Below are 459011 nucleotides of genomic sequence, written 5' to 3' on the forward strand. Positions count from 1 at the left end.
CCCGAGCAGTGTGAAGCCGACGAAGAGCACGGCCGCGATGGGCAGCAGGGCGACGACCGTCGTGTTGATCGACCGGACCAGCGTCTGGTTGACCGCGAGGTTGGCGGCTTCGCGGTAGGTCATCCGCTTGTTGGCGAACGCCTCGGCGGTGTTCTCGCGCACCTTGTCGAAGACGACGACGGTGTCGTAGAGCGAGTAGCCGAGGATCGTCAGGAAGCCGATCATCGACGAGGGCGTGATCTCGAAACCGAAGAGGGAGTAGATGCCGACCGTGATGACGAGGTCGTGCAGCAGGGCGACGAGCCCGGCCACCGCCATCTTCCAGGTGCGGAAGTAGAGCGCCATGACGAGGGTGACGAGCACGAGGAAGACGATCAGGCCTCTGATGGCCTGCTGACTCACCGTCTCACCCCAGCTCGGGCCGATGAGCGAGGCGCTCACCGCGCCCTCCTGTACGCCGAAGGCGTCGGCGAGGGCGGTGCGGGCCTCGTCGGTGAGCTCGGACGCCGCCTCGGTCTGGACGCGGACCGTGTCCTGGCCGACGACCGTGGCGACGACGTTGCCGCCGATGCCGGCCTCGCCGACCGCGTCCTGTGCCTTCTGCTCGTAGTCCTGGCTGTTGCTCACGCCCTGGATGCGGAACTCCGAGCCACCGCTGAACTCGATGCCGAAGTTGAGGCCGCGGGCGAAGATGCCGATGAGGGCGAGGACGATGAGCACGGCCGAGAGCGCGTACCACGTCTTCTGGCGACCGATGAAGTCGATGGATCGCTTGCCGGTGTAGAGGTCGTTGCCGACCTGGGCGAAGTTGATCATGCTCACACCTTCCGCTCGGAGAGTCGGCTCGAGCCGGCCGGTGCCGCCGTGCCTGCAGGCGCGCCCGAGCCCGTCGGGGCCGACGGAGCGTCGGTCGTCGGGCACGCCGGGCCGAAGCGACCGGCACCGCGGTAGCGGACCTCCTCCTTGGCGCCGAGGCGCTGGGGGTCGAGCCCCGACCACTTGTGCCCGCCACCGAAGAACTTCGTGCGAGCGAGCAGCTGGACCGTCGGGTGCGTGAAGAGCACGACGACGATGAGGTCGATGAGCGTCGTAAGGCCGAGCGTGAAGGCGAAGCCGCGCACGTTGGCCGAGGCGAGGAAGTAGAGCACGGCAGCTGCGATGAAGTTGACCGCGTCGGCGGCGATGATCGTGCGCCGGGCGCGCTTCCAGCCGGTCTCGACGGCGGCGACGAGCGGACGCCCGTCGCGCACCTCGTCGCGGATGCGCTCGAAGTAGACGATGAAGCTGTCGGCCGTGACGCCGATGGCCACGATGAGGCCGGTGACACCGGCCATCGTCAGGCGGAAGCCGTGCGTCGTGCCGAGCACCGTCACCGCGAGATAGGTGATGACCGAGGCCACGATGAGCGACGCGACGGTGACCAGGCCGAGGGCGCGGTACTGGAAGAGCGAGTAGACGACGACGAGCAGCAGGCCGATGAAGCCGGCGAGCAGGCCGATGCGCAGCTGCTCCTCACCGAGCTGGGGCGTGATGTTGTCGGAGGTCTGCAGCGCGAAGGAGATCGGCAGCGCGCCGAACTTCAGCTGCTGCGCGAGCTGCTTGGCGGAGTCGATGGTGAACGAGCCGGTGATCGAGGCCCGACCGTCGGTGATGACCGCACGGGCCTGAGGAGCGGTGATGACCGACTTGTCGAGCACGACCGCGAACTGGTCGAGCGGCGGCTGGCTCTGCAGGCCGTAGAGGCGCTTGGTGACCTCGGCGAACTTCTGGGCGCCGGCCTGGTTGAACGACAGCGCGACCTCGACGATGGAGGTGGGCGCGCCGTTGGGGCCGGGCTGGAAGCCACTGGTCGCGTCGGCGATCTCGCTGCCGTCGATCTCGACCGGGCCGAGGACGTACTTCGTCACGCCGTCGGCGCCACAGGTCGCCATCGGGGCGTCCTTGAGGTCGGAGACACCTTCGAGGGCGCCGGGCTGCGTGCAGTCGAGGGCGACGTACTCCTTGGCGACCTTGGCGGCGGCCTCGTCGGCCGTGGCCTTGTCCCAGCCCATCGCCACGAGACCGGTGCTGACCTGCGTCTTGACGGCCGCCTCGGTCTCGGCCGCCGTGGGGGCGGTCGGTGCGGTCTCGGTCGGGGCGGGCGTCGCCGGCGTCGTAGCGGACGCACTGCCGGTGGGGGTCGCGGTCGGGGTGGCCGGCGTCGTCTCAGCGGTCAGGGCCTGCGGCACGACGCCGTTCTGGGCCGTGGCGCTCGTCGACGGGGTGGCCGCGGACGGGGTGCCGGTGCTGGTCGCCGTCCCTGTCGAGGTGCCTGTCGAGGTGCCGGTGGGGGTGTCCGTCGGCGTGCCCGACGGGTTCACCGCTGCGCCGGGGTCGCTGTAGGCCTGGACGAAGACCGGTCGGAAGCGCAGCTGCGAGGGCTTGCGGATGGCGTCGAGCTGCTCGGTCGTCGGCGTGCCCGGGATGGAGACGACGATGTTCTTGCCGCCCTGGGTGGCGATCTCGGCCTCGGACACGCCGTTGGCGTCGATGCGCTGGCGGATGATGTCGACGGCCTGGTCGATCTGGCCCGAGCTCACCTGCTGGTTGTTCTCCAGCACGGGCTCGAGGACCATCTCGGTGCCGCCCTCGAGGTCGAGGCCGAGGCGCGGGGTCGTGGACCCGTCGCCCCAGGCCGACAGACCGCCCGTGAGGGCGCCGAGGCTGAGGACGATGATCAGCAGCGCCAGCAGGTGCCGGAGTGCGGACCGCTTCGTGTTCGTGCGTGCCACGAACGCCTCACTGACCTGACTGTGACGAGCCCGGGGTCGTGCCGGGGTTGCGGTCGGGGTCGGCGTCGCTGGTGGGGTTCACCGCGCCGGTCGCGCCGGCCGAGGACGCCAGCGCGTCGGTCTGCTTCATCGCGATCGCGCGACGGTCGACGCGGATCGTCACGCCGTCAGCGATCTCGAGCCAGCCGCTGGCGTCGTCGAGGTGCTTGATCGTGCCGAAGATGCCGGAGGACGTGATCACCTGGTCGCCGACGTTGAGCGAGCTGCTGAAGTTGCGCATCTGCTTCATCCGCTTGTTCTGGGTCCAGAACAGCCAGCCGAGCAGCAGCAGCGGCAGAGCGAAAATCAGCAACGAGAAACCCCCGTTGTTGTCCATATCAGGCTCGATCCTTCGTGTCTTCGTCCCGCGCGCCGTGCTGGCACGCTGCGGGCAGGCAGTCGCCTCGGGGGCGACCACCTCGATGGTGTTCGGGTGTCGCGTCAACGACCGGAGGCACCGGATAGTGCCGCGCGAGCGGCGGTGGTGCCCGCAGGAGTCTACGTGCGAGTCTGCAGTTTGTCAGACTTCGGGCGGGGCTCGCGCCGCGCCCAGCGGTCACGTTTCGGTCGCGGCCGTCCGCTCGCCCAGCCGCGACCTCGCAGACCCGGGCTCACCCGTCGAAGCGCCCTGCTGAGTCGTCGCCGAGCGGGAGTCGCGAGGCCCACAGGCTCTGGGCATCGCGCGGGGGCGTGAGGCCGAGGTGCTCCCAGGCCTGGGCCGAGGCAGCTCGGCCCCGCGGGGTGCGCACCATGTAGCCCTCGCGCACGAGGTAGGGCTCGGCCACCGTCTCGACGGTGTCGGGCTCCTCCCCGACCGCGACGGCGAGCGTCGACAGGCCCACCGGTCCGCCGCCGAAGCGGCGGCAGAGCGCCTCGAGGACGGCTCGGTCGAGCCGGTCGAGGCCGCGCTGGTCGACGTCGAAGAGCTCGAGCGCGTGGCGGGCGGCCTTGAGGTTGACGTGGTGCTCGCCGTGCACCTGGGCCCAGTCGCGCACCCGCCGCAGCAGCCGGTTGGCGATGCGGGGCGTGCCGCGGGAGCGCAGCGCGATCTCACGCACGGCGTCCTCGTCGGCGTCGACGCCGAGCAGCCGGGCCGAGCGGTGCAGGATCGTCACGAGGTCGGCGGCGGCGTAGTAGTCGAGGTGGCCGGTGAAGCCGAAGCGGTCGCGCAGCGGGGCGGGAAGCAGCCCGGCCCGGGTCGTGGCGCCGACGACGGTGAACGGCGGCAGCTCGAGCGGGATCGCGGTCGCTCCGGGGCCCTTGCCGATGATGACGTCGACCCGGAAGTCCTCCATCGCCAGATAGAGCATCTCCTCGGCCGACCGGGACATCCGGTGGATCTCGTCGAGGAAGAGGACCTCCCCCTCGGCCAGCGACGAGAGCACCGACGCGAGGTCGCCGGCGTGCTGGATGGCAGGGCCCGAGGTGATGCGGATCGGCTGCTCGAGCTCACTGGCGACGATCATCGCGAGCGTCGTCTTGCCGAGCCCGGGCGGGCCGGACAGCAGCACGTGGTCAGGCGGGGTGCCGCGCCGCTTGGCGGCGGTGAGCACGAGGCTGAGCTGCTCGCGCACGCGGTCCTGGCCCGGGAAGTCGTCGAGCCGCTTGGGTCGCAGGGCGACCTCGACCTGGCGCTCGTCGGGGTCGTCCTGCTCGTCGAGCCGGGCGTCGACGATGCGGGCCGTCGCGTCGAAGGAGCCGTCGAAGGAGGCATCGAGGGAGCCGTCGGGCCAGCCCCCGGACCCCGTGTCGCCGACCTCGACCGCACCCTCGCGGGCGCCGTGCCCCGTGCCGCTCATCGGCCCAGCTCCTGCAGGGCGGCCCGCAGCAGCGCGGAGACACTCGCCCCCTCGGCGGCCTTGGGCGCGACCCGGTCGAGGGCCTCGTCGGCCTGTCGCACGGTCCACCCGAGACCGACGAGCGCCTCCCGCACCTGCTCGCGCCAGCCCTCCCCCGTGTCGAGCGGCACGGATGCGGAGGTGGCGCTCGATCCGGGCAGCGCGCCGAGCTTGTCCTTGAGCTCGAGGACGAGCCGCTCGGCCCCCTTGCGTCCGATGCCGGGCACCTTGGTCAGCGCGACGAGGTCACCCGTGCCGAGGGCGACGCGCACCGCGTCGGGAGAGTGCACGGCGAGCATCGCGAGGGCCAGCCGCGGCCCGACGCCCGAGACCGTCTGCACGGTCTCGAAGACGAGCTTCTCGTCGTCGGTCGCGAAGCCGTAGAGCGTCAGCGAGTCCTCACGGACGACGAGCGCCGTCGCGAGCTCGGCAGGCTGGCCGAGCCGCACCGAGGTCGCCGTGGCGGGCGTCGTGTGCACGAGCATGCCGACGCCGCCGACGCCCACGACGAGGGTGTCGAGGCCGACCTTGAGGACGGTGCCGGAGAGGGAGGCGATCATCGTGGCTGGGCTCCAGGGAGGGGTCGGGCTGAGCGGGCGCCGGGGGGCACCCGTCGGGGTATGCCGCCCGGTCGGGTGCCCGTGCGGGCCACCATCTCGACGCGGGCCTGCTCCAGACGGCTCTGGGTGCCCCCGCGCCAGACGTGGCAGATGGCGAGGGCGAGGGCGTCGGCGGCGTCGGCGGGCTTGGGCGCGTGGTCGAGGCCGAGCAGCCGGGTCACCATCGTCGTCACCTGCGCCTTGTCGGCGCGGCCGCTGCCGCTCACGGCCGCCTTGACCTCGGTCGGCGTGTGCAGCGTGACCGGCAGGCCGAGCCGCTCGGCGATGATCATGACGATGCCGGTCACCTGGGCCGTGCCCATGACGGTCGAGACGTTGGTGTCGGCGAAGACGCGCTCGATCGCGACGCTCTCGGGCCGGTGGCGGGCGAACCACAGCCGCATCTCGTCCTCGACGGCCACGAGCCGCTTGGGCGTCGGGTCACCGGAGGGCGTCCGGATGACCCCCACCTCGACGAGCGCCAGCTTGCGCCCCGGCACCCCGTCGACGACACCGACACCGCAGCGGGTGAGGCCGGGGTCCACGGCGAGGACGCGCACGGCATACCTCCTGGGTGGGTGGGCGGAGCCTGGGAACCGAACAGGTGTTCGGGAGTCACGCTAACCGCACTCCCCCGTGACGCGCAGGAGGCACGCCGTCACCGGCGTGCCTCCTGTCCGAACCGCCGACCGGCCGGCACGACCGACCGGCACGACCGACCGGGACGACCGACCGGTCGGCGGACGGGGAGCGTCACTCCTCGTCGTCGTCGAGCTCCGCGAGCACGTCGTCGGGGATGTCGCCGTTGGCGTAGACGTTCTGCACGTCGTCGCTGTCCTCGAGCGCCTCGATGACGCGGATCATCTTCTTGGCGCCGTCGAGGTCGAGCGGCACCTGGAGGTTGGGCACGAAGGAGGCCTCGGCCGAGTCGTAGTCGATGCCGGCGTCCTGGATCGCCTGGCGCACGGAGACGAAGTCGGATGCCTCCGAGACGACCTCCCAGGTGTCACCGTTGTCGTTGACCTCCTCGGCGCCGGCCTCGAGCACGACCTCGAGGATGGAGTCCTCGGTGGCGTGGCCGTTGGCCTGCTCCTTGGGCACGATGACGACGCCCTTGCGGTTGAAGACGTAGGACACCGAGCCGGGATCGGCGAGCTGGCCACCGTTGCGCGTCAAGGCCGTGCGCACCTCGGCCGCCGCGCGGTTGCGGTTGTCGGAGAGGCACTCGATGAGCAGCGCGACGCCGTTGGGGGCATACCCCTCGTACATGATCGTCTGGTAGTCGGCGGCCCCGGCCTCGGCGCCCGAGCCGCGCTTGACGGCGCGGTCGATGTTGTCGTTGGGGACCGAGGTCTTCTTCGCCTTCTGGATGGCGTCGTAGAGCGTCGGGTTGCCCGTGGGGTCACCACCACCCTGTCGCGCCGCGACCTCGATGTTCTTGATGAGCTTGGCGAAGAGCTTGCCGCGCTTGGCGTCCTTGGCCGCCTTCTGGTGCTTGGTGGTGGCCCATTTGGAGTGGCCGCTCATGCAGGTTCCCTCACGTTCCGTTGCTGGCGGTGTGATCTCACGATCTCGACGAACTCGGCATGGATCCGGCGGTCTGCTCCCACCTCGGGGTGGAAGGACGTCGCCATGAGGTTTCCCTGCCGAACCGCGACGATCCTACCGGCGGCGGGTCCCCCGCTCACGCGGGCGAGCACCTCGACGCCGTCGCCGACCTGCTCGACCCACGGCGCGCGGATGAAGACGGCGTGCACGGTGCCTTCGAGCGACGGGTCCGACCACGCGAAGTCGAGGTCCTGCTCGAAGGAGTCGACCTGCCGGCCGAAGGCGTTGCGGCGCACGGTGATGTCGAGGCCCCCGAGGGTCTGCTGGTCGGGTCTCCCGTCGGCGATGCGGTCGGCGAGCATGATCATGCCGGCGCACGACCCGTAGGCCGGCATGCCTGCAGCGATCCGGCGACGCAGGGGCGCCTGCAGCTCGAAGGCGCGCACGAGCTTGTCGATGACGGTCGACTCGCCGCCGGGGATCACCAGTCCGTCGATGGCCTCGACCTCGGCCGGACGCCGCACGGTGGTCGCGTCGGCGCCGAGCTCGGTGAGGGCCGCGAGGTGCTCGCGGACGTCGCCCTGCACGGCGAGCACGCCGATCAGGGGCCGGGGACTCTTGGGTGCCATGGCGGTGAGCGTATGCCGCCGGGCCGGGTCTCCCACAACCGGCCGGGTGGGTGCCCGATGCGTCTCGGATGCGAGACGGGCACCGTGGACGGTTCCTGACGAGAGGGCCGGTGGACGGGATACGTTGCCGCTATGACGACGGTGCAGACCCATGACGCCCTGACCGCGGGCGCGGAGGCCCTCGACGCGGAGTCGCCGCTCCGGGGCACGCGCGACCTCTTCACCCTCCCCGACGACGTCATCTACCTCGACGGCAACTCGCTCGGGGCGCTGCCCTCGTGCGTGCCGGCCGTCGTCGCCGACGTCGTGCACCGGCAGTGGGGCGAGCGACTCATCCGCTCGTGGAACGAGTCGGAGTGGTGGTCGGCCCAGACGAGGGTCGGTGACGCCATCGGGCGGCTCATCGGGGCCGCCCCCGGCCAGGTCGTCGTGACCGACTCGACGTCGGTCAACCTCTTCAAGGCGATCGTCGGCGGCGCCCGCCTGCGGCCCGGGCGCAAGGTCGTGCTCACCGATCCCGACTCCTTCCCGACCGACCTCTACATGACCGACTCCGCGGCCCGGCTCGCCGGCCTCGAGGTGCGTCGGGTGCACCCCCGTGACGCGGTCGCCGCGATCGCGGAGGCGGGCGATGACCTCGCCGTCGCGTCGTACTCCAGCGTCGACTACCGCACGGGTGAGCTCTGGGACCTCGCCGCCATCACCCAGGCCGCCCACGCCGTCGGCGCCCTCGCCTGCTGGGACCTCTGCCACTCCGCCGGCGCCATCGACGTGCAGCTCGACGCCGACCGTGCCGACCTCGCGATCGGGTGCGGCTACAAGTACCTCAACGGCGGCCCGGGCGCTCCGGCCTTCATCTACGTCGCCGAGCGGCACCTCGCCGACTTCGACCAGCCGCTCACGGGCTGGCACGGGCATGCCCGGCCCTTCGAGATGAGCGGCGTCTACGAGCCGGCACCCGGCATCACCCGTGCCCGGGTCGGCACCCCGCCGCTGCTGTCAGTGCTCGCACTCGAGGCGGCGCTCACGGCCTACGACGGGCTCTCCCCCGCCGACGTGCGCGCCGCGTCGCTGTCGGTGACCGGGATGTTCATCGAGGCGCTCGACGCCCTCGGTGTCGACCTCCCGCTCGCGACACCTCGCGACGACGCCCACCGCGGCTCCCAGGTCTCGCTGCGCCACCCGCAGGCCTTCGCCGTCGTGCAGGCCCTCATCGCCCGCGGCGTCATCGGCGACTTCCGCGAGCCCGACATCATCCGCCTCGGCTTCTCGCCCCTCTACGTCACCCACGTCGACGCCGTGCGCGCGGCGGAGCACGTCCGCGCGGTCCTCGAGGGCCGGGAGTTCGAGCGGCCGGAGTTCGCCGAGCGTGGCCCGGTCACCTGACGGTTGTCCGTCGCGTCACCGCAGCCGGCGCCGCTCCGAGTGCACCAGCACGTCGACGTTGTCGCACCACTGCTCGACGCTCCCGACGCCGCGGGGCAGCGCCCGCACGGCCGGGTCGGTCACAGAGCCTTCGAGGTGGGTGACCACGCGCTCGCTCACTGTGCGCGAGGCGCGGTCCCAGAACGGCTCGAAAACCGTTGAGGGAGTGGGCAGCCCGAGACGCCGCTGCACGTCCGCAAGATGCGAGAGTCCCTCGACCAGGCCCGACTCGCGGCCGCTCCAGTCGCCGGCAGCCAGCGAGCGGGTCAACGGCGCCAACGCCTCACCCGCCTGAGGGAGTCTCGCGAAGCAGGTGCCCCTCCACTTGGGATAGGGCGCCCAACGTCGCTCCACGAGGAAACCGAGGTGCATCGCCACGTCGACGAGCCGGGCGGCGATGACGCGCGAGCCGAGGTCGTCGCCGCGCTGGGCCGTGCGCTCCACGAGGGGCAGCTCCTGCGCGAGGCGCGCCCAGTCGACGGCGACGAGGTGGCGCCAGAGGTCGTCGGGATACCACGTGAGCCGCTCCCTGATGCGGGTCAGCTCGCCGAGGGTGTCGACGAAGACCGGGCCCCCGACCACCTCGAGCACGGCCTGCCCCGTGAGCCCGAGCCAGTCGTGGAGGGTGAGCTCTCGCGACGCGTCGACCCCGAGGCGTGACCGCGCGAAGGTGGCGGCGTCGGACACCTCGACGCGATGGAGGACCTGCGGGTCCCACGTCGTGGCGAAGCGCGTGGGCAGTCCGGCGACGGCGTCGGGCAGCCGGTCGGCCAGGTGGCCATCGACGTCCGGGACCAGCTCTGCCGGCACGAGCAGTGTGAGGCGCAGGCCCCAGTCGTGGTCGCGCGAGGTCGCGTCGTCGAGGCCGAGCACGTCGGAGCCGCTGCCCAGCCGAGCCGCCGCGTGGGGCAGTGCGGGCCACCGCTCCCCCAGCAACGGCAGGACGACCTGCTCGTAGTAGTCGCGGGCCAGCTCCGCTCCGGTGAGATCCACAGCCCGATGCTTCCACGGACTCGATGCTCCTGTGATGAGCTGCCGGCCGGCTTCATCCCGACGGCCCGGAGGTCGGGCCGACCGCACCACAGCCCGCAAACACACCGGGAAATCGTCAACTCGGCCTGGTATGCCGCACGGAGTTGGCAATTGCTCGGTGTGTTGCCGATCGCGGTGAGGGTGGCCGGGCCCGAGTCGAGTGGCTGGGGGCTGGGGGCTGGTCGAGTGGCTGGGGGCTGGTCGAGTGGCTGGGGGCTGGGGGCCAGACGCAGGTATGCCGCCGGGTCCGGTGGGGCACGGCGGCATACCTCAGCTGGTGGCTGGGGGCGCGGAGGTCACCAACCGCGCTCGGCGAGCCGGTGCGGCTGCGGGATCTCGTCGACGTTGATGCCCACCATGGCCTCACCGAGGCCGCGCGAGACCTTGGCGATGACGTCGGGGTCGTCGTGGAAGGTCGTGGCCTTGACGATGGCCTCGGCGCGCTGGGCCGGGTTGCCCGACTTGAAGATGCCCGAGCCGACGAAGACGCCCTCGGCGCCGAGCTGCATCATCATCGCGGCATCGGCCGGGGTCGCGATGCCGCCGGCCGTGAAGAGCACAACGGGCAGCTTGCCGGCCGCGGCGACCTCCTTGACGAGGTCGTAGGGCGCCTGGAGCTCCTTGGCCGCGACGTAGAGCTCGTCCTCGGGGAGGTTCTGGAGGCGGCGCAGCTCCTGGCGGATCTGGCGCATGTGCGTCGTCGCGTTGGAGACGTCACCCGTGCCGGCCTCACCCTTGGAGCGGATCATCGCCGCGCCCTCGGTGATGCGGCGCAGGGCCTCGCCGAGGTTGGTGGCGCCGCAGACGAAGGGCACCGTGAACTGCCACTTGTCGATGTGGTTGGCGTAGTCGGCCGGGGTGAGCACCTCGGACTCGTCGATGTAGTCGACACCGAGGCTCTGGAGCACCTGCGCCTCGACGAAGTGGCCGATGCGGGCCTTGGCCATCACGGGGATCGAGACGGCCTCGATGATGCTGTCGATCATGTCGGGGTCGCTCATCCGCGACACCCCGCCCTGGGCGCGGATGTCGGCGGGCACGCGCTCGAGGGCCATGACGGCCACAGCGCCGGCGTCCTCGGCGATCTTGGCCTGCTCGGCCGTGACGACGTCCATGATGACGCCGCCCTTGAGCATCTCGGCCATGCCGCGCTTGACGCGCGTCGTGCCCGTGGCGGCGCTGCCGGGGGTGGAGGGGGTGGAGCTCACGATGTCCTGCTTTCACGCGATCGCGGGGGTGGGTCGATGTCAAGGGTAGGCCCCTGCGCGGGGTCGCCTCGACCGCGCCCACCGCGCCCCCCGCGCCGGCGGGCCTCAGGTCGCGAGCGGCGCCGGCACCTCGTCGTCGAACTCGACGGTGCTCGGCAGCGGCGTGTGCCCCGCGAGGTGGAACATCCGGATCGTCCACTTGCGACGGACGCGGCGCACGTCGGTGACGGCGTCGTTGTGGAAGCGGCGCGCGAGCTCGACCCGGGTGCACGCCGAGGCGAGTCGGTCGACGAGGTCCTGCCCGTGCGGGGACTCCCGCAGCGACGTCACGACCGCTGGGGTCAGGGTGAGGTCGAGCGCCTCGGTGAGGTCGCTCTCGGCCTGCTCGCGTGCCTCCCCGTGCTCCGAGGGCGCCTCGAGCGACTCCCCCGCGGCCGTGGCGAGCAGCAGCGCCGTCGCGCCGTCGAGCAGCCCGCTGTGCGCGAGCTCGACCGCAGCCTCGGCCCGGCGCACGAGCCGGGCGTCGAGGGCCGCGAGCGTGCCGCCGAGGCGCACGTGGAGGCGGTCGAGGCGGGCAGCGGTGTAGGAGAGGTACCAGGCGATGATGACGAGGAGGAAGAGAGCCGCGAAGACCCACGTGAGCAGCTCGGTCACCGGCCGGCCCGCCCGGGCAGGAAGCGGCCCCAGCGCCGCTCGGGCTCCCACTGTGACGCCATCCGGCCCTCGATCACCGTCTCGTAGACGGCCATGATCTTGTCGGCGACGACCGACCAGTCGAAGAGGCGGGCCCGCGCCTGGCCGGCGTGCCCCAGGTCGTTGCGGTGGCGCGGGTCGCGCAGCAGGGCGACGAGCGTGCGGGCGAGGTCGGCGGGCTGCTCGTTGGCGAACATCGCGCCCGCTCCCCCGCCGTCGAGCACCCGCGAGAAGGCAGGGAGGTCGCTGGCCAGCACGCAGGCACCGGCCGACATCGCCTCGATGAGGATGATGCCGAAGCTCTCACCGCCCGTGTTGGGCGCGACGTAGACGTCGACCGAGGCGAGCAGCGACGCCTTGTCGGCGTCGGAGACGGACCCGAGGAACTCGCAGGCCGCGGTGACCTCCGGCGGCCACCCCTCGGTGATCTCGTCGGGGTCGCCCGGGCCGGCGACGAGGACGCGCAGGCCGGGCACCTCGCTCAGCACTGCGGGCAGGGCGGCGGCGAGCACCGGCAGCCCCTTGCGCGGCTCGCCCATGCGGCCGAGGAAGGCGATCGTGGGTGCGCTCGGGCGCCCCAGCCACTCGGCCCGCCGCGGCGCGTCGGCGAAGCGGTCGACGTAGACGCCGTTGGGGATGACGACGGCGTCACCGCCGACGTGGGTCGTGACCGTGCGCCGGGCGTCCTCGCTCACCGCGATGCGCCCCGCGATCTTCTCGAGGGAGGGCCGCAGCAGGGGGTATGCCGTCTGCATCGTGCGTGAGCGCAGCATCGACGTGTGGAAGGTCGCCACGATCGGTCCCTCCGCCGCCATCAGCGCGAGCACGCTGACGCTCGGGGTCATCGGCTCGTGCAGGTGCAGCACGTCGAAGTCGCCCTGCTCGAGCCACCGGCCGACCTTGGCCGCGGTCACGGGGCCGAAGTTGAGCCGTGCGACCGAGCCGTTGTAGCGGACCGCGGTCGCGCGCCCCGCCGAGGTGACGTAGGGGGGCAGCTCGGTCTCGCTGTCGGCGGGCGCGAGGACGCTGACGTCGTGGCCGTCGCCGATGAAGTGCTCGGCGAGGTCGCGCACGTGGAACTGCACACCGCCGGGCACGTCGAACGAGTAGGGGCAGACGATCCCGATCCTCACGACGCGCTTCCCGGGGAGGAGGGGGACGGCATACGCCCCTCGTCGGCGTCCACGGTGGCGCCCTCGGTCGGGTCCTCGGTTGCGCCGGCGGGCCGCGGGCCGTCGTGACGGTCGTCGAGGTCGTCGACGAAGACCTTCTGGAGCATGTGCCAGCTCGACGTGTGCGCGCGGATCGTGGGCGCGAGGTGGTCGGCACACTGCTGGATGAGGTCCTGCGCCTTCTCGGCGCTGGTGCCGTCGGTGCGGGGGGTCAGCCGCTCGCTGAACGACACGACCGTGCGGTGACCGCCCAGACCCTCGCCCGGTGGGGCGGGCTCGTAGTGGATCGACGCGGCATAGAGCGGCGCGCCGGTGAGCAGGGACAGCACGGCAGGCCCCTTGGCCATGCGGGCACGGTGTCCGAGCAGGTCGACCTCGACGCCGTTGTGGGTGAGGTCGCGGTCGCTCGCGAGGGCGACGAGCCGCCCACCGTCACGGGTGGCCCGCACCAGGGCGCGGAAGGGGTCCTCGCCGCCCGTCAGCGGGATGATGGTCATGTCGATGCTGTGCCGGAAGGCGACGAACTCCTGGTAGACCTCTTCGGGTTTGAGGCGCTCGGCGACCGTCGTGACGGGGCCGATGTTGCTCGCCGACCACGCTGCTGCCAGGTCGAAGTTGCCGAGGTGCCCGACGAAGACGATGACCGGCTGCCCCGAGGCGGCGAGGGCCTGAGGCTCCTCAACGCCCTCGGCCCGAACGGCACGCTGGATGGCGTCGCGCGACAGGCTCGGCAGGCGGAAGGCCTCGCAGTAGTAGCGCATGTAGGAGCGCATGCCGGCGCGCACGAGCTCGTCGAGCTGTGAGGGCGACAGCTCGGGACGCGCGCGGGCGTAGTTGGCGCGCAAGCGCTGCACGCCCTTGCCGTCGCGACGGTAGGCGACGGCGGCGACCCGGTCGAAGAGGGCGTAGGCCGCTCGCTCGGGCAGGACGCGCAGGGTGCGCCAGCCCAGCTTGAAACCCATCACGCTCACCGTGTCGGTGACCCGGCCAGCGAGCGCGCGCCTCTCGGTCACGACGCGGCCTCGCCCGAGGAGAGCTCGCCCGAGGAGAGGGCCTGGCGCCGCACCGTCAACATGCGCTGCAGCACGGTGATGAAGCTCGCGACGGCGAGCAGCCCCAGCACGATGCCGAGCAGCAGCGTCGAGCCAAGGAGGTCGGCGAAGAACGCGGCCGCGAGCACGGCGACGAGGCGGTCGGCCCGCTCGGCGATGCCGACGTCGGCGGTGAAGCCGAGGCCCTCGGCCCGCGCCTTGGCGTAGGAGACGACCGAGCCGAGGATGAGGCAGGCGAGGGCGAGCCCGGCCATCCAGCGGTTGTTGCCCGGGCCGGCGTAGTAGAGGACGAGCCCGCCGAAGATCGCGGCGTCGCCCATCCGGTCGAGGGTCGAGTCGAGGTAGGCGCCCCACTTGCTCGACCGGCCCGACTCGCGGGCCATGATGCCGTCGACCGTGTCGGAGAAGACGAACGCGGTGATGACGAGGCAACCGACCCAGATCTCACCGCGCGGGAAGAAGGCGAGGGCGCCGACGCAGACCCCGACGGTGCCGACGACGGTCACGACGTCGGGGCTGATGCCCAGGCGCAGGAAGAGGTGGGCGACCGGGGCCAGGATCTTGGTCATCGTCGCGCGGAGGAGTCTGTTGAGCATGGTGACCACAGCGTACTGACCCGCAGCCCCCGCGGGCTCACCGTGACCACAGGCGGTCGGGAGAGGTCAGCTCCAGCTGGCGACGAGGCGCCGGCGGGTCTCCTCGAGCAGCACGGGGAGCGCCTTGGTCTGCCCGACGATGGGCAGGAAGTTCGAGTCGCCGCTCCAGCGCGGGACGATGTGCTGGTGCAGGTGGGCGGCGACACCCGCACCCGCGACGGCCCCCTGGTTCATGCCGAGGTTGAAGCCGTGCGGCCCGGAGGCGGCCTGCAACGTGCGGACGGCCTGCTTCGTGAGGGCAGTGAACTCCTGGGTCTCGTCGTCGGTCAGGTCGATGTAGAGCGAGACGTGGCGATAGGGGCACACGAGGACGTGGCCGGGGTTGTAGGGGAAGAGGTTCATCACGACGTAGCAGTGCTCGCCCCGGTGGACGATGAGCCCCTCTGCGTCGGACTTGCCGGGGGCGGCGCAGAACGGGCAGCCGGTGCCGGCCTCCTCGGTGGGCTTGTCGCCGAGGATGTAGGCCATCCGGTGCGGGGTCCAGAGTCGCTCGAAGCCGTCGTCGACGTGGGCGAAGTCGTGCGCGCTCTCGACGGAGTCCCCGGCCTGCTCGGTCATGGGGCCTGATCCTAGGACGTGCCGCCGTGACGCCGCGCCGCCGGTCTGCTCGTCGCGGCTGTGGCGTGTCGATTGTGGGATCGGCCGCTCGCCCGGTTCAATGGTGCTGGCCCTGTGGTGTGTGAGACCACAGGGCCGCTCGCATGTCCGGGCTCGGATCGCTGCACCGGAGGCCTCCGGGCGACCGCTGCAAACGAGCCGCCACACAGGACGACCCTGCGGGTGTGAGAGCCGCAGGGTCGGGGTCCTGGAGCGAGCCGGGGCGCCCGATGGACGGGCTCGGTGCGGCTCGCGAGGAAGGTGAAGGCCCGGGAAGTATGAGTTCCCGGGCCTTCGTTCTCTCGTCAAGTGAATGATGGGAGAAACCGTTTCGCCGAAGCGATCCGGTACTTCTGTTGTAGTCCTCCCCGACGCGGTGCGCAAGGGTTTTGGCGAAACTCGCGGCACGGCATACGGACGATGTCGTCAGCCGACCCCGCCGGACGAGCGCGTCAGACCTGCGCCCGGCTCTCGATGGCGGCGAGGATCTCGGCGACGGCGTCGTCGATCGGCACGCCGTTCTTCTGCGAGCCGTCGCGGTAGCGGAACGACACCGCCCCCGCAGCCCGGTCGTCCTCGCCCGCGATGAGCACGAAGGGCACCTTCGACTTGCTCGCGTTGCGAATCTTCTTCGGGAAGCGGTCGTCGCTGTCGTCGAGCTCGACCCGGACACCCTGGCGCTTCAGCTGGTCGAGCACCGCCTGGAGGTGGTCGGCGTAGTCCTCGGCGACCGGCACCCCGAGCACCTGCACCGGCGAGAGCCACACGGGCAGGGCACCCGCGTAGTGCTCGACGAGCACGCCGAGGAAGCGCTCGATGGAGCCGAACTTCGCCGAGTGGATCATCACCGGCTCCTGGCGCGTGCCGTCGGACGCCTGGTACTCGAGCCCGAAGCGTGCCGGCTGGTTGAAGTCGTACTGGATCGTCGACATCTGCCAGGTGCGCCCGATGGCGTCACGCGCCTGGACGGAGATCTTCGGACCGTAGAACGCGGCACCACCGGGGTCGGGCACGAGCTCGAGACCCGACGCGGTCGCGACGTCCTCGAGGATCTTGGTGCCGACCTCCCACTGCTCGTCGCTGCCGATGAACTTCGTGGACTTCTCCCCCTCGGTGTCGCGGGTCGACAGCTCGAGGTAGAAGTCGTCGAGGCCGAAGTCGCGCAGCAGGCCGAGCACGAAGTCGAGCAGGTGCTTGATCTCCCCCGGCGCCTGCTCGGTGGTCACGTAGCTGTGCGAGTCGTCCTGGGTCAGGCCCCGCACGCGGGTCAGCCCGTGCACGACGCCGGACTTCTCGTAGCGGTAGACGGTGCCGAACTCGAAGAAGCGCAGCGGCAGCTCGCGGTAGGAGCGACCGCGGGACTTGTAGATGAGGTTGTGCATCGGGCAGCTCATCGCCTTGAGCTGGTACCTCGCGCCCTCGAGCTCCATCGGCGGATACATCGTGTCGGCGTAGTACGGCAGGTGGCCCGAGGTGTGGAAGAGGCCGTCCTTGCTGATGTGGGGGGTGCCGACGTAGTCGAAGCCCTCCTCGACGTGCCGACGGCGGACGTAGTCCTCCATCTCGCGCTTGATGACCCCGCCCTTGGGGTGGAAGACGGGCAGACCCGAGCCCAGCTCGTCGGGGAAGGAGAAGAGGTCGAGCTCGGCGCCGAGCTTGCGGTGGTCGCGCTTCTCGGCCTCGGCGAGGCGGTCGAGGTAGGCCTTGAGGTCGTCCTTGGTGGGCCATGCGGTGCCGTAGACACGCTGGAGCTGAGGGTTCTTCTCGGAGCCGCGCCAGTAGGCAGCCGCCACGCGGGTCAGCTTGAACGCGTTGCCGATCAGCTTGGTGGTCGGGATGTGCGGGCCGCGGCAGAGGTCGCCCCAGGCGCGGGTGCCGTCGCGGCGGATGTTGTCGTAGATCGTCAGCTCGCCGCCGCCGACCTCGACGCCGGCACCCTCGGCGGCCTCGTCGGCGCTGCCGCCCTTGAGCCCGACGAGCTCGCACTTGAACGGCTCGTGCGCCAGCTCCTCGAGCGCCTCGGCGTCGGTGACGACGCGCCGCGCGAAGGTCTGGCCCTCGTTGATGATGCGCTGCATCGCCTTCTCGAGGGCCTTGAGGTCATCGGGGTGGAAGGGGGTCGCGACGTCGAAGTCGTAGTAGAAGCCGTCGCGGATGGGCGGGCCGATGCCGAGCTTGGCGTCGGCGTCGATCGACTGCACGGCCTGCGCCAGCACGTGCGCGGTCGAGTGGCGCAGGACGGCGAGACCGTCCTCGCTGTCGATCGTCACCGGCTCGACGACGTCGCCGCCGCCGAGGGGGTGGAAGAGGTCGCGCAGCTCGCCGTTGACGCGGGCGACCACGACGTCGCGCTGCCCCTCGAAGAGGTCACCCGCCGTCGTCTGCCCCGCGACCGATCGCTCGCTTCCGGCGACGGTGACGGTGATCTCTGCAGACACGGTTGGTGCTCCTTCTGGGCGAGTCCGACCGACGAGCGGTCGGACGGTGGGGTGGGGGCGTGCTCGACGGCACGGGGTATGCCGCGTGGTTGCGGCGCGTCCCAGCGTAACGACAGCGCGTGCGGGCCTGCGACGCCCTTTCCCCCGGGCGACCGCGAACGCCGTCGCCTAGCCTTGGGCGGACGGGCACGACGGTGTCCGACGACTCTGGGGGACTTCATCGTGCGACGACGACTGGCCGGCGCCCTGCTGGTGCTGACGCTCGCCGGCTGCGGTGCGGCCGCGACTCCGGCGATCTCCCCGTCCGCCCCGGGTGCGCCGTCGGGCGGCGCCGCCTCCACGACCACGACCCCTGCCACCGGCACGTCACCGGCAGCGTCCGCGACGTCGGCAACGGCGGCGCCGACCCGTCCGGCGACGGGTTCGGCGACGTCGGACGCCTCGGCACCCGGGACCGCCCAGCTCCCCCGCGGTGGTCGCACGATCTTCCCCGAGCACCGCCTCGTGGGCTTTGCCGGCTACCCGGGCTCGCGCGCCCTCGGGCGACTGGGCATCGGTGACCTCGACGCCCGGGCCCGCGAGATCGAGGCCGTCGCACAGCCCCTGGCCGGGGGCCGCACCGTGCTCCCGGTGCTCGAGCTCATCGCGACCATCGTGCAGAGCGAGCCAGGACGCGACGGCCTCTATCGGACCCGTGCGTCCGACCGCATCATCGCGGCTCACCTCGCGGCGGCTCGCAAGGTCAAGGGGATCCTCCTACTCGACATCCAGCCGGGGCGGGCCGACATCGTCGACGAGGTGCGCGCCTACGAGCGGTGGCTCGGCGAGCCCGACGTCGGCATCGCGTTCGACCCGGAGTGGGCGATGGGCCCGGGGCAGGTGCCCATGACGGTCTTCGGCCAGACGACGGGCGCCGAGATCAACGAGGTCTCGGCCTACCTCTCCGGTCTCGTGAAGGCCAAGCGGCTGCCGGAGAAGGTGCTCGTCGTCCACCAGCTCTCGCCGTCGATCGTGCGCAACGAGAAGGCAGTTCGGGCCCACGAGGGGGTCGCCCTCGTCAAGTCAGTCGACGGCATCGGCTCACGCGCGATGAAGGAGTCGACCTACGACAAGCTGGCTGCGAGCATGCCCAAGGCCTTCCACGCCGGCTTCAAGCTCTTCTACTCCGAGGACCGTCGCTTCGGACCGCTCATGACTCCGGCGCAGGTGCTGGCCCTGCGTCCGCAGCCGGAGTACGTTCTCTACGAATGACGGGCTCCCCCTCGGTCGACGTTCGGCCTCTCGACACGCAACGGGTCGACGAGGCCATCGCGATCCTCACCGGGCGCCTCCCCCACCTCCCCCGCGCGGAGGCCGGACTGCCCTTCGAGAGCCCCGAGCTCTTCCCCCTGCGGGTGTGCCACACCGCCCACGACGAGCAGGACCGGATCGTCGCGGTCGGTCTGGTGCAACGTGTCGTCTTCGCGCCGCCGCAGCGGTGCGCGCTGCGCATCATCGTGGCCCGCGACGCCGAGGGTGCAGGCGTGGGGTCGGCGCTCCGCGTCTCGCTCCTGCCCCATGTGCCGACGACGATGACGACGCTCGGCACGAGCGTGTTCGACGATGACCAGAGGTCGCTCGCCATCGCACGGCACTTGGGTTTCGAGATCGAGAAGCACGGCATCGAGTCGAGCCTCGCCCTCGGCGACGTGGCGTCGCTGCCGCAGTCGCCCCTGCCACCGGGGGTCACGCTCCACGAGGTCCCCGACCTGCAGTTCGCTGATGCCGACGCCGTGGAGCGCATGTTGCGCGCCAGCCAGACGAACCCCGAGGCCGCGATCGGCTTCGTCATGACCCTCGAGAGCTTCGGCTCGATGCTCGCCGCGGGCGAGGAGCCCGTGTGCGTCCTCGCGCGGGTCGGCGACGCGCCGGCCGGCATCACTTTCGGCGGCGTGCAGGCCGGGGTGCTCTCCATCGCCTACAGCGGCGTCGACCCTGCGTTCCGCGGCCGGGGCGTCATGCGGGTCGTCAAGGAGCGCGCCCACCTGGTGGCCGCCCGCCTCGGGGCCACCGTGTCGAACACCACCAACGAGGAGCACAACGTCGGCATCCGCCGCGTCAACGCCGACCTGGGTTACGTCGTGCGCAGCGGGATCTACCGGATGGTCCAGGACCTCCGGGGCTCCTGAGGGAGGTTACGCCCAGCTGTTCTCGACGACCGCGTGCTCGGTGGGCGTCGCGGGGTCGGTGCCACCCTTGACCGACTCGAGCACAGAGAGCGTGGAGCCGGCGGCAAAGGCCGTGCGCAGCTGCACCGTCGACGGGAGCCGCACCGGCTTGCGGAACCAGACCCGGCTCGACAGTGCCTCCTGCGGCAGTCGTGCCCCGAGAGCCCCGAGGACCCGCGCGTAGGTGTACATCCCGTGGGCGATGGCGGTCGGGAAGCCCAGGGGTCGCGCCGTCAGCGCGTGCAGGTGGATGGGATTCCAGTCACCCGACACGGCGGCATACGCCCGGCCGGTGTCGTCGGGCAGGCGCCACTGCGGGCCGCCGTGCACCGCGGCGAGGGCCTGCGTGGAGGGCATCTCGGAGACCGGCGCGTCGGGGTGCTCGTCGCCGCGGGCGAGGTAGGTGCTCACGCCGCGCCAGACGACCTCACCGCGGGTGCTGACCTCCGAGACGAGGTCGACCTGGATGCCCTTGCGGTGCGGACGGAGGTCACGGGCCCACACGTCGACGTCGAGCGGCTCCTCCACGCCGATCGACCGGGTCGCCTCGATGCGGTTCTCGACGTGCACGGCGCCGAGCAGCGCCAGCGGGAAGCCGTCCCCTGCCATCAGGACCATCTGCAGGGAGAAGGCGAGCAGGTGGGGGTAGGTGAGCGGCAGGGCCCCCGACAGGGGCAGGCGACACACCCGGGCGTATGCCGCGAGGCTGGGCACGTCGACGGCGACGCCGGCTCGGGCGACCCTGACGTCGGGCAGGCTGTCGCCGACGCGTCGGCGCCTCAGGGCTGCCGAGACATAGATCTGTCGGAGGTCGGGCGCGGCGTCGAGGGTGATGACCTTGGGCATGCTCAGGCCCCCAGCAGGCTCTGGCCGCAGACCCGCACGACCTGGCCGGTGACGGCTGCGCTGCCGGGCTGTGCCAGCCACGCGATCGTCTCGGCGACATCGATGGGCGTGCCGCCCTGCTGCAGCGAGTTCATCCGCCGGCCGATCTCGCGCGTCGCGAAGGGAACGCGCGCCGTCATCTCGGTCTCGATGAAGCCGGGTGCCACCGCGTTGACGGTGATGCCCCGCGAGGCGAGCTGCGCCGACAGGGCGTCGACGATGCCGATGACGCCCGCCTTGCTCGCGCCGTAGTTGGTCTGGCCCCGGTTGCCGGCGATGCCGGCGATGGAGGCCACGCAGACGATGCGACCACCGTCGGGCATGCCACCGGCTCCGAGGATCGCCTCGTTCATCTGGAGGATCGAGCGCAGGTTGACGGCCATCACACTCCCCCAACGTGATTCGTCCATGTTGGCGAGGAGCTTGTCTCTCGTGATGCCGGCGTTGTGCACGACGATGTCGATGGCCCCGTGTCGCGTGACGGCGTGCTCGACGATGCGGCTGCCGGCGTCGGCCGCCGTGACGTCGACCTGCAGCGCCGTGCCGCGGATCTCGTTGGCGACCGCCGCGAGGGCATCACCGGCGGCCGGCACGTCCACGGCGACGACGGTCGCCCCGTCGCGGGCCATGACCCTCGCGATCTCGGCGCCGATGCCGCGAGCCGCACCGGTGACGACGGCGACCTTGCGGGCCAGTGGCCTGGCCGAGTCGGGGTTGCTGCCGGTCCTGTCGTTCACACGGATGACCTGGCCGTCGACGTAGGCCGAGCGCCCGGACAGCAGGAACTCCACTGCGGACCGCACGCCCTCTGACGACGACTCCTGCGCGAGAACGAGATTGGCAGTTGCTCCACGACGCAGCTCCTTGGCGATGGAGCGGACCGCACCCTCCAGGGCTCGCTGGGTCGCGACGTGGGCGACCTCGCTGAGCGTCGTCGGGTCGGTGCCGATCACGACGACGCGTGCGTTGCGCGCGAGGGACTTCAGGGCCGGCGCACCGATGACGCGCAGGACGTCGAGGTCACCGGGGTCGCGAGCCTCGCTGAGGTCGAGGACGAAGCCGCCGAGCCGGGCGGGCTCCGCCGACCCGTCGGACGCCGTTGCGGCGGAAGGCAGCTCGCGGAGGGTGGTGATGCCATGTGAGTCGAGCCAGTCGACGAGGCTGGCGGCGTAGTGGCCGTTGCCGGCCACCAGCACGGGGCTGTCACAGAGCGGCAGCTCGGGGTCGAAGCGTCGCAGGCGGGTCGGTTGGGGCACGCCGACCCGGCGAGCCACGGGTGAGCCGATGATGGTCGAGAACAGGTCAGGCACGGCTCATGCCTCCAGAATCGCGACGACGCCCTGCCCACCGGCAGCGCAGATGGAGATGAGGCCGCGACCGCCGCCGGCCTGCGCCAGCTGCTTGGCGAGTGAGGCGACGATGCGCCCGCCCGTGGCCGCGAACGGGTGGCCCGCCGCGAGGGATGAACCGTTGACGTTGAGCCGGCTGCGGTCAATGGCCCCGAGCGGGGCGTCGAGCCCGAGCCGTGTCCGGCAGAAGTCAGGGTCCTCCCACGCCTGGAGCGTCGTCAGCACCGTCGAGGCGAAGGCCTCGTGGATCTCGTAGAAGTCGAAGTCCTGCAACGTCAGGCCGTTGCGAGCCAGCAGCCGCGGCACGGCGTAGGCCGGGGCCATGAGCAGGCCCTCGTCCCCGTGCACGTAGTCGACCGCGGCCGTCTCGGCGTCGACGAACCACGCGAGCGGCGTGAGATGGTGCGCTGCCGCCCACTCCTCGCTCGCGAGCAGCACGGCCGAGGCGCCGTCGGTGAGGGGCGTGGAGTTGCCGGCGGTCATCGTCGCGCCCTCACCCTTGCCGAAGACGGGCTTCAGGGCCGCGAGCTTCTCGGTGTTGGTGTCGGGGCGCAGGTTGGTGTCCCTGGACACCCCGAGGTAGGGCGTGACGAGGTCGTCGAAGAAGCCTCGCTCGTAGGCAGCAGCCAGGTGCTCGTGACTGGCCGCGGCGAGCTCGTCCTGGGCCTCACGGGTGATGCCCCACTGGGCCGCCGTGAGGGCCATGTGCTCCCCCATCGACCGGCCGGTGCGTGGCTCGACGTTCTGCGGGATCGCCGGGATGAGCTGCGTCGGCCGGATGCCGGCGAGGGCCTTGAGGCGCTGCGCGGTCGTCTTGGCCCGGTTGGCGGCGAGCAGGCTCTGGCGCAGGCCCTCGCTCACCGCGATCGGCGCGTCGCTTGCACTGTCGACGCCACCCGCGATGCCCGAGTCGATCTGCCCGAGCGCGATCTTGTTGGCCACGAGGACGGCGGCCTCGAGCCCTGTGCCGCACGCCTGCTGCACGTCATAGGCAGGGGTCGTGGGGTGCAGGCGCGAGCCCAGCACGGTCTCGCGGGTGAGGTTGAAGTCGGCGCTGTGCTTGAGCACGGCACCGGCGACGACCTCGCCGAGCCGCTCTCCCGCGAGCCCGAACCGGGCCACCAGCCCGTCGACGGCAGCGGTCAGCATGTCCTGGTTGGACGCCAGTGCGTAGGGACCGTTGGAGCGCGCGAAGGGGATGCGGTTGCCCCCGAGCACGGCGACCCGCCGGGGCTCGCGAGCGGCTGATGGGGGCGCGGAGTGGGGGGCGGAGGGGGCAGCCATGGGATCTCCTGGGGTGGGGGCGGTCGACCACAACCTAACCGAAACGCTCTGTAGCCGATACACCGAGTACCTGTTAGTTTCGGGCCATGGTCGACCCGCCCCGCTCCGCAGCCGTGCCCGCCACCGCGCAGCCAGCGGACTCGGCGAGGGTGCGCGACGGGCGTGACGGGCGCGACGGCCGCGACGCGCGCTGGGAGCGCCACCGCGAGGAGCGGCGCACCGAGCTCGTCGACGCGACCATCCGCGCCATCCGCCGGCACGGACCCGGCGTCGGCATGGATGACATCGCCGGCGAGGCCGGCACGAGCAAGACGGTGGTCTATCGCCACTTCGACGACCGGGCCGGCCTCTACCGAGCCGTCGTGGCGCGCATCGAGAGCCGGGTCGTCGGCAGTGTCGCCGGCGCCCTCTCGGCCGAGCCAGCCCCCGGGGGCCCCGACCTGCGGCGCCTCATCGGCTCGACCGTGGACGCCTACCTCGCTCTCGTCGAGTCCGATCCCGACCTCTATCGCTTCGTCGTCGCCCGGCCGCTCGTCGACCGTCCCCTGCCTGACGACCCCGTCGGAGGCACCGTGAGCCACGTGACCGCGATGCTCGCCGTGGTGCTCGAGACCGCCCTGCCGGCCCCCGACCACGCCCGCGTCGTGGCGACGGCGCTCGTCGGCTCCGTGCAGGCCGTGGCCGACGACTGGCTCGCCTCACCCGACCGCGTGCCGCGCGAGACCCTCGTCGAGACCCTGACCGCGCTGGCCTGGGACGGACTCGCCCCGCTGGTCGGATAGCCCTGCGGCGCAAGGACGCTCACGGCATACGGCCCCGTCAGGTGGGCGGGCGCTGGTAGCGGCCGTGTCGGTGGACGAGGGGCTCGGAGTCGTCACCCAGCTCGACGTGCTCGATCGAGGCCTCGACGAGGCGAGACCACCCGACGTCGCGGGTGGCGTCGGCGACGAGGCGCACCCCGGCCCACGTGGGGAGGGTCGCGAGGCAGGGGCCCCACTCCGTGTCACGCCACTCCCCCGAGCGGAACGGCCCCCCGGGCGCCGGCATCACGCCGGCGAAGACGTCGGCGAGCTCGCGGTGGCGCCAGTCCAGCAGGGCCACGACCGCCGTGCCGGTCTCCTCGAGCCGCTCGAGCAGGTCGGACTCGGGGTGCAGCACGGCGACGAACCTCGAGGGGTCGCCCGCGGCGACGAGGTAGGAGGAGACGGTCAAACCGGCCCGGTCGCGGCCTGCCCCCGCCGTCCACAACGACACGGTCGCCCCGACCCGGCCACGCAGCTGTCGCGTCGGGTCGCGCTCGTCGTCGGAGGGCAGGAAGGGGTGCTCGGAGTGGATCGTCACGGACGCGACGCTACGCCTCAGGCTGGGCCGGCGACCTTGAGGAGGTCATCGACCCTCACCGTGCCGGGCTCGAGCACCTCCGCGTAGACGCCCGCGCACTGCGACGGCTTCTGCGTGACGGTGAGCCTGCATTCTCCGATCTGCACCACGCGACCGACGAGCCCCTCGAGGGTCGTGGTCTCGACATCGAGGACGATGTTGGCCTTGGGGTGCGACGCGACATAGGCATCCACCGAGACAAGGTGCACGGCGTGCTTCTTGGAGCGGTTGCCCTCCGGCCCGGTGGGCGTCATCTCGACGGCGTCGAGCTCCTGCCCGGGAGCGTCGGAGTCGGGGTAGATGTGCAGGCTCGAGACCGTCGCGATCATGAGGTCACGCTAGTCCGTCGACCGCTCGTCGGCGCGGGCGACGGGCCCGAGGTCTGCCCCGGATCTCAGAAGCCGGTGGGCTCGGTCTCCAGCTCCGGCTCACGGGGCCGCTGCTCGTGGTGCAGGGGCTGGAGCGCGGTCGTGTGCTCGAGCCAGATGAGGGCGTCGTAGCGACCGCCGAGGCGCGTCGGCACGTAGTTGCCGGCCTCGCGCTGTGGGTCGTAGACGACACCGATCGCGCGGTGCCCCAGCGTTGCCGAGAGCCAAGGCCCTGACCTGTCGTCGGGGAAGACGAGGAGGGCGGGCCGCCCCAGCGTCTCGTGCAGGAGCGCCTCGAGACTTCCGGCCCGCGCCTCGGGCACCGTGAACGCCGTCTCCGGCGATCCCCACGAACTCGCGGCGAGCACCGTGCCGCGGTGCGACGCGAAGCCGACGAGCGCCACGGCGCCGGCGGGCTGCCTCTCGCGCAGGAGCTGCCCGACGGTGACCATGCCGGCACGACTCATGTCGGTCGCGCGGGCGTCGCCCACATGGGTGTTGTGCTCCCACACGAGCCCGCGCGAGCCGGGGCCGGCATGCACGGCGACGCGCTCGATGGTGTCGACCATGTGCCGGTCGCGGATGTTCCAGGACTCGCGGTCCCCACGCACCATGGTGCGGTAGTAGTGCTCGGCATTCGCCGCGACCTCGGCGTTCTGGACGAGGTCGAACATCGTGTCGTCAAGGACGTGATCCCCACCCTCGTCCCCACCGCGATACCTCCTGCGGTCCCTGCTTCGGCGGCGCACCTCGACGAGCAGCCTGACGACGTCGGGCTCGCAGGTCGTCGGCACAAGGCGCGTGGCGCGGGCATAGCGGTGGGGATCCTCGCCGAACGGCAGGAAGCAGTGCCAGGCGCGCAGGGCGGTGGGCAGTGACTCCGGCGCATTCGTCTCGAGCCAGGTCATGATCTGCCAGAGCGAGTCCCACAAGGAGTAGACGTCGAGCCCGTAGAAGCCGACCCGCTCGGCCAACGGCCGGTCGAGGTTCCATGACCGGAGCCAGGTGAGGAAGTCGGCCACGTCGTGGTTGGCCCACATCCAGGTCGGCCAGCGCTCGAAGTGCTCGAGCACCCCGACGGCATCGAGGTCCTGGTCGGCCTCTCCCCGCACCCAGCGGTTGATCCGCCAGCAGTCGGGCCAGTCGCCCTCGACGCCGATCCACGTGAAGCCGTGCTCCTCGATGAGGCGGCGGCTGAGCTGGGCCCGCCAGCGGTAGAACTCGCTCGTGCCGTGTGATGCCTCTCCGATGCAGACGAACCTCGCGTCGTGCGTGCGCTCGACGACCCGGTCGAGGTCTGCAACTCCCATGAGGGGCGTTGCGAGAGAGCGGATCTCGGCCGCAACAGCCTCGCGATCATCCTGCGTGTTCCAGCGCATCACGACGTCTCCTCCTCTCGCTGGCTGGCGGGGCGGGTGGGCTCGACGAGATGACGGACGAACCAGGCGCGCGCCAGCGACGCGACCTCGGCAAGGGCGCTGGGCTCTCCGAAGAGGTGCGTGGCTCCGGCGACGACGCTCAGCTCGCTCGGGCACCCGACGAGCTCGGCGCGGGCCCGTCGGTTGAGTGCGAGCACGACGTCGTCGGCGCCACCGACGATGAGCAGCGTCGGCGCCCGCACCGCCGCGAGGCGTGGCGCGGCGAGGTCGGGCCGCCCTCCCCGCGAGACGACAGCAGCCACTCTCGCCCCGGGCTCGGAGGCCGCCCACAGTGCCGCACCTGCGCCGGTGCTCGCGCCGAAGTAGCCGAGCCGGCAGGAGCCGGTGTCGGCGCGCGACCCGAGCCAGGACGTCGCGGCCTCGAGACGGCTCGCGAGCAGTGGGATGTCGAAGACGTTGGCACGGTCGCGCTCCTCCTCGGCCGTCAGCAGGTCGAGTAGCAGGGTGGCGAGCCCCGCATCGTGCAGCACGTCGGCCACGAAGCGGTTGCGCGGACTGTGGCGGCTGCTGCCGCTCCCGTGGGCGAACGCGACGACCCCGATGGCGCCGGCGGGCACTCGCAGCTGGCCTTCGATCGACACCCGGCCGGCGGGGATGGCCACCTGCTCGTCCGTGCCGTCCCCGCTCCGGGTCGCGGACGCGCCGCCGGCCGAGCGTGCGCGGCGACCGGCCCGGTCGAGCAGCGCCACCACCTCGTCGTCGCTCGTCGGCGAGAAGTCGACGTAGTGCCCGCCCACGGCCCGGAAGTGCTCCGGCGCAGACACGCAGACGACAGCGTCCGCTTCGGGAAAGTTGGCCGCCGTGTGTGCGGGCGCCACCGGGACGGCCAGCACGACTCGTGCTGCCCCGAGGCGCCGGGCGACCTGGCACGCCACCCGAGCCGTCGCACCCGTGGCGATGCCGTCGTCGACGATCACCGCGACGCGCCCGTGCAGGTCGATCCGAGGACGTCCGCGCCGCAGCCGATCGACCCTCGCGTCGAGGACCGCCCGCTCACGGCGTTCGACCTGCGCGATCTGCTGGTCGGTGACCCTCGCCCGCTCCACGAGGTGCCGGTCGAGCACCCTGACGCCGCCCTCGCCGATGGCCCCCATGGCCAGCTCGGGCTGGAACGGCACGCCAAGCTTGCGCACGACGATGACGTCGAGGGGCGCATCGAGGGCCTCGGCCACGACGGAGGCGACCGGCACGCCGCCCCTGGGCAGCCCGAGCACGACGACGTCCTGTCCCCGGAGGAAGTCGAGCTCCCGGGCCAGCCGGGTGCCGGCCTCCATCCGATCGGCGAACACGACCATGACAGCCTCCCTCGCCACCCGCAGGCGTGCGGGTGTCACAGAGTCATCGTCACTCCCCCGAGCGGGTCTGCGGCAGGGTCGATGGTCCTGGCACGATCAGTGGCTGGCCCGGTCCCCCTCGCGGGAGGTCAGCCGGTCGCACAGCTCGCCCCACGGCATACCGACCTCCAGGGCGCCGGCCACGAGCTCAGCCTGTGTCTGGGGTGACAGGCCGTCGACGGGCTGGTCGCGGTCGAGGTTCGTCGGGAAGGCATAGCCCTCGGCGGTGGCGGCGACGACGTTCGCGACCTCGCGCGGCGGCATACCGGCGGCGTGGGCGGCGAGCAGCGTGGGGTAGGTCGCATCGACCACACGCGCCCGGTCGACGGTCTCCATCGCCCGGCCGAAGGCCGAGCTGATCTGCAGCAGGTTGGCCATGCGACGCACGTCGCTCGTGTGGTTGGTGCCCGCGGCGTGGAAGAGCGGGGTTGAAGAAGACCGCGTCGCCGGCCGCGAGGGGCAGCTGCACGTGGTGGTCGAGGAAGTACGCCTGGAAGTCGGGCTGCTGGTAGGCGACGTAGCCGTGCGAGAACTTCTGGCTGTGCGGCAGGTAGAGCGTCGGCCCGGACTCGACCGCCATGTCGACGTGCGCGACCGCGCCCTGGAGCGTGAGCACCTGCGAGAGGGCGTGCACGTGCGCCGGGTAGGTCGAGCAGGTCTGCGCCGACTGGAAACCGAGGTGGTAGTCGCGGTGCACCGTCTGGCCGGCGCCCCCCGGGTTGACGACGTTGAGCTGCGAGGTCACCTGGTATCCGGGCCCGAGCCAGGCCTGCGCGACCAGCGCCAGGGCGTCGTTGGCGTAGTAGGCCACGAAGGCACCGGGATCGACGACGGCGAGCTTCTCGAGGGCGTTCCAGATGCGGTCGTTGGCGCCGGGCTTGGCGAAGTGGTCTCCGGCGCTTGCGCCACTCGCGCGCTGCTCGGCGATCATCCTCTCGAAGGCGGCAGTCGCGCGGTCGAGGGGCTCGGCATCGAAAGCCCCTGCCAGCACGACGATTCCGGGACCGTCGGAGAGGGCGCGCGCCAGCTCGGCCTGCACGTCGCGCCGAGTGACCTCGTCCGTTGCGGTATGCCGCAAGGTGGCCCACTCGTAGACGAGCACCTCCTGCTCCAGCCGGGTCGCGTGCGGGTAGTCGGCGAGCTCAGTCTGCTCGGTGAGCACCTCGAGAAGGTCGGTCAGTCGAGCGTCCTCGGGACGGATCCAGCGCGTCTGCGAGCTGGTCGAGGTGATGGTCATGGGGCCCTCCTCGGGCGGAACGGCGTGCACGGCGTCACGGTGGGGTCGGAAAGGATCGAACGGTGGTCTCACAAGGATGTGGGGCCACGAGCGTGTGGCGCACGGCCTGCGGACCTCAGAAACACCTCAGCGCGCGATCGCGCGGGCTAGTCTTCGGCGCATGCCCTCGCACCGTCCGACCTCGCACCGGGTGCGCGACATCGCCGAGCAGTCCGGCCTGTCCGAGGCCACGATCGACCGGGTGCTGCACGGCCGACCGGGCGCGAGCCCACGGGCCATCCGGGCCGTGGAGCGGGCCGTGCTCGACCTCGACCGCCAGCAGACCCAGCTGCGCCTCGCCGCCCGGACGCTGATGCTCGACGTCGTCGTCCAGGCACCTCTCCGCTTCAGCTCGGCGGTCCGGTCAGCGCTCGAGGAAGAGCTGCCGGCGCTGCGTCCGGCGACGGTGCGGGCGCGGTTCCACCTGCGCGAGAACGCAGACGTGGATGCCGCTGTCGAGGTGCTCGACAGCCTGGGCCGCCGCGGTCGTGTCAGCCACGGAGTGGTGCTCAAGGCGCCGGACGACCCCGCCGTAGCCGCGGCGATCGGGCGGTTGACGGAGCGGGGCATCCCGGTGGTCACGCTGGTCACCGACGTGCAGGGCAGCGCGCGAGTGGCCTATGTCGGGCTCGACAACGGCGCGGCCGGAGCGACGGCTGCATATCTCATGACGCAGGTGCTCGCCGACCGCCGGGGCGACGTGCTCCTGACGCTGAGCCGATCGCTCTTCTTCGGCGAGCGCGAACGGGCCGCTGCCTTCAGGACGGCGCTGGCCCGTCTCGCGCCGGGTCGCGAAGTGCACACCATCACCGACAGTGACGGACTTGACGTCACCATGAGTGCCCTGGTCTCGGATCTGCTTGCGGCACAGGCGAACGTGTGCGCCGTCTACTCCATCGGCGGGGGCAACCGCGCCATCACCGGGGCGTTCGCCGCGGCGCGCCGTCCGGCCCGGGTCCTCATCGCACACGACCTGGACGAGGACAACGTAGAGCTGCTCCGCTCGGGGGTGCTCACCGCGGTCCTGCACCACGACCTCCACGCCGACATGCGCGCCGCCGTCCGTCAGCTCATGCGTGCGCACCGGCTCCTGCGCGGAGCGCCGACCTCGGTCGCGGCCAATGTCGAGGTCGTCACGCCCTACAACATCCCGCCGCGCATCCACCCCTCCTGAGGCTGAGGGCCTTTTGAGGGACTCGGTCGCTTCCGTGGTGGACCGGTGACCCTCACGCTGAGGAGTGCCCAGCGTTGTGCGAGGCAGTCGCCAGCGGGGTCGTCCACAGGAGCATCCATGCGTCTTGGCCTGATCGGGCTCGGCCGAATCGGCTCGTTCCACGCCGACACCTTGTCCCGGCTTCCCGCAGTCGAGTCCTTGGTGGTGACGGACGCGATCCCGCCGTCACCGGTGCGGTCGCGGAGCGAGTCGGCGCGCAGGTCGCCGACTCACCCGAGAGCCTCATCGGAAGCGGGGTCGACGCCGTGGTCATCGCCGCCGCAGCAGATGCGCACACCCGGCTGATCAGGGCCGGGATCGATGCCGGTGTCCCCGTCTTCTGCGAGAAGCCGCTGTCCGGCGACCTGTCCGAGGCGGCGGAGATCGCGCACTACGTGAACGGCAGCGGCATCGAAGTCCAGGTCGGCTACCCGCCTCGGATCGGACCGACCTACGCAGTCCGCTCCCCATGCGTGAACGCATCGAGGCCGCGTCGGCGGCCGGCTACCGGGGCTTCGGCCTGCTGTCGGACGACCTCCCCGCGGCCGTGACGGCATACGGCCTCGGTGGGATCCGAGCGATGCTCGACGACAACGGGATCGTCGACCTCGAGCTCGAGGGGATCCCCTACTGGTGGGACGACGGGGCGCGCCGACAGGAGTCCGACCGCGTCCGCCGGGACCTCCTCGAGGCCGCGGAGGCGCTCGGCGCCCGGCACATCAAGGTCACCCCCGACGTTGACGACAGCCCGTGGGACCGGGGCATCTGGACTGCGAAGTTCGCCGAGCTGGCGGCCCAGGCGGACGGGGTGGGCGCGCGGCTCGGGATCGAGTTCTTCCCGTGGTCCAACATCAAGACGCTGCGCGACGGACTCCGGCTGGTCGACGACGCCGGGCACGAGGGCGGGGGTGTCATCATCGACACCTGGCACTTCGCCCGCGGGCACACTCCCCCGTCAGACCTCGCGACTGTCCCGCTCCACCGCATCATCGGCGTCGAGCTCAACGACGCAGATAAGCACGTCGTCGGCACCCTCTTCGAGGACACCGTCCATCGTCGCCGCTACTGCGGAGAGGGCAGCTTCGACGTCACGGCGATGATCTCCGCCCTGCGCACCGCCGGGTGGCAGGGTCCGTGGCGCGTCGAGATCCTGTCTGACGAGCACCGCGAATTGCCGGTCACAGCGGCCGTGTCCCGAGCGGCCGCCAGCGCCCGCGCAGTGCTGAACGGTCTCACCCGGGAGTCGCAGCCGCGGAGCGCAGGACGTCTGCGCCCTCCCCGGTGAGCTGACGCAGCGCGGCGCTCCGGCCGGTGATGAGCAGCAGCAGCGCCCCCATCGGACCCGCCACTTCGCGACCCTCCCCGCGCTCCCAACCGACATCGGTGGCCACCAGGCGGTAGCCATCGAGAGGCGGCGTCCCGTAGACCTTGGAGAGCATGGAGTTTCGCGTGTCCCACCGGCGCGTTGCGGCGAGCTCGCTCGCCGAGGGATCCATCGTCAGGTCAAGACCGAGTGGCACAGCGATGTCCTGGCTGTGGACGAGGATGTCGGTCAGGGTCTCGAGCGGCGACACGAAGAAGTTGTGGCGCCGTGACCCGATGCCCGCCCTGATGCGGGAGATGATCTCCGCCGTGGGCAGCCGCGACTGGATGAGCGCGGAGTGGTGGATCGTCGCGTTGAGGCTGAGCCGGCGCAGCACGCTGGGATTGCGCGCGACGAAGGCCGCCACGTCTGTGACGTGATGCCGCTGCAGGGTCAGGTGGGTTGCCACGTGACGCACCGTCCAGCCGTCGCACAGCGAGGTATGGTCCCACTGGTCCTCGCTCAGCCCGTCGAGCAGTGCGGCGGTGCGGCGGCGCTGGTCGTCGATCGCGGACCACACGGCATCCGCCAGCTGGGGTGTCATCGCAGTCATCGCTGCCTCCTCAGGTGAAGACGGGTGGGCGCACTCGAGTGCGCTTGATCTCGAAGAACTCCGGGTAGCCGGCGACCAGCCGCGCGCCGTCGAAGACGCGCACGGCGTCGTCGCCGCGCGGGATTGCACCGAGCACCGGGCCGTAGAACGCCGTGCCGTCGATGTGTGTGATCGGCGTGCCCACCTCACCTCCGACCGGGGCGATGCCGGCGTCATGGCTTCGCCGCAGGGCTGCGTCGTGCTCATCGGACTCCATGGCGTCCTCGAGGTCGGCCGGGAGCCCGGTCAGCTCGAGCGTGGCACGGATCGCGACGTGATACTCCTCGCGGCTCGGACGGCGCCAGTGGTCGAAGACGATCTCGCCGAAGGCGGTGTAGAGGTCGGGCAGGACCTCCTCGCCGAATCTGGTGGCCGCGGCGATCGCGACCCGGGACGGACCGCGAGTGGCTTCGAACACCTGGCGGTTGGCGGGCGTCACGTCCGGACGGTGCTCGTTGACCATGTAGAGGCTCATCACGTGGTAGCGCACGTCGAGTGCTCGGTGCTGCTCGACCTCACACAGCCATCGTGACGTGGTCCACGAGTAGGGGCACACGGGGTCGAACCAGAGGCCGACGACCGTGGGTTCGAGTGCGGTGCTCATGGGGCTCTCCTTCCCCTATTGTCGTCCCATGATCGAACTATTGTAGTTCGATATTAGGACTATCTCAAGGGAATGGCGATGGAACGAGAACTGCCCACGAGCCTGCTCATGTTCATCGCCTCGCGCGCCGCCGCGGACCGGGTTTTCAGCGCCATGCACGAGGCAGGCTTCACGGACGTCACCATCGCGCAGGCCCGGCTGCTGATGGGCCTCGACACCGAGGGCACCCGGCTGGGCACCCTCGCCGACCGGGCACAGATCGCCAAGCAGACGGCCACGGCTCTCGTGGACAGGCTGGAGCGCGCCGGCTATGTCGAGCGGGTGCCCGACCCCTCCGACGGGCGGGCCCGCTTGGTGCGCATGACTCCCCGGGCCAAGGCGGCTCTGCCGATCGCTCGCGCCGAGGAGGCGCGCATCGAGGCCGAGTGGGAGGCGCATCTTGGACCGAAGCGGATGGGACAGCTCCGGGAGGCCCTCACCGCCTTGCGCGAGATCACCGACCCCTACCAGTCGGCCCATCCCTGAGCAGGGTTGAGCTGGGCGTGCGCAGGGAGCATGAGCCGACCAGGCCGCCTCAGCGCCATGGGTCGAGGTTGCCGACGCCGTCGATCAAGCCCTGATACATGTTGGCGAGGTCGTCGGGGAGGATGTTGGCAACCCCGGTGGTGGTGATGGCGAGCCCTTGCGGGAGTGTCACGGTGCGGAACTGCCATCCCTCGGGCAGCGCCAGCCGGCTGCCGAGGTCGGACAGGCCGCTAGCGGTGAGGTCGTGGGCGACGTGGTCGGTGAACGTCTGCATCACCCACGTGATCCCGTCCGGGTCGCGCAAGAGGTGGACCGGTCGACCGGCAGCGAACTCGTAGAGGCTGACCCGGTGGATCTGCGTCCGGTGGAACGCGAACGCCGACTGGTCCCTGCCGGGGTCGAAACCAGCGGGCATGCGCATCTTGGCCACGAGGTTGAAGGGCACACCGCCGAACGTGGCGGGCTCACCGACGAGATCGATGGTCAGCACGTCCATCATCCAGAACCGTCGAGGGTTCTTCCAGACCAGGTCGCACCCGTGCTCCGCGGCCAGCTGCTCCACGTCGATCGCGGCGAACTCCTCGTCGGGGCACGGTCCGCATCCGGTGGTGTTGTAGACCAGCGCGTCGAACCCGTCGGCCGTCTTCGTCAGGAAGAAGAGCTCTCCCTGCGGATAGGCGCGCATTCCTTCAACTCGAATCCTCGTCTCACCCATGTCCCGACGCTATGGGGACGCGGCTCGGCGAGCCTCCTCCGGAAGAGGTGAAGGTCAGGCAGATGCCGGCGCAGGACCCTGGCGTCCGCGACGAACACACCTGGGATCCGATCGGGGACCCGCCTCTACCGACCCGGCCGGCGTTCCCCAGCTCGTGTCGAGGACCCATAGTCCACGGCATCACCCCACGGGTCGAAGCAACTCACCCCGCAACCACTGCTGCACGAGCGCCTCATCCGCCTCGACGAGGTAGCTGACGAGCGCCCACCAGCCGTCGTCACGCAGCTGCCAGGCGATGACCACCCCTGGATGGGGACCGCGGGCGCCGGTGAGTCCCTCGACCCAGCAGTGCCGGCGGCTCGCAGGCGTGGGCGGGATGGGGTGCTCGATGCCTCGCCCGGACCCGCCTGCCACTCGGACAGCGTATCCGTTCATCGAACAGGCGTTCGATACCGGTGTCAGATCGCCGACCCCTACAGCGCGGCCCGCCTCACTCACCGTCCACGCGCTACGCCTGACGGATGACGCACGTTCGCGCCCGGGGGCCGTGTCGGGCGAGAGCGGTGCAGGACCTTCGACTCTGGTCCGTGGGCGCTGCCAGCCCAACCGTGGAGGCATGGGTGTGGTGGTTCGAACGGTCAGTGGAGAACTTCGTGGCACGGTCGTCGGGTCACGTCCCGACGGGGTCGTGTCCTTTCTCGGTGTCCCGTATGCGGCGCCTCCGTTCGGCGTGAACCGGCTCCGTCCCCCGCAGCCGGTACAGGCGTGGGCGGGGGTCCGTGACGCGTCCGCCCTCGGCGCGGAGCCACCCCAGGTGGCGCCCCCGACACCGACCGGACCGCCGGCCGGGGCCGGCGAGGACTGGGACGACGTCGGGGCAGCGTTCGAGGCCGTCGAGCGTGCCGCGCCGACGGAGGACTGCCTCAACCTCAACCTCTGGACGCCCAGCCCTGACGCGGCCGGCCTGCCGGTGATGGTGTGGATCCAGGGCGGCATGTTCGAGCTCAGCTCCACGGCGGCCTACGACGGCAGCCGGTTCGCTCGCGACGACGTGGTCTGCGTCGTCATCAACTGGCGGCCCGGCGCCGAGGGCTTCCTCTACGTGGATGACGGCATCGCGAACCTCGGCCTCCTCGACCAGGTCGCAGCCCTCGAGTGGGTGCGGGAGAACATCGCGGCCTTCGGAGGAGACCCCGGCAACGTCACCGTCTTCGGCGAGTCCGCCGGCGCCATGAGCATCCGCATGCTCCTCGCCATGCCTCGCGCCCAAGGCTTGTTCCGCCGGGCGATCCTGCAGAGCGGCGCCGCTCATCAGGTCACGCCGGCGCAGGACGCGCTTCGCATCGCCCAGGACCTTGCGGCCAGGCTGGGCGTCACACCGACTCGTGACGCCATCGCCGACGTCGGCGTCTCACGCCTGCTCACGGCACAGGCGGAACTCAAGGCGGATCTCCTCGCTGACCCCGACCCGCAACGGTGGGGCGCGGCTGTCGCGACCAGCACCATGCCGTGGCAGCCCGTGATCGACGGAGACGTCCTGCCCGCTCGTCCCATGGATCTCATCACGGCGGGAGCAGCCCGGGACATCGACGTCATCGTCGGGACCAACACGGACGACTGGAGGTTGTGGCTGGTCGTGAGCGGCGCCATCGCAGCGATCACGGACGAGATTCTCACCGGACCGGCCGCCACCTACGGATACCAGTCCATCGCGGCCTACGGGCTGACGCCGCAGACAGCCCTGGCTGCCTACCGAGCCAGATATCCCGAAGCCGGACCCGGCCACCTGCTGACGAAGGTGCAGACCGACTGGTGGATGCGGATTCCCGCCCTGTCGCTGGCCGAGGCGCACGTCAACGCCACCTCCCGCACTTACATGTACGAGTTCGCTTGGCCCTCACCGGGTCTCGGCGCTGTCCATGCGTTGGAGGTCCCCTTCGTCTTCGACACCCTGAGCCCCGGCGCGCCGCTCTTCGGACCCCTGCTCGGCCCCCACCCGCCGCAGCAGCTGGCAGACGTCATCCACGCCGCCTGGATCTCGTTCGCCCGAACCGGTGACCCGGGATGGCCCGCCTACGACCTCGAGCGGCGGGCCACGATGCGGTTCGACACGCCATCGCAGGTCGTCGACGACCCCCGCCCGTGGGAACGCACCCTCTGGCGCGGTCTCCGCTGAACGCATACGGCATGCTGACGAACCTCGCGGAAGGAGGCCGGACATGGGCAGCCGAGTGAGTCGGGCAGGCTACGTGGTCCGCCCTATCCCCCGCGAGCGCCAGCCCGTGCTGGACCGCCTGAGCAGCGCCAGCCGACGATTCCACGTGCACGCTCTCGTGGAGCTCGACGTGACGAGGGCTGCCGAGCAGATCCGGCTGGCACAGCCTTCGGTGACGTGGACCGGTTTCGTGATCGCCACCGTGGCCCGGGCGGTCGCGCAGCACCCAGAGGTGAACGCGCGCAAGGCGGGCAACCGGCTGCTCCTCTTCGACCGTGTCGACATCGGCGCCACCGTGGAGCGGTCGGTCGACGGACACGCCGTTCTCGACATCGCGATGATCCCGGCAGCCGACGCCACGTCGTGCGCCGACATCACGGCGCAGCTGGGGCACTCCAAGCACGGCCCCGCGCCGACGCACCGGGAGGGCCGGCTGACCGCGGCCCTCGTGCGGCTGCCCGGGCCGATACGCCGTACCGCCTTCCGGATGGCCGCGACGAGGCCCAGCGTCTCGGCCACGTTCGGGCCTGCGATCGGGGTCACCTCCATCGGGATGTTCACCCACGGCTGGGGATGGGCCATCCCCGTCGCCCCACTCACCCTCATCGTCACCGTCGGCAGCGTCGTCGACCGGCCGGCCGTGCACGACGGGCAGATCGTGTCCCGGCCCATGCTGCCGCTGACGTTGAGCTTCGACCACGCCGTCATCGACGGCGCCCCCGCCGCGCGCTTCACAGAGACGCTCCGCACCCTGACCGAGACGGCCACCGTGCTCGACCGCCACCCGGTCGCCGCCACACGGCTGAGTGGGCCGGCCAGATCGCCTGTCGTGCCGTCACGGTAGGTGGTGAGCCCCTAGCCGGCGGCCTGCTGCGCGATCCGCGCGTAGAGCTCGACCGCGCCGGGCCCGCTCAGCTCGTCGTCGTCCACGGGGCGGCCAGTCAGCGCCCGGAGCAGCGCTGAGCTCGAGCCCGCCACCTCAGGGCCCTCGCCATGCTGCCATCCGACGTCGTCGGCGACGAGGTGCAGTCCCCGAGCCGTCGCCTTCGGGTTCCGACCGAAGGCCAGGGCCTGCGGGATCCCCAGCCCGACGTAGGTCGTCAGGGCGCGCCGGGTGGGCTCCGGTGGGGCGAGTCGCTCGCGTCCGAGGGGCCGGCGGATGTCGAGGTTGTGGCACAGGAAGTCCGCGAGCACGTCCTGGGGACGGGTGACCGGGGTGTGCGAGCGGGCGTCCTCCACGTCGCGGAGACGTCCGACGATGGCCTCCGGGCCACGCCGGGCCCACTCCCGGGCCAGCCGGGCATTGGTCCGGTTGGCCCGGAAGCGGTCTCGGGCCAGCTCCCGGAACAGGGTGCGGAGCGGCATCGTGTTGGTGAACGCGAGGTGGGCGGCCACCTCCTGGACGGTCCACTCGCCGCAGAGCGACGGCGTCCTCCACTCGTCCGGGGACAGTCCGCTCAGGAAGTCACCGAGGGCCAGGCGTTCGGCGTCGACGAGATCCCAGGCGTCATCTCCCACCCTCGCGAGTGTCCTCCGCGGACAGCCGGGGGGACAAGACCTGACGGGCCCTGCGCGCCGGGCCCTGCGCTACCACTCCCCGCGCCCGCCCTCGTCCGAGTGGGGCTGCGGTCGCACTTCCCCGCCGCGGCAGCCTGTCGGGGGCCAAACGGCGCAGGGATGGCGCTCATGGGTGTTCGGTGGACGTGAAGGAACTCGAACCCCTGACCTCTCGCGTGTGAAGCGAGCGCTCTAACCAACTGAGCTACACGTCCGGGCGCCCCAGCCGTGCGGCTGATCGGGCGCAAGCCCGCTCGGCGCAAGCCGACAGCACCGTCGCGGATGGGCACGCGGACACATGGGGCTCCAGACGAGAGGTGCGTGATGCAGCAGATGGGACCCACCGCTGAGGTGGCGGAGCTGGTGCTGGTCCGGCACGGGCAGAGTGCGGGCAACGTCGCCGACGCGTAAGCCCGCCGCCAGGGACTGGGGCGGCTCGAGCTGGCCACGCGAGACGCGGACATGCCGCTCTCGTCCAGTGGCGAGCACCAGGCACGCGCCGTCGGCCGTCACCTCGGCGACCTCGACGCACGTCAACGGCCGGAGGTGGTGCTCACCTCTCCGTATGTGCGGGCCGCCCGCACCGCAGCCCTCGCCGTGGAGGGTCTGGGGGTCGGAGGCCGTGTCCGACGAGCGCCTGCGTGAGCGCGACCTCGGCGCCTTCGACGGTCTGACCGGGACCGGCATCCGCGAGAGCTACCCCGAGGAGTCCCTGCGCCGCTCGACGACCGGCAAGTTCTACTACCGACCTCCGGGTGGGGAGAGCTGGACGGATGTGGCGCTTCGGATCCGCCAGTTCCTCACCGAGCTGCGTCAGGCGCACGGCGGTCAGAGGGTCTGGATCTTCACCCACCAGGCCGTCATGATGAGCTTCCGGTTCGTGCTCGAGCGGCTGGACGAGCGTCTGCTCCTCGAGATCGACCGTTCGGAGGCGCTGCCCAACTGCTCCTTCACGCGCTACACCCGTGAGAGGGGAGGCGCCCTCCGCCTAGAGACTATCGGAGCGACGTCGCACCTGGCATCGCTCGACGCCCCGACGACGCGCCATGAGCCTCGACACAGTCCCGGTGACAGCACGAAGGACACCCCGTCCGATGGCTGGCTCAGCTCCAGTGACCCTGAGCCCCGAGCTGCTGCGTGAGTGGTCGCTCCCCCGGCTCGACGGCGACAAGCACGCGCGCGGGACGGTGGTCATCGCGGGTGCCTGCAGGCAGACTCCGGGGGCCGTGCTCCTCGCGGCCGAGGCCGCTCTGCGCCTCGGGGCGGGCAAGGTGCAGATCGCCACGACGGCATCGACAGCCGCCCTCGTGGCGGTCGCCCTGCCCGAGGGATACGTCGAGGCGCTGCCCGAGTCCCGGGGTGGTGACCTCCTGCCGTCCTGCGCCGGTCGCATCCTCGACCTGGTCGCCGACGCCGACGCCGTCCTCATGGGACCCGGCATCTCCGACCCCCTCGCGAGCTCCTTTCTCCTCGGGGAGGTCGTTCCCCACGTCGACTGACCCTGGTGCTCGACGCGCTGGCGACTGCCTACCACACCCCTGACCTGCGACGCGTGGCGCACCTGTCGGGCCGCGCGCTGATCACGCCCAACCTCACCGAGCTTGCAGCCATGCTCGCGATCGACCGGACGACGTCCGACAGGACCCGGAGTGCGCCGTCAGGACGCTCGCCCACAAGACGGGGGCCACGGGTGCTCGGCGGAGGCGAGACGTCCGTTGTCGCCTCCCTCGACGGGCGGTGTTGGGTCACGACGGCCTGGCCGCCGGGCCTGGCAACCGCCGGGTCCGGTGACGTCAAGGCGGGGGCGGTCGTCGCGCTGTGCGCTCGAGGCGCCGCGATCGAGCAGGCGGCCGCGTAGGCGGCGCACTGCCACGGTGTCGCCGGCGATCGACTGGCTCGGCGCTGCCCCGGCTTCCTGGCCCGCAACGTCGTGCAGGATCTACCCTCGGCTGTGGCCGCGATGGAGCGGGCGTGAGCGTTTGAAGCCGGCCGACTTGGGAACAGGGGATGCAGCGGTCGACCAACAAGGCAGTCACGTGGGGAGCAGCCAGTTCGTGGATGAGCACGCTGGGTAGTGCGACGCACCTCCACCGGTCGTGGCCGCCCTCTCCTGCTCCACCGTCCCCTGCACGGGTCCCGGCACACCGTGATGTCTCGCGGTATGCCGCACGGTCGACCTCCCGGGTCCCGCAGGCGAGCGCTCGTCACGGGAGCGTCCAGCGGCCTAGGTCGGGCCACGGTGATTCAACTGCCCCAGCTGGCGCAAGCCGACTCACGTGGTCGCGCCGCGCGTTCCTGCTGGTTGAAGACCGGCGGCGCTGGCTTCAGCGTCTCACGGGCGACCGGCCCTGTCCTCGAGTTCGCCGTCGTCGAGCTCGAATGGCCCGCTCACACCGGTGATTTCGGGGTAGGAGGAGGCTGTGGAACCGATCCCTGAAACCCGGGCGGCACTGCATCAGTTGTCGCAGCACCAGGACGAGGACGTCGAGGCGCAGATGTTGCAGCTGGCCGACGACGCACGACACCTCGTGCCGAGCCTCGTCGGAATGAGTCTCACTCAGATCAGCGAGGGGGTGACCTTGACCTACGTCTCAGCACCCGACGTAGCTGGCACGCTCGATGCCCTGCAGTACGTCGACGCCGGCCCGTGCGAGGCCGCGATCCAGCGGGGTGAGCACGTTGCGGTGGACCACAGCGAGCTGCTCGACGAGGGTCGCTGGCAGTTGTTCGCGCAGGCCGGTGCCGCCACGGGTGTCCTCAGCACCCTGTCTCTGCCCATCTTCGGTGGGTCCATGGTCACTGGAGGGGTGAACCTCTACGGAGGCCGCAGTGACTCCTTCGCCGGCCATCACGAGGCCTTGGCGGAGCTGTTCGGGGCATGGGCGGCTGGTGCGATCAGCAATGCCGACCTCTCCTTCAGCTCACGCCTCGAAGCCGTCAAGGCGCCGGCCCGCATCGAGGACGCCAACACGGTCAGCACCGCCATCGGTGTCCTCAGTGAGACCCACCACGTGAGCTTCGAGGAGGCAGAGCACAACCTCCGCCAGGCAGCTGCCCGAGCAGGGGTTCCCGTCGTCTCGCTTGCGCTTTTCATCGTCCACCCTCCCCACTCCCCGTGATGGTGGCGGACTCGCGACCACGAATCCGGACGGGTGGAGTGGCGTCGGATGGGTACGGGAAGACGGGCCGGCGTCACGTGGTCCGGTCGCGGAGACAGCGACTCCGAGCTCTTCCAGAACGCTGACCTCGCCTGAACGGTGCCATACCGACGGGAGCCTCATGAACGAGACGGAAACCAAGGCCCACATCCCCGGCCACCTGCGTCGGGTTGCGGACGACTTCGAACGTCTGGGCCAGCAGCTCCTGCACTCTTCGGAGGCCAATCCCTTCGACGCAGTCACCCAGCTCGCCGTGGACCGCATTCCCCATGCGGCGGCGGCGAGCATCACGACGCTGAAGCGCGATCAGTTCGTCACGTCAGCAGCAACCGACGATGTCGCACGACGAGCCGATGCCATCCAGTACGCCCTGGGCTCGGGTCCGTGCATCGATGCCATCGTCGACCATGCGATCTACAACCCCAAGGACCTCGCATCGGACGACCGCTGGCCGGAGTACGGGCATCGCGTGCAGGCCGAGCTCGGCCTGAACAGCATGCTGTCCTACCGGATGAACCTCGAGTTCGCCGGAGTGATCGCAGGACTCAACCTCTACGGACGCGCCACGGACGCCTTCGACGAGCACGACCTCGCTGAGGGGCTCCTTCTGACCACCCACGCCGCGCAGGTCGTGTCGGCCGCCCATCTTCGCGACCGAGCGGAGAACCTCGAGAGAGCGCTGTCGTCCAACCGGGACATCGGCACGGCCGTCGGGGTGCTCATGGGCCAGCACAAGCTGACACGTGATCAGGCGTTCGATCTCCTGCGAATCGCCAGCCAGAACACCAACCGCAAGGTGCGAGACGTGGCCCTCGACGTCATCGACACCGGCGACGTGGACGTCACTCCGCACCAGCGACGTTAGGCGCGGTCCCTGGTCGCCCTCCAAGCTGACGAGCGGCAGTTCGCCCGTGCTGACCAGGTTCCTGGCCACGTGGCGCAGCTTGACGTTCCCGGTCTGCGACACGCGCCTGAGGTAGTTGAAGGCCGCCTCCGGAGACAACCCGAAGCGCTCCATCAGCACGCCAACCGCCTGGCCGATCTGCTGACGGGTCAGCATGGCGACCTCGAGCTGATCCGCTCTACGGGCGAACGCCAACGTGGCGGCAGACTGAGCCGCCAATCCCTGTGCGAACTCCAGCACACGAGTGGTCAAGGTCACGGGTACTCCTCACGGGCGGGCGTCCCTCTACGCTTGAAGGTGCCTCACGCGACTCCTGGCATGGTCACTGCCGAGTGCCAAAGGGTCGCGTGCCCGAATCGGTCTGACGCTGCACCGGAAAGTCTGCGCGCAGTGACTTCCCAGCTGGCCCGTCATCGCGTCGCAGGGCGGGACGTTCCACCGGCACGACCGAGCGTGCCCACCCCTGACGGGATGGGCACGCTGTCGGATCAGCACAGCCGCGAGTCGACGCGACTCAGCCGTTGGTGTCTCCGTCGCGGCTGCTCTCGGGGGCACCCAAGGGCACGTCCGAGGCTCCGGCCATGATCTCCTCATCGGTCAGCATGCGGATGTCACCGCCGCGATCCTCACCAGGATCTGTGTCATGTTCGACAACGGTGTCGTCGGTCCTCTCGGAGGTGTGCTCGTCCGACGTGGTGCCGGAGCCACCGGCTGCGGCTGCTGCCGCCGCTGCCGCAGCAGCGACGCCGACTCCTGCTGCCACGACCTTTCCTGACACTCCAGCCTTGCCGGAGTCACCACGTGACGCGGCGGCCTCGGCGACTCCCGGCGTGCCGACGCCGGCGGACTGCCCAACGGACCCGCGCCACGCTCCGGTGGCGTAGCGCTCGGACTCGATGAACTCCTTGAACCTCTCGAGGTCTCGCTCCGCCTGGTTCTCGACGACGTTGAGCTTGTCACCGACCTTTTCCACGATGCCCTCCGGCTCGAATTCGAGCGTCAGGGTGACCGAGGTCTGGCCGCCCCCCACGTCCTCGAACGTCACTGCGCCGGCGTTGGTCGCGCCCTCTGTGGCCGCCCAGGCGACCTTGCGGTCGGGCACCTGCTCGAGGATGCGCGCCTGCCACTGCCGCCGCACCCCAGCGATCTCGGCCACCCATTCCAGGCGGTCGTCGCTGAGCTGCTCGACGCGCTGCACACCACCCATGAACTGTGGGAAGTCCTCGAACTGGGTCCACTGGTTGTAGGCCCGGCTCACCGGCACATTCACCAGGACGGTCTTCTCGACTTGCGTACTCACGCGCTCTCCTTCTGCTCGTCACTGAGCGGCGGCTCTCACGTACCGCCTGTTGCTGTCCCTCCCCCCTGCCCACATTTCCTCGGGTTGAACCACCCGTGCAGATCTGATGACGACGCAGGTGCCGTTGCCTGAACGGCATCACCAGTCGGCCTACGAGCGACGAGCTCGTCAGTCGGCACGTGCGACGGTCTCAGGCCTGTTCCCGCTCAGCGGCGGTCTCCGAGGCGATGACGTGCAACACCGCGTTGATCAGGGCCAGGTGGGTGAAGGCTTGGGGGAAGTTGCCCAGGTGCCGACCTGTGTGGGTGTCGATCTCCTCGGCGTACAGGTCAAGGGGCCCAGCGAACGACAGCAACTTGGCGCAGAGCTCATGTGCCCGTCTCGTCTCCCCGATCTCGCACAGGGCCGACACCAGCCAGAACGAGCAGATGGTGAAAGTGCCCTCGTCACCGGTGAACCCGTCGTCCGTCTCCTCCACGCGATAGCGCAGCACGAGCCCGTCGACAGTCAGCTCATCAGCGATCGCGAGGACCGTCGCCCGGATCCGTGGATCGTCCGGTGGCAGGAACCGGACCAGTGGCGCCAGAAGGAGTGAGGCATCGAGCGCCGTCGTCCCGTAGTGCTGTGTCAGGACACCTCGCTCGTCCACGCCGTGCTCGAGGATGTCGGCCTTGATCTCGTCTGCCGCCAGGCTCCACTGGGCTGCCTCGGCATCCTGGCCGATCATCGACGCCAGTCGAGCACCACGATCGGCTGCCACCCAGCACATGATCTTGGAGGACGTGAAGTGCTGCAGCTCGCCACGAACCTCCCAGATGCCCGCGTCCGGTTCTCTCCAGTGCTTGAGCGCGGCTTCGACCTGCTTCCCCAGGATGGGCCAGATGCGCCCATCGAGGTGGTCAGCCACCTTCGAGTGGAGATAGACGGAGTCGAGAAGCGCACCCCAGACGTCGTGCTGCACCTGGCCGTGCGCAGCGTTCCCGATACGCACAGGTTGCGAACCGGCATACCCGGGCAGGTGGTCGAGCGTGGACTCGGGAAGGTCGCGCTCCCCCCCGATCCCGTACATGATCTGCAGATCGTCGTCGCGCTCGGCGACGTCGGCGATGAACGAGAAGAAGTCGACGGCCTCCCAGTCGAAGCCGAGCGAGTACATCCCCCATAGCGCGAACGTCGCGTCTCGGATCCACGTGTAGCGATAGTCGTAGTTGCGCGCGCCGCCGATCGTCTCCGGCAGCGACGTCGTCGCGGCTGCCGCTATCGCCCCCGTCGGTGCGTACGTCAGTCCCTTGAGGGTAAGCGCGCTGCGCTGGAGGTAGCTGCGCCATGGATGGTCGGGGAAGCGGCCTCGAGCCAGCCAGTGCTGCCAGTGGTGCGCCGTCCACTCGAGCCGGTCATGGGCTTCTGCGCTTGTCAGCGGTGGTGCCGGCTCGTCCCACGAGAGGGCGACGAAGCGCTCATCACCCGCCTTGAGGAGGGTGCGAGCGGTGGCCTGCCCGCCCTCGAATCCCAGTCGCAGGTCGGTGGTGAGGGTGAGGGAGGCGCCGAACCCGTCGGCTCGTGCACGGCCCTGACGGTAGCCGAGATCCGTGTAGTCCCACGTCATGGGCGTGGTCCCGTAGTCGAGGATCGGCTCGCACTCCATCACGGTCTGCACCTCACCCGACACGCACCGGATCGTGCGGAGGAGAGTGTGCTCCGCGTCGTAGTCCATCGGCGTCCGCCGGTGCTTGCGCGACACCTCGCCCTCGTGGTGCCACGGCCCGATCAGCAGAACATCTCGCACGATGATCCACCCCGTGGGCGTGCCCCAGCTCGTCTCGAGGACCATCGTGCCCGGCAGGTATCGCCGCGCCGTCGGCACACTCACATCCGACGGTCCGAGCCGAAACCGACCTGCGTGCCTTCCGAGCAGTGCTCCGAAGACACTGGGCGAGTCAAGGCGCGGCAGGCACATCCAGTCGATGTCACCGCCCGGCGCCACTAGTGCCGTCACCTCCCCGTCAGAGAGGAAGCCGTAGTTGGCGATCGGCACCGTCCGTGTATGAGCGGACCCCGGGGACCCTTGAGGCGATGAGCTCTCCGAACCGTCCATTACCTCAGGCTGCCCTCGCGTGAGGTTGGACGCAAGGGGCTTCGTCCGTCGCCACGTCCGTCGCCTCGCCGCTTTCAGCGCCGGTGATCCAGCCGATTCCTTCACCGTGTCTCCAGGGTGATTCGTCCAGCCGGGAGGAAGTCTCTCGTGACACCCTCGTGCGATGAAGGCAGTCACTGTGCAGCCGGGCGTCTCGGGATCGGTGCGCTACGAGGAGGTGCCCGAGCCGGAGGAGGGCGCCGGGTCGGTGCTCGTGGAGAGCGTCGCGGTGGGGATCTGCGGGACCGACGTCGAGATCGCCTCGGGGGCCTACGGTTGGGCCCCACCAGGCCGCGACCGCCTCGTGCTCGGGCACGAGTCCCTGGGCCGGGTCCTCGACCCCGGGCCCGCATCCGGGCTGCAGGCCGGAGACCTCGTCGCGGGCATCGTCCGGCGCCCCGACCCCGTCCCGTGCAGCAACTGCGCGGTGGGCGAGTGGGACATGTGCCGCAACGGGCAGTACACGGAGCGGGGCATCAAGCAGCTCGACGGCTTCATGTCGGAGCGATGGCGGATCGAGCCGGGCTTCGTCACAAAGCTCGACCCGTCGCTCGGCCTGCTTGGCGTGCTGCTCGAGCCGACCACCGTCGTGGCCAAGGCCTGGGAGATGGTCGCTGCGATGCGGGCACGCGCGTTCTGGGAGCCCCGGACCGCGCTCGTCACCGGCGCGGGACCGATCGGCATGCTCGCCGCACTCCTCGGTGTGCAGCACGGCCTGGAGGTCCACGTGCTCGACCGCGTCACGGAGGGCCCCAAGCCCGAGCTGGTGCGCGACCTCGGCGCGACCTACCACTCGGGCAGGGTGGCCGACCTGGGCTTCGCTCCCGACGTGATCGTGGAGTGCACGGGTGTGGGCCCGGTGATCGTCGACTCCATCCGCAAGGTGGGACCCGGTGGGGTGGTCTGCCTCACCGGGGTGGGGAGCGGGGGGCGGCCGGGGGACGTGTCCCCCGCGGACCTGGGTCGCGAGGTCGTCCTGGAGAACAACGTGATCATCGGCTCCGTCAACGCCAACCGCCGACACTTCTATCGCGGCGCCCAAGCGCTAGCCGCAGCCGACCGGGACTGGCTCGCGCGTCTCATCACCCGCCGGGTGCCGCCGGAAGACGTGGCTCATGCCCTCGACCGCGGACCCGACGACATCAAGGTCGTCGTCAACTTCGACCCCGCGGAGTGAGCCGCTCATCCTGGCGGAGCGGACAGCAGTCGTCGTCAGTCGGTGGACCTCAAGGGACTCGAACCTCATTTCGAGTTTGTGCCGCGGCATCTCTCATCGCGTCCCGGACAGCAGAAACACTGTCGGGAAAGGCCCCGGCCAGGTTCGAAGCGGGGGATGCCATCAGCACCGCCATCGGCGTCCTCAGTTCAGACCACCCGGTCAGCACAGAGCAGGCCGATGCAGACCTTCGGCAGGCCGCAGCAGGCGCAGGTGTCCCCGTCGTCGCAATAGCGCTGTTCATCGCCTTCCCCTCCGGCTCCCTGACGACTGTCGCCTCCGAGGCGTCAGGTGCTCATCAAAGGCGGGAGGGCAGCGCGCCGGTGGCGAGCACCTCCCGAGCCAAGGCATACAGCTTGCGGTTCAGGTGCTGACTGGTGCGCCGAAGCAGCTCGAACGCCTCGTCCTGGGGCACCTTGTGGAAGGCCATGAGAACCCCGACCGCCGCACCGATGTCGCGGCTGTGCTCCAACGCTCGTTTGAGGTTAGCTGCTTCGGTGTCGGCCTCATCGAGCCGCTCGAGCATCTCGAGAATGAACGTCTCTGTCTCCGTGAGAGATCCGTCATCTCGCTTATCGACCGGATGCTCTGTGATGACCCGGGTAATCGCCTGCACGGGGTCGGTCTTGTGGTGCTGGTTCGCCTGCATCGTGCCGCTCCTACAACGGTCAACCTGCGGCGCCGGCCGTCTGCTGGACCGGCTGAACAGCGACAGGATAGCCACGTACCGGGACCTCCGAAAGAGCCCACCGCAGCGTTGTTCTGGCGCTCACGACGTCATGCGGGTGCGACGCGCCAGGGAGTTGTCGACGACGCCTGATAACTGACCCGTATCGACGGTCGAATTTGACCCCCTGCAGAGACCCTGTCCTCAGCTTCGAGGCAGGAAGGCAGGAGTGTTGTCAGTGGAGGACTGGGCAGAGATCCGCAGGTTGCACCGGGCTGAGGGGATGCCGATCAAGGTGATCGCCAGGACGTTGGGCGTCGCCCGGAACACGGTGCGTGCGGCGCTGGCCGCGGACGGGCCGCCGAGGTAGGCGCGGACACGGCGGGGTCGGCGCCCCGTCCCCGACCCTGCCACCGCTGATCAGGTCGAGGTCCGCTCCCTCGGCACCTACGACGCCGCGTTCGGCCTCGACGGGCTGGCGGACGAGCCCACGGCGGCGAAGGACGGATCCGCCGCCCGGTTCCCGGCCCGCAAGTCCCTCAAGGACTTCGACTACGACCACGCCCGCGGCCTGAAACGAGAGACCATCGCCCACCTGGGCACCCTCGACTTCATAGTCGCCAAGGACAACGTCGTGCTGCTCGGCCCGCCCGGCACCGGCTAGGCCCACCTCGCGACCGGACTCGCGGTCCGGGCCTGCCAAGCCGGCGACCGGGTCCAGTTCGCCACCGCCTCACAGTGGGTCGACAGGCTCGCCGAGGCCCACCACACCGGCAGACTGCAGGACGAGCTGCGCCGCCTCGTCCGATACCCCGTCCTGGTCATCAACGACGTCGGCTACGTCCCGTTTGTCAATAGCCAAGTTGAGGTCCCCGCTGGTGGCCAAGTAGAAGTCTCCATTCCTCGCGTTGATCAGCTCGTGGTGGGGCGCCCTCCTGTCCGGGTTCTGGCCTCGCGCATGCGGTAGGACTGGCCGCTGGTGACCACGGTGGGGCGTGGTGCAGGAGCCGGTCCAGCATGCTGACGGCGGTGGTGTGCTCGGACAGGAACCGGCCCCAGTCCTCGAAGGACCAGTGCGAGGCGATCCCGAGGGCTCGGCGCTCGTACGCGGCGGCGACGAGCCGGAACAGCAGCTGGGCGCCTGTGTCGTCCAGCGGGGCGAAGCCGACCTCGTCGACCAGGAGCAGGTCGTAGCGGAGCAGTGCCTCGATGGTCTTGCCGACGGTGTTGTCGGCGAGGCCCCGATAGAGCGTTTCGATGAGGTCGGCCGCGGTCAGGTACTTGAGCATGTGGCCGGCGGTGACGGCGGCGTGCCCGAGCGCGATCAGGGTGTGGGACTTGCCGGTGCCGGCCGGGCCGATCAGGGCGAGGTTCTCCTTCGCGGCGATCCACTCGAGGCTGGTCAGGTATGACCAGGTCGGGGCCGGGATCGAGGAGGCGTGCAGGTCGAACTCCTCGATGGTCTTCAGGACGGGGAACCCGGCGGCTTTGAGCCGGGCTCGCTGGTTGGAGGCGTCGCGGGCGGCGACCTAAGCCTCGATCAGGGTGCGCAGGACCTCCTCGGGGGTCCAGCGTTGGGTCTTCGCGGTCACGAGCAGCTCGGGGGCGAGCTCGCGGATGGTGGCGAGCTTGAGGCGGCGCAGTCCCGCAGCGAGGTCCGCGGGCAGCGGGGGCGCAGCTTTGGCGGTCATGACGACACCACTGCGTTCACGCCGACCGGGCCGATCGCGCTGCCGGGTTGATCCGAATCCGTCGTGGTATCAATGCGGTTCGTGGTCGCTCGGGTGGGGGCGTACTCGGTCAGGGACCGGCTGCGGGGTGCCGGCCCCGGCCGCGAGGATGGACCGCACGTCGGCGGCGCGCCATCGGCGGAACGCGACGGCCCGCTCGAGGGCTGCGGTGAACGCGTCGGAGCCATGTGCGGCGGCGAGGGTGTTCAGCTCGGCCAGCTCGGGCCCGAGGCGGGTGTGTCCGGCCGCGCAGGCGCCGGCGATGAACGCCTCAGCGACCGGACCCAACGCGCAGAAGGTCTTCTCCGCAACGGTTTTCGGTCGGATCGCGCGCCGTGGAGCGGGCCTTGCGCCGCCGTAGTGCTCGTCCAGGATGAAGGCCTCCCCGGGACCGACCAGGCCGTGCTCGGCGTACACGAGCCCGGTGGCCGAATCGAAGATGACCAGCCTCGACCCGGTCACCTCCACAGCCACGCTCACCCCGACCAGCGCGTTCGGGACGGAGTAGCGGCCCGACCCGATCCGGATCGTGCTCAGCTTGTCGACCTTCCGGACGGTCGGCGCGGGTCCGATCCAGGTGGGAGCGAGGGCAGGTCGGTGAGCAGCTCCCGCTCGGTGACCAGCCGCTGCGCCGGGACCACGGCGACCTCACTGTGGACGGCTGCGTTGACCTCCTCGCACCACGCTCGCGCGCGCTTGTTCGCGCCGGCCAGGTCGCCCAGCACCGCTGCTCCGGCGGCCGGGTTCAGGCCGCGGCCTCGAGCAGCAGAGGAGTGAGGAAGTCGTCCTTGCCGTACCCGACGAGGGCCTCGACGATGCCCTCGGACTCCGGGTCCGCAGCCTCGCAGAAGTCCGGCCGGAACCGGTAGTGCGTCGCGAACCGCACGTAATCGCCCGTGGGGACAACACGATTCGCGACGACGCCACCCTTGAGGCAGCCCATCCGGTCCGCGAGCACGACCCTCGGCACCCCACCGAGGACCTCGAAACACTCCGCAAGCAGCGCCAACGTCGTGGCCGCCTTCTCATCCGCCGCGACCCGCCCGAACCGGAACCTCGACCACGCCAACACGGCGCAGAACACGTGGACGCCGGCAATCACACCCCAGTCGATGACCAGGTGCTCACCCGGGGGCCCACACCGCCGGACGGCGACCCCGGCCATGATCACGACGCCACTAGCTCTTCTCCTGCGCGACGAGACGCCGGAAGTTGCGGTCCGACCCGGCATACCCCGCCGCGCGGGCCTTCGGCAGCAACCGCTTCGCGCTGATCCGCCCGCTCGTGCTCTCCACCGCTTGCGCGACCAGATCACGCACCGCCTCGAAGTTCGACGGCCGCGGTTCCCGCACCGGCCGCGCCACGCCGGCCTCTTCCCGCTCGATGACCCGCCTGACCGTCCTGTGCGTGGTCCCGCAGATCGCTGCGGCGCCACGGTAAGTGCCCACCTGGTGGTAGGCCGAGATGATGTTCATTCGTTCCCTCGCAGACATCACAATGGAGCCCTCCTGGGCGGTGACGTGGCTGGCTAGACACCGCCACCTCACCGCCCAGGGCTTCACGCTCCGGATCGACACGACGAGCGAGGAATGGGGACTTCTACTCGGCCATCACCGGGGACCTCCACCTGGCCGCCAGTGGGGACTTTTCATGGCCACGGACACCGTTCGAACCCGAAGCCGCGAACCTCTTCTTCCAGCTCGTCTCCTCCCGCTACGAACGAGCCAGCCTCATCGTCACCAGCAACAAGACCTTCGCCGCTGGGGCGAGGTCTTCGGCGACGACACCGTGGCCGCCGCGATGATCGACCGGCTCGTCCACCACGCCGAGGTCATCGCCCTTAAGGGCGACTCCTACGGCTCAAGGACCTCGGCCGCGTCCCCGCGGCCGTCACCGAAAGAACTAGAACCCCAGGGGGTCAACATTCAACCGACGACTGGGGGTCAGATTTCCGCCGCCGTTGACAAGGTCCGGCCGGCAGGGACCAACTAGACGTCGCCGCAGGGTCGCTGATCACGACGGGATCTGCGGCTCCACCACAGCCTCGGCGGCTGCGAGCTGACCCGCGGTTGATGGCGAACTATGCCTCAAGATCACAAGCTGAGATGACTGGGCACCACTTGTTGGCTACGCCCTGCCCTTCCGCCCCCGTCCCAGCATGCTGAGCACGGCTTCGGCTCGGCATGCGCTGCTGGTGACCTCCAGCACTCTTGCCACATCGCGTGCCACTGTGCGCTCGGAGAGGCCCATCTGACGCGCGATCGTTGCATCGGTACGGCCGAGGCACATGGACCGTGCGACCGCGAGTTGACGAGCCCTCAGCGGAGGCGCACAGCCTGGCTCGAGGGCTGGTCGCGATTCCGCGAGCATGGCCGCGGCGAAGTCGAGCGCTTGTCGGAGGAGATCCCCAGAGGTGGTGAGCCATGCTGTGGTTTCCCCCTCGGGTGTATCAGGCCCAGACAGCACAGCCGCTCGCTGATCAATGATGATTGCACGATAATTGACTGGCCCAAGCCGGACCTCGGGGGCGAATGAAGTGAGCAGGGGGAAGAACCGCAACGTCCGGGGATGGGTGATGTACTGCGTCCGGACGCCTCGACGGAGCGATCGTGCCGTTAACTCATAGGCAGGATCCTCTGGATCAAACAAGAGGCCAGGGTTGATGTTCAGAACGGACCGCTTGGTCCGGCGTTCGAGGTCGGACAAGCGACTCATGACGTTTGCCTGGCCAACACCTAGCAGGGACATTCCTGAGGGGAGGGACCGAGACTCCACGACCTCGAGGACGCGGTTGGACAGCGAGAAACCAAGGTCGCGGGCGGTCGGCCGACCGAGTTCAGGATGCTGGCTGAGGTCCAACACGTCTCCCTTCCGCGACCTTGGTCATCCGCTTGCAGGCGCCGAGCCCATCCCTAGCATGTCAGCGAGTCCCTTCGCCAAGAGTATGGCGAGAATTCGCCACACCACTGGCCGACACGGGCCCCGAGCGCCATGCTTCGAATCGTTCCTGGCTTTCTCGCCGCGGCCCGGCCCGCATGCGTAGTACTGCGTTGCGACTGCGCGGACCCCACCGTTGTGGCGAACGGAGCCTTCCACTCATGTGCCACCTCGTAGCACGGTGGATCCATGAATACTTTCTTGGGGACAAGGGTTCCTCGAGGCGCTCGAGAGGGGCAACTGAGCATGGCTCGACTTGGAAGGGTGATCGCAGCAGCGGCCGCACTGGCGCTGTTGGCGGCGTATCCGGCGTCGGCATCCTCGCGGAAATCCACGTACATCTCGTGGCATACCAATGGGACACCGGCAATCCGGGCTGACCTGTCCGTGACGTGGCTCGACAACGACGAAGTCAACGACATGGACCTGACGGTCAGGGACTACAAGTGCGATGACCGCGGCGGTTACGCAACGTTGAGTCTCCAGATCAGGACGGGCTTCGGGGACACCGGCAACACCGGCACGATCGGGTCCCGGCTCAATTCCGGTGGGTGTGGTTCAACGGTGACTCAGCGTGACAGGTCGTATGGGACCTCTTGGTATACGGCGGACGTATCGCAGATCTACTCCGCGAAGTTGACGCTGTGCATCAACGGCGGTTCCTGCTACTACCAGTTCATCGACAACCCGTACAACGACGACCCTGCCTCAAGCAACGGCTGAGAGGCCGACAGATCGCCGGTGCTTCCGTCCGGGAGCGTGGCGTGCTCATGCCGTCTCGGAAACCTCGACGAGCAGGTGGCGGTCCGGCCGTTGCGGCGGATCGGAGCGCCACCTCGAGGCCCTGATCGCGGTGCAGCAAGAGGGTGCGTCTGCTGGCCTTGGGCACATCTTTCCTCCGGAAACGCATCCGTTCCCCCGTCAGCCAGTTCCTGACCGGTGGATGCGCGAATTCGATGACCCCGGCATTGACTGCTTCGTCATCAAAGACGCCGGAAGGGTGGCCGGGTTCGCCGCGACGAGAGCTGATGAGCTGCTTCACTTCGGTACGGCTGTCTCAACCTGGGGCACTGGCCTTGCAGACCTCGCACATGGCGAACTCCTAGATCACCTACGGGCGAGAGAGCACCAGAACGTCCGGCTTCGAGTGTTCGATGAGAACACGCGCGCTATCCGCTTCGACGTCCGGCGCGGATGGCTCCGAACCGACGTCACCACGCACAGCACCTTCCCGCCGTATCCGACTCTTCGACGCTACGAGCGGCGGCTCACCTGGCGTCCGGAACTGCCGCGGACGGGACGTCCGATCTTGCCGCTCCTCGTACGTCCAGCCGATGGGCGCTGGTGTTCCGAGGCGCGCACCGTTGGTCCAACGATCGTTTATGAGGCAACGAGGCCGCGGTCAGCGCGACTTTGACCATAAGCAGCTACCGAGTCGGTCAGCGCTGCTTGAATCGAGCTCATGCCCGACGATGTCGCCCTTATCCTGGCGTGGATCGAGGCGAGCCAGCGCGCCCGGAACTCGCAGCGGCCCCAAGACTTCGAGGCCCTGCGCCACTTCCTCGCCGACGACGTCGAAGTGAAGCTGGCCAGCGCGTGGACGGACTCGCCCTGGCGGATCGCGTACACGAGCGCCGACCAAATGGTCGAGCGGCTCGGTGCACCCATCAACCAAGGATCCGTGCTGAGGACCGAGAACACGAACGTGGTCCAGGCTGGCAAGGACGTCCTGGTCGAGCAACTGTCCACCATTACCCGCGACGGAACCTCCTACGTCAGCACGGTTTGCCACATCTTCACCGTCGAGGACGGCCGGATCAAGCGCTTGCGCACCTACCGCAATGACCATGGCATCCCCACAGGCTGAGACCTGAATGGCCCCTGCGGACGCAGACGACGCGGGTGGCGGCGCAATAGCACTCTTAACGCCCGGATCTTCCGGTCGAAGTAGGCGCGGCCCACGGTCGCGGTGCGCAGCTGCACGGTGGCCATGATGTGCAGCACCAGGTTGAACTTACGGTTACCGCCACGAGAGAGCCGATGCCGCACATGCTCGCCGGAGGAGGCGTCGATCGGGGCGGTCCCGGTCCAGGACGCGAAGTGGCTACGGTCCGGGAACCGGGACAGGTCGCCCGACCTCGACCAGCAGCCGCCGCCGCACCCGAGGGCCCGATGCCGTACAGGAACAGCGAGCTCCCGGTCGCGGTGACGAGCTCTTTCAGCTCCTTGTCCGCGGCCTTCTTCCGCGCATAGATCCGCTCCAGGTCAGCGACGAGCTCCGCGGCGACGCGTTTGCGGGTGTTGCCGACCCCATCACGCGGCCGGACCGCGGCGCGGATGGTCTTGGCTTGGGCTGCGGAGAGGTGCTTCTTCGCAGCCACCGGGAAGCATCTCCAACAGGATCCGGTGCAGCTGGCTGATCTTGCGGGTGTGCTCCTCGCCGATCGAGCGGCGCCGGTCCACCAGCAGCTGCAGCACCTCGAGCTGGGCATCGGACACGACCGGACGCAGCCCCGCCATCCGGGTGCCGACCAGCGCGACGGAGTGCGCGGCGGTCGAGTCGGTCTTGCGGCCCTGCCCGGTCGCGAACACCCGCGCCCGGGCGGACAGCTTCGCCGGCACGTCCACGATGTCCTGCCCATCCGCGAGGAGCCGGTCCGCGATGTGCCGGCCGATGCCCTCACAGCCCTCGATGACCCAGACCCGGTCTCGCCACGCCGCGACCTGCTCAAGCATCGCGGTGTAGCCCTCGACGCTCGTGTCGAACCGGCCGCCGTCCACGACGCTCTCCTCGGCGAGCATCACCTCGATTGTCAGGCTGCGTTTGTGCGGGTACATCCCGATCAGACCCACGGGACCTGCTCCTCCATAACGTCCTCCGTTGCCTCGAACCGATTCACTGGTTGGGCGTGGAGGCACCGCTACTTAGAGGAGAGCAATCCCTTCTCGAGCCTCTCCTGCCCGGCGGTGCCCGGGCGGCGCAGTCCAGTTGACAGCCACACGATCATCGTGGGCAGCCGCGGATGAGAGCGACGACCGGCACCTAGACCCGAGCCTGCGCAGGCACCGGTCCTATCGTCAATGAAACAAGTAGACCCGGTCCGTGAAGCGTTCCTGCCTGGCGGTGGGTAGCTGATCGACTGCTGGATTCCAGCGAACACACAGGTCGACGTGACCGTCAGGCCTCGGGACCTCGGCGCGTCCGGTGGACTCGCACGTCAGGCGTTGGGCCGGAAAGCCTCACGAGCCTATCCAATGAGCGCCGGCGCCTTCCGCAGGCCGCAAGCAGCCCTCGGTGGTGAACCGGCCTCAACGCCCGACCCATGAGCGCAGGCGCTCATGATCACAAACTGTGGACGGGTTTGCCGCGTCATCCGACACGTACCCAACACGCGCCGTGTCGCATAGAAGCAGTCGGAGTCCATTTCCGCAGGTCAAGTGCCATTTGTGGCTGGTGGACGTGAAGGGACTCGAACCCCTGACCTCTCGCGTGTGAAGCGAGCGCTCTAACCAACTGAGCTACACGTCCGGGCGCCCCAGCCGTGCGGCTCATCGGGGCGACGAGGGGAACAATAGCCGGTCGGCGGCCCGCCGCGGAAATCGCCCCGCGCCGCGCTCGACGCCGACGTCAGTCGAGGCCAGGCACGTCGTCGAGCACGTCCTCTGCCCACTGCGGCAGGAACTCCGGCACACCCTGCCACGCGAGGTAGCTCCACAGCACGAGCCACACGATCGCGAGCGTGCCGAGGGCGACGACACCCCGGACCCACAGCGCCTGCGCCATGATCCAGTCGTTCCAGCGGCTGACGTGGCGCTTGCCGAAGTCGAGAAGGCGTTGGGCGAACTCGAACTCGCTCGAGAGGATGAGCAGCCCGAAGAAGACGACGAACCACCCGGGCCCGGGTGCCGGCACCATGATGAGCCCGGCAATCGTGACGACGGCACCGACGACCCCCACGGCGATGCGCCACGCCAGGTGGGTGACCTTGTTGCTGCGCAAGCGCGCTCGCCAGGCCCAGCGGTCCTCGCCGGCGTCGAGGGTCGCGTTGTCGTCGGAGTAGTCGACCGAGTCGGTATGCCGCCCCCCGGCGTCCCGCGCCAGCGCTCGCTCGGTCGTCCGCTCCCCTGCCACGAGGGTGCCCTCCTCCCCCGCACGGGCCGTGCGGTCGGCTGCGGCGGGCTCGCGCTCGCTCACGGGTCCGAGTCCCGCTCGGCGTTGCTGCGGAAGATCTCCTGCAGGGCCGTGGTGACCGGCCGCTCCGCTGGCAGGTCGTGGTCGTCGACCGAGTCGATCGGCAGCACGTCCTTGGTCGTGCTCGTGATGAAGACCTCGTCGGCGGTCGTCAGCACGTCGAGCGGCAGCGCCTGCTCACGCACGTCGACTCCCGCAGCGCGGCCCCACTCGATGACGAGCCCTCGGGTGATGCCAGGAAGCAGGCCAGAGTCCGCCGGCGGCGTCAGCACGACGCCGTCGACGACGACGAAGACGTTGCTGCCCGTGCACTCGCACAGCTCGCCCCGGGTGTTGGCGAAGACGGCCTCGATCGCGCCGACCTGCTTGGCGCGGGCGAGCGCCACGACGTTCTCGGCATACGACGTCGTCTTGAGCCCGACCACCGCGGAGCGCTCGTTGCGCGTCCACGGCACGACGGTGAGGCGACCGCTCGCCGGCGGGCGTGCTTGAGGGGCCGCGAGCACGATGGTCGTCAGCGACGCCTCGTGGCGGTCGGAGCCGAGCGGTCCGACGCCGCCCGTGACGCTGTAGCGCAGCCGGCCGAAGGCGATCGGTTCACCCTCGAGGACGGCCGCGACACCCTTGTCGACGAAGGCGAGGTCGGGCGCCGGCAGGCCGAGACCGGCGGCGGAGTGCTCGAGGCGTCGGTGGTGGCGGGTGAGCGCGAAGGGCTCCCCGTCGACGATCTTGGCGGTCTCGAAGACGCCGTCACCCACCGTCACGGCATGGTCGAGTGCGCTCACGGCCGGGCCCAACGGCTCCACCAGCTCCCCGTCGACCCACACCCGGATGCTCGTCCCCGTCACCGCTGCCTCACTCCGTCCGCCTGCGTCGTGCCGTCCCGGCGCGCCCCGTGCGCCAGCGACCGTCTTCATGGTGTCACAGTGCCGGCGGCGAGCCCGATCAGCCGGGCGGCCTTGAGCTCGGTCTCGCGCCACTCCCCCGCGGGGTCGGAATGCCAGGTGATGCCCGCACCGGTGCCGAAGCTGAGCCGCCGCACGCTCTGCTCGTCGCGGTCGGCCCAGAAGGTGCGGATGCCGACGGCCAGCTCGGCCGTGCCGGTGTCGCCGTCGACCCACCCGATGGCGCCGCAGTAGGGCCCGCGCGGCACCGGCTCGAGGTCGCCGATCGTCGTCAGGGCACTCGACTTGGGGGCCCCCGACACCGATCCGGGCGGGAAGGTCGCGCCGACGATCTCGGGCCACTCGACTCCCGTGCGGAGCCGTCCGCTCACCGTGGAGACGAGGTGCACGAGCCCCGGGTGCGCCTCAGTGACGCACAGCTCGTCGACCGACACGGTGCCGGGCTCGCAGACACCGGAGAGGTCGTTGCGCATGAGGTCGACGATCATGACGTTCTCGGCGTGGTCCTTGGGCAGCATGAGCTCGGGCGTCGGCGCGGTGCCCTTGATCGGACGTGTGACGAGCCGGCCGCCCGCACGCCGGAGATAGAGCTCCGGTGACGCGCACACGAGGTCGATGCCTGCGGCGTCGCACCGGATGCGCGACCCGTGCGGCGCCGGATTGCCTTGTCGGACCAGCAGATCCAGCCCGTCGAGGTCAGCGTCGTCGCTCAACTCGTGCTGCAGGACACGACACACGTTGACCTGGTAGACGAAACCCGCCGCGATCCGCTCCCGCACCTCCGCCACAGCCGAGACGTATGCCGTCTCGTCGAGTGAGCTGGTCCAGGTGCCGTCGAGCGGCGTCCACCGTGGGGCGGTGCGCTCGCCCCGCTCGACCCCGGCGCGCTCGACGACGGCGAAGCGGATCGCTGTCACCGCCCCCTCGAAGGTCGCGACGAGGGCCCAGAAGCCACCGTGCGAGATCGCCTTGAGCGCGTCGTCCCCGCGCTGGATGTCGATGACTCCGTGGGCACGCCGGTCGGCAAAACGGGCTCGGTCCACGGTGGCGATCCTAGGGCCGCCGCAGTCTCAGGCGGCGAGCGCCTTCTCGATGTCGGTGCCGAGGTCGGCGGGCTCGGTCTGCGGCGAGAAGCGTTCGATGACCGCGCCGTCGCGGCCGACGAGGAACTTCGTGAAGTTCCACTTGATCCGGTTGCCGAGCAGGCCGCCCTTCTCGGACTTCGGCCACCCCCAGAGCGGGTGCTCGTCGTCGCCGTTGACGTCGACCTTGGCAAACATCGGGAAGCTGACTCCGTAGTTCTTCTGGCAGAACTCCCCGATCTCCTCCTCCGTGCCGGGCTCCTGGCCGCCGAACTGGTTGCACGGGAAGCCGAGCACGGTGAAGCCGCGGTCGCGGTAGGCCTGGTAGATCGACTCGAGTCCGGCCAGCTGCGGGGTGTAGCCGCACTGGCTGGCCGTGTTGACGACCAGCACCACCTCTCCGGCGTGCTCGGCGAGGGAACGCTCCTGCCCGTCGATCGTCGTGGCCGTGAAGTCGGTGAGTGCCGTCATGGCGGGTCTCCTGCTGGGTCGTCGGGCGCGGGCGTTTCACCCATCATCACCCTCGGGTGAGGAGGAGACTGGCGGGGGTAGGGGTGTCGGTCGGCAGCCAGGGTCCGCCGACCCCGTCGAGAGCCCGTCACGCGTCCCGGTGGGGTGGTCAGATGTGAAGCAGCGCTACGTCGACTTCGACGTCGTCATCACCCACGGCGACGCGGGCTACTCCATGCAGCTGCCGGGCCACGTGGCGCCGGACGGGCAGCCGGTGTCGGTGCCCTTCGTCCTGCCGTTCAGCCCGACCGAGCTCGCGACCTTCATGGTCGCCGTCGGCCCTCCTCGCGTCACCTCGCGCCGGCTCGTGCCGGTGACCGAGCGGGTCGGTGACGTCAAGGACCTCGGTCAGCGCCTCGGCGATGCCCTCCTCACCGGCGCCGTCGGCGCGACCTTCCGGTCGGAGGTCGAGGCCGCGACCGCAGCCGGCAGCAACGTGCGCCTGCGCCTCGACCTCGAGGGCGCCCCCGACCTGCAGCCGGTCCCGTGGGAGTACCTCTACTCCGCCGACCTCGGGCGCTTCCTCACGTTGTCCAACCGCACCCCGATCGTGCGTCAGGTCAAGGCCTTCGGCGTGCCACCGCCGGCGGTCGTGCACCCTCCCCTCCGGGTGCTCGTGATGATCTCGAGCCCGAGCGACGTGCCCGCCCTCGCCGTCGACCGGGAGCGGCAGCTGCTTGAGGCGACGACCAAGGACCTCGTGGACGCTGGTCTGCTCGAGATCGTGGTCCTCGCCGATGCCACGTTGCCAGCGCTCCAGCGCGCGCTGCTCGACCCCTTCCACGTCTTCCACTTCATCGGCCACGGCGGCTTCGACCGTGAGCTCGACCAGGGGGTGCTCGTCCTCGAGCGCGACGACAACACGGCACACCGGGTGACCGGAGCGCGCCTCGGCACCCTGCTGCACGACGCCCGCGACCTGCAGCTCGCCGTGCTCAACGCCTGCGAGGGAGCCCGCAGCTCGGGCCGCGACGCCTTCTCCGGCGTCGGCCAGGCCCTGGTGCGCCAGGGGCTGCCTGCCGTCGTCGCGATGCAGACCGAGATCAGCGACCGCGCAGCCCTCGTCTTCAGCCACGAGCTCTACTCCTACCTGACCCGAGGGCTCGGCATCGACACCGCGATCTGCGAGGTGCGCAAGGCGATGGCCACCTCTGACGAGGCCTCGGAGTGGGGCACCGCAGTGCTCCTGCGCTCGGCCGGGGCCACCGACGAGCCCTTCACCTTCGTGCGCACCGACCTGGCCCAGCCCGACCGGGAGCGGCGCTGGGAGTCGCTCTACGCCGCCGCCCGCACTGCCTTGGCCGCCGACGCGAACTCGACGGCGGTGCCGATTCTGGAGCACTTGGCTGCCGAGCGTCCCGACGACGCCGACGTCACAGCGCTGCTCGAGCGGGTGCGTCCGACGGCAGACCCACCAGCGGCAGCCGGTGCACCAGCGACTGCACCAGCCACAACAACTACGCGTCCCGCGCCCAGCGACCCGGGCGAAGAGAGCGGTGCGACCTCGGACGGTCGGACCGCGGCGCCGCCCTCGAAGCGCCTCGACCGGCGCCTGCTGGTGGGAGGCGGCGCCGCAGCCCTCGTGCTGGTCGCCGCCGTCGGTTTCGCGCTCTCGCGCGGGCAGACCCCGGACCCCACGCCCCCGCCGAGCACGTCGGTGGCGCCCGCGACGGGGACGTCTGCCACGACCATCGCGGGGGTGCGCACCGTCGACCTGCCGACGACCGGAGAGCCCACGGGAGCGCTCGTGCTGCCGTACGCCGTGGACGGCGACTACTACAGCGCCGGCGGCAGCAACCAGATCGGCCCGTGGGGCGCCGTCATCGACGTGCTGCGGCTCAGCGGCGGTAGCAGACGCGTCGCGACGGTCGACCAGTCAGGACTCGCCCGCATGACCCTGACGGACCAGGGGGGCTCGACCCTCGCGGACCTCGGCCAGTTCGAGAGCCATGTCGAGGCCAACAAGGGCACCCTCTTCGCCTACGTCGACAACGGCGACGGCAACCTCAGGGTCCGCGACCTCGAGGGCACGGAGGTCGCCGCTCTGCCGAACGTCGGAGTGGAGGCACGCGTGGTGGGTTTTGCCGGACCGGCCGTCTTCTTCACGAGCAACGGCGCGACCTTCCGCTGGGACACCAAGACAGACCGCCCCGCCGAGTGGCGCCAGAGCGAGATGGTCGCCTTCAACGACTCGACGCGCACCGCCGTCGGCAAGTCGGACACCGGGTGCTTCGCCGTCCTGAGAGTCGACACCCCCTCGCAGGCGACCCGGAGCCTCGACTGCGAGGGCCTCGACCTCAAGGGGGTCACAGGTGACGGGCGCTATGCCATCGCCTGGAGCACCCCCACCGCGCCCGACGAGGAGAGCAAGGTCCTGCTGATCGACGTCATGACGGGCAAGCCCGCCTTTGCCGTGCGCGTGCCGGCGGGTGCCAGCGTGGTGCAGGCCGGTTACCGCACGAGCCCGGTGCCTCGCACGCTCGTGCTCAGCACGGTGACCCGCGACGGGCAGAACCGCCTCGTCGGCTGCCCCACCGACGGCACGTGCACGATCCTCACCGACCCCAAGCCGACCACCGGGGACCCCGACGCTCCCCCTCCCTACGTCATCTCGCGGGACTGAGCGGTCACCACCCCTGCAACCCGGGGTATGCCGCTCGGCCCGGCCGCGCGGCATACCCCCTCAGGAGGTGGCGTCGGGCTCGGGCGGGGTGTCACGGCCGTCGCGCTCGTCACGGTCGGCCCACTCGACGAGCGTCGCGAAGTCGAAGACCGCGTCGTCGATGCCCGCGTGCAGGTCACCCAGACGCGCGAAGCGCTCCGGCATGGTGGCGATGGTGAAGTCGCCCGGCAGCGCGTCGGCGACCTCGTCCCAGGCCAGAGGGGCGGAGACCGTGCCACGCGGGTTGCCGCGCACGCTGTAGGCCGCGGCGATCGTGTGGTCCCGGGCGTTCTGGTTGTAGTCGACGAAGAGGTCCGACGGTGATCGGTCCTTGCGCCACCACGTCGTCGTCACGTCGTCGGGGAGGCGCCGCTCGACCTCACGGGCGAAGGCCAGGGCGCCACGCCGCACGTCCTTGAAACCCCATCGCGGCTCGATGCGCACGTAGACGTGCAGGCCCGCCCCACCCGAGGTCTTGGGCCAGCCGACCGCCCCGAGCTCCTCGAGCACCTCGTGCGTCACCTCGGCGCCCCGCCGCACCCGGTCGAACGGGCAGTCCGGCATGGGGTCGAGGTCGATGCGCCACTCGTCGGGGCTCTCGGTGTCGGCCCGACGGCTGTTCCACGGGTGGAACTCGACCGTCGACATCTGGACCGCCCAGATGACGTCAGCGAGCTTCGTCACGCAGAGCTCGTCGGCGTGCAGGCCGTAGCGCGGGAAGTGCAGGCGCACGGTCTCGACCCATGGCGGCGCTCCTGCGGGCAGCCGCTTCTGGTGGACCTTCGGACCGTCGACGCCCTTGGGGAAGCGGTGGAGCATGCAGGGACGCTCTCGCAGCGCGCTGACGATGCCTGGCCCCACCGACTGGTAGTAGCGGGCGAGGTCGAGCTTGGTCTCGCCGCGCTCGGAGAAGTAGACGCGGTCGGGGTTCGAGAGGCGCACGGGCAGCCCCTCGACGTCGAGCTCGACCGCCGGTGTGCCGCGCGCTGCCGCCATGTCGTCACTCTAGGCGGCGCTGTGACGCGGTCGCCGCTGGAGCCGCCGGTCGCGGCGACCCGGGAGGGGATCAGTCGGGCAGCTGGCGCATCTCGAGGACGGTGAGGCCGTAGGCATGGAAGCGGTCGAGCAGGCCGTGCAGGTGGGCCCGGTCGGTGATCGGGCCGTAGAGCACGGTGCCGCGACCGCTCGCCGTCGTCGATGCCGTGAGCTCCGGGAAGGCCGCCGCCACCGCCGGAGGCAGCGGCTCGGCGAGCACGAACTCGTAGCGCATGACACCCCTTCGGATCGCTGGTCCCCGCTGGCTCCAGCGTCCCGCGATGCCGGGCGAAGCGCGTCACCCGGTGCAGGTGACTCGGGCGGTCGGGCGAGCCGCTGCGACCTGTCGCTCAGATGAGGCCCTCGCGACGGCCGGCGGCCACGGCCTCGCGGCGGTTGCCCACACCGAGCTTGGCGAAGAGCGAGCGCAGCTGTGTCTTCACGGTGTTGGGCGAGACGGCCCGGGCCCTGGCGAGCTCGGGCACGGTGAGCATCGACGGGAGGTCCTGCAGGAGGCTGAGCTCTCGCGGGGTGAGGACGGGGGCTGCAGCGGGACCGCGCGACCCGGCATACCGGTGCACCGCATCGTCGGTCGTGCCGGCCGTGAGGGCCGACTCGATGACGTGCTCGACGAAGTCCTCCTCGGCGCCGAAGCGCCCGCGGCCCTCGACGAGGAGCTCGAAGATCTCTGGGGCGACCTCGAGCACGAGGCGCACCGAGCCGAGCCGTCGCGCCGTCGCGAGACCCTCGAGCAGCGCGGTGTGGGCCACGGTGGGCTGGCCGTTGCGGTGCGCGAGCGCAGCCTCGAGCAGCAGGGCGATGACCCTGACGTAGACGACCGACACCCGCTCGGGGCTCGCGAGCGCCCGCTGCAGCAGGTGACGCGCCTCCTGCTCACGATCGAGCCGAGCCGCGAGCTGGGCGGCAAGCACCTCCGTCTCCCCGCGGTCGCCGAGCAGTCGGTCGGCCAGCTCCAGGGTGGCCCGCGCGACGTCGATCTCGCCGCACGCGAGCGCCATCCGATGGTGCTCGGCGAGCTCGTAGGCCACGAGCGTCTGCGAGAAGCGGCCGCACGCCAGCCGGAGCACCTCCTCGTGACGAGCCCGCACGATGTGACGCTGCTCGCCCGGCTGGGCGGCCGCTCGGTCGAAGTCGACGAACGAGCGCATCGCGCGCACCGACCGGACGACCTCGGGGGCCACCACGACGCCCTGAGCGCCCGTGGGCGCATCGGGGGCTGCCGTCCTGCCGTCGAGGATGGCCTCGGCGACGCCGATCAGCTCGGCCGCTCCGTCGGGGTCGAGGGCGCCGTAGGCGGTGCCGGCGGCGGAGACGTAGGCCGGGAGCAGGCGCGGTGACGAGGCCCAGCCGCGAGCGGCGGCGTAGTCGAGCGCGTACTCTGCCCACTGCCGCATCTCGGCGAAGGTGCCGAGCGCCGTGTGGGCGGTCGACAGTGCGGCTGCACACGTCATGACGACGAACTCGTGGCCCCGCACGTCGGCGTCGACGATGACGGACTCGAGCACCGCCACGCCCTCGTCGAAGCGGCCGAGCCACAGCAGGGCGATGCCGGCAGTGAGGTGCTCGAACACCCGCAGGTCGGCCTGACCCGGGTCGGACGGGCTCCCGACGCGACTGGCGGCCCCGAGCACGGTGTCGACGACGGACGGGTCGAGCTCGCCCCGCAGCCGGTCGCGATAGAGCCAGACCACCGCGGTGAGCCGGTCGAGTCGCGCCGGCGACACGGCCGAGGGCGCCGAGGCCGGACCGCGCCCGCCTGCGGCTTCGAGATGAGCCTCGGCTCGCGGCAGGTCACCGGCATCGAGGGCGACCACGGCGGCCAGGACGTGGAGGAACCGTCGACGCGGTTGCTCGTCGCGCAGGCCCTCGAGCACGTGCGCGACGGCGCGGTCGACGACGGCGTGCTGGCCCTCGAGGAGCAACCGCAACCCACCGTCGTGGAGCAGGGTGATCAGCGTCGCCCGGTCGCGGGAGGCGATGGCGTGGTCGAGAGCCCCGCCGTCGTCGCCCCGGGCGTGCAGGAACTGCGCGATGCGCAGGTGCTGAGCGCGACTGCGCTGGCCACTGAGGTCGGCGAGACGCGCGACGAGGTAGCCGCGCAGCAGCGTGTGGTAGCGGTAGCTGCGGTCCTCGCCGCCGGTCACCGACACGAGGGAGTTGGTGTCGGCGAGGTGGTGGAGCAGCCGACCCGCGTCGTCGCGTCCGCTCAGCAGCTCGGCCATCTCGCTCGAGAGGCGGTCGGGCAGGCAGGTGTCGAGCAGGAAGGCATGCGTGTCCTCCGGCAGCTCTCGGAGCACCTCCTCGATGAGGAACCACAACCCGCCGTCGCTGCCGAAGCCGTCGAGCACACCTTCGACGTCGCGACCGGACCGGAGCGTCATCGCGGCGAGGGCGACGCTCGCGACCCAGCCCTCGGTGAGCTTCCAGAGCCGGCGGACCTGCTCGCCCGAGAGGTCGAGCCCCTCGCCGGCGAGCAGCTGCGCAGTCTCGGCCTCGTCGAGCCGCAGCTCGGCGTCGCGGATCTCGACGAGCCGCTCCTGCATGCGCAGCCGTCCAAGAGACACCCGCGGATCCGAACGGGCGGCCAGCACGATGTGCAGGTTGGCCGGAGCCCACTGGAGGAGCAGGTCGAGGGCGTGCACCGCTCCGGCTGACTGCACGATCTGGGCGTCATCGAGCATGAGCCACACCGGCGCCTCGCTCCACCTGACCGTCTCGGCAACGCGCAGGACCAGCTCGAGCTCCCGCTCCGGAGTGGTGGCCCCGTCCGAGAGCAGGTCCAGCTCAGCCAGCTGCTGCCTCGCAAGGGGCGGCAGGGCGTCGTGCAGGGCGCCGAGCACGAGGTCTTGCAAGGCAAGTGGGTCGTCGTCCTCGTCCTGGAGCGAGGCCCAACCCACACCATGGCCCGATGAGTGCAGGTCGCGAGCCCAGCTCGAGAGCAGGGTCGACTTGCCGGCGCCGACCAGCCCGGTGACCACGACGACCGTGCCGCGGGCACGGGCGGTGGCACGGACAACCGGCTCCGGCGCCGCCAGTCGGTCACGCACCAGCAGATGGGCAGGCGGAAGCGGCGGCTCCCGACGTGGTGAGGGCCACGTCCAAGCCGGTGTGCGCGTCCCACCGCTCACAACCATTACCCCCAATGGCTTAAGGAGTCAGACCTGATCATGCCTGCCAGCCAGCCGCCCGTCAGGCATTTGCCGGATGCGACACGACACGGATGCGTCACGAAACGCCGTTGGGCCCCGTCGACCGGGAGGTCGACGGGGCCCAACGGGACACGGGAGCGGACGACCGGGCTCGAACCGGCGACCTCAACCTTGGCAAGGTTGCGCTCTACCAACTGAGCTACGTCCGCGGGCACCCACCGGAGCCGAGGCTCCGCGGGTGCGAGAGAGACCATAGCGGAGAGATCGGCGATCCGCGAAACCGCTCCGGGCGAGGTCATGCAGGTGTCGGCCCGAGCTCTCAACGACTGAGGATCCGCTCCTTCTGGACCTGGAACTCAGCCTCCGTGAGCACGCCGGCGGCGCGAAGCTCACCGAGCTGCTGCAAGCGCGCGAGGTCGGCGTCCGGGTCGCGCGCCGGCTCCGGCTCGGGAGGGGGCGGCGCGGCATACGCCTGCTGTTGGGGTGGGTAGTCCTGCGGGGGCGGCGCGGCCTGCTCCTCCTGAGCCGCCCACCTCCCCGCCTGGCGACGTGACACCCGGTTGGAGACAGCGGTCGCGGTGCCTGCGACGACGGCTGTCCGGGCGACTCCACGCAGAAGTCCCATCATGTGCTCCTTCGGTCTGGGGGTGGGGGTTTCAGTTCGCGGCGGGCTCGGTTGAGCCGGATGACCCGTCGCTCGAAGACGCTTCGAGCGCGTCAAGCCGGGCGATGACCTCGTCGGCCGGGATGCGTGCGCTGGCGACCACTTCAGCGCCGGCGCGCTGCATGGCCGACACGAATGGGCCGGCCCAGGTGTTCTCGTAGACGATGAGGGCGACAGCATTGCCGGGTGCCACCAGCCCGGCCGCCTCATTGACGTCGTCCTCGTCGAGCAGGTCGGAGCCGACCCCCTCGAAGAGGGCGAGGTCGAGCACCCCGTCCCCGTCGAGGTCCGACAGCGCCATCGCCGTCACGGTGCCGTCCAGGCCCCGCACGACCGCACGCATGTCGAGGATGCGGATGATGCCGCGGTCGACGAGGTCGACGAGAATGGCCATCCCCTCTCCGGTCAGGCGAGCACCGGGGAACTCCAGGGCCAGGAAGTCGATCGGTCCCACATCGACGTTGACGCTCATGTCTTGCCTCCTTGACGGCTGTCCACTGACGTCAAGAGCGTTGCTGGCCACGGGGCCGCGTCGCATCACCCTCGTGGGATGAATCGGCCACCCCCAGCTCATTCACCCGGCTCGTTCACCCGGGCTCGACGACGTCAGGCTCAGGGTGCTCGACCTGCCGCGTCGCGGTCACCCCGATGCCGAGGGACTCCAGAGCCTCGAGGACTTGGGCGAGGATGGCGGGATCGGAGGCGGGCACGCTGAGGACCGTCGAGCCGGCCTCCTCCCGCCGCCGCAACGGCCCGACCGAGTCAGACAGGTCCACGGCGAGCTGACCGTCTAGGACGATCTCACAGAGTCGCATGTCACTCCCATCACTCGGGTCACAGGCACATAAGTCGTGCATCCCCAGCTCTTGGGGCATAGTCTCGTGCCGCCGGGAAGTCGCCGCGTCAACCCTTGGGAATGACTCTTCCCTTTGCACGAGGGGCACACGATGGTCGCACCACGTCGACAGCGAACGACCCCGCCCAGGGCGTCCGCTGGCATCGTCGACCGCCCACGCCTGACTCCGCTGATCGACGGACGACCCACGGTGGTGCTCGCGGGCATGGCGGGCTACGGCAAGTCGACGCTGCTGTCGGCCGCTGCCCACCGGATGCCATTCGACGGCGCCACCGTGTGGCTGACGCTCGACGACGTGGACAAGGACCCCGTGCACCTGGTCGGCGACCTGCTCGAGGCGACCGGGCGTGCGGGCATCGACGCGGTCTCCGAGCCGCTCCAGCACCTTCGCGACGCCTCGCTGCGGGCCGAACCGCTCGCCTTGGTCGACTCTCTCCTCGAGGTCCTCTACGACAGCGCCGGACCGATCCTGCTCGCCCTTGATGACGTGCAGCACCTCTCCGGCTCGCCGGCGGCCACGGCGATCATCGATCACCTGCTGCGCTGGGTGCCGGCCAACCTCCGCGTGGTCCTAGCCGCTCGCGTCGTCCCTCCCCTGCGGTTGCAGCGCCTGCGACTCGAGGACCGGCTCACCTACCTCTCCCACGACGAGCTGGCGTTCACCCCCGAGGAGTCGCTCGCGGCAGTGCGAGCCGGCGGCCTCGACAGCGATCGGGGGACGGTCAACGCGATCCACGAGGCGACCGGCGGGTGGCCCGCGGGCGTGCGCATGGCCATCCTCGCCTCACGACACAACAGCGCCCCCGGCGAGCTCTCGCTGCAGCTGCGGCGCGACCATGCCCTGGCCGACTACCTGGCCACCGAAGTGCTCGCGGCCCTGCCAACCAACCTCAGGGACTTCGTGCTCGACAGCTGCCTCGACGAGCAGGTCTGCCCGTCGCTCGTCGACACCATCCGCGGCACGACCACCGCGGAGTCGATGCTGGAGCAGTGTCTGGCAGCCGGGCTCTTCCTGTCGCGCGGCGACATCACCGCGCAGGGTCAGTGGTATCACTGGCACCAGCTCTTCGCGGCACACATCCGACGACGTCTTGCCACCGAGCATCCGGACCGCGCCGCCCGTCTGCACGCGGCTTCAGCCACCTGGTGGACGCCGATCGACGTTCCCGTCGCGGTCGGTCACGCGCTCGCGGCCGGTGACGGAGAGACGGCCTCGGCCATCTTCGCCGACGGCTGGCTGGAGCTCTACCTCAAGGGGCGGGTCGATGCCGTGCTCTCCGCCGTCGCTCGACTCCCCCACGTCTCGGCGCACTGCAGCGACGCCCATCTGGCCAAGGCACTCACCCTCGTCCACGAGGACCGGCTCGGCGAGGCTCGGGCCGAGCTCGACTCTGCTCGGGTCACCGCGGAGCTCCTCCCGGAGTCGGAACGGGGCCGGCTCGCCGAGCGGACGGCCCTCGTCGAGCTCTTCGTCATCGGAGGTGATCTGGGACTCGCCGTCGCCGCCGGATCAGGGTCGACCCTGCTCGACACGCTCGACGCGCTCAACACCGAGGCGACTGGCGCCGATCCTGTGGTGCGGGCATCGGTACAGGTGTTCGTCGGCATGGCCGAGGCCCGGCTCCGGATGAGCCGCGATTCACCCCTGGAGCTGCTCCGCGCCGCGGCGCGCACGGCCGAGGGCAAGGGTCTGACGGCGCTGGAGCTGACCGCGCTGGCAGAGACCTGCATCCCGGCCATCGAAGAGGGACGGCTGACCGAGGTGCACGACCTCGCCGTCGACGTGCTCGCACGTGCGGACGCTCGCGGATGGGTGGGCCTTGTGACGCTGGCCCCTGCTGTCGGCTTCCTCGGATGGCTCGACCACTGGCGGGGCAACCTCCGTGAGAGCCGGACCCAGCTCGAGCGGAGCCTCTCGATGGCGCTTCCCTTCGACCGGGAGCTGCGCGGCCTCATCCTCAACTTCCACGCCCACAGCTGCCTGTCCCTCGGTGACCTGCGTGCCGCGCGCACGAGCGCTGCCGAGATCGCCACCCTCATGGCCTCTGGGCCCACACCGTCGTGGTGGAGGTCCATGCTCGATGGCCTCGAGGGCCTCATCCTGTGCAGCGAGGGCCGGGCGGACGACGCCGTAGCCCTCGCTCTGAGCGTGCCCACGGGCACGCAGTACTCGTTGGCCGGAGCCCATCGCGCCACGGTGCTGCTGAGGGCGCGTCGGCCCACCGAGGCCCTGGCGGAGCTGGAGCGCGCCGCGGACTCGTGTGCGCTCGTGCACGTCGACACTCTCTCTCGCTGCATCGAGGCAGAGGCCCTGGCGGCGCTCGGAGAGGAGGACGCGCACCTGGCTCTCGAGAGGGCCCTCGCGGCGGCCGAGCCCGATGAGCTGTGGGGGCCGTTCCTCGCCGCGGGCCAGGGCCTCCGCGACCTGTTGAAGCTCCACCTGCGGCACGGCACGAGCCATCCATCGGCGGTCACGCAGCTGTTGGGGCGCATCTCGGAGGCGCAGCAGCCCCATGCCTCGGCCTGGGGCGAGCAGCTCACCGACAGGGAGCGCGTCATCCTGCGCTACCTCGCCACCAACCTCACCAACACCGAGATCGCCGACGCGGAGTTCATCTCGGTTCACACGGCCAAGACCCACATCGCTCACATCTACCGCAAGCTCGGCGTCAGCAACCGTCGGTCCGCCATCCGGCGTGCGGCCGAGCTCGACCTCTACTGAGCGTCCGCGCAGGGCGTTGGGTCGCGAAGGCCCAGAGTGTCCGCCGATCTCGTCTCCAAGGGATGACGCGTCGATCCGGTCGTCGACGCCATGCTGCGAGGAGGTCAACAACCCTCCGGCAGAGGCGGTCGAGCATGCGCGCGGTGGTGGTGGTGCGTGGTGACGTCGACGAGCGAGACATCTGGCCCTACGCCGTGATGTCCGAGAGCGCCGGCGGGCGCACGACGTTGACGGTCACGGTGCACGACAGCCAGGAGTTGGTCGGTGTGCTCTCCAGCCTGGCGGCCCTCGGTCTCGAGGTCATCTCGACCCACCTCATCGAGCAGGCAGGTGCGCGCGCCAGCGGGCCGAGCCCGGGACCTGAGGAGATCTCGTCCTCGGAGGATGACGCCGTCCCGAGCGAGCGCGATGACAGTGATCAGTTGTAGGACAACGCCCCCATACGCGGCGCCGAGACGCCGCATCGAAAGGATGTCATCGCCATGGACTTCTGGAGCTACTTCTGGTTGCTCGTCTGGTGGTTCTTCTTCATCGCCTACCTGATGGTGCTCTTCCAGATCTTCGGCGACCTCTTCCGAGACGACGAGCTGGGTGGGTTCGCCAAGGCGATGTGGGTGCTCTTCCTCATCTTCATCCCTATCGTCGCGTCCCTCGTCTACCTGATCTCCCGCGGCAAGGGCATGGCGATGCGTGCGGGGAAGCGAAACGCGGAGATGGTTGCGGCACAGGACGATTACATCCGCAGTGTCGCCGCGACATCGTCCGGCGCCTCGAGTGTCGAGCAGCTCGCCCAGGCCAAGACCCTGCTCGACTCGGGCGCCATCACTCCCGACGAGTTCGCCAAGATCAAGGCCAAGGCGCTGGCGTAGGCCTCGTGGACCGGCCGTGCCGGACGCTCGTCCGGCACGACCGGTGTCATCGTCACCCAGCCTGCTGACGGAGAGGGAACGTCATGAGTCATCCCACCGTGCGGCGTCACGTCCTCGCTGCCCTCGTCGCGACGGGACTGGTCCTCGCGGGCTGCGGCACCGACGCCGCGACCCAGGACCTGTGTGCCAATGCCAAGGCCTTCGGAGCGGCCGTCACCGACCTGCAGTCGCTCAAGCCCGACGGGGCCAAGATCGACGAGCTGAATGCCAAGGTCGACGCGGCACTCGCCAAGCTGGACCAGTTCCAGGCGGTGACCGAGGGCCGCTTCGACACCGCCGTCTCCACGCTGCGAGCCAACCTCGCCGGCTTCAAGCAGACCCTCGCGGCGGCCGGCAACGACGCCTTCGACGCCGCCGCGCCCCAGCTGACGGCCTCCCTCGACGAGCTCCGCGCCTCCTACGCGACGCTCACCCAGTCCCTCGCTGTGCAATGCCCGTCGACGTGAGCCCGTCGACTTGAGCCAGGCCGTCCACACCCTCAGGAAGGAAACGACATGAGCGTCAGCTTCGTGCTCGAAGCACTCGTGGTGCTCGGGGCGATCGTCATGGGCACCCGCGCCGGCGGCGTCGGGGTCGGCCTCTGGGGCGGCCTCGGCACGTTCGTGCTCGTGTTCGTCTTCCGCGAGCCACCGGGAGAGCCGCCGGCAGCGGCCCTGGCCATCATCCTCGCTGTCGTCACCTCAGCCGCGATGATGCAGGCCGCCGGTGGGATCGACTGGATGGTCTCGGTTGCTGCCGGGGTCATCGAGAAGCGGCCCAAGCAGATCACCCTGATCGCGCCCCTGACCGCCTTCCTCTTCTCGATCGGCGCCGGCACGAGCAACATCATCTACCCGCTGCTCCCGGTCATCTACGACGTGTCCTACAAGAACAACATCCGGCCGGCGCGGCCCCTCACGGTGACCGTCGTCCAGTCCGGCATCGCCCTGGCTGCCTCTCCCGTCTCGGCGGCGATGGCCGCGATGCTCACCCTCACCGACGTCGCGCCCTACAACCTCGGTCTCACCCAGATCCTGGCCATCACCATCCCCGCGTGCGTCGTCGGCATCGTCGTGACATCTCTCGTGGTCAATCGGATGTGGAAGGAGCTCGACGACGATCCCGAGGTCCAGGCCAAGATCGCTTCCGGCGAGCTGGTCGCCCCGCACCAGGTCGTCGAGGGCGAGTCCGCATCGTCGAAGCTCAGCTACACCAAGCAGGGACGCAACTCCGCTCTCGCCTTCCTGCTCGGCGTCGTGGCCATCGTCATCTTCGGACTCTTCCCGCAGCTGCGGCCGGCGTTCGCCGTCGAGGGAGAGGCCCCCGTGTCCATCGACATGACGACGACCATCGTCCTGGTGATGTTCGTCGTCGGCGTCGCGATCCTCTTCCTGGGCCGTCCCGACGTGAAGACGGTCCCCGACCAGTCGGTCTTCAAGGCGGGCATGATCTCGGCAATCGCCCTCTTCGGAATCGCTTGGCTCACAGCGACTTTCATCTCCGCCCACGAGGAGTTCATCGTGGGCACCATCGGCGGCTGGGTGACGAGCTGGCCCTTCATCTTCGCTCTCTCCGTCTTCCTCGTCGCAGCCCTGACGACGAGCCAGTCGACCGCGACACGGACCATCGTGCCCATCGGCCTCGCCGCGGGCCTGCCTCCGGGCATCGTCACCGGTATGTGGGCGGGCGGCCTCGGCGGTGTCTACACCCTCCCCGCCAACGGCACCCAGATCGCCGCGGCGAACTTCGACCTGACAGGGACGACCAAGCTGGGCACCAAGCTCATCGACCACAGCTTCTTCATCCCGATGCTCGTGCTCTCGGTGACCACCATTGCCGTCGGCGCGCTCATCGGCGGGATCTTCTTCTGACCCACCCGCCCGGGCAGCCACCAACACGCCAACGAAGGAGCGAGCATGACCACCCACGAGATCGCCGACCGGGTCCGCGCACTGATGCCGGGCGTCATCGAGGACCTCGAGAAGCTGATCGCCATCCCCTCCATCGCGTTCCCGGGCTACCCCGAGGCACCGATGCGCCAGATGGCCGACACGACGTTGCAGATGTTCCGCGACGTCGGCTTCACCAACGCCCGGCACATGGAGGTTCCCTCGGGCTATCCCCCGATCTACGCCGAGATCGAGGGGCCTCCCGGATCGCCCGTGGTGATGCTCTACGCGCACTACGACGTGCAACCGGCCCCTCCGGAGCAGGGGTGGACGAGTGACCCATGGACGCCCACGCGCAAGGACGACGGTCGGATCTACGGACGCGGGTCCGCCGATGACATCAGCGGTCTCGTCACCCACCTGGGCACGCTGAGGGTCTTCGACGGCAAGCCCCCCTGCACGGTCAAGCTCATCCTCGAGGGCATGGAGGAGACGGAGAGCAACCTCGAGGCGTTCGTCGAGGCGCACCCCGAGCTGTTCGCCTGCGACCTGTTCGTCATCTGCGATATGGGCAACCTCCGGGTCGGAGAGCCCGCCCTGACGACGGCCCTGCGCGGCGATGTCGCCTGCATCGTGACGGTGCGCACTCTCGAGCACCCGCTCCACTCAGGCGTCTTCGGTGGCCCGGCCCCCGACGCGATGATGGCGCTCGCTCGGCTCCTCGCGACCCTGCACGACGACGAGGGGAACGTCGCGATCGACGGGGTCACGGAGACCGTGTGGGAGGGCGCGGACTTCAGTGAGGACGACCTTAGGTCAAGTGCGGACGTCCTCGATGGCGTCGCCCTCACGGGCAGCGGGCCGATCGGTGCCCGACTCTGGGCCCGTCCGTCCGTCAACGCGATCGGGATCGACATGACGAACATCGCGACCTCGTCCAACGTGCTCATCCCCGAGGCGCGCGCCAAGATCTCGATGCGCATCGTCCCCGGCTCGGAGCCGTCGCAGGAGCTCGACGCGCTCGTGGCGCACCTCGAGTCACACGCCCCGTGGGACGCGAAGGTCGAGGTGCAGCGCACCAAGGAGGCGCCCCCCTTCCTCTGCAAGACGGACGGGCCCGGGTATGCCGCCGCGCGCGATGCCTTGTCGGAGGCCTTCGGTCGGCCGGCTGGTGAGGCGGGTTGCGGAGGCTCGATCCCGTTGCTGCGAACTCTCGAAAAGGCCTCGTCCGGTGCGGAATTCGTGCTGTGGGGCCCTGAGGATGTGGCGGTGGCACGCATCCACGCGTCCGACGAGAGCGTCGACCCGTCCGAGATCGAGAAGCTCATCGTGGCCCAAGCGCTCCTGCTGCAGCGACTCGCTGACGGCGCTGGCACGGGCTCCTGAGCCGCAGCCTCGTCACTCAGCCGAGCCCGGCGAGAACCTGGACGATGACGATCTTGGCGATCATCGCGATGGGATAGACGAGCACGTAGCCCAGCCCCACCCTCGTGTCGAAGCCGGTGCGGTCGTTGGCGAAGGCGAGGATCGCCGGCTGGGTCTGCGCCCCCGCCAACATGCCGGCATGCTGCGTGCCGCCCATCCGGTGGATCAGGCGTCCGGCGAGCAGCAGGCACAGGGCGGCGGTCGTCGTGATGACGAAGCCGAGCACCGCCACCTTCCACCCCACGTCGGAGCCGATCGCCCCCGCGATGCGCTCCCCAGCCCGCGTGCCGGCATACGCGAGGAAGGTGATCATGCCGAAGTAGGACAGGGAGTGCGCAGCCCCGTTGGACATCGACGTCACGACCGGGCCGATGCGCCCGAGCCGACCGAAGACGAGCCCGGTGAGCAGAGTGCCGGCAGCAGCGCCCAGCGCGAATCCCCCTCCGGGCAGCGGGATGTGGACCAGGCCGATGAGCAGGCCCAGGGAGAGCCCGAGGGCGAAGCCACCCGGGTTGATGTCGGACATGCCCCGATCGGAGTCGCCGAGGAAGCGGCCGACGTCGGCCATCCGGTCCGCCGGGGCCGTGACGCGCACCCGGTCGCCCATCTGCAGCACGAAGTCCGGGGCCGCCACGAGGTCGACGTCAGCGCGGCGCACGCGGCTGATGTGGGCGCCGAAGCGGCCCTCCAGATCGAGCGCTCCGACGGTCCGACCGGCCACCGCCGAGTTCGAGATGGTCACCCGGCGGTAGTCGAGGTCGCCCTGGCCAACGACGATGTCGTGCGACGAGCGGTGACCCAGCTCAGCCGTGACCTGGTCGACGAGATCACGCGGTCCGACCACGGTCACGAGGTCGTTGGGCCCCAGCCGCTCGTCGTCGTCGGCCACGACCGTGGGGTTCGCGAAGTGCCCGTGCTTGAGGCGCGAGAAGGTGACTCGCTGGTGGTAGCGCGCCTCGATGTCGGAGAGCAACACGCCTTCGGCTCGCTCCGTGCGGATGGTCTGGTTGACGAGCGGCTCGCTCGGCGGCTCCTCGTGACCGCGGTGACGCAGCGACCAGGCCGCGGCGAGCAGCATGCCGAAGACACCCCAGAGGTAGGCGATGGAGTAGCCGATCGTGGGACCCGCCGGGTCGGCTGCACGCTCGGTCGCGGCCGCCAGCGCAGGCGTGTTGGTCAATCCGCCGGCGAAGGTCCCCGCGACGACGGACGACGTCAGTCCCAAGGCCTTGCCGACGAGCACGGCGAGCACGGCGACCAGCGCGAAGGTCACCACGACGGAGAGCATGACCGGCCAGCCGCGCCGCAACGAGGCGAAGAAGCTGGGGCCCGACACGATGCCGATCGTGTAGGTGAAGAGCACGAGACCCAGCGTGCCGACGGTCTCGGGGATCAGGAGCTCCACACCGTTGGCCACGCCCAGGGCCGACACGGCAATGGCCGCGAAGAGCACTGCCGCTGGGCCGATCGCCACCGTCCCGACGCGGACGTGTCCCAGGAGGGCGCCGAGGAGAAGCAGCAGCGCCAGCAGAAGGATCGGTTGGCCGGACAGGTTGGTCAGCACAGCTCATCCTCTCGCTCGGCGCGCGGGAAGGGGACCCCGTCCCAGCTCGGCGGGCCTCTCGTCGAGGCCAGGCCCGCGATGGCCACCACGTCGAGGACGCACGTGGTCACTCCAAACACAAGAAATCATCCCCGACGGCTGACTCCCGCGGTCTGGCCCGGCCGTAGGTTCGGCAAGCGGGCAGGAGCCAGCGCGTGACGGAGGGAGCGCAACCATGTCGGGGACGAGCTCGTCGGCGGCGACGCCGGGCGCGTCAACGGTCGCCGCAGGCGGCGTTCTTGCGGCGACGTGTCTGTCGACGTTCGTGGTGAACGCGAACACCTCCGCAGTCAGCATCCTGCTGCCGGCCATCAGCGCCGACACCGGGATGGACGTCACCACCCTTCAATGGGCAGTGACCGGCTACTCGCTCGTCGGCGCCGCAGTGATCGTGACCTCGGGCTCGCTGGGTGACGTCTTCGGTCGCAAACGAGTGTTCCAGCTCGGCCTGATGCTCTTCGTCGTGTCGTGCATCCTCATCGCCCTGTCCTCATCGGGAGGCGCCGTCATCGCTGGTCGCTTCATCCAGGGCGCGGCTGGCGCGACGATCCTGGCCTGCGGGCTCAGCCTGCTGTCGGTGGCGAACGACGGCCAGGCCCAGCTGCGCGCTGTCTCGCTGTGGGGCGCAGCCGCTGCCGTGGGCGCGGCGGCCGGACCGCTGATGGGAGGCGTCCTGGTCACCTTCATGGGATGGCAGGGACTCTTCTGGGTCGATGCCGTCATCGGGGCCGTCTGCATCGTCATCACCGCCCAGAAAGTCGCCGAGTCACGTGACCCGAACCGTTCGCACTCGATCGACTACGCCGGCTCTGCTCTGATCGCCCTGACCCTCGCCCCCCTGATCCTGGCGCTCAGCAAGGGCGGCGACTGGGGTTGGGCCTCCGTGGCCACCATCGGGTGTGTCGCACTCGGAGTGGCCTCGGGCTTCGCGTTCGTCGCCGTCGAGCGACGCGTGGCCGTGCCCATGCTCGACCTGGCCCTGCTCCGCAACAGGGTGCTGGTGGGCTCGACGATCGCCATCCTCATCGGTGCCGGCACCATCAACGCCCTGATGTACCTCCTGAGCCTCTACTTCCAGGACCCCAGCGCGCTCGGCTTCACCACGCTCCAGGCAGGGCTGGCGACGTTGCCGGCCACCGTCGGCCTCGTCGCCATCGCCGCCGCCGTGCCTCGCCTGACGGCGCGCCTCGGTGGCCGACAGGTGGTAGGCATCGGGTTCCTGCTGACAGCAATCGGATTCGCCGCGGTGGGGTTCGTCGACGCCGACTGGGCCTACCGCGCGTTCCTCCTGCCTCTCATCGCGGTGGCGGTGGGCATGGGTCTGTCCAACGGTCCCGCCTCGTCGGCCGCGACCGCGTGCGTCCCCGAGAACCAGGTGGGGTCGGCGTCCGGCGTCTCCAACATGGCCCGCTACGTCGGTGCGGCCGTGGCCACTGCGCTCGCCGCGACGATCTATGGCTCGGTCATCGCCAGCCGCACCGCTGAGGGCGCCCCGGCGTCGGAGGCGCTCGCGTCGGGACTCGCGACCGCGTCCTGGGTGATGGCCGGCTTCAGCCTCGTGGGCGTCATCATGGCCGTCGTCATGGGCCGCCACCAGGCAGCACGCGGCTCCCTCCACGACTCGGCTGCCGCCGCTGCCGCCACGTCGATGACCCTGCCCACGACGGCCACTGCCACGGGTGGCTCCCCCACGTCGAAACAGCCACGATGACCACGACCACGCTTCGGCGACTCGACACGCCGCGATCGGCAGCTCTGGCAGGTGTCGCCTTCGCGTTGCTCTTCTCGACGAGTCTGGCGCTCCTCCGGTCTGTCACGCCCGAGGATCCGTTCGTCGTGGCCTCGTGGACGGAGGGTGCCGGGGGGCGGGTTCGTGTCGCCCTGGCACTCGTGCCGTTCGCAGGCATCGCTTTCCTGTGGTTCATCGGCGTCCTCCGCGACCAGTTCGGCGAGCTCGAGGATCGCTTCTTCGCATCGGTCTTCCTGGGCAGCGGCCTCCTCTTCCTGGCGATGGTCTTCGTGTCGATGGCGCTGGCAGGCGCGCTGCTCGCCGGTGTCAGTGCTGGGCGCGAGTCCGTCTTCAGCAGTGACACGGTCGCCTTCGGCCGCGCCACGATGCTCCAGGTCGGCAACGTCTATGCGCTGCGGATGGCGGCGGTCTTCATGATCTCCTTGGGCACGATCTGGTTGCGGACCGGGCTCATGCCCCGCTGGGTGTCCGTCGCGACCTACGCGCTCGCCGCTGTGCTGCTCTTCGTCATCAGCCTCAGCCTGTGGGTGGCGCTCGTCTTCCCCGCCTGGGTGCTCGCGGTCAGCCTGCTCATTCTCGTGCGGAGCCGGCGGCGCTGACGTCACGCGGCGCCGTCACTTCCGTCAACGCCGCTGCCACGAGCGCTCCGCGTCGAGCACCGTGCGCGAGAGGACGGCGGTCAGCAGGGACCCGATGCAGAGCCCGATGAAGAGGTTGATCACGCTGGCACCCACCTTGGCGGCGGTCTCCCCCTCGCGGGTGAACGGGACGATCATCGCCGCCAGGGTCATGAGGGCCACGATCCACGAGAAGAAGGCCCGAGGCTTCGGTGTCGTCACCGACAGCAGGTGGGCCAGCGCCGTCGCCACGAGGGCGAGCAGGAACGCGGTAAGGGCGTAGTTGACGCGCATCGAATCGCTGACGTCGAGCACCACGGCCGTCGAGGCGAGGTCGACATCGAGGGCACCTTGCACGATCAGCACGCCGACCCACGCGGCGAGCGCGGCCACACACGCCGTGGCGACACCGCCCGCCCACAGACGTCGAGTGTCGATGGAGACCACGTCGGGATCCCCGGGCACCACGGTGCGTCTCATCTCGGCCTCCATCTCGGCACGCCTCAGCGACCGCCGAAGGTCTCCAGCAGGACCGAACGCTCGGCGTCCGTGAGGTTGGTGTCGATGAGCTTGCTGTGGCCTCCGTGGAACCGCTCACCCACGCGGTCGAGGTTGCCCTCTTCGGTGACCAGGAAGAGGGCGGACGTTCCCGGCGTCACCTCGGTGCGGATCCGCTCCAGCTGGTCCTTGGAGATGCCGGCGTCCTCCGTGACCTTGCTGATCGCCCCCAGCGCTGCACCCGCAACGCCGCCGATGACCGGGACGAAGAAGAGGGCGCCGACGACGACACCCCACAGGGCTCCCCAACCTGTGCCTCGCCAGGTCTCCTCGTGGCCCTGCTTGGTGCGGGGCTGCGATGCGCCCTCCGGCCACGAGACGACAGCGTGATCAAGGATCTTGATGAGCCCGTCACCCTCGCAGTCCTTGAGGACGGACTGCGCGCCGTCGGCGCCGTCGGGACTGTCGAACTTCCACACCGTGAAGGCGGCCATGCCTGACTCCTCTACCGTTGGCCCGCTGGCCGTCCGGTCACGCGGGACTCTCGACGTTGACTGACCCTACCGCCGCGACGACGTTGCCATCAGGGTTTGCACGGACGCCGACCCGCGCTGCACGACGCCAGTCTGGGAGGGTGGCATCGTGACCGGATCAGATCGTGACCGCGACGCCTCTGGGCAGGCGCGCCAAGCGCGACCCCGTGATGAGCTGGGTCGCCCACTCCCCTACGGGGCTGCCGGCGTCGAGCCCGTGTCGGAGGAGCCACTGCCCCCGCACGAGGCGCTGACAGCAGCTCGAGCGCTCGTGCAGGCCGGCCGTCCGTTCTCCGCCCACGAGGTGCTCGAGGCACGCTGGAAAGCCGCGCCCGACGACGAGCGAGATCTATGGCAGGGGCTGGCGCAGGTGTGTGTGGCACTCACCCACGCGGCTCGCGGAAACCAGATCGGAGCGGACCGGCTCTTCGAGCGAGCCGCCGCCCGACTGGCCACCCACGCCTCCTCCGGAGGAGAGACCTATGGCCTCGACCTGGATGCGGTGGTGGAGAGCGCCCGACGCCACGTCGGGGTCTTCTGAGAGTCCGGGAGAGCGAGACGTGCGGGGGACGTGTGGCGCTCTTTCACAGGACGCGCCCAACCTCCCCCCAGCCCTGACACACTGAGAGCGTGCCCACCGGCGACGCCGTGGTCCTCACCCGACTCCTGGCCGCTTTCAACGCGCATGACCTCGACGAGATCATGCAGTTCTTCAGCGACGACTGCGTGCTGGAGACGCCACGTGGAGCACATCCATGGGGGACCCGCTTCGAGGGCAGCACCGAGGTGCGTGAAGGTCTCGCGCAGCGTTTTCGTGGTGTTCCCGACGTGCGCTACTCAGAGGACGAGCACTGGCTGTGCGACGGCCACGGCGTCTCGATGTGGCTCCTCACCGGAACGACCGCGGAGGGCGAGCGCATACGAGTGCGGGGGTGCGACCTGTTCGACCTTGACCCGGACGGGCTGATCCGGCGCAAGGACTCCTACTGGAAGATCGTCCAGCAGCCGTAGCCTCCCTCTCGTGCCGCTCGCCCCGCCGTTCAGCGCATCAGCGTGACCGTCACGTTGCGCGGTGTCGCTGTTCCGGAGGCGGTCGAGGGTGAGACGACGAAGACTCCCCCACCACCGGCCCACGTCTCGAGCTCAACGAGGGCGGCATACGACTTCGGCGTGCCGTAGGCATGGTCGAACTCGCAGGCCAGTGTGTACGCACCCGAGCCGCTGTTGCCGGCGATCCAGAACACTGCACCGATCGTGCGGACCAGGCTCAGCCGCTGGCTGCCACGGACCGTCGCGCCGTCCATCACCTTGAGGTTGAGGATCACCTCGGCCGACGCATAGCCCCAGGTTGCAGCCAGGCTCGTCGAGTACGAGGCGTCAATCACCGTCTCGACCCGGATCCGACGCACCGCGGCGTCCGCGGCGAACGAGCCGCCCACCGACGCCAGCTCCTGCTGCGAGCCGACCATCAGCCAGTTGTAGCTCCAAAGCCGTCCGGTGTTGCGGTCCGCTGACGCCTTGCCCGTCGTCGATCCCAGCGTGTACGGCTTGGGAATGCTGACCGTGGAGACGGTTGGTGGGGGTGGGGGTGGCGGAGGCGGAGGAAGCCACCACGACCCGATGTTGACGGAGTACCCGACGAGGCCCACGGACGACAGCGACCGCTCGGTGTCGCGGGTGCCCGGGTCCTCAAGATCCTTGGGCACGTCGTCACCCAGGACGGCCTTGGCCTCGACAGATCCCTGCTTCGGATCGGCCCCGGTTGCCGTGACAGCCTTGGCGACGCGTGGAGCCCATGCGGCCTGCGCCTTCTCGAACCGCGCCAGCGCGCCCTCCGGGTCACCCTCGGCCGCCGCCTCGAAATCCCTTCGCATGGCATCGACGTCAAGCCCCGCCTTGTCGGCGCCCTTGCGGGCGTCCTTCTCGTACTTCTTGGACAGCTTCTCGAGTGCCTTGAGCTGGCGGTCGAGCTTCTGGCCGTGGTCTGACCGAGCCTTCTCCAGGTGTTTGTCGTAGCCCTGCTGCAGGCTCGCGACCTCGTCGGCGCCGGGGCGGTTCTCGGCGCTGGCCGTGGTGTCGTCGTTGTCCATCGTGGCCATCCCCTCTGTTGAGATCCCCGAAGCGCCTTTCGTGGTGGCGCCCCAGGGAGGTGATACCTGCCTCTCCACGCTGACAGATCCATGAGGCCGTGACCCCGAAATCACCCAAGACCGTCACATTGCTCGATGGCATCGACGGCAGGCAGCACGTGCATCACAAAGACTGCGTGTGCGCCGGAGGATGACCGTGTGAGTGTTCTCCAGGCTTCTGGTGCCGGCCGTGCGAAGCACGCCGGCACGGCGACGACCGACACGATGACGAACTTGGGCTGCGCGCCCAGCGGCACCACCCGGAATGCCAGCATCACCGTGACGAGGACCACCGGGTGCAGCAGATACGTCGCATACGAACCGCGCCCCGCCTTGGCCATCAGCGGGCCGTGGGTCGGCCAGCGGCGGCGCAGCCACGTCAGGCACCACAGCGTGTATGCGATCGAGACGACGCCGTAGAGGATGGCCAACGACACGCTGGCCCAGTTGAGGCCCTCCAGTGCCATGTCGAGCTGGTCGCGGGCCCCGGTGTAGGCCACGAGCACCAGGGTGAGGACCAGCCCGACCACGGTCACCTGACCGAGGCGCCGCTCCGTGCGCCGGGAAAGTCTGCCGTCCCAGTCGGACTCGGCCGCCATCACGCCGAGCGCGAAGAGGACCGCGGCCTGGGTCCACGCACTGACGCGCGCGTTGAGCAGGTGGGTGTCCAGCAGCGTCGTGAACTGCCACACCGCCAGCGACCCGACGCTGATGACCGACCCGGCAACGATGAGCGAGCCGCGATCCGGCCTCGGCCGGGAGCCCGCTAGAGGCCGGATCGACCGCAGCGCGGCATAACCCAGCGAGCAGGCAAGCAGCGCCACGACGAACCACATGATCGAGAACTCGGTATCGGCCAGGTTCCCCAGGAAGGTGAGGGCGTCGTCCTCCCAGAGGTCGCCGAGGTAGTCGGCCAGCGGGTTCACGAGGACCACGAAGAAGACCAAAGGGATGCCGAGCCGTACGAGGCGGCTGTCCACGAATCCAGCGGGGCCGCGTCGCTCCAGCGACTCGACCGAGAACCACCCCGCCACCACGAAGAGCGGGCCCAGACCAAAGACCCCGCCCATCAGCGCCGGCAGGGCGACGGCGATGGACACGACACTGTTGGTCACGCGCTCGTCGTCGTAGTAGTAGCCAGCGAAGTCCGTGACGTAGGCGGTCGCCGTGTGCACCACGATGACGCCGGAGATCAGGACCACCCGCAGCGTGCCCACCCACTGCTCGCGCTGCCGAACCTGCCCCGGTCCTCTCCCGATCGAGGTCATCAACCGTCTCCTCGCTCTCCTCCAGTGTGCTCCGGCCGCGGCCCAGGAGTGCGAGGTATGAGACCCGGCGTCGACGGCACGGATGTGCCGCCGGGCTACGCCACGATGGTCCGCGCCGGCCGACAAGGTGGCGATCTTGCGGTCTGCGAGGTCGGTCAACGCCACCGTGCTGAGAAGCCGGTCGATGTCGTGGGGCCGGCTGCGCTCCGGAGTCGAGTACGGCGCAAAGTAGCCGCCGAGCTGGTTCAGCAGCTTGCGGGGGGTCCAGCGCGGTCGTCCCGCCACGACTGGAGGACGACACCGGTGCGCGCTCGCCAGTCCTCGTCCGCACTGCCCGGGTCCTGGCCGAGCACGCTGACTTGGCCCGCCGACCGGACCCGGAATCCCTCGAGGATCCAGATCGTCGTGGTCTTCCCTGCACCGTTCGGGCCGAGCAGGCGGACCACCTGGCCCGGGGAGACGTCGAAGTCCACCCCTGTCACCACGTCATTGTGTACGTAGCGCATCTGCAGGTCGCGGACACTGACAACCGGTTCCATGAGCCCTCCCGAGCACGTGCGACACCGGACCACAGCGGCCTAGAAGTCCGCGCCAGCAGCCGCCAGAGGTCTTGGGCCCTGAGTGGCACGCCACGAGGCTGCCGCAGGTCCAGACGAGAACCAAGAAGGGCACGGTCCTCGTTCGGTCTGAGTCACTGTGCAGTGACCGGTTGCCACGCCGGCTGTCCGTCGAAACCGGGCGCGTCCGTGAGGGCATGTCGCACTCCGGTCTGGACATGGACGACATAGACGTCCCACGACCCTTCTGCGTCGGAGTAGTACGCGAGCGACCGGCCGTCCGGCGACCATCGTGGCCGTTCCTCCGACGGGGACTCGGCGACGACCGAGCGCGCCTCGCTCCCGTCCGCAGCCATGACGGCGATGTCGAAGCCGACCGAGGTCACGACGTTGTACGCCAGGCGTGACCCGTCGGGGGTCCACGCTGGGTTGATGCCGTGGACTGTGCGGGGAAGGAGCGGCCCCTCGACCCCAGTGTCCGGGTCAACCGCGCGGAGTTCGGGCGCGCCTCGGCGGGTGGTTGCGAAGCCGATCCGCGAGCCGTCCGGCGACCACTGAGGCTTGTCGTCCAGTCCAGGCGAGTTCACCAGCTGCCGGACGTTCGATCCGTCGACGTTCATCACGAAGATGTCCCAGTCGCCGTCGCGGTTGGAGCTGAAGGCCAGCCGACGACCGTCAGGCGACCAGCTCGGGTAGAAGTTCGCGGACGCGTCGCGGGTGACCTGCGTCAGTCCCGACCCATCCGGGGAGATGAGGTAGATGTCGCTCCTCATCGGTGTCCCGGCGTTGAAGGCCAGCCATCGACCGTCCGTTGACCAAGCCGGGTGGGAGACCGGAGGCAGCTCCTGAGTCAGCCGGCGCACCTCGGTGCCGTTCGCCTGCATGAGGTAGAGCGCCTCGACACCCTCGCGATCGGAGACGAACGCAATGAGTCCGGCGGGGATCCCGGACCGCGGCTGCGGAGAGGCCCGCTGCGGCGAGATCTCCGGTTCTGGCGTCGTGCAACCCAGCACACCACATCCAACGACCCCGGCCAGCAGCGCGAGGCGACGCAACCGCGGCCCGTGCATTTTCCGCACAATCCAAGTGTCGCGGTCGACGCGACGGCCTGCCAAGTGACCGCGTACCCCGTTCCTGATGTTGTCGCGATGGACGCTGGAACACGTCCTGCGGTTTGCAACGCGTGCCCGACACCCGCGGCCCGAAGGGCGTGCTGCGGGCAAGTGGGTCAACCCCCGCGAGCCGACCAATCCGGCGCCGGCAGATCCAATGCGTGACCTGAGAGGTGCGACATCACGCTTGCCGGGCCCGGGGGGATCAACGCGAGGCAACATTGCCAGACCAGGTCGCCTGTCTACTTGGCGTCGACGAAGCACGCTCCGGCTGGAACCTGCCCAGGTCCTGCCTGCCGACCCCTGGACGGCAGGGTGATGACCAGGTGCTCAGAGCCGGCAATCCGGCACTTCGCGGGGGTCAGGATGGCGCCCGACCCCCGCGATCGGGGCTCCGGTTCTCAGCCGCGGGCAGCTGCCTTGATCAGCGAAAGCACCGCCGCGGGGTGGCTCAGCATGGCGACGTGCGAGCTGTCGATCTCGACGGTCGTGGAGCCGGCACGCTCGGCCATGGCGCGCTCGGCCTCCGGGGGGATGATGCGGTCCTGACGCGCGACCAGGTACCAGCTGGGGATGGTCAACCATGCCGGCGCACCTGACGGTGTCACCAGTGCGGCCAGGGCGCCGGGACGCTGGGTCGCCGCCATCACGCGCGCGGTTGACTTGGGTAGGTCTTGCGCGAACAGGGTTGGGAAGTGGACCGGGTCGATGAAGGCGTCGGCGTCCCCGCCGGTCGCGCCCGGGAAGGGCCGCACGACGAGGTGGTCGATGACGTCGGTGTGTCCGCCGCCGAGCGCGTTGGCAGCGGCGACGCTCTCGCCCTCGGCGAGGGCGTAGGCGGCGATGTAGACCAGGGCCTTGACGTCGGGGTCACCCGTGGCGGCATTGGTGATCACCGCTCCGCCGTAGGAGTGCCCGACGAGCACGATGGGCCCGTCGATGGTCGACAGGAGCTGGCGTAGGTACACGGCATCAGTGGCGGGGCCGCGCAGCGGGTTCGAGAACGCGATGACGGGGTAGCCCTCGCCGAGGAGGCGAGCTGCGACGGGGTTCCAGCCACTGGAGTCGGCGAAGGCGCCGTGGACTAGCACCATGGTGGGCTTGGGTGCCGCGGAGATCTTGGCTACCGATGCGGGCGGGGGCGACGCAGCGGCCGCGGCCAGGGTGAAGCCGGTGAGCATGAGGATGCCGGCGAGGGCGGCGACGAGGAGGCGGATCCGGTGTGGGCGGTGAGCGGTCATGAGGATCTCCTTGGGTGGGAACGGGGTCCTTGCAGCGTGGCCGTTCGCGGCCTTGGCGGTGACCACGCGAATCTCGTAGTCAGATCGCTGGTCACGCCCTCGGCCCAGCCGCTAGCGTCGCCGGATGGACGCTCCCCGCCTGTTCGGACGCGAAGCCGAGGAGCGTCAGATCGGGGCGCTGGTGGCTGCTGCCCGCAACGGCCGAGGAGGCGCCCTGCTGATCCTTGGCGATCCGGGGATAGGCAAGTCCTCATTGCTCGGCCTGACCGCGCGGGCCCACGGGATGCGCGAGCTCGCCGTAACCGGCTATGAGGCCGAGTCCACGATCCCGTATGCGGCGATCTACAGGCTGCTGTTACCACTCCGACCGAGCCTCTCGGCGCTGTCCGAGATCCACCGGCAGGCGCTGCAGGTCGCCTCCGGATCTGCACAGGGCCCGCCACCTGACCGGTTCCTGGTCGGGATGTCCGTGCTCGCGCTGGTCGCCGCCGCCGCTCAGGAGGCGCCGCTGCTCTGCGCGGTCGACGACGCGCACCATCTCGATGCAGAGTCGATGGAGACGCTGACCTTCGTGGCCCGACGGCTCGAGGCCGAGCCGGCCGCGTTGCTGTTCGCCGGTCGCGATGAGCCGCACCTGGCCGAGCGTGCCGCCGGAGTTCCGGTCCTGCGGGTGCCTGGTCTCGATCCGGAAGCCGCGACGAACCTCTTGCAGAGTGCGTTGCCGGAGCCGATCGACCCGGCCGCGGCCGCCCAGATCGCCACGTCCACCGGCGGCAACCCGCTCGCCCTGCTGGACCTCGCCAGCGAGCTCGACACCCGGCGGCTCACCGAGTCGAGCCTGGCCGACGAGCCGATGCCGGTCGGGCACCACCTGGAAGCGTTCTACCTGCGGCGGGTGCGGCACCTCACGCCCGATCTTCAGCTGTGGCTGCTCGCGGCAGCCGCCGACTCCACCGGCAACCTCGACCTGATCCGCTCCGCCGCCAAGGAGCTCGGGTTGCTCGACGCGTCGGGAGAGGGAGCCGAGCTCGCCGGCCTGGTGACGCTGGGCCGCAGCGTGGAGTTCCGGCATCCGCTGGTGAGGTCGTCGGTCTACAACGGGGCTCCCGGCCCTGACCGACGCCGGGTGCACCGTGCCCTGTCGCTAGCGGCCGCCGATCTCGCCCTCGTGGAGCTCGAGGCCTGGCACGCGTCGAAGGCCACCCTCGGGACCGACCCAGGCGTCGCCGACCGGCTCGAGCGGGTCGCCGACCTGGCGGGCGCCCGCGGCGGATTCCTCTCCCGCGCCAGCGTTCTCGCGCAGGCTGCGGCCCTGACGCCGGTCGGGGACTCACGCAACGCGCGTCTCGTCGGGGCCGCGGAAGCGGCGTTCGCCGCAGGAGCGGTGCGGGTGTCCAAGACACTCCTCGACGACGTCGATCCAGAGGCGATGTCGCCCGGACTGCGGGGGCGGCTCATCTCGCTGCGCGCGGTCCACGCCCTCTTCATCGGCGACCCAGCGCTCGTGCACAGTGGCGCAGACATGCTCGAAGCGGCCGCGTGCTTCCACGGCGTCGACCCCAGCGCCGAGCAAGCGGCCCTGATCCGGGCGTTCGAGCTCACCCTCCCGGCCGAGCGGCTCGCCGAGGGTGTGACGTTGAGTGAGCTCGGGCGCCGGCTTCGCGACGGTGCTGCCCTGCAGGACGGCTTCCCCGCCACCGTCCTCACCGCGCTGGGCGCCTTGATCGTGCTGCCCTACGACGAGGCCGTGCCGCTGATGCGTCGGGCCGTCGACCAGCTCAATGCCCTTCCGCCCGCGGAACTGATGAGCTACGCCGTCGTCGGCGTCGCGCTCACCACCGCGCTGTGGGATGCCGTGGCCCGGCGTACGCTCCTCGACCGGATCGCCGCCGCGGCCCGCGACGCCGGCGCCCTGCAGGTGCTCGACACGACGCTGTGGATCATGTCCCTTGCGGAGCTCACCGGCGGAACACCGCGGGCATCCGGTGAGCGGATCGCACAGGTGCGCGAATTGCGTCGCTCCATCGGCTACGACGCCGAGCAGGTGGTCAACCCCGCCTTCCTCGCGTGGAGCGGCGCACCCCGCCCGCAGGTCGAGGCGATCTCGGCCGCAGGCTTGTCAATGGGGTTCGGGGGCGTCCACTCCGCGGGAATCGCCGCCCTCGCCGTGCGCGACCTCGCCGAGGGCCACTACCGCGACGGCTACCACCGGCTCAAACCCCTCATCGAGGCGCCGTTCCTCCAGGTCACCCCCATGGAGCTCGCCGACTTCGTCGAGGCCGCCGTGCGAGCCGGGCACGCCAGCGCTGCTGAGCCGCACGTCCAGCATCTCGAGGCGCTGGCGGCGGTCAACGGGTCGCCATGGGCCCGCGCGATGGCCGCTCGGTCTCGTGCCATCACGACAGAGGGCACCGACGCGGAGCCGCTCTACCGGGCGGCGATCGATGCACTCGAGCGGACGGACATCGACATCGAACGGGCCCGCTCGCACCTGCTCTACGGCGAGTGGCTGCGCCGCGCAAAGCGTCGCCGCGACGCTCGGGAGCAGCTCACGGTGGCACTCGAGCTGTTCGAGCGCTCCAGCGCCCCGGCGTTCGCCGGGCGGGCCCGCAGCGAGTTGGCGATTACCGGCCTCAAGGCGGAGTCGGCGGCGGCGCCACAGAGCTTCGGCCTCACCACCCAAGAGCTGACGATCGCGCGGATGGCCGCCTCGGGCACCACGAACGCCGAGATCGGCGCGACGCTGTTCATCAGCGTCAACACGGTCGACTACCACCTGCGCAAGGTCTTCCAGAAGCTAAGCATCTCCTCGCGCCGCCAGCTCACCGAGCGCCTCAACCGCCAGACCTGAACGGCCAGCGGGTCGCACCTCGCAGCTAATGGGTCCGGCAGACCCATGGCAATCGTCCGAACGGCTTGCGTCGTGCCGACTACGTGCAGCACGTGGTCCACGACACCATCACGCGATCGGAGACTCGGAAGATCGACCACCCGGGAGGGGACATGCCATTCGTCACCGCCGACGACGGCGCACAGATCTTCTACAAGGACTGGGGCTGCGATGGCTCGCCGGTCATCCTGAGCCACGGCTGGCCGCTCAACGCGGACGCGTGGGATGCCGGCGCGCGGTTCCTCGCCGAGCACGGGCACCGCGTCATCGCACACGACCGGCGTGGCCACGGCCGCTCGACCCAGTCGTGGCACGGCAACGAGATGGACACCTACGCCGACGACCTCGCCACCCTCATCACGGCTCTCGACCTGACCAACCTCACGATGATCGGCCACTCCACGGGCGGCGGCGAGATCGTCCGCTATGTGGGGCGTCATGGCAGCGATCGGGTGGCGAGACTCGTTCTCGTGTCGGCGGTTCCGCCCCTGATGCTGCAGACCGACGACAACCCGGAAGGCCTGCCGCTCACAGTGTTCGACCAGATCAGGGCTGGCGAGGCGAGCGACCGCTCCCAGCTCTACCGCGACTTCGCGGACGGCCCCTTCTTCGGGCACAACCGCAACCACGACGTCGACCAGGGCTTCCGGGACGCCTTCTGGCTGCAGGGAATGGCCTGCGGGCACCGCGCAGCATACGAATGCATCGCGGCGTTCTCGGCCACCGACTTCCGGCCAGACCTCGCCAAGGTCGACGTGCCGACGCTCGTCATCCACGGGGATGACGACCAGATCGTCCCGTTCGACGTCGGCGGCAAGCGGTCCGCCGATCTCATCACCGGGGCGGTGCTCAAGGTCTACGAGGGCAGCGCCCACGCGCTGCCCGACACGGACCGCGATCGCCTGCACGCCGACCTGCTCGAGTTCATCGACTCCTGACCGGAAGAGGACATCATGACTGACACCGACCACCCCCAGAAGAACGACCGTCCGGACACCGTGGTGCTCGTGCACGGCCTCTGGATGACGCCCCGCAGCTGGGAGAACTGGGCCGCCTACTACCGCGACAAGGGGTTCACCGTGCTCACGCCCGGGTATCCCGGGTTCGAGATCGAAGTCGAGGCGCTGCGGGAGAATCCCCAGATCATCGCCGAGCTGACCGTGCCCGAGACGCTCGACCACCTTGAAGCCACGATCCGGTCGGTGGAGGGCGTTCCGCCGATCATCATGGGCCATTCCTTCGGCGGCACCCTGACACAGCTCCTGCTGGCTCGTGGTCTGGGCTCGGCGGGCGTGGCCATCGACTCCGCCCCCACCGAGGGCGTGCGGGTCAACCCGATCTCTCAGGCAAAGTCGCTCTTCCCCGCGCTGAGGAACCCCGCCAACCGGCACAAGGCCGTCGGGTTCACACCGGAGGAGTTCCACTACGCCTTCACGAACACGCTCACCGACGAGGAGTCGCGCGCAGTGTGGGAACGCTATGCCATCGCCGCTCCGGGGATGTGGGTGTGGGAGTTCGGGCTGTTCGCGAACTTCAAGCCCGGGCACCAGGACACCTGGGTCGAGTACTCGGCCGATCGGGCCCCCCTGCTGTTCATCGGCGGAGAGAAGGACCACATCATGCCGCCGTCGGTGAACAGGTCGAACGCCAAGCATTACAGCAAGTCGCCGGCCCTCACCGAGTACTTCGAGTTCCCCGGACGTGACCACTGGACCTGCGGTGCTCCGGGGTGGGAGGCCGTCGCCGACCACGCACTCGACTGGGCACTGCAGCACGCTTCCACCGCGCGGCACTCCTCGGCCGCTGAGGCCTGAACCGGAGGGGCAGGGTCCGTCAGACAATCGGTGTAACTGGCGTTTTCATGGTTAGAGGTTCTCCGCTGCCGGCATCCGGTCGGCGAAGGTGATCGCGAAGGCGTTCAGGGCCGGCTTCCACCGGGTGACCCATCGTGCCTGCCAGAGGCCTTTGGGGTCCGGGCCCCGCGTGACGAGGTACAGCGTCTTGAGGGCGGCCTGCTCGGTCGGGACCGGGCCGGCGTTGTCGGTCAGCACCGTCTTCGCCGGGTGCCGTTCCTAGAGTTGGCCCCGTTGCGGCCTTCGACGGCGTGCTTGTCGTAGCCGACGTGCTCGGTCATCTCCTCCTCGAGGGCGGCCTCGATGACCTGTTTGGTGATCGCCTTGAGCAGCCCGTCCGGGCCGGTCAGCTCCTCACCCCTGGCGCGAGCGGCCTTGACCAGCTCGCGCACCGCCGCACGCTCCACCTCAGCAGGTGTGAGCGCCTTCTTCGCTGCTCTCTCAAGCGGGCTCACGCCCACCAGTGTGTCGGTCATCATCCGACCCTTCCCGCTGAACCCGTCAGCGCGTTGGGCCAGTTACACCGTTCGTCGGACAGTCTCTCCTGTGCGGGTGGCGGTTGCGCGCCCTCAGCCGACGTCCTCCAGGCCGCCCGCGGTGCCGTCTGAGTCAGCACTCCTCGTCACCATGGTGACCATCGGCGAGTCCTGCACCCAGTCCTCCATGGAGTACGCCTGCTCGGCGTACCACGGCTGCAGATGCCATGCCTGCGCCACGATGCGGCGGCGACTGCGCTCGTCGGTGACCTCCTCCACCGCCACCACCAGGTCGCGGGCAGGGTCCCGCAGGTGCACGACAGCGTTGGGGTTCGTGCGCAGGTTGGCCAGCCAGTGCCTGGCACCGGGCGTTCCCGTGACCACCATCTGACCATCGACGATCACGTACCAGATCTCGACCCGGCGCCAACGCCCGCTGCGGCGCCCCATGGTGCTCAGGTCACAGGTGCCCGTCAGGGGCAGGTCGTCGAGGTCCATGCCCGCAGGCTACGTGTCCGACCCGGTCCCCCAACGCAACAGCCCCCGACCACGTCTCCGCAGGTCAGGGGCTGTTTCTTGTTGGTGGGCGATACTGGGTTTGAACCAGTGACCTCTTCCGTGTCAAGGAAGCGCGCTACCACTGCGCCAATCGCCCTGGGGTGCTGCTGTTGTGGTGCTCTACCGAGGTGGAGACGGGATTTGAACCCGTGTACGCGGCTTTGCAGGCCGCTGCCTCGCCTCTCGGCCACTCCACCGTGGAAGGCAAGTGGAACTATTGCCTCCGAGCGGACGACCGGGCTCGAACCGGCGACCTCAACCTTGGCAAGGTTGCGCTCTACCAACTGAGCTACGTCCGCGGGAACACCAGCGGTGTAACTTCCCCGCTCGTGCTTGGTAGACATTAGCGGATCGATCTGCGACATACAAAACCGGCCCCGGCGGCCCCAGCAGACGGCTCACTCGTGGCGCCGACGGCCCCGCACGATGCTCTCGTCCTCGTCGTGCACACCCTCCTTGACGAGCCGCTCGGCCTCGGCCAGCTCGTCCTCGATCGTCACCTGCAGGACGGCGCGCTCGCTCCACGGGTGCCAGTGGACAGCGCTGCTGGCGCCGTCGCTCAGCACCACCGGCCAGATCGTGCGGGTGGCGGCGTTGAGACCCGACCCGATGAGGATGGCGATCGCGAGCGCATAGAGCCAGATGAGCAGCACGATCGGTGCACTGAGCGGGCCGTAGATCGTCGACCCGCCGAGGGAGGCCTCGAGCGAGACCCGCACGACGTAGGACGCGAGCAGCCAGATGGTCATGGCCAGCACCGCGCCGGGGATGTCGCGCACCCAGGGCCCACGTCGCGGCGTCGACACATGGTAGAGCGAGGTGAGCGCGAGCACGCTGACGAGCAGCACCGCCGGCCAGTAGAGATAGCGAAGGAAGTCGAGCTGCGGCGGCAGGAACGCCCCGATGACGCTCGGCCCCAGCAGCACGACCGGCAGCAGCACGATCCCGGCGACTGTGCCCACGGTGTAGAGCGAGAGCGACAGCGCGCGCAGCTGGATGATGCCGCGAACGTCCTTCTGCCCGTACATGATCGACACGGTGTCGATGAAGACGTTGAGCGCCCGGGAGCCGGCCCAGAGCGACAGCAGGAAGCCGACCGACACGAGCTCTGGCCGCCCGCGGGCCAGCACGTCCTGCACGGTGGGCACGAGCAGCTCGGTGATGCTGGCCTCGGTGAGGAACTGGGCGGCATACGTCTGGATCTCGGTGACGACCCGCGTCACGGCGTCGGGACCGATCCACCCGCTGACGTAGCCGAGCCCGCCGAAGAGACCGAGCACGAGCGGCGGCAGCGACAGCAGCATGAAGAACGCCGCCTCGGCCGCGAGCCCGGTCACGCGGTAGTCGAGGCACACGTCGAGCGTGCGCAGCACGAGACGCACCACCGTCACCCCGCCCGGCACCCGCTCCAGGGCGGTCCGGAACCTCTCGCGCAGACTCATCGGTCCCGAGGCTAGCCTCCGGAGGGTGAGCACACACGAGGTGACCAACCAGGTGCCGCCCTTCGCCGGCCGTGACCTGCTCGCCGACGACCCGGCCCTCGCCGAGGGCCTCGCACGCTGGGGAGGCGACGGAGCAGTCGCGGGGCTCGAGCCGCTCGCCCGGCTCGCCGGCTCCGAGCCCGCCCAGGAGCACGGTCGCCTGGCCGACACCCACCGCCCGGTGCTGCGCACCTTCGACAGCCGCGGCCACCGGGTCGACGAGGTGGAGTTCCATCCGTCGTGGCACTGGCTGCTCGGACAGGCGGTCGGGGCCGGCCTCACCGCCGGACCGTGGACCGCTCCCGCGGCCAGCGGCGCCCACGTGCGCCGCGCCGGGGGCTTCGTCGTGTGGTCGCGGGTCGAGGCCGGGCACGGCTGCCCCGTCTCGATGACGTATGCCGCCGGGTCGGCCCTGCGCCATCACCCGCAGCAGCGCGACCGCTGGCTCCCGGCGCTCGCGAGCCGCGACTACGAGCCCGGCATCCGGCCCGTCTCGGGCAAGGCGGGTGCGCTCGCCGGCATGGGGATGACCGAGAAGCAGGGTGGCTCCGACGTGCGGGCCAACACGACGCGCGCCGTCCCGACACCGGGCGGACCGCTCGAGGGCGACACCTATCGCCTCACCGGCCACAAGTGGTTCTGCTCGGCCCCGATGAGCGACCTCTTCCTGGTGCTCGCACAGGCGCCCGGGGGCCTCACGTGCTTCGTAGTGCCCCGAGCGCTCGACGACGGGGGCCGCAATCCCTTTGCCCTGCAACGGCTCAAGGACAAGCTCGGCAACCACTCCAACGCCTCCAGCGAGGTGGAGCTCGACGGCACCTGGGCGGTGCGCCTCGGCGACGAGGGCCGCGGGGTGCGCACCATCATCGACATGGTCGGCGCCACGCGCCTCGACTGCGTGCTCGGCTCCGCGGCGACGATGCGAGACGCGGTCGCCCGCGCGGTGCACCACTCCCGCCACCGCTTCGCCTTCGGCGCCCTGCTCGTCGACCAGCCCCTGATGCGCAACGTGCTGGCAGACCTCGCCCTCGAGGCCGAGGCCGCGACCGTGCTCGGGCTGCGGCTCGCCCACGCCTTCGACGCCGGCGAGACCGACCTCGCCCGGCTCGGTGTCGCGATCGGCAAGTTCTGGGTCTGCAAGCGCACCGCACCGATGGTCGCCGAGGCGCTCGAGTGCCTCGGCGGCAACGGTTACGTCGAGGAGAACGGCCTCGCGCGGCTCTACCGCGAGGCGCCGCTCAACTCGATCTGGGAGGGCTCCGGCAACGTCAACGCCCTCGACGTGCTGCGCGCGGTGACCCGCGAACCGGCCACGCTCGAGGCCCTCACCACGGAGCTGCACCGCGTTCGAGGCCGTAGCACAGAGCTCGATGCCCACGTGGACTCGGCTCTGGCACAGGCCCGCTCGCTCGATCCGTCATCCGCGGAGGCCGCGTTCGGCGCCCGGACGGTGGTCGAGGGCCTGGCCCTCGCCCTGCAGGCGAGCCTTCTCGTCGAGCACTCCCCCGCCGCTGTCGCCGACGCCTTCGTCGCGAGCCGGATCGCCGGGCGGCGCGGCCACACGTTCGGCTCGCTCGACGTCGACCTCGCGGCGTCGGCCGGCGCCCTCATCGAGCGCGCCGGCTGACGACCACGGTCCTGCGACCGGCTCAGCTCTCGGCGAGCCGCTTCTTCTCGACCTCGATGTCGAAGTCGGCCGGCGGCCAGGTGAGGTTCATCGACCGCAGCGCCTCGAGCAGCAGCTGCTGCACGGCGAGGCGGGCATACCACTTGTGGTCGGACGGCACGACGTGCCACGGCGCGCCCACGGTCGACGTCTTGTCGATGACGGCCTGGTAGGCCTCCATGTAGTCCAGCCAGTGGCTGCGCTCGTCGACGTCGCCGGGGTTGTACTTGTAGTACTTGTCGGGTCGGCTGAGCCGCTCGGCAAGGCGGTCGCGCTGCTCCTCCTTGGAGATGTGCGTCATGACCTTGATGACCTTGGTGCCCGAGCGGTCGACGCGGCGCTCGAAGGCGTTGATCTGCGCGTAGCGCTTCTGCCACACCTCGCTCGGCACGAGGTCGTGCACCCGCACGACGAGAACGTCCTCATAGTGCGACCGATCGAAGACGCCGAGCTGGCCCGCGGCGGGCAGGGCCTTGTCGATGCGCCAGAGGAAGTCGTGCGCGAGCTCCTCGGGCGTCGGCTGCTTGAAGGCGGTCGCTCGCACGCTCTGCGGGTTGACCGAGATGACGTGCCGCATCAGACCCCCCTTGCCCGAGGTGTCCATGCCCTGCACGACGAGCAGGAGCGCCCGGCGGGAGCCGGCGGTCGACTCGGCGTGGAGCCGCTCGAGCAGGTCGGACAGCTCGGCGTGGCCGGCCTCGAGCGCCCCCTCGCCGTCGTCCTCGTCGCCCTCGAAGGCCGGGGTGGAGGCCGTGTCGACGTCGACGAGCGAGAAGCCCTTGCCGACCCGCAGGGCGTCGGCGAAGCCACCGAGGCGGGCGCCGTCCTCACTGACCTCCTCACGCGCCTCGGAGACCTTGACGGCCTTGGCGGCCGCCTTCTCCTGCCCCTTGCCCGACGAGTCCTTGTGCTTCTTCTTCTTGTCCTTCTTGCCCTTGCCCATGGGGGTCATCCTGCCGGACCGCACCACCCCGACAGTGGATGAGCGCTGCGCGTCGTGGGCCGAGCGGCATACTGACCCGATGCGCCTGCTCGTCTCGGGGTCCCCCGCCGTCACCGCCCCCGCCGACCTCGACGCCCTCGGCGACACGGCCCTGTATGCCGCCTACGCCCCTCCGCGCGAGCCCTGGCTCCGCGCCAACATGGTGACGACCCTCGACGGGTCAGCGACCGGAGCAGACGGACGCTCGGGTGGCATCAACACCGAGGCCGACCACATCGTCTTCGAGCTGCTGCGCGCCCAGAGTCACGCGGTCGTGGTCGGCGCGGGCACCCTTCGCGACGAAGGGTATTCGTCGCTCTCGATCGACGAGCGCTGGCGCGGTCTGCGTCAGGGAGACGGCCTGCCGGCCACCCTCCCCCTCGTCGCCGTCAGCAACCGCGGGCACGTGCCACCGCAGCTCGCCGGCATCGACGACGGCACGGTCCTGCTCGCGACCACCGCCTCGGCCCCCGGCCTCGACGACGCCAGGTCGAGCCTCGGCGAGCAGCACGTCATCGTCTGCGGGGACGAGCGCGTCGACCCGGCCCAACTCGTCGCAGCCCTCGGCCGGCGCGGCTGGACGAGGCTGCTCACCGAGGGCGGGCCGTCGTGGCTCGGGACCCTCGTCGCCCACGGGCTCCTCGACGAGCTGTGCCTCACCGTCGCACCGACCCTCGTCGGCGGCGACCACCCGCGCACGCTGGCCGGCCCCGACGTCGTCGTCGACCTGGACCTGCACGCCCTCCTGGAGCAGGACGGCACGCTGCTCGGTCGCTGGCTCACACGGCGCTGAGGAAGTCACCCAGCGCGCGCTCCCAGCGCCGCGGGTCGTCGTTCCACTCCCGGCAGTGCCGCGCGACCTGCCACCGCTCGAAGCGCACGAGGTCGGGTCGCCGACCGGCGAGCGCCACCGCCGGGCCGATCGGCACGAAGTCGTCGCCGTCGGAGTGCATGACGAGCATCGGTCTCGTCAGCTCGTCGGCGCGGGCCACCCAGTCGGTGCGCGCGACGTCGAGCGGCTCGTGCACGCCGACGAGCCGGCGACTGCCGCGCGAGCCCATGAGGTCGGTGGCCATCCGGGCGAGCGGGCCCGGCACCTTGTGCAGGTGGGCGTGGTGGCGCAGCACGACGCCCCAGTCGAGCACCGCCGAGTCGAGGCACACCCCGACGACGCGCTCGGCGAGAGGGGACTTGTCGAGCGCCTGCAGCACGACGGCTCCCCCCATCGACCACCCGATGAGGACGATGCGACGCGCACCGTGCGACACGGCATACCCCATCGCCGCCTCGATGTCGCGCCACTCCGACAGGCCGAGGTTGTAGCGCCCGTCAGGGCCCGGCGGGGCGTCGCGGTCGTTGCGGTAGGCGGCGACGAGACTCGTCCAGCCCGCGCGCCGCAGCACGGGGACGGCGCGCAGCGTCTCCTCCTTGCGGGCGCCCCGGCCGTGCACGAGCACGGCCCAGTCCCCCGTCGCGGGCAACCCGGGCTCCGGCTGCACGACCCAGCCCGGCAGACCGCCGACATCGGAGAGCACGCTGACGTCGGCGTAGGGCAGGCCGAGGCTGACCGACGGGCGGTCCCAGTAGAAGTACTGGTTCCAGCGGGCGGGGCCCGGGGCGAGCTCACCCCGGTCGACCGCGATGAGCTCACGCGTCACGGTGAGCGCGTCCTCCCGGAGCACCTGACCCACCCTCGCGTGCCCGAGGCCGCCGGCCAGCCACACGCCGTAACGTCCCGGCCCGGTCGTGTCGAGCGTCGCCGTGAAGGTCACGGAGTCGGCGTCGTGGCCGAGGATCATGACGTTGTCGGGCTGCAGCTCGTCGGGCGTCAGCACCCGCCTCGCGAAGTAGGCAGCAGCAGCCACGGACCCGGCGGCGGCGCCGACAGCGGACCCGCTGCTCACCGCTGCTGCGACGAGCACGGGGCGCGAGACCACCTTCCGCCACTGCACGGGCCCCATCGTCGCAAACGCAGGGCCCGCACCGGCGCAGGCCCCGGATGCGGCGAGCCGGGGCACAAAGTCACGGCCCCCGGCGTTGGTCCGGACATGAGCGACAAGACGACCTCCAGCAAGCCGTATGCCGTCCAGCGCAGTGAGCAGGAGTGGCGCGAGGCCCTGACCCCGGCAGAGTTCAAGGTGCTGCGCCAGGCCGGCACCGAGCCCGCCTTCCGGGGCGAGTACACCGACACCAAGACGCAGGGCGTCTACTCGTGCCGCGCCTGCGGCGCCGAGCTCTTCCGCAGCGACACGAAGTTCGAGTCGCACTGCGGCTGGCCGTCCTTCTACTCCCCCCTCGCCGGCGACACGGTCGAGTACATCGAGGACCGCGCCTTCGGCATGAAGCGGGTCGAGGTGCGCTGCGCCACCTGCGGCAGCCACCTCGGGCACGTCTTCGAGGGCGAGGGCTACGACACCCCGACCGACCAGCGCTACTGCATCAACTCGATCTCGCTGCGCCTGCAGCCCGACGAGACCGGCCCGGCCGGTGGGGGCAGCGACACCGGTGCGCCCGCCCCGTCTGCCTGAGCCGAGAGCGGCTCTCGCCTAGATTGGGAGCATGACCGGAGACGGCGACATCCGCATCGGGACCCGCGAGCGCGACGACGCGCTCGCGGCCCTCGCGGTGCACCACGAGGCCGGCCGGCTCGACGCCTTCGACTACGAGGACCGTCGGGGCCGAGCCCGTGACGCCGTGACGCGCTCCGACGTCACCGCCCTCTTCGTCGACCTGCCCGAGCCGAGGCCCCGCTTCGAGGCCGACCCGGCACGCCGCAACCTCCCTGCTCGGGTGCCCACCCCACGACGCCGGCTGAGCACGACGCTGAGCGCGCTCGCGCCGTTCATCGGCCTCGCGGCCTTCGCCCTGACGCGGTCGTGGCTGGCCCTGCTGCTCATCCCGGCCATCGCCATCCTCGCGAAGAACCTCGAGGACTAGCCGGCCGTCAGCGCAGGTTGGCGACGAGCTGCGCGGGCTCGACGAGCGGGCCCGTGAAGAACGGGATCTCCTCGCGCACGTGGCGGCGCGCGCCCGAGGCGCGCAGCTCGCGCATGAGGTCGACGATGCGGTGCAGCTCGTCGGCCTCGAAGGCAAGCAGCCACTCGTAGTCGCCGAGCGCGAACGACGCGATCGTGTTGGCGCGCACGTCGGGGTAGTCGCGCGCCATCTGCCCGTGCTCGCGCAGCAGGTCGCGCCGCTCCTTCTCGTCGAGGAGGTACCACTCGTAGGAGCGCACGAAGGGGTAGACGCAGACGTAGCGGCGCGCCTGCTCGTCGGCCATGAAGGCGGGGATGTGGCTCTTGTTGAACTCCGCGGGTCGGTGCAGCGCGGCGTTGCTCCAGACCGGCTCGAGGTGCTGGCCCACCTCCGTGCGCAGGAAGCCGTGGTAGGCCGCCTGGAGCTGCTCGATGGTGGCCGCGTGCCACCACACCATGACGTCGGCGTCTCCCCGCAGGCCGGCCACGTCGTAGAGGCCCCGCACGACGACCCCCTGCTCGGCGGTCTCGCCGAGGAAGGCCTCGAGCTCGGCGAGCGCCTTGTCGCGGTCGTCACCCAGCGGGCTCGCCGACGCGAAGACCGACCACATCGAGTAGCGGATGGTCTCGTTGATCTCACGCATCTGGGCCGGGGTCAGTCGCTCGCTCATGCCCCCATCATCCCAACCGCTCGCGGCCGGCCCCTCAGCGGGTCAGCAGGGCCCTGGCCGCCGCACGTCCGGACGCGATGCAGGCGGGGATCCCCACGCCGTCGTATGCCGCCCCGGCGAGGGTGAGCGTCGGCGGCAGGTCGCGCCGGGCGACCTCCACGACGCGGCGGTGCCCCACGGCATACTGCGGCAGTCCCCCGCCCCAGCGCTGCACGTGCGCGTCGACCGGGTCGGGCAGCTCACCGACGACCGTGCGCAGGTCGGCGAGCGCGGTCTCGACGAGCGCCGCGTCCGCGTGCTGGAGGGAGGCCTCCTCGCCGTGGCGACCGATCGAGGCACGCAGCCAGGTGCGCTCCGGGTGGGCCTCGGCGAGCCAGGGCCACTTCGTCGTGCTGAAGGTGGCCGCTTTGATCGTCAGCCCCTCGACGGGTGGCACGAGGAAGCCGCTCGTGCCCGAGAGCGCCTCGGGGCGCCCGTTGACGGCGAAGGTGACGATGGCCATCGACGCGTAGTCGATCGACCCGAGGTGTCGGGCCGCCGTGGGCGCGATCTCGGAGAGCAGGCGCGCGGTCGGGGGCGCCGGGGTGGCGATGACCACGGCGTCGTGTCGCTCCCGCACGACGTCGGTCGTCGGGCCGGTCGACACGACCCAGCCGCCGCCGTCGGGCCGCACTTCGCGCACGACGGCCCCGGTGCGCACCTCGACGCCGGCCCCGCGCAAGGCGGCCTCGAGTGCTGGTGGCAGGGTGCCGAGCCCGCCGACGAGGCTGGCAAAGACGGGCAGCACGGCGGCGGGCGCCGACAGGGCCGCCAGCTGCGCCTCGCGTGCCACGTCGAGGAGCGAGCGCCCCTCGTGGGCGGCGCGGCTCAGCGCGGGCACGGCCATGTCGAGAGAGATCTTTCGGGCGTGACCGGCATAGACGCCGGCGAGCAGCGGCTCCACGAGCTTGTCGGTGACCGCAGGTCCGAGTCGCGCGTCGACGAAGTCACCGACGGACACGTCGTCCGCCTCGAGCGCGGTCAGCGGCTCGGCAGCAAGGCGGTGCACCTCGTCGTCGGTCAGCAGGCCGCGCACCGACTCGGGGTCGGAGGGCACGCCCATGACGGTGCCCGATGGCATCGGCCAGCGGCGCCCGCCGGAGACGATCGTGGCCCCGACCGCGGCAGGGTGGGTGGTGCGCCGGTCGACCCCGATCTCCTCGAAGAGCGTGAGTGCCTCAGGCCGACGGGCGAGCACGGACTCGGCGCCGACGTCGACGATGGCGCCCCCGACCTGCTCGAGGCGCAGCTTGCCACCGACGCGGTCACTGCCCTCGTAGACCGTCACGGCGACGTCGTCGCCGTGCCCCGCGAGCTCCCACGCGGCCGCCAGGCCGGCGATGCCTCCACCGATGACGGCGACCCTCCTGCGCATGTCACCACTGTGTCATTCGGCTCCTGAGACCCGAGGAGCAGCCCCCTCCCCTCTGATCGAAAGAGCAATCCGCGCGGCAGCGCGCTCGCCGCGCCCGTCCGCTGTCCCGCGCGGATTGCTCTTTCGATCACGCGGATTGCTCTTTCGATCGTCGGGTGTGAGGAGCGAGGGCGAATCGGGAATGACAGGGCCATGACTGCCAGCACGATGGTCCTGCTGACCGCCGCCGCACCCGCCCAGGCCGAGCTCTCGGGCCTCGTGGGTGTGGCGACGCGCGTCATCGCCGCGCTGGGCGAGTGGGGCGTGGGCGTGCTCACCTTCGTCGAGACGGTCGTGCCGCCGCTGCCCAGCGAGGTGGTGCTCCCGCTCTCCGGCTTCATCGCCCGTCAGGGGCAGATGCAGCTGTGGCTGCTTCTCGTCACGAGCACGATCGGCTCCTACCTCGGCGCGCTCGCGCTCTACGGCCTCGGGCGCCGGCTCGGACACGACCGGGCGGTCACCCAGCTGGCGAGGCTGCCGCTCGTCGACCGGCACGACTTCGAGCGCTCGTCGGCCTGGTTCCGTCGGCACGGGCGGCGCTCGGTCTTCGGTGGCCGCCTCGTGCCCGGGGTGCGCAGCCTCGTGTCGCTGCCGGCAGGGGCCGAGCACATGCCGCTCGTGCGCTTCAGCGTCTTCACGATCGCCGGCAGCGCGCTGTGGAACGGCGTGCTCATCGGGCTCGGCTGGCTGCTCGGCTCGCGCTACGACCTCGTCGACGAGTACTCCGGGTGGCTCAACTGGATCGTCATCGCGGCGGTCGTCGGGCTGGTGGCCTGGCTCGTCGTGCGCCGGGTGCGCCACGGGTCCCGCTCCGACGCGGTGAGCCCGGCGCGGCAGGCCCCCGCCGCGGAGCAGCGCCAGCACGAGTACCAGCGCCAGTCGGCGGGGCCGGACGAGCAGCTCCCCGGCTGACCACCGGAGGTGCACCGGAGTGCAACGTTCGCGGGCCGCCGGGTGTCTGTTGGTCAGAGCGGTGTGACAGCAGAGCCCACCGCGCACCCGTGAGAGGGATGCCCGATGACGACCACGACGAGCCCCGGCAGCAGGACCACCGCACAGGCCGATCCCGTGGCGGCATCGCCGTCACAGAGAGCGGTCGGCGGCACTCCGAGCGGGCTTCCGCCCGGGCGCCCGACCTGGCGCGGTCGACGGCCATCCCTGGGCGGCCTGGGCAGTCGGGGCGGCCGGACGGTCGCCATCGTGCTGGCCGTCGTGGCGGTGCTCGCCCTCGCCGTGCCGATCGGCCTGTCCCGCCTCGCCGGTGGTGGCGCCTCCTCGAGCTCCGAGGGCTCCTCGGCGGGCGGCGCACCAGGCCTGGTCCAGCGCGACGCCAGTCCTGCCGTGGGCCCCGAGGCCAGCGACTCGGTTGCACCCGCCCCCGACGCCCCGGCCGGCTCCACCACCGGGTCCAGCGCCGGGTCCAAGGCCGGATCCGGCACTGTCACCTCCGACGCAGCCGCCGCCGCCACGACGCCGAAGATCGCCCGCACGGCCTGGGTGGGCCTGGAGGTGAGCGACCTCGCGGGCGCCGCCGGTCGCGCCCGCATGATCGCCTCCGGAGCCGGCGGCACCGTGCTCAGCGAGAGCGTCGTGACCGCGGCCGACCCCCTGGGCGGGGCGACCTCGGGGAGCGAGCCGGACGGCATACCGCAGACGGACGGCGGCGTCGCACGCTACGGACCCGAGGTCAGCTGGCCCTCGGTCGGTCTGCACCAGGCCCGGCTCACCCTCAGCGTGCCTGCCGACAAGCTCGACAGCGTCCTCACCCAGCTGTCGGCGCTCGGCACCGTCTCCTACCGCTCGGCGCAGGCCCAGGACGTGACCGCCGCCTACGTCGACACGCAGGCCCGCATCGACCCGGCTCGCGACAGCATCACGCGGGTGCGTGCCCTGATGGCCAAGGCCACCGACCTCCAGCAGCTGCTGGTCCTCGAGAGCGAGCTGACCCGCCGCCAGGCCGACCTCGACGCCCTCACCCAGCAGCTCGCCGACCTCGAGCAGCGCACGACGATGTCGGAGGTCACGGCGACGATGTGGACCCCGGCAGCCGCGACCGTCGACGAGGGCAGTGGCGTGGTGAGCGGCCTCAACGCCGCGTGGGAGGGACTGCTCGACTCGCTGACCCTCGTGCTCACGGGCCTCGCCGTGCTGCTGCCCTGGCTCCTGCTGCTCGGCCTCATCGCCTTCATCGCCCTGCGGGTGGTGCGGCGTCGCCGGTCGGCCCCCCCGACCTCGCCATAGGCCTCCGCTGCTCGCTCGGCCGGCCCTATCCTCGGGCGGAGAGGCAACCGAGCGAGCGAGGGGGCATGCCAGGCCATCCGATCGACGTCGTGGTCGACGAGCTCGTGCGGGCCGCCGTCCGCATCGCGCCCGCCCTCGAGGCGCCGCTGCGCCAGCTGTCGTGCGGCGACCGGCTGCCCGCCTCCCGGGCCCTCGCCGTCGCGGCCACGGGTGGCGGCGACGCTGACGAGGTGGCGGTCGCCGCGGCCTTCGCCCGGTTGTCGCGGCTGCTCGCCGTCGTCGGCCTGCCCGACGGGGGCGCCCGGCAGATGATCCAGCTCGCGGGCTCGGCGGGCTCCGCGGGCTCCGAGGGTTCGGTCGACGACGATCTCGAGCCGACCCTGCAAGCGATCTCGGGCGCCTCACCCGCGGTGCACACGGTGTGCGAGCTCGCAGCCCTCGCCGTGCCGACCCTGCTGCAGTGGCAGGCGATGCTGCCTCCCAACAACCCGTGGAGCGCTACCCACAGTCCTGCCGTGCTCACGCAGGTCGACCTCGCCGGCACGTCGCTCGTCAGCTCGGCCGCGGGCCTCGGCCCGCGGGCGGAGCAGGTGGCCCGACTGTGGCTGGCCGACATCGACCGTCGGGGAGGTCGGCGCGAGCAGGCCCTGGCCACCGCCGCGGCCGTCGAGGCGGAGACCGTGGACGACGAGGTGCGCGGCTTCGTCCACCTGCTGCGCGGGGACTGGGCCGCCGCGCCCCTCAGCAGCCCGGTGGTGTGGAACTGCTCGCTGCAGCCCGTGCTCGGCCCCGACGGCTCGATCGGCGGGCTCGAGGACAGCGAGGGCGCTGTGGGGCTCGACCTCGACGCCGCGTCGACGTCATGGGGCCACGCGGCCGAGCTGCTGCCGGGACCGACCTGGGCCGCGCACCTCGACCTGCGCCGGGCCTGGCAGAGCCTCGCATCGGGCGATGCGCCGCGAGCGGTCGCGCAGGCCGAGGCCGCGCTGGCCGGCTACCGGAGCACCGATGACCTCGACGGCATCGCCGTGGCCACGACCCACGTCGGCCTCGCGCGCCTCGCAGCAGGGCGGCTGCCCGCCGACGTCGCGGCAGCCGCCGACACCGCCGCCCTCGTGCGCGACCGGGTGGGCACCGCGACCGGGCTCGGGCTGTCACAGCTCTGCTCACGGGTGAGCCGTCTGTGGCGGCTCTCCGCGGTGGCCGCCGAGCCCGCCCTCGCGGCGCTCGACCTCTCGGAGGCCCTGGCCCGTCCTGCCGGGCTCACGGAGCACCTGACCCGCTGCACGATCGACCGTGCCCAGGTGCTGGTCTCGGTGGGTGCGACGCGCCGCGCCCGTCTGCTCGTCGAGGAGTCCATCGCGGCGCTCTCCGACTCGCCCTCGGCCACCGAGCCAGAGGCCACGACATCGGAGGGAGCGGCGTCGGAGCCAACGGCGTCAGAGGCCACGGCCCTGGCGCGCAGCACCGAGCACGGGCTGCTGCTGCTCCAGCTCTACCAGATCGCCGTCGTCGACTCCGACGGCGCGCAGATGCGGGCGGTGGCAGAGCGCTTCCACTCCACCCCGGCCGTCCTGGCGGCCTTCGGCGCCCAGCTGCCCGCTCCCGGCACCGATGCGCTGGCAGTCGCCTACGAGGGTGGCCGCCGCGCCGACGAGGGCGACGATCGCGGGTCCGCGCAGCTCCTCGACGAGGCACTCGCGCTGGCCACGACCCGCCACCCCGCGGCCCTCGTCCCCGTGCTCGCGGCGCGGCACGAGCACGCGCTGGCGGCAGCCGTCATGGCGGAGGGCGTCCGGATGCAGCTCGCGGCCAACGCGTCGGGCGACCTCGGCGTCAGCCCCGGTGAGGGCGTCGACGCGGCGCTCGCCAGCCTGCCGGCCGACGTCGTCGCCTCGATGCTCGCGCTGCAGCGGCGCCGCGCCCTCGTGCAGGGCCTCGCGGCCCTCGTGCGGCTGCGCGACCCCCAGAGTGCCGCCCCCCTGCTCGCGGAGCTGCGAGCCTCGGCCGGCGACGCACCGTGGTGGACCGGCGTCGCCGACGAGGTCGAGGCCCACCTCATGGTGGGGCTCCTCCTCGAGGGTCAGGTTGACCGGCAGGCCGCGTCCGTGGAGCTGCTCGCCGGGCTCGCCGCAGCCGACCTGAGGCGCAGCACGATCTCCAACGACGAGCTGCGCACCACGGTCAGCGGCCAGGTGGTGGTGGCCGACCTCGTGCGCGCCGCGGCCCGGGTCGCCCTCGACGACGGTCGACCGGAGGAGGCTGCCGAGATCGCCATGCGCGGCCAGGCCCGTGCCCTCGTCGACCTCGTCTCCGGCGCCGCCACCCGTCGCCGAGGAGCAGGTCCGGGCAGCGGAGGGCCGGACGTCGACGCCGCCGCGGCCGACTGGCGAGGGGCGCACGCCACCCTCGAGATCGCCAGCCGCCGCCTCCTCTTCGCGATCGCAGCCGCGACGAGTGCCGACATCGTGACGCGGCTGCGGGCCGAGCGCGACGAGGCGCAGCAGGCCGTGCGGTCTGCCGAGGAGCGCCTCGCTGCGCTCGACCCCGACCACTGGCGCACCGTGAACCCCGCCGCCACGGCCGTGACCGTCGACGAGGTGGCCGCGGCGCTGCCCCACGACGCCGTGCTGCTCCAGCTGCTCGTCGCCGCGGGCGAGGTGCTCGTCTGGGTCATCGGCCCGGCGGGTGTCGTCGCCACGCACCACGCGCGCGACGTCTGGTCCCTCGCCGGCGCATCGAGCCGCTTCCGCACGGCCTGCGCCGACGGGCGCGCGTTCGATGCCGACGCGCAGGCGCTGGCCGAGGTGCTGCTCGTGCCCGTGGCCGACGCGTTGCGTCCCGCTCGCGAGGTCGTCGTCGTCGCTTCGGGCCCCACCACCGGTATGCCGTTCGACGCGCTCCCGCTCGACGGTGTGCCGTTGGGTGCCCGCCACGTCGTGCGCTACCTGCCGAGCGCGAGTCTCGTCGCCCTGACGCCGCCGCCTGACGTCGCGCACGTCGCCGACCCCGCCGACGCTGGCCAATCCACCGACCCCGCCGGCCCTGTGGACCCCGTCGACCCAGCCGACGCAGCCTCCGCGATGCGGCTCCTGCCCTCGTGGGAGGGCGCCCTCGTGGTCGGCGACCCCGACGGCATGAGCCTGACCGACCCCGTGACCGGGCTCAGTGCACCGGCTCCCCCGCTCCCGGGGGCGCGGGTCGAGGCCGCCCACGTCGCAGCGACGCTGCCCGGGGCACGCCTGCTGCTCGGACCCGAGGCGACCGAGGAGGCGGTGCGCGCCTCGCTCGTCTCGGCTCCCGTCGTGCACCTGGCGACCCATGGCCTCGTCGACCCTGACAACCCCCAGGCCTCGTGCGTGCTGCTCGCCGACGGGGCCAGCCTGCAGGCCGCCGAGATCGCGGGTCTCACCCTGAGCGCGCGGCTCGTCGTCCTCAGCGCCTGCCACTCCGGCGAGGGCGGACCGGCGGGCGGGGACGAGCTGCTCGGCCTCGCTCGCGCGGTGCTCGCCGCCGGCGCGCGGGCGGTGGTCGTCACCCTCTGGGCCGTCGACGACGTCTCGTCGGCCCTGCTCATGGGCCGCTTCTACGAGCGGCTCCTCGCGGGCGCCGACGCCGCCACCGCGCTGCACGATGCCCAGCAGTGGCTCAGCGGGCTCGACCGCGAGGCGGCGCGGACGGCATACGGGCTGCTGCGCGAGGCGGTGGCCACCCGGACCGACGTCGACCCCGACGCGGTGTCGGAGCGGCGGGTCACTCCCGTGGGCCGGGCCGCCGAGTCGGCGCGCGTCCCCGTCGGCTACGCGCACCCGCGGCACTGGGCCGCCTTCGCGGTCGTGGGGCGCTAGCGGACGACGCGCTGGCGCACCATCGCCGACAGGTCACGGATCTCGCGCACGTGGAGCGCGTGCGCGAGCCCGAGGTAGATGACGAAGAAGACGAGACCGACGAGGCCGATCTCGAAGCTCGCAGCGAACATCCGTCGGAGGATCGACGACGAGCCCTCGATCGTGGCGCCGAGGATGGGGTCGAGCACGGTGGTGGCCCCCCAAGCGACGAGGCCGGCGACGGCCGACGCGATGCCGATGCGCGATGCCGTGACGACGACGCCCGAGAGGCCGAGGCTGCCGATGCGCCGCCTCAGCAGCGCCAGGCCGGTGCCCGAGCTGACGACGTTGCCGACCGTCTGCCCGAAGGCCATGACCCCGATCGCCCACACGGGGTTGATGAAGAGCGTGACCACCCCCGCGAGGAGGCTGATGCCCGTCAGCATCACCTGCATCGCGATGGTCGGGCGGCCGTCCTCGAGGGCGAAGAACATCCGGTAGCAGAGCAGGTCGATGCCGAAGGGGACGAGGCCCAGGATCATGATGACGAGGACCGACGCCGAGACCTCGACCGACCGGGGGTCGAGGCCCGGGTTGAGCAGCGCGACGATCGGCCCGGCGAGGACGATGACGAAGACCATGATCGGCACGTTGGCGACGAGCGGCATCGTCAGGCCGGTGCGGAAGTCGCGTTTGAGCGCCTCGTCGTCACCGGCGGCCGCGGCAGCGGAGAAGCGCGGGAAGAGCGCCGTGATGATCGAGACGGTGACGAACGCGTGCGGCAGCATGAAGAGGGTGAAGGCGACGGCGTATGCAGCCGGGCCACGCACGATGTCGGCGATCCCGAGCGCCTCGCCCGACGCCGTCGCGTTGTTGAGGGCGCCCTGGCTGATGAAGAAGCCGAGCTGCGAGATCGCGAGGCCGTAGAAGGCCCACATCGCCAGGCGGCTGACTCCCCCGAGACCGACGCCGCGCAGTCCCCAGCGCGGGCGGTAGCGGAAGCCGGTGCGGCGCAGGGCAGGCACGAGCGAGAGCGCCTGGACGATGACAGACAGCGTCGCCGAGCCGGCGAAGAGCCAGATCATCGGCCCGGTCCACTCCTCCGGGGTGCGCGGTCCGGCCGGCACGGGACGGCCGCCCAGGCCCTCGCGTGGCTGGGCCGGGAAGAGCACGAGGAAGAGGAGCAGGCCCGTCACGGCGACGACGTTGGCCAGGAACGGAGCCCACGCGAAGGCACCGAAGCGGCCCCGCGCGTTGAGGATCTGGCCGAGCAGGGCGAACAGTCCGTAGAAGAAGATCTGCGGCAGGCAGATGAGCGAGAACGCCAGCGCCAGGTCCTTGAACTCCGGTGAGGAGTTGCGGGCCAGCAGCCAGACGAAGCCGCTCGCGCCGGCCATCACGGCGACGGTGATGACGGCCATCCCGGTCAGGGCCACGGTGATGACGCGGTCGGTGAACTCCTGGCCGCCGTCCTCGAGCTTCATCGCCCGGGCGAGCGACGGGATGAGGACGGCGTTGAGGATGCCACCCGCAGCCAGGACGTAGAGCACGTTGGGGAGGGTGTTGGCGAGCGAGAACGCGTCGCCGGCGAAGGACGCGCCGATGATCGCCGTGATGAGGCCGTTGCGCACCACTCCGAGCACCCGCGAGGCGACCGACCCACCGAACATGGTGAGGCTGGAGCGTGCGACGGAGGGGGCGGTGGCCAGCGTCATGGGCGGCTCGAGCACTCGTGGACGAGTGCGGTGACGCGGGTCAGCACGTCGGGGTCGACCTCCGGCAGCACGCCGTGCCCGAGGTTGAAGATGTGCCCGGGGGCCCGGCGGCCCTCCTCGACGATCTCGCGGACGCGCCGCTCGAGAGCCTCCCAAGGCGCGAAGAGCAGCGCGGGGTCGAGGTTGCCCTGCACGGCGTACGACGGCCCGAGGCGGTCGATCGCGTCGGTCATCGACGTGCGGTAGTCGACGCCGACGACCTCGGCCCCGGCCTCGCCCATGAGCTGCAGCAGCTCACCGGTGCCGACGCCGAAGTGGATGCGCGGAACGTCGAGGTCGGCGACCGCGGCGAGCGCGGCGGCGGAGTGCGGCATCGCGCGGGCGGTGTAGTCGGCCTTGGACAGGGCGCCGGCCCAGGAGTCGAAGAGCTGCACGGCGCTGGCACCGGCCTCGGCCTGCACGCGCAGGAACGCGCCGGAGATCTGGGCGAGCCGGGCGCAGAGGGCGTCCCACAGCTCGGGGTCACCGTGCATGAGCGCCTTGGTGCGCACATGGTTCTTCGACGGGCCGCCCTCGACGAGGTAGGACGCGAGCGTGAAGGGAGCGCCGGCGAAGCCGATGAGCGGGGTCGCACCGAGCTCGGCGACGAGCAGCCGCACGGCCTCGGTGATGAAGGGCACGTGCTCGGGCGTCAGCGGCACGAGCTGGTCGAGGTCGCTCCACTCGCGGATCGGGTGCGCCACGACGGGCCCGACGCCGGGCACGATGTCGAGGTCGACGCCGATCGCCTTGAGCGGCACGACGATGTCGCTGAAGAAGATGGCCGCATCGACCCCGTGGCGTCGCACCGGCTGCAGGGTGATCTCGGTGACGAGGTCGGGCCGCATGCACGACTCGAGCATGGGGATGCCCTCGCGGATGGCGCGGTACTCCGGCAGCGAGCGCCCAGCCTGTCGCATGAACCAGACCGGCGTGCGGTCCACCGGCTCACGACGCGCGGCGCGCACGAGGTCGCTCGAGCGGGTGGCGCTGGCGGTGGGGGCGGTGGTCGGGACGGGGGTCGGCACCGGTCAATCCTGCCACGGTGGCGTCGCTCGCCCTGCCACGTGACCGGCCACGCGCCCGGCGCGCCCTCGGGACAGAAGGCGCCCACGCGGCATACCCTCGGGTAGTGCACACGAGAACGTTGCCGGGCAACCACGGCGCGGTCTTCGCGAGGACGCTCTCAGCCCTCCGCGACGTCCGGGTGCGCTCCGAGGTGCGCTTGACCGAGGTCCCCGCGCCCACCCGCATCGCCCCGTATGCCGCTGCCCTCACGGCCGACGTCATCGACGTGAGCGACCCGGAGGCCGATCTCGCGACCGGGCGCTTCGTCGTGCTGCACGACCCGAGCGGCCCGGAGACGTGGGATGGCCAGTGGCGCATCGTCACGTTCGCGCGCGCCGAGCTCGAGCCGGAGCTCGCGGGCGACCCCATGCTCGGCGCCGTCGGCTGGTCGTGGCTTACGGAGTCGGTCTCGACGCGCGACCTGACCTGGACCGCCGAGGCGGGCACCGTGACGCGCGTCGTGAGCGAGAGCTTCGCCGGTCTGGCCGACCGCGAGGCAAGCGTCGAGATGGAGATCCGCGCGTCGTGGACCCCCGTGACCGGCGAGATCGTCGACCACCTGCGCGCCTGGGCCGACATGCTCTGCACGATCGCGGGCATCCCTCCGCTGCCCGACGGCGTCGTCCCCCTGCCGGGGCAGCGGCGGTGACGGCTCTGCAGGAGCCGTCGGAGCCCGACCCCACGGGCGACCGGGAGGACGCGGTCACCCTGACGCCCCTCACCGTGCCCCGCGACGGGGTGCCCGACGTCGTGGTCGACGAGCGGGCGCTCTCGCGGGCCGCCGACGACATCGCCGGTGGCAGCGGCCCGGTCGCGATCGATGCCGAGCGCGCCTCGGGCTACCGCTACGGCCAGCGCGCCTACCTCGTGCAGCTGCGCCGCGAGGGCTCGGGCACGTGGCTCATCGACCCGGTGGCGGTGCCCGACCTCACTCCGATCGGCGAGGCCCTCGGCGATGCGCAGTGGATCCTGCACGCGGCCACCCAGGACCTCCCCTGCCTCACCGAGGTCGGCCTGCGTCCGCAGTCGCTCTTCGACACCGAGCTCGGCGGCCGTCTCGTCGGCCTGCCGCGCGTCGGGCTCGGCGCCATGGTCGAGCACTACCTCGGGCTGTCGCTCGCCAAGGAGCACTCGGCCGTCGACTGGTCGGTGCGCCCGCTCCCCGAGCCGTGGCTGCTGTATGCCGCCCTCGACGTCGAGGTGCTCGGTGACCTCCGCGACGCGGTGGCCTCCGACCTCGAGTCGCAGGGCAAGTCCGGCTGGGCGGCCGAGGAGTTCGCGCACCTGCTGTCGTTCGCCGGCCCCGAGCCGCGCACCGACCCGTGGCGGCGCACGTCGGGCATGCACAAGGTGCGCGGCCGGCGCGGCATCGGCATCGTGCGGGCCCTGTGGGAGTGGCGTGACGGCCTCGCCCGTCAGCTCGACATCTCCCCGGGTCGCGTGCTGCCCGACGCCGCGATCAGCGAGATCGCGATCGCGCACCAGCGAGCGACGACGCCACCGCAGCGCATCACGGTGAGCGAGCCCCGGCTCTCCCGGTCGGTGCGCCGCCACCAGGAGGCGATCGTCGAGGTGGTCGCGGCGGCGCTCGCGCTCCCCGAGGACGACCTGCCCGTCGTCTCGCTCCCGCCGACCGGCCCGCCGCCCCCCAAGGCCTGGGCCGACCGCGACCCCGTCGCCGCGGCCCGGCTGGCCCGGGCGCGTGAGCTGCTCACCGCCGTGTCCGCCGAGGTCGCCGTGCCGGTCGAGAACCTCCTGACGCCCGACCTGCTGCGCCGCTACCTCTGGGAGGGTCCGCCCGCGCCGACCACCGAGGAGGTCGCGGGCACGCTGCGTGAGCTCGGCGCCCGGCAGTGGCAGACGACGATCACCGCCCCGCTCATCTCTCTCGCCTGCGCCGAGCACCCCCGCCCCTGAGCGATCGAGAGAGCAGTCCGCGCGATCGAAAGAGCAGTCCGCGCGGGACAGCGGTCGTGCGCGGTGAGCGCTCGGGCGCGCGGATTGCTCTTTCGGTCGGGGTGGGGATCGCTCTGTCGATCGGGTGAGGATGGTCACCCGCGGGGTCGTTGGCGTGGAAGTTACCGGGAAGTAGGATCGGGACGGTGGTCATCAGGGCCACGCCCGTCGGCGGCGACGCCGACCCGGGCTCCCCAGCGATCCAGGAGGCATCGTGCCCCGCGCACTCAATGAGGTCGTCTTCGTCGACGGCGTCCGCACGCCGTTCGGCAAGGCGGGCGAGAAGGGCATGTATGCCCAGACCCGCGCCGACGACCTCGTCATCCGGTGCATCCGCGAGCTGCTCCACCGCAACCCGAGCCTGCCGAAAGACCGGGTCGAGGAGGTCGCGATCGCGGCCACGACGCAGATCGGCGACCAGGGCCTGACGCTCGGCCGCACGGCCGCGCTGCTGTCGGGCCTGCCGCACACGACGCCGGGCTACTCGATCGACCGCATGTGCGCCGGCGCCATGACAGCCGTGACGAGCACGGCGAGCTCGATCGCCTTCGGCGCCTACGACATCGCCATCGCCGGCGGTGTCGAGCACATGGGCCGCCACCCGATGGGCGAGGGCGTCGACCCGAACCCCCGCATCCTCAGCGAGCGCATCGTCGACCCCGACGCGCTCGTCATGGGCAAGACGGCCGAGAACCTCCACGACCGCTTCCCGCAGCTGACCAAGGACCGCGCCGACGCCTTCGCGGTCTCCAGCCAGGACAAGCTCGCCAAGGCCTACGCGAACGGCCAGATCCAGCGCGACCTCGTCACCGTGGCCACCCGGCACGCCGAGCTGGGCTGGGGCCTGGCCACCGCCGACGAGCCGCCGCGCCCGGGCACGACCACCGAGGACCTGGCCGCGCTCAAGACCCCCTTCCGGGCCCACGGCAACGTGACCGCGGGCAACTCCGCCGGTCTCAACGACGGCGCCACCGCGTGCCTCCTCGCCTCCGAGCAGGCGGCGGCCGACCTCGGCCTGCCCGTGCGGATGCGCCTCGTCTCCTTCTCCTTCGTCGGCGTCGAGCCTGAGGTGATGGGCGTCGGCCCGGTGCCCGCCACCGAGAAGGCCCTTGCCAAGGCCGGCCTCACCATCGAGGACATCGGCCTCTTCGAGCTCAACGAGGCCTTCGCCGTGCAGGTGCTCGCCTTCCTCGACCACTTCGGCCTCGCCGACGACGACCCCCGGGTCAACGAGTACGGCGGTGCCATTGCGACGGGTCACCCGCTCGCCAGCTCGGGCGTGCGCCTCATGACCCAGCTCGCCCGCCAGTTCGAGGAGCACCCCGAGGTGCGCTACGGCCTCACCGCGATGTGCATCGGCATCGGCATGGGCGGCGCCGTCATCTGGGAGAACCCGCATCACGCCGACTACTCCCCCACCGCCGTTCCCGCCGCGACATCCGAGGAGTCCGAACAGTGAGCGCTACGACGACCGAGAAGCCCACGACGGCAACCGCATTCGCGAGCGAGGTGGTGACTCTCACCCCCGTGCACGACATCGACCTCCCCGGAGGTCTGGGCACGCTCGCCCTCATCACCCTTGACAACGGCTTCGACCACACCAAGCCCAACACCTTTGGGCCGCAGTCGATCTCGGGGCTCCACGACACGATCACGAGCCTGCGCGCCCGCGCCGAGTCCGGCGAGATCGTGGCTGTCGCCGTGACGGGCAAGCCGTTCGTCTTCGCCGTCGGCGCCGACCTCACGGGCGTGCCGTTCATCGGGTCACGCGACCAGGCGCTTGAGATCGCGCGCGCCGGCCACGCGGCATACGCCGCCTTCTCCGACCTGCCGGTGCCGACCTTTGCGTTCGTCAACGGCGCGGCCATGGGGGGTGGCGTCGAGCTCGCGCTCTCCGCGACCTACCGCACGATGAGCGCCGGGGTGCCGGCCGTCGCGCTGCCCGAAGTCTTCCTCGGTCTCGTCCCCGGCTGGGGCGGCTGCTGGATGCTGCCCAACCTCGTCGGCGTCGACAAGGCGATCACCGTCGTCATCGACAACCCGCTCAGCCAGAACCGCATGCTCAAGGGAGTCGACGCCTACCGCCTCGGCATGGCGGACGCCCTCTTCGAGCCGGCCGACTTCCTCGAGGAGTCGATCGCCTGGGCTGCCAAGGTCATCCGCGGCGACGTCACCGTGCAGCGCCCCGAGGTCGACCGCGACGAGGCCGCGTGGGCCGCCGCGATCGCCAAGGGCAAGGGCATCGCCGACGTCAAGACCGGACGACAGGCCAAGAGCCCGTATGCCGCTCTCGACCTGCTCGCGGCCGCCCGCACCGCGACGCGCGAGGAGGGCTTCGCCGCGGAGGGCGAGGTGCTCGCCGACCTGCTGATGAGCGACGAGCTGCGCGCCGGCCTCTATGCGTTCGACCTCGTGCAGAAGCGCGCCAAGCGTCCTGCCGGGGCACCCGACAAGGCTCTCGCCCGCCCCGTCACGAAGGTGGGCATCGTCGGCGCCGGTCTCATGGCCAGCCAGCTCGCACTGCTCTTCATCCAGCGCCTGCAGGTGCCCGTGGTGCTCACCGACGTCGACGACGAGCGCGTCGCCAAGGGCATCGGCTACGTGCACGCCGAGCTCGACAAGCTCGCCGGCAAGGGCCGGCTGGGCCCCGACAAGCTGAACCGCTACAAGGCCCTCGTCACCGGGTCGACGAGCAAGGACGGCTTCGCCGACGCCGACTTCGTCATCGAGGCCGTCTTCGAGGAGATGTCGGTCAAGCAGCAGGTCTTCGCCCAGGTCGAGGCCGTCGTCTCAACCGAGTGCGTGCTCGCCACCAACACCTCGAGCCTGTCGATCGCCGAGATGGCCGGGGCGCTCGAGCACCCGGAGCGGGTCGTCGGCTTCCACTTCTTCAACCCGGTCGCCGTCATGCCGCTGCTCGAGATCATCCCGGGCGAGCGCACCGACGACGCCACCCTCGCGACGGCCTTCGCCGTCGGCAAGGCCCTGAAGAAGACGTGCATCCGCGCGGCCGACCGGCCGTCGTTCATCGTCAACCGCCTGCTCGGCCGCTTCATGGGCGAGGCGGCGAGGATCCTCGACGAGGGCACCCCGATCGAGGTCGTCGACCGCGCCTTCGCCGGGCTCGCGCCGATGCCGCCCTTCGTGCTCATCGGGCTCGTCGGGCCGGCCATCGCGCTGCACAACGGTGAGACGCTCGTCGCGGCGTTCCCTGACCGCTTCTACGCGTCGCCGACGCTCCAGCGCATCGTCGCGGCGGGCAAGCGCGGCTTCTACGACCTGAGCTCCGGCCGTCCGGTGCTCGACCCGGAGGTCGCCGAGCTGATCGAGAAGCCGGCCGAGCCCGTCGTGCTCGACCTCGCGCAGGTGCGCGAGCGGGTGCTCACCGTGCTCGCCGACGAGGCGCGCCGGATGCTCGACGAGGGCGTGGCGCAGGCGCCGATGGACATCGACCTCGCGATGATCACCGGCGCGGGCTTCCAGTTCTGGAACGGCGGCATCACCCCGCTGCTCGACCGCACCGGGGTGGCCGAGCGCGTCACGGGCGCGCGCTTCCTCCCGGCTGGCGTCGCCAGCGTGCGTCGCTGACCGCCCTGCCCTCGGCCCTCGCTCCCCCTCCGCGGGCCCGCCCCGGGCGCCACGTTCGGCGCCCGGGGACGGGAGGGCGGCATACCCCGGTCTGGGTGGTTGGGCACCGCGCCGACTTGCGATAACTCATATATGAGTTATCCTCGACGGCGTGACCCAGACCTATCTGACCCGGATCGGCGGACTCATCCGCGACGCACGACGCCACAAGGGGATGACCCAGAGCGAGCTCGCCGAGCTGCTCGGCAGCTCCCAGGGCGCCGTGACGCGCATCGAGCAGGGCAAGCAGAACCTCAGCCTCGACATGCTCGCCAAGATCGGCGACGCCCTCGACTCCGAGTTCGTCTCCCTCGGCCACTCCGGCCCGCAGCACCTGCGCATCGTCGGCGGTCAGAAGCTCAGCGGCTCGATCGACGTCAAGACGTCCAAGAACGCCGCCGTCGCCCTGCTCTGCGCGTCGCTGCTCAACCGCGGCCGCACCACGCTGCGCTCGCTCGCGCGCATCGAGGAGGTCAACCGCATCCTCGAGGTGCTCGCCTCGATCGGGGTGCGCACCCGCTGGCTGCCGGGCACGAGCGACCTCGAGATCATCCCGCCCGAGACCCTTGACCTCGAGCACATCGACGTCGACGCGGCGCGGCGCACCCGCACGGTCATCATGTTCCTCGGCCCGCTGCTGCACTCGCACGAGAGCTTCCAGCTGCCGTATGCCGGTGGCTGCGATCTCGGCACCCGCACCGTCGAGCCGCACCTGGCGGCGCTGCGCGCCTTCGGCCTCGAGGTGACCGCGACGCACGGCTTCTACGAGGCCCAGTCCGACCGCTCGGTCAACCCGGAGCGGGCGATCGTCCTCACCGAGCGCGGCGACACGGTGACCGAGAACGTCCTCATGGCGGCCGCCCGCCACGCGGGCACCACGGTGATCCGCAACGCCAGCCCCAACTACATGGTGCAGGACCTCTGCTTCTTCCTCGAGAAGCTCGGCGTCGCCATCGAGGGCATCGGCACGACGACCCTGACGGTGCACGGCCTCGCCGACATCGACGTCGACGTCGAGTACTTCCCCAGCGAGGACCCGATCGAGGCGATGAGCCTGCTCGCCGCCGCGGTCGTCACCGACTCCGAGATCACGATCCGCCGCGTGCCGATCGAGTTCATCGAGATCGAGCTCGCGACCCTCGACGGCATGGGGATGAAGTACAACCTCAGCGAGGAGTACGTCTCGGCCAACGGCCGCACCCGCCTCGTCGACGTGACGACGATCCCCGGCCCGCTGCACGCACCCGCCGACAAGATCCACCCGATGCCCTTCCCCGGGCTCAACATCGACAACCTGCCCTTCTTCGCCCTCATCGGGGCGGTCGCCGAGGGCAGCACGATGATCCACGACTGGGTCTACGAGAACCGCGCCATCTACCTCACCGAGCTGACGAAGGTCGGCGCCAAGGTGCAGCTGCTCGACCCCCACCGCGTCATCGTCGAGGGGCCGACCCGGTGGCGCGCCGCCGAGGTCGTGTGCCCGCCCGCACTGCGACCCGGTGTCGTCGTGCTGCTGGCGATGCTCGCCGCACCGGGCACCTCGGTGCTGCGCAACGTCTACGTCATCAACCGCGGCTACGAGGACCTCGCCGAGCGGCTCAACGCCCTCGGCGCGACGATCGAGGTCTTCCGCGACATCTGAGGACGTCGTCCGAGAAGGGTGGGTCTCGCCCTCACCTCGGGTGAGGGCCGGTCAGGAAGCCAGCGAGAGCCGTCGCTGCCGAGCCAGCCAGAAGGGGCTGTCCGGCCAGCGCCGTTCGCTGGCGTAGGCGTGCCGGGCCGCGACGCGGTAGGCCGACCACACGGGCTCGACCGAGCCGTGCAGCTGCGCCAGCGCTCGTCGATCACCGGCGAGCGCCCCGGACACGGCCGGTGCCGACGTGAGACCGGTGTAGAGGGCGTGGAAGAGCCCCTGTGACGAAAGCGGGTCGAAGGCCATCGCGGCGTCACCGACCGCAAGCCAGTCGGGGCCGGCCACCCTGTCCAACCGACTCGACCCGGCAGCGCAGACCCGGGCCGAGGACGCCACGTCGAGGCTGCTGTCGCGGAGCTGCTCCGCGAGCCCGGGCGTGGCCGCGGCTCGATCGGTGAGTGTGTGCATCAGGGCGGTGACGTCGACGAGGTCGGGGTCGGTGTGGAAGGAGACCACTCGTCGTCCACCCGGCGCGGGCGCCGTGAACCACCATCCGTTGGCAGCGCTCTCGACGTAGGACGTGCCCTGGGCCGGGTGCCGCACCGGCAGGTGCGTCCAGAGGCAGACGAGGCGGTCCGCACCCTGCAGCGCGGAGACCTCCCGATGGGCGACGGAGCGCAGCAGCCGCGACCCGCGACCGCTGGCGTCGACGAGCACCCGCGCCTGTACGCGAGTGACGGCCGGTCGGGGTCCCCCGTCGATCACGATGCTCCAGCCGTTGTCCTCGTGCCCGTCGACGCGTGCCCGACCGGTCAGCAGCCCGGCTCCGCGGCGCGTCGCCGCCGAAAGGAGCAGGCCGTCGAACGCCGCGCGGTCAAGGCTCCAGCCGGCGCCGTCGAGGTCGCGCAGGGCGTCCTGGGCCAGCAGCTGCGGGCCGCCCCACCGGCTGAGTCGGGCGTGGCAGGCCGGGTGCCCCTGGGCCACGAACGCGTCCCAGACCCCCAGCTCGCGCAGCAGCCGCGCCGCTGCTCCCGGGAGGGTCTCGCCGAGGCCCTCGCGGCCACGTCGGTGCGACGGTCGGTCGACGAGCACGACCCGATGGCCCGGGGCCAGCGTGGCCGCCAGGGCCGCTCCGGCGGGGCCGCCACCGACGACGGCGACGTCCACCTCGAGCCCGTCCACCCCTGCCACCTCAGCTGCGCAGGCCGCCGGGGAAGCGGCGCACCTTCTCGATGCCCGACACGTCGACGTCCGCAGCCGAACGCCCCACCCGGTGGCTCGCCCCGACCGAGCTGAGAGCCGGTGCAGCGGGCGAGGCCGGTGTGGTGCCGGTGCGCGCCTCGATGGCTGCCGCGTCGTCACCGGCCTCGGTGACGATGAGCCGGTGCTCGTCCTCCACCTCGAGCTGGGCCGGGAAGGCCCCGTCGGCCGGCCCCGGCAGCACCTCGACGACGCCGAGGTGGTCGAACGACCGCACCATGTTGTTGATCTGGCTCGTGTAGCTGTCGGCGCCGAGTGGCTCGATCCAGGCCGCGCGGTTGGCGAAGGCCGCGGCCCGCTCCTGCGGCGTGCGGGACTCGTCGACCACGACGTCGTAGTTCTCACGGGTGAGCACCTGGTTGGGCACGCGGGCCGGCCAGAAGGTGGGCACGTAGGGGTCGTAGGCAGCGGAGTAGCCGGACCGGCAGCTCGCCGTGTCGGTCTGCCACGGCACCGCCATCCACCGGGTGATGGAGCCGGGCTCCTGGGCCCAGAGCGGCCCGTTGGGGATCGTCACCGAGTCGGAGGTCAGCACGGCCCCGAGCGACGGCGGCTCCCACTCCGGGTTGGCGTGGGCGAACCGGAACGGTGCGAGGTACATCGTCGCGGCACGCACCGGCCACGTCATCTCGCATCCGGGGTGGAAGGCGTCGGCCAGACAGAACTCCAGAGCGGCCCGGGTGAGCATGTCGCCCTGCTCCTGCACCGGCAGCTCGTCGATGACCCGCGGGCCGCGCCGCGGCAGGACGGGGCTGCCCTCGGCGCCGAGGTCGGCGTCGAGGTCTGAGGCCAGGTCGAAGTCGGCGTCGAAGCAGCCCTCGGCCCACTGGTCGAGCATCCACAGCTGCGTCGCCGAGAGCGCGGCGTTCTGGCGCGGTGACGGCACGGGTGGGATGTTCATCGCGTCGCCGTAGAGCCAGGGCCACGGCTTCGGCGACATGCCGTCGACGTCGAAGTCGCGGAACGACCGGGCGACGGTGCGCCGGACCTCACGATGGGCCGGCAGCGGGCTCGCGAGCCGCGCCAGGGCGGTAGCCGAGGTCAGGTCGACCGCGCCGTCGACGCCGAAGCCGGCAGCGAAGCCGGCGTTGACCCACTGCAGGCCGGCGAGCCGTTCGAAGAGGGGCAGGATGTCGTCGCGGAACGACGGCCGGACGGGACGGGGCAGAGTGCCGGCCTGGATCGCCACGTCGCGCATGAGGTCCCACATCGTGCGCACGGACTTGCGTTGCGGGGCGTAGTTCGGTGGCGCGACGACGACCCACGAGGGGATCACCTCGAGGGGCAGGCCGCCGAGCGTCACCGTCGCGGTCACCGGCCCGTCGGAGACGTCGTCGTGCCACCCCTCGTTGTTGGCGAACGTGATGGCGCGGCTGCCGTCGCACGAGGCCGACTCGCCGCGGCCACCGAGCACGACGAGGCGCCCGGCCTCGTCGGTGCGGATGTCACCGAGATGCACGGGTTGGCCCATGAACTCGCCGTCGAAGGGCTGCGGCGACTGGTCGAGTCCCGAGACCGAGCGCTGCCCGGGGCGGATCTCGAGGCTGGACCGGTCGCCGACGGTCGGGTTGCGCAACGTCGTCGCGGGGGCCGAGCTGGCCTCGGGGATGTCGAGGGCGAGCTGGAAGCCGTACCAGGAGGACTTCGTGTTGGCGAGCTCCACGTGCCAGGTCAGCTCGACGTCGTCCGCCTCCGGGGTGAGCTCACGGACGATGGTGCCGAGGGCGTTGACGCCGTAGACCCGGAACCGGGCGGCCTGGCGCTTGAGGCGCCCCTCGGCATCGCGGTAGGAGCCGGGCGGCAGCGGGTCGGGGTCGACCACCTCGGGGCCGATGACGAACTCGTCGGGACTGTTGCCGACCCGGGCGACCCCGATGGCGGGGTGGATGACGGCCTGGACGATGCAGTCGTCGACCTGCGGGGCGGGGTCCTGCGCCGGCCGGGGCACCGTCGGGTCCTCGAGGGGCTGGCCGTTCGCGGTGTGACGCAGGGCGGCGCCGGCGGCATACACCTGCTTGCGCACGGCGGCGATCGACGACTCGGCGACGGGCGCGTTCTTCTTCGGCACCCGCCAGATGTTGAACGACAGGCCCTGCCCGTAGTCGCACTGGCCGCGTGTCTCGACGTCCTGCCGGGGAAGCACGAGGCGGGCGACGGGCACGTAGGGGCTGGCGTCCTCCGGCCACGCGACGGTGGCCCGGTCGAGCGGCATCGACTCGGGGTCGGTGCGCACCTGCACGGAGAGCACCAAGGAGTGCTCGCGCTCGCGCAGGCGCCGGGCGAGGTCGGTGCGGAGGTAGTCGGGGTCGTCGTCCGGGATGTTGACGCCCGCGGACTCCGGGTCGAGGCGGTACTTCACCACCTCGTCGCCCAGACGGAAGGGCAGGAGCGCCCAGTAGCGAGCGGTCAGCACGCTGCTCTCGGGGGTGCTCATGTCGTCGAGGATCTGCTGGGTCACCGGGTGGGCGGCGAGATAGCCCGGGTAGTCCTGCTGGACGACGCCGGCGTAGGTGAAGTCGACCATCTGCTGCGCATCGTCGACGAAGAAGACGTCGTGGTTCTGGAGGATGAGGTCGGCAGTGTCACCCTTCTCGCCGAGGGCGTTGCGACCCTTGACGCCAAAGAGCTTCACGCCGATGCCGATGGTCGTGCCGAGGTCGGGAGTCGTCGGGCCGGCGTCGCTCGAGAAGCGCACCCAGGCGTCGAGCCCGTCGGCGGCGAGGAAGCCGACGCGCCACGCGGCAGGCACGGACTCGAGGGGCTCGAACCGTCCGTGGGCGACGCCGTGCACCTTGCGGAACACCGCTCGCTCGGCCGGCACCTGTCCGGTGGCGATGCGCCGCGCCTGGCCCATCCTCACGAACATGTCGGTCAGGCGGTCGGCTGCCCCACCAGAGGCGTCGAAGCACGGGGGGACGGGGAAGTCCGGGCTGTCGGTCATGTCGGGTCTCCCTTGACGAGTCACTGCTTCGATCGTGGTCGGGCCCGACCTCGGGGCGAGGCGATTTGACCAAGTCTTTGCCGACTCCCGAACAGCGGCATACGGACCGACCAGCAGCACGGCCGCGCTGTGAGACGCCACATGCATCCCGGTCTTTTGTGGGTGTCGGCCACACAGGGGGTGCCCGAGCGCCTGCCTACTCTTCCCGCATGCCCGACGCCCGCAACGACGCTCGCGAGGACGTGCCACTCCGCCCTGACCGGGGCGGACTGACCGTGAACGCACCCATCGACCTCACCGGCCGGACCGCCCTCGTGACCGGAGCCGCGAGCGGCATCGGGGCCGCCATCGCCCTGGCGCTCGAGGCCGCGGGCGCCAAGGTGCACGCCGCGGACCGCGACGAGGGCGGGCTCGCCCGCCTGGCCGACGCGAGCTCGGTCAACCCGATCACCGCCGACCTCAGCGACCTCGACTCGCTGGGCAGGCTGCCGACCGACGTCGACATTCTCGTCAACAACGCGGGCATCCAGCACGTCAGTCCCATCGAGGACTTCCCCCTCGAGCGGTTCGACCTCATCCTCGACCTCATGCTCGTGGCACCCTTCCGGCTCATCCGGCAGAGCCTCCCCCACATGTATGCGCAGGGCTGGGGTCGGGTGCTCAACGTCTCGAGCGTGCACGGGTTGCGCGCCAGTGCCTTCAAGGCCGCCTACGTCACCGCCAAGCACGGCCTCGAGGGGCTCTCGAAGGTGGTGGCCCTCGAAGGCGCCCCCCACGGCGTCACGTCGACGTGCATCAACCCGGCCTACGTGCGCACCGCGCTCGTCGAGAAGCAGATCAGCGACCAGGCCCGCACGCACGGCATCCCCGAGGCCGAGGTGATCTCGAAGATCATGCTCGAGCCGGTCGCGGTGAAGCGGCTCGTCGAGCCCGACGAGGTGGCCGCCCTCGCCCTCTTCCTCTGCGGCCCGGCCTCGGCGTCGGTCAGCGGCACCTCCTTCTCGATGGACGGCGGCTGGACGGCGCACTGAGGGGGCTCCATGTCCCCGTCCGAGCGCCTGACTGCCTAGGATCTGCCCGTGCCCACCGAGAGCCGCATCGATGCCGACACCGCCGAGCAGGTGATGACCCTGCTCGAGCTGCTGGCCTCCGACGCGCCCGTCTCTCAGATCGCCTCGGCGCAGGCGCCGGCCGGTGCCCGTGACCTCGCGCTGCGCATCACGCAGGCGCGTGAGGTGCACCAGCAGCGTGAGGCGGGCCTCGCGGCGCTGCTCGACACCGCGCGCGAGCTGTCGACCGCCGACGACCCCGGCGAGGTGCTCGACGCCATCGTGCGCCGGGCTCGACGTCTGCTCTCGACCGACCTGGCCTACCTGACGCTGTATGACGCGGAGGCCGGCGACACCTTCATGCGGGCCACCGACGGCTCGGTGTCGGCGGCCTTCCAGTCGGTGCGGCTCGCCCTCGGCGCCGGTCTCGGTGGCCTCGTGGCCTCGACCCGCAAGCCCTACTGGACGGCCGACTACTGGTCCGACGAGCGCTTCCGTCACACCTCGGCGATCGACGGTGCCGTCGGCGAGGAGGGCATCGTCGCCATCTGCGGCACCCCCCTTATCGTCGAGTCCCACTTCGTCGGCGTGCTCTTCGCCGCCAACCGCTCGTCGCGGCCCTTCACCCGCGAGGAGGTCGCCCTGCTCGGCAACCTCGCGACGCTGGCCGCGGTGACGCTCGTGCAGACGCGCGCGCTCTCCGACGCGGAGACCGCCCTCGCCGCGCTCTCCGAGGCCCACGAGACGGTGAGGCAGTATGCCGCCGGCATCGAGAAGGCGTCTGCCGCTCACGACCGCTTCGCCTCCCTCGTGCTCGACGGTGGCGGGGTCGACGACATCACGCACGCCCTCGCGGAGCTGCTCGGTGGGTGGGCCGTGCTGGTCGACGAGTCGGGTGAGCGGCGCAGCGCCGCCGGTCCGGCACCGGAGCCGACCGAGTCGGGCACAGGTCCGCTCGATGCCCTCAACGCCCTCCCTGGCATCGGCTCCGGGCGGCTCGTGGAGCGTGACGGCCTCTATGCCGTCGCCATCACCGCTGCCCGCGAGCGCCTCGGCACGATCTATGTCGGAGGGGTCGGCACGCTGGGCGACTCCGACCAGCGCACGCTCGAGCGGGCCGGCGTCGTCACGGCTCTCGTCATGCTCTTCGAGCGGCAGGCGGCCGACGCCCGGCAGTCGGCGCGCAACCGTCTCGTGAGCGACCTCGTGGCCGCCCGGGGGTCGGCGGAGGAGCGCACGCAGCTCGCCGCGACGGCGGGCTTCGACACGCGACGGCCCTTCTGCCTGCTCGTGATCCGCGGTGACGGCCCGACCGGCCACCGCGGCCTGCTCATCTCGGCGAGTGCCGCCAGCGGGCCGGGTGCCCTCGTCGGCTCCCACGACGGAGACGTCGTCGCGCTGGTGCCCGATGACGAGAGCAGCGACGCCGCCAGCCTGGCCAAGGCCGTCGCCGCCCGCATCGGCAAGCGCACCTGCGTCACGGTGGCGGGGGTCGGCCCGATCGGCGACCTCGCCCGCATCCCCTCGGCCCACGAGGAGGGTGCTCGCACGGTCAGCGCCCTCATCGCCCTCGGCCATCGCGGCATCGGCGCGGCAGCCACGCAGCTCGGCTTCGCCGGGCTCATCGTGGGCTCCGACCCCGATGTCGGCGACTACGTGCAACGCCTGCTCGGCCCGCTGCTCGACTACGACGCGAGGCGAGGCACCGACCTCGTGGGCACCCTCGCGGCCTACTTCGCAGCCGGCGGCAGCCCTCGCCACGCCGCCGGCACCCTGCACGTGCACGTCAACACCGTGTCGCAGCGGCTCGAGCGCATCTCCGCCCTGCTCGGCGAGTCCTGGCAGCAGCCCGACATCGCTCTCGAGCTCCAGCTGGCGCTGCGTCTCAGGGCGCTGCAGGGCCCGCGCTGACGCCCGTGACGGCGGGGAAGCTCCAGGTGCCGTCGGCGATCTCGGCGCGCGGGCGATAGAGCCGCACGAGGTAGTTCCACCCCTCACCGATGGGCATGCAGTTGGGCCGCCCGTCGCCGCACCCTCCGAAGTGCACCCTCGCCTCGCCGCTCGCGTCGCGCTCGGCCGTGATGGAGTTGACGGTGACCCGGCCTCCGAGGTCCTCGAAGTAGCCGTCCGCGTTGTAGAGCGAGATCGACCAGAAGCCGTCGACGGGCACGTCGCCGACGGTTAGGGCGTACTCCCCCACGGGCAGCTTCGGATCCACGTTGACGTAGATCGCCTCGTGCGACGGCAGGCCGCCCCAGCCGGCCGCCGTGCCGATCAGGTGCTGCACGGGGTCGACGTCCGACCTCGCCCCGAAGGCGCCGTCGAAGCCGGACATCCCGGACGCGAGCTCGAGCAGGGCCCGTCGCGTGGCATCGAGGCTCGCCGTGTCGTAGTCCGGCGGGGTGAAGGGCCGGGCCGAGCCAGCGACGACCCGCAGCTCGTCCTGCAGCGCGTTGACCTCCGCGACATCGGCGGGGTCGGCCGGGTCGACGAGGATGCGCGCGGCGACGACGACGTGCTCGCTGTCGAAGTCGTCGACGCTGAGCTCGTGGTCGCCCGGCGCGTGCAGGACCCGGTTGATGTAGTGGTCCTGGTTGACGACCATCGCTGACACGTAACGGTCCCCGGCGTCGGGCAGCGTCACCGTTGCTCCGTCGCGGAGGTCGACGACGGCCATGCTGTAGAGCGTGTCGCGGTTCATCCGGATCACCGGCTGGTTGTCGAGCGGTGTCGGCAGGCGGTTGTGCAGCCACGTGTTGACCGTGCCGCTCTGGGCGAGCAGCACCCCGAACATCCGATCGGTCTCGGCGCGGGCGAAGTTGAGGGCGTTGACATGGATCCCGGTCATGCCCCCACTCTCGCGAGGCCCTGCCGGTCGGTCATCACCTCACACGGGTGACGCCGCGAGGTGTCGGTCGATCGCGTCGGCCACCGCCGCGACGCCCACGTCGCCGAGCACGATGTCGTAGTGGTTGGCGTCGACCTCGGTGACCCGCACCGTCTCGGGCACGTCGAGCGCCGCGAGCCGCGCGTCGTCGTAGAGCCCCTGGGGCTCGTCGAGCAGGCCGCGACGGGCCCAGAGCAGGTCGACGGGCACGCCCCGGCCGGCGAGCCGGCGCACCGCGGCATGAGTCTGCGGGTCGGAAAGCACGTCGGCACCGTCGGCGCGCACCGCCTCGAGGGAGCAGCTGCTGCGCCACCGACCGTCGCCGTCGCCGTCACCCGCGCCGTCGCCCGCGGCCGCGTCCCCGCTGTCGTCCTCGCTGGCGTCGACGAGGTCGTGCGTGATGTAAAGACGGGCAGCCTCGCCCGCCGGTCCGCGCAGCACCGGCCCGAGGGCCGGGTGCCGGCCCCAGAAGTCGAGGTATGCCGCCGGGTCGGCGAAGCGCATCGACAGCCGGTCCATGGCCGGACCGATCACCGCCCGCAGCGTCGCGTCGATGTCGAGGTCGGCCGCAACCGGGAAGGCGAGACCGCCGTCGACCAGCACGACGCCCGCGAACCGCCCGGGGTGCAGGTCTGCGGCCAGCGCCGACACGAACGCACCCATCGAGTGGCCGACGAGCACCGGCGCGGCGGCGAAGATCGAGGCGATCGAGGCGAGGTCGGCGGCATGCGTCGCCAGCCCGTAGGGTCCGGGCGCGCTGCGGCTGTCGCCGCGTCCCCGCAGGTCGGGAGCCAGGAAGCGCACGGCGCCGGGGCCGTGCCGGTGGTGGACCTCGTCGGCAACCCGCTGCCACGAGAGCCCGTTGGCCGTGATGCCGTGCACCGCGAGCACCACGGGCGCGTCGGGGGCGGCCGCCCCCACCGTGAGGTCGTGGATGGCGAGGTGCCCCTCGGGCAGCTCGATGACGAACGCGGACTCGGTGGTCATGAGGAGCCGGCCTTCCGGATGAGTCGCCCCCCGAGCCCCGTGAGCCCCGATGGCGCGAAGTAGACGACGACGATGAAGAGGACGCCGAGGATGAAGAGCGGTTGCGACAGGACCTGTCGCACGACCTCGGGCAGCGGCTCGAGCCACGCGGCGCCGCTGACCTCGACGAGCCGGGCATCAGCGTAGGCATAGAGGAAGCCGCCGAGCAGGGCGCCCCACCGGCTGCCGGCACCGCCGAGCACGACCATGACGAGGAGCGAGAGCGTGAACTCCGAGGTCGTGAGGTGTGGGTTCGACCCCCCGAGCACGAGGGCGTGGACGATGCCCCCCAGCGCCCCGAGCACCGAGGCGACGACGATGGCGAGCAGCTTGACGCGGTAGGTGCCGAGACCGAGCACCGCTGCGCGGGACTCGTTCTCGCGCACCGCGGCCATGGCGTGCCCGGCTCGGGACCGGATGAGCAGCGTGACGACCACCCAGGCGAGCACGACGAAGCCGAGGGCGAGCCAGTAGCGGTAGGGCGCGTTGGCGACGCCGACGAGCAGCGCGGGCACGGCATCACGGTCGAGCACCTTGCCCTCCTCGCCGCCCGTGATGCCGCCGGGGTTGCGCATGACGATGATCGAGGCCGCCTGCGCGAAGGCGAGGGTCACCATCGCGAAGGCGATGCCCCCCACGCGCAGGGCGATCGCGCCGACGACGAGCGACAGCGCGGTCGACACGACGAGAGCAAGGGCGATCGCGGCGGGCAGCGGGAGCGACCACGTCGACAGGGAGATGGTCAGCAGGTAGCTGCCCGACGCGACGAAGAGCGCGTGCCCGAAGCTGAGCAGTCCTGTGCGCCCGAAGAGCACGTCGTAGGACAGCGCGATGCCGGCGATGACGAGGCAGGTCGCGAGCAGCTGCATCGACCCGGGCCCGTTGACGCGGCCGGGCAGGATGCCCGGCAGCTCGGCCGACACATACGGCAGGTAGGCGAGCGCCGCGAGCACGAGGAGCGGCAGCACGACCTTCCACGGGCGTCGCCGAGGGGCGCGCCCGGGCACCTTCTGGGCCGTATGCCGGGTGGCGGGCTCGGTGACAGCGGGCGCCTCGGTGACGTGGCTGGCCGGGGAGGTCATGCGGTGGCTCCCTTCAGGGACGACGGCCGCAGGAGCAGCACGAGGGCGAGCAGGAGCACGACCGAGAGGTCGCCGACGCCGCTGGCGGCGTAGTAGTTGGCGAGCTGTTGCACGAGCCCGACGACGACCGCCGCGACAGCGGTGCCGGTCAGCGACCCCATGCCGCCGATGACGACGACGATGAACGCGTAGATGAGCAGGGAGCCGCCCTGGCCGGGCGAGACGGCCCCGGCATACTGCGAGTAGAGCAGACCGGCGAGTCCCGCCGCGGCGCCGCCGATGGCGAAGACGATCGTGAAGGTGCGCTGCACGTCGATGCCGAGTGCCTCGACCATGGTGCGGTTCTCGACCCCGGCCCGGATGACGAGCCCCAGCCGCGTGTAGCGCAGCAGGGCGAGCAACCCGGCGAGGAGCAGCAGTGCCACGGCGATGTAGACGAACCGGTCGTTGGGCAGGCGTGCCCCGAGCAGGACGGTCGTGCCGCTCATCCACGCCGGCTTCTCGACCGGACGGGGGTCAGCGCCCCAGATGCCTTGTGCCGCAGCGACGCCCGCGAGCGAGAGACCAACGGTGACGAGCACCTGCTGGATGTGATGGCGATAGAGCGGCCGGATGAGCACGACCTCGACGACGACGCCGATGACCGCGCCGACGACGACGGCGACGAGGAGCGCGACTGCGAGCCGGGCTCCGACGGGCAGCGACTGCGGCAGGCCTTGCATCGTCAGCCAGCCGGCATACGCGCCGGCCGTCATGAAGACCCCGTGGGCGAAGTTGAGCACGCCCATGAGGCCGTAGATGAGGCTGAGGCCGCTCGCGGCGAGGAAGTAGAGGGCGCCGAGGCCGAGACCGGTGACGAGCAGGAGCAGGAGGTCGCTCACGCTGCACCCTCCCGTCGCAACGAGACGCCGAGCAGCTCGCGGGTGCGGGCCGGGTCGGCGACGAGGGCCGCAGCCTCCCCGCGGTGCACCACGCGGCCGGCGTCGATGACGACGACCTGGTCGGCGATGCGGCGCACGAGCGGCAGGTTCTGCTCGACGAGCAGGATCGGGGTCGTGCGCGACACCTCGGCGAGCACCTCGGCGACCTCGGTGACGAGCTTGGGGGCCAGTCCCTTGGTCGGCTCGTCGATGAGCAGCAGCTCGTTGCGCCGCAGCAGCACGCGCGCGAGCGACACCATCTGCTGCTGTCCGCCCGAGAGGGTGCCGGCCCGCTGGTCGCGGCGGCCGACGAGGTCGGGGAAGAGCTGCGCCACGACGGGGGCGTCCACCCCGTGCTCCGGGTCGACGAGACGCAGGTTCTCGTCGACGGTCAGACCGCCGAAGACCTCGCGGTCCTCGGGCACGTAGCCGATGCCGCTGCGCACGATGCGTGAGGTGCGCATGGTCTGGATCTCGTTGCCGCGCAGAGTGATCCGTCCCGTCCGTGGGGCGAGCCCGATGATCGCCTTGAGCGTCGTCGTCTTGCCGACCCCGTTGCGCCCGAGCAGCGCGGTGACCCCGGTGGCGGGCACGTCGAAGGTGACGCCCTGGAGGATGTGCGAGCCGCCGTAGTGCACGTGCAGGTCGTCGACGGAGAGGACGGCCTCCGTGGGCCGGCTGTCGTTCACAGTGCTTCTCCCAGGTAGGCCTGCTGGACGCGCTCGTCGGAGGTGACCTCCTCGGGCGCACCGACGGCGAGCAGCTCGCCGTGGTGGAGCACGGCGACCCGGTCGGCCAGGCCGAGGACGACGTGCATGTGGTGCTCGACCATCGCGACGGCCACGCCCGAGTCGCGCACCTCGCCGATGATCTCCGACAGACCCTCGACGTCCTCCGCCGAGACCCCGGCCATCGGCTCGTCGAGGAGCAGCGCAGAGGGTGACGAGGCCAGCGCCATCGCGAGCTCGAGCTTGCGACGGTCACCGTGCGAGAGGTCACGGGCGATCGTGGCCGCGCGACCCGGCATACGCACCCGGTCGAGCAACGCGTCGACCCGCTCCCCCGCGGCCGACCCCGCAGCCCGGAAGGGACTGAACGGGGCCGGACCGGAGGCCTGGATGGCGAGCCGAACGTTCTCGCCGGCGGTCAGGCCGTCGAAGAGCGCCGAGGTCTGGAACGACCGGGCCAGACCCATGCGGGCCCGTGCGGTCGCCCTGGATCTCGTGACGTCCTTGTCCTGCAACGTGATCCGTCCCGAGGTCGGGCGCGTCAGGCCGCTGAGGATGTTGACGAACGAGGACTTGCCGGCACCGTTGGGGCCGATGATGCCGAGCAGCTCGCCGGCGCCGACCGTCAGGGACACGTCGTGCAGGATCTGGGCGCCGCCGACCTTCCAGCCGACACCGGTTGCGGTGATCACGTCAGGGTGCCGCCGGTCACTTGAAGGGCGTGACGGGGGGCGCCACGGCCTCGGCGCCCAGCGTGTCGACGCGCTCGGGCACGACGTTGGTGCCGTCCTGCTTGAGAGACGCGGTGAACATCGGCTGGAGCAGCGCGTGGTCCTCCGGACGGATCGTCAGGGTGCCCTTGGGCCCCTCGAAGCTCCACCCCTCGAGGGCGGCCACCATGGCGTCGGCGTCACCGCCGGCCTCGAGCGCGTGCACGATCATCTGGCCCGCGACGAAGCCGTCGTTGGTGAAGAGGTCGACGGTGCCGCCCTGGGCCTTGAGGCCCTTGTCGAGTGCCTGGTAGGCGGCGTTGTCGGCGGCGCCCTCGAAGAAGTGCGAGAGGAAGTCGATCTTGGTGCCGACCTCCCCGAAGAGGCTGTGGGTGGCCTTGATGTCGAGACCGGTGACGACCTTCGTCTGGTCGAAGACCCCCTGCTGGCCGAGCGTCGTCCACATCGCCGTGGCGTTGGCGCCCGCCCACGCGACGAAGAGCAGGTCGGGTGCGGCGGTCTTGACCTTCGTCGCGAACGGCGTGAGGTCGGTCGCGGCGGCCGGCACCTCGACGGCGTCGACAGTGGCGCCCTTGGCGCCGAGGATCGCTGTGACGGCGGCGACGTTGGCCTTGCCGAAGGCGCTGTCCTGCGCGAGCACGGTGACCTTCTTGCCCGTGACGTCGCCGAGCATCGAGCCGGCGGTAGCGACGTCCTGGTAGGTCTGGCGTCCGGAGCGGAAGGTGTACTTGTTGGCGCCCGTCACCGCGTCGGCAGCAGCCGGGCCGGAGATGAAGAGCACCTTGTTGTCCTTGGCGAGCGGGGCGACCTGCAGGGCGACGCCCGACGACGTCGAGCCCGCGATGATCGTGTTGCCCTGACCGATGAGGTCGGTCGCCGACGCGACGGCCTTGGCCGGGTCGCCGGCGTCGTCGGCCTCGGTGATCGTGATCGTGCGGCCCCCGACGGCGCCGGTGCCCTTGGTCGCGTAGTCGATGCCGGCCGTGAGGCCCTGGCGGTACTGCGCGCCGTAGGACGCGAGCGGCCCGGACTTCGAGTAGACGAGGCCGACCTTGAGGGGGCCGCCGGAGGCGCCTCCCGAGGCTGCCGCCGTGCCCTCGCCCGCCGGGGCTCCGGGCTGGCCGGGCGAACCACACGCCGCGACCGACAGGGTGATCAGTGCGCTCGCGAGCGCAAGGCTCCATCGCTTGGACAAGGGTGTCCTCCACCTCTGGTGGGCGCTCGCGCCTTTGCCGCAACGAGATTCGTTGACGCCCAACCGTTTCGGCGAAAGTAGTTCAGCCTCGACGGACTCGCGGTGGGACCTCGGACCACAAAGATCGTGGCCACATGTGTGTCGCCGCCACCGCCCGGCGCAGGCTCACGCGCCCGCCCGCCCGTCGACCCCCTCACGCAGGAGGTCGACGTGGCCGCAGTGCTGGGCGTAACCGGTGATCATGCGGAGCACCAGTCAGAGGATGTAGCTCCTCGAGGCGCTCCAGATGGCGTGGGTGCGGCAGTTGGAGCTCTCGTACTCCTTCGACGTCGACTCGAACACGGAGTAGAGGCGCTTGGTCGTCGACCCTGCGTAGCTCGGGGCCCAGACGATCCCCTCCATCATCGGGAGGGTGTTGTGGCTCGAGCGCGCCCCCGTCGAGCGCACCTGCGTCGTCACCTTGCTGAGCTGGTCCCGTCCCCACGAGCGGCTGAAGACGAAGTGGCTGTCGGTGACCTGCACGCCCTGGACGATGGTCGGCGTGCTGTAGGAGGCCGTCGGCGTCACCGTCACGTAGCCGGCGGTCGAGGTGGGATAGCGGCGCATGACGTCGGAGTAGAAGTCGCCGACGAAGAGGTTGCCGTTGTAGAAGTCGAGGTAGGACGCCCGCGACAGGGAGTTCAGGGAGTAGCGGGCTGCCCAGCTGACGGCCTGGCGCGTGCCTGCGGGGACGGCCCGGACCCGCTCGATCGGGATGCGGTAGATCGTGGCACCGCCGGTGCTGTCGGCGACGTAGAGGTTGCCTCGCCCGATCGCCAGACCACCGACGTGCCCGGACTTCGGAACGCCGCTCAGCTCGATCGTCTTGACCCAGGCGGAGTTCGACCGCTTGTAGACGACGACGCGCGGGACCTCGGCCTCGTCGCGGTGGTACATCGACACGTAGAGGTGGTCCCCGTTCGCGTCGTAGGCCATCCCCTGCGGCACCCAGTTGGTGTCCTTGTAGGCGCCCATCGTGTGTCCCGACCAGTTGTCGAACGCGTCGAGCTTCGGGTCGGCGCAGTTGCTGATCTCGGCGAAGCCGACCGGCTCGGCCGCCGTGGCCGAGCTTGCGGCGACGACGCCAAGCGTCGAGGCAAGTGTCAGTGCGATGGCAGCGGCCATGGTGCGCATGCGTGTGTTCATGAGGATCCCCTGTGCTCCTCGGGGGACCTCTTCCCCCGGTGATCGGAGACTACTCGCGGATGCCGGCTGGAAGGCCGGGAGCATCCGGCCGATTCTTCGACCGCCGAGGATCTTTCGCCGAGAGCCGTCGCGGACGTGGGGGGATCACGCAAGTCTCTCGTGAAGCAGCTCAACGATGCCGACGTTCGTCGGCAACATGAACGGCAGCTCCCGAGGCTCGAAGCGATCGTTCGTGGCGAGAAGGATGGCCCACTCCTGTGCATGGGGGCACGCGTGCCGTGTGCGCTCGAGGATCGTGAATGCCCGCAGGTCGGGGACTTGCCTCAGCTCCGTGCAGGTGCGCTGCGCGATCTTCTCCACGTCGGCGGATGGCATCCCGTCCTCCGGGAGCGGCTGCCAGACGTCTCCCCGCCGCTCGAGATGGTCGCGCGCCCGCGCCGACGTGATCGCGTCCGCTACCTTCAACACCCCGGCCGCGGTGCCCACGGCAAGGTCCAGGTTGATGGTCTTTCCGGTGTCGAAATCGACGTGGAGCCGCGCCAGCGAGACGAGCGGGTCCAGGTGCCAGTTGATCTCCTCGGGAGGGCAGCGGCGAGCGCCGAGCCCGAGCTCGATCAGGTACGCGACCATGACCCCGGCACTCCGCCGCTGCCCTGACTCCGCGAGGAGACGAGCCGACTTCTCCATCGTGAGCAGGAGCCTGCTCCGGTCACGGTCGAGCAGGGACTTGGATGTCGTGGCGAACTCGACGGCACGCACGAGCGATCGTCCGACTTCGTTGGCCGCCCAGGTCGTGACGAGGCCCTCGGATCCGACTTCTCCTTCGAGGTTCTCCGGGAGCTCACCGTCCCGTGACCGCGGCACGAGGGTGCCCTCTCTCAGCTCGAGCAGCTCCGGGAACCACCCGATGCACCTCTCGACAGGCGTCTCACCTCCCGGTCGGGGGTTCGCGGGCATGGCACGAGCCTTCGTCGGGCGATAGAGGGCGCTGGTTTGCCGGTCGTAGGCGTTCTCCCAGTAGGTGGTCGGCAGGAGATGGTGGTCGCCGGCGTTCGGAGGGTGCTGCTTGATGATGCGCAGGGTGGTGTCGAGAGCCAGCTGCAGCTCACGGCTGTCGCCGGCTGTTGCGGCACTTCGCGCCCATCCTCGTGCAGTGCGGATCACGCTGTAGGAGGCGTCGACCGCCGCTTGGGCGTTGCGCAGCCGGCCGGTCCAGAAGCCCCGGTGAGGCTTCGTCCACACGACCGGCCCCTCCCCGGCCTGAACGCGGGCTTCGAGCACCTTCGCCGCGCGCCCGTGCTGCCGTGTCAGCAGGCTTCCGAACGCCACCGGGTCGGTGGCCTCTCGCAGGATGTCCAGCAGGCAGGCGGTGGACGCCAGGAGGTACGCGACGACGCCGAGCAGGAGCCCGGAGGCGAGAAGTGAGGCACCTTGGTCAGGAAGCACCAGCACGAGGGCGGATCCGGGCGCGAGGACCAGAGCGGGGGCGATCGTCCAGCCGACGTGCCGTCGCCGAAGCACCTCGACAGCACGAGTCCCCCGAGCTGGGGGGACGACCTGTGCAACGACGAAGAGCGTGCCGACCGCGAAGACGAAGATGGCGATCACAATCGCCGGAACGACCTGGACGGCCGTCTCGACCGCGTCCTCTTCCGGGTGGTGGAGAGGTGCGTCCTTCCAGTCCCAGATGAGCAGGTGGAGAGCAATGTAGATCCCCAGAGCTGCGACCCAGACCACGATGGACGGGATCTGACGTCCGAGAACCTTCCATGGCAGCACCCTGACCCTCGTCCGGCTGACGATGTGATCCGTCATCACGACCCCCGGAGTGAGACCCGAGTGCGGCAGGAACCAGTGCAAGAGGTGCAGCCGCGGTGACTCTGCGGCGTGACCACAACGATATCGGCCGTTTCGCTGCTGTCAGGGAGATTTGTCGCCGGCCGACGGCGAGCTTGCCACCTGGCCCCGACGAGGCCGTGCCGTCAGAGGCGCGGCTCGAGGTCGGCGACGACCTGCTCGGCGGTGAGCCCGATGTCCTCGAGGATCTGGCCGCGGGAGGCGTGGTCGAGGAACTGCTTGGGGATGCCGTAGGCGCGCACCGGCACGTCGATCTCGGCGTCGCGCAGGGCCCGGGTCACCGCCGCGCCGACGCCGCCGCTCACGAGGTTGTCCTCGACGACGGCCACGACGCGGGCCTGCCGCGCCAGCGCCACGACGTCGTCGCTGACGGGCATGACCCACCGCGGGTCGACGACGCGGACGGAGCGGCCGTGCGCGGCGATCTTCTCGCCTGCCTCGGTGGCAAGGCCGGCGAACGCCCCGACACCGACGACGAGCAGGTCGACGTCGCCGCCGGCGTTCTCGAACAGCACGTCCACGTCACCGAGGGAGCGCACCGCGAGCAGCGGGTCTGCCACGTCGCCCTTGGGGAAGCGCAGCACCGTCGGACCGTCGGAGACGTCGAGCGCCTCGCGCAGCTGCTTCTTGACCTGCTCGCCGTCGCGAGGGGCGGCGAGGCGCAGTCCGGGCACGATCGAGGTGAGCGTCATGTCCCACATGCCGTTGTGCGAGGCGCCGTCGCTGCCCGTCACGCCGGCCCGGTCGAGCACGAAGGTCACCCCGGCCTTGTGCAGCGCGCAGTCCATGAGCACCTGGTCGAAGGCACGGTTGAGGAAGGTCGCATAGACGGCGACGACGGGGTGCAGGCCGGCATACGCGAGCCCGGAGGCCATTGTCACGGCGTGCTGCTCGGCGATGCCCACGTCGAAGACACGGTCGGGGTAGGCGGCGGCGAAGCCGTCGAGCCCGACCGGGATGAGCATGGCCGCGGTGATCGCGACGACGTCGGGCCGCTCGGCCCCGATCGCCACCATCTCCTCGTTGAACTCGTCGGTCCAGATGCGCCCGGCCACCTCGAAGGGCAGACCCGTCTCGGGGTTGAACTTGCCGACGCCGTGGAACTGGTCGGCCGCGTCGTCGATGGCGGGCTGGTAGCCGCGCCCCTTCTGCGTGATGACGTGGACGATGACCGGGGCGCCGAAGTCACGAGCCTTGGCGAGCGCTCGCTCGAGCGCCTGCTCGTCGTGGCCGTCCACGGGGCCGATGTACTTCAGCCCCAGGTCCTCGAACATCCCCTGCGGGGCGACGATGTCCTTGATCCCCTTCTTGACGCCGTGCAGCGTCTCGAACATCGCGCCGCCGACGACGGGCGTCTTGGCGAGCGAGCGCTTGCCCCAGTCGAGGAAGCGCTCGTAGCCACGGGTCGTGCGCAGCGTCGCGAGGTGGTCGGCGAGGCCGCCGATGGTCGGTGCGTAGGAGCGCTCGTTGTCGTTGACGACGATGACGAGCGGGAGGTCCTTGTCGACGGCGATGTTGTTGATCGCCTCCCACGCCATGCCGCCGGTGAGGGCACCGTCGCCGATGACCGCGACCGTGTGCCGTCCGGTCTCGCCGCGCAGGCGCCGGCCCTTGGCGATGCCGTCGGCCCAGGACAGGGCGGTCGAGGCGTGCGAGTTCTCGACGACGTCGTGGTCGGACTCGGCGCGGCTCGGGTAGCCCGAGAGCCCCCCGCGCTTCTTCAGCTGGCTGAAGTCGTGCCTGCCAGTGAGCAGCTTGTGGACGTAGGCCTGGTGGCCGGTGTCGAAGACGATCGTGTCGTTCGGCGAGTCGAAGACGCGGTGGAGCGCGATGGTCAGCTCGACGACGCCGAGGTTGGGTCCGAGGTGTCCACCGGTCTTGGAGACCTCGGTGACGAGGAAGGTGCGGATCTCCTCGGCCAGGGGTGCCAGCTGGTCCTCGGGGAGCGCCTTGAGCGCCGCAGGGCTCGTGATGGTCTCCAGCAGGGCCACGCTGCCTTGTCCTCTCGCTACGGGTGGGTCGATCGAGTCTAGGGTGAACGCCCGGCGGCACGGAAACGTGCGCGAGCGGGTCGCGGTGTCGCGAGCCTCACAGGTGTCACAGTCGAGGGGCGAACACCTTCCCCTGCAGCGCCTCGTGCAGCAGGTGGGTGGACCGGGAGGCGGCCCGCAGGCGCATCCCCTCGGCCTCGATCTCGCCGAGGATCTCCTCCAGCGCGTCGGCGGGAACGTGCGGCCCGACCGCGACCCGCGCCTCCCGCCACGCATCGCGCATCGCGACGACCTGCCCGTCGAGGTGCCGACCGGCCAGCCAGGCGAGGGCGATCGGGTGACGCCGCCACCCGGCATACGCCCGGTAGTCCGGCGGGCACTGGTCGAGCAGCCACAGCACCGCGCGGTCCTCCCAGCCGGGGGTGTGCGCCGGGGGCACGCCCTTCGGCCAGCCGGGTGGGGTGTGCGCAGCCATGCACCCAGTGTGCCTCCCCTACGCTCGGGCCATGATCCGGGTCGTGTGGCTCACCGCCTTCCTCGACCTGCCGCCGGAGGTGCACGGGGCAGGGTCGCGCTTCTGGTCGGGGGTCACGGGGTATGCCGTCTCGCCCGCTCGCGGGGACGAGGCGGAGTTCACGACGTTGCTGCCTCCACGCGGCGACCCCTTCGTCAAGGTGCAGCGCACCGTCGCGGTGCGGCGTCCGGACGGGTCGTCGCCGGACCGTCCGTCGATCCACCTCGATGTGCACGTGCCGACCGCAGCCGACATCGCTCTGGCTGCCGAGGCGGCGGTGTCACTGGGCGCGCGGGTGGTCCATCGGTCGTCGCACGGCTACATCGTGCTGCACTCCCCCGGCGGGCTGACCTTCTGCCTCGTGCACGAGAGGCTGCGTCAACGTCCGGCCCCTTCGCGCTGGTCCGACGACGGCGGGCACGAGAGCCTCGTCGACCAGGTGTGCGTCGACATCCCGGCCGGCCTCTTCGAGTCCGAGTGCGCCTTCTGGGCGGACATCACGGGCTGGGAGCTGCGGACGTCGGGTGCCCACCCCGAGCTCGCGCACCTGGCCCGACCGGACGGCATACCGCTGCGGTTGCTGCTGCAGCGGCTCGGTGACGACCCCCGCGACGTCGTCACCGCCCACCTCGACCTCGCGAGCAGCGACCGAGCCGCCGAGACGAGACGCCACGAGCGGCTCGGCGCCGTGGTCGAGCGGGTGGGGCCGGGGGTCGGCTGGACGGTCCTCACCGACCCGACGGGGCTGCGCTACTGCATCACCGACCGCGACCCGCGCACGGGCCTCGTTCCCTGAACCCTGGGGCGTGGGATGCACGGTGCCCACTCGACCGAACCATCACGTCGAGTGGGCACTTCCCACCGGGTCGGCTACCAGTTGGCCTGGGCGGGCGGGGTGGGCAGGGCGCGGCCCGCGGGGGCGATGACGTAGACGATGCCGCCGCTGTGCGGCACCCAGACGTTCTCGAACTGCGCGCGGTCGTAGACGACACGCACCTGCGCGTTGTCGGCGAGCAGGTGCGAGGCCGGGTCGTTGGCGATGACGTCGCCGGTGTCCGTGAAGCCCCGGATGACCATGAGGTGTCCGTTCGTGCCGTAGCCCGCCTCGGTCAGCTCGCCCTTCTTGAACGAGACCGACACGACGAGCGGCACCCCTGCGGCGATGAACGCCTCGGCCTCGGCGAGGCTGCGCAGCCGGGTGACGAAGCCGCGCAGGTTGCCTCGCGTGGCCGCGTAGGCCGTGTTGAAGGGCCAGTTGCCCGCGCCGTCGTAGGTGTAGTCGAAGACGTTGCGCGCGGTGAAGTCGACCTGGGCGTCGACGGACGGCGCGACCCACGCCGTCTCGTCGGCCGTGGGGCCGGCGCCCCAGAAGTCGACGACCATCGCGGTGGAGGTCGGTGAGCACCACGCCTCTCCCCCGTTGTCCCACTGCGGGTAGTGCCCGATGTGGACCTCCTGAGAGTAGGTCGGAACGGCCAGCTCGATGCCGCGGCCCGGGCCGGCGGCGCTGACGGGGACCTTCTTCGTGTCGGGGAGCGCGGAGGCCATCGCGCCGACGAAGTCGACGGTGGGCGCATCGGCCGAGCCGACGGGTCGCAGCAGGCGCACCTCGAGCTGCCAGTCGGTCAGGGTGAAGCCGGTCCGCGTCGCCAGCGTGTCGGTGTAGACGGTGGCGACGGTGTCGCCCTGCCCGGCGAGCGACGTGCGGTGGATGCCGCCGCCGTCGGCAGGATCCTTGGCTGCCCACCGGCCGAGCACGTAGTCCTTCGTCATCGTGCCGGCGCTCGTGCCGCGGACCCGCAGCTCGACCCACGAGCGGCCAGGGGTGACGGCGTTCCACGACGGGACGAGCTCGGTCAGCCCGAAGCCGGGGCTCACGACCGGAGAGGTCCACGAGGCGAGCTCGTAGGTCACGGGCGTGCTCGACGTGCCGTGGGGGTCGACGTAGTCGACGGTGCGGTCGAACGCGCCGAAGCCCAGGTCGGCACCCGACCAGGAGGTGAAGGCGATGTGGCGGGTGGGGCTCGCCTTCTTCGCCTCGGCGGCCCGGGCCGATGCTGCGCCAGCGATCCCGGAGATGCCGGCGATGCCGGTGAGGGCGGCGCCCGCGGCGGTGCTGGTGAGCAGCGCGCGGCGGCTGGGCTGGAACGGGCTGTCAGAGCGGACGGAACGACTGGGCATGGCACACCTTTCGGGAGGGACGGCGCGGCCAGTCAACACGCGCAACCGAGCCCATGGGGTCAAGGTTGCGTAAATTCTCGCGCTCCGAGGGCTCTGGGCAGGAGATCGACCGGTCAGCGCCAGTTCGCCTCGATGGGCGGCTCGGGCAGAGAGACGCCCGGGGGCGCCATGACGTAGGCGAGCCCGCCGTCGTCGCCGAGCCACACCCTCTCGAACTGGTCGCGGCGATAGACGGTGCGCACCTGCTCGTTGCTCGCGATCGTGTGGCTGTTGGGGTCGTTGGAGATGACGTCACCCTCGGCCGTGAAGCCGACGATCGTCAGCAGGTGGCCGTTCGTGTCGTAGCCGGCCCCGTCGAGCTCGTCGCGCTGGAAGGTGACCGACACGATCAGCGGTATGCCGGCCGCGACGAGGCGCTCGGCCTCCGTGAGGTCTCGCAGCCGCGTGACGTAGGCGCACAGCCCGCGCGTCGCCGCGTAGGCGGTGTTGAACGCCCAGTTGCCCGCTCCACGGAACGCCGGGTCGTAGACGCGTCGCACCCCGTGCACGACGGCGGGGTCGACGTCATGGCCGACCCAGTCGGACTCCGCGGCGCTGGGCGCGACGCCCCAGTGCTCGAGGAGCATCGTCGTGGAGGTGGGCGAGCACCAGCTCTCCCCGCCGTTGTCCCACTGCGGGAAGGTGCCCACGTGCAGGCGCTGCGAGTGCGGCGGCACCGCGATCTCGACGGCGCGGTCCAGGCCCGGTCGGCTCGTCGGGGCATCAGCGGGGATGTCGAACGCGAGGGCGGCCACGGCGACGAGGGTCACCTCGGGCCAGGCGTCACCGGCATCGGGTGCCCGCAGGCCGGTGACGCGGACCTGCCACCGGTCGAAGCTGTGCGCCGCGCTCGAGCGGTAGCAGTCGGTGGCGACGCGACCGACCTCCAGCACCTGTCCGGGCACCGTCGTGCGCGTGATGGGGGCTCCCCCCTCGGGGTCACCCTCCGCCCAGCGGGCGAGCGTGAGCCAGGGCGTCCACGAGAGGGCCTGGCTGTCGGAGGCGATGCGCACCTCGACGAGGAGCCACGTGCCCGCCGGGGTGCGGGCGTTCCACGACGGGATGAGCTCGCGCGCCGCGAAGCTCGACTGCACGACCGGCGACTCCCACGACCTCGCCCCGTAGGTGACCGCGGGTGCGCCCGGGACGTGCGGATCCGCATACGGGATGGGCTCGCTCGGCGCCCAGTCGAAGCGGTCTTCCCAGACGGTGAGGGTCGCGTGTCGCTCGGTCACGGCAGGAAGCATGCCACGGGCCCGACCCCTCGGTGACGAGAGGTCGGGCCCGGGTGGTGCGGGTGCTGCGGTGCGTCAGCTCGTGACGAGGGACCGCAGGACGTACTGGAGGATGCCACCGTTGCGGTAGTAGTCCGCCTCACCGGGGGTGTCGATGCGCACGACCGCCTCGAAGGTGACGGGGCTCGACTCCGAGCCCTCCTTGGTCGCGACGACCGTGACGGTCCTGGGCGTCGCGCCCTCGTTGAGCGCGGTGATGCCCGAGATCGAGAAGGTCTCGGTGCCGTCGAGGCCGAGCGAGTCGGCGTTCTCGCCGTCGGGGTACTGCAGCGGGATGACGCCCATGCCGATGAGGTTGGAGCGGTGGATGCGCTCGTAGCTCTCGGCGATGACGGCCTTGACCCCGAGCAGGCTCGTGCCCTTGGCGGCCCAGTCGCGCGAGCTGCCGGAGCCGTACTCCTTGCCCGAGAGGATGACCAGCGGGACGCCGGCCTCCTGGTAGGCCTGGGAGGCGTCGTAGATCGTCGTCTGCTCGCCACCGCTCAGGAAGTTGCGCGTGAAGCCGCCCTCGACGCCGTCGAGGAGCAGGTTCTTGAGACGGATGTTGGCGAAGGTGCCGCGGATCATGACCTCGTGGTTGCCGCGACGCGAGCCGTAGGAGTTGAAGTCCTTGCGCTCGATGCCGTGGGAGGCGAGGTACTTGCCTGCCGGGCTGTCGTTCTTGATGGCACCGGCCGGGCTGATGTGGTCGGTCGTGACCGAGTCGCCGAGCTTGGCGAGGACGCGTGCGCCCTCGATGTCGCTGACCGGCGTGGTCTCCATCGTCATGCCGTCGAAGTACGGGGGCTTGCGCACGTAGGTCGACTCCGCGTCCCAGGCGAAGGTGTCACCCACGGGCGTCTGGAGCGACTGCCAGCGCTCGTCGCCCGCGAAGACGTCGGCGTAGTCGTCGGTGAACATCTGCTGGTTGATCGAGGTGGCGATGGTCGCCTCGACGTCGGCCGGGGCCGGCCAGATGTCCTTGAGGAAGACGTCGTTGCCGTCGGTGTCCTGGCCGAGGGGCTCCGTCGCGAAGTCGAAGTCCATCGTGCCGGCGAGGGCGTAGGCGATGACGAGCGGCGGGCTCGCGAGGTAGTTCATCTTGACGTCGGGGTTGATGCGACCCTCGAAGTTGCGGTTGCCCGACAGCACCGAGGTGACGGCGAGGTCGGCCTCGTTGATCGCGGCGCTGATCTCCTCGTTGAGGGGACCGCTGTTGCCGATGCAGGTCGTGCAGCCGTAGCCGACGAGGTGGAAGCCGAGCTTCTCGAGGTAGGGCCACATGCCGGCCTTCTCGTAGTAGCCGGTGACGACCTTCGAGCCCGGAGCCATTGAGGTCTTGACCCAGGGGGCCACGCTCAGGCCCTTGTCGACGGCGTTCTTGGCGAGCATCGCCGCGGCCATCATCACCGACGGGTTGGAGGTGTTGGTGCAGCTCGTGATGCTCGCGATCGACACGATGCCGTGGTCGATCTCGAACTCGCGGCCGGTGGCGTCGGTGACGGAGACCTTCTTGGACGGACGTCCGGTGACCCCGCCGGTGTCAGCCGGCCGCTCGCCGCCGTTCGTGCCGTCGGACGCGCCCTGCGGGCTGGGGTCGCTGGCGGGGAAGGACGAGGCCGTGCCGGCGTCACCCTCCTCGTGCGCGACGTAGGTCGGCAGGACCTTGCGGAAGGCGTCCTTGGAGTTGCTCAGCTCGATGCGGTCCTGGGGACGCTTCGGGCCGGCGATCGAGGGGACGACGGTCGACAGGTCGAGCTCGATGTATTCGCTGTAGCGGGCCTCGGGCTGGTCGGGACCGGCCTTGAGCCACATGCCCTGCTCCTTGGCGTAGGCCTCGACGAGCGCGACGCTCTCGTCGGACCGGCCCGTGAGACGCAGGTAGTCGAGGGTGACATCGTCGATGGGGAAGATCGCGCAGGTGGAGCCGAACTCGGGGCTCATGTTGCCGATCGTGGCCCGGTTGGCCAGCGGCACCTGCGAGACGCCCTCGCCGTAGAACTCGACGAACTTGCCGACGACGCCGTGCTTGCGGAGCATCTCGGTGATGGTGAGGACGACGTCGGTCGCGGTGGCCGCGGTCGGAATCGCGCCGCTCAGCTTGAAGCCGACGACCCGCGGGATGAGCATCGAGACGGGCTGGCCGAGCATGGCCGCCTCGGCCTCGATGCCGCCGACGCCCCAGCCGAGCACGCCGAGGCCGTTGACCATCGTCGTGTGCGAGTCGGTGCCGACGCAGGTGTCGGGGTAGGCGACGCCGTCGCGGACCATGACCGTGCGCGCGAGGTGCTCGATGTTGACCTGGTGGACGATGCCGGTGCCCGGGGGGACGACCTTGAAGTCGTCGAACGCGGTCTGGCCCCACCGCAGGAACTGGTAGCGCTCCTGGTTGCGCTGGTACTCGATCTCGACGTTGCGCTCGAAGGCGTCGGGGCGGCCGAAGACGTCGATGATGACGGAGTGGTCGATGACCATCTCGGCGGGAGCCAGCGGGTTGATCTTGGCCGGGTCGCCACCGAGGGCAGCGACGGCCTCACGCATCGTGGCGAGGTCGACGATGCAGGGCACGCCGGTGAAGTCCTGCATGATGACGCGCGCCGGCGTGAACTGGATCTCCGTGTCGGGCTGGGCGTTCTCGTCCCACGACCCGAGCGCGCGGATGTGGTCGGCCGTGATGTTGGCGCCGTCCTCCGTGCGCAGGAGGTTCTCGAGGAGCACCTTGAGGCTGTAGGGCAGGGTCTCCTGCCCCTCGATTCCGGCGAGGCGGTAGATCTCGTAGGACTGACCACCGACCTCGAGGTTTCCCTTGGCCTTGAAGCTGTCAACACTGCCCACAGCGGGCTCCTTCCAGCAACTCTGTTGGATGCACGAGCTCAATATATCTTGACGTCAAGATAATCTAACCACACGACCTGCGCGTTGTCAGCCCTGCGTTCAAATCGCACACTGCGCCCCTCCGCCCGGTCAGCGCGCCGCCTCGAGCGCAGCACGGAAGGCCTCGTCGAGGCTCGCCTTCTCCCCCCGTACCCGATCGAACCAGACGTAGGTGATGACGCAGGTGGCTGCGAGGACGGGGTCCTCACCCGAACGCCAGATCTCGTGCCGCAGCGTGAACGACGAGGCGCCGATGCGATCGACGCTGACGCGGATCTGGGCCAGGTCGAGCGGCTTGAGGCTCGCCACCCAGTCGATCTCGGCGTGCCTGACGAGGGCCAGACGCTCGTGCTCGGCGAACCAGTACGGACCGAAACCGACCTCGGCGAGGAAGGCCATCTTCGCGTCCTCGCACCACGTCAGGTAGTGCGAGTTGAAGACGACGCCCGCAAGGTCGATCTCCGAGAACTTCACGGCCACAGGCGTGCTGAACATCATGGCGCCAGCATCCTCCACCGACGATGCCGCCGTCGACAGCACAGTCAGCGCCGCTGTCGACGCCGCTGTCGGCTGTCGACGCCCCCCGGCTGGGCGGCGTCGACAGCCGTCGGGGGTCAGCCCTTGGGGTGGGTCTTGCCGTCGGAGGCGTAGAAGCTCACGCAGTCGCCCTGGTTGGTGAAGGTGTCGACGGGGAAGTTGGTCGCCCATCCGCCGCTCTTGCAGTCGGTCGCCGTGAAGACACGCGGATCGACGTCGAACGTCTTGGTGCCGATAGTCAGGCCGTCGACGGCGCTCATCAGCCCGGCGTTGCCGCTGCCCTGGTTGAAGCCGTAGCCCTCGGGACGAATGACGGCCTCGGGGTTGGCGGCGCTGATCTGGTCGATGTTGGGCCCGGCGTTCGGGTCGAAGGCCGTCATGCCGGGGAAGGCCTGCGTCGACCACCACTTGGCGGTCACGGCCGAGCCGTCCCACTTCTGCCACGTGCCGGCCACGACGGCCTGCGGCTGGTAGACCGGCTCGAGGATGAGCGGTGCGTAGGTGTAGGCGCTGCCGGGCCCGTCGGGGTCGATGAAGAGGTTGAGCGCAGCGACCTGGTTGGGCGTCGAGGAGTCCGCAGTCACCTGCTTGGCCCAGTAGCTGATGTTGCCCTTGACGTCGGCGAGCCGCACGCCGGCGTCCTGACCGGTGAGCATCTGCACCTTGGCGGTGCCATCGTTCGTCGACAGCTGCAGTGCGCCGGTGCCGAAGCCCGCGGGCGCCCCGTGCTCGGTGGTGAAGGCGAGGCTGCCGCCGGTGCGGGTGTCGCCGGTGTTCCAGTCGGCACCGAGATTGGCCTCGGTGACGGTGCTGGTGGCGGCGAGCGCCGGTGCTGCGACTCCCCGGCGACACTGAGGGCGAGTAGGGGGACGGCGAGGCGGGACGCGTGCAAGGGAGACCTCCAGAAAGTGGGTGCGGGCGCAGTCCCCGACCCTCTCCCCGAGTCGCCTGCGGCGATCGGTCGGTGTCTCCGCCCCCTGCGCTGCTGCGCAAGCGTGACGCTAGCCCACGCTTTGCCCGCTTCGGGACATTTTGGCTCACATCGGAGGCTTGACCCCTCCCGTCACTTATGGGGCGCTCCCACTGAGACGTGCCTGGGGTCAGGCAGCCTGCTCCCTCACATCGGCAGGCCTGGTGACGTAGGTGCGGCCCGTCGGTGCCGTCCACGTGCAGACGCCGTGCGCGTCCATCACGAGCAGCCAGCCGGCGTGGTGCTTGAAACCGTGGTGGGTGCGGCACAGGCACAACAGGTTGTCCTCGCTCGTCGCGCCGTCGGGGTGGCGCACGACATGGTCGAGGTCGCAGCGTCGAGCGGCCACGGCACACCCGGGGAACCGGCACGTTCGATCTCGATCTCGGATCCGTTGGGCGAGAGCGGCATTCGGGCGATAGACGGATGGATCCCGGGCGACGGTCACGCCGGTGAGGGCGTCGGCGCGCGTCACCCGCAGGCGGATGTCAGGGTCGGTCAGGATGTCGACCAGCGTGGATGTCAGGACCCAGCCGGCTCGAGGGTCACGGACTCCCACCGTCGGTGGGCGCCATCGGCCCAGCCGCAACTGGTAGCGCTCGAGCATCCGTGCGGCCAGCAGCTCCCACTGTAGCCGTGCCACCTCCTGCTGCTGGAGCACTACCAGGTGCGCAGCGGACTGCTCCGGCATACCGCCGAGGGCAGGGCTCCCCCGCGGAGCGAGCTCGGACCCGATGGCCTGCCACGCGGCCAGGTCGGGACCGACAACGTGCTCGAGCCCGTGACGCTGGATCGTCGCCGCATCGAGCCCGTGCGCGGCCTCTGCCTGCGAGTCGGCGTCGGCGACATGCTCGGTCGACGCTGGGAGCGGTAGTGAGTCTGGAGACATTTGAGAGGACTCGGGCTGTGCGGGCTGCGGCGCAGCATCGTCGAGGTCGCAGCCCGGGACGGCGGCGACACCCGCGCCGGCGGCGTCGGTGAAGGTCGGCACGATGAGCTCGACGGTCGTCGTCACCTGGGCCGAGCCCAGGAGAAGGTCGGCGAAGGCATCGGCGCGAGCCTGGTCGATCGAGCGACCGGGATCGGCCCGCACGTATTCGTGAGCCAGCGCGTCGATGGCGGCCCACGCCTGCATCGAGACGTAGGAGGGCAGCGAGGCCGTCCACCAGGCCATGCCGGGATCAGCGCCCGGAGACAGGCGCACGAACCGATCGTCCACCCCTCGCTGGGCACGCTGCTCGATCGCTCCGGCATCGATGAGCGCAGCGGTGCGCTCACACAGCCGCCGCAGACGGGCCGGGGTCATCTCGGCCAGCCCCGGCACGCTGGTGATCGCCGCGTCGAAGAGGGCCCGGGCGCCGACCTGCACGAGCTGCGCCACGTCGACGATGACCCGGCTCTGTCGGCTGTCGAGGAGACCCTCAAGGGCCATGGTGCGCGTCAGGGGCAGCTCGTCGACGAGACAGAGCGCGTCGGCCACCCGGGACTCGGCCGACCGCGGGGTCAGCCGCAGCAACGGCGCCACGCTGGAACCGACGATCTTGACCGAGCTCGGTCGGTGCTCGGTGCCGTCGGACCACCCGCCGTCGAGGTCGGCGAAGTCGAGCTCCTCGGACCGCACTCCGGCCGCGAGTGCGAGGTCCTGCATCGCTGAGAACACGTTGGACGCCCGCTGCGTCACGGCCAGGACCGCCTCGGCGCCGGCTGGGTCGAGGCTGCGCAGCCGCTCCGGGACGATGCGCGCCACGACTGCTGCCTGGGCCGCGGCGGGCAGGGCGTCGAACACCGCGGCCGGCATCCTCGTGACGGCCTCGAGCGCAGCACCGGGCGAGACCTCTGGGGTCTCGGTGGGTGCTGTCCGTGTGGCCATGATCGAACACTAGTACGAACCACCGACAGTCCCCCACGCTCCTCCACACCCTCGAAGAGCCAGCAGGATCCGGCGTGAACACCCGGCAACACCGCCCCGGAACTGCGTTCGTCACCTGGCGGGTCGCCGATGGGCCCGGCGAACTACGGACGCGTGGGCTCGAGCACCGCGATGCACTCGACGTGGTGAGTCATCGGGAAGGCGTCCCACGCCTCGAGCGAGACCATGGAGTAGCCCTGCTCCCCCGCCGTCCGCACGTCGCGAGCCAGTGCCGCCGGGTCGCAGGCCACGTAGACGATGCGGCGCGGGTGCAGCTCGGCGACGAGCCGCACGACGTCCTTGCCGGCGCCGGTGCGGGGCGGGTCGAGCACGACGAGGTCGGCGCGCACCCCCTGGCCCACGAGCGAGCGCAGCTCGCGGTCGACGCGGTTGGCACGCCACTCCACGCCCTCGAGGTGCTCGGTGTTGCGTATGCCGTTCTCGACGGCCCGCGCGTCACCCTCGACTCCCAGCACGGAGCCTCCGGGCGCGACGAGCTCGGCCAGGCGCATCGTGAAGAGGCCGGACCCTGCGTAGAGGTCTGCCACGAGATCGCCCGGCTGCGCGTCGATGAGTGCGACGACCCGCCCGAGGAAGGTGGAGGCGGCGCCCGGGTGCACCTGCCAGAAGCCGCGCGCCGCGACGACGTACTCGCCCTCCCAGTCGCCCTCGCGCACGAGCTCTCCGACGAGGCCGCCAGCCGGGTCAGCGCCGGGAGCTACCGGCAACGGGACGAGCACCGGCTCGTCCGGGTGGGCGGCGTCGATGACGTCGACGGACTCGATGTCGGGCCAGTCGGTGTCGAGTACGCCCGACTCGATGACGCCGCGCGTGGCGATGAGGCAGTCGTCGACCGGCACGATCGCCTTGGACCGGTGCTGACGCAGGCCCGGGCGACCGAGGTCGTCGACGGCGAACTCGACCCGGGTGCGCCACCGCAGTCCGTCCTCGTCACCGGGCACGGGCTGCACCTCGACGTCGACGTCGAGACCGGCGAGCCGCGAGAACTGCTCGCGCACCACGTCACCCTTGAGCCCGCGTTGCACGTCGAGGGCGGCGTGCTGGAAGTCGCACCCTCCGCAGAGGCCGGGGGCGGCACACGGGCAGGGGGCCTCGACGCGACCGGGCGCCGCCTCGAGCACTGAGACGGCGTCAGCCCGCACGAAGGAGTCGCCGACACGACCCTCGGTCACCCGCGCCACGACCCGCTCGCCCGGCAGCGTGTGCCGCACGAAGACGACCTGGCCCTCATACCTTGCGACGCAGTGCCCACCGTGGGCTACCGGGCCGACGTCGACGGTCCACTCGCGTCCGACGAGGGACTCGCCCCCCTCCCCGCGCTCGCGGGTGCGGCGCTGGCTCACAGCGCTCCCCCGCGCACGGAGCCCGGAATCGGCGGCTCGTCGATCCAGTCCCGCTCGGCGCCTTCGGACGACTGGAGCTGCCAGGGCACGCTGACGACCATGACACCCGGGGTGAATAGCAGGCGCGCCTTGAGGCGCAGCGCGCTGTGGTTGTGCAGCACCTGCTCCCACCACCTGCCGAGGACGTACTCGGGGAGGTAGACGGTGACGAGGTCGCGGGGGTTGCCGCTGCGGATGGAGCGCACATAGTCGAGCACGGGCTTGGTGATCTGGCGGTAGGGCGAGGCGAGCACCTTGAGCGGCACGGGGATGTCGCGGCGGTCCCACTCCGCGAGCAGCGCCTGGGTCTCGTCGGCGTCGACGTCGACGGTGACCGCCTCGAGGTAGCTGGGCCGGCTGGCGCGTGCGTAGGCGAGGGCTCGCATCGTCGGCTTGTGCACCTTGGAGATGCAGACGATGGCGTGCACGTGGCTCGGCAGGGTCGGGCGGTCGACCTCCCAGTCGATGGCGAGCTCGTCGCGCACCCGGGAGTAGTGCTTCTTGATGCCGAGCATGAGCACGAAGAGCACCGCCATCGCGAGGATCGCGTAGCGCGCGCCCTGCTGGAACTTCGTGAGGAGCACGACGAGCAGCACGAGCGCCGACATCGCGGCCCCGACGGCGTTGATCGCCCGCGAGCGCTGCATCCGGGCCCGCTGCTTGGCGTTGCGCTCGAGACGCAGGTGGCGCGTCCAGTGCCGCACCATGCCGGTCTGGCTCGTCGTGAAGGAGACGAAGACCCCGACGATGTAGAGCTGCAGCAGCGCGTTGACGTTGGCGCGGAACACGACGACGAGCAGCACCGCGGCCGCCGCGAGGATGAGGATGCCGTTGGAGAAGGCGAGCCGGTCGCCGCGCGTGTGCAGCTGACGCGGCAGGAAGCCGTCGCGCGCGAGGATCGAGCCCAGCACCGGGAAGCCGTTGAAGGCCGTGTTGGCGGCGAGGAAGAGGATGAGGCCGGTGACGACGGTGACGAAGACGACGCCGATGTGGAAGTCGGCGAAGACCGCCTCGGAGAGCTGCCCGATCGCCGTGTGCTGCACGTAGTCGTCGCCGACCGGCTGGCCGTTGCGCACCAGCTGGCTCGCCGGGTCCTCCGCGATCTTGATTCCGGTCCACTGGCTGAGCGTGATGATCGAGGCGAGCATCGTGATCGACAGGGCCCCCATGAGCAGCAGGGTCGTCGCGGCGTTCTCGCTCTTGGGCTTGCGGAAGGCCGGCACGCCGTTGCTGATCGCCTCGACCCCCGTCAGGGCCGCGCAGCCCGAGGAGAAGGCGCGCAGCAGCAGGAACGCCGCGGCGATGCCCGTCAGCTCGTCGCCGCTCTCGGACAGCAGCGTGAGGCCGGCGCTCTCGGCGGGCTCCAAGGTGCCTGTCAGCTTCTGGACGAAGCCGACGATGCCCATCCCGATGATGCCGAGCATGAAGAGGTAGACCGGCACGGCGAAGGCCTTGCCCGACTCGCGCACTCCGCGGAGGTTCATCGCGGTGAGGAACACGATGATGGCGACGCCGACGATGACCTCGTTGCCCCGCACGAAGCCGAAGACCGTGCCGGCGTTCTGCACGCCCGAGCTGACCGAGACGGCCACGGTCAGGACGTAGTCGACGAGCAGCGCGCTCGCGACGGTGAGCCCGGCCTTGGGGCCGAGGTTGACGGTGGCCACCTCGTAGTCGCCGCCGCCCGAGGGGTAGGCGCGCACGTTCTGCCGGTAGGAGGCCACGACGATGACCATGACGAGGATGACGGCGATGGTGATCTGCCAGCTGTGGGTCATCGCGAAGGCGCCGCCGGCAAGCCCGAGCATGAGCATGATCTCGTCAGGCGCATACGCCACGGAGGAGAGGGCGTCGCTCGCGAAGATCGGCAGGGCGAGTCGCTTGGGAAGCAGCGTCTCGCCCAGCTTGTCGCTGCGCATCGCGCGACCGAGGAGAAGTCGCTTGAGCAGCGATCCCGAACGTGGCACGGACGACACTGTATGCCGGAACGCCTCCTCCCACAGACCATCCCCGGAGCGCGTCCGCGGGGTGGTCACCACCATCTGTTGACGCGCGATGGGCGGCCGCCGCACGGTGTAGCGTCGCGTCCGTGCACTTCGTGATCATGGGTTGCGGCCGCGTCGGGTCCACGCTCGCCCGCACCCTCGGACGCAGCGGCCACGACGTTGCCGTCATCGACTCCGACGCAGCAGCCTTCCGGCGGCTCGGCACGTCGTTCGACGGGCAGACCGTGACCGGCATCGGCTTCGACCGGCGCACGCTCGTCGCGGCAGGCATCAAGGACGCCTACGCGTTCGCCGCCGTGAGCAGCGGTGACAACTCCAACATCCTCGCCGCCCGCGTCGCCCGCGAGACCTTCGGGGTCGAGCACGTGGCAGCCCGCATCTACGACCCCCAGCGCGCCATGGTCTACCAACGCCTCGGCATCCCGACGGTGGCGACGGTGCGCTGGACGGCCGACCAGATGATCCAGCGCCTGCTGCCCCAGGGCGCCGTGCCCGAGCTCACCGACCCGAGCGGCAAGATCGTCATCGCCGAGGTGCCGATGGCCGAGCAGTGGATCGGGCGGCGGCTGACCGACGTCGAGGAGCAGACGGGCGCCCGCATCGCCTACGTCACGCGGCTCGGCGAGGGCACCCTCCCCCGCCCCGACATGATGATCCAGCAGGGCGACCTCGTGCACCTCGCCGTCGTGCGCGAGGACCTCGCCCGGGTCGAGCGTCTCTGCGACCAGCCGCCCGCGGCCCACTGACCCACCCAGGAGAAGAACCGCATGCGCGTCGTCATCGCCGGAGCCGGGAGCGTCGGCCGCTCCATCGCCCGTGAGCTGCTCGCCAACGGGCACCAGGTGCTGCTCATCGACAAGGACGCCGACGACGTGCAGGCCTCCCGCGTGCCCGAGGCGTCCTGGCTGCTCGCCGACGCGTGCGAGCTGGCGGCGCTCGAGGAGGCACGCCTCGAGGCGTCCGACGTCTGCGTGGCGGCCACGGGTGACGACAAGGCCAACCTCGTGCTCTCGCTCCTTGCCAAGACCGAGTTCGGCGTGCCGCGCACCGTCGCCCGCGTCAACAACCCCAAGAACGAGTGGATGTTCGACGAGTCGTGGGGGGTCGACGTCGCCGTGTCGACGCCGCGCCTCATGACCGCCCTCATCGAGGAGGCCGTGAGCATCGGCGACCTCGTGCGCATCTTCGAGTTCCAGCAGGGCCGCGCGTCGATGGTCGAGATCACCCTCCCCGACGGCAGCCCCTTCGCCGGCCGCCGAGTGGGCGACGTCGACTGGCCGGCCGACACCGTCCTCGTCGCGATCATCCGCGAGCAGCGTCCACTGGCACCGACGCCCGACGACGCGATGGAGGCCGGTGACGAGCTGCTCTTCATCACCACGACGGAGCAGGAGTTCCGGCTCCAGGATCTCGTCGCGCCGGGGACCCAGCACCACCAGCGCTCCACCGAGGATGACGAGGTCTGACCTGCGCGGGCCCGGGTCGGCCGAGACCCGCTCAGGTGGCGCGGCTCGGGTCGATGGGGGTGCGTCCGCGCACGAGGATGGCGCCCATCGCCGTGATGGCGAGCAGGTAGGCGGGCCACCCGAGCACGACCTTGGCGACGCCGAGCGCCGCCACCTGCTCCGCGAGGTAGAGCGGCACCATGATGGCGAGCCGCACGATGTTGAGCGCGATGAGCACCCACGCGAGCCGCATGGCGACCGTGACGATGCCGCGGTGGCGACGCCACCAGGTCGGGTCCTCGGCGAAGGCCTCCGGCTCGGCGACGCCGACGACGAAGCCGAAGAGCGGCCACCGGATCAGGTTGGTCACGAGCAGCAGCACGAGCAGCCCGGCGTTCTGCAGCATGCCGGGCAGGAAGGCGTCCTCCGCCTTGCCGGACCGCAGCGCAAAGAAGGCGGAGATGCCGATGCCGACGGCGGCATACGCGATGAAGCGTGGGTCCTGACGCTGGACGAGACGCACGACGAGGAAGGCGGCGACGCACGCACCGGCCACGAGCAGGGCGGTCCGCAGGTCCTGGGTGGTGGACCACACGAGGGTGAAGGCGAGCACGGGGATCGCGGACTCGACGGCGCCGCGCCAGCCGCCGATGGCCTCGGAGAGCTTGTCGCGCAGCAGGTCCTCGACGGTCTCGTAGCGGCGCAGGTCGAGCTCGGACCGCGCCACGCCGTCACCCTCGCCGTGACTCACCGCGCCCGCACCGGGCAGTGGCGTGCGGGGCGGCTGGGGGTCGGCCTCACTCATGCGCTCGACCCGCTCGACCGAGGATCTCGTAGGCGGGGTTGAAGATCGTGGTCACCTTGCGCTGCCGGGTGACCCGGCCGGTGGCCTGGAGCTTGATGCCGGGCTCGATGCCGGCGATGCGGCGCCGGCCGAGCCAGATGAGGTGCAGTGAGTCGCTGCCGTCCCAGAGCTCGACGTCGAGCGCAGGAGTCTCGTCGCGCGGTCGCAACGTCACGGAGCGCACCTCGCCGCAGACTGTGACAAGGGTGCGCTGGGTGACCTCGCCGATGTGGATGACGCCGAGGTCGTCGGACTCGCGACGCAGCTCGGCGGCCTCGAGCTCGTGCGCCGGGCTGGTGAGGCGATCGGAGAGGCGGCGCAGCACGCCGGGCTTGGTGGAGGTCACCATGACCTCTGGCTGAGTCGGGCCATCAGCGCACCTCTGTGATCTCGGGGCCGCGCTCGAAGGGGTTGAGGTCGGCGAGCTGGGGCGACTCGGGCTCCGACGGCGCCTCCGCGGCCTGGGCCGCCTCGTCGGCAGGCACCTCCGGCAGACGCAGCGGCAGCAGCTCGCGCGGCGGCATCGCGTCGCCGCCGCGGTCGATGACCGTGGTGCGGATGACGTCGTGCACGGCCTCGGCGGCCTCGGGCTCGATGGCCGCGCGGCCGCTGACGACGGCGCGCAGGAACCAGCGCGGCCCGTCGATGCCGACGAAACGCGCGGGCATGAAGACGGTGCGACCGTCGGGACCGGCCTGGGGCATCCGGGTGAGCAGCTCCTCGCCGAACTCGCCCGTGACGACCTCGGCCGTGCCGCCGGAGTCGACGATGCTCGCGGCGATCTCGTTGCGGATGTCGATCCAGACGCCCTCGGTGCGCGGGGCGGCGAAGGCCTGCAGCTGGACGGCGGAGTCGCCGATCACGGCGGTGACGCCGGTGATCTGCTGCTCCTGCTCGTTGACCTCGAGGCGCAGCTCCATGCCCGGGCTGCCGCGCAGCCAGATGGCGCCGAGGTTGAGGTAGTCGCTGTCGTCCTCGATCTCGCTGCGGTCGAAGGGGCGAGAGGTCGGGGTCGCCGCGTCGGAGGCGTCCTGGTCGTCGAGGTCGCCGCCGTCGGTGGCGTCGCCCATCTGGCCGTCGCCGTCGACCGCATCGTCGATCGGCTGGTCCTTGGACTTGCCCCTGCTGAAGAGTCCCACGTCCCTCATCCATCCTTCGTGCTGTGCCGTCACCCGGCAAACTCGCGTGCGCCCGGCGAACGGTATCCGATGATCGCTGCTGGATCAGTCCGGGATCACTCGGAGGGCGGGGGCGTCGTCACCGCGGTGTGTCCCGCCGTCGGTGGCTCCGCACCGAAGCCTCCGGTGGATCCGTGTCCAGTGTCCCCCCTGCTGGTCTCGGTGAGCGAATCGACCGGCACGAAGACGGGGCGCTCGACCCGCTGCACGACGAGCTGCGCGATGCGGTCGCCGCGCCGCACGGTGAAGCTCTCGTGCCGGTCGAGGTTGACGAGGTTGACGAGGATCTCGCCCCGGTAGCCCTCGTCGACGGTGCCCGGCGCGTTGACGATCGAGATGCCGTGGCGCGCAGCCAGCCCCGACCGCGGGTGCACGAAACCGGCGTGCCCGGCGGGCAGGGCGATCGCCACCCCGGTCGGCACGAGCACCCGCTCGCCGGGAGCGATCGTCACCTCGACGGCCGAGCGGAGGTCGGCCCCGGCGTCGCCGGGGTGGGCGTAGGCGGGGAGCGGGAGCCCGTCGTCGAGCACCTTGACCATGACCTCGAGGGCCCGGTCGGCGGTGGCCTCAAGGTCGTCCGGGAAAGCACAAGGGTCGGTCACGAGGACCGACCCTACTTGCTTGCTACCGACCTGCACGCCGGCTTGGCACGGCATTGCGCGACACCGATCAGGCGGCGCACTCCGTGCAGATCATCATGCCGTTGCTCTCCTTGGCGAGCTGGCTGCGGTGGTGGACGAGGAAACACCGTCCACACGTGAATTCGTCTGCCTGCTTGGGCAGGACGCGGACCGACAGCTCCTCGCCGGACAGGTCAGCGCCCGGCAGCTCGAATCCCTCGGCCTGCTCGGTCTCGTCGACATCGACGCTCGACGAGGACTTGTCGACCCGCCGTGACTTGAGCTCCTCGATCGAATCCTCGTTGAGCTCGTCGTCGGTCTTCCGCGGCGCGTCATAATCAGTTGCCATCGTGCTGTCTCGCTTCCCCTTCGTAGGGCGCCATGCGCTCTGTGACGCCAAGAACGCTCGTGGTCGTGCGCTTGTTCCCGCTGCTCCCCACCGGAGTTAACAGCCCCGAAACATCTCGACGTGCGCGTATGGTGCCCGATGCGACGGTGTGCTGTCACCTCGGCCCGGTCAAGGCCTGAGACGAGGTGCCCGACTTGACCCTTCACCTGTCCAATTCCGACCAAGAGTTCACCGGTCCTTTGCCATCTGCCGACTGTCCGGCAGGCACAGTGGGGGTCCTACGACGCGGTAGGGTCTCCGGACCCACCGATCGACCCCCGGCCCGGAGGTGCACATGACCGAGTTCGTCGAGCAGATCCGCCTACGCGTGACCGACGCCCTGACCGACCTGGCGCAGGCGCGCGCCGCCGGCGACGACTACCGCGTGCAGGTGCACACCGGCGAGCTGGAGTCCTTTGCCCGACTCGCCGAGGAGAACGGCGTGCGGGTTCCCGAGCTCGAACCCTTCCGGGCCGCCTGAGCCACCCACCCGGCTGAGCCTGCCGGCCGCCGGGACCCCTCGCCCGACGTCAGGGTGCCTCGCTGACGAAGAGCCGGCGCACGGGCTCGACGAGGGCAGGTCCGGCGGCGACCGTGAGGTCCTTGCCCGGCGCATCCTCCCGTCCCACGACGACCCCGCCCGCCTCCTCGACGATGAGCCACCCGGCCGCGAGGTCCCAGGCGTTGAGCCCCGACTCGGCGTAGGCGTCAACCGACCCCTCGGCCACGCGCACGAGGTCGAGGGCGGCGCTGCCGATGCGCCGGATGTCGCGCACCTGCGGCAGCACCCGGGTGAGGATCTCCGCCTGCCGGGCTCGCACCTCGGCGGCGTAGCCGAAGCCCGTGGCGACGAGGCTGCGCCCGAGCCGGTCCTCCTGCGAGACAGTGAGACGCCGAGGCGGTGCACTCTCCGGCGCACTCTCGATCGTCGCCTCGGGCCTCGTCCACGCGCCCGCACCACGCCGCGCGTGGTGCACGAGCCGCAGGCTCGGGTCCGAGATCGCACCCACCACCGGTGTCCACGTGCCCTCCCCCGACGCGTCACCGACGACGACGGCCACCGACACGGCATACGCCGGGATGTCGTAGAGGTAGTTGACGGTGCCGTCGATGGGGTCGATGACCCAGGTGAGCCCCGAGCTGCCCGTCACGTCGGCGCCCTCCTCGCCGAGGATGCCGTCGTCGGGTCGCGCCTCGAGGATGAGACGGTGCAGCAGCTCCTCCGAGCGGCGGTCCATGACGGTCACGACGTCGGTGTCGGTCGACTTCGTGTCGGCGACGCCGAGGCGGTCGGGGCGCTCGTCGCGGATGAACCGGCCCGCGGTCGTCGCCAGCTCGATGCAGAGCACCTCGAGGGCCGCGAGCTCGTCGCCGGTGGGGACGGGGAGGTCGGGGGTCGCGGCGCCCATCTCAGTCGCGCCCGCAGAGAGCCGGACGGGCCTGGCGCAGGTTGGGGCAGCAGCCCGGCTCGCACACGGACGGTCGCCGACCCTCGTAGTCGGGAACCCCCTCGCCCCGCTCCTCGGCAGCGCGCTCGACGAGGGCGTCGACGAGGTCGGTCACGAAGCGCTGGTCGGTGCCGACGGTCGGCACCCGCACGAGCGCGACCCCCACCTTGTCGGCCGTCTCCCTGGCCTCGGTGTCGAGGTCGTAGACGACCTCCATGTGGTCGGAGACGAAGCCGATCGGGGCGACGACGACCGTCTTCGTGCCGGCAGCGGCCAGCTCCTCGATGCGGTCGTTGACGTCCGGCTCGAGCCACGGCTGGCTCGGCGGTCCGGAGCGCGAGCAGAAGACCAGCTCGCCCGTGAGGTCGCGCCCGAGGATGCCGTTCGCGCCCTCTGTGATGGCGGACGCGAGCGCGAGGTGCTGGCGCTGGTAGAGGTGGCCCTCGCCGTCGCCGGGCCCGGAGGTCTCGTCCATCGTCGACGGGATGGAGTGCGTGACGAAGAGCAGCGCGATCTCCTCGTCGGGAGCGCCGTCGAGCGCTCGCATCGACTCGACGAGCCGGCCGAGGTTGGCCACCTCGAATCCGGGCCGGGGGGCATACGGCCCGACCTTGTCGAGCTGCAGCTCCAGGCCCTCCTCGCGCACGGCGCCGAGGGCGTCGGCGAGGTTCTCGCGGTACTGCCGGCAGGAGGAGTAGCAGGAGTAGGCGCTCGTCGTGACGACGAGGATGCGCCGGTGCCCCGCGGCGTGCGCCTCGCGCAGGGCGTCGTCGAGGAAGGGCGGCGAGTTGCGGTTGCCCCAGAGGACCGGCAGGTCGAGCCCGCGCGCGTCGAGCTCTGCGCGGAGCGAGGCGATGAGGGCACGGTTCTGGTCGTTGATCGGGCTGCGCCCGCCGAAGTGGTGGTAGTGCTCCCCCACCTGCTCGAGGCGCTCGTCGGGGATGCCCCGGCCGGCCGTGACCCGGCGCAGGAAGGGCATGACCTCCTCGGGAGCCTCGGGTCCGCCGAAGCTCAGCAGGAGGACGGCGTCGTACGGGTCGAGGGAGGTCTGCATGACTTCACTTTCGCGTGGAGTGGGAGTGGCGTCGAGGGCAGGTCAGGTGGGTCTGCCCGGACGCAGTGGTGTAGGGGCGTTGAGGTCGAGCCGCACGGCGACGAGGCGGACGACGAAGACGAGGCCGGCGGCGGCCCACAGCATCCACATCCGCAGCACTCCCTGCTCCACGGCGACGACGACGATGACCGACCCGAGGAGGGCGGGCAACGCATACAACTCGCGGCGGAGCACCTCGGGCACGTGGCCGGCGAGGATGTCGCGGATGACGCCACCCCCGACGGCGGTGATCACCCCGATGAGCACGGCGGCGATCGGCGACACCCCGAGGGTGGTGGCCGCCTTGAGGCTGCCGGCGACGGCGAAGGCGGCCAGGCCGCCCGCGTCGAGCACCTTGACGAAACGGCCGATCCGCTCGATGCCGGGGTGGAAGAAGAAGGTGGCGAGCCCGCCGAGGGCAGCAGCCGTGAGCAGGCGCCAGTCGCTGATGCCCACGGGCGGCACGTCACCGATCAGCACGTCGCGCATGATGCCGCCGCCGAGCGCTGCCGCACACGCCAGCACGAGCACCCCGAAGAGGTCGAAGCGCTTCTTGACCGCGACGAGGCCCCCGGAGAGTGCGAAGACGAAGACGCCGACGAGATCGAGGGCGAGCTGGGCGGAGGCGAAGTCGGTGGGCATGGCAGAGCAAACGCTACCCGCGCGGCGTGGGCGCTTTGGTGGGCACCCGGCGCGGTGGCATGCTCGACGCGTTCCCCTCATGATCCGTTGACACCACAGGCACGCCACGACCGCAGATCCGTTCGACCGGGAGACCCACCCATGCAGGACCTCACGCTCATCGGCGTCCACGAGGACGGCCTGCACCTGCTGCTGGCCGATGCCGAGGGCAACCGCTACACGGTGCCCCTCGACGACTCGCTGCGCGCTGCCGCCCGGCGTGACCGACCGCGCCTGGGGCAGCTGCAGATCGAGCTCGCCGGTGGCCTGCGGCCCGCAGCCGTGCAGTCGATGATCCGGGCCGGGCTGACGGCCGAGGAGGTCGCCGAGCGCGCGGGGTGGACGGTCGAGAAGGTGCACAAGTACGAAGGTCCGATCCTCGCCGAGCGTGAGCACGTGGCCGGGCTCGCCCGCCAGGTGCGGCTGCGGTCGCGCGGAGGCTCGCACGGAGCGTCGACGACGCTGGAGGCACGCGTGAGCGAGCGCCTGCGCAGCCGCGAGATCGACCCCGCTGCCGTGCGCTGGGACTCGCGTCGGGCAGACAAGGGCGAGTGGATCGTCTCCCTCGCCTTCGCCGCCGGGGGGCGCGAACGCGAGGCCCTGTGGCGCTTCGACCCGCTCGCGCGCATCGTGGCCGCGCTTGATGACGAGTCCCGCTGGCTCAGCGAGGACGACGACACCCCGGCTCCCGGACCGCTGCCCGCCCCGCACCTGGCGACGCCGTCCCGCCCCGCCAAGGTCTATGACGTCGAGGCCGAGGGTGGGGTGGGTGCTCCGTCGGGGCGTGGCCGCTCCAGCCGGCCGACGGCCTCGGCGCGCAGGTCGACGACGAGGCCCCCCGCGGAGGCCGCGGCGCCGGCGCCTGCCGCACCCGTGGGCTCCCCTGCTGCGGCACCCCACGACGGGACGGATGACGGCCAGCCGCTCGACCTCGTGGCCGCGATGCGTCAGCGCAACGCCCAGCGAGGCCGGCGACGTCGCCCCCGCGGCGCCGACGTGCCCGGCCTCGACGAGGCACCCGAGGAGGCGCTGCCGCTCGAGGAGCTGGCCCTCGACCCTCGCGACCACGTGCCCCCGCCCGCCCAGCACCCCCACCCGGACGACGAGGACGAGCCGGCCACCGGCTCCGCTCCCGCCGAGCCGCTCGCCGACGCCGCTGTGCCCGAGGTCCTCGACGACCACGATGCCGCCGACGTCACCGGTGACACCGATGCGGTCGCGGCGGATGGCGACGCCACGCGCGACGAGGACGACCGCGAGCCCGACCTGACACCCACCGAGGTCGCCCCCGCGCCTGCCCCCGCGCCCGCACCTGCCCCCGAGCCCGAGCCGACCCCCGAGCCCGAGCAGCCGCCCGCACCGCGGCCTCGTCGCGCCGACCGCACCCAGCCGGTCCGCCAGACCGCGCCGGCCGTCCGCGAGAGCAGCGCGTCTGACGGGGCGTCAGGGGGGGACGACGACGGCCACGAGCTCATCGAGGAGCAGGTCGCCTCGCCCGCCACCGCCGACCGTCCCGCAGCACCTCGTCCAGCCGCTCGCAAGGGCGGCCGGCCGAGCGTGCCCAGCTGGGACGACATCATGTTCGGCCGCAAGGGCGACTGAGCCCTCCCGGTCCAGCCGCCGGCTGACTCGGGTCGAGGCGGTCAGTCGGCCTGCGTGATCGGCAGGGGCGGCAGCGGGCACACCTCGAGCTCGAAGGGCAGCACCTCGGCCGACTGCGCGCTCGCCCGGGCGGCGTGTGACGTCATCCGGCGCATGTAGTGGCGGCGGCAGAGCACCTCGTACTCCACGACCCCGGGCTCCGCGGAGTTGGTGTCGCCGACCACGACCTGCTCACCCTCGATGACCATGGCGCCGTCGACGACACGGGCGTTGGTCGTGGCCCGGCGGCCGCACCAGCACAGCGCCTCGACCTGGAGCACCTGCACGCGGTCGGCCAGCTCGATGAGCCGCTTGCTGCCGGGGAAGAGCTCGGTGCGGAAGTCGGCGGTGATGCCGAAGGCGAAGACGTCGACCTCCATCTCGTCGACGATGCGGGCCAGCTGCTCGACCTGCTCGCAGGTGTAGAACTGCGCCTCGTCGCAGATGAGGTAGTCGATGCGCTGGCCGGCCGTCGCCCGCGAGACCACCCCCTCCCAGAAGTCGAGGTCGTCACCGACCTCCAGGGCCCCCGTCGAGAGGCCGAGGCGGGAGGACAGCACGTTGCTGCCGGCGCGGTCCATCTTGGTGAAGATGAGCCCCACCCGCCCGCGCGCCGCATGGTTGTGGTCCATCTGGAGGGCGAGGGTCGACTTGCCGCAGTCCATGGTCCCGGAGAAGAAGACGAGCTCAGCCACGGTGCACCACCCTAAGCGCCACGGCGGGGCGGGACGACGATGACGGGCACGGCGAGCTCGGCCTGGCTCGTCGACCCGTGCAGCCCGAGCAGCCGCACGATCTCGGGACGCATGAGCCCGGAGTGCACGATCGCCATCGATGGCCGGGTGGTCACCACGAGGTCACCGATGCGAGGGGCGACCTCGCGCCGCACCGGACCGAACCAGCCCGCGTCGAGCAGCTGCTCGCGGGTGTTGACGGTGGCAGTGCGGCGTAGCCGCGACTGCCACATCGTCGCCACGGCGTCACGCTCCCCCGCCTCCGTGTAGAGCTGCAGGCAGCGTGGCTCGCCGCCGAGATGACGTATGCCGTGCATGAGCTCGGGCTCGTGCGCGAGGTCGATGCGCGCCTCGAAGGGCACGTCGACCATGCCGTGGTCGGCGGTGATGACGATGGAGGTGTCGTCGGGCACCCGGGCCGCGAGACGGGAGAGTGCTGCGTCGACGGCTTCGACCTCGTCGCCCCACTGCCACGACTGGCAGCCGTGGACGTGGCCGACCTTGTCGACCTCGCCCCAGTAGAGGTAGACGAGCGAGCGCTTGGCCTCGCGCACGGCGGAGGCGACCGCGTCGACCCGGTCATCGAGGGTCAGGCCCGACCGGAAGCCACCCCCGCGCAGCGCCGCCGTCGTCAGGCCCGAGCCTTTGAAGTACCACGGCCCGACCATCGTGACGGCCACCCCGGCGTCCTCGAGCGCCTCGAAGACCGTCTCGTGGGGCTGCCAGCGCACCGGGTCGGGGCCGTCCTCCCAGGACAGCTCGTTGACGAGCCGGTCGGTGTCGGGGTCGAGCACCTGCATGCCGACGAGCCCGTGCGCGCCGGGCAGCAGGCCGGTGCCGAGGCTGCCCATCGAGGTCGCCGTCGTCGTCGGGAAGCCGCACGGGATGCGTCGGGCCGACCCCAGGTGCGAGCGCAGGAACGGCGCGTGGCCGCTGCGCTGGCGCAGCAGGTCGTGCCCCAGGCCGTCGACGAGCACGACGACGGTGCGCGGGACCGCGGGGAGATCGAAGACGTCGCGGCCGGCATACCGGCTGACCCCGAGGCGGTCGGCGACGGAGGGCAGCACGGAGGCGAGGCTGCCCGCCGACCAGTCGGGGGCGGTCTGTGTGTCGGCCATCGTGGGTGGGTCAGTGCTTGCGGACGCGGCCGCCGCCGATGCTCGAGGAGAGCACCCGCGAGAAGGCCATGGCGCGCCCGACGGCGTCCTCGCCGTCGGCGGCCGAGCTGACCCGGAGCGAGATGTCGTCGGAGGCGATCGTGCCCTCGAAACCGTGGTCGGCGGTGCAGTCGGGGTCGCCGCACTGGGCCGGGATCATGTCGAGGCGGCTGACCGCCCCCCAGCCGAGGGTGAGGGTGATGTCGCGACCGTGGGTGCCGGGGGCGAAGGTGTCGGGCTCGGCCACGACGTGGGTGAGCATGACGCCCCGCACCGCCGTGAGCGGCACCGTCTCGGTGGTCGCGGTGGCCATCAGCTTCTCGTCGGGGTCGGCGTGGTCGTCGGCGTGCGCGATGACGAGCCGGTCGGGGGTCACGACGAGGACGGTCACGTGACGCCGCACGGTGTCGCTGTCGAAGGTCGTCTCCTGGTGCACGAGGTGCGACACGACCTCGTCACCGGCGATCGCGGACTCCACGACGTCGACGACGAGAGAGGGGTAGTAGCCGGCCCGGGTGATGGCCTCGGTGAGGTCGGCGGGCAGGGCACGCCCCGGCTCGTGGCCGGGCTGCTGGGTGGCACGTCGCATGCCCCCATCCTTGCACCAGCAGCAGGTGGGCCCGGTCGAGGATCCTCAGGTCATGCTGCGGCGGCCGGGGTCCTTGCGCACGAGGGCCGGTCGCACGACGACGTCGGCCCCGAGCACGTCGACGCCACCCGTCCACGCGTTGACCGGGTTGAGCTCGACCGACGACATCTCGGGGTGGTCGTCGGCGAGCATCGAGAGCCGCGAGATGAGGTCGGCGAGCGCGGCCCGGTGCACCGGCGCGGCGCCGCGGTGGCCGGCGAGCAGCGGAGCCGCCTTGACCCCGTCGATGAGGTCGGTGACGTCGACGTCGGTGAGCGGCGGGATGCGGTGCGAGACGTCACCGAGCAGCTCGGTGGGCGGTCCGGCGACGGAGAAGCTGACGACGGGACCGAAGAGCGGGTCCTCGCTCGCCCGCACGACGCACGACACGCCGGGCACCGCCATCCGCTGCACGACGAAGCGGTCGGCGCCCAGCGGTCCGAGGCGGCTCGACAGCGACGCGTAGGCGTCGCGCACCGCCTCGGAGTCGACGAGGTCGCCGCGCACCCCCACGAGGCCTGGCTGGTGACGCACGACGGGCGAGGTCGACTTGAGGATGACGGGGTAGGTGAGGGTCTCGGCGGCCCGCACGGCCGCCTCGACGCCGGTGACCTCGATGGCCGGCCAGAGGCGGATGCCGTAGGCCGCGAGCAGCTCGCGGGCCTCGTCGCGGGTGAGGGCCCGGCCCTGCGGGTGGGTCGCGAGGACCGCCTCGGTGAGGACTTCGACCCGGGCCCGGTCGATGCCCACCGGCGCCACGGCCGACCCGCGGTCTCGGGAGCGCCACTGGGCGTAGCGGGTGACGGCGTTGAGGGCCCGGATGCCGTCCTCGGGCATCGAGTAGGCGGGCACCGAGCGCTTGACGTCGCCCTGCACGTAGGACAGTCCGTCGCCGACGCCTCGCATGCCGAGGAACGTTGCGACGCAGGGCTTCTCGTGCTTGGCCACGACCTCGCGGACGGCGGCGTGCACCTCCTCGTCCTGCGTCACGAGCGGCGGGATGAACGCCGCGACGACGCTGTCGACCTCGGGGTCGGCGAAGGCAGCGTCGAGGGCGGCCGCGAACTCCTCGGCCGACGCCTGGGGCAGCAGCGAGACGGGCCCGTGCGTCACCTTGAGGCCCCAGCTGAGGCAGGCGCTGGCGCTGAGCGCGCCGAGGGCGTCGGAGTTGCCGACGATGGCCACCCGGTCACCCGCGGGCAGGGGTTGGTGCAGCGTGAGCTGGGCGACGTCGAAGAGCTGGTGGACGTTCTCGACCCGGATGACGCCGGCCTGGCGCAGCAGCGCGTCGAAGGCCTGCGGCGGCACGTTGGTGACGCGGGTGCGGTGCCCGGGAGGCGCCGCGAAGCTCGAGACACCCGAGCTGACGACGATGACCGGCTTGACCTTGGCGAGCTGGCGGGCGATGCGCGAGAACTTGCGGGGGTTGCCCATCGACTCGAGGTAGAGGCCGACGGTGTCGGTGTCCTGGTCGTCGATCCAGTACTGCATGAGGTCGTTGCCCGACACGTCGACGCGGTTGCCCGCGGACGCGAAGACCGAGATGCCGAGCCCGCGACGGGCGGCGGACGCGAGCACCGCGACCCCCAGCGCGCCACTCTGGGCGAAGAGCCCGAGCCGGCCACGCTGCGGGATCACCGAGGCGAGCGTGGCGTTGAGGCGCACCTCGGGGTCGTTGTTGATCAGGCCGAAGCTGTTGGGCCCGATGACGCGCATGCCCGCGCGGCGCACCCGGCGGCGCAGCTTCTCCTGGAGCTTGACGCCCTCCTCCCCCGCCTCGGCGAAGCCGGACGACAGCACGAGCAGCGCCTTGACGCCGGCCTTGCCGCACTCCTTGACGACGCCGACGGTCTGGTCGGCGGGGATGACGAGGATCGCGAGGTCGACGGGCTCGGGCACGTCGCGGATGCTTGGGTAGGCCTTGAGGCCCTGGATCTCGGTGGCCTCGGGGTGGATCGGGTAGAGCTCGCCTCGGAAGCCCGCCGCGATGATGTTGGCGAGCACGAGGGCGCCGATCGACTCCTCGCGCCGGCTCGCCCCGATGATCGCCACCCGCTCCGGGAAGAGGATGGTGCGCATGCTGCGCGCCTCGGCACGGTGCTCGCGCGAGAGCTGCACCTCCTTGGACCGCTCCGTCGGCAGGATGTCGAACGACACCTCGATGACGCCGTCCTCGAAGTGGTGCGAGACCTCGTAGCCGGCCTCCTTGAAGACCGTGAGCATCTTGCGGTTCTGCGGCAGCACCTCGGCCGTGAAGCGCGAGATGCCCAGCTCCTGCGCGATCGCCGCCAGGTGCTCGAGCATGACCGAGCCGATGCCCTTGCCCTGGAAGTGGTCGGAGATGTTGAAGGCCACCTCGGCCGACGTGGGGTCGATGCGGTCGAAGCGGCCGATGCCGATGATCTCGCCGTCGAGGGTCGCGACCAGCGCGACGCGGTCGTGGTGGTCGACGTGGGTGAAGCGGTGGAGGTCGCGCTGGCTCAGCTCGCGCAGCGGCGCGAAGAAGCGCAGGTAGATCGACTCGGCCGACTGACGGGAGTGGAAGAGCGCGATGCCGGGGGCGTCGTCGGGCGTGATCGGCCGCACGTGCGCCACCGTGCCGTCGCGCAGCACGACGTCGGCCTCCCACTCGACCGGGGCGCCGGTGGCCTGCGCCGCCACGCGCTCGATGGCGCCCGTGTCGTCGCCGTCGGCGCCGACGCCACCACCCTCGGCTCCCGGATCGAGGTCGCGATCGAGGTCCTGCCCACCCACCATGGGCTCATCGTGTCACGTCCCGCCGACCGGCCTGCCGAAGATGCCACGCTGGCCTCATGGAGTTCTCAGAGGTCGTCCGCCGCCGCCGCATGGTCCGTCGCTACGACCCCGACCGGGCCGTGCCCCGCGAGGTCGTCGAGCGCTGCCTCGACAACGCCGTCCGCGCGCCGAGCGCCGGCTTCAGCCAGGGCTGGGACTTCCTCGTCCTCACGACCGGCGAGGAGCGCGAGGCGTTCTGGGCGGCCACGACCGCCCCGGATGCGCCGGAGGACCCCTGGCTCAGCAGCATACGGGCGGCGCCGGTGCTCGTGCTGTGCCTCTCGCACAAGGACGCCTACCTCGAGCGCTACGCCGCGCCCGACAAGGGGTGGACCGACCGTGACGAGGCCCGCTGGCCGGTGCCCTACTGGGACGTCGACACCGGCATGGCCGCGTTCCTCGTCCTGCTGACCGCCACGGACGAGGGGCTCGGCAGCCTCTTCTTCGGCGTGCCGCCGGAGCGGCACGGCGAGGTGCACGACGCCTTCGGGATCCCTGCCAGCCGCAGCATCGTGGGCGTCGTGTCGATCGGGTATGCCGTCCCGGGCCCCAAGAGCCCCAGCCTCCGCAGGCACCGGCGCACCGGCCACGAGGTCGCTCACTGGGGCCGCTTCGGCGTGGCAGGTGAGGACGCGAGATGACCCTGCGCGAAGATGGGGCGCCCACCCGCTAGCGGCAAGGAGCACCACCCGGCATGGCCCGTCGCACGACCACCCCGCCTCCTCCCGAGGACTTCGAGGAGAAGATCGTCGGCATCGACGTCGAGGAGGAGATGCAGAACGCCTTCCTCGAGTACTCCTACAGCGTCATCTACAGCCGGGCGCTCCCTGACGCGCGCGACGGGCTCAAGCCCGTGCAGCGGCGCATCCTCTACGGCGCCAACGAGCTCGGGCTGCGCCCCGACCACGGGCACGTCAAGAGCCAGCGCATCGTCGGCGAGGTGATGGGCAAGTACCACCCGCACGGTGACCAGGCCATCTACGACGCGCTCGTGCGCATGGCACAGTCGTTCACCCTGCGCCTGCCGCTCATCGACGGCCACGGCAACTTCGGCTCGCTCGACGACGGACCGGCAGCCGCCCGCTACACCGAGGCCCGCATGGCCGCCGCGGCCCTGCTCATGGTCGGCAGCCTCGACGAGGACACCGTCGACTTCGTGCCCAACTACGACGACACGCAGTGGCAGCCGAGCGTCATGCCGGCCGCCTACCCCAACCTGCTCGTCAACGGCGCCGCCGGCATCGCCGTCGGCATGGCCACCAACATGGCGCCGCACAACCTCGTCGAGGTGATCGGCGCGGCCCGTCACCTCATCGCGCACCCGACGTGCTCGCTCGAGGACCTGATGAAGTTCGTGCCCGGCCCCGACCTGCCGTGCGGCGGCAAGATCGTCGGGCTCGAGGGCATCCGCGACGCCTACCTCACCGGTCGCGGCAGCTTCCGCACGCGGGCCACGACCCGCATCGAGGCGCTCACGCCCCGTCGCAAGGGCATCGTCGTCACCGAGCTGCCCTACCTCGTCGGACCCGAGAAGGTCATCGACAAGGTCAAGGACCTCGTGCAGTCCAAGCGCCTGCAGGGCATCGCCGACCTCAAGGACCTCTCCGACCGGCAGAACGGCCTGCGCCTCGTCATCGAGATCAAGAACGGCTTCCACCCCGAGGCCGTGCTCGAGCAGCTCTTCAAGCTGACGCCGATGGAGGAGAACTTCGGCATCAACAACGTCGCCCTCGTCGAGGGCCAGCCCCGCACCATGGGGCTCAAGGAGCTGCTCTCGGTCTACGTCGACTTCCGCACCGACGTCGTGCGTCGGCGCAGCGAGCACCGGCTGCGCAAGCGCGAGGAGCGCCTCCACCTCGTCCACGGTCTGCTCGTGGCCATCGTCGACATCGACGAGGTCATCCAGGTCATCCGCACCTCCGACGACGCCGAGATCGCCCGCACCCGGCTGATGCACGTCTTCGACCTCGACGAGGTGCAGGCCACCTACATCCTCGAGCTGCGGCTGCGGCGCCTGACGAAGTTCTCGCTCATCGAGCTCGAGACCGAGCGGGCCGAGCTCGAGCGGGCCATCGAGGAGCTGCGCGCGTTGCTCGCCGACGAGAAGCTGCTCCTCAAGCTCGTCTCCGACGAGCTCGCCGCCGTCGCCAAGGCACACGGCACCCCGCGGCGCACGGTGCTGCTCGAGAGCTCGGGACAGAGTGCGGCCGCCACCGCGAGCAGCCCCCTCGAGGTGAGCGACGATCCGTGCTGGGTGCTGCTCTCCTCGACCGGCCTGCTCGCCCGCACCGGCAGCGCCGAGCAGATCCCCACCGAGGGCTCGCGCTCCAAGCACGACGTCATCATCGGTGCCGTGCGCACGACGGCGCGGGGGGAGTTCGGTCTGGCCACGACCGCGGGTCGGATGATCCGCCTGTCGGCGCTCGACCTGCCGACGCTGCCCCCGACCAACGGCGCACCCAGCCTCTCGGGCGGCGCCCCCCTCGCGGCATACGTCGATCTGCCGAAGGGCGAGGAGCCGCTCACGATCCTGCCGATCGGCGCCGACGCGCCCGTGCTCGCCCTCGGCACCGCGAGCGGCGTCGTCAAGCGGGTGGCTCCCGAGGCGCCGCGGAGCGACGAGTGGAGTCTCATCAGCCTCAGGGACGGCGACCGCGTCGTCGGCGCGGCCGTGGCCGACCGTGACGACCTCGACCTCGTCTTCATCACGAGCGACGCCCAGCTGCTGCGCTTCGCAGCCCGTGCGGTGCGCCCGCAGGGTCGCTCGGCCGGCGGCATGGCGGGCATCAAGCTCGCGGCCGGGGCGACGGCGACGTTCTTCGGGGTGGCCGACCCCGCGCGTGAGGGAGTCGTCGTCACGTCATCGGGCAGCTCCGACGCGCTCCCCGGCACGCAGGGCGGCTCGCTCAAGGTGACGCCGTATGCGGAGTACCCCCCGAAGGGTCGCGCCACCGGTGGGGTGCGCTGCCACCGCTTCCTCAAGGGCGAGGACACCCTCGTGCTCGCCTTCGCCGGCAACACTCCCGTGCGGGCGGCGGCGGCCAACGGCGTGGCCACGCCGCTCCCGGCCGCCGACGGCCGGCGCGACGGCTCCGGCGTGCCGGCGACGGCGGTCATCGCGCACGTGGCGGCCGCACCCGATGCGGCCGCACCCGATGCGGCCGGGCCCGATGCGGCCGCGCCCGACCCGGGCCCGGGCACCGACGACGACCCGAAGGGCTCCGCATGAGCACGGCCCCAGCACCGACACCCGCCCCCGACGAGCCCCTGGTTCTCGACGAGCACCCGTCGACGACGCACGGCGCACCGGCTGACGACGCCTGCTCGGTGCAGTGGGACGCCGACGGCACGAGCGCCCACGGCACGGCCGCGGGCGCCGACTTCTTCGTCATCGTCGAGCAGTCGGGTCCGTGGGGTCGCGACGCGGCCCGCGAGTCACACCTCGACCCTCTGCTCGGGGCCGAGCTCGACGCCCGCACGAGCCGCGCCGGCGGCCGCTTCATGCTCGTGCGTCGCCCCGGCGGCCACCCCGCCCACGACGGACCCCGGCGGGTGCTGCTCGCGCATGCCGGCACGGCCCCGGACTCACCGGCATGGCTGCTCGAGGCCGAGGTCGCCGACCCGGGCGAGCTGCTCGGGCTCGACTGGGGCGCCCTCGCGCGGGGCAGCCGCGCTCTTGTCGCGGCGTCGCTGCCGGGAGCCCGTGACGCGGAGCCGACCCTGCTCGTCTGCACCAACGGCCGGCGCGACGTCTGCTGCGCCGTGCGCGGGCGGCCCCTGGCCGCCGCTGCGGCGCGGGTGGCACCGGGACGGGTGTGGGAGGTCTCGCACACCGGCGGACACCGCTTCGCCCCCACTGCCGTGCTGCTGCCGTGGGGACAGACGTATGCGCGCCTCGACGAGCAGGGGGCGGCGTGGGTGCTCGAGGCGAGCCTCTCCGGTCACACGCCGGCCGAGCTGCTCGGCCCGCTGCACGACCGCGGCCGGTCGGCCCTCGCGCCCGCGGCCCAGTGCGCGGAGTCGCACGTCCGGGCCGAGCTCGGCGAGACCCACCTCGCGTCGCTCTGGGCCTCCGAGCCGACGCCCTCGGACGACGCCAGCGACGTCGTCGTCACCCATGCAGACGGGCGCCGCTGGCGCGTGCACGTCGCACGCGTCCCCGTGGCGCGCACGCGGCCGGAGTCCTGCGGCAAGAAGGGCATCGAGGTGCTCGAGCATCGGGCGACCTCCGTCACGGCTCTCTGAGAAGCCGACCGCTGCGCCCGGTGTGGTGCGAGACTGGACTGTCGGGCAGATCGGTGGAGGAGGTTGACGTGTCGCGCGTGGTGCACTTCGAGATCCAGGTCGACGACATCGAGCGGGCGAAGGCGTTCTATGCCGCCGCGTTCGACTGGTCGTTCGAGGACTACGGCCAGTTCACCGGCTCCCCCTACTGGGGCATCGTCACCGGCCCTGACGACGAGCCCGGCATCAACGGCGGCCTGCTGCAGCGACCGGTGCCGGCCCCGACCTCGGGTCAGGGCACCAACGCCTTCGTCTGCACCATCGGGGTGGGTGACTACGACGAGACCGAGCGACGCATCCTCGCCGCCGGAGGCCAGGTGGCCCTGCCGAAGATGGCGCTGACCGGCATGGCCTGGCAGGGCTACTACCTCGACACCGAGGGCAACACGATCGGCATCCACCAGCCCGATCCCGACGCTGCCTAGCGCGTCGTCACAGCGGGGTCACCAGGGCTTGGGATAGCTCGGCCCGTCGCCGCCACTGCCCTCCTGGTCGTCCTCGCCCAGCTGCTGGTTGCGCTCGATGGTGTTCTGGCGCTGCTGCTCCTGCAGGAACTCCTGCTGCTCCTGGCTCGGTGTGTTGTCGGCGTCGGGGGTGGGCTGCGGCTGGGGCGTCGGCTGCTCGCCGGGCGTGTCTCCCGGCTGCTCCGGAGGCGTCTCCCCCTCCGGCTGCGGCTCGGCGTTCTTCTCCTCCATGCGCTCCTGAGCCTGCTGGAGCTGCTCGCCGGACTGCTCCCCCTCGGGCGCGTCACAGAGGGGGGGCCGCTGGCTCGTCGTCTCGATCCCCTTGTCGTAGAACTGTTTCCACTCGGCCGTTCTCTCCTTGGCCTTGGCCGCGTCACCGAGCGCCTCGTAGGTGAGCCCCAGGTTGACCCGCACCTTGCACTCGTCGATGCCACCCTTGGGCACCTGCTCGAGCGCCTGCTCGAACCACGGCCGGGCCTGCTCGAAGCTGCCCGTCAGCACATAAGCGTCGCCGATGGCGAAGGGCGAGCGGAACTGCTCGACGATGTTGACCCAGCCCTGACGCTCCCCCCACTCCTGGGTGGCCGCGCGGTCGCCGGACTCGTAGGCCTCGATCGTCTGGGCGGCGACGAGGTTGAGGCTCAGCAGGCGCAGCGCCCCGAGCACGAGGAGGACGACCACGGGCAGGCTGCCGAGCAGCAGGCGGCGCCTCCGCCGGCGCTGCTGCGCCGTCATCGGGGGACGAGGTCCCTTCTCCGTGCCGTCGCGCCTGCGGTCGAAGGCCCAGCCGGTATGCCGGGTGGCGGGCACCCCCGCTCCCCCGTCGGTGCCGGGGTGGCCCGCGTGGTCGGGGTCGTCGAGCAGCACGCCTAGACCGTGGTCGGGGGTCGGAGGCGACGTCGAGCGGTCGCGACGCGGGTCGGTGCTCACGGCTGGGCCTCCTTGCGACGACGGGTCTGCGACAGGGCGGTGAGACTGGCCCCGAGCTCCCACACGGCGAGCCCGGCGACGCCGATGAGGAGCGGCCAGTAGAGCTCCTGGCGGGCGCGGACGCGCTGCGCCTCGACCTCGGCGCTCGTGCCGAAACGCTCGAGGTCGACGCTCGAGACGACGGGCTCGATCGAGTCACCCGACTCGCGGTGGACGTAGGTCAGGCCGAGCTGCTCGCCGATGCCACGCAGGTTGTCCTCGTCGATGACCGAGCGGGCGTCCTCGCCCGTCGCTGGGTCGATGATGTAGTCGGTCGTCGCATCGAAGCGGGAGCGGGTCGCCTTCATCCGACCGCCCTCGCTCGTGCCGTAGCCGAGCACGGCGCCGCCGTTGATGAGCCGGGGGTCGATGGTGAAGGGCACGGCTGGCTCGGGGGCCGTCTGCTCACCGTCACCGAGGTAGAAGACGACGCGGCCCCGGTCGGGGTTGCGCTCATCGGCCTGCTCGAGCATCCGCCCCAGCCGCTCGTTGGCCGCCGTGATGGACGAGCCTCGGGAGTACTCGGACGCCTCGGGGATCAACGTCTCGAGTGCGGCGTCGAGGGCGTTGGAGTCGGTCGTCAACGGCACCCGCACCCGGGTCGACTGGTCGAAGGTGATGACCGAGTAGCGCGCTCCGGGCAGGGCCTCGGTCACGGCGGTGATGTCGGACTCCACCCCGGAGATGCGCGGCCGTTCGTTGCCGTAGTCCTCCGCGATGATGCTGCTCGTCGTGTCGACGACGAAGTAGACGTTGAGGTTGGCGGCCGAGGCGTCGACCTCGTCTCCGGGCACGGCCGGGCGGAGCGCGGCCACCCCGAGCAGCACGACCATCGCGGTGAGGCGCCAGTGGGTCGCCCGCGACTCGCCGGGCACCGAGCGCGACGAGGGGTTCCACCACACAGCCACGAGGGCCGCCACGACGAGCACGAGCAGCACCGGCCAGGGGCCGATCGGCAGGAAGGTCACGACGACCACCTCCGGCTCGCGCCGATGACCCCGACAAGGCCGACTCCGGCGAGCGTGATGGGCAGCGCCGGGTTGTCGGTCTGCAGCGCGCGTGCGGCCGAGTCGATGAGGCTGGCCTCCTGCGCCTGCACAGCCTCCACGATGCCGCCGATGGCGCTCGTGTCACCCATCGTGAAGTAGCGCCCGGCCGTGCCCTCGACGACCTGACGCATCTCGACGGCCTCACGGTCGGCGCCGTCTTCCTCGGGGTTGAGCCCGTAGACGCGCACCCCCTTGGCCTTGGCGAGCTCACCCGCCTCGTCGAGCTCGATGATGGGCCGGCCGGCGAGGTGGTTGTCGGTGGCGAAGACGACCGACCGCGGACGTTGCGTGTCGACCCGGTCGAAGCTCGAGACGCAGGTCGCGAGGCCGTCGCCGATGAGGGAGGTGCCGCGCCCGTTGAAGGTGCCGGCAAAGAACGACTCGAGGTCGGGCTCTCCCGCCAGCGCCCGTCCCGCGAGGTCGAGCTCCTCGTTGATGAAGTCGTAGTCGTCGGTGAGCGGGAAGACCGTCGCGGCCGAGGAGTTGAAGATGACGAGCCCGATGCGTTCGCCCTCGAAGCTCGTGACGAGCCGCTTGAAGGTCGAGACGAGCTCGGCGTCGTAGGCCGCCATCGACCCCGAGATGTCGAGGCACAGCATGATGTCGCGGTTGCGCGTCTCGGGACGCTCGATCGTCGTGTCGACCGGCCGCGCCGCCCCGAGCAGCGCGGCCCCACCGAGGAGCATCGCGCTGGCGGCGAGCACGGCCATCCGGATGCGGTGGGCCCGCAGCGCACGGCGATACTCCGGCAGGGCGGTGAGCGCCGACGAGTTGGCGACGGCGGAGGTCGCGCGCGCCGAGCGCTGCGAGAGGTGGCGGTGCACGGCATACGTCGCGGCGAGCGCGACGAGCAGGCCGACCGAGAGGACGGCGGGGAACCTGAGGTCGAGGCCGGTCAGCTCCATCGCCCCACCACCTGCTTGGCCACCTCGCCGGCACCGGCGAGGGTCTCGGCCTCGCGGGGCCCGAACTCCCCCGGGTAGAGCTGGCCGACGACCTGCGAGACCGGCGTCAGCCGCTCCCCCGTCGCGGTGAGCTCGGTCAGCGTCATGGTCGGGGCATGGATGCCCGACACCTCCTGCACGAAGTGCCGCACGAGGACGCTGAGCTGCTGGTGGCCGGCCCGCTGGGTGATCTCGCCCCGGGCCGCCCGGCCCAGCACGAGGTCGATCTGCCGCGTGTAGTCGGCCCGCAGCCGCGAGAGCCGGTCGGGCGTGACCCGGGCCGGGATGCGCACCCGGCGCGGTCGCGTCGACGACCACACGAAGACATACCAGAGGACGACGAGCGCGAGCACGCCGACGCCGATCCACAGCCACCGGGCGGCATACAGGTCGGGGGCGTAGAAGCCAGGCGGCGGGGGGTCAACGGCGCGCACGGCGCTGCCTCTCGAGCAGGGCGAAGACCGCGGTGACGACCTCGTCGGAGGAGCCGATGCGCGCGTGGCTGATGCCCCGGCGGTCGAGCAGCTCGGCCGTGCGCCGCACCCGTTCCTCCACCGACGCGGCATACGCCTGGCGCACCTTCGCGTCGAGGCGCACGAGCGTCGGCAGCGCCTGGCCGTCGGAGACGTCGTATGCCGTGCGGTCGCCCGCGATGGCCGTCGGGTCGGCGTCCTCGACCGTCAGCCAGAGGATCTCGTGCTGGACGTGCAGTCGGCGCAGCAGCTCGTCGAGGGCCGGGTCGAGGTCGCGGTCGTCGGCCACCACGACGAGGAAGAGGCGGCGCCGGACGTTGCTGACGATCCACCTCAGCTGGGTGGCGAGGTTGCTCTGGTCGCCGTCGAGCGACGTGGCAGCGTCGATGGCGCGCAGGAGCAGCTCGAGGTGTGTCTCGGTGCCGCGCAGGTCGTGGGCGACCGTGGAGGTGGCCGTGCCGCGCACGAGGCCGACGAGGTCGCCGTGCCGCTGCGCGAGGTAGCCGACGAGGCCGGCCGCGCAGATCGCGACGGCCGACTTCGGCTCGCCGCTGCGGGTCGTGGCCGCCATGCCGCGGCCCGTGTCGACGACGAGCATGAGGTTCTGCTTGCGGGTCGCGACGTAGCGCTTGACGAGCGGCGAGGTGTGGCGGGCCGTGGCCTTCCAGTCGATGTCGCGCACCTCGTCGCCGGGCACGTAGGCGCGCAGGTCGTCGTAGTCGAGGCTGCGGCCGTGGAACGCCGAGGCGTACTCGCCCTCGAGCATGCTGCGCGAGCGCCGTCGGGCGTGGACGAAGAGCTTGCTCTTCACCCGCGTCAGCAGTGTCGTCGTCACTGTCACCTCCCCTCGTCGCGCGCCCCCGTCAGGGCGTCCGGATCCCGCCGACCATGGCGTCGATGACGTGCTCGACCGGCACGTCGTCGGCGGCGGCCTCGAAGCCGAGGGACACCCGGTGGCGCAGCACCCGGTGGGTCAGCGCCTTCACGTCGTCGGGAACGACGTGGTTGCGCCCGTCGACGAGCGCGCGGGCCCGGGCCGCCGCCATGAAGGCGATGCTCGCCCGCGGGCTCGCGCCGTAGTCGACGTAGGAGGCCAGGCGGGTCTCGATGTAGTCGCGCGGGTGCCGGGTGACGTAGCCGATACCGACGATGTAGTTGACGATCGCCGGGTCGACGTAGACCCGCGCGGCGAGGGCCTGCAGGCGCTTGACGTCGGGGATGGACACGACCGGCCCCGAGACGCCGACGAAGATGCCGGAGTCGATGCGCCGCAGCACCTCCGCCTCCTCGGCGGGCGAGGGGTAGTCGAGCACGTCCTTGAGCGTGAAGCGGTCCATCTGCGCCTCGGGCAGCGGATAGGTGCCCTCCTGCTCGATGGGGTTCTGGGTGGCGAGGACGAGGAAGGGGTCAGGCAGCGGGTAGCTGCGGTCGCCGATCGAGGTCTGCCGCTCCTGCATCGCCTCGAGCATCGCCGACTGCGTCTTGGCGCTGCTGCGGTTGATCTCGTCGAGCAGCACGACGTTGGCGTGCACCGGGCCGAGCTGGGTCTCGAAGGTGCCACTGACCTGGTTGTAGACCTGCGTGCCGACGATGTCGCTCGGCAGCAGGTCGGGCGTGCACTGGATGCGGTGGAAGGTGCCGCCGACAGCCTGGGCCATCGTCTGCGCCGCAGTGGTCTTGGCCAGACCGGGCACGCTCTCGAGCAGGACGTGCCCACCCGTCATCAGCGCGATGAGCAGGGTCTCGTGCAGCCGGGACTGCCCGACGACCTTGGCCGTGAAGGCTCCCGAGATCGCACTGATGGTGTCCTGGGCCCAGCGCAGCTCGTCGCTCGTCAGGTAGGGGCTCGGCGAGGGGGCGGTGCGCTCGGCCGGGGTGTCGATCGAGGCCACGGCGACGTCGTCGGCGGCAGACCCGTCGACCGGTGCGGACGACCGGTGGCCGTCGGGCGAGGGAGGCGGCACGTCGGCGTCGGCGACCGTGTCGTGCCCGTCGACGGTGGTGCGGGTGTCGACACCGTCACGGGTGTCACGGGTGCCAGTGTCGGTCGGGATCTCGACCGTGAAGGTGTCACCCCGGGCACCGTCCTGGCCCGGAGGTGCGTGATGGTCGTCGGCGGGTGACTCCCCGGCGTTGGCGTTCCCCACGTTCGGCTCCTCTTCGGCGACGTCCGGTGTCGCGAGTCACACCGGAGGCTCATGGTAAGCACGGGTTGCTGTGTCGCGCCGAGCCGCGGGGGCGGTGGCCACGGACCGGACGTTCCCGGACGCCCCGGACGTGCCGCTCAGGCGTCGATGCGCTCGCGGTCGATCTCGGTCGCGGACTCGATGATGAAGTCCTTGCGCGGCGCGACCTCGTTGCCCATGAGCAGCTCGAACGTGCGCTCGGCGGTCTCGAGGTCGCGCATCGTCACCTGCCGCAGCGTGCGGTGGCGGGGGTCCATCGTCGTGTCGGCGAGCTGGTCGGCGTCCATCTCGCCGAGACCCTTGTAGCGCTGCATCGGCTGCTTGACCTTCTTGCCTGACTTCTCGAGGCGGGTCAGAGTGCGGCGCATCTCGGGCTCGTTGTAGGTGTAGATCAGCTCGTTCTTCTTCGAGCCGGCGTTGATGACCTCGATGCGGTGCAGCGGGGGCATCGCGGCATAGACCCGCCCGGCGTCGACGAGCGGGCGCATGTAGCGGAAGAAGAGCGTGAGCAGGAGTGTGCGGATGTGGGCGCCGTCGACGTCGGCGTCGGTCATGATGATGACCTTGCCGTAGCGGGCGGCCTCGAGGTCGAAGCTGCGGCCCGAGCCGGCTCCGATGACCTGGATGATCGAGGCGCACTCGGCGTTCTTGAGCATGTCGCTCACCGACGCCTTCTGCACGTTGAGGATCTTGCCGCGGATCGGCAGCAGCGCCTGGAACTCCGAGGAGCGTGCCTCCTTGGCGGTGCCCATCGCTGAGTCGCCCTCGACGATGAACAGCTCGGAGCGCTCGACGTCGCTCGTGCGGCAGTCGCGCAGCTTGGACGGCAGGGTCGAGCTCTCGAGGGCGTTCTTGCGGCGCTGGGTCTCCTTGTGCAGCCGCGCGCTGATGCGCGACTTCATCTCGGAGACGACCTTCTCGAGCAGCAGCGCCGCCTGGGCCTTGTCGCCGCGCTTGGGCGAGGTCAACCGGGCCGTCAGCTCCTGCTCGACGACCTTGGCGACGATGGCGCGCACGGCGTTGGTGCCGAGCACCTCCTTGGTCTGCCCCTCGAACTGCGGCTCGGCCAGCCGCACGGTGACGACCGCCGTCATGCCGGCGAGGATGTCGTCCTTCTCGGGCTTGTCGGAGCCGACCTTGAGTCGACGCGCGTTGAGCTCGAGCTGGCGGCGGAAGACCTTGACGATGGCCTGCTCGAAACCGGTGACGTGGGTGCCGCCCTTGGGCGTGGTGATGATGTTGACGAAGGACTGCATCCGGGTGTCGTAGCCCTGGCCCCAGCGCAGCGCGATGTCGACCTCGCACGTGCGCTCGAGCTCGGTGGGCGTCATGTGACCGTTGACGTCGAGCACCGGCACCGTCTCGGTGAAGGTGCCCGAGCCCTCAAGACGCCACACGTCGGTGACGGCCGTGTCGGGGGCGAGGTACTCGACGAAGTCGGTGATGCCCCCGTCGTGCTGGAAGACCTCCTCGACCGGCCCGTCGGCGCCGGGGGTGCCGGGGATGCGGCGCTCGTCGCGGATGACGAGGCGCAGGCCGGGCACGAGGAACGAGGTCTGCCGGGCACGCCCGGCGATGGCCTCGTAGTCGAGCTCGGCGTCCTTGATGAAGATCTGCCGGTCGGGCCAGAAGCGCACCCGCGAGCCGGTGACCCCCCGCTTTGCCTTGCCGACCACGGGCAGCGCGCTCTTCTTCTCGTAGGGGGTGAACTCGGACTCCGGCGAGTGCACCGTGCTGCGGTCGGTGAACGTGCCGGGCTCGCCGCGGCGGAAGCTCATGCCGTAGGTCTTGCCCGCGCGGTCGACCTCGACGTCGAGGCGGGCCGAGAGGGCGTTGACGACGGAGGCGCCGACCCCGTGCAGTCCACCGGTCGCGGCATACGACGCGCCACCGAACTTGCCACCTGCGTGGAGCTTGGTGAAGACGACCTCGACACCGGACAACCCGGTGCGCGGCTCGATGTCGACAGGGATGCCTCGGCCGTCGTCGCGCACCTCGATCGATCCGTCGCCGCCGAGGATGACCTGGATGTCGGTGCAGACCCCGGCGAGAGCCTCGTCGACGGCGTTGTCGATGATCTCCCAGAGGCAGTGCATGAGGCCACGCTGGTCGGTCGATCCGATGTACATGCCCGGGCGCTTGCGCACCGCCTCGAGTCCCTCGAGGACCTGGAGGTGGCGCGCGGTGTAGTCGCCGGTGCCGTTGGGTGCGGGGCGTGAGGCGGAGGCCACAGTCGTCGATCTCTTTCGTGTCGGTCTGACGGCCGGGTCGCCGGCCGCATCCGAAGCGTAACGACCGGAGGTGACGATGCCCGGCTGCCACGCACAGGCGTGGACGCTGCAGTGACGGCCGGGCGACGACCGGGCGAGAGCTGGCCACCTCAGGGGTGGACACGACGTAACGATCCGGGCATGACGCCGGTCTCACAGATCGAGCCTGCAGATGGGGAAGGTTCGGACGTGATTCACTGTTGGAACGTCCGCGAGATCGAATCGGGAGCCGCGAGGCAACCACGATGTCGTGGGTAACTGGCAGGGTCACCCTTCGGGGAGACCCTCGACGGGTAGAGAGAAGGCGAGCACAAGATGACGACAGCACTGGCACCCGAGTTGACTGCGGCCGACCGCTGCGACCGGTGTGGAGCCCAGGCCTACATCCGCGCCCGCCTTGTGACCGGCGGTGAGCTGTTGTTCTGCGCCCACCACGGTCGTGAGCACCTTCCGGCTCTGATGGACAAGGCCGTCGACGTCCTCGACGAGACCGAGCGCCTCCAGGAGACGCGCATCTCGTCCATGGACCAGCACTGAGCACAACGAGGCACGACCCCGGCAAGGACGCCATCGACTTTCCTGATGCGCTGAGCACCCGACGGTGATCACCGGTTCGAACGTTCTGGTGGCCGTCGTCATGTTGGTCGGCACCGTCGGGATCGTCGTCCCCGTCCTTCCGGGGCTGTTCCTTGTCTGGGCGGCAACGCTCCTCTGGGCGATCGAGGTCCACTCCACCGCTGGGTGGGTGGTCTTCGTCATCGCCACCGTGCTGTATGCCGCCGGCATCGTCGCGCAGTACCTGCTGCCCGGGCGGCGGATGAAGCGCGCAGGGGTCGACTCCCGGTTCGTGGCGGTCGCCCTCGTCGTGGCCGTCATCGGCTTCTTCGTGATCCCGGTCATCGGAGCCCCCATCGGCTTCGTCGCCGCGATCTTCCTGCTCGAGCTCGCCAAGCACCACGATCGCCGCGCCGCGTGGCGCGCGACCGTGCACGCCATCAAGGCGGTCGGGCTCAACATCGGCCTCGAGCTGGCGACGGCGTTCGCCATCATCACGACCTGGGGCGTCGCGGTCTACCTCACGCGCCCCTGACGGCACCTGTCGTCGGACCCGCCGGACCCCGTCGGGCTCAGGGTTTCCCGGTCAGCTCCACCTGTCCCGGACAGCCGGGAGAGCTGGTCAGCGAACCGTCGAGTCCGCGAACCTCGGGCTCGTCACCACTGGTCGCGGCGGCGCTTCTCCCACCGCTCCTCCATGCGCTCCATGAAGGAGCCCTGCTTGGAGGGGCCGGAGCTGGGGCGGCCGACCCGTGGCTTCGGCGTGCCGTCGGAGTCGACGACGGCCAACTTCGTCTTGGACGGGGTGATCGCATAGACGATCCCCGCCACCATGATCGCGAAACCGATCGCGCCGAGCCAGATCAGGCTCGACATCGCCGAGACGACCACCAGGGCCAGCCCGGCGATAGCAGCGACGACACCGATGACGACGCGGCCGCGGCCTACACCTCGCGACTTGGTCTTCTCGATGCGCGACGCGAAGCGCGGATCCTCGGCGTAGAGAGCCTCCTCCATCTGCTGGAGTAGGGCCTCTTCGTGTTCCGAGAGTGCCACGTGGCACCTCCCTGTGCGATCTTGACGTACCCGAAGCCTAAGCCGGGATGAGCCGACGTGGACTGGTTTCCCTCAGGATAATTCGCCACGGTCTCGTTGGGAACCCGAGGGTCGTTCGGGCATGAGGCTGGCGGGTCTCACGGAGCCGGCACCGAAGCGCGCGCTGGCCCGGTCGACCGCCCGGTCCGCGTCGCGCCAGCCGTGCTCAGGCTCGTCCAGGCGTGCTTGGATGGGCGCCTCGGCGGTGGGAACGAGCCCTTCGAGACGCACGCCGACGAGTCGGATGCGAGCTCGTTGCAGCCCGAGACGGTCGTAGAGCTCGCGGGCTGTGTCGAAGATCTCACGCGAGACGTCGGTGTGGTGACGCAGGGTCTTGGCCCGGGTGATCGTCGTGAAGTCGGCGAAACGCACCTTGATCGACACGGTGCGGCCCGTCATGCCCGCCGACCGGGCGCGCGCGGCCGTGCGGTCGGCGAGCCGGAGCAGCTCGCGGTGGATGCGCACCGGGTCGTCGATGTCGTGGGCGAAGGTCTCGTCGGCGCCGATGGACTTCTCGCGGCGCTCGGGCACGACGGCTCGGGGGTCACGGCCCCAGGCGAGGTCGTGCAGGCTCCGCCCGGCGCTGTCGCCCAGGGCCCGTTGCAGGGTCTGCACCGGCGTGTGGGCGAGGTCGGCGACGGTGCGCAGCCCGAGGCGATGAAGGTGCTCCTCGGTGCGGTCGCCGACGCCCCAGATCGCCCCGACCGGCAGCTGGTGCAGGAAGGCGACGACCTCGTCGCGGGGCACGACGATGAGGCCGTCGGGCTTGGCGAGGTTGGAGGCGAGCTTGGCGACGAACTTCGTCGGCGCGATGCCGACGGAGCAGGTGATGCCCTGCTCGTCGGCGATGGTGTCGCGCAGCCGCTCCCCGATCTGGGTCGGTCGGCCCAGTCGGCGCACCGCGCCCGCGACGTCGAGGAAGGCCTCGTCGAGGGAGAGCGGCTCGACACTGTCGGTGATCGAGGCGAAGGTCGCCATGATCGCGTCGGAGATCGCGGCATAGCGCCGGTGGTCTGGCTCGATGATCACCGCCTGCGGGCAGAGTCGCCGGGCTCGGGCCATCGGCATCGCCGACGTGACCCCGAAGGCTCGGGCCTCGTAGGTGGCCGAGAGCACGACGGAGCGACCGCTCGCTCCGCCGATGATGACGGGCTTGCCGCGCAGGTCAGGGCGGGAGATCAGGGACGCCGAGGCATAGAAGGCGTCCATGTCGACGTGCAGGACGGTGCACCCCGTGTCGTCGGGGGGCTCGGCATCGGTGCGCGTCGGCGCGGTGAACTGGCGGCGGCTCATCGGTGTCTCCCGTCGAGCTCACGTCGGGGTCGCGAGCGGCGGTCAGTCGCGTCGGGCCAGGACGTGCAGGCCATTGCCGAGGGTCCGGAGGAACTCGCGGCCGGGGCCGGAGACGAGCAGCTCGTCGAGCTCGGCGAGGGCGACCCGGTCGGCCTCGGAGTCGATGTGGGCGGCCGGCACGAGATGCCCGAGGATGCCGGTGCCTCGCACGTTGACGTCGGTGAAGCCGGCCTCGGCGAGCAGGACCTCGAGCTGGTCGACGTCGAAGCGCCTCGGTAGTGGGTCGGTGCTCCCCCACCGGCCGGACGGATCGGTGAGCGCCGCCCGAGCCTGCCCGAACTCGCCCGCGATCGCCTTGGCGAAGACGACGGCGAGCCGGCCCGAGACGAGGAGCGACAGCCGTCCGCCGGGACGCAGAGCGGCAGCGGCGGCCCGCAATGTCGCGGCCGGGTCGTCGACGACCTCGAGCGTGCCGTGGCAGCAGACGAGGTCGACCTGGCGGTCGCCGAGCACCGCAGAGAGGGAGTCGCCGTCACCCTGGACACCGATGACGAGGTCCTCGATGCCAGACTCGCGGGCACGACGGCGCAGTGCCGCGAGCGCGTCCGGGCTGGGGTCGACGACCGTGACGTGGTGTCCGGCCTCGCCGAGCGGGACGGCGACGCCGCCGGTGCCACCACCGAGGTCGAGCACCTCGAGAGGGCGCTGGAGGTCGGTCGACATCTCGGCCGCGAGGGCGGCAACGGAGGAGACGACCGCCGAGGGCCGGACCGCGCCCCGTCTCTGGGGGCGCTGCTCGTCGGGCACGGGGTCCTCCCTGTCGGTTCGTGCTGGGGCGTTTCCACCCTAGTGCCCCGAGCTTCCGGGACTTGCGTGCCACAGCTTGCGCGGCGGGGCCCCTGTGCTGCCCGAACCACCGGAGCCGGCGCCTCCGGGGACGCCTGCCGTTCCGGTGTCGGGCACGAACGCGCCGGCCCCGCGTGAGCCCCTGACCGACTCGCCGGCCGGCTTGATGTCGGCGTAGGGCGACTGCACGAAGCCGGAGGCATGGACGAGCACCCGACGCCCCTCGGGGGTCTCCCCGACACCGAGCGGCGCCGCGCCCGCCTCGCCGAGAGCTGCCGCCCGCTCCCAGGCCGCCCGGTCCGCCTCGGCGAGCGCCTCTCGCGCACCGGCCTCTCCCCCCGACGTCCAGGCCTCCTGCAGTGCGGACATCTCCCAGGCGCCGGTCGCCCGGATGGAGACACCCCGAGGGCCGGTGCGACGCACGACCCCCCGGCACAGCAGCAGCCACGAGTGGAAGACGGTCGCGGCATACGGCCCTTGGACGTCCTCGAAGAAGGTGAGGTCGGCCGGGCCGGTCGCGTCGTCGAGGGTGAGGAAGACGACCCGGCGGCCGGAGCGGATCGGCGGGGTCTGGGTGGCGACCTTGACGCCGGCCACGAGCACCTCCCGGCCGCTGCGGCCGGTGAGCAGGTCGCGTGCCCGGGTCACCCCGAGCGCGTCGAGCATCGGGGCGTAGAAGTCGATGACGTGCCCGCTGGCGTCGAGGCCGAGCACCTCGAGCTCGGCCCGGACCCGCTCGGGGCCGGTCATCTCGGGCAGTCCGCTCGTCGCGGAGAGCCGTGGGGCGTCACCGAGGTCGAGGGTGAGCTGGGTGGGCACCTCGGCCGCGACGGGGGCGGGGCCCTGGGACTGGGCTGCGGCGAGGGCCCGGATGTCGCCGTCGGTCGAGACCGAGGTGACCCGGCCGCGGTGGCTGCGGCTCGCCGCGGAGACCCGACGGCTCGACCGGCGCTGGGAGCTCGACCAGCGGTCGAGCTCGGCGATGTGCAGCAGCAGGTCTCGCCGGGTGACCCGGCCGCGGCGGCCGAGCCCGCTGCGCGCCCGGCGCACGCTGCCGACGGCCGCGTCGTCGAGCCGCGCCGGCCCCCCGAGGTCGATGCCGTGGAGTGCGTCGAAGCCACCGGCGAGGACGAGTCGCTCGGCGACGGGCCGCGACACCCGGGCCCGCTGCCAGAAGTCGGACAGGCTCGAGTAGGGCTGGCCGGCGACGATCTGCGCGACCTCGGCCTCGCTGATGCCGTGGACGTCGGCGAGGGAGAGCCGGATCGCCTCGCCGCCGTCGTCGGTGCGCTCGAACCGGTAGGTGCCGGTCGAGACGTTGACGTCGAGACCGAGCACGGCGATGCCGAAGGAGCGGGCGTCGTCGAGGATGAGCCGTTTGGGATACATCCCCGGGTCATGGGTCAGCACTCCGGAGAGGAAGGCTGCGGGGTGGTGCGTCTTGAGCCAGGCCGACTGGTAGGTCGGCAGGGCGAAGGCCGCCGCGTGCGCCTTGCAGAAGCCGAAGGAGGCGAAGGCCTTGAGGACCTCCCAGATGCGGTCGGCGACCTGGGGCTCGTAGCCGCGGGCCAGCGCGGCGGGCCGCCACCACTGCTCGACCCGGGTCTGCCCGTCGGGGGTGCCGAGGGCTCGACGCACCTCGTCGGCCTGCGCGAGGGTCACGCCGGTCGTCTCGGCGACGATCATCAGCACCTGCTCGTGGAAGACGACGACCCCCTCGGTCTCCTCGAGGGCCGGGATGAGGCTCGGGTGCAGGTAGGAGGGGTCCTTCCAGCCCTGGCGGGCGTTGAGGAAGGGCACGATCATGTCGCTCTTGACCGGGCCCGGCCGGAAGAGCGAGATGTCGATGATGAGGTCCTCGAAGGCCCGCGGACCGAACTTGCCGATGAGCTCGCGCTGCCCCGGGCTCTCGATCTGGAAGCACCCGAGGGTCCGCGTCGAGCGGATCAGCTCGAAGGTCGGCTCGTCGTCGAAGGGCACCTGCGTCTCGTCGTCGAGGTCGAGGTGCACCCCGTCGACACGCTCGACCTCGAGGGCGGCGTGTGCCATGGCCGACTGCATCCGGATGCCGAGGACGTCGAGCTTGAGCAGCCCCATCTCTTCGACGTCGTCCTTGTCGAACTGGCTCATCGGGAAGCCGAGCCAGCTCGCCTCGACCGGAGTGCGGTCGAGCAGCACCGAGTCGGACAGCACGACCCCGCAGGGGTGCAGGGCGATGTGACGCGGCAGCCCGTCGAGCCGCTCGACGATGTCGAACATCAGCTGGAGCCGGGGCACGTCGAGACCGCTGGCCCGCAGCTCGGGCAGCTCGGCGAGGGCATGGCGCACGTTGCGGGCGGCGATATGCGGGAACGCCTTGGCCATGGCGTCGATCTCGGGCGGTGGCAGCCCGAGCGCCGCACCGGCGTCACGGATGGCGTGGCGCACCCGGTAGGTGTCCATCATCGAGACGCACGTGACCCGGTCGCCGCCGAAGTGGTCGAGAATCCGCTCGTAGATCTCGGTGCGGCGCGCGGCCTCCACGTCGATGTCGATGTCGGGCAGCTCGGCCCGCAGCGGGGAGCAGAACCGCTCCATGAGCAGGCCGTGGCGCATCGGGTCGACCCCGGAGATGCCGAGCAGGAAGTTGACGAGCGAGCCCGCACCCGAGCCACGGGCCGCGACTCGCACGCCCATCTCGCGGATGAGGTCGCACACCTGCGCGACGGTGAGGAAGTAGGTCGCGTAGCCGAGCGTCTCGATGACTCCCAGCTCGTCCTCGAGTCGCTCGCTGACGGCCGCCAGCTCCTGTGCGGAATGGGCCGGGTAGCGGCCGGCGATGGACTCGCGGCAGCGCCGGGCGAGCACGTGGTGCGGGTTGGTGCCGTCGCGGATGCCGAGCACCCCGGGCTCGGGCAGGTGGACCGAGCCGATGCCGAGGTCGGCCCGGGGGTCCTGGATGCACGCCGTCGCGAGGGTCGTGGTGCGGGCGACCAGCTCGCGGGCCTGCTCCCTGGCGAGGGTCCCCCCTCCGGCGAGGCCGGGTCCGGAGACCTGCACGACATCGAGGGCGAGGGCGTGCATGAGAGGCGTCGCTGCGAGGTGACCAGCTGCGGTGACCCGGTCGAGGTGCCGCTCGTCGAGCGCCACGAGCCGTCGTGCGGCGTCGAGCACGTCGACGACCGCGGCATCCTGCGGGTCGGTGTGGCGGACCGCGGCCGTGATGACGCTGGCCACCCCGACCTCTCGAGCCAGCGCGAGCATCCGGCCGGCCTGGCCCAGGCTGCCGGGCAGGTGCTCGGGGCCCCCGTGGCAGACCACCTCGACGACGACCGAGCCTCGCGGCATCCGGGCCACCCAGCGCTCGAGGGCCGTGCGGGCCTGGGTGTGCTTCCTGGCGAGCACCGCCCGCCCCACGTCGGAGTCGGGGCCGAGCAGCACGACGAGCCGCGACGGGCCGTCCTGTGGGGCAACGCGCGGTCGCGCTGGCTCGAGGTCTCGCCCGAGGCCGGTCTCGAGGTCGTGCTGAAGGCCGTCCCGAGGGCCGGCGTGGGTCGCGACGAGGTCGGCCGTCGTGACGGGGTTGCCGCGCTCGCCGCGTAGGTGCGTCGCGGTCACGAGCCGGCACAGCGCCGCCCACCCCTCGCCCGGGGCGAGCCCGGCAGGACCACCACTGCCCCGGGCGAGCACCGTGACCCGCGGCAACCGGGGGTCGACGAGCGCACCTCCGCGCACCGGGGTGCGCACCGGCCGACCGGGACGGGCCCGCTCCCGGGTGGGCGGCTCGAGCGCGAGGTCGACGCCCAGGATCGGTGCGACGCCGTGCTCCATGCACGCCCGCACGAACTTCACGCCGCCGTAGAGCCCGTCCCGGTCGGTGAGGGCCAGCGCGGGCTGTCCCCAGGCTGCGGCCCGTTCGACGAGGTGGTGCGGCTTGGCGGTGCCGTAGCGCATGGAGTAGCCACTCGCGACGTGCAGGTGCACGAAGCTCTCACCGCCACGCAGAGGGAATGACCGTGAGGTTGAGATCGAAGGTCTGGTGGTCATGCTCGTCACGCGCCGGCCACCCGGCTCCTCACCGGCGTGATCGACTCCGGGAGTGCGGTCGTCTGCGGCACTCCGAGCTGGTCCTGGACGATCTCGAGGAACATCTCGGCCTGCCGGAGCAGGTCGTCGGCCTGCCGCACGGAGATGTGCCCTCCCCGGTCCATGACCGAGCGCTGCCGGGAGCAGGCCGCGAAGAAGGCCGCCCACTCCCCGAGATCCGGGGCGACGACGGGCAGCACCTGCCAGACGCTGCGGGGCCGGGACCGCGGCGAGGGGGTGGTGCGAGCCGCGACGAGGGCCGCGGCCGCTCGCAGCGCGCCGAGGTGGGCGTCGCGGAACCTCTCGGAGGCGTCACTCGTGCGGCACGCGGACTCGAGCGTTGCGTGGGAGCGCCCGAGCAGGTCGAGCACGGCGACCGAGATCGGTGGTCGACGCAGATGGGCTGCGGTCATGGTGGGCTCCTTGACTGGAAGAGGTGCGGGAAGAGGTTCGAAGGGTGAAGGGGGGTGCGAAGGTGAAGAGGGGTGCGAACGGGTCGCGTGGATCTCGGGCAACCCGGCCCCGGAACCTCGCCCCGGAACCTCGCCCGGAACTTCACGGTGAGGTCGAAGGTGAGGTCGAAGGTGAAGGTGAAGGAGGCTCAGTCAGCGACGCGGACGAGGGACCAGTCGCCCGCCCGGTCCGCGGCCCCGTGCGGCTCGACGGAGGAGCCCGTGCGAGAGCGGCTGGGAGAGCGGTTGTGAGAGCGGGCACCGGAGTCGTCGTGGGCAAGGTCGTAGACCCCCGGCGTGAACGACCAGCCGGGACTGGCCTCGACACGCCAGACCTGTCGCTCGCGCGCCGCCGCGGCGAGCGTCTCACCGGGTCGCACGTGGGCGTCGTCGGCATCGAGCGCCTCACGCCACCACGCCCGCCGCTCCCGCCAGGTGGCGAGCACGCCTCGCACGACGTAGAGCCGGCCACGCCAGATGAACGCCTCAGGCTGGGTCGGATCACAGTCCTCCGCCGGCGCGAGGCCGTCCGGGCCGTCCGGGCCGGCCGGGTCGCTGCCGGTCAGGGGATGATGCGTGGCGAGGCGCCCTGCCTCCTCTCCCCTCCCTCCCTCGTCTCGCACCCCTGCCGGAGGGCGTCGAAGGCCTCGAGGACCACTCGTCCCCCTCGCCCCACTCGTCTCACCCACCCGGTGGCGGCCTGCCCCATGCATCCCGTTGCCACCCTCACCACGAACCCGCACCTCGACGGGGTCACTGAACCTACGCACCACGACACGTCTCCTTCGGACACGTCGGGGCCGGACATCACGACCCTGGACCACCCGCGCCCCACACGAGCAGCCCGACACCAACCGACGACTGACACCTTGCGACCGACCTGCTGACCGGTCACCGTTGTTCGAACACTTGTTCGATACCTCGACTCTAAACCCTGCCGCCGACACCGTGTCAAGACGCCCTCCGCCGCCGCCACCACACCCTGCCCCGCCCCTGCCCCGCCCCTGCCCCGCCCCTGCCTCACCCACCGCACGGGGAGGCCGGCCCGAGGTGAGTAGCCGTGCTCAGGTGGTTCTCCCATGGAGGCGGCAGGGTTGGTCGTGCGGGTTCGGTCCGCGAACGGAGGGGCGCAGGGGTCCCGTCCGCTCGCGGATCGGGCCCGCTCAGCATGTCAGGCTCGCTCGTGCCTGTCGGCCGGTCGTTGCCCGACCGTTGCCCGGTCGTTGCTCGCGCCCTCTTGCCACTCCCCGACCGATGCGGGACTGTCAGACCTGTCCGACACCCTGTCGTTCACCAGACCGTCCCGACGGCACGAGAGCGCTGCACCAGAGCGCGGCACGAGAGCAAGGAGGGCCCGTGGGAGCGGAGCTCATCCCCATGGCGTTCAGCACCGGGTGGGGCAGCGGCATCAACGCCTATCTCGTCGTGCTCGTCCTCGGACTGGCCGACCGAGTCTTCGGGGTCGGCCAGATCCCCGACGCCCTGGCGCGCACCGACGTGCTCATCGGTGCCGGCGTCCTCTTCGCCATCGAGATGGTCGCCGACAAGATCCCCTACGTCGACTCCGTGTGGGACTCCGTGCACACCGTGGTGCGCCCCGCCGTGGGGGCGACGATCGGCTATCTCCTCGGCCACGAGACGGCCAGCCTCGACGCAGCGATCGGCGCCGCCACCGGTGGTGTCACCGCCCTGATCTCCCACGGCATCAAGGCAGGACTGCGGGCGGCGGTCAACACCTCGCCCGAGCCCGCCAGCAACATCGTCGTCAGCACGACCGAGGACGTCGCGGTGACCGGGGTGACGGCCCTGGCGGTCACCTACCCGTGGCTCGCGGCGACGATCGCCCTCGTGCTGCTCCTGCTGGGCGGCTTCCTCGTCTACAAGGTCGCCGGCCGCATCCGGCGCTACAAGCGGCGCTACGACGCCTGGGGTGAGCGCATGGGCGTCTCCGCGCCTCGCGGTGCGCCCGACCGAGAGCATGGTCCGCCACCCCTGCCTCGGGCCGCCGACGCTCCGCCCGCACCCGATCACGGCAGCGAGAGACCCTTCGACCAGGAGCGCTGAGCCACCCCCGGTCCGGCTGAGCCACCCCGGCCCGCCTGCCCTGCCGTCCCGCCGGGCTCAGAGGTTGCCGAAGACCTCGAGGGTCGCCGACGAGCGGTTCATCGTGATGAAGTGGATGCCGGGAGCGCCCTCGTCGAGCAGTCGCCGCGACGACTCCGAGGCGATTGCCATGCCTTCGGCACGCACGGCCGCGGCGTCGTCACCGTGCCGACCGAGCCGGTCGGTGACGGCGCTCGGCATCGGCTGCCCGGCGAGCTCAGCCATCCGCACGACCTGACGGGCGTTGGTGATCGGCATGATCGCCGGCACGACCGGCAGCCGTGACCCGCGCCGCGCGAGCTCGTCGCGCAGCCGCAGGTAGTGGTCGACGTCGAAGACCATCTGGGTGATCGCGAACTCGGCGCCGGCCCGCTCCTTGCGGATGAGCGTCTCGGCGTCCTCGCTGATGTCGCCCGACTCGGGGTGCCCGTCGGGGAAGGCCGCGACCCCGACGGTGAAGTCGCCGAGGCCCTTGACGAGGCGCACGAGCTCGTCGGCGTGGTTGAGCCCCTCGGCGTGGGCCACCCACGGCTCGCCGAGACCGCCCTGGGGGTCACCGCGCAGGGCCAGGATGTTGCGCACGCCGCCCGCGGCATACGCCCCGACGATGCTGCGCAGCTCGGTCACGGAGTGCCCGACGCACGTGAGGTGCGCCATCGGCGTCAGCGAGGTCTCCTCGAGCACCCGCTGGGTGAGGCGCACGGTGCGGTCGCGGGTGCCGCCACCGGCGCCGTAGGTGATCGACACGAAGCTGGGAGAGACCTTCTCGAGGCGGCGGATGGCGTCCCAGAGCTGCGCCTCGGACGCATCGTCCTTGGGCGGGAAGAACTCGAAGCTGAAGGTCGGGGTGGGTCCGTCGATCATGGCGGGGATCGACCGCGTGAAGCGTTCTGCCCGCGTCATCGAGGACGCCGTGCCGTGTGCCATGGCGCCCACGATAGAGCGACGAGGTCCACGGCGCGTGGGCTGCCCACGTCGTGGGTCAGGCTCCGCGTAGGCTGACGACGACTTCCCGACACGATGGAGGACCTCGTGCAGACCCCCACCGACCTCGACGGCCTGCGCCGACGGGTCCAGCAGGCGATCAACGGGCAGATCGCCGGGGGCTCCACGTCGCTCACCGAGATCGGCCCCGAGATCGCTCCCCTCGTCGAGGCCGTCGAGCGTCTGCTCACGGGTGGCAAGGGACTGCGTGCCGGCTTCCTCTACTGGGGCTACCGCGCGGCCGGCGGCGCCGACTCCGACGCCCTCGTGCGCCTCGCGGCGAGCATGGAGTTCTTCCAGGGCGCTGCCCTGCTGCACGACGACGTGATGGACCGCAGCGACACCCGACGCGGTATGCCGTCCGCCCACCGTGCCGTGGCCGCCCTGCACGAGGAGAGTGGCTGGGACGGCGACGGCGACCGCTTCGGCGAGGGTGCGGCGATCCTCGCCGGGGACCTCTGTCTCACGTGGTGCGACGAGCTCTATGCGACCTGCGGCCTGCCTGCCGACGAGCTGGCCCGGGGCCGGCACCTCTTCGACGCGATGCGCACGCAGCTCATGGGTGGTCAGTTCCTCGACCTTCTCGAGTCGGTGCGTGGCTGGGAGGGTCTCGACCTCGAGCAGCGCATCGCTTCCGCCCGCAAGGTGATCCGCTTCAAGAGCGCGAAGTACACCATCGAGCACCCTCTGCGCATCGGCGCCCTCGTCGGCGGAGCGACCGACGACGACCTCGAGCCGCTGTCGGACTACGGCCTGGCCCTCGGTGAGGCGTTCCAGCTGCGCGACGACCTGCTCGGTGTCTTCGGCGACCCGGAGGCGACGGGCAAGCCTGCCGGCGACGACCTGCGCGAGGGCAAGCGGACCGTGCTCATCGCCCTGGCTCTCGACGCTGCGTCACCCGACGACTGCGCCCTGGTCGACTCCCTGCTCGGCCGCGACGACCTCGACGACGCCGGGGTGCAGGCGATCCGCGGTGTGCTCCAGTCCACCGGTGCGGTCGAGCGGGTCGAGGAGCTCATCGCCACGCTCGCCGACGACGCTCGCAAGGCCGTCGGCCGAGCCCGCGAGGGCGGGCGCCTCGACGGCAGCGCGCTCGACGTGCTCGAGGCGCTCGTCGACGTCTCCACCGCACGCCACGCCTGACCGGCCCGGGTGCGGGCACCCGTCGGCGGGCCGCACCGGATCGCCCCGAGTCGGGCTCGGCGGGTGCAGGCCTAGAAGGCGAGCTCCTGCGCGCGACGCCGGATCTCGGTCTTGTGCCCAGCCCGCAGGGCGTCGATCGGGGCACCCTCGACGGGCAGCGTCGGGTCGGGCGTGTAGAGCCACTCGATGATCTCGTCGTCGTCCATCCCACCGTCGGCGAGCACGGTGAAGGTGCCCTTGAGCTCGGGCCGCGGCCCGGCCTCGTCGACGAACTTCGCCGGCACGGCGACGACCCGGCGCTCGCCGATGCGCGTCGCCACGAGCTCGCGGTCGGCGATGAGCCCTCGGGCGGCCGACAACGCCAGGCCGAGGCGCTCCGCGAGGTCGGGCACGGTCAGCCACTCCCCGACGAGGGTCTCGAGGTCCACGCGGTCAGGCTGCTGGTCCGGCTGCTGGTCCGGCTGCTCGGTGGATGGGTGCTGCGGGTGCTCGGTCACGAGTCACGAGTGTGCCACTCCCCGCAGGCCTTCCGCACACCACCGGCTCCGTGAGTCGGGCGTCCGCAGCCGTACACGCGCGCCTCTCCGGCCGACGAATTACACCCATGTATTTAAACTTTAGCGCTCAAATATGCGTTAGTGTCACACGCGCCCCACAGATACGTCCCAGCCCCACCGACCACACGTCACCCGCTCGCGCCACTCCTTTCGACGCCCCTCCACCTCACCCGAGCAGCCGCAGGGCACCGCGCCTGAGCACCGCGCCCCAGGAAAGGACCTCGACGATGCCCTTCGCAGCCGACGTCGCCGCACTCGTCACTCCCCCGCACGCCATGGTGGCCCCTGCCCAGCAGACGGCCTGGACCACGATCACCGTGCGATCCGGCGACACCCTGTGGGCCCTCGCCATCAAGCACCGCACGACCGTTGCGGCGATCGCCACGAAGAACCGCCTGGCCCGTGGCGGCGCGGTCATCCACATCGGCCAGAAGCTGCTCGTGCCCGCCCCGGGGGCTGCCAAGCCCGCCCCCGGCAAGCCGGCGACGACGCCGACGAAGCCCACGACCACGCCCCCGAAGAAGCCGGCCACGGCGCCGCGCGTCCACGTCGTGCGCTCCGGCGAGACGATGTCGGGCATCGCCAAGCGCTACAAGGTGAGCCTGTCCACGCTCCTCGCCACCAACAAGCTCCGCGCCTCCAACTACATCTTCGTCGGCCAACGGATCACCATCCCCGGCCCCGGCGCGGTCGCCAAGCCCGCCCCCAAGCCGGCGACCGCCAAGCCCGCCCCGAAGCCGGCGACCACGAAGGCCCCGACGACCCGGGCCGCGGCCGTCGCCGCGAGCAAGGCCAAGCTGGCCGCGATGACCGTGCCGAGCCGCACCGAGACCGCCGACCTCATCCGGAGCACCGCGACCCGCCACGGGGTCGACCCCAAGCTGGCCCTCGCCATCGGCTGGCTCGAGTCGGGGTGGAACCAGCGCGCCGTCTCCTACACGAACGCCGTCGGCGTCATGCAGATCATGCCGATCACGGGCACCTGGGCCTCGCAGCTCGCCGGGCGCAAGCTCGACCTCTACGACGTGCGCGACAACATCACGGCCGGTGCGCTCGTGCTGCGCGCCCTGCAGAACATGGCCGAGTCCAAGGACCAGGCCATCGCCGCCTACTACCAGGGCCTCTACTCGGTGCGCACGAGAGGCCTCTACACCGACACCAAGGCCTACGTCGCCAACGTCAAGGCGATCTACGGCCGACTCTGAACCGACTCTGACCCGCCTCGCCTGCGGGGAATGGGTGGCCGGGCACCGTAAACTCCTGCCGTGACGTCCAGCGTGGCGGACTCCCTCGTCGGTCGGGTCATCGACGGGAGATACCGCGTCCTCTCGCACCTCGCAGACGGAGGCATGGCCTCGGTCTACGTGGCGCTGGACGCACGCCTCGACCGCGACGTCGCCCTCAAGATCATGCGACCCGGGCTCGCGACCGACGACGTCTTCGTCGAGCGCTTCCGCAGCGAGGCCCGGTCGGCCGCCCGCCTCAGCCACCCCAACGTCGTAGCCGTCTTCGACCAGGGCGAGGACGACGGTGACGTCTTCCTCGCGATGGAGCTCGTCGAGGGCAAGACCCTGCGCGACGTCATCCACGAGGAGGCGCCGCTGACGGCGCGCGAGGCGATCGCGATCCTCGAGCCGATCCTGCTCGCGCTGCGCGCCGCCCACGCGGCCGGTCTCATCCACCGCGACGTCAAGCCCGAGAACGTCATCGTCCGTCGTGACGGCGAGGTCAAGGTGGCCGACTTCGGGCTCGCCCGGGCGATCACCAACCAGACGACCACGAGCCAGACGGGCGTCCTGCTCGGCACGGTGTCCTACCTCTCGCCGGAGCAGGTCGAGCGCGGCGTCGCCGACCAGCGCAGCGACCTCTACGCCGCGGGCCTGCTCCTCTTCGAGATGCTCACGGGCCGCAAGGCCGTCACCGGCGACACCCCCATCCAGATCGCCTACAAGCACGTGCACGGCTCGATCGACGCGCCCTCGGCCGTCGTGCCGACGGTGCCGGCTCGCCTCGACGACCTCGTCGCCCGGGCGACGGCCCTCGAGCCCGACGACCGCTTCGCCAGCGCGAGCGACTTCCTGCGCGCGCTCCAGCACGTGCGCCGCGACCTGACCCCCGCCGAGCTCGACCGGCGCGGCACCGTCCTCGGCGCCACCGCCCTCTCCCCCGTCGTCACGACGACCGCGGCCCTGCCCGTCGCCCGCGACGACAACCGCACCTCGCCGTATGCCGCCCCGACCGGTCCCGACCCACGCCCGGGTCACGCGCAGCGCGACGACGCGGACGGCATACCTCCTCGGGCGCGTCAGCGCACGTCGCTCGCCGCGCTGCCCGTGCACGACGACCCCGAGGTCAGCCACACGGCGGCCCTGCCGGTCGCGCGGCGCCGAGCCCGCCGGCGGTGGCCGTGGTGGCTCGTCGCCGCCCTGCTCGTCGTCGGTGGCGCGGCGGCCGGCTGGTGGTTCAGCGTCGGGCCCGGCGGCCTGACGGTCGTGCCTGCGGTCGTGGGGCAGCCGATCAGCGCGGCCGACACCGCGCTCGGCCAGGCCTCCCTCTCGATGGACGCCAACGAGGAGTTCTCCGAGACCGCCGCCAAGGGCACGGTGCTGCGCATCGAGCCCGATGCCGGCACGGAGCTGTCCAAGGACGCCACCGTGCGCGTCGTCGTGTCGAAGGGCCAGGAGCGCTACGCCGTGCCGAGCCTCGTCGGCACCAAGGCCGCCGACCTCGCCGGGTTGCTCGGGCCACTCACCCTCACGGTCGGCGACCGCACGACCGCCTGGAGCGAGAAGGTGCCCAAGGGCGAGGTCGTCTCGCAGGAGCCCAAGGCCGGCACGTCGGTCAAGCGCGGTGTGCCGGTGTCGGTCGTGGTGTCCAAGGGTCGCCAGCCGATCAGCGTGCCCACGGTCGTCGGGAGCGGCGCCGAGGCGGCCGCTGCGGCCATCACCAAGGCCGGGTTCAAGGCGGTGCGCGGCGCCGACGTCAACAGCGACACCGTGCCGACCGGCCAGGTCGTCTCGCAGGCCCCGTCCAAGGGCACCCTCTTCCGCGGTGACACCGTCACCTTCGTCGTGTCGAAGGGCCCGGTCATGGTGCAGGTGCCGGGCGTCGTCGGACGCCCCGTGGCCGAGGCAGAGAAGGCACTGACCGACCTCGGCTTCACCGTGCAGAAGGACTACCCCTTCGGCAGGCTCTTCGACCTCGTGCGCGTGCAGAGCATCGACGGTGGCGAGCAGGCCCCCAAGGGCTCGACCATCATCCTCACGATCGTCTGAGCACCCGCCCGTGCACCACTCGGCGCAGACGCGCCTCGCCACGCTGCTGCTCGTTGCCCTGACGGCGGTCTGGGGGTCGACGTTCTTCCTCATCCACGACCTCGTCGAGACGCTGCCGCCCGTCGACTTTCTCGCGGTGCGCTTCACGATCGCCGCCGTCGTCATGGTCGTGGCGTTCTGGCGGCCGCTGCGCGCGCTGGACCAGCGCCAGGTTGCCATCGGCGTGGGGCTCGGCGTGCTCTACGGCCTCGCCCAGATCGCCCAGACCCAGGGGCTCGCGACGACACCGGCGTCGGTCTCGGGGTTCATCACCGGCACCTACGTCGTGCTGACCCCCGTCTTCACCGCGCTCATCCTGCGCGAGAAGGTCGCCGGGTCGACGTGGGCCGCGGTCGCGCTCGCGACGGTCGGGCTCGCGCTGCTCTCGCTCAACGGCTTCTCGATCGGGGTCGGCGAGGCGATCACGCTGCTCGCGGCAGCCCTCTACGCGCTGCACATCGTCGGGCTCGGCCGCTACAGCGCGAGCGAGATCGCGGTCGGGCTGTCGGTCGTGCAGATGGTCGTCATCGCCGTGCTGTGCCTCGTCGGTGCCGCTCCCGGCGGCATCGCCCTGCCGCAGGGCACCGGGCAGTGGGCGTCGGTGCTCTACATGGTCGTCTTCGCGAGCATCCTCGCGCTGTGGGCCCAGACGTGGGCGCAGGCGCACCTGCCCGCCACCCGAGCGGCGATCATCATGACGGTCGAGCCGGTCTTCGCCGCCTTCTTCGCCGTCACCCTCGGTGACGAGTCGCTGACGACGCGCATGCTGCTCGGCGGGGCCCTCGTGCTGACGGCGATGTATGCCGTCGAGATCCTGGCGCGCCGACGCCCGGGAGAGCTGCCTGCCGAAGCCCTCCACCACGAAGTCTGACCCCACCTACCCCCACACACCCCCGGTTCGAGGTGATCGCAGCACCCACGTCGGTCGCAGGATCACCTCGACCGAAACGGCGGGTGCGGGTGTCCGGCGGGTCCGGGAGGTCAGGCGGCGGCCGGGGCGGAGCGCAGCAGGCCGGTGAGCACGTCGATGGCGACGTCGGTGCCGGCATCATCGACGTCGAGGTGCCAGACGAGGCGCACGGCCCCCGGCCCGACGGCATACGTGCGCACTCCGGCGTCGAGCGCGGCGGCGACGAAGGCTGCCGACGTCCATCCGGCGGCAGCGACGTCGACGATGACGATGTTGGTCTCGACGGCCCCGACGTCGACCGCGGCAGGAGCGGCCTCGGCCATGGCCTCGGCTGCGCGGCGGGCTCGTGCATGGTCGTCGGCGAGCCGGTCGACGTTGTGGTCGAGCGCGAAAAGGCCTGCGGCAGCGAGGATCCCGGCCTGGCGCATGCCGCCACCGAAGCGCTTGCGCCAGATGCGCGACTCGGCCATCGCGTCGGCCGAGCCGACGAGCACGCTGCCGACCGGCGCACCGAGGCCCTTGCTGAGGCACACCGAGACGGTGTCGAACTCACGGCCGTAGCGCTCGAGCGGCACGCCCGAGGCGATGTGGGCGTTGCAGAGGCGCGCGCCGTCGAGGTGCATCGCGACCCCGCGCTCGCGGGTGATCGAACGGGCGCGCCGGATCTGCTCGAGCGGCTGCACGGTGCCGCCGCCGAAGTTGTGGGTGTTCTCGACGATCACGAGCGACGTGCACACCTGGTAGGGCCCGACGCCGGTGATCATCAGCGAGGCCGCGTCATCGGCCCGGAATCGACCGCGCTCCGACACCCAGGTGCGTGAGGAGATGCCCGAGAGCACGGCGGCGGCGCCGAGCTCAGCCCGCACGACGTGGGCCAGCGAGTCGCCGATGAGCTCCTCACCCGGCTTGACGTGCAGCCGCACGCCGAGCTGGTTGGCCATCGACCCCGACGGGGTGAAGAGGCCCGCCTCGTGCCCGAGCATCGCGGCGACGCGCTCCTCGAGGGCGCGCAGCGTCGGGTCCTCACCGAAGACGTCGTCGCCGACCTCGGCGCGTGCCATCGCCGCACGCATCGGCTCGGACGGGCGGGTCAGCGTGTCGCTGAGCAGGTCGGCCCGGTAGGGGCTGGTGGCCACCCTCAGGCCTGCGCGAGCATCTCGGCGACGAGGAAGGCCAGCTCGAGCGACTGCTGGTGGTTGAGGCGTGGGTCGCACACCGACTCGTAGCGCTTCTCGAGGTCGGAGTCGATGATCTTCTCCGCACCACCGAGGCACTCGGTGACGTCGTTGCCCGTCAGCTCGACGTGGATGCCGCCGGGGATGGTGCCGAGCGAGCGGTGCACCTCGAAGAAGCCCCGCACCTCCTCGACGATGTCCTCGAAGTCGCGCGTCTTGTAGCCGGAGGGGCTCTCGAAGGTGTTGCCGTGCATCGGGTCGCAGATCCACGTCACGGTGGAGCCCGAGGCCGTCACCTTGTCGACGAGGGCCGGCAGGGCGTCGCGGATCGTGCCGGCGCCCATGCGGGTGATGAAGGTGAGCCGGCCGGGCGTGCGCTGCGGGTCGACCTTGTCGATGAGCCGCAGCACCTCGTCGATGTCGGCCTTGGGGCCGAGCTTGACGCCGATCGGGTTGCTGATGCGCGAGACGAAGTCGATGTGGGCACCGTCCAGCTGACGGGTGCGCTCGCCCACCCAGACGAAGTGCGTCGAGGTGTCGTAGAGCCGACCCGACCGGGAGTCGATGCGCGTGAGGGGCCGCTCGTAGTCGAGCAGCAGGGCCTCGTGCGCGGCGTAGAACTCGACCGTGCGCATCGCGTCGAAGTCGGCTCCACACGCCGCCATGAAGCGCATCGCCTTGTCGATGTCCTTGGCGATCTTTTCGTAGCGCTGGTTGGCGGAGTTGGCGACGAAGCCGCGGTTCCAGTCGTGCACGTGCCGCAGGTCGGCGAATCCGCCTGTGGTGAAAGCGCGCACGAGGTTGAGCGTCGCGGAGCTCGCGTGGTAGGCCCGGACGAGTCGCTGCGGGTCGGGGATGCGTGCCGTCTCGTGGAAGGCGAAGTCGTTGACCATGTCGCCACGGAAGGCCGGCAGCGTCACGCCCTCGCGCGTCTCGACCGTGGAGCTGCGCGGCTTGGCGTACTGCCCGGCCATCCGGCCGATCTTGATGACGGGCACGGAGGCGCCGTAGGTGAGGACGGCCGCCATCTGCAGGATCGTCTTGATGCGGTCACGGATGTTGTCAGCCGTCGCGGACGCGAACGTCTCGGCGCAGTCGCCGCCCTGCAGTACGAACGCCTCGCCCACCGCGGCCTTGGCCATGCGGTCAGTGAGGATGTCGCACTCGCCGGCGAAGACGAGCGGCGGATAGGTCGCGAGCGTTTCGATGACCTCGGCCAGCGCGGCCGTGTCGGGCCAGTTGGGCTGCTGGGTCGCCTCGAGCTCGAAGGCGGCGGCAGTGAGGGCGGCCAGGGCCTCGGACCCGTCGGCGGGCTCGAGGCCGACATCGGCGGTGACGGCGCTCATGTTCACCCCGTCAGCGTAGTCGCCGTCAAGGGGCACCCTGCCCGAGGTCCGCATCCCGAAACCACTGCACGCGCGTGGACAGGGTGCGTCGCCGATGCCGTATGCCGCCCGCCCGGGACTTGGTGCACAGTGCCCACTCGACGCGGCGGGGGCGATGGAAACTGCCCACTCGACGCGGCGGGGGCGATGGAAACTGCCCCCTCGATGGTCGAGTGGGCAGTTTCCACCGGGGTCAGGCGCCCGGTCCGGGGTCCCCGAGGTCGAGGCCGCGCTCCATCGCGAAGCGGGCGAGCTCGACGCGGTTGTGCATCTGGAGCTTGCCGAAGATGTTCTGCACGTGGTTCTGCACCGTGCGGTGCGACAGGAAGAGCGTCGCGGCGATCTCCTTGTAGCCCATCCCCGTCGCGACGTAGCGCAGGATCTCGGTCTCGCGCTCGGTCAGCTCCGGGATCTCGCGGCCGCCCTGCTCCGGCCCCGCCGTGCGCGCCCGCCGGAACTCCCCGAGCACGAGACCGGCCAGCCCGGGGGTGAAGACCGGGTCGCCGGCAGCAGTGGCGCGCACCGCGGCGATGAACTCCTCGCGGCCGGCCGACTTCACGAGGTAGCCGAGGGCGCCCGCCTTGACGGCGTCGAGCACGTCCTTGTGGTCGCCGCTCGCCGACAGAATGAGGATGCGGGTCGCCACCCCCGCGCCCGAGAGGGCCGCGCACACCTCGGGCCCGTCGAGGCCGGGCAGGTTGAGGTCGAGCACGAGCACGTCGGGCACCAGGGCACGGGTGCGCGCCACGGCGGCACGTCCGTCGTCGGCGGTCGCGACGACCTCGAAGCCGGCATCGGCGAGGTCACGGGCCACGGCGTCGCGCCACATCGGGTGGTCGTCGGCGACGACGACGGTGATGTGCTGGTCTGCAGACTCCCGCACCTGGGACCCCTGCACCTGCTCAGTCATGACACCTCACTGCTCCCCCGCCCTCCCTGCGTACTCCCCTGGACTCTTGGCTCCCGTCCATCGTGCCCGATCCGGCACCTGTCGCGGAGCGGATTGTCGCTGCATGGATGCCCCCGGTGACCCGCCCCTTCCCGATCGACAGAGCGATCCGCGCGCTCCCTGCCCCTCGGGCACGGGCACGCAGGCGCGCGGAATCGCTCTCTCGATTGTGTGAGGCGGCCTCGGGGGTGCGCGGAATCGCTCTCTCGATCGGGTGGAGCGGCCTCGGGGGTGCGCGGAATCGCTCTCTCGATCGGGTGGAGCGGCCTCGGGGGTGCGCGGAATCGCTCTCTCGATTGGGGGGTGACGACTCAGTGACTCCCGGTGTGCGGCACCCGCAGCTCGACGGTCGTGCCGCCCGCTGCCCCGGAGCTGACGCTGGCCGTGCCGCCGAGGTCGGCGAGCCGTCCCCGGATGCTCGACGAGACGCCGAGCCGGCCCTGACCGACGGCCTCGTCGAGCCGGCCCGCGGCGACGCCGACCCCTGAGTCGCGGATGGTGACCTGCACCCCCGTGCCGTCGTCGTCGAGCAGCACCCACGCGCGGGCCCCCTCGCCGGCATGCTTTCGCACGTTGTCGACGGCGGCCTCGACGGCGGCCACCACCTCGTCGGCGACACGGCGTGGCAGCAGCACCGGCTCGGCCGGGGCGACGAGGGCGATCTCGTCGGTCTCGACGTGGGCGAGCAGACCCCGCAGGTCGGCCTCCCCCGACACGGCCCGGTCGACCTCGGAGAGATCGGCCTGGCTGACGAGCGTGCGCAGGATGCGCTCCTGCTCCCCCGCCATCGCACCCAGGGCAGCCGTCTCGCCGCCGATGTCGATCGCCCGACGGTTGATGAAGGCGAGGGTCTGCAGCACCCCGTCGTGCACGGTGCGGGCGAGCCGGTCGCGCTCGGCGCGGGCCGCCTCGAGCCGCATCGCGTGCGCGAGGGCCGCGTGGCTCGCGCGAGTGAGGTCGACGCAGTAGCCGATGCAGCCGCCGAGGAGCAGACCGAGGATGGAGTTGGTGACCGTGTTGGCCGTCGGCTCGATGACCTCGACGAAGGAGCACGCAGCGACGAGCGCCGCCGCCACCACCCCGCCACGCCACCCACGCAGCACGGCCCACCCGACGATGGCAGCGGCGGGCCAGATCGACGGGATCGTCTTGGCCCCGGAGGTGATGACCTCGGGGCTGTCGACGAGCCGGGTGGCAAGGATCGCGCTACACGCGATCACGAGCTCGATCGTGTAGGCCCGCGCCGTGCGCATGGGCCGCACGGTCTGCACGACCGTCCACCCGGCCAGGACCCCGAGGATGACGACCGCACCGGTGGGGTTGGCGATCTCCTCGCGGCGCTCCCAGGCCGACCACACGGCATACGCGAGGGCGAGGCAGCGGAAGACGTCGACCGCGCGCCACAGCCCACGCACGACGACGTGCTCGTCGAGCGGCCCGGCCGGGACGGCTCGCGACGCCCTGGGCTCGCGCCCGCTCATGTCAGGACGCGGCGACGACGGGCCCGGGGCCCTCGTCCTCGTCACGCGCGGTCCGTGCAGCCGGCGCGACGGGGGCCGCAGGCGCGGACTGCGATGCGGTCTCGTTGCCCGCGTCGCTCGCGGGGTCGACCGACTCCAGCGCCCGCTGGAGCTCTGCCGCCCGTCCCTCGGCGGCGTCGAGCGCCGCCTCGAGCTCGGGGGCGGCGGCACCGGGCTTGGTGGCCTCCTGCAGCTCCTTGGCCTTGGCCCGGGCGGCCGCGAGCAGACGGTCCTTCATCGATGTGGCATACATGTCGACGTACTCCTGGCCCGAGAGCAGCATCAGCTCGTACATGATCTCGTCGGTGATCGAGCGCAGGACGAAGCGGTCGTCCTCCATGCCCTCGTAGCGTGAGAAGTCGAGCGGCTTGCCGACGCGCACGCCGATCCGCATGATGCGCGGGATGACCTTGCCGGTGGGCTGGGCCTTGTCGGTGCCGATCATGGCGACCGGGATGACGGTGACGCGGCCCTCGAGCGCCATCCGGGCCACGCCGGTGCGCCCGCGGTAGAGGCGGCCGTCGGGCGAGCGCGTGCCCTCGGGATAGATGCCGAGCAGCTCGCCGCGGCGCAGCACCTTGAGGCCGGAGTTGAGGGCGGCGCTGCTCGCCTTGCCGCCGGAGCGGTCGACGGGCACCTGCCCGATGGCCTTGAAGAACGCTGCCGTGAGGCGGCCCTTGAAGCCGCGCCCGGTGAAGTAGTCGCTCTTGGCGAGGAAGGTCACGCGGCGTGGCACGACGAGCGGCAGGAACACCGAGTCGGAGAAGGACAGGTGGTTGGAGGCGAAGATCGCCGCCCCCTCCTCGGGGATGTTCTCCTCGCCCTCGACCCACGGCCGGAAGAGCACCCTGAGGATCGGACCGAGGACGATCGTCTTCATAAACCAGTAGAACAACCGTTGTCCACCTTCCACGTGACGGCTCGAACTCTACGACACTCGCGCGGTGTCAGGGACGCATGCGAGGATCAAGAAGTCCCGCCGCACCGCCAGGAGGATTGCCCGTGAACGACCGCGACCTCGATGCGGAGTTCCAGCGGATCGTCGCCGGCTGGGACGACGAGGCCCCCGAGCCCGTCGAGAGCCGCGAGACGCACCCCTCCCGTATGCCGTCCGGCGAGGACCCGGCCCCCGCGGGCGACGCGCCCGCCTCCACCGAGGACGCCCCGACCGACGCGCCCAAGGCCACTGGCATCAACCCGGCGCCGACGCCCTCGATCCCCTCCGGACCGGCAGCCCCCGGAGCCGCTGGTGCCACCGCGGCCGCTGGTGCCGCTGCTCCCCCAGTGGCGCCGACCGACCCCGCGGGGCCCGCGCCCACCGACATCGCCCACGGCGGCGGGCTCGGTCTGCCGATCGCCTCGACGACCTCGCACGTGTGGCGCGCCTCGACCCCGAGCGACGCCGTCGACGACGTCGATGCCCTGCTCGACGAGGCGAGCGCGGCCCGGGGCGGCGAGCCCGACGACCACTTCGTGCCACCGTCCGAGATCGACCTGCCCTCGGCCGAGACCGACCCGATGTTCTGGGCGATCGTGGGCGGCCTCGTCGGTGGCCCCCTCCTGCTGCTCTACCTGCTCTTCTTCGACCGCGACGGCAGTGGCTGGTGGGTCGTCACGGCCATCGCCATGCTCGTCGTGGGCTTCGTGCTGCTCGTGCTGCGCGGGGGCAGCGAGCGCGACCCCTTCGACGACGGCACGCGGGTCTGACGACGCCGAGCGGGTCAGGTCGAGCGGATCAGGCTGGTTGCTTCAGCGACCGGCGCGTGCGAGCTCGGCTGCTCCGATGAGGCCGGCGTCGCTGCCGAGCACGGCCCGCACGATGCTCGCCTCGGGCCGGTAGCCGCGGCCGGTGAGCTGGCGCCGGAAGGCGTCGCGCGCCGGTCCGATGAGCATCTCGTCGGCGGCGCTCACCCCGCCACCGACGACGAAGAGCCCGGGGTCGAAGGCGGCCGCGAGGTTGGCCATGCCGATGCCGAGCCACTCGCCGATGTCGGCGAGCAGCTCACGCGCGGTGGGGTCGCCGTCGCGGGCGGCCTCGGTGATGAAAGGTCCGGTCAGGGCGTTCGCGTCGCCGCCGAGTCGGGTGAGCAGGTCTGCCACGACAGGCGACCCGGCCTCGATCATGGCGCGCGCCTCGCGCACGAGAGCGTTGCCGCTGGCGTACTGCTCCCAGCACCCGCGGTTGCCGCACTCGCAGCGCACACCGCCGGGCACGACCTGCATGTGGCCGAACTCCCCGGCGATGCCGTGCCGCCCACGCTGCACCTGGCCGTCGATGATGAGCGCTCCGCCGATGCCCGTGCCGAGGGTGATGACGACGACGTGGGACTCACCCCGCGCCGCCCCGAAGCACGCCTCCGCCCAGGCGGCCGCGTTGGCGTCGTTGTCGACGGTGATCGGCAGCGAGATGCGCTGCGAGAGCGAGTCGCGCAGCGGTTCGTTGCGCCAGGACAGGTGCGGCGCGAAGACGACGGTCGCCCGGTCCTCCGCCACGAAGCCTGCGGCGCCGATGCCGACCGCGACGATGTCGGACGGGTCGGAGCGGCTCAGCAGCTCGTCGACCGCACCGACGATGGTGTCCTCGACGACCCGCGGCGAGGTGGAGCGGTGCGGCGTGTCGAAGCGCACGCGCTCGAGGATGGCGCCGCTCTCGTCGACGATGCCGCCGGCGACCTTGGTGCCGCCGATGTCGATGCCGATGGCCAGCCGACGGGTCATGTCGGGCCCTCCTGCGCGTCGTCGCGTGCCGCCTCCGGACGTGAGGTCGACGGGGGTGGTGCCGGGGTCGTGGTCGGGGTCGTGGTCGGCGTCGTCTCGCTGGGGGCTGCCGACGCGCTGGTGCGCTCCGCGCGCTCGCGCTGCGCCGTCGCGAGGTCGCGCAGGGCGGTCGCCGCGAAGCCGACGAAGTCGGCGACCCGCTCGATGGTGTCGGGGTTGACCTGCTGCACGAAGCTGATGAGCTGGCAGACCGGGCACACCTTGCAGGCCGCCGGCTCGCGGCCCCCGCACGTGCATTCCGGCGCCTGCCGGCCGTCACCGAGCGGTATGCCGCCCGGTCGGGCCCCGGTGTCCGCGTGGCCGGCGTCGTCGTGGCGGGCATCGGCGTGGCCGGCGTCCGCGTGGCCGGCGTCCGCGTGGCTGGCGCCGTGGTGGTGCCCCTCGGCGGCGCGGTCAGCAGGCGTTCGAGAGGACGCGGACGGCATACCGGAGCCGGCGCCCCAGCCGCGTCGGGAGAGCAGGTCGACGAGCAGCGCGGCCTCCTCCGCCACCGTGCGCGGCGGCTGGTCGGGGGTCGGCCCGGCCTCGTCGGGGCCGAGCGGGCCGGCCTCGTCGTTCGTCGTCGCCATGCTCGGTCAGGCCTCGACCCGCTTCTTGAGCTCCTTGAGAGCGGTGTCGACGATGACCTTCTCGGCCTTGCGCTTGAGCAGGCCGATCATCGGGATCTTGACGTCGACCGCGAGCCGGTAGGTGACCTTCGTGCCCGCGCCCTGGGCGGCCAGCGTGTAGGAGCCGTCCATCGCCTTGAGCACCTGCGCCGAGACGAGGGCCCACGAGACGACGCCCGTGCCGTCCTCCACGACGTCCCACTCGTAGTCGAGCACGTAGGTGTCCTTGATCGCGCCGGCATCGAGGGTGAACTCGACCTGGTCGGCCCAGCCGTCACCCTCCTCGGCGAGCACGCGGACGGCCTTCACCTCGCCGGCCCACTCGGGATAGGCCTCGAAGTCCGCGATGACGTCGAGCACCTCTCCGGGGGGTGCGTCGATGACGATGGAGGACTCGGTGCGATCGGCCATGCGCCGAAGGCTATCGCGTCGGTCCCCTCACGGAGTGCACCACAGGATTGCCTCCCGACGGCGCGGGCCTGCGTGCGAGGATGGGCGCGAACGCACCGCCGCCGCTGGCGTCGGGACCCCTCACGCCATCGCCGGGCGCGGCCACGCACCGTCGCCGTTGCTGGTCATCCGTCGGTGTCGCCTCCCAGCCCGCCGCATTCGCCATACCCGCCGCTCACGAGGAGTAACCGTGAAGGACAACGTCGTCGCACCGCTCGCCCCCGTCACCACCGAGGGAAGCCTTGCCGACCTGCCCGGCCGCAACGCCGCCGAGTCGCCCGCTGGCGCCGCCTTCGCCCGCAAGGGAGCCGGCGGCCAGTGGTCCCCCATCACCTGGCGCGAGTTCGCCGCCGACGTCGACGCCGTCGCCAAGGGCCTCATCGCCGAGGGTGTCGAGCCAGGCGGCCGTGTGGGCCTGATGTCACGCACCTGCTACGAGTGGACGCTCGTCGACTTCGCGGCCTGGAGCGCCGGCGCCGTCGTCGTGCCGATCTACGAGACCTCCTCCCCCGAGCAGGTGGAGTGGATCCTCTCCGACTCCGGCGCCGTCGTGGCGGTCGTCGAGACCGCAGCGCACCGTGACACCGTCGCGCTCGTCGAGACCGGGCTCCCCGACCTCAAGGATGTCGTCGTCATCGCCGACGGCGGGCTCGACGCGCTGCGCGAGAAGGGCGCCTCGGTCAGCGATGAGGAGCTCACCGCCCGCCGCGCCGGCCTCGACCGCTCCTCGCTCGCGACCATCATCTACACGTCGGGCACCACGGGACGTCCCAAGGGCTGCGAGCTGACGCACGGCAACTTCCTCGACCTCGCCGAGAACGCCACCGAGAAGCTGAGCGAGGTCGTGCGCGCCGACGGCGCTGCCACGCTGCTCTTCCTCCCGCTCGCTCACGTCTTCGCCCGCTTCATCGAGGTGCTCTGCGTCTCGGCCAAGGCCCGGATGGGCCACTCGGCTGACATCAAGACCCTCCTCGACGACTTCGCCGGCTTCCAGCCGACCTTCGTGCTCGCGGTGCCCCGCGTCTTCGAGAAGATCTACAACTCCGCCGAGGCCAAGGCGGCCGCCGAGGGCAAGGGCCGCATCTTCCTGCGGGCCGCGACCGTGGCGATCGCCTACAGCGAGGCGCTCGACGGCGATGGCCCGGGCCTGCTGCTGCGGCTGCAGCACGCGCTCTTCGACAAGCTCGTCTACGGCAAGCTGCGCGCGGCCATGGGCGGCAAGGTGCAGTACGCCGTGTCGGGCGGCGCCCCGCTCGGCACCCGCCTCGGCCACTTCTACCGCGGCATCGGCGTCATCATCCTCGAGGGCTACGGCCTCACCGAGACGACGGCGCCCGTCTGCGTCAACACCCCCGACAAGATCAAGATCGGCACCGTCGGCCCGCCGCTGCCGGGCAGCGGAGTCCGGGTGGCCGACGACGGCGAGATCCTGCTCAAGGGCATCGGCGTCTTCCGGGGCTACCACGGCAACGAGCAGGCGACGTCCGACGCGGTCGTCGACGGGTGGTTCCACACCGGTGACATCGGCGCCCTCGACGAGGACGGCTACCTGCGCATCACCGGCCGCAAGAAGGAGCTGCTCGTCACCGCGGGTGGCAAGAACGTCGCGCCGGCGGTGCTCGAGGACCGGCTCCGCTCGCACCCGCTCGTCTCGCAGTGCATCGTCGTCGGCGACCAGAAGCCCTTCATCGCCGCGCTCGTCACGATCGACGAGGAGATGTGGCCGCTCTGGGCCAAGAGCCACGGCCTCGAGGACGTCTCGATCGAGCAGGCCCGCACCCACCCGGTGGTGCTCGAGGCCCTGCAGCACGCGGTCGACCGCGCCAACCAGGCGGTGTCCAAGGCCGAGTCGATCCGCAAGTTCACCGTGCTCGAGGGCGACTTCACCGAGGCCAACGGCTACCTGACCCCCTCGCTCAAGCTCAAGCGCAACGTCGTCATGAAGGACTTCTCGGCCGACGTCGACAAGCTCTACGCCTGAGCTGCTGGGCTCACGGGCCGAGCAGTGCGGTGATCCGGCCGCGCCACTGCCTCACCAGGCTGGCGCGGTCGGTGCCGATCTGCTCGAGGGACCGGCCGGTGATCGCCTCCACGTCACCGAGGAGTGACGTCGGCATAGGCAGGGCGCCCGCCGCATCGCGATAGAGGCGCACGAGCGCCGGGGTGCCGTGCCGCTCGGCCAGCGTGCGGGCGGCGAGGAGCGAGAGCCCGTATGCCGTCTCCAGCCGTTGCGTCGCCGGGTCGAAGTCCGCATCGGCGGGCAGGTCTGCCGGCAGCCCGCTTCCGCGCACGAGGTCGAGGGCCGGCGCGACGACGTCGCGCTCGGCGAGTGGCACGGACCGGTAGGCGACGAACTCGGCGAATCCCTCGGACAGCCAGTTGGGCACCGGGCGCGTCGTGGAGGCGCGCACCGTCGCGTGGGTCAGCTCATGGGTGAGCACGACGTCACGCCCGGCCCCGGAGAGGCCGGCCCACGGCTGTGGCACGACGACGATGCGGTCGGCTCCCGCCGGCTCGCCCGTCCGGAGCGGGCCGTCGGTGACGGCGGCCACGCCGGTCATGGCTGCGGCACCGCGGCCGAGCAGGCGGGCCGCATCGGCGTCCGTGCCCGGGGCGACCCACACCGCAGGCTCGGCGCGCCCCCACACCGAGGCGACACGGCCGGCTGAGGTGGTGACGCGCCGCGCGAGGTCGGAGACGTCGGCGTCGGAGCCCACGACGAGGAGCAGGGCAGCGGTGGTGCGCCTGACCCGGAGACCCTCGAGGTCCCAGGGTTGCGGACGGTCTGCCGGCGCCCAGGCCCGGATCAGTGGCACGGCGGCGTCGGGGTCGGCGGGGCCGGTGGGGTCGACACTGAGGGTCAGGTCGACGGTGAAGGTGCGGGGCGCGCGGTCGAACCCGTCGAGGCGGTAGGTGCCGGTGACCCGCGCCCGCCACGCGCCGTCCTCGGCTTCCGGTCCCTGGATCGCGGCGGCGGTCGGGGTGATCGGGGTCGTGGCGGTGGTCGAAGTCGTCGCGGCGCTCGGTGTCGGGCCGGTCGTCGCGCCGGGATCGAGGTCCACCGAGACGACGCGCAGGTCGGTGACGTCCATCGCCCGCATCCGGTCGAAGACCCTGCCCTGAGCCGCGCGTTCTGTCTGGCTGACCTCGGGGGCGAGGGGTGCGAGCCATGCGTCACGGTCGCCCTGCTCGATCGCACGGAGCCGGGACTCCACCAGCGCGGTGAGCGCCTCCACGCGGCGCAGGCTGCTCTGCTCGGTTCCCGTCGCCCCGGGAGCGGTGCCGCTGGTGGCGGTGGCCCCCGCAGGGGCCGCTGTCGCGGCGGCCGCCGGCCCGTCAACGGCGGGTGACAGGGTGCAGCCGGTCAGCACCGGCGATGCGGCAGACACTGCAGCGACGGCCAGCGCGGTGAGCACGAGCCGGCGGTGAGACACCCCGTCATGGTGACACGCGACCGCGCGATCCCGGACCGGACCATGGGGCGGGACGGTCGGCCCCGCGAGGACAGAGAGTCGGCCGGACAGCTGGGCCGGACGGGTGGGCCGGACGAATGGACCGGACGGGTGGGTCGGACGGGTGGGCCGGATGAGGCGGCTCAGCCGGCCGCGCGTGAGGACCGGGCCGACCGGGAGGGGCCGGACGCTCGGGTCGAGCCTGCCGAGCCGGTCGCGCCGGTCGAGCGGGGGTGGGCCTGATGCCACGCGCCCGCGGCAGCGGTCTGCCCCACCTCGCTCGGCAGGGCACGGGCCGCGTTGGCCTCCGCGACGGAGACGAGTCCCGCGCCGAGCAGGACCGAGACCGCATGGCGCTCGGCGCGGTCGAGCGCGAGGCCGACCGGAGCGTCACCGGCGCCAACCGCTTCGGCAAGGACGGGAGGTGGCGTCTCGTGGGCGGGGTGGGGCACGGTCAACAGCGCGGTCACCATGCAGTCCGCGCAGCGGACGTGCCGCACCGGGCAGGTGTTGCAGTCGACGAGCATCATCCTGGGCACCTCTTCACGTCTCGTTGCGATCTGTCGTGAACGACGCTAGGACCGACCACCGACACTCCCCCTCGCCCGCCGCGCCTTCCCGGCGTTGTCGGCACCCCGGCATACGGTCGGGGCATGCAGGCGATCCAGTCGACGTTCGATGACCTCGGCACCTCCCTCGCCGACGTCACCTTCGTCGTGGTCGACCTCGAGACGACCGGAGGTGCGCCCGCCGAGTGCGGCATCACCGAGATCGGTGCGGTCAAGGTGCGCGGGGGTGAGCCCCTCGGCGAGTTCCAGACCCTCGTCAACCCCGGCGAGCCGATCCCTGCCTTCATCTCGGTGCTCACGGGCATCACCGACGGCATGGTGCGCGATGCCCCTCGCATCGAGACGGCGCTTCCCGCCTTCCTCGAGTTCGCGGCCGGCAGCGTGCTCGTCGCCCACAACGCCGGCTTCGACATCGGCTTCCTCAAGGCGGCTGCTGCGCGCACCGGCACGACCTGGCCGGGCTTTGCCGTGCTCGACACCCTTCAGCTCGCTCGCCAGCTCGTCGTCCGCGACGAGACCCCCAACCACCGCCTCGGCTCCCTGGCACAGGTCTTCGGGGCGACGACGACCCCCGACCACCGCGCGCTGCATGACGCCCGGGCGACGGTCGACGTGCTCCACGGGCTCATCGAGCGGGTCGGCAATCTCGGCGTGCGCACGCTCGAGGAGCTCGCGAGCTACAGCTCACGTGTCACGCCGACGCAGCGGCGCAAGCGCTTCCTCGCCGACCCGCTGCCGCACGCGCCGGGGGTCTACCTCTTCAAGGACGGCAAGGGCCGCGTGCTCTACGTCGGCACGAGCCGCGACATCCGCACCCGGGTCCGCTCCTACTTCACCGCCTCCGAGCAGCGCAGCCGCATGGCCGAGATGGTGCGCCTCGCAGAGGTCGTGCACCCCGTCCTGTGCCAGTCCCCGCTCGAGGCCCAGGTGCGCGAGCTGCGACTCATCGACGAGCACAAGCCCCGCTTCAACCGGAAGTCCAAGGACGGCCGCAAGACGATGTGGGTCAAGCTGACCAACGAGCGCTTCCCGCGGCTGTCCATCGTCAAGCAGGTGCGCGACGACGACGCCCACTACATCGGCCCGTTCCGCTCCCGCCTCACGGCCCAGTCCGCGGTCGACGCCGTGCACGAGGTCGTGCCGCTGCGTCAGTGCACCGGCCGCCTCTCCGGCCGTTCGTCGGCCTGCGCCCTCGCCGACATGGGTCGGTGCGGGGCGCCGTGCACGGGCGCGCAGTCGGAGGGCGACTACGCCATCGTCGTCGCCGAGTGCGCGGCCATCTTCAGCGGCAACGCCCGGCCCGGCGCGGAGCTGCTGCGCGCTCGACTCGAGGAGCTCGCGTCATCCGAGCGCTTCGAGGACGCCGCCCGGGTCCGCGACCGCTTCCTCCAGCTCGTGCGCGGTGCCGCCCGGGCCCAGCGGCTGGCCCCGCTGACCCGCTCCTCCGAGATCATCGCCGCCAAACGGGGCGACCACGGCGGATGGGAGCTCGTCAGCATCCGGCACGGCCGCCTCGCGGGCACCGCGGTCAGCCCCCGTGGAGCCGACCCGATGGTCTACGTCCGGAGCCTGCAGGCCACGGCCGAGGTCGTCGCCCCGCCCACGCCCGACCGGCCGTCGGCCCTCGTCGAGGAGACCGAGATCCTGCTCCGGTGGCTCGAGGGGCCGGGGGTGCGCATCGTCGAGCTCGACGGCACGTGGACCTGCCCGGTCGGCGGCGCCGGATCCGTGCGCCACGAGCTCGAGCCGGCCGTCGCCTCCGCCCGCGAGGTCATCGGTTTCGACCGCGACGTGCCAGCGGCGCGGCGTGCGTCATCGGGTCTGCGGCGGCCTGACGGGGGCCGGGCTAGGGTGTCCTCGTGATCACCGCCATCGTCATGATCAGCTGCGAGGTCGACCGGATCCCCGAGGTCGCCGAGGAGATCGCCAACATCCCCGCCGTGTCGGAGGTCTACTCCGTCACCGGCGACGCCGACCTCATCGCGATGGTCCGGGTCCGCTCGCACGACGAGTTCGCCGACGTCATCGCCGACCGCCTCAACAAGGTATCCGGTGTGGTCGGCACGTCGACGCACATCGCGTTCCGCACCTACTCGGCGCACGACCTCGAGGCCGCCTTCAGCCTCGGCCTCGACGGCGACTGACCCCACCACCACCCTCGGTGGCCTCCCGGCCCCACGCCCCACACCCTCGAGCGGGGGTTGGGGTCAGGCGCGGGTGGCTGCCACCCAGCGGTCGACCGCTGACGTCGCGGCACCCGAGTCGATCGCCACGGCGGCCAGCGCCATCGCCTCGCGCACGTCGTCGTGGAAGGCGGCGTCGTCCGAGCCGCTGTCGGCTCGGGTGAGCGCCAGGGCGATGCCGGCGTTGAGGAGCACCGCATCACGCACGGCGCCGCCGGCACCGGCGAAGGTGTCACGAACGACCTGGGCGTTGTGAGCGGCGTCGCCGCCCCTCAGCGCCTCGATGGGGTGCAGCTCGAGGCCGAGCCTCGTCGGGTCGAGCAACCGGTCCGTCACCTGGCCGTCGCGCACCCACCACACCGACGAGGTCGTCGACACGGTGATCTCGTCGAGGCCGTCGTCCCCGCGGAAGACCGCAGCATCGCGGCCACGGCTGGCGAAGACCCCGGCCAGCAGCGGCGCCATGCGGGCGTCCGCGCAGCCGACCGCGGCATACGTCGGCTGGGCCGGGTTGGTCAGCGGGCCGAGGAAGTTGAAGGCCGTGCCGATGCCGAGCTCGCGGCGGGGCACCGCCGTGTGTCGGAAGGACGGATGGAAGGTCTGGGCGAAGCAGAACGTGATGCCCGCCTCGCGAGCGACCTCGACGACCCGCTCGGGCGGCAGTGACAGGTCGATGCCGAGCGCCTCGAGCACGTCGGCGCTGCCCGAGGACGATGAAGCCGCCCGGTTGCCGTGCTTGATGACGCGGACCCCAGCGGCCGCGGCGACGATCGAGGACATCGTCGAGATGTTGACGGTGTGGGCTCGGTCGCCGCCGGTGCCCACGATGTCGAGACTCGGCCCCTCCACCTCGATGCGGTGGGCGTGCGAGAGCATCACCTCGGCGAGCCCGTGCATCTCGTCGACGCTCTCGCCCTTGGAGCGCAGCCCGATGAGGAAGCCGGCGATCTGGCTCGGCGTCGCCTCCCCCGCCATGATGCGGTCCATCGCCCAGGCGGTCGTGGCGCGGTCGAGGTCACGACCTGCGATGAGCTCCGAGAGGAGCGAGGGCCAGGTGCGCTCGACGTCGGTCGCCATGCGTCAGGCCGCGGGAACGCCCGAGCGCGCCAGCGTCGTGATGGCCGACGTGAGCGCGATCGGGTCGAGCGGGTGCGGCACCGCGAGGTCGGCCTGCGACCAGGCCGCGAGCCAGCTGTCCTGTGGCCGGCCCGTCAGCACGATGATCGGCGGGCAGTTGAAGATCTCGTTCTTCAGCTGGCGAGCCAGACCGAGGCCGCCGACCTTGGCGGCCTCACCGTCGAGCACGAGGATGTCGAAGCGCTCGTGGTCGACCGTGCTGATGACCGCGTCGGCCGTGGCGCACTCGTGCCACCGGACGACCTCGACGTCCTTGGCGGGACGCCGGCCGACCGCCGCGCGCACGGCGTCGCGCGTGGTGAAGTCGTCGCTGTAGAGCAGCACCGACACCTGGATCAGCGGCTGGGGCTGCGAACCCGCCGTCGTGAGCTCCGTCGAGGTCGCGCTGTGGTTCGAGGCGGTCATGCGAACGATGCTACCGGCCCCGGGGTCCCGCGTTGCGGCGACCTCCCGCTCGTGGTCGCCCCGTCATCAGGACACCTCCGCGACACCCCTCCGGGGCGCGACCGGGCGCCCGAGCGAGGGGGCCTGTGTGACGGCACCGGACGGCATACGGCAGCATCTGCGGTGCGTGACCGCGCTGCGTGTCGGAATGGTCACGAATGCTCGACACGCGATCAACAAACCGCTCCAATCGGGGGGGTCACTCGCGCAGGCGGAGAGGAATGTGGGAATAATGGCCAACGTGGCGACAGCATCAGCAGTTCCTTCCAGTGCAGTGATGAACCCTGCGGCTCACGGACCGGCGACCCGGCCCAACATGGTTGCCGTGGGCACCATCGTGTGGCTGTCCTCCGAGCTGATGTTCTTCGCCGGTCTCTTCGCCGTCTACTTCCAGCTCCGCTCGGTGCGCGCCGACCTCTGGAGCGAGCAGACCGCCAAGCTCAACATCGTCTTCGCGAGCATCAACTGCCTCGTGCTCGTCATCTCCTCCGTCTGGTGCCAGCTCGGCGTCTGGAAGGCCGAGCGCGGCCAGAAGGCCCGCACCGGCAAGCTCTGGGACGTCAAGGGCTGGGGCATGCGTGAGTGGTACGTCCTGACCTACCTCTTCGGCGCGTTCTTTATCGCCGGCCAGGTCATGGAGTACGCCGAGCTCGTCCACGAGAACGTCACCCTCAGCTCCGACGCCTACGGCTCGGTCTTCTACATGGCGACCGGCTTCCACGGACTGCACGTCACCGGCGGGCTCATCGCCTTCCTGCTCATCATCGCCCGCACGTTCACGACCCGGCGCTACACCCACGCCAACGCCACCGGCGCGGTCGTGACCTCCTACTACTGGCACTTCGTCGACGTGGTGTGGATCGCGCTGTTCGCGACGATCTACATCCTGCGCTGACGTCGCGATGACCGCCCCGCCTCGCCCGCTCGCCGCCGCAACCCTGGGCACGATCCACCGCCCGATCGACCGACCGCAGATCACCTTGGACGACAGGACCGCACCGTGAACGCCTTGGCCGCCCGACGCCGACACCCCGCCGCGATCGCGGTGCTGCTGCTGCTCGGTCTGCTCGTGACCGGAGGCGCGTACTCCTTCTTCGCCCCCAAGGACGCCAACGCAGCGCCCACGGTCTCGGCTGACGCCGTGCAGGACGGCAAAAACCTCTTCATAGCCAACTGCGCGAGCTGCCACGGCGTCAACGCCGAGGGCACGAAGTCCGGCCCCAGCCTCGTCGGGGTCGGCGCCGCCTCCGTGGACTTCCAGGTGAGCACGGGCCGTATGCCGCTCGCCGGGCCCAACGTGCAGGCGCCCGTCAACAAGGTGAAGTTCGACGAGACCGAGATCGCTGCCCTGGCCGCCTTTGTCGCCTCCCTGGGCCCCGGCCCCGGCATCCCCGAAGAGAAGTGGACGACCGTCCTCGAGCCGGGCACCCCCGAGAACAACCGCGCGATCGCGACCGGCGGCGAGATCTACCGCGTCAACTGCGCCATGTGCCACAACTTCGCCGGCGCCGGTGGCGCCCTGACCCGTGGCAAGTACGCCCCCGCCCTCGACCAGGCGACGCCCCGCCAGATCTACGAAGCCATGGTCACCGGCCCGCAGTCGATGCCCGTCTTCAACGACCGCAACATCTCGCCCGAGGGCAAGCAGCAGGTCATCTCCTACCTCGCCGCCCAGCAGAACCAGACCAACGTCGGTGGCTACAGCCTCGGCAACCTCGGTCCGGTCTCCGAGGGCCTCTTCGCCTGGGTCTTCGGGCTCGGCATCCTCATCGCGGGTTCGGTGTGGCTCGGCAAGAAGGCTGCATGAGCGCCCCGCGGCTGCTTCGGATCACGACTGACGACAGGACCAGGACCCGATGAACGAGAACGAGACGACGACACCCGGCGAGAGCGGCGTGCTCGTCTCCGCCACCCAGGGTGGCGCAGTCGAGCAGTCTCACGGCGAGGCCGTCGACCGCTTCGAGAACCCGGGTCTGCCGCCCCACGTGCACCGGCTTGCCGATGACGACGAGAGGGCCGCCAAGCGGGCGGAGCGTCAGGTCGCGACGATGTTCGGCCTCTCGATGCTGGGCGCGCTCGTCTTCCTCGTCGCCTACTTCGTCGTGCCCGACGAGGCGACCTTCTACTTCCCCGGTATCGGCATCGCGAGCACCCAGAACATCGTGCTCGGCCTCTCGCTCGGCATCTCGATCCTGATGATCGGTCTCGGCGCGGTGCACTGGGCCAAGACCCTGATGCCCGACACCGAGATGGTCGAGGAGCGCCACGAGCAGGCCTCGTCGCCCGCCGAGCGGGCCAAGGCGGTCGCCGCCGTCACCAACGGCGCCACCGTCGCCCAGCTGCCTCGTCGGCCGCTCATCAAGTACACCCTCGGCGGCGCCCTGGGACTCTTCGCCCTGCCGCTCGGCCTGCAGGTCGCCGGCTCGCTCGGCCCGACCGACGTCGAGGAGCTCAAGCACACCATCTGGGACCTCTCGGCCAACGACGGCAAGCCGATCCGGCTCATGCGCGACCCCGAGATGACGCCGATCAAGCTCGAGGACGTCACCAACGGCTCGGTCTTCCACGTGATGCCCGAGACGCTGCAGAAGTACATCGACGAGGGCAAGCACGTCCTCGAGGAGAAGGCCAAGGCGGCCGTCATCCTGATCCGTCTCGACCCCAACCTCATCAAGGTCCAGAAGGCCCGTGACTGGGGCGTCGACGGGGTCGTGGCCTACTCCAAGATCTGCACCCACGTCGGGTGTGCCGTCGGTCTCTACGAGCAGCAGACCCACCATCTGCTCTGCCCCTGCCACCAGTCGACGTTCGACCTCACCGAGGACTGCACCGTCATCTTCGGTCCGGCCAAGCGTGCGCTGCCGCAGCTCAAGATCCAAGTCGACGACGCGGGCTACCTCGTCGCCACGCAAGGGTTCGACCAGCCGGTCGGACCGAGTTTCTGGGAGCGTTTGCGATGACGACCATCAACGAGAGCCGTCCGGCAGAAGGCCTGCGGGCCGACGACCGTCGCGACGAGGAGCGGCACGACTCGACCAAGCCTCTCGGCGGCATCGCCGGCTGGGTCGACGACCGCACCGGCGCGGCCAAGGGTGCGTCCGTCCTGCTCAAGAAGGTCTTCCCCGACCACTGGTCGTTCATGCTCGGCGAGATCGCGATGTACTCGATGATCGTCTGCCTGCTGACCGGCGCGTTCCTGACGTTCTGGTTCGTGCCGAGCCAGAGCCTCATCGTCTACGACGGCTCCTACATCCCGCTCCAGGGCGTCCTCGTCTCGGATGCCTACAGTTCGACCCTCGACATCTCGTTCGACATCCGCGGCGGCCTGCTCATGCGGCAGATCCACCACTGGGGAGCCCTGATCTTCATCGTCGCGGTCTTCGCGCACATGGCTCGGGTCTTCTTCACGGGCGCCTTCCGCAAGCCGCGTGAGATCAACTGGGTCTTCGGCACGATCCTGTCGATGCTCGCCTGCATCGAGGGCTTCGCCGGCTACTCGCTCCCCGACGACCTGCTGTCGGGCACCGGCATCCGCGCGATGAACGGCTTCGTCCAGTCGATCCCGGTCGTCGGGTCCTACGTGTCGTACTTCCTCTTCGGCGGGGCCTTCCCCGGCGAGGCCATCGTGCCCCGGCTCTACTCCGTGCACATCCTGCTCGTGCCGGCGATCCTCGTCGGCCTGTTCACGGCGCACATCCTGCTGGTCTTCGTGCACAAGCACACGCAGTACCCCGGACCGGGTCGCACCAACAACAACGTCGTCGGCTACCCGCTGATGCCGGTCTACATCGCCAAGGCCGGCGGCTTCTTCTTCATGGTCTTCGGCGTCATCACGTTGATCTCGGCCCTCTTCACGATCAACCCGATCTGGGCCTACGGACCCTACGACCCCTCCCCCGTGACGGCCGGCTCCCAGCCGGACTGGTACATGGGCTTCGCGGACGGCGCGCTGCGCCTGCTGCCGGGGTGGTTCGAGTTCGTCTCGTGGGGCGACTTCACGTGGAGCATGAACATCTTCCCGGGCTCGATCCTGCTGCTCCCCGTCATGTGGGGCATTATCGGCGCCTACCCGTTCGTCGAGGCCTGGGTGACCGGCGACAAGCGCGAGCACCACCTGCTCGACCGCCCGCGCAACGCCCCGACGCGCACCGCCATCGGCGTGGCCGGCATCGTGATGTATTGCGTGCTCTTCTTCGCGGCCGGCAACGACCTCATCGCGATCAAGCTCCACCTGTCGATCAACGACATCACGATCGCCCTGCGCACGCTGTTCTTCGTCGGCCCGCCCATCGCCTTCTGGATCACCAAGCGCATCTGCCTCAGCCTCCAGCGGGCCGATCGCCAGAAGGTGCTCCACGGCCGCGAGACGGGCACGATCTGGCGCTACCCCGACGGGCGGTTCGAGGAGATCCACGCGCCGCTCACGCCGGAGGAGCGTTGGCCGCTCGTGCAGCACGAGGTGCCCGAAGCGCTGCAGATCAGCGGCGAGAAGGACGCGAACGGCGTCGACAGCCCGATCGCCCGCAAGGAGCGCCTGCGCGCCAAGCTGTCGCACTTCTACTTCGTCGACCGGGTCGGCCCGGTGACGCCGTCGGAGCTCGCGGCTGCTCACCACGAGCACGACGAGTCGCACGCGGCCCTGCCCGCCGGTGAGCACGAGGCCGTCGAGTCCTCCGGTGCCGGGGCCGAGCGCGAGTCGATCAAGGCCGACAAGCGACTCGACTGAGACGCGTCAGCGAGAGGCCCGCCCCACCACGGGGCGGGCCTCTCGTGCGTTCCCATGGCATCGGGCCGTCGACGCCCCTCGACCCAGGGACGTCGACAACCGCGGCGCTGGGAGTCCCTGCGGCCGGAGACGGCCGCACAGCGGCGCTGAGGCCGCGCTGAGGCGCGCTCAGCGGCGCTCAGCGCCCACGGGACTCCCCTCAGGCGGGTCGGCTGACGTCGGTCGGCGCACCAGGGCCCGGGTGCGGTCCGCGGCAGGGAGCAGACCGGGTGCGGCCCCACCCGGCCGTCGTCGAGCTCGTGGGAGACTCGTGAGCATGCACCGCCTCAGTGACGCCGAGTTCGAGCAGGCCGTCGGCGATGCCCTCGACTCCATCCCCCCGGAGCTGGCTCGGGCGATGAGCAACGTCGTCGTCCTCGTCGAGCCCGAGCCGCCTGAGGATGACCCTGACCTGCTGGGCGTCTACGACGGCGTGCCGCTCACCGAGCGCGACGGCTGGTGGGAGGCCGGCTCGCTCCCTGACCGGATCACGATCTTCCAGGGCCCCCTCGAGCGCTTCTGCGACTCCCCCGAGCAGCTCCGTGAGGAGATCGCGGTCACCGTCGTGCACGAGATCGCCCACCACTTCGGCATCTCGGACGAGCAGCTGCACGACCTCGGCTGGGGCTGAGCCGCGGCGCGGCCCGTCTCGCCGACGGGACACTTCCTGTCCCCGGGGAGGCCTCACCCCTTTACGCAGCCCCAGAACCGGCCTACCGTCGAAACACCGATAGATCGATCGGACGGAGGTGCCCCCAGATGTTCTCTCCAGCACGATCGCACCGCAGGCCCGAGGGCCCGTGAGGCACTGATCTGAAGGCGAGAGGCCCGGACGCTGATGCGTCCGGGCCTCTCGTCGTCTCAGCGCTCAGAGCGCGGGCAGTGCGTCAGATGGAGTACTCGCCCGAGAAGGACTCGAACACCCAGAGGCACACGGCCACGATCGCGAACGCGGCTCCGATGATGAAGACCCACCACCCGACCGCGAGCCCGAGGAACATGATCGCGCTGGAGCCGGCGAGCCACAGCGGCGTCCACGAGCTCGCCACGAAGTAGCCGTAGTTGCCCTCCTGCTCGGCGATCTCACCGGTGACGTTGTCCTCGGGTCGCAGCGGGAGCTTCTTGCCGGTCATCCAGAAGTAGAAGCCGGAGAGCGCGAAGAGGGCACCGGTGAGGATCAGCGCGGTGACGCCGATGGGCTCCTGCCACTGGCTCCAGAAGCCGTAGATCAGCGTGACGGGCACGAAGAAGATGAACAGGTAGATGAAGAGCTTGGTCTCGACGCGCATCGGTCAGTTCTCCTTGTCGCCCGCGCGGGCCGTGGTGTGCTCGCCCTCGACGTCGGCCGGGCCCATGACCGCCACGAGGGTGCCCTGGTCGGCCACCGGCCGTGCGCCGGGTGCCGCGTCGGGGTGGTGCAGGTCGAAGGCCGGACGCTCGGAGCGGATCCGCGGCAGGGAGGTGAAGTTGTGGCGCGGCGGCGGGCAGGACGTCGCCCACTCGAGCGAGGCGCCGTAGCCCCACGGGTCGTCGGTGGTGACGAGGGGTGCCTTCTTCCACGTCTTCCACACGTTGTACATGAACGGGATCATCGAGGCGCCGAGCAGGAACGCGCCGATGCTCGAGACGACGTTGCCGGTCTGGAAGCCCTCGGCCGGCAGGTAGTCGGGGTAGCGGCGGGCCATGCCCTCGACGCCCAGCCAGTGCTGGATGAGGAAGGTCATGTGGAAGCCGATGAAGAGCATCCAGAAGTGGATCTTGCCGAGCTTCTCGTCGAGCATGCGGCCGGTGAACTTGGGCCACCAGAAGTAGTAGCCGGCGAACATCGCGAACACGACGGTGCCGAACACGGTGTAGTGGAAGTGCGCGACGACGAAGTAGCTGTCGGAGAGGTGGAAGTCGAGAGCCGGGCTGGCGAGGATGATGCCGGTCAGGCCGCCGAAGAGGAAGGTGACGAGGAAGCCCATCGCCCACAGCATCGGGGTCGCCATGACGACCTTGCCGCCCCACATCGTGCCGATCCAGTTGAAGAACTTCACGCCGGTCGGCACCGCGATGAGCATCGTCATGACGGCGAAGAACGGCAGGAGCACCTGGCCGGTGACGTACATGTGGTGGGCCCAGACGCTGGCCGACAGGGCCGCGATCGCGATCGTCGCGAAGACGAGGGTCTTGTAGCCGAAGATCGGCTTGCGCGAGAAGACCGGCAGGATCTCGCTGATGATGCCGAAGAACGGCAGCGCGATGATGTAGACCTCGGGGTGGCCGAAGAACCAGAACAGGTGTTGCCAGAGCATGGCCCCACCGTTCTCGGCGTCGAAGATGTGCATCCCGAACCGTCGGTCGCCGCCGAGGGCGAAGAGGGCGGCCGCGAGGATCGGGAAGACAACGAGCACGAGCAGCGACGTGATGAGCGCCGTCCACGTGAAGATCGGCATGCGGAACATCGTCATGCCGGGGGCGCGCATGCAGATGATCGTCGTGACGAAGTTGACCGCGCCGAGGATCGTGCCGAAACCACCGAGGGCGAGGCCGAAGACCCAGAGGTCACCGCCCGCACCCGGCGAGTAGCTGACGTCGGACAGCGGCGCGTAGGCGAACCAGCCGAACGATGCCGCACCCTGCGGCGTGAGGAAGCCGGCCGAGGCGATGAGGCCGCCGAAGAGGTAGAGCCAGTAGGCGAACATGTTGAGCCGCGGGAACGCCACGTCGGGCGCACCGATCTGCAGCGGCATGAGCGCGTTGGTGAACCCGGCGAAGAGCGGCGTCGCGAAGAGCAACAGCATGATCGTGCCGTGCATCGTGAAGAGCTGGTTGAACTGCTCCGGGTTGTCGACGACCTGCAGGCCCGGCGCGAAGAGCTCGGCGCGGATGAACAGCGCCATGACGCCGCCCAGCAGGAAGAAGATGAAGGAGGTGACGAAGTAGAGGTTGCCGATGACCTTGTGGTCGGTCGTCGTCACCCACTTGACGAAGGTGCGGCCCTTGACGGCCCGCTTGTGCTCCATCGTCGCCGAGGGCACCTGGGCCTCACGGTTGAAGGTCGCGGAGGTCATCAGTTGCTCCCAGTGCGTGCGGGTGCGGGGATCTTGTCGGCGTCAGCAGGGACCATCTGCTCGCGGCTCGCGTCGACGGGCAGGAGGCCGGTCTGGCCGAGGTCGGCGAAGCGCTGCATGGCGGCGTCGTACTCGGCCTGGGGCACGACCTTGACCATGAAGAGCATCTGCGAGTGGTAGGCGCCGCAGAGCTCGGCGCACTTGCCCTGGAAGGTGCCGGTCTCGGTCGGCACGACCTGGAACTTGTTGGTCTTGCCCGGGATCATGTCCATCTTCATCATGAACTGCGGCACCCAGAAGCTGTGGAGGACGTCGCGGGCGTTGAGCACGAACTCGACCCGCTGGTTGACCGGCAGGTAGAGGACCGGCATCTCCTCGCGGGCGTTGGGGTCGCTCGGGTCGACGTGGACACCGGTCTCGTGGACGTTGGACTCGACGTAGTTGAAGTCCCAGCTCCACTGCTTGGCGACGACGCTGATCGTCACGTCGGGCTTGGCGCTCGTGCTGACCAGGGCCGACTCGTCGCGGGCGGTGTAGTAGAAGAACACCGCGACCATGAAGACGGGGATGACCGTGTAGAGCAGCTCCATCGGCACGTTGTAGCGCAGCTGCACGGGGAGCGTCTCATCGCCCTTGCGCTTGCGGAAGCGCACGGCGGCGTAGAGCATCAGCCCCCACGTGATGGCGCCCACGGCGAGGACGGCGATCCAGCTGCCGACCCACAGGTCGGTCACGCGCTGGCCACCCTCTGACACAGCCTCGGGCAGGAAGCCGTTGGAGACCTGCCCCTGACATCCGCCGAGGGCCAGAGCGGCCACTGCGGCGACCCCGACCACGCGCATCGCGCGCCGACGCCGTCGCGGCTCTGTCACCGCCGGCGTCGCCGCCGGGGTCTCGTCGTGCTCAGGCACCAGGTGCACCTTTCGTTCCGTCCGCGAGCGCCCGAGGGGCGCCTCCGAGCGATTTCTCCACTGCAACCGGGCAGCCAGGTGCCCTCTCCCCGAACCCTACCGTCCCGTCCTCCGCCTTGTCCGCAGGGGGCGACTAACGTTGCGGCGTGCCCAGTCACGATCCGGGAACGAACGTTGGACCACCGGCCGCGCCCCTCTCGGGCGCCCGCCGTCGCCTCCTCGACGCCGCCTCCGGTCCGCTGCACCCGGTGGCCCGCGACACGCTCGTGGCCGCCGTCTCGGCCGGGTGGGCCGACCCTGACCGGCTGCACGCCGAGGGCCGCACCGCCCGGGCCCTGCTCGACCGCTCGCGTGAGGTCGTCGCCTCCGGGCTCGGGGTGCGCCCCTCGGAGGTGAGCTTCCTGCCCAGCGGACCGACCGCGCTGGAGAGGGCGCTCGACGGGGTGCGGTATGCCGCCCGCCGCAGGGGCGCTCGCACCGTGGCCTCCGCGGTCGAGCACTCCGCCGTCCTCGTGCCCGCCCGGGCGCGCGCCGCACGGGCCGCCGGAGCCGACGGGGCGGACGGGGCCGACGGGGCGGACCTGCTCGCCGAGGTGCCGGTCGACCGCCTCGGTCGTCTCGACCTCGACGCCTGGCAGCACGAGCTCACGCAGCCGGGCACGGTCGTCGCGGCCCTGCAGAGCGCCAACGGCGAGGTCGGCACCCGGCAGCCGCTCGAGGGTGCCCACGCGGCTGCCCGGGCGCACGGCATACCGCTGGTCGTCGACGCGATGGCGAGCCTGGGACGCGACGCCGTGCCGGAGGCCTGGGACGTGCTCGTCGGCGACGCGCGGTCGTGGGGCGGTCCCCCGCTGGGCGTGCTCGTCGTCCGAGAGGGGGTGCGGTGGCAGTGGTCGGGGGCGCGCGCCGACGTCGAGCACGGACGCACCGACGTCGGCCCGTGGGTGCCGCTCGCCCTGGCGGCCGCCGAGGCCTGGCAGCAGGCCCGCGCGACGTCTGTGGCCGATGCAGCACTGACCCGTGCCCTCGTCGCCGACGTGCGCGAGGCGGCCGCACGCGTGCCCGACACCGTCGTCGTCGGGGACCCGGACGACCGGCTCCCCCACGTCGTCACCTTCTCGAGCCTCTACGTCGACGGCGAGACGGTCGTCGGCGCCCTCGACCGGCAGGGGTATGCCGTCGCCAGCGGTTCGGCGTGCACGTCGAGCACGCTCGAGCCCAGTCACGTGCTCGCGGCGATGGGGGTGCTGACCCACGGCAACGTGCGTGTCACCCTCCCCCTCCCCGCGGTCTCGCCGACCGTGGCGCAGGACGTCGCCGACCTCTGCGAGGCGATCGCCCCCACGGTGGCGGCGGTGCGGTCCGAGCTCGGGGTCGGCGACCTGTGAGCGACGATCTCGTCGTCGACGCTCGGGGTGAGCGCTGCCCGGTGCCGGTGATCCGGCTCGCCCGCCTGGTCCGCGACCTGCCTGCCCTCCCGGAGGGCGCGCCCCCGGTCATCGTGCGCGTGCTCGCCACCGACCCGGCAGCCGCGACGGACGTGCCGGCGTGGTGCCGGATGCGCGGTCAGCGCTTCGTCGGCGCGCAGGAGCAGGCCGACCACACGGCCTACGTCGTCGAGGTCACGCCCACGGCCGCGGCAGCGGGGCGCTGAGCACGTCGGGGAGGCCGCGCAGGTAGTCGTCACGCGACACCTCGCTGACGCCGAGCGTCGCGAGGTGGTCGGTGCGCCACTGCACGTCGATCAGCCGGCGCGGGTCGCCGTCGGCGGCCAGCAGGTCACGCAGCGCGACGAGCGCCGCCTTCGAGGCGTCGCGGGCGGTGTGGAACATCGACTCGCCGGCGAAGAGCCCCCCGATGGCGACGCCGTAGAGGCCGCCGACCAGGTGCCCCTCCTGCCAGGTCTCGACGGAGTGCGCCCAGCCGGCGTCGTGCAGGGCGGAGTAGGCGCTCGCGACCTCGGGCGTGATCCACCGACCCTCGCGGCCCGGGTCGGCGCACGCGGCGACGACGTCGTCGAAGGCGGTGTCGACGCGTACCTCGAAGTGCGCCATCGACTTGCGCAGCGAGCGCGGCACCCGGAGGTCCTGCAGCCGCAGCACGCCGCGCGGGTCGGGCGACCACCACCCGATCGGTGGGCCGCCGTGGTCACCGATCCCCATCGGGAAGACGCCCAGCGAGTAGGCGGCATAGAGCGTGCTGACGTCGAGGTCGGCGCCGACGCCGATGAGGTCCTCCCCGGGCGCGACCTGGTCGAGCGCGAAGTCCCAGTTGGTCGGGGGCGGCGGGATGGGCACGGCGGTGCTGGGGCCGGGAGTTGTGAGTCGGCTGCGCGTCGGCTGCGGTCGGTGGCGGCTAGGGACGGTGGCAGACGATGTGCGGCTCGATCTCGGCCGCCGACTCGGCGCCGTAGGCCTCGGTCAGGCGCTCGAGGAAGTGGCGCTTGCTGAGGACGTACTCCTGCGTGCCCACCGTCTCGATGACGTAGGTCGCGAGCATCGAGCCGAGCTCGGCGCACCGACGCGTCGTCAGCCCGGCGGCGAGCCCGGTGATGAAGCCGGCGCGGAACGCGTCGCCGACGCCCGTCGGGTCGGCGCGGCGCACCTCGCGCGCCACGGGCACGCTGATCGTCTCCTCGTCCTTGCGGTGGATCGTCACCCCGCCCGCGCCACGGGTGATGACCCGGGTGCCGACCCGGTCCAGGATCTCGTCGTGGCTCCACCCGGTCTTCTTCTCGGTGAGGTGGGCCTCGTACTCGTTGGTGAACAGGATGCTCGCGCCGTCGATGAGCCCCCGGATGCCGGCCCCGTCGGAGAAGGCGAGCTGCTGCGACGGGTCGGCGATGAAGGGGATGCCCCGTGACCGGCACTCGTCCGTGTGACGGGCCATCGCCTCGGGGTCGTCGGCGCCGACGAGCACGAGGTCGAGGCCGCCGACCCGGTCGGCGACCGGGGCGAGCTCGATGTCGCGGGCCTCGCTCATCGCCCCGGCATAGAAGGTCGCGATCTGGGCCATGTCGTTGTCGGTCGTGCAGATGAAGCGCGCGGTGTGCTGGCTCTCGGAGTAGTGCACCGAGGTGCAGTCGACGCCGTGCCGCTCCAGCCAGGAGCGGTAGTCGGCGAAGTCCTCGCCGACGGCGCCGACGAGGATCGGGCGCAGGCCGAGACCGGCCATGCCGAAGGCGATGTTGGCGGCCACTCCCCCACGCCTCACCTGCAGGTCACCCGTGAGGAAGGAGAGCGAGATCTTGTCGAGCTGCTCGACGACGAGCGAGTCCTTGAAGGAGCCCTCGAACGTCATGAGGTGGTCGGTGGCGATGGATCCGGCGATTGCGATCTGCACACGGGAAACCTAGCGCGCGAAGGGCCCGACCGTGACGGTCGGGCCCTTCGAGGTGGTGCGGTGGTGCGTCGGTGGCGCGGTGCGCTCAGCCGAACGAGTCGCCGCAGGCGCAGCTGCTGCCCGCGTTGGGGTTGTCGATCGTGAACCCCTGCTTCTCGATGGTGTCGGCGAAGTCGATGGTCGCGCCCTCGAGGTAGGGCGAGCTCATCCGGTCGACGACGACCTCGACACCGTCGTAGTCGCGCACGAGGTCACCGTCGAGGGTGCGCTCGTCGAAGTAGAGCTGGTAGATCAGGCCGGAGCAGCCACCGGGCTGGACGCCCACGCGCAGGCGGAGGTCGTCGCGACCCTCCTGCTCGAGCAGGCTCTTGACCTTGGTGGCGGCGACGTCGGTGAGGACGACACCGTGGGCGGGAGCCTCGGTCTGCACCTCGGCGGGAGAAGCGTTCGTCTCGACACTCATGTGTTGGTCCTTCACGTCGTGGAGCGTGGGTCAGGAGTGACAACCCACGCACTACCGGAAGTGTTCCCGGCGTCTTCAGGATACGACGCACCCCGTCGGATGCGCGCATCCAGCCCATCGAGAGAGCGATCCGCGCGCCCCATCCCAATCGAGAGAGCGATCCGCGCGCACTTCCCTCCCGGCGCTGGCGCGCGGATCGCTCTCGATCAGGGAGGGGGAGGCCCCGGGGCGCGCGGATCGCTCTCTCGATCAGGTGGGGCCGGGCGACCAGGTGCGGGCAACCCGCGCTGCTCGCGCGGACAGCGTGCCCACGGGGTCGGCGAGCGCGTCGGCCACCTGCTGCGGGCGGTCGGCGACGGCATACACCCCAGACAGCCCGGCGGTCATCGCCTCGCGCCGGCCGACGAGCGACTGCCCGGGGATGGCGATGGCGGGGATGCCGAGGCTCACGGCCGCCTCGGCGACGCCGACGACCACCTTGCCGCGCAGCGACTGCCAGTCGAAGCGCCCCTCCCCCGTGACGACGAGGTCGGCGGTGGCGAGCACGTGACCGAAGCCGACCGCGTCGAGCACGGCCCCGACGCCCGACACCTGCCGCGCCCCGAGCAGGTGCAGCGCGTAGCCGAGGCCGCCCGCCGCCCCGGCGCCCGGCTGCCGCTCCGGCTTGATAAGCGTGCCGCTCAGCAGGTCCTTGGCCGGCGGTCGCACCCGGGCGACGATGCTCGCGAAGTGGCCGAGGGCGTTCTCGAGGCGCTGGGCGTCCAGCTCGGACGCGCCCTTCTGGGGGCCGAAGACGGCACTCGCGCCCTTGAGGCCCAGCAGCGGGGAGTCGACATCGCTCGCGATGACGAGGTCGGTGCCGCGCAGGCGATCGCGCGCCGCGTCGAGACCGCGCAGGTCGTCCTCGGTGGCGTCGGCGAGCGCCAGGCCCCCGAGCGCGAGCCGGTCGACCGGCCCGACACCGAGGGCCGCGAGCAGGCCGGCGCCCGCGTCGTTGGTGCCCGAGCCGCCGAGGCCGATGACGACGCGCCGCGCCCCGGCGTCGAGCGCGGCGAGGAGCAGGGTGCCGACGCCGAGCGTCGTCGTGCGCGTGGGGTCACGCTCGTCGGGCGCGAGCAGGTGCAGCCCTGCCGCCTGGGCCGACTCGAGGTATGCCGTGGGGCCGCCGCCGTCGTCGTCGACGAGCAGCAGCGTCGCGGGCACCTCCCGGCCGAGCGGGTCGGTCGTGACGACGGCTCGCACCTCGCCGCGCAGGTTGGCGGCGAGCACGTCGACGAAGCCGGGGCCGCCGTCGGAGAGCGGGATGCGCGACAGGACGTCGCGTGGTGCCGTGCGGGCCCAGCCCTCGGCGATCGCATCGGCCGCCTGTCCGGCGGTGAGCGATCCGGTGTAGCAGTCCGGGGCGATGACGACGTGCACGACCGCATCCTCCCACTCGCCCGCCTGCCGCCCGGTTCGAGGTGATCGCGGAGGTCACGTGGGCGCCGGGATCACCTCGAATCGGGATCAGGTGCGCGCGGTTCGGTCAGCGGTGTGGCAGGAAGAGGTCAGCGTCGCCGAACTCGTGCCAGGCGTAGCGGTGGGCGACCGCCTCGTCGTAGGCCCGCTGCGTGAGCTCGGCCCCGGCGACCGACTCGACGAGGAGCAGGTGCGACGCGTCGGGGTTGTGCCACCCGGTGACGAGGCCGTCGACGACGCGAGCGGGCCGGTCCGGCGAGATGACGACCTCGGTCCAGCCGGCGGCGGCATGCACCCGGCCCTCGGCGTCGGTGGCTGACTCGATGGCCCGCGTCGCGGTCGTCCCGACGGCGACGACCCGCCTGCCGCGTGACCGGACGAGATTGACGAGGGCGGCGGTCTCCCCCGACACGGCGAACCGCTCGGGCTGCGGCGCCTCGCCGGCCTCCTGCGACGACAGACCCGTGTGCAGCGTGACCGGCGCGACGAGCACCCCCGACGACACGAGGTCCGTGACGAGCTGCGGCGTGAAGGGTCGGGCGGCGCTCGCCATCTCGGCGCTGCCGGCGAGCCGGGCGAAGACGGTCTGGTAGGTCGCGATGGGGAACCGGGACCGGAGGTAGCCGTAGGCGATGGGCCGCCCGCGCGCGCCGAGGTGCTCGGCGAGCCTGCAGCTGCCGTGCTCGATCGCGCGCCACAGCCGGTTGCCGCGGCCGGTGGGCGAGGACCCGGGCGACGGGTAGGGCGCCTCGAGCCGCAGCCGGGGTCCACCCGACGCGAGCTCGACGACGTCACCCTCGGCCGCGTCGAGCAGCGGGTGGGCGGCGTCGGGCGCGGTGCGCAGCTCCACGACCCACGTGCAGTCGTCGAGCTCGGTCGCGACGTGGACGACGACGGCGCCGCGTCCCACGACCCGTCCGTCGACCTCCGCCGCCACGGTCGCCGAGTTGTTGACGAGGAGCAGGTCGCCGGGCGCCAGATGGTGACCGATGGCCGAGAACGTCGTGTGCGTGGTCTCCACCTCACCGTTCGGGGTCTCCGACGCGACGAGCAGGCGCACGCCGTCGCGGCCGAGGCCACGCGCCTCCGGCGGCGCGTCGGCCGTGAGGTCGTCGGTCACGCGGAAGACGGTGTGCGGAGCATGCGAGAGCGCAGCGGTCACGAGGCCACCTCCGATGTCGCGACGGCGAGCAGGTCGGCAGCCCGGTAGCGCCCGCTCGCGGGACGGGCGGCGAGGAGGGCGAGGATGCCCGGGACGGCGACGTCCTCGGGCAGCGGCCGGTCGCCGATGTCCTCCCCGGGGAACGCCGCCTGGTGCATGGCGGTGCGCATGTCCCCCGGGTCGACGGCATACGCCCTGAGAGTCGGCGTCTCGGCCGCGAGGGTGAGTGTCAGGTGGTCGAGAGCGGCCTTGCTGGCGCCGTAGGCGCCCCACGTCTCGTAGTGCTCCACACCGGCGTCGGACGAGATCGACAGGAGTGTGCCGTGGGCAGCCTCGAGGGTCGGCACCAGCGAGCGGGTCAGTGCGTGCGGGGCCAGGACGTTGACGGACAGCACGTCTGCCAGGTCCTCGACGGCGAGGTCACGCAGCGGACGCAGGGGCACGGGCCCGAGCGTGCTCGCGTTGTGCACGAGCAGGTCAAGTCCGCGGGCGCCCACGATCTCGGTGACCACGTCGGTCACCTCGTCGCGGTGCACGGCGTCAGCGACGTCGCCGACGAGGCCGACGACGTCATGGCCGTTCGAGCGGAGGGCGGCGACGGTGTCGGCCAGCCGGGACGCGTCACGTGCGGTGACGACGAGGTCCCAGCCCCGGGCCGCCAGGGCCTCGGCGAGCGCCCGGCCGAGGCCCTGCGTCGCGCCGGTGATGAGTGCGGTGGACATCATGACTCCTTGTGATGGTCGTGGGTCGATGGCCACAGGTTCAGACATCAAGTCGACTTGAGGTCAAGTGCCCGGGCGTCGGGACCCCGCGAAGCGGCATACGATCTGCCTATGACGACCGACACGGCATCGGCCCCGGCTCCTGCCCCGCTGCCCCTTCTCGTGCTCGGGCAGGGCACCGACCTGCACACCGAGCGCGGCGTCGAGTGCCCCGGCGAGCTGCCGTCGCCCTCAGACCCCGATCTCGTGGCGCGCGCCCGCGCGGCCAAGGCTGCCCTCGGCGACAAGGTCTTCGTCCTCGGCCACCACTACCAGCGCGACGAGGTCATCGAGTTCGCCGACGTCACGGGCGACTCGTTCAAGCTCGCCCGCGAGGCCGCAGCCCGGCCCGACGCGCCCTGGATCGTCTTCTGCGGCGTGCACTTCATGGCCGAGTCGGCCGACATCCTGACGAGCGACGAGCAGACCGTGATCCTGCCCGACCTGGCCGCCGGTTGCTCGATGGCCGACATGGCGGCGATCGCCCAGGTCGAGGACTGCTGGGAGCAGCTCGCGGCCGCGGGCGTCGCCGATGTGACGGTCCCCGTGACCTACATGAACTCGTCTGCCGCGATCAAGGCCTTCACCGGCCGCCACGGCGGCACGATCTGCACGAGCTCCAACGCCCGAACGGCCCTCGACTGGGCCTTCGAGCAGGTCGGTGGCGTCGGTCTCGACGGCACCGGCACCGGCAAGGTGCTCTTCCTGCCCGACCAGCACCTGGGCCGCAACACCGCCGTGCGCGAGCTCGGCCTCTCCCTCGACGACTGCGTCGTGTGGGACCCGCACCGCCCGGGCGGCGGGCTCACCCCCGACCAGCTCGACCGGGCGCGGATGATCCTCTGGCGCGGGCACTGCTCGGTCCACGGCCGCTTCTCCGTCGACGCCGTCGAGGCGGCACGCCGCGAGATCCCCGGGGTCAAGGTCATCGTCCACCCCGAGTGCCAGTACGAGGTCGTCGAGCTCGCCGACGAGGTGGGCTCGACCGAGAAGATCATCCAGACGATCGCCGCGGCCCCCGCCGGCACCGCCTGGGTCGTCGGCACCGAGCTCAACCTCGTGCGCCGCCTCGCCCAGCAGTTCCCCGAGCAGCGCATCGCCTTCCTCGAGAAGAACGTCTGCTACTGCTCGACGATGAACCGCATCGACCTGCCGCACCTCGTCTGGGCGCTCGAGTCCCTCGTCGACGGCCGGGTCGTCAACCCGATCCGCGTCGACCCGACCGTCGCCGCCGACGCACGCGCCGCCCTCGACCGGATGCTGGCCCTCCCCGGCCCGACCCACAAGGACTGACTGCCTCGATGCCCGGCCGCATCGCCGTCCTGTCCGACGTGCACGGCAACCTGACCGCCTTCGAGGCCGTGCTCGCCGACATCGAGGAGCGTGGCATCACCCGGGTCTTCAACCTCGGTGACGTCGTCGGCAAGGGGCCGCGCGGCTCGGCGGCGATCGCGCTCACCCGCGAGCGGTGCGAGGTGACGGTGCGCGGCAACTGGGACACCTTCATCGCCCGCGACGAGGCCCAGCTCTGGCCAGCGGCCCAGTGGACGCACGACGAGCTGAGCGCCGCCGACCGCGAGTGGCTCCTCGCCCTGCCCAACGCGCACGACCTCGTCATCAGCGGGCAGCACGTCCGCTTCTTCCATGCCTCGCAGGAGCACGAGTTCCACCGGGTGAGCTACCACCACACCGACGAGCAGTTCCGCGCGATGTTCACCAACACCGAGTTCACCGGCTTCGGACCGGCGCCCTCGGTCGTCGGCTACGGCGACATCCACGGCACCTACCTCGAGGTCGACCTCGGACTGACGCTCTTCAACGCCGGCTCCGTCGGCAACCCGCTCGACGCGCCGGGGGCGCCCTACGTCATCCTCGAGGGCGAGATCGACTCGTCAGAGCCCGGCGACACCGCGGGTGTGTCGATCACCTTCGTGCGCGTGCCCTACGACGTCGAGTCCGAGATCGCGATCGCCCGCGACCTCGGCATGCCTGATGTCGAGCCCTACGCCCTCGAGCTGCGCGACCAGCTCTATCGCGGCTCGGCCCTGCCGCCGCAGTCCTCACCGACCTGACCGACCTGACCGACCCGGCCGCGCACCCTCCAGCCTGACCGACGGACCGCCACGAGACGGCATACCGGATCGGCGTGAGCACGCCGGCGGTCGCGTGGCGCGGCTCGTGGCGGTCCGCCGGGCCACCCGGGCGCGACGGGTCAGGCGTGCAGGGCACCCATGCGGGCGAGGAAGACGGCCTCGGCGACACAGACCTTCTCGAACTCACCGAGGTGCAGCGACTCGTTGGCCCCGTGGGCCCGGGTGTCGGGGTCCTCGACGCCGGTGACGATGATCGCCGCCTCCGGGAAGCGCTCGACGAAGCTTGCGATGAAGGGGATCGACCCGCCCACCCCGATGTCGACCGGCTCCGCGCCCCAGGCGTCGGCGAAGGAGGCGCGCGCCTCGTCGTAGACCGGCCCGTCGGCGTCGGCGGCGAAGCCGGGGCCGCTCTCCTCGAGCGACACCTCGACCCGGGCCCCCCACGGCGCTTGGGCCTCGAGGTGCGCCTTGACGAGGTCGAAGGCGGCGGCAGGGTCCTGGGTCGGCGCGAGCCGCACCGAGATCTTGGCGGCGGCCGACGCCGCCAGCGTGTTGGAGGCCTTGTCGATCGAGGTGGCGTCGATGCCGATCGTCGTGATCGAGGGCTTGGTCCAGAGGCGCGACAGGATCGAGCCGGTGCCGATGAGCTCGACGCCGTCGAGCAGGCCGCTCTCCTCGCGGAAGCGCGCCTCGTCGTAGTCGAGGTCGGCCGCCTCCCCCGCGTCGAGCCCCGCCACGGCGACGGAGCCGTCGGCGTCGTGCAGGCTCGCGAGCAGGCGCACGAGGGCGGTGACGGCGTCGACGGCAGCGCCGCCGTACATCCCCGAGTGCACCGAGTGGTCGAGCGTGCGCACGGTGACGACGGCGCGCACACCGCCGCGCAACGTCGTCGTGAGGGCCGGGGCGCCGATCGCCCAGTTGGTCGAGTCGGCGATGACGATGGCGTCGGCGGCGAGCCGGTCGCCGTGCCGCTTGAGGATCGTCTCGAGCGACGGTGAGCCCGACTCCTCCTCGCCCTCGACGAAGATCGTCAGCCCCACGGGCAGGTTGCCCGCGTGCGCACGCAGGGCCGCGATGTGCGCCATGACGCCCGCCTTGTCGTCGGCCGCGCCGCGGCCGTAGAGGCGCCCGTCGCGCTCGGTCGGCTCGAATGGCGCTGTGTCCCAGTCGGACTCGTCACCGGGCGGCTGGACGTCGTGGTGCGCGTAGAGGGTGACCGTGGGCGACCCCTCGGGTCCGTCGACGTGGCCGATGACCGCCGGCCGACCCCCCTCGGTGACGACCTCGACCTCCAGCCCCTCGGCGCGCAACAGCTCGGCCACGGCCTCGGCGCTGCGGACGACCTGCGACTGGTCGAAGCTGCTCGCCGAGACGCTCGGGATGCGCACGAGGTCCTCGAGGTCGGCCCGCACCTGCGGCATGAGCCCGGCCACACGGGCGCGGATCCGCTCGATCTCGTCGGGGGTCAGGGCTGGGGTGCGGGGTGCGTCGGTCACGCCTCCGACCCTACCGACGTGGCCGGCGCCCACGACGAGCCCGTGTGCCGATCGGCTCGGAAGCGCGGTCACGGCTCGGAGCCCAGTGGTTGACTCGAGGCGTGGACGCCGTCGACGAGGCCTTCGAGGCGGTCCCGCGGTCGGACTTCCTGCCCCGCGGGGCTCGACGCCGCGCCGGCTACGACGGGCCGCTGCCCATCGGTCACGGGGGCACCTGCTCGCAGCCGCGCACCGTCGCCGACATGCTCCGCCTGCTCGAGGCGCGCCCGGGCGACCGCGTGCTCGACGTCGGGTCGGGCTCCGGCTGGACGACCGCGCTGCTCGGCCACCTCGTCGGCCCGCAGGGCCGCGTCGTGGGCGTGGAGATCGAGCCGCACCTCGCGCGGTGGGGCGCTGAGAACGTCGCACGATCCGGTATGCCGTGGGTGCAGGCCCGGCTCGCCGATCCCCAGGTGCTGGGCGCTCCCGACGAGGGGCCGTGGGACCGCATCCTCGTCTCCGCCGAGGCCCGCCGGCTGCCGCAGCCGCTCGTCGACCAGCTAGCCGACCCGGGCCGGCTCGTCGTGCCGGTGGCGGGCCGGATGGACCTCGTCGTCCTCGAGGGTGGAGCCACCCGGGTGACGGCGCACGGCTACTACCGCTTCGTCCCCCTCCTGACCCCGACGGCACCTCCCGCTGCCCCGGGAGGCGCCTGACGGCATACCCCTCGCCCGTCTCGGCGTCCCGCCCGTCTCGCCCACGCTCGCGATGCCGGAGACCGGTGCTCCAGCGCTTAGAGTGTGACCGTGTTCGGACGCAAGAAGACCCTCAACGACGAGCTCGCCGCGCCGGTCGAGCAGGACCAGGCCCGCCCCGGGGCCAAGAACCGCCCGACGCCCAAGCGTCGCGAGCAGGAGGCCCTCAACAAGCGTCCCCTCATCGTCACGGACCGCAAGGCGGCCAAGTCGAGCGACAAGGCGGTGCGCCGCGAGCAGATGGCCAAGCAGCGCGCGGGCATGCTCGCCGGAGACGAGAAGTTCCTCCCGGCCCGCGACAAGGGCCCTCGCCGCCGCTTCATCCGTGACACGGTCGACGCCCGCTGGAACATCGGCGAGTTCATGCTGCCGATCATGCTCATCGTGCTGCTGCTCAGCTTCGTGCGTGCCAGCTGGGCCCTGATGGCGGTCTTCGTGCTCGTCTACGGCCTCATCATCGTGGCCGTCATCGACGCCCTGCTCATGTGGCGGCGCACCCGCACCAAGATCGAGGGCAAGTTCGGCCAGTCCGAGAAGGGCGACGCGTGGTACGCCATCATGCGGGCCTTCCAGATGCGCCGCACCCGCATGCCGAAGCCGCAGGTCGCCCGCGGCGAGCACCCCTCCTGATCTGCGGCCTTCCCTGACCTGAGACCCCGTCGCTGTCGGGTCAAGGTCAGGTCGGCTCAGGTCAGGGTCGGCTCAGGTCAGGTCGGCGAAGGCGAGCGGCTCGCGCGTCACGGCATACGTCGCGAAGTAGAGCCGGTCGACCGACCCGTCGGCGGCGCGCACGACCTCGAGCAGCTCGCCGCGCTCGCGGCCCTCGACGGCACGGAAGCGGTCGCCCGCCGCGACACCGGGGGCGCCCTCCACGGCATACCGCGTCTCGGAGAGCGGGTCGTCGTCGCTGAGGCGTGACCACAGCTCGCCGCCGCGCACGAAGAAGGTCAGGGGCGAGCCCTCCGACCACCACAGCCCGAGCAGGTGCTCGAGGTCGGGGCGCGGCTGCTCCGGCACCCAGGTCGAGGCGAGCGTGGGCTCCGCGTCGAGCACGGCCTCGACGAGGTCGGTGGCCAGCGTGAGCGAGAGCGCGCCCGAGCTCGCGTTGGCGAAGACGATCGCGCCGACGCCCTCACGGCGACGCACCCGCAGACCGGTGAGGAAGCCGGGCATGGCTCCCCCGTGGCCGACGTAGACCCGGTCGCCGCGGCGGCCCATGCCGAAGCCGAGGCCGTAGGCGCCGCTCCACCCGTCGACGTCGGTCATGATGAGCGGCCGACACATCTCGTCGACCGTCTCAGCGGAGACGACGCGACCATCGGGACTCGTGACGTAGGCGGCGTAGCGGGCCATGTCGGCCACCGTCGACCAGAGCCCGCCCAGCGGGGCGGTCGCGTTGAGCTCGAAGAGCGGCTCCTCGCGGGCGGTCCCCGCGTAGGGGTCGACCTGGTAGCCGATCGCGCGGTCGGGCGCCGGGGCGAGACCGGTGCGCGTCATGCCGAGCGGCTCGAGCACACGCGCGCGCACGACGTGCTCCCAGTCCTCACCGGTCACCCGTTCGACGACCTGACCGAGCAGCCCGTAGGCCAGGTTGGAGTAGTGGAAGGCGTGGTGCGCAGGGAGCACCTGCTCCGCCTCCTCGACGCCCGCGACGAAGGCCTCGCGATCGGGGGCCTCGAGGGTCTCCCAGATGTGGCCCACCGGCTCACGCTGGAGCCCGGAGGCGTGGGCGAGCATCTGGCGCAACAGCACTCGCGCGTGACGGCTGCCGGGAAGGTAGTCGCCGATGGTGTCATCGAGCGTGAGGCGGCCCTCGTCGCGCAACGACATCACGGTGAGCGCCGTGAACGTCTTGGTCACCGAGCCGATCATGAACTGCGTGTCGTCGGTAGCCGGTGAGGGCTGCGACCCGAGCCGGGCCGAGCCGGCGTGCGCCGACCACACGAGCTCACCGTCGCGCACGACACCGGCGCTCACACCGGGAGACCGCCACGAGCGCTGCGCGGTCAGCACCCGGCCGAGCAGGTCGCGCCCGAGACCGTCGGAGAGCCGGTCGCTCACTCCGCCGCCCGCAGGCTCATCGGCCCGTAGACGACCGCCTCGTGCTCGCGCAGCGTGACCGCCTCGACGCCGGCGGCCAGCAGCTCCTGCCACGACTCGCCGAGGTAGTTCTCGGCGTCGCTCTGGGTCGGGAAGCCGCCGGTCGGCAGGCCCTCCCCCGCCATCGTGTTGCCGTGGGCGTCGAGGAAAAGCCAGGACCATTCAGAGCTCATGCCGCCAGCCTAGTCAGCAGCCTGGTCAGCGCCCGTGACACGGCGTTTGACGTGTGCGGCGTGCCCGTGTCACGGTTCGCAGGTACCGAAGGACGATGGGGCAAGCCGGTGTGACTCCGGCGCTGACCCGCAACCGTGATGCCGACGGCCGACCACCCGCGAGGGCCCGGCCCGGGCACAGCCGGAAAACCCGCGTCCGTTCGGCTCCTTTGTCAGTCTGTCGTGGAATGCGGACCGGAGTCGCCCGAAGGCACGGGGCTCCGGCCCCGCCTGCCCGCACGGTGTCCGACCGCGAGGAGGAAACCGTGTCCCCTGTTCGCCCCGAAGCCACCCCCCTGAGGGTCGTGCTCTCCCTGCTGCTCGCCGGCGTCTTCGCCGTGCTCACCATCACCCCGGCCCAGGCCGCGGCCTACCGCTACTGGGTCTTCTACCAGCTCACCGACGGCGCCTGGGCCTTCGCCCAGAAGGGCTCGGACCAGACGGTGCCCGCCGATGGCAGCGTCGAGGGCTGGCGCTTCGCGGTCGGTGACGAGCAGTCGACCCGCTTCCCCCGCGCGGTGCTGACCTTCGACGAGCTGTGCGCCGCCACCCCCGCGGCCGCCGGCCAGAAGCGCGTCGGGCTCGTCGTCGACTACGGCCGCCCCGCCGACGCCGCCGACAGCGCCACCCCGCCTGAGCCCACGGCGCTCTGCGCCAGCGTGCCCACCGCCGCGACGAGCACCGACGTGCTCGCCACGGCCGGCGAGCTGCGCACCGAGAAAGGTCTCGTCTGCGGGGTCAACGGCTATCCCGCGACCGACTGCGCCGGCGAGGTCAAGGAGGTCAGCGCCGAGGCGCAGGCCGCCGACACCCCGGTGACCATCGCCGCGCCCGCCGCCGCCACGCCCACGCCCGCCGCCGTCGCGACGCCGATCTCTGCCCAGCCCGCCGCCGAGGCAACCTCGAGCAGCGCCGGCACCGTGGCGGCCTACGTCATCGCCGGTCTCGCGGTCCTGGCGCTCATCGCCTACCTCGTGCTGCGCTCGCGTCGACGGGCGGGCTCGCCCTCCTGAGCGGAGGCGACCGGTGATGCAGCTCCGTCCGAGACTCCTGCACCCCGCAGCCTGGTGGCTGTGGGGGCTCGGTCTCGCGACGGCTGCATCGCGCACGACCAACCCCGTCGTGCTGCTGCTCATCATCGGGGTCTGCATCGTCGTCGTGACGGAGCGTCGCGACCCGGCGACGACCAACCCGCTGTGGGGCTTCCTGCTCATCGGCGCGGTCATCATCGCCTTCCGGGTCGTCCTGACGATGCTGCTCGGCAACGGCGTCTACGGCGACACCGTGCTCTTCACGCTGCCGCAGATTCCCTTGCCGGAGTGGGCTTCTGGCATCCGGTTGGGTGGCCCGGTCACTCTCGAGTCGCTGCTGTATGCCGTCTATGACGGTCTGCGTCTGGCCGCGGTCCTCGCGGCCCTCGGGGCCGCCAACGCCCTCGCGAGCCCACGGCGGCTGCTCCGCTACCTGCCCGCCACGCTCTACGACGTCGGCACCGCGGTCGTCGTCGGCCTCACCTTCGCGCCACAGCTGCTGACCGACGCCCGGGCGGTGCGCTCGGCTCGCACGCTGCGCGGGCACGACGGCACCGGGCTGCGCGAGACGGCCCGCCTCGCGGTGCCGGTGCTCGAGACCGCCTTCGAGCGGTCCCTCGGCCTCGCCGCCTCGATGGAGTCCCGAGGTTACGGCCGCGCGGTGCAGGGGACCTCCCGCGACCGCCGCCTCGCCTCGGGGCTCGCCCTCGTCGGCCTGCTCGGGGTCGTCGGCGGGCTCTACGGCCTGCTCGACGCGTCGGCGGGCGGCGTGCTCGGGCTGCCGCTGCTCGCGGTGGGCGCGGCCCTCGCGGCGGCGAGCCTCGCCGTCGGCGCCTCGCGCGAACGGCGTTCGGGACACCGGCGCGACCGGTGGCAGTGGCCCGAGACCGTCACCGCCGCGGCAGGGGCGGTGCCGGCCGTCGTGCTGGTCGTCGCCGCCGCGCAGGGCTGGCCGGGCATCGTCCCGGCACCCGGAGACGGCCTGCCCGCCCTGCCCCTCGCCGTCGTGGCGGCCGTGCTCCTCGCCGCGGTGCCCGCGTGGCTCACCCCCCGACCCCGCGAGGAGGACCGATGATCACCTTCGACCACGTGTCGGTGACGTATGCCGGCGCGCCCGCTCCCAGCCTCCACGACGTGACGCTCGAGATCCCCGAGGGCGAGCTCGTGCTCGTCGTCGGGCCCACCGGCAGCGGCAAGTCGACCCTCCTGCGCACGATCAACGGCCTCGTCCCCCACTTCAGCGGCGGCACCCTGAGCGGGCGGGTCACCGTCGACGGCCTCGACACGGCGCGGCACCGGCCGCGTGACCTCGCGACCGTCGTCGGGCTCGTCGAGCAGAACCCCAGCGCCACCTTCGTCACCGACGTCGTCGAGGACGAGGTCGCCTACGGCATGGAGACGATGGGTCTCGACCCCACCGCCATCAGGCGCCGGGTCGAGGAGACCCTCGACCTCTTCGGCCTGACCCCGCTGCGGGGCCGTCCGCTCGGCGCGCTCTCCGGCGGGCAGCAGCAGCGCGCCGCGATCGCCGCGCTCTTCGCCGCGGGACCGCGGGTGCTCGTGCTCGACGAGCCGACGTCGGCCCTCGACCCGGTGGCCGCCGAGGAGGTGCTGGCGTCGCTGCACCGCATCGTGCACGACCTCGGGGTGACCGTCGTGCTGGCGGAGCACCGGCTCGAGCGCGTCGTGCACCATGCCGACCGGGTCGTGCTCGTCGACGGCGGCCGCACGTCCGAGCTGCTCGACCCGGCCGAGGCGATGCTGCACTCGCAGATCTATCCGCCGGTCGTCGGGCTCTCCCGCCTCGCCGGGTGGGCGCCGACGCCGCTGTCGATCCGTGACGCGCGCCGCCGCGCCTCGGCGCTGCGTGACCGGCTCGTCGACACGACGTCGCGATCGGTGCCCGAGCTCCGGGTGGTCGGTCCCGCCACCGCCCTCACCGTCAGCGACCTGCGGGTCGTGCGTGCCGGCCGCATCGTCATCGACGAGCTCGACCTCAGCCTCGAGGCAGGCTCGGTGACGACGCTCATGGGGCGCAACGGCGCCGGCAAGTCGACCCTGCTCGGCGCCATCGCGGCACAGCACCCCGTGGCTCACGGTCGGGTGCGCCTGGGCGCATCGTCGCTCGACCCGCACGCCGTCGGCCCGCGCGAGCGGGTGCGGGCAGTCGGGCTCGTGCCGCAGCAGCCCGAGCTGCTCCTCTATGCCGACACCGTCGCGGCCGAGTGCGCCGCGGCCGATGCGGACTTCGGTGTCGCAGCCGGCACCACCGCTGCTCTGCTGCAACGCATCTCGGGCGGTGTCGACCGGTCCCAGCACCCCCGCGACCTCTCCGAGGGTCAGCGGCTCGAGCTCGCGCTCGCCGTGATCCTCGCCGGCTCCCCCGAGGTGCTGCTCCTCGACGAGCCGACCCGCGGGCTCGACTACGGCGCCAAGCACCGGCTCGGCGAGGTGCTCTCGGGCCTGGCCGCCGACGGCACGACGATCCTGCTCGCCACCCACGACGTCGAGCTCGCCGCCGAGGTGGCCGACCGTGTCGTCATCCTCGCCGACGGCGAGATCGTCACCGACGGGCCGGCCCGCGAGGTGCTCTCCGCCTCCCCCGCCTTCGCACCGCAGGTGACGAAGGTGATGCTGCCCCAGACCTGGCTCACCGTCGCCGAGGTCGCCGACGCGATCGGCCGGTCGGCGTGACGGCGCCGACCCGAGCGGGGCGAGGCCGGGAGTCGGGCGACTCCCGGCGGGTCATCCCGCTGCGCTGGCCGGCCGTCGTCTCGGTGACCGTCGTCGGGGTCGTCGGCCTCTTCGCCTTCCTCTGGCCCTTCGTCGTGCCGGCCGAGGTCGCCGTCGCCCACGGCAACGACGCACCGTGGTTCTTCGCCGTGCTCATCGCGCTGCTCGCGGTCGTCTGCCTGGCGGAGGTGACCGCGGGTCGGCTCGATGCCAAGACGGTCGCCGTCCTGGGGGTCGCGGCCGCCGCCGGCGGGGCGATGCGTCTGCTCAGTGCGGGCACGGCCGGGCTCGAGCCGATGTTCTTCGTCGTCATCGTCGCCGGTCGCGTGCTCGGCCCGGGTGTCGGCTTCGTGTCGGGTGCCCTCGCCGTGACCACCGGTGCGCTGCTCACCGGTGGCGTCGGTCCGTGGCTGCCCTTCCAGATGATCTGCGCGGGCGGCATCGGGCTCGGCGCCGGCCTGCTCCCCGTCGCGGCCGGTGGCCGGGCCGAGCGGTGGGTCGTCGCGGCCTACGCCCTCGTCACCGGCCTCGTCTACGGGCTGTTCATGAACCTCTGGTTCTGGCCCTTCCTCGGTGCCAACGCCCCGACCGGGATGGGGTTCGTCCCCGGCGCACCCGTGTCCGAGAACCTCGCCCACTACGGGCTCTTCTACCTCGCCACGTCGCTGGGCTGGGACCTCCCGCGCGGGGTGCTCAACGCGGCTCTCGTCGTGGTCGCGGGACCGGCGCTGCTGCGCGTCTTCCGCAGGGCCTCGCGGCGGGCGGCCTTCGACGCGCCGGTGACCTTCGAGCCCGGCCGCGAGCGGTTGCGCAGGTGACGACGCCCGGGCACACCGCTGATGCAGCGAGCACCACGCTCGTGACGGGTCCGGTGCGCAGCGGCAAGAGCCGACACGCCGAGCACCTGCTCCGGCAGGAGCCGTCGGTCACCTACGTCGCAACGGGTCGGCGTGCTGACCCCGCTGACCCCGAGTGGAGCCGCCGCGTCGAGGACCACCAGGTGCGTCGTCCGCCGTCGTGGCGCACCGTCGAGACCACCGACGTGGCCGCCGCGATCGAGGCGGCCGATGGCGCGGTCCTCGTCGACTGTCTCGGCACCTGGCTCACCGCCATCGTCGACGAGACGGGCTGGCACGACCTCGACGCCGCCGCGGCCCGGGTCCGCAGCGAGGGCCGTCGTCTCGTCGAGACGCTCTGCGCCACCAGCCTCCCCGTCGTCGTCGTGACCAACGAGGTGGGATGGTCGCTCGTCCCCACGACCGCCTCCGGGCGCTTCTTCCAGGACGAGCTCGGGCGGCTCAACGCCCTCGTCGCCGCGGCGTCGGCCGGCGTGCACCTCGTCGTCGCGGGCCGCGTCCTCGACCTCAGCGGGGCCGCCGTCGTGCCCGTCGAACCCGGGCCGACCGCGCCGGCCGCGCCGACCGGGCCGACCTCGCCGCCCCGACCCGCGCGCTCGTCCCCCGATGCGTGACGCCTGGCGCCTCTGCGTCGGCACCTTCACGGCGTTGCCGACGCGGCCTCCGTCACGGGTCGGTGCCCGCACCTGGGGCGGGGCGATGCTGTTCGCGCCCGTCACCGTCCTCCCGGCCGCCGCCGGCTGGGTCGGCCTGGCGCTGCTGACGACTCATGCGCTGATGCCGTATGCCGTCGCGGCGGTGCTCGCTCTCGTCGTGACCGCGCTGCTGACGCGGGCGCTGCACCTCGACGGTCTCGCCGACTTCGCCGACGGCCTCACGTCGGGTCACGACCACGAGCGGTCGCTCGAGGTGATGCGCCGGGGCAACACCGGCCCCGCCGGAGCAGCCGCCCTGGTGCTCGTGCTCGGACTCGACGCGGCCTGTCTCGCAGCCTTGCTCACCGACTCCCGCGGAGCGGTCCTGGCCGTCACGGCGCTGGTGGCGAGCCGGCTGGCGCCCGCGATCTGCGCGCGACACGGCATACCTGCTGCTCGGCCAGCAGGGCTGGGTCACGGCGTGGCGGGCACCGTGACGCGACGCGCGCTCGTGGGCGTCGTCTTTGGGGTCAGCGTCGGTGCGGCGACCGTCGCAGCAACGGTTGCTGAGGCGACGGGCGATGAACTGTCTTGGTGGTCAATGCCGCTCGGCGCTGCAGTGGTCGCGGTGGCCGGTGCGGGCGGCGCTGTCGCCACCCGCCGCCACGCCGTGCGCCGGCTCGGTGGAGTGACCGGCGACGTCATCGGTGCCGCGATGGAGGTCGGCCTGGCAGCCGCGCTCGTGATCGCGAGCGTCGCGCACACGGCGATGTGACCCGCTGCCTCGAATCCCCCTCCTCAGGCGTGCGGATGCGCCACCGTAGGACGTGAGCCGCGAGAGGGTGGTGAGACGCGATGGCGAAGCGGCAGGAGCCGGTCCGGGGAGTGTTCGCGAACGGCATGGAGTTCCTGACCTGGGGCACGGGTCACCGGACGCTGCTCTTCCTCCCGGGAGGCCCGGGCAGCGGCCTGCCCGTGGGGCTGACCGGCCGGATGTCGCGAGCGTGGTTCGACCCGTTCGTCGACGCAGGTCACACCGTCTGGTACGTGACGCGCCGGCGCCACCTGCCGCCGGGCCACTCGGTCGCCGACATGGCCGACGACTGCGCGGCGGCGATCTCCGAGCGGCTAGGTGGTCGTGCCGACCTCGTCGTGGGTGAGTCCTACGGTGGGATGATCGCGCAGCACCTCGCCGCCCGCCACGGCGACCGCGTGGGTCGGGTGGCACTCGTGGTGGCGGCCGCCCGGGTCAGCGACTGGGGCAGGGAGGTGGACGCGAGGCTGCTCGCAGCCCTCGCGCGAGACGACAGCCGCGCCTTCGGTGCGGCCTTCGCCGAGTACGTGCTGCCGCACCCGCGCGCGAGGTGGCTGCGACAGCTCGCCGGTCCGATGGTCGTCCGCGGCATGCTCTCGGGGAAGGACTACCCCCGCTCCGACCTGCGCGTCGAGCTCGAGGCCGAGATCGCGTTCGATGCCCGGGAGGTGCTGCCAGGGATCCGCGTGCCCGTCGTGCTCGTGTGCGGCGACCGAGACCTCTTCTTCCCCGTCCCGATCGTCGACGAGACCGTGCGGCTGATCCCCGGCTGCAGCATGGTCCGCTACGAGGGGCAGGGCCACGTCAAGGTGGCTTCGAGCCGACGTGTCCCGCACGACGTGCTGGCGTTCGTCGAGGAGGGCTGAGTCAGCCCGGCAGCAGCCGCGCCACCCGCGAGGGGAGACGGTCGCGCCAGCCAGCCGCGGGGGTCTCGCGGCGCACCTCAGCGATGCGCTCGCTCCGGGCCCGCTCGAGAGCCGGTGACGCGAGCACCGGCCATGGCTCCTCGCGCCCGAGCGCCCGGGCGAGCAGGAGGTCGGCGAGCTCGGGGTTGAGGGCCAGCAGCGGGCCGTGCAGGCGCGTGCCGAACACGCTGCCGGCGAGCACGCCCTCGCCCCGCTCGTCGTCACGGTTGCCCCGCCCCGCCTCGAGCGTGAAGAGCGCGCGGGCCCCGTCATGACGCTCCGTGCGCAGGTCGCCTGCCTCCCATCCGACGAGCGCCGGCAGGTGGAGGTCCGCGTCGGGCCGGGTGACCACCGTGCCGGTGGCCTCGTGGTCGGGGTGCACCGTGACGGGGGCGAGCCCGAGGCCGTCCTGCCTCGTGCCGGAGGCGTCGACCCACGAGCGGCTCACCGCGTCGAGGCCGGCATCGACGGCGAGCAGCACCGACCTGCCGTCACGCACGCGCACGGCGAGGTCGGTGTCGGCGACCGCGTCGACGAGGGCCCGCACGCCCCCGCGCCCGGTGCCGCCGAGGAGGTAGATGTCGGCGTCGACGAAGGCCTCGGGCCGGTCGACCGTGACGGTCTCGACGGTGAGGCCGCGGGCCGCCCCACGGCGAGCCAGCGCGCCGGCATTCGCCTCGTCGGCGGCGGCGACGGTGGCGAGCGGGAAGAGCGTCGCCACGGTGACGGATCGGGTCGGGCTCACGGGGTGCCTCCTCGGAACTGCTTGGAGATGCGACGGAAGGCGGGGTAGTTGCACGCCACGATGACCTCGCCGGGAGCGTGGCTCGTGACGGCCGTCTCGAAGTCGGGCGCCTCGCGCGCGTCGACCTCGGCGGCCTCGAGGATGGCGAGTCCGTCGGCGCGCCGGCCTCCGGTGACCTGGACCACCTGGCCTGCGAGTCGCTGGAAGGGCGCCTCCCACATCGTCGCGGTGTCCTTGGGCCCGAAGGGGTCGAGAGCCACGACGAGGGGGCGGCCGGTCGAGACGGCCACGTCGATGGCCTCGGCCCAGCCGGCAGGGTTCTTAAGCATGAGCAGTCGGGCCCGGTGCTCGCCGACCTGGTAGGGCGCATAGCGGCCGTCGACGTCGGCGACGGCGCTGATGCGCTCTGCGGCTGCGGCCACGTCGACGCCGAGGGCGTCGGCCGCCGCGAGGGCGAACGCCCCACCCACCGGACCGGTGCGGCCGGGCACCGTGACGTCGATGCGGGTACGGGTGCCGTCGTGCTCGACGGCCCAGCCCTCACCCTCGGGCACCACCGTCCAGTCGGGCTCGGGCCGCGAGCGACCGCAGCCGGGGCAGCTCCACGACGTGTCGGTGAAGTCCTGCACGGTGCCGCACGCGGGGCAGACGAGCGCGTCGTCACGCCAGTAGAGGCCGCCGCTGACGCCGATGATGCGCGGCGCCGTCTCGAAGGCCCAGGTGACGAGCGGGTCGTCGACGTTGATGATGGCGACGCAGTCGGCGGGCAGCGTGGCAGCCGTGCGCCGCCAGTGCTCGAGGGTGCTCTTGAGCGACACGCCGCGCGTGTACTCGCGCGACGAGTTGAGCACGACGACGGCCTGGGGGCGGGTGCCCCGGGCGACGGGCCCGAGATAGACCTCGTCGCACTCGATCGCGGCCAGCCCGCTCGTGCGGTCGGCCGCCATGGCGGTGACGATGCCGTCGGTCATGTTGGCGCCCGTCGAGTTCGAGACGACCGCGCCACCGGGCGACAGGGCCGCCGCGACGAGCGCGGTGACCGTGCTCTTGCCGTTGGTGCCCGTCACGACGACGGTGCGCCGGTCACCGGCCACGGCGCGCAGCACCTCCGGGTCGACGCGCAGGGCGAGGCGACCGCCGATCATCGAGCCCGACCCGCGGCCGAGCACCTGCGACAACCGGCCGGCGGCCCTCCCGGTGGCCAGGGCGGCGCGGGCACGGAGCGGATCGCGTGGGTGAGTCAAAGCGGCTACCCTTCTGGACGGCTTGGGGTCGCCGGTCAGATCCTGATCGACGCGACCGGACCCGGGTCGACAACTGCCCGAGGACACGCCAGATCGTAGCCGCAGGCCGACACCCGCCAGCGGGTGGATGAGGAGGGACCCGTGCGAGCGAGCGACGTCGGCATCGAGATCGGCACCGGTCACGCCGGGCCCCACAACGCGATCACCGACGTCGAGGGCGTCCGGGTCGGCTACAGCACCATCGTGCACGGCGAGGGCGAGATGCTCGTGGGCCAAGGCCCGGTGCGCACCGGCGTCACGGTCGTGCTCCCCCACGGCGGGCGTCCGTCGACCGAACCCGTCTTCGCCGGCTACCACCGCCTCAACGGTTTCGGTGAGCTGACCGGCCTCGAGTGGCTGCACGAGTCGGGCATGCTCTCGAGCCCGATCGCCCTGACCAACACCGACAGCGTCGGTGTCGTGCGTGACACGCTCATCCGCCGCGAGACCCGGGTGCCGGGCCGGATGCCGATCATGCTGCCCGTCGTCGGCGAGACGTGGGACGGCATCCTCAACGACATCAGCGGGCAGCACGTCACCGCGGAGCACGTGCACGCCGCGCACGACGATGCCCGGAGCGGGCCGATCGCCGAGGGCAACGTCGGCGGGGGCACCGGCACCCAGTGCTACGGCTTCAAGGGCGGCACCGGCACCGCGTCGCGGGTCGTCGAGCTCGGCCACCGTCGCTTCACCGTCGGCGTGCTCGTGCAGGCCAACCACGGCGACCGCAAGCACTTCGAGGTCAATGGCGTGCCGATCGGGCACGTGCTGACCAAGAAGGACGTGCCCTTCCCGCGGATGTCCGAGATCACCCGAGTGCCACCGCCGGGCACCGGCTCGGTGCTCGCCGTCGTCGCGACCGACGCTCCCCTGCTCCCCCACCAGCTCAACCGGCTGGCCCAGCGGGCGGGTCTCGGCATCGCGAAGTTCGGGGCCCGCGGCGACAACTACTCGGGCGACCTCATGATCGCGTTCTCGACCGCCGCCCACGGCATGCCCGACCAGGGGCCGGGGGCGCGCACCGAGGTCGGCCTGCAGGTCGAGATGCTGGCGCTCGAGTACTTCGACACCCTCTTCGGCGCCGTCATCGAGGCCACCGCCGAGGCGATCCTCAACGCGATGCTCCAGGCCGAGACGATGACCGGGCGTGACGGGCTCACCATCCACGCCCTCGACGGTGAGCGCCTCGCTGGCATCCTCGACCGCTTCGGCCGCCGCCGCTTCTCGCTGCGCTGAGCCGCCGGCCGGAGATCGACCGGGGACCCTCCGCCGACCTCAGGCCAGCGCCGCCTCGACCTTGGCGATCGCCGCCTGCTCGTTGCCCGAGGTGTCGTCGGCCGCGGCAGCGGCGTCGCGACAGCTCTGCACCACCATCGCCCGGTAGCCGTCGACGAGGTCGGGAGCCTTGGCGCGCAGCAGTGCCACGGCCTCACCGAGCAGGGCCAGCGTGCGGGCCTCGACCTCCTCGGGCGTGCCCTTGGGCAGCTCGGGGAAGCCTCCCTTGCCGACGAGCGCCGCGATCTGCGGGGGTGAGCCCGCGATCGCCTTCGACGCGGCGAACGACTCCTTGAGGCTGTCGAACATGCCCTTCTCCGCGCGAGACACCATCGCGCCCGCCAGCATCGCGGCGGAGCGCAACGTGCCGTGGTCGTCGTCGGTGAACGCGTCGACCGGCGGCGGCGTCGCGTCGCTGGGCTGGTCTGCAGGGGTCTGGGTCATCGTCGGCTCCTCGCCGTCGGGGGCAGGACGGAGGTCGTCCACCCCCGATCCTGCCCCCTCACGGCCCCGGTATGCCGGGTGGCACGTCGCCGATCTCGGGGACCCGCCGTCGTGGTCGGCTCAGGCCTCGCGGACCTGCACCTGCACGAACGGCGGCTTCACGACGGTGGCCTCGACGCCTCGACCGCGCACGTCGATCGACACGGTCTCGCCGTCGGCGACGCCAGGAGCCAGCAGTGCCAAGGCGATTCCCTGCTTGAGGGTCGGGGAGAAGGTGCCCGAGGTGACCTCGCCGACGGTCTCGCCGTCGCGGGTCACGGCGCAGTGCGCCCGCGGGATGCCGCGACCGGTCACGAGCAGACCGCGCATGAGGCGGGTCGGCGCGGCCTTCTCGGCCTCGAGGGCGGCCTTGCCCCAGAAGGCGTCCTTCTTCCAGCCGACCGCCCAGCCGGCCCGCGCCTGCACGGGCGAGATGTCGAGCGACAGGTCCTGCCCGTGGAGCGGGTAGCCCATCTCGGTGCGCAACGTGTCACGCGCGCCCAGGCCACACGGCATACCTCCGAAGGGCTCGACCGCGGCCACGAGGGCGTCCCACAGCGGAAGGGCGTCGTCCCACCGCGGCACGAGCTCGTAGCCGCGCTCACCGGTGTAGCCGGTGCGGCACACGATGACCGGGCGCCCCTGCCAGTCGGCCTCGACGAAGGACATGTAGTCGTGCCCCGTCGGCAGGCCGAGGCTCTCGAGCACCTCGTCGCTCTTCGTGCCCTGCACGGCGATGACGCCGTGGTCGCGGTGCAGGTTGGTCACCGTGATGCCCTCGGGAGCGGCCTCCGCGAGGCGCCGCACCACCTCGGTGGTGTTGGCGGCGTTGGGGATGAGGAAGACCTCGTCGTCGGACTTGAGGTAGGCGATGAGGTCGTCGACGACACCGCCGGACTCGTCGCAGCACAGGGTGTACTGCGCCGACCCAGGCTGGATGCGCCGCAGGTCGTTGGTCAGGCAGGCGTTGACGAAGTCGGCGGCGCCCGGCCCGGTGACCGACGCCTTGCCGAGGTGGCTGACGTCGAAGATGCCGACGCGCTCGCGCACCGCGGTGTGCTCGGCGACGACACCACCGCCGGGGTACTCGATCGGCATGTCCCAGCCGCCGAAGTCGGCCATCTTGGCGCCGAGGGCGACGTGGCGGTCGTGCAGGGGTGAGTGGAGCGGGGAGGACCCCGACGTCGCTGTCGTCATGGTCGTCAACCTACCGTTCCACAATGCGGCGAGCGGGTCCGGTTACGATCGACGGCGCACGTCCGTCGTGCTGCAGCGCTGTGGGCCCTCGGGCCCGGCTGTCGCCCGACGGCCCCACCCGCGCGAGCACTGACGCCGCCGCGACGCCCGCTGACAAGGAGCACCTCTGTGACCACCCTGACTCTCTCCTCCCGCTCCTCCGGGGACGTCGCGGTCGACGCCCTCGTCGTCGCCGTCGTCTCGGGCGACAAGGGCGCGTCGCTCGCGCCCGGCCACGGCCTGCCCCGCCGCACCGTGACCCACCTCGGCTCCGTCATCGGCGACCTCGAGCTGGCAGGCAAGGTCGGCGAGGTCACGACGCTGGCCGCCGTGCCCGACATCAAGGCCAAGGTCGTCGTGCTCGTGGGCGTCGGCGGCCTGGGCACGGGCACCCCTGACGCCGAGGCGCTCGAGGACGTGCGCAAGGGCGTCGGCACCGCCGTGCGCGGTCTCGCCAAGAAGAAGAAGGTCGCCGTCGTCGTGCCGGGCACGTCGGCAGAGCTCGTCGCCGCCGTCGCCGAGGGCGCCAGCCTCGGGGCGTATGCCGTGTCGAAGGCGGGCACGACGAGCACCGACGCCGTCGAGTCCGTCTCGATCATCGGCCCCGCCGACGCCGCGTCGCGCAAGGCCGTCAAGCGCGCCGCCGCCCTCGGCGAGGCCGTGGCCTACACGCGCGACCTCGTCAACCTGCCGCCCAACCTGCTCTACCCCGAGAGCTTCGTCGACTCGCTCGCGGCTCGGATCAAGGGCAGCAAGGTCAAGCTCAAGTCCTACGACATGAAGGCGCTGCGCGCCGGCGGCTTCGGCGGCACCGTCGGTGTCGGCCAGGGGTCGGCCAACGAGCCGCGCATCGCCGTGCTCACCTACTCCCCGGCTCGGCCCAAGGCGACCCTCGCCTTCGTCGGCAAGGGCATCACCTTCGACTCGGGCGGCCTCTGCATCAAGCCGGCCGCCGGCATGCTGACGATGAAGTGCGACATGGCCGGAGCCGCTGCGGTGGCCGGCGCGGTGCTCGCCATCGCCGAGCTCGGCCTGCCCATCGCGGTCACCGGCTACCTCGGTCTGGCCGAGAACATGCCGAGCTCCACCGCCCAGCGCCCGAGCGACGTCGTCACGATGCGCGGCGGCAAGACCGTCGAGGTGCTCAACACCGACGCCGAGGGCCGCATGGTGCTCGGTGACTGCATCGCGCTGGCGTCGGAGACCTCGCCCGACGCGATCGTCGACGTGGCGACCCTGACCGGCGCCCAGGTCGTGGCGCTCGCCAACACCGCTGCCGTCATGGGCAACGACGACGCCTTCCGCACGCGCGTGCTCGACGCCGCCGAGGCGGTCGGCGAGGCGATGTGGCCGATGCCCCTGCCCAAGGAGCTGCGTCCCGTGCTCGAGTCGATCAACGCCGACATGGCGCACAAGGGCGGCGCCGAGGGCGGCATGCTGACGGCGGGCATCTTCCTCAGCGAGTTCGTCGGCGAGGGCATCCCGTGGAGCCACCTCGACATCGCGGGTCCGGCCTTCAACGACAAGGGCGCCACGGGCTACTGGCCCAAGGGCGGCACCGGCTTCGGCGTGCGCACCCTCGTCGGTCTCGCCGAGTCCTACGTCTGACCCACCCACCCCGTCGAAAGGCCACTCCCGGTCGGGTGGGGAACGTCGAAAGGCCACGCCTGGTCGGGTGGGGAACGTGGAAAGGCCAGAACGCACGACGCGTTCTGGCCTTTCGACGTATTGGTGGGCGCAAGTTCGCCGCCCACTGCTTCGGGAGGCGGGCGACTCAGCCGCCGGACTTGCGCCGGAACATCTGCTGCGCCTTGGCGGGTCCGTGGGCCCCGTGCACCTTGGAGCGGTCGTGGTCGTCGGAGACGTCCTTGCCGCCGTGCGCGTGCTTCTTGTCGAGGGCGGCGCGGAACTTCGCCTTCATGTCCTCACTCGGGCCGGTCGTGGCTCCCGCTGCGGCTGACTCCGAGCCTGTCTGCGCGGCTGTCTGCGGGGAGCCCTTCTCCTGCGCCGATGTGTCCCCATCCTTCGTGGACATCGAGTACCTCCTTCTCGTTGGTGCCGAATCCGGCGTGGACGGAACGCTTTTCACTGTGTCAGCCACCCGGCATACATGCCAGTCTTTTTGGGGTCAGGCGTCACCGCGCCGCTTGCGCTTGCTCCACTCACGCATGCGGTTGGGGTAGCCGGTCTGGTTGACGTCGTAGACGGGGATGCCGAGCTTGCGGCTCACCTCGAAGGCCTCCTTGGGCGACGGCACGGCGCGCCGGGTCCACTCGCCGTCCCAGGCGATCAGCACGATCGTCGTCTTCGTGACACTCGTCGCGGGCTCGACGTACGCCTCGACACCCCGCTTGGTCGCGACGAAGGTCTGCAGGTGGGTCTCGACCTCCTTGCGGTCGATCTCCATCCCGGGCCCGTCGGAGCGCCCCGGGAACTTCACGGTCTTCCGGGTGCCCCGGCGCGAGAACCAGCCCATGGCGGCACTGTACGTGCTCCGCCCGTGATGACGACGCGTCCGCGCGGCGGCGTGCCCTGCTTGTGACGTGCCCGGCGATCAATGACAAGATGCTCTTGCAGTCCACCCCCATGCCCCGCACAGCGCCACGAGCCTCACAAGGAGCACCTACGCATGTCGGCTGACGCCGCAGACGACTACGACGTCGTCATCCTCGGTGGAGGGTCAGGCGGCTATGCCTGCGCCCTGCGTTCGGCGGAGTTGGGCCTGTCGGTGGCCCTCGTCGAGAAGGCCAAGCTCGGCGGCACGTGCCTGCACGTCGGGTGCATCCCGACCAAGGCCCTGCTGCACGCGGCCGAGGTCGCCGACGTCGCTCGCGAGGGCGAGCGCTTCGGGGTGCGCACGACGCTCGAGTCGGTCGACATGAGCGGCGTCAACGCCTACAAGGACGGCGTCGTCGGGCGACTCCACAAGGGTCTGCAGGGCCTGGTCAACGCGGCCTCGATCGACTACGTCGAGGGTGCCGGGCGGCTCGACGGTGCGCACACCGTCGTCGTCGGCGACCGCCGCCTCACCGGCACCCACGTCGTGCTCGCGACCGGCAGCTATGCCAAGTCGCTGCCCGGGCTCGAGATCGGCGGTCGCATCATGACGAGCGAGCAGGCACTCTCGCTCGATCACGTGCCGGGCCGTGTCGTCGTGCTCGGTGGCGGGGTCATCGGCGTCGAGTTCGCTTCCGTCTTCAGGAGCTTCGGCTCCGAGGTCACCATCGTCGAGGCGCTGCCGCGGCTCGTCGCAGCCGAGGACGAGGCGCTCAGCAAGCAGCTCGAGCGCGCGTTCCGCAAGCGCAAGATCGCCCTCAAGACCGGCGTCCGCTTCGCGGGTGCCAGCCAGGCCGGCGACGTCGTCACCGTCTCGCTCGAGTCGGGCGAGACGATCGAGGCAGACCTGCTGCTCGTCGCCGTCGGACGTGGCCCGGTCACCGACGGCCTCGGCTACGAGGAGGCCGGTGTCACCCTCGAGCGTGGCTTCGTGCCCACCGACAACCGCCTGCGCACCAACGTCGAGGGCGTCTATGCCGTCGGCGACATCGTGCCCGGCCTCCAGCTCGCGCACCGGGGCTTCGCGCAGGGCATCTTCGTCGCGGAGCAGATCGCCGGCCTGTCGCCGGCACCCATCGTCGAGTCGGGCATCCCGCGGGTCACCTACTGCGACCCCGAGATCGCCAGTGTGGGGCTCACCGAGGCGCAGGCCCGCGAGCAGTACGGCGACGTCGAGACCTACGAATACAACCTCGGCGGCAACGGCAAGTCGCAGATCCTCGGCACGCAGGGCTTCGTCAAGCTCGTGCGTGCGAAGGATGGACCCATCGTCGGCGTGCACATGATCGGCGCGAGGATGGGCGAGCAGATCGGCGAGGCCCAGCTCATCGTCAACTGGGAGGCACACCCGGAGGACGTCGCTGGTCTCGTCCATGCGCACCCCACACAGAACGAGGCACTCGGCGAGGCACACTTGGCCTTGGCGGGTAAGCCCCTGCACGCACACGCTTGAGCCAGTAACTCGGAAGAGGAGAGAACACGTCATGTCAGAACGCGTGACCATGCCGGCCCTGGGTGAGTCAGTCACCGAGGGGACCGTCACCCGCTGGCTGAAGAACGTCGGTGACAAGGTCGAGGTCGACGAGCCGCTGCTCGAGGTCTCGACCGACAAGGTCGACACCGAGATCCCCTCTCCCGTCGCCGGGACCCTGCAGGAGATCCTCGCGCAGGAGGACGACACCGTGCCCGTGGGCGCCGACCTCGCCGTCATCGGCGATGGGGACGCGCCGGCCGCGCAGCCCTCCGAGCCCGAGGCAGAGCCCGAGCAGGCCGCCGAGCCCGAGCAGGCCGCCGCGCCGGCCCCCGAGGCGCCGAGCACCGAGCAGGAGCCGCAGCCGACCACGAGCGAGCCGGAGGCCGAGCAGGCCCAGAAGCCGCAGCCCGCGTCGTCCGGCAGCGAGGGTGGGGGCGGCCAGACCGTCACGATGCCCGCGCTGGGCGAGTCGGTCACGGAGGGCACCGTTACGCGCTGGCTCAAGGCCGAGGGCGACGACGTCGAGGTCGACGAGCCGCTGCTCGAGGTCTCCACCGACAAGGTCGACACCGAGATCCCGTCGCCCGTCGCCGGCAAGCTGACCAAGATCCTCGTCCAGGAGGACGAGACGGTGCCGGTCGGCGGCGACCTCGCCGTGATCGGCGGCAGCGCCGCCCCGGAGCAGCCCGAGCCCGAAGCCCCGCAGGCCGAGGCTCCCCAGGCTGAGGAGCCCAAGGCCGAGAAGCCTGCCGAGGAGCCGGAGGCGAAGCCCTCTCAGGAGGCCGAGCCTGCGGAGGAGGCCAAGGCTGCCGAGCCCGCCGGTCCCCCGGCCGACGCGCCGCGTCCTCCGGCCCAGCAGTCGCCCGAGGCCCCTGAGCCCGCCCAGCCCGCCGCGTCCGGCGAGGCTCCGGCCGCGCCCAGCGACGACGCTGCTGCCTACGTGACCCCGCTCGTGCGCAAGCTCGCGACGCAGCACGGCGTCGACCTGGGCTCGATCACGGGCACCGGCGTCGGCGGCCGCATCCGCAAGCAGGACGTGCTCGATGCGGCCGAGGCCGCCAAGGCAGCAGCGGCAGCCCCGGCTCCCGAGCCGGCCGCCCCTGCCGCCGCAGCCAGCGCTCCGGCTCCGTCGGCCCCCGCTGCCGGTGCGCCCACCACCGTCTCGCCGAAGCGTGGCACCCGCGAGAAGATGACCCGTCTGCGCAAGGTGATCGCCACGCGCATGGTCGAGTCCCTGCAGGTCTCGGCCCAGCTGACGACCGTCGTCGAGGTCGACCTGACGAAGGTCGCCCGCCTGCGCGCCAAGGTCAAGAGCGACTTCGAGTCCCGCGAGGGCACGAAGCTCAGCTTCCTGCCGTTCCTCGCCCTCGCGGCCACCGAGGCGCTCAAGGCGCACCCGATGGTCAACGCGAGCGTCGAGGCTGACGAGATCGTCTACCACGGCACCGAGAACCTCGCGATCGCGGTCGACACGGAGAAGGGTCTGCTCGTCCCCGTCGTCAAGAACGCCGGCGACCTCAACATCGCCGGTCTCGCCCGTGCGATCGCCGACCTCGCCGACCGCACGCGCAACAACAAGATCGCTCCCGACGACCTGGCCGGTGGCACGTTCACCATCACCAACACCGGCAGCCGCGGCGCGCTCTTCGACACGCCGATCATCAACCAGCCGCAGGTCGCCATCCTCGGCACCGGGGCCATCGTCAAGCGGCCCGTCGTCGTCACCGACGCCGACGGCGGTGAGACCATCGCGATCCGCTCGATGATGTATCTCGCGCTGTCTTACGACCACCGCATCGTCGATGGCGCCGACGCCGCGCGCTTCCTCGGCACGATGAAGGCACGCCTCGAGGAAGGACGCTTCGAGGCATGATCCATCACCCCCACATAGGGTGAGACACATGGTCAAGCGCGTCGCTGTCACCGGCTCTTCCGGACTGATCGGCGGCGCGCTTCGCCGTCACCTCACTCAGCGTGGAGACACGGTCCTGCGCGTCGTGCGCCGGGAGCCGCAGGGGCCTGACGAGCTGCAGTGGGATCCGTCCCGCGGCGAGCTCGACGCGGCGGCACTGGTCGACGTCGACGCCGTCGTCAACCTCGCAGGGGTCGGCATCGGCGACAAGCGGTGGGACGCCGAGCACAAGCGCGAGGTCGAGCGCAGTCGCACCGACGCCACCGGCACCGTGGCTCAAGCGCTCGTGCAGGTCAAGGAGCTGACCGGGCGGTCGATCCGCCTGGTCAACGCCTCTGCCGTCGGCTACTACGGCGACCGCGGTGACGAGGTGCTCACCGAGCAGAGCCCTCCCGGGCAGGACTTCCTCGCGGGTGTCGTCACCCGGTGGGAGGAAGCGACCCAGCCCGCCGTCGACGCGGGGCTCTCCGTCGCCTGCGCACGCACGGGACTCGTCATGTCGCCCGACGGCGGCGCCTTCTCGCCGCTGCTGCTGCTCGGCAAGCTCGGTCTCGGCGGCCCGATGGGCACTGGCCGCGAGTGGTGGCCGTGGATCACGCTCGTCGACGAGGTCGCCGCCCTCACGCACCTCATCGACCACGACGAGGTCGTCGGTCCGGTCAACCTCGTCGCCCCGACCCCCGCGCGTCAGAAGGACATCGCCCGCGAGCTCGGCCGGGCCCTGCACCGCCCTGCCTTCGTGCCCGCACCACGCTTCGCCCTGCGGATCGTCGTCGGCGAGTTCGCCGACTCGATCATCGCGAGCCAGCGACTAGAGCCGCAGGTCCTCACCGAGAGCGGCTTCGGCTTCGAGCACGCCGACCTGACGAGTGCGGTCAGGTGGCTGGTGCGCTGATCGCGACGATGCGCCACCCCTGCGCGCCCCGCTGCAGCGTGAAGTCGAGCACCTCCCCCGTCGCGGCAGGCTGCTCCATGCGCAGGCCGCGGCCCACGACGGTGTAGGCAGTCCAGTCCACTCGCGCCCGCACCACCGACTGCGTGGTCGTGGCCGACACGGGAGCAGCCTGGGCCACCTCGAGTGCGAGCCCCTCCCAGCGCACGCCCTCGGCGCGCAGCCGCTCGATGACGGCGACATCGGCCGCCCAGGCAGGTGACGACGGCTCGTTGACCCGTGCGAGCCGTGCCGGATCCGTGGCCACGAGGGCCTCCGCCCGCCGGTCGCTGAGCGCCTGGACCACCTGCAGCGGGGAGGTGCTCGGCGCATCTGCCCGGCCCAGCAACGCGTCGGCATCGGTCGATCGTGTGGGCGTGGGGGTGACGCCTGCCGCCGGCGGGGCACCGGCCGCGACGGCCGTGTCGGCCACCGTCGGCGTCTGCGCCGCCGTCGCCGTCACCGGTGCCCGGGTCACCGCTGCTGACCGCTGGGCCGACTCGGGTGGCTCGCCGGGTGCTGCTGCCGAGCGTGCGACAACCGTGCCGACGCCGATGACGACGGCGAGGATCACGGCCACCCCGGCGACCATCGCCGTCGTGAGGCTGGGCCGCCGTCGGCTTGCCGACGAACCGAAGGGCCACAGCGCGAGCCATCCGGGGCGCCACCTCAGCCGCCACCCCACGGCCCCCCGCCAGCGCTCCCGTCCGGTGCGACCCTGCTGCGCCGGCACCGCGCCCTCCTCTCGGGCTTCGGCTCTGATCCGGTGGGTCAGCGCCGAGGCCTCGTCGGCGCCGACAACCACCTCGACCGCCTCGGCCGGGGCCGTCTCGTAGAAGAGGCGCGCCAACCCCGCCGACGGCGGGCGGCGTGATGGGTCGGGGTCGATGCAGGCTCCGATCACCTCGGCGAAGTCGCCGCCGACGTGGCTGCGGATGACCTCGGGGTCGAGCCGAAACATCGTGTCGGGAGCACCGTTGCCGGTGAGGCAGAACCAGGCGAGCGCCCCGAGCGAGAAGACGTCGCTCGCCTCGGTCGGCGCGAACCCCTGGCGCACCTCGGGGGCGACGAAGCCCGGGGTGCCGAAGACCGGGGCGTCGGCCGGGCTCCCGGCCAGACGGGCCGCTCCGAGATCGAGCAGCAGCGGCCTGCCCGCCGCCGTGACCATGACGTTGGCGGGCGAGATGTCGCCGTGGAGGCCACCTGCTCCGTGCAGCGCGGCGACGGCCTCGCACAGCGGCGTCACCACCGTGACGACCTCACCCGATCGCAGGTGGCCGCGGGCGTGCACGGTCTCGCGCAGGGTCGAGCCCGTCACGAGGTCGAAGACGAGGGCGACCCGGTCGTCGGGCATCGCCACGACGTCGCGCAGGGCGACGAGGTGCTCGTGCCGCACCGCCATGAGCACGTGCTGCTCGGTGCGCGTCGCCTGCTCGTCGGCGAGCCAGCCCACCTCGTGCGGCACCTTGATCGCGACCGCTGCTCCCATGGCGTCACGGCCCTGCCACACCGTGCTCGAGGCGCCGCGACCGAGCACGCTCTCGACCCGGTGGCCGGGCACCTGGGGGCGGGGCGGGAGTCTGTCGCTCACCCCCTCATCGTCACAGCGCCGTCGCCGGCCCCGTTGGCGTCATCCACAGGCACCCGGCGACGTCAGCGGTCCCGCTCGGCCCGCGGCGTCGTCACCGGGACGACGCTGCCCTCGGCGGCGCTGACGCGAGCCGCGTCGATGACTGCGAGCACGTGCACGGCGTCGCGGGGGTCGACGGGCATCGCGGCCTGCGGGTCGTCGGCGGCCAGGGCCGCTGCCACCGCGCGATAGAAGTCGGCCTCGTCGGCGTCGGTCACGACCGGACCGGGCTCCCGCTCGTCGCCGCGCACGATCCAGCCGACGGCGTCGCCCTCGTTGAAGAACTCCGTGAAGGAGCTGACGTCGTCGAACTGCTTGCCGATGACGTAGGCGCCGCTCGATCCGTTGACGCGGGCCCGGGGCCCGGGAGCTCCGTTGACCGAGCTCGACCACACGTGGCTGAGCACGCCCGACTCGTGCCGCAGCGCAAGGAAGGTGTCGTCCTCGGCCACCGTCGTGCGCGCGTCGACCTCGGCATACACCGTCGCGACGCGGCCGTGCAGGATGACCGCCTGGTCGACGAGGTGCGTGTGCAGGTCGAGGAGCAGGCCGCCGCCCTGCTCAGCGGTGACCCTCTCGCGCCAGCGCTGCTTGGGCACGGGTCGCCAACGGTCCCAACGGTATTCGGCGCGCCAGATCTCGCCGATGAGCCCTTCGTCCCGCACGCGGATCAGCGCCGGCAGCTCGGGGTCGAAGCGCCGGTTGTTGAAGACGGTGAGCGGCACCCCGGCGTGGTGGGCGAGCTCCACGACCTCGAGCGCCAGCGCTGCGGTGGTCGCGAGCGGCTTGTCGACGACGAGCGGCAGACCCGCGGCGATGACGGCCTCGGCCTGCTCCCGATGCACCCCGCTCGGCGAGGCGAGCACGACGACGTCGACGCCGCCGCCCGCGAGCAGCGCGTCGAGGTCGGGCACGACCGTCGCCGCACGGTGGTCCTCCCCCACCTGCGCGACCCGCTCGGGGTTGCTCGTGACGACGACGGCCACCTCGAGACCGGCCCGCTCGATGAGCGGCGCGTGGATGCCCCGCCCCGCGGAGCCGTAGCCCACGAGGCCGACGCGGACGGGGGGACGGGGCTGTGACGGCTCGGACGGCATACCGACCTTCCTAGGGGCCGTATGCCGTCCGGCGCAACCCAGCCCACCGGCTGGGTCCCGCTGCACGACGTAGGCTGACGCCATGCGTTTCGTGCACCTCGGGCTCGACCCCGACTTCGTCGACTACGAGCAGGCGTGGCAGGCCCAGCGCGACATGCACGCCAAGGTCGTCAGCGGCGAGGAGCCCGACACCGTCTTCCTGCTCGAGCACGCCGCGGTCTACACGGCCGGCAAGCGCACCGAGCCCCAGGAGCGGCCGACCGACGGCACGCCCGTCGTCGACGTCGACCGTGGCGGCAAGATCACCTGGCACGGCCCCGGCCAGATCACCGGCTACCCGATCGTGCGGCTGCCGGCGCCGATCGACGTCGTCGGCTACGTGCGCCACCTCGAGGAGATGATGATCCGCGTGTGCGCCGACTTCGGCGTCGAGGCGGGTCGCGTGGCCGGCGAGAGCGGCACGTGGATCGCCGAGGACGACCGCGGTCCGCGCCGCAAGATCGGCGCGATCGGCATCCGCGTCAGCCGGCAGGTCGCGATGCACGGCTTCGCCCTCAACTGCGACCCCGACCTCTCGTGGGGTGAGGTCATCATCCCGTGCGGCATCGTCGGAGCTGGTGTCACGTCCCTGTCGTTCGAGCTCGGGCGCGACGTGCCGGTCACCGAGGTGCTCCCCCACGTCGAGAAGCACCTGAGCGACATCATTCCCACGCTGGCGCCCAACCGCCGCGTCCTCGAGCAGGCCTGACCCACCAGCGCGTCCCCCTGCGTCGCGGGTCGCCCAGGTCCTAGGGTGTCCACCACCAACCGGCCGCACCAGGGGGATCGATGGACGTCGCCGTCCGCACTGTCAACCTTCGCAAGACCTACCTCGGGCGAGGCTCGCGACGCGTGGCCGTCAGCGGCCTGACGATGAGCGTGCCGCACGGCGGCGTGCACGGCTTCCTCGGGCCCAACGGCTCGGGCAAGACGACGACGATCCGCATGCTGCTCGGGCTCATCCGAGCCGACTCCGGCACGGCCGAGGTCTTCGGGGAGGAGGTGCCGCGTCGACTCCCCCAGGTCATCGACCGGGTCGGCGCCATCGTCGAGTCGCCGAAGTTCTTCCCGGCCTTCACGGCCCGCCAGAACCTTGTGCTCCTCGCGGGCGCCATCGGCAGCCCGCGCGCCCGCATCGACGAGGTGCTCGAGGCGACCCACCTGCGTGACCGCGGACGCGACCGGTATGCCGGCTTCTCCCTCGGCATGAAGCAGCGCCTCGCGATCGCCGCGACCCTGCTCAAGGACCCCGACCTGCTCATCTTCGACGAGCCCACCAACGGGCTCGACCCTGCCGGCATCCGCGAGGTGCGCGACACCATGAGATCGCTGGGGGCACAAGGCAAGACCGTCCTCGTCAGCTCCCACATCCTGGCGGAGGTCGAGCAGGTCGCCGACACCGTCTCCATCATCGGGCACGGCTCGCTGCTCGCCGAGGGCAACGTGCGCGACATCCTCGGCGGCTCCGGCGTCTCGCAGGTGCGCGTCGGGGTGGCCTCGCCCGACCGAGCCCAGCAGGTGCTGCAGTCCGACGGCTTCAGCCTCACCCGCGACGGTCAGCACCTGCTCGTCGGCACCGACGACCCGTCGGCGGTGACGCGGGCCCTGGCTGGCCACGGCCTCTACGTCTCCGAGCTGGTGCCGGTGCGACCGGACCTCGAGTCGGCCTTCCTGGCCCTGACCGCGGACCAGGGACTCGGCAGCGATGCCGACCGGGTGGCGGGCGGCGGCACCGGCGGCACCGGCGGCACGGCCGGAGGCGCGTCATGAGCGGCAGCCTGGTGTCTCCGGACGCCCGCCCGCTGGCGGAGCGCCGACCGCGGGGCACCTCCTTCCCTGGGCTCGTGGGCGTCGAGCTGCGCCGCCTGTGGTGGCGCCGGCTCACCAAGGGGGTGCTGCTCGGCGTCCTCGCCGTGCTCGCCCTGGCGTCGTTCTCGATCTACCAGGACACCGCGCCGGAGAACCTCGCCGAGCGAGCCGAGCAGTACAACCTCATGGTCGAGCAGATGCGACGTGACCAGGCGAGCATGACGCCCGAGCAGCGCGCCGAGCAGATCGCCTCGTGCAAGCGCGACCAGGCGAGCGTCGCCGCAGAGTCCGGCGACGTCACCGACTTCGGCTGCGACCAGATGTTCGCCATCCCGAGCCCGTCCGACTTCGGGCTCACCAGCACCTCCAACGACGCGATCGTGCGCAGCATCGTCGTTCAGGGGGTCTACGTCTTCGGCTTCCTCGCCTTCATCCTGGGCGCGAGCTTCGTTTCGGCCGAGTTTGCCACCGGGTCGATGGGGACGTGGCTGACCTTCCAGCCCCGCCGGCTCCGAGTCGCCTCCGCAAAGCTCTGCGCCGCGGCCCTGGGTGGCCTCGCGGTCGGCCTCGTCGCCGTGGTCCTCGGACTGTTGAGCGCGGCGATGATCTCCACGGTCAACCGTCCCGGTGTCGACCTGCCGCTCGTCCAGACGACGGCCACGGGCTCCCTCTGGCAGGAGCTCGCCCGCGCCGTCGTGGCGATCACGCTCGGCGGTCTGGGAGGCGCCGTCATCGGCTTCCTCCTGCGCTCGACGGCCGGGGTCATCGGCGCCGTGCTGGGCTGGGTCGTCGTCGTTGAGGGGCTCGTGGGATCGACCCTCGCCGGCGGGCGTCTCCAGCCGTGGCTCGTGCGGACCAACCTCGACGCCTTCGTCAACGACGGCACCTTCTACACGGCCACCACCTGCGGCACCGGCGGGTGCCAGACGGCTCCGGTGGCCCTGTCCTTCACACACGGCTGGATCTACCTCCTCGTCGTCACAACGGCAGGCGTGGTCGCCGCACTCCTCCTCTTCCGTCGCCGCGACGTGACCTGAGGGCCGGCTGTCGATCCGGTCCCGGCTCGTTCGTCGTACCTGCGAGCCGGAACGGCCGGCGACCACACACGAAGGAGCACGACATGGCGAAGTACCTCGTCCTCATCTACGGCAGCGAGCAGGAGTGGGACGCCCAGACCCCGGAGGAGCTGGAGGCGAAGGAGGCCGGACACATCGCCTTCTCCCGCGCCGCGGGCGCCGGACGTCTCAGCGGTGCCGAGCTCGAGTCCGCGACAACGGCCACGACCCTTCGGGCATCGGGCGGCGCCACGCCGGTCGTGACCGACGGGCCGTTCATGGAGACCAAGGAGGCGTTGGGCGGCTTCTACGTGGTCGACGTGCCCGACCTCGACGCGGCGGTGGCCCTCGCCCGGATGCTGCCTGAGCTGCAGGAGCGGCACGGGGCGGTCGAGGTGCGCCCGATCGTCGACCACGGCTGAGCCGGTCGTGCCGCCCGATCTGCCGGAGCTGCCCGTGCCATCGCCCGTGGCGCCGCCCGTGGTGGCCGTCGCGGTGGCACGGGCCCATCGCGACGAGTGGGCCCGCGTGCTCGCCTCGACGGCCCGGGTCACGCGCGACCTCGACCTCGCCGAGGAGTGCACGCAGGACGCCTTCGCCAAGGCTCTCGAGGCATGGCCGCAGTCCGGTGTGCCGCACCGTCCGGGTGCCTGGCTCACGACGGTCGCGGCCAACCGGGCGCGCGACGTCATCCGGCGTGAGGTGCACGGGCGCCGCCTCCTGCCGCTCCTCGTCGACGACGAGCCGGAGCAGGGTCCCGACCCCGATGCGCTGGCGCTCGCCGAGGCCGCCCAGGTCGTGCCCGACGACAGACTGCGGCTCGTCTTCACCTGCTGCCATCCGGCCCTTGCCCGGGAGTCCCAGGTCGCGCTCACGCTGAGGTTGATCTGCGGTCTGTCCACGACCGACGTGGCACGCGCCTTCCTCGTCCGCGAGGCGACGATGGCCGCCCGGATCACGCGTGCCAAGAAGAAGATCGCCGCCGCGCGCATCCCCTACCGCGTGCCCCAGCCGGCAGACCTGCCGGAGCGGGTGCACGCCGTCGCAGACGTCATCCACCTCGTCTTCACCACCGGTCACGACGCCCCCAGCGGTGACGCACTCGTGCGCCAGGACCTCGTCGACTCGGCGATCAGGATGGCCAGGATGCTGCGCGAGCTGCTCCCCGGCGAGTCCGCCGTCACCGGCCTGCTGGCCCTCATGCTCCTCGTCGACGCGCGCTCGGCCACCCGCGTCGACGAGCACGGGGACGTCGTGCTGCTGCCCGACCAGGACCGCTCCCGCTGGGACCGCGCCATGATCGAGGAGGGCCTGGCGCTCGTGACGGAGGCGCTCACGGCCGCTCCCCCGGACCGGTATGCCGTGGAGGCTGCCATCGCTGCCGTGCACGCCGAGGCGGCGACGTGGGACGACACCGACTGGGAGCAGGTCGTCGGGCTGTACGACGTGCTCGAGCGGCTCTGGCCCTCACCGGTCGTGCAGCTCAACCGAGCCGTCGCCGTGGGGCTGCGTGACGGGCCGGCCGCCGGACTGCACGAGATCGAGCGGCTGCGCGACGAGCCGGCGCTAGCGACCTACCCCTACCTCGAGGCGGCCCGGGCCGACTTCCTCGCCCGGCTCGGTCGGTGGGACGAGTCGGCAGCGGCCTACGAGGAGGCCCTGCTGCTCGCGGGCAACGGGGTCGAGAGCACGTTCCTGCGACGCCGGCTGGCTGACGCACGTGCCCACCGGCACGCCTGAGCGCGACCACGGCGCCCGCCACACGGCATACGGCAGCGGCGTCCAGGGTTGCGAGGAGGTGGGCGTAACCTGTGGGGGCAGCCTGAACCCCCCATCGACCCCTCCCAGACCCTCCCGAGGAGCCCGTGTGTCTGTCGTCCCCGACGGCCGTCGTCTGCTGCGCGTCGAGGCGCGCAACGCCGAGACCCCCATCGAGCGCAAGCCCTCGTGGATCCGCACGACGGCCAAGATGGGGCCGGAGTTCACGGCCCTGCACTCGATGGTCAAGAGCGAGGGCCTGCACACGGTGTGCCAGGAGGCCGGCTGCCCCAACATCTTCGAGTGCTGGGAGGACCGCGAGGCGACCTTTCTCATCGGCGGTGACGTCTGCACGCGGCGCTGCGACTTCTGCGACATCGCGACCGGGCGGCCGACGACGCTCGACCTCGACGAGCCCCGTCGCGTCGCCGAGTCGGTGCGCCAGATGGGCCTGCGCTACTCGACGGTGACCGGTGTCGCCCGCGACGACCAGCCTGACGGCGCTGCCGGGCTCTACGCCGAGACGATCCGCCAGATCCACCTGCTCAACCCCAACACCGGGGTCGAGATCCTGCCGCCCGACTTCGGGGCCAAGCCCGAGCTCGTCGGCCAGGTCTTCGACGCGCGGCCCGAGGTCTTCGCCCACAACCTCGAGACGGTGCCGCGCATCTTCAAGCGGATCCGCCCGGCCTTCACCTACGAGAAGTCGCTCAGGGTTCTGACGATGGCCCGGCAGGCTGAGCTCGTGACGAAGTCCAACCTCATCCTCGGCATGGGCGAGACCGACACCGAGATCGAAGAGGCGATCGGCGACCTGCACGAGGCGGGCTGCGACATCCTCACCATCACCCAGTACCTCCGCCCCTCCAAGCTGCACCACCCGATCGACCGGTGGGTCAAGCCCGAGGAGTTCGTGCACTGGTCCGACGTGGCCGAGCAGATGGGCTTCAAGGGCGTCATGGCCGGCCCGCTCGTGCGTTCGTCCTACCGTGCCGGGCGCCTCTGGGCGACGGCGATGGGCAAGTGGGGACGCCCGATCCCCGAGCACCTGTCGCACCTCGCCGAGGCCGCTGCCGCCCCCGCGCGTCAGGAGGCGGCGTCATTGGTGGCCCGTGCCTCCAGCGCCGTATCCTGACCCCATGCCACGCAACCCCTTCGCACGCAAGAAGGACGGCGACACCCCGCCGGCCGAGAAGAAGCAGGGACGACTGTCCCAGATCCGCGACGTCTACCGCGTCTCCAAGGAGACCGACCCGGTCATCGGGTGGTGGATGCTGCTGGCCTTCCTCGGCACCTTCGGCCTGCTCGTGCTCATCGGCATCCTGCTCTCGATGCCCTGGATCTTCGGCAGCTTCGGCGTGCTCTTCGGCATCCTGGCGGCCACCATCGTGATGAGCCGCCGCGCCGAGCGTGCCGCCTACGCGCGGATCGACGGGCAGGCCGGCGCCGTCGGCGCCGCGCTCGTCTCGATCCGCCGCGGGTGGTACACCGACCGCGAGCCGGTCGCCGCCGACGTCGCGCGTCCCGGTGACATCCGCTCGGCCGCCATGGTTTACCGCGTCCTCGGCCGCCCCGGTGTCGTCCTCGTCGGCGAGGGCCCCAGCGGCCGCGTGCAGAAGCTGCTGGCTGCCGAGAAGAAGCGCGTCGAGCGCGTCGCCCCGGGCGTCCCCGTCACGACGATGCGCGTCGGCAACGGCGAGGGCGAGGTGCCGCTGCCCAAGCTCGCGAGCAAGGTCCAGCGCCTCAAGGCCTCGATCACCAAGGACGAGATGTCGATCGTCAACAAGCGCCTCAAGTCGCTCGGCGGCATCCGGGCTCCCCTGCCGCCGGGCGTCGACCCGACCAAGGCCCGCATGGACCGGAAGTCCCTGCGCGGCAAGTGAATTGCCACCCTCACCCCTCGGCGTGCGCGGGGGTGAGACCCAGACGTATGCGTGAGGGCTGGCTCCAGGGGAGCCAGCCCTCCGGCATACGGGAAGGGGTGTGGGGCGGGGACGTGGCGCAGCGGGCGGCGTCAGCGGGTGCGCACGACGACGGTGTTGGGCACCTTGTCGTGCAGGCCACGACCGTCACGGTCCCAGATGATGGCGGGCACGAAGAGGCAGAGCAGGATGGTCCGGGCGAGAGCCTGCACGAAGGTCGCGCGACCGCCCATGACCGCCTGCACCCGCAGGCCCATGATGCGGTGACCGAACGAGGTGCCCACGGTGCCGACGAGGAGCACGTGCATGACGCCGAGCACCCCGAGCACGATGAAGCTCTGGGCGCCGGTGGCGGGCGGGTCGGCGAAGGGCAGCGGCACACCGAAGATGCCGCGCGCGATGACGACCGCGATCACCCAGTCGATGAGGATGCCCACGAGGCGCACCCCGAACGAGGCGATCGAGCCCGGCCCGCTCTGCGGGAGGCCGAGACGCTGGCCGCGCCACTGCCCGTCGGGCATCCGTGCGCCGGGGCCCTCGAGCCACGATCCGAAATCTCTGCGGTCCACCACGACACCAGCGTAACGAGACACGCTCCGCGCACTTGACCAGCCCCTGTGCATCCGTAACACCGCCGAAACATCCGAGTCATGGGCGAGTAATCGGGCCTCGCTAAGGTCGAACCTGACAGCACGAGGCCGTCGGTCAGTCCTCTGCGCGTTTCGACGCGTGCGGGCACCCCCACCGACGACCTCGACTCACATTCAGGAGGTTGGATGTTCAGCTCAGCCGACGAGGTCCTTGCCTACATCAAGGACGAAGACGTCAAGTTCGTCGACATTCGGTTCTGCGATCTGCCCGGAGTCATGCAGCACTTCAACGTGCCGGCAGAGACGGTCGACGAGGACTTCTTCAGTGTTGGCCAGATGTTCGACGGGTCCTCGATCCGCGGATTCCAGGCCATCCACGAGTCCGACATGAAGCTCGTCCCCGACCCCGCCACCGCGTTCATCGACCCCTACCGGGCCGAGAAGACGCTGGTCATGAACTTCTCGATCCTCGACCCGTTCACCGACGAGCGCTACAGCCGCGACCCGCGCAACATCGCGACGAAGGCCGAGGAGTACCTCAAGTCGACCGGCATCGCCGACACCGCCTACTTCGGCGCCGAGGCCGAGTTCTACATCTTCGACGACGTGCGCTTCGAGACGAAGTCCAACGCGTCGTACTACTACCTCGACTCCATCGAGGCCGCGTGGAACACCGGCCGCGAGGAGGAGGGCGGCAACAAGGGCTACAAGACCCGCTACAAGGGCGGCTACTTCCCCGTCTCGCCCGTCGACCACTTCGCCGACTTCCGCGACAAGATCTGCCTCGAGCTCAAGGAGGTCGGTCTCAACGTCGAGCGCAGCCACCACGAGGTCGGCACCGCCGGCCAGATGGAGATCAACTACCGCTTCAACACGCTGCTGCACTCCGGCGACGACCTGATGAAGTTCAAGTACGTCGTCAAGAACTCGGCGTGGGCCCAGGGTCACACCGCGACCTTCATGCCGAAGCCGCTCTTCGGCGACAACGGCTCGGGCATGCACACGCACCAGTCGCTCTGGAAGGACGGCGAGCCGCTCTTCTACGACGAGCGTGGCTACGGCGGTCTGTCCGACCTCGCCCGGTGGTACATCGGCGGCCTGCTCAAGCACGCCCCCTCGCTGCTCGCCTTCACCAACCCGACGGTGAACTCCTACCACCGCCTGGTCCCGGGCTACGAGGCTCCCGTCAACCTGGTCTACTCGGCCCGCAACCGCTCGGCCTGCGTCCGCATCCCGATCACGGGCACGTCGCCGAAGGCCAAGCGCATCGAGTTCCGCGTTCCCGACCCGTCGGCCAACCCGTACCTCTGCTTCGCCGCGCAGCTGATGGCCGGCCTCGACGGCATCAAGAACCGCATCGAGCCCCCGGAGCCGGTCGACAAGGACCTCTACGAGCTGCCGCCGGAGGAGCACGCTGCGATCCAGCAGGTGCCGGGCTCGCTGCCCGAGGTGCTCGACGCGCTCGAGGCCGACCACGCCTACCTGCTCGAGGGTGACGTCTTCACCGAGGACCTCATCGCGACGTGGATCGACTACAAACGCAAGAACGAGGTGGACCCGATCCGCTTCCGTCCGCACCCGCACGAGTTCGAGATGTACTTCGACATCTGATCAGTAACCACCTCTGACATGCGCCAACGTCAGAGTCGATCAGCGCTGGTGCACAACTGGTACCTGATGCGCAGCCGCTGGTGCACACGAGTCGGCGCGGAGAGCCGAAGATACGGCACTCCGCGCCGACTCGTCGTTGTGCCCGTTTCGTACATCACCGTCGAGGCGCTCACGTGCCCCATGCATGCCTGAACGATCTCCACGTCGACCCCGTTGGCGATGAGCAGTGGGGCGTTGAGCCCCTGCCTTTTTGAGCCGCTGGTACGGCGGGTCAGCGATGACGGGGTCAGGTCGCGCACGTTGTCGATGACCACGTGCTGTCACGAGATGCCGAGACCGTCGAGCAGGCGAGCGCGAAGCGCCAAGCCACGCGGGACACAAGAGCTCCGTCCCGGAGGCGCCATGCGCGTCAACGTCAGCGTCTGCGCGTCGCTGCCGCCGGTGGCTGGAGCGGTGACATGACTGGCTGCGAGACATGCTCGCTCGCGAAGGAGCCCGGCCCATGCCCATTCCTGCTGCACCCACCGGCTTCACGCGGTACCTCATGAAGAGCAAGATGGGCGCCGGGCGCGACTTCGCCGTGCTCGACCCTCAGACCGAGAAGCAACTGTTCTTCGTCGACGGCAAGATCGGCGCCCGGCCGAAAGCTGAGGTACAAGCCGAGGACGGAACTGTCCTCTACACCGTGCGCGGGCAGTTGCTCGGAATTCCCAAGAAGATGTCGATCACCGACGCCTCGGGCAGCGAGGTCGCCTCTCTCAAGGCCAAGGCGTTCTCGATGGTCAAGGACAAGATGACCATGGAGATGGCCAGCGGCGAGCCGTGGAAACTGACCGGTCAGTTCATCGAGAAGAACTACACCGTGACCAGCGACGGCCGTGACGTCGTGCGCATCTCCCAGAAGTGGGTCACCGTGCGCGACAAGTACACCGTCGACGTCGCCGAGGGCAACGATCCCGGGCTCGCCTTCGCCATCGTCTGGGCCGTCGACCGCTGGGTGGAGCGCGACTAGCCCAGGACGCCGACGGCCCGTCGTGACAGGCGGTGCATCGACGACGACGACAACGAGCAATCACCGACTGACACGCTCGCGGCGGCCGAGATGTACATCGACATCTGCAGGAGCGCAGCGGAGTCAGATGTCGAACAAGGGTCCAGCGACATCTGATTGATCCGACCGTGCGCACTCGACGTGGAGACACGTCAAGTGCTCACGTGCTTCCGGCACCCCCGTCAGATGACGGGGGTGTCGAGCACGTCGACCCCGAGGCGCATCACGCGCACCGGCCGCAGCACGGCCGCCGGATCGAGGTCCAGACGCCCGTCGACCACCAGCAGGTCGGCAGGACGTCCGGGCGCCAAGCTGCCGGCAGTGTCGCCGATGGCGAGGGCGGCAGCGGCTCGCGACGTGCACATCGCCAGGGCTTCTGCGACCGGCACGCCGGCCTGATCGACCGCCTGGGTCACCGCGACAGGCAGGACGTCGTGCGGCTTGGGTGGTCCGATGCCGGCGTCGGTCGCGAGCACGCAGCGCACTCCCGCCTCGATGAGCGCCTGAACGTGGGCGACCAGCGCGGGCAGCCTCGCGGCGATCGCGGGCAACATCGGCCCGGGCAGAGTCCCTGCGGTCAGCACGACGAACGTGCCGGACGTGGCGAGCCGCTGGATGAGCTGCGGGTCGTGGGCGATGCCGTCGGCCGTCATGAAGGAGCAGTGCTCGATGGTGTCGACTCCCGCCTCGAGGGCGTGCACGACGCCGTCGGTCCCATGCGCGTGCGCGGCAACGGGCACCCCTGCGCCATGGGCCGCCTCGACGACGGCACGCAGCTCGGCGACGCCGAACTGCGCCTCGTGGGGCAGCGATCCCGGCGTGACGTTGCCGCCGGTCGCCATGACCTTGATGACGTCAGCGCCCGCGTCGACGAGCCGGCCTACCGTGCCCACGAGGGACGCGGTGTCGGCACACTCAGCTCCGAGGAAGTAGCAGTGCCCACCCGGCGTGGTCAGGGCAGGCCCGGCGGCGAGGACCCGTGGGCCCGACCCGGGATCGGCCACGAGCTCGTCGCGCAGGTCCAGCGATACCCGCCCCCGCGCGCCCAGGTCACGCACCGTCGTGACGCCCGCCCGCAGAGCGCGTCGCGCGTTCTCCCGCGCCTTCTCGAGCAGCGCCTCGTCGTCGCTGTCGCGGTGCCAGCCGAGCGGGTCCACCGAGCAGTCCCAGCTCAGATGCTGGTGGGCGTCGACCAGTCCGGGCAGCACCGTGACGTCACCGAGGTGCTCGATGACCACGTCGGCACGCTCGCGCGCCGGTGACACCTCGATGACGCGGCCATCCTCGATCACAACGTCGACCGGTCCGATGAAGCGCTCGCCGTCGAACGCCTGACTTGCTCGCAGCGCCCGCATGGCCCCTCCTGCACTCCGTCGCTGCGTCGGAGTGTCCTCTCAGTCGCTCGCAAGGGTCAAGGCCCCGATGGGAGGCACCGACAGGGCCTCCCCCTGAGGCCGGCGTCGCCTTACGGTGAAGATGTCGCGCGCCCGCCCTTACCGCCGCGATGCGCTCCGTCATCGCCGGAAGCGTCAAGACAAGAGCGAAGTAGCTCACCGTGGCCTACCCAAGACGCAAGCCGGCCGACTGGGACACCTGGCTGTCCGAGCTGCAGGCGAACCTGCGTGAACCCGGCCCCGTGAAGGCAGCTCAGCAGATGACCAACTCGAAGGCGTCGAAGGCGTCCATCAAGGACGCCGCCGTGCAACTGGTCCACGTTCGAAGCGCGGCGCTGGTGGTCATTGTCAACGGCGGCAATGACTCGGACTTCCCGGACCCCGAGGCCGAGGCCGCCTCGATCGTTGACCGGCTACCGGCCGGTCTGGGGCCACCACCAGATGATCGAGGACGCCGGCCACTACCCCCACGCGGAGTACCCCAGGAAGTAGCCGCAGCGATCATCCCGTTCCTTCGCGAGCCCACCGTGCCTCCAGCGGGCCTGAGCTGTGCCGGTCCTTCACGGCCACAGACGTGACGTGACGTGACGAGCGCGCCTTGCGTCGACTCGATGTCCTACGTGCGCAGATGAACCCGGCGCCGTGCCGCCCGAGCTTAAACAGGGCTGCCCAGGTATTCGGTGTTGCTACGTACCGGTACTCAGTGTTACTGTTTAGTGGTACTCATCATCACAGAGTAGAGCGGAGGTGAGTGATGGGAAACCAGATGACCGAGATGCTCAAGGGCACCCTCGAGGGCATCGTGCTCGCCATCCTGGCTGGGCGTCCGGCGTACGGCTACGAGATCACGGCGCGCCTGCGGGAGGAGGGGTTCTCGGACCTCGCCGAGGGCACGGTCTACGCCCTGCTCGTGCGCATAGAGCAGCGGGGGTTCGTGGACGTGGAGAAGGTTCCTTCGGAGAAGGGGCCGCCGCGCAAGGTCTATTCCATCAATGCGCAGGGCCAGGCACAGCTGGACGGGTTCTGGAGGAGCTGGAGCTTCCTCTCAGAGCGCATCGGACAGTTCCACGGCACCGATCAGGACGACAGCACTGGCTCAGAAGGCAGCGCAGACCCCGACGGAGGAAAGAACTGAGATGGCTGCGAAGTGGATCGAGCTCCTCACCGGATCGCTCGAGGAGAAGAAGCAGTACAAGAAGGACAAGGCCCGCATCGAGGCGCTGCCGGAGCCGTATGCGACGACCGCCAAGGCGATGCACCGGTATGTCATGTACGCCGGCGGCATCACCGACGGCCGCACGCTCATCACGATGTTCGGCGACCTCGCCGACCTGTGGGAGCGCGCCGCGGTCGACGGGACGCCCGTGCGCGAGATCGTCGGCGAGGACCCGGTCGAGTTCGCCGAGGCGTTCGCGCAGGCCTACACCGGCAAGCAGTGGATCGACAAGGAGCGCGCGCGCCTGAACAAGGCGATTGATGACGCGGAGCGGGCAGAGCCGAGATGAGCGCGGGCGCCGCCATCCAGGTGAAGGGTCTCGAGAAGTCGTACCACGACCTGCACGTGCTGCGCGGTGTGGACTTCGACGTCTCTCCGGGCACCATCTTCGCCCTGCTCGGCTCGAACGGGGCGGGCAAGACGACGGTCGTGCGCATCCTCTCGACTCTGCTGAAACCGGACGCCGGAACCGCCACCGTGAACGACTTCGACACTGCCGCGCAGCCGCAGGAGGTGCGCGAGTCGATCAGCCTCACGGGCCAGTTCGCGGCGGTCGACGAGATCCTCAGCGGGCGCGAGAACCTCGTGCTGATCGCCCGGCTGAGGCACGTGAAGAACCCCGGCAAGATCGCTGACGACCTGCTCGCCCGCTTCGCGCTGGCCGAAGCCGGTGGCCGCAGGGTGGCCACGTATTCGGGCGGCATGCGTCGCCGGCTCGACATTGCGATGAGCCTGATCGGCAACCCGCCGGTCATCTTCCTCGACGAGCCGACGACGGGCCTGGACCCTCAGGCGCGCATCGAGGTGTGGCAGACGGTCAAGCAGCTCGCCGCCAACGGCACCACGGTGCTGCTGACGACGCAGTACCTCGACGAGGCCGAGCAACTGGCCGACCGCATCGCGGTCCTCCACCGCGGCCGGATCATCGTCAACGGAACGCTCGCCGAGCTCAAGGCGCTCCTGCCGGCCGCGAAGGTCGAGTACGTCGAGAAGCAGCCCACCCTCGAGGAGGTCTTCCTCGCGATCACCGGCGATGACGGCAGTGCCGACGCCACCGTCGACAGTCCCGCCGCCACGGACACGTAGGGGAACGACGATGACAACGCATTTCTACGACGACACGGCCGTGCTGACGAGCCGCTCGCTGCGGCACGTCATGCGCAGCCCCGACACGATCATCACGACCGCTGTCACCCCCGTGGTCATCATGATGCTGTTCGTGTTCGTGTTCGGCGGCGCGATCGACACCGGGACGTACTCGTCCATCGACTACATGCTGCCCGGCATCCTGCTGATCACGATCGCCTCCGGCATCGCTTACACCGCCTATCGGCTCTTCCTCGATCTGCAGGGCGGCATCTTCGAGCGCTTCCAGTCCATGCCGATCGCCCGGTCGAGCGCGCTGTGGGCCCACGTGCTCACCTCGTTGGTCGCGAACTGCATCTCGATCGTGATCGTGATCGGCGTGGCCTTCATCATGGGCTTCCGCACGGGAGCGAGCGTCCTGGCATGGCTGGCCGTCGCCGGCATCCTGCTGCTGTTCACCCTCGCCCTGACCTGGCTCGCGGTGATCGCGGGCCTCTCGGCCAAGACGGTGGACGGCGCGAGCGCGTTCTCGTATCCGCTCATCTTCCTGCCGTTCATCAGCTCGGCCTTCGTGCCGACCGACACGATGCCGGCCCCCGTCGCCTGGTTCGCCGAGAACCAGCCGGTCACCCCGATCGTCAACACGACGCGTGACCTGTTCGCGCAGCAGCCGGTCGGCGACGACATCTGGGTCGCGCTCGCCTGGTGCGCCGGCATCCTCGTCGTCGCCTACGGCATCGCGATGGCGATCTACCGACGCAAGATCAGTTAACCCCCTGGCGTCGTCAGACCTCGGCGAGGTTGGCCTTGGCGAGACCCCAGATGACGAGGACGTTGAGAGCGATGATGATGATCGCCCAGATCGGGTAGTACGGCAGCCAGAGGAAGTTCGCGATGGCGGAGAAGACCGCGAGCGCGATGCCGAGCGACCGGGCCACGATGTTGCCGGTCAGGATGAAGCCACCGGCGACGGCGATCAGGATGCCGAGGATGAGGTGGATCCAGCCCCATGTGGTCGCGTTGAACGTGAAGACGTAGTTCTCGGTGCGCACGAGGAAGTCGGTGCCGTTGACGAGGGCAGCGAGGCCCTGCACCGCCTGGAAGATGCCGGCCATCAGCATGATGCAGGCAGCGAAGGTGCTGGCCCCGGCGGCCCAGAGGCTGCTGGTGCTCGGCTGGGCCGTGCGACGGGATGATGAGCTGGTCATGACGTCCTCCTGAGTGTGAGGTGGTGGTGCACCCACGCTAGGGAGAACCTCATCCGTCCCACTACACCCGAAACAGGTGAGCCGCGAGCCGCCCGGCGACCCCGTGCCGGGCGGCTCGCGGTGTGGGCGTCAGCGGACGCGACCGGCGACCCAGGCTCGGGTCCAGATCGTCGAGAGCTGCACGCGCTGACCGGGCCGGGGTGAGTGCCAGACCTTGTTGCTGCCGGCATAGACGCCGACGTGGTAGACGCGACCGTAGGAAGTGAAGAAGACGAGGTCACCCGGCCGGATGCTCGCCTTCGCGATGCGCACCGTGGCGAGTCGTTGGGCGCTCGCGGTGCGCGGGAGCTTCTTGCCCAGCTGCTTCGTGTAGACGTAGTAGACAAGGCCGGAGCAGTCGAAGGCGCTCGGGCCAGAGGCGCCCCAGCGGTAGGGATCACCCCGCTGCGCCGCGGCGATGCGCGTGGCCCGGAGGCCCACCGACGCAGTGATCAGGGTGGGTGCGAGAGCCGAAGCCGCGGCCGGGGACGCCGATGGTGCCGCCGAGGCTGCTGCGGGTGCGAGTGCGCTGCCTGTCGCAGCGAGGAGGCCTGCTGCCAGCAGCGGGCTGAGGATCCGGGACCGGATGCGGGCGGAGCGTGACATGGTCGATGTGGACATGGGGATTCCTTCCCACGCCTGTGAGGTGAGCTGTCGGGTTCGGACGGAAGCTGCCCGGCCGCTGTCGCGGCTTCACCCCGAGGACCGGTGTCGGCCCGGATGTGGGTCCCCCACTCCTGCCCTGTCTGTCTCGGAACTGCAGCGCCGGCGAGCAGGATTCGGCGCCCGACGCGCCGCGCGGGGAGGACCCCGCACGAGGAACTACCCGTCGACGGTAGGCACGCAATCCCCGCGCACGGGTCAGAACGGCACAATTCTCATCGTCGCGGTGTCAGCATGTGGACACGATGAGTGTGGGCCGCCGCGCCCCACGTCGCCCCGGAGCGGCCGGCGGGGTAGGAACGGAGCATGACCGACGGCTTCGACCTCGACCGTTTCGTGCAGGCGCAAGATGCGGCGGGCACCTACGAGCAGGCGCTCGCCGAGCTGCGCGCAGGTCTCAAGCGGGGGCACTGGATGTGGTTCGTCCTCCCCCAGGTCGCGGGGCTGGGCCACAGTGCCACCGCCCAGCGGTATGCCGTGTCGGGCCTTCCCGAGGCCCGTGCCTACCTTGCCCACCCCGTGCTCGGACCCCGTCTGGCGGAGTGCGCTCGCACGCTCGACGAGCTCGAGGAGTCCGACCCCCGGCAGGTGCTCGGCGGCATCGACGCCGTCAAGCTGCGCTCGAGCATGACCCTCTTCGAGGTGGCGGCGGGTGACGACCTGGAGACGGCGGACCTCTTCGGGCGAGTGCTCGACCACTACTTCGACGGCCGTCGCGACGACGCCACCCTCGGCATCCTGGGCGGGAGCGGAGGCGGCATCGTGGGCAACGGGTCGTGACCGCCGAAGGGGCAGCGCCCAGCCCACCACGCACCGAGGCTCCGGACCCACGTCGGTGGCGTGCGCTCGCCGTCTGTCTCGTCGCCGGCTTCATGACGTTGCTCGACGTCAGCATCGTCAACGTCGCGCTCCCCTCGATCCAGCAGGGCACGGGTGCCTCGCCGAGCGACCTGCAGTGGATCGTGTCGGGTTACGCCCTGACCTTCGGTCTCACGCTCGTCGGCGCCGGACGCGTGGGTGACGCCATCGGCAGGCGACCGGTCTTCATCGTCGGCGTCGTGCTCTTCGGCGCCGCGAGCCTCGCCTGTGGGCTCGCGTCGAGCAGTGCCGTGCTGGTCGTGGCACGACTCGTGCAGGGCGCCGCCGGCGGCATCCTCAACCCGCAGGTGTCGGGCCTCATCCAGGAGATGTTCTCCGGTCGCGAGCGAGGGCGCGCCTTCGGCATGCTGGGCGCGACCATCGGCATCTCGACGGCCGTCGGACCCATCGTGGGCGGCACCATCATCAGCGCGCTCGGGCCCGACGCGGGCTGGCGCTGGATCTTCTTCGTCAACCTGCCGATCGCCGTCGTCGCCGTCGTGCTCGCCCGCCGCTGGCTGCCCGCGCCGCACCGGGTCTCGACCGCGCGGCTCGACCTCGACCCCGTCGGGGTCGTGCTCCTCGGCGCCGCGGTGCTCGCCCTGCTGCTCCCCCTCGTCGAGACCGGACGCGGCTCGGGCACCGGCGACGCGTCGGCGGCGGGTGCCCCGGCCACCATCCCCTGGTGGGTGGCCGTGATCGGCGCGGTGCTCGCTGCCGTCTTCATCGCCTGGGAGCGCCGCTACACCCGCCGCGGAGGCAGCCCCCTCGTCGACCTCGACCTCTTCCGCGTCCCGGGCTACAGCTCCGGCGCCGTCGTCGGCCTCATCTACTTCGGCGGCTTCACCGGCATCTTCTTCGTGCTGACGATCTACTTCCAGGAGGCCCTCGGCTACACGCCCCTGCTCGCAGGCCTCGCGGTGACCCCCTTCGCCGCCGGGTCTGCCGTCGCGGCGGCCGCCGGGGGCTACCTCGTGGGCCGCTTCGGTCGCCTGCTCGTCACCATCGGGCTCGCGACCGTCCTCGTCGGGCTCGTCGTCGTCGACCTCGTGCTCGCGCGGGTGAGCGGGTCAGCCCTCGGCTGGGCACTTGCAGCACCCCTGCTCGTCGCCGGCCTCGGCAGCGGGCTCGTCATCTCGCCCAACGTCACCCTCACCCTTGCCGCCGTGCCGGTGCCGCGCGCCGGCACCGCGGGGGGGCTGCTGCAGACCGGCCAGCGCATCGGCACGGCTGCCGGCATCGCCCTCATCGGGGCGGTCTACTTCGCCGTCTCGGCCGGACACGACAGCACGAGTGGCGCCGTGTGGGCGCTGCGGGTGGCCGCGGCGCTCGTCGCGGTCGCCCTCGTCGCCAGCGCGATCGACCTTCGTGCCCGGCGACGGCCGGCTCAGGCCGCGCGGGACGACGAGGTCGGCGAGGGCGTGGCGGGAGCGTAGGCGCGGTCGACCGCGCGGCTGACCCGGTGGTGCGGCCAGGTCAGGGCCAGCAGCCCGACGAGCGCAAGCGCGATGGCAGCGCAGATGGCGACAGCGAGGTAGGGGTTGCCGGTCTGCCGGCCGAACCAACCGGCCACGAGGAACGAGACGCCCGCCGCGGCGACCGACACCGAGCCGGCGAGGCTGAAGATCCTGCCGCGCAGCTCCGGCTGCGTCACCAGCGTGAAGGTCGCCTGCAGGGGCACCATGAAGGCCTGCAGGAGACCGCTCACGACGAAGAGGACCACGACCAGCCAGATCGGCGGGTGCAGCGCGACGGCCAGGAGCGGCACCGGCATCGCCAGGGCGAGCGGCACGATGAGCCGGTTCTGCAGCTGCACGTGCAGACGGCCGATGAGGACGATGCCGATGAAGGCGCCGACGATCGGCGCGGCCATGAGCACACCGCCGAAGCCGCCCCAGCCGTTCTCGTTGGCGATCGGGATGGCCAGCGCCTCGGGGGCGGAGATCGCGAGGCCTGCGACGGCGCTCAGCGCGACGAGGCGAGCCAGCACCGGGTGGCCGGCCAGGTCGCGCGCCGCGGTCTGCAGGTCGCGGGCGAAGCCGCGCAGCCCACGGCCGCGCTCCCCCGACACCGGCACCAGCGGCGCGACGACGAAGATGACGACGGCAGCGACGAGGAAGGTGGCGAGGTCGAAGACGAGCCCCACGCCCGACCCCACGAGGGCGACGAGGCCACCGCCGATGGCCAGGCCGATCGCCTGGTTGAACTGCTCCGACATGGCACCCAGACCCACGGCCCGCGCGTAGAGGTGGCGGTCCTCGAAGAGGTCGGTGAGCAGCACCATGTTGGACGCCGTCGAGGCCCCCCCGATCGCCTCGAGCGCGAAGAGGACGATGAAGAGCGTCCAGATCGGCGAGTGCGTCACCGTGAAGCCGATGAGACCGAGCACGCACAGCGCTCGCAGCAGATGCGACCAGATGAGCACCCACTTGTAGGGGAAGCGGTCGACGATCGGCCCGACGAGGCTGCGGCCGAAGAAGGTCGGCACGAGGCTGACGGCCAGCGTCGCCGCTGTCGCGAGCGGCGACTTGGTGCGCTCGTAGACGACCGCGGCCACCGTCACGCGCGCGATGTAGTCGCCCCAGAGGGACAGTGCGTTGGCGATGAAGATGGGGAGGTAGTGCGGCGCGCGCAGCACAGCGGCATACGTCGGAGCGGTGCCGCTCTGCCCCTCGCTCCACATCACGTGTTGACGCTACCCCCAGGTGGGGAGTCGTAAAAGTTGAAATCCGTCGCCTGTCGCGAGCGGCGCGCCACGCGCCGCCACAGCTCACCCAGGGCCGACCCCTCACCGGCCGGCCGGCCCATGATCCGACCGATGCCCTCGGCGTCGCGCAGGTCGGTCGGGACGCTCTCGACCGGCCGTCCGCGCCACAGCACGCCGGCGTTGCGCATGAGCGAGCCGAAGCGCCACGCCTCGCGCAGCGCACGCACGTCCTCGGGCGCGAGCAGCCCGGTGTCGCCGAGCGCCTCGAGCGTCGCCATCGTGCCGGTGACCCGCAGGGCCGGCTTGGCGTGGGCGTGCTGGAGCTGGAGCAGCTGCACCGTCCACTCGACGTCGGTGAGCCCGCCCCGGCCCAGCTTGAGGTGCGTCGTGGGGTCACCGCCGCGGGGCAGCCGCTCGGCCTCGACCCGCGCCTTGAGCGTGCGGATCTCGCGCACCTGGGTGGGGGTGAGACCCTCCTCGCGATAGCGCAGCGGGTCGATGAGCGCGACGAAGTCGCGTGCCAGCTCCTCTGACCCCGCCACCGGCGCGGCCCGCAGCAGGGCCTGGAACTCCCAGGTGAGCGCCCAGCGCTCGTAGTAGGTGCGGTAGGAGTCCAGGCTGCGCACGAGCGGGCCGTTCTTGCCCTCCGGTCGCAGGTCGGCGTCGAGGCTGACGGCCGGGTCGGGGCCGGTGCTCGACAGCTGGCGGGTCAGCTCCTGCACGACGGCGATGACCCTCGCCTGCACCTCGCCCTCGGGCTCGCCCGGGTGCGGGCGGTGCACGAAGAGCACGTCGGCGTCGGAGGCATAGCCGAGCTCGCCGCCCCCGAGGCTCCCCATCCCGACGATGAGCACCTCGCCGCCGAGAGGACGCTCCTCGCGGCGCTCCGTGTCGGCGATGGCCGCGGCCAGGGCAGCGTCGATGGTGGCCGCAGTCAGGTCGGTCAGGGCTGTGCCGACCCCGCGCAGGTCGATGGTGCCGAGCAGGTCAGCGAGGGTGATGCGCAGCAGCTCGTGACGGCGGATGGTGCGCACCGCCGCGATCGCTTCGGCCACGGTGTCGCGGCGCCCGGCCGCCGACTTCATCGTCGCGACGAGGGCCTCGCGGGTGCGGGGCGTCAGCCCGGTGGGCTCACCCAGCATCGAGACGCTCTCGGGTGACCGCGCGAGGAGGTCGGCGGCATACCGGCTGCGCGCCAGCGCGTGCGCGAGCCGCTCGGCCGCGCGCCCCTCGTCGCGGAGCATCTTGAGATACCAGTGCGTCGAGCCGAGCTCGTCGGAGACCCGGCGGAAGGACAGCAGCCCCGCGTCGGGGTCGGCCTCGTCGGCGAACCAGCCGAGCATGACGGGCAGCAGCGTGCGCTGGATGGCTGCGCGGCGGCTGACGCCGGTCGTCAGGGCCTCGATGTGGCGCAGGGCGCCCGCGGGGTCGCGGAAGCCCAGGGCGAGCAGCCGCTGACGCGCTGCGTCGGGCGACAGGCGCACCTCGCTCGGGCTCAGCTTGGCGGCGGCGGCGAGCAGGGGGCGGTAGAAGAGCCGCTCGTGGAGCCGTCGCACCTCGCGGGCGGAGGCCTGGCGGTCGGCGACGACGGCCTGCTCGGGCTTGGTGCGGTGACCCATCGCCCGCCCGAGACGCCGCAGGTCGGGCTCCGCGACCGGCATGAGGTGCGTGCGGCGCAGCCGGTGCAGCTGGATGCGGTGCTCGAGGCAGCGCAGGTGACGGTAGGCCTGGTCGAGGATCGCGGCGTCGTCGCGTGCCACGTAGCCGTTGCGGGCGAGGGCGTTCAGCGCCTCGAGCGTCGTCGCCGAGCGCAGCGACTCGTCACTGCGCCCGTGCACGAGCTGCAGCAGCTGCACGCTGAACTCGACGTCGCGCAGGCCGCCCGGGCCGAGCTTGAGCTGCCGCGCGGCCTCCCCCGCGGGCACGTGCTGCTCGACGCGGCGCCGCATCGACTGCACGTCCTCGACGAAGTTGTCGCGGCCTGCCGCGGCCCACACCATGGGCGAGATCTCGGCCTTGTAGCGCAGCCCGATCTCCTTGTCGCCGGCGGAGACCCACGCCTTGAGCAGGGCCTGGAACTCCCACGTCTTGGCCCAACGCTCGTAGTAGGCCTTGTGGCTGCGGATGGTGCGCACGAGCGGGCCGTTCTTGCCCTCGGGTCGCAGCGCGGGGTCGACCGGCCACAGCGAGCCCTCCGACGTGGGGGTCGAGCACGCACGCATCGTCGCGGTCGCCAACGCGGTGCCGATGCGCAGGGCGGTGTCCTCGTCGACGCCGTCGGCGGGCTCCGCGACGAAGATGACGTCGACGTCGCTGACGTAGTTGAGCTCGCCGCCCCCGGTCTTGCCCATGCCGATGATCGCCAGGCGGCACTGCTCGTGGCCCGGCCCGTGCTCCTCGCGGGCGATCGCGAGACCCGCCTCGAGGGCAGCCTCGGCGAGCTCGGCGAGAGCCTCACCGACGGCGGGCATCGACGCGATGGGGTCGGGCGCCGTCAGGTCGAGCGCCGCGATGCGCATCAGCCCCCGGCGGTAGGCGACACGCAGCGCGTCGTAGGCCGGCACGTCGCCGCGCTCGGTCGTGACCGCGCGCACCAGCTCCTCGCGCACCCGCTCTCCGGTATGCCGCGTGGCCCGGGAGGCGTCGAGCCAGTGCTCCGGGTGCCGCACGAGGTGGTCGACGAGGGCCGTCGACCCGCCGAGGACGGCGAGCACCCGGTCGCGCGACTGGCCGGGGGTGACGAGGTCGGCGCAGAGGGCGGAGATGCCCCACTCGGGGTCGTCCGCGCGCTTGGCCAGTGCCTCGAGGACGCGCACGAGGGCCAGCAGGGCCTGGTCGGGGTCGGCGGTGTCACCGACGGCCCCGAGCACCTCGTCGACCTGCCCGTCGGGGATGACCGACCGCAGCGGCAGGAGTGCCGCGTCCGCGAGGAGCCCGGCCGCCCGCTCCGGGTCGGCGAAGCCGAGCCGGGCGAGGGCTCCGGTCGTGGTCGTCGTGCGCGATGACATCGGTGTCAGGTCCTGCCGTCGTCGGGAGCCAGCGGGAGTCAGCAGGGGTCGGCGGGAGTCGACCCTCGCGTCTCGACCCGCCTCAGAGGCGCGGGAGGTAGCGGTCGAGCTCGAACTGGCTGACCTCGTGACGGTAGTCCTGCCACTCCTGGCGCTTGTTGCGCAGGAAGAAGTCGAAGACGTGCTCGCCGAGGATGTCGGCGACGAGCTCGCTCTCCTCCATCACCTCGAGGGCACGGCCGAGCGAGGTCGGCAGCGGCTTGATGCCCATCGCCCGACGCTCGGAGTCGGTGAGGCTCCACACGTCGTCCTCGGTCTCCGGCGGCAGCTCGTAGCCCTCCTCGATGCCCTTGAGGCCGGAGCTGAGCAGCACGGCGAAGGCGAGGTAGGGGTTGCACGCGGCGTCGAGGGAGCGCACCTCGACCCGGGTCGACTGCCCCTTGTTGGGCTTGTGCATCGGCACCCGCACGAGGGCGGAGCGGTTGTTGTGGCCCCACGTGAGGTGGGCGGGCGCCTCTCCCCCACCCCAGAGGCGCTTGTAGGAGTTGACCCACTGGTTGGTGATGGCCGTCGTCTCGGCGCCGTGCCGCAGCAGCCCGGCGATGAACTGACGACCGACCTTGCTCAGCTGGTAGGGCGCGCCAGCCTCGTAGAAGGCGTTGGAGTCGCCCTCGAAGAGCGAGAGGTGGGTGTGCATGCCCGAGCCGGGGTGCTCGGAGAACGGCTTCGGCATGAAGGTTGCGTAGATGCCCTGGGTGAGCGCCACCTCCTTGACGACCGTGCGGAAGGTCATGATGTTGTCGGCCGTGCTGAGCGCGTCGGCGTAGCGCAGGTCGATCTCGTTCTGGCCCGGGGCGCCCTCGTGGTGGCTGAACTCGACCGAGATGCCCATATTCTCGAGCATCGTGATGGCGGCGCGACGGAAGTCGTGGCCGGTGCCGTGGGGCACGTGGTCGAAGTAGCCGGCGTCGTCGACCGGCACCGGACGCCCGAGCGGACCCCGCTCCTGCTCGAGGAGGAAGAACTCGATCTCGGGGTGCGTGTAGAACGTGAAGCCGAGGTCTGCGGCCTTGGTGAGCGCGCGCTGCAGCACGTGCCGTGGGTCGGCGAAGCTCGGCGCCCCGTCGGGAAGCTGCAGGTCGCAGAACATCCGGGCCGTGCCGGGCGGGTCGCCTCGCCACGGCAGGATCTGGAAGGTCGACGGGTCGGGCTTGGCGAGCATGTCTGCCTCGTAGACCCGGGTGAGGCCCTCGATGGCCGAGCCGTCGAAGCCGATCCCCTCGGCGAAGGCACCCTCGAGCTCCGCCGGCGCGACGGCCACGGACTTGAGCGTGCCGAGCACGTCCGTGAACCAGAGACGGACGAAGCGGATGTCGCGCTCTTCGATCGTGCGCAGCACGAACTCTTCCTGACGGTTCATGTGTCGATCCTGCCGCATCGCTGTTTCGCGCATGTGACGACACCCGCGCTTTTAAGACGGCACCGCTGCCGTATGCCGTCCGGGCGAGGGAACGGCCCCCGGGGAGCTGGTCCCCGGGGGCCGTTCACCGCACTGGCGGCTCGTCAGTCGTCGAGCGGCCTCACGGGGCCGGGTTGACGACGCGGACCGTCATGTTCTCGGCGTTGTCGGAGGTCGCGGTGACCGTGAGCCTGACGCCGGCACCGGCGACCTTCGTCGAGCCGAGCGGGTTGGCCGAGTCCCAGTAGCGGTTCGGGTCGCTGTCGTCGAACGTCGGGATCGCCGGGCTCGACCGGACGTAGACGCCGTAGCCGTTGCGGTGGAAGGTCACCGCGTCGGTGCGCTCCTGGCCGAAGGTGGCGTCGAAGGGCTGACGGCGGTTGCCGAGCAGCACGGCCGACCCACCGGGGGTGCCAGGAAACTTGATCGCCTTCGGACGTGCGTCGACCGGCAGGACGAGCCCTGCACCCGGGTGCGCCGAGGTGTTGTTGTTGGTGAACTCACCGTTGGCGAACCAGACGAGCAGACCGTTCTGGTAGGGGAACTTCTCGACCCAGTTCGGACGGGTGTCGGCCCAACCGAAGTTGTAGGGGCCCGTCTTGAGGGTCCGGTCGTAGCCCGTGTAGGAGCGGTTCTCGGCGATGTAGAAGTCCTGCACCTGGCGCGAGGTGGTGCCGCTGCTGACGGTGAAGCCCTTCGCGGTCCACGACCCGGCACCGGCCTCGACGTCGTCGACCGGTCCGGCCACGCCGTCCTTGGTCACCGAGATGTCGTCGATGAACGCCTCGCTCGAGACGCCGCCGTCGGTGGAGACCCGGAAGCGGAACTGGACCGACTGGCCCTTGTAGGCCGAGAGGTCCCAGCTCTTCTGGCTCCAGGCGAACACCCCGTCGATGGCGGGGCCGACCTGGGTCCAGCTGGCCCCGTTGTCGGTCGAGACCTCGCCGTAGAGGTAGTCGTAGTCCACCTCGAGGTTGCCCTGCACCCAGGCGCTGATCGACGCGGAGGTCGTGGCGCCCGTCAGGTCGACGGTGCGGGCCAGGGTCGAGTTGAGGTTGTCGCCGAAGCCGCTCCACCACTGCGCCGTGCCGGAGTGCGGCGTGTTGCGCTTCGTCGTGACCGTGCGCTCCGGCAGCGGGACGATGGTGGCCTGCGGCTTGACCCCGTAGGAGTAGTCCCACGTGCTCGCCTTGTCGAGCACGACCTTGGAGGCCGGGCCCATCTTGACGTTCCTCGTCTGGCCGGGTTGCACGACGGCGTAGTCGAGCCAGCCGAGTTGCAGCTTCTCCCACGCGCCCATGTAGGACGGGCGGGTGCCGATGTCGGTCTTGCTCCGGCTCATCCAGGAACCGCCGCTCATCAGCGTCCAGTAGCCCGTGCCGTTGTCGCCACCGGCGGTGTCGTAGAGGTCGGGCAGACCGAGGTCGTGACCGAACTCGTGGGCGAAGACGCCGAGGCCGCCGTTCTCGGGCTCGGTCGTGTAGTCACCGATCCAGATGCCGGAACTGCCGAGCTGGGTGCCGCCGGCCTTGTTGAAGCTGGGACCCTGCGAGCCCGCCGTGTTGGAGTAGGCGTACCAGCGGTGCGACCAGATGGCGTCCTCGCCCTGGGCTCCGCCGCCGGCCTCCTCGCCCTCGCCGGCGTGGATCGCCTGGAAGTGGTCGATGTAGCCGTCGGGCTCGTTGAAGTCGCCGTCACCGTCGTAGTCATAACGGTCGACCTTGTCGAACTGCGCGAGGTAGGTCTTGATCTGCGCGTCCGTCTTGCCTGCGGCCTTCTCGGCGTTGTACCAGGCGGTCGCTGTGTCGCGCACGAACGGCCAGTAGGTCTGCGAGTCGGAGACCTTGTTGGAGCCGTATCGCGCCTCGTTGTTGGGCACCTTGACCCAGTCCGAGACGTCACCCTTGGCGAGGAAGCGGCCGTTGGACTGCTTGAGGTAGAAGTCGCGGAACGAGTCCGTGGCCCCGAACATCAGCTGCTGGTAGTGCGCGCGGTTGAAGTCCGGCAGCCAGTACGTCGAGTTGTCGTCGGTGGGGCTCCTGTCCCACACCCGGTCGGGCTCCTCGATCTGGTTGTGCAGCGGACCGGCGCTGCCACCCGTGGTCGGGTTCACCGTGTCGCCGAACTCGACGAGGATCGTGAAGATGTCCTCCTCACGGTCGACCGGGTAGTTGACGTACTTGGACGTGGCGACCGAGCGGCCGTTCTTGTCCTTGGCCCTCGACTTGACCTCGATCACGCGGTTGCCGTTGATCGTCCGCGTGGTGGCCTCACCGTTGATGAGCTTGGTGATGGCGTCCTGGCGCTCCTTGGCCTGTGCCTCCGCGAGCGGGTTCGGCAGGTTGTCCGGGCGCGAGGCCTGGGCTGCAGCGGGGTCACCGCTCGCCGGGGCCTTGGTCGTCGGTGTTGCTTGAGCCTGTGTCGGGGCAACAAGAACGGCAGCGGCAAGCGCTCCCACAGCTATCCCCGAGACAGCGCTCCATCGGCGCTGGTTCACAACTCTCCTCCTGGATCGGTGGCGACCTCCTGATGAGGCGCCCCGGCCATTCGAGCACAGCGTGCGGGGCTGTGGGAGGTTGAGCGCCCAGAAGTCGGCCCGGGAATCGAAAGAGATTGTGCGACAAGCGATTTGCGCCGCGAGCTCGGGACGCGAGAGGGCCCCCGAGATGATCTCGGGAGCCCTCTCGGTCAGTCGACCGTCAGGTCACTTGAACTTGACCTTGACCTGCAGCTCGTTGCCGCCGTCCGTGGTCTTGCTCACGGTCATCGTCGTGCCCGAGCCGGCCACCTTGGTGGACGCCCACGGGTTGGCCGAGGACCAGTAGCGGTTCGGGTCCGAATCGTCGAACGTCGGGATCGCCGGCGACGACGGGACGACTGTGGGGACACCGTTGCGGTGGAAGGTCACCGCGTCGGTGGCCTCCTGGCCGAAGGTGGCGTCGAACGGCTGGCGACGGTTGCCGAGCATCGTCGACGTGCCGTCGGCGTTCTTCAGCATGATCGGCGCGGGACGGGCGTCGACGGGCAGCACCTGGCCACCACCGGGGTGGTCCTTGGTGTTGTTGTCGGCGTAGTCACCGTTGGCGAACCAGACGAGCATGCCGTTCTGGTAGGGGAAGCGCTCCACCCAGTCGGGCTTGGTGGTGGTCCAGCCGAAGTTGTACGGACCGGTCTTCAGCGTCGCGTCGTAGCCGCTGTAGGTGCGGTTCTCGGCGAAGTAGAAGTCCTGGACCTGCTTGGACGTCGTGCCGCTCGTGACCGAGAAGCCCTTCGCCGTCCACGAGCCCGCGCCGGCCTCGACGTTGTCGACCGTGCTGACACCGTCGACGGTCACCGAGATGTCGTCGATGAAGGCCTCGCTCGAGACACCACCGTCAGTGGCCACCCGGAAGCGGAACTGCACGCTCTTGCCGACGTAGGCCGACAGGTCCCACGACTTCTGGGCCCAGGCGAAGACACCGTCGGTGGGGGCACCGATCTGCGTCCAGCTGCCGCCGTTGTCGGTCGAGACCTCGCCGTAGAGGTAGTCGTAGTCCGGCTCGAGGTTGCCCTGCACCCAGGCGCTGACCGACGCGGACGTCTTGGCGCCCGTGAGGTCGACGGTGCGCGTCAGCGTCGAGTTGAGGTTGTCTCCGTAGCCACTCCACCACTCGGCCGAGCCGGAGTGCGGCGTGTTGCGCTTGGTGGTGACCGTGCGCTCCGGCAGCGGGACGACGAGAGCCTGTGCGGAGCCGCTCTTCGTGGCCTTGTCGGCCTGGCTCAGCTTGACCGTCATGTCCTCACCGAAGGGCACCGTCTTGTAGTCGAGCCAGCCGAGCTGGAGCTTCTCCCACGGACCCATGTAGCCGGGCGTCGTTCCGATGGAGTCGGTGCCGCGGTTGAGCCACGACCCGCCGCTCATCAACGTCCAGAACGCGGTGCTGTTGTCGCCGCCGTTGGTGTCGTAGAGGTCGGGCAGACCGAGGTCGTGACCGAACTCGTGCGCGAAGACGCCGAGGCCGCCGTTCTCGGGCTCGGTCGTGTAGTCACCGATCCACATGCCGGTGTCACCGAGCGGCACGCCGCCGAGCTTGTTGAAGTCGGGGCCGGCCGAGCCGGCGCTCGTGGAGTAGGCGTACCAGCGGTGCGACCAGATGGCGTCGGCGCCCTGGGCTCCGCCGCCAGCCTCCTCGCCCTCGCCGGCGTGGATCGCCTGGAAGTGGTCGATGTAGCCGTCGGGCTCGTTGAAGTCGCCGTCGCCGTCGTAGTCGTAGCGGTCGACCTTGTCGAACTGCGCGAGGTAGGTCTTGATCTCGGCGGGCGTCTTGCCGGCCGCGACCTGCGCGTCGTACCAGGCCTTGGCGGTGTCGCGCACGAAGGGCCAGTAGGTCGAGCTCTGGGCGAAGCCGTTGGAGCCGTAGCGGGCCTCGTTGAACGGCACCTTGACCCAGTCGGACACATCGCCCTTGGCGATGAAGCGGCCGTTGGACTGCTTGAGGTAGAAGTCCTTGAACGACTCGCCCTCGCCGAACATGAGGTCCATGAAGTGCGACCGGTTGAAGTCGGGCACCCAGTAGGTCGAGTTGTCGTCGGTCGCACTGCCGTCCCACAGGCGGTCGGGCTCGGGGATCTTGTTGTGCAGCGGTCCCGGGGAGCCCTTGGTGCTGGCGTTGATCTGGTCGCCGAACTCGACGAGGATCGTGAAGATGTCCTCCTCGCGGTTCACCGGGTAGTTGACGTACTTCGACGTGCCGGCCTTGCCGTTCTTGGCCGTGGTCTTGACCTCGATGACGCGGTTGCCGTTGATCGTCTTGGTCGTCGCCTCGCCCTTGAGGAGCTTGGTGACGGCAGCCTTCGTCTCGGCGGCCTGGGCCTCGGCGAGCGGGTTGGGCAGGTTGTCGGGGCGCGATGCCTGGGCCTCAGCGGGGTCTCCGCTGACCGGGGCCGGCGCCGCCGGCGTTGCCTGAGCCTGCATCGGGGCGGTGAGGCCGGTGACGACGAGCGCCCCCACGGCCAGCCCGGAGACAGCGCTCCAGTGACGCTTGTTCAAGATCTGTCCTCCTGATGGATCTGACGCCAGAGCGGCGCCTCAGGTATGAGAGCACAGATGCGCCACAAATTGAGGGTTGCACGTGAAATCCATGTAAAAACTTGGGCCGCAGGCAATTTCAGCAGCACAACCTTAAAGAGGGCGTAAATTTTTGCAGTCACCTTGGACACCGGATGTGCCCGGTGAGCGGGCAAGGTGGCAACCACCTCCGAGCCGGACCGGTTGATAGCAGTCGCTGCCGGAAGGCGGACGGCAGGCGGTGACGGAAGGCGCCGACGGAGGGCACCGCTAGCATCGGCGCCATGAGCGCGCAGGCACCTGAGGAGCCCAACCCCTACGGCTCGGCCGGTCAGCCCACGGGCGGTGCCGCCGCCGCGGTGGGTGCCCCGTCCACCGCGGGTGCGTCACCCTCGCCACGACGGGTGCGCATCCCGCACCTGCACGCCATGAAGACGGAGGGCCGCAAGTGGGCGATGCTCACCGCATACGACATGTATGCCGCCCAGATCTTCGACGAGGCCGGCATCCCCGTGCTGCTCGTCGGCGACTCGGCGGGCAACAACGTCTACGGCTACGAGACGACGGTGCCGGTGACGCTCGACGAGATGGTGCCGCTCGTGCGCGCCGTCTCGTCGGCGGCGCGGCGCGCCCTCGTCGTGGCCGACATGCCGTTCGGCTCCTATGGCGCGTCGGTGGAGCAGGGCTTCACCAGCGCCGTGCGGCTCATGAAGGAGGGGCTTGCCCACGCCGTGAAGCTCGAGGGCGGCAGCCCGATGGTCCCGCTCATCAGGGCCCTCACCGACGCCGGCATCCCCGTGATGGCGCACCTCGGCTTCACGCCGCAGAGCGAGCACCAGCTCGGCGGCTACCGCGTGCAGGGGCGTGGCGACGCGGCCGAGGAGCTCATCGCCGAGGCCCGCGCGGTGCAGGACGCCGGAGCCTTCTCGGTCGTCCTCGAGATGGTGCCCGCACCCGTCGCGACGCGCGTCACCGAGGCGCTCGCGATCCCGACCATCGGCATCGGAGCCGGCAACGGCACCGATGCCCAAGTGCTCGTGTGGAGCGACTTCGCCGGGCTGCGCAGCGGCAAGGCACCGCGCTTCGTCAAGAAGTACGCCGACCTGCGCGGCACCCTCATCGACGCCGCCCAGGCGTATGCCGCTGACGTCGAGTCGGGCGCCTTCCCCGCGGCCGAGCACTCCTTCGAGTCCTAGGTCCCGGCCGCGGGCCCCGCCGCGACGCGTCAGTCGTCCAGCTCGTCCTCGTCGCGCGCCCCGGCGCCATCGCGCCACGCGCGGTCCTCGGCGTCCCACTGCTCCGTCTTCTTGTGGGCCGTCTCGAGGGCCGCTCTCGCCTCCGCCTCCGTGGCGTAGGGGCCGAGCACCTGCTCGCCTCGGCTGCGGTTGTCGTCGCTCTCGACCTGGCCGGTGTCGACGTTGTACCAGAAGCTCACTGCCACTCCTCACATCTGCGCTGACGTCCTGAACTGGGAGGTCCGGGTCGTGGGCGGCCCGCGTCGGGGCGCGCTCACGACGACCTAGACTCCACCGTATGCCGTTGCTCCACGCCCCGGTGGCCCCGCACCCGCTGAGTCCGCGCCGCGCTGTGCCCAGCTCGATCGAGCGACCGCACTACGTCGACGTGCCCGACCCCCGCGAGGACGGCGACGCGCGCATCAAGGATGCCGAGACGATCGAGCGGATGCGTGTCGCTGGGCGCATCGCCGCCCAGGCGATGGCCGCGGCGGCGGAGCGCATCGCCCCGGGAGTGACGACCGACGAGCTCGACGCCGTGGCCCACGAGTTCATGCTCGACCACGGCGCCTACCCGTCCCCCTTGGGCTACAAGGCCTTTCCCAAGTCGGTGTGCACCAGCGTCAACGAGGTGATCTGCCACGGCATCCCCGACGCCCGCCCGCTCGAGGACGGCGACATCGTCAACATCGACGTCACGGCATACATCGGTGGCGTGCACGGCGACACGGACGCGACCTATCTCGTCGGTGACGTCGACGAGGAGTCGCGCCTGCTCGTCGAGCGCACCCACGAGGCGATGATGCGCGGCATCCGCGCTGCGCGTCCGGGCCGAGAGATCAACGTCATCGGACGGGTCATCGAGAGCTACGCGAAGCGCTTCGGCTACGGCGTCGTGCGCGACTTCACCGGCCACGGCATCGGCACGGAGTTCCACTCCGGCTTGATCGTGCCGCACTACGACGCTGCGCCCCACTACGGCACCGTCATCCAGGCCGGCATGACCTTCACGATCGAGCCGATGCTCAACCTAGGCACCCACGAGTGGCGGATGTGGGACGACGGCTGGACCGTCGTGACCCGTGACGGGCAGCGCTCGGCGCAGTTCGAGCACACCATCCTCGTGACGGACACCGGCAACGAGATCCTCACGCTCCCGTAGGCTCCTCACGCCAGATCCGCACCACCTGGTCACACCAGCAGTTCTCGACGCACCCCGGACCTCGACAAGGAAGTTGCAGCACATGGGCAAGAAGGGCAAGCCACTCGGCATCGACATCGGCGGCAGCGGCATCAAGGGTGCCCCGGTCGACCTCGCGGCCGGTGAACTCGCCGGGGCGCGTCTGAAGATCCTGACCCCGAAGCCGGCAACCCCTGACGCCGTGGCCGAGGTCGTCGACCAGATCGTCGACCACTTCGCCGAGCAGACCGGTGACTCCCCCATCGGCGTCACGGTGCCCGCTGTCGTCATCCGGGGCACGGTGCTGTCGGCCGCCAACATCGACCCGTCGTGGCTCAACACCGACGCCGAGGCGCTCATCAAGGAGCACACGGGGCGCTCCGTCACGGTGCTCAACGACGCCGACGCGGCCGGCATCGCCGAGTTGCACTACGGCGCAGCCAAGGGCGTGCAGGGACTCGTCATCCTCACCACCCTCGGGACCGGCATCGGCACGGCGATCATCCACGACGGACGCCTCGTGCCCAACTCCGAGCTCGGGCACCTCGAGATCGACGGCTACGACGCCGAGGACCGTGCGGCCTCGTCGGCCAAGGACGCCGAGGAGCTGTCCTGGACGGAGTATGCCGAGCGCCTTCAGACCTACTACGACACGATCGAGAAGCTCTTCTCGCCCGACCTCATCGTCGTCGGCGGCGGCATCTCCAAGGACAGCGAGAAGTTCCTGCCCAAGCTCACGCTGCGCTGTCCCATCGTGCCTGCACAGCTGCGCAACCAGGCCGGCATCATCGGTGCCGCCCACCTCGCCGTCGAGCGGTCCAAGACTTCCTGACGCAGGGCCCCCGCCGCGGATGGAAAGTGCCCACTCGACCTACAGACCCCGTCGAGTGGGCACTTTGCACCGCACGTCCACACCCCACGGGGCCCAGGCCCCGGTGGAAAGTGCCCACTCGACCTGCAGACCCCGTCGAGTGGGCACTTTGCATCGCACGTCCACACCCCACGTGGCCCAGGCCCCGGTGGAAAGTGCCCACTCGACCTGCAGACCCCGTCGAGTGGGGACTTTCTGACGGGGTATGCCGGTCGGAAACTGGGCACTCGACCCACCATCACGTCGAGTGGGCACTTTGCATCGCGCGTTCACACCCCACGGGCCGAGTCTCCGGTGGAAAGTGCCCACTCGACGGTGGGCGGTGGGGTCCTGGTGTCAGGTGCGGCGGAGGGCGGCGAGGAGCTCGGGGCCGCTGCGCTCGAAGATGCGCGCCCCGATGCGGATGCCGACGAGGGCGGCCGCGACGCCGAGCACGACGCCGAGCACCGCGGTGGCCCAGACGGCCCACACCTGCCCCTGCCACCCGAGCCAGGCGAGCACGACGACGGGCGAGGCGATCACCGCGGTGCCGATGCTCGCCACCGTCTGCGAGAGCAGGGTGACGCCGGCAGCACCGGGCGGTGAGGCAAACGGGCTCTCCCCCGACTCGGGCACCGGGTAGGGCAGCACGACGCTCATGATGCTCGAGAGCCCGTAGCCCGCGCCGAGCAAGGCCACCGAGAGCCCGACCAGGCCGCCGAGCAGGTCGAACCGCTGACCGACCCAGGCGCCAACGACCGCGTAGGTCGGCAGGAGCACGGCGGCGAGCAGCACGGAGGAGACGAGACGACCCCGCCGGTCGGCGCCGCCGGGGGTGGCCGTGACGAGGTGCAGCCAGATCGCATCGGAGTCGTAGGCCACCGCGTTGTGCTCACCCCAGCCGAGCAGGAAGGCGACGAGCGGCGCCATCAGCAAGGGGGCCCACGCCACGTCGCCGAGGTAGTAGGGCACGAGCAGCAGCAGCGGCACGAGCGGCGTCATGATGACCGAGACCTGGAAGCGAGGGTCTCGGCGGTAGTAGGTGAGCACGCGACCGGCCACCGCCCCACCGGGAGTGTCGGGCAGGCGCCCGAGCAGCCCGAGGTCGCCGTCGGCTGCCACCCCCGCGTCGGAGCGCGAGATCGCTCGGGGGTTCTCGACCTGGTCGGCCACGGCCGCTGCCCAGAGTCGTCCGACGAGGAGCAACGTCGCAGCGCCGAGCCCGAGCCGCACGAGGCCAATGAGCGTGTCACCCGCGGCGATGTCGCTGGGGGCGGCCCACACCCACCCGAGCGGGGTCCACGCGACGACGTCGGACAGCAGGTCGGCCGTGGCCTTCGCGTCGTCGCTCGACCGGCCGACGATGGCCACGACCGGCGCCACGACGACGAGGAGCAGCAGGGCCGCGATGCCGAGAGCGTCACGACCGCGCCGCGACTGCAGGGCGCCGGTGGACCTCGCCGAGACCCACCGGCTCGTCGTCACTGCCGTCAGCACCCCGATGACCACGGAGAGCAGGCCGACCACCGACGACGCGAGCGTCACTGTCGAGGCGACGAAGACGCCGGTCATGATGACCCCGGTGGCGATCGCGGGCAGGCCGATGAGGGCCGACAGCGCCAACCCGACAGCGAGGTCACGCGTCGGGATCGCGAACGTCGAGAACCGCGCCGGGTCGAGGGTCGGGTCGGACCCGAACGTGAAGAGCGGCACGATCGTCCACAGCACGATGGTCGCGGCCCCGACGAGCGGGATCACCACCCGGGCGTCACCGGGCGAGGTGCGCAACGACGCCAGCGCCACCGCGACACCGACGACCGCGAACGAGAAGTAGATGATGCCGGCGATGAGGCCGATCGTCTGGGCCCGACTGCGGCGGAAGAGGTTTCGCAGGAGGAGCAGCTTCAGTCGGAGGAGGTGCGCAACCACGACAGCCCCTCCACCTCGGTGCTGCCGCCGACGAGGTCGACGAAGCGCTCCTCGAGGGAGCGACCACCGCGCACCTCGTCGATGGGTCCGACCGCCAGCACCTGCCCGTCGGCGATGACGGCGACGTGGCTGCACAGCCGTTGCACGAGGTCCATGACATGGCTCGAGAGCACCACCGTGCCGCCGGCGGCGACGTAGTCCTCGAGGATGCGGCGGATCGTGGCCGCCGAGACGGGGTCGACCGCCTCGAAGGGCTCGTCGAGCACGAGCACCCTCGGCGCATGCACGAGCGCGCAGGCGAGCGTGGCCTTCTTCGTCATGCCGGCCGAGTAGTCGACGACGAGCTTGCCCTGCGCCTCTCCGAGGCCGAGCGCCGCGATGAGCTCCGAGGCCCGCTCGGTCGCGAGCTCACGTGGCATCCCGCGCAGCAGTCCGGCATACGTGATGAGCTGGAGCCCGGTGAGCCGGTCGAAGAGCTTGAGCCCGTCAGGGAGCACGCCGAGGAGCCGCTTGGCGGCGACGGGGTCGGCCCAGACGTCGTGGCCGAGCACGAACGCCTGACCGTTGTCGGGGCGCAGCAGGCCCGTCACCATCGAGAGGGTCGTCGTCTTGCCGGCACCGTTGGGACCGACGAGCCCGAAGAACGACCCGCGCGGCACGTCCAGGTCGATGCCCCGCACCGCGATGAGGTCACCGAAGCGCTTCCCGAGCCCGCGCATCGCGATGGCCGGGCCTTCCCTCGGCGAGCCTTGCGGCGCAGGCAGATCCGTCACATGACCAGACTCGCTCACGGCACTCCCCCGAGGTCGGCCATCACTGCGACACGGTCAGAAGGTCGCGGACTCGTCGTCGCGCAGATCGACGTAGTCGAGACCCTCGACCCCGGAGAACTGCAGCACGTGGCCGGAGTACATCTGCCGCCCCTGCTGCGAGAGCAGCCCGTCGTGGATCGGGAGGAAGACCGAGGGCGAGATGCGGGCGACGAAGGCGATCGAGTCGCGACTGGCGGCCCACGGCGCGTTGAGCGGATGGGCGAGGACGTCGACGGGACCGGGCTCGGCGTCGTAGGCGTCGCCGGGGTGGAAGAGCGTCGGCTCGCCGTCGGCGCGCAGCACGACCCCGACGTTGGGGATGCGCGGCATCGCGTCGTGGTTGAAGGCGTGCAGCTCACCGACGGGCGTCACCGTCACGTCACCGACCTCGAACTCCTCCCCCTGCCGCGTCGGCACGGCCGCCAGCCCCTCGGACCGCAGCGACTCCGCCGTGAGCGGGTCGGTGTGCACGGGAGTGCGGGGGTTGGCCCGGATGAGCCGCGGCGCGCGCTCGGGGTCGAAGTGGTCGGGGTGGTTGTGGGTGACGACGATCGCGTCGAGATCGGTGAGCTCCTCGAAGCCCGACGAGAAGTTGCCGGGGTCGATGAGGATGCGGCGATCGGCCGTCTCGACGAGCAGGCAGGCATGTCCGAGGTGAGTCACGCGCATGGCTCCACCTAATCACGCGCACCCGACGAGACGGCATACGCCCTGCTGGGCAAAGGCGCCCGCGCGCCGGGAGCTCGATGGCACACTCGCGTCAGCGGTGTGGCCCGGTCGGGGGTGCGCGATGACGACGAGGTGGGCGGCGTGACGGAGGCGGCCGGGGTGTCGGACGACTTGGCGCTGTTGCGCGCCTACGAGCCGGTGGTCCGCCTCACCGACGGGGAGTACTTCGTGCCGGTCGCCGTCGACGCCTACGTCGCGGGAGCGAGCCTGATCCGCAACGAGGCCGGCACCACCGAGGTGATCGCCGGCCCGGGGTCGCTCACCCTCGACATGCTGGCCGACGTGGGCGCGAGGCACGACGGCCCCGGCCTGTCGCTCAGCGGGCTGACCGAGCCGACGTCGTGGTGGGCCCGCGTGCGGCGCCTGCTCCCCGGCACGCGCCCGAGCTTCCACGCGGGCAGCCGTCTGGCGCAGGTGGGGCTGCTCGGACGCACCATCGACACCTTGAGCCGGCTCTCGCTCCTGCTGCGGGGCTCCGTGCCCGGCGGCAGCGCTGCCACGGCGTATGCCGTACAGCAGGAGCGCCTGTCGCCCCACCGTCCGACCTACTACGGACGCGTCGTCCGCAGCGACGACTGGATCGTGTGCCAGTACTGGTTCTTCTACTCCTTCAACAACTGGCGCTCCGGCTTCTCCGGTGTCAACGAGCACGAGGCCGACTGGGAGCAGGTGACGGTCTTCCTCGACGGGTCGGGCACCCTCGATGCCGACGGGCTGCCGCCGGCGCGGTGGGTCGTCTTCTCCGCCCACGACGAGGTCGGCGACGACCTGCGCCGGCGATGGGACGACCCCGACCTCTCGATCGTCGGGGGCCGGCACCCCGTCGTCTTCGCCGGCGCCGGGTCACACTCCGGCGCCTACCTCGCTGGCGACTACCTCATCACCATCACGCCGCCGTCGTTGGGCGGCATCGTGCCCGCGGTGCGCAGCGTCGCCAAGCTCTTCGCCCCGTGGTTGCGGGCCGCGCAGAGCAAGGGTCTCGGCATCCCCTACGTCGACTACGCCCGCGGCGACGGCCCGGCCTTCGGTCCGGAGCAGGCGCTGCCCTGGGAGCCGGTCGTCATCGACGAGGACACCCCGTGGGTGCGCGACTACCGCGGTCTCTGGGGGCATGACACCAAGGACCGCCTCGGCGGCGAGCGGGGGCCGGCAGGCCCCCGCTACGAGCGCAACGCCACGGTGCGGTCGTCGTGGGGAGACCCGGTGGGCTGGGCCGGCCTCGGCAAGGTGGCACCGAGCCCCGAGGCGGAGTCGCGGCTCGTGGCCGACCGGCTCGCCGAGATCGATGCCCAGCTGGCGGTCCTCGAGGTCGAGGCCGCGCAGGCGCGGCACGCCCTGACGACGCGGGCCGCCGGCCTGGGCCCTGACAGCCCCACGGTGCACGCCCTGGCGCCGGACGAGCTGGCCCTCAGCACCCTGCGCATGAGCGCGGTGCACCTGCGCGACGAGCGAGCGAGCATGGAGCGCGCCCAGCTCGAGGGCCTGCCGGTCGCCTCGCCGCACGCCCACCTCTCGCACCGCCGCACCCCGATCGCCGCCAGCGACCGCGCCCGCGACCGGCTGCTCGGCTTCTGGGCCGTCGTCAGCACCCCGTTCGTCCTCTACCTGCTGGCCGGCTTCTTCGAGGAGGAGGTCACCGACCGACCCCTGGCGGCCCTGCTGGCCATCTTCCTGGTGCTCGGCATCGAGGCGTTCGCCCGGGGCTACCTCGCGGCCTACCTCCTGCGTGTCGTCGCCGTCATCGCGCTCGTGGTCCTGCTCGTGCAGTTCGCCGAGAACTGGCAGGTGGTCACCTACTGGGTGCTCACCTCGGCGGCCGTCCTCGTGCTGCTCGTCAACCTGCGCGACGCCCTGAGACGGTGAGACGCTGAGACTCTGAGACGCTCACGGCAGCCGCTCAGCGCTCGGCCGCGCCTGCCCCCCGACGGCGCAGACGCGCCCAGGGGCCGGTCGTCGGAGTGACTCGCAGCGGGCCGGTGTCGGTCGGCCGCGACGCCTCGTCCCGCGCCTCCTCCAGCTCGTGGACCGCGCGCATCGCGTCGCTGATGAGCGAGCCGTAGACGGGCCACTGCTCGGGGTCGTCGAGCGGGGTGACCCTGACCTCCTCGCGGAGGTCGACGAGCACCTCGCGGGCATGCTCGATGTTGCGGTCGAAGGCCCGGGTCGCCTCCTCGTCGTGCAGCCCGAAGTGCTGGACCGCCTCGGCCATCGACGCCAGGGTGTCGGCGTAGCGGGCGAGGAAGTCGGGCGACGGGGCGGGGTGGCGCTCGTCAGCGGCATCGACGAGCGTGCGCCCGATGCCGGTCACCTGCCAGAGGACGTGCCGCAGCGTCTTGACCGTGATCTCGTAGCCCTCCCAGTGGACGTCGGCGGGTCGGATGCCCTCGCGAGGGTTGAGTCGCGTGCTCTCCTGCCCGGTGCGGATGTCGTCGACGATGAAGCGGGTGCGGTCGGCGATGTCGCCCCCGCGCCGATACCACCCCCGCGCGGTCTCCGCGTCGAAGCCGCGGCGCAGCCCGTCGGAGAGCTCGAGCAGCAGGTCGCGCACCTGGTCGGTGAGCGCCTTGACCCGCTGTCGCGGTTTCGTCAGGTGCAGCGGGGCGAAGACGAGGGCGTTGACTGCAACGCCGATGATGCCGCCGGCGATCGTCTCGATGATCGTCAGGGAGGTGAAGTCCTCGTCGGTGCCCTTGGCCGTGATGAGCGCCAGCAGCACCATCGCCGGCACCTGGATGCCGTGGTCGCCGAGGCGCGACCAGCGTCCGATGACGAGCGCGACGAGGATGACGACGAACATCGTCCACCAGTTGACGCCGACGAACGTCGCTGCCACCCAGGCGACCCCGAGACCGAGCACGACGGCGGCGATGCGCTGCGCACTCGCCGACAGCGACCGCACCATCGTGCGGTCGACGACGAGCAGCGCGGCCATCGGGGCGTAGAACGGGACAGGGCTCTGCAGCACGTGCATGGCGAACTGCCACGCGAGCACCGTCGCGAGCGCGGCCTTGATGAGGAGCATGAGCGCGTCGCGCTCGGGTCCGGGCTGCCGCAGCGCCTTGCGCAGGGCGCGCAGCCGCGTGCGGGTGTCATCACGCCACTAGCTCATCGCGATCGGCCTCCGCGCTGCCCCGTCAGCCGGGTCGAGCCGGTGCTGGATCGTCCCACGGTCACCATTTTAAGCCCCCGCCCAGCAGCCGCTGGACCCTCCCGCGCACCCGGCCGGACGGCATACCGCGGCGTCTGCGGCGGAGGCGCCCTCAGTCGAAGGCCGCCTCGCGGAACTCCTCGCGTCGCCGCGTGGCGTCCCTGACCCGCTGGAGCTGCTCGTCGGTGCACGGGAGGTCGTAGACGTCGCGCACGAACTCCGGGAGGTCGGCCCGGTAGTCGTGACCCCACGCGGCATACGACCCCGCCACCTGGGCGTTCTTCATGTCGACGAGCGTCTGGAAGAACGTCGTCACGGGGCGCCACCGCATCGCCGCCGGTATGCCGCGTGGCGAGCGCCCCGGCACCTCCTCGGTGCGCGGCCGGTCGGGTCCCAGCCAGTCCGGGCGGCGGCTCAGCAGGTCGGGGCCGAAGCGGGTGACGCCGTCGTTGTCGTGGCTGAGCAGCACGTAGCGCACCCGCGCGCGGGCCTCGTCGTCGATCTCGAGGAACTGCTCGTGGTCGTTGACGACGGCGACGAGTGCGGGGTCGACGTCGGGCCGGGGCGCGCCCGTGACCTCGCGCATCCACTTGCTGCCGGCCGGGGTGCCGATCCACAGGGCGCGGTCGATGCCGAGCGCCTGCGGTCCGAGCGTGCCCCAGCCGAGGAGCACGTCCTGGCTCGTGTGCGCTCCCAGCGACTCGCCGAAGAGCACCACCCGGGGCCGGCGGTCCGGGGGCATCGCGCGCACCCGCTCGAGGATGCGCAGCCACAGCAGGCGGTTCTGCTCGCGGGCGTCGCGGACCTTGCCGAGCGACAGCGGCGACGGGCGCTTGGAGTACTGCATCGTGACGCTCGCGACGTCACCGCGCGTGAGGTACTGCGCGGCGGCGACGGCGACGTAGTTGACGTAGCCCGTGCCCGTCGGCGAGACGAGCATGAGCATCGAGCGCGACCAGGCGTCGGTGCGGTCCATCTCGGCGATGGCGAGCTCGACCCGCTCCGTCGGTGTCGGCGCGCTGTCGAGTCCCACGAAGACCTGCACCGGGTGCGCCCTCGCCGGCTCGCCCATGACCGTGGGGATCGACAGGTCGTCGGGCACACGTCCGCCGGGAAGTGGCGGCGGGTCCACCACCACCTCGGGGCGCACGAACGTCACGGCGTGCCGGCGGCCCTCGCGACCGAGGGAGTCCCACGACACGAGGCTGGCCGGGTCGCCGCTGACCATGGGGTGCGTCCAGACGCCCGGCGCCGCCTGCATCCACGGGTCGACGTCGGAGCTCCCGGCCTCGATCTTCAGCATGGCCCGACTCCACAGGGCGTTGACCCCGAGACCCGCTGCGGCCGCGAAGGCGGCGTGCGAGGCGAGTCGCCACACCAGACCGGAGCCGGGGGTCGGCCCGGGAGCGATCCGCCGCACCTGCTCAGCCGTCCACCGCTCCACCCACCCTGAACCCCAGAGCACGGCGAGCACTGCTGCCCCCGCCGCCAGCCCGGGCACCGTCGGCACGTCGTCGCTCGGGCGCGCAGCCGTGTCAGGGCCGGTGGTGGTCGGCTCGGGCACGGATGCACGAGCGCGCTCGATGACGGCGGCGGTCAGCAGACCCACGGGGATCGACAGGGGCAGGGCCGCGATGCGCCCGTCGGCGCCGACCGCACGGTCGAGGGCGCGCGCGCCGGCCTGGCTGCCGAGCAGCACGCAGCCGCACAGCGCCGTGGTCCCGAGCCGCCACGCCGCCTGACGCGCTGCGCCGCGGGCCGGGGTCGAGACACCGGCACGATCGAGGTATGCCGTGAGGCCGAGACCCAGGGGCACCGCGCCGAGCTCGCTGACGAGCCCTGCCACCGACCGACGGCGGGCGTCGGACCACCCGTCGGGGAAGACCGCGGACGTCGCGGCGAGGCCGGCGACCACGTCGATGACGTCCTGGGCGCCGAGGGTCATCAGGTAGTGGGAGCCCGTCGACAGCCCGGTGATCACTCCCTGGTCCTGCCAGCTGCGCTTCGAGAGCGAGGGCGCCAGCGTCGGGGGTGTCATCGCCGCAGCCATGACGAGGCCGACCTGCTGCCCGGTGTGCCCGGTGTGCCCGGAGTCCGACGGTTGCACGAGTCCTCCCAGCGCTGGGTCCGGTCAACACGAGGCGGTTGCGCCTCGTCCTCGATCGAGCATCGCTCGCTGGCGCTCGCACCGCCGTCATCCCATCAGGGTGAACTTCGCCGCTGGGGCGGGGTCGGGCGGCGCAGGCCCTCCACAGGCCGGGCGGAGGCCGCCATCATGGACGCATGGCTGCGAACGAGGACGTCGACCTGTCACCTGCTGCGCTGCACCTCGAGTCTCCCGACGGACGCTCGTTCGTCGTGAGAGGGCCGGCGAGCCAGCGCCCGCGAGTGGGCGACTACCTGGAGCTCGACACCGTCGGCGGGCCCCTCGCCTTCGTCGAGGAGGTCCTGAGCGACGCCGCGGGAGCCGGCTTCGTCGCGAGCGGATCGCTCGTCGGGGAGAGCGCGAGCGCGTCCGACGAGCGAGCCCGCTGGGCCCAGGCCCCGTTGCGCCCGACCCAGGACGCGGCCGTGGAGGCGCTCCTGTCGGGTTCGGACCCCCGGCTGCACCTCGGCCACCTCGTCGACCACGCCGAGGTCGGGGTCGCGCTCATCCCCAAGCGGCTCAACCGGCACACCTTCTGGTGCGGGCAGAGCGGCTCGGGCAAGACCTATGCGCTGGGCGTTCTGCTCGAGCGAATCCTGCTGACAACCAGGCTGCCGATGGTGGTCTTCGACCCCAACAGCGACTTCGTGAGACTCGGCGAGATGAGCCCCGGCGCAGACCCGGAGTCCGTTGCAGCACTGGCGGATCGGGACATCGTGGTGCTGAGGCCGGGCGACGAGCGGTCGCCGCTGCACGTGCTCTTCAAGGAGATGACCCCGAGGGCCCGCGCCGCCGTGCTGCGCCTGGATCCCGTCGTCGACCGAGCGGAGTACAACGCGCTCCTCGGCCTCATGGCCGACCTCGACGCCGTCGACACACCCGACATCGTGGGGCACCTGCACTCACTGGGTGACCCCGACGCGACCGCCCTCGCGCAGCGCCTCCAGAACCTCGGGGTGCTCGAGTGGAAGACGACCTGGGCGTACGGGGCGGAGAGCGCCACGGCGGTGATCGACCGGCGCCCTGCGGCGACCGTGCTCGACCTCGGTGGCTACGACCGCAACGAGGAGCAGCTCACCGTCACCCTCGCCGTGCTCGACGACCTGTGGGCCCGGCGCGCCGAGCGCCGGCCGCTCCTGCTCGTCATCGACGAGGCCCACAACCTGTGCCCGCCCGACCCCGAGACCCCGCTCGGCGTCGCCGTGCGCGACCGCCTCATCCAGATCGCCGCTGAGGGGCGCAAGTACGGTCTCTGGCTGCTCCTGTCGACCCAGCGCCCCTCGAAGGTGCACCCGGGCATCGTGTCGCAGTGCGACAACCTCACCCTCATGCGGATGAACTCGCGCGACGACCTCGACCAGCTGTCGGCGATCTTCGGCTTCGTGCCGCGGGGGCTGCTGGCGCAGGCAGCGCGCTTCCGGCAGGGCGAGGCCCTCGTCGGGGGCGGCTTCGTGCCGATGCCCAGCATCGTGCGGGTGCGCGGGCGGGTGACGCCCGAGGGCGGCATCGACGTGCCCGTCCCGATGCCCTGATCCGATGCTGCGAGCACAGTTGGGCCTTTGGGTCGTTGGATCGTTGAGTCGTCCAGTCAGTGGAGCAGGGACTTCGACACGACCATGAGGATGCCGAGCAGGCCCGCCAGAGCGGACTCGATGAGGGCCTCGCGAACGGTCGAGCCGGCATACCGGGCCGCAAGGTAGGCGATCGCGCCGAGCACGACCACCGTGACCCACAGGGCGATGTCGGTGGCTGTGCTCGGCGAGACGCCGAGCGCGATCGAGACGGCGAAGGTGCCGAGCGCTGGCACACCACCGAGCAGGACACCGGACTCGTGGCTGGCCGCCGCGGCGAAACGGTGCCCGATGGAGTCGCGCCCCTCGCGGAACTGGTGAGCGAAGACGCGCACGTAGACGTCGGCGAGGAAGTAGACGCCGAGCACGAAGACGGTCGTCGCGACGATGCGCTGGGCGGAGGTCTCGTGGCCGGCGGACGCGCTCATCACCGCGCCGGTGATGATCACCCCGTAGAGGAGTCCGGACGGGTGGCGCGCGGCGACCCACAGACCGGTCTGGTGACGTGCGTCCTTCAGCTCCACGGGCCACTCCTGCACTCTCGCGACGTCGGCCTGTCAGGTCTCACGGTGCCAGACCCACCCGGGGCCCGTCGACCGCTGTGCCGTCCGGATCATCGTCATCGTCATCGTCATCGTCGTCGGCGACGTCGGTGTCTTCGGTGTCGTCGGTGTCCTTGGAGCCCGGGGCACGGCGTGGCAGGCGTCCGGTGGCGAAGAGCGCACCCACGGTCAGCAGGGCGGTCACGCCGAAGGCCTCCCGCAGGGCCTCGAGCCGGGCTGCGGAGTTGACGTCGATGATCGCCTGGGCGGCGTCGCCGGTCACACCGGCCTCAGTCAGCGCCTCGTCGAGCTGCTTGTCCGAGATGAACGGCACCCCGCCGACGAGCTGGGTCGAGGCCTGGGCCTTGACCGAGTCCGGCACGTCAGGGTTCTCCTGGATGCCGCTGACGACCGACGCCGTGAGCGTCCCGAGCAGCACCGAGCCGACGAGCGCCGTGCCGAGGGAGGCGCCGAGGTTGGTGCCGGTGTTCTGCAGACCGCCGACCTCAGCCGCCTCGGAGTCGGGGACGGCCGACACCGTGACGCTGCCCAGCTGTGAGGACAGCGCGCCGAGGCCGAAGCCGATGAGCAGCATCGGGATCGCGACGACGCTGGCGTTGGCGCCGGGGTCCATGCCGCCGACGAGCACGAGCACCCCCGCGAGCACGGACAGCAGCCCGATCCTCACGACCCTCTGCGGGTTTGCCTTCGGCCATACCTTGGGGATGCCGGCGGCGGCCAGCAGCAGGGCGAAGGAGAGCGGCAGGATGCGCAGACCGGTCTGGAGCGCGTCGAGCTCGAGCACCACGGAGAGGAAGAGGGGCACGGCGAAGAAGACACCGGCCTGCACGATGTACTGGGAGAAGAACATCGTGAGGCCGCCGACAAGCCCGCGGTTGCTCAGCATGACCGGGCGCATCAGCGGCTCCCTGCCCACGCTCACGAGGTGGTTCTCCCAGCGCATGAAGACGAAGACGACGAGCAGGCCGAGCACGATGAGCCAGATCGACGGTGACGCGCCGAGGATCGTCGGGGCGCCGGGCTTCGGCGCCACCCAGCCCCACTCACTCGTGCGCAGCACGCCGTAGACGATCGATCCCAGACCGATGACCGACAGCAACGAGCCGACGTAGTCGATCTTTGCCGGTGCCGGTGGCACGTCCGCCATCTTGCGCAGGAAGAGCAGGATGACGAGGACGATGACGACCTCGCCGAGGAAGACGTAGCGCCACGAGAAGAAGGTCGTGACGGCCCCGCCGATGAGCGGACCGGCGGCGACCGCCATCGCTCCGGCCGCGGCGACGAGACCGTAGGCCGCAGCGCGTCGCTCGGCCGGGAAGTTCGCGGCCACGAGGGCGACGATGGCGGGCATGATGAGCGCGGCGCCGAGGCCCTCGAGCACGGACCAACCGAGCAGGAGCACCCCGAGGTTGGGTGCCAGCGCCGTCGTCAGGGATCCTGCGGCGTAGATGACGAGACCGATGCCGAAGGCCCGCCGCCGACCGATGATCGTGCCGATCTTGCCGCCGGTGATCATCATCGTGGCCATGACGAGGGTGTAGAGCGTGATCGCGGTCTGGATGCCGCTGATGGTCGTGCCGAGGTCACTCGCGACGACCGCCATCGAGACGTTCATGACCGAGCTGTCCAACGTCATGACGAACTGACCGGAGGCGAGCAGCGCCAACACCATGGACGCCCCGGTGCGCACGGGAGTGGTGGTCGCCACGAGTGCCCCTCCCCCTGCGTTGCCTCGAAGGGCGCCCGTCGACGCCGCGGATGCGACCAGTCGACCGGAGGACCTCGGACCCGGCATCACCCCCGGCAGGTGAATCGACCGCACGGTGATCGCACGGTCGAGCGGGACCGCGCTTTGCCGACTCCAGACCACTTCTTTACGCAACCCGGGGAGCGCTGACCGGTCGACGGGACGAGTATCAGCAGAACGTGCTGTCCTTTTGCAGAAGGAGTAGTCCATGCGTCGCCGTCACCCCCGTCTCGTCGCCCTGCTGACCACGGGAGCCCTCGTCCTCGGGCTCGCCCCAGCGCTCGCAGCAACCTCTGCGGGCGCCGAACCTCCGGGTGGGCCGCCGGGCGACACGGTCAGTGCGACACCGGCCGGGGTCTCCCTCGTCCGCGTCGTCGTGCCGGACCAGGCCGCGATCGACCGGCTCACCTCACTCGGTTTCGACGTGGCCGAGTACACCCGGCCGGTGGAGGGCGGGGTGGAGGTGCACGTCGTCGCCGACGCCGAGGCCACCCGGGCGATCACTGCCCTGGGGTATCGCGTCGGTGACCCCGTCACGAGTCCCTCGGACGTCGCCCGCAACCGTGCCGAACGGTCGGCGACGATCGCCGCCGAGGCCGCTGCCACGGCGACCGCCGACACGTTGACCGTGCTCCGGGCCGAGTGGTTCGTCTCGACCGGCAACCAGCGCTTCCTCTCCGTCGAGGTCAAGACCGACGCTCCTACGGCGACCAACATCCTGACGGTGCAGTGGGATTCGGGCGCCGGAACGGCGATGGGCTCGGGCGGCAGCGCGACCATGTCACGCTTCGTCGATGCCGGGCAGTACATGTACCACCGCTTCAACACCCCGGTGCCGGTGACCTCGGCGCCGTCAAAGGTCGCCATCACCAGCAGCGTCGGGGCAACCGTGACGACCGACGTCTCTCAGTGGCTCGGCACGCCACGCAAGGCCCCCAGCCCGCACTACGTGTCGGACTTCGTCGACCACTACATGGACCCGACGGAGATCTACGGGCGGTTCGCCTCGCTGGCCGCGGAGTTCCCGTCGCTGACACAGCTCGTCGACCTGCCCCACAAGACCAACGGCTACCGCCGCGCGGCTCAGGCCACGTTCGGCACGGTCGCCTCGAGCACTCTCTACGTCACCTCCAAGGCCTACGGGCACGAGGGCGGCAACGACCTGACCGTTGCCCTGGTCGACCCCGGGACCTCGAGCGCAGCGCTCAGCGTGTCCGTCGCAGGCTCGGCGATCACGGTCAACCTCGCCACCGGTCCGTCCGGTGGCGTGACCTCGACCGCTGCACAGGTCGTGGCGGCGCTGATGGCCTCACCGGCGAGCTCGGCGCTCGTGACCGCCAGCACCTACCGAGGCAACGCGGGTGCCGGAGTCGTGGCTTCGGCAGGGGCCACGAAGCTGAGTGACTTCCTCAACGCACCGCCGTCCGTGTCGCGCGAGCCGTTCCAGGTGCAGGCGCTGCGCATCGGCAAGGCGCGTGACGGGTCGCGCACCGGCGTCTTCCTCTACTGCCAGGAGCACGCCCGCGAATGGGTCACGCCGCTCGTGTGCGTCGAGACGGCCGAGCGCCTGGTGCGCAACTACCAGAAGGACCCGACCACGCGGAAGCTCGTCGACAACCTCGACATCTTCATCGTGCCGTCGATCAACCCGGACGGTGCGCACTACAGCCTCTATGACTTCGCCAGCCAGCGGAAGAACATGACGAACCACTGCGGGCCCAACGACGCCGACCCCGCCCGCCGCAACTCGTGGGGCGTCGACATCAACCGCAACTTCTCGGTGGGATCGGTCTTCGACGGCTTCACCGGCGCCTCGGCGACGAACTGCCTGTCGGGCACCTTCGCCGGTCCGGCCGAGCTGTCCGAGCCGGAGGCACTCAACGAGGTGTGGCTCGTCAAGGCGTTCCCCAACATCAAGTTCGCGATGAACACGCACTCCTACGGCGGCTACTTCATGTGGCCTCCGGGCGCCTACAAGGCCGCGAACCGCGAGACGCTCCCGCCCGTCGAGCTCGGCACGGAAGAGTTCTTCTGGGCCGCCTCCGACCACATCCTCGCGGCGGTCAAGGACTGGCGCGGCACGGCCATCTGGCCCGGCCAGACCGGCCCGGTGACCGACGTGCTCTACTCCGCCGCGGGCAACTCCGCCGACGAGCTCTGGTACAACCACGGCATCATCGGCTGGGACTTCGAGGTCGGTGCCGACATCTGGAACCCCACGACGAAGCGCTTCGACCCGGTGGGCTTCCAGCCCCCGTTCGCCGAGGGTCACCAGGAGGCCATGGAGTTCGCGAACGGTCAGATCGGCATCCTCGAAGTCGCGCTCGCCCACGAGACCGACACGAGGCCACCGACGTCCACCCTCGTCGTGGAGGAGCAGCAGCCGGGGACCACGGAGTTCACCTTCACGACGAGCGAGCCCGCGACGGTCTACTACACCCTCGACGGCACCCGTCCGACCCTCAGCTCGCCGAAGCTGACACCGTCGGGCCTGCGCGAGGGAGCCGGCTCGGTGACGGTGACCGACCGCACCGAGGTGCGCTGGTTCTCGACCGACATCGCCGGCAACACCGAGGCGCGCTACCAGCCCGACGGCAACGGGCAGAACTTCAGGCGGCAGGTCGTCACCGTCCAGTGACCCTGTGCCGCCGGTGACTGCTCCGGGTGAGCCCGGCCCTCAGGGGCCGGGCTCATTCGGTCGATACCGCCCGGTCTGTCCCGCCCAGTCGGTGCCGCCCCGTCTATCCCGCCAGGTCTGCCGCCTGGGCACCCCGGCGCGAGGGCGCACGGACAGGAGAGGATGTGCGCATGGCGAAGCCCGATGCCGGCCCACGGTTCATCAAGCGCCGCGGTCATGACCTGACCGTCAAAGACAGCGACGGCGTCAAGCACCACGCCACACTGGAGCCCGTCGACCGGCACGGGACACATGACGCCGGCGCGTTCGCGTTCGGCTACTGCAAGAGCTGCGACTGGACCGGACCCGCCCGCCGGGCCCGTGACAAGGCCCGTAAGGACGCGGTGGCCCACCAGGACGAGTGCACCAGCAAGGGCAAGATCCGGATCGGCGTGAGCGACGACGACCCGAGATAGGCGATCGGGGGTCCGGGGGGCCTGGGGGGGAGCGCACCCCGGAGCCGGCGAGCCTCTCTAGTGTCGCGTGACCGCTCGGGCCAGCCAGATGATCGCGGCCTGGGCCACGACGAGGAGCAGCCAGTGCGCGCTGACGTCGGACAGGGTCGCGAGGACCCACGTCAGCAGGACAATCTGCGCGATGAGCGCGGGTCCATCTCGCCACGTGCCCCATAAGGGTGGCCGCGCTCCGGCGACGACCGGCTGCTCCGTCTCGACCTCAGCGTCAGTCATGGTCAACCAGAGGCTCAGCGTGGGGTGGATGCGTGAGCGCACCACCGGCTGCAGTCGATGGGTGATGGTCGTCCACAGGCACCTCCACGTCGCACGGGCATGGGACACGAGCCGGGGTCTGGGGCTGCTGCGTTTCAGGCTAGCTCAGATCGACTGTCACAGCAGCGTTTTGACCCCTATTCACCGGATTGGCCGGTACCGGTTGGCGTGGCCGCAGGCACCGGCGACGCGGCCGCGAGCTGTCCTGACCGGACGGGGTGGGCGGGTTGGTCCGGATGTCGCGCCACCACCAGGACCGTCACGGAGGTCAGGGCCGCTCAGCCGCGGGAGCTGGGGAGCTCAGCAGGCCCAGCCGGTATGCCAGCCACGGAAGGTTCGCGGTCAAGGCGGGTTGCCAGGCGTCCCACGTGTGGGTCCCCGGGACGACCTGGAGCTCGACCTTGATCCCAGCCGACCGCATGGCGGTGTAGACCTCACGGCCCTCGTCGCCGTAGGTCTCGTCGTCCTCGCCCACCACGACGATGCCCTCCGTCCTCGCGTACGAGTGCTGGCCGGACTTCAGGACGTCCAGGGCGTTCTGCGGCACAGATTGATGATGTGCGGGCACCCCGTCGTTCCGGGAACACCTCAGGGCCATCCACGGTTGGGCCAACCACGAGCCGACAGACCTCTCGCTCACCCAGCAGCCGGTCTTTGTCGCGAACGGCGACCACGACCGGATGGTGCCCACCCGCAACTCGGTGGACCTGGCTCGCGGCTGCCGATTGCCCATCTCACATCTACCCCGAAGCGGACCATGGCGGCATCTTCCAACTCCACGCTGAGCCGTGCCAGAAGCGCTGGACTTCCTCGATGACTGACACCCACCGCCCCGAGAGCAGTCCGACCATGAAGGCCTTCGTCGTCGAAAGGTTCGGCAAGGACTCTCTGCCCGCCGTCGACGTGCCCGAGCCTTGCGAGTTCTTCTTCATGCGGGCCAGCGGCTCCCAGCTGCGCCAGCTCGGTGACCTCACGACGCCGGAGCGCTCCGAACTGTCATCGACGGGACGTTCCCGTTCGAGCAGACCCCGAGGCGATGGCATGCGTCGAGCAGGGCCGCCCCAAGGCCGGCAAGGTCGTCGTCACGATGGACTCCTCCCCGTCGGGTCACCGTCCATGGACTGACGACCCGTCGCGTGGCTCCACCTCCCAGGAGAGTCGCGGGTCTGCGGCCTGTGAGTGGATGAGTCGGTCGAGATGTCGGGGATCGCGAGTACTCGCGACCAACGTGCTCCGAATGATGCTCAAGGTGGCCGCCCCTTAGCGGACTCAGTCGTTCTGCTCAGGCATCAAGTCGGACCACGGACCTCTGCGCATGGCGCCCATTCCAGCTTCCAGGCAGCGCCCGGTTGCGTGACACCGCCGCCTCGGGCGCACATGCTTGACCCACATGCGGGCTGGCCCCCTACCGGAAGCACCGACGGGCGGGACCCGAGGGTTCCGCCCGTCACATGTGCTGGGGTGTGCTTAGAAGTTGATCGTGGTGCCGGCGATGATCAGGTTCGAGTAGGTCGTCTGACCGTTGTCACTGTCGTGGATCTCGGCGAACGCCGTGACGGTGCCGCTCTTCATGAGCGTGTAGCTTACGGTGCCGGTGTTGGGCGTCAGCTGGGTGCACGTTCCGCTGTCGAAGGTGTTCTCACCGTCAGACTCGCCACCGTCGAACTGGAGGTATACGCGAGGGGTGCCCCCGCCGCAGGTGCCGAGGAAGTCGAAGGTGACGGTGTCACCGGCCGTGACCGGGATGTTGGTGTAGCAGTAGAAGTTGTTGCCACCCGTGCTGGTGTCGCCGCGGACGGTGACCGTGTCGGTCTTCTTGTTCACCTGCACGTCGGCGCGGTCACTGACCCCGCATTGCTTCGCATTGACGCCGTTGGCGGCGCTGGCCGCGCTGACGGAGAGGCCGACGACTGCGAAAGCCATGACGGCAAGGGCTACGAATATTCGCTTGAGCATGCAATTCTCCCTGAAGGTGTGCCTATTGGATCGAACAAGGGACCCCCGGCGTTGAATGCCTGCCGAATCGCGTACTATCGATCCCCCCGGATCAGCCACTTGGCGTAGAGTGCCCCGAGCCCTATCTATACACCCCGACAGGCGTCGGGGGATAGCACCCTGTGGATCTATGTGGTCCACATCGCTCAGGTTTGCACAGTGATTCCCCCGGGTCTCGCGGGAGCAGATGACCGGAAGGATCTGGATCATGCCTGGTAAATGGAGGTATCCCAGCGACCTCAAAGAGCGAGTGGCCCCGACCCCACGTGAGTGCTCAGGAGCTCAATGAGCTTGCGTTACTGCGTGGAGCGCACGCTCAGGGAAAGTCCCTATACCGCGATGAGCGCCTTGACGACCTGCGTCACCCTGCTGCCTGCTGGACGTCTCAATCTGGCTCTAGTCACTGTCGGCGTGCGAGTCTCGTCCGTCCGGCGGGGATGCCGGAAGCGACTCGATGATGAAGTCGAGGATCTTGTCCTCAACGTGAGGGTCGTCTACGGAGAGGGTGAGGCGACGCTCACCGTTGGTCGACGGCATCCGCAGTTCGATGCGACCTGGTTGACCACGCGCCCGCAGCCGCCCGATCACGGACCTGCTGAAACGACGGATGGCCGCCACACCCAGCCCGACTGAGACAGCTGCGGAAGCAGCGTTGATGCCTTCGACGACGATGCCGAGAGTGCCATCCGTCAACGGGCCACGAAGCGGGATCAGCTCCTCTGCAACGCCCTCAGCAACAATCTCTTCTGCGAGCTCGATCGGCAGCTTCACGGTCAGTTCGGGATCTTGATCGTGCCAAGCCACTGCTACCCCCAGACTCGGAAGGAAATGCGGACAGTCCGAGTCCGCGATGGGAGTCTATGGCCATGCTCAGACGACTGGCGGTGCGCAGGCTCGTGGACCGAATGCCCGCAGCCTTCGACCGCGGAGACATCGCCGAAGTCCGCCGACTTCACGCCGAGGTGACGTCGCTGTCAGATGGAGCCAATGCGAAGCCGACACACATTGCTTGGGCTGAGTTCTTCTTCGCACGTGCGCTGCTCGAGCAGGACGAGATCCCTCTCTCTGATCTGCCACTGGTCCGGGATGCGCTGGACAAGGCTGAGGCCGCGGCCAACCGATCCGACCAGACATTCCGCCGGCTCATCCGACTACAGCTGACGGCTCTGCGCCTCGAGCTGGCCTTCATGCTCGACGAACAGGACGACGTGACGCAGCAGGTGGAGCTTCTCCGAAAGGAATGGCAGGAGGCCAGTCGCTCTCCCGAGATCCAGCTTGGAATGCGATTCGCCACGGCAGGTGAAAGCATCATGATCGGCACACTGCTGACCGCCGGAAATGTTTGCCTCGCGGCGCTGCGGATCCATGATGCGGCCGAACTGATCGGCTATGCCCAACAGGAGGCGCACCGCGTCGGGGACCAGAAGACGATCGCGATCTCGCATGTGCTCGCTGGGCACCTGCTGCTGCTTCTCGGCCAGTACGAGGAATCCGCAGCACAGATGGTGGCGCTCGAGGCGCTGGGCCCTGTGTCGAGCAAGAACCCGATGCCCCTGCGATCGCTCTCGCTGCTCGCAGTCACAGGCGCTCAGACCGAAGCAGGTCTGAGAATGGTCAACGGCGACACCGACGGCGCCGTCGCCGCGCTGCACGCGGCACAGTCGGCGCTCACCGGGCCGCCCGAGGACACGCGGATGGCCCGCCTGCTCGCGCTGTCGCTGGAACTGGATCTCCTGCTGGACCTCAACCGAGAGACTGAAGCACGCTCCGTCGCCGACGACATCCCCATCGAACTGCTGGAAGCCGATGGCGCGGGCATCCTGCTGAGCCCGCGGCTCAGGCTCGCCATGCTCGACCGCGACACCAATCGGGCTCTCGACCTCTGCACAGGGCATTCGGAGCGATACGCCACCTTCGGTGCCGGGAACCAGCTTGCGAAGACTCTGCCACTCGTCGCTCTCGTCATGGCGATAGGTGGTCGGGCCGACGAGGCAGTCCGCGTGGCCGAGAGCCTGTCGAACCGGCTGAAGGTGATGACCTCGGGTCCGATACCGCCGAGACTGCGACGGCACATGCACGACAACCACCGCCACGGTCGCGACGTCTGCCTCAGTGCGCTGGCGCTGGTTCGAGGCGGCAAGGGTGCACCGGCCGCCGCAGCGTCAGTGATGGATGCGTGGCGCGACTACACGCTGCGCAACCTGCTGACGGAGGGAGACGCCCACCTGACCGAGGACGTGCAGCGCATCACCCGCGAGCTGAATGCCGCGCTGCACGCCGCCGGCGGCGACCTGACGGGCAACGCGGACGCTCAGCTGCAGGGCCGGCTGGAGACGTTGCGTGCCGAGCTCGCGGATGCGCTCGGCGCTGCCTACGCGAGCCTGGCTGCGCCGAGACCCACCACGGCGGCGCCCACCGACCCGGCCTCACCCCGACTGACGGCCACGATGATCACCGAGGACGACGGCCCGCGATGCATCGTCGCAGTGCTGACCCTGCCTGACGGCCGACGCACGCTGCGCCGCGTCATCCTGGACGAGACCGCGACAACCGTGCTCGAACACCTGGACGCCGGCCTCGCCCTGAGGCGACAGAGCAGCGTCGACCGCTTCCACGCTGCGTGGGACCAAGTACGTCATGCCCTCGGGTTCGCCCTCTGCGCAGACGAGCTCGCCGACTGGTACGACTCCAGCGACAGCCCCCAACCCCTGCGAGCCGAGCTGGACGGGTCAATCCGAAACGTGCCACTCGCTGCGCTCCCGGTCGGGGGCGGTCAGCTGCTGGGTGCCGTCTGTCCGCTGGAGCACACCATGATGGACACCACCGCGACCACGCCTCGGAGCTCTAGACGCGTCACGGTGATCGCCTACTGCTTCGATGACGCAGCCGCCGAAGCAGAGGTGCTGCACCGCCAGCACAAGGACGGTCTGATCCACCTCACCCTCGTGACCAGCCTCGGGGACCTATGGCAACGCCTGAGGGACCAGACGTATGACGTACTTGCCCTCGCGTGTCACGGGCAGGGCGCCGGCATGACCTATCGGTTCACCGATCCCGACCGGCACCGCGAGGCTCTCTACGTGCACGACCTGCTGGAGGTCACCGTCCCTGCCAGCGTGTACGTCGCATCCTGCTTCTCCGGCACAGGCGGCGCCTCAGACATCACCGGACTCCTCGCGACTCTCCTCAGCCGTGGGGCCACAGAGATCATGAGTGGCACGTGGGCGCTGCCCAACACCAGCACCACCGACATCATCTGCAACCTCTACGAGCGCCTGGATGACCCCACACCTATGAGCAAGAAACTCGCCCAATGCCAAACCCAGTTCGTGAGCGCGAACACTCACCGTAGTGGTGTCTACTGGTGGGCGGGCCTCAGCGTCACCACGCGTTGACTGTCAGCGGCCCCGCCCTATTTGAGTCTGCCAGGGTCTACCAGGTGCGGGAGATCCTCGGCTCCCCCGCTGAGCTGCTCCGATGACCTCGGCCAGGGGACTCAAGGAGTCGGCCGCGATCCCGGCGTGGCGGCATACCGCCCTGGCCCCCACCCCGGATGTGCGGGAGTGGGGGCGAGGGCGTCCTGCAGGGCGGCGCTAGGGACTCGGGTCTGCCCCTGCGCTTCGCTTCACCGGGGCCAGAGCGTCTCGTCCAGATCGGGCAGGGTGCCCCGGGCCAGGTTGTCGGTGTCCTGGGCGGTCAGGCGACCGGGAGCGAACCCGCTCATCGGGCCGTCGACCGGCAGGTTCAGCCTCGTGGAGCGCAGGTCGAGCGTGTAGGTCCCCGAGCTGGCATCGACGGCGATGACGCCGTTGCTCGCCCCACTGACGATCAGGCCCAGCTGGTGCCCAGCCGGGACGACGACGTCATTGGCAGCCAGCTCGACGGTGACGTTGTGCTGGCCGGAGCCGTCGAGACGGGCCCAGCCGCGAGCGAGCACCTGCAGCTGGGTGCTCTGGAGGCGACGGGTGACGTCCTTGTAGCAGGCATCGTCCGAGGCGATGGCTGCGCCCCAGCACGTCTCCGTCCCCAGGGTCAGGGCGCCGTCACCGGTCGCGCTGACCCGCTCCATGGCGCCGTAGTCGACGAGCATGACGGACACCTGGCCGACCGGCGCCGTGTGGGTCACGCCGAGGTCAACCGTCGGCGTGCCGGAGATCCGCACGTCCTGAGTCGTCGCTCCGGTGAGGAACTGCAGGCGGTTCGGGTTGGCGGTCAGCGAGACCGCGTTGGCCTCGCTCAGGCGGGAGTTGTTGACGTAGCTGGCGGTGCCCCGATCCTGAGTGCCCAGCGCCATCGTGCCGTCTGCTCGAGGGTTGAGAGACACCGTGCGCGCGGACTGGATCGGCCACGTCTTGGACGTCACCCACTGGTTCGGGGCGGTCTCGACACGGACGGCCGGCTCACGGTCGATTCCGTTGTCGATGCCCATGAGCTCGTGGTCGAACCAGCGGTGCAAGGTGGTGACCCACTCCTGCCGGTCACTGTCGAACGGGTCGACGTGACCAAGGCGGCTGAGCCACATCTTGCGCTGGACGCCCTGCTCGCCCAGGTCGTCCCACCACTTGGAGGCGTTCATGGTCTTGACGTTGTTGTCCTGGAGCCCGTGGAAGATGAAGACGCTCGCCTTGACCTTGGAGGCGTCGTAGAGGCTGCCGTCGCGATAGTCACGCTCGGCCCAGAAGTCCGTGTAGGCGCCGGTGGCGTCGGCGTCGTTGGCGTCCATGTAGGCCAGCCGCGCCGAGCAGTCCGTCGGGATGGTGCGGCGCTGGGCGATGGTGCGGGAGAGGCTGCTGGCGTAGTGACGCGACTTCACGGCGCCCTGCCAGCGGTTGTAGTCGTACCAGGAGCTGATGGCGCTGATCGGCACGATCGTCTTCAGCCCGTCGACGCCGGTGGCGGCGACACCGTTGGCGAGCGTCCCGTCATAGGACTTGCCGAGCATCCCGGTGCGGCCGTTGCTCCAGGTGGCCTCGACCACGGCGCCACTCGCGTCGCGGGCGGTGCCCTTGCCGTCCAGCCACTCGACGACGGCCTTGACCGATTCGACGTCGGAGCGGCCGCCTTCGTCGGTGCACCCGGTGGACCGGGCGGTTCCGGCCATGTCGACGGCGACGAATGCGTAGCCGCGCGGGACGAAGTAGTTGTCGTAGTAGAGCGGGAACTTCGTCGGACTCCCGTCGGCCCCGTACTGCTTGAACTCGGTCTCGTTGCCGCGGCCGAGGCTGAGGTAGTAGGGACTGGCGTCCATGATGACCGGGACCCGTGAGGTGCCGTCGAGCTCACGCGGCCGGATGATGTCGGTGGCGATGCGCTCCGCCGTGCCGTCTCCGTCGAGGTCCGGTGTGTCGACCCAGACCGTCTCTCGAATGGCGTTCGTGTAGTCGTACATCGGCGAGGTCACACCGCCGACCAGCGTGATCGGCGGGTTGTCAACGGTGCTCGTCGACGCCGCGCGGGCCTCCCCCATCGTCCCGATGGCCAACGGTGCAACCACGGCAAGGGAGCTGGCGATGGCCAGGATCCTGGCTTTCATGTGAGTCCTTCCCGCCCCCGGAACGGGGAAGTCCCAATTGGGGTGAGGGGGCCCTCACAAAGTAGCGACGAAATGCCCTAAAAGGGAGGGTGATGACCAAGATGCGTTTGTTCGCGCTCTGGTGTCTGACTGTGCCGGCGCGGAGGTGGATGAGTCGGCCGATACGCCGGGTTCTGTTCCGCGTCACTGTTGCCGGTGACGCGGCGACGGCCATCCATCTAGGCCGACCATTGCTGGCCGGCTCGAGCGTCCTACCCGCACACTCGACCGGGCCGGTCTCCCGACGCCCGGAGGCGCCGATCGTGTGCTGTCTGGACTTGCTCCGGGTGGGGTTTACCGAGCCGCTCCAGTCACCTGGAGCGCTGGTGGTCTCTTACACCACCGTTTCACCCTTACCGGCTGCCGAAGCACCCGGCGGTCTGTTCTCTGTGGCACTGTCCCGCGGGTCACCCCGGGTGGCTGTTGGCCACCACCCTGCCCTGTGGAGCCCGGACGTTCCTCGGCAGGGCCGAGGCCCTGACGCGACCGTCTGGCCGACTCATCCGCCACCAGCATAGGGCCGTATGCCGTCCTGCTCGTGCCGCGGTCGCCGCGCCTCGGGCGATCGCTCAGTCCTCCGGCAGATCGGCCGTCGTCGCGACGTACACGCTGTTGGAGGATGTGCCGCCGGTGAGCGGGTTGGCGAAGGTGACGAGGTGCGCCGCAGCGGAGGCGAAGACCTCGCCGAGCAGTGCCGTGAAGCCCTCGTCCGGCGGGTCGTCCGACCACAGCGCGAAGGCGCCTCCGGGGTGCAGCCGAGAGGCGAGCTGGCGCAGCCCGTCGGCGCTGTAGAACGCGGCGTGGCTGGGGTGCAGCACGTGGTGCGGTGTGTGGTCGATGTCGAGCAGCACGGCGTGGAATCGCGCCGGGAGGCCGGGACCGGAGCCTGCATGCCCCCTCGCCAGGGCGAAGAAGTCACCCTGCACCAGGTCCGTGCGAGGGTCGGTCGTCAGGTTGGCCGTGTCGGGCAGCAGCTGTCGGTCGTGCCACGAGATGACCGGTGCCAGCGCCTCGATCACCGACACCGACGCCACCCGGTCGTCCTCGAGCGCCGTCGCGGCGGTGTAGCCGAGACCGAGACCGCCCACGAGCACGTCGAGCCGGTCTGCGCTGACGGCGGCAAGCCCCAGGCGCGCGAGCTCGATCTCGGCGACGGGGAAGAGGCTCGACATGAGGAACTCATCGCCGAGCTTCACCTCGTAGACGTCGACCTGGAGGCTGGGCTCGAGCCGGCGGCGCAGGCTGATCGGGCCGAGCGGCGTGTGCTGCCAGTCGATCTCCTCGAGGCGCTTGCTCACGACGTCACCCGAAGATCGGACTGAGGCTGTCGGCCGGCAGGTCGCGCTCCACCGACGCCATCCGCCACTTGTCGGCGAAGACCGCGAGGTGCACGCCGTCGGCGCGGGTCAGTGCCTCTGCCCCGCCACGGTTCTCGAGCTGCCCCAGGGCCGCGGGGGCGACGGCGCGCGCGACGGTGTAGGGCAGCACCTCGAGCCGGATGGGAGACCCGAACTCGTGCTCCATGCGGTGCTTGGCGACGTCGAACTGCATCGGACCGACGGCTGCGAGCACCGGGGCCTGCGCGCCGCGGCGATCGGAGTGGAGCACCTGCACCACACCTTCCTCGCCGAGCTGCTCGATGCCGCGCCGGAACTGCTTCTGCTTGCCGCTGACGGCGGCTCTCGCCACGGCGAAGTGCTCGGGGGCGAAGAGCGGGATGCGGGGGAAGTTGACCTTCTCGTCGGAGAAGAGGGTGTCGCCGACCCGCAGCGCATTGGCGTTGACGAGCCCGATGACGTCTCCCGGGAAGGCCTCGTCGAGGGTCGACCGGTCGCGTCCGAAGACACTCTGCGCATACTTCGTCGCGAACGGGCGCCCGGTGTCGGCGTGCGTGACGACCATGCCGCGGCTGAAGCGGCCCGAGCACACCCGCACGAAGGCGAGCCGGTCGCGGTGGGCCTTGTCCATGCCCGCCTGAATCTTGAAGACGAAGCCGGAGAACGGGGCCGAGACGTCGCGGACCCCGCCGGACTGGTCTGGGCGGGCGCTCGGTGGAGGCGCCAGCGCGACGAGCGTGTCGAGCAGCTGGCGCACACCGAAGTTGAGCACGGCCGAGCCGAAGAGGACCGGCGTCGCCGCCCCCGAGAGGAAGAGTTCGAGGTCGAAGCCGTGGCCCGACGAGCTCAGCAGGTCATACTCCTCCTCCGCCTGCGTGAACACGTCGCCGACGGTCGCCCGCGCGTCCTCCGCCGACGAACGGGTGGCGATCGCCTCGGTCGCGCCGCCGGGCGTTCGAGTGAACTCCACGAAATCACCGGTGGCACAGTCGAGCACGCCACGGAAGTCGCCCGCAACGCCCACCGGCCAGGTCAGCGGCATCGGGTGCAGGTCGAGACGCGTCGTCAGCTCGTCCATGATGGCGAGCGCGTCGAGCCCCGGGCGGTCCCACTTGTTGACGACGGTGATCACCGGCACGCCGCGGGCCCGGCAGACCTCGAACAGCTTGAGGGTCTGCGGCTCGATGCCCTTGGCGGCGTCGACGAGCATCACGGCGGCGTCGACGGCAGCGAGGACCCGATAGGTGTCCTCCGAGAAGTCAGCGTGGCCAGGTGTGTCGAGCAGGTTGATCACCGTGCCGGCATACGCGAACTGCAGCACCGCGGACGTGATCGAGATGCCGCGGTCCTTCTCCATGTCCATCCAGTCGCTGACGACGCCGCGGCGGTTGCCCTTGCCGTGCACGGCGCCCGCCTCGCCGATGGCGTGGGCATGCAGCGCCAGCGCCTCGGTCAGGGTCGACTTGCCGGCGTCGGGGTGCGAGATGACAGCGAACGTGCGGCGGCGGGCCGCCTGCGCGGCGACCTCCGGCGAGGCGCCGCCCGCGCCGTCGGGGTGGCGGGTGGCTTCGAGGTCGCGCTCGAGCGGCGACGCAGTGGTGTGCATGGTCCTCCAAAGATCCCCCTGAGTCTCCCATCGTCACTGTGAATCCACGGCATCGGCGGCTCGCGCCGGTCAGAGTGCTGCTCAATGCACCAGCTCGGTCCCCTGCTCAGTCCTCCTGACGATGGCGAGGTCGGCCCCTAGGGTTGGGGCGTGAGCACGAGCACCGGAGACTCCCGCCTTGACGCCGACGTCCAGCTGCTCACGCGGTTGCTCTACGAGACGGTCGAGCACCACGACAGCGCCGAGGTGGTCACCCTCATGCAGGACGTGGAGCGGTGGGCCTCCGCGGCGCACACGTCGGGGTCCGCATCCGACAACGGCCGCATCACCGCGGCCCTCAGCGCGATCGACCCCGACCGCAGCGCCAAGCTCGCTCGCGCCTTCACCGTCTACTTCCACCTCGTCAACGTCGCCGAGCAGGTGCACCGTCTCGACGAGTCGGCCCTGCACGACGGCGCCTCCCTCGCCGACACGATGAGCGCGGTCCGGGCCGCAGGACTCGACACCGACGACCTCGCCTGGACGGTCGAGCAGGTCGAGGTGCGGCCGGTCTTCACGGCGCACCCGACCGAGGCCTCCCGCCGGTCGGTGCTGACCAAGGTCCGCCAGATCGCCGACCTGCTCGAGGAGCGCGCCGACCCGCGCGCCCAGCCCGCTGACCGCGCGAGAGGCGAGCGCCGGCTGGCCGAGGTGATCGAGCGCCTCTGGCAGACCGACGAGCTGCGCGTCGACCGACCGCGCCCCATCGAAGAGGCCCGCTCGGCCCTCTTCTACCTCGAGGAGCTGGCCGACCAGGTGCTGCCCGATGTCGTCGACGAGCTCGCAGCCGGGCTGGGCGAGCTCGGGGTGGAGCTCTCCCCCACGGCCGTGCCGGTCCGGCTCGGGTCGTGGGTGGGTGGCGACCGCGACGGCAACCCCCTCGTGACTCCCGCCGTCACCGAGGAGGTCCTCCTGCACCAGACGAGGACGGCCCTTCGCATGCTCGAGCGCAACCTCCAGGCGCTGCAGGTCGAGATGTCGGAGTCGTCGCGCGTCGTCGCGGCCAGCGCCGACCTGCTGGCCCTGACCGAAGGTGCCGAGACGGAGGAGCCCTACCGCGCAGCCCTTCAGACGATCCTCGACCGTCTCGGAGCCACCTCGGCACGCCTGCTCGACGGACAGCAGGGCGAGCGGTCCTACGCCGACGCCGACGAGCTCGTCGCCGACCTCGCCGTCATCCATCGCTCGCTGCTCGACCACCGGGGAGAGCTCACGGCACGTGGACCCGTCGCCCGCGTCATGCGCACCGTCTCCCTCATCGGCTTCCACCTCGCGGTCCTCGACATCCGCGAGCACGCCGCTCACCACCACACGACGCTGGCCCGTCTCTACGAGCTCGTCGGCCAGGACCCTGCCTACGACACGCTCGGCCCGCAGGAGCGCACGGCCCTGCTCGCGCGCGAGCTCGCCGAGCCCCGCCCGCTGCTGAGCCCCACGACCCGGCTCGAGGACGTGCCGGCACGCACCATGGAGACCTTCCACACCGTCCGGCGCGCCCTCGACCGCGACCCGGGCGCCATCGAGTCCTACATCGTCTCGATGAGCGAGGACGTCGACGACGTGCTCGCCGCCGCGGTGCTCGCGCGCCAGGCGGGGCTCGTCGACCTCCAGGCCGGCGTGGCCCGCATCGGCTTCGTGCCCCTGCTCGAGACGCCCACCTCGCTGGCCATCGCGGGCGACTTCCTCGACCGCCTCCTCTCGTGCGCCCCCTACCGCGAGCTCGTGCGGCTGCGCGGCGACAGCCAGGAGGTCATGCTCGGCTACTCGGACTCCTCGAAGCTCGGCGGCATCACCGTCTCCCGCTGGGGCCTGCACCGCGCCCAGCGCGAGCTAGTCGAGGTGGCCCGCACGCACGGCGTGAGCCTCGTGATGTTCCACGGTCGCGGCGGCAGCGTGGGGCGTGGGGGCGGCCCGACCCACGAGGCCATCGTCGCCCAGCCGGCCGGCACGGTCAGCGGCCGGATCAAGTTCACCGAGCAGGGCGAGGTCATCTCCGACAAGTACCTCGTGCGCTCGCTCGCCCACCACAACATGGAGCTGTCGCTCGCGGCGACCCTGAGGGCGGCGACCCTGCGGCGCGAGGCCCAGAACACCATCGAGGTGCGCCGACGGTGGGACAGCCTCATGGAGGTCATCTCGGAGGCGTCCCACGCGGCATACCTCGACCTCGTCGGCGACGAGGCGTTCCCCGAGTACTTCCGCCAGTCCACGCCCGTCGACGAGCTCGCCGACCTCAACCTCGGGTCGCGGCCGGCCCGCCGCGGCGGCGGGGGGCGCCTCGAGGACCTGCGCGCCATCCCGTGGGTCTTCGGCTGGACCCAGTCGCGCCAGCTCCTCCCCGGGTGGTTCGGGGTCGGCTCCGGGCTCGCGGCCGCGATCGACGCCGGCTACGGCGACCAGCTCGAGGAGGCCGTGCACCGCTGGCGCTTCCTGCGCATGTTCCTCTCCAACGTGGAGATGACCCTGAGCAAGACCGACCTCGCGATCAGCCGGCGCTACGTCGAGCAGCTCGTCGAGCCACCCCTCCAGCGCTTCTTCGGCTCGGTCACCGAGGAGCACGCTCGCACCGTGCAGCACCTGCTGGCGATCACCGGTAAGGACGCGCTCCTGTCCGACGAGCCCGTGCTGCGGCGCACCTTCGCGGTGCGCCACAGCCGGCTGCACGCCGTGCACGAGCTGCAGATCTCCCTGCTGCAGCGCACCCGCTCGGGCCAGTCAGCGGACCCCGAGCTGCGCCGCGCGCTGCTGCTGACGATGAACGGCATCGCCGCCGGGCTGCGCAACACCGGCTGAGTCGGCGACGCCGCATCGTCTCGTCGCAGGTCTGGTCGCGATCGAGATCCCACCATGACCCCGTTCGCGACCAGACGAGCGACCTGCACGTCTCAGTCGCCCTTGACGTTGACGATCTGCCGCAGCGTGTGGCGCACCTCGACGAGCTCGGCGGCATCGAGCATGACCTGGTCGATGTCCTTGTAGGCCATCGGGATCTCGTCGATGAAGGCGTCGGTGTCGCGGTACTCGATGCCGGCCATCGACGCGCACAGCTGCTCACGCGTGAAGAGCCGCCGCGCCGCAGACCTCGAGTGCGCCCGACCGGCTCCGTGAGGCGACGAGTGCAGCGCCACCGGGTTGCCCCGACCCGTGACGACGTAGGACGCCGTCCCCATCGAGCCGGGGACCAGACCCGCCTCGCCCTGCGAGCGGAGATGGCACCCTTCCGCGACAGCCACACCTGCTTGCCGAAGTGCTTCTCCTGCTCGGTGTAGTTGTGGTGGCTGTTGATCTCCTCGTGCCGCTCCACGCCCGCGCGGACCCACTGCTCGAAGGCGAGAGCCACCCGGTCCATCATCTCCTCGCGGTTGAGGAGCGCGAAGTGCTGGGCCCACCGCATCTGGCGGATGTAGGCCCAGAACTCGTCCGTGCCCTCGACGAGGTAGGCAAGGTCCTTGTGGGGCAGGGGGATCCACCACTTCTCGTTGAGCCGCTGGGCGACCTTGATGTGGTGCTGGGCGATCTTGTTGCCGACCCCGCGCGACCCCGAGTGCAGGAACAGCCAGACCCGGTCGAGCTCGTCGACCGTGACCTCGATGAAGTGGTTGCCGGATCCCAGAGTCCCCAGCTGCAGCCGCCAGTTCGCCGCGTATGCCGCCGGGTCGAACTCCGCTGCAGCAGCGCGCTCCTCGAGGTCGGCCATCCGCGTCGCCGTGTGCTCTCGCGTGACGGCGCTGTTGTAGACCCCGGCCGACAGAGGCACCGCGCGCTCAATCGCCTCACGGAGCGGGGCGGCATACGTCGGCAGATCGTCGCGGGTGAACTGGGTGCGGACGGCGATCATGCCGCAACCGATGTCGACGCCGACGGCCGCGGGCATGATCGCGCCCAGGGTCGGGATGACCGAGCCGACAGTGGCGCCGAGGCCCAGATGGGCATCGGGCATGAGCGCCACGTGCGGGTGGATGAACGGCATGGTCGCCGTCGTCTCCGCCTGTGCACGCGTGGCGGGCGCGAGGATCGACGCCCAGTTCACGAGCGTCGATGAGATCTTCTCCATGGTTCCTTCCTCTGGTGGGCGGTCTGCGAACCCTAGGCTCCGACCCGCCCGCCACGCACCGGGATATGGCGCACGGAACGATCGTCGGCCCCCGATCGCTGGGCAGTCGGAAGACGATCGCAACCGATGCCAGGACCATGACGACCCAGACGACCCCTGACCAGAACCCGACGCAGAACCCCGACCGGACCAGAGCAAAGGTGCTCGATCTCTCCATCACCCAGCTGCTCGGCGGCGCCGCGGCGGCAGCGACGGCAGCAGCCCTCGGCTCGCGCCTCGGGGTCGTCGGCACCATCGCCGGCGCGGCCGTGCTGAGCCTGATCTCCGCCGTGGCGGCCAGCCTCTACACGGCTTCGATGACCCGCGCCCGCGACGCCGTCGTGCTCGTGCGCACGCGGCGCGGCGACCTCGAGGAGGTGCCCCTGTCGACGGTGGAGCCACAGGTCACCACGACGGACGCCCCGACCGCACAGCCGACCTGGTGGGGGCGGCCCGACCGGCTGACGGCACGACGCCTGCTCGTCACGTCGGGTGCCGTCTTCGCCATCGCGGCGGCGTTCCTCGCGGGACTGCAGCTCGCCACCGGAGCGCAGGTCACCGGCACCTCCATCGGGGTCAGCATGGCTGCGGCCTCCGGGGTGGACTCCCCGCAGGACGACTCCGGCGCCGCCGGGTCGTCCCCCACCAGCACCTCGAGCGGCACGCCGTCCGTGCCGGCAGCCGGCGACCCCGTCGGACCCGGCTCGACGGATGGTGCGCCCCAGACCGGCGCGGCCTCCGGTGACGGGTCCCCGGCCACTGGCTCGCCCGGCTCGACGGGCGCGACCGGCGCGGCCAGCGCGACGGCGGGGGCATCGCAGGGCACGACGCCGGGCTCCCCCCCGACGGCACCCGGCGCCACGAGCGGCAACGCAGCGGGCGGCATACCGACGGGGGCCGCGACGAGCGCGCCCAGCGCCACCACCCCCTGACGGGTCAGGCGCCCCGCCCCCGGTGCCGTCAGACGACGGACAGCGTGATCGTGCCCGTCGAGACGTCGGCCACGTCGACGCGCACCGTGACGGAGTCGCCCGCCTTGGCCACACCCTTCGCCTTGGCCACGACCGCGTGCTCGAGCAGCTGCACGACGACACCCTTGTCGTTCTCGTCGACGACGACGGCGGCGAGGGTGCGACCGAGATGGGGCAGCAGCTCGGCAGCCTCGACGGCATCCGTGCACGCGCGCTCGACGCCGTTGGTGCGACGGTCGGACGTCGCCATGATCTCGGGCAGGGTGGGCAGGGCCTCGCGGACCCAGGCGGGCACGTCCTGCCCTGACGACAGCGCCTCGCAGACGACGAGGCCGAAGCGGTCGACGAGACGGCGCAGCGGGGCCGTGACGTGCGCATACGGGTTGGCGACCGCGGCATGCAGCGGCTGGTCGGGCACGGCGCCGTCGAAGGGCGTGTAGCCCGCGCCCCGGAAGAGCGTCGTGGCCTCGTGGATGAGCGCGAGGTGCTTGGGGTTGGCGTGGTCGAGCGTGCGCAGGAATTCCCCGTAGGCGAGACCCTCGGGCCACGGCACGCCGAGCGCCGACGCCTGGCGCCGGAAGCGCGTGAGGTCGCGGGGGTCGGGCGGCGGCATGGTGCGCAGGATGCCCACCTTGCCGCGCAGCATGAGGTCGGCGGCGCCCATCCCGGTGAGCAACGAGATCTGGGCGTTCCAGTCCTCGGAGGCGAGCAGCGGGCGGAAGGAGATGCGGAAGCCGCCCTGGCCGTCCTCCTCGATCTCCTGCTCCGGCATCGGCAGGGTGGCGCCACCGCGCTCACGCTCGAGCACGACCCGCTTCTCCCCCACCTCCTTGAGCAGCACGAGGCACTCCTCCGCGCTGCCGTCGTCGACAGCGCGCTGCACCTGCTCGTAGTCATAGCGGCGCACGCTCCGCACCATCGCGCGGTAGACCTCCACCGCCGTGCCCTCGCCGTCGGGGGCGAGGCGGATGTCCCAGACGAAGGCCGGTCGCACCTCATCGGGCAGCAGGCTCGCGGCCCCCTCACTGAGCTCGCTGGGGTGCAGCTGCACCCGCTCGTCGGGGCAGTAGACCGTCTGGCCCCGGCGGCGCGCCTCGGCGTCGATCGCCCCGCCGGCTCGCACGAAGGCCGGCACGTCGGCGATCGCGTAGCGCACCCGGTAGCCCGAGCCGTCGCGTTCGATCCACATCGCCTGGTCGAGGTCCTTCGACGTCGGCGGGTCGATGGTGATGAAGGGCACCGACGTCTCGTCGCGCTGCGGCAGGTCGGCGTCGGCGGCCGCGCGCTGCGCCTCGGCGAGCACCTCGGGCGGGAAGCCCTCTGGCAGCTCGAACTCGCGGCGCACCGCGTCGAACCGGTCGAGCAGGGCCTGGGAGGTGTCGCTCGGCTCCGTCGCCGGGCGGAACACGATGTGTCGCTGGGGCATGCCGATCACCCTACGCATCGGGTCAGCACGGGTGGGGCTCCGGTCGACGCCGCCGACCCACGTGGCTGGGTTGCGGCGCGACCCGGACATAACGGATACGCGAGACGCGCCCTGCAGGCCCCGGACACAATGCCGTCACGGGGACACACTCTGGTGGGAGAAGACCATGCGCACAGGTGTCAGGACCCTCCTCGCGGGCGCCGTGCTCGCGCTCGTCGTGCCGGTGGCAGGGCTCGTCGCCCCGGCGCAGGCTGCCCCGTCGGCGCGCGTGACCGGCCCGGCCTACGACTCCCCCGGGTCGACGGTGGCCGTCGTCGTGACGACGAGCTCCCGCCCGAGTGGCTACGCCCTGAGCTTCCGGGTGTCGGTCGCCGGCATCGCCGGCGTGTGCAACGGTGCACAGTGGCGGCACAGCACGGGGTGGTCGCAGCGCTGCTGGGTCACGCTCCCGTCTCGGCTCGGCACGTGGACCGTCAGCAGCCGAGCCGTCTTCACGCGCACGGGCTATGCCACGCAGTACTCCACCTACGGCTACAAGTCGGTCGCGACCAAGGGCTACTACTCCGCCCCCGTGAGCGCGACCACGCGGGCGAGCATCGAGAAGTGCTGGAACACCACGTCACGGGTCCAGCTGACCTTCGACGACGGCAACGTGAGCTGGACGAGGCTCAACTCGATGCTGGCGACCCTCAAGGCCTACAACGTGCGCGGTCGCTTCCTGCCGACGGGCCAGTGGGCTGCTGCGAACCCCTCGAAGGTTGCGGCCATCCGCAACGCCGGCCACCTGCTCGGCAACCACACCTACTCGCACCCAGCCCTCAACACCCTCTCCAGCTCGTCCGTGCGCTGGCAGATCAGCCGGGGCGTCGCTGCCACCTCGACACCGAAGCTGATCCGGCCCCCCTACGGCGCCGGGGCCTACTCGCAGCGGATCACGAACGACGCCGCCGCTCTCGGCTACCGCGTGTGCCACTGGACGACGGACACGTCCGACTACGCAGGTGTCTCGGCGACGACGATCATCAACAAGGTGCTCTACGGCGACGGCGTCACGGCCCCGGCCCGCCCCGGTGGCTCGGTGCTCATGCACATGTCCGGCGCCAACACCCCGGCAGCCCTTCCGGGGCTCATCCGCGGGATGCGTGCCAAGGGCCTGCTGCTCGAACCCCTGCGCTGACCGCGGGTCCGGTCCGCCCACGGGGGGCCACGGGCCGCCTCCCACCCGCGACGACTCCCCCAGCGCGTCGACCTAGGCTTGCCCCCGTGCTGATCCTGCTGCCTCCCTCCGAGGGCAAGACCCCCGCCCGTCGAGGACGCCCGCTCGACCTCTCGTCGCTCTCCTTCCCTAGCCTCACCGCCCGGCGAGAGAGCATCATCGCGGCCATCGAGAAGGTGAGCGGGCAGCCCGACGCACCGGCCCTCCTCGGCGTCAGCCCCACCCTGGTCGACCAGGTGCGCCGCAACATCGACCTGCGCACCGCCCCGACGGCTGCAGCGGTCCAGGTCTACAGCGGGGTGCTCTACCAGGCCCTCAACCACGCGTCGCTCGACAGCGCCGCCAAGCGGCGCGCCAACCGCAGCGTCGTCGTCATCTCAGCCGTCTTCGGCGCCCTGCGCCTCACCGACCGCGTGCCCGCCTACCGGGTGAACGTGTGCGCCAGCGTGCCGGGTGCCGGCGCGCTCGACCGTGGGTGGCGCGGCGCGCTCTCCGGCGCCCTCGATGCCGCCGTCAAGCCGCGTGAGCTGGTCGTCGACTGCCGATCCACGACGTATGCCGCGATGTGGCGTCCCACAGGTCAGCGCGCCGACGCCTGGGTGCAGGTCGCGGTGCCGGGCGCGTCGCACAACGCGAAGCACACGAGAGGGCTCGTCACGCGCGAGCTCGTCCAGGCCGAGGCGCCGCGCAGTCCCAGGGCCCTGGCGGAGCGCCTGTCCGAACGCTTTGACGTCGAGCTCACGGCTCCGCCTCGGCCGGGACGCCCCTGGACCCTCGCCGTGCAGGAGCAGCCGCGCCGGTCGCCGGTCGACGTCCGTGACGAGGCCTCGACGGTTGCACGGTGACCGACCTCGCGGTCCTGGCGGAGCGGGTCCTTCCCGTCCTGGCCTTCCTCGTCGCCATCACGGTCGTCGCCGAGATCTGTGACCTCGCCGGGGTCTTCGACGAGGCCGCGCACCTCGCCGCCAAGGTCGCTCGCGGGCGCGTCGTCGTGCTGTGGCTGCTCATCGTCGCGCTCGCGTGCGCCAGCACGATCCTGCTGAGTCTGGACACGACGGCGGTCCTGCTCACCCCCGTGGCCGTGACCGTCGCCAACCAGGTGGGCGTGCCGCCCTTGGCCTTCGCGATGACGACGCTGTGGCTGGCCAACACCGCCTCACTGCTCCTGCCGGTGTCCAACCTCACCAATCTCCTTGCGCTGCATCACTTCACGGCGCTGGGGCTCTCGGTCAACGAGTACGTCGCCCTGCTCTGGCCTCCTGCCCTCACGGCGATCGTGCTGACCGTCGTCGTGCTGTGGCTGATCCACCGCCGTGACCTGCGCGGGCGCTATGACAGGCCGCCCCGAGCCGAGCCGCACGACCGCACCCTCATGGTCGTGTCGGCGGTCGTCGCGGCCGCCCTCGCGCCGGCCTTCGTGGCCGGCATCACCCCGGCCTGGCCGGCCATCGCAGCGGCCCTCGTGCTGCTCGCCGTCGCGGCGCTCCGTGCTCCGATGCTGGTGAGGCGCATCAGCGTGCCGTGGAAGGCCGCTCTGGGGGTGGCCGTCCTGTTCGTGGTCGTCGACCTCGCCCTCAGTGCGGGCCTCGGCCCGTGGCTCACCGAGGTGGTGGGCAGCGGCACCGGCACCGCCGAGCTGCTGCGCCTCGGCTCGATCGGCGCGGCCTCCGCCAACGCGATCAACAACCTGCCCGCCTACCTCGCGCTCGAGGTGACCGCCGACCAGTCGCCCGTGCGCCTCGCAGCCCTGCTCATCGGCGTCAACGCCGGACCGATCGTCACCATGTGGGGCTCACTCGCGACGATCCTCTGGGCGCAGCGTTGCAGGGCCGCAGGCGTCACGGTGTCGTGGCGCCGGCTCGCCGTCACCGGCCTGGCCTGCGCCGTCGTCGTCGTGACCGGCTCCACCCTCGCGCTGGCCCTCACCGCCTGACCGAGAGCACCCGAGCGCGGTGGAAAGTGCCCACTCGACATCAAAGTCGAGTGGGCACTTTCCACCCGACCCTCCGGCCCGCAGCACCGTCGAGTGGGCAGTTTCCACCCGACCTCAAAGTCGAGTGGGCAGTTTCCACCCGACCTCAACGTCGAGTGGGCAGTTTCCACCCGACCGGGCGCGCGGGTGTGTCAGGCCAGGGCGCGGCGGAGGTCGTCGACGATGTCTCGCACGTCCTCGAGGCCGACCGACACGCGCAGCACGCCGTCGGTGATGCCCACCGCGGCGCGGGCCTCGGGGGCCAGGCGTCGGTGCGTCGTCGTCGCCGGGTGGGTGATGAGCGACTTCGAGTCGCCGAGGTTGTTGGAGATGTCGATGACCTGCAGCGCGTTCATCAGCGCGAAGGCCTCGTCCTTGCCGCCGTCGAGCTCGAACGTCACCACCGTGCCGGCCGCCTGCATCTGCCGCTTGGCCAGCTCGTGCTGCGGGTGCGACTCGAGGAACGGGTGCACGACCTTGGCGACCTTGGGGTGCGCCTCGAGGAAGCGGGCGACCTCGAGGGCGCTCGCCGCCATCCGCTCGACGCGCATCGAGAGCGTCTCGAGGCCCTTGACGAGCACCCAGGCGTTGAAGGGCGACATCGACGGGCCCGTGTGGCGCATGAGGTTCTGCACCGGACCGTCGATGAACTCCTTGGGCCCGAGCACCGCGCCACCGAGCACGCGGCCCTGGCCGTCGATGTGCTTCGTCGCCGAGTAGACGACGATGTCGGCACCGTGCTCGAACGGCTTGGAGAAGATCGGCGTGCCGAAGACGTTGTCGACGACGACCTTGGCCCCGGCGGCGTGGGCGAGCTCGCTCACGGCGGCGATGTCGACGAGCTCCTGCATGGGGTTGCTCGGCGTCTCGAAGAAGACGGCGGTCGTGGGCTCCGACAGCGCCTCGCGCCACTGGTCAAGATCGGTGCCGTCGACGAAGACGCTCTCGACGCCCCACCGCGGCAGGATCTCGTCGAGGATGACGAAGCACGACCCGAAGAGTGCCCGGGACGAGACGACGCGGTCGCCCTTGCCCAGCAGGGCAGCGAGCGCAACGAAGACGGCCGACATGCCCGAGCCGGTCGCAAAGCACGCCTCGGCCCCGTCGAGCCGGCGCAGCCGCTCCTCGAACATCGCGACGGTGGGGTTGCCGTAGCGGGAGTAGACGAAGCGGTCGACGTCGCCCTTGAAGGCCGCCTCCGCCTCCTCGGCCGTGTCGTAGACGAACCCGGAGGTGAGATACATCGCCTCGGCCGTCTCCTCGAAACCACTGCGCGACAGGCCTGCTCGCACGGCGAGGGTGTCGGGCCGCCACTGCTGCGTGTCGTCGCTCATCCCTGCACCCACGGCAGACCCGCGACCTTCCAGCCCGACACGGTGCGGTGCTGCTCCCCGTTGTGCGGACCCTCGAAGCCCTCGCTGACGTTGTGCGACCGCGACCACCCGGCCGCCGTCGCCGCCTCGGCAGCGGCGACCGAGCGCACGCCCGAGCGGCAGAGGAAGTAGACGGGCGCCTGCTCGTCGACGCCGGCCGCCGAGAGCTCGGCGACGAAGTCCGCGTTGACGGCGCCGGTGGGATAGGTCTGCCACTCGACGAGCACGACGTCCTTGCCGAGGGTGCGCAGGTCGGGCAGCCCGACGTAGGACCACTCGGCCGACGTGCGCACGTCGACGAGGACGGCGGCAGGGTCGTCGGAGAGGGCCTCCCAGGCCTCGGCGGGTGTCACGTCACCGGCATAGCTCATGCCGCCGAATATTGCACAGCGTCCGTCAGGCGAGATGGTCGGTCCGATTGGTGAAAGCCACGGCGGCCGAGCCGTCCTCCCAGACCTCGACGGCCGTGAGGCTGCCGGGTGCCGTCGCGATGGCCCAGAAGCGCGACCCGGGGGTCTCGAGCACGTCGGTGAGCACCGACAGCACCCCGCGGCGGCTCGTCACGACGACGACGGTGCCCCCGCGCTGCACGAGCGAGCGGTATGCCGTCCGCACCGTCTCGTCCGCGTCCTCACCGGGTGCCCGGCCGGCCCACACGTCAGAGGCGCTCGGCTCCGTGTCGAGGTCGGTGGCCACCGCGCGGGCGACCTCGAGGGCGAGTGGCTCCTCGCTCGTGACGACCTCGGCCCCGGCCCCGGCCCCGACGAGGCGCAGCGCGGCCGCCGCGACCCGCGGCACGGCCGCGCCGACCAGCGGCTCCTGCACGAGCAGCAGCCGGAGCGGGCGGGTCGCCGGGCCGGAAGCAGGTTGATCCCCTTCGGCCCCGGGACTCGAATCCCGCTGTGCGGCAGCAGCATCCGCGCCGTCACCATCGCCATCGCCATCGCCGGGGTGGAGCACCCGGTGGATGGACCTGCCGTCCATCGCGTCGTTGCTCAGGGCGTCGGCAGCCTTGTTCTTCTCGCGCGGGATCCACTCGAAGGAGACCGATCCGCCGGCGTCGCCGATCTCGGTGCAGAGGTCACGGGCCTCGAGCGCCAGGCGACGCATGTCCTCGTGCTTGATCTTCCAGCGACCCGACATCTGCTCGACGACGAGCTTGGAGTCCATCCGGGCTACGACGTCGGCCGACGGGTCGAGCTCTACGACAGCGCGCAGGCCCGCGATGAGCCCGGAGTACTCGGCGACGTTGTTGCTCTGCTTGCCGAGCGGCTCGGCGAGCTCGACGAGCACCCGGCCACCGTCGGCCTCACGAACGAGGGCGCCGTAGCCAGCGACGCCCGGGTTGCCCCGCGAGCCGCCGTCCGCCTCGATGACGAGGCGGCGCCTGGCGCCCTCTCGCTCGGCCGGTGACTTCGCAGGGCTCACAGACCGGACTCGGCCGTGCGGATCATGATGCGGCGGCACTCCTCGCAGCGCACGACCTCGTCCTGCGCCGCGGCGCGGATGCGCGCGAGGTCGACGTTGTTGAGCTCGAGGCGGCAGCCGCCGCAGCGGCGGTGCTTGAGCTCGGCGGCGGCGAGGCCTCCGCTGCTCGCGCGGATCTTCTCGTAGAGGGCGGCGAGCTCGTCGCCGATGCCGGCCACGATGTCGGCCCGGCCAGCGCCGACCTTGGCCTCCTCGGCGGCCAGATCGGCGAGCACGGCGTCCCGCTCGGACTCGAGGGTGGACAGGCGGGTCGCGAGCTCCTCGCGCTGGGTGTCCAGCTGGACGACCCGCGCGTCGAGGCTCTCGGAGCGCTCCATGACCTCGAGCTCGAGGTCCTCGAGCTCGGACTGGCGTCGCGCGAGCGAGGCCAGCTCGTGCTGGAGCGCCTGGAGGTCCTTGGCGCTGCCCTGGCCGGAGTCGAGACGGGCCTGGTTGCGAGCAGCCCGGTCGCGCACGAGCTGCACGTCCTGCTCCGACTTGGCGACCTCGCGCCGCACGTCGCCGGCCGTGGTGCGCGCGTTGACGATGTCGGTGTCGAGCGAGGTGAGCTCGCGGCGCGCGGCCTCGATGGCGGGCAGCTGCGGCAGGTGGGTCCGGGCGTGCGCGATCTGGTCGAGGCGGGTGTCGATCGCCTGCAGGTCGAGCAGACGCCACTGACGGGACGGATCGGCTTTCAGGACACACCTCCGGTCTCGGGCCGGGCGCGGTTGACGCCGGCGACGAAGGTCCAGGGCTCGGTTCGGAGCCCGGACAGTCTGCCCTCGACCCTAGTCGGTGTGGGGCCGCCCGTCGGCTGCTCCCCCAGCGCCGCCAGCAGCTGCTCGAGCCCGGTGGCCAGCCACAGCGACTCCATCGCCCAGTGGCCGGCGTCGATCACGTAGGGCGTGCCGTCGCGCGCCTCCTCGCGTGCCTCGAGCACGGGGTGGTGGCGCAGGTCCGCGGTGACGTAGACGTCGGCGCCGCTGGCGCGTGCGGCGTCGAACTGGTCGTCGCCCGAGCCGCCCATCACGGCGACCCGGCGCACCGTCGCACCGCCCGGCCCGCTGACGCGCACGCCGCCGGCAGTCGGGGGCAGCGCCTCCACGAGCAGGTCGGCGAAGTCGGCCAGCGACACCGGCACCGCGAGCTCTCCGACCCGACCCGCGCCGCACGACCCGATCGTGGTCAGCGGTCGCTGCGCCGTGAGCCCGAGGGCGTCGGCGATGACGGTGGACACTCCCGGGTCGGCGACGTCGGCATTGGTGTGGGCGACGTAGAGCGCACACCCGGCCCTCAGCAACGCCGTCACGGACGCCCCCTTGGCGGTGGTCGTCGCCACGGAGTGCACCCCGCGCAGGAGGAGCGGGTGGTGGGTCACGAGCAGGTCGGCGCCCCAGGCCGCCGCCTCCTCGATGACCGCCAGGGTCGGGTCGAGCGCGAAGAGGACCCGCCGCACCGGCTGCTCGGGGTCGCCCGTGACGAGCCCGACCCGGTCCCACTCGGCCGCGTCGGCGGGCGGCCACAGGCGCTCCAGCGCGTCGACGACGGCACCGAGCACGAGTGCCGGCGCCTGCTCGGGCACGGTGTGATCGGCGGGGTCAGCGGTCTGCACGTGGGCCCGGCCGGGCTCGAACCGACGACACCCGCGGTGTAAACGCGGTGCTCTACCAACTGAGCTACAGGCCCCTGGGGGCGGACGGCCTCGCCGTCCGGCGGCCATTCTGTCAGCACCCGGGGCCACCGCGTCCAGTGCTGCCGGCGCCGCCGCCGTGCGGCTGCGGGGTCAGCCCGCGGCCGTCGCCTGACGCTCGCGCAGGCCCGTCAGAGCCCGGCGGTATGCCGTGAAGTCGCGACCCTGCCCGATGCCGAGCACCTCCGACCAGACGAGCAGCCCGTCAGGGTCGACGAGGAAGGTGCCCCGCAGCGCGAAGCCCTCCTCCTCGTCGAGGACCCCGTAGCGGCGGGCCACCTCACCGTGCGGCCAGAAGTCGGACAGCAGGGGGAAGAAGTGGCCCTCGGCGTCGGCCCAGGCGCGCAAGGTGTACATCGAGTCGCACGAGATCGTGAAGACCTGGATGTCGTCGGTCTGGAAGTCCTCGAGGCCGTCGCGGATCGAGCGCAGCTCGCCGCGGCAGATGCCCGAGAAGGCCGCCGGGTAGAAGACGACGGCGGCGTTGCGCTGACCGCGCACCGACGACAGGCTCACGTCGACGCCGTACTGGTCGACGAGGGTGAAGTCGGGCACGGGCTCGCCCACGGTGAGGGGACCGCCGTGCGGCTGCATCCCCGTCTCCATCCGCATCTCCACCCCCCTCTCCACACCGCTGTCCACCCCCAGCGGCGGGGCGGTGATCTGCCCGTTCACCGGCGCGGTCCCTTCGGCGGCATGAGGCGGGTGGCCGCCCACTGCGTCGCGACGTTGACCTGCCCACCCGTCGTGAGGCCCGCGGTCGAGGCAGCCTCCTCGACGAGGCTGGCCTCGACGTGACCGGGGCGACCGGCCTTGGGCGTCAACAGCACGACATAGCCCTGGTCGAAGAGCTTCGTCAGGGCATCGACGAGCAGGTCGACGAGATCCTCGTCGCCGTCGCGATACCAGACGATGACGCCGTCGGCGCCGTCGTTGAACTCCTCGTCCTCGAGCTCACTACCGATGACGTCCTCGATCCCGAACCGCAGGTCGTCGTCGACGTCGTCGTCATAGCCGAACTCCTGGACGGCCTGCCCTGGGGCAAACCCGAGCTTGCTGAGGGACGCCGCTCCCGCGGTCGCGCTCACTGTCACCGATCCTCTCGATCACGGGCCGGGGCCCGGTAGGTCTGAACTCACGTGTGGGACCAGTGCACCGGGTCTGGGCCGCGAGCGCAAGCAGGGCTCACCGTGAGCCCACCGTCGGCTCGCCCGTCAGCTCAACGAGAGCGCACCATGGGCACCCGCGGGGCGGACGGCATACCCCCTCGTCGTCCTCGTGCTGGACCCCACTGTGACGGTGACCACGGTTTGGTAGAGGATGGGTGGAGCAGCGCCGGGGCCGACCGGTCGCGCGCGGCTGCGACGCGACGAGAAAGGACCCGACGTGGCACCCGAGGCCGGCCCGATCCTCAATGGCATCCCCAGTCAGCTCCCGGACATCGACCCCGACGAGACGCAGGAGTGGATCGACTCCCTCGATGCCGTGCTCGACGAGAAGGGCCGCACGCGAGCGCGCTACATCATGCTCAAGCTCATCGAGCGGGCGCGCCAGCAGCAGGTCGGGGTGCCGTCGCTGACGGCGACCGACTACATCAACACCATCCCGCCGGAGCGCGAGCCGTGGTTCCCCGGCGACGAGGACGTCGAGCGCGAGATGCGCCGCTACATCCGCTGGAACGCCGCGATCATGGTGCACCGCGCGCAGCGGCCCGGCATCGGCGTCGGCGGCCACATCTCGACGTATGCGTCCGCCGCGACGCTCTACGAGGTGGGCATGAACCACTTCTTCCGCGGCAAGGACCACCCCGGCGGCGGCGACCAGATCTACTTCCAGGGCCACGCCTCCCCCGGCATGTATGCCCGCAGCTTCCTCGAGGGGCACCTGACCGAGGCACAGCTCGACGGCTTCCGCCAGGAGAAGAGCCACCTCGTCGACGGCAAGCTCGAGGCCATCCCGTCCTACCCCCACCCCCGGTTGCTCCCCAACTACTGGGAGTTCCCGACGGTGTCGATGGGCATCGGACCGATGAACGCCATCTACCAGGCGCAGTTCAACAAGTACCTCCACAACCGTGGCATCAAGGACACCAGCCAGCAGGACGTCTGGGCCTTCCTCGGTGACGGCGAGATGGACGAGCCCGAGTCGCGCGGCCTGCTGCAGCTCGCGGCCAACGAGGAGCTCGACAACCTCAACTTCGTCATCAACTGCAACCTGCAGCGGCTCGACGGCCCGGTGCGAGGCAACGGCAAGATCATCCAGGAGCTCGAGGCGTTCTTCCGGGGCGCCGGCTGGAACGTCATCAAGGTCGTCTGGGGCCGCGGGTGGGACCCGCTCCTCGCCGCCGACCGTGACGGCGCGCTCGTGCACATCATGAACCAGACGAGCGACGGCGACTACCAGACCTTCCGCGCCAACGACGGCAAGTACGTCCGTGACCACTTCTTCGGTCGCGACCCGCGCACGCTCAAGATGGTCGAGGGCTGGAGCGACGACCAGGTCTACTGGGACCTCAAGCGCGGCGGCCACGACTACCGCAAGGTCTTCGCCGCCTACCAGGCCGCGCGTCAGCACACCGGCCAGCCGACCGTCATCCTCGCCAAGACGATCAAGGGCTACGGCCTGGGGTCGCACTTCGCCGGTCGCAACGCGACGCACCAGATGAAGAAGATGACGCTGGACGACCTCAAGGGCTTCCGCGACAGCCTGCGCATCCCGATCAGCGACGAGCAGCTCGAGGCCAACCCCTACCAGCCGCCCTACTACCACCCGGGTGCCGACAGCGACGTCATCAAGTACTCCGTCGACCGTCGCAAGAAGCTCGGTGGCACGCTACCGAGCCGGCGCGTCGACTTCGAGCCGCTCAAGCTGCCCGGTGACGAGGCCTACGCCCAGGTCAAGAAGGGCTCGGGCAAGCAGGAGGTCGCCACGACGATGGCGTTCGTCCGCCTGCTCAAGGACCTCTTGCGCGACAAGGAGTTCGGCCCCCGCATCGTGCCGATCATCCCCGACGAGGCCCGCACCTTCGGCATGGACGCGTTCTTCCCGACGATCAAGATCTACAACCCCAACGGGCAGAACTACACCCCGGTCGACGCCGAGCTGATGCTCGCCTACCGCGAGAGCACGAGCGGCCAGATCCTGCACCTCGGCATCAACGAGGCGGGCTCGCTCGCCGCGTTCACCGCCGCCGCCACGTCCTACGCGACGCACGGCAAGCCGATGATCCCGATCTACGTCTTCTACTCGATGTTCGGCTTCCAGCGCACCGGTGACTCCATCTGGGCGGCCGCCGACCAGATGAGCCGCGGCTTCCTCATCGGTGCCACGGCCGGCCGCACGACTCTGACGGGCGAGGGTCTCCAGCACGCCGACGGGCACAGCCCGCTGCTCGCGGCGACCAACCCCGCCGTCGTGCACTACGACCCGGCCTACGCCTACGAGATCGCGCACATCATGCAGGACGGCCTGCGCCGGATGTACGGCGAGGGCACGACCAACGACGAGGCCAACGTCATCTACTACCTCACCGTCTACAACGAGCCGCTCCAGCAGCCCAAGGAGCCCGAGGGCGTGGACGTGGAGGGCATCCTGCGCGGCATGCACAAGATCTCCGAGGCCGACACCGAGGGCTGGACCCACACGCCGGCGCGCGCGCAGATCCTCGGCTCGGGCGTCGGTGTGCCGTGGGCGCTCGAGGCGCAGCAGCTGCTCGCCGACGACTGGGGCGTGGCCGCCGACGTGTGGTCGGTGACCTCGTGGAACGAGCTGCGTCGCGACGGGCTCAAGGCCGACGAGCAGGAGTTCCTGAGGCCCGACGGCCCGCCCATCAAGCCCTGGGTCACCCAGTGCCTCGAGGGCACCGAGGGTCCGGTCGTCGCCGTGTCCGACTACATGCGGGCCGTGCAGGACCAGATCCGCGAGTGGGTCCCGGGCACCTACGCCTCGCTCGGCGCCGACGGTTTCGGCTTCTCCGACACCCGCGCGGCCGCACGCCGCTTCTTCCACATCGACGGCCCATCGGTCGCGGTGCGCACGCTGCAGCTGCTCGCCAAGGAGGGCAAGGTCGACGCGGACGTGCCGGCCAAGGCCGCCGACAAGTACCGCCTCGACGACGTCACCGCGGGCACCTCCGGCAACGCGGGGGGCGAGAGCTGACGCTCTGACGCTGACGTATGCCGCTGGGTCGGCGCCCGCTCGTGGGTGCTGGCCCAGCGGCATACCGCCTCAACCGCTGGACGCGGCGAACGGCGTGGCGATGAGGACCGCCCGGTTGTCCCAGACCTGGCGCAGCGGGTTCCACCCCGTGCAGGTGATCATGACCAGCTGGGCCGGTCCGTCCGCGGCGTAGAGGCGCCGGCTGGAGATGAAGTCCGGATAGGTCTCCGGCGTGAGGTCGCTGCGCAGCTCGGTGAGCCGGTAGGACACGACGGAGCCGTCGTCGCAGGTGAGCCGCAGGACGGTGCCGAGCTCGGCCCGCGCGGTGGAGTCGGTCGTGAAGATCGCCGAGCCGTCGCGGTAGGTGTGCCCGTCCATGAGCACGGTGCCGCGGGCCGCGCCGGCGAGGACGCTGGGATACCACCCCGCCTTGCGCCTGTCCCGCTCCGCGGGCACGCCGAGGCTGCCGTCGCGCTCGAGGCCGATCTCGATGACGGGGGCGTCGACCTCGAGGGCGTCGATGAGCAGGCCCGTCGGGCGACAGGGGCTCGTGAGCACCGCTGCCGCGCGGGGCGCGTCGGCCGTCGGCGTCCCGGGGCGGCTGGCCGTCGCGCGCGGGGCTGGGAGCTGGGTCGGGAGTCGGGTCGGGAGCTCGGTCACGCCGTTGCCGGCGGGGGTGCGACCGGTGCCGTCCGATGATGCCGGGGAGGGCGCGCCCGTGGACCCGGGCGACGACCCTTCGTCAAGGGCCGCGGGCGCGGGCTGACGCCCGTCCGCGAGAGCCGGCCCGGGTGGGAGGGGCTGCAGGAGAGCGAAGCCGGCCGCCATCGCGAGCACCGCCACGATGCCTGTCGCGCCGATCAGTGTCTGCCTGCGCGACGGCCGTGGCGGCGTGTGGCGCCCCCGATAGGCCATCGGATCCCCTTCCCAGCGGGCTGGCCCGCGCTCGGTGTTGGCTGACGGCCCACGGGCGTGGGACGCCGTCGAAGTGGGAGTGCCCCCGTCGGAGCCACTCGCGTGGCTCCGACGGGGGCGTCCCGCTCAGCTGATCAGCTCACGGTCGGCTGCACGCTGGGCTTCGCGGTGCGGAGGCTGAGACCGAGCCCCAGTGCCACGAGCACCAGCAGGAAGGCGACCAGCGAGTTCAGCGGGTTGACCGATCCGGCCCCACCGGTGTCCGGCGCACCCGGGTTGGGTGTCGGAAGGGTGGTGGTGTCGGTCGGCGCCGTCGTCGTCGGCACCACGACCGCCGTGGTGGCGCTCGTCGTGCTCGTCGTCGTGGCTCCCGTGGTGGTGGCAGCGATCGTCGTCGGAGCCACCGTCGTGGTCGCGACCGTGGTCGTCGGGACCACCGTCGTGGTCGCGACCGTGGTCGTCGGGGCCACCGTCGTGGTGGTGGGGGCGACTGTCGTCGTCGGGGCCACCGTCGTGGTGGTCGGGGCGACCGTCGTCGTCGGGGCGACTGTCGTCGTCGGGGCCATCGTGGTGGTGGTCGGCGCGATCGTCGTCGTCGGGGCCACGGTCGTCGTGGTCGGCGCGACCGTCGTCGTCGGGGCCATCGTGGTGGTGGTCGGCGCGATCGTCGTCGTCGGAGCCACGGTCGTGGTCGGAGCCACGGTGGTCGTCGTCGGGGCGACCGTGGTCGTCGGCGCCACGGTGGTCGTGGTCGGCGCGATCGTCGTCGTCGGGGCGACCGTCGTCGTCGGGGCCACGGTGGTGGTGGTCGGCGCGACCGTCGTCGTCGGAGCCACGGTCGTCGTGGACGGTGCCGTCGTCGTGCTCGTCGCGGCGGTCGTCGTCGTCGTGCTTGTCGGCACGGTGCACTCACTGCGCGTGATGACGTTGTTGTCCAGGGTCACGGCTCCGTTGCGCGCCAGCAGCCGGCCCTGCACGGTGGTCCCCGTCGTCGCCGAGATCGACGTGAGGGCCATGAGGGTGCCGACGAACGTCGAGTTGGTGCCGAGGGTGGCCGAGCTGCCCACCTGCCAGTACACGTTGCAGGCGTCAGCACCGTTGATCAGGCTGACCACGCTGCTGGACGCGGTGATGAGGGTGGCCGCCGACTGGAAGATGAAGACAGCGTTCGGGTCACCTTGCGCGTCCAACGTCACGGTGCCGGTCAGGGACAGGAGCGAGCCCGTGTAGACACCGGAAACGAGAGTCTGTCCCCCCAGCTCACCCTTGGCGGCCCCCGGCCCGCGGCTCGCCGCATCGTTGTAGGCGGTGGTGAGATCCGACTGGGCCTGCTGCGCAACGGCATCCGTCGTGTGCGTGGCGCCGTTCACCGTTCCGGGCGGGAAGCCGGTGATCGAGGTGCCGGGCCACAGGCCGAGATCGCCGTTGAGGACCGATGGCCCCGTGTTGGTGACGGTGGACGCACCGAGCACGGCGAAGCTGCTGGCGGTGCCGAGGCCCACCGGGGCCTCGGCGGCGGCTGCGGGGCGGGTGCCCAGTGAGACCACCGCGATGGCGAGCGCGAGCGCGACCACCATGCCCACGATTCGGAGGCGTCGCGGGGCGCGCAGGAGCGGGTTGACGTGCGGAAGTCGGATGATGGTAGCGGCCATGAAGGATTCCCTCAGTTGCAGGTGGGTCGCAGGGTGCGAGCAGTGGGGCGTCACGCGGAACGTCCCAGGCGATGTGGAACCGGCCTCATGTGGAGATGAGGTTGAGGCCATGTCCGACCACTGTGCACGGGGGCTGGGTGCTGAGGTGTCGAGCTGTCCGGCGGAGCGCGGGAGGCCATAGAAATGTCCCGCTGTGTGCTGATCATGGGGGTCAAATGGCGATTTCTGACAAAACCTGTCAAGTCTTGACCAAGTGAGGACCAACACCAGACCTTGCTTGTGATCTCACTCGCGATCGCGCGCCGACTCCGGCCCGCTCCCCCTGATCGAAAGAGCAGTCCGTCCGCCCGCGCGCGCGAGCCGGCGATCAGGTGATGCGGACGGATTGCTCTTTCGATCACCCGAGGGGTGCGCGGGGCCCGGTGCAGAATTGGATAGGTATGCGTGACTGTGCATATACTTGCATCCATGTCCAAGGTCCTCACCTCGCTCCCCGTCGGTGAACGTGTCGGCATCGCCTTCTCCGGCGGTCTCGACACCTCGGTTGCTGTCGCGTGGATGCGCGAGAAGGGCGCCGTGCCCTGCACCTACACGGCCGACCTCGGGCAGTACGACGAGCCCGACATCGACTCGGTCCCGGGCCGCGCCGGCCAGTACGGCGCCGAGATCAGCCGCCTCGTCGACTGCCGGACCGCCCTTGTCGAGGAGGGACTGTCGGCCATCGCCTGCGGCGCCTTCCACATCCGCAGCGGCGGCAAGACCTACTTCAACACCACCCCGCTCGGACGCGTCGTCACCGGCACCCTGCTCGTGCGGGCGATGCAGGACGACGGCGTCTCCATCTGGGGCGACGGCTCGACCTTCAAGGGCAACGACATCGAGCGGTTCTACCGCTACGGCCTGCTCGCCAACCCGCACCTGCGCATCTACAAGCCCTGGCTCGACGCCGACTTCGTCACCGAGCTCGGGGGTCGCCACGAGATGTCGGAGTGGCTGACGGCGCGAGACCTGCCCTACCGCGCCTCCGCCGAGAAGGCCTACTCGACCGACGCCAACATCTGGGGCGCCACCCACGAGGCCAAGACGCTCGAGTTCCTCGACGAGTCGATGGAGGTCGTCGAGCCGATCATGGGGGTCAAGTTCTGGGACCCGTCCGTCGCCATCGAGACCGAGGACGTCTCGGTGCGCTGGGAGCGCGGCCGTCCCGTCGCGATCAACGGTGTCGAGTTCACCGATGCGGTGGCCCTCGTCGACGAGGCCAACACCATCGGTGGCCGTCATGGTCTCGGCATGAGCGACCAGATCGAGAACCGCATCATCGAGGCGAAGTCGCGTGGCATCTACGAGGCCCCCGCCATGGCCCTGCTGCACCTCACCTACGAGCGACTCGTCAACGCGATCCACAACGAGGACACGATCGCCAACTACCACGCCGAGGGCCGTCGCCTGGGTCGCCTTCTCTACGAAGGCCGCTGGCTCGACCCGCAGGCCCTCATGGTGCGTGAGTCGATCCAGCGCTGGATCGCCTCGGCCGTCACGGGTGAGGTCACCGTCCGGCTGCGCCGCGGTGACGACTGGTCCATCGTCAACACGACGGGTCCGGCCTTCAGCTACCACCCGGAGAAGCTCTCGATGGAGCGCACCGAGGACGCCGCCTTCGGCCCCGTCGACCGCATCGGCCAGCTGACGATGCGCAACCTCGACATCGCCGACTCCCGCGCCAAGCTCGAGCTGTATGCCGCCCAGGGCCTGCTCGGCGCCGACGCGAAGCAGCTCGTCGGCGAGCTCGCCCCCGGTGGTGCAGCAGCGATCTCGGCCAACCCCGCGGCTGCTGGCGTCGACAACGAGGACGACATGCTCGACCGCGCCGCGATGGAGTTCGGCACCGACTGACGGGCCACTCCCCCAGACGCTTCGAGGCGGGCCGCAGCCGTGGAGGGATGCGGCCCGCCTCGAAGTCCTTCGTGTCTCAGCGCTGCCTGAGGAAGGCGCCCCGGGCGGCGACACCGATGTCGGGCTGGTCGGTGAAGAGCCCGTCGATGCCGGTCTGCAGGAAGCGCACCTGCTCGTCGACCGCTCGGCCGTGGTCCGCGGGGTCCGACCCGAGCCGGTAGTCGGCCGGCAGGAAGGTGTTCTCCGCACGGAAGGTGTAGGGGTGCACGAGCAGGCCGACGGCGTGGGCGTCGCGCACGAGACTCGTCGGCGTCGAGCTGAGGGTGCCGTCCGCGTTGCGCGGGATGACGAGCGACTTGTCGGGGCCCAGCCCGTCGATGGTGCGTGCGAGGACCGCGAGACTCTCCGGCTGCTGCAGGTCGGCGTAGGTGCGCGGGTCGCCTTGGGCCACGAGGTCGTAGGGCGCGCCCGTGCCGCTGAGGAAGACCAGAGGAGCCTTGAGCCTCAGGGCGTTTCGCAGGGTGTAGAGGTTGGTCAGCTCGAAGGACTGCACGAAGACGGGCGCGGTGGGGCGGTCCAGCCCGTGCCGCCGCAGTGCCGTGGTGACGCGGGGCTCGAGCGCGAGACCCAGCTGCTGGAAGAAGGTCGGGTGCTTCGTCTCCGGGTAGACCCCGATCGTGCGGCGCAGCTCCCGGCTCAGCCGCTCGCGCAGCCGCAACACCTCCTCGAAGGTCGGCACCTCGAACCAGCCGTCCCAGATGGTGTTCTCCTGGCGCACGAGCGGGAGTCGCTCCTTCGCCCGCAGGGTCTTGAGCTCGGCGAGCGTGAAGTCCGTCGTGAACCAGCCGGTGACCGGGCGGCCGTCGACCAGCTTGGTGGTGCGGCGTGCCGCGAACTCGGGGTGCTCGGCGACGTCGGTGGTGCCGCCGATCTCGGGCTCGTGTCGCGCGACGAGCACGCCTTCCTTCGTCGAGACGAGGTCGGGCTCGATGAAGTCGGCGCCCATCCTGGCGGCGAGCTCGTAGGCGGCGAGGGTGTGCTCGGGTCGGTAGCCGGAGGCCCCACGGTGACCGATGACGAGGGGTTCGCGCTGGCCACGCGCCGGCCCCACCCCGGTGGCCGGGGTCGAGCCGGCGTCGGTGCGGGTCAGGGCCTGGGCCGGCGCTGCAGGAGCGATCGTGGCGAGCGCGGCAGCCGCCACGAGCGCGAGGACGATGGTCATGAGGATGCGTCTCATGGCGCCCAGCCCATCGCCTCGACGGGCCGGGCGGGCGACCGCCAGAGGGCGGCGAGAGGGCAGGCAGCGGGCGATCAGGTGACGGTGGCCTGAACCCCTCGACGACGGAGCGGCCGTCGCGACCGCCGGGAGGGCCGCATACCCCGTGGCTCCGGCGGGTGGACGGCGTGGACCGGGTGGACGAGGTGGACGAGGTGGACCGGGGGGCGAGGTGGGTACGAGCCCACCATGAGTGAGAGCAAGAGCATCACCGTCCAGCGCACCATCGACGCCTCTGCGAGCGAGATCTTCGACGTCCTGAGCAACCCCAAGCGTCACGTCGCCCTCGACGGATCGGGCTTCGTCCGCTCCGACGAGAAGGCCGAGCGCATCCAGCACGTCGGCGACGTCTTCCGGATGAACATGGCCGGCGACCATATGGGTGGCGAGTACCAGACCGACAACACCGTCTCCGGCTACTCGCACAACGCCCTGCTCGCGTGGAAGACTGCGCCTGCCGACACCGACCCTCCCGGCTGGGAGTGGCTCTGGCAGCTCGAGCCCACCGGTCCCGAGTCCACGCAGGTCAGCCTGACCTACGACTGGAGCGCGGTGACCGACAAGGCGATCCTCTCGAAGGTCAGCTTCCCGCTCGTCAGCAAGGACCAGCTGGAGGACAGCCTCGGCCGACTCGCCGAGACCGTCTCGAGCTGAGTCACGCCGGCCGGGTGTCGCTAGGGTCGGGCGGATGCACCGCACCGAGATGACGACGCCCGACGCCATGAGCACCCAGTACGCCTCGACGGGCCGCCTCGCGACCCGTCGAGGCGTCTGGGGTCCGGGGCCCGAGGGTGTCTCCCCCACCGACGTGCTCCGCCAGACCGTCGTCGACGCCGCTCCGCACAGCGTGGTCGAGATCGGTTGCGGCACAGGACATCTGGCGCGCTCGATCCTCGACGCGCTGCCGGAGGTCACCTACCTCGCAACGGACCTCTCCCGCGCCATGGTCGAGTCCACGGCAGCGGTGGGTGTGCCCGCCGTGGTTGCCGCGGCCCACGAGCTACCCGTGCCCGACCAGTCCTGCGACGTGGCCGTCGCCGCATGGATGCTCTATCACGTGCCCGACCTCGAGACCGTCCTCACCGAGCTGCGCCGGGTCCTGCGACCCGGAGGGACACTCGTCGTCGCCACGAACGGCGAGTCGCACCTCGCCGGTCTGTTGCGCGAGGCGGGCGGGGAGCCGCTCGTCACGCAGTTCACCTCGGAGGTCGCCGGCCCCCTGCTGCGCCGCCACTTCGGGGACGTCGCCCAGCGCGACATCGAGACCCGGGCGTCCTTCGACGACCACGCCGCCGCGGCGGCCTACCTCGCGACGTTCGACGAGGGCCTGGCAGGCGCCCTGCCGCCCTTCGACGGGCCGCGGTCCTACGCCGGCCACACCGCGATCCTCACCGCGAGGTAGGCGGCCGCTGCGTCACGACACGGAGCCGGCCATCCCGACGTCTCGTCGTGCGGAGTCGGGGGTGGACTGGTAGACACGTGGGGGGATTCGGGGATCCACTACCCCTCGGAGGTCTCCATGAGACGTCGCTCGCTGCTCGCCGTCATCGCCCTCGCCGCGGGAGGGGTGATGTCGCCGGTCCTGCCCGTGGAGGCCCAGCCGGTCCCGGTGAGGCCGACGACCGTCAGCCTCCCGGTGCCCTCGGTGACGCCCTCTCCGACCGACCCCGCTGCCGCACCGCGGAGCGCGCCGGGAGCCCGGTCGCTCGTGGCCCGGCTGAGCCGCACGGGAGTCGACTTCGACGTCGCCGGGCTGACCTTCTCGGGCGCCAGACCCGTTGGGTTGCTCATCGAGGCGCGCACCCACACACCTGCGGGGTGGGGCGCCTGGCACGTCCTCGAGACCCTCGGCGACAGCGGCCCCGACCCCGACTCTGCCGAGGCCGACCGTGCCATCGAGGGGACCGAGCCCCTCGTCGCTCCCGGCTCCGACGGCATCGAGGTGCGTGCCCTGTCGTCGACGGGGCAGGCTCCCCCGGATCTCCGCGCCCGCCTCGTCGACGGCGGACGCTCCGATGCGGACGCCACCATGGGCCTGCGTCCCGGCGCGGCCGCGGCGTCGGTGACCTCGCCGACGATCATCAGGCGGGCCCAGTGGGGCGCCGACGAGAGCCTCCGACCGTGCGACCCCGACCCCCTGGCCGGCTACAAGGCCGGCGTCGTGCACCACACGGCAGGCTCCAACAGCTACTCGTCCGACCAGGTCCCGAGCGTGCTGCGGGGCATCCTCGCCTACCACACGGTGAGTCTGGGCTGGTGCGACATCGGCTACCATCTGCTCGTCGACCGCTTCGGCCGCACCTACGAGGGGCGCACCGGCAGCGTCACCGGTGCGGTGCTCGGCGCCCACGCCGGGGGGTTCAACAGCGAGACATTCGGCGTCTCCGTCATCGGCGACTTCACCTCCGCCCCCTTCCCGACCGCAGTCGTCACAGCGGTCCAGAAGGTGCTCGCCTGGCAGGCCGACCGCTGGGCCTTCGACCCCGCAGCCACTGTCGTGCTGACGAGCCGTGGCAGCTCGCGCCACCCCGAGGGCACCGTCGTCACAGTTCCCCGGGTGGTGGGGCACCGCGACCTCTCCCTCACGGCGTGCCCCGGCGACGCGGCATACCCCCAGGTGCCGACGATCCGGTCCGGGGCGGCGACGCTCTGGGGGGCAGGGCAGTACGTCGCGGCGCCGGCGCGCTACACCGCCGTCACCCCGAAGCGGGTGCTCGACACCCGCAGCGGCATCGGCGCGCCGGCGGTGGCGATCGCGGGCGGTCGGACCCTGGGCCTCACCGTGCCCGGTCTGCCGAGCAACGCCACGTCGGTGACAATGAACGTCACCGCGACCGGCGCCACCGCCTCGACCTTCGTGTCGGTGTTCCCGGGCGGCCAGGCCCGGCGCTCCGCGTCGAACCTCAACGTGGTCACCGGTCGAACGGTCGCGACCCAGGTGACGGTGGGCCTCGGCCCCCGCGCCTCCGTCAGCCTCTACAACAGCTCCGGCTCGGTGCACCTCATCGCCGACCTCGTGGGCTACAGCACCCCGACCGCGAGCCTCGGCTACCTGCCCAACAGCCCTCGACGCGTCGTCGACAGCCGCTCCGGGCTCGGGCTGCGCTCCATCCTCAAGGCGGGCACGGCGGTCTCGGTCGCCCTGCCGAACCTGCCGACCTCGACGCGCGCGGTCACGCTCAACGTCACCGCCCTCGGGGCGACGAGGGCCACCTACGTCTCGGTCTACCCCGGCGGCGCCGCACGCCCCAACGCGTCCTCGCTCAACCTCGGGCCCGGCGACACGGTGGCCAACCTCGTCACCGTGCCGGTGGGCACCGGCAACACCGTGACGTTCTACAGCGGCTCTGCCGACGTGCACCTCGTCGCCGACCTCGCCGGCGCGCACTCGACGACAGCGGGCGACCGGCTCACCGTGCTCTCGCCTCGGGGGGTGATGGACACCCGGACGGGCTTCTACGCCCCCCAGGCCAGGGTCGCGCCGAGGACGCCCCTCACCCTCACCGTGCCCGGGGTGCCGTCGGGAGCCAGGGCCGTCGTGCTGACGGTCACCGGCGTCCGCCCGGACGTCGCGACCTTCGTCACCGCCTTCCCGACAGGCACGACGGCACCCAACGCGTCGAACCTCAACCTGCCGGCGGGAGGCATCGTCTCCAACCAGGTCGTGGTGCCCCTCGGCGCCGGTGCCATCGACCTGCTGTCGGGGTCGGCCAACCTCGACCTCGTCGTCGACCTGCACGGCTACTACGCCCCCTGAGACCAGGTCGGCCATGCCGCTTTTGTCGTCGCCCTACAAGCGTCCCCGGGCCCGCCGTTCTAGGCTGGACGAATGACCCCTTCGTCGCGGCAGCGGGTGAGCGCCTCGACGACGCTCGCTGTCGAGCGCAGCGCCGGTGAGCTCTCGACGCTCGCCGTGCGCCAGATGGAGGAGAACCTCGTCTGGTATCGCGACCTCTCCGCCGAGGAGCGCTCGCAGGTGGGGCTCGTCGCCCAGGCGGGCATCTCGCAGTTCATCGCGTGGTTCCGTCAGGACGACCAGTCCGCCTCCGCCATCTCGATCTTCGCCAACGCGCCCCAGGAGCTGACCCGCACCGTCAGCCTGCGTCACACGCTCGACCTCGTGCGCACGGTCGTCGACGTCGTCGAGTCGCGGGCCCCCAGCCTCGCGGGCCCCGGCGACGAGCAGCTGCTCCGCGAGTCGGTGCTGCGCTTCTCCCGCGAGATCGCCTTCGCCGCGGCCGAGGTCTACGCCGGCGCCGCCGAGGCGCGCGGTGCGTGGGACGCCCGCCTCGAGGCCCTCGTCGTCGACGCCGTCCTGCGCGGAGAGGCCGACGACTCGATGCAGTCGCGGGCGAGCGCGCTCGGGTGGGGTGAGGTCGCGCACGTCACGTTCGTCGTCGGCAGCACCCCGGCAGGACGCGGCAGCACGGTGCCGGCCATCGACGAGCTCCGGCGGGCCGTGCGCCAGCACGGTGTCGAGGCCCTCGCGATCGTCCAGCGCTCTCGCCTCATCGCCATCATCGGTGGCACCCGCGACGTGCTCGAGGTCGTGCGGGCCGTCGGCGACTCCTTCGGCCCCGGGCCCATCGTCGTCGGCCCGACGGTGCCGCACCTCTTCGCCGCCGGACGCTCCGCGCGTGCCGCCCTCAGTGGGCTCTCGGCCGCGCCCGCCTGGCCCGACGCCCCCCGCATCGTCGAGTCCGAGGCGCTGCTGCCCGAGCGCGCCCTGGCCGGTGACCAGCCCGCTCGGCGCATCCTCGTCGACCGGGTGCACCGCCCCCTCATGGCCGCGGCCCAGGCGCCTCTGCTGCGGACGGCCACCGCCTACCTCGAGACGGGCGGGTCGCTCGAGGCGACGGCGCGCACCCTCTTCGTGCACGCCAACACCGTGCGCTACCGCCTCGGGCGCATCAGCGACCTCACCGGCTACGACCTCGCCACCCCACGGGAGGCCTGGGTCGTGCGCATCGCCCTCGCCCTCGGCCGCCTCTCCGGAGAGAGCCGGCCCGCCGCCGTCGCCGCCCCTCCCCAGAGGGTCCGCGCACGCAGTACGTTGGGCTCGAAGGTTGAGCCGTATGCCGTGCCGCCGGGTCGCCAGCCCGACCTCGTGCCGCGGTCCCTCTTGGAGGATTCCTCCAAAGGATCGGGCGTGACTTCGTGACAATCGGTGGCAGGGTCCTCGTCGGTAACGCGGAAGGGTGGAACTCGTGCTAGCGATCGTGTGCCCTGGTCAGGGCTCCCAAACCCCCGGCTTCCTGTCCCCGTGGCTCGAGCTCGACGGCGTGCGCGCCCGGCTCGAGGCTCTCGGCGAGGCTGCGGGGCTCGACCTCGTGGCGCACGGCACCGTGTCCGACGCCGACACCATCAAGGACACGGCCGTCGCCCAGCCGCTCATCGTCGCCGCCGGCCTCGTCACCGCGGGCGCTCTGCTGCCCTCGGCGTCCCCGCCAGCCGGGAGCGCGAGCGGCTCACCCCTCGCGGCGACCGGCGCCGTGCTCGCCGGCCACTCCGTCGGCGAGTTCACCGCGACGGCCCTCGCCGGCGTCATGAGCGGCGAGCAGGCCATGTCGCTCGTCGCGACCCGCGGCCGCGCCATGGCCGAGGCCAGCGCCGTCACGCCCACCGGCATGGCTGCCGTCCTCGGCGGTGACGCCGACGAGGTGCTCGCCACGATCGAGCGCCACGGCCTCACCCCGGCCAACGTCAACGGCGCGGGGCAGGTCGTCGCGGCAGGCACGCTCGAGCAGATCGAGGCCTTCCGCACAGACCCGCCCGCCAAGGCGCGGGTCATCCCGCTCCAGGTGGCCGGCGCCTTCCACACGCGCCACATGGCCCCCGCGGTGGAGGCCCTCGCCGCCGCCGCATCCGACCTGTCACCCGCCGACCCGACCCTCACCCTGCTGTCGAACGCCGACGGCGGCGCCGTGACCGTTGGCGCCGACGTCGTGACCCGGCTCGTGCGCCAGGTGAGCAACCCCGTGCGCTGGGACCAGTGCATGGCGACGCTCGTCGACCTCGGCGTCACCGGGCTGCTCGAGCTCGCACCGGCCGGCACGCTCGTCGGACTCGCCAAGCGGGCGATGCCCGGCGTCGAGTCCGTGGCCCTCAAGACCCCCGACGACCTCGACGCGGCACGTGCGCTCGTCGAGACCCACGGTGACACCGCCACCACCTCCCCTCGAGAAGGCAACCAGTGACCTCACCCACCGCCTCCACACCGCCCACCCCCAAGGGCACCGGCACGATCGTCGACAACCGCTCGCCGCGCCACTCCCGCATGCTGGGGGTCGGGGCCTACCGGCCCGAGCGCGTCGTGATGAACTCCGAGATCGTCGACAAGATCGACTCGAGCGACGAGTGGATCCGGGAGCGGTCGGGCATCGTCAGCCGCCACTTCGCCGCCGACGACGAGAGCGTCATCGACATGGCCGAGCACGCCTCACGGCAGGCTCTCGAGCACGCGGGCATCACGCCCGACCAGATCGGTTTCGTCCTGGTCGCCACGGTCACCCACCCCTACCAGACTCCGGCTGCCGCACCCGAGCTGGCCTACCGGCTCGGCTCGACCGCTCCGGCCGTCGACATCTCGGCGGCGTGCGCCGGCTACTGCTACGGCGTGGCGATGGCCAGCGACATGGTCAAGGCCGGCTCGGCCGACTACGTGCTCGTCGTCGGCGTCGAGAAGCTCAGCGACTTCACCGACCCCTACGACCGCGGCAGCGCCTTCATCTTCGGCGACGGCGCCGGCGCCTGCGTCATCGGCCCCAGCGACACCCCCGGCATCGGCCCGACGGTGTGGGGCACCGACGGAGCCCAGCGCGATGCCATCAGCCAGCGGCAGGCTTGGACCGAGGTGCGCGAGTCCTGGAAGGACGCCCAGGCCGACAAGGCCGTGTGGCCCAACATCGGCATGGCCGGTCAGTCCGTCTTCCGCTGGGCCGTCTGGGGCATGGCGCCCGTCGCCCAGCAGGCGATCGACGCCGCCGGCATCACGGCCGCCGACCTCGACGCCTTCATCCCCCACCAGGCCAACATCCGCATCATCGACGCGATGGTCAAGCAGCTCAAGCTGCCGGCCGACATCCCCGTCGCCCGCGACATCGTCACGACCGCCAACACCTCGGCGGCCTCCGTGCCGCTCGCCACGGCCCGCATGCTCGCCGAGGGCGAGGTCGCGAGCGGTGGTCTCGCGCTGCAGATCGGCTTCGGCGCCGGGCTCGCGTATGCCGCTCAGGTCGTCGTGTTGCCCTAGGCACCTCCCAGCTCCCGCCGGTCCCGACGGGTCATTCGGGCCAACGGCATGACATCCACTTCGGATGACAGACGAGAACACCACACGACACAAGGAGCACCCAGATGGCTCAGTCCGAGCAGGAGATCCTCGACGGTCTCGCCGAGATCGTCAACGAGGAGACCGGTATCGACACCGCGTCCGTCGAGATGGACAAGTCCTTCACCGAGGACCTCGACATCGACTCCCTCTCGATGATGACGATCGTCGTCAACGCGGAGGAGAAGTTCGGCGTGCGCATCCCCGACAGCGAGGTCAAGAACCTCAAGACGGTGCGCGACGCCGTCACGTTCATCAACGGCGCCCAGGCCTGACCGTCGCCGACGTCCACGTGGCCGGCGCGGGCAGCGCGTCAGCGCCGGTCACGTGGCTCGCGTCAGCGGCAGCCGTCCGCCGCTGAGGCACCACCCGCACAGAGCACAGCAGCACTCACAGCACCACCGCACCGCCCAGCAGGACCAGCAGGACCAGCAGGACCAGCACCGCACCATCCCCTTCACCCGACCCAGAGGAGCACGTCACCATGACGTCCATTCGCGACCGCCGTGTCGTGGTCACCGGACTCGGTGCGACCACGCCAGTGGGCGGCACCGTCCCCGAGACGTGGGAAGCCATCCTCGCCGGCCGGTCCGGCGCCCGCCCGATGGACTTCGACTGGGTCTCGAAGTACGAGCTGCCCGTCACCTTCGCCGCGCTCATCGCCACCGCGCCCATCGACGTGCTGACCAAGGTGGAGACCCGGCGCCTCGACCCGTCGAGCCAGTACGCCCTCATCGCCGCCCGTGAGGCGTGGGCTGACGCCGGCGCCCCCGAGGTCGACCCGGAGCGCCTCGGCGCGGCCATCGGCTCGGGCATCGGCGGTGTGTGGACGCTGCTCGACCAGTGGGACGTGCTCAAGGAGAAGGGCCCTCGCCGGGTCTATCCCCTGGCCGTCCCGATGCTCATGCCCAACGGTCCTGCCGCAGCCGTCTCGCTCGACCTCGGTGCACGCGCCGGTGCCCACACGACCGTCAGCGCCTGCGCCTCCGGTGCGGAGAGCATGGGCTACGCCATCGACATGATCCGCACGGGCCGCGCCGACATCGTCGTCGCCGGCGGCACCGAGGCCGCCGTGCACCCGCTGCCGATCGCCGGCTTCGCCGCGATGCAGGCCCTCTCGACCCGCAACGACGACCCGGCCGCGGCGTCGCGCCCCTACGACACCGGCCGCGACGGCTTCGTGCTCGGCGAGGGTGCGGCCGTCATCGTGCTCGAGTCGGAGGAGCACGCCAAGGCCCGTGGCGCCCGCATCTATGCCGAGCTCGCCAGCGTCGGCATGTCGGCCGACGCCCACCACATCACCGCGCCGGAGCCCAACGGGTCCGGGGCCTCGCGCGCGATGCTCTACGCCGTCGAGCGCGCCGACCTCGCGCCCACCGACATCCTGCACATCAACGCCCACGCGACGTCGACCCCCGTCGGCGACGTGGCCGAGTACAACGCGATCAAGCGGGCCTTCGGCGACCACACCGACAACATGTCGGTGACGGCGACGAAGTCGATGACCGGCCACCTGCTCGGTGCGGCCGGCGCGCTCGAGGCGGTCATCACGATCCTCTCGGTGCACCACCGCCTCGTGCCGGCGACCATCAACCTCGACGAGCAGGACCCCGAGATCCCGCTCAACGTCGTGACGGGCGAGCACCAGACGCTGCCCGACGGCGACATCGCGGCGCTCAACAACTCGTTCGGCTTCGGCGGCCACAACGTCGCCCTGGCGGTCCGCAGCTACTGAGCGCCAGCCGGCCACACGGCATACCGCCGGGGTGGGCCGACCACAGCACGACAGCACGACACGACGAGGGCCCGGGGGCACGAACCCCCCGGGCCCTCGTCGTCCCGACTGCCGCGCTGGAGGACGGGCAGTCGGGACGCCTGTGGCTCAACCGACCTGGTGCAGCCAGCGCACCGGGGCGCCGTCACCCGCGTGCCGGAAGACCTCGAGCTCCTCGTCCCAGGGCAGGCCGAGGAGCAGGTCGATCTCGTCCTGGAGGGCGTCGACGTCGCCGCGAGTGCGCAGCAGCGCTTCTCGAAGGCGGTCCTCCTGCACGACGGCGTCGCCCGAGGCCGACGTCATGGCGTGGTGGATGCCCAGCCGCGGCGTGTAGGACCACCGCGACCCGTCGCACCCGGGCGAGGGCTCCTCGGTGACCTCGTAGCGCAGCGAGTCCCAGCCGCGCAGGGCGCTGGCGAGCTCGGCGCCGGTGCCCGCGGGGCCCATCCAGCTCAGCTCGGCCCGCAGGTGCCGGGGCGCAGCCGGCTGGGGCATCCAGTCGAGGGTGACCCGACGATCGAGAACGGCCTCGATGGCCCACGTGATGTGGGGGCACAGCACCGCTGGGGCTCCGTGTACGAACACGACCCCACGTGTCATGGTGCGCGGCAACGCGACAGACATCCGAACCTCCTCGGTGTGCAGGGACGTCTTCCCCAACGCCTGCTGGCCGAGTCGTGCTCGCGGTGCTCGTCGTGCCGCTCTTCACTTCAGGTATGCCGCGTGCCCGCTTGCGAGGGCACCGGACCATTGTGCACCACGCAGCACACCCGCACCAGAGGTCTCTCTTGGAACGAGCGCCACAGGTGCTCGCGGCGGCAGGTCGCGGGTCGTGGCGGCGTCACGTCGCGGTGTCATGCAAAGTGCACACCAGGGCGTGCGTTCTGCATGACGTTGACGTGGCGCGAGGGCGCTCAGGCGGTGGCTGGCACCCCGGGGTGGACGAAGACCTCGTCACCGCGCAGCTCGACCTTGTGGGTGGCGACCGGCTTGGTCGCGGGCAGACACTGCGGCACCCCGTCGGCGAGGCAGAAGCGGGTCGCGTGGAGGGGACACTCGACCTCGCCCGCCTCGATCCACCCCTCGGCGAGCGACGCGTCCTCGTGCGAGCAGGTGTCGTCGAGGGCGTAGTAGGTGCCGTCGTCGTCGCGGAAGAGCGAGATGGCCTCGGTCGTGCCCGTCAGGTCGGTCGGCAGGACGAGCGCCTCACCGGGCGCCACGTCGTCGACGGCGGCCACGCGGATGGCGTCACTCATGGTTCTCGTCCCTCACGTCCCTCGGCTGCTGGTCCTCCGCGAGCCTAGAGGGTGTGGCGAGCGAGCCCGACGGCGGTCGCTAGACTCCCAGCGTCCTCGGTGGGAGTGCTCCACCGAGGTGGGGGCAGTAGCTCAGCCGGTCAGAGCAGCGGACTCATAATCCGTCGGTCCAGGGTTCAAGCCCCTGCTGCCCCACCAAGTCCTTGCAGGTCAGCAGGCCGCAGTCCTCGCGCGTGGCTACAGCATTGGGTCACTCTGCTAACAGTCTGCTAACACCACCCGCTGAAGAGGCTGCTGCGCCCCCTGTCGTTGGAGGACCTGGGTGCCCACCCGGAGTGAGGCCCATGCTCCTGCTACGGGCCGTAGACGGCCTTGGAGAAGACCTCTACGGCTCGCCCGTCGTCGTCGGGGATTGCGTCCGCGTACACGTTCAGCGTGACGGAGGGGTCCTTGTGGCCGAGCCGCCTCGCCACGACATGCACGGGCACACCGTTTCGCAACAGCATCGTGGCGTGCGTGTGGCGCAGCTCGTGCAACTTCAGCCGCGGGGCTTCAAGCGACGCCGAGCGGTCACCGAAGGCCTTCGTGACGTAGTCGGGCAGGACTGGCCGACCGTCCTCCCACGTGAACACAAGCTCCTCGTCACCACGGTATGCCGGTCCCCACTCGAGTCGCTCGGCCATCTGGGTCTTCCGCCACGACCGCAGCGCAGTGACCGTGTGGGCATCTACGGCGACATCGCGGCGCTCGTGGTTCTTCGGCGTGACGTAGATACGTTGCTGTCTGATTTGGGTGACAGAGCGCTCGATGTGGACGATGCCAGCGTCAAGGTCTACGTCACACCACCGCAATGCGAGCAACTCCCCCCGCCGCATGCCTGTGGCGGCTGCAAGCGTCCACAGCGCAGCCCACCGCTCGCGCTCACCGAGTCCATCCAGGAAGGTGTGAAGCTGGTCCCCCGTCCAGGTCGCATGCTTGGGTTTGGTGACCTTGGGCCGCTTCGTGCCCACCACAGGGTTGACCTCCAGCACGCGGTCGAGGACTGCGTCTTGAAGCGCTCGCCGAAGCACGGCCCGAGCGAACTCCACGGTGCGGGGCGAGAGCGGTCGTCCGTCCTTGCCGCCGTGCTCGTAGAGGTCCTTGAACGCTAGGGAGAGACGAGAGGGCGAGAGCGCCTGCAGGCGGACACTGCCGACAGACGGCCCTAGATATCGGTCGATGTTGTCCCGGTACGACTTCGCGGTCGACGGCTTGAGCGTGACGGCGTGGGCGTCGATCCAGCGGTCCAGCCACTCGCCGACCGTGAGATCCCGCGGGGCGACGTATGTTCCCCGGTTGATGGCGTGCCGTGCGGCGTCGCGAGCGTCCTTCGCGCTCTTGCGGGTCGGGAAGCCACCGACCCAGCGCGGCGTAGAGGTTCCTGTCGCGGGGTTCTGGACCCTGATCACATAGGACCAGGTGCTGCCTCGCTGGACGAGCCCATCACGCATCCTGCCCTGCGGCCCTCTACTTGTAGTCATGGCCCAACTGCCTCCGCTCAACGAGCTTCTGCACTGACACTTCCAACTGTTTCGTCATGCTGGCCCGACGTGTCCTGCGGTTCTCGTCGGTCGTGTCGCTCATGGACTCCACGCGGCGGTCTCGCTCCTCGGTCAACGTGTGTCCCCACTGCTGTTCCGCGGCATCAAAGATCCAGCTGATCGGCACACCGAGTCGCCGTGCCATGTCACGCTCCGCCGGTGGAGGGAGCGGGTTGGCTGGGTCACCCATTGGGGTGCTCAGCTGAGCTTCCAGTTCGGCGGGTGTCGGACCCCCGGACAGAAAGCTGCGCAGATCGGCCAGCCTCACTGAGGGGCCGTGAGTTGCAAGCCTGACGTGGCCGGTGCCGGACAGGAGGTCCCCGACCGGTCGTTTGAAGGCCACCGCCAACAGCACGAGTTCTGCGAGGGCGGGGCGTGCGCGCTCACCGCCCTCCAGCGCGGACAAGTTCGAGCGCTTCCACCGCAGCCCCAGCATGTGCAGACGCGCAACAAGTTCATCCTGGGTCAGTTGGGCCTCCAGGCGGAGGGCCTGACAGTTGGTGCCCACCACGAAGCCCAGGCTCGGCTCGACATCGGGCAGGTCAGACGTGGTGGTTGCCATGCCGCAAGTGTACGCGTCCGTGGGTCAGGAATAATGTCGGATGCCGACGAGTTGGCCCCGTCGAAGGAGGGCGAGAGATGTGACGCCTCACCAGAACAGTCGGCTCACCTGCACCGTGCCCGAGGCTGGCCGCCTGCTGGGCATCGGCCGGGACGCCGCATACCGGGCAGCCGCGAAGGGCGAGATCCCAACGCTCCGGCTCGGCCGACGATTGGTGGTGCCCTTGGCCCAGCTCGAGTTGCTCCTTGGGGGCGATTTGAGCTCAGGCCGAGGCCAAGGACTGGGCCTCGTGCCTTCAGAAACAGGAGACCAGACCGATGGGGAGCCCGTCGACGCTGGCGACCGGAGCGGGACTTGGGCACCCGGGCACGGCCCAAGCCGCCCGTAGGGGTCCGCCGCGCTCCCAGATCGCACCTACAAGTGTCCCCACCGAGCTCGAACTCGATGGGGACGCGGGACACAACCACCAGGACCTAAACCATGAGGAGTTCCCACAGTGAACAGTAGCGAACCAGACGACCGATCAATCCGTCCCCCGGCGGGGCCACTAGCCCCGCGAACTTACGGGCTGGCGGCAGCCCACGGGGAACACCGGCTGCCCTCATCTGCGATCCACGTCGTGACGCCCGCAAGCGCTAAGGCCGGACGATGACTACCCCTTACCTAAGCCCAGACAAGTCGGAGCCCAGCCCGCGCGAGCCCGTGAACGTCATCCAACCCGCGCCGAAGAGTGACGTACGGGGCGGCCCTCGGCCGGACCCCGCGATGTACTACGGGCTCCTAGGCAGGAACGTCGAGGCTGTTGATCCGACGACGGAAGCCGATAAGGCCGGTGTTCTGGGCTCCCTCATGGCTGGCGTCGGGGTCCTCATTGGTCCCGGCCCCCACCTTCAGATCGGCAACACGAGGCACCCGCTGCTGATCTCCCCGCTGCTGGTGGGACGCACCGGAGCAGGCCGCAAGGGCGAGGCCACGTCCTCCGCGATGATCGTCTTGCGAGCCGCAGATCCGGAACTGGACACCCTTACGGCCACCGGCCTGTCTTCCGGCGAGGGCCTGATCGAGCGGATCAGGGACCCCGACGAAGGCGATGAGGGTGGAGGGCCGAAGTCGAGGCGGGCAGGGACGGAGGACAAGCGCCTGCTCGTGATCGAGCCGGAGTTCGCGCGAGCCATGATCTGCGCCACACGCCCGGGGAACACCCTGTCGCCGGTGTTGCGTGCCGCCTGGGACGGTGGCCCCCTACAGGTACTGACTCGGAACCAGATCCGTGCCTCCTCCTCTCACGTAGCAGTCGTGGGCCACATCACCCCGCAGGAGTTCCGCAGGCGCATGTCGGCACGCGACCTGGCGGGTGGCACGTACAACCGACTGCTGCCCTTGTACGTCGAGCGGTCAAAGATGCTGCCCCTGCCTCCAGGCATGTCAGAAGCCCTCAAGTCCCAGCTGGGTCGAGAACTCAGTGACGCCATCGGGCGAACCAGGGGGATGGGCAAGCTCACCCTCGACGGGGACGCCGAGAGGCTCTGGGGTGAGATCCACGCCGACCTCTCCGCCCTGAGCGAGGACGAATCTGCCTGGGGTGAGTTCATCCAGCGGGCCGCTCCCCACACCCTGCGCATCGCTGCCCTTTATGCGGTGCTCGACGGTGTGGACAAGATCAGCGAAGACCACCTGAACGCCGCATGGGCGCTCGTGCGCTACTCGATGGAATCCGCCCACTACCTGCTGGGCGACCTCTCGGGCGACCGCAAGCTCGACAAGATCCGCAAGGCCATCGACGAGGCCCCCGAGCAACCCTGACCAGAACGCAGATCTCTGCCCTGTTCTCGGGCAACGTCAACGCGGCGACGCTCGACTCGATCATCGCCCGCCTGACCGCAGACGGAACCTACGAGCGGACCGAGATCCGTACTGGCGGCCGACCCGCGACCGCCTACCGGCGGATCAGGCCGGTTGTTTCTTCTTCCTTCGTTCCCGAAGCATCGTGAGGTCGGCATGATTCGGCCCACCCCTCCCAGCCCCACCCCGGGTCACGATCGGGGCGACCAACCCCCACCGGACCATGCCCGGCAGCAGCTCTCCACGTTCCTCGACCTCCTCTTCGCCGATGACGTTGGCTACATCCACTGCCCCACCCTGAGGAGGGCGGGCCGACTGGGCCGGATCAAGCCCTCATGGAGGGAGAACCACTTCAAGTGGCCGAAGGACCGGGAACGAACCATCGACTGGATCCTCGAGCAGAACGCAGCTGGCCTCGAGGTCTACATCACCCCCTACATCCTGGCCACGGAGAAGAGGACCAAGGGGACCGCAGTCAGCCGACACCTCGTACATGCCGACTTCGACGGCAGCGAGTTCGACCACGAGAAGCTGGCCCGCCTTGGAGGCTTCGCAATCGCCTCCGGCTCACCCGGCCACTTCCATGTCTACGTGCCGCTGACGCGGGCTGTGAGCGCCGATGACCACACAGCGCTGTGCCGTGGGCTGAAGACCTACATCGGAGCCAAGGACTCGAAGATCAACGACAACGATGTCCTTCGACCGCCGGGTACCCACAACCACAAGGACCCAGACAACCCCCAGCCGGTGCACGTCTGGGGGACCATGAAGCCGCAGCCTCAGGATCCATCTCAGCTCGCCGACATCCTGGGCGTTAGCCTCGGGGGACCTGTCGCAGGCCTGGATCAGGGTGATCGTCGTACACACAGATTCTCACAGGGCGAGGGGGGTGGAGTGTGTGTACGCCCATCACCCTCAGCGAACACTGCGGCCGGTCATGGGCTCAGCCGGGAGTTCCAAGACGTCTTGAGCACGACCAAGACAACCAACCTCAAACGACCAGGCGGAAGCACCTACCCCACCCGGTCTGACGCTCTACAGGGTGTCGCGCTGCACGCCATGCAAAGAGGGCTCACCTACGAGCAGTTCCTTGCCCAGGTCACGGACAGCAGGAACGCCTCATCCTCTTGGAGACGCCCTCATGAGCTGCCGACGGCGGTCAGTCAAGCCTGGGAAGCAGCCCGGCTACGAGCGGAGGCTCTACCTCCCATCCGAACACGGGAGGAGGCACTTGAGCTCATCCAGTACCTCCAGCAACAGGCCCGCAGACCATGGCCTGGCAGAGGTGGAGCAACCCAGTGGGTAGTGCTCAACGCGATCCTCGACGTGGCCCTGAGCCTAGGACGCATCGAGTTCGACTTCAGCCTCCGAGATCTGGCGCAGCACGCCGGTTGCGCTGTGGACACCGCTCGACGCGCCCTGAAGTTCCTTGCAAAGGAAGGCTGGCTCCAGGAGGTACACCCCGGTAGTCCCCGCGGCCTGGCAGCTCGGTACCGCCTGCTGGTCCCAAACCGAGTGTTGGCCGACGACGAATTGGTCGCCATCTCCTACACGTCCATACATGACTACTGGGCAGCTGTTGGCTCCTCCGCTAAGCACATCTTCGACGGCCTGACAGGGGGCAGCGCCACAGTGAACGAGCTCGTTGCACGAAGCGGGAGGACGCCCCAAACGGTGCGCCGCCAGCTCCAGGCGTTCGAACGTGACGGCTTGGCCCGTCGCACGCCCGATGTCATCTGGGAGATCGACCCATCAGGCGATCTCGACGCCGTCGCTGACAGCCACGGCTTCTCCGGCAAGTTGGCCTCCCGAGCGGCTCAATACGCCAGGGAACGGGAGGCGCGGTCGGCATGGCAAGTCCAGAACCAGCACCAGGCGGACCTCGACCGCGAGGTGTTTCAGCGGGCTCGCCAGCGATATGGGCAACCCGGCGACTTCGGGGTGCGGGTGGGCGATCTGCGGCAGGCGATCCGGGAATCGCACTCGGAGAGAACCGCATGATCGGGTGGCCACCCAGCCCTCTGGCATGGACGTCGTGTGCGACGCATGCGCGCCCGGATCCGAGAAGCGCCCTTCCGGCCGTCGACGCGCGTTCGAGTGAAGTAGCGCGCGAGCGCTGCGCGTCGCCGTTGTGGTCCTATTCCGCATCTGCATGGTGCCGTCGGACAAGACCCGAATTTTCAGCGACCAGCAGCTGCGACGCGATGCCCTTTGCTTCCACGATCCACGGCCCTTCACCTGGTGGATGGGCGACCGAAACCCCGGGCTTCAGAGCACTGAACGTCAGCTGTTGGCGGCAGTGGTGGAGACGACGACGGAGGCGATCACCGCAGCCTGGACCTGGCTGATCGCCTGCGCGACCGCCTCTCCCGCCCAGCCCAGTTCACCGATCTGCTCGGCTACACGCCGCATCGCCTTCTTGTCCCGCCGGGGGAAGAGCTTGGGCAGCAGGTCGATGGCGTTCAGGATTCCGACAAGGGCGGCCGCTTGGGCGTCAGGCGGGCCACCGTCGAGAGCGGTGTCGATCCGGGCCTGAATGTCGGAGCGCACCTCTGGTCGGCGAAGTGGCCAGGACGTGGACGTGAACAGGCCCAGGTGCCTGTGCTGGAAGCGATCTAGCACACCCGCGGCGGCCAGCTCGTCCAGCACGGACTCTTGGATGTCCTTGGCCCTGCCCTTCCAGTCGGATGCTCCGCCGATGCGGGCGACTGCGTCCTTGGGAGTGTGGCCCACGGCCCGCTCCTTTGCTTGCTCCAGCACCGCCGACTGCAGCGTCGCCGCGCCGGGTCGTGCGACCAGACGGGCGCGCCCGGGTTCCCCGGGCTCAAGGTCAAGGACACCGTCGAGGACGAGCTGCAGCACGGCGGCACCGGCCACCGCCGCCTTGCGTTTGGTGGAGTCGACTCGGAGGTTGCCATCGTCGTCGAGGACGAGAAGGAGCAGCTCCGCCGGGAGAGACAGTACGAGGGAAGTGGTCATGTTCGAGGAGCTCCTTAATCTCTGCGTCCATCGGCTGGTGCATCCGCACCATCGCCGTCTCGATCCGCGCTGCGAGAGGGGCAAGCACCGGGATTCTCGCGGCCCCTGACGGTGCGATCCTCGATCGTCAGGTGGGTGCCTGAGCCCTCCGGCCGCAGGCACACGACCTGGGCTCCGGATAACCGCAGCACCACATGCCACCCTCGGTGGTCGGCACGGTCATTTCGCTAGGCACCGCTTCGACGTTTGCGCCGTGAACGGGTAGTCCAGCCCGCCGAGAAGGTGCCGGAACATCCGCTAGGTGATGTCGACCGAGTCCGGCGTCTTCTAATTGGTGCCCCCGCTCGCTCCGCGCTTCACAGATGAGCTCACGAGCTGGCAAACACCGTGAGCATGGTGATGACGACGCCGAGTGAAAGGACAGAAGTCACCACCCCGGTGATGGCCATGCCATGTCCTTGGTACTGCTTCGTCATGGCGATCCCACCGAGAACCAGCGCGATGACTGCGAGAGGGAACGTCACCACGTTCACCAGCGGGATGAAGCTGAAGAGCAGCGCGAGGATCCCCAGAACCAGACTGGTTGTCGCGAATCCGGTTCCGTGTGTCGGTGTAACGCGTGTTGGACCTTGGTTTTGAACTGATGTACTCATGATGTCTTCCTCCTCGGGGCGGGTCGGTGGCTCGACTCGGTGGGGCCTATCCCCCATGCCTCAGCCAAGCCCCCTGTTGACGCAGCGCCCAGTGCCGAAAGTCCCGCTGTCTCGAGCGGGAAGACCCCGCGCCAGCAAGTGAGGGCCAGAGTTGTTCGACGAGAGAGTCGCCCCGAAGTGAGGTGGGACCTCTGGCACTGTGTCGATCACCGGTCCGGCGAGACGATGTCGTGACCGCCCCCGCAGGCCAGGAGCCGCCGCGGTGGGTAGCGGAAGGAGCTCGCAATAAGGCTGCCTCGGAAGGATGCTCTAGCTTGACGCCCACGAACGATGGCCATCGCATCGAACTGCTGTACCGCGCCACGACGGCACCACGGCTCGTCGAGGTGCCCTGCCTCAGGTTCCTATGCCTGGACGGGCACGGCGACCCGAACACGAGCCCGGCCTACTCCGCCGCGGTCAAGGCGTTGTACTCCGTGTCCTACGCAGCCAAGTTCGACGTCAAGAAGGTCGGCGGCCCGAACTTCAAAGTCTCCGCGCTCGAGGGTCTCTGGTGGGCGGAGGACCTCAGCACGTTCCTGACCGGTGACAGGTCGCAGTGGCACTGGACCCTGATGATCCGCCAACCGAACGCCGTCACCGACGACCGACTCACGCATCTGGCTCATCAGGCGGCCGCCAAGACATCGCTGCCCGCCGCCGCAGAGCTGAGGCTGACCTCCTTCGAGGAAGGCCGGGCCGCGCAGGTGCTTCACGTCGGGCCGTACGCCACCGAGGCATCCACGATCGCGAAGCTGCACGACTTCATCCGAGAGCACGGGTTCGCCTTGGACGGCCATCGGCACAAACACCATGAGATCTACCTGGGCGACCCACGCCGGGCAGATCCCGACAAGCTGCGCACCATAATCAGACAGCCCTACACCGCCGCGTGACCAGGTTCAGACGGCTGCAACCCCAACTACCTTCTCGCCTCGCGCTCGGCCTGCCACATAATGAAATGCCTTCATGGACGACACCTGAAGTTTGGTAATGAGAACCATTTCCGGTTTGATCGGCACTTGGCCGCGTCCGGGCACGCTGATGGTCTGTGTTCCGAGCTATTCCAGTTGGGTCGAGGATCGTCATGACTACCCCAGTCGGATCACTCGCGAGCCCACGGCTTCGGCATCGCAGCTGGGCGGACGAGACCACTCATGGCGCAGGCTAGGAGGCCGAAGCTCGGGACCGGCTCGTCAGCCGGGTGCACTGGCACTGCATTCCCGCATCACCGCGCAGTCAGCGGCCTCCGCCTTCGACGTGGACGATACGACGCGTCACGTCCTCCCCAGAAGGCACCGACGCCGCCCTCGTTGCACCCGGGATACCACGGGTGCCTACCAGGTGGATGCCCTCTCGGTCCCAGCGAGAGGGCATCCAATTCACGTGTCGGATCAGGCCCTCGAGCGACGCTAATCGCGACGTCAAGGTGGTCAAGGGACCCTCCCCGTCCTGGTAAAGCGCATCCCGGGTGGGATCGTCGTGTACTACCAGTGGCGGGTCGCAGGTCGCGCCATCATCGCATCAGCGTGACGGTCACGTTTCGTGGCGTCGCGGTCCCGGATGCTGACGCGGGCGAGACGACGAGCACGCCCCCACCCCCAGCCCATGTCTCGAGCTCCACGAGGGCGGCATACGTCTTCGGTGTGCCGTAGGCGTGGGCGAACTCGCATGCCAGCGTGTACGCCCCCGAGCCGCTGTTGCCTGCGATCCAGAACACTGCACCGATCGTGCGGACCAGGCTCAGCCGCTGACTGCCACGGACCGTCGCGCCGTCCATCACCTTGAGGTTGAGGATCACCTCGGCCGACGCATACCCCCACGTTGCCGCCAGGTTCGTCCAGTAGGAGGCGTCGATCACCGTCTCGACCCGGATCCGGCGCACCGCGGCGTCCGCTAGGAAGGATCCCCCGACTGAGGCCAGGTGTTGCTGCACGCCGACGATCACCGAGTTGTAGCTGGAGAGCCGTCCGGTGTTGCGGTCCGCGCTCGCGCCACCCGCCGTCGACCCGAGCGTGTACGGCTTGGGAATGGTCAGCGTCGACACCGCGGGGGGCGGTGGAGGTGGCGGGGGCGGTGGGACCCACCATGACGCGATGTCGACCGAGTACCCGACCAGTCCCTGAGAGGACAGCGCCCGGTCGGCGTCGCGGGTGCCCGCCTCGGGCAGATCCTCGGGCACGTCGTCGCCAAGAACCGCCCTCGCCTCCGCCGCGCCCTGTGTCGGGTCGGCCCCTGTCGCCGCGACCGCCTTGGCCAAGCGCGGTGCCCAAGCGGCCCGCGCCTTCTCGAACCGCGCCAGTGTGCCCTCTGGGTCGCCCTCCCCTGCCGCCTCGAAGTCGGCTCGCATCGCCTCGACGTCGAGCCCCGCTTTGTCAGCGCCCTTGCGAGCGTCCTTCTCGTACTTCTTGGACAGCTTCTCGAGCGCCTTGAGCTGCCCGTCAAGCTTCTGCCCGTGGTCTGCTCGAGCCTTCTCCAGGTGCTTCTCGTAGCCCTTCTGCAGACTCGCGACCTCGTCGCCGCCGGGGCGATTCTCGGCGCTGGCCTTCGTGTCGTCGTTGTCCATCGTGGCCATCCCTTCTCGTTGAGATCCCCGCCGCGCCCCTCATGTGGCGGCAAAGGAAGGTGGTACCCGCCTCTCCACGCTGACAGATCAGCGCCGCTGTGACTCTGGAATGGCCGAGCCCACCCGAAGCACTTTGCACGACCCGCGACCGGGGTCGCCGCTGCAGGCGTTCGCCCTCACTGAGGGTCCTTCCAGTTGAGCGTGGCCACCTCACCATCGGGCAAGGTAAGCGGCCAGAGACTGCTGCACGATCGCAATGGACCGTTACCCGATCGGCGGAGCCCAGGCCGTCGGTGACCGCCTGGCAGCTCTTCCCCGCAGGATGCGGATCGACGCCAGCCGTTGTCGCTGCGCCCTCGAGCGCCTTGACGCGGTGCCTCCCGATGATCGGGGGAACACTTCCTTCATCCCTACACTGTGCCCGGCAATGCAATGGACCCATATCAGCACTGAACAATGGATTAGTTGTGTGATTTGTGGGATAATGGAGGTGTCGGGATAACCACGTTCAGTGAACATGGACTGGAGAAACCTGACGGTGATCCTTTGAAGACGTTCACATCAAGAGAGCGTTGATCGAAGGATTGCAGCTTTCAGGCTCCACGCATTTGCGTGGGGCCTTTCCTCATGTCAGGAGTCAATGATGTCTCAGCTCTCCACACTCCCCCGCCGCGAACTGCCACCGGCGCTCCCCCGCAACACCAGCACCTTCGAGGTTGCTGCCCAGGTGATCGCCACCGGCCCGCAGGACAGCACCGTCCAGGCCACCGCTCCGCTGGTCGGGACGGGTCAGGGTCAGATCGCGGTAAGGGTCGGACGCGTCGTCGTGTACGTCACCGACCGGGACGCCCTCCAGGCGTTCGTCTCCGCGTGGACCGAAGCGCAGACCCTCGCCGACCAGGCCTTCGGGCCGAAGATGCCACCGCCGGTCTACCGGCCACGACTCTCCGACACAAGGTGAGCAGGATGAACGACGAGCCCCGCCTGACCGCGATGAGCACCGAGGACCTAGGACGGTACCTGGCCGACTCCGCCCTCGAGATGGCCAACGCCCAGCTCAAGCTCAACGCCGCCCTCGACGAGCTCAGCCGCCGGGTCGACACCCTCACCGACCTCAGCGACTGAAGCGACCCCCCGTAAAGCACCGCACCCACAGCGAGCCCCGCGCCAGAACGGCGTCCGGGCTCTTCCCATACCCAAGAGCGACCCAAGAAGGGAACGATCCCATGCAAGGTCACATCTACCGCCGTCAGAAGCCTGACGGCTCATACACCCGGTGGCGGGCCGTCATCGACCTGCCACCCGACGCCTCCGGCAGACGCAGGCAGCGAACCACCAGCCACGACACCAAACGCGACGCCCAAGCCTGGCTCGCCCGAACCACCACGGAGCTACGAGCCGGGGAGACCTACGACAACAAGGTCACCGTCGCCCAGTACCTGACCGACTGGCTGAGCACGAAACAGGCCATCCGACCCTCCACCCGGCTCGGGTACGCCCGGCACATCGAGCAGATCTTCATCCCCGAGCTGTCCCATCTCAAGCTGGCGGACCTGCGTGCCAAGCACATCGCCGCCGTCTTCCAGCGCATCGTCGACAGCAACCACGCCCGGGAGCGTCCGATCAACGCCCGTACCCAACGCTCCATCCTCGCCACCCTCAACAGCGCCCTCAATACCGCCGTGAGGCAGGGCCTGATCCGGCGCAACCCCGCCGCCACCGTCGAGCTCCCCCGACCCGAGAAGCCCTCCACGACGGTCTGGAGCCGCGACGAGGCCGCCCTGTTCCTCACCGGCATTCACGATGACCACCTGCACGTCCTCTACCGGCTGCTGCTGCTCACCGGGATGAGACGCGGCGAAGGGATCGGGCTGCAGTGGGGCGACCTCGCCCTCGACACCGGCACCCTCACCATCACCCGGCAGGTCACCAGCATCAACGGGCAGCTTCACGTGGGTCCGCCGAAGTCCGACTCCGGGAGACGGACGATCGCCGTCGACAAGGCCACCCTCGAGCTGCTCAAGGCGATGCACCGCCGCGCCGTCCTCGCCCACCCCTGGGAGCCGGACGCCCACTTCGACACCCGCCCCGCCTTCCCGAACGACAGCGGAGGCCACTACAGCCCGACCTACGTATCGAGGCACTTCCTGACTCTCGTCAACCAGCTCGGGCTCCCCCGGATCCGGCTGCACGACCTGCGACACACGTCCGCCTCCCTCGGCCTCGAAGGAGGCGAGTCCCTGCTGTCCGTCAGCAGGCGTCTCGGTCATTCGTCCATCTCGATCACGGCGGATGTGTACAGCCAGATCACCCCCGCCGGAGCCGAACGGGCCGCCGACCACCTCGCCACCACCATCACCGGCACCTGACGCCGCCAGGAAGGACACGAAGACAGCGTCACGCAGACCGCACAACAACCTGAGCCCGGCACCGCCCTTGGTGGCCGGGCTTCTCCATGGCCCAACGGAACTCACGACGACCACCAGAAGGAGAACAGTGTGTCCCCTCGAGAACGGCTCACCAGAGCCCTCAGAGCGGCCCAGGACGGCCTCAAGAAGGCGTGGGTCATCCACGTCCACCTCGTCCGCACCAGCCTCGCCTACGAGGCCCTGGTGATCGCCCTGACCGAGCTGAGACCTCGACGCCACGCTCGGCGGACGGGCACCGCAACGTCATGCGACGCACTTTGCTGGCTCTCCCGGCGGCCTCAGACCCTACGGGGAACGCTCGAGTGGCTCGTCCACCAGATGGTGCCCGTGAGGGCCGAGGTGGTGGTGCTGGGTGACGTGGACTGCGTTGACCTGTGGCCGTATTGCGAGGTCGTGGAGCGCAACGGACCCGCCAGCGTCCTCGCCGTGAAGGTGCACGACAGTCAGGAGTTCGTGCTCGTCCTCAGCAGCCTGTTGGCGCACGGCCTCCACGTCACGAGAGCGCAGCTTCTCGATGACGCGGCCCCAGACTCCACAAGAATCTGACAGCCCTGCGAAAGGCCAGCTGTCTGGTGCGCCCATGGTGCCTGGGCGCAGCGGCTCAGGCGAGAGGCCGCCGATGGCCCGGTGGGGGTGACCGATGCAGCACTGCGAACATGCGAGTCGAGTGTTGGCGGCGTTCTGGTCAAGTAAAAGGCTGAGGCGGCGATGCGCTCCTCGACATTTGATCAGAGGAGACGCCAGAGGGAAGGGCACCACGCCCTCGGGGGTCGAGGCAGTGCCCTTCGACCCGTTCATCGGCCGAGGCGTTCGGGTCGTTACCGCTTGACCTCTTCGGTTCAGTGGCGCGAGGGGAGCTCGCCGGTGTTGACCACGTCCATCGCCAACTCGTACAGCTTGCGGTTCTGGTCCTGGCTGGTCTCCCGGAGCAGCTCGAACGCTTCGGCCTGCTGCATCTTGTGTTGCGACATCAGGATCCCGACCGCGGCTCCGATGTCCCGGCTGTGCTGCAAGGCGAGCTGCAGGTGCTCTGCCTTCGCATCGGCGGCGTCCAGGCGTTCCAGCATCTCCAAGATGAACTTCTCGGTCTCTGTCAGAGCGTCGGCGGCGACAGGATCAGCAACTGCGGTCTCGGCTGCCAGCGTGGGCTCCGGCGTGGGGTGAGGGGTGGTCGTCATCGTGCCGCTCCTGCAACGGTCGGGCTGAAGGCCAGATCTGTGCTCCATCGACAGACACCCTAGCCACGACGGGACAAGAGGAGAAGACGACGCGATCTGTGGCACATTCCGGCCGGGCTACCGCACCAGTGCTCACCCTCTGCCGCCGCCAAGAGCATGGGCGCTGGTTTACGCCAGCACCCACGCCCTCGTCACACGAGGATGTCCTCACCGCCGCGCCATCTTGATCACGTCACCCGGCAACGGTCCACCCGGCCACGTGCCAGCCTCACCGAAGCTGGCATAGAGCAGGTTCTCGGCACCGAGGTAGCCCCCGACGTACTTGCGGGCGCTGACCCGGATCGAGTACTCCTCGTAGTCCAGCCCTGCGAACGTGTACACACCGGTGACGTCGGTCGTCGTCGAGAAGGCCTTGCGTCCGCCCTCGACGGGGTCGTACCGCACCGTGGCACCTGCGATGGGCTGCCCTGTGACGAGATCGACCACGCGACCGTTGGCCAGAGCGGTCTGCAGCTGGATCATGCCGAGGTCCATCGACGGCGTCACGTCGAAGACCGGCGGGGCACTGCGTTGCACGTAGCTGGCGAACAACGGGTCATCGGACATGTACTCGACCCACAGCCAGCCCGGCTGCCAGTCGGAGGACACCGGCAGCACCTGGAGGTAGACGTTCTGGGTCAGGCCCGCGATGCTGAACGTCCCGTCCGCGTCCGTCGGGACCGAAGCCACCTGCTTGGCAGGACCCCCACCCTGCCCCGGGCCGTACGCGATCACCGTCGCCATCACAGGCTGATATACCGGCGGTGACACCACGATGGTGGTGGTCTCCTCAGTGACCGGATCGGTGACGTAGTCGAAGACCGCCGGTGTCGCCTCGTAAACGATCTGCCCGGTGACCGCGTCCGCCGCCATCACCGGTGCGGCCAACGCCCCCAGGCTCAACAGAGCCGCCGCGACCGATGCCATCCATCTTCCTAGTTTCATGACCTCTCCTTTGTGGAGCTCATGTGCGATCGAGGTTCTCCCCTCACAACCACCCTGCAGTGACCGACTGGTCCCTGTAAGTGCCGAACGTCCCTGCGGCCCTGGCGCATGACGGGGCCCTGACGATGGTGCCCGTGGAGCCGGTCGGCTCGTCGTGCGTGAAGGGCACCTCCGATGGATCACGCCACGTCAGGATCGGCCAGTGTTCTGACGAGCACCGTGGGCTGACGGGAGCGGGAGACCGCGAAGGATCGACTCCGTAAAGCATTGCCCCCACGCCGCTCCGGCGGGATTGGGTAAGGCATAGGCAGCGGCGTCGTTTGGGTCCAACAGAGTGGCTCGGCCGGTGACGTGCTTATCGCCTCCCGAGCGGGTTTGGTATCCGCCAGGCTTGGCTCGGGGGTTGCGGTGGGGCCTCGCAGGGCCGTCACGAGCCGCGATGCCGCGGCTGCCGTCTTAGCTCCTCGCCCGGGTGACCCATCAGGCCACGACGGCTCGACGGCCACCACCGCTCAGCATGTGACCAGCGAAGGCCCCGAGCGCAGGCCGCCTCGTAGATACTGCCCGCATGGGGAATGACGACCAGTCAGAGGGCGTGGAAGACCTTGAGCAGCAGTTGGACCAGCTGAGAGAGCAGGTCTCGGTCAACCGCGGCGACATCGACGCGTTGCAGGTGGCCTCTGAAGAGTCGTTGGATAGAGCGGACTCCAGCGAGGGGCTGGCCAAGGAGGACCGGCAGAGGATCGACATCCTGGAGCACCGGGTCGATGTCGACCACGAGCTCATCCTGGAGCTGCAGGCCGACGGTTTGGTCCAGGAGGAGATGGCTGCCCATCTGCAGCTTGCGCTTCGCACCTCACGTCTGATCGGTGCAGCGATCGGGATCGTCATGGCGTCGTGCAAGGTCAGTGATGATGCCGCCTTCGAGATCCTCCGCACGGCCAGCCAGAACACCAACCAGAAGCTACGAGTACTGGCCGATGAGGTCGTGGCAACCGGCGATGTCAGCGGCCTGCCAGCCGTGACGCGCCGCCGATAATCGGGTCGAGAGGCCCCGTTCCGCCGCCACGGCGTGATCACCGGCGGGGTTGAATCTCTACGGCGACGCTGACGACACCTTCGAGGGCCATGTCGAGCAGCTGTCAGACCTGTTCGGGGCGTGGGCACCGGGGGCTGTCGCGAACGCGGACCTGTCCTTCGCGTCCCGGCTCGAGGCTGCCAAGAGCCCCGAGCGGCTCATGAAGCAGGCCTACGTGAATCAAGCGATCGGGATGCTCGTCGGAGCGGTAGGAGTAGATCCCCAAGAAGCCGCGAGTGGCCGGAAGAAGGCCGCGACCCATGCAGGAGTGACTGTCGTTGTGCTCGCCCGTGCCCGCGTACGGTAGGCCGGGTCGGCACCGCCCCACCGACAATGTCGGGGTAGGAGCAACCGCAGCATGAGGCCGTGATCCCTGACGATGGCAGCGGAGAGACTCAGGCTCTGCCTCAGGCGATGACCAGAGCAGGTACGTTCTTTCGATGGCGAACTCGCGCGACTGGGTCGCGGTCGTGAGTGCCTGTTGTCGGTGACGTCGACGACGTCATCGTGGAGTTGAACTCGGCAGGAGGCTGACGGTGTGGCGCAGCGTGTGATGGATGGTGTCGTCCTGGTCACTGGAGCCAGTTCCGACATCGGCGCGGGTATCGCCGCGCGCTTACATGCCCGAGGGGCTCGCATCATCATCTCCGGCCGGGACCGCGCACGGTTGGAGTCGGTGGCCGCTCACCATCTCGGGATGTCAGTAGTCGTCATGGACGTCGCCGACCCGGAGTCCATTTCGCGCGCCATGGCCGAAGTAGCGGCTGAGACCCCGCACCTCACCACCCTGGTCAACAATGCCGGAATCCAGCGGATGCTCGACTTCTCTGCCCCCGAGCCACCTGAACCCGCCGACATCGCCTCCGAGATCGCCACCAACCTCACCGGGCTGATCAGCGTCACCGCGGCCGCGCTTCCCCTGCTGCGCAAAGCGCCGCGCTCTCGCGTGGTCAACGTCGGTTCCGGTCTTGGGTTCGTGCCCTTGGCGAAGGCCCCCGTCTACTCCGCGACGAAGGCCGCAGTCCATTCCTTCAGCGTCAGCCTGCGGGGGCAGCTGGCCGGGTCATCCGTCCAGGTCGTCGAAATCATCCCCCCGGTCGTCGAGACACCACTGCACCGCGACCTGCCGTCCGCCCCACCCATGGCGATGCCACTGGAGCGCTTCCTGGACCGGGCGATGCGCGGCCTGGACAAGGGAAAGGACGAGATCCCGATCGGGCTCGGACGCGTCTCACAGATCGGGGCGCGCGTGGCCCCGAAGCGCTTGTTCTCACTCATCAACCGTGACGACTGAGACCTCATCGGCCTCGAGGCACCGTCCACGGCGACAACATCCGGCGCACACCCCAACGAGCCAATAGCGGCACCGTGACAACGGGGCCACGATGACTGTCCGCTCCGCCCGACGACTTGGTTCGTTGGCTCATGGACAGAGCCCCGGGCTCAGCGTCTAAGGCCGGGGCAACCATCCCGCTGCGGTTACGCTTCGCGACGCGACGGGAGCAGTCGCCGTTCCCTCCGCGGCTCCTCGATGGATAGCCCCGATCCGAGTTGGCGCGGCGGGCGCGACGGTCAACGAAACCTTCCCGAACTCACTGAAACGGTCGGGGCGTGTACGAGCCCCGCGGCGACTACTGGCAGTACAACTGGGCAACCAACCGTCAGCAGGCGGGTTCAACCTGGCGGGTCGGCGTCCTCCTTGACGACGGCCAGCAGCACACAGTGGACGTAGCGCTTCGCTGATCCCTAGACCCCGGTCTGTGGCCCACGGCAGGATCGGCACCATGGCCGAAGATGCCCGGACCAACAGCTCGCTCCTCGGGCGTCTCCTCGAGGAGATCTCTTGGGAGGGCAACCGGGTCAGGCTGTACCGCCGCGGTGGGCTCGGGATGGAGAACGTCCTGACGACCGAAGTCCTCTCACCGTTGAGCTACCTGCCACGACAGCACTTCCTCGGTGAGGTCCTGCGCTCCGCACATGGAGCCGAAGCCGCCATGGCCGCCGTCATCACGGAGATCGAGGACGCCGAGATCTTCATCTTGCCCCCCGAGCTCACGCTTCAGCCAGGCGCATTAAACGTCCAGCCTGACGCCGTCATCGAGTCGACCGGCGTTTACGTACTGGTCGAGGCCAAGCGGATCCGGCGCGCCTCGTTCCAACCCGAGCAGCTCGCCCGTGAGTACCTAACGGTGCTCCGCGAGGCCGGAGACCGAGTCCCTGCCCTCCTGCTGATCCTGGGCGCTCCCCCGCCGGTCACGGTGAAGCAGCACGGCCTGCGAGACATCAGGGACGCCATCTCTGAGCGCTTGCCCTGGCTCCTGACCAGAACAGGAGCAGACGAGGACGTCGAGGAACTCGTAGAGCAGATCCCGCAGGTCGTTAGCTGGATCACCTGGGCGGAGATCGACGAGATCGTTAGGCGGCAGGTGGCGGGCTTCGAAGTCGACGACCCGAGTGTGCGCCACAGTGTCGAGCGGCTAGCGGCAGCGCTGTCCTCGGCCATACAGGTGCACTCGTAGGTGTCGGGGCCGCAGCTGACAGCAGCAGGCGGGTCCGGACTCGATTCGCTCGGTCCAGGGCCAGGGACAAGGTCGCGGAGGCGGATGATGGGTTCCGGCCAGCTTCCTGAGTGCTGGGGTCGGCGGCCTTGAGCGCCGCGGCGTATGCCTGCTTCAGGACCTCAACAACCCATCTCGGTCATCACTACGGTCTCGCGGGAGGCGGGTGGGCCACAGAAGGTCATCTCCCCCAAGACGCGGTATGGAGCGACACACGACGGGTAGGCCGCCGAGAGCGCCGCCGCAGGGTCCAGCAGTGTGGCTCGGGCGGCGGCGCACTCTTCGTCACCAGGTCGGGCCAAGGCGACTACAGGGAAGGGCACCACGCCCTCGGGGGACGACGCGATGCCCTTCGACCCGTTCATCGGCCGAGGCGTTCAGGTCGTTACCGCTTGACCTCTTCCGTTCAGTGGCTGTGGGGAAGCTGGCCAGTGCTGACCACGTCCAACGCCAACGCATAAAGACTTGCGGTTCTGTCCTAGCTCGTCTGGCGGAGCAGCTCGAACGCTTCAGCCTGCTGGACCCTGTGTTGCGCCACCAGCACCCCCACTGGGCTCCGATGTCCCGACTGTGGTCCAACGCGAGCTGCAGGTGCTCCGCCTTCGCGTCGGCGTCCAGCCGTTCGAGCATCTTCAAGCTGAGCTTCTGGGTCCGTCAGAGCGTCGTCTGCCGCAGGCGGTGATACCGCGAACCGGGCGCGCCCCGCATCTTCCCTCTGTGTCACCCAGGGCACAGACAGCGCCGCGACCCGCGATGCACCCTCATGACATGAACACCAACAAGAGCATCAGATGCGCCATCGGCCGACACCACTGGCAGCCCAGCACCGTCGACGGCATGCACGAACGGATCTGCGTCGACTGCGGCAGCTCCCGCTTCGACGCCTCGATCCACCCGGACCACGAGGCACGCGGCGGGGTCGTGAGCGCCTCGGGTCTAGCCCCCGCAATCTTCCTCTCTGACGGCGGATTCGGCGGCGAAGGGTTCGACGGCGGCGGTTTTGGTTGAGCGTTCGTGCGCAGCGGCCGACCGCTGGTATGACCCCGGTTGGTGCTGCCGGGTCGGTTGCGCCCGCAGGGCATGCAACGAGCTGGGTCTACAGCCCCAGCACCTCACGATCCTCATCCGACAGAACCACGGGGCACGGCCGCGAACACGGGACCTGCCCACGACGCACATCGGTCGTCATCTGCTAACACTTTGCTACGCGCAGACAGCCAACACGTCAGGACGAAGCCGGATGAGCCGATCTATGAGGCGCGATCGGAGCACGGGACAGCACCCTGAGCGACCACAAGAGACAGGTCAGCTCGGGTCTGATGGGACTCATAATCCGTCGGTCCAGGGTTCAAGCCCCTGCTGCCCCACAGGTCCGGGTCACCGGCGTGCACCGGCAGTTGTAGGACGGCGTCGACCTGCTCGGCTGTCAGATGCTGCGGATAGGCGGCGATGGCCACGATGACGTCGAGCAGCAGCTCGATCTCGTCGCGCACGACCTCGTCCTCGAGCGGGCGTGTCCGGTGCGGCGGGCGCTCCGGGAACCGCATGACAGCGCCGGGCGCAGACGGGCCCGAGCACACTCGCTCTGCGGCGATCGTTGAGGGATGGTTGACCATCTCGGTGCCTCCAGTTCGCGCGGGCGTCTGACAACAGCCGGGGTCTGGGGCTCGTCCTCTCAGGATAGCCGAGACCGACAGTCACGGCGGCGGTTCGGCCGTCCGACTCCGGAACGATGCGCAGGCTTGCTCGGCGGTGGGTCAGTCCGGCAGGTCAGGGCGGTGGGTCAGTGCGGTGGGTCAGTGCCGGCCGAGGAGGTCGGGATACTTCCCGGGGTCGGTGACCACGACGTGCGCGAGCTCGCTCAGCTGCAGCTGGTGGCTGCGGGCGTAGGAGCGCAGCTCCGTGAAGGCCTCCTCCACGTTGATGCGGCGGCTGCGGGCCAGGGCCCCCTTGGCCTGTTCGATCGTGATCCGGCTGATCAGGGCTGCCTGCAGCTGCTCTGTCAGCACCTCACCGGCCCGGATGGTGCGCTGCTGGAGGATGCCGATCGTGGCCACGTCGGCGAGCGCCTGGACGATCCTGGCGTCCGGCTCCTCGAGTCGCCCGGCGTCCGTGGAGAAGAGGTTCATCGCGCCGATCACGACGCCGCGGTGACGCAGGGGGAAGGCGTGGACGGAGCGGAATCCAAGGTCGATGGCGCGCGCTGCGAACAGGGGCCACCGACCTCGCGCCTCGGAGGCGTCGAGATCACTGTTGACGACGGGACTGCCCGAGTGGAAGCAGTCCAGGCACGGTCCCTCGTCGTTCTGCACCTGGAACAGCTCGAGGAGGTGGACCGACTCCTCCGACGCGGCCACGAACTGGAGGTTGTCGTGGGCGTCCGACAGCATGAGGCCGGCTGCGGAGGTCTGGCTGATCTGGGCGGTTCGCTGGGTGACCAGCTCCAGGAACTCGATGACATCGAAGTCCTCGACCAGCGTGTCCGCCACCTCGACGAACACTTCCGCCAGCTGCTCGATCGCCATCATCGTGATCGCCTCTCTTGTCCGGGGCACCATGCTCCGACCCGGTGACCCTGCTGGTTCGTTCGACGCCTGCGCCAGGTCCTACTCATCGTGGTTCACAGTGCCCTCGGTGCCATCGGTGCCCTCAATGCCATTCTCGGTGCCCGCGGTCTCATCGGTGCCCTTTTGACGGCGGTGGACGTCACGATCCAGCGTGAGGCGTCCGGCGACGATGTCCTTGGACACGTCGGTGATCGGTCGGTCCACGGCGAACGCGTAGGCGCGGAGTCGGAGCATTGCTTCCGCCAGGCTGACGCCCAGGTCGATCATGACCATGCCCTGCGCTTGGTAGACCTCGAGGCGATGGGACAGCGCGTCGTCGAGGACAGGAGCCAGGCGCTCCGGGCCCGCCTGGCTCTGGCCGAGCAGGATCATCTGCAGCGCGATCTCGGTGAACCAGAACCCCTGCTGGAGGGCCAGGGGCGAGAGCGGCCCCGCATCCGTCCGGTAGACGTCAAGGGATCCGATGCAGGCCGACCCGCTCCCCAGGGGGAAGGCGAAGACCGACCGGACTCCCCTGCCGGATGCCGCGGGTCCGTAGCCGGGCCACCGCCGCGACCCCCGACCGTTGAGGTCGGGCTCGAGCACGACGTGCCGGCTCGACCACGCCTCGATGCACGGCCCCTCCCCGAAGGTGAACTGCATCTCCTCCAGCTCACGGCTGCCGACCCCGGCATGCCCGGCGATGACGCCGCCCGTGCCGCCGGGGCCCCACACCGTGACGCCCGCCTGGCTGGCCGACAGCAGCCGCATCAGCACGAGGCACAGGCGATGCAGGTCGTGGGCCACGCCGGTGCCGGAGTCCTGCCCGCGCACCTGCTCGGCGTCGATGAGTCGCTCGAGCTCGGCCATGCCTGCACGCGCTTCACGCCGGCGAGCTGGCGGCCGGGCGGCGCCGTCAGCCGGATCGTTCACCCGGTGCCGGCTCTCCACGGGGATCGGCCACGCGTGCGGCTGCGCTGCTGCCGACTCTCGTCATGGATGCTCGGTGGCCTCTCGACACGGTTCCTACTCTCCGGGCCCAGGTCCCGGCCGACGGTCGAGGTCGCCCGGTGACTACACGGCGCTGACTGCGCGGTGCCCCACTCGCCAGGAAGACTCGAGCATATTGCTGCCGGCTCCGGGTCGGAGCGGAACCCGGCGAGCAGCATGCGAGCAGTGGCGATCGCCGGACCGCACCTCGAGGGATCCTGCCAGCCGTACCAGCCCCGCCGGCCGTGCCAGCCCTGCCGGAGCGACTCCTGAGCGGCCTACGCGCGGGTGCGTGCGCGGCGGATCAGCGCCAGGGTCAGCGGTGCGGCGACGGCGACGACACTGGTGAGACAGCCGAGGGGCAACGGCAGGCAGCACCCGGCACAGGACACCCTCGTGCCGTTCGATGTGGTGGTCGAGTACCTCGGGATGGGCACCACACGGAAGCGGCCGCGTTCGTCAGGTGACATGGGAATCCTCTCGGAGGGTGGGGCGAGGCGTGAGGAGAACCCACGGCGCCCCTCTGCACATGAGGGGCGGCGCCAGGCCCCCGTCGAGAGGGCAGTGCTGCGTCCCTACCCCCCGGCCGCCGCGCCGAAGCGACCTGGCCGCATCGAAGGCCAGGCGTCTCCTGCTCCCGGCTTGGGACGTCCTTGCCGACAGGCGCCGTGCGCTGCCGTGAGACGGTGCGCGGGGCACCATTCTGCAGACGGCTCCATCGGCCCGCCCCTGCGACTCACCTCCCGAGGAGACCAGTGATCTCGAGCCCGTCAACGCCTCAGGGCTCGACCTGCGACGACGCCAGCCAGGAGGGTCTGACCGTCGCCGGTGGACGGTCCGCCATGGTCGTCCTCGTCCCCGGGCTCGGTCTCGACAGCCGGTCGTGGCATCGCGTCCGCAGGGATCTCGCCGGCCAGAGCACCGTCGTGACCCTGCCCTCTCTGGGCCTGCCCGCGTCGCGGGGCACGGACCTGTCGGTCGAGCGCCAAGCCGGTCGGCTGCTGCAGAGCCTGCCTCGGGGCGAGGCCATCATCCTGGTCGGCCTCTCGGCCGGCTGCCCCGTCGTGGTCCAGGCGGCCACCCGCAGCCCGGATGTGGTGGCGCTCGTGCTGGTCGGGCCCGTCACCGATCCCGCCGCGAGGACCTGGCCCCGGATGCTGGGCCAGTGGGCCCGCACCGCAGGTCACGAAAGGCCCGGCGAGGCCCCGGTGCTCGTGCCGCAGTATCGGCGCACCGGCATACCGAGCATGCTTCGGGGAATGGACGCGATGCGGCACTTCCGCACCGACCTCGCCCTGGGGCGGTTGACGCTACCGGTCGAGATCGTGCGCGGCGAGGGTGACCGGATCGCCTCGCACGCGTGGTCGAGCGTCCTGCGCGAGGCGAGCAACGCACGCCTGACCACCGTGCTCGGCGCCGCCCACATGGTGCCCCTCACCCACCCCGGCGCCGTGGCGGCGGCGGTCGATCGTGCGCGCCTGCGGGCTGGCCTCGTTCCGCTGGCCCGCGCTGGTCACGCCGTGCCCTCCGCGCCCGCAGACCCGCGCGAGCCGTCGTCCGGCCTGTGACACGGAAGCGGGTGCTTCGACCCTGACCGCTCCCTCACCGTCGACGGACGATGGGAGAAGAGGAAGGTGGGTGCGTCATGGACAGCCGGGAGCAGGAGCGACAGGTCACTCCGACGGGGCAGGACGGCCAGTGGCTGACGAAGGCCTGGGTCGGCGTCGCGTTGGTTCCGGCGTTCTTCTTCATCGCCTTCGCCGTGGGTGAATGGCTCTACTCGATGCTGGGCCATCAACCCGGGAGCGGCGATGCCCCTCTCTGGGTCGTCCTCGTCACGACGGTGCTCATCCTCGCGGTGGCCGTCGCCCCGTGTCTGGTGGCGGTGCACTACGGGCGACGCGCCGTCAGGGCGGGCGACCCGCGCGGGCGCGTCCCGCTCGTGCTCGCCTGGCTCCTCGCCGCAGGTCTGGTCGTGCTCACCGTCGTGTCCGAGGTCGGCAACCTCGTCCGTCAGTGACGTCGGTCAGACCCACCCGCTGCCCTGCGGGCTCGGTGCCTCAGGGCTCGCTGCATCAGGGCTCGGTGCCTGAGGTTTGCACGGAGTCGCGGGGTAACCCACAGAGAGCGAGCCGCTCGACTCGCGCCACTGCCCAGTTGACGGGAAGCACACGCCATGGACTACGTCCGACTCGGAAACACCGGCCTGCAGGTCTCTCCGATCATCATCGGGTGCATGAGCTTCGGTGACCCCGCCCGAGGCGCCCACCCGTGGACGCTCGACGAGGACGCCAGCCGGCCCCTCATCCGCCAGGCGATCGAGGCGGGCATCAACACCTTCGACACGGCCAACGTCTACTCGGACGGCAGCAGCGAGGAGATCGTCGGGCGCGCTCTGACGGAGTTCGGTCGCCGCGAGGAGCTCGTCATCGCCACGAAGGTCCACGGCCGCATGCACGACGGCCCCAACGGAGCCGGCCTGTCGCGCAAGGCGATCCTCACCGAGATCGACGCGAGCCTGCGCCGGCTGCGCACCGACTACGTCGACCTCTACCAGATCCACCGGTGGGACCCGCAGACCCCGATCGAGGAGACGATGGGGGCGCTCCACGACGTGGTCAAGGCGGGCAAGGCCCGCTACGTCGGCGCGTCCTCGATGAACGCGTGGCAGTTCTCCAAGGCGCACTACCTCGCCCGGATGGCTGGGCTGACGACCTTCGTGTCCATGCAGAACCACTACAACCTGCTGAACCGCGAGGAGGAGCGCGAGATGCTGCCGCTCTGCGCCGACCTCGGGGTCGGAGTCATCCCGTGGAGCCCGCTCGCCCGGGGCAAGCTCACTCGTGCCTGGGAGGCGGAGACCACCCGCAGCCAGACGGACGAGTTCGGCAAGACCCTCTATCGCCCCGGTGACCAGGCGATCGTCGAGCAGGTCGCGCAGATCGCGGAGGAGCGTGGGGTGGCACGGGCCCGGGTCGCGCTGGCGTGGGTGGCAGGCAAGCCCGTCGTCACGGCACCGATCATCGGCGCGACCAGGCCGGAGCACATCGACGACGCCGTGGCAGCGCTCGACCTCGAGCTGACTGACGAGGAATGCCTCCGACTGGATTCCGCCTACGAGCCGCACGAGCCCGCGGGCTTCTGAGGCCGTCGTGCAGGTGCGAAGAGAGCGCGTCCGCAGGTCACTCCTGTCACATCCGTCACACCCGTCACGAATCTTTGAGAACTTCTCCCACAACAGCCCCCAACCGCCCCACTCCACCTATGGTGGAGGAGCCGAGGACGGTGGGCCCCTGGGGAGGCTCGACCGGACATCGGCGTGACAGAGGCGGCCCCGTGGGGGCCATACGTGACGAGACGCCTGAGGGGGTGGCCGGCCGGTGGGTGATGACGCCCGACCCAAGGGTCCCTTCGTCCTCAACATTCGCATGAGCGGTCGGCTCGTCCCGTTCGCAGCCGGTTTGACGGTCTTTGCCGTGCTCCCCTTCCTCGGAGGCAGCGCAGCCAGCACCGAGCGGGCCGATGTCGTGCTCGCAGCGGGCGCTGCGGCCGACGTCGCGGTGCAGGATGCCGTCGGAGTCGTCGAGGCAGCGCGGCAGGGCTTCGCCGGCCCGGGCGCCCCCGCCCTGCTGGGTGACGCCGTCGCCGTCGGCGGAGGCAACGCCGCCTTCAGCGGGTCCTCGGGCCTGTTCATGTTCCCGTCGATCACCCTGGCGCCCCTGAGCGGGCCCATGAACGCCCTCGCCACGGCACTGACGACCGCCCAGGCGGTCGTGGCCCCGATCGTCGGCGGCAACACCGCGACGGGCTTCATCCACCCGGTCGCCGGAGGCGAGTCCTCCGCCTTCGGCCCGCGCATCCATCCCGTGCTGGGCCGGGCCATGTTCCACACCGGCATCGACCTCATGGCCGCGTGCGGCACGCCGATCCGCGCGGCCGCCGACGGCACCGTCATCTACGCCCGCGTGTCCAACTCGTGGGGCCTGCGCACCATCATCGAGCACACCTCGGGCATCAAGACCGCCTACGGCCACCAGTCGAAGTTCCTCGTCGAGGAGGGTGACGTCGTCAAGCAGGGCCAGGTCATCGGCCTCGTCGGCACGACGGGCTGGTCGACCGGATGCCACCTGCACTTCGACGTCATCATCAATGAGCGCTACGTCGACCCGGCCCCCTACCTCGGCTTCACCCCCTCCGCCGCAGACAGCATCCCGTATGCCGTCGTCCCCCACCTCGTGCTCGACCAGGGCGGGCGCACGGTGCGCACCGTCGAGGACGGCGACGTGCCGATCCCGCCGCGTGGCACCTCCGGCTCGAGCAGCTCGGTCGACGGATCGGGCAGCACACCCACGACGCCCACCTCGACGCCGACGACCACACGCCCCACCACCTCGGGCACGACGACGACCAAGCCGACGACATCGGCCACGACCTCGGGCACGACGACGACCAAGCCGACGACGTCCGGCACCACGACCGGCACCGGCACGACGACGGGAACGCCCACCTCCGGCACCCCGACGACGCCCCCGCCCACAACGACGACGAATCCGCCTGCCACCACGACGGATCCGCCAGAGACGACCAACCCGCCGAGCACAACGACGGCTCCGGCGGAGACGACCAACCCGCCCACGACCGCCGACGACCCGACGACGACGTCGGACCCGGCGCCCATCTCGACGGGACAGTCGACGAGCAGCGCGGAGCAGTCGATCACCACGACGTCCGAGCCGGCACCGGTTGACTCGAGCGACTCGGCACCCGAGCAGACTGCGACGAGCGACTCCTCTGGCAGCTCCGAGGGGTCCTCCAGCGACACCACCAGCGAGTCGACGAGCGACTCGGGCTCGACCGCCGACGCCACTCCCTGACGTCACCACCGCGACCCCGCGGGTGCGACTGGTCGCCTCGGTGCCTCGGTGATCGGCCGTGTCGCGGGCCCACCCTGTCGTGCCTGCTCCACCCGTCGGATGAGCCGATTGCTCACGATTGGGCGTCGCTCTTGCGTGGTGACTCCCCCGGGCGTGTCCCAGCCGATAGGTTTCCGGAATGGACGACGTGAATCCCGATCTGACGGATCGGACCACCGGCGAAACGGTTGCCCCTGACCGCACCGGAGGCGCTCGCGAGCCGATGGTCGTCATCGAGGGCGTCAACAAGCACTTCGGAGACCTGCACGTGTTGCAGGACATCAACCTCACCGTCGGCAAGGGTGAGGTCGTCGTCGTGCTGGGCCCCTCGGGGTCTGGCAAGTCGACGCTGTGCCGAGCGATCAACCGGCTCGAGACCATCGAGTCGGGCACCATCAGCATCGACGGCAAGGCACTGCCCGACGAGGGCAAGCCGCTCGCCCAGCTGCGCGCCGACGTCGGCATGGTGTTCCAGTCCTTCAACCTGTTCTCGCACAAGACGATCCGCGACAACGTGACCCTCGGGCCCATCAAGGTGCGCAAGAAGTCGAAGTCCGAGGCCAACACCCAGGCCGACGCCCTGCTCGAGCGGGTCGGCGTCTCCGCCCAGGCCGAGAAGTACCCCGCGCAGCTATCCGGTGGACAGCAGCAGCGTGTGGCGATCGCCCGCTCGCTCGCCATGGGTCCCAAGGTCATGCTCTTCGACGAGCCGACCTCGGCGCTCGACCCCGAGATGGTCAACGAGGTCCTCGACGTCATGGTCGGCCTCGCCAAGGAGGGCATGACGATGATCGTGGTCACGCACGAGATGGGCTTCGCCCGCAAGGCGGCCGACCGCGTCGTCTTCATGGCCGACGGGCAGATCGTCGAGATCGCCACGCCTCAGGAGTTCTTCACCGCTCCCAAGAGCGCGCGGGCCAAGGACTTCCTCGGCAAGATCCTCACGCACTGAGCGCCGACTCACCACCCAACCAACCGACCGCAGGGAGCGGCACGCACACGGTGTGCCGCGAGCAACCACTCATGGAGGAACCCAGATGAAGTCACGAGGACTTGGCGCCGTCGCAGCAGCAGCCACATTGGCGCTCACGCTTGCTGCGTGCGGATCCAGCGACAGCGGGGGCAGCGGGGGCAGCACCGGCGCAGAAGGGGGCACGAAGCTCAAGATCGGCATCAAGTTCGACCAGCCGGGCATGGGCCTCAAGAAGGGCACCGAATACACCGGCATGGACGTCGACGTCGCGAAGTACATCGCGAAGGAGCTCGGCGCCGCCGAGGGCGACATCACGTGGGTCCAGGCCCCGAGCGCCCAGCGCGAGACCCTCATCCAGACCGGGCAGGTCGACATGATCCTCGCCACCTACTCGATCACCGACGCCCGCAAGGAGAAGGTGAGCTTCGCCGGCCCCTACTTCATCGCCGGCCAGGACCTGCTCATCCGTGCCGACGACGCGTCGATCACCGGGCCCGACGCCCTCGACGGCAAGAAGCTCTGCTCCGTCAAGGGCTCGACCTCGGCCCAGAAGGTCAAGGACAAGTACCCCGGAGTCCAGCTCCAGGAGTTCGGCACCTACTCGGAGTGCCTGCCGGCCCTCGCCACGGGTGGCGTCGACGCGCTGACGACCGACGACACGATCCTGGCCGGGTATGCCGCCCAGCCGGAGTTCAAGGGCAAGTTCAAGGTCGTCGGCCAGCCGTTCTCCGAGGAGAACTACGGCGTCGGAATCAAGAAGGGTGACACCGCCAAGTGCACCCAGATCAACGACGCCATCAAGAAGATGGTCTCCGACGGCTCGTGGCAGAAGGCTATCGACGCCAACCTCGGGCCGGCCGGCTACAAGCCGGGCGCGGGCAACCCGCCCACTCCCGCGGCCTGCTCCTGATCGAGCGCTCTCGGTGGCGGGCCGGTCGATCCCAACGGTCGACCGGCCCGCCACCACCACGCGGGCTCGACCCTCGCGCAGAGCACGACAGCTCTGACACGCACTGACCAGCACTGACCAGCACTGACCAGCACCATCGACGTCCCACGACATCTCCGCTCGAATCCTCCCCCGAAAGGAGCGCCGTGCTCGACATCCTCGACAAGTACGACGTTCTCGGCGCGTTCTGGATGACGATCAAGCTGACCTTCTTCTCGGCGATCGGCGCGCTCGTGCTCGGCACGGTCCTCGCCGTCATGAGGGTCGCGCCCGTGGCGATCCTGCGCCGGCTGGGGGCCTTCTACGTCAACACGGTCCGCAACACGCCGCTGACGCTCATCCTCGTCTTCTGCTCGCTCGGTCTGCTCTACATCCTCCAGCTCAACCTCGCCGACCCCAGCTCGTCGACCTCCATCGTCGACAACAACATCCGGTGGGCCATCGTGGGCCTCGCGGCCTACCACGCGGCCTTCGTGTGCGAGGCGCTGCGCAGTGGCGTCAACACCGTGCCGGTCGGCCAGGCGGAGGCAGCACGCTCCATCGGGCTCACGTTCACCCAGAGCCTGCGCAACGTGATCCTCCCGCAGGCCTTCCGCGGCTCCATCGCCCCCCTCGGCTCCGTGCTCATCGCGCTGACGAAGAACACGACCGTCGCCTCGATCATCGGTGTGGCCGAGGCCTCGGGCTTGATGAAGGAGATCATCGAGAACGAGACGGCCAGCGTCGCGGTGTTCTTCGTCTTCGCCCTCGGCTTCGTCATCCTCACCCTGCCGGTGGGCATCCTCTTCACGTCCCTCTCCCGACGCCTGGCGGTGAAGCGATGAGCGCTCAGACCGTTCTCTTCGACGCACCGGGGCCGAAGGCCCGTCGGCGTCACGCGATCCTCACCGTCATCGGCTTCGCGCTGGCAGCGGTGACGGCGGGCCTCGTGCTCTGGAAGTTCCAGGCCCAGGGCCAGCTCGAGCCCGAGATGTGGAGCGTGCTCTTCACGCCCGACGTCTGGAACGAGTACCTCATCCCGGGCCTGATCAACACCCTCAAGGCGGCGGCGATCTCGATCGTGCTCGCCGTGATCTTCGGGCTCGTCTTCGGCATGGGTCGTCTGTCGCACAACGGCCCGATCCGCTGGGTGAGCGGCATCGTCGTGGAGTTCTTCCGCTCGGTGCCCGTGCTGCTGATGATGTACTTCTTCTTCCAGCTCTTCGCCTTCAACAACTACTTCGGCACCGACTACAACTCGCTGGCTGCAGTGGTGCTCGCCCTGACGCTCTACAACGGGTCGGTCATCGCCGAGCTCGTGCGGTCCGGTGTGCACGGCCTGCCGAGCGGCCAGTCGGAGGCAGGTCTGTCGATCGGCCTGACGGCCGGGCAGACACTGCGATCGATCCAGCTGCCCCAGGCGTTGACCGCCATGCTGCCTGCCCTCGTGGGCCAGCTCGTCGTCATCCTCAAGGACAGCGCGCTCGGCACGGCGATCACCTACCCCGAGCTGCTGCAGGCCGCCAAGGACGTCGGCACGGCCTACGGCAACGTCATCCCGGCCTACGTCCTCGCGGCGGCGATCTTCATCCTGATCAACTTCGGGCTGACGACCCTGGCCGGTCGCGTGGAGCGGCGGCTCAACCGCCGCGGTCGCGGTCCCCGCAAGGTGGCCGGCGGTGGCGGTGTCGTCGGAGCGAGCACGGTCCAGCTGCCGATCGAGGGGGCTCCGTCCGTGGTCTCCCCCGGATCGGGACGCTAGCGACGCGCGAGCACCCATCCCGGCTCGAGCCGGGCACAGACGAAGGCCCTGACACCTCGTGTCAGGGCCTTCGTGGTGGGCTCCCCCGATTGGACTCGAACCAATAACCTGCCGGTTAACAGCCGGCTGCTCTGCCAATTGAGCTACAGGGGAATGCTGCCGGGCAACCATAGCAAAGGGACGGGGCCGACACTAAATCGGGTCTCGGGCCTGCTCCCGGCCCCTCAACGACCGATCTCGGAGCGCAGTCTGGCGAGGTGTCGGGCGGCCTCCGCGGCCACCGCGGGGTCGTCGACGCGGGCTCCCTTGCCCGCGATGACCTGCTCGACGATGGCTCCGGTGGCAAGGTCCTGGCGGATCACGACCCGCACGGTGCGGCGCGCTGCCGTGCGGAACTCGTCGGCCAGCACCACACTCGCCTGCACGCGCTCACGCAGCGTCTGCTGGATCATCGAGGGCTCGGTGATGTGCCACTGCGAGGGCGCTCCGTGGTCGACCCAGGTGACGGTCAGGAGCGAGGGCTCCCCCTGCCACGTGCCCGCCTCCACCTCGTGCCACGGGCGTCGCCACCCGAGCGCGTCGTCAGGGCCGACGAGCGCGAGATGGTGCGTGGTGGCGAGGACGTGCGACCCGGTCTGCTCGTCGCGGGCCCAGGCGAGCACCCGCTCGCCGGAGTCGAGCGGCACGGCCGAGCGCGCCGCGTCGGGCAGTGGAGCGCGGCGGCGCTTGTCGAAGAGTCCCATCAGGCCATCCCTGCCTTGATCGTGGCCAGCTCACGCTGCAGGACCTGCAGCTGCGTGCCGAGCTCGCGGGTGCGCTCGGGCGACGGCTCGGCAGCGTGGTCGAGGCGGCGCATCTCGCTGAGGGCGTCGGCGATCTGCCGGGTGAGGGCGATCGTGCGCACCCGGTCGAAGAGCTCCTCGACGTAGCGGGCGGTGGGCAGACCGGTGAGCTGGTCCATCCGCGTGGGCATCGTGCCGACGGCGAGCTCGCTCACGAGGCCGCCGACGGGTCGGGCGGCCGCCTCGGTCACGGCGGCCATCCAGGCCTGGGTGTTGGCGGTGCTCGTCGTGGCCCGCGCGATGCGGATGCCGTCGAAGACCGCGCGGTGCGCCGGCGACGAGAAGGCCTCGGGCGTGAGCATGTCGATGGCCTCGGCCTTGAGCACCTGCGGGAACTGCAGGAGCACCTGGAGCAGCTGCCGCTCGGCGGACACGACGGGGTCACGGGGGTCGGGCATCTCCATGAGGTCACCGGACTCCCCCGGTGCCGGCTCGGGCGAGTCGACGGTGGCGCGGTCGCGGCGGCGGTCGTCGTCGGAGGAGTCGACCGTGAGACGGCCGGCTCGGCTCACCTCACGCAGCACCTGCTCGACCTCGAGCCCGAGCAGTCCGGCCACCTCGCGGGTGTACTCCGGGCGCAGCGACTGGTCGCGGATGGCTGCGACGATGGGGGCGACCGCCGTGGCCGCCCGCACCCGACCCTCGGCCGTCGTGAGGTCGAAGCGCTTGATCGTCGTGCGCACCGCGAACTCGAACATCGGCACGGCGTCCTCGACGAGCGCGAGCACCGCCGGGTCGCCCTTGGCCTGCCGCAGCTCGCAGGGGTCCATACCCGAGGCCTCGACGGCGACGAAGGACTGCGACGACCACTTCTGGTCGTCGGCGAACGCCCGCATCGCCGCCTTCTGCCCGGCCGCGTCACCGTCGAAGGTGAAGATGACCCTCGCCGGGGCGAGGTCGGCCTCGTCGCGCATGATGCGGCGCAGCACCTTGATGTGGTCGGAGCCGAAGGCCGTGCCGCACGTGGCGACGGCGGTCTCGACGCCGGCGAGGTGGCACGCCATGACGTCGGTGTAGCCCTCGACGACGACGGCGGTGCGCTCTGCGGCGATCTTCTTCTTCGCGAGGTCGAGGCCGTAGAGCACCGTCGACTTCTTGTAGATCGGCGTCTCGGAGGTGTTGAGGTACTTCGCCTCGATGCGGTCGTCGTCGAAGATGCGGCGCGCCCCGAAGCCGACGGTGTCGCCGGTGATGTCGCGGATCGGCCAGACCAGCCGGCCCCGGAACCGGTCGTAGAGACCGCGTGAGCCGCGTCCGGCCAGGCCTCCCGTCACGAGCTCGTCGTCGGTGAAACCCTTGGCCCGTAGGGCGCGCACGAGGTCCTCACCTCCGCGCGGGGCGAAACCGACCCCGAAGTGCTTGGCCACGGCGCCGTCGAAGCCGCGGGCCCGCATGAAGTCACGGGCGGGGCGGGCACCGGGCAGGTTGAGCAGGGCGTCGGCGTAGAACTCCTGCGCGACGCGGTGGGCCTCGATGAGGCGGGAGCGCCGTCCCGAGCCCTCCTGGCCCGAGCGCGCACTGCCGTCCTCGTAGCGCAGCTCCATGCCGAGCTTCTGCGCCAGTCGCTCGACGGCCTCGCTGAAGGAGAGCGCCTCGACCTTCTGCACGAAGGAGATGACGTCACCACCCTCGCCGCACCCGAAGCAGTGGTAGAACCCGGCGGCCGGGTTGATGCCAAACGACGGGCTCTTCTCGTCGTGGAAGGGGCACAGCCCGACGAGCCGGGCCCCGGACCGCCGCAGCGTCACGTGCTCGCTCACGACGTCCTCGATGGACGACCGCGCCTTGACCGTCGCGATGTCGTCGCTGTTGATGAGCCCCGCCATCTGCCTCCTCCCGCTGCTCGTGATTCTAGGTCGTCACGGTGTGGCCGCCGGTCGGCGGCTCCACGTGGCGTGCAGCGCTAGGGCCCGCACGTCGGTGAGCGAGGCCACCTGGTCGACGACGACGCGCAGGCGCTCGCCGTCGTCGGCCGCCGCGTCGTGGTCGGCACGGAAGGGTGCGTCGAGGCGCTCACCCGGCCGGCCGGCATACCCCTCGACGAGGGCGTGCACGATCTCGCGCTGCTCGGCCATCACGCCGAGACGCTCGTCGGTGGTCATGACGAAGTGGTTGGCGATCGCCTTGAGCACGGAGCACTCGGCGCGCGCGTCGTCGGGCACGACGAGGTCGGCCTCGAAGCGGCACAGCGGCCCGGGTCCGTGCCGCTCGCGCGTGGCGCGCTCGACGTCGAGGACGAAGTGGCCGATGAGCCGGCTCGTCATGTCCTTGAGGCGGGCGAGGTCGCCACGAGAGCCGCCGTATGCCGTGGGCACCGCGTCGGAGGCCAGCAGCCGGTCCAGCGCGGCCGCCAGGGCGTCGCTGCCGAGGTCGGGCGCGTAGGTGCGGCCTGCCACGGCGACGACCTCGGCCATGTCGGTGGAGCGGAGCACGCGTGGGTCGAGCCAGCCGGAGGCGATGGCGTCCTCGACGTCGTGCACGGAGTAGGCGACGTCGTCGGACCAGTCCATCACCTCGGCCTCGAGGCAGCGCCGGCCCGGCCGAGCATCCTCCCGAATCCACTCGAAGACAGCTAGATCCGACGGATAGACGCCGAACTTCCCTGTGGCGAGAGGACCTTCGCCGCGCCGCCACGGATACTTGGTCGTGGCGTCGAGACTGGCCCGGGTGAGGTTGAGCCCCGCGGGCGTGCCGTCGGGGTGCGTCCGCTTGGCCTCGAGGCGGGTGAGGATGCGCAACGTCTGGGCGTTCCCCTCGAAACCGCCTATGTCGCGGGCGATCTCGTCGAGCACCGTCTCACCGTTGTGTCCGAACGGCGGGTGCCCCAGGTCGTGGGCGAGGCACGCCGTGTCGACGACGTCGGCGTCACACCCGAGCGCTGCGCCGAACTCTCGACCGATCTGGGCGACCTCGAGCGAGTGGGTCAGGCGGTTGCGCACGAAGTCGTCGTGACCGGGTGCGAGCACCTGGGTCTTGGCGGCGAGCCGGCGCAGCGCCGAGGAGTGCACGACCCGCGCCCGGTCACGGGCGAAGTCGTCGCGGTCGGCCCGCTTCTGGGCAGGGTCCTCCGCCAGCCACCGCTCACGATCTCGACCCTCGTAGCCCACGACCAGACTCTATGCGGACGGGTCAGACGTTCGGGACGCGATGGCGCGCCGGTCGACCCCGAGGGCGCATACTTCAGGGATGGAGCCGTTCAGGCTTCCAACGCGAGGAGCTCGCCATGGGCGACAAGTCACCGAAGTCCCACATGACCACCAAGGCCAAATCGCTCAAGGAGAAGCGTGCCGACAAGCACGCGAAGTCCGCGGCCAAGGATCACATCGAGATCATCCCGCCGAAGAGCAAGCGCTGACCACCTCCTCAGGTCGGCTCTGACAGCTCCGCGCGGGCCCGCCGCACCCAGGCCGGCTCGGTGCCGTAACGCTGCGGCTTGATGAGTCGCAGGTTGGTGCAGTCGTCGACGAGCTCGGCCATGCGCTTGTCACGCGTCGCCTCCTGCTTGGCCGTCACCACCCAGGCAACGGCGAGCTTGCGGTAGGACGGGGTCGCAGCGTCCCAGAACGCCGAGGCCCTGGCGTCGGCGCGCAGCAACGCCTCGTGGCCGTCCGACCACTGCAGGTCACGGTTCTCGTAGGCGTAGGTGCCGGACCGGTCCTCGCGCCGAAGGGCGAAGGCCGCCAGGCCCGCGGGGTGCATCCTGCCCGCGGCGGTGAGCTCGGCGACCGAGGCCATGTTGATGGCACTCCAGTTGCTCCCGCGCTTGCGTGGGGTCCAGCGCTGGCGACGCGTGTCGTCGTCGATGCGCTGGGCCACGGAGTCGATCCAGCCGAAGCACAGCGCCTCGCGCACCGCCTCGGCCCACTCGAGACCCCGCGGCTCGACGTGCTTCTTGTTGAGACCCATCCAGAGCTCGGTCGCCGTCTCGTGGTTGGCCTCGAGCCACGCGCGGAAGTCGGCCGCGTCGTCGAAGAACACCGCTGGCCGCTCGTGCGATCCGTCCTCTCGCATGACCCGATGGTGCCACCTGACACCGACAGAGGGCAGGATCGACCCGTGACCAGCACTGCCGCCCGCCTCGTCCTCGCTGCCCGCAACAACGCCCTCTGGTGCGATGCCGTCGCCCGGGCCCACGGGATCGACACCACCGTGGACGACACGGCCTGGACGGCTCGGACGCGCACGCCGCCCTACTACCCCGATGCCGTCACGCTCTCCCCCGACGTCGAGGAGTACGACCTGCTCGCACGGGTCGACGACTCCGACGGGTGCTCGATCAAGGACTCGTGGACGAGCCTCGACCTCTCGCTCGAGGACTTCGCCCGCATCGTCGTCGGCGAGTGGGTCTGGCTCGACGCCGCGACGCCCCTGCCCCGCCTCGCGAGCAGCACACCTCGCACCTGGCAGCGCGTGACGACCGCGGACGAGATGGCGACCTGGGTGCGCGCTTGGTCGACCGACCCGGAGGCAGCAGCCATCCTCCGCCCCTCCCTGCTCGACGAGCCGGGAGTGCACGTGCTCGCTGCGCGGGCCGCCGATGACCCCGCAGCCCCGGTCGTCGCCGGTGCGATCGTCCACGTCACGGGGGAGGTCGCCGGCCTCGGCAACATCTTCGCGCGTGACGGTGACGAGCACCGAGCCTGGCGCGAGGCCGCGGCCGCCGCGCGCGAGGTCGCGGACGGCATACCCCTCGTCGGGTGGGAAGCGGGAGCGAGCGTCGAGGCAGCGGTGGCCGCAGGGTGCGAGCGGCTCGGCCCGCTCACCGTCTGGCTGAAGTAGCGCTCAGCCGCCGCTGACCGAGAGCTCGGCCTCGGCGATGGTGCGCTCGTGCTCCTCCGAGAGCTCGCGCGACTCGAGCCAGCGGTCGGGCAGCGCGACCGTGCGCGACGACCCGGCGCGCCCGCGCTGGCCCTCCGCGGCCTCCCCCGGCCACGGCGCGTCGCGGTCGAGGGTCGAGAGCAACGTGTCGAGTGCGGCCAAGGAGTCGACGAGCGCGAGGGAGTTGCGGATGGTCGACCCGGCAGGGAATCCCTTGAGGTACCAAGCGATGTGCTTGCGGATGTCCCGGCAGGCGCGCTCCTCCTCACCGTAGAAGTCGCTGAGGTATGCCGCGTGCGTCCGCAGCGTGTCAGCGACCTCCCCGAGCGACGGGGTGACGCGCGTCGGGGTGCCAGCGAAGGCAGCCGCGAGGTCGGTGAAGAGCCACGGACGACCGAGGCAGCCGCGACCGACGACGACGCCGTCGCACCCGGTCTCCTCGACCATGCGCAGGGCGTCCTCGGCCGACCAGATGTCGCCGTTGCCGAGCACGGGCACCGAGGTGATCGTCTGCTTGAGCAGCCGTATGGCGTCCCAGTCGGCCTGGCCGGAGTAGGCCTGCGACGCGGTGCGGCCGTGGAGCGCGATGGCGGCCACGCCCTCCTGCTCGGCGGCCAGACCTGCATCGAGGTAGGTGAGGTGCGTGTCGTCGATGCCCTTGCGCATCTTGACCGTCACGGGGATGTCGCGCCTGGCGCCCTCCTCGACGACGGCGCCGACGATGCGCCGGAAGAGGTCCTTCTTCCACGGCAGGGCCGAGCCGCCACCCTTGCGCGTCACCTTGGGCACGGGGCAGCCGAAGTTGAGGTCGATGTGGTCGGTGCGGTCCTCGGTGACGAGCATCCGCGCCGCGGCGCGGGCCGTGGCCGGGTCGACGCTGTAGAGCTGGATCGAGCGGGGGTGCTCGTCGGGGTCGTGTTCGATGAGGCGCATCGACTCGGGGGTGCGCTCGACGAGGGCGCGCGAGGTGATCATCTCGCTGACGTAGAGGCTCGTCGCCCCGCTGGCCCGGTTGCTCGTGGCCAGGGCCGTGCCCTCGTTGCCGTACTCACGGCACAGGCGGCGGAAGGCACGGTTGGTGATGCCGGCCATCGGCGCCAGCACCACCGGCGACTCGATGACGTGCCGGCCGATGCGCAGCGGCGGCAGCACCGCCCCCGGCGCCGTCGCCGGGGCGCCCGGCGCGGGGGTGCCGAGTGCCGGCGTGCCCTGAGCAGGCGCGTGGGTGGTCATCAGGTCGGTCACAACACACGATTGTCCCCAGGGATCGCGCAGGACCGAAATCGAGCGGGGTCAGCCGGCGTGCCGCACCGCCGCGAGCTGCTTCTCCACGGCGTGCAGCTCCGCGTCGGTAGCGGCGCCGTCGGCGATGGTCGTCTCGGCGTCGGTCAGGAGGTCGAGGTAGCCGACGGAGCCGCCCGAGCCGGTGAGCGAGACCGTCGCATCCCACGACACGGCGCCGGAGGCGAACTCGAGCCAAGCCTGGAGCAGCTCGGAGCGGGCCCGGTCACGACGGTCGCCACCGGGCGAGAGCACCGCGTGCGCGTCCGCCGCGGTGAGCAGCGGGGTCTGCTCCGAGAAGACACCCGAGACCGCCGAGACGATCTCGAGGTAGGCCAGGGTGAGGTCGGGGTCGATGTGGGGGCTGCCCGTGCCGGAGTACTGGTGCTTCCACCAGCCACTCCCCCGGGTGTCGTCCTCCGTGCCGGTCACGATGACGCCGGCCGCGTCCTCAGCCGACCCTCCGTCGTCGTCGCTGACGACGAGGCCCACCGTCTCGACACCGGGCGCCGCGAAGAGCGCGACGGCCCCGTCGGAGGCGGCGAAGGGGAACGTGCCGAAGGGCGTCGGCGTCGGGGGCTCGAGCGGTTCGGGCCCCACCCCGTCGTTGTAGAACGTCGTCACGTCGGGCAGGTCCCAGGTGAAGGTGAGGTCGTCCGAGCCGGGATCGGTGGCGTCCGCCGAGACCCCCAGGGCCTGGCCGGACTCGACCACGAGGTAGTCGCCCCCGGGGAACGAGACCGCGTCACCGACGTCGATCGAGGCAGACGGGTCGAGGTTCGCGACGACGACGTCGACGGTGTCCTGCCCCGCGCCGCCGTCGTCGTCGGTGACGGTCACCTCGACGGCATACGTCCCGTTGTCCCCGTAGACGTGGTCGACGCCGGAGGCGAGCTGCGCGGGGGTGACGGCCTGGGCGGCTCCGCCGTCGCCCCAGTCGATCGATGCCGTGTGCGTGTCGAGCGTGCCGGGGTCGGTGAAGGTCGCGCTCACCGTGGCGGTGCTGGCCTCGTCGATCGCGTCGCCCGTCGCGGTGACCGTCGGCGCGACGTTCGTGACCGTGACGGTCACGTCGTCGGCGGCGTCGAGCTGCTCGACCTGGTCGAAGACGGTGAGGGTGAGGCCGTGTGCAGCCGGGCCCTCGACCGCCGAGAAGGTCGGATCGGCGAGCGACACGTCATCGAGCGCCGAGCCGTCGGCGAAGGTCTGCGGGTCCCAGAGGTAGGTGAGGCTCGCGCCCCCGTCACCGTCACTGCTGCCCGATCCGTCGAGCACAACCTCCGAGCCCTCGGCCACGACGTAGGGCCCGCCGGCGTCGGCGACGGGCGGCGCGTGCACACACGGGTTGGCGACGTGCTCGGCGCCCGTGACGTAGCGGTTGCCGGCGATGTCGCAGATGACCGGGGTCCGGTTGCTGCCCTGGAGGAAGCCGCCCAAGGTGGAGAACGGCGTGTCGTCGGTCGGGTCGGTGGGCACGCCCACCTCCCAGTGGAGGTGGGGTCCGGTGGCGGCGCCGATGTCGCCCTCCTCGCCGAGCACGTCCCCCGCCTCGACCGGCTCGCCAATGGTCCAGCCGTAGTCGATGCTCGCCGTGCCGGTGCGCAGGTGGGTGTACTTCGTCCACTCACCGTTGGGGTGCTCGATCCAGACGTAGTTGTTGTAGTCCTGGCACAGACCGGTGACGACGCTGTTGGGGATGTTGTTGCCGTTCATGTCCTCGTCGTCCTGGCAGCTGTGCTCGAGCGAGTCGTCCTGCGCCCCGCCGTAGTTGTCGAGCCCGTCGCCCCGGCCGTAGTCCTCGCCGTTGTGGTCATCGACCCACCGCACGACGCCGCTGGCAGCTGCGACGACGAGGATGCCGCTGTCGCCGGCCAGGTCGACGCGGTCCTTGTTGCCGTTGACCCCGCCGTGGTCGTGGGCGTCTGCGGTGACGCGCATCTCGGTGCCGTCGGCATAGGCGATCCGGTAGGTTCCCGCCGACGGGTTGTCACCGTGGCCCGCGACTCCGGGGGCGGCTCCGACGAGCGACAGGCCCATCGCGATGAGCGCCGACGTGACGGTGATGCGAGTTGGCTTCATGGCCATTCCTCCCCGGCGGAAACGTGCCTTCAACGCTACGCCGGGCCGCGCGCGCTCACCGGGTTTTCACAGACTTCTCCCAGACGTCACGGCCGGGCCGCCACCTGCGCCGCGAAGCGCAGCACGGCGTCGGCGAAGGCCTGCGGCTGGTCGAGGTTGGACAGGTGGCCCGCGCGGCGGATGATCTCGACGCGGGCGTGGGGGCAGGCCCGCACGAAGGCCCGGGTGCCGACCCGGAACTGGTCGAACTGCCCGTTGAGCAGCAGCACCGGGCACGCCACCGCGTGCAGCATCGCGGGTCGGCAATGCGTCATGACCTCGCGCCACGCAGCGGGTGTCGGGGCGAAGTCATAGCCACCGGCGATGACCGGCTCGATGCGCTCGGGTGGGTAGAGCCGCCGCAGCACCCGGTCGTTGACCCGGGTCATCCGCTCGGGTCCCAGGCGATCGGTGAGCGCCGCCACTCCGCGATAGACCGCCGCACCCGGGCCGGTCGGGGTGGCGGAGGCGTCCGCAAGCACGAGGCCGCTGAGCGCGTCACCCCGCCGGGCGGCATACGCCATCGCGGCGTAGCCGCCGAGCGAGTGCCCGACGAGGACGACAGGGACGCCCGTGGGCAGCGACTCGTCGATGACCTCGACGCAACGGTCCAGCGTGAACTCCTCGCCCGCGCGGCTGCCGTGCCCCGGCAGGTCGACGAGGGTCAGGCCGACGTGGTCGCGCAGCAGGGGGATCTGCGGCGCCCACTGCGAGCTCGCCAGTCGGGAACCGTGGACGAGGACCAGGTGCACCTCCACCCCGCGAGGATGCCACGATGACCGGGTGACGCACCTCATCAGCGCGGCCGAGCTCGCCCAGGAGATCGACGACGTCGTCGTGCTCGACGTCCGCTGGGCCCTCACGACGGCCAACACCTCTGCCGGGCGCGACGACTACGAGGCGGGCCACGTGCCGGGCGCCTTCTTCGTCGACCTCGACACCGAGCTCGCTGCGCCAGCGGGGGCCGGCGGTCGGCACCCCTTGCCGGATCCCCTTGTCGTGCAAGCGGTTCTGCGACGGGCGGGCATCACTCCGCGCAGCCGCGTCGTCGCCTATGACGGCAAGGAGTCGTATGCCGCCGCGCGGGCCTGGTGGGTGCTGCGCTGGCTCGGCATCGACGACGTGCGCGTGCTCGACGGCGGGTATGCCGCGTGGCTGGCCGCCGGTCTCCCCGTCTCGACCGAGATCCCGGGCGACAGGGAGGGCGACCGGCACGGCGACGTCGAGGTGACACCCGGACAGCTCCCGACGCTCGACGCCGACGGTGCCGCGCGCCTGGCCCGCGACGGGCTGTTGCTCGACGCGCGGGCCGCCGAGCGCTACGTAGGTGAGACCGAGCCGATCGACCCCGTCGCCGGTCACGTGCCGGGCGCGGTCAACAGCCCGACGACCGCCTGGCTGGCCGAGGACGGGAGCTTCCGGCGCGACCTGGCTGCGCACTGGGCTGCGGTGCGGGGCGACCGCGTCGGCGCGGTGGGCGTCTACTGCGGCTCGGGGGTCACCGCTGCTCACCACCTGCTGGCGCTGGCCGAGCTGGGGGTCGAGGGAGCCCTCTACGCCGGCTCCTGGAGCGAGTGGATCCGAGACCCGTCCCGTCCCGTCGCCACGGGCCACGAACCGGGGTGAGGGCGCCCGCATCCTGCTCCGCCCAGCGGAGCAGGATGTGAGTCTGGCTCGGGTGGGTCAGGGCCGCGCTCGACCTGATCGGAAGAGCAGTCCGTCGTCTCCTGGGCGCCGCGCGGTCCGCGCTCACGAGACGGATTGCTCTGTCGATCAGCCTTGCCCCCGGACGCACCAATGCCGCCCGCCTGAGGAGGCGGACGGCATACGGCGTGGTGGTGGTTGGTGCTGCGGGCTCAGCAGCCGACGAGGCGCTGCGCGAGATACCCCTCGACCTGGTCGAGCGCGATGCGCTCCTGCGCCATCGAGTCACGCTCGCGGATCGTCACCGCCTGGTCCTCGAGGGTGTCGAAGTCGACCGTGATGCAGAAGGGCGTGCCGATCTCGTCCTGACGGCGGTAGCGCTTGCCGATGGCGCCGGCGTCGTCGAAGTCGATGTTCCAGTGGCGACGCAGCGCGGCGGCGAGGTCGCGCGCCTTGGGCGAGAGGTCGGCGTTGCGCGACAGCGGCAGCACGGCGGCCTTGACGGGCGACAGTCGCGGGTCGAGGCGCAGCACGACGCGCTTGTCGACGCCGCCCTTGGTGTTGGGCGCCTCGTCCTCGCTGTAGGCGTCGACGAGGAAGGTCATGAGCGAGCGCGACAGGCCGGCTGCGGGCTCGATGACGTAGGGGGTGTACTTCTCGCCGGTCGTCTGGTCGAAGTAGACGAGGTCGGTGCCCGAGTGCTTCGAGTGCGTGCCGAGGTCGAAGTCGGTGCGGTTGGCGATGCCCTCGAGCTCGCCCCACTCCGAGCCCGCGAAGTTGAAGCGGTACTCGATGTCGACGGTGCGCTTGGAGTAGTGCGAGAGCTTCTCGGGGGCGTGCTCGTAGTGGCGCAGGTTGTCGGGGTTGATGCCGAGGTCGACGTACCAGCGGGTGCGCTCGTCGAGCCAGTACTGGTGCCACTGGTCGTCCTCGCCGGGCTTGACGAAGAACTCCATCTCCATCTGCTCGAACTCACGCGTGCGGAAGATGAAGTTGCCGGGGGTGATCTCGTTGCGGAAGCTCTTGCCGGTCTGGGCGATTCCGAACGGCGGCTTCTTGCGCGAGGCCTGCATGACGTTGTTGAAGTTGATGAAGATGCCCTGGGCCGTCTCGGGGCGCAGGTAGTGCAGGCCCGACTCGTCCTCGATGACGCCGAGGTGCGTGCGCAGCATCATGTTGAACTCGCGCGGCGGGGTCCACTGACCCTTCGTGCCGCAGTCGGGGCACACGATCTCGGACATCTCGATCGAGTCCGGGTCGTCGATGCCCTTCTTGGCGGCGAGCCCCTCCTGCAGGTGGTCCTGGCGACGTCGCTTGTGGCAGTTGAGGCACTCGACGAGCGGGTCGGTGAAGGTGCCGACGTGGCCCGAGGCCACCCACGTCTCGCGGGGCAGGATGATCGAGGAGTCGAGACCGACGACGTCGTCGCGGCTCGTGACCATCGCCTTCCACCACTGCCGGCGGATGTTCTCCTTGAGCTCGACGCCGAGGGGGCCGTAGTCCCACGCAGACCGCGTGCCTCCGTAGATCTCACCGCTCGGGAAGACGAAGCCCCTGCGCTTGCAGAGGCTGACGACGGTGTCCACGGTGGATGTCTGCTTGGCCATGCCGCACAGGTTATCGGGCCCGCGCCGCTGGGTTTGCCACCCGTCCGGGGTATGCCGCGACGTCCCCTACGCTCGTGACGTGGCCATGAGCTTTCGTTCCCGAGTCGAGCACGCGTCCTACCCCTGGGTGGAGCGGCTTCGCGCCGTGCCGCGCCCCGTCGCGATCGGCGCCCTCGTCGCGCTGCTCGCGGTCGGCATCTTCGCCCCGCGGCCGTGGGCCGGCATCGCCTTCCTCGTGGTGTCGCTCTTCGTCGGCTGGCTGCTCTTCCTCACGTGGCAGCGACTGACCCTGCCCGAGCGACTGATGCGCACCGCGGTGCTCGTGCTGGCCCTCGCTGTCGCCATCGTCCGGATCGTGCCCGCCTGACACGACGGTTTTGACAATCATTCTCAACACGAGAATGATTGTCATCATGATCTCCGCATCTCGTCGCGCCCTGACCACGATGACCGCCCTCGGGGCCACGGGCGCTCTCGTGCTCTCGGCTGCCGCCTGCGGCACCGACTCCGGGTCCGGAGCATCGGGTGGCACCGCCTCCGAGGGGGCGGTCGTGACCTCCTTCTATCCGATCCAGTTCGTCACGCAGCAGATCACCGGCTCCGACCTGCCGGTCACCGCGCTCACCAAGCCCGGCGCCGAGCCGCACGACCTGGAGCTGGCACCGCAGGACGTCGCCGGCCTCACGAAGGCCCGCCTCGTCATCTATGCGGACGGCTTCCAGCCGGCCGTCGACGAGGCCATGGCCCAGGTCGACCCGAGCCGCGTGCTCGACGTCGCCGACTCCGCCTCACTGACGCTCACCGCCACGGAGGACGGCCACGACCACAGCGGCGAGTCCGAGGAGGAGCACGCCGAGCACTCGAGCAGCGACCCGCACTTCTGGCTCGACCCGCAGCGCTATGCAGCGGTCGCCAAGGCCATCGCCACGCGCCTCGCCACGGACGACCCGGCCAAGGCCGCCACCTACACGGCCAACGCCGAGGCCTTCGCCGCCAAGCTCACCGCCCTCGACGACGAGTTCAAGCAGGGCCTCGCGTCGTGCAACTCCACGGTCCTCGTGACGAGCCACGCCGCGTTCGGCTACCTCGCCCAGCGCTACGGGCTCGAGCAGCACGGCATCAGCGGCGTCTCCCCCGAGGCCGAGCCGAGCGCCGCCGGCCTCAAGGAGATCTCGGACGTCGTGCGCAACGAGGGCGTGACGACGATCTTCCAGGAGACGCTCGTCGAGCCGAAGTTCGCCCAGACCGTCGCGACGTCGACCGGTGCGAAGCTCTCGACGCTCGACCCGATCGAGGGCATCACCACCGAGTCGGCCGGCAAGGACTATTTTGAGGTCATGCGCAGCAACCTGACCGCCCTCCAGCAGGGACTCGGGTGCTCGTGAGCGCTGCCCGCTCCCCCCTCGACACCGGCGCCTCCGCCGATGACTCCGACGTCGTCATCGACCTGCGTCGGGCCTCCTTCGGCTACGGCGAGCGGCCCACCGTCACCGACGCCACGCTGACGGTGCGCCGCGGCGAGATCGTCGCCGTCGTCGGCCCGAACGGCTCGGGCAAGTCGACCCTCATGAAGGGCATCCTCGGCCTCAACGAGCGCACCGACGGCAGCCTGACGCTCTTCGGGGTGCCCGGCGACGAGCTGCGCGACCGCGCCCGGCTCGGCTACGTCCCCCAACGGCATACCCTCTCGACCTCGGTGCGGGCCACGGCGGAGGAGATCGTCGCCACCGGCCGGCTCCCCCGCATCGGGTGGCTCGGACGCCTGCGCGCGACCGACCGGCAGATCGTGGCGCGCGCGCTCGACCTCGTGGGCCTCGCCGACCGCGCGGCCACCGAGGTCAGCACGCTCTCCGGCGGTCAGCAGCGCCGGGTCCTCATCGCCCGCGCGCTCGCCGCCCAGCCCGACGTGCTGATCATGGACGAGCCGACTGCAGGCGTCGACGCCGCCAACCAGCACGTCCTCGCCGAGGTGCTCGAGCGGCTCGTCGAGCGCGCGGTCACGATGGTCATCGTCACCCACGAGCTCGGCGCCCTGGAGCGGCTGCTCACCCGCATCGTCGTCATCGACGGCGGTCGCATCCGCTTCGACGGCACCCCGGAGCGGTATGCCGCCCAGCGCCACACCGTGCACCACGACCACGACAGCCACCACCACGACGACGAGCTGCACCCGCAGCCGAGCGGTGTCACGCTCGGACCGCTCGACGTGCGACACGACGGGGGTCGCCCATGACCGAGCTGCTCTCCATCGACTTCATGCAGCGCGCACTCATCGCGGCGCTGCTCGTCGGCACCGTCGCACCGATGGTCGGCATCTTCCTCGTCCAGCGACGGCTCTCCCTCATCGGTGACGGCATGGGCCACGTCGCCCTCGCCGGTGTCGCGATCGGCCTCGTCACCGGGGTGGCGCCCGTGTGGACCGCCCTCGTCGCCGCCGTCGCCGCCGCCGTGGTGATCGAGCTGCTGCGCACACGGGGGCGCACCAACGGCGACGTCGCGCTGGCCGTCATCTTCTACGGCGGCATCGCGGCGGGTGTCGTCATCATCAGCAAGTCGCCCGAGGGCACGCCGGCGAACCTGATGAAGTACCTCTTCGGCTCGATCCTCACGACGACCTCCTCGGACCTCTACCTCTTCGCCGGGCTCGCGGTGCTCATCGCCGCGACGACCTGGGCCCTGCGGCCACGGCTCTTCGCCGTCGCCAACGACGAGGAGTACGCCCGGGCGGTCGGCATCCCGGTGCTGCCGCTCAACATCGTGCTCGCCGTGCTGACCGCGACAACCGTCGTCGTGGCGATGCGGGTCGTGGGGTTGCTGCTCATCAGCGCGCTGATGATCGTGCCCAACGCCGCGAGCCAGCTCATCGCGCGGTCGTTCAGCGGCGCCCTGCGCTGGGCCATCGCCTTCGGCCTCGTGTCCTCCGTCGGTGGCGTGGCCCTGTCCTACCCGCTCAACACCCCCTCGGGCGGCACCATCGTGCTCCTCGCCGTGGGCCTCTTCATCATCACGGCAGTCGTCGCGACGCTGCGCACCCACGTCTCCCGGCGGCGTCACGACGTGGCCGAGGTGCACCCCCACGAGCACGGCGTCGAGTGCGGGCACGAGGCGATCCCGCACGGCGACCACGTCGACTACGTCCACGACGGCCACCTGCACGCTGCTCACGAGAGCCACTACGACGAGCACGGGCACGGGGCCGGGCCATCCGATCAGGAGAGCGCGAGCGCGACGAGCGCGACGAGCGCGACGACAGGAACGACACGATGAGCGACACGACGAGCCCGGCGAGCCGCCGTCCGACGCGCCAGCAGGCCGCAGTGGCCGAGCTGCTCGAGCGCTCCGACGACTTCACGTCGGCGCAGACGGTGCATGCCCGGCTGCGCGAGGCAGGTGAGGGTGTCGGTCTCGCGACGGTCTATCGCACCCTCCAGTCGATGGTCGAGGCCGGCACGGTCGACGTGCTGCGCACCGACGACGGCGAGGCCGTCTATCGCGCCTGCTCCACGCACCACCACCATCACCTCGTGTGCCGGGCCTGTGGCAAGACGGTCGAGGTCGAGGGGCCCGCCGTCGAGAAGTGGGCCGACAAGGTCGCCGGCGACCACGGCTTCAGCGACGTCACCCACACGATCGAGATTTTCGGCACCTGCGCCGACTGCACCCCCTGACCCCACCCCCGATCGAGAGAGCAGTTCGTCCCCGCGCGTGGGGACCGCGCGGACCGCTGGGACGCGGACGAACTGCTCTTTCGATCGAGCCGGGGGTGCGCGCGGATTGCTCTTTCGATCAGGGGGTGACGGGGTCGGGGGTGTCGACGGCGCCGCCGTAGCGGCGGTCGCGGTCGACGTAGTCCTCGATCGCGGCCCAGAGGTCGCGCCGGTCGTAGTCGGGCCAGAGCCGGTTCTGGAAGACCATCTCGGCGTAGGCCGACTGCCACAGCAGGAAGTTGCTCGTGCGCTGCTCGCCCGAGCTGCGCACGAAGAGGTCGACGTCGGGCATCGTCGGCTCGTCGAGATAGCGCTTGATCGTCTTCTCGTCGACGGAGCCCGGACGGAGTCGGCCGGCCTTGACGTCGTGGGCGATGCGCTGCACGGCATCGGCGATCTCGGCCCGCCCGCCGTAGTTGACGCAGAAGTAGAGCGTCAGCCCGGTGTTGTGCTGGGTCAGGTCCTGGGCGACCTCGAGCTCCTTGATGACCGATCGCCACAGGCGAGGCGCGCGGCCGACCCAGCGCATCCGCACTCCCCACTCGTGCAGCTGGTCGCGCCGGCGGCGGATGACGTCGCGGTTGAAGCCCATGAGGAAGCGCACCTCGTCGGGCGACCGTCGCCAGTTCTCGGTGGAGAACGCATAGGCGGACAGGTGCGTCACCCCCACCTCGATCGCCCCGGCGACGACGTCGAGCAGCGACGCCTCACCCGCCTCGTGGCCCTTGGTCCTCGGCAGCCCGCGCTGGTTGGCCCAGCGGCCGTTGCCGTCCATCACGATCGCCACATGCTGGGGCAGCAGGTCGACGGCGATCGCGGGCGGCGTCGCCCCCGAGGGGTGCGGGAAGGGCTTGGCGTACATGGGGCTCCGGTCGATCGGCATCGGGTTCGCTTGCGGCTCAGGCACGCTCGACGAGGCGAAGCGAACGCAGACCTCGCTCGATGTGCCATTGGAGGAAGGCGGAGACGAGGCCGTTGCCCTGGCGTCGATGCCGCTCGTCGCTCGCGTCGGCGAGGTCCCAGTCACCGGTCAGCAGTGACGCAAGGAGCTCAAATGTCTCGGGGGCGGGCGCGCTCGAGCCCGGCGGACGGCATACGGAGCACACGGCGCCGCCGGCCTGCACGTTGAACGCCCGGTGGGGACCGGGCGCGCCGCACCGTGCGCAGTCGACGAAGCTCGGCGCCCACCCCGCCACGGCGAGCGAGCGGAGCAGGTAGGCGTCGAGCACGAGCCCGGGGTCGTGGCTGTGCTCGGCCAGCGAGCGGAGGGCGCCGGCGAGCAGGAGGTACTGCTGCGTCTGGGGCTCGTGCTCCTCGGTGAGCTGCAGGGCCGTCTCGAGCATCGAGGTCGCGCACGTGTAGGCGGCGTAGTCACGCGCGATCGCGTCGCCGTAGGGCGCGAGGGTCTCGACCTGGGTGACGGTGTCGAGGTTGCGCCCCTCGTAGCACTGCACGTCGATGACCATGCCGGGCTCGAGCCGCGAGCCGAAGCGCGACTTCGTGCGGCGCACCCCCTTGGCGACCGCCCGCACCCGCCCGCGGGTGCGGGTCAGCATCGTGATGATGCGGTCGGCCTCGCCCAGCTTGTGGGTGCGCAGGACGATCGCCTCGTCGCGGTAGAGCGGCATGGTGCCCATTCTCCCCCGCGCGGGCTGCAGGGCGTCACCGCACGCGCCGAGCCCCCGACATCTGCTCGCTCCCCCGAGGCTCTCAGTCGAACACCCGTTCGACCCATGGGCTATCGTGGGCTGCATGGACCTCACCCTGCAGGGGTCGTTGCTCGACCTCACCGACGAGATGAGCCTGCGCGACCTCGGTGCCGCCCGGCGCCACGGTCTCGCCCACGGCGCCTGGGTCGACGTGCGACCCGACTGGCTGGCCGCGGGCGACGAGCTCTTCAGCGCGCTGCTGCACGAGGTGCCGTGGCACGCCGAGCGCCGGCAGATGTACGACTCCGTCGTCGACGTGCCCCGGCTCACGAAGTTCTATGCCGCGGGCGAGCGGCTGCCGCACCCCATGCTCGTCGCAGCCCGCGACGCCCTGTCAGCGCACTATGCCGACGAGCTCGGCGAGCCGTTCGTCACCGCCGGCCTCTGTCTCTATCGCGACGGCCGCGACAGCGTCGCCTGGCACGGCGACCGCATCGGCCGCTCGCGCGACAGCGACACGATGATCGCGATCCTGTCGCTCGGCTCTCCGCGCACCCTCGCGCTGCGCCCGCGCGACGGTGGTGCCATCCCCGGCACGACGCACAAGGCCTTGCGCTTCCCGCTCGCCCATGGTGACCTCGTCGTGATGGGCGGCTCCTGCCAGCGGACGTGGGACCACGCGATCCCCAAGACGTCCGATGCCGTGGGCCCGCGCATCTCCGTGCAGTTCCGTGTGTCCGGAGTCCGCTGAAGGAGACCCCCCGTATGCCGTCCGGCCCGTCCGACCTCGCCGCTCCCCCGTTCCTCGACCACCTCGCGAGCGAGTCCGCGCGCTTCCGGGCGGTGCTCGCAGAGGCACCCTCCGTGCTACGGGTGCCGACCTGCCCCGACTGGGACGCCGACGACCTGCTCTGGCACCTCGCCGAGGTGCAGTGGTTCTGGGGTGAGATCGCCGCGGCGCGCCTCACCACCCAGGCCGAGGTCGACGAGCTCGACGGGCGACGGGTCGAGCGGCCGGTCGACCGGGCCGGCCTGCTCGAGCACTTCGACCGCTCCAGCAGCACGCTCCAGATGGCACTCGCGTCGCTCGACCCCGCGACCGAGCTGTGGATGTGGGCCGACGAGCACACGGCCGGCTACATCGCGCGGCGCCAGGCCCATGAGGCGCTCATCCACCGCCTCGACGCCGAGCTGACCGTCGGCGACCGCACGCCGCTCGACTGCCGGCTGGCAGCCGACGGCATCGACGAGGCCCTGCGGATCATGCGCGGCTACGAGCCGGAGCCCGGCCTGACGCACGAGACCGTCTCGCCGTCGGTCACGATCGTCACCGTCGACGCGATGCACGCCTGGACCGTGACCCCGGTCCGGGTCACCGGCAGCCACGAGGGCAGGGAGCTCGACCTGCGGCGCTTCCTCGTGGCCGACGGCCCCGACGACAGGTCGACAGCTGAGATCTGCGGCTCGGCGGCAGACCTCGACTGCTGGCTGTGGAACCGCCCGACCGACGCAGAGGTCGTGCGCGACGGCGACGCCGGGGCGCTGGCCGCGGTCGATGCCGTGCTCACCGACTCCATCGACTGACCCCACCGGCGTGCGACGGCGCCGGACGGCAACGGCGCCGGGCGCACCCCCTGCGGGTGCACCCGGCGCCGTGCGCGTCCGGTCAGATCTTCGGCGTGTCGATGACGTGGCCGTCGGGGGCGATCAGGTGGCCCTGCTGACGCTTGCGGAACTCCGTCTCGTTGCGGACCTCGCGGAACCGGTCGTCGGTGAGGGGGTACTTCCAGAAGATCAGCATGGCGATGAGCGCGACGATCGCCGGCAGCAGCCCGATGGTGAAGCGGATCGCGTCGAGGGCGGACTCGGGCTGGACCGGGTTGGGCACCGACGACGAGGCGGACAGGTAGCCGCCGAAGGCCAGCGCTGCGGCGCCCACGGCACCACCGATCGACTGGGTGATCTTGCGGGTGAAGGAGAAGACCGCGTAGGTCGCGCCCTCGGAACGCTTGCCGGACTTCCACTCGCCGTACTCGACGGTGTCGGCCTCGAGACCGAACATCACCGTGTTGATGAGGGCAGCGCCGATTCCCTTGATGCCGAGGAAGATCAGGGCCGGGGCGGCCGCACCGGTCGGGGTGAAGAAGAGCGCGACGCCGCCCACCACCGTGAACACTCCACACCACTGGAAGAGCGCCTTCTTGCCGAAGCGGTCGACGAGCTTGGGGATGAAGGGCGCTGCGACGATGGAGATGCCGCTGTTGACGAGGGTGATCGGGCCGAGCCACTTGATGTCACCCATGACGTACTGGGCGTAGTAGGCGGAGGCACCACCGACGGCGAAGAGGCCGATGAGGTAGAAGAAGCTGGCCGCACAGAGGTAGCCGAGCGGCTTGTTGCCGCGCAGGGTGTCCCACGTCTCGCGGACCGATACCCGGGGCGTCGTGCGGACGACCTGCTCGCGGCAGAAGTACCAGGTGACGAGGTAGGCCAGCGAGCCGATGACGATGAAGAGCAGCGTCGTCTGGGTGAAGATCGCCTGCACCTTCTCCTGGTACTGCGCGGAGGTCAGGGTCTGCTTCTCGCCCTTCAGGGCCGAGATCTTGGGGGCGATGATGTAGGTGAGGACGATGCCGCCGACCGCTCCGCCGAAGAAGCGGGACGACACGAGCTTGGCGCGCTCCTTGACCGACTGGGTCATCGCCGAGGCGAGGGAGCCGTAGGGGATGTTGACGAGCGAGTAGAGCAGGCCGAGGGCCGCGTAGGTCACGTAGGCGTAGAGCAGCTTGGCGCCGTCGTCGAGCGAGCTCGGCACGTGGAAGGTCAGGAAGCTGAGGAAGAGCAGCGGCACGGCACCGAAGAGGATGAACGGACGGAACTTGCCCATCCGCGTCATGGTCCGGTCCACGAGGCGGCCGGCGAAGATGTCGGCGAAGGCGTCCCAGAGCCGGACGACGAAGAACATCGTCGCCACCGCGGCGGCGGAGAGGCCCGCGACGTCGGTGTAGTAGTAGAGCAGGAACGCGGTGCTCAGCGTGAATGCCAGGTTGTTGGCGAAGTCGCCGAAGCCGTAGCCGACGATCGAGCGCTTCGGGAGGCGCTCGTCGACGAACGACTGAGCGAGCTGCTCCTTGGTGATGGTGCTCATGGGGCCGAACTCCTTTGTGGGCCAAGACATCTCGGTTGATGCGTTGCTCTAGTGAAGGCCTGACGGAGCCTTGCTGACAACGAGTTGCCGCTTGTTGCCGGAGGGTTGCCGGTGGTTGCCCTCCACGCGGCGACGCGGCCCGGCCAGCAGGTCTGCCGCCGCCGCCAGGTCGCGCAGCCGCTGGGCTGCCGACACACGGGCGAGGTCGTATGCCGCCGCCGTCGTCGGCGACGCCACGAGGGTCTCGTCCTGGTGCGGCTCGAGCAGGTCGGGCGCCAGGGCGGACAGGGCTGTGGCCAGGGAGTCTCGCGCGCCGACCGCATAGAGCCCGAGCGCGGCCGCGCCGAGGGCGGACCCTTCGGCACCCGCGGTGACCGTGAGCGGTCTGCCGAGCACGCCGGCGAGGACCTCCCGCCAGAGCGCACTGCGGAAGACCCCACCCGTGGCCCGGATGGACGAGACGGGTTGGACGCTCTCGAGACCGTCGAGGACGGTCGCGAGCTGGAAGGCGACGCCCTCGACCGCAGCCCGGACGAAGTGCCCTCGGGTGTGGTGCTGGCGCAGTCCGAGGAAGGCTCCGCGCACGTCGGCGTCCCACAGCGGTCCGCGCTCGGCGAGCAGGAAGGGCAGCATGACGAGACCGTCGCTGCCGGGCTCGATCGCGGCGGCGAGCGCCAGGACGTGAGCATCGTCGACCGGCGGGGCGGCATACTCCCTCGGGGTGTCGGGCCGCTCGGCGGCGAAGACCGAGCCGGCCCAGCGCACGACCGCCCCACCGTTGCTGATGGGGGTGCCGACGACCCAGGTGTCGTCCGTCAGGGCGTAGCAGAAGAGGCGTCCGGAGGGGTCGCGGCGGGGGCCGTCGACGACGAGGCGCAGGGCGCCGCTCGTGCCGAGCGACAGCCCGGCGACACCCGGTCGGATGGCTCCGGTGCCGAGGTTGCCCAGGGGCCCGTCGCCGGCGCCGAGGACGACGGGGGTCCCGGACGGCAACCCGACCCGGCGTGCAGCCGCCGGCGAGAGCGGCAGCGTCGCCGTCGTCGGCAGGACGTCGGGCAGCTGCGAGCGACGGATGCCGGCGATCTCGATGGCCTCGGGGTCCCACGTGCGGTCGAGGATGGAGAGCAGGCCGGTGCCGCTCGCGGACGACAGCTCGGTGACCAACCGGCCGGTGAGGGCCTGCAGGACGAGGTCCTTGAGCCCCACCCAGGCGCGGGCGGAGCGCGTGAGCTCGGGCTCGTGCTGCGCAAACCACCGCAGCTTCGTCAACGGCGACATCGAGTGGACCGGGGTGCCGGTGCGACCCTGGAGCTCGAGGGCCAGCGGCCCGGACCGCAGCTCGCGGGCGACGTCGCGGGCGCGCGCGTCGGCCCACGTCACGATCGGGGTGACGGGCTGCAGGTCGTCGTCGAGACCGATGAGACCGTGCATCGCCGTGCTGACAGAGAGGGCGAGCACGGGGGCCCCGTCGAGGGCCTGCACGACGTCGGCGAGAGACGACAGCGTCGCCTCGAGCACGGCGGCGGGGTCCTGCACACGCCAGCCGGACCGCGGTCGGACGAGCGGGTACTCGTGCTCGGCGCTCCACCGTCTCCCGGTCGGCTCCCCGGCGACCTCGAAGGCGACGACCTTGGCGGCCGTCGTGCCGATGTCGAGTCCGATGACGACTGGGGTGGCGGTCATCTGCGCTCCCGGGCGAGCAGGTCGGCGAGCTGCGCCTCGACGGCAGAGGCGACCTGCTCGGACCGGACTCCCAGGTGCTCGAGCACGGCGCGCACGGCAGCGCTGGGCTCGCCCTGCGCGAGCGAGGTGACCTCGTCCGCAGCGGCGTCGGTCACGGGGGCGCCGTGACCGCGGAGATGGGCCACCCAGGCCGCCACGATGCGTGTCGCACCGGCTGCCACCCGCCCCTCCTCGAGCTCGGCCAGCAGCACCGGCAGCGCCCGGATCGGCACCTTCTGCGACCCGTCGGCCGCGATCTGGGCGAGGAGGTGGCGGATGTGCGGGTTGCCGTAGCGGTCCAGCAGCGCTCGGCGGTAGTCCACGACATCGGCGGCAGGTAGGTCGAGGTGCGGCGCCGCTGCATCCCACCACTGCTCGACCCACGACCTGACGACGGGGTCGGCGATCGCCTCCGCCACGGTCTCATGCCCGAGGATCGACCCGGCATACGCCATGAGGGAGTGGGAACCGTTGAGCAGCCACAGCTTTCGCGTCTCGAAGGGTCGCACGTCGTCGACGAACGTCGCGCCCGCGGAGTCCCAGGCGGGTCGGCCCGCGGGGAACGACCCGGCGAGCACCCACTCCGAGAACGGCTCCGTCGGCACCGTGTCGGGGTCGTCGATGCCTGTCTGTCGGGCCACCTCGGCCCGGTCCTCGTCGGTCGACCGCGGCGTGATGCGGTCGACCATCGTCGTCACGAACGACACGTTCGCGTCGATCCAGGCGGGCAGGGAGGTGTCGACGAGGGCCGCGAGGTCACCGACGACGCCTGCGACCATCGCGCCGTTGTCGGGCACGTTGTCGTTGGGGACGAGCGAGAGGGGGCCCGCGCCTGATTCCCGGCGCGCGAGCAGCCCGGCCACGAGCCTGCCCGGCGTCGTCGTGACCACACCGTGCTGCGGGTCGGCGCGGAGGGCCGCGACGTCCGAGCAGACGTCGGCCGCTCCCAGGTCCAGCCCACCCGACGCGTCGCGGCAGTAGCCGGCCTCGGTGACCGTGCTCGTCACGACCGCGACCTCCGGCCGGGAGAGGTAGTCGCGCAGCGCGTCCAGGTCATCGGCGGCGTGCACCGCGCTGAGGCTCGAGATGGCCTCGGGGCGGGCACCACCCGGCCCGCGGACGAGGAGCGTGTAGAGCCCGTCCTGCCTCGCGAGGCTCTCGGCAATGGCCGGGGAGCGTCCCGTGAAGGCCGCGATGCCCCACTCGTCCGCGTCGCTCGCGTGCTCGGTGTACCAGGCGGCGTGCGCCCGGAAGAAGTTGCCGACGCCGAGGTGGACGATCCGCACGGGCGCGGCCGAGCGCCCGTCGGTGGTGCGGCCGAGGCGGCGAAGGCCCGCGCTGCTGGATGGGAGGTCGCCTCCGGGAGCGAGCCGGGCGGCATACCCCGTGGTCTGGTCGGTGGTCACAGCTTGAACGCCTTCCGGGGGATCGTCGTCACGAGGTCGACGGCGGTCTCGAGCGCCTCGTCCTCGTCGAGCCGGTGCTCGGCGACGAGCTGCGCGAGGTAGCCGCTGTCGAGGCGGCGCGACATGTCGTGCCGGGCGGGGATCGACAGGAAGGCCCGCGTGTCGTCGATGAAGCCGGACGTGCGGTAGAAGCCGGCCGTCTCGGTGACCGCACCGCGGTAGCGCCGGACCGCCTCGGGCGCGTCGAGGAACCACCACGGCGCCCCGGCATACACGCTGGGGTAGAAGCCGGCGAGCGGCGCGATCTCGCGGGAGAACACCGTCTCGTCGAGGGTGAAGAGGATGAGGTGGAAGCCGTTGGCGGTGCCGAAGCGGTCGAGCAGGGGCTGGAGGCCGCGGGTGAACTCGACGCCGGTCGGGATGTCGTGTCCGCTGTCGGGCCCGAAGCGCTCCAGGGTCGGTGTGTGGTGGTTGCGGTGCACGCCGGGGTGCAGGGTCATGACGAGCCCGTCCTCCGTCGCCATGCGCGCCATCTCGACGAGCATGTGGCGGCGGAAGGCGGTGGCCTCCCGCGGGCACACGACGCCGCGCAGGGCCGCGTCGTAGATGCGGGCGGCCTCCTTGGGGTCGAGGCTGAGGGTGACGACGTCGGCGTGGCTGTGGTCGCTCGACACGGCACCGTTGGCCTTGAAGAAGCGGCGGCGGTCCTCGAGCGCGGCGAGGTAGCCGGCGTAGCTGCCGGTGTCGACCGAGCTCGCCCGGGCCAGGTCGGTCATGAGGTCGCGGAAGTCGGCGCGGCCCGGCTCGAGGTAGCGGTCCGGGCGGAACGTCGGGACGACGCGGGGGCCGAAGCCGGGGTCGTCGCGCAGGATCCGGTGGTCGTGGAGGTCGTCCACCGGGTCGTCCGTCGTCGCGAGGACCTCGATGCCGAAGCGGTCCATGAGTGCACGCGGCCGGAAGTCCGGGGCGGCGATGGCCTCGGCGATGCGGTCGTAGATCGCGTCGGCGCTCTCGGGCGCGAGTCGCTCGGTGACGCCGAAGACGTCGGCGAGCACGCTGTCCATCCAGAAGCGGCTGGGCGTCCCCCGGAAGGCCGGCCAGTGTTCGGCGAGCAACCGCCAGGCGCGCCGCGACTCGTCGGCGGTGAGCGGCCGGCCACCGACACCGAGGTCGGCGAGCGAGACGCCCTGCGCGTTGAGCAGGCGGAAGACGTAGTGGTCGGGGGCGACGAGCAGGCTCGTCGGGTCCGAGAAGGGCACGTCGTCGGCCAGCCACCGGGGCGGGACGTGCCCGTGGGGCGAGACGATCGGCAGCTGCGCGACGGCTCCGTAGAGCCGGCGCGCGATCTCGCGGGTGCGAGGCTCCACCGGCAGGAGCCGGTCGGGGTCGAGGGCGAGGTGCCGGGTGGCTGCGAGAGTCGTCATGCGTCCCATCGTCGACCCCGGCGCGCGCCGTGCCCACGAGTTGCCACCAGTTGCCCGCGCCCCTTGTCGGTGCCCCTCGCCCGGGGAAAGAGTGGGGGCATGACGACCACGGCGCCCTCCCCCCCGACCTCCGTCGACGAGACACCCCGGGAGGCCGCGCGGCGCGCGGTCCGGCTGGGCGGCACCGAGGGGGTGCTCCGCCCGGAGGAGGTCGAGCAGTTCATCGCCGAGCAGCTCGGCGCCGCGCCACTGGACGGCAGGAGCGTGTGCATCGTCGTCCCCGACGGCACCCGCACGTGCCCGCTCCCCCTCCTCGTCGGGGCGGTGCACCGGGCCCTGCACGGCCGGGTGACCCGCCTGACGACCCTCATCGCGCTCGGCACGCACCAACCGATGTCCGACGCCGCGCTCGCGGCCCACCTCGGCTACGAGGAGGGCGCCCTCGAGGCCACCTATCCGGGGATGACGGTGCTCAACCACGAGTGGTGGGACCCCTCGACGTTCGCCGACCTCGGCACGATCCCGGCCGCCCGGCTGTCGGCGCTGTCCGAGGGACGGCTGGAGATGGACGTCCCCGTCCTGCTCAACAAGGCGGTCGTCGAGCACGACGTCGCGCTCGTCGTCGGACCCGTGCTGCCGCACGAGGTGGTCGGCATCTCCGGCGGCAACAAGTACTTCTTCCCGGGTGTCGCAGGTCAGCAGATCATCGACGTCTCGCACTGGATCGGGGCTCTCATCACGTCGGCCGAGATCATCGGCACGACCGAGATCACGCCGGTGCGGGCGCTCATCAACGAGGGCGCGTCCCTCGTGCCCGCCGAGAAGCTCGCCCTCTGCGTCGTCGGGGAGTCGGGCACGCTCGACCTGCACTCGATCTCGTTCGGCGACACGATCTCATCGTGGGCCAACGCCGCCGAGGTGTGCGCGGCGACGCACGTCACCTACCTCGACGAGCCGGTCCACCGCGTCATCTCGGTCATCCCCGAGATGTACGAGGACATCTGGACGGGCGCCAAGGGCTTCTACAAGCTCGAGCCCGCGGTGGCCGACGGCGGCGAGGTGATCCTCTACGCCCCGCACATCACGGAGATCTCGACGAGCCACCCGGAGATCAACGAGATCGGCTACCACTGCCGCGACTACTTCGTGAAGCAGTGGGACCGTTTCAAGCACATCCACTGGGGCACGCTCGCCCACTCGACCCACCTGCGCGGCGCCGGCACCTACGACGCCGAGACCGGCGAGGAGCGCCTGCGCGTCCGGGTCACGCTCGCGACCCAGATCCCCGAGGACGTATGCCGTGCAGCCAACCTCGGCTACGTGGATCCCGCCTCCATCGACGTCGCAGCCGAGGCGGAGGGCGGGGCGTTCGTTGTGCCGAACGCCGGTGAGGTCCTCTTCCGGCTGCGCTGACCCGTGGAGCGGCGCACCACGAGCCGCACCGGCATGACGATGGGCTCGCGGCTCGGCACCGCACCGCCCGCCATCGCCACGAGGTTGCGCACTCCCGTCGCTCCCATCGCGTGCAGCGGCGCCGCCACGGTGGTCAGCTCCGGCTCGGTGATCTCGGCGAGCAGGGTGTTGTCGAAGCCGACGACACTGACGTCACCCGGCACCGCGAGACGCAGGCGCAGGAGCCCCTTGAGCACGCCGATCGCGACGACGTCGTTATAGGCGATGACGGCCGTCGCCCGGTGGGCCGCGATCTCTCCCGCGCGTCCGAAGCCGGCCTGCACCGTCGGGGTGTTGCAGGGTCCGACGCGTCGCACGCGCACGTCGAGCTCGAAGGCGGCCTCTCGCAGGGCCTGCCAGCGCACGCCGTCGGTCCAGCTCGACTCGGGTCCGGCGACATAGGTGATGGAGTCGTGGCCGAGCTCGGTCAGGTGCTCGACGGCACGGCGCACGCCGCGGGCGTTGTCGATGAGGATGCTCGGCACCTCCGGCAGGCGACGGTTGAGGACGATGACCGGCTTCTGCTTGGCCATCATGCGGATCGCCTGGTCCGACATGCGTGAGCTCGTGAGCAGCACGCCCTCGACGCCCCGCAGCTCTCGCTCGGTCCACTCCCGCTCGAGCTGAGCGTCCTCCTGGGTGTGCGAGAGCAGCAGCGTGTAGCCGAGCTCGCCGGCCGCCTCGTGCGCCCCGCGGATGATGTCGCCGTAGAAGGGGTTGGTGATGTCGGTGACGACGAGCGCGAGCGTCTTCGTGCGCGACGAGGCGATCCCGGGGAGCGATGCCGTGCGGTAGCCCAGCGTCTGGGCCGCCTCGAAGATCCGTGACGCGGTCTCGGCGTTGACGCGGCCCGGCCGCGCGAAGGCGCGTGACACCGTGGACGCCGCCACGCCCGCGGCCTGCGCCACGTCATAGATCGTGGGGCGACGCTCCATCCCGCCAATCTAGGGACGCCCATCCCCCACGGCAACGCCCCCTCCCGATCGAGAGAGCAGTCCGTCCGCCCCACTCCCGATCGAAGGAGCAATCCGCGCGCCCCACTCCCGATCGAAAGCGCAGTCCGCGCGCAGTGAAGATCGGGTTATCCACAGGCGACGATCTTGTCGTCCCGCCACGTCGACGACTGCTTCACCATCGAAGGATGCCGCTCGATCTCCCGCGACCCCTCGCAACCCGCCCCTTCACAACGGCCATGGCCTCTGTGTGGGGGCTGACACCACATCAGGTGCGCACGCTGCATCTCTATGCACCCGCCCGTGGGGTGTGGACTGCTGAGGATCTCGACTCGCTCGATCGGCGTTGTGCCGCGATCTCCCTCGTACTGAAGCGCCAAGCCTTCTCGCACGTCACCGCCGCCCGCCTCCACGGGCTGCCGTTGCCGAGGTCGCTCGACGACGAGGTAGCGATTCACGTGTTGCGCGACGCCCGGGACGGAGCCGTGCGCCGCCGCGGTCTCGTCGGGCACCGGGGCCTCTTCGAGCGCGACGTCACCGATGTGTCCGGCGTGCCGGTGACGAGCCTGCCGGACACGTGGGTCGACATGGGCGAGCTCATCCGTCCGGGTTTCGCCCTCGGGCTGGATGACCTCGTCATCATGGGTGACGCAGTGGCGAACACCTTGGGCTCGGTCGAGCCGCTGCACGCGGCACTCTCCCGACGCGTCGCCCCCCGAGGCAAGCTCACCCTTCTCGAGGCCCTTCCTCTGGTCCGGGTCGGGTCGGAATCGCCGGGCGAGACCCGGACGAGACTCGTCCTGACCCGTTCGGGCCTGCCTGAGCCCGAGCTCAACAAGCCCGTCTTCGGGCCCGGAAGGCTCTGGCTCGGACGCCCCGACATGCGCTGGAAGAAGCACCGTGCCCTGCTGGAGTACCAAGGTCGGGAATTCCACGACGGCGACGAGCAGCGCGCCAAGGACGACGTTCGATTCGCACGATTCTCCGCGCATGACTGGACCGTCGTGCCGGTGTGGGACGAGGACGTCAACACGGACCAAGCGCGAGTCGGGCTGGTCAAGCAGATGGCGGGGGTGTTGGTTCACCCACTCGAGTCACTCGACCTCGCCGCGATCCATCCGCGGTTCTTCAGCATGCGGATGCTGGAGCTCGCCGAGATTCGGAGGCGACGTCTGAAGGCCCAGGGCCGCTGACCCCGCCCCGCGCGGATCGCTCTCTCAATCGAGAGAATGCACACGGCATACGGGCGCCCCGCGGGGATCGCTCTCCCGATTGAGGAGGCGCGCTGCGATCGCTCTCTCGATCGGGCGCGGCGCGCGGATTGCGCTTTCGATAGGGGGAGTGTGGCGCACGGATCGCTCTTTCGATCGGGAGGACGGGCGACGGCATACGTCAACCATCGGACGACGGGCTCTGTCGATTGCCGGGGCAACTGGTGGCAATCGCTCGCGGCGCCGGAGGCGGGGGTGGCTCAATGGAGCAACGCCGCACCGCTGACGAAAGGCATCACCATGTTGCGCCCCCAGGACACAGCCACCCGCGAGACCAAGCGCCTCGACGGCATCTGGTCCTTCCAGCTCGACGCCGACTCGACCGGGCGCGACGCCGGGTGGTTCCGCGGCGCGCTGCCGACCCCGCGCGACATGGCCGTGCCCGCCAGCTTCAACGACCTCAGCGCCGATGCGGGGGTGCGCGACCACTTCGGCGACATCTGGTACCAGCGCACCGTCCAGGTGCCGCGCGGCTGGGCCGGCGAGCGCATCGTGCTGCACTTCGAGTCGGCCACGCACCGCGCCACGGTCTGGGTCGGCGACCACGAGGTGATGAGCCACGAGGGCGGCTACACCCCCTTCGAGGCCGACGTCACCGAGTTCGTCACGCCCGGCGAGCAGGTGCGCATCACGGCCCTCGTCAACAACACCCTGAGCTTCCAGTCGATCCCGCCCGGCGTCATCGAGGACACGGCCGGCGGCCGGGTCCAGCGCTACTGGCACGACTTCTTCAACTTCGCCGGCATCCACCGCTCCGTCTGGCTCGCGACGACGCCCCAGGCCCGCGTGGAGGACATCACCGTCGTGACCGGCTTCAGCGGCACCGTCGGCTCGGTCGACTACACGGTGGCCACGGCCGACTCCGACGGCCTCGACGTGCGGGTCGTGCTCCGCGACGCCTCCGACCGTGAGGTCGCCACGGGCACGGGACCGCACGGGACCCTGTTCGTCGAGGACGTCCACCTCTGGGCGCCCGGACACGGCTATCTCTACGACCTCGAGGTGCAGCTGGTCGACGACGAGGAGGTCGTCCTCGACCGCTACCACCAGACCGTGGGCATCCGCACCGTCGAGGTGCGCGGCACCGAGTTTCTCATCAACGGAGATCCCTTCTACTTCAAGGGATTCGGCATGCACGAGGACCACTCCACCATCGGCAAGGCGCACAGCCCGGCCCACGTCGTGCAGGACTTCGAGCTGCTCGACTGGATCGGCGCGAACTCCTTCCGCACGTCGCACTACCCCTACTCCGAGGACGTGCTCGACTACGCCGACCGCCACGGCATCGTCATCATCGACGAGACGGCGGCCGTCGGCCTCAACATGGGCCTGGGTGGCGGCATCTTCGGCGGGCAGGGCTACACGACCTTCTCGCCCGACACCATCAACGACACCACGCGGGAGGTCCACGCCCAGGCGATCCGCGAGCTCATCGCCCGCGACAAGAACCACCCGAGTGTCGTCCTGTGGTCGATCGCCAACGAGCCCGAGTCCGACACCGAGGGGGCCGAGGACTACTTCCGGCCGCTCTTCGACGTGGCCCGCGAGGCCGACCCGACCCGCCCCGTGGGCTTCGTCAACGTCATGCTCGCGCCGCACGGGACGTGCCGCGTCTCCCAGTTCGCCGACGTCCTCATGCTCAACCGCTACTACGGCTGGTACGTCAACACCGGCGACCTCGCGAGCGCCGAGGTCGCGTGGACCAACGAGCTGGAGGGCTGGGCCTCCGAGGGCAAGCCGATCGTCATCACCGAGTACGGCGCCGACACCCTCGCCGGCAACCACTCCCTCACCCCGCAGCCGTGGAGCGAGGAGTACCAGGTCGACTACCTCGAGATGAACCACCGCGTGTTCGACGCCTGCGACGCCGTCGTCGGCGAGCACGTGTGGAACTTCGCCGACTTCGCCACGACGTCCGGCATCATGCGCGTCGACGGCAACAAGAAGGGCGCCTTCACCCGCGACCGCAAGCCGAAGGCTGCCGCGTTCGCCCTGCGCCGTCGGTGGCGGAAGGACGCCTGAGACGCAGGCACCCGGCCGACGTCGGGTACTACCCCAGCCGGGCGCGGTCGTGACGACGCTGTCACGACCGCGCCCTTCCCGCCCCCGGCGACACGGCATACGGTCGTGTCCTCCCCCCACTAGGAGTTCTCGTGTCTGACCTCGCCACCATCGGCGTCACCGGCCTCGCGGTCATGGGCAGCAACCTCGCCCGCAACCTCGCCCGCCGCGGCCACACCGTCGCCGTGCACAACCGCACCTCGGCCAAGACGCGCGCGCTGGTCGAGGAGCACGGCTCCGAGGGCACCTTCGTGCCGTCGGACTCGACGGCCGACTTCGTGGCCTCGCTCGAGCGCCCCCGGCGCATCATCATCATGGTCAAGGCCGGTGGCCCGACCGACGCCGTCATCGACGAGCTCGTGCCGCTGCTCGAAGAGGGCGACATCGTCGTCGACGGCGGCAACGCGCACTTCGAGGACACCCGGCGCCGGGACGCCCGCCTGCGCGAGCACGGCCTGCACTTCGTCGGCACCGGCATCTCCGGCGGTGAGGTCGGCGCGCTCGAGGGCCCCTCGATCATGCCCGGTGGCTCCAAGGAGGCGTATGCCGCCCTCGGCCCCATCCTCGAGTCGATCGCCGCGCAGGTGGACGGCGAGCCGTGCTGCGCCTGGATGGGCCCCGACGGCGCCGGCCACTTCGTCAAGATGGTCCACAACGGCATCGAGTACGCCGACATGCAGTTCATCGCCGAGGCCTACGACCTGCTCTCGGCGGCCGGGCTCACCGCCGCCGAGGCGGCCGAGGTCTTCCGCGAGTGGAACGCCGGCGAGCTCGACTCCTTCCTCATCGAGCTGACCGCTGACGTCCTCGCCCAGGTCGACTCCGTCAGCGGGGGTCCCCTCGTCAACGTCATCGTCGACGCCGCCGAGCAGAAGGGCACCGGCCGCTGGACGGTCCAGACCGCGCTCGAGCTGGGCGTGCCGGTCTCGACGATCGCCGAGTCCGTCTTCGCCCGGTCGGGCTCGGGCGACGTCGCCGTGCGAGAGGCCTCGCGTGGAGTGCTCGAGGGGCCGGACCGCGCCGTGACGGTCGATGACCGCGCGCGCCTCGTCGACGACGTCCGCGACGCCCTGTGGTCCTCGAAGGTGGTCGCCTACGCGCAGGGTCTCGAGCAGATCCGCAAGGCGAGCGAGGAGTACGGCTGGGACGTCGACATCGCCACCGTGGCGCGCATCTGGCGGGGCGGCTGCATCATCCGCGCCCGGCTGCTCGCGCAGATCAGCGACGAGTACGCCGCCAACCGGCTGGCGACCCTGCTCGTGGCTCCGAGCATCTCGGCGGGGCTCGCCGAGCGGCAGGGTGCCTGGCGCCGGGTCGTCGCGCTCGCGACGACGGGCGGCGTTCCCGTGCCGGGCTTCTCGAGCGCGCTCGCCTACTTCGACACGATGCGCGCCGAGCGACTGCCGGCCGCGCTCGTCCAGGGCCTGCGCGACAACTTCGGTGCGCACACCTACGCCCGCATCGACCGCGAGGGCAGCTTCCACACGCTGTGGTCGGGCGACCGCAGCGAGGTCACATCGCCGTGACCGGCCGCGCCTCGCACGTCGTGCTCCAGCCTCGCCTGCGCGGGCTGGCCGACGACGTCGCCGCCCACATCCGAGCCGGTATGCCGCCGGGCGCGGGCCGCCTGGGTGTCGCCTTCTCGGGTGGGGTCGACTCCAGCCTCCTGCTGGCGCTGGCCGTTCGCACCCTCGGGGCCAGCGATGTCGTCGGCGTCGTCGGCGTCTCCCCCAGCCTGGCGGCGGACGAGCGCCGGGGCGCCCACGACGTCGCTGCCCACATCGGTGCGCCGCTCGTCGAGGTCGCCACCCACGAGGGCGACCTGCCGGCCTACCGGGCCAACGGGCCCGACCGCTGCTTCCACTGCAAGGACGAGCTCTTTGCCCGGATCTCCGACGACGTGGCGGCGACGCACGAGCTCGCCGCCATCGCCTACGGCGAGAACGCCGACGACGCGAGGCGGCCCGACCGTCCCGGATCGAGGGCTGCCACGAACCACGGGATCCTCCGGCCGTTGGCCGACGCCGGCCTGACCAAGTCGGACGTGAGGGAGCTGGCTCGCGCGCTCGGCCTGCCGAACGCCGACAAGCCCGCCGCGCCGTGCCTCGCATCGCGCATCCCGCACTTCTCGACCGTCGACCCGGCCAAGCTCGCCCAGGTCGAGCAGCTCGAGGCGTCGGTGCGGTCTCTGGGCTTCGCCGACTGCCGCGTGCGCCACCACGACGCGGTGGCCAGGGTGGAGCTGCGCGAGGAGGACCTCCTCCGAGCCGTGTCCGCACCGGTCCGCGCCGCCTTGCACGAGGCAGGGCGCGCGGCGGGGTTCACCTTCGTCGCGGTCGACGTCGCCGGCATCCAGTCCGGGGCGTTCACCCTGCCACTCGTCGAGGTGACCGGTGGCTGAGACCGGGGGCTCGGGTGCGCCGCACCCGTCCGCATCGCAGGAGAGCGACCTGCTCGGCGTCGCCGAGCTCGACCTGGCCCGCGCGGACCGTCGGGGCTACCCCGAGGCCGTCTACTGCGAGGGCAAGACCGCCGACCAGGTGCGGGCCATCGCGGCACGGCTGCACGCCGCAGCGACCGACGGCGAGACCCGGGGCGCCGTCCTGTTCACGCGGGCGACGCCGGAGCACGCCGCGGCGGTGCTGTCCGTGCTGCCTGACGCCGTGCACGACGACACCGCACGCCTGCTCGCGTGGCCACCGGAGCCGCCGGCCCCGAGCGGCGGTCTCGTGGCCGTGCTGTGCGCCGGCACGTCCGACCTCCCCGTCGCCCGCGAGGCCCAGCTCACCGCCCGACACCTGGGACGCCAGACCGAGCTCGTCGTCGACGTCGGCGTGGCCGGGCTGCACCGGGTGCTCGCTCGGCGCGACCTCATCGACCGAGCGCGGGTCATCGTCGTCGTGGCCGGGATGGACGGTGCCCTGCCGAGCGTCGTTGCGGGACTGGCCTCCGCGCCCGTCGTGGCCGTCCCGACCTCGGTCGGCTACGGGGCCGCCTTCGGCGGCCTCGCGCCGCTCCTCACGATGCTCAACGCGTGCTCCCCCGGAGTGGGCGTGGTCAACATCGACAACGGCTACGGCGCCGGGCACCTCGCGGCCCAGATCGCTGCGCCCTGAGGCAGGCCCGAGGCCTCTCCTCCGAGGCTGTCACCGGGGGCGCCTGAGAGGCCGAAGGCCTGTCACAAGCCGGCGCGCAGCTCGGCGGGAACGGGCGTGCCGCGGGTCAGACCGGCCCCCGTCACGGCTGACCGGGCCGCGTCGAGCACGTCGCGCACCGGTCGTCCCAGGGCAGCCGCCGCAGCCTCGGCCGCACGGAACTCCACGGCCACGTTGACGACGCGGCCCTCGCGGTGGGCGACCTTGATGGCCACCGGCTGCCCGTCGACGTCGACGTCGACCCACCCGCGATCGAGCGCCCAGCGCGTCACGGGGGTCAGCCGCACCCCGATGGTGCTCGTGGTCGCAAAGACGAGGTCACGCAGCGCCGCCACCTCGCCGGGCTCCGCGAGCACGGAGAGCAGCTGCGCCGGACGGCCGCGCTTCATCGTGATCGGGGTCGTCCACGCGTCCGCCGCACCGGCGGCGAGCAGCGCGTCGATCACCGTGGGCCACACTCGCGGGTCGAGGTCGTCGACGTTGGCCTCGAGCACGCACAGCTCCTCGGCACCGTCGCCCTCCCCCGCTGATCCGCTGCGAAGGTAGGCTTCGTGCGCGCCCTGCGCCCGGGCCCGGGGCCGTCCGACGACGACGCGGACGACGTTGGCGCGGTCGGCCTGCTCCCGCGTGCCGGCGCCGACGCCGACAGCGGTGACCGTCAGGGACGGGAGCCCCGCCTGGTGCTGCGCGAGCGCGGTGACGAGCGCGACGCCGGTCGGGGTCGCGAGCTCGCCCTCACCGCCCGAGGTGACGTGCCAGCCACGGCTCAGCTCGAGGACCGCGGGCACCGGCACCGGCACGCGTCCGTGCGCCGCCCCGACCGACCCGGACCCCAGGGACATCCGGCTGGCCGTCAGGGTGCGGGTATCGAGGTCGACCAGGGCCGCGCAGCAACCGACGACGTCGGCGATGGAGTCCCACGCCCCGACCTCGTGGAAGTGCACCTCGTCGACACTCGTGCCGTGCACGTGCGACTCGGCGACGGCCAGACGCTCGAACACCGCGTGGGCCCGCTGACGCACGGCATCGTCGAGGTCGGCGTCGCGGAGCCGATCCCTGATCTCCGACCATCGCCGGTGGTGCTGGTCCTCGACCAGCAGCTCGACGTCCACCTTGAGCGCCCGCATCCCCGCTCGCGTGGTCTCCTGCGCGCCCAGGCGGACCGTGCCCGGGATCACCGCGTCGACGGCGGCCTGCGCGACGGCGAGCGACGCACCGGCATCCACGAGCGCGCCGAGGAGCATGTCACCCGCGACCCCCGCCGACACGTCGAGCCAGATGTCGACCCCCTGGCCCTGCGCCGTCACGCTCACCCCCTCACCGTAGGTGACCCGTGCCGTCGAAGTCGTGGCAGCGAGCCGTGCACCATCCCGGCGAGGGCGACGACGATCGGCACAAAGGCCAACAGGTAGCGCGCCCGGCCCTGGAAGAGCAGCGTGAAGGCGGCTATCCCCAGGACCGTGACAGCGAGGAGCACGATCTCGCGGCGGTAGGGCACGCGGAGCAGCCCGACCCCACCGAGCAGGAGCACGGCGATCCACAGCGACTGCGCGAGCTCCGCGCGGAGCGGATACCACTGGCCGTGCAGGCCGTTCACCTCCTGGGTCACGGCGACCGCCCCGGTCGCAGGAGGCATCAGCCCCGGCCGCGAGTCACCACCCTCGACCCAGGCCGAGAACATGCCGTCACCCCAGTTCCACGCGAGCTTGTTGGCATAGAAGGCGGCGGTGCCGGCGAGCCCACGCTCGGCCCAGCGGTCGGCGAGGAACTCGCGGGCGTAGGCGTCCATCCCCGACGGGTCGAGACCCTCGATGGCCTCGACCATCTCGCGGGAGTAGGTGCCGTAGTTGGTGACGCCCGTGTCGCTCGTCTTCTCGTTGGAGCCGTTGGCGAGCCACCACAGCGGGCTCGGCGAGACGTCGGCGCGCAGCCGCGAGGTGTCGGCCCCCGAGGCGTTCTGGGCCACGGTCGGCACCGCGACGGCGAGGACGGAGAAGACGACGAGGCCTGCCGCGCAGGCGGCCAGGCCTGCGGCACGCCGGTCGAGGTGCTGCTGGCTGTCGAACACCGCGACGAGCACGGCCACGGCGACCGCGATGACCATGACGACCGGCGTCGTCTTGAGCGCGTAGGCCACGGTCATCGCGAGAATCGACAGTCCCCAGAGGACGATCCGCACCTCGCGCCGCCCCGGTGCCAGCGCACGCGCCGCCAGTGCCGCCGCCCCGGTCACGAAGGGCATCGCGTAGAGGTCCGTGTAGGGCACCGCCATCCACGGGCTCGTGGCGACGAGCACGAGGGTGGCGAGCTGGGCCGCGAGCGCGGGACCGCGTCCGGCCACGCGCACGACGAGGTCGTGCACGGCATACAGCGTCACGCCGACACAGACGGCGCTGAGCCCGATGAGCACCTCGTCGGCAGGCAGCCCCACCTGCTCGGCGACCGCGTGGCCCCACTGGTCGATCGCGAGGAGGGGGAGGTTGTTGGGATAGAGCGAGAGGTAGTCGATGCCCCAGTCGGGCAGCGGCTGCCCCGAGTGGAGGATGCGCGCGAGGTCCATGACGACGCGGGCGTCCCAGCCGTAGGCATACTGCCCGGCCAGACCCATAGCGGCCGCGATGACGCCGCCCAGCACGGCGACGGCCGCCGGGACCCACCCCCGCTCGAGCCAGCGCGGCAGGCGCGCGACGAGGGCGACCGCCACGACCGCCACGACCCCCACGACGACGACCGGCCAGCGGAAGGGCGTGATGACCGGGCGCGGCGCGACGAGCGCGACGACCGCCACGGCCAGCAGCCCGACCCCGGTCAGTCGCAGCAACAGGCGCCCGACCGGTGAGTCCATGCGCAGACGGTATCCCAGGCCCGTCTGCGCACGGACGGGCGGCTCAGGCGTCGCGGACCGAGCGGTTGACGGCCGAGACGACCGCCTTGATCGAAGCCGTCACGATCGACGGGTCGACCCCGACGCCCCACAGGACCCGCTCCCCCACGGCGCACTCGACGTAGGCGGCGGCGCGCGCGTCACCACCCGCCGACAGGGCGTGCTCGGCGTAGTCGAGGACGCGCACGTCCGGGGCGCCCTCGACGGTGGAGAGCGCGTCGACGAAGGCCGCGATGGGACCGTTGCCCCGCCCGTGCACCGTGAGGCTCTCGTCACCGTCGCGCATCGTCGCCTCGAGCGTGCTCACGCCGTCGACGGTCGAGTCGGTCACGACGTTGACGAGCTCGAAGCGGCCCCAGACCCGGGTCGGGTTCGGGAGGTACTCGTCCTGGAACTTCGCCCACAGGTCGGCAGGCGCGACCTCGCCGCCGTCCTGGTCGACGCCACGCTGGACGACACCGGAGAACTCGATCTGGAGTCGGCGCGGCAGGTCCATCTGGTGCTCGGACTTCATGATGTAGGCGACGCCGCCCTTGCCGGACTGGCTGTTGACGCGCACGACGGCCTCGTAGGACCGGCCGAGGTCGTGCGGGTCGACGGGCAGGTAGGGCACACCCCAGACGAGGTCGTCGATGGCGGTCCCCTTGTCCTTGGCCTCGACCTCCATCGCCTCGAAGCCCTTCTTGATCGCGTCCTGGTGCGACCCGGAGAAGGCGGTGAAGACGAGGTCTCCGCCGTAGGGGTGGCGCTCGCCGACGGGCAGCTGGTTGCAGTACTCGACCGTGCGGCGGATCTCGTCGATGTCGCTGAAGTCGATCTGCGGGTCGACGCCCTGGCTGAAGAGGTTCATGCCGAGGGTGACAAGGTCGACGTTGCCGGTGCGCTCGCCGTTGCCGAAGAGGCAGCCCTCGATGCGGTCGGCGCCGGCGAGGTAGCCGAGCTCGGCGGCGGCGACCCCGGTGCCGCGGTCGTTGTGCGGGTGCAGGGACACGACGACGGACTCGCGCCGGTCGAGGTGACGGATCATCCACTCGATCGAGTCGGCATAGACGTTGGGGGTGATCATCTCCACGGTGGCGGGCAGGTTGATGATCATCTTGTGGTCCGGCGTCGGGTCCAACACGTCTATGACGGCGTTGCAGATGCGCACCGCGAAGTCGGGCTCGGTGCCCGTGTAGGACTCCGGCGAGTACTCGTAGAAGATCCGCGTGTCGGGGATCGTCTCCTCGAGCTTCTTGATGAGGCGGGCGCCCTGGACGGCGATGTCGATGATGCCGTCCTGGTCGAGCCCGAAGACGACCCGCCGCTGGAGGATCGAGGTCGAGTTGTAGAAGTGGACGATGGCCTGCTCGGCTCCGCGGATGGCATCGAAGGTCCGTTCGATGAGGTGGTCGCGGCACTGCGTCAGCACCTGGATCGTCACGTCGTCGGGGATGTGGCCACCCTCGATGAGCTCGCGGCAGAAGTCGAAGTCGGTCTGGCTCGCCGACGGGAAGCCGACCTCGATCTCCTTGTAACCCATCTTGACGAGCAGCTGGAACATCCGCAGCTTGCGCTCGGAGTTCATCGGGTCAATGAGCGCCTGGTTGCCGTCACGCAGGTCGACCGCGCACCAGCGCGGGGCCGCCTCGATGCGCTTCGTCGGCCACGTGCGGTCGGGCAGCTCGAAGGGGATCTGCTCGTGGAAGGGCTGGTACTTCTGGAACGGCATGCCCGACGTCTGCTGGGGGTGGATCATCTCTGCACTCTCTTCGTCTGCGTTTCGCTCGGTGTCCGGCCGGACACGGGAAACTCCGCGACGAGGAGGGCCGGGGTCAGGCCTCGTCGCGGCAGAGAAGAAGGAGGCTCACCGCACGCACGAGTTCACCGTATGCCGGTCGGTCGGCTGCCGTCCACCCCTCGGGACCGCTGCCCGGATCGTGAGACCCAGATCCCGTTCCGGCTCCGGTCCCAGAGCCTCAGTCCTGCTGGCCGGCCGGTTCGGCGGTGTCATCCTCACCGGCATCGGCGATCTGCTCCTCCGGGCGCGGCGGGACGTTCTGGTCGTCCTCGAGCACCTCGAGCTCGTGGTCGTGCGCGGCCGTCTCGGACATCTGCGCCTCCTTGCGTCTGTCTCGAGTCTAGGACGGCAGGGTGCACCTCGCTCAGAAGCCGAGGCGCTGCATCTGCTTGGGGTCGCGCTGCCAGTCCTTGGCGACCTTGACGTGCAGGTCGAGGTAGACGCGCTGGCCGAGCAGCGCCTCGATCGCCTTGCGGGAGTTCGTGCCGACCTCGCGCAGCCGCGAGCCGCCCTTGCCGATGACGATCGCCTTCTGGCTCGGTCGCTCGACGAAGACGTTGACGCGCACGTCGAGCATCGGGCTGTCGTCGGGACGCCCCTGGCGCGGCACCATCTCCTCGACGACGACGGCGAGCGAGTGCGGCAGCTCGTCGCGCACCCCCTCGAGCGCCGCCTCCCTCACGAGCTCGGCGATCATGATGATGTCGGGCTCGTCGGTCATGACGCCGTCGGGATAGAGCTGGGGCGAGAGCGGCAGGTAGGACGAGAGCAGGTCGCGCACCTCGTCCACCTGCTCCCCCGAGACCGCCGAGCAGGGGATGATCGCGTCCCAGTCGCCGAGCTGGTCGATGGCCATGAGGTGCTCGGCGAGCTTGTCGCGGTCGACCGTGTCGGCCTTGGTCGCGATCGCGACGACAGGTCGGCGCAGGGAGCGCAGCTCCATCAGCTCGTTGGCGATGAACGCGTCGCCCGGCCCGGGGCGCTGGTCGGCCGGCAGGCAGAAGCCGATGACGTCGACCTCGAGGAGCGTCTGGCGCACGAGGTCGTTGAGGCGCTGGCCGAGCAGCGTGCGCGGCTTGTGCAGGCCAGGCGTGTCGACGAGGACCAGCTGCGCCCTGGGCGTCGTCGAGATGCCGCGGATCGTGTGCCGGGTCGTCTGCGGCTTGGAGCTCGTGATGGCGACCTTCTGCCCCACGAGGGCGTTGGTCAGCGTCGACTTGCCGGCGTTGGGGCGCCCGACGAGACAGGCGAAACCGGCACGGTATGCCGTCTTGTCGCCGTCGTGGGGTGCCGTGTCGTCAGTGCCCGCCTGCGTGCCCATGGGCATCCTCCGTCTCGGTGTGGTCGCTGCCAGTCTCCTCTGCCGCGACGCGGTGCACGATGACCGACGCCACACGGTGGCGGCGACCGGCCATGCGCTCGGCCGTCAGCTCGAGCCCGGCGATGCGGGCCGACGAGCCCACGATCGGCACGCGGCCGATGACCTTGGTGAGGAGCCCGCCGACCGTGTCGACGTCCTCCTCGTCGATGGTCACGTCGAAGAGCTCCGCGAGGTCGTCGATGTCCATCGAGGCGGGGACGCGCAGGGTGCCGTCCTCGAGGTGCTCGACACCGGGCGCCTCGCGGTCGTGCTCGTCGGCGATCTCGCCCACGATCTCCTCGATGATGTCCTCGATGGTCACGAGGCCCGCGGTGCCGCCGTACTCGTCGACGACGATCGCGAAGTGGGTCTGGTCGCGCTGCATCTCGCGGAGCAGGTCGTCGACCGGCTTGCTCTCGGGCACGAAGTGCATCGGGCGCGTCACCTCGGTCGCGAGGCGCTTGGCGTCCTCGGGAGCGGCGTTGAGCCGGCGCGCGACGTCCTTGAAGTAGAGCAGCCCGCGCACGTCGTCGCTGTCCTCGCCGACGACGGGGATGCGCGAGAAGCCCGAGCGCAGGAAGAGCGACATCGCGCTGCGCAGCGTCTTGTCGGCGTCGAGCACGACCATGTCGGTGCGCGGCACCATGATCTCGCGCACGACGGTGTCTCCGAGCTCGAAGACGGAGTGGATCATCTCGCGCTCGTCGTCCTCGATGACGTCGGAGCGGCCCGCCAGGTCGACGAGGTCGCGCAGCTCCGACTCGGTCTGGAAGGGCCCGTCGCTGTAGCCCTTGCCCGGCGTGACGGCGTTGCCGAGCACGACGAGCAGCTTGGCCACCGGACCGAGCACCCGGCGCAGCCCGACGGCGAGGGGCGCGCTCCAGAGGGCCACGGTGTCGTAGTGCTGGCGGCCCAGCGTGCGGGGCGAGACGCCGACGACGACGAAGGACACGACGGCCATGATCGCGATGCTGATCAGGGCCCGGCTCCACGTCGACTCGACCTGGCCCGCGACGGCCAGCGTCACGAGCACGGCTGCCGTCGCCTCCGCGACGACGCGGAGGAAGGCGATGACCGAGAGGTAGGCCGGGGAGTCGCCCACCACGACCATCAGCGACTTGGCGCCCGAGCGGCCCTGCTCGAACAGCTCGGCCGCGCGCACCCGCGACATGCGGAAGATCGCCGCCTCGGCCGCCGAGAGCACGAAGGCCACGACGATGCTGATGAGGGCCGGGAGGACGAACTGCGGGAGCATCAAGGTCTCTCGTGGGGGTGCTGGGCGGTCGGTCGTGGATCTCGGGGGGCCGCGACCGGGTGCCGCGGGCTCAGCTGGTGGGGCTCGTGGGGCGAGCTCAGGCGCCGGGTCGGCCCCGTGTCGCGAGGAAGGTGAGCAGGAGCTGGCGCTGGAGCTCGAACATCTCGCGCTCCTCGTCGGGCTCGGCGTGGTCGTAGCCGAGCAGGTGGAGGATGCCGTGCGTCGTGAGCAGGAGCATCTCCTCCATCGGGGCGTGCCCCGCCTCGGCCGCCTGCCTCGTCGCGACCGACGGGCAGAGCACGATGTCGCCGAGCGTGCCCTCCTCGGGCTCCTGGCCCTCTCGGCCCGGGCGCAGCTCGTCCATCGGGAAGCTCATGACGTCGGTGGGCCCGGGCAGGTCCATCCACTGCACGTGGAGCACCTCCATGGCCTCCTCGTCGACGAGCTTGATGCAGAGGTCGGCCTGCGGGTGCACCCGCATCTGCTCGAGGACGTACTTGGAGCAGGCGAGCAGCTCGAGCTCGTCGACGCTGTCGTCGGTCTCGTTGAGGACGTCGATGCTCACGCGCGGGCCTCCCGCGAGCCACGCGAGTCGCGACCGTGGCGCTCACGGGCCGCGCCGGAGGCCTTGCGCTCGCTGCGCTCACGCTTGACCTCGTCGGCCTCGTAGGCGTCGACGATGGCGCTCACGAGCCGGTGCCGCACGACGTCGTGCGAGGTCAGCTCGGCGAAGTGCACGTCGTCGACCCCCTCGAGGATGTCGCGCACGACGCGCAGGCCCGAGCGGGTGCCGCCGGGGAGGTCGACCTGCGTGATGTCGCCGGTGACGACCATCTTGGAGCCGAAGCCGAGGCGGGTGAGGAACATCTTCATCTGCTCGCTCGAGGTGTTCTGGGCCTCGTCGAGGATGATGAACGCGTCGTTGAGCGTGCGACCGCGCATGTAGGCGAGCGGGGCGACCTCGATCGTGCCCGACGCCATGAGCCGCGGGATCGTCTCGGGGCTCACCATGTCGTGCAGGGCGTCATAGAGCGGCCGCAGGTAGGGGTCGATCTTGTCGTTGAGCGTGCCCGGCAGAAAGCCGAGCCGCTCGCCGGCCTCGACGGCGGGCCGGGTGAGGATGATGCGGTTGACCTGGTGGGCCTGCAGCGCCGCCACGGCCTTGGCCATCGCGAGGTAGGTCTTGCCCGTGCCCGCGGGCCCGATGCCGAAGACGACGGTGTGCTGGTCGATCGCGTCGACGTAGCGCTTCTGGTTGAGCGTCTTGGGTCGGATCGTGCGCCCGCGGCTGCTCACGATGTTCATCGTCAGCACGTCGGCGGGTCGCTCGGAGGACTGGTTGCGCAGCATCCCGATCGACCGCTCGACCGCGTCGCGGTTGAGCGGCTGGCCGAGGTCGACGATCGTCAGCAGCTCGTCGAGGAGGGTGTCGATGATCTCGAGCTCGCCGGTCGGGCCGCTGAAGGTCATCTCGTTGCCGCGCACGTGCGTGTCGACGAGCGGGAACTGCCGCTCCATCGTGCGCAGCAGCTCGTCGCGCGGGCCCAGCAGGGCCACCATCTCGATGGGCGGCGGGATGCGCCGGGTGAGCACGGGGGCGTCGGAGTCCACGGGGCTGACGGGAGCGCTCGACTCGGAGCCGGGTGAGGAGGCGTCATTCATCGTGTGTCGAGTCTACGTGCGACCGGCGGAGCTCCTCACCACGAAATCGGCGAGGTCGGCGCTCTGCTGCCGGCGCGTCGGCTCGTGGACGTACATCATGTGCCCGGCCTCGTAGTACGCGTGCTCGATGTTGGCGCGCAGCTCGTCGGGCACCTGGAGGTGGGCCACGACGTCCTCGGCCGCGAAGTGCGGGGTCGCGCCGTCGTAGTAGCCGTAGGCGACGTGCACCCGCAGGTGCGGGTTCTGGCGCATCGCCCGTTCGAGCTGGGGTGAGACGTCGATGGGCCTGCCCTCGAAGTCCTTGAAGGACCACGGGTGCACCAGCCGCGAGATCTGCTCGTAGTGCAGGTCGCTGTCGTAGCCGAGCTCGTCACGCACGTAGTGGTTCCAGGTCGCGGCATACGGCCCGGCGATCGCATCCATCGACGGGTCGGCGTCCATGCCCTCGGCGATGGCGCTCGCCGCGGGCCCGGTGAAGCGACCGTCGAGGCGACCCACCGAGAGACGCTGGTCGCGCAGCAGCTCGGTGAAGTAGCGCCAGTGCTCGATGCGCAGGTCGGCGCGGTCGACGTAGTCCTCGGTCAGCCCGGTGAGCCGGGCCACCGTCGCCACCGCGTCGCGGCGCTCGGCGGGAGCCAGCCGGGCACCGCGGGACAGCACCCACGGGTAGTCGCGGGCGGCATACGCCTCCGCCTCGTCGAGCACCCCCCGCAGACCGCGCCGGCCGTGCTTGCCGTGGTAGTGGGCGATCGCGGCATACGTCGGCAGGTAGAGCGCGTGCGCGCGGTCGTTGCGCTGCTTGTCGAAGTCGATCGACGACAGGTCGAGCACGCTCGAGATGAGGATCAGCCCGTTGAGGTAGAGGCCGTAGCGCTCCTGCAGGTGCTCCGCCAGGGCGGCGCCGCGGAGCGTGCCGTAGGACTCCCCCGCGATGAACTTCGGCGACATCCAGCGACGGTGGCGCGAGGTCCAGAGGCGGATGAGCTCGGCGACCGACTCGATGTCCTTCTGGTAGCCGTGGAAGTCGCCGGGCTTGCCGCCCTCGACCGCGCGGGACCAGCCGGTCGACATCGGGTCGATGAAGACGAGGTCGCTGACCGCGAGCAGCGACTCCGGGTTGTCGACGAGGTCGTAGGGCGGGGGTTCGAGCGCTCCCACATCGCCCATGACGACACGGCGCGGGCCGAGCAGGCCCAGGTGCAGCCAGACGCTCGAGCTGCCGGGGCCGCCGTTGAAGGCGAAGGTGACCGGTCGCTTGCGCACGTCGGCGCCGTCGAGCACGTAGCTCGTCATGGACAGCTCACCCTTGGCCTTGTGGCCGCCGAACGTGCCGTCCTTGTGGTGCTCCTCGCGCAGCACGACCCGTCCGGTCGTGGCCGTGTAACGCAGCTGGCGGCGCCCGACGCGCAGCGTGTGGTGGGTCGTGACGAGGTCGTCGACGGGCTCCTTCGGCTCCGGCTTGGTGTCCGTGGACTCCTTTGCCGCAGAGCCGGTCTCGCGCTCGACGGCAGAATGGTCGGGATCGGGACCGTCGCTCACACCATCCGCCCCTCCGTGAAACGAGCCCCCGCGAGCACGTGGACGTGCGCGTGGAAGATCGTCTGGCCGGCGTCGCTGCCGGTGTTGACGATCATCCGGTTCGCGTCGGCCACGCCCTCCTGCTCGGCGACCTGCTGGGCGAGGCGGAAGACGTCGGCGAGGTCGTCGGCCGACGCGTGGGCGAGGGCTCCGACGGTCGGCTCGTGACGCCGGGGCACGACGAGGACGTGGATCGGGGCCGCGGGGCTGATGTCGCGGAAGGCGATCGACCGCTCGCTCTCCGCGACGCGCTCGGACGGGATGTCGCCGGCGACGATCTTGCAGAAGAGGCAGTCGTCGGGGGTCTGCTGGCTCATGCCTGCACCCTAGGGACGTCAACCGAAACGCGCACCTGCGCGTCATGCTGTCGTGAGAACGTTGGGTATGCCGTCCGGCCAGCTGGGTGACGCCGGCTCGGCCCGGCGCGGGCCGGGTGGCCGAGACGCCGCCCCGCCCGGCCCCGACGCGCTGCACGCGCCCTCGGGAGGCTCACCCCACGACCAGGGACTGCCCGTCGACCCCGACGTGGCGATCGGTGAGCTCTATCGCGCCCACTGGCACCGACTCGTGCGGCTCGCCTGGCTGCTGCTGCGCGACCAGCTAGCGGCCGAGGACGTCGTGCAGGACGCCTTCGTCGCGACCCACCGTCGGTGGGCCTCGATCCGCGAGGGTGGCCGCGTCGTCGGCTACCTGCACACGGCCGTGGTCAACGGCTGCCGGTCGGTGCAGCGCCACAACGTCGTGGTCGACCGGTTCAACACGGCGACCGCCGGGGCGGCCGATGCACCCGGCCGGGAGTCGGTGGGCAGCGCGGAGGCGGCAGCCCTGCACACCACCGAGCACGACGCCATGATGCGTGTCCTCTCCGGGCTGCCGGCGAGGCAACGAGAGGTGCTCGTGCTGCGCTACTACGCCGACCTCTCGGAGGCGCAGATAGCCGCTGCTCTCGACATCTCGCCCGGCGCGGTCAAGAGCCACGCCCACCGCGGGCTGATGACCCTGCGAGCCACGATGCCCACGACGGAGCTGCCATGAACACCGACCCGACGCCCCTCGACCCCGACGAGGCCGCCCGCAGGGCCGCCTCGTTGCGCCAGACCGAGGCGAGCCTGCGTCGAGAGCTCGGCGCCGAGGCCGGACGCATCGAGCCCGGCGACCGGCTCGCAAGCATCCTCACCGAGGCCCACGTCGAGACCGCCGGTCACGGCACCCGGCGGTGGCTCGCACCTGCGGCTGCCGCGGCCGCGGCTCTGCTGCTCGCGGGCACGGTCTGGGCGGTCAACCGTCCGACCGGGACGACCCCGGTCGGCGGCCCGACGGTGGCGACCGTCGCGACGGGCACGACCAGCGTCACCCCGACGACGCCCGGCACCACCCCCGCCACGCCGACGGGCACGTCACCGCCGCCCTCGAGCGCTCCGACCGCCGGACCCGCCCCGACGACGGTCACGGTCGGTCCGACCGGGCCGCCGACTGCGGCGCCGACGACGGGCACCGCGCCGCCCGTGACGACGACCGTCACCGTCCCGGTCTACTACCTCGGACCCGTGGTGGCGGGGAGCGAGCGGCTGCGCCTCTTCCGCGAGTTCGTGCCCACCGCGGTGCCGGCCCCCGTGACGTCAGGCGGCAAGGCCCTGGCCGCCCTCCGGCTGGCCTTCGGCTCCACCGGCGCCGCGTCGACCGCCGGCTTTGCCTCACCGTGGATCACCGCCGATCCGCGCTCGGTCACCGTCGGCGACGGGCGGATCACCGTGGCGCTGTCACGAGGCCTCTCCACGACCCCCGCCGGGGGTGGCGAGCTGGCGATCCAGCAGATCGTGTGGACGGTCCAGGCCGCCGTCGGGCAGGGGGCGCTCCCGGTGCGCATCACGGTCCCGGGTGACGGCGAGCTGGCGCCGGGACTGTCGAGCACGCGCACTTGGAACCGGCCGACCGACCCCGTCGAGGTGGCATCGATCCTGGCGCCGGTCTGGGTCGACGAGCCCTTCCGTGGCGAGGTCGTGACGGCGGGAAGGCCGCTCACCGTCAAGGGCGTCGCCAGCACCTTCGAGGCGACCGTCGAGTGGGAGCTGCTGCGCGACGGTGCCGTGGTCGACGAGGGCTTCACGACGGCCACCATCGGCGCACCCGGTCGAGGCACCTACACGTTCGAGACCGAGGCGCTCACGCCGGGAGCCCACGTGCTGCGCGTCTTCGAGAGCAGCGCCAAGGACGGCTCCGTCGCCGCCGAGCAGCGCGTGCCCTTCACAGCCCGCTGACCCTCCCCCAACACCCTCCCCACCCTCCCCGGTTCGAGGTGATGCCGGGACCCACGCCCCCGCCGGGATCACCTCGAACGAGGGGTGGGTGGGTGCGCGGGAGGGTGCAGGTCGGGCCGGTCTGGAGCCGGTTCAGCGCCAGCGGGAGGCGGCGTTGATGACCGCGAGCGCAGCCGGTCCGGCCGACGACGAGCGCAGGATCGTCGTGCCGAGCCGCACCGGGCGACCGCCTGCCTCCGTGAGGGCGTCGAGCTCGCGCGGCGAGATGCCACCCTCGGGACCGACGACGACGAGCAAATCGCCGTCTCGGGGCAGCTCGACCCCGGCGAGCGGCAGGATCGCCTCCTCGTGGAGCACGACCGTCAGCGCGGCTGCCTCGACCCGCGCCACGAGCGCAGCGAGGTCGACCGCGGAGGAGGTGAGCGGCATACGGGCTCGGCGGGACTGCTTGGTGGCCCGCGCGACGACGGCTGCCCACTTGGCGAGCGACTTGGCGGCGCGGTCACCGCGCCACACGACGACCGACCGCTCGGCCTGCCACGGCACGACCTCGTCGACGCCGAGCTCGGTCGCGGCCTCGATGGCCTGCTCGTCGCGGTCGCCCTTGGCGAGCGCCTGCACGAGCACGAGTCGCGGCTCCGGTGCCGCCTCGTCGGTCAGGTCGAGCACCCGGCCGCGCACCCACGTGCGGTCGACGGCCTCGGCCTCGCAGAGCACGCGGCGCCCGGCGCCGTCGGCGACGAGGTAGCGCTCGCCCGGCCGCACGCGCACGACCGTCGCGGCGTGGCGACCTTCGTCCCCATCGAGCTCGAGCACGTCGCCGACCGTCACGGCGGCGACCGACGCCGGGTTGCCGAGGAAGAGCTGGTGGGTCACCGCACGCACTCCCCCATGCGTGTCACTTCTCCTTGAACGCGTCGCGCAGCTTGCCGAAGAGACCCTTGTTGGCAGGCGCCAGCCGGCCCTCGGGGCGCTCCTCGCCGCGCAGGGCCGCGAACTGCTGGAGCAGGTCACGCTGCTCCTCGGTCAGGCGCGTCGGGGTCTGCACGGTGGCGTGCACGAGCAGGTCACCACGACCGCCGTGGCGCAGGTGGGTGACACCGAGGCCGCGCAGGGTGTGCACCTCGCCGCTCTGCGTGCCCGGCTTGATCTCGAGGTCCTGCATGCCGTCGAAGGTCGAGAGCTTGAGCGTCGTGCCGAGGGCGGCGGCCGCCATGGGCAGCTCGACGCTGCAGTGGAGGTCGTCACCGCGGCGGGTGAACGTCTCGTGGTTGACCACCCGGATCTCGACGTAGAGGTCGGCGTTGGGCCCGTTGCCGGGGCCGACCTCACCCTCTCCGGTCAGCTGGATGCGGGTGCCCGTGTCGACGCCCGCGGGCACCTTGAGCTTGAGGCTGCGGCGGGTGCGCACGCGCCCGTCGCCGGAGCAGTCGTGGCAGGGGTCGGTCAGCGTCGCGCCGTAGCCCTGGCAGTTGACGCACGGCCGCGAGGTCATGACCTGGCCGAGGAAGCTGCGCTGGACCTGCTGCACCTCGCCGGCGCCCTTGCAGATCGGGCACGTCTGGCGGCCGGTGCCGGGCTCGGCGCCGTCGCCGGCGCAGCGCGTGCAGCCGACGGCCGTCTCGAGCGTCAGGTCCTCCTCGGAGCCGAAGACGGCCTTGGCGAGGTCGATGTCGAGACGCACGAGGGCGTCCTGTCCGCGCTGGACGCGCGACCGCGGGCCCCTCGTGCCGGCCTGTGCCCCGGCGCCGAAGAAGGCGTCCATGACGTCGCTGAAGGAGAAGCCGGCGCCCGCGCCGTAGCCCGCACCGCCACCGCTGGCGAAGGGGTCTGCGCCCATGTCGAAGGAGCGCCGCTTCTGGGGGTCGGAGAGCACGTCGTAGGCCTGGGAGACCCGCTTGAACTCCTCCTCCGCGTCCGCACCCGGGTTGACGTCGGGGTGCAGCTTGCGCGCGAGGCGACGGTAGGCCTTCTTGATGTCCTCCTGGCTCGCGTCGCGAGCGACACCGAGGACGGCGTAGTAGTCGTTCAAGCTGGGGTTCCTTCGTGGGACGTGGTGCGTGCGGTGCCGACGCGACGGTGCGCCGGCGGTGGGGCGTCGTTCGGGACGGTGCTGACGGTCAGGTGGACTGGTTGGCGTCGAGGATCTCGGAGACGTAGCGCGCGACGGCCCGGACCGAGGCCATCGTCATGGGGTAGTCCATGCGCGTCGGGCCGAGGACGCCGAGGCTCGCGACGCGCTCGGCACCGGAGCCATACCCCATCGACACGAGGGAGGTGGACTGCAGGCCGGTCACGGGGTTCTCGGTGCCGATGCGCACCGAGACGAGGTCGGGGTCGTCACCGAGCTGGCCGAGGAGGCGGAGCAGCGTGACGTGCTCCTCGAGCGCCTCGAGGATCGGCCCGATGGTGCGCGGGAAGTCGGTGCCGGCGCGGGCGAGGTTGGCCTGGCCGGCGAGCACGACCCGCTCCTCACGCTCCTCGACGAGGGCGTCGCCGAGGGCCGACACGACGGCCTCGGTCGCCGCCCGATCGGCCTCGGGGGTGTCCTCGACGAGGTGGCGCAGCCGAGTGGCAGCGAGGGTGAACGGCACGCCTGCGGCGACCTCGTTGATGCGGGAGCGGATCGAGGCGACGAGCGCCTCACCGTCGGCGTCAGACAGCGTGCGGCCCAGGTCGACGACACGCTGCTCGACCCGGCCGGTGTTCACGATGAGCACGATCATGAGGTGTGTGGCGCCCAGCGGCACGAGCTCGATGTGACGCACCGTCGAGCGGGTCAGGGAGGGATACTGCACGACGGCCACCTGGCGGGTGAGGCTGGCGAGCAGCCGCACGGTGCGGTCGACGACGTCGTCGAGGTCGACGGCGCCCTCGAGGAACTGGCTGATCGCGCGACGCTCACCGGGGTTGAGCGGCTTGACGGCGCTGAGGCGGTCGACGAAGACGCGGTAGCCGGCGTCGGTGGGCACGCGGCCGGCCGAGGTGTGGGGGGCGTGGATCAGGCCCTCCTCCTCGAGCAGCGCCATGTCGTTGCGCACCGTGGCCGCGCTGACGCCCAGGTGGTGCCGCTCGACGAGGGCCTTGCTGCCGACCGGCTCGGACGTCTGCACGTAGTCCTGCACGATGGCGCGCAGCACCATGAGCCTGCGGTCCTCGCTCATCCGTCCTCCTCACGCTGCCCGGGCACCCGTCTGGCACTCTCAAATGTCGAGTGCCAAGTCTACGCGGTCGGCCCCTGTTGCACCGAACGACTCGTCCGGTGTCGAACGTGCGGGCGCACCGCCACCATCGCCTCCACCATCACCGCCACCCATCGCCTCGGTCCCGTCTTTCGCCACCCGCCCGGGGCGTGGCGCCACGGCGCCCGCCCACCGGACGGCATACGCTGCCTGACCGTGTGCCCCAACGACCGCTATGGCAACGACGTGCTCTCCGGCGACTGGCGCGCCCCGAAGCGGGGACGGTCGGCCGACCTGCCCGCGGAGCGCGACCTCGTCGTGGAGGAGGTCGAGACGGGGTGGGTGGGCGCCGTCGTGCGGGTCGAGAAGGCCGGCGGCATGCACGTCGTGCACCTCGAGGACCGCCGCGGGCGCACCAAGGCCTTCCCGCTCGGGCCGGGTTTCCTCGTCGACGGCCGCCCCGTCACCCTGACGCCGCCGAGGGCCGCCGCGCAGGCCAAGCTCGCCGAGGCCGCGAGGGCGCAGTCACGCACGGCCTCCGGCTCCGTCGCCGTCCACGACGCGCGCGCCCGGGTCGCGACCGGCTCACGCATCTACGTCGAGGGGCGCCACGACGCCGAGCTCGTCGAGAAGGTGTGGGGCGACGACCTGCGCATCGAGGGGGTCGTCGTCGAGATGATGGACGGCGTCGACGACCTCGCCGGCATCATCGCCGAGTTCCAGCCCGGGCCGGGCCGACGGCTCGGCGTGCTCGTCGACCACCTCGTGCCGGGCACCAAGGAGGCGCGCATCGTCGACCAGGCACGCGCCCTGCCCGGCCTGACCGCCCACGTGCGGATCCTCGGCCACCCCTACGTCGACGTCTGGCAGTCGGTGCGCCCGGAACGCCTCGGCTGGCAGCAGTGGCCGGTCATCCCCCGCGGCACGTCGTGGAAGCACGGCATCTGCGCCGAGCTCGACTGGCCGCACGACACGCAGGCCGACATCGCGCGGGCGTGGAAACGCATCCTCGGCACGGTGCGCACCTACGCCGACCTCGAGCCGACCCTGCTCGCCAGCGTCGAGGAGCTCATCGACTTCGTCACGGAGCCGGTCGCCTGAGCCGGGCTCAGCCCCGCACGTAGCCGTGCACGTCGACGATGACGTGTGACGTGGCAGAGCTGTGGACGCGGACCCCTCCGTCGTCGGCGAGGGGCAGGACCGCCATCGTCGTGACGAGCTGGCCCTTCATGAAGTGGGTCGTGCCCGCACCCGGCCGCGTCGTGCCCGCGGGGTAGGCGATGAGCGCGCCCGACCCCGTCGAGCCGACGGTGGTGATCGAGACGAGGGCCCCGACCACGCCGGCGCTCGGCACTCCGGCCACTCCCCGCACCGGCGCGCGCACCGACGTGCCGCCTGCCACGATGCCGCTCGAGCGCGTGTCGAGCACGCGCGTCGGGCGAAGCACCGTGACGTCCGAGCCCACCGGCACCCACCCGACGACGTCGACGGTGAGGTCGGTCGTCGTGGTGGTGTAGAGGCTCACCTTGCCCGTGCTGCCGATGAGGCTGGTCACGAGCCCGGTGGACGAGCTGCCTCCGGTCACCTGGAGGTCGGCGACGCCCGGGCGGGTCGTCCCCGCGGCCCACGCGGCGACCCAGCCCGATGCGGCCGGCTTGGGCGCCGTGACACTGAGCACGGCTGCCACGGCGCCCGTCGACGGTATGCCGCCCCGGCCGGCCACCGTCACATCGATGCGTCCCCCGGACGCAACCTTCCCGGTCGGGGCCCCCAGCCCGCTGCGGGTGTCGACGATGCGGGTGGGTGCCGTCGTGGTCAGCCACGACGTGGTGGGCAGCCAGCCCACGACGTCGACGACGAGTCCGACGGTGCTCGAGGGCCGCAGCTTGATCCTGCCGTCGGCACCGACCCGCGACACGACCTGGTGGTTGCTGTAGTAGCTGCCGAAGTAGGAGGCGCTCCGCACGTCGGGCAGGGCCGCCCCCGACGCATAGGCGGTGACCCAGCCCGGCGTCGAGTGCCCGAACGAGGTGACGTTGAGCACGACGGCCCCGACGCCCGACGACGGCACACCGGCTCTTCCGGCCACCTGGAGCGACGCGTCGACGCCTCCGGGCAGCTTGCCGGCAGGAACGCCGATGCCGTAGCGGGTGTCCATGACCCGGGCGGGCGCGGGAAGCAGGCGGTAGGCCTTGGGATCGGACACCGGCGTGGCCTGGTCACGCAGGTGGATGAAGCCCTGCGGCCACCGGCCGCCCGTGCGGGTCACCCGGCGCCACCGGAAGTCGCCGCCCCAGTTGTCCTCCGAGACGAGGATCTCGCTGGGCGAGATGACCTTCTCGACGTAGGCGACGTGGCCCGTCGAGGAGTAGGACGTGTCCCACCAGGCGACCGAGCCGACGACGGGCTTGTCGTCGGTGAGGTCGGGGAAGGCAGGCCCCCAGTTGTAGGCGTTGCCGGAGAGCGATGCCGGCCGTTCGTTGGGCATGCCGTTCTTGACCAGCCGGTAGGCGACGTAGTTGGTGCAGTTGTGGCCGGTCGACTGGCGCCAGTAGCTCGTCGAGCTGTTGGTGCTGTAGCCGGCGTTGGAGTAGCCCGCGGAGGCACAGGGCGTGTAGCCGGTGCAGAGCACGATCCACTCGGCGGAGCGGGCCACCGGCGCGAACCCGGCACTGGTGAGCAGCAGCGCCAGACCCGTCACGACCGCCAGGGCGAGCCTGCGACGGCGTGGGAGCTCACGTGCGAAAGGCATTCGGGCGCTCCCAGGGTCTGCGTCGAGGTCTCCCGCAATCTAGGACAAGTTCGTCACGACGTCACTACCTTCTCAGCAATCCCTTGCGACACGCCGATCACTTCCCGTGACATTTCGGGCTGATGTGCTAACGCGTGGCTCAGCGTCGGCGGCTGCCGGGGAAGACGAGACGGTCGATGAGGCGCCGCTTGGCCGCGGTGATGGGCGGGCGGACGACGACCGTCGAGTCGGGCCGCAGCGGCTGGCGCAGCACGGCCTTGGCATGACTGAAGAGCTCGACGGAGAACTCGCCGTGGTAGGCACCCATGCCACTCATCCCGACGCCCCCGAAGGGAAGATCGGGCACGGCGAGGTGGGCGAGCGGGATGTTGACGCCGACCGCCCCGGACGAGGTGTCCCGCACGAAGCGGCGTCGGGTGTCGGGGCTCGAGGTGAAGACGTAGAGCGCGAGGGGCTTGTCACGGCGGTTGACGACCTCGATGGCCTCGTCGACGCCGGACACCTCGACGAGCGGCAGCACGGGCCCGAAGATCTCCTCTGCCATCACCGGGTCGTCGAACGACACCCCGTCGAGCACGGTCGGCGCGAGGTAGCGCGTCGAGGGGTTGCTGTCGCCGCCTGTGACGACCTGGGCGGGGTCGATGAGCCCGGACAGTCGCTCGAGGTGACGGCTGTTGACGATGCGCCCGTAGTCGGGCGACCCGCTCGGTTCGTCGCCGTAGGAGTCGCGGATCGCCTTGACCAGCCACGGTTTCAGAGCGTCGAGCGTGTGCCGCGTCGCGAGCACATAGTCCGGGGCCACACACGTCTGGCCGGCGTTGGTGAACTTGCCCCAGACGATGCGCTGCGCCGTCGCCTCGAGGTCGACGCCGTCGTCGACGAAGGTCGGTGACTTGCCACCGAGCTCGAGCGTCACCGGGGTGAGGTGCCTGGCGGCAGCCTCGAGCACGATGCGCCCGACAGCGCTGTTGCCGGTGTAGAAGATGTGGTCGAAGCGCTCGGCGAGCAGGGCCGTCGTCTCGGGGACTGCGCCCTCGACGACGTGCACCGCCTCCGGGTCGAGGTGCCGTCCGAGGAGGCGCGCGAGAACCGCCGACGCGGCCGGGGCCACCTCGCTCGGCTTGACGACGACGGCGTTGCCCGCGGCCAGCGCGCCGACCAGAGGCGTCAGCGTGAGCAGCACCGGGTAGTTCCACGGCGCGATGACGAGCACGACCCCGAGCGGCTCGCGCACGATCTGGGCCTTGGCCGGCAGCACGCGGAGCGGCACCGGGACCCGCCGCGGCGCCAGCCATCGGCGCAGGTTCTTGAGGGTGTGGTCGATCTCGCTCACGACGAGCCCTGTCTCGGTGAGCCAGGACTCCACGGCGCTCTTGCCGAGGTCGGACTCCAGCGCGCTCGCGATCTCGCTCTCGTGGTCGACGACGAGACTGCGCAGCGCCCGCAGCTGGGCTTCTCGCCAGGCGTAGGGCTTGGTGCGTCCGCTGTCGAAGGCTCGTCGAACGCGCGCCACGACCGCTGCCACGTCAGGGCTGGAGGTCGGCATGAGGGTGCTGCTCTGGGTCATCGGATTCCTCTGTCTCAGCGTGGATCTCAGGCGGCCAGCAGCCGGTGGACGACCGTGTCGGCGAGGAGGCGCCCCCGTCGGGTGAGGACGACCCGACCCCGACCCACGGCCGACGGCCCGTCGACGAGCCCGTCGGCGATGAGGCCGGCAACCGCGCTGCGGCCGGACGCGCGCAGGTCGCCGACGGGGAGTCCCTCGACGAGGCGGGTGCCGAGCAGCACCCTCTCGTCGTAGCGCTGCTCGTCGGCGAGGGTCTCGCGCGCCTGGGCGGGCGAGACCCCGGAGCCGAGCCGGGCGGCATACGCGCTCGGATGCTTGACGTTCCACCAGCGCACCCCGCCGACGTGGCTGTGCGCGCCCGGGCCGACGCCCCACCAGTTGGTGCCCGCCCAGTAGGCGATGTTGTGGCGGCACCTGGTCTGCTCGGAGCGGGCCCAGTTGCTCACCTCGTACCAGCTGAAGCCGGCTGCGGAGAGCAGGGTGTCGGCGAGCTCGTACTTGTCTGCCTCGTCGTCGTCCTCGGGCATGGCGACGACGCCGCGGCGGACCTGCGCCGCCAGCTTCGTGCCCTGCTCCACGACGAGGGCGTAGGCGGAGATGTGGTCGGGCTCGAGCGCGATCGCCGTCTCGAGGCTGCGCCGCCAGTCGTCGAGCGACTCCCCCGGCGTGCCGTAGATGAGGTCGACGCTGACCTGCATGCCGGCCTCGCGGGTGGCGGCGACCGCGCGCGCGACGTTGTCGGGGTCGTGGGTGCGCTCGAGCGTCGCGAGCACGTGCGGCACGGCCGACTGCATGCCGACCGAGACCCGCGTGAACCCGCCGCCGGCCAGCTCCGCGAGCGACGCCGGCGTCACGGAGTCGGGGTTGGCCTCGGTCGTGACCTCGGCGTGGGGCAGCAGACCGAAGCGCTCCCGTATGCCGCCCAGCATCCTCACGAGGTCGCCTGACCTCAACATCGTCGGCGTGCCCCCACCCACGAAAACCGTTGACACCGCTGGAGACTGGTCACCGAGCACGCGGCCCGCCAGCTCGATCTCTCGCAGCGCGGAGTCGGCGTAGGTGTCGACGCCGATGGTCGCGCCCGGCCCACCGAGCTCTGTCAGCGTGTAGGTGTTGAAGTCGCAGTAGCCGCACCGGACTGTGCAGAACGGCACGTGCACGTAGATGCCGAGGTCGGTGCCGGCAAGGGTGGAGAGGGCCGCCGGAGGGAGCTCGCCCGACGCGGGCGCAGGGTCGCCGTCGGGCAGGGCGGAGGGCGGCATACCCCGATTGTCTCAGGCGAGCACGGCGCCGGTGACAGGCCGTCGGCCTACGCTGGTGGGATGAGCGGCGCGGGCGACGCCCAGCCCCCGTCGGCGGTGCCGTCGGTGCGCACCGCCCTGCTGCTCGTAATCGCCGTGGTCCTGTCCGCGGTCGGGCTGATCGTGGTGGCGACCAGGACGAGCGGCCCGGTGCCGAGCACGGCGCCGCAGGTCACCTGCCGCGCGCCACCCCCTCCCCCGACAGCGCCGCCTTCGCTCCGGTCGGCGCCCGACCCGTCGGCGGCCGGCGGTCGCTGGCGCGCCACCCTGACCACGACGTGTGGAGTCATCACCCTCGAGCTCGACGGTCGCTCGGCCCCGGCCACCGTGGCCTCGTTCGTGGCGCTGACCCGCGCCGGCTACTGGACCGACAGCGTCTGCCACCGGTTGACCACCCGGCAGGCGCCGACGGGTCTGCTCCAGTGCGGTGACCCGACAGGACGTGGGCTGGGTGACCCGGGCTACGACCTCCCCCTCGAGAACCGGCCGGCCGGCGACCGCTACGTGCGCGGCACGGTGGGCATGGCGCGTGGAGACGACGTCACGGGCACGGCGGGCGAGTTCTTCATGGTGCACCGCGACTTCACGGTGGCAGGTGGTCGCCCCGTCTACACGGTGTTCGGGCGCGTCGTGCAAGGGCAGGAGGTCGTCGACCACATCGCGGCCGGCGGCGGGGAGGACACCCGTCCGGACGGCCCGCCCTTCATCTCGATCAGCATCCTTGCGGTCACGGTGGACCGCGTCTGACACCGCGGTCGGCTCCACGTCGAAGCACGCCGTTGACCGGGGCTCGCTTAGGCTGCTGTGGTGTATCGCCCCCAGTGGATCGACCTCGACGGTGTCGCCAACATGCGCGACCTCGGCGGCCTGCCGACGGAGACCGGTGAGGCGGTGCGGCCGCGGCGGCTGCTGCGCTCGGACAACCTCCAGGACCTCTCGCCCGAGGCGATCAAGACGCTCGTGACCCGTTTCGGCGTCAGCGACGTCGTCGACCTGCGCACCCACGTCGAGCTCGCGAAGGAGGGCGACGGACCCCTCCGTGCCGTCACGCACGTGCGCCACCACCACCACACGCTCTACCGCGAGGACTCCGTCGAGTCGGGCATCCCCGCCGCTGAGCGAGCCCTGCCCTGGGAGACCGACGAGCGCCGTGAGGCGGCCGCCGCGAGGGCGGCCGTCGCCGACGGTTCGCAGGAGGAGACCGATCCAGCGCGCCGCCGCAGCCACGAGGAGTTCTGGTCGGAGCACTACCTCTCCTACCTCGCGACGCGGCCCGACTCCATCGTCGCCGCGCTCGATGCCATCGCCTCGAGCGAGGGCGCCGCGATCGTGCACTGCGCCGCCGGCAAGGACCGCACCGGCACCGTCGTCGGGCTCGCCCTCAAGGTTGTCGGTGTGTCCGACGACCTCGTCATCGCCGACTACGCCGCCTCGGCCGAGCGGGTGCCCGCGATCATGGCGCGACTGCGCTCGAGCACGGCGTATGCCGCCAACCTGCAGGGCAAGACGATCGCGCAGCAGTCCCCGACCACCGACACGATGCGGCTGCTGCTCCAGACCCTCGACGAGCGCCACGGCGGCGCTCTCGGCTGGCTCGACACGCAGGGGTGGACCCGCGCCGACACCGACCGGCTGCGCCGCAAGCTCCTGGCCGACTGAGGTCTCCTGGTCGGTGGGCCACGTCGTCTCGGCTCAGCCGGCGTAGCTGCCGAAGCTCCAGCTGTTGCCCTCGGCGTCCCTGACCGAGAAGCCGCGCGAGCCGTAGTCGGTCTCCTCCAGGGGCCGGTCGACGACGGCACCGATCCCTTGCGCGCGCTGCCACACGGCGTCGGGGTCGTCGACGACGACGTAGACCGTGGCCGCCCGGGCGTCGGAGACGAAGGTGTCGTGGCCCCTGGCGCGGCTGCTCACCATCACCCGCCCACCCTCGGGCCACAGCATCTCGCTGTGCTCGACCGCCCCCGCCTCGTCGCGCACGAGGATGCCCTCGTCGAAGCCGAGCTCGCGCAGCCAGGCGCGAGCGGACAGGGGATCGTCGTAGCTGAGTCCGACCCAGACGTTGTGGTCGGTGCGGGTGCCGCTGCGGGTGCCGCTGCGAGTGTCGGTGGTCGCGTCGCTGGTGTCCGTCTCCGTGTCCATGGGCTCACCCTGACACCGGAGGGCGCACGTCGTCTTGGACGAATGCGCGCCACCGCGCGGTCGATGCGCTCACACGCCGATCAGCACGTCCTCGGTGCGCCAGCGGCTGGGCGACGTGCCGGCGAGCTCGCGCCAGTCGCGGTCCATGTGGGCGTGGTCGGACCAGCCGCAGTGCGCCGCGACGTCGGCGAGCGACACCTCGGCGGCGGCGACGAGCGGCAGGGAGCGCTCCAGCCGCCGCACGCGCGAGAGCGCCTTGGGCGTCACCCCGAACTCGGCGTTGAACCGGGTCTGCAGCCGCCGCATCGACCAGCCGACGCGAGCCGCCACGTCGCGGATCGGTGCCGCTCCCCCACTGGTGCGGATGAGCCGCCAGGCCTCGGTCACCTCCGGCGCCGGCTCGTGACCGGCCCAGCCGTCGCGCTCGAGATCGAGCAGCACCTGTGCCACGAGCGCGAATCTCGTTGCCCACGAAGCGGTCTCGTGCAGTTGCTCCCGCAACGACGTCGCGGCAGGACCCATGACGTCGGCGAGCTCGTACGACTCGCCCGCCACCTCGGCCGCGCGCACCCCGAACAGCGCTCGCACGGCGCCCGGTCGCAGGGCGAGCTGCACCCCGTGCTGGTTGCCGTCGTGGTGGATGTGCGCCGGCGCCGTCGACAAACCGGCCAGCACCGAGCCGTAGGCCGTCGGGCCGCTGCCCCCGTCGGCGACGGTCAGCGGGGCGTCGAGGGGCACGACGAGCGTGACGGTGCCGGACGGCATACCGACGTGGACACCGGCCGGGTAGCCCGCGAGGCGGTAGCCGACGGCACGCTCGACGAACCGGGCGAACCGCGGGGACGGCTGGTGCTCGTAGTGGTCGGACTGCTCGGCGGGCGAGGTCACCCCACCACGCTACGCCCGGCTACGAGGTCTTCTTGCCCTTGTCGCCGTCGCTCGAGAGGGCGGCCACGAAGGCCTCCTGGGGGACCTCGACGCGGCCGACCATCTTCATCCGCTTCTTGCCCTCCTTCTGCTTCTCGAGGAGCTTGCGCTTGCGGCTGATGTCGCCGCCGTAGCACTTGGCGAGGACGTCCTTGCGGATGGCGCGGATGTTCTCGCGGGCGATGATGCGCGAGCCGATGGCTGCCTGGATCGGCACCTCGAACTGCTGGCGCGGGATGAGGTCCTTGAGCTTGCTGGCCATCATCACGCCGTAGGCGTAGGCCTTGTCCTTGTGCACGATGGCGGAGAAGGCGTCGACGGTCTCGCCCTGCAGGAGGATCTCGACCTTGACGAGGTCGGCGACCTGGTCACCGTCGGGCTCGTAGTCGAGCGAGGCGTAGCCGCGGGTGCGCGACTTCAGCTGGTCGAAGAAGTCGAAGACGATCTCGGCGAGCGGCAGCGTGTAGCGCATCTCGACGCGGTCCTCGGAGAGGTAGTCCATGCCGCGCAGGCTGCCGCGCTTCTGCTGGCACAGCTCCATGATGGCGCCGACGAACTCGCTCGGCGCGAGGATGGTGGCGCGCACGATGGGCTCGCTGACCTCGCGGATCTTGCCGTCGGGGTACTCGCTGGGGTTGGTGACGTGCACGGCCTTGCCGTCGTCGAGCACGACGTCGTAGACGACGTTGGGCTGGGTCGAGATGAGGTCGAGACCGAACTCGCGCTCGAGCCGCTCGCGCACGATCTCGAGGTGCAGCAGCCCCAAGAAGCCCACCCGGAAGCCGAAGCCGAGGGCGGCCGACGTCTCGGGCTCGTAGACGAGCGCCGCGTCGTTGAGCTTGAGCTTGTCGAGGGCCTCGCGCAGGGCCGGGTAGTCGGACCCGTCGATGGGATAGAGGCCGGAGAAGACCATCGGCTTGGGGTCGCGGTAGCCACCGAGGTCCTTGGCGGCGGGCTTGCTCGCGTTGGTGACCGTGTCGCCGACGCGCGACTGGCGCACGTCCTTGACGCCGGTGATGAGATAGCCGACCTCGCCGACGCCGAGCCCCTTCGAGGGGACGGGCTCCGGGCTGATGACGCCGATCTCGAGCAGCTCGTGGGTGGCCCGCGTCGACATCATGACGATCTTCTCGCGGGGGTTGAGGTTGCCGTCGACGACCCGGACGTAGGTCACCACGCCGCGGTAGGTGTCGTACACGGAGTCGAAGATCATCGCCCGGGCGGGGGCGTCGGCGTCACCGGTCGGGGCCGGGATCTGCGCGACGATCGTGTCGAGGAGCGGCTCGACGCCCTCACCGGTCTTGCCCGACACGCGCAGGCAGTCCTCGGGCTCGCCGCCGATCAGCTTGGCGAGCTCCTCGGCATACTTCTCGGGCTGGGCGGCCGGGAGGTCGATCTTGTTGAGCACGGGGATGATCGTCAGCTCGTTCTCCATGGCCAGGTAGAGGTTGGCCAAGGTCTGCGCCTCGATGCCCTGAGCGGCGTCGACGAGCAGCACGGCGCCCTCGCAGGCGGCGAGCGAGCGGGACACCTCGTAGGTGAAGTCGACGTGCCCCGGCGTGTCGATCATGTTGAGGCAGTAGGTCGTGGAGAGGCCGGCTGCGTCCTCGACCGCCCACGGCATGCGCACGGCCTGGCTCTTGATCGTGATGCCACGCTCGCGCTCGATGTCCATGCGGTCGAGGTACTGCGCCCGCATCGCCCGAGCGTCCACGACACCCGTCTTCTGGAGCATGCGATCGGCCAGCGTCGACTTGCCGTGGTCGATGTGGGCGATGATGCAGAAGTTGCGGATGAGGTCCGGCGGCGTTGCGTGGGGCGCCAGCGCAGTACGGGCCATGGGCGACACGGTGGGACGAACCTCGCAGGGTGGGGAGTGTGGGTGGGTGTGGTTGCGGGGCAGGCTGGACCGGCGCCGCTCGCCACCGGCACAGTCTCCCACGCTTTCCCCGTATGCCGCGCACACCCTGACGTGGTCCGGCCGGGTCCCGGCGTGGCTCGGCGTGGCTCGGCGTGGCTCGGCATGGCTCGGCGTGACTACACGTGGCTCGGTCTCCGCGCCGGACGGTCCGACGTGGTCGCGGCGCGGCCTGTGACGCACAATGGCGCCCATGCGCGCCCAACCCATGCTGACGCTGCCGGTGGCCCCGGGATCGCACCTGCCCCTGCGGCGCTACGTGCGACACCCCCGCGAGATCCTCGTGCTCGTGCTGGCGATCATCGCCTCCGTGCTGCTGCTCGCACTGGCCGTCGTCGAGCTGCTGGCGGCCAACGACGAGGGTCGCTCGCCCGACGTCTATGCCCTGGCGCTGATCTTCGCCCCCGTGCTCATCTGGTTCGCCCGCGGACAGCTGTGGGCCCAGCAGCGCCTGAACGGCATCAAGCTGACACCGGAGCAGTTCCCCGAGGCCTACGCGATGCTCGTCGACGCGGCCGCCCGATCGGGGCTGTCCTACGTGCCCGACGCGTATGTCGTGCTCGGCAACGGCGTCATCAACGCGGCGGCCTCCGGCCACGGTTTCCGCCGGTTCGTCTTCATCCACAGCGACCTGCTCGAGGTCGGCGGCGCGGCGCGCGAGCCCGAGGCGTTGCGCTTCGTCATCGCGCACGAGGTCGGCCACATCGCGGCGGGCCACGTCAGCTACTGGCGCATCCTCGGCACCTTCGCCTCGCAGTGGATCCCCGTCGTCGGCTCGACCCTCAGCAGAGCGCAGGAGTTCACGGCCGACAACTACGGCCACGCGCTTGCTCCCCAGGGCGCTCGTCTCGCCATGGCGACGCTCGCCGGCGGGAAGTACCTCAACCGGTCGGTCGACGTCGACGCGATGGCCGACCGGGCCGTCACCGAGCCGGGCTTCTTCGTCTGGGTGACCAACGCGACGGCCTCGCACCCGGTGCTGCTGTGGCGCATGCACGCCCTGCGCGACCGGCGTCGGCCCGGACGGTTGCTGTGGCGGCCGCGCGAGCCGTGGCTCTGGGGCGGCACTCCCCTGCCGGGCACCTACGCCCTGCCCGCGATGGTCGGCTTCCAGCCCACCGAGCCCCCCGTGATCGGCCGCGCAGCCGACCCGCGCGCGGTCGGCTCGGACGCCGCCGGTGCGCAGCCCGTCTGGCCACCACGCACCCCCGTGGCGCCGACGACGCCGCTGCCCGTGGGGTCCACGGACCCGACGCGCGCGGCCTATCGACCCGACGACCTGCCAGCCGCGCCGCTCTCGGACCCCACCGCGCCCCGGTCGGACGGCAGCTCGGACAGCAGGTCGGACAGCCGGATGGAGACCCTGCCGGAGCGCGAGCCGGAGCCGGACCGCTGGCGTCCCTGACCTGCCGCCCTCGAGGGTGACGGGCCGTCAGAGGGAGTAGGCCAGGGCAGGGCCGATGACGCGCACGGCGACGTCGTCGCCCGGATGCAGCGGAGCCAGGGTGCGGGCAGCGAGGCGCAGGGCCGGCCGGCTCTCGGTCAGGGTGAGCAGCACGAGCGAGTCGTGGCCGTGGAAGACGACGTCGTCGACGTGTGCCCGGTGCCCGCCCCGCTCGAGGCGGCCGTCGACCCGGATCTGCTCGGGTCGCAGGGCAGCGAGCACCGGCCCGTCGGGCATCTCGACCTGTCCGTGCAGGGGCAGGGTGCCGAGGGCGGTCTCGACCGACGATCCGACCTTGATGCCGGGCAGCTCGACGAGGTCACCGACGAAGCGCGCCACGACGATGTCGGTCGGGCGCTGGTAGACCTCTGCGGGAGTGCCGTGCATGAGCACGCGTCCGCGGTCCATGACCGCCACGGAGTCGGCCATCGAGAGCGCCTCCTCCTGGTCGTGCGTGACGATGACGGCTGTTGCCCTGATGGCCTGCAGGACCCCACGCACCTCCGTGCGCACCTGCGCCCGCAGGCCGGCGTCGAGCGCCGAGAAGGGCTCGTCGAGGACGACCACGCCCGGGCTCGGGGCGAGCGCGCGCGCGAGCGCCACCCGCTGCTGCTGACCGCCCGACAGCTCGTCGGGACGTCGGTCGCCGTGACCCGCGAGTCCCACGAGCTCGAGCATCTCGTCCACCCGAGCGGCGGTCGCCCGGTCGCGGCGCCGGCCGGGCAGCCCGAAGGCGACGTTGGCGGCCACGTCGAGGTGCGGGAAGAGCGCACCCTCCTGGGGCACGATCGCCACGCCGCGACGCTCCGGGGCGATGTGGGCCCCGGGCGCCTCGACCGTCGTGCCGTCGATGGTGATCGTGCCCGCGTCGGGTCGCACGAAGCCGGCGACCACGCGCAGGAGCGTCGTCTTGCCGCAGCCGGACGGTCCGAGCACGGCGGTCAGGTGACCGCTCGCGACCGTCAGGTCGACGTCGTCGAGCGCGGTCGTCGCGCCGAAGGCCTTGGTCACGCCCTCCAGCGTCACGATGCTCACACGCCACTCCTCTGCAGCGGGCCGGGCTGTGGCGCAACGATATCGACCGGACCGTCCGCTCCGCCCCCGCCCGGGCCGTCGGCCCCTTCATCGACCTCTGCGAGCCTGCCCTGGGCGTGCATGAGCCACAGGGTCGGCACGACCGCGATCGCGACGAGCGCGAGGGCGTAGGGCGCCGCGGCGGCGTAAGCGGCGACACCGGTCTCGGTCCAGAGGCTCGTCGCCAGCGTGTTGGCCCCGGTCGGACGCAGCAGCAGGGTCGCCGGCAGCTCCTTCATGATCGTCAGCAGCACGAGCGCCGTGCCCGCCGCCACCCCCGGGGCGGCGAGGGGCAGGGTGACGCGCCGCAGCACCTCGAGCGGGCTGCTGCCGAGGGAGCGGGCCACCTCCTCGACCCGGGTCGAGCTGACCGCGACGGCGGCACGTACGGCGCCCACGCCTGCGGGGAGGAAGAGGACGGCATACGCGATGAGCAGGAGCGGAGTGCGCTGGTAGATCGGCTGCGCCACCCGCACGCCGAAGAAGACGAGCGCCAGGGCGACGACGATGCCCGGCAGGGCGTGGCCCGCCCAGGCGCCGAGCTCGATCGCCGAGCTGACGCGGGAGCGGTGCCGGGCGACGAGCACCCCGATCGGCACGGCGAAGGCCATCGTCACGACCGCGCCCAGCAGCGCGAGCAGCAGCGTCGTGCCGGTGCTCGTCACGAGACGCTCCACGTCGATGCCGGCGGAGAGGCCGGTGACGAACCAGTAGACGAGGGAGGCGACGGGGAAGACCAGTCCGACGGCGAGCACCCCCAGGACCGCGGCCGCAGCTCCGGTCGTCGCGAGGGGGCCGAGACGCAGCGGCTCCGAACGGCGCGACACACCGGAGCCGAGGCGGGTCTGCTCGAGTCCGCGTCGGCTGCGCCGCTCCCCCAGCGCGATGAGGACCGTGAGCAGGACGAGGAGCAGGGAGAGGACGGCCGCGGGCGTGCGGTCGAAGCTCGCCCGGTAGGAGGTGTGGATGACGCGCGTGAAGGCGTCGAACTGCAGCAGCGACACCGCGCCGAAGTCGCTGAGGGTGTAGAGCGCGACGAGCAGCGCCCCGGACGCGGCCGCGGGCCACACCTGGCGCACCGTGACCGTGAGGAAGGTGTGCCACGGGGCCCGGCCGAGGCTGCGGGCGACCTCCTCCTGGGCCGGGTCGATGCTGCGCATCGCGGCCACGACGGGCAGGTAGACATAGGGGTAGGTGCACGCGGTGAGCACGAGCGTCGCCCCGACGAAGCCGCGCGCCCACGGCGCCGCCGCCACCCACGCGAAGGCGGCGACGTAGCTCGGCACGGCCAGCGGCAGCGCGAGCAGCACGGCGACGGTGCGCCGGCCGGGCAGGGTCGTGCGCGTGACGAGGGCGGCCATCCCCACGCCGATCACGAGGCACAGCGCGGTGACGGTGACGACCAGGGCGAGGCTGCGCCCGACGAGCTCCAGCGTGCCGGGGCGCGCGAGGATGCCCCAGACCCGGTCGCCGGCCTCGGCGGTGCGCACGACGAGATACCCGAGTGGCAGGAGCGCGAGGAGCGCCCCCGCCACCGACGGGACGATCAGCCAGACCGGGGCACGCCCGGTCTCCCGGGCTCTGCCGCGGGCTCTGCGGCCGGCTCGGTCTCGGGCTCTGTCGCGGGCTGTCAGGTGAGACCCACCTCGCCGAGGAGCGCCAGCGTCTGGTCGAGCGAGTCGAGCTTGTTGAGGTCGACGCTCGAGCTCTTGAGGTCCTTGAGCGCGGGCAGACCGGCAGGGGTCGGGGTGCCGTCGACGACGGGGTACTCGAACGTCGTCTCGGTGAAGTACTTCTGCGCCTCGGGGCCGAGCAGGAACGCCACCGCCTTGGCCGCGGCCTCCTGCTGGTCGGTGCCCTTCAGCACGCCGACACCGGCGACGTTGATGAGCGCGCCCGGGTCATCCGAGTCGAGGAAGCGGATCTTGGCCGTCACGGCGGACTCGCCCTTCTCGGCAGCCTTCTCGAACCAGTAGTAGTGGTTGATGAGGCCGAGCGAGACCTCGCCCTTGTCGACCCCGTCGAGCACCGCGACGTTGTTGTCGTATGCCTTGGGCTCATTGGCCCGGAAGCGCTCGAGCCACGCCTTGGCGCCCTCCTCACCCTCCGTGACGCGCAGCGCCGTGACGAAGGCGTGGAACGACGCGTTGGAGGGGGCGAAGCCGACCTTGCCCTTGTACTTCGGGTCGAGGATCGCGTCGATGCTCGTCATCTGGGCCGCCTCGGGGGCCTGCTCCGGGTGGTAGGCGACGACGCGTGCTCGAGCCGACGTGCCGACCCAGAGGTTGCCCGCGTCGGCGTAGCCGTCGACGACCTTGGCCGTCAGCGACTGGTCGAGTGCCTCGAGGCGTCCGGCCTTGCCGAGCGCACCGAGGGCACCCGCGTCCTGGCTGAAGAAGAGGTCGGCCTGGGTGGCCTCGCCCTCCTCGAGCAACTGGGCGGCGAGCTCGCTCGAGCCGGCGTAGCGCACGCTGACCTTGACGCCGGTGGCGGCCGAGAGCTGGTCGAGCAGAGGCGAGACGAGCTTCTCGTTGCGGCCGCTGTAGACGATGAGCTCGCCGTCGGTGGCGGCGGTCGACGCGCCGGAGGCGCCCGTCGAGCCGGAGGCCCCCGGAGCTGCGGTGTCGGAGGCGCCGCCGCAGGCCGCGAGGGCGAGGACGGCACTGGCCGCAAGGGTGGACACGAGCAAGGGGGTGCGGCGACGGGCGTTCACGAGCAGGCTCCCGGGGTCGAGGGTCGTCAGTCGGGGGTCGAGGCAGGCTGGGCGACCGCCTCGTCCCGTGGCGCTGTGAGCTGCTCCGGACCAGGTGGCCGCACCGTCCCACCGGTTAGGCAAGCCTCACCTTATTTGCGCGGTGCTCCCCTGCCAAATCCCGTCCACGCCGGGCCCGGCTCAGACGCTGACGGACTCGACGGGCCGGGGCTGCGAGCGCGCGCGCCGACCACGCCGCTCGAGCACCGCCGAGAGCACGGCGACCGCCACGCCCAGCACGGCGAGTCCCGCTCCGACGAGGCTCGGCGCGCCGTAGCCCCACCCGGCCGCGAGCACGAGCGAGCCGAGCCACGCGCCGAGCGCGTTGGCCATGTTGAGGGTCGAGTGGTTGAGCGCGGCAGCCAGCGACTGCCCCTCGTGCGCGACGTCCATGAGTCGCGTCTGCAGCAGGGGCACGACGATCGAGGGCAGCACGCCGAGCACGAAGACCATGACGACGGCGAGCCACAGCACCTGCGCGGCCCAGCCGAAGACGGCGAGCAGCACCCCGACCAGCGACAGCGCGATGATGATCCCCTTGAGCACGCCGACCCGGTTGGCGACCCGGCCGCTGACCACCATGCCGGTGACCATGCCGATGCCGTAGGCCGCGAGCACCCACGGGATGTAGCTCTCGTCGAGCCCGGCGAGCTCGGTCATCGTCGGGGTGATGTAGGAGTACATCGCGAACATGCCGCCGAAGCCGACGACGCCGATGAGCAGCGCCAGCCACACCTGCAGGCGGCGCAGGGCTCGCATCTCCGACCGCATCGACTCGTCGCCGCTCGGGCTCTGGTGGGGCAGGAATACCCCGATCGCGGCGACCGTGACGAGCCCGACGGCGCCGACGAGGAGGTAGGGCAGGTGCCAGGAGTAGCGCTGCCCGAGCAGCGTCGCGAGCGGCACGCCGATGACGTTGGCGACCCCGAGCCCGCCGAGCAGAGTCGCGACGGCCGCCGTGCGGCGCTGGTGCGAGACGAGCGAGGCGGCGACGACCGACCCGATGCCGAAGAAGGCCCCGTGCGGGATGCCGGCGAGGAAGCGGGCCGCCATGACGGTCGGGTAGGTGTCGGCCATGACGATCGCGAGGTGCGCGAGCGCGAAGAAGCCCATGAGCGTCATGAGCAGGCCCTTGCGGGGCACCTTCGCCGCCATCACGGCGATGAGCGGCGCCCCGATGACGACACCGAGCGCATACGCCGAGACGTAGTGGCCGGCCGTCGCGATGTCGACATTGGTGCCGTCGGCGATCTGCGGGAGCAGGCCCATCGTGACGAACTCGGTCGTGCCGATGGCGAAGCCGCCCAGCGCGAGGGCGAGGATGGCGAAGGCAGTTCGGCGGTTGGCGGGGCTCACGGTGGTTCTCCGGGTCTCGGGGCTCGGGGCGGCGGTGTGCGAGCGCTGCACGAGGGCAGGGCGGATCGCCGTCGACCCGGGCTCAGACCCAAACGGTAACGGCACCGCCGCTACGGTGATTCCCATGTCCACTGCCTTCGACCGCCTCGTGCGGGGCCTGCGCTCCGTCCTGCGCGGCCCCCGCACCCCGTCCACCCGCGCCACGACCGCATCGACCACGCGGACCAGCCCGGCGCAGGGAGGCGACCGGACGGCATACCCCGGTGATGCCACGGTGCTGCCCGACACGACGTATGCGCCTGCCCCGGACGGCAACCCCGACCCGGGCGAGATCGTGTGGACGTGGGTGCCCTACGAGGAGGACCACAGCCAGGGCAAGGACCGGCCCGTGCTCGTCATCGGGCGCGAGGCGGACTGGCTCGTCGCGCTGCCGCTGACGAGCAAGGACCATGACCGCGACGCCCACCAGGAGCGCAGCTCCGGGCGCGAGTGGGTCGACATCGGCACCGGGGACTGGGACCGGCGGGGCCGGCCGAGCGAGGTGCGCGTCAACCGTCTCGTGCGGGTCGACCCGTCCGGGGTGCGGCGCGAGGGCGCCGTGCTCCCCCGCGACCGCTACGACCGGGTGGTCGCAGCGGCGCGCGCCATCCAGCGCTGAGCTGGTCGGCCGCGCACCCGCCGGGATCGACCCGAGACGCAGATCGGGCCCGTCACCACGAGGTGACGGGCCCGCTCAGGCTGGGGTCGGACGCGTCAGAGCGACGCGGCCTGCTTCGCCATGGCCGACTTCTTGTTGGCGGCCTGGTTGGCGTGGATGACGCCCTTCGAGACAGCCTTGTCGAGCTTCGTCGAGGCGACCTTGAGGGCGTCGGAAGCGGCGTCCTTGTCACCGGAGGCAGCAGCCTCACGGAACTTGCGGATCCACGTGCGGAGCTCGCTCTTGACGGCCTTGTTGCGCTCGGTGCGCTTCTCGTTCGTCTTGATGCGCTTGAGCTGCGACTTGATGTTTGCCACGTTGAGAGTTTCTTTCGTTCGGTCGGATGGTTGCCGTTAGAGGGCGGCAAAGCAGCTCGGGACCGGGCGTGGGGCACCCTGCGTGAGCCGCTCTGGGTAGAGCCTGCATGCGCGCACGACCAAGAGCGCGCACGCAAGGGTCAAAGTTACCAGTGGCCCCGCTCCCCTCCAAACCGGCTCCGGTGGCGCCGCCCCCGCCAGGCCGAGGTATGCCGGGTGGCGGGCTCAGCCGGCAGCGCGCGCCCGGGCGATCGTGAGGATGGCGCGCTCGACGGCATAGACGGGGTCGCGCCCGCCGCCCTTGACCTCGTGGTCGGCCGCGGCGATCGCCTGCACGGCGACCGCGAGCCCGTCGGCGCTCCAGTGCCCGACGGCCCGGCGCGCCTTGTCGACCTGCCACGGCGCCATGCCGAGGCTCTTGGCGAGCTGCGCCGAGCTGCCCCGACCGGCTGAGCCCACCTTGATGAGCTGGCGCAGCTGAGAGGCGATGACCGCCACGATCGGCACGGGGTCGACGCCCGAGGCGATCGCGTGGCGCAGCAGCCGCAACGCCTCGCCGGGCTGGCCCGCGACCGTCGCATCGGCGACCCGGAAGCCGGTCGCCTCGACCTTGCCCCCGTGGTAGGTGTCGACGACCGCGTCGTCGACGGTGCCCTCGGTGTCGGAGATGAGCTGCGAGCAGGCCGAGGCGAGCTCGCGCAGGTCCTTGCCCACAGCCTCGACGAGGGCCCGCACCCCCTCGCTCGTGATCTTGCGTCGGGCCGCGGCGAACTCCTTCATGACGAAGTCGGTCTTGTCACGGTCGGTCTTGACGGCCGGGCAGTCGATGACCCGGGCGCCCGCCTTCTTCATCGCGTCGAGCACCTTCTTGCCGCGCATGCCGCCGCCGTGGGCGACGACGAGCAGCACGTCGGGGTCGGGCGCGGCGAGCAGCGTCAGCACGTCGGCCTGCAGCTCCTCGGGCGCCTCGTGCAGACCCGTGACGACGAGCGCCTTGACCCCGCCGAAGAGCGACGGGCTGGCGTGCATCTGCAGGGCGCCCGCCTCATAGGTGGCGGACTCGAGACGGATGACCTCGAGGTCGGGCTCGGAGACACGCGCGCTCGCGACGACCCCGGTGACGGCCCGCTCGACGAGGAACTCCTCGGGTCCGGTGACGAGGACGAGCGACGGAGCGGCCGGGTCGGTCATGGCCCCACCTTCCCACGCTCCCCCGACACCGCCGATCGTCGCCCGCCGCCCGACACCAGCGCCCGCCGTAGCTCGCAGTAGACCGCCCCGGCAACACACCGAGTAGTCGTCAACCTCGGCGGGTGTGCCACGCGGACCCGACGATTGCTCGGTGTGTTGCGTGGGTGGCGGGGCTGGCGTGGCGGGCTCGGGCTGGTGGGGTCGACCGCTCACCCCCGGGCGTATGCCGGGTGGAGGGGTTTCAGTCGAAGAGGGCGCCGGAGGCGAGGGTGAGGTCAAGCTGCTCGAGCCGGGCCGCGATGATGTCCTCGCTCAGCTCGAAGTGGTCGACGAGCTCGTCGAGCTGCATGCCCGACTCGGCCGCGTCGCGCAGCTCGTCGTCCTGGTCGTCGGTCCACGCGTGACCGGCCGTGACGGCGCTGCGGGTCGAGTCCGCGACCGGAGGCGGCCCGGCGACGGGCCGCGGGTGCTCCGTGCCGTCGGCGTCGGCACGGGCTCCCGTGAGCGACCGCAGCACCGGCTCCTCGACGGCGACGGGCGGCGGCGCGGTCGCATCGAGCCGTGACAGCGCAGCCAGCACCATGCTCCTGTCGGTCGTGGGATAGAAGGGTGGCAGCGAGCGCTGGAGGAAGCCGGCATACCGCGCCGTCATCATGCGCGAGTCGAGGAAGGCGACGACCCCGCGGTCGTCGGACCGCCGCACGAGCCGGCCCGCCCCCTGGGCGAGGCGGAGCGCGGCGTGGGTGGCCGAGACGGCCATGAAGCCGTTGCCGCCCATGCGGGCGATGGCCTGCGAGCGCGCCGACGAGAGCGGGTCGTCGGGCCGCGGGAACGGGATGCGGTCGATGATGACGAGCTGGCACGACGACCCCGGCACGTCGACCCCCTGCCAGAGCGTCAGGGTGCCGAAGAGGCAGGTGCGCGGCTCGCGCGCGAACTGGCGCACGAGCGTGGTGATCTGGTCCTCGCCCTGGCAGAGCACCGGGATGTCGTCACCGAAGCGCGCTCGCATGATCTCGGCCGCGGTCTGCGCCGCGCGCATCGAGGAGAAGAGGCCCAGGGTGCGACCGCCCGCGGCCCGCACGAGTGCCTCGATCTCGTCGAGGGTGTCGTCACCGGCCCCGTCGCGGCCCGGCGGCGGCAGGTGCGCGGCGACATAGGCGATCGCCTGCTTCGGGTAGTCGAAGGGGCTGCCCACGTCGAGGCCCTGCCAGGCGGGAGCACCGTCTCCGCGCAGGCCGATGGTGCCGGCGACGGCGTCGAAGGTGCCGCCGAGCTCGAGGGTGGCAGAGGTCATGACGACCGTGCGGGCCTCGAAGACCTTGTCGCGCACGAGCATCGCGACGCTCATCGGGGCCACCCGCAGCACGGGGCCGCGGCGGGGGTCACGGCTCAGCCAGACGACGTCGAGCTCGCGCTCCTCGAGGATGCGCTCGGCGTTCTCGTGCACCTCGTCGACGGCGGCGCGCGCAACCTGTCGGGCGCCGTCGGCCTCCTGCCCGGGCGGCGGCTTGAGGTCGCTCTGCACGGTGCGGGCCGTGTCGCGCACCCGCGCCAGCGCGAGACCGACCGAGTCGGGCACCCCGAGCATCCGCCCCTCCTCGAGCGGCTCGAGGGCAGCAGCGAGCAGCTCGCCCGCCTCCTCGAGGGCGGCACCGTTGTCCGACATGCGACCGGCCTTCTTGGCGGCGGTCATGACCATGGACCCCGTCAGCTCGTCGGTGATGGTCGCCGTGACCCGGTCGACGAGCTCGTGCGCCTCGTCGACGACGAGCACGTCGTGCTCGGGGAGCATCTGACGGCCCTCGAAGGCATCGATCGCCATGAAGGAGTGGTTGGTGACGATGACGTCGACGTCCTTGGCGGCCTCACGAGCCCGCTCGACGAAGCACTCCGTGACGAGCGGGCACTTGCTGCCCATGCACTCGTGCGCCGACACCGACACCTGGCGCCACGCCCGCTCGGTGACACCGGGGACGAGCTCGTCGCGGTCGCCGGAGTCGGTGCTCGAGGCCCACTCGCGCAGCCGCACGACCTCCTGGCCGAGCCGTCCCGCCGCCGCATCGACCTGGCCGACCCCGAAGAGGCCCTCCTCGTCGTCGGGGAAGCCGCCCTCGAGCTTGTTGAGGCACACGTAGTTGCGGCGACCCTTGACGAGGGCATAGGTCGGCCGGCGGCCGAGGACCGGGGCGAGGGCATCGGCGACGCGGGGCATGTCGCGGTCGACGATCTGGGCCTGCAGGGCGAGGGTCGCCGTCGCGACGACCGCGGGCTTGCCGGCCTCGAAGGCGTGCGCGACCGCGGGCACGAGGTAAGCGAGCGACTTGCCGGTGCCCGTGCCGGCCTGGACGAGCAGGTGCTCGTGCTGGTCGATGGAGCGCGCGACGGCGTGCGCCATCTGGACCTGACCGGGCCGCTCGGCCCCACCGACGCCTGACACCGCGGCGTGGAGGAGTTCGTCGAGCGCGGGTCGCTTGGCCATTGGATCAGGGTATCGACGTGCGGCGCCGTCGCCCCCGTGGACCCCCGACCCTGTGGACCGGAAGGCGGCGTTCCGATCGCATCGTCCGGCGGGCGCCCGAGATCACACCCCTCATTGCGGCGATTCTGTTGTGCCGCCGCAGATCCGGGAGTTGTATCGAGTCATGACTGCACCCCTGCCCACCGACCTCGAGATCGCGCACGCGGCGACCCTGCGTCCGCTCGTCGAGGTCGCCGCCGACCTCGGCCTGACCGAGGACCACCTCGAGCCCTGGGGACGCGACGTCGCGAAGATCGACCTCTCCGTCCTCGACGAGCCGCAGGCCGGCAAGCGAGCGAAGTACGTCGTCGTCACGGCCATCACCCCGACACCCCTCGGCGAGGGCAAGACGACGACGTCGGTGGGTCTCGCGCAGGCGCTCGGCCGTCTCGGCCAGCGCGCCGTCGTCGCGCTCCGGCAGCCGTCGATGGGCCCGACCTTCGGCATCAAGGGCGGCGCTGCGGGCGGCGGCTACAGCCAGGTCGTGCCGATGGAGCGGCTCAACCTGCACCTGACCGGCGACTTCCACGCGGTGACGGCCGCGCACAACCTGCTCTCCGCGATGATCGACAACCACCTGCACCACGGCAACAAGCTGGGCATCGACGTGCGCAACATCACCTGGCGACGGGTGATGGACGTCAACGACCGGGCCCTGCGCACCGTCATCGTCGGCATCGGCGCGCGGGAGGACGGGCTCGTGCGCCAGACCGGCTTCGACATCACCGCAGCCAGCGAGGTCATGGTGCTGCTCACCCTCGCCACCTCGCTCGAGGACCTCCGGCTGCGCCTCGGCCGGATCGTCGTGGCCTACACCGTCGAGGGCAAGAGCGTGACGGCCGACGACCTGCAGGCCGCCGGCGCGATGGCCGTGATCCTGCAGGACGCCCTCAAGCCCAACCTGCTCCAGACCCTCGAGGGTGGACCGGCCATCATCCACTGCGGGCCGTTCGGCAACATCGCCACCGGCACCTCGTCGGTGATCGCCGACCTCGTGGGGGTGCGCGGCAGTGACTACGTCATCACGGAGGCCGGCTTCGGCGCCGACATGGGCGCCGAGCGCTTCTTCAACGTCAAGTGCCGCGTCAGCGGGCTCGCCCCCGACGCGGCCGTGCTCGTCGCCACCGTGCGGGCGCTCAAGGCGCACTCCGGTCACTGGACGATCAAGCCCGGCAAGCCCCTGCCCGACGGTCTGCTCGACGAGAGCCCGGAGGAGGTGGAGGCCGGGCTGCCCAACCTGCGCAAGCACATCGAGATCATCCAGCGCTTCGGCATCCAGCCAGTCGTCGCGATCAACGCCTTCCCGACCGACTTCGACTCCGAGCACGCCGTGATCCGTGAGCTGTGCGACGAGATGGGGGTGCGGTGCGCCGTGACCCGCCACGTGGCCGAGGGCGGCGCCGGTGCACTCGAACTGGCCCGCGTCGTGACCGAGGCGGCCGAGGAGCCCACCGACTTCCGCTTCCTCTACCCCCTCGAGATGCCGCTCGTCGACAAGATCGACATCATCGCCCGCGAGGTCTACGGCGCGGACGGCATCGATGTCGGCTCGGCCGCCGGCAAGGCGCTCAAGGAGTACGAGCGGCTCGGTTTCGGCAACCTGCCGGTCGTCATCGCCAAGACGCACCTCTCGATCTCGTCCGACCCCTCCCGCAAGGGCGCCCCCACCGGGTGGCGACTGCCCGTGCGCGAGGTGCGCGCCGCCGTCGGCGCCGGCTACGTCTACGCGATCTGCGGCGACATGCGCACCATGCCCGGCCTGCCGAAGTCGCCCAACGCCGAGCGCATCGACCTCACCGAGGAGGGTTTCATCACCGGCCTGTCGTGACGGCGGTCAGCGCAACGCCCGCTCGTCAGCGCAACGGTAGCCCGTCGACCCGGCGCGCCATGGCGACGTCGTCGCGGTAGTCGGTCTCGCTCAGCTTGAGGCCGCGCGGGAGCCGGCCCACCTCGGTCCAGCCGGCGCGGGCATAGAACTCGCCGAGCCCGAGACCGTCGCGGTAGTCGAGGCGGAGCAGCTCGACGTGCTCCAGCTCCCGGCGCGCCACGCCGACCATGGCGCCGAGCAGGATCCGGCCGAGGTTGCGGCCCTGGGTGGCCGGGTCGACCATGAGCCGCTTGAGGCCGGCGACGTGCTCGAAGGGGAAGCCGCGGTCGTGCTCCCACAGCCCGATGCCGCGCAGCGTGCCAGCGGGCTCCCGCAGGGCGCAGAGCAGGCTGCGCCCGCCGCGCAGGTCGTCGAGGTGGCGCTCCAGCGCGGCGGCCACGGCCGCCCGCGGCGCTCCGGGAAGGAAGCCCACGGACCCGCCGGCGTCGTTGACGCGGACCCAGAGGTCGATGATCTCGTCGCGAAGCGTGTCATCCGCAGCGGCCGCCGCGACCGTCGCCACCCGGGGGGCCTCGAAGTAGAGCATCGGCTCGGCGTCGGTCTGGTCTCGAGGTGCGCGCAGGCCGCAAGCGAGCAGGCCGGCCCGCTCCGCGGTGCGACGCGGGGCCGTGTTGGCCTCGTCGACCATGGCCGTGACCATGACGTGGGGTCGGTGCTTGGCGGCCCAGGCGACGAGGGCCCGAGCGATCTCGAGACCGAGTCCCCCACCGAGCCGGTTGAAGGCCAGCCGGTAGTAGAGGTTGAGAGACCCGGCGTCGGAGTCCTTGTGCCGCAAGCCCGCCCACCCGATCACCTCGCCCGACGCGCGGTCGACGACGGCGGCATACCCCAGCTCGTCGCGCTCCCAGTCGGCCACGTCGTCGGACAGCCGCTCACGACAGCGCGCCGGCGTCGGCATGCTCGTCAGCGCGTGCGCGTAGGTGCGCGGGTCAGTGTGCAGACGGACGTAGTCGTCGAGGTCGGCGAGCATCGGGCGGCGCAGCACGAGCCGCGGCGTCGACAGCCAGGGCTCAGCGCTCACCTCGCCCGTCGCTCCGGTACGCGGCGGTGGCAGTGGCGCTCCAGGACCATGCGCCCATCCTCACCGACGCCACCGACGCGCCTCCCCCGACATGCCGAAGGGCCCCGTGACAGGGCCCTTCGGGTCGCGGCGCGAGAGTGCGTCAGCTGGCGACGACGGCGTATGCCGCGAGGTCGGCCTCGATGACGGGCGTGACCTTGGCCCGCAGCCGGGTGCCGTCGGCGACGTGCTCGCTCTCGAGGATCTCGCCCTCCTCGTGGATGCGCGAGATGAGGTCGCCACGATCGTAGGGGACGAGGACGTCGACCTCGATGTCGGGCTTGGGCAGCTCGCGGGCGATGAGCTCACGGAGCTCGTCGAGGCCCGCGCCGGTGCGCGCCGAGACGGTGATGCAGTGCTTCTCGTGCCGGCGCAGCCGGGCGAGCACCTCCGGGTCGGCGATGTCGGACTTGTTGACGACGATGATCTCCTTGATCTGGTCGCCGCCCACCTCCGCGAGCACGCTGCGCACCGCGGTGATCTGACCCTCGGGGTCGGGGTGCGACCCGTCGACCACGTGCAGCAGCAGGTCGGACTCGCCGACCTCCTCGAGCGTCGAGCGGAAGGCCTCGACGAGCTGGTGCGGCAGGCTGCGCACGAAGCCGACCGTGTCAGCCAGCGTGTAGAGCCGCCCGTCCTCGGTCTCGGTGCGGCGCACCGTCGGGTCGAGGGTTGCGAAGAGCTGGTTCTCGACGAGCACGCCGGCGCCGGTCAGGCGGTTGAGCAGCGAGCTCTTGCCGGCGTTGGTGTAGCCGGCGATCGCGACGGACGGCACGCCGCCCGCCTTGCGGGAATGGCGCCGCGTGTCGCGGCTCGTCTTCATGCCCTTGATGTCGCGGCGCAGCTTGGCGATCTTGGTGTTGATGCGGCGGCGGTCGAGCTCGATCTTGGTCTCACCGGGCCCGCGCGAGCCGATGCCCTCACCGCCGGCGACCCGGCCACCGGCCTGGCGCGACATCGACTCACCCCAGCCACGCAGGCGCGGGAGGAGGTACTGCAGCTGCGCCAGCTCGACCTGGGCGCGACCCTCGCGGCTCTTGGCGTGCTGGGCGAAGATGTCGAGGATGAGCGCGGTCCGGTCGATGACCTTGACCTTGACGACGTCCTCGAGGGCGCGGCGCTGGCTCGGGGCCAGCTCGCCGTCGCAGATGACGGTGTCGGCGCCCTCCTCGACGACGATGTCGCGCAGCTCGATCGCCTTGCCCTTGCCGAGCCAGGTCGCGGGGTCGGGCTTCTGGCGGCGCTGCACGACACCCTCGAGCACGGTCGACCCGGCGGTCTCGGCGAGGGCCGCGAGCTCACGGATGGAGTTCTCGGCGTCGTCGGCGGTGCCCTCGGTCCAGACACCTGCGAGCACGACACGCTCGAGGCGCAGCTGGCGGTACTCGACCTCGGTGACGTCCTCGAGCTCGGTCGAGAGGCCCTGGACGCGACGCAGCGCGGCGCGCTCCTCGCGCTCGAGCTGGTCGCCGTCATAGAGCGGCAGCAGCGTCTCGTCGAGCTCGTCGTGGGTGTCGTCGAAGCCGTCGCCCAAGGCGTCGGCCCGCGTGCCGAGCAGGTCGCGCTCGCGCATGGTGTCTCGGATGTCGATGGCGGGGCGGTTGCTGTGGTTCGTCGTCATGTTCTCCCTATGGTCCCACTCGTCCAACGCCACGAGCCACTCGTTTGTGCCCGCGTCCCCCGGCCAAGGATGTCGGGGCGTCCGTGGCCGATAGCGTGGGCGCCGATGAGCGAGCAGCCCGACCACTACTTCACCGCGGAGCCGGCATCCCCCTCCGAGCGACGTCAGATCATCGTGCGCCTCGACGGCAGACCCGTGACGCTGACGACGGCCAAGGGCGTCTACTCCCCCGAGCGCCTCGACCCCGGCACGGCCGTGCTCCTGACGGGCGCGCCCGACCCCAGTCCCACCGGGGCCCTGCTCGACCTCGGCTGCGGGTGGGGACCGATCGCGCTCACCCTTGCGCTGCGCTCCCCCGGTGCCCGGGTCTGGGGTGTCGACGTCAACCGCCGGGCCCTCGACCTCGCGCGCGCCAACGCCGCCGAGCTGGGCCTCGAGACGATCACCTTCAGCGAGCCCGACGACGTGCCCGCTGACCTGCGCTTCGCGACCATCTGGTCCAACCCGCCCATCCATGTCGGCAAGGCGGCCCTGCACGCCCTGCTCGAGCGCTGGCTCCCCCGGCTCGCCGACGACGGGGTCGCCCACCTCGTCGTGCAGAAGCACCTCGGGTCCGACTCGCTGCAGGCGTGGATCAACGCCCAGGACTGGGGTCTGCGGTGCACGCGCCTGTCGTCCGCCAAGGCCTTCCGCATCCTCGAAGTTCGGCGCACCTGATCACGGGACGCTGTCGACCGCAGGCCGAGCTAGGCCGTCGCGGCCGACCATGAGGAATCACCTCGAACCAGCAGAGCGCCCTACGGGTGGAGGTCCGAGCTGACGAGGGAGTAGACGACGAGGTCGACCCGTCCGGCACGGACGTAGCCGGCGTTGCGCGCCACGCCCTCACGGACGAAGCCGGCGGACTCCGCAGCGCGCTGCGAGGCCACGTTTACGGTTGCCGCGCGGATAACGACACGTTCGAGACCGTGCACGCGCAGGGCCCACTCCGCCAGCACGCGAGCCGCGCGCCCGGCAAGCCCGCGACCTCTGCCCCACGGTGCGACCCAGTAGCCGATCTCGGTTGTGCCCGACACCCAGTCCGTTGCCTTGAGGTCGATGCAACCGTGCAGGCGCCCGTCGACCTCGACGGCGAAGACGATGCCGCGCCCGGTCTCCCGCGCAGTGGTCGCGACCTTGCCGACGAAGTCCTCGGCATGACGCCGTTCGTACGGATGCGGTAGAGGCAGCCACTGGAGGGTCGAGCCGTCCTGGCAGGCGTCCGTGATGTCGTCGACGTCCGTGGACGACAGGGGTCGCAGAACGAAGCCTTGGCCCGTGACCGTCGCCGGCGCGAATCTCCTCTCGGCAGGCGCCGTCACAGCGGGAAGTCGCCGTCGGCGACGAGCTCGGCCGGTCCCGCGAGCTCGACCCGCTGCCCCGGCAGCGGCGTGACCGTGAGTCGCCCGCCGGGCACGTCGACGGTCCACGGCGAGAGGTCCTCGACGCCCGACCAGAAGCGGGTCGCGAGCGCTGCAGCGGCGGCGCCGGTGCCGCACGAGCGCGTCTCGCCGACCCCGCGCTCGTGGACGCGCATCGCGATGTGGCCGGGGCCCTCGGTGCGCACGAACTCGACGTTGGACCCGCCGGTCGGCTCGGGATGCAGCTCGGGTGCCTCGGTGAGGTCGAGGTTCTCGAGGGTGATGCCCTCGGGGAGCATGACGACGGCGTGCGGGTTGCCGAGGTCGAAGGACAGCGCGGGCACGGGCTTGCCGTGCCGCGGCTTCACCATGACGTCGAAGCCGTCACGTCGCGCCCCCTCCTCGTCGACGAGGCGCCAGGGACCCAGGTCGACGGCATACCCCTCGTCGGTGACGCGGACAGTCTTGACCCCCGCCCGCGTCGCGATGCTGAAGGAGCTGCCGAAGACGAGGCCCTCGCGGCGCAGGAAGGCCGCGAAGACGCGGGTGCCGTTGCCACACATCTCGGCGAGCGAGCCGTCGGCGTTGCGGTAGTCCATGAACCACTCGGCCTCCGGCGCGAGCGCCCGCACGGTGTCATCGGTGGCAAAGCGGGTGCGCACGACGCGGATCACGCCGTCGGCGCCGATGCCGGCGTGCCGGTCTGCGATCCGCTGCACCTGGGCCGGCGTCAGCTCGAGCGAGCCCTCGAGGTCGGCGACGAGGATGAAGTCGTTCTCGGTGCCGTGGCCCTTGGTGAAGCGTGTCATGCGGGCCATTCTCCGGTATGCCGCCGGGCCGGGCTCGGCGGGTCCACCGGGTCGCCGTGGGGCCGCGGTCCGAGGGGGTCGTCGGGGTCGACGGGGTCGTCGGAGCGGCCGGGAGTATGGGCGATGCGCGACGCGTGCACCCGGGCATGGGCGATCGCGGCCGGCGTCGTGTCGAAGAGGTGGTTCTCGTGGGCGAGGCCGTCGTGGACTCCGAGCTCGCGCAGCACCCGCTCGTGCTGGGGCTGCACACCCGAGAGCAGCACCGTGATGCCGCGGCCCTCGAGCCGCGAGATCGTGTCGGCGAGCACGGTGGCACCGGTGGCGTCGATGACGGTGACGCGCGCCATGCGCAGCACCACGACGCGGACGTCGCTCACCTCGGTCAGCTCGAGCAGGAAGTCATGCGCGGCGCCGAAGAAGATCGGCCCGTCGATCCGGTAGGCGACGATGTGCTCGTCGAGCAGTGCGAGCTCCTCGTCGGAGTGGTCACTGTCATCGAGGGGGACCTCCTCGAGCCGGGCCGAGCCGGCCGCCTGCCGCAGCACGAAGAAGCCGGCCATGACGAGTCCGAGCAGCACCGCCATCACGAGGTCGAGCAGGACCGTGGCGGCAGCGGTGCCGACGAGCACGATGGCGTCACCGCGCGAGGACCGCAGCAGCGCGCCGAGGCTCGAGACGCGCACCATCTGCACCGCGGTCGCGATGAGGACACCGGCCAACGCGGCCGTGGGGATGAGGGCGACCCAGCGGGAGGCGACGAGCACGATGACGAGCAGGACCACGGCGTGGGTCACGGCCGAGAGCCGTGACACCGCTCCGGAGCGAACGTTGACCGCGGTCCGCGCGATGGCCGCGGTGGCGGGGATGCCACCGAAGAGCGGCGCGGCGAGGTTGGCGATGCCCTGTCCGACGAGCTCCCGGTCGGAGTCGTGCCGCTGCCCGACGCTCATGGCATCGGACACCGTGGCGGACAGAAGGCTCTCGAGCGCGGCCAGGGCGGCCACGGCGACGGCGGGGAGCAGGAGCGAGTCGAGGTCGGAGAGCGCGATCGTCGGCAGTGAGGGAGCCGGCAGGCCTGCGGGGATCGTTCCGATCGTGTCCAGACCCAGGGCGAGCACCGCGTTGGCGACGGTCGCGAGCACGACGACGACGAGGGCCCAGGGCAGGCCCGGACGCAGGCGGGCGAGTCCGAGCACCCCCGCCACCACGGCCGCCGCGACGACGAGCGAGGCGGCCGCCGGATGGGAGGCCCACGTGACGGCGGCCCCCGCCGCCTGACCGAGCACCTTCTCCCCCTCCGCGCCCACGCCGAGGGCGGCAGGGATCTGCTGCAGCAGGATGATGGCCGCGATGCCGAGCGTGAAGCCCTCGACGACGGGGACGGGGACGTAGCGGATGAACCGGCCGGCTCCGGCATAGCCGAGCCCGATGAGCACCATGCCGGCCATGAGCCCGACGACGAGCACGCCGTTGGCGCCGTGGGTGGCGATGATCGGCACGAGGACGACGGTCATGGCGCCCGTGGGGCCGCTGACCTGGACCCGGCTGCCGCCGAAGATCGCGGCGACGGCGCCGGCCACCACGGCCGTCACGAGACCGGCCGTAGCGCCCAGGCCCGAGCTCACCCCGAAGCCGAGGGCGAGGGGCAGCGCGACGAGACCGACCATCAGCCCGGCCGGCAGGTCTCTCCCCCAGCGCACCGAGGCCCAGTCGGAGCGACGGGGAGCCAGGCTCACCACGCGCCGCCACTGCTGGCGCGACCAGCCACGAGCGGCGGGCAGGTCGAGGTCGACCTTCATGAACCGGCCGTTGGGGTCAGCTCGGACTCGAGCTCGCCCTGGACGGCGATGATGCCGGAGAGGATGCTGCGCGCCGCCAGCAGCAGGTCGCGCACCTCGGGCACGCTGACGGAGTAGACGACCTCGCCGCCGACGCGTGCCGACGTGACGAGGGACGTGCGTCGCAGGACGGCGAGCTGCTGCGAGAGGCTGCTGGGCTCGATGTCGATCCGGTCGAGCAGCTCGTGCACCGCGTGGTCACGCTCGGAGAGCAGCTCGAGGATCCGGATGCGTGCCGGGTGACCGAGCGTCTTGAAGAACTCTGCTTTTGCCTGGTAGAGCGGCACGCTCATGGGACGACCCTTCGATGTTGACTTGATCAGTTGCAAACATTATCAAGTCTTGCTCAGGAGCGACACC

At 71.0% G+C, this 459011-nt stretch carries 415 protein-coding genes, 9 tRNA genes, 1 other RNA gene, 7 pseudogenes and 2 riboswitches (1 of these 434 running past the window's edge); of the genes and pseudogenes, 180 read left to right on the forward strand and 252 right to left on the reverse strand.

The features are described 5' to 3' along the window. The 8 genes from secF to pdxT all read right to left on the reverse strand — a co-directional run. Positions 1-816, reverse strand: partial view of a protein translocase subunit SecF gene (secF, locus tag LG278_RS11170; protein ID WP_404387027.1) — the 5' portion only. It extends 345 nt beyond the left edge of the window; only the first 816 of its 1161 coding nucleotides appear in the window; its start codon is at positions 814-816; its stop codon lies beyond the left edge, outside the window. A 2-nt stretch (positions 817-818) separates the two neighbouring features. Beyond that, on the reverse strand, positions 819-2771 hold the full coding sequence (gene secD, locus LG278_RS11175; RefSeq protein ID WP_404387028.1) for a protein translocase subunit SecD: 1953 nt from the start codon (positions 2769-2771) through the stop codon (positions 819-821). Between the two features lie 7 nt (positions 2772-2778). Next, the gene (yajC, locus tag LG278_RS11180) at positions 2779-3228 is read right to left on the reverse strand and encodes a preprotein translocase subunit YajC (RefSeq protein ID WP_404387029.1); all 450 of its coding nucleotides are present in this window, start codon (positions 3226-3228) and stop codon (positions 2779-2781) included. Positions 3229-3421: 193 nt separating this feature from the next. Then, on the reverse strand, positions 3422-4609 hold the full coding sequence (ruvB, locus tag LG278_RS11185; protein ID WP_404387030.1) for a Holliday junction branch migration DNA helicase RuvB: 1188 nt from the start codon (positions 4607-4609) through the stop codon (positions 3422-3424). After that, positions 4606-5208 (reverse strand): Holliday junction branch migration protein RuvA, encoded by a 603-nt coding sequence (gene ruvA, locus LG278_RS11190; protein WP_404387031.1) that lies wholly within the window; start codon positions 5206-5208, stop codon positions 4606-4608. The genes ruvB and ruvA overlap by 4 nt, the downstream gene beginning before the upstream one ends. Next, on the reverse strand, positions 5205-5807 hold the full coding sequence (gene ruvC, locus LG278_RS11195; protein WP_404387032.1) for a crossover junction endodeoxyribonuclease RuvC: 603 nt from the start codon (positions 5805-5807) through the stop codon (positions 5205-5207). Before ruvC ends, ruvA begins: the two co-directional genes overlap by 4 nt. A gap of 193 nt (positions 5808-6000) precedes the next feature. Continuing rightward, a complete protein-coding gene (locus LG278_RS11200) occupies positions 6001-6774 on the reverse strand; it encodes a YebC/PmpR family DNA-binding transcriptional regulator (protein WP_404387033.1) in 774 nt (257 codons plus the stop codon). Further along, the gene (gene pdxT, locus LG278_RS11205) at positions 6771-7424 is read right to left on the reverse strand and encodes a pyridoxal 5'-phosphate synthase glutaminase subunit PdxT (RefSeq protein WP_404387034.1); all 654 of its coding nucleotides are present in this window, start codon (positions 7422-7424) and stop codon (positions 6771-6773) included. Before pdxT ends, LG278_RS11200 begins: the two co-directional genes overlap by 4 nt. 132 nt (positions 7425-7556) lie before the next feature. Between pdxT and kynU the strand changes: the two genes are divergently transcribed. After that, the gene (gene kynU / locus LG278_RS11210) at positions 7557-8810 is read left to right on the forward strand and encodes a kynureninase (RefSeq protein WP_404387035.1); all 1254 of its coding nucleotides are present in this window, start codon (positions 7557-7559) and stop codon (positions 8808-8810) included. Between the two features lie 15 nt (positions 8811-8825). Here kynU and LG278_RS11215 read toward each other — a convergent pair whose 3' ends face one another. The 8 genes from LG278_RS11215 to thrS all read right to left on the reverse strand — a co-directional run bounded on the left by LG278_RS11215 (position 8826) and on the right by thrS (position 17697). Next, positions 8826-9842, reverse strand: a complete 1017-nt coding sequence (locus LG278_RS11215) for a DUF4037 domain-containing protein (protein WP_404387036.1) — start codon at positions 9840-9842, stop codon at positions 8826-8828. A 335-nt stretch (positions 9843-10177) separates the two neighbouring features. Then, positions 10178-11026: a pyridoxal 5'-phosphate synthase lyase subunit PdxS gene (pdxS, locus tag LG278_RS11220; RefSeq protein ID WP_404393621.1), complete on the reverse strand. Its 849-nt coding sequence runs from the start codon at positions 11024-11026 to the stop codon at positions 10178-10180. A gap of 168 nt (positions 11027-11194) precedes the next feature. After that, the gene (locus LG278_RS11225; protein WP_404387037.1) at positions 11195-11743 is read right to left on the reverse strand and encodes a hypothetical protein; all 549 of its coding nucleotides are present in this window, start codon (positions 11741-11743) and stop codon (positions 11195-11197) included. Then, positions 11740-12915 carry a glycosyltransferase family 4 protein gene (locus LG278_RS11230; RefSeq protein WP_404387038.1) on the reverse strand — a complete coding sequence of 392 codons (1176 nt, stop codon included), beginning with the start codon at positions 12913-12915 and terminating at the stop codon, positions 11740-11742. Before LG278_RS11230 ends, LG278_RS11225 begins: the two co-directional genes overlap by 4 nt. Beyond that, complete coding sequence (locus LG278_RS11235) at positions 12912-13967, reverse strand: phosphatidylinositol mannoside acyltransferase (protein ID WP_404387039.1); 1056 nt, start codon at positions 13965-13967, stop codon at positions 12912-12914. Before LG278_RS11235 ends, LG278_RS11230 begins: the two co-directional genes overlap by 4 nt. Next, positions 13964-14602, reverse strand: a complete 639-nt coding sequence (pgsA, locus tag LG278_RS11240) for a phosphatidylinositol phosphate synthase (RefSeq protein WP_404387040.1) — start codon at positions 14600-14602, stop codon at positions 13964-13966. Before pgsA ends, LG278_RS11235 begins: the two co-directional genes overlap by 4 nt. A 66-nt stretch (positions 14603-14668) precedes the next feature. Next, a complete protein-coding gene (locus LG278_RS11245; protein WP_404387041.1) occupies positions 14669-15220 on the reverse strand; it encodes an HIT family protein in 552 nt (183 codons plus the stop codon). 491 nt (positions 15221-15711) lie between these two features. Beyond that, on the reverse strand, positions 15712-17697 hold the full coding sequence (gene thrS, locus LG278_RS11250; RefSeq protein ID WP_404387042.1) for a threonine--tRNA ligase: 1986 nt from the start codon (positions 17695-17697) through the stop codon (positions 15712-15714). Positions 17698-17919: 222 nt separating this feature from the next. Between thrS and LG278_RS11255 the strand changes: the two genes are divergently transcribed. Together LG278_RS11255 and LG278_RS11260 are read left to right on the forward strand one after the other, a co-directional pair. Continuing rightward, a complete protein-coding gene (locus tag LG278_RS11255) occupies positions 17920-18948 on the forward strand; it encodes a hypothetical protein (RefSeq protein WP_404387043.1) in 1029 nt (342 codons plus the stop codon). Next, positions 18945-19865 (forward strand): hypothetical protein, encoded by a 921-nt coding sequence (locus tag LG278_RS11260; RefSeq protein WP_404387044.1) that lies wholly within the window; start codon positions 18945-18947, stop codon positions 19863-19865. Before LG278_RS11255 ends, LG278_RS11260 begins: the two co-directional genes overlap by 4 nt. A 6-nt stretch (positions 19866-19871) precedes the next feature. On the opposite strand, the gene LG278_RS11265 is transcribed toward LG278_RS11260, so the two are convergent. From LG278_RS11265 to LG278_RS11275, 3 genes are read right to left on the reverse strand one after another with little or no spacing between them, the layout of a single operon-like run. After that, positions 19872-20750 (reverse strand): MaoC family dehydratase, encoded by an 879-nt coding sequence (locus LG278_RS11265; protein WP_404387045.1) that lies wholly within the window; start codon positions 20748-20750, stop codon positions 19872-19874. 2 nt (positions 20751-20752) lie between these two features. Then, positions 20753-22099 (reverse strand): 3-oxoacyl-ACP reductase, encoded by a 1347-nt coding sequence (locus tag LG278_RS11270; protein ID WP_404387046.1) that lies wholly within the window; start codon positions 22097-22099, stop codon positions 20753-20755. A gap of 3 nt (positions 22100-22102) precedes the next feature. Beyond that, positions 22103-23422, reverse strand: a complete 1320-nt coding sequence (locus LG278_RS11275; protein ID WP_404387047.1) for an acetyl-CoA C-acetyltransferase — start codon at positions 23420-23422, stop codon at positions 22103-22105. An 86-nt stretch (positions 23423-23508) separates the two neighbouring features. Between LG278_RS11275 and LG278_RS11280 the strand changes: the two genes are divergently transcribed. After that, positions 23509-24204 carry a TetR/AcrR family transcriptional regulator gene (locus tag LG278_RS11280; RefSeq protein ID WP_404387048.1) on the forward strand — a complete coding sequence of 232 codons (696 nt, stop codon included), beginning with the start codon at positions 23509-23511 and terminating at the stop codon, positions 24202-24204. Between the two features lie 37 nt (positions 24205-24241). Here the strand turns inward: LG278_RS11280 and LG278_RS11285 are convergent, their stop codons facing one another. The 5 genes from LG278_RS11285 to LG278_RS11305 all read right to left on the reverse strand — a co-directional run bounded on the left by LG278_RS11285 (position 24242) and on the right by LG278_RS11305 (position 29180). Then, positions 24242-24763, reverse strand: coding sequence for a flavin reductase family protein (locus tag LG278_RS11285; RefSeq protein WP_404387049.1), 522 nt, complete (start codon positions 24761-24763; stop codon positions 24242-24244). Between the two features lie 17 nt (positions 24764-24780). Next, complete coding sequence (locus LG278_RS11290) at positions 24781-25131, reverse strand: hypothetical protein (RefSeq protein WP_404387050.1); 351 nt, start codon at positions 25129-25131, stop codon at positions 24781-24783. 65 nt (positions 25132-25196) lie between these two features. After that, a complete protein-coding gene (locus LG278_RS11295; protein ID WP_404393623.1) occupies positions 25197-26549 on the reverse strand; it encodes an erythromycin esterase family protein in 1353 nt (450 codons plus the stop codon). Continuing rightward, positions 26549-27943, reverse strand: a complete 1395-nt coding sequence (locus LG278_RS11300) for a phosphoribosyltransferase family protein (RefSeq protein ID WP_404387051.1) — start codon at positions 27941-27943, stop codon at positions 26549-26551. Before LG278_RS11300 ends, LG278_RS11295 begins: the two co-directional genes overlap by 1 nt. A 148-nt stretch (positions 27944-28091) precedes the next feature. Next, on the reverse strand, positions 28092-29180 hold the full coding sequence (locus LG278_RS11305; RefSeq protein WP_404387052.1) for a phytanoyl-CoA dioxygenase family protein: 1089 nt from the start codon (positions 29178-29180) through the stop codon (positions 28092-28094). A gap of 160 nt (positions 29181-29340) precedes the next feature. On the opposite strand from LG278_RS11305, the gene LG278_RS11310 reads away from it, so the two are divergent. From LG278_RS11310 to LG278_RS11320, 3 genes are all read left to right on the forward strand, one after another. After that, positions 29341-30393, forward strand: a complete 1053-nt coding sequence (locus LG278_RS11310; RefSeq protein ID WP_404387053.1) for a LacI family DNA-binding transcriptional regulator — start codon at positions 29341-29343, stop codon at positions 30391-30393. A 74-nt stretch (positions 30394-30467) separates the two neighbouring features. Continuing rightward, complete coding sequence (locus tag LG278_RS11315; RefSeq protein WP_404387054.1) at positions 30468-30983, forward strand: Gfo/Idh/MocA family oxidoreductase; 516 nt, start codon at positions 30468-30470, stop codon at positions 30981-30983. Further along, positions 30902-31717: a sugar phosphate isomerase/epimerase family protein gene (locus LG278_RS11320; protein WP_404387055.1), complete on the forward strand. Its 816-nt coding sequence runs from the start codon at positions 30902-30904 to the stop codon at positions 31715-31717. The genes LG278_RS11315 and LG278_RS11320 overlap by 82 nt, the downstream gene beginning before the upstream one ends. Here the strand turns inward: LG278_RS11320 and LG278_RS11325 are convergent. Both LG278_RS11325 and LG278_RS11330 read right to left on the reverse strand, forming a co-directional pair. Then, positions 31665-32348, reverse strand: a complete 684-nt coding sequence (locus LG278_RS11325) for a maleylpyruvate isomerase family mycothiol-dependent enzyme (protein ID WP_404387056.1) — start codon at positions 32346-32348, stop codon at positions 31665-31667. The genes LG278_RS11320 and LG278_RS11325 overlap by 53 nt on opposite strands. Positions 32349-32358: 10 nt before the next feature. Then, positions 32359-32991, reverse strand: coding sequence for a DsbA family protein (locus tag LG278_RS11330; protein ID WP_404387057.1), 633 nt, complete (start codon positions 32989-32991; stop codon positions 32359-32361). 78 nt (positions 32992-33069) lie between these two features. On the opposite strand from LG278_RS11330, the gene LG278_RS11335 reads away from it, so the two are divergent. After that, positions 33070-33516: a MarR family winged helix-turn-helix transcriptional regulator gene (locus LG278_RS11335; RefSeq protein ID WP_404387058.1), complete on the forward strand. Its 447-nt coding sequence runs from the start codon at positions 33070-33072 to the stop codon at positions 33514-33516. A gap of 49 nt (positions 33517-33565) precedes the next feature. Here the strand turns inward: LG278_RS11335 and LG278_RS11340 are convergent, their stop codons facing one another. Next, positions 33566-34231, reverse strand: coding sequence for a hypothetical protein (locus LG278_RS11340; RefSeq protein ID WP_404387059.1), 666 nt, complete (start codon positions 34229-34231; stop codon positions 33566-33568). A 180-nt stretch (positions 34232-34411) separates the two neighbouring features. Next, positions 34412-34645, reverse strand: coding sequence for a hypothetical protein (locus tag LG278_RS11345; protein WP_404387060.1), 234 nt, complete (start codon positions 34643-34645; stop codon positions 34412-34414). 202 nt (positions 34646-34847) lie between these two features. Here LG278_RS11345 and LG278_RS11350 point away from each other — a divergent pair, with 202 nt between their 5' ends. Both LG278_RS11350 and LG278_RS11355 read left to right on the forward strand, forming a co-directional pair. Continuing rightward, positions 34848-36407 (forward strand): carboxylesterase/lipase family protein, encoded by a 1560-nt coding sequence (locus LG278_RS11350; RefSeq protein WP_404387061.1) that lies wholly within the window; start codon positions 34848-34850, stop codon positions 36405-36407. Between the two features lie 145 nt (positions 36408-36552). After that, positions 36553-37290 carry a 2-oxo acid dehydrogenase subunit E2 gene (locus tag LG278_RS11355; RefSeq protein ID WP_404387062.1) on the forward strand — a complete coding sequence of 246 codons (738 nt, stop codon included), beginning with the start codon at positions 36553-36555 and terminating at the stop codon, positions 37288-37290. An 11-nt stretch (positions 37291-37301) separates the two neighbouring features. On the opposite strand, the gene LG278_RS11360 is transcribed toward LG278_RS11355, so the two are convergent. Next, positions 37302-37964 (reverse strand): maleylpyruvate isomerase family mycothiol-dependent enzyme, encoded by a 663-nt coding sequence (locus LG278_RS11360; protein WP_404387063.1) that lies wholly within the window; start codon positions 37962-37964, stop codon positions 37302-37304. Positions 37965-38144: 180 nt separating this feature from the next. Continuing rightward, positions 38145-38218: transfer RNA gene (locus tag LG278_RS11365), tRNA-Val, on the reverse strand. Between the two features lie 247 nt (positions 38219-38465). On the opposite strand from LG278_RS11365, the gene LG278_RS11370 reads away from it, so the two are divergent. From LG278_RS11370 to LG278_RS11395, 6 genes are all read left to right on the forward strand, one after another. Next, a complete protein-coding gene (locus LG278_RS11370; protein WP_404387064.1) occupies positions 38466-38648 on the forward strand; it encodes a histidine phosphatase family protein in 183 nt (60 codons plus the stop codon). Continuing rightward, positions 38626-39144 carry a histidine phosphatase family protein gene (locus tag LG278_RS11375; RefSeq protein WP_404387065.1) on the forward strand — a complete coding sequence of 173 codons (519 nt, stop codon included), beginning with the start codon at positions 38626-38628 and terminating at the stop codon, positions 39142-39144. The genes LG278_RS11370 and LG278_RS11375 overlap by 23 nt, the downstream gene beginning before the upstream one ends. Continuing rightward, on the forward strand, positions 39116-39502 hold the full coding sequence (locus LG278_RS11380; RefSeq protein ID WP_404387066.1) for an NAD(P)H-hydrate dehydratase: 387 nt from the start codon (positions 39116-39118) through the stop codon (positions 39500-39502). Before LG278_RS11375 ends, LG278_RS11380 begins: the two co-directional genes overlap by 29 nt. Before the next feature lie 5 nt (positions 39503-39507). After that, a complete protein-coding gene (locus tag LG278_RS11385) occupies positions 39508-39861 on the forward strand; it encodes an NAD(P)H-hydrate dehydratase (RefSeq protein WP_404387067.1) in 354 nt (117 codons plus the stop codon). A 601-nt stretch (positions 39862-40462) separates the two neighbouring features. Beyond that, positions 40463-41122, forward strand: a complete 660-nt coding sequence (locus LG278_RS11390) for a hypothetical protein (RefSeq protein ID WP_404387068.1) — start codon at positions 40463-40465, stop codon at positions 41120-41122. A 160-nt stretch (positions 41123-41282) separates the two neighbouring features. Beyond that, positions 41283-42026 carry an ANTAR domain-containing response regulator gene (locus LG278_RS11395; protein ID WP_404387069.1) on the forward strand — a complete coding sequence of 248 codons (744 nt, stop codon included), beginning with the start codon at positions 41283-41285 and terminating at the stop codon, positions 42024-42026. 111 nt (positions 42027-42137) lie between these two features. On the opposite strand, the pseudogene LG278_RS11400 reads toward LG278_RS11395, so the two are convergent. The 3 genes and pseudogenes from LG278_RS11400 to LG278_RS11410 all read right to left on the reverse strand — a co-directional run. Next, positions 42138-42221, reverse strand: a pseudogene (locus tag LG278_RS11400) (ANTAR domain-containing protein); the annotation flags it as partial. A gap of 358 nt (positions 42222-42579) precedes the next feature. After that, a complete protein-coding gene (locus LG278_RS11405) occupies positions 42580-43365 on the reverse strand; it encodes an SRPBCC family protein (RefSeq protein WP_404387070.1) in 786 nt (261 codons plus the stop codon). Positions 43366-43555: 190 nt separating this feature from the next. After that, positions 43556-45460 carry a glycoside hydrolase family 15 protein gene (locus tag LG278_RS11410; RefSeq protein ID WP_404387071.1) on the reverse strand — a complete coding sequence of 635 codons (1905 nt, stop codon included), beginning with the start codon at positions 45458-45460 and terminating at the stop codon, positions 43556-43558. 163 nt (positions 45461-45623) lie between these two features. On the opposite strand from LG278_RS11410, the gene LG278_RS11415 reads away from it, so the two are divergent. Then, entirely contained in the window at positions 45624-46676 is a 1053-nt protein-coding gene (locus tag LG278_RS11415; protein ID WP_404387072.1) for a glucose 1-dehydrogenase, read from the forward strand. A 337-nt stretch (positions 46677-47013) separates the two neighbouring features. On the opposite strand, the gene LG278_RS11420 is transcribed toward LG278_RS11415, so the two are convergent. Further along, positions 47014-47364: an ANTAR domain-containing protein gene (locus tag LG278_RS11420; RefSeq protein ID WP_404387073.1), complete on the reverse strand. Its 351-nt coding sequence runs from the start codon at positions 47362-47364 to the stop codon at positions 47014-47016. 247 nt (positions 47365-47611) lie between these two features. Between LG278_RS11420 and LG278_RS11425 the strand changes: the two are divergent. Together LG278_RS11425 and LG278_RS11430 are read left to right on the forward strand one after the other, a co-directional pair. Continuing rightward, positions 47612-47749 (forward strand): annotated as a pseudogene (locus LG278_RS11425) (helix-turn-helix domain-containing protein); the annotation flags it as partial. 204 nt (positions 47750-47953) lie between these two features. Further along, positions 47954-48349 (forward strand): annotated as a pseudogene (locus LG278_RS11430) (ATP-binding protein). Here LG278_RS11430 and LG278_RS11435 read toward each other — a convergent pair. From LG278_RS11435 to istA, 3 genes and pseudogenes are all read right to left on the reverse strand, one after another. Beyond that, on the reverse strand, positions 48234-48851 hold the full coding sequence (locus tag LG278_RS11435; RefSeq protein ID WP_404393625.1) for an ATP-binding protein: 618 nt from the start codon (positions 48849-48851) through the stop codon (positions 48234-48236). The pseudogene LG278_RS11430 and the gene LG278_RS11435 overlap by 116 nt on opposite strands. Positions 48852-48911: 60 nt before the next feature. After that, positions 48912-49073: a hypothetical protein gene (locus tag LG278_RS11440; protein WP_404387074.1), complete on the reverse strand. Its 162-nt coding sequence runs from the start codon at positions 49071-49073 to the stop codon at positions 48912-48914. A gap of 111 nt (positions 49074-49184) precedes the next feature. Further along, positions 49185-50608 (reverse strand): annotated as a pseudogene (gene istA, locus LG278_RS11445) (IS21 family transposase); the annotation flags it as partial. Positions 50609-50775: 167 nt separating this feature from the next. On the opposite strand from istA, the pseudogene LG278_RS11450 reads away from it, so the two are divergent. From LG278_RS11450 to LG278_RS11465, 4 genes and pseudogenes are all read left to right on the forward strand, one after another. Beyond that, positions 50776-51076 (forward strand): annotated as a pseudogene (locus tag LG278_RS11450) (ATP-binding protein); the annotation flags it as partial. Positions 51077-52313: 1237 nt separating this feature from the next. After that, a complete protein-coding gene (locus LG278_RS11455; RefSeq protein WP_404387075.1) occupies positions 52314-52772 on the forward strand; it encodes a hypothetical protein in 459 nt (152 codons plus the stop codon). 220 nt (positions 52773-52992) lie between these two features. Next, positions 52993-53466: a GNAT family N-acetyltransferase gene (locus LG278_RS11460; RefSeq protein ID WP_404387076.1), complete on the forward strand. Its 474-nt coding sequence runs from the start codon at positions 52993-52995 to the stop codon at positions 53464-53466. A 45-nt stretch (positions 53467-53511) separates the two neighbouring features. After that, positions 53512-53916, forward strand: a complete 405-nt coding sequence (locus LG278_RS11465) for a nuclear transport factor 2 family protein (protein ID WP_404387077.1) — start codon at positions 53512-53514, stop codon at positions 53914-53916. On the opposite strand, the gene LG278_RS11470 is transcribed toward LG278_RS11465, so the two are convergent. The 7 genes from LG278_RS11470 to LG278_RS11500 form a co-directional block, all read right to left on the reverse strand. Continuing rightward, a complete protein-coding gene (locus LG278_RS11470) occupies positions 53883-54176 on the reverse strand; it encodes a transposase (RefSeq protein WP_404393627.1) in 294 nt (97 codons plus the stop codon). The genes LG278_RS11465 and LG278_RS11470 overlap by 34 nt on opposite strands. A 186-nt stretch (positions 54177-54362) precedes the next feature. Further along, positions 54363-54902, reverse strand: coding sequence for a transposase (locus LG278_RS11475; RefSeq protein WP_404387078.1), 540 nt, complete (start codon positions 54900-54902; stop codon positions 54363-54365). Positions 54903-55501: 599 nt separating this feature from the next. Then, a tRNA-Val gene (locus tag LG278_RS11480) sits at positions 55502-55578 on the reverse strand. Between the two features lie 99 nt (positions 55579-55677). Further along, positions 55678-56244, reverse strand: a complete 567-nt coding sequence (locus LG278_RS11485) for a TIGR02611 family protein (protein ID WP_404387079.1) — start codon at positions 56242-56244, stop codon at positions 55678-55680. Continuing rightward, on the reverse strand, positions 56241-57158 hold the full coding sequence (locus tag LG278_RS11490) for an aminotransferase class IV (protein ID WP_404387080.1): 918 nt from the start codon (positions 57156-57158) through the stop codon (positions 56241-56243). Before LG278_RS11490 ends, LG278_RS11485 begins: the two co-directional genes overlap by 4 nt. Then, entirely contained in the window at positions 57155-58189 is a 1035-nt protein-coding gene (locus LG278_RS11495) for a chorismate-binding protein (protein ID WP_404387081.1), read from the reverse strand. Before LG278_RS11495 ends, LG278_RS11490 begins: the two co-directional genes overlap by 4 nt. A gap of 27 nt (positions 58190-58216) precedes the next feature. Beyond that, the gene (locus LG278_RS11500; protein WP_404387082.1) at positions 58217-58699 is read right to left on the reverse strand and encodes a glutathione peroxidase; all 483 of its coding nucleotides are present in this window, start codon (positions 58697-58699) and stop codon (positions 58217-58219) included. A 154-nt stretch (positions 58700-58853) separates the two neighbouring features. Here LG278_RS11500 and LG278_RS11505 point away from each other — a divergent pair, with 154 nt between their 5' ends. Further along, the gene (locus LG278_RS11505) at positions 58854-61361 is read left to right on the forward strand and encodes a CHAT domain-containing protein (RefSeq protein ID WP_404387083.1); all 2508 of its coding nucleotides are present in this window, start codon (positions 58854-58856) and stop codon (positions 61359-61361) included. A 60-nt stretch (positions 61362-61421) separates the two neighbouring features. Here LG278_RS11505 and ligD read toward each other — a convergent pair whose 3' ends face one another. From ligD to LG278_RS11540, 7 genes are all read right to left on the reverse strand, one after another. After that, positions 61422-62396 carry a non-homologous end-joining DNA ligase gene (gene ligD / locus LG278_RS11510; RefSeq protein ID WP_404387084.1) on the reverse strand — a complete coding sequence of 325 codons (975 nt, stop codon included), beginning with the start codon at positions 62394-62396 and terminating at the stop codon, positions 61422-61424. 70 nt (positions 62397-62466) lie between these two features. Continuing rightward, positions 62467-62670, reverse strand: coding sequence for a hypothetical protein (locus LG278_RS11515; RefSeq protein ID WP_404387085.1), 204 nt, complete (start codon positions 62668-62670; stop codon positions 62467-62469). Between the two features lie 115 nt (positions 62671-62785). Beyond that, on the reverse strand, positions 62786-65503 hold the full coding sequence (locus LG278_RS11520; RefSeq protein ID WP_404387086.1) for a LuxR C-terminal-related transcriptional regulator: 2718 nt from the start codon (positions 65501-65503) through the stop codon (positions 62786-62788). Between the two features lie 238 nt (positions 65504-65741). Further along, a tRNA-Gly gene (locus LG278_RS11525) sits at positions 65742-65814 on the reverse strand. Between the two features lie 110 nt (positions 65815-65924). Beyond that, a complete protein-coding gene (locus LG278_RS11530; RefSeq protein WP_404387087.1) occupies positions 65925-66230 on the reverse strand; it encodes an SHOCT domain-containing protein in 306 nt (101 codons plus the stop codon). Between the two features lie 31 nt (positions 66231-66261). After that, entirely contained in the window at positions 66262-66741 is a 480-nt protein-coding gene (locus LG278_RS11535) for a DUF6325 family protein (RefSeq protein ID WP_404387088.1), read from the reverse strand. A gap of 115 nt (positions 66742-66856) precedes the next feature. Then, entirely contained in the window at positions 66857-67084 is a 228-nt protein-coding gene (locus LG278_RS11540; RefSeq protein WP_404387089.1) for a hypothetical protein, read from the reverse strand. Between the two features lie 231 nt (positions 67085-67315). Between LG278_RS11540 and LG278_RS11545 the strand changes: the two genes are divergently transcribed. From LG278_RS11545 to LG278_RS11570, 6 genes are all read left to right on the forward strand, one after another. Continuing rightward, on the forward strand, positions 67316-69847 hold the full coding sequence (locus LG278_RS11545) for a LuxR C-terminal-related transcriptional regulator (protein ID WP_404387090.1): 2532 nt from the start codon (positions 67316-67318) through the stop codon (positions 69845-69847). A gap of 134 nt (positions 69848-69981) precedes the next feature. Then, positions 69982-70275: a hypothetical protein gene (locus LG278_RS11550; protein ID WP_404387091.1), complete on the forward strand. Its 294-nt coding sequence runs from the start codon at positions 69982-69984 to the stop codon at positions 70273-70275. A 54-nt stretch (positions 70276-70329) separates the two neighbouring features. Beyond that, positions 70330-70716 carry an SHOCT domain-containing protein gene (locus tag LG278_RS11555; protein ID WP_404387092.1) on the forward strand — a complete coding sequence of 129 codons (387 nt, stop codon included), beginning with the start codon at positions 70330-70332 and terminating at the stop codon, positions 70714-70716. 83 nt (positions 70717-70799) lie between these two features. After that, positions 70800-71222 (forward strand): hypothetical protein, encoded by a 423-nt coding sequence (locus LG278_RS11560; protein WP_404387093.1) that lies wholly within the window; start codon positions 70800-70802, stop codon positions 71220-71222. 48 nt (positions 71223-71270) lie between these two features. After that, positions 71271-72626, forward strand: a complete 1356-nt coding sequence (locus tag LG278_RS11565) for an anaerobic C4-dicarboxylate transporter family protein (protein WP_404387094.1) — start codon at positions 71271-71273, stop codon at positions 72624-72626. Between the two features lie 45 nt (positions 72627-72671). Continuing rightward, positions 72672-74030: a M20/M25/M40 family metallo-hydrolase gene (locus tag LG278_RS11570; protein WP_404387095.1), complete on the forward strand. Its 1359-nt coding sequence runs from the start codon at positions 72672-72674 to the stop codon at positions 74028-74030. A 16-nt stretch (positions 74031-74046) separates the two neighbouring features. On the opposite strand, the gene LG278_RS11575 is transcribed toward LG278_RS11570, so the two are convergent. After that, positions 74047-75633, reverse strand: a complete 1587-nt coding sequence (locus LG278_RS11575; RefSeq protein WP_404387096.1) for an aspartate:alanine exchanger family transporter — start codon at positions 75631-75633, stop codon at positions 74047-74049. A 307-nt stretch (positions 75634-75940) separates the two neighbouring features. On the opposite strand from LG278_RS11575, the gene LG278_RS11580 reads away from it, so the two are divergent. Together LG278_RS11580 and LG278_RS11585 are read left to right on the forward strand one after the other, a co-directional pair. After that, a complete protein-coding gene (locus tag LG278_RS11580; RefSeq protein WP_404387097.1) occupies positions 75941-77383 on the forward strand; it encodes an MFS transporter in 1443 nt (480 codons plus the stop codon). Then, the gene (locus LG278_RS11585) at positions 77380-78021 is read left to right on the forward strand and encodes a hypothetical protein (protein WP_404387098.1); all 642 of its coding nucleotides are present in this window, start codon (positions 77380-77382) and stop codon (positions 78019-78021) included. Before LG278_RS11580 ends, LG278_RS11585 begins: the two co-directional genes overlap by 4 nt. A gap of 24 nt (positions 78022-78045) precedes the next feature. Here the strand turns inward: LG278_RS11585 and LG278_RS11590 are convergent, their stop codons facing one another. Further along, positions 78046-78519 carry a DUF6069 family protein gene (locus tag LG278_RS11590; RefSeq protein ID WP_404387099.1) on the reverse strand — a complete coding sequence of 158 codons (474 nt, stop codon included), beginning with the start codon at positions 78517-78519 and terminating at the stop codon, positions 78046-78048. 23 nt (positions 78520-78542) lie between these two features. After that, positions 78543-79031, reverse strand: coding sequence for a DUF1269 domain-containing protein (locus LG278_RS11595; protein WP_404387100.1), 489 nt, complete (start codon positions 79029-79031; stop codon positions 78543-78545). A gap of 148 nt (positions 79032-79179) precedes the next feature. Between LG278_RS11595 and LG278_RS11600 the strand changes: the two genes are divergently transcribed. Together LG278_RS11600 and LG278_RS11605 are read left to right on the forward strand one after the other, a co-directional pair. Further along, a complete protein-coding gene (locus LG278_RS11600; protein ID WP_404387101.1) occupies positions 79180-79611 on the forward strand; it encodes a DUF309 domain-containing protein in 432 nt (143 codons plus the stop codon). A gap of 89 nt (positions 79612-79700) precedes the next feature. After that, a complete protein-coding gene (locus LG278_RS11605) occupies positions 79701-80081 on the forward strand; it encodes a nuclear transport factor 2 family protein (RefSeq protein ID WP_404387102.1) in 381 nt (126 codons plus the stop codon). A gap of 29 nt (positions 80082-80110) precedes the next feature. Here LG278_RS11605 and LG278_RS11610 read toward each other — a convergent pair whose 3' ends face one another. The 5 genes from LG278_RS11610 to LG278_RS11630 form a co-directional block, all read right to left on the reverse strand. Continuing rightward, on the reverse strand, positions 80111-81160 hold the full coding sequence (locus tag LG278_RS11610; RefSeq protein ID WP_404387103.1) for a hypothetical protein: 1050 nt from the start codon (positions 81158-81160) through the stop codon (positions 80111-80113). Positions 81161-81270: 110 nt separating this feature from the next. Beyond that, complete coding sequence (locus LG278_RS11615) at positions 81271-82467, reverse strand: acyltransferase (protein WP_404387104.1); 1197 nt, start codon at positions 82465-82467, stop codon at positions 81271-81273. Between the two features lie 245 nt (positions 82468-82712). Further along, on the reverse strand, positions 82713-82949 hold the full coding sequence (locus tag LG278_RS11620) for an ATP-binding cassette domain-containing protein (protein ID WP_404387105.1): 237 nt from the start codon (positions 82947-82949) through the stop codon (positions 82713-82715). A 209-nt stretch (positions 82950-83158) separates the two neighbouring features. Continuing rightward, complete coding sequence (locus LG278_RS11625; RefSeq protein ID WP_404387106.1) at positions 83159-84247, reverse strand: hypothetical protein; 1089 nt, start codon at positions 84245-84247, stop codon at positions 83159-83161. A 290-nt stretch (positions 84248-84537) separates the two neighbouring features. Beyond that, the gene (locus tag LG278_RS11630; RefSeq protein ID WP_404387107.1) at positions 84538-85377 is read right to left on the reverse strand and encodes an alpha/beta fold hydrolase; all 840 of its coding nucleotides are present in this window, start codon (positions 85375-85377) and stop codon (positions 84538-84540) included. Between the two features lie 124 nt (positions 85378-85501). On the opposite strand from LG278_RS11630, the gene LG278_RS11635 reads away from it, so the two are divergent. From LG278_RS11635 to LG278_RS11645, 3 genes are all read left to right on the forward strand, one after another. After that, on the forward strand, positions 85502-88228 hold the full coding sequence (locus tag LG278_RS11635; RefSeq protein ID WP_404387108.1) for an AAA family ATPase: 2727 nt from the start codon (positions 85502-85504) through the stop codon (positions 88226-88228). Between the two features lie 152 nt (positions 88229-88380). Further along, the gene (locus tag LG278_RS11640) at positions 88381-89205 is read left to right on the forward strand and encodes an alpha/beta fold hydrolase (RefSeq protein ID WP_404387109.1); all 825 of its coding nucleotides are present in this window, start codon (positions 88381-88383) and stop codon (positions 89203-89205) included. A 15-nt stretch (positions 89206-89220) separates the two neighbouring features. Next, positions 89221-90081, forward strand: coding sequence for an alpha/beta hydrolase (locus LG278_RS11645; RefSeq protein ID WP_404387110.1), 861 nt, complete (start codon positions 89221-89223; stop codon positions 90079-90081). Between the two features lie 51 nt (positions 90082-90132). On the opposite strand, the pseudogene LG278_RS11650 reads toward LG278_RS11645, so the two are convergent. From LG278_RS11650 to LG278_RS11680, 7 genes and pseudogenes are all read right to left on the reverse strand, one after another. Beyond that, a pseudogene (locus tag LG278_RS11650) lies at positions 90133-90300 on the reverse strand (IS256 family transposase); the annotation flags it as partial. Between the two features lie 11 nt (positions 90301-90311). Further along, entirely contained in the window at positions 90312-90575 is a 264-nt protein-coding gene (locus LG278_RS11655; protein WP_404387111.1) for a transposase, read from the reverse strand. Between the two features lie 114 nt (positions 90576-90689). Next, the gene (locus tag LG278_RS11660) at positions 90690-91094 is read right to left on the reverse strand and encodes a nitroreductase/quinone reductase family protein (RefSeq protein WP_404387112.1); all 405 of its coding nucleotides are present in this window, start codon (positions 91092-91094) and stop codon (positions 90690-90692) included. A gap of 82 nt (positions 91095-91176) precedes the next feature. Beyond that, positions 91177-91251: transfer RNA gene (locus LG278_RS11665), tRNA-Val, on the reverse strand. A gap of 29 nt (positions 91252-91280) precedes the next feature. Continuing rightward, positions 91281-91351: transfer RNA gene (locus LG278_RS11670), tRNA-Cys, on the reverse strand. Positions 91352-91380: 29 nt separating this feature from the next. Continuing rightward, positions 91381-91453: transfer RNA gene (locus LG278_RS11675), tRNA-Gly, on the reverse strand. Positions 91454-91552: 99 nt separating this feature from the next. Further along, a complete protein-coding gene (locus LG278_RS11680) occupies positions 91553-92596 on the reverse strand; it encodes a YihY/virulence factor BrkB family protein (RefSeq protein WP_404387113.1) in 1044 nt (347 codons plus the stop codon). Between the two features lie 25 nt (positions 92597-92621). Between LG278_RS11680 and LG278_RS11685 the strand changes: the two genes are divergently transcribed. Then, positions 92622-94262: an acyl-CoA dehydrogenase family protein gene (locus LG278_RS11685; RefSeq protein WP_404387114.1), complete on the forward strand. Its 1641-nt coding sequence runs from the start codon at positions 92622-92624 to the stop codon at positions 94260-94262. 22 nt (positions 94263-94284) lie between these two features. On the opposite strand, the gene LG278_RS11690 is transcribed toward LG278_RS11685, so the two are convergent. Next, positions 94285-95244: a PPK2 family polyphosphate kinase gene (locus LG278_RS11690; RefSeq protein ID WP_404387115.1), complete on the reverse strand. Its 960-nt coding sequence runs from the start codon at positions 95242-95244 to the stop codon at positions 94285-94287. A 34-nt stretch (positions 95245-95278) separates the two neighbouring features. Between LG278_RS11690 and LG278_RS11695 the strand changes: the two genes are divergently transcribed. Continuing rightward, the gene (locus tag LG278_RS11695; RefSeq protein ID WP_404387116.1) at positions 95279-96076 is read left to right on the forward strand and encodes a pyrimidine reductase family protein; all 798 of its coding nucleotides are present in this window, start codon (positions 95279-95281) and stop codon (positions 96074-96076) included. Here LG278_RS11695 and LG278_RS11700 read toward each other — a convergent pair. After that, a complete protein-coding gene (locus tag LG278_RS11700; RefSeq protein ID WP_404387117.1) occupies positions 96063-97244 on the reverse strand; it encodes an alpha/beta hydrolase family protein in 1182 nt (393 codons plus the stop codon). The two genes, LG278_RS11695 and LG278_RS11700, sit on opposite strands and share 14 nt — an antisense overlap. 87 nt (positions 97245-97331) lie before the next feature. Between LG278_RS11700 and msrB the strand changes: the two genes are divergently transcribed. Together msrB and LG278_RS11710 are read left to right on the forward strand one after the other, a co-directional pair. After that, positions 97332-97811, forward strand: coding sequence for a peptide-methionine (R)-S-oxide reductase MsrB (gene msrB, locus LG278_RS11705; protein WP_404387118.1), 480 nt, complete (start codon positions 97332-97334; stop codon positions 97809-97811). Positions 97812-97842: 31 nt separating this feature from the next. Next, a complete protein-coding gene (locus LG278_RS11710) occupies positions 97843-98220 on the forward strand; it encodes a DUF1707 domain-containing protein (protein WP_404387119.1) in 378 nt (125 codons plus the stop codon). A gap of 7 nt (positions 98221-98227) precedes the next feature. On the opposite strand, the gene hemQ is transcribed toward LG278_RS11710, so the two are convergent. Together hemQ and hemG are read right to left on the reverse strand one after the other, a co-directional pair. Then, the gene (gene hemQ / locus LG278_RS11715; protein WP_404387120.1) at positions 98228-98929 is read right to left on the reverse strand and encodes a hydrogen peroxide-dependent heme synthase; all 702 of its coding nucleotides are present in this window, start codon (positions 98927-98929) and stop codon (positions 98228-98230) included. 34 nt (positions 98930-98963) lie between these two features. Further along, positions 98964-100343 (reverse strand): protoporphyrinogen oxidase, encoded by a 1380-nt coding sequence (gene hemG / locus LG278_RS11720; RefSeq protein WP_404387121.1) that lies wholly within the window; start codon positions 100341-100343, stop codon positions 98964-98966. A 192-nt stretch (positions 100344-100535) separates the two neighbouring features. On the opposite strand from hemG, the gene LG278_RS11725 reads away from it, so the two are divergent. The 3 genes from LG278_RS11725 (at position 100536) to LG278_RS11735 (ending at position 106471) form a co-directional block, all read left to right on the forward strand. After that, the gene (locus tag LG278_RS11725; RefSeq protein ID WP_404387122.1) at positions 100536-101294 is read left to right on the forward strand and encodes a DedA family protein; all 759 of its coding nucleotides are present in this window, start codon (positions 100536-100538) and stop codon (positions 101292-101294) included. A 288-nt stretch (positions 101295-101582) separates the two neighbouring features. After that, on the forward strand, positions 101583-102623 hold the full coding sequence (locus tag LG278_RS11730; RefSeq protein WP_404387123.1) for a DUF4349 domain-containing protein: 1041 nt from the start codon (positions 101583-101585) through the stop codon (positions 102621-102623). Between the two features lie 65 nt (positions 102624-102688). Continuing rightward, positions 102689-106471: a CHAT domain-containing protein gene (locus LG278_RS11735; RefSeq protein WP_404387124.1), complete on the forward strand. Its 3783-nt coding sequence runs from the start codon at positions 102689-102691 to the stop codon at positions 106469-106471. Here the strand turns inward: LG278_RS11735 and murJ are convergent. Both murJ and hemE read right to left on the reverse strand, forming a co-directional pair. Then, positions 106468-108165: a murein biosynthesis integral membrane protein MurJ gene (gene murJ, locus LG278_RS11740; protein ID WP_404387125.1), complete on the reverse strand. Its 1698-nt coding sequence runs from the start codon at positions 108163-108165 to the stop codon at positions 106468-106470. The genes LG278_RS11735 and murJ overlap by 4 nt on opposite strands. After that, positions 108162-109232: a uroporphyrinogen decarboxylase gene (gene hemE, locus LG278_RS11745; RefSeq protein WP_404387126.1), complete on the reverse strand. Its 1071-nt coding sequence runs from the start codon at positions 109230-109232 to the stop codon at positions 108162-108164. The genes murJ and hemE overlap by 4 nt, the downstream gene beginning before the upstream one ends. 104 nt (positions 109233-109336) lie before the next feature. Between hemE and LG278_RS11750 the strand changes: the two genes are divergently transcribed. The 5 genes from LG278_RS11750 (at position 109337) to LG278_RS11770 (ending at position 116497) form a co-directional block, all read left to right on the forward strand. Continuing rightward, positions 109337-109921 carry a DUF3000 domain-containing protein gene (locus LG278_RS11750; RefSeq protein WP_404387127.1) on the forward strand — a complete coding sequence of 195 codons (585 nt, stop codon included), beginning with the start codon at positions 109337-109339 and terminating at the stop codon, positions 109919-109921. Further along, complete coding sequence (locus tag LG278_RS11755; protein ID WP_404387128.1) at positions 109918-111189, forward strand: HRDC domain-containing protein; 1272 nt, start codon at positions 109918-109920, stop codon at positions 111187-111189. The genes LG278_RS11750 and LG278_RS11755 overlap by 4 nt, the downstream gene beginning before the upstream one ends. Positions 111190-111442: 253 nt before the next feature. Further along, the gene (locus tag LG278_RS11760) at positions 111443-112687 is read left to right on the forward strand and encodes a thiolase family protein (protein ID WP_404387129.1); all 1245 of its coding nucleotides are present in this window, start codon (positions 111443-111445) and stop codon (positions 112685-112687) included. After that, the gene (locus LG278_RS11765; protein WP_404387130.1) at positions 112684-114816 is read left to right on the forward strand and encodes a 3-hydroxyacyl-CoA dehydrogenase NAD-binding domain-containing protein; all 2133 of its coding nucleotides are present in this window, start codon (positions 112684-112686) and stop codon (positions 114814-114816) included. Before LG278_RS11760 ends, LG278_RS11765 begins: the two co-directional genes overlap by 4 nt. Positions 114817-114967: 151 nt before the next feature. Continuing rightward, positions 114968-116497 (forward strand): helix-turn-helix domain-containing protein, encoded by a 1530-nt coding sequence (locus tag LG278_RS11770; protein WP_404387131.1) that lies wholly within the window; start codon positions 114968-114970, stop codon positions 116495-116497. 51 nt (positions 116498-116548) lie between these two features. Here LG278_RS11770 and LG278_RS11775 read toward each other — a convergent pair whose 3' ends face one another. Together LG278_RS11775 and LG278_RS11780 are read right to left on the reverse strand one after the other, a co-directional pair. Continuing rightward, positions 116549-117670 (reverse strand): tryptophan 7-halogenase, encoded by a 1122-nt coding sequence (locus tag LG278_RS11775; RefSeq protein ID WP_404387132.1) that lies wholly within the window; start codon positions 117668-117670, stop codon positions 116549-116551. 10 nt (positions 117671-117680) lie between these two features. Next, positions 117681-120689 carry a LodA/GoxA family CTQ-dependent oxidase gene (locus LG278_RS11780; RefSeq protein ID WP_404387133.1) on the reverse strand — a complete coding sequence of 1003 codons (3009 nt, stop codon included), beginning with the start codon at positions 120687-120689 and terminating at the stop codon, positions 117681-117683. Between the two features lie 209 nt (positions 120690-120898). Between LG278_RS11780 and LG278_RS11785 the strand changes: the two genes are divergently transcribed. Together LG278_RS11785 and LG278_RS11790 are read left to right on the forward strand one after the other, a co-directional pair. Next, on the forward strand, positions 120899-121720 hold the full coding sequence (locus LG278_RS11785) for a 3-hydroxybutyrate dehydrogenase (RefSeq protein ID WP_404387134.1): 822 nt from the start codon (positions 120899-120901) through the stop codon (positions 121718-121720). Between the two features lie 48 nt (positions 121721-121768). Continuing rightward, the gene (locus tag LG278_RS11790) at positions 121769-123649 is read left to right on the forward strand and encodes a helix-turn-helix domain-containing protein (RefSeq protein ID WP_404387135.1); all 1881 of its coding nucleotides are present in this window, start codon (positions 121769-121771) and stop codon (positions 123647-123649) included. Here LG278_RS11790 and LG278_RS11795 read toward each other — a convergent pair. From LG278_RS11795 to LG278_RS11850, 12 genes are all read right to left on the reverse strand, one after another. Next, positions 123624-124586 (reverse strand): DUF1254 domain-containing protein, encoded by a 963-nt coding sequence (locus tag LG278_RS11795; protein ID WP_404387136.1) that lies wholly within the window; start codon positions 124584-124586, stop codon positions 123624-123626. The two genes, LG278_RS11790 and LG278_RS11795, sit on opposite strands and share 26 nt — an antisense overlap. Positions 124587-124625: 39 nt before the next feature. Continuing rightward, entirely contained in the window at positions 124626-125612 is a 987-nt protein-coding gene (locus tag LG278_RS11800) for an alpha/beta hydrolase (protein ID WP_404387137.1), read from the reverse strand. Continuing rightward, positions 125609-126733, reverse strand: coding sequence for a branched-chain amino acid ABC transporter permease (locus LG278_RS11805; protein WP_404387138.1), 1125 nt, complete (start codon positions 126731-126733; stop codon positions 125609-125611). Before LG278_RS11805 ends, LG278_RS11800 begins: the two co-directional genes overlap by 4 nt. After that, the gene (locus LG278_RS11810; RefSeq protein WP_404387139.1) at positions 126730-127614 is read right to left on the reverse strand and encodes a branched-chain amino acid ABC transporter permease; all 885 of its coding nucleotides are present in this window, start codon (positions 127612-127614) and stop codon (positions 126730-126732) included. The genes LG278_RS11805 and LG278_RS11810 overlap by 4 nt, the downstream gene beginning before the upstream one ends. Continuing rightward, positions 127611-128342 carry an ABC transporter ATP-binding protein gene (locus tag LG278_RS11815; protein ID WP_404387140.1) on the reverse strand — a complete coding sequence of 244 codons (732 nt, stop codon included), beginning with the start codon at positions 128340-128342 and terminating at the stop codon, positions 127611-127613. The genes LG278_RS11810 and LG278_RS11815 overlap by 4 nt, the downstream gene beginning before the upstream one ends. Then, positions 128339-129073 carry an ABC transporter ATP-binding protein gene (locus LG278_RS11820; RefSeq protein ID WP_404387141.1) on the reverse strand — a complete coding sequence of 245 codons (735 nt, stop codon included), beginning with the start codon at positions 129071-129073 and terminating at the stop codon, positions 128339-128341. The genes LG278_RS11815 and LG278_RS11820 overlap by 4 nt, the downstream gene beginning before the upstream one ends. A 16-nt stretch (positions 129074-129089) precedes the next feature. Then, complete coding sequence (locus LG278_RS11825; RefSeq protein ID WP_404387142.1) at positions 129090-130307, reverse strand: substrate-binding domain-containing protein; 1218 nt, start codon at positions 130305-130307, stop codon at positions 129090-129092. 165 nt (positions 130308-130472) lie between these two features. Further along, positions 130473-130550, reverse strand: coding sequence for a DUF664 domain-containing protein (locus LG278_RS11830; protein WP_404393629.1), 78 nt, complete (start codon positions 130548-130550; stop codon positions 130473-130475). Between the two features lie 12 nt (positions 130551-130562). Then, positions 130563-131492, reverse strand: a complete 930-nt coding sequence (locus LG278_RS11835; RefSeq protein ID WP_404387143.1) for a hypothetical protein — start codon at positions 131490-131492, stop codon at positions 130563-130565. 144 nt (positions 131493-131636) lie between these two features. Then, positions 131637-132449: a hypothetical protein gene (locus tag LG278_RS11840; RefSeq protein WP_404387144.1), complete on the reverse strand. Its 813-nt coding sequence runs from the start codon at positions 132447-132449 to the stop codon at positions 131637-131639. Between the two features lie 1025 nt (positions 132450-133474). Then, positions 133475-135340 carry a 1-deoxy-D-xylulose-5-phosphate synthase gene (dxs, locus tag LG278_RS11845; RefSeq protein ID WP_404387145.1) on the reverse strand — a complete coding sequence of 622 codons (1866 nt, stop codon included), beginning with the start codon at positions 135338-135340 and terminating at the stop codon, positions 133475-133477. A gap of 106 nt (positions 135341-135446) precedes the next feature. Then, entirely contained in the window at positions 135447-135815 is a 369-nt protein-coding gene (locus tag LG278_RS11850; RefSeq protein ID WP_404387146.1) for a hypothetical protein, read from the reverse strand. Positions 135816-135846: 31 nt separating this feature from the next. Between LG278_RS11850 and LG278_RS11855 the strand changes: the two genes are divergently transcribed. Beyond that, a complete protein-coding gene (locus tag LG278_RS11855; protein ID WP_404387147.1) occupies positions 135847-136650 on the forward strand; it encodes a VOC family protein in 804 nt (267 codons plus the stop codon). Positions 136651-136724: 74 nt separating this feature from the next. Here LG278_RS11855 and LG278_RS11860 read toward each other — a convergent pair whose 3' ends face one another. The 8 genes from LG278_RS11860 to LG278_RS11895 all read right to left on the reverse strand — a co-directional run bounded on the left by LG278_RS11860 (position 136725) and on the right by LG278_RS11895 (position 148960). Continuing rightward, complete coding sequence (locus tag LG278_RS11860; protein WP_404387148.1) at positions 136725-138035, reverse strand: C39 family peptidase; 1311 nt, start codon at positions 138033-138035, stop codon at positions 136725-136727. Positions 138036-138148: 113 nt separating this feature from the next. Then, the gene (locus tag LG278_RS11865) at positions 138149-139309 is read right to left on the reverse strand and encodes a peptidase C39 family protein (RefSeq protein ID WP_404387149.1); all 1161 of its coding nucleotides are present in this window, start codon (positions 139307-139309) and stop codon (positions 138149-138151) included. A 75-nt stretch (positions 139310-139384) separates the two neighbouring features. After that, a complete protein-coding gene (gene acnA / locus LG278_RS11870) occupies positions 139385-142183 on the reverse strand; it encodes an aconitate hydratase AcnA (protein WP_404387150.1) in 2799 nt (932 codons plus the stop codon). Positions 142184-142312: 129 nt separating this feature from the next. Continuing rightward, on the reverse strand, positions 142313-142720 hold the full coding sequence (locus LG278_RS11875; RefSeq protein ID WP_404387151.1) for an acyl-CoA thioesterase: 408 nt from the start codon (positions 142718-142720) through the stop codon (positions 142313-142315). Positions 142721-142836: 116 nt separating this feature from the next. Next, a complete protein-coding gene (locus tag LG278_RS11880) occupies positions 142837-143421 on the reverse strand; it encodes a hypothetical protein (RefSeq protein ID WP_404387152.1) in 585 nt (194 codons plus the stop codon). Positions 143422-143859: 438 nt separating this feature from the next. Beyond that, on the reverse strand, positions 143860-145599 hold the full coding sequence (locus tag LG278_RS11885; RefSeq protein ID WP_404387153.1) for a DUF222 domain-containing protein: 1740 nt from the start codon (positions 145597-145599) through the stop codon (positions 143860-143862). A gap of 143 nt (positions 145600-145742) precedes the next feature. Further along, a complete protein-coding gene (locus LG278_RS11890) occupies positions 145743-147002 on the reverse strand; it encodes a class I SAM-dependent RNA methyltransferase (protein ID WP_404387154.1) in 1260 nt (419 codons plus the stop codon). Next, positions 146999-148960: an APC family permease gene (locus tag LG278_RS11895; protein ID WP_404393631.1), complete on the reverse strand. Its 1962-nt coding sequence runs from the start codon at positions 148958-148960 to the stop codon at positions 146999-147001. The genes LG278_RS11890 and LG278_RS11895 overlap by 4 nt, the downstream gene beginning before the upstream one ends. Before the next feature lie 170 nt (positions 148961-149130). Between LG278_RS11895 and LG278_RS11900 the strand changes: the two genes are divergently transcribed. Together LG278_RS11900 and LG278_RS11905 are read left to right on the forward strand one after the other, a co-directional pair. Continuing rightward, a complete protein-coding gene (locus LG278_RS11900) occupies positions 149131-149793 on the forward strand; it encodes a potassium channel family protein (protein WP_404387155.1) in 663 nt (220 codons plus the stop codon). A gap of 21 nt (positions 149794-149814) precedes the next feature. Further along, entirely contained in the window at positions 149815-150513 is a 699-nt protein-coding gene (locus LG278_RS11905; RefSeq protein WP_404387156.1) for a potassium channel family protein, read from the forward strand. Positions 150514-150544: 31 nt separating this feature from the next. Here LG278_RS11905 and LG278_RS11910 read toward each other — a convergent pair whose 3' ends face one another. From LG278_RS11910 to LG278_RS11930, 5 genes are all read right to left on the reverse strand, one after another. Further along, complete coding sequence (locus tag LG278_RS11910) at positions 150545-151297, reverse strand: DUF3159 domain-containing protein (RefSeq protein ID WP_404387157.1); 753 nt, start codon at positions 151295-151297, stop codon at positions 150545-150547. Next, positions 151290-151685, reverse strand: coding sequence for an OB-fold nucleic acid binding domain-containing protein (locus LG278_RS11915; RefSeq protein WP_404387158.1), 396 nt, complete (start codon positions 151683-151685; stop codon positions 151290-151292). Before LG278_RS11915 ends, LG278_RS11910 begins: the two co-directional genes overlap by 8 nt. 22 nt (positions 151686-151707) lie before the next feature. Next, positions 151708-152484 carry a DUF3710 domain-containing protein gene (locus LG278_RS11920; RefSeq protein ID WP_404387159.1) on the reverse strand — a complete coding sequence of 259 codons (777 nt, stop codon included), beginning with the start codon at positions 152482-152484 and terminating at the stop codon, positions 151708-151710. A gap of 86 nt (positions 152485-152570) precedes the next feature. Beyond that, positions 152571-153116, reverse strand: a complete 546-nt coding sequence (dut, locus tag LG278_RS11925; RefSeq protein WP_404387160.1) for a dUTP diphosphatase — start codon at positions 153114-153116, stop codon at positions 152571-152573. Positions 153117-153183: 67 nt separating this feature from the next. Continuing rightward, on the reverse strand, positions 153184-153483 hold the full coding sequence (locus LG278_RS11930; RefSeq protein WP_141819966.1) for a DUF4193 domain-containing protein: 300 nt from the start codon (positions 153481-153483) through the stop codon (positions 153184-153186). Positions 153484-153817: 334 nt separating this feature from the next. Between LG278_RS11930 and LG278_RS11935 the strand changes: the two genes are divergently transcribed. Then, a complete protein-coding gene (locus LG278_RS11935; RefSeq protein ID WP_404387161.1) occupies positions 153818-154003 on the forward strand; it encodes a hypothetical protein in 186 nt (61 codons plus the stop codon). Positions 154004-154052: 49 nt separating this feature from the next. Here the strand turns inward: LG278_RS11935 and LG278_RS11940 are convergent, their stop codons facing one another. The 3 genes from LG278_RS11940 to LG278_RS11950 are packed head-to-tail and all read right to left on the reverse strand — an operon-like array spanning position 154053 to position 156705. Next, positions 154053-154931: an inositol monophosphatase family protein gene (locus tag LG278_RS11940; RefSeq protein ID WP_404387162.1), complete on the reverse strand. Its 879-nt coding sequence runs from the start codon at positions 154929-154931 to the stop codon at positions 154053-154055. A gap of 1 nt (position 154932) precedes the next feature. Continuing rightward, the gene (locus LG278_RS11945; protein WP_404387163.1) at positions 154933-156024 is read right to left on the reverse strand and encodes a ferrochelatase; all 1092 of its coding nucleotides are present in this window, start codon (positions 156022-156024) and stop codon (positions 154933-154935) included. Between the two features lie 42 nt (positions 156025-156066). Beyond that, positions 156067-156705 carry a trimeric intracellular cation channel family protein gene (locus LG278_RS11950; RefSeq protein ID WP_404387164.1) on the reverse strand — a complete coding sequence of 213 codons (639 nt, stop codon included), beginning with the start codon at positions 156703-156705 and terminating at the stop codon, positions 156067-156069. Between the two features lie 141 nt (positions 156706-156846). On the opposite strand from LG278_RS11950, the gene sepH reads away from it, so the two are divergent. Continuing rightward, a complete protein-coding gene (gene sepH, locus LG278_RS11955; RefSeq protein ID WP_404387165.1) occupies positions 156847-158346 on the forward strand; it encodes a septation protein SepH in 1500 nt (499 codons plus the stop codon). Between the two features lie 41 nt (positions 158347-158387). On the opposite strand, the gene LG278_RS11960 is transcribed toward sepH, so the two are convergent. The 4 genes from LG278_RS11960 to LG278_RS11975 are packed head-to-tail and all read right to left on the reverse strand — an operon-like array spanning position 158388 to position 163661. Beyond that, a complete protein-coding gene (locus LG278_RS11960) occupies positions 158388-159080 on the reverse strand; it encodes a thymidine kinase (protein ID WP_404387166.1) in 693 nt (230 codons plus the stop codon). 11 nt (positions 159081-159091) lie between these two features. Continuing rightward, complete coding sequence (locus LG278_RS11965) at positions 159092-160237, reverse strand: alkaline phosphatase family protein (RefSeq protein WP_404387167.1); 1146 nt, start codon at positions 160235-160237, stop codon at positions 159092-159094. A 10-nt stretch (positions 160238-160247) separates the two neighbouring features. Further along, the gene (locus LG278_RS11970; protein WP_404387168.1) at positions 160248-160865 is read right to left on the reverse strand and encodes a DUF5998 family protein; all 618 of its coding nucleotides are present in this window, start codon (positions 160863-160865) and stop codon (positions 160248-160250) included. Between the two features lie 45 nt (positions 160866-160910). Continuing rightward, a complete protein-coding gene (locus tag LG278_RS11975; RefSeq protein WP_404387169.1) occupies positions 160911-163661 on the reverse strand; it encodes a GNAT family N-acetyltransferase in 2751 nt (916 codons plus the stop codon). A 56-nt stretch (positions 163662-163717) separates the two neighbouring features. On the opposite strand from LG278_RS11975, the gene LG278_RS11980 reads away from it, so the two are divergent. The 4 genes from LG278_RS11980 to LG278_RS11995 all read left to right on the forward strand — a co-directional run bounded on the left by LG278_RS11980 (position 163718) and on the right by LG278_RS11995 (position 168409). Next, a complete protein-coding gene (locus LG278_RS11980) occupies positions 163718-164341 on the forward strand; it encodes a nitroreductase family protein (RefSeq protein WP_404387170.1) in 624 nt (207 codons plus the stop codon). Between the two features lie 53 nt (positions 164342-164394). Beyond that, positions 164395-166929 carry a DNA topoisomerase (ATP-hydrolyzing) subunit A gene (locus tag LG278_RS11985; protein ID WP_404387171.1) on the forward strand — a complete coding sequence of 845 codons (2535 nt, stop codon included), beginning with the start codon at positions 164395-164397 and terminating at the stop codon, positions 166927-166929. Then, positions 166926-167945, forward strand: a complete 1020-nt coding sequence (locus tag LG278_RS11990) for a sucrase ferredoxin (protein WP_404387172.1) — start codon at positions 166926-166928, stop codon at positions 167943-167945. Before LG278_RS11985 ends, LG278_RS11990 begins: the two co-directional genes overlap by 4 nt. A gap of 68 nt (positions 167946-168013) precedes the next feature. Continuing rightward, on the forward strand, positions 168014-168409 hold the full coding sequence (locus tag LG278_RS11995; RefSeq protein WP_404387173.1) for a VOC family protein: 396 nt from the start codon (positions 168014-168016) through the stop codon (positions 168407-168409). Positions 168410-168427: 18 nt separating this feature from the next. On the opposite strand, the gene LG278_RS12000 is transcribed toward LG278_RS11995, so the two are convergent. The 7 genes from LG278_RS12000 to LG278_RS12030 form a co-directional block, all read right to left on the reverse strand. Continuing rightward, positions 168428-169378: a hypothetical protein gene (locus LG278_RS12000; RefSeq protein ID WP_404387174.1), complete on the reverse strand. Its 951-nt coding sequence runs from the start codon at positions 169376-169378 to the stop codon at positions 168428-168430. Beyond that, positions 169375-170385 (reverse strand): VWA domain-containing protein, encoded by a 1011-nt coding sequence (locus tag LG278_RS12005; RefSeq protein WP_404387175.1) that lies wholly within the window; start codon positions 170383-170385, stop codon positions 169375-169377. Before LG278_RS12005 ends, LG278_RS12000 begins: the two co-directional genes overlap by 4 nt. Next, on the reverse strand, positions 170382-171371 hold the full coding sequence (locus LG278_RS12010; RefSeq protein ID WP_404387176.1) for a VWA domain-containing protein: 990 nt from the start codon (positions 171369-171371) through the stop codon (positions 170382-170384). Before LG278_RS12010 ends, LG278_RS12005 begins: the two co-directional genes overlap by 4 nt. Further along, a complete protein-coding gene (locus tag LG278_RS12015; RefSeq protein WP_404387177.1) occupies positions 171362-171844 on the reverse strand; it encodes a hypothetical protein in 483 nt (160 codons plus the stop codon). The genes LG278_RS12010 and LG278_RS12015 overlap by 10 nt, the downstream gene beginning before the upstream one ends. Continuing rightward, positions 171831-172718: a DUF58 domain-containing protein gene (locus LG278_RS12020; RefSeq protein ID WP_404387178.1), complete on the reverse strand. Its 888-nt coding sequence runs from the start codon at positions 172716-172718 to the stop codon at positions 171831-171833. The genes LG278_RS12015 and LG278_RS12020 overlap by 14 nt, the downstream gene beginning before the upstream one ends. A gap of 28 nt (positions 172719-172746) precedes the next feature. After that, a complete protein-coding gene (locus LG278_RS12025; RefSeq protein WP_404393632.1) occupies positions 172747-173766 on the reverse strand; it encodes an AAA family ATPase in 1020 nt (339 codons plus the stop codon). Positions 173767-174167: 401 nt separating this feature from the next. Beyond that, positions 174168-176300: a type IIA DNA topoisomerase subunit B gene (locus tag LG278_RS12030; RefSeq protein ID WP_404387179.1), complete on the reverse strand. Its 2133-nt coding sequence runs from the start codon at positions 176298-176300 to the stop codon at positions 174168-174170. A gap of 354 nt (positions 176301-176654) precedes the next feature. On the opposite strand from LG278_RS12030, the gene LG278_RS12035 reads away from it, so the two are divergent. Both LG278_RS12035 and LG278_RS12040 read left to right on the forward strand, forming a co-directional pair. Beyond that, complete coding sequence (locus LG278_RS12035; protein ID WP_404387180.1) at positions 176655-176876, forward strand: hypothetical protein; 222 nt, start codon at positions 176655-176657, stop codon at positions 176874-176876. A 64-nt stretch (positions 176877-176940) separates the two neighbouring features. Continuing rightward, positions 176941-177429 carry a DUF456 domain-containing protein gene (locus LG278_RS12040; RefSeq protein WP_404387181.1) on the forward strand — a complete coding sequence of 163 codons (489 nt, stop codon included), beginning with the start codon at positions 176941-176943 and terminating at the stop codon, positions 177427-177429. A 122-nt stretch (positions 177430-177551) separates the two neighbouring features. Here the strand turns inward: LG278_RS12040 and LG278_RS12045 are convergent, their stop codons facing one another. From LG278_RS12045 to LG278_RS12070, 6 genes are all read right to left on the reverse strand, one after another. Continuing rightward, entirely contained in the window at positions 177552-177950 is a 399-nt protein-coding gene (locus LG278_RS12045; RefSeq protein ID WP_404387182.1) for a DUF3040 domain-containing protein, read from the reverse strand. Positions 177951-178022: 72 nt separating this feature from the next. Continuing rightward, positions 178023-179282, reverse strand: a complete 1260-nt coding sequence (dinB, locus tag LG278_RS12050; protein WP_404387183.1) for a DNA polymerase IV — start codon at positions 179280-179282, stop codon at positions 178023-178025. Positions 179283-179324: 42 nt separating this feature from the next. Next, positions 179325-180089, reverse strand: coding sequence for a class I SAM-dependent methyltransferase (locus LG278_RS12055; RefSeq protein ID WP_404387184.1), 765 nt, complete (start codon positions 180087-180089; stop codon positions 179325-179327). A 39-nt stretch (positions 180090-180128) separates the two neighbouring features. Further along, a complete protein-coding gene (locus tag LG278_RS12060) occupies positions 180129-184154 on the reverse strand; it encodes a DNA polymerase III subunit alpha (protein WP_404387185.1) in 4026 nt (1341 codons plus the stop codon). Between the two features lie 5 nt (positions 184155-184159). Further along, a complete protein-coding gene (locus LG278_RS12065) occupies positions 184160-184606 on the reverse strand; it encodes an SAV_6107 family HEPN domain-containing protein (protein ID WP_404387186.1) in 447 nt (148 codons plus the stop codon). 188 nt (positions 184607-184794) lie between these two features. Beyond that, positions 184795-185268, reverse strand: a complete 474-nt coding sequence (locus LG278_RS12070) for a DUF6504 family protein (protein ID WP_404387187.1) — start codon at positions 185266-185268, stop codon at positions 184795-184797. A gap of 733 nt (positions 185269-186001) precedes the next feature. Between LG278_RS12070 and LG278_RS12075 the strand changes: the two genes are divergently transcribed. Then, positions 186002-186709, forward strand: a complete 708-nt coding sequence (locus LG278_RS12075) for a DUF4126 domain-containing protein (protein WP_404387188.1) — start codon at positions 186002-186004, stop codon at positions 186707-186709. A gap of 57 nt (positions 186710-186766) precedes the next feature. Here the strand turns inward: LG278_RS12075 and LG278_RS12080 are convergent, their stop codons facing one another. Then, positions 186767-187675, reverse strand: a complete 909-nt coding sequence (locus tag LG278_RS12080) for a methylenetetrahydrofolate reductase (RefSeq protein ID WP_404387189.1) — start codon at positions 187673-187675, stop codon at positions 186767-186769. A 93-nt stretch (positions 187676-187768) separates the two neighbouring features. On the opposite strand from LG278_RS12080, the gene LG278_RS12085 reads away from it, so the two are divergent. Continuing rightward, positions 187769-188875, forward strand: a complete 1107-nt coding sequence (locus LG278_RS12085) for a polyprenyl synthetase family protein (RefSeq protein ID WP_404387190.1) — start codon at positions 187769-187771, stop codon at positions 188873-188875. 71 nt (positions 188876-188946) lie between these two features. On the opposite strand, the gene LG278_RS12090 is transcribed toward LG278_RS12085, so the two are convergent. Next, complete coding sequence (locus LG278_RS12090; protein ID WP_404387191.1) at positions 188947-189372, reverse strand: Rv2175c family DNA-binding protein; 426 nt, start codon at positions 189370-189372, stop codon at positions 188947-188949. A 287-nt stretch (positions 189373-189659) separates the two neighbouring features. On the opposite strand from LG278_RS12090, the gene LG278_RS12095 reads away from it, so the two are divergent. From LG278_RS12095 to LG278_RS12105, 3 genes are read left to right on the forward strand one after another with little or no spacing between them, the layout of a single operon-like run. Continuing rightward, positions 189660-190637 carry a LysM peptidoglycan-binding domain-containing protein gene (locus LG278_RS12095; protein WP_404387192.1) on the forward strand — a complete coding sequence of 326 codons (978 nt, stop codon included), beginning with the start codon at positions 189660-189662 and terminating at the stop codon, positions 190635-190637. Between the two features lie 60 nt (positions 190638-190697). Further along, entirely contained in the window at positions 190698-192707 is a 2010-nt protein-coding gene (pknB, locus tag LG278_RS12100) for a Stk1 family PASTA domain-containing Ser/Thr kinase (protein WP_404387193.1), read from the forward strand. A 10-nt stretch (positions 192708-192717) separates the two neighbouring features. Next, entirely contained in the window at positions 192718-193617 is a 900-nt protein-coding gene (locus LG278_RS12105) for a DMT family transporter (protein ID WP_404387194.1), read from the forward strand. A gap of 110 nt (positions 193618-193727) precedes the next feature. On the opposite strand, the gene LG278_RS12110 is transcribed toward LG278_RS12105, so the two are convergent. From LG278_RS12110 to LG278_RS12130, 5 genes are all read right to left on the reverse strand, one after another. Then, positions 193728-194792 carry a threonine aldolase family protein gene (locus LG278_RS12110; protein ID WP_404387195.1) on the reverse strand — a complete coding sequence of 355 codons (1065 nt, stop codon included), beginning with the start codon at positions 194790-194792 and terminating at the stop codon, positions 193728-193730. Between the two features lie 2 nt (positions 194793-194794). Further along, entirely contained in the window at positions 194795-196177 is a 1383-nt protein-coding gene (locus LG278_RS12115) for a class II 3-deoxy-7-phosphoheptulonate synthase (RefSeq protein WP_404387196.1), read from the reverse strand. A gap of 232 nt (positions 196178-196409) precedes the next feature. Further along, positions 196410-197126: a response regulator gene (locus LG278_RS12120; protein ID WP_404387197.1), complete on the reverse strand. Its 717-nt coding sequence runs from the start codon at positions 197124-197126 to the stop codon at positions 196410-196412. Between the two features lie 350 nt (positions 197127-197476). Beyond that, positions 197477-198646, reverse strand: coding sequence for a MacS family sensor histidine kinase (gene macS, locus LG278_RS12125; RefSeq protein ID WP_404387198.1), 1170 nt, complete (start codon positions 198644-198646; stop codon positions 197477-197479). Between the two features lies 1 nt (position 198647). Next, positions 198648-199580, reverse strand: coding sequence for a lysophospholipid acyltransferase family protein (locus LG278_RS12130; RefSeq protein WP_404387199.1), 933 nt, complete (start codon positions 199578-199580; stop codon positions 198648-198650). Between the two features lie 107 nt (positions 199581-199687). On the opposite strand from LG278_RS12130, the gene LG278_RS12135 reads away from it, so the two are divergent. Next, positions 199688-200392 carry a hypothetical protein gene (locus tag LG278_RS12135; protein WP_404387200.1) on the forward strand — a complete coding sequence of 235 codons (705 nt, stop codon included), beginning with the start codon at positions 199688-199690 and terminating at the stop codon, positions 200390-200392. Positions 200393-200434: 42 nt separating this feature from the next. Here LG278_RS12135 and LG278_RS12140 read toward each other — a convergent pair whose 3' ends face one another. From LG278_RS12140 to LG278_RS12150, 3 genes are read right to left on the reverse strand one after another with little or no spacing between them, the layout of a single operon-like run. Further along, positions 200435-201403 (reverse strand): ROK family glucokinase, encoded by a 969-nt coding sequence (locus LG278_RS12140; protein WP_404387201.1) that lies wholly within the window; start codon positions 201401-201403, stop codon positions 200435-200437. After that, positions 201400-202032 carry a hypothetical protein gene (locus LG278_RS12145; protein WP_404387202.1) on the reverse strand — a complete coding sequence of 211 codons (633 nt, stop codon included), beginning with the start codon at positions 202030-202032 and terminating at the stop codon, positions 201400-201402. The genes LG278_RS12140 and LG278_RS12145 overlap by 4 nt, the downstream gene beginning before the upstream one ends. Positions 202033-202038: 6 nt before the next feature. Next, positions 202039-202482 (reverse strand): SRPBCC family protein, encoded by a 444-nt coding sequence (locus LG278_RS12150; RefSeq protein WP_404387203.1) that lies wholly within the window; start codon positions 202480-202482, stop codon positions 202039-202041. 229 nt (positions 202483-202711) lie between these two features. Between LG278_RS12150 and LG278_RS12155 the strand changes: the two genes are divergently transcribed. Beyond that, positions 202712-204502 carry an AMP-dependent synthetase/ligase gene (locus tag LG278_RS12155; protein ID WP_404387204.1) on the forward strand — a complete coding sequence of 597 codons (1791 nt, stop codon included), beginning with the start codon at positions 202712-202714 and terminating at the stop codon, positions 204500-204502. A gap of 10 nt (positions 204503-204512) precedes the next feature. Here LG278_RS12155 and LG278_RS12160 read toward each other — a convergent pair whose 3' ends face one another. Both LG278_RS12160 and LG278_RS12165 read right to left on the reverse strand, forming a co-directional pair. Further along, on the reverse strand, positions 204513-205955 hold the full coding sequence (locus LG278_RS12160) for a hypothetical protein (RefSeq protein WP_404387205.1): 1443 nt from the start codon (positions 205953-205955) through the stop codon (positions 204513-204515). A gap of 161 nt (positions 205956-206116) precedes the next feature. Next, positions 206117-206503, reverse strand: a complete 387-nt coding sequence (locus LG278_RS12165; protein WP_404387206.1) for a hypothetical protein — start codon at positions 206501-206503, stop codon at positions 206117-206119. 123 nt (positions 206504-206626) lie between these two features. On the opposite strand from LG278_RS12165, the gene LG278_RS12170 reads away from it, so the two are divergent. Continuing rightward, the gene (locus tag LG278_RS12170) at positions 206627-208405 is read left to right on the forward strand and encodes a DEDD exonuclease domain-containing protein (protein WP_404387207.1); all 1779 of its coding nucleotides are present in this window, start codon (positions 206627-206629) and stop codon (positions 208403-208405) included. After that, positions 208402-208686, forward strand: coding sequence for an Lrp/AsnC family transcriptional regulator (locus LG278_RS12175; protein WP_404387208.1), 285 nt, complete (start codon positions 208402-208404; stop codon positions 208684-208686). Before LG278_RS12170 ends, LG278_RS12175 begins: the two co-directional genes overlap by 4 nt. 63 nt (positions 208687-208749) lie before the next feature. On the opposite strand, the gene trpD is transcribed toward LG278_RS12175, so the two are convergent. Both trpD and LG278_RS12185 read right to left on the reverse strand, forming a co-directional pair. Continuing rightward, positions 208750-209802: an anthranilate phosphoribosyltransferase gene (trpD, locus tag LG278_RS12180; protein WP_404387209.1), complete on the reverse strand. Its 1053-nt coding sequence runs from the start codon at positions 209800-209802 to the stop codon at positions 208750-208752. 3 nt (positions 209803-209805) lie between these two features. Next, a complete protein-coding gene (locus tag LG278_RS12185; protein WP_404387210.1) occupies positions 209806-210267 on the reverse strand; it encodes a response regulator in 462 nt (153 codons plus the stop codon). A gap of 316 nt (positions 210268-210583) precedes the next feature. On the opposite strand from LG278_RS12185, the gene LG278_RS12190 reads away from it, so the two are divergent. The 5 genes from LG278_RS12190 to LG278_RS12210 all read left to right on the forward strand — a co-directional run bounded on the left by LG278_RS12190 (position 210584) and on the right by LG278_RS12210 (position 215702). Next, on the forward strand, positions 210584-211201 hold the full coding sequence (locus LG278_RS12190; protein ID WP_404387211.1) for a heme-copper oxidase subunit III: 618 nt from the start codon (positions 210584-210586) through the stop codon (positions 211199-211201). Positions 211202-211306: 105 nt separating this feature from the next. Continuing rightward, complete coding sequence (locus LG278_RS12195) at positions 211307-212113, forward strand: cytochrome c (protein WP_404387212.1); 807 nt, start codon at positions 211307-211309, stop codon at positions 212111-212113. A 49-nt stretch (positions 212114-212162) separates the two neighbouring features. After that, positions 212163-213266 carry a Rieske 2Fe-2S domain-containing protein gene (locus LG278_RS12200; protein ID WP_404387213.1) on the forward strand — a complete coding sequence of 368 codons (1104 nt, stop codon included), beginning with the start codon at positions 212163-212165 and terminating at the stop codon, positions 213264-213266. Next, positions 213263-215032, forward strand: a complete 1770-nt coding sequence (locus LG278_RS12205) for a cytochrome bc complex cytochrome b subunit (RefSeq protein WP_404387214.1) — start codon at positions 213263-213265, stop codon at positions 215030-215032. The genes LG278_RS12200 and LG278_RS12205 overlap by 4 nt, the downstream gene beginning before the upstream one ends. A gap of 316 nt (positions 215033-215348) precedes the next feature. Beyond that, complete coding sequence (locus tag LG278_RS12210) at positions 215349-215702, forward strand: metallopeptidase family protein (protein ID WP_404387215.1); 354 nt, start codon at positions 215349-215351, stop codon at positions 215700-215702. Between the two features lie 256 nt (positions 215703-215958). Here LG278_RS12210 and LG278_RS12215 read toward each other — a convergent pair whose 3' ends face one another. The 3 genes from LG278_RS12215 to coxB are packed head-to-tail and all read right to left on the reverse strand — an operon-like array spanning position 215959 to position 219047. Next, the gene (locus LG278_RS12215; RefSeq protein ID WP_404387216.1) at positions 215959-216360 is read right to left on the reverse strand and encodes a cytochrome c oxidase subunit 4; all 402 of its coding nucleotides are present in this window, start codon (positions 216358-216360) and stop codon (positions 215959-215961) included. A 3-nt stretch (positions 216361-216363) separates the two neighbouring features. Next, positions 216364-218127 carry a cytochrome c oxidase subunit I gene (gene ctaD / locus LG278_RS12220; protein WP_404387217.1) on the reverse strand — a complete coding sequence of 588 codons (1764 nt, stop codon included), beginning with the start codon at positions 218125-218127 and terminating at the stop codon, positions 216364-216366. Continuing rightward, the gene (coxB, locus tag LG278_RS12225; protein ID WP_404387218.1) at positions 218127-219047 is read right to left on the reverse strand and encodes a cytochrome c oxidase subunit II; all 921 of its coding nucleotides are present in this window, start codon (positions 219045-219047) and stop codon (positions 218127-218129) included. The genes ctaD and coxB overlap by 1 nt, the downstream gene beginning before the upstream one ends. A gap of 137 nt (positions 219048-219184) precedes the next feature. Between coxB and LG278_RS12230 the strand changes: the two genes are divergently transcribed. Both LG278_RS12230 and LG278_RS12235 read left to right on the forward strand, forming a co-directional pair. After that, a complete protein-coding gene (locus LG278_RS12230; protein ID WP_404387219.1) occupies positions 219185-220426 on the forward strand; it encodes a cysteine desulfurase family protein in 1242 nt (413 codons plus the stop codon). Further along, positions 220423-220692 carry a sulfurtransferase TusA family protein gene (locus tag LG278_RS12235; protein ID WP_404387220.1) on the forward strand — a complete coding sequence of 90 codons (270 nt, stop codon included), beginning with the start codon at positions 220423-220425 and terminating at the stop codon, positions 220690-220692. Before LG278_RS12230 ends, LG278_RS12235 begins: the two co-directional genes overlap by 4 nt. Here the strand turns inward: LG278_RS12235 and aat are convergent. From aat to LG278_RS12265, 6 genes are all read right to left on the reverse strand, one after another. Further along, positions 220661-221335, reverse strand: a complete 675-nt coding sequence (aat, locus tag LG278_RS12240; protein ID WP_404387221.1) for a leucyl/phenylalanyl-tRNA--protein transferase — start codon at positions 221333-221335, stop codon at positions 220661-220663. The genes LG278_RS12235 and aat overlap by 32 nt on opposite strands. A gap of 58 nt (positions 221336-221393) precedes the next feature. Continuing rightward, a complete protein-coding gene (locus LG278_RS12245; RefSeq protein ID WP_404387222.1) occupies positions 221394-222380 on the reverse strand; it encodes a carbohydrate kinase family protein in 987 nt (328 codons plus the stop codon). Positions 222381-222465: 85 nt separating this feature from the next. Then, the gene (erpA, locus tag LG278_RS12250; RefSeq protein WP_404387223.1) at positions 222466-222843 is read right to left on the reverse strand and encodes an iron-sulfur cluster insertion protein ErpA; all 378 of its coding nucleotides are present in this window, start codon (positions 222841-222843) and stop codon (positions 222466-222468) included. 249 nt (positions 222844-223092) lie between these two features. Further along, positions 223093-224262, reverse strand: coding sequence for a glycerate kinase (locus LG278_RS12255; protein ID WP_404387224.1), 1170 nt, complete (start codon positions 224260-224262; stop codon positions 223093-223095). A 106-nt stretch (positions 224263-224368) separates the two neighbouring features. Next, positions 224369-225421, reverse strand: coding sequence for an S-adenosylmethionine:tRNA ribosyltransferase-isomerase (locus LG278_RS12260; RefSeq protein ID WP_404387225.1), 1053 nt, complete (start codon positions 225419-225421; stop codon positions 224369-224371). Between the two features lie 38 nt (positions 225422-225459). Continuing rightward, complete coding sequence (locus LG278_RS12265) at positions 225460-226185, reverse strand: SDR family NAD(P)-dependent oxidoreductase (protein WP_404387226.1); 726 nt, start codon at positions 226183-226185, stop codon at positions 225460-225462. Positions 226186-226296: 111 nt separating this feature from the next. On the opposite strand from LG278_RS12265, the gene nadA reads away from it, so the two are divergent. Both nadA and LG278_RS12275 read left to right on the forward strand, forming a co-directional pair. Then, the gene (nadA, locus tag LG278_RS12270) at positions 226297-227517 is read left to right on the forward strand and encodes a quinolinate synthase NadA (protein ID WP_404387227.1); all 1221 of its coding nucleotides are present in this window, start codon (positions 226297-226299) and stop codon (positions 227515-227517) included. 8 nt (positions 227518-227525) lie between these two features. Then, positions 227526-228296: a metallophosphoesterase family protein gene (locus tag LG278_RS12275; protein WP_404387228.1), complete on the forward strand. Its 771-nt coding sequence runs from the start codon at positions 227526-227528 to the stop codon at positions 228294-228296. 140 nt (positions 228297-228436) lie between these two features. Here the strand turns inward: LG278_RS12275 and LG278_RS12280 are convergent, their stop codons facing one another. After that, positions 228437-229813 (reverse strand): dipeptidase, encoded by a 1377-nt coding sequence (locus LG278_RS12280; protein WP_404387229.1) that lies wholly within the window; start codon positions 229811-229813, stop codon positions 228437-228439. A 101-nt stretch (positions 229814-229914) separates the two neighbouring features. Here LG278_RS12280 and LG278_RS12285 point away from each other — a divergent pair, with 101 nt between their 5' ends. Both LG278_RS12285 and LG278_RS12290 read left to right on the forward strand, forming a co-directional pair. Then, complete coding sequence (locus LG278_RS12285) at positions 229915-230508, forward strand: protein-L-isoaspartate O-methyltransferase (protein WP_404387230.1); 594 nt, start codon at positions 229915-229917, stop codon at positions 230506-230508. Positions 230509-230598: 90 nt separating this feature from the next. Next, complete coding sequence (locus tag LG278_RS12290; protein ID WP_404387231.1) at positions 230599-231177, forward strand: DUF3043 domain-containing protein; 579 nt, start codon at positions 230599-230601, stop codon at positions 231175-231177. 72 nt (positions 231178-231249) lie between these two features. Here the strand turns inward: LG278_RS12290 and LG278_RS12295 are convergent, their stop codons facing one another. Together LG278_RS12295 and LG278_RS12300 are read right to left on the reverse strand one after the other, a co-directional pair. Then, on the reverse strand, positions 231250-232608 hold the full coding sequence (locus LG278_RS12295) for a serine hydrolase domain-containing protein (RefSeq protein ID WP_404387232.1): 1359 nt from the start codon (positions 232606-232608) through the stop codon (positions 231250-231252). Continuing rightward, positions 232605-232820, reverse strand: a complete 216-nt coding sequence (locus LG278_RS12300) for a hypothetical protein (RefSeq protein ID WP_404387233.1) — start codon at positions 232818-232820, stop codon at positions 232605-232607. Before LG278_RS12300 ends, LG278_RS12295 begins: the two co-directional genes overlap by 4 nt. A 63-nt stretch (positions 232821-232883) precedes the next feature. Continuing rightward, positions 232884-233033, forward strand: a riboswitch (cobalamin riboswitch). A gap of 92 nt (positions 233034-233125) precedes the next feature. On the opposite strand from LG278_RS12300, the gene LG278_RS12305 reads away from it, so the two are divergent. From LG278_RS12305 to LG278_RS12335, 7 genes are all read left to right on the forward strand, one after another. Then, the gene (locus LG278_RS12305) at positions 233126-233872 is read left to right on the forward strand and encodes an SCO2322 family protein (protein ID WP_404387234.1); all 747 of its coding nucleotides are present in this window, start codon (positions 233126-233128) and stop codon (positions 233870-233872) included. Between the two features lie 16 nt (positions 233873-233888). Continuing rightward, positions 233889-234965: a CbiQ family ECF transporter T component gene (locus LG278_RS12310; protein WP_404387235.1), complete on the forward strand. Its 1077-nt coding sequence runs from the start codon at positions 233889-233891 to the stop codon at positions 234963-234965. Next, positions 234962-236584 (forward strand): ABC transporter ATP-binding protein, encoded by a 1623-nt coding sequence (locus LG278_RS12315; protein ID WP_404387236.1) that lies wholly within the window; start codon positions 234962-234964, stop codon positions 236582-236584. Before LG278_RS12310 ends, LG278_RS12315 begins: the two co-directional genes overlap by 4 nt. Continuing rightward, positions 236581-237441: an ECF transporter S component gene (locus tag LG278_RS12320; protein ID WP_404387237.1), complete on the forward strand. Its 861-nt coding sequence runs from the start codon at positions 236581-236583 to the stop codon at positions 237439-237441. The genes LG278_RS12315 and LG278_RS12320 overlap by 4 nt, the downstream gene beginning before the upstream one ends. Continuing rightward, a complete protein-coding gene (cobU, locus tag LG278_RS12325; RefSeq protein ID WP_404387238.1) occupies positions 237438-238094 on the forward strand; it encodes a bifunctional adenosylcobinamide kinase/adenosylcobinamide-phosphate guanylyltransferase in 657 nt (218 codons plus the stop codon). Before LG278_RS12320 ends, cobU begins: the two co-directional genes overlap by 4 nt. After that, the gene (locus LG278_RS12330; protein WP_404387240.1) at positions 238087-238890 is read left to right on the forward strand and encodes an adenosylcobinamide-GDP ribazoletransferase; all 804 of its coding nucleotides are present in this window, start codon (positions 238087-238089) and stop codon (positions 238888-238890) included. The genes cobU and LG278_RS12330 overlap by 8 nt, the downstream gene beginning before the upstream one ends. A gap of 80 nt (positions 238891-238970) precedes the next feature. After that, positions 238971-239795, forward strand: coding sequence for an alpha/beta fold hydrolase (locus LG278_RS12335; protein WP_404387241.1), 825 nt, complete (start codon positions 238971-238973; stop codon positions 239793-239795). Position 239796: 1 nt separating this feature from the next. Here the strand turns inward: LG278_RS12335 and LG278_RS12340 are convergent, their stop codons facing one another. Continuing rightward, positions 239797-240579 carry a hypothetical protein gene (locus LG278_RS12340; RefSeq protein WP_404387243.1) on the reverse strand — a complete coding sequence of 261 codons (783 nt, stop codon included), beginning with the start codon at positions 240577-240579 and terminating at the stop codon, positions 239797-239799. Then, complete coding sequence (locus LG278_RS12345) at positions 240576-241823, reverse strand: hypothetical protein (protein ID WP_404387245.1); 1248 nt, start codon at positions 241821-241823, stop codon at positions 240576-240578. The genes LG278_RS12340 and LG278_RS12345 overlap by 4 nt, the downstream gene beginning before the upstream one ends. 141 nt (positions 241824-241964) lie before the next feature. Between LG278_RS12345 and LG278_RS12350 the strand changes: the two genes are divergently transcribed. Further along, on the forward strand, positions 241965-243098 hold the full coding sequence (locus LG278_RS12350; RefSeq protein WP_404387247.1) for a P1 family peptidase: 1134 nt from the start codon (positions 241965-241967) through the stop codon (positions 243096-243098). Positions 243099-243137: 39 nt separating this feature from the next. On the opposite strand, the gene LG278_RS12355 is transcribed toward LG278_RS12350, so the two are convergent. After that, the gene (locus tag LG278_RS12355) at positions 243138-243623 is read right to left on the reverse strand and encodes a hypothetical protein (protein ID WP_404387248.1); all 486 of its coding nucleotides are present in this window, start codon (positions 243621-243623) and stop codon (positions 243138-243140) included. 78 nt (positions 243624-243701) lie between these two features. Then, positions 243702-244817, reverse strand: coding sequence for a glycine cleavage system aminomethyltransferase GcvT (gcvT, locus tag LG278_RS12360; RefSeq protein WP_404387250.1), 1116 nt, complete (start codon positions 244815-244817; stop codon positions 243702-243704). 168 nt (positions 244818-244985) lie between these two features. Here gcvT and LG278_RS12365 point away from each other — a divergent pair, with 168 nt between their 5' ends. After that, complete coding sequence (locus LG278_RS12365; RefSeq protein WP_404387252.1) at positions 244986-246464, forward strand: leucyl aminopeptidase; 1479 nt, start codon at positions 244986-244988, stop codon at positions 246462-246464. A 166-nt stretch (positions 246465-246630) separates the two neighbouring features. Here LG278_RS12365 and LG278_RS12370 read toward each other — a convergent pair whose 3' ends face one another. Then, complete coding sequence (locus LG278_RS12370; protein ID WP_404387254.1) at positions 246631-246891, reverse strand: DUF5302 domain-containing protein; 261 nt, start codon at positions 246889-246891, stop codon at positions 246631-246633. A 93-nt stretch (positions 246892-246984) separates the two neighbouring features. After that, entirely contained in the window at positions 246985-247332 is a 348-nt protein-coding gene (locus tag LG278_RS12375; RefSeq protein ID WP_404387255.1) for a hypothetical protein, read from the reverse strand. A gap of 153 nt (positions 247333-247485) precedes the next feature. Between LG278_RS12375 and lpdA the strand changes: the two genes are divergently transcribed. Genes lpdA through LG278_RS12390 form a run of 3 tightly spaced genes read left to right on the forward strand, consistent with a single transcriptional unit; the run spans position 247486 to position 251693 of the window. Then, a complete protein-coding gene (gene lpdA, locus LG278_RS12380) occupies positions 247486-248865 on the forward strand; it encodes a dihydrolipoyl dehydrogenase (RefSeq protein WP_404387257.1) in 1380 nt (459 codons plus the stop codon). Positions 248866-248896: 31 nt separating this feature from the next. Continuing rightward, positions 248897-250759, forward strand: coding sequence for a 2-oxoglutarate dehydrogenase, E2 component, dihydrolipoamide succinyltransferase (gene sucB / locus LG278_RS12385; RefSeq protein WP_404387259.1), 1863 nt, complete (start codon positions 248897-248899; stop codon positions 250757-250759). Positions 250760-250787: 28 nt separating this feature from the next. After that, on the forward strand, positions 250788-251693 hold the full coding sequence (locus LG278_RS12390; RefSeq protein ID WP_404387261.1) for a TIGR01777 family oxidoreductase: 906 nt from the start codon (positions 250788-250790) through the stop codon (positions 251691-251693). Here LG278_RS12390 and LG278_RS12395 read toward each other — a convergent pair. Both LG278_RS12395 and LG278_RS12400 read right to left on the reverse strand, forming a co-directional pair. After that, on the reverse strand, positions 251674-253320 hold the full coding sequence (locus LG278_RS12395; protein ID WP_404387263.1) for a protein kinase: 1647 nt from the start codon (positions 253318-253320) through the stop codon (positions 251674-251676). The two genes, LG278_RS12390 and LG278_RS12395, sit on opposite strands and share 20 nt — an antisense overlap. A 62-nt stretch (positions 253321-253382) precedes the next feature. Further along, complete coding sequence (locus tag LG278_RS12400) at positions 253383-254540, reverse strand: Gfo/Idh/MocA family protein (protein WP_404387265.1); 1158 nt, start codon at positions 254538-254540, stop codon at positions 253383-253385. Between LG278_RS12400 and lipB the strand changes: the two genes are divergently transcribed. The 7 genes from lipB to LG278_RS12435 all read left to right on the forward strand — a co-directional run bounded on the left by lipB (position 254539) and on the right by LG278_RS12435 (position 261000). After that, positions 254539-255204 (forward strand): lipoyl(octanoyl) transferase LipB, encoded by a 666-nt coding sequence (gene lipB / locus LG278_RS12405; protein ID WP_404387267.1) that lies wholly within the window; start codon positions 254539-254541, stop codon positions 255202-255204. The two genes, LG278_RS12400 and lipB, sit on opposite strands and share 2 nt — an antisense overlap. 80 nt (positions 255205-255284) lie before the next feature. Then, positions 255285-256265, forward strand: coding sequence for an ABC transporter ATP-binding protein (locus LG278_RS12410; RefSeq protein WP_404387268.1), 981 nt, complete (start codon positions 255285-255287; stop codon positions 256263-256265). Then, positions 256262-257341 (forward strand): hypothetical protein, encoded by a 1080-nt coding sequence (locus LG278_RS12415; protein WP_404387270.1) that lies wholly within the window; start codon positions 256262-256264, stop codon positions 257339-257341. Before LG278_RS12410 ends, LG278_RS12415 begins: the two co-directional genes overlap by 4 nt. 83 nt (positions 257342-257424) lie before the next feature. Continuing rightward, a complete protein-coding gene (locus LG278_RS12420) occupies positions 257425-257781 on the forward strand; it encodes a YciI family protein (protein WP_404387272.1) in 357 nt (118 codons plus the stop codon). Positions 257782-257788: 7 nt separating this feature from the next. Then, positions 257789-259099, forward strand: coding sequence for an RNA polymerase sigma factor (locus tag LG278_RS12425; protein WP_404387274.1), 1311 nt, complete (start codon positions 257789-257791; stop codon positions 259097-259099). Between the two features lie 127 nt (positions 259100-259226). Continuing rightward, on the forward strand, positions 259227-260252 hold the full coding sequence (lipA, locus tag LG278_RS12430; protein WP_404387276.1) for a lipoyl synthase: 1026 nt from the start codon (positions 259227-259229) through the stop codon (positions 260250-260252). A gap of 4 nt (positions 260253-260256) precedes the next feature. Next, positions 260257-261000: a DUF4191 domain-containing protein gene (locus LG278_RS12435; protein ID WP_404387278.1), complete on the forward strand. Its 744-nt coding sequence runs from the start codon at positions 260257-260259 to the stop codon at positions 260998-261000. Positions 261001-261131: 131 nt separating this feature from the next. Here the strand turns inward: LG278_RS12435 and LG278_RS12440 are convergent, their stop codons facing one another. Further along, entirely contained in the window at positions 261132-261611 is a 480-nt protein-coding gene (locus tag LG278_RS12440) for an RDD family protein (RefSeq protein ID WP_404387280.1), read from the reverse strand. A gap of 204 nt (positions 261612-261815) precedes the next feature. On the opposite strand from LG278_RS12440, the gene glnA reads away from it, so the two are divergent. Further along, positions 261816-263240, forward strand: a complete 1425-nt coding sequence (glnA, locus tag LG278_RS12445) for a type I glutamate--ammonia ligase (protein ID WP_404387282.1) — start codon at positions 261816-261818, stop codon at positions 263238-263240. A gap of 29 nt (positions 263241-263269) precedes the next feature. Here glnA and LG278_RS12450 read toward each other — a convergent pair whose 3' ends face one another. Then, the gene (locus LG278_RS12450; RefSeq protein WP_404387284.1) at positions 263270-263554 is read right to left on the reverse strand and encodes a hypothetical protein; all 285 of its coding nucleotides are present in this window, start codon (positions 263552-263554) and stop codon (positions 263270-263272) included. Positions 263555-263742: 188 nt separating this feature from the next. Here LG278_RS12450 and LG278_RS12455 point away from each other — a divergent pair, with 188 nt between their 5' ends. Continuing rightward, positions 263743-264252, forward strand: a complete 510-nt coding sequence (locus LG278_RS12455; RefSeq protein WP_404387286.1) for an LURP-one-related/scramblase family protein — start codon at positions 263743-263745, stop codon at positions 264250-264252. Positions 264253-264473: 221 nt separating this feature from the next. On the opposite strand, the gene LG278_RS12460 is transcribed toward LG278_RS12455, so the two are convergent. Then, positions 264474-265646: an amidohydrolase family protein gene (locus LG278_RS12460; RefSeq protein ID WP_404387288.1), complete on the reverse strand. Its 1173-nt coding sequence runs from the start codon at positions 265644-265646 to the stop codon at positions 264474-264476. Between the two features lie 200 nt (positions 265647-265846). On the opposite strand from LG278_RS12460, the gene LG278_RS12465 reads away from it, so the two are divergent. The 5 genes from LG278_RS12465 (at position 265847) to LG278_RS12485 (ending at position 268759) form a co-directional block, all read left to right on the forward strand. Next, positions 265847-266263 carry a hypothetical protein gene (locus LG278_RS12465; RefSeq protein ID WP_404387290.1) on the forward strand — a complete coding sequence of 139 codons (417 nt, stop codon included), beginning with the start codon at positions 265847-265849 and terminating at the stop codon, positions 266261-266263. Between the two features lie 176 nt (positions 266264-266439). Beyond that, a complete protein-coding gene (locus tag LG278_RS12470; RefSeq protein ID WP_404387292.1) occupies positions 266440-266820 on the forward strand; it encodes a PadR family transcriptional regulator in 381 nt (126 codons plus the stop codon). Between the two features lies 1 nt (position 266821). Continuing rightward, positions 266822-267190 (forward strand): DUF1048 domain-containing protein, encoded by a 369-nt coding sequence (locus LG278_RS12475; RefSeq protein WP_404387294.1) that lies wholly within the window; start codon positions 266822-266824, stop codon positions 267188-267190. Beyond that, positions 267187-267987, forward strand: a complete 801-nt coding sequence (locus LG278_RS12480; RefSeq protein WP_404387296.1) for an ABC transporter ATP-binding protein — start codon at positions 267187-267189, stop codon at positions 267985-267987. Before LG278_RS12475 ends, LG278_RS12480 begins: the two co-directional genes overlap by 4 nt. Before the next feature lie 10 nt (positions 267988-267997). After that, complete coding sequence (locus LG278_RS12485; protein ID WP_404387297.1) at positions 267998-268759, forward strand: ABC transporter permease; 762 nt, start codon at positions 267998-268000, stop codon at positions 268757-268759. Positions 268760-268772: 13 nt separating this feature from the next. Here LG278_RS12485 and LG278_RS12490 read toward each other — a convergent pair whose 3' ends face one another. Then, positions 268773-269195 (reverse strand): hypothetical protein, encoded by a 423-nt coding sequence (locus LG278_RS12490; RefSeq protein ID WP_404387299.1) that lies wholly within the window; start codon positions 269193-269195, stop codon positions 268773-268775. A gap of 129 nt (positions 269196-269324) precedes the next feature. Further along, positions 269325-269855, reverse strand: coding sequence for a C40 family peptidase (locus tag LG278_RS12495; protein WP_404387301.1), 531 nt, complete (start codon positions 269853-269855; stop codon positions 269325-269327). Positions 269856-269858: 3 nt separating this feature from the next. Beyond that, positions 269859-270029: riboswitch (cyclic di-AMP (ydaO/yuaA leader) on the reverse strand. A gap of 174 nt (positions 270030-270203) precedes the next feature. On the opposite strand from LG278_RS12495, the gene LG278_RS12500 reads away from it, so the two are divergent. Together LG278_RS12500 and LG278_RS12505 are read left to right on the forward strand one after the other, a co-directional pair. Continuing rightward, the gene (locus LG278_RS12500) at positions 270204-270677 is read left to right on the forward strand and encodes a DUF1810 domain-containing protein (RefSeq protein WP_404387302.1); all 474 of its coding nucleotides are present in this window, start codon (positions 270204-270206) and stop codon (positions 270675-270677) included. After that, the gene (locus LG278_RS12505) at positions 270674-272191 is read left to right on the forward strand and encodes an MFS transporter (RefSeq protein ID WP_404387304.1); all 1518 of its coding nucleotides are present in this window, start codon (positions 270674-270676) and stop codon (positions 272189-272191) included. The genes LG278_RS12500 and LG278_RS12505 overlap by 4 nt, the downstream gene beginning before the upstream one ends. On the opposite strand, the gene LG278_RS12510 is transcribed toward LG278_RS12505, so the two are convergent. From LG278_RS12510 to LG278_RS12530, 5 genes are all read right to left on the reverse strand, one after another. Next, positions 272143-273438 carry an MFS transporter gene (locus LG278_RS12510; RefSeq protein ID WP_404393634.1) on the reverse strand — a complete coding sequence of 432 codons (1296 nt, stop codon included), beginning with the start codon at positions 273436-273438 and terminating at the stop codon, positions 272143-272145. The genes LG278_RS12505 and LG278_RS12510 overlap by 49 nt on opposite strands. Further along, on the reverse strand, positions 273438-276470 hold the full coding sequence (locus tag LG278_RS12515) for a bifunctional [glutamine synthetase] adenylyltransferase/[glutamine synthetase]-adenylyl-L-tyrosine phosphorylase (protein ID WP_404387305.1): 3033 nt from the start codon (positions 276468-276470) through the stop codon (positions 273438-273440). Before LG278_RS12515 ends, LG278_RS12510 begins: the two co-directional genes overlap by 1 nt. A gap of 82 nt (positions 276471-276552) precedes the next feature. Beyond that, positions 276553-277890: a glutamine synthetase family protein gene (locus LG278_RS12520; RefSeq protein ID WP_404387307.1), complete on the reverse strand. Its 1338-nt coding sequence runs from the start codon at positions 277888-277890 to the stop codon at positions 276553-276555. A 160-nt stretch (positions 277891-278050) separates the two neighbouring features. Next, positions 278051-280387 carry an immune inhibitor A domain-containing protein gene (locus LG278_RS12525; protein WP_404387308.1) on the reverse strand — a complete coding sequence of 779 codons (2337 nt, stop codon included), beginning with the start codon at positions 280385-280387 and terminating at the stop codon, positions 278051-278053. Positions 280388-280633: 246 nt separating this feature from the next. Beyond that, on the reverse strand, positions 280634-282958 hold the full coding sequence (locus LG278_RS12530) for an immune inhibitor A domain-containing protein (protein ID WP_404387310.1): 2325 nt from the start codon (positions 282956-282958) through the stop codon (positions 280634-280636). Between the two features lie 302 nt (positions 282959-283260). Here LG278_RS12530 and panB point away from each other — a divergent pair, with 302 nt between their 5' ends. Further along, positions 283261-284172, forward strand: a complete 912-nt coding sequence (panB, locus tag LG278_RS12535; RefSeq protein WP_404387311.1) for a 3-methyl-2-oxobutanoate hydroxymethyltransferase — start codon at positions 283261-283263, stop codon at positions 284170-284172. 29 nt (positions 284173-284201) lie between these two features. On the opposite strand, the gene LG278_RS12540 is transcribed toward panB, so the two are convergent. Beyond that, the gene (locus LG278_RS12540; protein WP_404387312.1) at positions 284202-284411 is read right to left on the reverse strand and encodes a methionine aminopeptidase; all 210 of its coding nucleotides are present in this window, start codon (positions 284409-284411) and stop codon (positions 284202-284204) included. A 98-nt stretch (positions 284412-284509) separates the two neighbouring features. Between LG278_RS12540 and map the strand changes: the two genes are divergently transcribed. After that, positions 284510-285373 carry a type I methionyl aminopeptidase gene (map, locus tag LG278_RS12545; RefSeq protein ID WP_404387313.1) on the forward strand — a complete coding sequence of 288 codons (864 nt, stop codon included), beginning with the start codon at positions 284510-284512 and terminating at the stop codon, positions 285371-285373. An 82-nt stretch (positions 285374-285455) separates the two neighbouring features. Beyond that, positions 285456-286223 carry a polyphosphate--glucose phosphotransferase gene (gene ppgK, locus LG278_RS12550; protein ID WP_404387314.1) on the forward strand — a complete coding sequence of 256 codons (768 nt, stop codon included), beginning with the start codon at positions 285456-285458 and terminating at the stop codon, positions 286221-286223. Positions 286224-286598: 375 nt separating this feature from the next. Here the strand turns inward: ppgK and LG278_RS12555 are convergent, their stop codons facing one another. The 3 genes from LG278_RS12555 to LG278_RS12565 all read right to left on the reverse strand — a co-directional run bounded on the left by LG278_RS12555 (position 286599) and on the right by LG278_RS12565 (position 289651). Further along, positions 286599-288170: a hypothetical protein gene (locus tag LG278_RS12555; RefSeq protein ID WP_404387315.1), complete on the reverse strand. Its 1572-nt coding sequence runs from the start codon at positions 288168-288170 to the stop codon at positions 286599-286601. Then, positions 288146-288889 carry an ABC transporter ATP-binding protein gene (locus LG278_RS12560; protein ID WP_404393636.1) on the reverse strand — a complete coding sequence of 248 codons (744 nt, stop codon included), beginning with the start codon at positions 288887-288889 and terminating at the stop codon, positions 288146-288148. The genes LG278_RS12555 and LG278_RS12560 overlap by 25 nt, the downstream gene beginning before the upstream one ends. 108 nt (positions 288890-288997) lie before the next feature. Then, on the reverse strand, positions 288998-289651 hold the full coding sequence (locus tag LG278_RS12565; RefSeq protein ID WP_404387316.1) for an MBL fold metallo-hydrolase: 654 nt from the start codon (positions 289649-289651) through the stop codon (positions 288998-289000). A gap of 141 nt (positions 289652-289792) precedes the next feature. Here LG278_RS12565 and LG278_RS12570 point away from each other — a divergent pair, with 141 nt between their 5' ends. Continuing rightward, positions 289793-291574 (forward strand): hypothetical protein, encoded by a 1782-nt coding sequence (locus LG278_RS12570; RefSeq protein ID WP_404387317.1) that lies wholly within the window; start codon positions 289793-289795, stop codon positions 291572-291574. Positions 291575-291608: 34 nt separating this feature from the next. Here LG278_RS12570 and LG278_RS12575 read toward each other — a convergent pair whose 3' ends face one another. Together LG278_RS12575 and LG278_RS12580 are read right to left on the reverse strand one after the other, a co-directional pair. Then, complete coding sequence (locus LG278_RS12575; protein ID WP_404387318.1) at positions 291609-292733, reverse strand: aromatic acid exporter family protein; 1125 nt, start codon at positions 292731-292733, stop codon at positions 291609-291611. Positions 292734-292971: 238 nt separating this feature from the next. Further along, positions 292972-294966, reverse strand: coding sequence for an alpha/beta-hydrolase family protein (locus tag LG278_RS12580; RefSeq protein WP_404387320.1), 1995 nt, complete (start codon positions 294964-294966; stop codon positions 292972-292974). A gap of 176 nt (positions 294967-295142) precedes the next feature. On the opposite strand from LG278_RS12580, the gene LG278_RS12585 reads away from it, so the two are divergent. Next, positions 295143-296537 carry an ATP-binding protein gene (locus tag LG278_RS12585; protein WP_404387321.1) on the forward strand — a complete coding sequence of 465 codons (1395 nt, stop codon included), beginning with the start codon at positions 295143-295145 and terminating at the stop codon, positions 296535-296537. Between the two features lie 56 nt (positions 296538-296593). Here LG278_RS12585 and LG278_RS12590 read toward each other — a convergent pair whose 3' ends face one another. Together LG278_RS12590 and LG278_RS12595 are read right to left on the reverse strand one after the other, a co-directional pair. After that, the gene (locus LG278_RS12590; protein WP_404387323.1) at positions 296594-297100 is read right to left on the reverse strand and encodes a hypothetical protein; all 507 of its coding nucleotides are present in this window, start codon (positions 297098-297100) and stop codon (positions 296594-296596) included. Positions 297101-297140: 40 nt separating this feature from the next. Continuing rightward, on the reverse strand, positions 297141-298847 hold the full coding sequence (locus tag LG278_RS12595; RefSeq protein WP_404387325.1) for an MFS transporter: 1707 nt from the start codon (positions 298845-298847) through the stop codon (positions 297141-297143). A gap of 247 nt (positions 298848-299094) precedes the next feature. Between LG278_RS12595 and LG278_RS12600 the strand changes: the two genes are divergently transcribed. Both LG278_RS12600 and LG278_RS12605 read left to right on the forward strand, forming a co-directional pair. After that, positions 299095-301524, forward strand: a complete 2430-nt coding sequence (locus tag LG278_RS12600) for a M14 family metallopeptidase (protein WP_404387327.1) — start codon at positions 299095-299097, stop codon at positions 301522-301524. Between the two features lie 170 nt (positions 301525-301694). Beyond that, a complete protein-coding gene (locus LG278_RS12605; RefSeq protein ID WP_404387329.1) occupies positions 301695-301979 on the forward strand; it encodes a hypothetical protein in 285 nt (94 codons plus the stop codon). A 57-nt stretch (positions 301980-302036) separates the two neighbouring features. On the opposite strand, the gene LG278_RS12610 is transcribed toward LG278_RS12605, so the two are convergent. The 4 genes from LG278_RS12610 to LG278_RS12625 all read right to left on the reverse strand — a co-directional run bounded on the left by LG278_RS12610 (position 302037) and on the right by LG278_RS12625 (position 305057). Further along, the gene (locus LG278_RS12610) at positions 302037-302297 is read right to left on the reverse strand and encodes a hypothetical protein (protein WP_404387331.1); all 261 of its coding nucleotides are present in this window, start codon (positions 302295-302297) and stop codon (positions 302037-302039) included. A 262-nt stretch (positions 302298-302559) separates the two neighbouring features. Further along, complete coding sequence (locus tag LG278_RS12615; protein WP_404387332.1) at positions 302560-302838, reverse strand: hypothetical protein; 279 nt, start codon at positions 302836-302838, stop codon at positions 302560-302562. Between the two features lie 920 nt (positions 302839-303758). Next, complete coding sequence (locus LG278_RS12620; protein WP_404387334.1) at positions 303759-304214, reverse strand: hypothetical protein; 456 nt, start codon at positions 304212-304214, stop codon at positions 303759-303761. Between the two features lie 468 nt (positions 304215-304682). Beyond that, positions 304683-305057 carry a hypothetical protein gene (locus LG278_RS12625; protein ID WP_404387336.1) on the reverse strand — a complete coding sequence of 125 codons (375 nt, stop codon included), beginning with the start codon at positions 305055-305057 and terminating at the stop codon, positions 304683-304685. Between the two features lie 95 nt (positions 305058-305152). Here LG278_RS12625 and LG278_RS12630 point away from each other — a divergent pair, with 95 nt between their 5' ends. Continuing rightward, positions 305153-307681 (forward strand): CHAT domain-containing protein, encoded by a 2529-nt coding sequence (locus tag LG278_RS12630; protein WP_404387337.1) that lies wholly within the window; start codon positions 305153-305155, stop codon positions 307679-307681. 230 nt (positions 307682-307911) lie between these two features. Here the strand turns inward: LG278_RS12630 and LG278_RS12635 are convergent, their stop codons facing one another. From LG278_RS12635 to LG278_RS12650, 4 genes are all read right to left on the reverse strand, one after another. Then, a complete protein-coding gene (locus tag LG278_RS12635; protein WP_404387339.1) occupies positions 307912-309819 on the reverse strand; it encodes a CocE/NonD family hydrolase in 1908 nt (635 codons plus the stop codon). A 146-nt stretch (positions 309820-309965) separates the two neighbouring features. Beyond that, positions 309966-310360: RNase P RNA component class A (rnpB, locus tag LG278_RS12640), an RNA gene on the reverse strand. 67 nt (positions 310361-310427) lie between these two features. After that, on the reverse strand, positions 310428-311156 hold the full coding sequence (locus tag LG278_RS12645) for a spermidine synthase (RefSeq protein WP_404387340.1): 729 nt from the start codon (positions 311154-311156) through the stop codon (positions 310428-310430). Positions 311157-311160: 4 nt separating this feature from the next. Continuing rightward, positions 311161-312801: a peptide chain release factor 3 gene (locus LG278_RS12650; RefSeq protein ID WP_404387342.1), complete on the reverse strand. Its 1641-nt coding sequence runs from the start codon at positions 312799-312801 to the stop codon at positions 311161-311163. A gap of 150 nt (positions 312802-312951) precedes the next feature. Between LG278_RS12650 and ppc the strand changes: the two genes are divergently transcribed. Next, positions 312952-315633, forward strand: a complete 2682-nt coding sequence (gene ppc / locus LG278_RS12655; protein WP_404387344.1) for a phosphoenolpyruvate carboxylase — start codon at positions 312952-312954, stop codon at positions 315631-315633. Between the two features lie 92 nt (positions 315634-315725). Here the strand turns inward: ppc and LG278_RS12660 are convergent. Further along, a pseudogene (locus LG278_RS12660) lies at positions 315726-316894 on the reverse strand (RtcB family protein). Positions 316895-317031: 137 nt separating this feature from the next. Here LG278_RS12660 and LG278_RS12665 point away from each other — a divergent pair. After that, positions 317032-317865, forward strand: coding sequence for a hypothetical protein (locus tag LG278_RS12665; protein ID WP_404387346.1), 834 nt, complete (start codon positions 317032-317034; stop codon positions 317863-317865). Between the two features lie 28 nt (positions 317866-317893). On the opposite strand, the gene LG278_RS12670 is transcribed toward LG278_RS12665, so the two are convergent. After that, positions 317894-319330, reverse strand: a complete 1437-nt coding sequence (locus LG278_RS12670; RefSeq protein WP_404387348.1) for an RNB domain-containing ribonuclease — start codon at positions 319328-319330, stop codon at positions 317894-317896. Positions 319331-319496: 166 nt separating this feature from the next. Between LG278_RS12670 and LG278_RS12675 the strand changes: the two genes are divergently transcribed. The 3 genes from LG278_RS12675 to LG278_RS12685 all read left to right on the forward strand — a co-directional run bounded on the left by LG278_RS12675 (position 319497) and on the right by LG278_RS12685 (position 322479). Next, positions 319497-320507, forward strand: coding sequence for a polysaccharide deacetylase family protein (locus LG278_RS12675; protein WP_404387350.1), 1011 nt, complete (start codon positions 319497-319499; stop codon positions 320505-320507). Positions 320508-320593: 86 nt separating this feature from the next. After that, complete coding sequence (locus LG278_RS12680) at positions 320594-321391, forward strand: YaaA family protein (RefSeq protein WP_404387352.1); 798 nt, start codon at positions 320594-320596, stop codon at positions 321389-321391. Then, a complete protein-coding gene (locus tag LG278_RS12685; RefSeq protein ID WP_404387354.1) occupies positions 321388-322479 on the forward strand; it encodes an SLC13 family permease in 1092 nt (363 codons plus the stop codon). Before LG278_RS12680 ends, LG278_RS12685 begins: the two co-directional genes overlap by 4 nt. Positions 322480-322670: 191 nt before the next feature. Here LG278_RS12685 and LG278_RS12690 read toward each other — a convergent pair whose 3' ends face one another. The 8 genes from LG278_RS12690 to LG278_RS12725 all read right to left on the reverse strand — a co-directional run bounded on the left by LG278_RS12690 (position 322671) and on the right by LG278_RS12725 (position 328136). Beyond that, on the reverse strand, positions 322671-323852 hold the full coding sequence (locus LG278_RS12690; RefSeq protein ID WP_404387355.1) for an O-succinylhomoserine sulfhydrylase: 1182 nt from the start codon (positions 323850-323852) through the stop codon (positions 322671-322673). Beyond that, entirely contained in the window at positions 323849-324262 is a 414-nt protein-coding gene (locus LG278_RS12695) for a rhodanese-like domain-containing protein (protein ID WP_404387356.1), read from the reverse strand. Before LG278_RS12695 ends, LG278_RS12690 begins: the two co-directional genes overlap by 4 nt. 25 nt (positions 324263-324287) lie before the next feature. Further along, entirely contained in the window at positions 324288-325319 is a 1032-nt protein-coding gene (locus tag LG278_RS12700; RefSeq protein ID WP_404387358.1) for a reverse transcriptase-like protein, read from the reverse strand. Further along, on the reverse strand, positions 325316-325876 hold the full coding sequence (locus LG278_RS12705) for a zinc ribbon domain-containing protein (protein ID WP_404387360.1): 561 nt from the start codon (positions 325874-325876) through the stop codon (positions 325316-325318). The genes LG278_RS12700 and LG278_RS12705 overlap by 4 nt, the downstream gene beginning before the upstream one ends. Before the next feature lie 176 nt (positions 325877-326052). Then, a complete protein-coding gene (locus LG278_RS12710) occupies positions 326053-326940 on the reverse strand; it encodes a Nif3-like dinuclear metal center hexameric protein (RefSeq protein ID WP_404387362.1) in 888 nt (295 codons plus the stop codon). 31 nt (positions 326941-326971) lie between these two features. Further along, positions 326972-327044, reverse strand: a tRNA-Val gene (locus LG278_RS12715). Positions 327045-327141: 97 nt separating this feature from the next. Then, the gene (locus LG278_RS12720; protein WP_404387363.1) at positions 327142-327660 is read right to left on the reverse strand and encodes a peroxiredoxin; all 519 of its coding nucleotides are present in this window, start codon (positions 327658-327660) and stop codon (positions 327142-327144) included. Between the two features lie 59 nt (positions 327661-327719). Continuing rightward, positions 327720-328136 (reverse strand): DUF3052 domain-containing protein, encoded by a 417-nt coding sequence (locus tag LG278_RS12725; RefSeq protein WP_404387365.1) that lies wholly within the window; start codon positions 328134-328136, stop codon positions 327720-327722. Between the two features lie 298 nt (positions 328137-328434). Between LG278_RS12725 and aceE the strand changes: the two genes are divergently transcribed. After that, positions 328435-331206, forward strand: coding sequence for a pyruvate dehydrogenase (acetyl-transferring), homodimeric type (gene aceE, locus LG278_RS12730; protein ID WP_404387367.1), 2772 nt, complete (start codon positions 328435-328437; stop codon positions 331204-331206). A gap of 69 nt (positions 331207-331275) precedes the next feature. Here aceE and LG278_RS12735 read toward each other — a convergent pair whose 3' ends face one another. Together LG278_RS12735 and LG278_RS12740 are read right to left on the reverse strand one after the other, a co-directional pair. Next, entirely contained in the window at positions 331276-332121 is an 846-nt protein-coding gene (locus tag LG278_RS12735; RefSeq protein ID WP_404387368.1) for a sortase domain-bontaining protein, read from the reverse strand. A gap of 134 nt (positions 332122-332255) precedes the next feature. Further along, positions 332256-333773: an ice-binding family protein gene (locus tag LG278_RS12740; protein WP_404387370.1), complete on the reverse strand. Its 1518-nt coding sequence runs from the start codon at positions 333771-333773 to the stop codon at positions 332256-332258. A 468-nt stretch (positions 333774-334241) separates the two neighbouring features. Here LG278_RS12740 and argG point away from each other — a divergent pair, with 468 nt between their 5' ends. Continuing rightward, positions 334242-335666, forward strand: coding sequence for an argininosuccinate synthase (argG, locus tag LG278_RS12745; RefSeq protein WP_404387372.1), 1425 nt, complete (start codon positions 334242-334244; stop codon positions 335664-335666). A gap of 76 nt (positions 335667-335742) precedes the next feature. Here the strand turns inward: argG and LG278_RS12750 are convergent, their stop codons facing one another. After that, positions 335743-336903 carry a glycerophosphodiester phosphodiesterase gene (locus LG278_RS12750; protein ID WP_404387374.1) on the reverse strand — a complete coding sequence of 387 codons (1161 nt, stop codon included), beginning with the start codon at positions 336901-336903 and terminating at the stop codon, positions 335743-335745. Between the two features lie 228 nt (positions 336904-337131). On the opposite strand from LG278_RS12750, the gene LG278_RS12755 reads away from it, so the two are divergent. The 8 genes from LG278_RS12755 to fabF all read left to right on the forward strand — a co-directional run bounded on the left by LG278_RS12755 (position 337132) and on the right by fabF (position 346007). After that, positions 337132-337596, forward strand: coding sequence for an SRPBCC family protein (locus LG278_RS12755; RefSeq protein WP_404387376.1), 465 nt, complete (start codon positions 337132-337134; stop codon positions 337594-337596). A 34-nt stretch (positions 337597-337630) separates the two neighbouring features. Next, entirely contained in the window at positions 337631-338344 is a 714-nt protein-coding gene (locus LG278_RS12760) for a class I SAM-dependent methyltransferase (RefSeq protein ID WP_404387378.1), read from the forward strand. 117 nt (positions 338345-338461) lie between these two features. Next, on the forward strand, positions 338462-340699 hold the full coding sequence (locus LG278_RS12765) for an N-acetylmuramoyl-L-alanine amidase (protein ID WP_404387380.1): 2238 nt from the start codon (positions 338462-338464) through the stop codon (positions 340697-340699). A 72-nt stretch (positions 340700-340771) separates the two neighbouring features. Continuing rightward, positions 340772-342103, forward strand: coding sequence for a PucR family transcriptional regulator (locus LG278_RS12770; protein WP_404387382.1), 1332 nt, complete (start codon positions 340772-340774; stop codon positions 342101-342103). Positions 342104-342149: 46 nt separating this feature from the next. Continuing rightward, entirely contained in the window at positions 342150-343139 is a 990-nt protein-coding gene (locus LG278_RS12775; RefSeq protein ID WP_404393638.1) for an ACP S-malonyltransferase, read from the forward strand. Next, positions 343136-344194 (forward strand): beta-ketoacyl-ACP synthase III, encoded by a 1059-nt coding sequence (locus LG278_RS12780; RefSeq protein ID WP_404387384.1) that lies wholly within the window; start codon positions 343136-343138, stop codon positions 344192-344194. The genes LG278_RS12775 and LG278_RS12780 overlap by 4 nt, the downstream gene beginning before the upstream one ends. Before the next feature lie 104 nt (positions 344195-344298). Beyond that, positions 344299-344547 carry an acyl carrier protein gene (locus LG278_RS12785; protein ID WP_404387386.1) on the forward strand — a complete coding sequence of 83 codons (249 nt, stop codon included), beginning with the start codon at positions 344299-344301 and terminating at the stop codon, positions 344545-344547. A 209-nt stretch (positions 344548-344756) separates the two neighbouring features. Next, a complete protein-coding gene (fabF, locus tag LG278_RS12790) occupies positions 344757-346007 on the forward strand; it encodes a beta-ketoacyl-ACP synthase II (protein WP_404387388.1) in 1251 nt (416 codons plus the stop codon). A gap of 147 nt (positions 346008-346154) precedes the next feature. Here the strand turns inward: fabF and LG278_RS12795 are convergent, their stop codons facing one another. Both LG278_RS12795 and LG278_RS12800 read right to left on the reverse strand, forming a co-directional pair. Further along, positions 346155-346670: a DUF3145 domain-containing protein gene (locus LG278_RS12795; RefSeq protein WP_404387390.1), complete on the reverse strand. Its 516-nt coding sequence runs from the start codon at positions 346668-346670 to the stop codon at positions 346155-346157. 290 nt (positions 346671-346960) lie between these two features. After that, complete coding sequence (locus LG278_RS12800) at positions 346961-347302, reverse strand: non-heme iron oxygenase ferredoxin subunit (protein ID WP_404387392.1); 342 nt, start codon at positions 347300-347302, stop codon at positions 346961-346963. Between the two features lie 121 nt (positions 347303-347423). Between LG278_RS12800 and LG278_RS12805 the strand changes: the two genes are divergently transcribed. Further along, positions 347424-347500: transfer RNA gene (locus LG278_RS12805), tRNA-Ile, on the forward strand. Between the two features lie 155 nt (positions 347501-347655). Here the strand turns inward: LG278_RS12805 and LG278_RS12810 are convergent. Next, positions 347656-348750, reverse strand: coding sequence for a tyrosine-type recombinase/integrase (locus tag LG278_RS12810; RefSeq protein WP_404387394.1), 1095 nt, complete (start codon positions 348748-348750; stop codon positions 347656-347658). A gap of 58 nt (positions 348751-348808) precedes the next feature. Next, entirely contained in the window at positions 348809-349444 is a 636-nt protein-coding gene (locus LG278_RS12815) for a helix-turn-helix domain-containing protein (RefSeq protein WP_404387396.1), read from the reverse strand. A gap of 40 nt (positions 349445-349484) precedes the next feature. Between LG278_RS12815 and LG278_RS12820 the strand changes: the two genes are divergently transcribed. From LG278_RS12820 to LG278_RS12830, 3 genes are all read left to right on the forward strand, one after another. Further along, entirely contained in the window at positions 349485-349832 is a 348-nt protein-coding gene (locus tag LG278_RS12820) for a helix-turn-helix domain-containing protein (protein WP_404387398.1), read from the forward strand. A 377-nt stretch (positions 349833-350209) separates the two neighbouring features. Next, positions 350210-351247: a DUF3987 domain-containing protein gene (locus LG278_RS12825; RefSeq protein WP_404387400.1), complete on the forward strand. Its 1038-nt coding sequence runs from the start codon at positions 350210-350212 to the stop codon at positions 351245-351247. Positions 351248-351442: 195 nt separating this feature from the next. After that, a complete protein-coding gene (locus tag LG278_RS12830) occupies positions 351443-353287 on the forward strand; it encodes a hypothetical protein (RefSeq protein WP_404387402.1) in 1845 nt (614 codons plus the stop codon). A 282-nt stretch (positions 353288-353569) separates the two neighbouring features. Here LG278_RS12830 and LG278_RS12835 read toward each other — a convergent pair whose 3' ends face one another. After that, a complete protein-coding gene (locus LG278_RS12835) occupies positions 353570-354265 on the reverse strand; it encodes a GPP34 family phosphoprotein (protein ID WP_404387403.1) in 696 nt (231 codons plus the stop codon). A gap of 368 nt (positions 354266-354633) precedes the next feature. Beyond that, a complete protein-coding gene (locus LG278_RS12840) occupies positions 354634-354918 on the reverse strand; it encodes a hypothetical protein (RefSeq protein ID WP_404387404.1) in 285 nt (94 codons plus the stop codon). 314 nt (positions 354919-355232) lie between these two features. Between LG278_RS12840 and LG278_RS12845 the strand changes: the two genes are divergently transcribed. Further along, on the forward strand, positions 355233-355853 hold the full coding sequence (locus LG278_RS12845) for a GyrI-like domain-containing protein (protein WP_404387406.1): 621 nt from the start codon (positions 355233-355235) through the stop codon (positions 355851-355853). A 620-nt stretch (positions 355854-356473) separates the two neighbouring features. Here the strand turns inward: LG278_RS12845 and LG278_RS12850 are convergent. Continuing rightward, positions 356474-357532, reverse strand: coding sequence for a hypothetical protein (locus LG278_RS12850; protein WP_404387408.1), 1059 nt, complete (start codon positions 357530-357532; stop codon positions 356474-356476). A gap of 634 nt (positions 357533-358166) precedes the next feature. Between LG278_RS12850 and LG278_RS12855 the strand changes: the two genes are divergently transcribed. From LG278_RS12855 to LG278_RS12870, 4 genes are all read left to right on the forward strand, one after another. Beyond that, positions 358167-358484, forward strand: a complete 318-nt coding sequence (locus tag LG278_RS12855; RefSeq protein ID WP_404387410.1) for a hypothetical protein — start codon at positions 358167-358169, stop codon at positions 358482-358484. Positions 358485-358489: 5 nt separating this feature from the next. Further along, positions 358490-358648 (forward strand): hypothetical protein, encoded by a 159-nt coding sequence (locus LG278_RS12860; protein WP_404387411.1) that lies wholly within the window; start codon positions 358490-358492, stop codon positions 358646-358648. 101 nt (positions 358649-358749) lie between these two features. Then, the gene (locus LG278_RS12865; protein ID WP_404387413.1) at positions 358750-359892 is read left to right on the forward strand and encodes a tyrosine-type recombinase/integrase; all 1143 of its coding nucleotides are present in this window, start codon (positions 358750-358752) and stop codon (positions 359890-359892) included. A 129-nt stretch (positions 359893-360021) separates the two neighbouring features. Continuing rightward, the gene (locus LG278_RS12870) at positions 360022-360498 is read left to right on the forward strand and encodes a hypothetical protein (protein WP_404387415.1); all 477 of its coding nucleotides are present in this window, start codon (positions 360022-360024) and stop codon (positions 360496-360498) included. A gap of 293 nt (positions 360499-360791) precedes the next feature. Here the strand turns inward: LG278_RS12870 and LG278_RS12875 are convergent, their stop codons facing one another. After that, a complete protein-coding gene (locus tag LG278_RS12875) occupies positions 360792-361130 on the reverse strand; it encodes an ANTAR domain-containing protein (RefSeq protein ID WP_404387416.1) in 339 nt (112 codons plus the stop codon). A gap of 207 nt (positions 361131-361337) precedes the next feature. Continuing rightward, positions 361338-362096 carry a carboxypeptidase regulatory-like domain-containing protein gene (locus tag LG278_RS12880; protein WP_404387418.1) on the reverse strand — a complete coding sequence of 253 codons (759 nt, stop codon included), beginning with the start codon at positions 362094-362096 and terminating at the stop codon, positions 361338-361340. Between the two features lie 586 nt (positions 362097-362682). On the opposite strand from LG278_RS12880, the gene LG278_RS12885 reads away from it, so the two are divergent. The 5 genes from LG278_RS12885 to LG278_RS12905 all read left to right on the forward strand — a co-directional run bounded on the left by LG278_RS12885 (position 362683) and on the right by LG278_RS12905 (position 366758). Continuing rightward, positions 362683-363153, forward strand: coding sequence for an ANTAR domain-containing protein (locus LG278_RS12885; RefSeq protein WP_404387420.1), 471 nt, complete (start codon positions 362683-362685; stop codon positions 363151-363153). Positions 363154-363730: 577 nt separating this feature from the next. Next, the gene (locus LG278_RS12890) at positions 363731-364486 is read left to right on the forward strand and encodes an SDR family oxidoreductase (RefSeq protein ID WP_404387422.1); all 756 of its coding nucleotides are present in this window, start codon (positions 363731-363733) and stop codon (positions 364484-364486) included. Between the two features lie 317 nt (positions 364487-364803). Beyond that, positions 364804-364935 (forward strand): PxKF domain-containing protein, encoded by a 132-nt coding sequence (locus LG278_RS12895; protein ID WP_404387423.1) that lies wholly within the window; start codon positions 364804-364806, stop codon positions 364933-364935. A 41-nt stretch (positions 364936-364976) separates the two neighbouring features. Then, a complete protein-coding gene (locus LG278_RS12900; protein WP_404387425.1) occupies positions 364977-365711 on the forward strand; it encodes a hypothetical protein in 735 nt (244 codons plus the stop codon). 807 nt (positions 365712-366518) lie between these two features. After that, positions 366519-366758 (forward strand): hypothetical protein, encoded by a 240-nt coding sequence (locus tag LG278_RS12905; RefSeq protein ID WP_404387426.1) that lies wholly within the window; start codon positions 366519-366521, stop codon positions 366756-366758. 242 nt (positions 366759-367000) lie between these two features. Here the strand turns inward: LG278_RS12905 and LG278_RS12910 are convergent, their stop codons facing one another. The 3 genes from LG278_RS12910 to LG278_RS12920 form a co-directional block, all read right to left on the reverse strand. Next, positions 367001-367243, reverse strand: a complete 243-nt coding sequence (locus tag LG278_RS12910; RefSeq protein WP_404387427.1) for a hypothetical protein — start codon at positions 367241-367243, stop codon at positions 367001-367003. Positions 367244-367546: 303 nt separating this feature from the next. Next, positions 367547-368278: a GAF and ANTAR domain-containing protein gene (locus LG278_RS12915; protein ID WP_404387428.1), complete on the reverse strand. Its 732-nt coding sequence runs from the start codon at positions 368276-368278 to the stop codon at positions 367547-367549. A 78-nt stretch (positions 368279-368356) separates the two neighbouring features. Next, positions 368357-369166, reverse strand: coding sequence for an ANTAR domain-containing protein (locus LG278_RS12920; RefSeq protein WP_404387429.1), 810 nt, complete (start codon positions 369164-369166; stop codon positions 368357-368359). Positions 369167-370041: 875 nt separating this feature from the next. Here LG278_RS12920 and LG278_RS12925 point away from each other — a divergent pair. The 8 genes from LG278_RS12925 (at position 370042) to LG278_RS12960 (ending at position 377862) form a co-directional block, all read left to right on the forward strand. Then, a complete protein-coding gene (locus tag LG278_RS12925; protein ID WP_404387430.1) occupies positions 370042-370854 on the forward strand; it encodes an alpha/beta fold hydrolase in 813 nt (270 codons plus the stop codon). A 77-nt stretch (positions 370855-370931) separates the two neighbouring features. Continuing rightward, positions 370932-371306, forward strand: coding sequence for a hypothetical protein (locus LG278_RS12930; RefSeq protein WP_404387432.1), 375 nt, complete (start codon positions 370932-370934; stop codon positions 371304-371306). Between the two features lie 156 nt (positions 371307-371462). Continuing rightward, the gene (locus LG278_RS12935) at positions 371463-372431 is read left to right on the forward strand and encodes an aldo/keto reductase (RefSeq protein ID WP_404387433.1); all 969 of its coding nucleotides are present in this window, start codon (positions 371463-371465) and stop codon (positions 372429-372431) included. A gap of 283 nt (positions 372432-372714) precedes the next feature. Continuing rightward, positions 372715-374160, forward strand: coding sequence for a M23 family metallopeptidase (locus LG278_RS12940; RefSeq protein ID WP_404387434.1), 1446 nt, complete (start codon positions 372715-372717; stop codon positions 374158-374160). A gap of 262 nt (positions 374161-374422) precedes the next feature. Further along, positions 374423-375151, forward strand: coding sequence for an amino acid ABC transporter ATP-binding protein (locus LG278_RS12945; RefSeq protein WP_404393639.1), 729 nt, complete (start codon positions 374423-374425; stop codon positions 375149-375151). 85 nt (positions 375152-375236) lie between these two features. After that, positions 375237-376082, forward strand: a complete 846-nt coding sequence (locus LG278_RS12950; RefSeq protein WP_404387436.1) for a glutamate ABC transporter substrate-binding protein — start codon at positions 375237-375239, stop codon at positions 376080-376082. 185 nt (positions 376083-376267) lie between these two features. Next, the gene (locus LG278_RS12955; RefSeq protein ID WP_404387438.1) at positions 376268-376945 is read left to right on the forward strand and encodes an amino acid ABC transporter permease; all 678 of its coding nucleotides are present in this window, start codon (positions 376268-376270) and stop codon (positions 376943-376945) included. Then, entirely contained in the window at positions 376942-377862 is a 921-nt protein-coding gene (locus LG278_RS12960; RefSeq protein ID WP_404387440.1) for an amino acid ABC transporter permease, read from the forward strand. The genes LG278_RS12955 and LG278_RS12960 overlap by 4 nt, the downstream gene beginning before the upstream one ends. 80 nt (positions 377863-377942) lie before the next feature. On the opposite strand, the gene LG278_RS12965 is transcribed toward LG278_RS12960, so the two are convergent. From LG278_RS12965 to LG278_RS12980, 4 genes are all read right to left on the reverse strand, one after another. After that, positions 377943-378015 (reverse strand) — tRNA-Asn (locus LG278_RS12965). A 71-nt stretch (positions 378016-378086) separates the two neighbouring features. Beyond that, complete coding sequence (locus LG278_RS12970) at positions 378087-378605, reverse strand: hypothetical protein (protein WP_404387441.1); 519 nt, start codon at positions 378603-378605, stop codon at positions 378087-378089. Next, positions 378605-380530, reverse strand: a complete 1926-nt coding sequence (gene dnaG / locus LG278_RS12975; protein WP_404387443.1) for a DNA primase — start codon at positions 380528-380530, stop codon at positions 378605-378607. The genes LG278_RS12970 and dnaG overlap by 1 nt, the downstream gene beginning before the upstream one ends. Positions 380531-380563: 33 nt before the next feature. After that, positions 380564-381811 carry a deoxyguanosinetriphosphate triphosphohydrolase gene (locus tag LG278_RS12980; protein WP_404387444.1) on the reverse strand — a complete coding sequence of 416 codons (1248 nt, stop codon included), beginning with the start codon at positions 381809-381811 and terminating at the stop codon, positions 380564-380566. Between the two features lie 116 nt (positions 381812-381927). On the opposite strand from LG278_RS12980, the gene LG278_RS12985 reads away from it, so the two are divergent. Next, on the forward strand, positions 381928-382059 hold the full coding sequence (locus LG278_RS12985; protein ID WP_404387446.1) for a hypothetical protein: 132 nt from the start codon (positions 381928-381930) through the stop codon (positions 382057-382059). Between the two features lie 8 nt (positions 382060-382067). Here the strand turns inward: LG278_RS12985 and LG278_RS12990 are convergent, their stop codons facing one another. After that, positions 382068-382715: a YdeI family protein gene (locus LG278_RS12990; RefSeq protein WP_404387447.1), complete on the reverse strand. Its 648-nt coding sequence runs from the start codon at positions 382713-382715 to the stop codon at positions 382068-382070. 45 nt (positions 382716-382760) lie between these two features. Here LG278_RS12990 and LG278_RS12995 point away from each other — a divergent pair, with 45 nt between their 5' ends. Next, entirely contained in the window at positions 382761-383483 is a 723-nt protein-coding gene (locus LG278_RS12995) for a hypothetical protein (protein ID WP_404387449.1), read from the forward strand. A gap of 3 nt (positions 383484-383486) precedes the next feature. Here the strand turns inward: LG278_RS12995 and dusB are convergent, their stop codons facing one another. From dusB to LG278_RS13010, 3 genes are all read right to left on the reverse strand, one after another. Continuing rightward, positions 383487-384755 carry a tRNA dihydrouridine synthase DusB gene (dusB, locus tag LG278_RS13000; RefSeq protein WP_404393641.1) on the reverse strand — a complete coding sequence of 423 codons (1269 nt, stop codon included), beginning with the start codon at positions 384753-384755 and terminating at the stop codon, positions 383487-383489. A 60-nt stretch (positions 384756-384815) separates the two neighbouring features. Beyond that, positions 384816-386882, reverse strand: a complete 2067-nt coding sequence (locus LG278_RS13005; protein ID WP_404387451.1) for a PKD domain-containing protein — start codon at positions 386880-386882, stop codon at positions 384816-384818. Positions 386883-386968: 86 nt separating this feature from the next. Further along, positions 386969-387679, reverse strand: a complete 711-nt coding sequence (locus LG278_RS13010; protein ID WP_404387452.1) for an alpha/beta fold hydrolase — start codon at positions 387677-387679, stop codon at positions 386969-386971. A gap of 25 nt (positions 387680-387704) precedes the next feature. On the opposite strand from LG278_RS13010, the gene LG278_RS13015 reads away from it, so the two are divergent. Further along, on the forward strand, positions 387705-388547 hold the full coding sequence (locus tag LG278_RS13015) for a sulfurtransferase (RefSeq protein WP_404387453.1): 843 nt from the start codon (positions 387705-387707) through the stop codon (positions 388545-388547). A 230-nt stretch (positions 388548-388777) separates the two neighbouring features. Here LG278_RS13015 and LG278_RS13020 read toward each other — a convergent pair whose 3' ends face one another. After that, positions 388778-390172 carry a glycine--tRNA ligase gene (locus LG278_RS13020; RefSeq protein ID WP_404387455.1) on the reverse strand — a complete coding sequence of 465 codons (1395 nt, stop codon included), beginning with the start codon at positions 390170-390172 and terminating at the stop codon, positions 388778-388780. A gap of 85 nt (positions 390173-390257) precedes the next feature. On the opposite strand from LG278_RS13020, the gene LG278_RS13025 reads away from it, so the two are divergent. From LG278_RS13025 to LG278_RS13045, 5 genes are read left to right on the forward strand one after another with little or no spacing between them, the layout of a single operon-like run. Further along, positions 390258-390539, forward strand: coding sequence for a DUF6703 family protein (locus LG278_RS13025; protein WP_404387456.1), 282 nt, complete (start codon positions 390258-390260; stop codon positions 390537-390539). A gap of 46 nt (positions 390540-390585) precedes the next feature. Beyond that, positions 390586-391557 carry a metal ABC transporter substrate-binding protein gene (locus tag LG278_RS13030; protein WP_404387458.1) on the forward strand — a complete coding sequence of 324 codons (972 nt, stop codon included), beginning with the start codon at positions 390586-390588 and terminating at the stop codon, positions 391555-391557. Continuing rightward, the gene (locus LG278_RS13035; RefSeq protein WP_404387460.1) at positions 391554-392405 is read left to right on the forward strand and encodes a metal ABC transporter ATP-binding protein; all 852 of its coding nucleotides are present in this window, start codon (positions 391554-391556) and stop codon (positions 392403-392405) included. Before LG278_RS13030 ends, LG278_RS13035 begins: the two co-directional genes overlap by 4 nt. Then, entirely contained in the window at positions 392402-393439 is a 1038-nt protein-coding gene (locus LG278_RS13040; RefSeq protein WP_404387461.1) for a metal ABC transporter permease, read from the forward strand. The genes LG278_RS13035 and LG278_RS13040 overlap by 4 nt, the downstream gene beginning before the upstream one ends. Further along, entirely contained in the window at positions 393436-393840 is a 405-nt protein-coding gene (locus tag LG278_RS13045) for a Fur family transcriptional regulator (protein ID WP_404387462.1), read from the forward strand. The genes LG278_RS13040 and LG278_RS13045 overlap by 4 nt, the downstream gene beginning before the upstream one ends. 118 nt (positions 393841-393958) lie before the next feature. On the opposite strand, the gene LG278_RS13050 is transcribed toward LG278_RS13045, so the two are convergent. Together LG278_RS13050 and recO are read right to left on the reverse strand one after the other, a co-directional pair. Further along, a complete protein-coding gene (locus LG278_RS13050) occupies positions 393959-394741 on the reverse strand; it encodes an isoprenyl transferase (RefSeq protein ID WP_404393643.1) in 783 nt (260 codons plus the stop codon). Positions 394742-394778: 37 nt separating this feature from the next. Further along, positions 394779-395507: a DNA repair protein RecO gene (gene recO / locus LG278_RS13055; protein WP_404387463.1), complete on the reverse strand. Its 729-nt coding sequence runs from the start codon at positions 395505-395507 to the stop codon at positions 394779-394781. Between the two features lie 124 nt (positions 395508-395631). On the opposite strand from recO, the gene LG278_RS13060 reads away from it, so the two are divergent. Continuing rightward, complete coding sequence (locus LG278_RS13060) at positions 395632-396279, forward strand: alpha-ketoglutarate-dependent dioxygenase AlkB (RefSeq protein WP_404387464.1); 648 nt, start codon at positions 395632-395634, stop codon at positions 396277-396279. 14 nt (positions 396280-396293) lie between these two features. Continuing rightward, the gene (locus LG278_RS13065) at positions 396294-397112 is read left to right on the forward strand and encodes a maleylpyruvate isomerase family mycothiol-dependent enzyme (RefSeq protein WP_404387465.1); all 819 of its coding nucleotides are present in this window, start codon (positions 396294-396296) and stop codon (positions 397110-397112) included. 82 nt (positions 397113-397194) lie between these two features. On the opposite strand, the gene LG278_RS13070 is transcribed toward LG278_RS13065, so the two are convergent. From LG278_RS13070 to uxaC, 4 genes are read right to left on the reverse strand one after another with little or no spacing between them, the layout of a single operon-like run. After that, on the reverse strand, positions 397195-398676 hold the full coding sequence (locus LG278_RS13070) for a glycoside-pentoside-hexuronide (GPH):cation symporter (protein WP_404387467.1): 1482 nt from the start codon (positions 398674-398676) through the stop codon (positions 397195-397197). A gap of 48 nt (positions 398677-398724) precedes the next feature. Then, positions 398725-400359 carry a gluconokinase gene (locus LG278_RS13075; RefSeq protein ID WP_404387469.1) on the reverse strand — a complete coding sequence of 545 codons (1635 nt, stop codon included), beginning with the start codon at positions 400357-400359 and terminating at the stop codon, positions 398725-398727. Then, positions 400356-401804 (reverse strand): mannitol dehydrogenase family protein, encoded by a 1449-nt coding sequence (locus LG278_RS13080; protein WP_404387471.1) that lies wholly within the window; start codon positions 401802-401804, stop codon positions 400356-400358. Before LG278_RS13080 ends, LG278_RS13075 begins: the two co-directional genes overlap by 4 nt. After that, the gene (gene uxaC / locus LG278_RS13085; RefSeq protein ID WP_404387473.1) at positions 401801-403228 is read right to left on the reverse strand and encodes a glucuronate isomerase; all 1428 of its coding nucleotides are present in this window, start codon (positions 403226-403228) and stop codon (positions 401801-401803) included. The genes LG278_RS13080 and uxaC overlap by 4 nt, the downstream gene beginning before the upstream one ends. Positions 403229-403327: 99 nt before the next feature. On the opposite strand from uxaC, the gene LG278_RS13090 reads away from it, so the two are divergent. Continuing rightward, positions 403328-404641, forward strand: a complete 1314-nt coding sequence (locus tag LG278_RS13090) for a lactate racemase domain-containing protein (RefSeq protein WP_404387475.1) — start codon at positions 403328-403330, stop codon at positions 404639-404641. Here the strand turns inward: LG278_RS13090 and LG278_RS13095 are convergent. Continuing rightward, positions 404545-405615 carry a LacI family DNA-binding transcriptional regulator gene (locus LG278_RS13095; RefSeq protein ID WP_404387477.1) on the reverse strand — a complete coding sequence of 357 codons (1071 nt, stop codon included), beginning with the start codon at positions 405613-405615 and terminating at the stop codon, positions 404545-404547. The genes LG278_RS13090 and LG278_RS13095 overlap by 97 nt on opposite strands. A gap of 290 nt (positions 405616-405905) precedes the next feature. Here LG278_RS13095 and LG278_RS13100 point away from each other — a divergent pair, with 290 nt between their 5' ends. From LG278_RS13100 to larB, 5 genes are all read left to right on the forward strand, one after another. Continuing rightward, complete coding sequence (locus LG278_RS13100; protein WP_404387479.1) at positions 405906-406826, forward strand: hypothetical protein; 921 nt, start codon at positions 405906-405908, stop codon at positions 406824-406826. A 318-nt stretch (positions 406827-407144) separates the two neighbouring features. Then, positions 407145-408926 carry a beta-glucuronidase gene (uidA, locus tag LG278_RS13105; protein ID WP_404387481.1) on the forward strand — a complete coding sequence of 594 codons (1782 nt, stop codon included), beginning with the start codon at positions 407145-407147 and terminating at the stop codon, positions 408924-408926. Positions 408927-409099: 173 nt separating this feature from the next. Next, on the forward strand, positions 409100-410491 hold the full coding sequence (gene gndA, locus LG278_RS13110) for an NADP-dependent phosphogluconate dehydrogenase (protein ID WP_404393645.1): 1392 nt from the start codon (positions 409100-409102) through the stop codon (positions 410489-410491). Next, positions 410488-411366 (forward strand): asparagine synthase-related protein, encoded by an 879-nt coding sequence (locus LG278_RS13115; RefSeq protein ID WP_404387483.1) that lies wholly within the window; start codon positions 410488-410490, stop codon positions 411364-411366. Before gndA ends, LG278_RS13115 begins: the two co-directional genes overlap by 4 nt. After that, positions 411359-412081 (forward strand): nickel pincer cofactor biosynthesis protein LarB, encoded by a 723-nt coding sequence (gene larB, locus LG278_RS13120; protein ID WP_404387485.1) that lies wholly within the window; start codon positions 411359-411361, stop codon positions 412079-412081. The genes LG278_RS13115 and larB overlap by 8 nt, the downstream gene beginning before the upstream one ends. Before the next feature lie 62 nt (positions 412082-412143). Here the strand turns inward: larB and larC are convergent, their stop codons facing one another. From larC to LG278_RS13170, 10 genes are all read right to left on the reverse strand, one after another. Continuing rightward, positions 412144-413433, reverse strand: coding sequence for a nickel pincer cofactor biosynthesis protein LarC (gene larC / locus LG278_RS13125; RefSeq protein ID WP_404387487.1), 1290 nt, complete (start codon positions 413431-413433; stop codon positions 412144-412146). Next, complete coding sequence (locus tag LG278_RS13130) at positions 413430-414965, reverse strand: hypothetical protein (protein WP_404387489.1); 1536 nt, start codon at positions 414963-414965, stop codon at positions 413430-413432. The genes larC and LG278_RS13130 overlap by 4 nt, the downstream gene beginning before the upstream one ends. 43 nt (positions 414966-415008) lie before the next feature. After that, on the reverse strand, positions 415009-416742 hold the full coding sequence (leuA, locus tag LG278_RS13135; protein WP_404387491.1) for a 2-isopropylmalate synthase: 1734 nt from the start codon (positions 416740-416742) through the stop codon (positions 415009-415011). A 220-nt stretch (positions 416743-416962) separates the two neighbouring features. Then, positions 416963-417097, reverse strand: coding sequence for a hypothetical protein (locus LG278_RS13140; protein WP_404387493.1), 135 nt, complete (start codon positions 417095-417097; stop codon positions 416963-416965). 51 nt (positions 417098-417148) lie between these two features. Continuing rightward, a complete protein-coding gene (era, locus tag LG278_RS13145; protein WP_404387495.1) occupies positions 417149-418105 on the reverse strand; it encodes a GTPase Era in 957 nt (318 codons plus the stop codon). Then, positions 418083-419399: a hemolysin family protein gene (locus tag LG278_RS13150; RefSeq protein WP_404387497.1), complete on the reverse strand. Its 1317-nt coding sequence runs from the start codon at positions 419397-419399 to the stop codon at positions 418083-418085. The genes era and LG278_RS13150 overlap by 23 nt, the downstream gene beginning before the upstream one ends. A 97-nt stretch (positions 419400-419496) precedes the next feature. After that, positions 419497-419964 (reverse strand): rRNA maturation RNase YbeY, encoded by a 468-nt coding sequence (gene ybeY, locus LG278_RS13155; protein ID WP_404387499.1) that lies wholly within the window; start codon positions 419962-419964, stop codon positions 419497-419499. Then, complete coding sequence (locus LG278_RS13160; protein WP_404387501.1) at positions 419961-421061, reverse strand: PhoH family protein; 1101 nt, start codon at positions 421059-421061, stop codon at positions 419961-419963. The genes ybeY and LG278_RS13160 overlap by 4 nt, the downstream gene beginning before the upstream one ends. Before the next feature lie 12 nt (positions 421062-421073). Next, the gene (locus LG278_RS13165; RefSeq protein ID WP_404387503.1) at positions 421074-422600 is read right to left on the reverse strand and encodes a S10 family peptidase; all 1527 of its coding nucleotides are present in this window, start codon (positions 422598-422600) and stop codon (positions 421074-421076) included. Next, positions 422597-422956 (reverse strand): histidine triad nucleotide-binding protein, encoded by a 360-nt coding sequence (locus LG278_RS13170; RefSeq protein ID WP_404387505.1) that lies wholly within the window; start codon positions 422954-422956, stop codon positions 422597-422599. The genes LG278_RS13165 and LG278_RS13170 overlap by 4 nt, the downstream gene beginning before the upstream one ends. Before the next feature lie 67 nt (positions 422957-423023). Here LG278_RS13170 and LG278_RS13175 point away from each other — a divergent pair, with 67 nt between their 5' ends. Then, positions 423024-423674: an RNA polymerase sigma factor gene (locus LG278_RS13175; RefSeq protein ID WP_404387507.1), complete on the forward strand. Its 651-nt coding sequence runs from the start codon at positions 423024-423026 to the stop codon at positions 423672-423674. Then, the gene (locus LG278_RS13180; protein WP_404387509.1) at positions 423671-424897 is read left to right on the forward strand and encodes a Gmad2 immunoglobulin-like domain-containing protein; all 1227 of its coding nucleotides are present in this window, start codon (positions 423671-423673) and stop codon (positions 424895-424897) included. Before LG278_RS13175 ends, LG278_RS13180 begins: the two co-directional genes overlap by 4 nt. A 132-nt stretch (positions 424898-425029) precedes the next feature. Here the strand turns inward: LG278_RS13180 and LG278_RS13185 are convergent, their stop codons facing one another. From LG278_RS13185 to hrcA, 3 genes are all read right to left on the reverse strand, one after another. Further along, on the reverse strand, positions 425030-425773 hold the full coding sequence (locus tag LG278_RS13185; RefSeq protein WP_404387511.1) for a 16S rRNA (uracil(1498)-N(3))-methyltransferase: 744 nt from the start codon (positions 425771-425773) through the stop codon (positions 425030-425032). Between the two features lie 22 nt (positions 425774-425795). Next, entirely contained in the window at positions 425796-426929 is a 1134-nt protein-coding gene (gene dnaJ / locus LG278_RS13190; protein ID WP_404387513.1) for a molecular chaperone DnaJ, read from the reverse strand. 88 nt (positions 426930-427017) lie between these two features. After that, positions 427018-428061 carry a heat-inducible transcriptional repressor HrcA gene (gene hrcA / locus LG278_RS13195; protein ID WP_404387515.1) on the reverse strand — a complete coding sequence of 348 codons (1044 nt, stop codon included), beginning with the start codon at positions 428059-428061 and terminating at the stop codon, positions 427018-427020. Between the two features lie 228 nt (positions 428062-428289). On the opposite strand from hrcA, the gene LG278_RS13200 reads away from it, so the two are divergent. Beyond that, positions 428290-429180 carry a DUF3097 domain-containing protein gene (locus LG278_RS13200; protein ID WP_404393647.1) on the forward strand — a complete coding sequence of 297 codons (891 nt, stop codon included), beginning with the start codon at positions 428290-428292 and terminating at the stop codon, positions 429178-429180. A 7-nt stretch (positions 429181-429187) separates the two neighbouring features. Here the strand turns inward: LG278_RS13200 and LG278_RS13205 are convergent, their stop codons facing one another. From LG278_RS13205 to hemW, 3 genes are all read right to left on the reverse strand, one after another. Next, entirely contained in the window at positions 429188-430831 is a 1644-nt protein-coding gene (locus LG278_RS13205; protein WP_404387517.1) for a CHAP domain-containing protein, read from the reverse strand. A 139-nt stretch (positions 430832-430970) separates the two neighbouring features. Then, positions 430971-432398: an aldehyde dehydrogenase family protein gene (locus LG278_RS13210; protein WP_404387519.1), complete on the reverse strand. Its 1428-nt coding sequence runs from the start codon at positions 432396-432398 to the stop codon at positions 430971-430973. A gap of 26 nt (positions 432399-432424) precedes the next feature. After that, a complete protein-coding gene (gene hemW / locus LG278_RS13215; protein ID WP_404387521.1) occupies positions 432425-433660 on the reverse strand; it encodes a radical SAM family heme chaperone HemW in 1236 nt (411 codons plus the stop codon). 60 nt (positions 433661-433720) lie between these two features. Here hemW and LG278_RS13220 point away from each other — a divergent pair, with 60 nt between their 5' ends. Together LG278_RS13220 and LG278_RS13225 are read left to right on the forward strand one after the other, a co-directional pair. Continuing rightward, entirely contained in the window at positions 433721-434446 is a 726-nt protein-coding gene (locus LG278_RS13220) for a peptidylprolyl isomerase (RefSeq protein WP_404387523.1), read from the forward strand. Between the two features lie 60 nt (positions 434447-434506). Further along, positions 434507-435358: a tyrosine-protein phosphatase gene (locus LG278_RS13225; protein WP_404387525.1), complete on the forward strand. Its 852-nt coding sequence runs from the start codon at positions 434507-434509 to the stop codon at positions 435356-435358. Between the two features lie 33 nt (positions 435359-435391). Here the strand turns inward: LG278_RS13225 and LG278_RS13230 are convergent, their stop codons facing one another. From LG278_RS13230 to lepA, 3 genes are all read right to left on the reverse strand, one after another. Next, positions 435392-435838, reverse strand: coding sequence for a VOC family protein (locus LG278_RS13230; RefSeq protein WP_404387527.1), 447 nt, complete (start codon positions 435836-435838; stop codon positions 435392-435394). Between the two features lie 69 nt (positions 435839-435907). Beyond that, positions 435908-436726 carry a helix-turn-helix domain-containing protein gene (locus tag LG278_RS13235; protein WP_404387529.1) on the reverse strand — a complete coding sequence of 273 codons (819 nt, stop codon included), beginning with the start codon at positions 436724-436726 and terminating at the stop codon, positions 435908-435910. Between the two features lie 19 nt (positions 436727-436745). Next, the gene (lepA, locus tag LG278_RS13240) at positions 436746-438605 is read right to left on the reverse strand and encodes a translation elongation factor 4 (protein ID WP_404387531.1); all 1860 of its coding nucleotides are present in this window, start codon (positions 438603-438605) and stop codon (positions 436746-436748) included. 271 nt (positions 438606-438876) lie between these two features. Between lepA and LG278_RS13245 the strand changes: the two genes are divergently transcribed. Further along, positions 438877-440088 carry a M48 family metalloprotease gene (locus tag LG278_RS13245; RefSeq protein ID WP_404387533.1) on the forward strand — a complete coding sequence of 404 codons (1212 nt, stop codon included), beginning with the start codon at positions 438877-438879 and terminating at the stop codon, positions 440086-440088. Between the two features lie 27 nt (positions 440089-440115). Here the strand turns inward: LG278_RS13245 and LG278_RS13250 are convergent, their stop codons facing one another. The 4 genes from LG278_RS13250 to LG278_RS13265 form a co-directional block, all read right to left on the reverse strand. Next, positions 440116-441162, reverse strand: coding sequence for an ABC transporter ATP-binding protein (locus LG278_RS13250; protein ID WP_404387535.1), 1047 nt, complete (start codon positions 441160-441162; stop codon positions 440116-440118). Then, positions 441159-442736 (reverse strand): ABC transporter permease, encoded by a 1578-nt coding sequence (locus LG278_RS13255; protein WP_404387537.1) that lies wholly within the window; start codon positions 442734-442736, stop codon positions 441159-441161. The genes LG278_RS13250 and LG278_RS13255 overlap by 4 nt, the downstream gene beginning before the upstream one ends. 95 nt (positions 442737-442831) lie before the next feature. Next, the gene (locus LG278_RS13260; protein ID WP_404387539.1) at positions 442832-443884 is read right to left on the reverse strand and encodes an extracellular solute-binding protein; all 1053 of its coding nucleotides are present in this window, start codon (positions 443882-443884) and stop codon (positions 442832-442834) included. A 210-nt stretch (positions 443885-444094) separates the two neighbouring features. Continuing rightward, positions 444095-445309, reverse strand: coding sequence for an MFS transporter (locus tag LG278_RS13265; RefSeq protein WP_404393649.1), 1215 nt, complete (start codon positions 445307-445309; stop codon positions 444095-444097). A 124-nt stretch (positions 445310-445433) separates the two neighbouring features. On the opposite strand from LG278_RS13265, the gene LG278_RS13270 reads away from it, so the two are divergent. Beyond that, positions 445434-445967 carry a type II toxin-antitoxin system PemK/MazF family toxin gene (locus LG278_RS13270; RefSeq protein ID WP_404387541.1) on the forward strand — a complete coding sequence of 178 codons (534 nt, stop codon included), beginning with the start codon at positions 445434-445436 and terminating at the stop codon, positions 445965-445967. Between the two features lie 95 nt (positions 445968-446062). Here the strand turns inward: LG278_RS13270 and rpsT are convergent, their stop codons facing one another. The 3 genes from rpsT to LG278_RS13285 form a co-directional block, all read right to left on the reverse strand. Further along, positions 446063-446323 carry a 30S ribosomal protein S20 gene (gene rpsT / locus LG278_RS13275; protein ID WP_404387543.1) on the reverse strand — a complete coding sequence of 87 codons (261 nt, stop codon included), beginning with the start codon at positions 446321-446323 and terminating at the stop codon, positions 446063-446065. A gap of 225 nt (positions 446324-446548) precedes the next feature. After that, entirely contained in the window at positions 446549-447514 is a 966-nt protein-coding gene (gene holA / locus LG278_RS13280; RefSeq protein ID WP_404387545.1) for a DNA polymerase III subunit delta, read from the reverse strand. 241 nt (positions 447515-447755) lie between these two features. Next, entirely contained in the window at positions 447756-449996 is a 2241-nt protein-coding gene (locus LG278_RS13285) for an ATP-dependent DNA helicase (RefSeq protein ID WP_404387547.1), read from the reverse strand. Positions 449997-450159: 163 nt separating this feature from the next. On the opposite strand from LG278_RS13285, the gene LG278_RS13290 reads away from it, so the two are divergent. Continuing rightward, positions 450160-451863, forward strand: a complete 1704-nt coding sequence (locus LG278_RS13290) for a formate--tetrahydrofolate ligase (RefSeq protein WP_404387549.1) — start codon at positions 450160-450162, stop codon at positions 451861-451863. Positions 451864-451888: 25 nt separating this feature from the next. Here LG278_RS13290 and LG278_RS13295 read toward each other — a convergent pair whose 3' ends face one another. Together LG278_RS13295 and hflX are read right to left on the reverse strand one after the other, a co-directional pair. Continuing rightward, a complete protein-coding gene (locus LG278_RS13295) occupies positions 451889-452944 on the reverse strand; it encodes a GNAT family N-acetyltransferase (RefSeq protein ID WP_404387551.1) in 1056 nt (351 codons plus the stop codon). A 142-nt stretch (positions 452945-453086) separates the two neighbouring features. Beyond that, the gene (hflX, locus tag LG278_RS13300; RefSeq protein WP_404387552.1) at positions 453087-454604 is read right to left on the reverse strand and encodes a GTPase HflX; all 1518 of its coding nucleotides are present in this window, start codon (positions 454602-454604) and stop codon (positions 453087-453089) included. A 105-nt stretch (positions 454605-454709) separates the two neighbouring features. Here hflX and LG278_RS13305 point away from each other — a divergent pair, with 105 nt between their 5' ends. Beyond that, complete coding sequence (locus LG278_RS13305) at positions 454710-455321, forward strand: class I SAM-dependent methyltransferase (protein ID WP_404387553.1); 612 nt, start codon at positions 454710-454712, stop codon at positions 455319-455321. Between the two features lie 80 nt (positions 455322-455401). Here the strand turns inward: LG278_RS13305 and LG278_RS13310 are convergent, their stop codons facing one another. From LG278_RS13310 to LG278_RS13325, 4 genes are read right to left on the reverse strand one after another with little or no spacing between them, the layout of a single operon-like run. Next, complete coding sequence (locus tag LG278_RS13310; protein WP_404387555.1) at positions 455402-455965, reverse strand: GNAT family N-acetyltransferase; 564 nt, start codon at positions 455963-455965, stop codon at positions 455402-455404. Next, positions 455962-456813 carry a diaminopimelate epimerase gene (dapF, locus tag LG278_RS13315; RefSeq protein ID WP_404387557.1) on the reverse strand — a complete coding sequence of 284 codons (852 nt, stop codon included), beginning with the start codon at positions 456811-456813 and terminating at the stop codon, positions 455962-455964. Before dapF ends, LG278_RS13310 begins: the two co-directional genes overlap by 4 nt. Continuing rightward, positions 456810-458612, reverse strand: coding sequence for a SulP family inorganic anion transporter (locus LG278_RS13320; protein ID WP_404387559.1), 1803 nt, complete (start codon positions 458610-458612; stop codon positions 456810-456812). Before LG278_RS13320 ends, dapF begins: the two co-directional genes overlap by 4 nt. Further along, positions 458609-458944, reverse strand: coding sequence for an ArsR/SmtB family transcription factor (locus LG278_RS13325; protein WP_404387561.1), 336 nt, complete (start codon positions 458942-458944; stop codon positions 458609-458611). The genes LG278_RS13320 and LG278_RS13325 overlap by 4 nt, the downstream gene beginning before the upstream one ends. Between the last annotated feature and the right edge of the window lie 67 nt (positions 458945-459011).

The organism is Humibacillus xanthopallidus, assembly GCF_044793955.1.
GTDB lineage: Bacteria > Actinomycetota > Actinomycetes > Actinomycetales > Dermatophilaceae > Humibacillus > Humibacillus xanthopallidus_C.

Excerpts from the sequence above, each read along its gene's own strand:
- ruvB (WP_404387030.1), bottom strand. The coding sequence starts at position 4,609 with ATGAGCGGCACGGGGCACGGCGCCCGCGAGGGTGCGGTCGAGGTCGGC.
- ruvA (WP_404387031.1), bottom strand. The coding sequence starts at position 5,208 with ATGATCGCCTCCCTCTCCGGCACCGTCCTCAAGGTCGGCCTCGACACC.
- LG278_RS11200 (WP_404387033.1), bottom strand. The coding sequence starts at position 6,774 with ATGAGCGGCCACTCCAAATGGGCCACCACCAAGCACCAGAAGGCGGCC.
- pdxT (WP_404387034.1), bottom strand. The coding sequence starts at position 7,424 with ATGGCACCCAAGAGTCCCCGGCCCCTGATCGGCGTGCTCGCCGTGCAG.
- kynU (WP_404387035.1), top strand. The coding sequence starts at position 7,557 with ATGACGACGGTGCAGACCCATGACGCCCTGACCGCGGGCGCGGAGGCC.
- pdxS (WP_404393621.1), bottom strand. The coding sequence starts at position 11,026 with ATGGCCGAGATGCTCAAGGGCGGCGTCATCATGGACGTCGTCACGGCC.
- pgsA (WP_404387040.1), bottom strand. The coding sequence starts at position 14,602 with ATGCTCAACAGACTCCTCCGCGCGACGATGACCAAGATCCTGGCCCCG.
- LG278_RS11245 (WP_404387041.1), bottom strand. The coding sequence starts at position 15,220 with ATGACCGAGCAGGCCGGGGACTCCGTCGAGAGCGCGCACGACTTCGCC.
- LG278_RS11260 (WP_404387044.1), top strand. The coding sequence starts at position 18,945 with ATGACGGGCTCCCCCTCGGTCGACGTTCGGCCTCTCGACACGCAACGG.
- LG278_RS11265 (WP_404387045.1), bottom strand. The coding sequence starts at position 20,750 with ATGCCCAAGGTCATCACCCTCGACGCCGCGCCCGACCTCCGACAGATC.
- LG278_RS11275 (WP_404387047.1), bottom strand. The coding sequence starts at position 23,422 with ATGGCTGCCCCCTCCGCCCCCCACTCCGCGCCCCCATCAGCCGCTCGC.
- LG278_RS11280 (WP_404387048.1), top strand. The coding sequence starts at position 23,509 with ATGGTCGACCCGCCCCGCTCCGCAGCCGTGCCCGCCACCGCGCAGCCA.
- LG278_RS11290 (WP_404387050.1), bottom strand. The coding sequence starts at position 25,131 with ATGATCGCGACGGTCTCGAGCCTGCACATCTACCCCGACTCCGACGCT.
- LG278_RS11295 (WP_404393623.1), bottom strand. The coding sequence starts at position 26,549 with ATGCGCTGGAACACGCAGGATGATCGCGAGGCTGTTGCGGCCGAGATC.
- LG278_RS11305 (WP_404387052.1), bottom strand. The coding sequence starts at position 29,180 with ATGACCATCACCTCGACCAGCTCGCAGACGCGCTGGATCCGTCCCGAG.
- LG278_RS11310 (WP_404387053.1), top strand. The coding sequence starts at position 29,341 with ATGCCCTCGCACCGTCCGACCTCGCACCGGGTGCGCGACATCGCCGAG.
- LG278_RS11320 (WP_404387055.1), top strand. The coding sequence starts at position 30,902 with ATGCGTGAACGCATCGAGGCCGCGTCGGCGGCCGGCTACCGGGGCTTC.
- LG278_RS11325 (WP_404387056.1), bottom strand. The coding sequence starts at position 32,348 with ATGACTGCGATGACACCCCAGCTGGCGGATGCCGTGTGGTCCGCGATC.
- LG278_RS11330 (WP_404387057.1), bottom strand. The coding sequence starts at position 32,991 with ATGAGCACCGCACTCGAACCCACGGTCGTCGGCCTCTGGTTCGACCCC.
- LG278_RS11335 (WP_404387058.1), top strand. The coding sequence starts at position 33,070 with ATGGAACGAGAACTGCCCACGAGCCTGCTCATGTTCATCGCCTCGCGC.
- LG278_RS11340 (WP_404387059.1), bottom strand. The coding sequence starts at position 34,231 with ATGGGTGAGACGAGGATTCGAGTTGAAGGAATGCGCGCCTATCCGCAG.
- LG278_RS11350 (WP_404387061.1), top strand. The coding sequence starts at position 34,848 with ATGGGTGTGGTGGTTCGAACGGTCAGTGGAGAACTTCGTGGCACGGTC.
- LG278_RS11370 (WP_404387064.1), top strand. The coding sequence starts at position 38,466 with ATGCCGCTCTCGTCCAGTGGCGAGCACCAGGCACGCGCCGTCGGCCGT.
- LG278_RS11395 (WP_404387069.1), top strand. The coding sequence starts at position 41,283 with ATGAACGAGACGGAAACCAAGGCCCACATCCCCGGCCACCTGCGTCGG.
- LG278_RS11410 (WP_404387071.1), bottom strand. The coding sequence starts at position 45,460 with ATGGACGGTTCGGAGAGCTCATCGCCTCAAGGGTCCCCGGGGTCCGCT.
- LG278_RS11415 (WP_404387072.1), top strand. The coding sequence starts at position 45,624 with ATGAAGGCAGTCACTGTGCAGCCGGGCGTCTCGGGATCGGTGCGCTAC.
- LG278_RS11420 (WP_404387073.1), bottom strand. The coding sequence starts at position 47,364 with ATGCAGGCGAACCAGCACCACAAGACCGACCCCGTGCAGGCGATTACC.
- LG278_RS11440 (WP_404387074.1), bottom strand. The coding sequence starts at position 49,073 with ATGACCGCCAAAGCTGCGCCCCCGCTGCCCGCGGACCTCGCTGCGGGA.
- LG278_RS11460 (WP_404387076.1), top strand. The coding sequence starts at position 52,993 with ATGCGCGAATTCGATGACCCCGGCATTGACTGCTTCGTCATCAAAGAC.
- LG278_RS11465 (WP_404387077.1), top strand. The coding sequence starts at position 53,512 with ATGCCCGACGATGTCGCCCTTATCCTGGCGTGGATCGAGGCGAGCCAG.
- LG278_RS11490 (WP_404387080.1), bottom strand. The coding sequence starts at position 57,158 with ATGAAGACGGTCGCTGGCGCACGGGGCGCGCCGGGACGGCACGACGCA.
- LG278_RS11500 (WP_404387082.1), bottom strand. The coding sequence starts at position 58,699 with ATGACGGCACTCACCGACTTCACGGCCACGACGATCGACGGGCAGGAG.
- ligD (WP_404387084.1), bottom strand. The coding sequence starts at position 62,396 with ATGGCGGCAGCGCGCGGCACACCGGCGGTCGAGCTCGACGTCGAGGGG.
- LG278_RS11515 (WP_404387085.1), bottom strand. The coding sequence starts at position 62,670 with ATGCGCTACGAGTTCGTGCTCGCCGAGCCGCTGCCTCCGGCGGTGGCG.
- LG278_RS11530 (WP_404387087.1), bottom strand. The coding sequence starts at position 66,230 with ATGGGACTTCTGCGTGGAGTCGCCCGGACAGCCGTCGTCGCAGGCACC.
- LG278_RS11535 (WP_404387088.1), bottom strand. The coding sequence starts at position 66,741 with ATGAGCGTCAACGTCGATGTGGGACCGATCGACTTCCTGGCCCTGGAG.
- LG278_RS11540 (WP_404387089.1), bottom strand. The coding sequence starts at position 67,084 with ATGCGACTCTGTGAGATCGTCCTAGACGGTCAGCTCGCCGTGGACCTG.
- LG278_RS11550 (WP_404387091.1), top strand. The coding sequence starts at position 69,982 with ATGCGCGCGGTGGTGGTGGTGCGTGGTGACGTCGACGAGCGAGACATC.
- LG278_RS11555 (WP_404387092.1), top strand. The coding sequence starts at position 70,330 with ATGGACTTCTGGAGCTACTTCTGGTTGCTCGTCTGGTGGTTCTTCTTC.
- LG278_RS11560 (WP_404387093.1), top strand. The coding sequence starts at position 70,800 with ATGAGTCATCCCACCGTGCGGCGTCACGTCCTCGCTGCCCTCGTCGCG.
- LG278_RS11565 (WP_404387094.1), top strand. The coding sequence starts at position 71,271 with ATGAGCGTCAGCTTCGTGCTCGAAGCACTCGTGGTGCTCGGGGCGATC.
- LG278_RS11570 (WP_404387095.1), top strand. The coding sequence starts at position 72,672 with ATGACCACCCACGAGATCGCCGACCGGGTCCGCGCACTGATGCCGGGC.
- LG278_RS11585 (WP_404387098.1), top strand. The coding sequence starts at position 77,380 with ATGACCACGACCACGCTTCGGCGACTCGACACGCCGCGATCGGCAGCT.
- LG278_RS11590 (WP_404387099.1), bottom strand. The coding sequence starts at position 78,519 with ATGAGACGCACCGTGGTGCCCGGGGATCCCGACGTGGTCTCCATCGAC.
- LG278_RS11595 (WP_404387100.1), bottom strand. The coding sequence starts at position 79,031 with ATGGCCGCCTTCACGGTGTGGAAGTTCGACAGTCCCGACGGCGCCGAC.
- LG278_RS11610 (WP_404387103.1), bottom strand. The coding sequence starts at position 81,160 with ATGGACAACGACGACACCACGGCCAGCGCCGAGAACCGCCCCGGCGCC.
- LG278_RS11615 (WP_404387104.1), bottom strand. The coding sequence starts at position 82,467 with ATGACCTCGATCGGGAGAGGACCGGGGCAGGTTCGGCAGCGCGAGCAG.
- LG278_RS11630 (WP_404387107.1), bottom strand. The coding sequence starts at position 85,377 with ATGACCGCTCACCGCCCACACCGGATCCGCCTCCTCGTCGCCGCCCTC.
- LG278_RS11635 (WP_404387108.1), top strand. The coding sequence starts at position 85,502 with ATGGACGCTCCCCGCCTGTTCGGACGCGAAGCCGAGGAGCGTCAGATC.
- LG278_RS11640 (WP_404387109.1), top strand. The coding sequence starts at position 88,381 with ATGCCATTCGTCACCGCCGACGACGGCGCACAGATCTTCTACAAGGAC.
- LG278_RS11645 (WP_404387110.1), top strand. The coding sequence starts at position 89,221 with ATGACTGACACCGACCACCCCCAGAAGAACGACCGTCCGGACACCGTG.
- LG278_RS11660 (WP_404387112.1), bottom strand. The coding sequence starts at position 91,094 with ATGGACCTCGACGACCTGCCCCTGACGGGCACCTGTGACCTGAGCACC.
- LG278_RS11680 (WP_404387113.1), bottom strand. The coding sequence starts at position 92,596 with ATGAGTCTGCGCGAGAGGTTCCGGACCGCCCTGGAGCGGGTGCCGGGC.
- LG278_RS11690 (WP_404387115.1), bottom strand. The coding sequence starts at position 95,244 with ATGGGCAAGGGCAAGAAGGACAAGAAGAAGAAGCACAAGGACTCGTCG.
- LG278_RS11700 (WP_404387117.1), bottom strand. The coding sequence starts at position 97,244 with ATGGGGCCCGTGCAGTGGCGGAAGGTGGTCTCGCGCCCCGTGCTCGTC.
- msrB (WP_404387118.1), top strand. The coding sequence starts at position 97,332 with ATGAGCGACAAGACGACCTCCAGCAAGCCGTATGCCGTCCAGCGCAGT.
- LG278_RS11710 (WP_404387119.1), top strand. The coding sequence starts at position 97,843 with ATGACCGGAGACGGCGACATCCGCATCGGGACCCGCGAGCGCGACGAC.
- hemQ (WP_404387120.1), bottom strand. The coding sequence starts at position 98,929 with ATGAGCGAGCGACTGACCCCGGCCCAGATGCGTGAGATCAACGAGACC.
- hemG (WP_404387121.1), bottom strand. The coding sequence starts at position 100,343 with ATGCGCAGGAGGGTCGCCGTCATCGGTGGAGGCATCGCCGGCCTGGCG.
- LG278_RS11725 (WP_404387122.1), top strand. The coding sequence starts at position 100,536 with ATGACTGCCAGCACGATGGTCCTGCTGACCGCCGCCGCACCCGCCCAG.
- LG278_RS11735 (WP_404387124.1), top strand. The coding sequence starts at position 102,689 with ATGCCAGGCCATCCGATCGACGTCGTGGTCGACGAGCTCGTGCGGGCC.
- murJ (WP_404387125.1), bottom strand. The coding sequence starts at position 108,165 with ATGACGCTGGCCACCGCCCCCTCCGTCGCACGCTCCAGCCTCACCATG.
- LG278_RS11780 (WP_404387133.1), bottom strand. The coding sequence starts at position 120,689 with ATGACCGACAGCCCGGACTTCCCCGTCCCCCCGTGCTTCGACGCCTCT.
- LG278_RS11785 (WP_404387134.1), top strand. The coding sequence starts at position 120,899 with ATGCCCGACGCCCGCAACGACGCTCGCGAGGACGTGCCACTCCGCCCT.
- LG278_RS11795 (WP_404387136.1), bottom strand. The coding sequence starts at position 124,586 with ATGACCGGGATCCATGTCAACGCCCTCAACTTCGCCCGCGCCGAGACC.
- LG278_RS11800 (WP_404387137.1), bottom strand. The coding sequence starts at position 125,612 with ATGACCACCGAGTCCGCGTTCGTCATCGAGCTGCCCGAGGGGCACCTC.
- LG278_RS11805 (WP_404387138.1), bottom strand. The coding sequence starts at position 126,733 with ATGACCTCCCCGGCCAGCCACGTCACCGAGGCGCCCGCTGTCACCGAG.
- LG278_RS11830 (WP_404393629.1), bottom strand. The coding sequence starts at position 130,550 with ATGATCACCGGTTACGCCCAGCACTGCGGCCACGTCGACCTCCTGCGT.
- LG278_RS11835 (WP_404387143.1), bottom strand. The coding sequence starts at position 131,492 with ATGAACACACGCATGCGCACCATGGCCGCTGCCATCGCACTGACACTT.
- LG278_RS11840 (WP_404387144.1), bottom strand. The coding sequence starts at position 132,449 with ATGCCCGCGAACCCCCGACCGGGAGGTGAGACGCCTGTCGAGAGGTGC.
- LG278_RS11850 (WP_404387146.1), bottom strand. The coding sequence starts at position 135,815 with ATGGCTGCGCACACCCCACCCGGCTGGCCGAAGGGCGTGCCCCCGGCG.
- LG278_RS11855 (WP_404387147.1), top strand. The coding sequence starts at position 135,847 with ATGATCCGGGTCGTGTGGCTCACCGCCTTCCTCGACCTGCCGCCGGAG.
- LG278_RS11860 (WP_404387148.1), bottom strand. The coding sequence starts at position 138,035 with ATGCCCAGTCGTTCCGTCCGCTCTGACAGCCCGTTCCAGCCCAGCCGC.
- LG278_RS11875 (WP_404387151.1), bottom strand. The coding sequence starts at position 142,720 with ATGATGTTCAGCACGCCTGTGGCCGTGAAGTTCTCGGAGATCGACCTT.
- LG278_RS11885 (WP_404387153.1), bottom strand. The coding sequence starts at position 145,599 with ATGGCCACACGGACAGCACCCACCGAGACCCCAGAGGTCTCGCCCGGT.
- LG278_RS11895 (WP_404393631.1), bottom strand. The coding sequence starts at position 148,960 with ATGCGCAGCGACAAGCTGGGCGAGACGCTGCTTCCCAAGCGACTCGCC.
- LG278_RS11905 (WP_404387156.1), top strand. The coding sequence starts at position 149,815 with ATGCGCGTCGTCATCGCCGGAGCCGGGAGCGTCGGCCGCTCCATCGCC.
- LG278_RS11910 (WP_404387157.1), bottom strand. The coding sequence starts at position 151,297 with ATGAGTGAGGCCGACCCCCAGCCGCCCCGCACGCCACTGCCCGGTGCG.
- LG278_RS11915 (WP_404387158.1), bottom strand. The coding sequence starts at position 151,685 with ATGGTGACCTCCACCAAGCCCGGCGTGCTGCGCCGCCTCTCCGATCGC.
- LG278_RS11920 (WP_404387159.1), bottom strand. The coding sequence starts at position 152,484 with ATGAGGGACGTGGGACTCTTCAGCAGGGGCAAGTCCAAGGACCAGCCG.
- LG278_RS11930 (WP_141819966.1), bottom strand. The coding sequence starts at position 153,483 with ATGGCAACTGATTATGACGCGCCGCGGAAGACCGACGACGAGCTCAAC.
- LG278_RS11935 (WP_404387161.1), top strand. The coding sequence starts at position 153,818 with ATGACCGAGTTCGTCGAGCAGATCCGCCTACGCGTGACCGACGCCCTG.
- LG278_RS11940 (WP_404387162.1), bottom strand. The coding sequence starts at position 154,931 with ATGGGCGCCGCGACCCCCGACCTCCCCGTCCCCACCGGCGACGAGCTC.
- LG278_RS11945 (WP_404387163.1), bottom strand. The coding sequence starts at position 156,024 with ATGCAGACCTCCCTCGACCCGTACGACGCCGTCCTCCTGCTGAGCTTC.
- LG278_RS11950 (WP_404387164.1), bottom strand. The coding sequence starts at position 156,705 with ATGCCCACCGACTTCGCCTCCGCCCAGCTCGCCCTCGATCTCGTCGGC.
- sepH (WP_404387165.1), top strand. The coding sequence starts at position 156,847 with ATGCAGGACCTCACGCTCATCGGCGTCCACGAGGACGGCCTGCACCTG.
- LG278_RS11965 (WP_404387167.1), bottom strand. The coding sequence starts at position 160,237 with ATGGCCGACACACAGACCGCCCCCGACTGGTCGGCGGGCAGCCTCGCC.
- LG278_RS11970 (WP_404387168.1), bottom strand. The coding sequence starts at position 160,865 with ATGCGACGTGCCACCCAGCAGCCCGGCCACGAGCCGGGGCGTGCCCTG.
- LG278_RS11975 (WP_404387169.1), bottom strand. The coding sequence starts at position 163,661 with ATGGTGGGTGGGCAGGACCTCGATCGCGACCTCGATCCGGGAGCCGAG.
- LG278_RS11980 (WP_404387170.1), top strand. The coding sequence starts at position 163,718 with ATGGAGTTCTCAGAGGTCGTCCGCCGCCGCCGCATGGTCCGTCGCTAC.
- LG278_RS11985 (WP_404387171.1), top strand. The coding sequence starts at position 164,395 with ATGGCCCGTCGCACGACCACCCCGCCTCCTCCCGAGGACTTCGAGGAG.
- LG278_RS11990 (WP_404387172.1), top strand. The coding sequence starts at position 166,926 with ATGAGCACGGCCCCAGCACCGACACCCGCCCCCGACGAGCCCCTGGTT.
- LG278_RS12010 (WP_404387176.1), bottom strand. The coding sequence starts at position 171,371 with ATGGAGCTGACCGGCCTCGACCTCAGGTTCCCCGCCGTCCTCTCGGTC.
- LG278_RS12035 (WP_404387180.1), top strand. The coding sequence starts at position 176,655 with ATGACGACAGCACTGGCACCCGAGTTGACTGCGGCCGACCGCTGCGAC.
- dinB (WP_404387183.1), bottom strand. The coding sequence starts at position 179,282 with ATGAGCCGCCGCCAGTTCACCGCGCCGACGCGCACCGATGCCGAGCCC.
- LG278_RS12060 (WP_404387185.1), bottom strand. The coding sequence starts at position 184,154 with ATGACCACCAGACCTTCGATCTCAACCTCACGGTCATTCCCTCTGCGT.
- LG278_RS12065 (WP_404387186.1), bottom strand. The coding sequence starts at position 184,606 with ATGACCGCAGCCCATCTGCGTCGACCACCGATCTCGGTCGCCGTGCTC.
- LG278_RS12080 (WP_404387189.1), bottom strand. The coding sequence starts at position 187,675 with ATGGCACACGGCACGGCGTCCTCGATGACGCGGGCAGAACGCTTCACG.
- LG278_RS12085 (WP_404387190.1), top strand. The coding sequence starts at position 187,769 with ATGGAGGACCTCGTGCAGACCCCCACCGACCTCGACGGCCTGCGCCGA.
- LG278_RS12095 (WP_404387192.1), top strand. The coding sequence starts at position 189,660 with ATGCCCTTCGCAGCCGACGTCGCCGCACTCGTCACTCCCCCGCACGCC.
- LG278_RS12115 (WP_404387196.1), bottom strand. The coding sequence starts at position 196,177 with ATGAGCGCCGTCACCGCCGATGTCGGCCTCGAGCCCGCCGACGGGTCC.
- LG278_RS12120 (WP_404387197.1), bottom strand. The coding sequence starts at position 197,126 with ATGACTGAGCAGGTGCAGGGGTCCCAGGTGCGGGAGTCTGCAGACCAG.
- macS (WP_404387198.1), bottom strand. The coding sequence starts at position 198,646 with ATGAGCGGGCGCGAGCCCAGGGCGTCGCGAGCCGTCCCGGCCGGGCCG.
- LG278_RS12140 (WP_404387201.1), bottom strand. The coding sequence starts at position 201,403 with ATGACCCGTCGGCTGGCCATCGGCATCGACATCGGCGGCACCAAGGTC.
- LG278_RS12145 (WP_404387202.1), bottom strand. The coding sequence starts at position 202,032 with ATGGCGACGACGAACGACGAGGCCGGCCCGCTCGGCCCCGACGAGGCC.
- LG278_RS12150 (WP_404387203.1), bottom strand. The coding sequence starts at position 202,482 with ATGGCCGATCGCACCGAGTCCTCCATCGTCATCGACGCACCCCCCGGA.
- LG278_RS12165 (WP_404387206.1), bottom strand. The coding sequence starts at position 206,503 with ATGATGCTCGTCGACTGCAACACCTGCCCGGTGCGGCACGTCCGCTGC.
- LG278_RS12170 (WP_404387207.1), top strand. The coding sequence starts at position 206,627 with ATGCAGGCGATCCAGTCGACGTTCGATGACCTCGGCACCTCCCTCGCC.
- trpD (WP_404387209.1), bottom strand. The coding sequence starts at position 209,802 with ATGGCGACCGACGTCGAGCGCACCTGGCCCTCGCTCCTCTCGGAGCTC.
- LG278_RS12185 (WP_404387210.1), bottom strand. The coding sequence starts at position 210,267 with ATGACCGCCTCGAACCACAGCGCGACCTCGACGGAGCTCACGACGGCG.
- LG278_RS12190 (WP_404387211.1), top strand. The coding sequence starts at position 210,584 with ATGAACCCTGCGGCTCACGGACCGGCGACCCGGCCCAACATGGTTGCC.
- LG278_RS12200 (WP_404387213.1), top strand. The coding sequence starts at position 212,163 with ATGAACGAGAACGAGACGACGACACCCGGCGAGAGCGGCGTGCTCGTC.
- LG278_RS12205 (WP_404387214.1), top strand. The coding sequence starts at position 213,263 with ATGACGACCATCAACGAGAGCCGTCCGGCAGAAGGCCTGCGGGCCGAC.
- LG278_RS12210 (WP_404387215.1), top strand. The coding sequence starts at position 215,349 with ATGCACCGCCTCAGTGACGCCGAGTTCGAGCAGGCCGTCGGCGATGCC.
- LG278_RS12215 (WP_404387216.1), bottom strand. The coding sequence starts at position 216,360 with ATGCGCGTCGAGACCAAGCTCTTCATCTACCTGTTCATCTTCTTCGTG.
- ctaD (WP_404387217.1), bottom strand. The coding sequence starts at position 218,127 with ATGACCTCCGCGACCTTCAACCGTGAGGCCCAGGTGCCCTCGGCGACG.
- erpA (WP_404387223.1), bottom strand. The coding sequence starts at position 222,843 with ATGAGTGTCGAGACGAACGCTTCTCCCGCCGAGGTGCAGACCGAGGCT.
- LG278_RS12265 (WP_404387226.1), bottom strand. The coding sequence starts at position 226,185 with ATGTCCACCGCACTCATCACCGGCGCGACGCAGGGCCTCGGCCGGGCG.
- nadA (WP_404387227.1), top strand. The coding sequence starts at position 226,297 with ATGACGACCGACACGGCATCGGCCCCGGCTCCTGCCCCGCTGCCCCTT.
- LG278_RS12275 (WP_404387228.1), top strand. The coding sequence starts at position 227,526 with ATGCCCGGCCGCATCGCCGTCCTGTCCGACGTGCACGGCAACCTGACC.
- LG278_RS12300 (WP_404387233.1), bottom strand. The coding sequence starts at position 232,820 with ATGAGCTCTGAATGGTCCTGGCTTTTCCTCGACGCCCACGGCAACACG.
- LG278_RS12310 (WP_404387235.1), top strand. The coding sequence starts at position 233,889 with ATGCAGCTCCGTCCGAGACTCCTGCACCCCGCAGCCTGGTGGCTGTGG.
- LG278_RS12315 (WP_404387236.1), top strand. The coding sequence starts at position 234,962 with ATGATCACCTTCGACCACGTGTCGGTGACGTATGCCGGCGCGCCCGCT.
- LG278_RS12330 (WP_404387240.1), top strand. The coding sequence starts at position 238,087 with ATGCGTGACGCCTGGCGCCTCTGCGTCGGCACCTTCACGGCGTTGCCG.
- LG278_RS12335 (WP_404387241.1), top strand. The coding sequence starts at position 238,971 with ATGGCGAAGCGGCAGGAGCCGGTCCGGGGAGTGTTCGCGAACGGCATG.
- gcvT (WP_404387250.1), bottom strand. The coding sequence starts at position 244,817 with ATGACGACAGCGACGTCGGGGTCCTCCCCGCTCCACTCACCCCTGCAC.
- LG278_RS12370 (WP_404387254.1), bottom strand. The coding sequence starts at position 246,891 with ATGTCCACGAAGGATGGGGACACATCGGCGCAGGAGAAGGGCTCCCCG.
- LG278_RS12375 (WP_404387255.1), bottom strand. The coding sequence starts at position 247,332 with ATGGGCTGGTTCTCGCGCCGGGGCACCCGGAAGACCGTGAAGTTCCCG.
- lpdA (WP_404387257.1), top strand. The coding sequence starts at position 247,486 with ATGTCGGCTGACGCCGCAGACGACTACGACGTCGTCATCCTCGGTGGA.
- sucB (WP_404387259.1), top strand. The coding sequence starts at position 248,897 with ATGTCAGAACGCGTGACCATGCCGGCCCTGGGTGAGTCAGTCACCGAG.
- LG278_RS12390 (WP_404387261.1), top strand. The coding sequence starts at position 250,788 with ATGGTCAAGCGCGTCGCTGTCACCGGCTCTTCCGGACTGATCGGCGGC.
- lipB (WP_404387267.1), top strand. The coding sequence starts at position 254,539 with ATGCGTTTCGTGCACCTCGGGCTCGACCCCGACTTCGTCGACTACGAG.
- LG278_RS12400 (WP_404387265.1), bottom strand. The coding sequence starts at position 254,540 with ATGGCGTCAGCCTACGTCGTGCAGCGGGACCCAGCCGGTGGGCTGGGT.
- LG278_RS12410 (WP_404387268.1), top strand. The coding sequence starts at position 255,285 with ATGGACGTCGCCGTCCGCACTGTCAACCTTCGCAAGACCTACCTCGGG.
- LG278_RS12415 (WP_404387270.1), top strand. The coding sequence starts at position 256,262 with ATGAGCGGCAGCCTGGTGTCTCCGGACGCCCGCCCGCTGGCGGAGCGC.
- LG278_RS12420 (WP_404387272.1), top strand. The coding sequence starts at position 257,425 with ATGGCGAAGTACCTCGTCCTCATCTACGGCAGCGAGCAGGAGTGGGAC.
- LG278_RS12435 (WP_404387278.1), top strand. The coding sequence starts at position 260,257 with ATGCCACGCAACCCCTTCGCACGCAAGAAGGACGGCGACACCCCGCCG.
- glnA (WP_404387282.1), top strand. The coding sequence starts at position 261,816 with ATGTTCAGCTCAGCCGACGAGGTCCTTGCCTACATCAAGGACGAAGAC.
- LG278_RS12455 (WP_404387286.1), top strand. The coding sequence starts at position 263,743 with ATGCCCATTCCTGCTGCACCCACCGGCTTCACGCGGTACCTCATGAAG.
- LG278_RS12460 (WP_404387288.1), bottom strand. The coding sequence starts at position 265,646 with ATGCGGGCGCTGCGAGCAAGTCAGGCGTTCGACGGCGAGCGCTTCATC.
- LG278_RS12470 (WP_404387292.1), top strand. The coding sequence starts at position 266,440 with ATGGGAAACCAGATGACCGAGATGCTCAAGGGCACCCTCGAGGGCATC.
- LG278_RS12475 (WP_404387294.1), top strand. The coding sequence starts at position 266,822 with ATGGCTGCGAAGTGGATCGAGCTCCTCACCGGATCGCTCGAGGAGAAG.
- LG278_RS12480 (WP_404387296.1), top strand. The coding sequence starts at position 267,187 with ATGAGCGCGGGCGCCGCCATCCAGGTGAAGGGTCTCGAGAAGTCGTAC.
- LG278_RS12485 (WP_404387297.1), top strand. The coding sequence starts at position 267,998 with ATGACAACGCATTTCTACGACGACACGGCCGTGCTGACGAGCCGCTCG.
- LG278_RS12490 (WP_404387299.1), bottom strand. The coding sequence starts at position 269,195 with ATGACCAGCTCATCATCCCGTCGCACGGCCCAGCCGAGCACCAGCAGC.
- LG278_RS12495 (WP_404387301.1), bottom strand. The coding sequence starts at position 269,855 with ATGTCCACATCGACCATGTCACGCTCCGCCCGCATCCGGTCCCGGATC.
- LG278_RS12500 (WP_404387302.1), top strand. The coding sequence starts at position 270,204 with ATGACCGACGGCTTCGACCTCGACCGTTTCGTGCAGGCGCAAGATGCG.
- LG278_RS12510 (WP_404393634.1), bottom strand. The coding sequence starts at position 273,438 with ATGTGGAGCGAGGGGCAGAGCGGCACCGCTCCGACGTATGCCGCTGTG.
- LG278_RS12515 (WP_404387305.1), bottom strand. The coding sequence starts at position 276,470 with ATGTCATCGCGCACGACGACCACGACCGGAGCCCTCGCCCGGCTCGGC.
- LG278_RS12520 (WP_404387307.1), bottom strand. The coding sequence starts at position 277,890 with ATGAACCGTCAGGAAGAGTTCGTGCTGCGCACGATCGAAGAGCGCGAC.
- panB (WP_404387311.1), top strand. The coding sequence starts at position 283,261 with ATGAGCGCGCAGGCACCTGAGGAGCCCAACCCCTACGGCTCGGCCGGT.
- map (WP_404387313.1), top strand. The coding sequence starts at position 284,510 with ATGCCGTTGCTCCACGCCCCGGTGGCCCCGCACCCGCTGAGTCCGCGC.
- ppgK (WP_404387314.1), top strand. The coding sequence starts at position 285,456 with ATGGGCAAGAAGGGCAAGCCACTCGGCATCGACATCGGCGGCAGCGGC.
- LG278_RS12560 (WP_404393636.1), bottom strand. The coding sequence starts at position 288,889 with ATGCGCGGGCTCGGGAAGCGCTTCGGTGACCTCATCGCGGTGCGGGGC.
- LG278_RS12565 (WP_404387316.1), bottom strand. The coding sequence starts at position 289,651 with ATGCGCGTGACTCACCTCGGACATGCCTGCCTGCTCGTCGAGACGGCC.
- LG278_RS12575 (WP_404387318.1), bottom strand. The coding sequence starts at position 292,733 with ATGCTCCTCATCAAGGCCGCGCTCGCGACGGTGCTCGCGTGGCAGTTC.
- LG278_RS12585 (WP_404387321.1), top strand. The coding sequence starts at position 295,143 with ATGGCTGCGAACGAGGACGTCGACCTGTCACCTGCTGCGCTGCACCTC.
- LG278_RS12600 (WP_404387327.1), top strand. The coding sequence starts at position 299,095 with ATGCGTCGCCGTCACCCCCGTCTCGTCGCCCTGCTGACCACGGGAGCC.
- LG278_RS12605 (WP_404387329.1), top strand. The coding sequence starts at position 301,695 with ATGGCGAAGCCCGATGCCGGCCCACGGTTCATCAAGCGCCGCGGTCAT.
- LG278_RS12620 (WP_404387334.1), bottom strand. The coding sequence starts at position 304,214 with ATGGCTTTCGCAGTCGTCGGCCTCTCCGTCAGCGCGGCCAGCGCCGCC.
- LG278_RS12630 (WP_404387337.1), top strand. The coding sequence starts at position 305,153 with ATGCTCAGACGACTGGCGGTGCGCAGGCTCGTGGACCGAATGCCCGCA.
- LG278_RS12635 (WP_404387339.1), bottom strand. The coding sequence starts at position 309,819 with ATGAAAGCCAGGATCCTGGCCATCGCCAGCTCCCTTGCCGTGGTTGCA.
- LG278_RS12650 (WP_404387342.1), bottom strand. The coding sequence starts at position 312,801 with ATGCACACCACTGCGTCGCCGCTCGAGCGCGACCTCGAAGCCACCCGC.
- LG278_RS12665 (WP_404387346.1), top strand. The coding sequence starts at position 317,032 with ATGACGACCCAGACGACCCCTGACCAGAACCCGACGCAGAACCCCGAC.
- LG278_RS12670 (WP_404387348.1), bottom strand. The coding sequence starts at position 319,330 with ATGCCCCAGCGACACATCGTGTTCCGCCCGGCGACGGAGCCGAGCGAC.
- LG278_RS12675 (WP_404387350.1), top strand. The coding sequence starts at position 319,497 with ATGCGCACAGGTGTCAGGACCCTCCTCGCGGGCGCCGTGCTCGCGCTC.
- LG278_RS12690 (WP_404387355.1), bottom strand. The coding sequence starts at position 323,852 with ATGAGCGACGACACGCAGCAGTGGCGGCCCGACACCCTCGCCGTGCGA.
- LG278_RS12695 (WP_404387356.1), bottom strand. The coding sequence starts at position 324,262 with ATGAGCTATGCCGGTGACGTGACACCCGCCGAGGCCTGGGAGGCCCTC.
- LG278_RS12720 (WP_404387363.1), bottom strand. The coding sequence starts at position 327,660 with ATGCGGATGGAGACGGGGATGCAGCCGCACGGCGGTCCCCTCACCGTG.
- LG278_RS12735 (WP_404387368.1), bottom strand. The coding sequence starts at position 332,121 with ATGGCCTATCGGGGGCGCCACACGCCGCCACGGCCGTCGCGCAGGCAG.
- LG278_RS12740 (WP_404387370.1), bottom strand. The coding sequence starts at position 333,773 with ATGGCCGCTACCATCATCCGACTTCCGCACGTCAACCCGCTCCTGCGC.
- argG (WP_404387372.1), top strand. The coding sequence starts at position 334,242 with ATGTCCAAGGTCCTCACCTCGCTCCCCGTCGGTGAACGTGTCGGCATC.
- LG278_RS12750 (WP_404387374.1), bottom strand. The coding sequence starts at position 336,903 with ATGAGACGCATCCTCATGACCATCGTCCTCGCGCTCGTGGCGGCTGCC.
- LG278_RS12755 (WP_404387376.1), top strand. The coding sequence starts at position 337,132 with ATGAGTGAGAGCAAGAGCATCACCGTCCAGCGCACCATCGACGCCTCT.
- LG278_RS12760 (WP_404387378.1), top strand. The coding sequence starts at position 337,631 with ATGCACCGCACCGAGATGACGACGCCCGACGCCATGAGCACCCAGTAC.
- LG278_RS12765 (WP_404387380.1), top strand. The coding sequence starts at position 338,462 with ATGAGACGTCGCTCGCTGCTCGCCGTCATCGCCCTCGCCGCGGGAGGG.
- LG278_RS12770 (WP_404387382.1), top strand. The coding sequence starts at position 340,772 with ATGACCCCTTCGTCGCGGCAGCGGGTGAGCGCCTCGACGACGCTCGCT.
- LG278_RS12785 (WP_404387386.1), top strand. The coding sequence starts at position 344,299 with ATGGCTCAGTCCGAGCAGGAGATCCTCGACGGTCTCGCCGAGATCGTC.
- fabF (WP_404387388.1), top strand. The coding sequence starts at position 344,757 with ATGACGTCCATTCGCGACCGCCGTGTCGTGGTCACCGGACTCGGTGCG.
- LG278_RS12795 (WP_404387390.1), bottom strand. The coding sequence starts at position 346,670 with ATGTCTGTCGCGTTGCCGCGCACCATGACACGTGGGGTCGTGTTCGTA.
- LG278_RS12800 (WP_404387392.1), bottom strand. The coding sequence starts at position 347,302 with ATGAGTGACGCCATCCGCGTGGCCGCCGTCGACGACGTGGCGCCCGGT.
- LG278_RS12815 (WP_404387396.1), bottom strand. The coding sequence starts at position 349,444 with ATGGCAACCACCACGTCTGACCTGCCCGATGTCGAGCCGAGCCTGGGC.
- LG278_RS12820 (WP_404387398.1), top strand. The coding sequence starts at position 349,485 with ATGCCGACGAGTTGGCCCCGTCGAAGGAGGGCGAGAGATGTGACGCCT.
- LG278_RS12825 (WP_404387400.1), top strand. The coding sequence starts at position 350,210 with ATGTACTACGGGCTCCTAGGCAGGAACGTCGAGGCTGTTGATCCGACG.
- LG278_RS12830 (WP_404387402.1), top strand. The coding sequence starts at position 351,443 with ATGATTCGGCCCACCCCTCCCAGCCCCACCCCGGGTCACGATCGGGGC.
- LG278_RS12835 (WP_404387403.1), bottom strand. The coding sequence starts at position 354,265 with ATGACCACTTCCCTCGTACTGTCTCTCCCGGCGGAGCTGCTCCTTCTC.
- LG278_RS12840 (WP_404387404.1), bottom strand. The coding sequence starts at position 354,918 with ATGAGTACATCAGTTCAAAACCAAGGTCCAACACGCGTTACACCGACA.
- LG278_RS12850 (WP_404387408.1), bottom strand. The coding sequence starts at position 357,532 with ATGGCCACGATGGACAACGACGACACGAAGGCCAGCGCCGAGAATCGC.
- LG278_RS12855 (WP_404387410.1), top strand. The coding sequence starts at position 358,167 with ATGTCTCAGCTCTCCACACTCCCCCGCCGCGAACTGCCACCGGCGCTC.
- LG278_RS12860 (WP_404387411.1), top strand. The coding sequence starts at position 358,490 with ATGAACGACGAGCCCCGCCTGACCGCGATGAGCACCGAGGACCTAGGA.
- LG278_RS12865 (WP_404387413.1), top strand. The coding sequence starts at position 358,750 with ATGCAAGGTCACATCTACCGCCGTCAGAAGCCTGACGGCTCATACACC.
- LG278_RS12875 (WP_404387416.1), bottom strand. The coding sequence starts at position 361,130 with ATGACGACCACCCCTCACCCCACGCCGGAGCCCACGCTGGCAGCCGAG.
- LG278_RS12880 (WP_404387418.1), bottom strand. The coding sequence starts at position 362,096 with ATGGCATCGGTCGCGGCGGCTCTGTTGAGCCTGGGGGCGTTGGCCGCA.
- LG278_RS12885 (WP_404387420.1), top strand. The coding sequence starts at position 362,683 with ATGGGGAATGACGACCAGTCAGAGGGCGTGGAAGACCTTGAGCAGCAG.
- LG278_RS12900 (WP_404387425.1), top strand. The coding sequence starts at position 364,977 with ATGGCCGAAGATGCCCGGACCAACAGCTCGCTCCTCGGGCGTCTCCTC.
- LG278_RS12905 (WP_404387426.1), top strand. The coding sequence starts at position 366,519 with ATGAACACCAACAAGAGCATCAGATGCGCCATCGGCCGACACCACTGG.
- LG278_RS12915 (WP_404387428.1), bottom strand. The coding sequence starts at position 368,278 with ATGATGGCGATCGAGCAGCTGGCGGAAGTGTTCGTCGAGGTGGCGGAC.
- LG278_RS12920 (WP_404387429.1), bottom strand. The coding sequence starts at position 369,166 with ATGGCCGAGCTCGAGCGACTCATCGACGCCGAGCAGGTGCGCGGGCAG.
- LG278_RS12930 (WP_404387432.1), top strand. The coding sequence starts at position 370,932 with ATGGACAGCCGGGAGCAGGAGCGACAGGTCACTCCGACGGGGCAGGAC.
- LG278_RS12935 (WP_404387433.1), top strand. The coding sequence starts at position 371,463 with ATGGACTACGTCCGACTCGGAAACACCGGCCTGCAGGTCTCTCCGATC.
- LG278_RS12940 (WP_404387434.1), top strand. The coding sequence starts at position 372,715 with ATGAGCGGTCGGCTCGTCCCGTTCGCAGCCGGTTTGACGGTCTTTGCC.
- LG278_RS12945 (WP_404393639.1), top strand. The coding sequence starts at position 374,423 with ATGGTCGTCATCGAGGGCGTCAACAAGCACTTCGGAGACCTGCACGTG.
- LG278_RS12950 (WP_404387436.1), top strand. The coding sequence starts at position 375,237 with ATGAAGTCACGAGGACTTGGCGCCGTCGCAGCAGCAGCCACATTGGCG.
- LG278_RS12960 (WP_404387440.1), top strand. The coding sequence starts at position 376,942 with ATGAGCGCTCAGACCGTTCTCTTCGACGCACCGGGGCCGAAGGCCCGT.
- LG278_RS12970 (WP_404387441.1), bottom strand. The coding sequence starts at position 378,605 with ATGGGACTCTTCGACAAGCGCCGCCGCGCTCCACTGCCCGACGCGGCG.
- dnaG (WP_404387443.1), bottom strand. The coding sequence starts at position 380,530 with ATGGCGGGGCTCATCAACAGCGACGACATCGCGACGGTCAAGGCGCGG.
- LG278_RS12985 (WP_404387446.1), top strand. The coding sequence starts at position 381,928 with ATGGGCGACAAGTCACCGAAGTCCCACATGACCACCAAGGCCAAATCG.
- LG278_RS12990 (WP_404387447.1), bottom strand. The coding sequence starts at position 382,715 with ATGCGAGAGGACGGATCGCACGAGCGGCCAGCGGTGTTCTTCGACGAC.
- dusB (WP_404393641.1), bottom strand. The coding sequence starts at position 384,755 with ATGACCACCCACGCGCCTGCTCAGGGCACGCCGGCACTCGGCACCCCC.
- LG278_RS13005 (WP_404387451.1), bottom strand. The coding sequence starts at position 386,882 with ATGAAGCCAACTCGCATCACCGTCACGTCGGCGCTCATCGCGATGGGC.
- LG278_RS13020 (WP_404387455.1), bottom strand. The coding sequence starts at position 390,172 with ATGGCCAAGCAGACATCCACCGTGGACACCGTCGTCAGCCTCTGCAAG.
- LG278_RS13025 (WP_404387456.1), top strand. The coding sequence starts at position 390,258 with ATGAGCTTTCGTTCCCGAGTCGAGCACGCGTCCTACCCCTGGGTGGAG.
- LG278_RS13030 (WP_404387458.1), top strand. The coding sequence starts at position 390,586 with ATGATCTCCGCATCTCGTCGCGCCCTGACCACGATGACCGCCCTCGGG.
- LG278_RS13040 (WP_404387461.1), top strand. The coding sequence starts at position 392,402 with ATGACCGAGCTGCTCTCCATCGACTTCATGCAGCGCGCACTCATCGCG.
- LG278_RS13045 (WP_404387462.1), top strand. The coding sequence starts at position 393,436 with ATGAGCGACACGACGAGCCCGGCGAGCCGCCGTCCGACGCGCCAGCAG.
- LG278_RS13050 (WP_404393643.1), bottom strand. The coding sequence starts at position 394,741 with ATGTACGCCAAGCCCTTCCCGCACCCCTCGGGGGCGACGCCGCCCGCG.
- recO (WP_404387463.1), bottom strand. The coding sequence starts at position 395,507 with ATGCCGCTCTACCGCGACGAGGCGATCGTCCTGCGCACCCACAAGCTG.
- LG278_RS13060 (WP_404387464.1), top strand. The coding sequence starts at position 395,632 with ATGGACCTCACCCTGCAGGGGTCGTTGCTCGACCTCACCGACGAGATG.
- LG278_RS13065 (WP_404387465.1), top strand. The coding sequence starts at position 396,294 with ATGCCGTCCGGCCCGTCCGACCTCGCCGCTCCCCCGTTCCTCGACCAC.
- LG278_RS13070 (WP_404387467.1), bottom strand. The coding sequence starts at position 398,676 with ATGAGCACCATCACCAAGGAGCAGCTCGCTCAGTCGTTCGTCGACGAG.
- LG278_RS13075 (WP_404387469.1), bottom strand. The coding sequence starts at position 400,359 with ATGACCGCCACCCCAGTCGTCATCGGACTCGACATCGGCACGACGGCC.
- uxaC (WP_404387473.1), bottom strand. The coding sequence starts at position 403,228 with ATGACGACTCTCGCAGCCACCCGGCACCTCGCCCTCGACCCCGACCGG.
- LG278_RS13090 (WP_404387475.1), top strand. The coding sequence starts at position 403,328 with ATGACGACCACGGCGCCCTCCCCCCCGACCTCCGTCGACGAGACACCC.
- LG278_RS13095 (WP_404387477.1), bottom strand. The coding sequence starts at position 405,615 with ATGGAGCGTCGCCCCACGATCTATGACGTGGCGCAGGCCGCGGGCGTG.
- uidA (WP_404387481.1), top strand. The coding sequence starts at position 407,145 with ATGTTGCGCCCCCAGGACACAGCCACCCGCGAGACCAAGCGCCTCGAC.
- gndA (WP_404393645.1), top strand. The coding sequence starts at position 409,100 with ATGGGCAGCAACCTCGCCCGCAACCTCGCCCGCCGCGGCCACACCGTC.
- LG278_RS13130 (WP_404387489.1), bottom strand. The coding sequence starts at position 414,965 with ATGGACTCACCGGTCGGGCGCCTGTTGCTGCGACTGACCGGGGTCGGG.
- leuA (WP_404387491.1), bottom strand. The coding sequence starts at position 416,742 with ATGATCCACCCCCAGCAGACGTCGGGCATGCCGTTCCAGAAGTACCAG.
- LG278_RS13140 (WP_404387493.1), bottom strand. The coding sequence starts at position 417,097 with ATGTCCGAGACGGCCGCGCACGACCACGAGCTCGAGGTGCTCGAGGAC.
- era (WP_404387495.1), bottom strand. The coding sequence starts at position 418,105 with ATGGGCACGCAGGCGGGCACTGACGACACGGCACCCCACGACGGCGAC.
- LG278_RS13150 (WP_404387497.1), bottom strand. The coding sequence starts at position 419,399 with ATGCTCCCGCAGTTCGTCCTCCCGGCCCTCATCAGCATCGTCGTGGCC.
- LG278_RS13160 (WP_404387501.1), bottom strand. The coding sequence starts at position 421,061 with ATGAATGACGCCTCCTCACCCGGCTCCGAGTCGAGCGCTCCCGTCAGC.
- LG278_RS13170 (WP_404387505.1), bottom strand. The coding sequence starts at position 422,956 with ATGAGCCAGCAGACCCCCGACGACTGCCTCTTCTGCAAGATCGTCGCC.
- LG278_RS13175 (WP_404387507.1), top strand. The coding sequence starts at position 423,024 with ATGCCGTCCGGCCAGCTGGGTGACGCCGGCTCGGCCCGGCGCGGGCCG.
- LG278_RS13180 (WP_404387509.1), top strand. The coding sequence starts at position 423,671 with ATGAACACCGACCCGACGCCCCTCGACCCCGACGAGGCCGCCCGCAGG.
- hrcA (WP_404387515.1), bottom strand. The coding sequence starts at position 428,061 with ATGAGCGAGGACCGCAGGCTCATGGTGCTGCGCGCCATCGTGCAGGAC.
- LG278_RS13205 (WP_404387517.1), bottom strand. The coding sequence starts at position 430,831 with ATGCCTTTCGCACGTGAGCTCCCACGCCGTCGCAGGCTCGCCCTGGCG.
- LG278_RS13210 (WP_404387519.1), bottom strand. The coding sequence starts at position 432,398 with ATGACCCAGAGCAGCACCCTCATGCCGACCTCCAGCCCTGACGTGGCA.
- hemW (WP_404387521.1), bottom strand. The coding sequence starts at position 433,660 with ATGCCGCCCTCCGCCCTGCCCGACGGCGACCCTGCGCCCGCGTCGGGC.
- LG278_RS13220 (WP_404387523.1), top strand. The coding sequence starts at position 433,721 with ATGAGCGGCGCGGGCGACGCCCAGCCCCCGTCGGCGGTGCCGTCGGTG.
- LG278_RS13230 (WP_404387527.1), bottom strand. The coding sequence starts at position 435,838 with ATGGACACGGAGACGGACACCAGCGACGCGACCACCGACACTCGCAGC.
- lepA (WP_404387531.1), bottom strand. The coding sequence starts at position 438,605 with ATGGCCCGTACTGCGCTGGCGCCCCACGCAACGCCGCCGGACCTCATC.
- LG278_RS13245 (WP_404387533.1), top strand. The coding sequence starts at position 438,877 with ATGCGCGCCCAACCCATGCTGACGCTGCCGGTGGCCCCGGGATCGCAC.
- LG278_RS13270 (WP_404387541.1), top strand. The coding sequence starts at position 445,434 with ATGTCCACTGCCTTCGACCGCCTCGTGCGGGGCCTGCGCTCCGTCCTG.
- holA (WP_404387545.1), bottom strand. The coding sequence starts at position 447,514 with ATGACCGACCCGGCCGCTCCGTCGCTCGTCCTCGTCACCGGACCCGAG.
- LG278_RS13285 (WP_404387547.1), bottom strand. The coding sequence starts at position 449,996 with ATGGCCAAGCGACCCGCGCTCGACGAACTCCTCCACGCCGCGGTGTCA.
- LG278_RS13290 (WP_404387549.1), top strand. The coding sequence starts at position 450,160 with ATGACTGCACCCCTGCCCACCGACCTCGAGATCGCGCACGCGGCGACC.
- hflX (WP_404387552.1), bottom strand. The coding sequence starts at position 454,604 with ATGACGACGAACCACAGCAACCGCCCCGCCATCGACATCCGAGACACC.
- LG278_RS13305 (WP_404387553.1), top strand. The coding sequence starts at position 454,710 with ATGAGCGAGCAGCCCGACCACTACTTCACCGCGGAGCCGGCATCCCCC.
- dapF (WP_404387557.1), bottom strand. The coding sequence starts at position 456,813 with ATGACACGCTTCACCAAGGGCCACGGCACCGAGAACGACTTCATCCTC.
- LG278_RS13320 (WP_404387559.1), bottom strand. The coding sequence starts at position 458,612 with ATGAAGGTCGACCTCGACCTGCCCGCCGCTCGTGGCTGGTCGCGCCAG.
- LG278_RS13325 (WP_404387561.1), bottom strand. The coding sequence starts at position 458,944 with ATGAGCGTGCCGCTCTACCAGGCAAAAGCAGAGTTCTTCAAGACGCTC.